Source organism: Streptomyces sp. GSL17-111, from assembly GCF_037911585.1.
Taxonomy (GTDB): domain Bacteria; phylum Actinomycetota; class Actinomycetes; order Streptomycetales; family Streptomycetaceae; genus Streptomyces.
This window is the reverse complement of sequence record NZ_JBAJNS010000001.1, coordinates 5,530,107-5,991,479: the sequence shown is the minus strand read 5'-3', so window position 1 is coordinate 5,991,479 and position 461,373 is coordinate 5,530,107. Positions and strand designations below refer to the sequence as shown.

General features: G+C 73.8%; 266 protein-coding genes, 5 pseudogenes and 1 riboswitch (2 of these 272 running past the window's edge). Of the genes and pseudogenes, 95 read left to right on the top strand and 176 right to left on the bottom strand.

All coding sequences use genetic code 11. The annotated features are described in order from the left end of the window. The 3 genes in view from V6D49_RS25910 to V6D49_RS25900 are tightly spaced (at most 39 nt apart) and all read right to left on the bottom strand, a layout consistent with a single transcriptional unit that may run on beyond the window. On the bottom strand, positions 1 to 1,169 hold the 5' portion of the coding sequence (locus tag V6D49_RS25910) for a lantibiotic dehydratase (protein ID WP_340563551.1). The gene continues 265 nt to the left of window position 1, outside the view; the window shows 1,169 of its 1,434 coding nt (coding positions 1-1,169); its start codon is at positions 1,167 to 1,169; its stop codon lies off the left edge, out of view. Positions 1,170 to 1,208: 39 nt separating this feature from the next. Beyond that, positions 1,209 to 1,571, bottom strand: coding sequence for a hypothetical protein (locus tag V6D49_RS25905; protein WP_340563549.1), 363 nt, complete (start codon positions 1,569 to 1,571; stop codon positions 1,209 to 1,211). Positions 1,572 to 1,610: 39 nt separating this feature from the next. Continuing rightward, entirely contained in the window at positions 1,611 to 1,862 is a 252-nt protein-coding gene (locus tag V6D49_RS25900; protein ID WP_340563546.1) for an MbtH family protein, read from the bottom strand. Here V6D49_RS25900 and V6D49_RS25895 point away from each other — a divergent pair. The 9 genes and pseudogenes from V6D49_RS25895 to V6D49_RS25865 form a co-directional block, all read left to right on the top strand. Next, positions 1,829 to 2,710: pseudogene (locus tag V6D49_RS25895) on the top strand (condensation domain-containing protein); the annotation flags it as partial. The gene V6D49_RS25900 and the pseudogene V6D49_RS25895 sit on opposite strands and share 34 nt — an antisense overlap. A 74-nt stretch (positions 2,711 to 2,784) precedes the next feature. Continuing rightward, positions 2,785 to 2,967 (top strand): hypothetical protein, encoded by a 183-nt coding sequence (locus tag V6D49_RS26285; protein ID WP_445330607.1) that lies wholly within the window; start codon positions 2,785 to 2,787, stop codon positions 2,965 to 2,967. Positions 2,968 to 2,996: 29 nt separating this feature from the next. Then, on the top strand, positions 2,997 to 10,262 hold the full coding sequence (locus V6D49_RS25890) for an amino acid adenylation domain-containing protein (protein WP_340563541.1): 7,266 nt from the start codon (positions 2,997 to 2,999) through the stop codon (positions 10,260 to 10,262). A gap of 110 nt (positions 10,263 to 10,372) precedes the next feature. After that, positions 10,373 to 11,623, top strand: a complete 1,251-nt coding sequence (locus V6D49_RS25885; RefSeq protein WP_340563539.1) for an MFS transporter — start codon at positions 10,373 to 10,375, stop codon at positions 11,621 to 11,623. Between the two features lie 10 nt (positions 11,624 to 11,633). Continuing rightward, complete coding sequence (locus tag V6D49_RS25880) at positions 11,634 to 11,879, top strand: hypothetical protein (RefSeq protein ID WP_340563536.1); 246 nt, start codon at positions 11,634 to 11,636, stop codon at positions 11,877 to 11,879. Positions 11,880 to 11,916: 37 nt separating this feature from the next. Then, positions 11,917 to 13,140, top strand: a pseudogene (locus V6D49_RS25875) (amino acid adenylation domain-containing protein). A gap of 44 nt (positions 13,141 to 13,184) precedes the next feature. Continuing rightward, a complete protein-coding gene (locus V6D49_RS26280) occupies positions 13,185 to 13,913 on the top strand; it encodes a phosphopantetheine-binding protein (RefSeq protein WP_445330606.1) in 729 nt (242 codons plus the stop codon). Between the two features lie 6 nt (positions 13,914 to 13,919). Beyond that, complete coding sequence (locus V6D49_RS25870; RefSeq protein WP_340563534.1) at positions 13,920 to 14,306, top strand: hypothetical protein; 387 nt, start codon at positions 13,920 to 13,922, stop codon at positions 14,304 to 14,306. A gap of 80 nt (positions 14,307 to 14,386) precedes the next feature. Beyond that, on the top strand, positions 14,387 to 15,391 hold the full coding sequence (locus V6D49_RS25865) for an NAD-dependent epimerase/dehydratase family protein (protein WP_340563531.1): 1,005 nt from the start codon (positions 14,387 to 14,389) through the stop codon (positions 15,389 to 15,391). Positions 15,392 to 15,427: 36 nt separating this feature from the next. Here V6D49_RS25865 and V6D49_RS25860 read toward each other — a convergent pair whose 3' ends face one another. Continuing rightward, complete coding sequence (locus tag V6D49_RS25860; RefSeq protein ID WP_445330605.1) at positions 15,428 to 15,685, bottom strand: hypothetical protein; 258 nt, start codon at positions 15,683 to 15,685, stop codon at positions 15,428 to 15,430. Positions 15,686 to 16,109: 424 nt separating this feature from the next. Between V6D49_RS25860 and V6D49_RS25855 the strand changes: the two genes are divergently transcribed. Continuing rightward, positions 16,110 to 16,424 carry a hypothetical protein gene (locus V6D49_RS25855; RefSeq protein ID WP_340563529.1) on the top strand — a complete coding sequence of 105 codons (315 nt, stop codon included), beginning with the start codon at positions 16,110 to 16,112 and terminating at the stop codon, positions 16,422 to 16,424. 361 nt (positions 16,425 to 16,785) lie between these two features. Here the strand turns inward: V6D49_RS25855 and V6D49_RS25850 are convergent, their stop codons facing one another. Further along, entirely contained in the window at positions 16,786 to 18,081 is a 1,296-nt protein-coding gene (locus tag V6D49_RS25850; protein ID WP_340564344.1) for an MFS transporter, read from the bottom strand. Positions 18,082 to 18,180: 99 nt separating this feature from the next. On the opposite strand from V6D49_RS25850, the gene V6D49_RS25845 reads away from it, so the two are divergent. Beyond that, positions 18,181 to 18,642, top strand: coding sequence for a winged helix-turn-helix transcriptional regulator (locus V6D49_RS25845; RefSeq protein WP_340563526.1), 462 nt, complete (start codon positions 18,181 to 18,183; stop codon positions 18,640 to 18,642). Here V6D49_RS25845 and V6D49_RS25840 read toward each other — a convergent pair. The 3 genes from V6D49_RS25840 to V6D49_RS25830 all read right to left on the bottom strand — a co-directional run bounded on the left by V6D49_RS25840 (position 18,602) and on the right by V6D49_RS25830 (position 22,451). Next, positions 18,602 to 20,275, bottom strand: a complete 1,674-nt coding sequence (locus tag V6D49_RS25840) for a DUF885 domain-containing protein (protein WP_340563523.1) — start codon at positions 20,273 to 20,275, stop codon at positions 18,602 to 18,604. The two genes, V6D49_RS25845 and V6D49_RS25840, sit on opposite strands and share 41 nt — an antisense overlap. Before the next feature lie 55 nt (positions 20,276 to 20,330). Further along, positions 20,331 to 20,834, bottom strand: a complete 504-nt coding sequence (locus V6D49_RS25835) for a hypothetical protein (protein ID WP_340563520.1) — start codon at positions 20,832 to 20,834, stop codon at positions 20,331 to 20,333. Between the two features lie 1,299 nt (positions 20,835 to 22,133). Then, positions 22,134 to 22,451, bottom strand: coding sequence for a hypothetical protein (locus V6D49_RS25830; protein WP_340563517.1), 318 nt, complete (start codon positions 22,449 to 22,451; stop codon positions 22,134 to 22,136). A gap of 281 nt (positions 22,452 to 22,732) precedes the next feature. On the opposite strand from V6D49_RS25830, the gene V6D49_RS25825 reads away from it, so the two are divergent. Then, the gene (locus tag V6D49_RS25825; protein ID WP_340563515.1) at positions 22,733 to 23,305 is read left to right on the top strand and encodes a hypothetical protein; all 573 of its coding nucleotides are present in this window, start codon (positions 22,733 to 22,735) and stop codon (positions 23,303 to 23,305) included. Continuing rightward, a complete protein-coding gene (locus V6D49_RS25820; RefSeq protein WP_340563512.1) occupies positions 23,305 to 23,478 on the top strand; it encodes a hypothetical protein in 174 nt (57 codons plus the stop codon). Before V6D49_RS25825 ends, V6D49_RS25820 begins: the two co-directional genes overlap by 1 nt. Positions 23,479 to 23,646: 168 nt before the next feature. On the opposite strand, the gene V6D49_RS25815 is transcribed toward V6D49_RS25820, so the two are convergent. Next, on the bottom strand, positions 23,647 to 25,065 hold the full coding sequence (locus tag V6D49_RS25815; protein WP_340563509.1) for a WD40 repeat domain-containing protein: 1,419 nt from the start codon (positions 25,063 to 25,065) through the stop codon (positions 23,647 to 23,649). 210 nt (positions 25,066 to 25,275) lie between these two features. On the opposite strand from V6D49_RS25815, the gene V6D49_RS25810 reads away from it, so the two are divergent. Beyond that, a complete protein-coding gene (locus tag V6D49_RS25810) occupies positions 25,276 to 25,413 on the top strand; it encodes a hypothetical protein (RefSeq protein ID WP_340563506.1) in 138 nt (45 codons plus the stop codon). A 272-nt stretch (positions 25,414 to 25,685) separates the two neighbouring features. On the opposite strand, the gene V6D49_RS25805 is transcribed toward V6D49_RS25810, so the two are convergent. The 8 genes and pseudogenes from V6D49_RS25805 to V6D49_RS25770 form a co-directional block, all read right to left on the bottom strand. Further along, on the bottom strand, positions 25,686 to 26,030 hold the full coding sequence (locus tag V6D49_RS25805) for a hypothetical protein (protein ID WP_340563503.1): 345 nt from the start codon (positions 26,028 to 26,030) through the stop codon (positions 25,686 to 25,688). Positions 26,031 to 26,065: 35 nt separating this feature from the next. Next, positions 26,066 to 26,659, bottom strand: a complete 594-nt coding sequence (locus V6D49_RS25800) for a hypothetical protein (RefSeq protein ID WP_340563500.1) — start codon at positions 26,657 to 26,659, stop codon at positions 26,066 to 26,068. Then, a complete protein-coding gene (locus tag V6D49_RS25795; RefSeq protein WP_340563497.1) occupies positions 26,656 to 26,994 on the bottom strand; it encodes a hypothetical protein in 339 nt (112 codons plus the stop codon). The genes V6D49_RS25800 and V6D49_RS25795 overlap by 4 nt, the downstream gene beginning before the upstream one ends. A gap of 238 nt (positions 26,995 to 27,232) precedes the next feature. Then, positions 27,233 to 27,977 (bottom strand): annotated as a pseudogene (locus tag V6D49_RS25790) (IS5 family transposase); the annotation flags it as partial. After that, positions 27,974 to 28,825: a putative RNA methyltransferase gene (locus tag V6D49_RS25785; protein ID WP_340563493.1), complete on the bottom strand. Its 852-nt coding sequence runs from the start codon at positions 28,823 to 28,825 to the stop codon at positions 27,974 to 27,976. The gene V6D49_RS25785 and the pseudogene V6D49_RS25790, both read right to left, overlap by 4 nt. A gap of 301 nt (positions 28,826 to 29,126) precedes the next feature. After that, complete coding sequence (locus V6D49_RS25780; protein WP_340563490.1) at positions 29,127 to 29,543, bottom strand: DUF4259 domain-containing protein; 417 nt, start codon at positions 29,541 to 29,543, stop codon at positions 29,127 to 29,129. A gap of 175 nt (positions 29,544 to 29,718) precedes the next feature. Next, positions 29,719 to 30,111, bottom strand: coding sequence for a helix-turn-helix transcriptional regulator (locus V6D49_RS25775; protein ID WP_340563487.1), 393 nt, complete (start codon positions 30,109 to 30,111; stop codon positions 29,719 to 29,721). A 405-nt stretch (positions 30,112 to 30,516) separates the two neighbouring features. Then, positions 30,517 to 31,419, bottom strand: a pseudogene (locus V6D49_RS25770) (transposase); the annotation flags it as partial. On the opposite strand from V6D49_RS25770, the gene V6D49_RS25765 reads away from it, so the two are divergent. The 6 genes from V6D49_RS25765 (at position 31,374) to V6D49_RS25740 (ending at position 39,709) form a co-directional block, all read left to right on the top strand. Further along, entirely contained in the window at positions 31,374 to 31,715 is a 342-nt protein-coding gene (locus tag V6D49_RS25765) for an SCO6880 family protein (RefSeq protein WP_340563484.1), read from the top strand. The pseudogene V6D49_RS25770 and the gene V6D49_RS25765 sit on opposite strands and share 46 nt — an antisense overlap. A gap of 520 nt (positions 31,716 to 32,235) precedes the next feature. Next, positions 32,236 to 33,303, top strand: coding sequence for a glucose-1-phosphate thymidylyltransferase (locus tag V6D49_RS25760; RefSeq protein ID WP_340563482.1), 1,068 nt, complete (start codon positions 32,236 to 32,238; stop codon positions 33,301 to 33,303). A gap of 229 nt (positions 33,304 to 33,532) precedes the next feature. Continuing rightward, entirely contained in the window at positions 33,533 to 34,516 is a 984-nt protein-coding gene (rfbB, locus tag V6D49_RS25755) for a dTDP-glucose 4,6-dehydratase (RefSeq protein WP_340564342.1), read from the top strand. Between the two features lie 29 nt (positions 34,517 to 34,545). Beyond that, the gene (locus V6D49_RS25750; RefSeq protein ID WP_340563479.1) at positions 34,546 to 35,367 is read left to right on the top strand and encodes a thioesterase II family protein; all 822 of its coding nucleotides are present in this window, start codon (positions 34,546 to 34,548) and stop codon (positions 35,365 to 35,367) included. Positions 35,368 to 35,491: 124 nt separating this feature from the next. Continuing rightward, positions 35,492 to 35,770, top strand: coding sequence for a PqqD family protein (locus V6D49_RS25745; RefSeq protein ID WP_340563476.1), 279 nt, complete (start codon positions 35,492 to 35,494; stop codon positions 35,768 to 35,770). A gap of 414 nt (positions 35,771 to 36,184) precedes the next feature. Next, on the top strand, positions 36,185 to 39,709 hold the full coding sequence (locus V6D49_RS25740; protein ID WP_340563474.1) for a helix-turn-helix transcriptional regulator: 3,525 nt from the start codon (positions 36,185 to 36,187) through the stop codon (positions 39,707 to 39,709). A gap of 188 nt (positions 39,710 to 39,897) precedes the next feature. On the opposite strand, the gene V6D49_RS25735 is transcribed toward V6D49_RS25740, so the two are convergent. Both V6D49_RS25735 and ccrA read right to left on the bottom strand, forming a co-directional pair. Further along, positions 39,898 to 64,578: a type I polyketide synthase gene (locus V6D49_RS25735; protein WP_340563471.1), complete on the bottom strand. Its 24,681-nt coding sequence runs from the start codon at positions 64,576 to 64,578 to the stop codon at positions 39,898 to 39,900. An 86-nt stretch (positions 64,579 to 64,664) separates the two neighbouring features. Continuing rightward, positions 64,665 to 65,921, bottom strand: a complete 1,257-nt coding sequence (ccrA, locus tag V6D49_RS25730) for a crotonyl-CoA carboxylase/reductase (protein WP_340563468.1) — start codon at positions 65,919 to 65,921, stop codon at positions 64,665 to 64,667. A gap of 304 nt (positions 65,922 to 66,225) precedes the next feature. Between ccrA and V6D49_RS25725 the strand changes: the two genes are divergently transcribed. Together V6D49_RS25725 and V6D49_RS25720 are read left to right on the top strand one after the other, a co-directional pair. Continuing rightward, positions 66,226 to 66,975 carry a thioesterase II family protein gene (locus V6D49_RS25725; RefSeq protein ID WP_340563466.1) on the top strand — a complete coding sequence of 250 codons (750 nt, stop codon included), beginning with the start codon at positions 66,226 to 66,228 and terminating at the stop codon, positions 66,973 to 66,975. A gap of 35 nt (positions 66,976 to 67,010) precedes the next feature. Then, positions 67,011 to 68,207, top strand: coding sequence for a cytochrome P450 (locus V6D49_RS25720; protein WP_340563463.1), 1,197 nt, complete (start codon positions 67,011 to 67,013; stop codon positions 68,205 to 68,207). 60 nt (positions 68,208 to 68,267) lie between these two features. Here the strand turns inward: V6D49_RS25720 and V6D49_RS25715 are convergent, their stop codons facing one another. From V6D49_RS25715 to V6D49_RS25620, 20 genes are all read right to left on the bottom strand, one after another. After that, entirely contained in the window at positions 68,268 to 69,377 is a 1,110-nt protein-coding gene (locus V6D49_RS25715) for a DegT/DnrJ/EryC1/StrS family aminotransferase (RefSeq protein WP_340563461.1), read from the bottom strand. Then, positions 69,374 to 70,765, bottom strand: coding sequence for an NDP-hexose 2,3-dehydratase family protein (locus V6D49_RS25710; RefSeq protein WP_340563458.1), 1,392 nt, complete (start codon positions 70,763 to 70,765; stop codon positions 69,374 to 69,376). The genes V6D49_RS25715 and V6D49_RS25710 overlap by 4 nt, the downstream gene beginning before the upstream one ends. Before the next feature lie 14 nt (positions 70,766 to 70,779). Further along, on the bottom strand, positions 70,780 to 71,490 hold the full coding sequence (locus V6D49_RS25705) for a class I SAM-dependent DNA methyltransferase (protein WP_340563456.1): 711 nt from the start codon (positions 71,488 to 71,490) through the stop codon (positions 70,780 to 70,782). A gap of 22 nt (positions 71,491 to 71,512) precedes the next feature. Beyond that, on the bottom strand, positions 71,513 to 72,769 hold the full coding sequence (locus V6D49_RS25700; RefSeq protein ID WP_340563452.1) for an activator-dependent family glycosyltransferase: 1,257 nt from the start codon (positions 72,767 to 72,769) through the stop codon (positions 71,513 to 71,515). A 304-nt stretch (positions 72,770 to 73,073) separates the two neighbouring features. Then, complete coding sequence (locus V6D49_RS25695) at positions 73,074 to 74,060, bottom strand: NAD-dependent epimerase/dehydratase family protein (protein WP_340563450.1); 987 nt, start codon at positions 74,058 to 74,060, stop codon at positions 73,074 to 73,076. Then, a complete protein-coding gene (locus V6D49_RS25690) occupies positions 74,057 to 74,659 on the bottom strand; it encodes a dTDP-4-dehydrorhamnose 3,5-epimerase family protein (protein WP_340564340.1) in 603 nt (200 codons plus the stop codon). Before V6D49_RS25690 ends, V6D49_RS25695 begins: the two co-directional genes overlap by 4 nt. A gap of 97 nt (positions 74,660 to 74,756) precedes the next feature. Next, positions 74,757 to 75,494 (bottom strand): ABC transporter permease, encoded by a 738-nt coding sequence (locus tag V6D49_RS25685; protein ID WP_340563449.1) that lies wholly within the window; start codon positions 75,492 to 75,494, stop codon positions 74,757 to 74,759. Then, a complete protein-coding gene (locus tag V6D49_RS25680; protein ID WP_340563446.1) occupies positions 75,491 to 76,426 on the bottom strand; it encodes an ABC transporter ATP-binding protein in 936 nt (311 codons plus the stop codon). Before V6D49_RS25680 ends, V6D49_RS25685 begins: the two co-directional genes overlap by 4 nt. An 82-nt stretch (positions 76,427 to 76,508) precedes the next feature. Continuing rightward, complete coding sequence (locus tag V6D49_RS25675; protein ID WP_340563444.1) at positions 76,509 to 95,474, bottom strand: type I polyketide synthase; 18,966 nt, start codon at positions 95,472 to 95,474, stop codon at positions 76,509 to 76,511. Between the two features lie 4 nt (positions 95,475 to 95,478). Then, positions 95,479 to 106,206: a type I polyketide synthase gene (locus tag V6D49_RS25670; RefSeq protein ID WP_340563441.1), complete on the bottom strand. Its 10,728-nt coding sequence runs from the start codon at positions 106,204 to 106,206 to the stop codon at positions 95,479 to 95,481. Positions 106,207 to 106,240: 34 nt separating this feature from the next. After that, positions 106,241 to 115,975, bottom strand: coding sequence for a type I polyketide synthase (locus V6D49_RS25665; protein WP_340563438.1), 9,735 nt, complete (start codon positions 115,973 to 115,975; stop codon positions 106,241 to 106,243). Positions 115,976 to 116,022: 47 nt separating this feature from the next. Next, complete coding sequence (locus tag V6D49_RS25660) at positions 116,023 to 136,266, bottom strand: type I polyketide synthase (RefSeq protein ID WP_445330667.1); 20,244 nt, start codon at positions 136,264 to 136,266, stop codon at positions 116,023 to 116,025. Positions 136,267 to 136,495: 229 nt separating this feature from the next. Beyond that, positions 136,496 to 166,273: a type I polyketide synthase gene (locus V6D49_RS25655; protein ID WP_340563433.1), complete on the bottom strand. Its 29,778-nt coding sequence runs from the start codon at positions 166,271 to 166,273 to the stop codon at positions 136,496 to 136,498. 36 nt (positions 166,274 to 166,309) lie between these two features. Continuing rightward, entirely contained in the window at positions 166,310 to 183,577 is a 17,268-nt protein-coding gene (locus V6D49_RS25650; RefSeq protein ID WP_340563430.1) for a type I polyketide synthase, read from the bottom strand. A 249-nt stretch (positions 183,578 to 183,826) separates the two neighbouring features. Continuing rightward, positions 183,827 to 185,716 carry a hypothetical protein gene (locus tag V6D49_RS25645; RefSeq protein WP_340563427.1) on the bottom strand — a complete coding sequence of 630 codons (1,890 nt, stop codon included), beginning with the start codon at positions 185,714 to 185,716 and terminating at the stop codon, positions 183,827 to 183,829. Continuing rightward, on the bottom strand, positions 185,701 to 186,492 hold the full coding sequence (locus tag V6D49_RS25640; protein WP_340563424.1) for an ABC transporter ATP-binding protein: 792 nt from the start codon (positions 186,490 to 186,492) through the stop codon (positions 185,701 to 185,703). Before V6D49_RS25640 ends, V6D49_RS25645 begins: the two co-directional genes overlap by 16 nt. A 314-nt stretch (positions 186,493 to 186,806) precedes the next feature. Further along, complete coding sequence (locus tag V6D49_RS25635; protein WP_340563422.1) at positions 186,807 to 197,516, bottom strand: SDR family NAD(P)-dependent oxidoreductase; 10,710 nt, start codon at positions 197,514 to 197,516, stop codon at positions 186,807 to 186,809. Between the two features lie 2 nt (positions 197,517 to 197,518). After that, positions 197,519 to 202,291, bottom strand: a complete 4,773-nt coding sequence (locus V6D49_RS25630) for a type I polyketide synthase (protein ID WP_340563421.1) — start codon at positions 202,289 to 202,291, stop codon at positions 197,519 to 197,521. A gap of 20 nt (positions 202,292 to 202,311) precedes the next feature. Beyond that, positions 202,312 to 218,715, bottom strand: a complete 16,404-nt coding sequence (locus V6D49_RS25625) for a type I polyketide synthase (RefSeq protein ID WP_340563418.1) — start codon at positions 218,713 to 218,715, stop codon at positions 202,312 to 202,314. 181 nt (positions 218,716 to 218,896) lie between these two features. Continuing rightward, positions 218,897 to 220,141 (bottom strand): cytochrome P450, encoded by a 1,245-nt coding sequence (locus V6D49_RS25620; protein ID WP_340563416.1) that lies wholly within the window; start codon positions 220,139 to 220,141, stop codon positions 218,897 to 218,899. Between the two features lie 498 nt (positions 220,142 to 220,639). On the opposite strand from V6D49_RS25620, the gene V6D49_RS25615 reads away from it, so the two are divergent. Continuing rightward, on the top strand, positions 220,640 to 221,014 hold the full coding sequence (locus V6D49_RS25615) for an ArsR/SmtB family transcription factor (protein WP_340563413.1): 375 nt from the start codon (positions 220,640 to 220,642) through the stop codon (positions 221,012 to 221,014). Positions 221,015 to 221,270: 256 nt separating this feature from the next. Then, entirely contained in the window at positions 221,271 to 222,734 is a 1,464-nt protein-coding gene (locus tag V6D49_RS25610) for an aminopeptidase P family protein (protein ID WP_340563411.1), read from the top strand. A gap of 80 nt (positions 222,735 to 222,814) precedes the next feature. Here V6D49_RS25610 and V6D49_RS25605 read toward each other — a convergent pair whose 3' ends face one another. From V6D49_RS25605 to V6D49_RS25570, 8 genes are all read right to left on the bottom strand, one after another. Then, positions 222,815 to 223,528, bottom strand: coding sequence for a GntR family transcriptional regulator (locus tag V6D49_RS25605; RefSeq protein ID WP_340563409.1), 714 nt, complete (start codon positions 223,526 to 223,528; stop codon positions 222,815 to 222,817). A 128-nt stretch (positions 223,529 to 223,656) separates the two neighbouring features. Continuing rightward, positions 223,657 to 225,078, bottom strand: coding sequence for an aldehyde dehydrogenase family protein (locus tag V6D49_RS25600; protein WP_340563407.1), 1,422 nt, complete (start codon positions 225,076 to 225,078; stop codon positions 223,657 to 223,659). Continuing rightward, entirely contained in the window at positions 225,075 to 226,076 is a 1,002-nt protein-coding gene (locus tag V6D49_RS25595; RefSeq protein ID WP_340563404.1) for a proline racemase family protein, read from the bottom strand. Before V6D49_RS25595 ends, V6D49_RS25600 begins: the two co-directional genes overlap by 4 nt. Positions 226,077 to 226,113: 37 nt before the next feature. After that, the gene (locus V6D49_RS25590; RefSeq protein ID WP_340563402.1) at positions 226,114 to 227,022 is read right to left on the bottom strand and encodes a dihydrodipicolinate synthase family protein; all 909 of its coding nucleotides are present in this window, start codon (positions 227,020 to 227,022) and stop codon (positions 226,114 to 226,116) included. Further along, positions 227,019 to 228,554: an FAD-dependent oxidoreductase gene (locus V6D49_RS25585; protein WP_340563400.1), complete on the bottom strand. Its 1,536-nt coding sequence runs from the start codon at positions 228,552 to 228,554 to the stop codon at positions 227,019 to 227,021. Before V6D49_RS25585 ends, V6D49_RS25590 begins: the two co-directional genes overlap by 4 nt. Next, the gene (locus V6D49_RS25580) at positions 228,535 to 228,849 is read right to left on the bottom strand and encodes a (2Fe-2S)-binding protein (protein ID WP_340563398.1); all 315 of its coding nucleotides are present in this window, start codon (positions 228,847 to 228,849) and stop codon (positions 228,535 to 228,537) included. Before V6D49_RS25580 ends, V6D49_RS25585 begins: the two co-directional genes overlap by 20 nt. Before the next feature lie 48 nt (positions 228,850 to 228,897). Continuing rightward, a complete protein-coding gene (locus V6D49_RS25575) occupies positions 228,898 to 230,058 on the bottom strand; it encodes an NAD(P)/FAD-dependent oxidoreductase (RefSeq protein ID WP_445330604.1) in 1,161 nt (386 codons plus the stop codon). A 128-nt stretch (positions 230,059 to 230,186) separates the two neighbouring features. Then, complete coding sequence (locus V6D49_RS25570; protein WP_445330603.1) at positions 230,187 to 232,754, bottom strand: collagenase; 2,568 nt, start codon at positions 232,752 to 232,754, stop codon at positions 230,187 to 230,189. A 307-nt stretch (positions 232,755 to 233,061) separates the two neighbouring features. Between V6D49_RS25570 and V6D49_RS25565 the strand changes: the two genes are divergently transcribed. The 11 genes from V6D49_RS25565 (at position 233,062) to V6D49_RS25515 (ending at position 249,938) form a co-directional block, all read left to right on the top strand. Next, complete coding sequence (locus V6D49_RS25565) at positions 233,062 to 233,418, top strand: hypothetical protein (protein ID WP_340563394.1); 357 nt, start codon at positions 233,062 to 233,064, stop codon at positions 233,416 to 233,418. Between the two features lie 4 nt (positions 233,419 to 233,422). Beyond that, positions 233,423 to 235,348: a BTAD domain-containing putative transcriptional regulator gene (locus tag V6D49_RS25560; RefSeq protein ID WP_340563393.1), complete on the top strand. Its 1,926-nt coding sequence runs from the start codon at positions 233,423 to 233,425 to the stop codon at positions 235,346 to 235,348. Between the two features lie 4 nt (positions 235,349 to 235,352). Next, positions 235,353 to 237,482 (top strand): TOMM precursor leader peptide-binding protein, encoded by a 2,130-nt coding sequence (locus V6D49_RS25555; RefSeq protein ID WP_340563390.1) that lies wholly within the window; start codon positions 235,353 to 235,355, stop codon positions 237,480 to 237,482. 4 nt (positions 237,483 to 237,486) lie between these two features. Beyond that, the gene (locus V6D49_RS25550; RefSeq protein ID WP_340563389.1) at positions 237,487 to 239,412 is read left to right on the top strand and encodes a TOMM precursor leader peptide-binding protein; all 1,926 of its coding nucleotides are present in this window, start codon (positions 237,487 to 237,489) and stop codon (positions 239,410 to 239,412) included. Positions 239,413 to 239,441: 29 nt separating this feature from the next. Beyond that, positions 239,442 to 241,058 (top strand): nitroreductase family protein, encoded by a 1,617-nt coding sequence (locus V6D49_RS25545; protein ID WP_340563386.1) that lies wholly within the window; start codon positions 239,442 to 239,444, stop codon positions 241,056 to 241,058. Positions 241,059 to 241,069: 11 nt separating this feature from the next. Beyond that, positions 241,070 to 243,859 (top strand): lantibiotic dehydratase, encoded by a 2,790-nt coding sequence (locus V6D49_RS25540; protein ID WP_340563383.1) that lies wholly within the window; start codon positions 241,070 to 241,072, stop codon positions 243,857 to 243,859. Beyond that, positions 243,856 to 244,935: a lantibiotic dehydratase C-terminal domain-containing protein gene (locus V6D49_RS25535; protein ID WP_340563381.1), complete on the top strand. Its 1,080-nt coding sequence runs from the start codon at positions 243,856 to 243,858 to the stop codon at positions 244,933 to 244,935. Before V6D49_RS25540 ends, V6D49_RS25535 begins: the two co-directional genes overlap by 4 nt. Beyond that, complete coding sequence (locus V6D49_RS25530) at positions 244,932 to 246,140, top strand: M50 family metallopeptidase (protein WP_340563377.1); 1,209 nt, start codon at positions 244,932 to 244,934, stop codon at positions 246,138 to 246,140. The genes V6D49_RS25535 and V6D49_RS25530 overlap by 4 nt, the downstream gene beginning before the upstream one ends. 99 nt (positions 246,141 to 246,239) lie before the next feature. Further along, the gene (locus tag V6D49_RS25525; protein WP_340564334.1) at positions 246,240 to 247,118 is read left to right on the top strand and encodes an ABC transporter ATP-binding protein; all 879 of its coding nucleotides are present in this window, start codon (positions 246,240 to 246,242) and stop codon (positions 247,116 to 247,118) included. A gap of 43 nt (positions 247,119 to 247,161) precedes the next feature. Continuing rightward, complete coding sequence (locus V6D49_RS25520) at positions 247,162 to 247,917, top strand: ABC transporter permease (protein WP_340563375.1); 756 nt, start codon at positions 247,162 to 247,164, stop codon at positions 247,915 to 247,917. After that, on the top strand, positions 247,914 to 249,938 hold the full coding sequence (locus V6D49_RS25515; RefSeq protein ID WP_340563373.1) for a TOMM precursor leader peptide-binding protein: 2,025 nt from the start codon (positions 247,914 to 247,916) through the stop codon (positions 249,936 to 249,938). The genes V6D49_RS25520 and V6D49_RS25515 overlap by 4 nt, the downstream gene beginning before the upstream one ends. Before the next feature lie 85 nt (positions 249,939 to 250,023). On the opposite strand, the gene V6D49_RS25510 is transcribed toward V6D49_RS25515, so the two are convergent. Beyond that, positions 250,024 to 250,197, bottom strand: a complete 174-nt coding sequence (locus V6D49_RS25510) for a thiazolylpeptide-type bacteriocin (protein WP_191209084.1) — start codon at positions 250,195 to 250,197, stop codon at positions 250,024 to 250,026. Positions 250,198 to 250,396: 199 nt separating this feature from the next. Here V6D49_RS25510 and V6D49_RS25505 point away from each other — a divergent pair, with 199 nt between their 5' ends. Together V6D49_RS25505 and V6D49_RS25500 are read left to right on the top strand one after the other, a co-directional pair. Further along, positions 250,397 to 251,692 carry an amidohydrolase gene (locus tag V6D49_RS25505; RefSeq protein WP_340563370.1) on the top strand — a complete coding sequence of 432 codons (1,296 nt, stop codon included), beginning with the start codon at positions 250,397 to 250,399 and terminating at the stop codon, positions 251,690 to 251,692. Continuing rightward, entirely contained in the window at positions 251,676 to 252,065 is a 390-nt protein-coding gene (locus V6D49_RS25500) for a hypothetical protein (protein WP_340563367.1), read from the top strand. Before V6D49_RS25505 ends, V6D49_RS25500 begins: the two co-directional genes overlap by 17 nt. Here the strand turns inward: V6D49_RS25500 and V6D49_RS25495 are convergent. Continuing rightward, complete coding sequence (locus V6D49_RS25495; RefSeq protein ID WP_340563365.1) at positions 251,995 to 252,990, bottom strand: LuxR C-terminal-related transcriptional regulator; 996 nt, start codon at positions 252,988 to 252,990, stop codon at positions 251,995 to 251,997. The two genes, V6D49_RS25500 and V6D49_RS25495, sit on opposite strands and share 71 nt — an antisense overlap. Before the next feature lie 386 nt (positions 252,991 to 253,376). After that, positions 253,377 to 253,757, bottom strand: coding sequence for a hypothetical protein (locus V6D49_RS25490; RefSeq protein WP_340563362.1), 381 nt, complete (start codon positions 253,755 to 253,757; stop codon positions 253,377 to 253,379). 162 nt (positions 253,758 to 253,919) lie between these two features. On the opposite strand from V6D49_RS25490, the gene V6D49_RS25485 reads away from it, so the two are divergent. Then, positions 253,920 to 254,876: a LysR family transcriptional regulator gene (locus tag V6D49_RS25485; protein WP_340563360.1), complete on the top strand. Its 957-nt coding sequence runs from the start codon at positions 253,920 to 253,922 to the stop codon at positions 254,874 to 254,876. Here V6D49_RS25485 and V6D49_RS25480 read toward each other — a convergent pair. The 4 genes from V6D49_RS25480 to V6D49_RS25465 all read right to left on the bottom strand — a co-directional run bounded on the left by V6D49_RS25480 (position 254,846) and on the right by V6D49_RS25465 (position 260,563). Continuing rightward, positions 254,846 to 255,421, bottom strand: coding sequence for a transcriptional regulator (locus tag V6D49_RS25480; protein ID WP_340563357.1), 576 nt, complete (start codon positions 255,419 to 255,421; stop codon positions 254,846 to 254,848). The genes V6D49_RS25485 and V6D49_RS25480 overlap by 31 nt on opposite strands. Beyond that, the gene (locus V6D49_RS25475; RefSeq protein WP_340563356.1) at positions 255,421 to 256,836 is read right to left on the bottom strand and encodes a helix-turn-helix transcriptional regulator; all 1,416 of its coding nucleotides are present in this window, start codon (positions 256,834 to 256,836) and stop codon (positions 255,421 to 255,423) included. Before V6D49_RS25475 ends, V6D49_RS25480 begins: the two co-directional genes overlap by 1 nt. 147 nt (positions 256,837 to 256,983) lie before the next feature. Then, complete coding sequence (locus tag V6D49_RS25470) at positions 256,984 to 258,048, bottom strand: chitinase (RefSeq protein WP_340564331.1); 1,065 nt, start codon at positions 258,046 to 258,048, stop codon at positions 256,984 to 256,986. 184 nt (positions 258,049 to 258,232) lie between these two features. Beyond that, on the bottom strand, positions 258,233 to 260,563 hold the full coding sequence (locus V6D49_RS25465; RefSeq protein WP_340563355.1) for a glycosyl hydrolase family 18 protein: 2,331 nt from the start codon (positions 260,561 to 260,563) through the stop codon (positions 258,233 to 258,235). 588 nt (positions 260,564 to 261,151) lie between these two features. Between V6D49_RS25465 and V6D49_RS25460 the strand changes: the two genes are divergently transcribed. The 4 genes from V6D49_RS25460 to V6D49_RS25445 all read left to right on the top strand — a co-directional run bounded on the left by V6D49_RS25460 (position 261,152) and on the right by V6D49_RS25445 (position 265,361). Continuing rightward, positions 261,152 to 261,688, top strand: a complete 537-nt coding sequence (locus tag V6D49_RS25460) for a hypothetical protein (RefSeq protein WP_340563353.1) — start codon at positions 261,152 to 261,154, stop codon at positions 261,686 to 261,688. Between the two features lie 170 nt (positions 261,689 to 261,858). Then, positions 261,859 to 263,106 carry a hypothetical protein gene (locus V6D49_RS25455; RefSeq protein WP_340563351.1) on the top strand — a complete coding sequence of 416 codons (1,248 nt, stop codon included), beginning with the start codon at positions 261,859 to 261,861 and terminating at the stop codon, positions 263,104 to 263,106. 92 nt (positions 263,107 to 263,198) lie between these two features. After that, positions 263,199 to 264,239 (top strand): vWA domain-containing protein, encoded by a 1,041-nt coding sequence (locus V6D49_RS25450; protein ID WP_340563350.1) that lies wholly within the window; start codon positions 263,199 to 263,201, stop codon positions 264,237 to 264,239. A gap of 216 nt (positions 264,240 to 264,455) precedes the next feature. Next, on the top strand, positions 264,456 to 265,361 hold the full coding sequence (locus V6D49_RS25445) for an endonuclease/exonuclease/phosphatase family protein (RefSeq protein ID WP_340563349.1): 906 nt from the start codon (positions 264,456 to 264,458) through the stop codon (positions 265,359 to 265,361). Positions 265,362 to 265,372: 11 nt separating this feature from the next. Here the strand turns inward: V6D49_RS25445 and V6D49_RS25440 are convergent, their stop codons facing one another. The 5 genes from V6D49_RS25440 to V6D49_RS25420 form a co-directional block, all read right to left on the bottom strand. Continuing rightward, positions 265,373 to 266,623 carry an MAB_1171c family putative transporter gene (locus V6D49_RS25440; protein ID WP_340563347.1) on the bottom strand — a complete coding sequence of 417 codons (1,251 nt, stop codon included), beginning with the start codon at positions 266,621 to 266,623 and terminating at the stop codon, positions 265,373 to 265,375. 12 nt (positions 266,624 to 266,635) lie between these two features. Then, positions 266,636 to 267,142 (bottom strand): ParH-like protein, encoded by a 507-nt coding sequence (locus V6D49_RS25435; RefSeq protein ID WP_340563346.1) that lies wholly within the window; start codon positions 267,140 to 267,142, stop codon positions 266,636 to 266,638. Positions 267,143 to 267,428: 286 nt separating this feature from the next. Further along, positions 267,429 to 268,697, bottom strand: a complete 1,269-nt coding sequence (locus tag V6D49_RS25430) for an MFS transporter (RefSeq protein WP_340563344.1) — start codon at positions 268,695 to 268,697, stop codon at positions 267,429 to 267,431. Positions 268,698 to 268,715: 18 nt separating this feature from the next. After that, a complete protein-coding gene (gene lanKC / locus V6D49_RS25425) occupies positions 268,716 to 271,337 on the bottom strand; it encodes a class III lanthionine synthetase LanKC (RefSeq protein WP_340563342.1) in 2,622 nt (873 codons plus the stop codon). A gap of 148 nt (positions 271,338 to 271,485) precedes the next feature. Beyond that, the gene (locus tag V6D49_RS25420; protein ID WP_340563340.1) at positions 271,486 to 271,641 is read right to left on the bottom strand and encodes a hypothetical protein; all 156 of its coding nucleotides are present in this window, start codon (positions 271,639 to 271,641) and stop codon (positions 271,486 to 271,488) included. A gap of 290 nt (positions 271,642 to 271,931) precedes the next feature. On the opposite strand from V6D49_RS25420, the gene V6D49_RS25415 reads away from it, so the two are divergent. The 8 genes from V6D49_RS25415 to V6D49_RS25380 all read left to right on the top strand — a co-directional run bounded on the left by V6D49_RS25415 (position 271,932) and on the right by V6D49_RS25380 (position 281,070). Then, a complete protein-coding gene (locus V6D49_RS25415) occupies positions 271,932 to 273,755 on the top strand; it encodes an AfsR/SARP family transcriptional regulator (RefSeq protein ID WP_340563339.1) in 1,824 nt (607 codons plus the stop codon). Positions 273,756 to 273,804: 49 nt separating this feature from the next. Further along, complete coding sequence (locus tag V6D49_RS25410) at positions 273,805 to 274,923, top strand: radical SAM protein (protein WP_340563337.1); 1,119 nt, start codon at positions 273,805 to 273,807, stop codon at positions 274,921 to 274,923. Beyond that, positions 274,920 to 275,660 carry an iron-containing redox enzyme family protein gene (locus V6D49_RS25405; RefSeq protein WP_340563336.1) on the top strand — a complete coding sequence of 247 codons (741 nt, stop codon included), beginning with the start codon at positions 274,920 to 274,922 and terminating at the stop codon, positions 275,658 to 275,660. Before V6D49_RS25410 ends, V6D49_RS25405 begins: the two co-directional genes overlap by 4 nt. Further along, positions 275,657 to 275,908, top strand: a complete 252-nt coding sequence (locus V6D49_RS25400) for an aroma-sacti cluster domain-containing protein (protein ID WP_340563335.1) — start codon at positions 275,657 to 275,659, stop codon at positions 275,906 to 275,908. Before V6D49_RS25405 ends, V6D49_RS25400 begins: the two co-directional genes overlap by 4 nt. A gap of 20 nt (positions 275,909 to 275,928) precedes the next feature. Then, positions 275,929 to 279,105: an adenylate/guanylate cyclase domain-containing protein gene (locus V6D49_RS25395; RefSeq protein ID WP_340563333.1), complete on the top strand. Its 3,177-nt coding sequence runs from the start codon at positions 275,929 to 275,931 to the stop codon at positions 279,103 to 279,105. Beyond that, a complete protein-coding gene (locus tag V6D49_RS25390; protein ID WP_340563331.1) occupies positions 279,102 to 279,944 on the top strand; it encodes a S8 family peptidase in 843 nt (280 codons plus the stop codon). Before V6D49_RS25395 ends, V6D49_RS25390 begins: the two co-directional genes overlap by 4 nt. Then, the gene (locus tag V6D49_RS25385) at positions 279,941 to 280,513 is read left to right on the top strand and encodes a GAF domain-containing protein (protein WP_340563330.1); all 573 of its coding nucleotides are present in this window, start codon (positions 279,941 to 279,943) and stop codon (positions 280,511 to 280,513) included. Before V6D49_RS25390 ends, V6D49_RS25385 begins: the two co-directional genes overlap by 4 nt. Before the next feature lie 128 nt (positions 280,514 to 280,641). After that, entirely contained in the window at positions 280,642 to 281,070 is a 429-nt protein-coding gene (locus tag V6D49_RS25380; protein WP_340563329.1) for a helix-turn-helix domain-containing protein, read from the top strand. A 43-nt stretch (positions 281,071 to 281,113) separates the two neighbouring features. On the opposite strand, the gene V6D49_RS25375 is transcribed toward V6D49_RS25380, so the two are convergent. The 3 genes from V6D49_RS25375 to V6D49_RS25365 are packed head-to-tail and all read right to left on the bottom strand — an operon-like array spanning position 281,114 to position 284,346. Next, a complete protein-coding gene (locus tag V6D49_RS25375) occupies positions 281,114 to 281,974 on the bottom strand; it encodes a sugar phosphate isomerase/epimerase family protein (RefSeq protein WP_445330666.1) in 861 nt (286 codons plus the stop codon). Next, positions 281,971 to 283,137: a dihydrodipicolinate synthase family protein gene (locus V6D49_RS25370; RefSeq protein ID WP_340563327.1), complete on the bottom strand. Its 1,167-nt coding sequence runs from the start codon at positions 283,135 to 283,137 to the stop codon at positions 281,971 to 281,973. The genes V6D49_RS25375 and V6D49_RS25370 overlap by 4 nt, the downstream gene beginning before the upstream one ends. Positions 283,138 to 283,194: 57 nt before the next feature. Next, positions 283,195 to 284,346: a Gfo/Idh/MocA family protein gene (locus V6D49_RS25365; RefSeq protein ID WP_340563326.1), complete on the bottom strand. Its 1,152-nt coding sequence runs from the start codon at positions 284,344 to 284,346 to the stop codon at positions 283,195 to 283,197. A 68-nt stretch (positions 284,347 to 284,414) separates the two neighbouring features. Between V6D49_RS25365 and V6D49_RS25360 the strand changes: the two genes are divergently transcribed. The 3 genes and pseudogenes from V6D49_RS25360 to V6D49_RS26275 all read left to right on the top strand — a co-directional run. Further along, on the top strand, positions 284,415 to 285,479 hold the full coding sequence (locus V6D49_RS25360) for a LacI family DNA-binding transcriptional regulator (protein ID WP_340563324.1): 1,065 nt from the start codon (positions 284,415 to 284,417) through the stop codon (positions 285,477 to 285,479). A gap of 472 nt (positions 285,480 to 285,951) precedes the next feature. After that, complete coding sequence (locus tag V6D49_RS25355) at positions 285,952 to 287,505, top strand: pectate lyase family protein (protein ID WP_445330665.1); 1,554 nt, start codon at positions 285,952 to 285,954, stop codon at positions 287,503 to 287,505. A gap of 212 nt (positions 287,506 to 287,717) precedes the next feature. Then, positions 287,718 to 288,154, top strand: a pseudogene (locus V6D49_RS26275) (Tn3 family transposase); the annotation flags it as partial. A gap of 7 nt (positions 288,155 to 288,161) precedes the next feature. Here V6D49_RS26275 and V6D49_RS25350 read toward each other — a convergent pair. From V6D49_RS25350 to V6D49_RS25300, 11 genes are all read right to left on the bottom strand, one after another. Beyond that, positions 288,162 to 289,664 carry a carboxylesterase/lipase family protein gene (locus V6D49_RS25350; RefSeq protein WP_340563320.1) on the bottom strand — a complete coding sequence of 501 codons (1,503 nt, stop codon included), beginning with the start codon at positions 289,662 to 289,664 and terminating at the stop codon, positions 288,162 to 288,164. A gap of 179 nt (positions 289,665 to 289,843) precedes the next feature. Beyond that, positions 289,844 to 290,191, bottom strand: a complete 348-nt coding sequence (locus V6D49_RS25345) for an IS30 family transposase (protein ID WP_340563319.1) — start codon at positions 290,189 to 290,191, stop codon at positions 289,844 to 289,846. A 722-nt stretch (positions 290,192 to 290,913) separates the two neighbouring features. After that, positions 290,914 to 291,846: a DUF6807 domain-containing protein gene (locus V6D49_RS25340; protein WP_340563317.1), complete on the bottom strand. Its 933-nt coding sequence runs from the start codon at positions 291,844 to 291,846 to the stop codon at positions 290,914 to 290,916. Beyond that, the gene (locus V6D49_RS25335; protein WP_340563315.1) at positions 291,843 to 293,186 is read right to left on the bottom strand and encodes a Gfo/Idh/MocA family protein; all 1,344 of its coding nucleotides are present in this window, start codon (positions 293,184 to 293,186) and stop codon (positions 291,843 to 291,845) included. The genes V6D49_RS25340 and V6D49_RS25335 overlap by 4 nt, the downstream gene beginning before the upstream one ends. 72 nt (positions 293,187 to 293,258) lie before the next feature. Beyond that, complete coding sequence (locus V6D49_RS25330) at positions 293,259 to 294,536, bottom strand: ABC transporter substrate-binding protein (protein ID WP_340563314.1); 1,278 nt, start codon at positions 294,534 to 294,536, stop codon at positions 293,259 to 293,261. Between the two features lie 87 nt (positions 294,537 to 294,623). Then, positions 294,624 to 295,514: a carbohydrate ABC transporter permease gene (locus V6D49_RS25325; RefSeq protein ID WP_340563312.1), complete on the bottom strand. Its 891-nt coding sequence runs from the start codon at positions 295,512 to 295,514 to the stop codon at positions 294,624 to 294,626. After that, on the bottom strand, positions 295,504 to 296,496 hold the full coding sequence (locus V6D49_RS25320) for a carbohydrate ABC transporter permease (protein ID WP_340563310.1): 993 nt from the start codon (positions 296,494 to 296,496) through the stop codon (positions 295,504 to 295,506). The genes V6D49_RS25325 and V6D49_RS25320 overlap by 11 nt, the downstream gene beginning before the upstream one ends. Then, positions 296,493 to 297,653 (bottom strand): Gfo/Idh/MocA family protein, encoded by a 1,161-nt coding sequence (locus V6D49_RS25315; RefSeq protein WP_340563308.1) that lies wholly within the window; start codon positions 297,651 to 297,653, stop codon positions 296,493 to 296,495. The genes V6D49_RS25320 and V6D49_RS25315 overlap by 4 nt, the downstream gene beginning before the upstream one ends. Continuing rightward, positions 297,650 to 298,744 carry a mandelate racemase/muconate lactonizing enzyme family protein gene (locus V6D49_RS25310; RefSeq protein ID WP_340563306.1) on the bottom strand — a complete coding sequence of 365 codons (1,095 nt, stop codon included), beginning with the start codon at positions 298,742 to 298,744 and terminating at the stop codon, positions 297,650 to 297,652. The genes V6D49_RS25315 and V6D49_RS25310 overlap by 4 nt, the downstream gene beginning before the upstream one ends. Continuing rightward, complete coding sequence (locus V6D49_RS25305; protein ID WP_340563304.1) at positions 298,741 to 299,646, bottom strand: 5-dehydro-4-deoxyglucarate dehydratase; 906 nt, start codon at positions 299,644 to 299,646, stop codon at positions 298,741 to 298,743. Before V6D49_RS25305 ends, V6D49_RS25310 begins: the two co-directional genes overlap by 4 nt. 11 nt (positions 299,647 to 299,657) lie before the next feature. Then, a complete protein-coding gene (locus V6D49_RS25300; protein ID WP_340563301.1) occupies positions 299,658 to 300,569 on the bottom strand; it encodes an NAD-dependent epimerase/dehydratase family protein in 912 nt (303 codons plus the stop codon). Between the two features lie 116 nt (positions 300,570 to 300,685). Between V6D49_RS25300 and V6D49_RS25295 the strand changes: the two genes are divergently transcribed. From V6D49_RS25295 to V6D49_RS25285, 3 genes are read left to right on the top strand one after another with little or no spacing between them, the layout of a single operon-like run. After that, positions 300,686 to 301,768: an aldose epimerase family protein gene (locus tag V6D49_RS25295; protein ID WP_340563299.1), complete on the top strand. Its 1,083-nt coding sequence runs from the start codon at positions 300,686 to 300,688 to the stop codon at positions 301,766 to 301,768. Then, on the top strand, positions 301,759 to 302,748 hold the full coding sequence (locus V6D49_RS25290; RefSeq protein ID WP_340563297.1) for a LacI family DNA-binding transcriptional regulator: 990 nt from the start codon (positions 301,759 to 301,761) through the stop codon (positions 302,746 to 302,748). The genes V6D49_RS25295 and V6D49_RS25290 overlap by 10 nt, the downstream gene beginning before the upstream one ends. A gap of 54 nt (positions 302,749 to 302,802) precedes the next feature. After that, positions 302,803 to 304,326, top strand: a complete 1,524-nt coding sequence (locus V6D49_RS25285; RefSeq protein WP_340563295.1) for an aldehyde dehydrogenase family protein — start codon at positions 302,803 to 302,805, stop codon at positions 304,324 to 304,326. Between the two features lie 87 nt (positions 304,327 to 304,413). On the opposite strand, the gene V6D49_RS25280 is transcribed toward V6D49_RS25285, so the two are convergent. Beyond that, the gene (locus V6D49_RS25280) at positions 304,414 to 304,950 is read right to left on the bottom strand and encodes a MarR family winged helix-turn-helix transcriptional regulator (protein WP_445330602.1); all 537 of its coding nucleotides are present in this window, start codon (positions 304,948 to 304,950) and stop codon (positions 304,414 to 304,416) included. Between the two features lie 90 nt (positions 304,951 to 305,040). On the opposite strand from V6D49_RS25280, the gene V6D49_RS25275 reads away from it, so the two are divergent. Continuing rightward, positions 305,041 to 307,170, top strand: coding sequence for an MMPL family transporter (locus tag V6D49_RS25275; protein ID WP_340563292.1), 2,130 nt, complete (start codon positions 305,041 to 305,043; stop codon positions 307,168 to 307,170). Positions 307,171 to 307,192: 22 nt separating this feature from the next. Here V6D49_RS25275 and V6D49_RS25270 read toward each other — a convergent pair whose 3' ends face one another. After that, the gene (locus V6D49_RS25270) at positions 307,193 to 307,864 is read right to left on the bottom strand and encodes an SAM-dependent methyltransferase (RefSeq protein ID WP_340563290.1); all 672 of its coding nucleotides are present in this window, start codon (positions 307,862 to 307,864) and stop codon (positions 307,193 to 307,195) included. A 267-nt stretch (positions 307,865 to 308,131) separates the two neighbouring features. On the opposite strand from V6D49_RS25270, the gene V6D49_RS25265 reads away from it, so the two are divergent. Then, on the top strand, positions 308,132 to 308,416 hold the full coding sequence (locus V6D49_RS25265; RefSeq protein WP_340563287.1) for a DUF1540 domain-containing protein: 285 nt from the start codon (positions 308,132 to 308,134) through the stop codon (positions 308,414 to 308,416). 396 nt (positions 308,417 to 308,812) lie between these two features. Then, positions 308,813 to 311,011 carry a SpoIIE family protein phosphatase gene (locus tag V6D49_RS25260; protein WP_445330601.1) on the top strand — a complete coding sequence of 733 codons (2,199 nt, stop codon included), beginning with the start codon at positions 308,813 to 308,815 and terminating at the stop codon, positions 311,009 to 311,011. A 60-nt stretch (positions 311,012 to 311,071) separates the two neighbouring features. On the opposite strand, the gene V6D49_RS25255 is transcribed toward V6D49_RS25260, so the two are convergent. The 5 genes from V6D49_RS25255 to V6D49_RS25235 form a co-directional block, all read right to left on the bottom strand. After that, entirely contained in the window at positions 311,072 to 312,754 is a 1,683-nt protein-coding gene (locus V6D49_RS25255) for an acyl-CoA dehydrogenase family protein (protein WP_340563286.1), read from the bottom strand. Further along, positions 312,738 to 313,349: a TetR/AcrR family transcriptional regulator gene (locus V6D49_RS25250; RefSeq protein WP_340563285.1), complete on the bottom strand. Its 612-nt coding sequence runs from the start codon at positions 313,347 to 313,349 to the stop codon at positions 312,738 to 312,740. Before V6D49_RS25250 ends, V6D49_RS25255 begins: the two co-directional genes overlap by 17 nt. Positions 313,350 to 313,407: 58 nt before the next feature. Further along, positions 313,408 to 314,322, bottom strand: coding sequence for a carbohydrate ABC transporter permease (locus tag V6D49_RS25245; protein ID WP_340563284.1), 915 nt, complete (start codon positions 314,320 to 314,322; stop codon positions 313,408 to 313,410). Beyond that, positions 314,319 to 315,197, bottom strand: a complete 879-nt coding sequence (locus tag V6D49_RS25240) for a carbohydrate ABC transporter permease (protein WP_340564324.1) — start codon at positions 315,195 to 315,197, stop codon at positions 314,319 to 314,321. Before V6D49_RS25240 ends, V6D49_RS25245 begins: the two co-directional genes overlap by 4 nt. 215 nt (positions 315,198 to 315,412) lie before the next feature. Beyond that, positions 315,413 to 316,675: an extracellular solute-binding protein gene (locus tag V6D49_RS25235; protein WP_340563281.1), complete on the bottom strand. Its 1,263-nt coding sequence runs from the start codon at positions 316,673 to 316,675 to the stop codon at positions 315,413 to 315,415. A 405-nt stretch (positions 316,676 to 317,080) separates the two neighbouring features. Between V6D49_RS25235 and V6D49_RS25230 the strand changes: the two genes are divergently transcribed. After that, entirely contained in the window at positions 317,081 to 317,884 is an 804-nt protein-coding gene (locus tag V6D49_RS25230) for a DeoR/GlpR family DNA-binding transcription regulator (RefSeq protein ID WP_340563279.1), read from the top strand. Positions 317,885 to 317,966: 82 nt separating this feature from the next. Here V6D49_RS25230 and V6D49_RS25225 read toward each other — a convergent pair whose 3' ends face one another. Continuing rightward, a complete protein-coding gene (locus V6D49_RS25225; protein WP_445330600.1) occupies positions 317,967 to 319,433 on the bottom strand; it encodes a Gfo/Idh/MocA family protein in 1,467 nt (488 codons plus the stop codon). Positions 319,434 to 319,677: 244 nt separating this feature from the next. Between V6D49_RS25225 and V6D49_RS25220 the strand changes: the two genes are divergently transcribed. Both V6D49_RS25220 and V6D49_RS25215 read left to right on the top strand, forming a co-directional pair. Then, the gene (locus V6D49_RS25220; RefSeq protein WP_340564321.1) at positions 319,678 to 320,886 is read left to right on the top strand and encodes an FUSC family protein; all 1,209 of its coding nucleotides are present in this window, start codon (positions 319,678 to 319,680) and stop codon (positions 320,884 to 320,886) included. Positions 320,887 to 321,015: 129 nt separating this feature from the next. Next, positions 321,016 to 321,999 (top strand): YihY/virulence factor BrkB family protein, encoded by a 984-nt coding sequence (locus tag V6D49_RS25215; RefSeq protein WP_340563277.1) that lies wholly within the window; start codon positions 321,016 to 321,018, stop codon positions 321,997 to 321,999. Between the two features lie 11 nt (positions 322,000 to 322,010). Here the strand turns inward: V6D49_RS25215 and V6D49_RS25210 are convergent, their stop codons facing one another. From V6D49_RS25210 to V6D49_RS25185, 6 genes are all read right to left on the bottom strand, one after another. Next, a complete protein-coding gene (locus V6D49_RS25210; protein WP_340563275.1) occupies positions 322,011 to 323,237 on the bottom strand; it encodes an FUSC family protein in 1,227 nt (408 codons plus the stop codon). Positions 323,238 to 323,304: 67 nt separating this feature from the next. Next, positions 323,305 to 323,625, bottom strand: coding sequence for a hypothetical protein (locus V6D49_RS25205; protein ID WP_340563273.1), 321 nt, complete (start codon positions 323,623 to 323,625; stop codon positions 323,305 to 323,307). Between the two features lie 104 nt (positions 323,626 to 323,729). Continuing rightward, positions 323,730 to 324,704: an LLM class F420-dependent oxidoreductase gene (locus V6D49_RS25200; protein ID WP_340563272.1), complete on the bottom strand. Its 975-nt coding sequence runs from the start codon at positions 324,702 to 324,704 to the stop codon at positions 323,730 to 323,732. Positions 324,705 to 324,784: 80 nt separating this feature from the next. Further along, positions 324,785 to 325,675 (bottom strand): hypothetical protein, encoded by an 891-nt coding sequence (locus tag V6D49_RS25195; protein WP_340563270.1) that lies wholly within the window; start codon positions 325,673 to 325,675, stop codon positions 324,785 to 324,787. Beyond that, positions 325,672 to 326,955: a glycosyltransferase family 4 protein gene (locus tag V6D49_RS25190; RefSeq protein ID WP_340563267.1), complete on the bottom strand. Its 1,284-nt coding sequence runs from the start codon at positions 326,953 to 326,955 to the stop codon at positions 325,672 to 325,674. The genes V6D49_RS25195 and V6D49_RS25190 overlap by 4 nt, the downstream gene beginning before the upstream one ends. A 402-nt stretch (positions 326,956 to 327,357) precedes the next feature. Continuing rightward, positions 327,358 to 328,806, bottom strand: a complete 1,449-nt coding sequence (locus V6D49_RS25185; RefSeq protein WP_340563264.1) for an FAD-dependent oxidoreductase — start codon at positions 328,804 to 328,806, stop codon at positions 327,358 to 327,360. A gap of 100 nt (positions 328,807 to 328,906) precedes the next feature. On the opposite strand from V6D49_RS25185, the gene V6D49_RS25180 reads away from it, so the two are divergent. After that, positions 328,907 to 329,281 carry an RNA-binding S4 domain-containing protein gene (locus V6D49_RS25180; RefSeq protein ID WP_340563262.1) on the top strand — a complete coding sequence of 125 codons (375 nt, stop codon included), beginning with the start codon at positions 328,907 to 328,909 and terminating at the stop codon, positions 329,279 to 329,281. 14 nt (positions 329,282 to 329,295) lie between these two features. On the opposite strand, the gene V6D49_RS25175 is transcribed toward V6D49_RS25180, so the two are convergent. Then, complete coding sequence (locus V6D49_RS25175; RefSeq protein WP_340563259.1) at positions 329,296 to 330,150, bottom strand: SigB/SigF/SigG family RNA polymerase sigma factor; 855 nt, start codon at positions 330,148 to 330,150, stop codon at positions 329,296 to 329,298. 747 nt (positions 330,151 to 330,897) lie between these two features. On the opposite strand from V6D49_RS25175, the gene V6D49_RS25170 reads away from it, so the two are divergent. The 5 genes from V6D49_RS25170 to V6D49_RS25150 are packed head-to-tail and all read left to right on the top strand — an operon-like array spanning position 330,898 to position 335,082. Then, the gene (locus tag V6D49_RS25170; protein ID WP_340563258.1) at positions 330,898 to 332,451 is read left to right on the top strand and encodes a sensor histidine kinase; all 1,554 of its coding nucleotides are present in this window, start codon (positions 330,898 to 330,900) and stop codon (positions 332,449 to 332,451) included. Beyond that, positions 332,438 to 332,857: a roadblock/LC7 domain-containing protein gene (locus V6D49_RS25165; RefSeq protein WP_340563255.1), complete on the top strand. Its 420-nt coding sequence runs from the start codon at positions 332,438 to 332,440 to the stop codon at positions 332,855 to 332,857. The genes V6D49_RS25170 and V6D49_RS25165 overlap by 14 nt, the downstream gene beginning before the upstream one ends. Beyond that, positions 332,854 to 333,210 (top strand): DUF742 domain-containing protein, encoded by a 357-nt coding sequence (locus V6D49_RS25160; protein WP_340563253.1) that lies wholly within the window; start codon positions 332,854 to 332,856, stop codon positions 333,208 to 333,210. Before V6D49_RS25165 ends, V6D49_RS25160 begins: the two co-directional genes overlap by 4 nt. Further along, complete coding sequence (locus V6D49_RS25155) at positions 333,191 to 333,799, top strand: GTP-binding protein (protein ID WP_340563250.1); 609 nt, start codon at positions 333,191 to 333,193, stop codon at positions 333,797 to 333,799. Before V6D49_RS25160 ends, V6D49_RS25155 begins: the two co-directional genes overlap by 20 nt. Continuing rightward, a complete protein-coding gene (locus tag V6D49_RS25150) occupies positions 333,796 to 335,082 on the top strand; it encodes a cytochrome P450 (protein WP_445330599.1) in 1,287 nt (428 codons plus the stop codon). The genes V6D49_RS25155 and V6D49_RS25150 overlap by 4 nt, the downstream gene beginning before the upstream one ends. Here V6D49_RS25150 and V6D49_RS25145 read toward each other — a convergent pair. Further along, positions 335,042 to 336,283, bottom strand: coding sequence for a cytochrome P450 (locus V6D49_RS25145; RefSeq protein ID WP_340563248.1), 1,242 nt, complete (start codon positions 336,281 to 336,283; stop codon positions 335,042 to 335,044). The genes V6D49_RS25150 and V6D49_RS25145 overlap by 41 nt on opposite strands. Before the next feature lie 159 nt (positions 336,284 to 336,442). On the opposite strand from V6D49_RS25145, the gene V6D49_RS25140 reads away from it, so the two are divergent. Further along, positions 336,443 to 336,805: a DUF427 domain-containing protein gene (locus V6D49_RS25140; protein ID WP_340563245.1), complete on the top strand. Its 363-nt coding sequence runs from the start codon at positions 336,443 to 336,445 to the stop codon at positions 336,803 to 336,805. 191 nt (positions 336,806 to 336,996) lie between these two features. Further along, the gene (locus V6D49_RS25135; RefSeq protein ID WP_340563242.1) at positions 336,997 to 337,164 is read left to right on the top strand and encodes a hypothetical protein; all 168 of its coding nucleotides are present in this window, start codon (positions 336,997 to 336,999) and stop codon (positions 337,162 to 337,164) included. A gap of 29 nt (positions 337,165 to 337,193) precedes the next feature. Here the strand turns inward: V6D49_RS25135 and V6D49_RS25130 are convergent, their stop codons facing one another. Further along, on the bottom strand, positions 337,194 to 337,922 hold the full coding sequence (locus tag V6D49_RS25130; RefSeq protein WP_340563241.1) for a phosphatase PAP2 family protein: 729 nt from the start codon (positions 337,920 to 337,922) through the stop codon (positions 337,194 to 337,196). A gap of 262 nt (positions 337,923 to 338,184) precedes the next feature. Between V6D49_RS25130 and V6D49_RS25125 the strand changes: the two genes are divergently transcribed. The 3 genes from V6D49_RS25125 to V6D49_RS25115 all read left to right on the top strand — a co-directional run bounded on the left by V6D49_RS25125 (position 338,185) and on the right by V6D49_RS25115 (position 340,312). Further along, positions 338,185 to 338,379, top strand: coding sequence for a hypothetical protein (locus V6D49_RS25125; RefSeq protein ID WP_191209037.1), 195 nt, complete (start codon positions 338,185 to 338,187; stop codon positions 338,377 to 338,379). Positions 338,380 to 338,528: 149 nt separating this feature from the next. Then, positions 338,529 to 338,723 carry a hypothetical protein gene (locus V6D49_RS25120; protein WP_340564318.1) on the top strand — a complete coding sequence of 65 codons (195 nt, stop codon included), beginning with the start codon at positions 338,529 to 338,531 and terminating at the stop codon, positions 338,721 to 338,723. Continuing rightward, positions 338,723 to 340,312 carry a hypothetical protein gene (locus tag V6D49_RS25115; RefSeq protein WP_340563238.1) on the top strand — a complete coding sequence of 530 codons (1,590 nt, stop codon included), beginning with the start codon at positions 338,723 to 338,725 and terminating at the stop codon, positions 340,310 to 340,312. The genes V6D49_RS25120 and V6D49_RS25115 overlap by 1 nt, the downstream gene beginning before the upstream one ends. 23 nt (positions 340,313 to 340,335) lie before the next feature. Here V6D49_RS25115 and V6D49_RS25110 read toward each other — a convergent pair whose 3' ends face one another. Continuing rightward, on the bottom strand, positions 340,336 to 341,838 hold the full coding sequence (locus tag V6D49_RS25110; RefSeq protein ID WP_340563235.1) for an SCO1417 family MocR-like transcription factor: 1,503 nt from the start codon (positions 341,836 to 341,838) through the stop codon (positions 340,336 to 340,338). 56 nt (positions 341,839 to 341,894) lie between these two features. Between V6D49_RS25110 and yczE the strand changes: the two genes are divergently transcribed. From yczE to V6D49_RS25090, 4 genes are all read left to right on the top strand, one after another. Then, positions 341,895 to 342,608, top strand: coding sequence for a membrane protein YczE (gene yczE, locus V6D49_RS25105; protein ID WP_340563232.1), 714 nt, complete (start codon positions 341,895 to 341,897; stop codon positions 342,606 to 342,608). 46 nt (positions 342,609 to 342,654) lie between these two features. Next, complete coding sequence (locus V6D49_RS25100) at positions 342,655 to 343,422, top strand: glycerophosphodiester phosphodiesterase (protein ID WP_340563230.1); 768 nt, start codon at positions 342,655 to 342,657, stop codon at positions 343,420 to 343,422. 52 nt (positions 343,423 to 343,474) lie between these two features. Then, a complete protein-coding gene (locus V6D49_RS25095; protein WP_340563228.1) occupies positions 343,475 to 344,833 on the top strand; it encodes an MFS transporter in 1,359 nt (452 codons plus the stop codon). Positions 344,834 to 345,089: 256 nt separating this feature from the next. Beyond that, a complete protein-coding gene (locus V6D49_RS25090; protein ID WP_191209032.1) occupies positions 345,090 to 345,464 on the top strand; it encodes an RNA polymerase-binding protein RbpA in 375 nt (124 codons plus the stop codon). Between the two features lie 180 nt (positions 345,465 to 345,644). Here V6D49_RS25090 and fxsA read toward each other — a convergent pair whose 3' ends face one another. The 5 genes from fxsA to V6D49_RS25065 all read right to left on the bottom strand — a co-directional run bounded on the left by fxsA (position 345,645) and on the right by V6D49_RS25065 (position 351,502). Continuing rightward, positions 345,645 to 346,268, bottom strand: a complete 624-nt coding sequence (gene fxsA / locus V6D49_RS25085) for an FxsA family membrane protein (RefSeq protein WP_340563226.1) — start codon at positions 346,266 to 346,268, stop codon at positions 345,645 to 345,647. Then, entirely contained in the window at positions 346,252 to 347,043 is a 792-nt protein-coding gene (locus V6D49_RS25080) for a polyprenol monophosphomannose synthase (RefSeq protein WP_340563223.1), read from the bottom strand. The genes fxsA and V6D49_RS25080 overlap by 17 nt, the downstream gene beginning before the upstream one ends. Continuing rightward, positions 347,040 to 348,791 (bottom strand): apolipoprotein N-acyltransferase, encoded by a 1,752-nt coding sequence (gene lnt, locus V6D49_RS25075; RefSeq protein WP_445330598.1) that lies wholly within the window; start codon positions 348,789 to 348,791, stop codon positions 347,040 to 347,042. Before lnt ends, V6D49_RS25080 begins: the two co-directional genes overlap by 4 nt. Positions 348,792 to 349,310: 519 nt before the next feature. Next, a complete protein-coding gene (locus V6D49_RS25070) occupies positions 349,311 to 350,951 on the bottom strand; it encodes an amidohydrolase (RefSeq protein ID WP_340563220.1) in 1,641 nt (546 codons plus the stop codon). Between the two features lie 110 nt (positions 350,952 to 351,061). Next, positions 351,062 to 351,502: an Lrp/AsnC family transcriptional regulator gene (locus tag V6D49_RS25065; protein ID WP_340563218.1), complete on the bottom strand. Its 441-nt coding sequence runs from the start codon at positions 351,500 to 351,502 to the stop codon at positions 351,062 to 351,064. A 247-nt stretch (positions 351,503 to 351,749) separates the two neighbouring features. On the opposite strand from V6D49_RS25065, the gene V6D49_RS25060 reads away from it, so the two are divergent. The 3 genes from V6D49_RS25060 to V6D49_RS25050 all read left to right on the top strand — a co-directional run bounded on the left by V6D49_RS25060 (position 351,750) and on the right by V6D49_RS25050 (position 354,337). After that, positions 351,750 to 352,112 (top strand): hypothetical protein, encoded by a 363-nt coding sequence (locus V6D49_RS25060; protein WP_340564312.1) that lies wholly within the window; start codon positions 351,750 to 351,752, stop codon positions 352,110 to 352,112. 106 nt (positions 352,113 to 352,218) lie between these two features. After that, positions 352,219 to 352,941 (top strand): DUF4142 domain-containing protein, encoded by a 723-nt coding sequence (locus V6D49_RS25055; RefSeq protein ID WP_340563216.1) that lies wholly within the window; start codon positions 352,219 to 352,221, stop codon positions 352,939 to 352,941. After that, a complete protein-coding gene (locus tag V6D49_RS25050) occupies positions 352,922 to 354,337 on the top strand; it encodes a DUF1996 domain-containing protein (RefSeq protein ID WP_340563213.1) in 1,416 nt (471 codons plus the stop codon). Before V6D49_RS25055 ends, V6D49_RS25050 begins: the two co-directional genes overlap by 20 nt. Before the next feature lie 136 nt (positions 354,338 to 354,473). Here V6D49_RS25050 and V6D49_RS25045 read toward each other — a convergent pair whose 3' ends face one another. Continuing rightward, positions 354,474 to 355,532: a PucR family transcriptional regulator gene (locus V6D49_RS25045; RefSeq protein ID WP_340563211.1), complete on the bottom strand. Its 1,059-nt coding sequence runs from the start codon at positions 355,530 to 355,532 to the stop codon at positions 354,474 to 354,476. A 487-nt stretch (positions 355,533 to 356,019) separates the two neighbouring features. Between V6D49_RS25045 and V6D49_RS25040 the strand changes: the two genes are divergently transcribed. The 3 genes from V6D49_RS25040 (at position 356,020) to V6D49_RS25030 (ending at position 359,549) form a co-directional block, all read left to right on the top strand. Further along, positions 356,020 to 356,889, top strand: coding sequence for a hypothetical protein (locus V6D49_RS25040; protein ID WP_340563208.1), 870 nt, complete (start codon positions 356,020 to 356,022; stop codon positions 356,887 to 356,889). Then, positions 356,877 to 358,379, top strand: coding sequence for an NADH-ubiquinone oxidoreductase-F iron-sulfur binding region domain-containing protein (locus tag V6D49_RS25035; protein ID WP_340563205.1), 1,503 nt, complete (start codon positions 356,877 to 356,879; stop codon positions 358,377 to 358,379). Before V6D49_RS25040 ends, V6D49_RS25035 begins: the two co-directional genes overlap by 13 nt. 162 nt (positions 358,380 to 358,541) lie before the next feature. After that, positions 358,542 to 359,549 carry an SCO0930 family lipoprotein gene (locus V6D49_RS25030; RefSeq protein WP_340563202.1) on the top strand — a complete coding sequence of 336 codons (1,008 nt, stop codon included), beginning with the start codon at positions 358,542 to 358,544 and terminating at the stop codon, positions 359,547 to 359,549. Positions 359,550 to 359,600: 51 nt separating this feature from the next. Here V6D49_RS25030 and V6D49_RS25025 read toward each other — a convergent pair whose 3' ends face one another. Then, complete coding sequence (locus V6D49_RS25025; protein ID WP_340563200.1) at positions 359,601 to 360,773, bottom strand: acyl-CoA dehydrogenase family protein; 1,173 nt, start codon at positions 360,771 to 360,773, stop codon at positions 359,601 to 359,603. 254 nt (positions 360,774 to 361,027) lie between these two features. Next, a complete protein-coding gene (locus tag V6D49_RS25020; protein WP_340563198.1) occupies positions 361,028 to 361,933 on the bottom strand; it encodes a DUF4429 domain-containing protein in 906 nt (301 codons plus the stop codon). A gap of 156 nt (positions 361,934 to 362,089) precedes the next feature. Here V6D49_RS25020 and V6D49_RS25015 point away from each other — a divergent pair, with 156 nt between their 5' ends. Further along, the gene (locus V6D49_RS25015; RefSeq protein WP_340563195.1) at positions 362,090 to 363,142 is read left to right on the top strand and encodes a glucose 1-dehydrogenase; all 1,053 of its coding nucleotides are present in this window, start codon (positions 362,090 to 362,092) and stop codon (positions 363,140 to 363,142) included. Positions 363,143 to 363,192: 50 nt separating this feature from the next. On the opposite strand, the gene V6D49_RS25010 is transcribed toward V6D49_RS25015, so the two are convergent. From V6D49_RS25010 to V6D49_RS25000, 3 genes are read right to left on the bottom strand one after another with little or no spacing between them, the layout of a single operon-like run. Further along, on the bottom strand, positions 363,193 to 366,246 hold the full coding sequence (locus tag V6D49_RS25010; RefSeq protein WP_340563192.1) for an FAD-binding and (Fe-S)-binding domain-containing protein: 3,054 nt from the start codon (positions 366,244 to 366,246) through the stop codon (positions 363,193 to 363,195). Between the two features lie 37 nt (positions 366,247 to 366,283). Next, complete coding sequence (locus V6D49_RS25005; RefSeq protein WP_340563187.1) at positions 366,284 to 368,071, bottom strand: glycoside hydrolase family 15 protein; 1,788 nt, start codon at positions 368,069 to 368,071, stop codon at positions 366,284 to 366,286. Then, entirely contained in the window at positions 368,064 to 369,866 is a 1,803-nt protein-coding gene (locus tag V6D49_RS25000) for a thiamine pyrophosphate-requiring protein (protein WP_340563185.1), read from the bottom strand. Before V6D49_RS25000 ends, V6D49_RS25005 begins: the two co-directional genes overlap by 8 nt. A 277-nt stretch (positions 369,867 to 370,143) precedes the next feature. Here V6D49_RS25000 and ctaD point away from each other — a divergent pair, with 277 nt between their 5' ends. Both ctaD and ctaF read left to right on the top strand, forming a co-directional pair. Next, positions 370,144 to 371,850 (top strand): aa3-type cytochrome oxidase subunit I, encoded by a 1,707-nt coding sequence (gene ctaD, locus V6D49_RS24995; RefSeq protein ID WP_340563182.1) that lies wholly within the window; start codon positions 370,144 to 370,146, stop codon positions 371,848 to 371,850. Next, positions 371,847 to 372,233, top strand: coding sequence for an aa3-type cytochrome oxidase subunit IV (gene ctaF, locus V6D49_RS24990; RefSeq protein ID WP_340563180.1), 387 nt, complete (start codon positions 371,847 to 371,849; stop codon positions 372,231 to 372,233). Before ctaD ends, ctaF begins: the two co-directional genes overlap by 4 nt. Before the next feature lie 23 nt (positions 372,234 to 372,256). Here ctaF and qcrB read toward each other — a convergent pair whose 3' ends face one another. From qcrB to V6D49_RS24975, 3 genes are all read right to left on the bottom strand, one after another. Next, a complete protein-coding gene (qcrB, locus tag V6D49_RS24985) occupies positions 372,257 to 373,915 on the bottom strand; it encodes a cytochrome bc1 complex cytochrome b subunit (RefSeq protein WP_340563177.1) in 1,659 nt (552 codons plus the stop codon). A 61-nt stretch (positions 373,916 to 373,976) separates the two neighbouring features. After that, positions 373,977 to 375,041, bottom strand: coding sequence for an SDR family oxidoreductase (locus V6D49_RS24980; protein WP_340563175.1), 1,065 nt, complete (start codon positions 375,039 to 375,041; stop codon positions 373,977 to 373,979). Positions 375,042 to 375,155: 114 nt separating this feature from the next. Then, positions 375,156 to 376,529, bottom strand: coding sequence for a peptidase C39 family protein (locus tag V6D49_RS24975; protein ID WP_340563172.1), 1,374 nt, complete (start codon positions 376,527 to 376,529; stop codon positions 375,156 to 375,158). A gap of 157 nt (positions 376,530 to 376,686) precedes the next feature. Here V6D49_RS24975 and V6D49_RS24970 point away from each other — a divergent pair, with 157 nt between their 5' ends. Together V6D49_RS24970 and V6D49_RS24965 are read left to right on the top strand one after the other, a co-directional pair. Continuing rightward, the gene (locus tag V6D49_RS24970) at positions 376,687 to 377,304 is read left to right on the top strand and encodes a uridine kinase family protein (protein ID WP_340563170.1); all 618 of its coding nucleotides are present in this window, start codon (positions 376,687 to 376,689) and stop codon (positions 377,302 to 377,304) included. Positions 377,305 to 377,834: 530 nt separating this feature from the next. Further along, entirely contained in the window at positions 377,835 to 379,754 is a 1,920-nt protein-coding gene (locus V6D49_RS24965; protein ID WP_340564310.1) for an AAA family ATPase, read from the top strand. Positions 379,755 to 379,763: 9 nt separating this feature from the next. Here V6D49_RS24965 and V6D49_RS24960 read toward each other — a convergent pair whose 3' ends face one another. From V6D49_RS24960 to ribD, 11 genes are all read right to left on the bottom strand, one after another. Beyond that, on the bottom strand, positions 379,764 to 380,228 hold the full coding sequence (locus V6D49_RS24960) for a PH domain-containing protein (RefSeq protein ID WP_340563167.1): 465 nt from the start codon (positions 380,226 to 380,228) through the stop codon (positions 379,764 to 379,766). A gap of 43 nt (positions 380,229 to 380,271) precedes the next feature. Further along, on the bottom strand, positions 380,272 to 381,120 hold the full coding sequence (hisG, locus tag V6D49_RS24955) for an ATP phosphoribosyltransferase (protein ID WP_340563166.1): 849 nt from the start codon (positions 381,118 to 381,120) through the stop codon (positions 380,272 to 380,274). A 51-nt stretch (positions 381,121 to 381,171) separates the two neighbouring features. Next, a complete protein-coding gene (locus V6D49_RS24950; RefSeq protein ID WP_340563164.1) occupies positions 381,172 to 381,444 on the bottom strand; it encodes a phosphoribosyl-ATP diphosphatase in 273 nt (90 codons plus the stop codon). Between the two features lie 85 nt (positions 381,445 to 381,529). Further along, positions 381,530 to 382,234, bottom strand: a complete 705-nt coding sequence (locus V6D49_RS24945; protein ID WP_340563163.1) for a hypothetical protein — start codon at positions 382,232 to 382,234, stop codon at positions 381,530 to 381,532. Next, positions 382,231 to 382,737, bottom strand: a complete 507-nt coding sequence (locus V6D49_RS24940) for a SigE family RNA polymerase sigma factor (protein WP_340563160.1) — start codon at positions 382,735 to 382,737, stop codon at positions 382,231 to 382,233. The genes V6D49_RS24945 and V6D49_RS24940 overlap by 4 nt, the downstream gene beginning before the upstream one ends. 66 nt (positions 382,738 to 382,803) lie before the next feature. After that, positions 382,804 to 383,409: a hypothetical protein gene (locus V6D49_RS24935; RefSeq protein WP_340563158.1), complete on the bottom strand. Its 606-nt coding sequence runs from the start codon at positions 383,407 to 383,409 to the stop codon at positions 382,804 to 382,806. Positions 383,410 to 383,563: 154 nt separating this feature from the next. Beyond that, positions 383,564 to 384,049: a 6,7-dimethyl-8-ribityllumazine synthase gene (ribH, locus tag V6D49_RS24930; protein ID WP_340563155.1), complete on the bottom strand. Its 486-nt coding sequence runs from the start codon at positions 384,047 to 384,049 to the stop codon at positions 383,564 to 383,566. Positions 384,050 to 384,143: 94 nt separating this feature from the next. Beyond that, positions 384,144 to 385,472, bottom strand: coding sequence for a bifunctional 3,4-dihydroxy-2-butanone-4-phosphate synthase/GTP cyclohydrolase II (locus V6D49_RS24925; RefSeq protein WP_340563153.1), 1,329 nt, complete (start codon positions 385,470 to 385,472; stop codon positions 384,144 to 384,146). Further along, positions 385,469 to 386,149 carry a nicotinamide mononucleotide transporter family protein gene (locus V6D49_RS24920; RefSeq protein WP_445330597.1) on the bottom strand — a complete coding sequence of 227 codons (681 nt, stop codon included), beginning with the start codon at positions 386,147 to 386,149 and terminating at the stop codon, positions 385,469 to 385,471. Before V6D49_RS24920 ends, V6D49_RS24925 begins: the two co-directional genes overlap by 4 nt. Beyond that, positions 386,146 to 386,766, bottom strand: coding sequence for a riboflavin synthase (locus V6D49_RS24915; protein ID WP_340563151.1), 621 nt, complete (start codon positions 386,764 to 386,766; stop codon positions 386,146 to 386,148). Before V6D49_RS24915 ends, V6D49_RS24920 begins: the two co-directional genes overlap by 4 nt. Then, positions 386,767 to 387,915, bottom strand: coding sequence for a bifunctional diaminohydroxyphosphoribosylaminopyrimidine deaminase/5-amino-6-(5-phosphoribosylamino)uracil reductase RibD (gene ribD / locus V6D49_RS24910; protein ID WP_340564304.1), 1,149 nt, complete (start codon positions 387,913 to 387,915; stop codon positions 386,767 to 386,769). A gap of 182 nt (positions 387,916 to 388,097) precedes the next feature. Then, positions 388,098 to 388,228, bottom strand: a riboswitch (FMN riboswitch). Positions 388,229 to 388,508: 280 nt separating this feature from the next. On the opposite strand from ribD, the gene V6D49_RS24905 reads away from it, so the two are divergent. Beyond that, positions 388,509 to 390,851, top strand: a complete 2,343-nt coding sequence (locus tag V6D49_RS24905) for a chitinase C-terminal domain-containing protein (RefSeq protein ID WP_340563149.1) — start codon at positions 388,509 to 388,511, stop codon at positions 390,849 to 390,851. Between the two features lie 106 nt (positions 390,852 to 390,957). Next, positions 390,958 to 392,223, top strand: coding sequence for an MFS transporter (locus V6D49_RS24900; RefSeq protein WP_340563147.1), 1,266 nt, complete (start codon positions 390,958 to 390,960; stop codon positions 392,221 to 392,223). Here V6D49_RS24900 and V6D49_RS24895 read toward each other — a convergent pair. The 13 genes from V6D49_RS24895 to fmt all read right to left on the bottom strand — a co-directional run bounded on the left by V6D49_RS24895 (position 392,108) and on the right by fmt (position 407,035). Beyond that, on the bottom strand, positions 392,108 to 392,554 hold the full coding sequence (locus V6D49_RS24895; RefSeq protein WP_340564302.1) for an ASCH domain-containing protein: 447 nt from the start codon (positions 392,552 to 392,554) through the stop codon (positions 392,108 to 392,110). The two genes, V6D49_RS24900 and V6D49_RS24895, sit on opposite strands and share 116 nt — an antisense overlap. Before the next feature lie 147 nt (positions 392,555 to 392,701). After that, the gene (locus V6D49_RS24890) at positions 392,702 to 394,102 is read right to left on the bottom strand and encodes a uracil-xanthine permease family protein (protein WP_340563144.1); all 1,401 of its coding nucleotides are present in this window, start codon (positions 394,100 to 394,102) and stop codon (positions 392,702 to 392,704) included. A gap of 115 nt (positions 394,103 to 394,217) precedes the next feature. Next, the gene (locus tag V6D49_RS24885; RefSeq protein ID WP_340563143.1) at positions 394,218 to 395,936 is read right to left on the bottom strand and encodes a flavin monoamine oxidase family protein; all 1,719 of its coding nucleotides are present in this window, start codon (positions 395,934 to 395,936) and stop codon (positions 394,218 to 394,220) included. After that, positions 395,933 to 396,757: a carbon-nitrogen hydrolase family protein gene (locus V6D49_RS24880; RefSeq protein ID WP_340563142.1), complete on the bottom strand. Its 825-nt coding sequence runs from the start codon at positions 396,755 to 396,757 to the stop codon at positions 395,933 to 395,935. The genes V6D49_RS24885 and V6D49_RS24880 overlap by 4 nt, the downstream gene beginning before the upstream one ends. Positions 396,758 to 397,022: 265 nt before the next feature. Further along, positions 397,023 to 397,478, bottom strand: a complete 456-nt coding sequence (locus V6D49_RS24875) for an Lrp/AsnC family transcriptional regulator (RefSeq protein ID WP_191209002.1) — start codon at positions 397,476 to 397,478, stop codon at positions 397,023 to 397,025. A gap of 10 nt (positions 397,479 to 397,488) precedes the next feature. Continuing rightward, entirely contained in the window at positions 397,489 to 398,916 is a 1,428-nt protein-coding gene (locus V6D49_RS24870) for an amino acid permease (protein WP_340564301.1), read from the bottom strand. 361 nt (positions 398,917 to 399,277) lie between these two features. Continuing rightward, positions 399,278 to 400,720, bottom strand: a complete 1,443-nt coding sequence (locus tag V6D49_RS24865) for a GuaB1 family IMP dehydrogenase-related protein (protein WP_340563139.1) — start codon at positions 400,718 to 400,720, stop codon at positions 399,278 to 399,280. Between the two features lie 140 nt (positions 400,721 to 400,860). Then, entirely contained in the window at positions 400,861 to 402,090 is a 1,230-nt protein-coding gene (locus V6D49_RS24860) for a cation:proton antiporter (protein ID WP_340563137.1), read from the bottom strand. 3 nt (positions 402,091 to 402,093) lie between these two features. Continuing rightward, the gene (locus V6D49_RS24855; protein WP_340563136.1) at positions 402,094 to 402,600 is read right to left on the bottom strand and encodes a cation:proton antiporter regulatory subunit; all 507 of its coding nucleotides are present in this window, start codon (positions 402,598 to 402,600) and stop codon (positions 402,094 to 402,096) included. 22 nt (positions 402,601 to 402,622) lie between these two features. After that, positions 402,623 to 403,648 carry a sugar-binding transcriptional regulator gene (locus V6D49_RS24850; protein ID WP_340563134.1) on the bottom strand — a complete coding sequence of 342 codons (1,026 nt, stop codon included), beginning with the start codon at positions 403,646 to 403,648 and terminating at the stop codon, positions 402,623 to 402,625. A gap of 135 nt (positions 403,649 to 403,783) precedes the next feature. Further along, entirely contained in the window at positions 403,784 to 404,458 is a 675-nt protein-coding gene (gene rpe, locus V6D49_RS24845; RefSeq protein ID WP_191208996.1) for a ribulose-phosphate 3-epimerase, read from the bottom strand. A gap of 81 nt (positions 404,459 to 404,539) precedes the next feature. Continuing rightward, positions 404,540 to 405,979 carry an RsmB/NOP family class I SAM-dependent RNA methyltransferase gene (locus V6D49_RS24840; RefSeq protein ID WP_340563132.1) on the bottom strand — a complete coding sequence of 480 codons (1,440 nt, stop codon included), beginning with the start codon at positions 405,977 to 405,979 and terminating at the stop codon, positions 404,540 to 404,542. A 123-nt stretch (positions 405,980 to 406,102) separates the two neighbouring features. After that, positions 406,103 to 407,035: a methionyl-tRNA formyltransferase gene (gene fmt, locus V6D49_RS24835; protein ID WP_340563130.1), complete on the bottom strand. Its 933-nt coding sequence runs from the start codon at positions 407,033 to 407,035 to the stop codon at positions 406,103 to 406,105. Between the two features lie 277 nt (positions 407,036 to 407,312). Here fmt and V6D49_RS24830 point away from each other — a divergent pair, with 277 nt between their 5' ends. After that, on the top strand, positions 407,313 to 407,855 hold the full coding sequence (locus tag V6D49_RS24830; RefSeq protein WP_340563127.1) for a hypothetical protein: 543 nt from the start codon (positions 407,313 to 407,315) through the stop codon (positions 407,853 to 407,855). A gap of 44 nt (positions 407,856 to 407,899) precedes the next feature. Here V6D49_RS24830 and V6D49_RS24825 read toward each other — a convergent pair whose 3' ends face one another. From V6D49_RS24825 to pyrR, 14 genes are all read right to left on the bottom strand, one after another. Then, positions 407,900 to 410,065 carry a primosomal protein N' gene (locus V6D49_RS24825; RefSeq protein WP_340563125.1) on the bottom strand — a complete coding sequence of 722 codons (2,166 nt, stop codon included), beginning with the start codon at positions 410,063 to 410,065 and terminating at the stop codon, positions 407,900 to 407,902. 157 nt (positions 410,066 to 410,222) lie between these two features. Then, on the bottom strand, positions 410,223 to 411,446 hold the full coding sequence (gene metK / locus V6D49_RS24820; protein ID WP_340563122.1) for a methionine adenosyltransferase: 1,224 nt from the start codon (positions 411,444 to 411,446) through the stop codon (positions 410,223 to 410,225). Positions 411,447 to 411,587: 141 nt separating this feature from the next. After that, positions 411,588 to 412,853 (bottom strand): bifunctional phosphopantothenoylcysteine decarboxylase/phosphopantothenate--cysteine ligase CoaBC, encoded by a 1,266-nt coding sequence (gene coaBC, locus V6D49_RS24815; RefSeq protein ID WP_340563120.1) that lies wholly within the window; start codon positions 412,851 to 412,853, stop codon positions 411,588 to 411,590. Positions 412,854 to 413,006: 153 nt separating this feature from the next. Then, entirely contained in the window at positions 413,007 to 413,276 is a 270-nt protein-coding gene (gene rpoZ / locus V6D49_RS24810; RefSeq protein ID WP_191208989.1) for a DNA-directed RNA polymerase subunit omega, read from the bottom strand. Between the two features lie 166 nt (positions 413,277 to 413,442). Continuing rightward, positions 413,443 to 414,030, bottom strand: coding sequence for a guanylate kinase (gmk, locus tag V6D49_RS24805; RefSeq protein WP_340563117.1), 588 nt, complete (start codon positions 414,028 to 414,030; stop codon positions 413,443 to 413,445). Between the two features lie 83 nt (positions 414,031 to 414,113). Next, a complete protein-coding gene (gene mihF, locus V6D49_RS24800; RefSeq protein WP_191208987.1) occupies positions 414,114 to 414,437 on the bottom strand; it encodes an integration host factor, actinobacterial type in 324 nt (107 codons plus the stop codon). A 264-nt stretch (positions 414,438 to 414,701) separates the two neighbouring features. Then, a complete protein-coding gene (gene pyrF / locus V6D49_RS24795; RefSeq protein WP_340564298.1) occupies positions 414,702 to 415,535 on the bottom strand; it encodes an orotidine-5'-phosphate decarboxylase in 834 nt (277 codons plus the stop codon). A 38-nt stretch (positions 415,536 to 415,573) separates the two neighbouring features. Beyond that, positions 415,574 to 416,704 (bottom strand): quinone-dependent dihydroorotate dehydrogenase, encoded by a 1,131-nt coding sequence (locus V6D49_RS24790; RefSeq protein WP_340563114.1) that lies wholly within the window; start codon positions 416,702 to 416,704, stop codon positions 415,574 to 415,576. Positions 416,705 to 416,825: 121 nt separating this feature from the next. Next, positions 416,826 to 420,140 (bottom strand): carbamoyl-phosphate synthase large subunit, encoded by a 3,315-nt coding sequence (gene carB, locus V6D49_RS24785; protein WP_340563110.1) that lies wholly within the window; start codon positions 420,138 to 420,140, stop codon positions 416,826 to 416,828. Further along, positions 420,133 to 421,275 (bottom strand): glutamine-hydrolyzing carbamoyl-phosphate synthase small subunit, encoded by a 1,143-nt coding sequence (gene carA / locus V6D49_RS24780; RefSeq protein WP_340564295.1) that lies wholly within the window; start codon positions 421,273 to 421,275, stop codon positions 420,133 to 420,135. The genes carB and carA overlap by 8 nt, the downstream gene beginning before the upstream one ends. Further along, entirely contained in the window at positions 421,275 to 421,889 is a 615-nt protein-coding gene (locus V6D49_RS24775) for a PH-like domain-containing protein (RefSeq protein WP_340564293.1), read from the bottom strand. The genes carA and V6D49_RS24775 overlap by 1 nt, the downstream gene beginning before the upstream one ends. Before the next feature lie 2 nt (positions 421,890 to 421,891). Further along, entirely contained in the window at positions 421,892 to 423,184 is a 1,293-nt protein-coding gene (locus V6D49_RS24770; protein ID WP_340563108.1) for a dihydroorotase, read from the bottom strand. After that, complete coding sequence (locus V6D49_RS24765; protein ID WP_340563106.1) at positions 423,181 to 424,170, bottom strand: aspartate carbamoyltransferase catalytic subunit; 990 nt, start codon at positions 424,168 to 424,170, stop codon at positions 423,181 to 423,183. Before V6D49_RS24765 ends, V6D49_RS24770 begins: the two co-directional genes overlap by 4 nt. Positions 424,171 to 424,278: 108 nt before the next feature. Then, positions 424,279 to 424,887, bottom strand: coding sequence for a bifunctional pyr operon transcriptional regulator/uracil phosphoribosyltransferase PyrR (gene pyrR, locus V6D49_RS24760; protein ID WP_340563104.1), 609 nt, complete (start codon positions 424,885 to 424,887; stop codon positions 424,279 to 424,281). Between the two features lie 280 nt (positions 424,888 to 425,167). Here pyrR and bldD point away from each other — a divergent pair, with 280 nt between their 5' ends. After that, positions 425,168 to 425,668, top strand: coding sequence for a transcriptional regulator BldD (gene bldD / locus V6D49_RS24755; protein WP_191208980.1), 501 nt, complete (start codon positions 425,168 to 425,170; stop codon positions 425,666 to 425,668). Positions 425,669 to 425,853: 185 nt separating this feature from the next. Here the strand turns inward: bldD and nusB are convergent, their stop codons facing one another. The 15 genes from nusB to rpsD all read right to left on the bottom strand — a co-directional run bounded on the left by nusB (position 425,854) and on the right by rpsD (position 439,938). After that, positions 425,854 to 426,279 (bottom strand): transcription antitermination factor NusB, encoded by a 426-nt coding sequence (gene nusB, locus V6D49_RS24750; RefSeq protein ID WP_340563102.1) that lies wholly within the window; start codon positions 426,277 to 426,279, stop codon positions 425,854 to 425,856. Positions 426,280 to 426,281: 2 nt separating this feature from the next. After that, positions 426,282 to 426,848 carry an elongation factor P gene (gene efp, locus V6D49_RS24745; RefSeq protein WP_191208978.1) on the bottom strand — a complete coding sequence of 189 codons (567 nt, stop codon included), beginning with the start codon at positions 426,846 to 426,848 and terminating at the stop codon, positions 426,282 to 426,284. 71 nt (positions 426,849 to 426,919) lie between these two features. Beyond that, positions 426,920 to 428,038: a M24 family metallopeptidase gene (locus V6D49_RS24740; RefSeq protein ID WP_340563098.1), complete on the bottom strand. Its 1,119-nt coding sequence runs from the start codon at positions 428,036 to 428,038 to the stop codon at positions 426,920 to 426,922. A 90-nt stretch (positions 428,039 to 428,128) separates the two neighbouring features. Beyond that, positions 428,129 to 429,067, bottom strand: a complete 939-nt coding sequence (locus tag V6D49_RS24735) for an AAA family ATPase (RefSeq protein ID WP_340563097.1) — start codon at positions 429,065 to 429,067, stop codon at positions 428,129 to 428,131. A 135-nt stretch (positions 429,068 to 429,202) separates the two neighbouring features. Next, a complete protein-coding gene (aroQ, locus tag V6D49_RS24730) occupies positions 429,203 to 429,649 on the bottom strand; it encodes a type II 3-dehydroquinate dehydratase (RefSeq protein ID WP_340563096.1) in 447 nt (148 codons plus the stop codon). Then, entirely contained in the window at positions 429,646 to 430,737 is a 1,092-nt protein-coding gene (aroB, locus tag V6D49_RS24725; protein WP_340563094.1) for a 3-dehydroquinate synthase, read from the bottom strand. Before aroB ends, aroQ begins: the two co-directional genes overlap by 4 nt. Next, positions 430,734 to 431,216 carry a shikimate kinase gene (locus V6D49_RS24720; protein ID WP_445330664.1) on the bottom strand — a complete coding sequence of 161 codons (483 nt, stop codon included), beginning with the start codon at positions 431,214 to 431,216 and terminating at the stop codon, positions 430,734 to 430,736. Before V6D49_RS24720 ends, aroB begins: the two co-directional genes overlap by 4 nt. A 29-nt stretch (positions 431,217 to 431,245) precedes the next feature. Continuing rightward, positions 431,246 to 432,430, bottom strand: a complete 1,185-nt coding sequence (aroC, locus tag V6D49_RS24715) for a chorismate synthase (RefSeq protein WP_340563091.1) — start codon at positions 432,428 to 432,430, stop codon at positions 431,246 to 431,248. 85 nt (positions 432,431 to 432,515) lie between these two features. Beyond that, the gene (locus V6D49_RS24710; protein WP_340563090.1) at positions 432,516 to 433,346 is read right to left on the bottom strand and encodes a shikimate dehydrogenase; all 831 of its coding nucleotides are present in this window, start codon (positions 433,344 to 433,346) and stop codon (positions 432,516 to 432,518) included. Then, positions 433,343 to 435,103 carry an endolytic transglycosylase MltG gene (gene mltG / locus V6D49_RS24705; RefSeq protein ID WP_340563089.1) on the bottom strand — a complete coding sequence of 587 codons (1,761 nt, stop codon included), beginning with the start codon at positions 435,101 to 435,103 and terminating at the stop codon, positions 433,343 to 433,345. The genes V6D49_RS24710 and mltG overlap by 4 nt, the downstream gene beginning before the upstream one ends. A 98-nt stretch (positions 435,104 to 435,201) precedes the next feature. Continuing rightward, positions 435,202 to 435,666, bottom strand: a complete 465-nt coding sequence (gene ruvX / locus V6D49_RS24700; protein WP_340564290.1) for a Holliday junction resolvase RuvX — start codon at positions 435,664 to 435,666, stop codon at positions 435,202 to 435,204. 1 nt (position 435,667) lies between these two features. Further along, on the bottom strand, positions 435,668 to 438,346 hold the full coding sequence (gene alaS / locus V6D49_RS24695) for an alanine--tRNA ligase (RefSeq protein ID WP_340563086.1): 2,679 nt from the start codon (positions 438,344 to 438,346) through the stop codon (positions 435,668 to 435,670). Continuing rightward, positions 438,346 to 438,693 (bottom strand): hypothetical protein, encoded by a 348-nt coding sequence (locus V6D49_RS24690; RefSeq protein WP_340563085.1) that lies wholly within the window; start codon positions 438,691 to 438,693, stop codon positions 438,346 to 438,348. Before V6D49_RS24690 ends, alaS begins: the two co-directional genes overlap by 1 nt. A gap of 7 nt (positions 438,694 to 438,700) precedes the next feature. Further along, complete coding sequence (locus V6D49_RS24685) at positions 438,701 to 439,138, bottom strand: DUF948 domain-containing protein (protein ID WP_340563083.1); 438 nt, start codon at positions 439,136 to 439,138, stop codon at positions 438,701 to 438,703. A gap of 188 nt (positions 439,139 to 439,326) precedes the next feature. Further along, positions 439,327 to 439,938 carry a 30S ribosomal protein S4 gene (gene rpsD, locus V6D49_RS24680; RefSeq protein WP_191208966.1) on the bottom strand — a complete coding sequence of 204 codons (612 nt, stop codon included), beginning with the start codon at positions 439,936 to 439,938 and terminating at the stop codon, positions 439,327 to 439,329. Between the two features lie 173 nt (positions 439,939 to 440,111). On the opposite strand from rpsD, the gene V6D49_RS24675 reads away from it, so the two are divergent. Further along, on the top strand, positions 440,112 to 440,846 hold the full coding sequence (locus tag V6D49_RS24675) for a DUF2470 domain-containing protein (protein ID WP_340563080.1): 735 nt from the start codon (positions 440,112 to 440,114) through the stop codon (positions 440,844 to 440,846). 34 nt (positions 440,847 to 440,880) lie between these two features. On the opposite strand, the gene V6D49_RS24670 is transcribed toward V6D49_RS24675, so the two are convergent. Genes V6D49_RS24670 through V6D49_RS24655 form a run of 4 tightly spaced genes read right to left on the bottom strand, consistent with a single transcriptional unit; the run spans position 440,881 to position 444,997 of the window. Then, positions 440,881 to 442,248 (bottom strand): replication-associated recombination protein A, encoded by a 1,368-nt coding sequence (locus V6D49_RS24670; protein ID WP_340563078.1) that lies wholly within the window; start codon positions 442,246 to 442,248, stop codon positions 440,881 to 440,883. Positions 442,249 to 442,302: 54 nt separating this feature from the next. Continuing rightward, positions 442,303 to 442,953, bottom strand: coding sequence for a vitamin K epoxide reductase family protein (locus V6D49_RS24665; RefSeq protein WP_340563075.1), 651 nt, complete (start codon positions 442,951 to 442,953; stop codon positions 442,303 to 442,305). A gap of 59 nt (positions 442,954 to 443,012) precedes the next feature. Further along, positions 443,013 to 444,272: a histidine--tRNA ligase gene (gene hisS, locus V6D49_RS24660; RefSeq protein ID WP_340563072.1), complete on the bottom strand. Its 1,260-nt coding sequence runs from the start codon at positions 444,270 to 444,272 to the stop codon at positions 443,013 to 443,015. Between the two features lie 11 nt (positions 444,273 to 444,283). Further along, positions 444,284 to 444,997, bottom strand: a complete 714-nt coding sequence (locus V6D49_RS24655) for an MBL fold metallo-hydrolase (protein WP_340563070.1) — start codon at positions 444,995 to 444,997, stop codon at positions 444,284 to 444,286. Between the two features lie 152 nt (positions 444,998 to 445,149). Here V6D49_RS24655 and V6D49_RS24650 point away from each other — a divergent pair, with 152 nt between their 5' ends. Together V6D49_RS24650 and V6D49_RS24645 are read left to right on the top strand one after the other, a co-directional pair. Next, positions 445,150 to 445,971: a peptidylprolyl isomerase gene (locus tag V6D49_RS24650; protein WP_340563067.1), complete on the top strand. Its 822-nt coding sequence runs from the start codon at positions 445,150 to 445,152 to the stop codon at positions 445,969 to 445,971. Positions 445,972 to 446,154: 183 nt separating this feature from the next. Then, positions 446,155 to 447,384, top strand: coding sequence for a DUF349 domain-containing protein (locus V6D49_RS24645; protein ID WP_340563065.1), 1,230 nt, complete (start codon positions 446,155 to 446,157; stop codon positions 447,382 to 447,384). Positions 447,385 to 447,438: 54 nt separating this feature from the next. On the opposite strand, the gene V6D49_RS24640 is transcribed toward V6D49_RS24645, so the two are convergent. The 14 genes from V6D49_RS24640 to V6D49_RS24575 all read right to left on the bottom strand — a co-directional run. Beyond that, complete coding sequence (locus V6D49_RS24640; protein WP_340563063.1) at positions 447,439 to 449,970, bottom strand: RelA/SpoT family protein; 2,532 nt, start codon at positions 449,968 to 449,970, stop codon at positions 447,439 to 447,441. A 103-nt stretch (positions 449,971 to 450,073) separates the two neighbouring features. Next, positions 450,074 to 450,640, bottom strand: a complete 567-nt coding sequence (locus V6D49_RS24635; RefSeq protein WP_340564288.1) for an adenine phosphoribosyltransferase — start codon at positions 450,638 to 450,640, stop codon at positions 450,074 to 450,076. A gap of 5 nt (positions 450,641 to 450,645) precedes the next feature. After that, on the bottom strand, positions 450,646 to 451,830 hold the full coding sequence (gene secF, locus V6D49_RS24630) for a protein translocase subunit SecF (protein WP_340563061.1): 1,185 nt from the start codon (positions 451,828 to 451,830) through the stop codon (positions 450,646 to 450,648). 1 nt (position 451,831) lies between these two features. Then, positions 451,832 to 453,640, bottom strand: a complete 1,809-nt coding sequence (gene secD / locus V6D49_RS24625; RefSeq protein WP_340563058.1) for a protein translocase subunit SecD — start codon at positions 453,638 to 453,640, stop codon at positions 451,832 to 451,834. Between the two features lie 113 nt (positions 453,641 to 453,753). After that, the gene (gene yajC / locus V6D49_RS24620) at positions 453,754 to 454,227 is read right to left on the bottom strand and encodes a preprotein translocase subunit YajC (protein WP_340563057.1); all 474 of its coding nucleotides are present in this window, start codon (positions 454,225 to 454,227) and stop codon (positions 453,754 to 453,756) included. 160 nt (positions 454,228 to 454,387) lie between these two features. Further along, positions 454,388 to 455,500 (bottom strand): Holliday junction branch migration DNA helicase RuvB, encoded by a 1,113-nt coding sequence (gene ruvB / locus V6D49_RS24615; protein ID WP_340563054.1) that lies wholly within the window; start codon positions 455,498 to 455,500, stop codon positions 454,388 to 454,390. A gap of 38 nt (positions 455,501 to 455,538) precedes the next feature. Beyond that, the gene (gene ruvA, locus V6D49_RS24610) at positions 455,539 to 456,168 is read right to left on the bottom strand and encodes a Holliday junction branch migration protein RuvA (RefSeq protein WP_340563051.1); all 630 of its coding nucleotides are present in this window, start codon (positions 456,166 to 456,168) and stop codon (positions 455,539 to 455,541) included. Beyond that, positions 456,165 to 456,695 (bottom strand): crossover junction endodeoxyribonuclease RuvC, encoded by a 531-nt coding sequence (gene ruvC / locus V6D49_RS24605; RefSeq protein ID WP_340564285.1) that lies wholly within the window; start codon positions 456,693 to 456,695, stop codon positions 456,165 to 456,167. The genes ruvA and ruvC overlap by 4 nt, the downstream gene beginning before the upstream one ends. Positions 456,696 to 456,844: 149 nt before the next feature. Next, a complete protein-coding gene (locus V6D49_RS24600) occupies positions 456,845 to 457,597 on the bottom strand; it encodes a YebC/PmpR family DNA-binding transcriptional regulator (RefSeq protein ID WP_191208953.1) in 753 nt (250 codons plus the stop codon). Between the two features lie 60 nt (positions 457,598 to 457,657). Continuing rightward, a complete protein-coding gene (pdxT, locus tag V6D49_RS24595) occupies positions 457,658 to 458,248 on the bottom strand; it encodes a pyridoxal 5'-phosphate synthase glutaminase subunit PdxT (protein WP_340563049.1) in 591 nt (196 codons plus the stop codon). 116 nt (positions 458,249 to 458,364) lie between these two features. Continuing rightward, positions 458,365 to 459,279 carry a pyridoxal 5'-phosphate synthase lyase subunit PdxS gene (gene pdxS / locus V6D49_RS24590; RefSeq protein ID WP_340563046.1) on the bottom strand — a complete coding sequence of 305 codons (915 nt, stop codon included), beginning with the start codon at positions 459,277 to 459,279 and terminating at the stop codon, positions 458,365 to 458,367. A 314-nt stretch (positions 459,280 to 459,593) separates the two neighbouring features. Then, complete coding sequence (locus tag V6D49_RS24585; RefSeq protein ID WP_340563044.1) at positions 459,594 to 460,160, bottom strand: hypothetical protein; 567 nt, start codon at positions 460,158 to 460,160, stop codon at positions 459,594 to 459,596. Between the two features lie 21 nt (positions 460,161 to 460,181). After that, positions 460,182 to 461,330: a glycosyltransferase family 4 protein gene (locus tag V6D49_RS24580; protein WP_340563041.1), complete on the bottom strand. Its 1,149-nt coding sequence runs from the start codon at positions 461,328 to 461,330 to the stop codon at positions 460,182 to 460,184. Further along, on the bottom strand, positions 461,327 to 461,373 hold the final stretch of the coding sequence (locus tag V6D49_RS24575) for a phosphatidylinositol mannoside acyltransferase (RefSeq protein ID WP_340563039.1). Its footprint extends 889 nt past the window's final position; only the last 47 of its 936 coding nucleotides appear in the window; its start codon lies beyond the right edge, outside the window; it ends in the stop codon at positions 461,327 to 461,329. Before V6D49_RS24575 ends, V6D49_RS24580 begins: the two co-directional genes overlap by 4 nt.

Sequence of the window (461,373 nt, the reverse complement as noted above, 5' to 3'; positions counted from 1 at the left end):
AACAGCGATGCGTGGACGGTGTTCATCGCCAAGTGCAGCTCGCCCACCACCAGCTCGAAGTCGCCGCGCTCGACCGCGGCGGCGTCGTCGGCCACCACGAACACCACCGGGCTGACGTAGCGTGCGATGTTCCAGCCGTCGCCGGGCTCGTCGAACGCCGCGCGCACCGCGTCCGCGATGTCCGCGGCCGACAGCCGGACCCGGCGCGCGCCGTCGGGTGCGTCGATGATCCGCTGCCAGCGCAGGCGCAGTTCGTCGGTGATCCGGTCGATGTCCTCGGTCGACCGCGGGTGCGGCACCGGCACGCAGCGCATCCACAGCGATGCGAGGTCCACAGTGGACTGATCGGCGGCCAGCTCGCGATAGGCGGTGCCGATCCGCTCCCTGGCGGCCCGCGCGAACCGGTTGGTCATCCAGCGGGCCGCGGTCAGGAACATGGCCAGTGGGGCCAGCTCGTCCAGGATCGCCGATCCGATGGTGGCGGAGGCGGTGCGGCGCGAGTCGGAGTACACCAGTGCCCGGTTCGCCGAGGTCCTGGCGCCCTTCGCCCGCTGCGCCGCGGACTCGGTCAGCTCGACGAAGTCCGCCTCCAGCGCGATCAGCGCGTCGACCAGGGCGGCGGCGTCGCCGACCGCGGCGCGGACCCTGGCCTTGCCCGCTTCCAGCACGGCCAGCGGGCCGAGTGCCCGGTCACGGACGCCCGCGTCGCCGACCCGCTCCAGGATGGCGCGCAGCTCGTGGTCCGGGTGCGCGCCGACCGGCACGTCGAGCTTCCAGACCAGCCAGCGCCGCTGCGCCATGCCCGCCAGCGTGTCGAACACGTCGGACAGCGCCAGGCCGGTCTCGGCGGCGATCACGGCGGGCTGCCGGGTGCCGTCGCGCAGCGGGAGAACCAGCGCCTGGGCGGGCTCCACCGGCTGCGCCGGGCGGCCGGGCGGCCGGACATCGCCGCCGTCGATCCCGACGAAGGACACCCGTCGGGGCGCCAGCCACCGACGCAGCCCCGGGTCAGCGCTGATGGTCTCGGCGAGGATATCGATAGCCCAACTGGAAAAGGACACCTCGGAGGTGGCGATCAGGGTGTCGCCCGGTTCGACGGTGACGCCGCGCCGGGACAGGTTCCAGGCACCCCAGCCGACCGGGCCGAAGAAGCCGATGTCGTTCTTCACGCAGAACCGCTGCCAGTGGTGCGCGACGAGTTCCTCGCGCTACCTCGGCATGCTGGTCCGGTTGTCCACGGTCGGCGTCCAGGCGAGGAACGACGCGATGCCGGACCGCAGGATCGCCCGGTTCTGCCAGCCGACCGCGGCCCGGAACGCGGGCAGCGCGGCGATCTCCTGTAGGGCCACCGCGGTGCGCACCGCGGCCTCGCCGAAGAACCGCTCGAACTCCGCCCACTCGGGGCCGGACATCGGGATGCCGGACGGCCGCGCGCCGAACTTGTCGGCGGCCAGGCCAACGCCCGCCGGGGCCATCCGCAGCACGCCCGCGGCCGGGAAACCCGCGCCCCGCAGGGAGAACTGTCGCCACAGGCGCCAGTCACCCCCGGGCAGTCGCACCGTGTCGGTCATGGCTGAACCCCCTTTTCAGGGTGGATGTCGGACGCGGGCTCAGCCCGTGGCGGCCATCCGCTCGCGCAGGCTGCGCGGGCGCATGTCGGTCCAGATCTCGTCGATGTGCGCGAGGCGGTCGGCCCGCGACCCCTCGGTGCCCTCGAGGTGCCAGCCGCCCGGCACGGCGATGGTCGCGGGCCAGATCGAGTACTGGTCCTCGTCGTCGCGGACGGTCCTCCGGTGTGGTCCGTGGTTTTGGTGTGCCGGGACGAACGATGCCCGCCGGAACCAGCCCGGCCGTAGGGACAAACGCGCACATCTGTCGTGCTCCTTCTTCCCTACTGACGCGGCGGCGCGGGCCCCAGTGTTGTGCCAACGAGTCCGCGCACCCCGGCAGACCACGGAGGTCGACAGTGGCCGTGACATCGTTCGCACAGCGGCGGCTGTGGTTCCTCGAACAGCTCAAGCCAGGCTCGGCGGACTACCTGCTGCCGCTGGCGCTGCGGCTCCGCGGCGCCCTCGATGTCACCGTGCTGTCCGCGTCGCTGGCCGCGATCGTGGACCGGCACGACGTGCTGCGCACCCGGTTCCGCGCGGTCGGCGGAGAGCCGGTCGCCGAGGTGACCGCGCCTGGTGGCGCCACGCTGGAGGTCGCCGAGGCGGCGGATGTGGCGGAGGCGTTCGAGCGCGAGCTGGCCCGGCCCATCGACCTCGCGGTGTCGCCGTTGCGGATGACGCTGGTCCGCCTGGCCGATGGCGATCACCTGTTGCTCGTCGTGGTGCACCACATCGCGGTCGACGGCTGGTCATGGGATGTGCTGTTGCGCGAGCTGACGGCTGGCTACCGGGGTGAGCCGGTGCCGCCGCCCGCCCGGCGGTACGCGGACTTCGCCCGGTTGCAGCAGGAGCGGCTGACCGAGCCGCGGATGGACCGACTGCTCGGCTACTGGCGGGACCGGCTGGCCGGGCTCACCCCGCTGGCGCTGCCCACTGACCGGCCGCGACCGGCGTTCTGGGACGGCTCCGGCGCCGTTGTCCGGTTCAACCTGCCCGCCGACGTGGTGGCCGCGGTGCACCAGGTGGCCGAGGCGAACCGGGCGGCCCGCTACATGGTGCTGCTCGGCGTCTACCAGTCGCTGCTGTCCCGCTGCACCGGGCACACCGAGGCCGAGGTACTCGGCGTCGCCAGGTCGGCCTGCACGACGACTTCTTCGTGCTCGGCGGCCACTCCATGCGCGCGGTGGCGGTGGAGACCCGGCCACGGGCCGCGTTCGACTGCCCGATCGACGTCCGCGACATCTTCCAGAACCCCACCGAGGAGCGGCTCGCGGCCGCGGTGGGGCGGCAGACCGTCGAGCAGATCTCGGCGATGAGCGACGACGAGATCGAACTGTCCCTGTCGCTGGACATCTGACCCGAATCGCGTACTGGAAGGACGAGACCATGACCACCTTCGCGCCCGAACCATCCGCCGCCCCGACCGGAATGTCCCCGGCGGCCCGCCGGTTACTCGAACAACGGCTCCGCGGCAAGGCCGACGCGGGCACCGCCCCGGCGGGTATCCCCCGGCTCGACCCGAAGGCGGACCGGTCCCCGCTGTCGGCCGCCCAGCAGCGGCTGTACTTCCTGGACCAGCTCGAACCCGGCAGCACCGAGTACCTGATGCCCGCCGCGTGGCGCATCGTGGGCGAGGTGGACACCGGCGCGCTGAGCGCCGCCGTCGCCGACCTGGTCGACCGGCACGCCCAACTGCGGACGGTCTTCCCGGCGGAGGCGGGCGTCGCGGTGCAGCGGGTGCTGCCGGTGGGCACCGGCCTCGCCGTGATCGACCTCACCGACGGCGACCTGACCGACAGCGAACTGGCTGAAGGCGATCTTGGCGAACTGGTGCGGGAACTGGCCACCCGGCCGTTCACCCTCGCTGACGAGCCGTCGTTCCGGGCCACCCTGGTCCGCGTCGCCGAGCGGGACCACGTGTTGGTGCTGGCCATGCACCACATCGTCTCGGACGGCTGGTCGCTGGCCATCCTGGTGCGCGACCTGCGCGAGTTGTACCGGGCCCGGCTCGCAGGCGACCAGCCCCGGCTGCCCGCCATGCCGATCGAGTACACCGACTACGCGGCCTGGCAGCGGCTGGAAGAGGACTCCGCGGCCGCGCATGCCGACCTGGCGTACTGGCGTGGCGCACTGGCGGGCCTCGCCCCGCTGGAACTGCCCACCGACTTTCCGCGCCCGGACACCCGGTCCTATCAGGCGCGGGCGCACCGGGTGGAACTGGCGGGCGAGCTGTCCGAGGTGCTGGACCGGGTGTGCCGACGGGCCGGGACCACGCCGTCCATGACCCTGATGGCCGCGTTCCAGGCCGCGCTGGCGCTGCACAGCGGCCAGGACGACATCGCCATCGGCACCATCTCCGCCAACCGGGACCGGACGGAGACCGAGAACCTGGTCGGCTTCTTCGTCAACACCCTGGTGCTGCGGTCCGAGCTGACCGACGACCCGACCTGCGCGGAATTCCTTGCCAGGACAAGGGAAGTCGTGCTCAGCGCGCTGTCCCACCAGGGTGTGCCGTTCGAGCGGGTGGTGGACGAACTGGCGCCGCGCCGGGACCTGAGCCGCAACCCGCTGTTCCAGGTGCTGTTCACCTTCGCCGAGGCAGACACCGAGGGTTTCGCACTCGGCGACGCGGCGGGCACCTCCTTCCCGATCGACCTGACCACCGCGAAGTTCGACCTCACCCTGGACGCGTCCGCCGACCGACTCGCCTTCGTCTACCGACCCGACCTTTTCACCGAGCGGTCGATCGCCGCGCTGGCCGCGCACACCGTCGCCGCACTGCGCGCTTTCGACCAGGCGCCGGACACCCGGCTCGGCGGTATCGAGCTGCTCACCGACGCGGAGCGGCACTGGCTGCTGAGCACCGACGGTCCCGGCGCCGTGGCCGACCACGCCGCCTCGCCCGCACTGGCCATACAACGGTTCGCCGAGCAGCTCCGGCGCGCACCGCAGGCGGTCGCGGTGACCGGCGGCGGCCGCACGCTGACCTACGCCGAGCTGGACGCCAGGGCGTCCGCGCTGGCGTCCCGACTGCGGGCGGCCGGGGCGGGACGCGAGTCGCTGGTCGGCATCTGCCTCGGCCGGTCGGTGGACCTCGCCGTCGCGGTGCTCGGCGTGTGGCGGGCAGGCGCGGCCTACCTGCCGATCGACCCCAACCACCCGGAGGCGCGCCGACGGTTCATGGTGACCGACGGCGGGGTAGCCCTGGCGGTGGCCGACACCGGCGGCGCCGACGCGCTGGCCGGCCTACCGGTCGAGGTGATCGCGCTGGACCCGGCGGACCCGCTGGGCCCGGTGCCGGACGAGCCACGGGCAAGCCCGGCTCCCGACGACCTGGCGTACGTGATCTACACCTCCGGGTCGACCGGGCGGCCCAAGGGCGTCGAGGTCACCCACGGCAACCTCGGCTGGCTGCTGGACGCCGCGGACCGGCACTTCGACTTCGGTCCCGACGACGTGTGGACGCTGGCGCACTCCTTCGCCTTCGACTTCTCCGTCTGGGAGCTGTGGGGTCCGCTGACCAGCGGCGGCCGGGTGGTGGTGCTGACCGCGGAGCAGACCCGCGACCCCGAGCGCGTGCACCAGGTGCTGCGCCAGGAGCGGGTCACCGTGCTCAACCAGACCCCGGCCGCGTTCAAGGGCCTGCGCGCCCAACTCGCCCAGCAGCGCGCCGACATCGGCGACCTCGCGCTCCGCTACGTGATCTTGGGGGGAGACGCCTTCGACGCCCGCGACTACGCCGACTGGTTCACCGGCAGGCGACCCGCGCTGATCAACATGTACGGCATCACCGAGACCACCGTGCACGTCACCTTCCGGGAGATCACCGCGGCGGACACCACGGCGCGGGCGTACTCGCCGATCGGTCGGCCGCTGGCGGGCCAGCGGGGCTACGTGCTGGACCGCGGGCGGCGGATGGTCCCGGTGGGCACCGTCGGCGAGCTGTACGTCTCCGGCGGCGGGGTCGCCCGCGGTTACCGCAACCGGCCGGATCTGTCCGCGCAGCGCTTCCCGGCCGACCCCTTCGGCAGGCCCGGCAGCCGGATGTACCGCACCGGCGACCTGGTCCGGGTGCTGCCGGACGGACAGCTCAGCTACCACGGCCGGGCCGACCACCAGGTGAAGATCCGCGGCCACCGGATCGAACCCGGCGAGATCGAGAGCGCGCTGCGCGGCTGCCCCGGGGTGGCCGACGCGGCCGTGGTGGCCAAGCCCGACGAGCACGGCACCGTCCGCCTGGTCGGCCACCTGGTGCCCGCGGACGGCACGGACCTCGACCCGGCCGCGCTGCGCGAAAGCCTGCGGGCCTTCCTGCCCCAGTACATGGTGCCCGCGCTGTTCGTGGCGCACGCCGCGCTGCCGATCACCGGCAACGGCAAGGTGGACCGCAAGGCTCTGCTCGCCGCCGACAGTCAGGGTGCGGCCCAGCGGGCCGAGCATGTCGAGCCGGCCACCCAGACCGAGCGGGTGCTGGCAGGTGTGTGGGCCGAGGTGCTCAGGGTCGACCGGGTCGGTGTCACCGACAACTTCTTCGACGTCGGCGGTGACTCGATCCTCGCGCTGCAGGTGATCGGGCTGGCCCGCGCGGCCGGGTTGCGGCTCAGTGTCGCCGACCTGTTCCGGGCCGCGACGCTGGGCGACCTCGCCACGGTGGCCACCGCGAGCGGGGACGCCGACGATCCGACCCCGGTCGAACCGTTCGCACTGCTCACCCCCGCGGATGCCAGGCTGCTGCCCGACGGTATCGAGGACGCCTACCCTGTGACCAGGCTCCAGGCGGGCATGCTGCACGAGCTGCTGGCCGACCCGGAGCGGGGCTCCTACCACAACGTCACCGCGCTCAGGATCACCGTGCCGGAGGGCTTCGACCTGGCCGCGTTCCAGGCCGCGGTGGGCGCCGTCGTCCGGGCGCACGACATCCTGCGCACCTCGATCGACATGGTCGGCTACTCCCAGCCGGTGCAGGTGGTGCACCGGGCCGCCGCGCTCCCGGTCGGGTACTCCGACCTGCGCGGGCGCTCCGCGGACGAGCAGCGGGCCGCCCTGCGGCGCCATGTGGCGGCGGAGTTCACCCGCCGGTTCGACCTCTCCGCGCCGCCGCTGGTGCGCATCCACCTGCACCAGCTCACCGACATCGACCTGCGCCTCACCATCACCGACTGCCACGTGGTGCTGGACGGCTGGAGTCTCACCTCGTTCGTCGCCGACCTGCTCGAACTGCACCGCGCCGCGAAGGTGCTCGGCCGCGCGCCGCGGCTACCCGTCGCACCGCGCTTCGCCGACTACGTGGCCCTCGAACTGGCCGCCATCACCTCGGCGGAGGGGCTGGCGTTCTGGCGGGAATCGCTGCGCGACTTCCGCCCGGTGCGGTTCGCCCGGCGTGACCCGCTGCCCGGTGAGCCGGTGCTGCACGAGGTGCGCCGCTCCTTCGGGGAGCTGACCGAGCGGATCGGCGAGCTGGCCAGGCTGGCCAGGGTACCCCGCCGGACCGTGCTGCTCGCCGCGTTCTACCACACCATGAGCCTGTTCGGCGAGGCCGCTGGAACGGCGGGCGGCCACTCCGTCGGTCTGGTCACCAACGGCAGGCCGGAACAGGCCGGGGCGGAACGGATGCGCGGGCTGTTCCTCAACACGGTGCCGTTCGGGGTACCGCGCACCGGGGCGAGCTGGCTCGAGCTGGTCCGAGACGTGTTCGCCGCGGAGCAGGACATGCTGCCGCACCGCAGGGTGCCGCTGGCCACCATCGCCGATCTGCGGCCGGGTGAGCCCAACCTGGTCGAGGCCGTCTTCAACTACGTCAACTTCCACCGACTCACCAAGGAGACCTGGGACGACTCGCTGGAGATCGCCAGGACCATGTTCCCGCTGGCCATCAACGCGGGCGTGGACGGCTTCGCCATCGATGTGGACCCCGGCCACATCGCACCGGACACCGCGACCCAGCTCGCCGACGTGCTGTGCGCGGTTCTCGAGTCGATGGTGGCCGATCCACACGGACACGTCACCGCACCCGCGCTGACCGGGCCTGCGCGCGAGCGCGACCTCACCGAATGGGCTCCGGGTCCGGTGCGGCCCAACACGGCCCTGATGTTCCACGAGTGGGTCGGCGAGCACGCCCGGCGCACCCCGGACGCGGTGGCCATCTCGCACCTGACCGCGGCGGGCGCGGTCACCGAACTGAGCTATGCGCGGCTGCACGAGTCGGCCAGGGAGTTGGGCGGCTATCTGCGCACGCTCGGCGTCGGTCCGGAGACGGTCGTCGGAGTCTGCGTGGACCGGGGACCGGACCACGCCAGGGCGGTGCTCGGCGTGCTCGAAGCCGGTGGCTCCTACCTCCCGATGGACCCCCAGGTGCCCGCGCAGCGGCTGGCGTTCATGGCGGCGGACAGCGGGATGGCGGTGCTGCTCACCCAGTCCGGCCTGGTCGGCACCGTGCCGTTCGACGGGCCGACGGTCCGACTCGACCAGCCGGTTCCGGTGCACGACCGGGAGCTGCCCGGGATCCCCGCCGGGGCGGACGGCACCGCGTACGTGATCTACACCTCCGGCTCGACCGGGACGCCCAAGGGTGTCGCGGTGCCGCACCGGGGGATGGTCAACATGCTGGAGGCGCAGCGGGACCTGATGCGGCCGACGCCCGGCGAGCGGGTGTTGCAGTTCGCGTCCGCCTGCTTCGACGCGTCCGTGTTCGAGCTGGTCTGGCCGCTGGCCAATGGCGCGACCATGATCACCGCCGACCAGGACGCGCTGCGCCCCGGCCCTGATCTGGCGCATACGCTGCGCACCACCCGGGTGACCTCGGCGATCCTGCCCGCCAGCGCGCTCGCGGTGCTGGCCGACGAGGAGTTCCCGGACCTGCGCCTCGTACAGACCGGGGGTGAGGCATGCCCGGCCGAGATCGCCGACAGATGGGCGCGTGGCCGTGCCTTCCACAACCTGTACGGGCTGACCGAGGCGTCGGTCTGGTCGACCTACTTCGAGTACCGGCCGGACGGTGGCCGCCCGCCGATCGGGGTGCCGATCCGCAACGCGTCGGTGCACGTGTTGGACCGGGACATGGGGCCGGTCCCGGTCGGTGTGCCGGGCGAGATCTACCTGGGCGGACTGCCCACCGGGCGCGGCTACCTGAACCGGCCCGGCCTGACCGCCGCGACCTACCTGCCCGACCCCCACGGCGAACCGGGCGCCCGGCTGTGCCGCACCGGTGACCTCGGCCGCAGGCGAACCGACGGCTCGGTGGAATGGCTGGGCAGGCGGGACTCGCAGGTGAAGCTGCGTGGGTTCCGGATCGAGCTGGGCGAGGTGGAGCACGCGCTGGGGCAGCTTCCCCAGGTGCGGCAGGCCGCGGTGCTGCTGCGCACCGACCTGCCCGGCGAACCCGCCCTGGTCGGCTACCTGGTGCCGCGGGGCGCGCCCCCGGTGATCGAGGAGGTGCGGCAGGCGCTGCGGTCTCGGCTGCCCGCGTACATGGTGCCCAGCCGATTCGTTGTGCTGGAAGCGATGCCTGTCAACCGCAGCGGCAAGGTCGACCGCGGTGCGCTGTCCCGGCCCGCCGCCGACCGCGACGACGCTTCCGGTGTCGACTACGCGCCGCCGAGCACGCCGACCGAGCGAATCCTCGCCACGGTGTGGAGCGAGGTGCTCGGCGTGGACGGCATCGGCGTGCACGACGACTACTACCGGATCGGCGGCAACTCGCTGTCCACCGTGCGGGTCACCGCGAAGGCCAACGCGCTCGGGGTCCCGCTGTCGGTGCGGGACCTGGTCGAGCGGCCCACCATCAGCGTACTGGCCGCCCACCTGGACTCGGCCGCGGCCGAGCAGGCCGACCACGCGTCGATCAGCTCCGAGGTGCGGCTGCGGAACGGCGGTGGGACGCCGCTGTACTGCGTGCACCCGGCCGGGGGCAGCGCCATGTGGTTCGTGCCGCTGGCGCGGGCGCTGCCGGAGGGCGTGCCGGTCCGTGCCTTCCAGGCCAGGGGCCTGCTCGGCGGGGTCGACCCGCACACGGTGCCGGAGATTGCGGCCAACTACGTCGCCGAGATCGTCGGACACGGCGAGCCCGGCCCGCACGCCCTGCTCGGCTGGTCGATGGGCGCGAACATCGCGCTGGAGATGGCCGGTCAGCTACTCGACGCGGACCACCCGGTGGCACCGCTGCTGCTGATCGAGCCATACATGCCCAACCCGGTCGCCCAGCGGCGCCTGGCCTCGGTGGAAACCGCCATGATCGAGGCGATGCGGTTGCGGGACCAGGTGCGGGCCCTGCCACCGTCACCGGAACGCCACGCCGCCTCGGCCCACCTGCGCCGGCTGCTGCTCGACGCCGGTATGTCCAGCAGTGAGGCCGGACTGGTCGAGGACGCGCCGATCGAGGTGTGGCACTCGCTGCTCGGCGCGCTGGCCCGCTACCAGCCGAGGCCGTACCGGGGGCACGTCCACCTGGTGGTTAGTGCGCAGGCGGCCGAGGGCGGACCGATGCCCGGCCTGGACGTCGACTACGACGCCTACCTGCGGCACTGGCACGGGCTCGCGCTCGGCGGGCTGACGGTGCACGTGACGCCGGGCGACCACTCCACCGTTCTCGCCGAGCCCCAGGTCCGCGTGTTCGCGACCCTGCTCGGCGCCATCGCGAAGGAGACCTCCCGATGACCACCATCCTGACCAGGGCGGCCGAGGCGGGCCACGACCACGACTGGCAGCCGTCGCTGCTGAACCGAAGCCTCACCGCGCTGCCGGTGCGGTACTGAGCGGAGACGACCATGACCACGACACTGTCCGAATCTCCGTCAGGCGGTAGGCTGTTCGCCTCGGCCCGGCTGCCATCGTTTCGGCTGCTCTGGCTCGGCCAGGTGCTGTCCCTGCTCGGCGACGGGTTCAGCTACATCGCGTTCGCCTGGATCACCCTCAGCCTCACCCAGTCCACCCTCGCCCTCGGCATCGTGCTCGCGTTGCAGGCGATCCCCAGGGCGCTGCTGACGATGGTCGGCGGGTCGCTGTCCGACCGGTTCTCCGCCCGCGCCCTGATGACCATGTCGAGCTGGGCACGGGCTGCGGTGATGACCGCGGTGGCGGTGGCGGGCTTCGCGGGACTGCTCAACATCGTGCTGCTGTGCGTGGCCGCCGCGCTGTTCGGTGCGGTGGACGCGTTCTTCCAGCCCGCCAGGATGTCCATCCTGCCGACCGTGGTGGACAAGGACATGCTGGTGCCCGCCAACGCGCTGCTGTCCGTCGGCTCCCGCGGGGCGGCGGTGCTCGGCCCCGCGATCGGCGGCGTGGTGGTGGCGTTCTCCGACGCGCACTTCGCGTTCCTGGTCGACGGTGTCTGCTTCGCGCTGTGCGGTCTGTGCGTGTCGCGGGTCCGCACCCTGCGCGAGCCCGCCGCGCCCACCGCCGAACAAGGGCCACTGGAGTCGATGCTCACCCGGATCAAGGCGGGGATTCGCTTCGCGGTGGCCGACCCGAGGATTCGCAGCATGGTGGCTGCCGACATGGCGGTGACCTTCTGCTACGCCGGGGCGTTCACCGTGGGGTTCGCCACCCTGGCGAAGACCCAACTGGACGGCGGGGCGACCACGCTGGGCATCCTCAGCGGGGCGCTGGCGGGCGGCGCGATGCTCGGCGGCTTGGCGGGCGGCGCGGTCTCGATCCGACCGCGGGTCGGCCTGATGGTGGCCGCGCTGACCAGTTGGCTGGCCATCGGCATGCTCGTGCTCGGCCTGCTGCCCGGCACGGTGACGGCGGTGGCGGCGGTGCTGGCGATGGGCTTCGGCATCGGCTTCGAGGGCGTGTTCACGCTTAGCTGGGTTCAGCGCAACGTCGACGAGTCGATGCTCAGCCGGGTGATCTCGTTCGACATGGTGCTCGGCTACGCGGTCGCGCCGATCTCGCTGGTGCTGTGCGGGGCGCTCGCCGACGTCCGCCCCGATCTGATGTTCATCGGCGCGGCGGTGATTCTCGGGGCCACGACCGTCGGCGTGCTCAGCTCCCGGCCGGTCCGGGAAATGCGGTAGGGGCGGGTCGATGGAGACCGGAGCGGACCACATCGCCGAGCACTGGTGGCGGCCGGAACGCGGCAGGGCCGCCACCGGCTACCCCACCGACCTGACCGCGCATTCGTTCATCGCCACGCAGGGCGACCGGACACCGGACGCACCCGCCTGTGTCACCACGGGTCTGCCGGGCGGCGGCGACAAGGTCATCACCTACCGGGAACTGCTCAGCGTGGCCTCGACGCTGGCCGCGCGGGTCAAGGATGCCTTGCAATGATCACCAATCGGACGACGGATGACCTGACCACGTCTCCCTGCTGGCCGACCGGGGACCCGGCGCGCTGGTCGGGATGCTCGGCATCATCCGGTCCGGCAACGCGTTCGTCCCGCTGGACCCGGCGCTGCCCGACGAACGCCTGGTGTTCATGCTGTCCGACTGCGGCACGACCGTGCTGGTCACCGAAGCCCGTCATCGGGAGCGGGCCGAACGCCTCGCCGAGCGGACCGCATCGGTCCACACGCTACTGTGCAGTGAGGACGATTCGGCCGTCGAGCCTCCCGGCGACGCCGCGGGCGATCCCGACCGGGGCTGCTACGTGATCTACACCTCCGGCTCGACCGGCACCCCGAAGGGGGTGGTGGTCAACCACCGCGATCTGGTGCCGCTGCTCGCCTGGAGCATCGGGTATTTTCCGCTCGGTCCCGGCACGACGGTCGCGCAGAACCTCAACCACGCGTTGGACTTCGGGGTATAGGAGCTGCTGTCCACGGTCTGCGCCGGGGGCACGCTGTACTTCCCCGCCGAACCGGCGGCCACCACGCCGGAAGGCTACGTGGCGCTGATCGTCCGGCACGGGCTCACCGCCGTGCTCACCACACCGTCGTTCTTCGCGGCTCTTGTCGCTGTCGGCGCGCCGATGCCCTCGCTGCGGATCGTCCACCTCGGCGGCGAGGAGGTGACCGACGCGCTGGTCACCGGCGCGCGGCGGCTGCTGTCGCGGGACTGTGCGATCTACAACGGGTACGGCCCGACGGAGGCCACCATCAGCTGCGCGATCCACCGGGTCGGGCCTGCCGATCACACCGGCGAGACCCGGGTGCCGATCGGCACCGCGTCGGCCGACAACCACCTGTTCGTGCTGAACGACGCGCTCGAACCGGTCGCCGACGGCGAGATCGGCGAGCTTGTCGTGGGCGGGGACGGGGTCACCCCCGGCTATCTGGGTCGCCCGGAACTCACCGCGGCGTCGTTCGTGACGCCGCGCTGCGTGGGCGGCGAGCGGGTCTACCGAACCAGGGACCTGGTGCGCCGCGGCCCGGGCGGCACGCTCGTCTTGCTCGGCCGAGCCGACCACCAGGTGAAGGTGCGCGGCTACCGCGTCGAACTCGGCGAGATCGAGGCGGCTCTGGCGGACCATCCATCGATCGCCGCCTTGGTCGTCGTGGTGCGGGAGCCGAGGCCGGGGGTCAAGGTCCTGGTCGGCTACCTGGTGGGCCATCGACGGGCGATCGACGGGCGGCGGATCGTCAGGGGCTGATCGACGCCGCCCTGGCGCGCGCCCGCTCGCGGCTACCGGAGTACATGGTGCCCGCCCGGCTGGCCGTGCTCGACCGGCTGCCGCTGACCCCGAACGGCAAGGTGGACCGGAGCGCCCTGCCGGACCTGGCCGGTGCGCACGGCGGGCCGAGCACCGAGTTGGAGCGCGAGCTGACCTCGATCGTCGGCCGCGTCCTCGGCATCGGTCAGGTGAGCGTCGGCGACAGGGTGTTCGGCCTCGGCGGCAACTCGCTGCACGCCGTCGAGGTGCTCGCCGAGCTGCGCGCCCGATTCGCCGCCGAGCGTTGCTGCACGATTTCCTCGCCCGACCCGACATCGCCTGCCTGGCCGCCGCGGTGGCCGCCGCTTCCGAGGGGGCCGCATGAACCCGCGACACCGGAACGTCCTGCACCACGGTACCGAACCGGACGTCGTGCTGACTGTCGACTTCGGACTCGGCCGGTCGGCGGCCGGGTTCGCGGACCTGCTGGCGAACCTGGACATGCGGTTGACCGTCCTGGAGGCCCGCCACCTCGGCGACGCACCCCCGGACCACCATCTGCGACGGTTGGCGGAGGACATCGTGAGCAGCGGCGCCACCGTGCGAGTGGTGCTGGGCTACTGCGCGGGCGACACCCTGGCGCTCGGCCTGGCCGAACTCCTGTCCACCGAGTTCGGCCGGCGTCCCGATGTGATGTTGTTCGACCCCGAACTGATCGGCCTCGACTCCCTCTACGCCCAGTTCTCCCGCTCGGTGGCCGTCGTTGGCGCTGACCTGTCTTGCCGACGAGATCGACACGGCGCTCCGGCGCGGCGGTCGTCGACGGTGCCCCCGGCGATGTCGAACGGGTCGCGGCCGAGCTGTCCCGGGACTACCGGCGACTGCCCGAGGACGCGTTCGGCCGGCTCCGCCTGCCCGCCGAGCCGGCAGGCGAACTCACTGACCGATTCGGCGACTTCATGCGCTACCTGGCGGTCGCCAACCTGCTCCAGCACCGCGCGTGGAGCTGCCTGCCGGTCCTGGTCCGCACGGTGGACCAGGACTATCCGCTCCCGGCGGGCAGCCGGGCGATCCGGCTGGACCACACGGCACGGGGTCCGCTGGGTGATCCGGTGGCCGCCAGGGTGGTGTCCGCCGCGCTTCGACCGATAGGCGCCGACCGCTGAATGCGAGGCACCCGTGCCCGCCCGAGGACGAGGCACCGGTGGGCTTGGCCGAGCGGGCTGAGGCATGCCAGGGTTACCCCATGCGGTTACTTGTCCTCGGTGGAACGGTGTTTCTCGGCCACGAAGTGGCGGCCGAAGCGGTGCGGCGCGGCCACGACGTGGTATGCGCAGCCAGGGGTACCTCCGGTTCGGTGCCGGACGGAGCGACCCTGGTGCGGGTGAACCGGGACACCGACAGCGGTCTGGCGCCGCTGGCCGTTGAGCGGTTCGACGCGGTGGTGGACATGGCGCCGATCTCCTACCCGTGGGTGCGCCGAGCCTTGCAGGCGCTGGCCGGGTCCGCTGGGCACTGGACGTTCGTGTCCACCATCAACGTCTACGCCGACACCGCGACGGTGGGTCAGCGGGCGGACGCCGCACTGGTCGACCCGGTGCCCGAGCAGTCGTCCAGGGAACTACGCGACGGCGACCTGGAGGGCTCCCAGCGCTACGGCGCGATCAAGGTCGCCGGAGAGAACGCGGTCCGGGAGACTATGGGCGAGCGGGCGTTCGTGGTCCGGCCGGGGCTGATCGTCGGACCGGGAGATCCCTACGACCCGTTCGGCTACTGGCCCGCCCGGTTCGCCCGCGGCGGCCGCGTGCTGGTGCCGGACGTGCCCAAGCAACCGGTGCAGTACATCGACGTTCGCGACCTGGCCGGGTGGATCGTCGACGCGGGCGAGCGGGGCCTGGCAGGCGACTACGACGGGGTCGGCCCCGCCCAGCTCCTGCCCGACCTGCTCGCCGAGATCGCGGCCGCGGTCGGTGCGCCGGTCGAGCTGGTGCCCGCCTCGTCGGAGCGGCTGACCGAGGCCGGGGTGAACCAGTGGTCCGGGCGGCGCTCACTGCCGTTGTGGCTGGGGCCCTCGCACCACGGCCTTGGCGGCCGGGACGCGCAGCCGTCGCTGGACGCCGGGCTGCGAATCCGACCGCTGGCCGACACCGTCGCCTCGGTTCTGGCGTGGGAGCGCGAACGCGGGCTGGACCGTCCCCGCAACGCCGGACTGACCCTTGCCGAGGAAGCCGAGCTGCTGCAAGGGATATGAGCGGGGCAACCGAACTCGTCCGTTGCCATACGTCCGTCAAATCAGTCCGGCCCGCAGGGCGCGGGCCAGCGGCTCCCCTGGAGCGTAGGCGTCCGGATGGGCTGACAGCTGCACGGCTTGGGCGGCCTGGGTGATGGTCATCTGCTCCCATCCGGCCATGGCGAGCAGCGCCTCGTAGAAGCGGTGCGCGGCGTAGGCGGGGTCGAGGATCTCCTCGGCGGTGCCCCACCCCATTGAGGGGCGCTGCTGGAACAGCCCCAGACTGTCCCGGTCGCCGTGTCCGAGGTTCCTCAAACGGCTTTCTGGTGCGGGAGGGGGAGCAGCCCGGGTACACCGCGCTGCTGTCCACCGGGACGGCCGGGACGTGGCGGCTGCGACACGCGCAGGTGCATCCGCCGGACGCGCTGCTGGACGTGCCGAGCCCGGACCGCCGTGACCCGGATGACTCCGGGGGGCCGTGGTGGGTGGTGCCATCGGCCGGTCCTGGGCAACTGATGACGCACCGCCGCCGCCGACGCCGGCAGCGGCCCCGCTCAGGACGCCGGTCCAGCGCTGGAATCCCCGCCGAGGACGGCCCGGCCGAAGAGGGGCAGGCCGACGAGAGCCGGTAGAGCCCACTTTGGGGGCCCGGCGTCCCGCGGGTCCCCCAAACACCCCCGCGGCGGTCGGCGCCGCAGCTAGCGTGAGCACAGCCACACCAGCGCAAGAGGAGGCAGCCATGCCGGAGAACGGGACGATGAGGACCTGGATCGACGGCCGCGAGGTGGACGTGCCGGCCACCAGGCCCGACGTCCGGGCCGCGCTGCCCGAGGGCAGGCGGGCGGACTTCGACCGCGAGATGAACGCCGCGACGGTGCTGACCATCCACCACGTCCTGCGCCGGTGGATGCTGGAGGCGGCACCGGACCCGGCCGCCGACGCGGCACTGGACCGGCTCGCCGCTGAAGAAGCCGAACGCCGGGGGGGCCGCGTGAGCTACCGCATCGCCTACGCCACCCCGGCCGACGAGGGCAGGACGCCAGCAGCCCGGTAGGCGGTCGCTAACGACCGTGAACATTGAAGCGTTCCACAGCGTGGGAGTGTCGCGGGACATTGCGGTGTCGAGTCGGCCGGGAAGGCGCAGCAATACCCTGTCCCGGGCGGTGACGATCTCCAGGACGGGGTACTCGGCGCCGGTCCGTATGGCGGGATGGTCCTCGACGAGCTTCCCGCTCGTCGGGCTGACGATCTGCTGACAGCGCACGATCACCGCATGAGCGTAGAAGCCGCCAAATAGCACGGTTGACCCGGGCGTCAGCGACGGCCCAACCCATGCTCGGGCTAGATCGTGGCGGGCGGACCTAGTCCGGGGCCGGGAAGCTGGCGTAGCGTCTGAGAGGCACCTTGGTCGCCCATCACCGTGGACGACCTCGCCGCAGCCCGCCAATATCCCCAACCACCATGGTTACACCGAACGTTTGACCCTGTTCCGGCGCGGCGTTGGCATGCGTCCGCACTGGCCGCGGTTCCGCCGTACCGGGCCGGAGGTGGGTGTCGACCGACGGGACGCGTCGGTCGACTGCCCATACGGCCAGCGCGCAGGTCGCGAAGGCGGCTCCGAGGACGCTGGTGCCGCCCCAGCCGTGTGCGGAGAAGACGGCGGTGGTCGCGGCGGCACCGAGGGCGGAGCCGAGCGAGTAGAAGACCATGTAGCTGCCGATGACACTGCTCGTGCGGTCCGCGTGTACGACGGCGAGTTGATGCTGGTTGCTGACGTGCACGGCCTGAACCGCGAAGTCGAGCAGGATCACTCCGACCACGAGCAGCCACAGGGACCACGGCAGCTGCGCGATCGTCGCCCACGAGAGGATGAGCAGGGTGAGGGCGAGACCGGTGACAGGCGCCGCCCTACCGGCGTCCGCCCACCGCCCCGCGCGGGCAGCGCCCAGTGCGCCGGCGAGTCCGGCGATGCCGAACAGCCCGATCTGGCTCTCGCTCAGCTGCCACGGGGACCCGGCGAGGGGGAGGGCGAGCCCGCTCCACAGCGTCCCGAACGACGCGAACAGGAAGAAGGCGATAAGTCCGCGGGTGAAGAGGGTGCGGTCCCTGAAGAGCCCGCCCAACGAAGCCACGGCCTGCCCGCACCCGGAGGTTCGGGGCGGTCGCTGCTCCTGCGGCAGCACGGCCAGGACGAGCGCCGCCAGACCGAGTGAGAGCAGCGCCAGTACGGCGTAGACGCTCCGCCAGCCGGCCACCTCGGCGAGCGTGCCGGTGACGACCCGGGCACCCAGGATGCCGACGACGACACCGGAGGTCACGACCCCGATGTTCCGGCCGCGCTCGGCCGGGGGCGACGCCGAGGCAGCGTAGGCCACGGTGGTCTGTACCACCACGGCGAACAAGCCGGCCACGGCGAGGCCCACGATCGCGATCCACGTCGTGGACGCGACCGCAGTCAGGAGGAGGCCCAGAGCCGTCAGCGCGAGATGCGCGGCGATGAGTCGTCGCCGGTCGGCCACGTCGCCGAGCGGAACCAGGAGCATCAGCCCCACGAGGTAGCCCAGCTGGCCCGTCGCGACGATCCAGCCGGTGAGTTCTGGCGAGAAGCCGAGATCGCGTCCCATCGGTTCCAGTACCGGCTGCGCGGCGTAGATGCTCGCCACCGCAACGCCGCACACCACTGCGAGCAGCAGCCGCCGCCACGCGTTCATTGCGAAGTCCATCGCACTCCAGCGTCGATGAGTAGCAAATTGCAACTGATTCGACGCTACGGCATGATGGTTTCAATACGCAACTCTTCGGGAGGTGTCATGCCGCGCATCGCCGCAACCGCCCGGGACGGCGAGTGGTCCGACCCGGACTGCCCCGTCGCTCGCACGCTCGACCTCGTCGGCGACAGGTGGAGCCTGCTCGTCATCCGCGACGCGATGGACGGAGCGCGTTCGTTCACCGAGTTCCAGCGCCGTACCGGCATTGCCCGCAACATCCTCACCGACCGCCTGCGCAAGCTCACCGCGCACGGGTTCATCGTCCAGCGCACCGCGCCGTCGGGGCGTCGCCGCGAGTACGTGCTGACGGACGCCGGCCGCGACCTCTTTCCCGTGATCGTCGCCCTGCGGCAGTGGGGGGAACGCCACGCTTTCGCCCCCGGCGAGACCCACTCCGTGCTGGTCGATCAACACGGAGAGCCGGTGCCGGACGTCTCCCCCACCCTTGGCGACGGCACCCTGCTCACTCCCGACACCACCCAGGTGCGCAAGGTCGGATCATGAACCCGGGTCCCGGCCGGGCTCGGCACGCGTCAGTACCGATCAGGCGAACGATCCACCGCACGCGCGCCAGTTCCGCACGCAACAGATCCAGGCCCATGGGACCCAGATCCAGGGCCTTCTTGTGGAACCGCTTCAGGTCGAAGGCGGGTCCGTCCCGGCGACGGGCCGCCTCCCGGGTCTCCAGCCACACCTTCTCCCCCAGTTTGTAGGCGATGGCCTGGCCGGGGCGCCCCAGGTACCGATCGATCTCGAACTCGACGAACCCCGGCTGGCTCATGCCACAGTGCTCCATGAGGAACTCGCGGGCCAACTGCGGCGTCCAGCGCTCCCCCTCGTGGAACCCCGTTCCCGCGGGGATAGGGAGGCGCAGGTGCAGCCCGAGGTCCAAAACGACCCGCGCCGCCCGCCACTGCTGGCCGGCCAGCATCCCCAGTCGGTAGGCCGGGTCCGCGAAGTACCCCAGCTCGTCCATCAGGCGCTCGGCGTAGAGACCCCACCCTTCGACATGGCCGGGGTGCAGCTCGCACGACAGCCGCTGGAAGCGGTTCAAGGTGGCAGTGTTGAGGGTCGTCGTACCGAGCTGGAGGTGGTGACCGGGGGCGCCTTCGTGGAACATCGTGCTGGGTACGGTCCACGTCGCGATCGGCGCGTCGGAGTCGGGCAGCGGCCACCACACCGTCCCGGGGCGGGGCTGGTCCTCGCTGGGAGCCAGGTAGAAGACGACGCCTTCACCGGACGCGACCCGGCACTCGATCCGGCGCAACGGCTCGGGAATCACGAAGTGTGCTCCGTCGAGGTCGGCGACGGAGCGGTCGGCGAGTTCCTGGATCCAGTCGCGGAACGCTTCCGCGCTCGCCATGAGATAGCGCGGGTCCTTGTCCAGCGCCGCGAGAACGGCCGACACCGGTTCGCCCGGCCTGAGCTTCGCCGTCGCCTCGGACATGTCCCGCCGGATGCGGGCCAGTTCGTCCCAGCCCCACTGGTAGGTGTCCCTCAGGTCCAACCGGGTGCCCAGGAACTCCCTGACCCCCAGGTGGTAGCGGTCTTCGCCCAGTGCGTCCGCAGCCGGCACGTCTGCCGTCAGATCCCCCGACAGGTAGGACGCGAAATCGCTCAACGCCGTGTTCGCGGCGGCCGCAGCCTCGTCCAGGACGCCCCGCAGTGCGCCTTCGCCGTGCCCGTGCGGCAGACCGGCCATAAACCGGCGCATGTTCCGGCACTCGCGCGCGTTGCGGACCACTTGGCGGTAGGGCGCGACCCGCCCACGGCGCCGCGCGGCTTCCAGGCTCTCACGCATCCCCGCCAAGGCTCCTGGAACGGCCCGCATTCGTGCCAGCAACGCGTCCCACACCGTGTCCTCGCCCTGATCGAGCAGCTCCACCGCTTGCCGCACCCGCTGGACAGGACCGTCGAGCGTGTCCAGCAGCGTGGCGTACGCGTCGGCCTCGGCCAGTGCGACCTCTGTGGCGAGGCGCTCCCGCAGCACCGCCGCCGCGACACGTTCGGCGTCGTCCGCGAGCGGTGTCGCTTCCAGGGTGCGACGGGCCAGTTCCGTCCGCTCCCGTGCCCCTGCGGGCTGAAGTCGGTGAGTCGCTCCTCGTGTCCGGTGACGCCCATCGCCGCGGCCAGGCACGGATCGGCCGCGGCCAACTCGTCGACGTATCGGTCCGCGAGAGTACTCAGAGCCGTCATGCCGACACCTCCGCCGGGGTGAGGGGCGGGACGGGGCGGGTGCGAACCGAAAGCGATGCGAACATGTCGACGATCAAGGCTCGGGTGTCCTCGGGGGTCTCCCCCGAGACGATTCCGGCGAGGGCCGTCTCCCCTGCCTGGTAGGTGATGTGGTCGGGAAGAGGCGATCCGGGCGTCAGCTCGTTCCAGACCACCACGTGCGGGCTGTCCCGGAAGGCCGCAGCCCCGTCCAGTCCCGGGAACGTCCGCTCCTTTAGGTGGTGACCGGGGTGCACAAACCAGCCGTACCAGCGCCGCTCGGCCGGTGGCTCGGGGAGGGCTTCGGCGACGGGCTCGCCGAGCAGCGCGCGCAGCTCGTAGGACGGCAGGTGTACGCCGGTGGCCAGCTCGACGGTGGCCACCACGTCCGCTCCACCGACCCGGTTGCCGACCTCGAGAAACACCAGCTCTCCCTTGTGCGCGATGGCCTCCAGGTGGAAGCTGCCGTCCTCGATCTGCACGGCGGACATGGCACGTGAGACCCGGGCGTGCATCTGCGGGGAGCAGTCGATCTGGCAAGTTACTCGCTCTGCTGCCGAAGCCGCCTAACGCAACCCTCGCGCTCCGTGCGCACATATGACGACCCACGCCGTCAACCAACTCGAGTCCAGGGCCCAACGAGCCGTGGACGACCCGGACTGGGAGATCAAAGCGTTCGCGGAAGTTGCCGGCCTGGGCCCTGCGGCGATGACCCGGGTGCTCTTCTAGACACTCCTCAGCCGCAACTTCGTCGACACAAGCCTGCCCGACCTTGCGGCCGCCCTCCCGGATGCCGCCGCAGAGGCGTCGTCGCCACCCGCTCCGCAAGCCACGAAGCAGCACGCCGATGACGCGCTTGCCGACCTGATCGACACCCTCAGTTCATGTCCGGACTCCTGGGATCCGGCCACCGCTTGGGAGACCCTTCACCGCCTGATCGTGTTCAGCCCTGACGAGCGCAGCGAGGTAGAGCACGATCGTCGGATCGTTGCCAGTGGAGCCCGTTCTTTGCTCCGGCTGTGCGAGCGCCTGGCCCCCAGTCTCGGAGAACGTCATGCGGTTCTAGCGGTGCTTGCCGCCACTGACCTCCAGCATGTACCCGTCGGTATCAGCGAACCGCCACGCACCTGCGGGCAGGCGATCCGTGAGGAAATCGAATCAGCTCTGCTACAAGCCATCTCCGGCTCCTGAGTCGAGTTCAGCGCGATTCGCTCAGCCGTTGCGCCCGGGCAGGCGTCTGGCGATCTCCTTCGGAACTGCCCCTAGACCCCGGCCACGATCCGCTGGTACGGCACGAGGAAGAGCCCCCATCCCCCCACCGCGCACACGCCCGCCACCGCTACCGCCCCGGCCCCGGCGAGCCGCAACCGGCCACGCAGCCTCAACCGCCGACCGCACACCGCCACAGCGGCAGGCAGCGGCGCCACCACCGGCACCGGCACCGGCACCGGCACCGGCACCGGCACCGGCCCAGCGCCTCCCACGGCGACACCGTCCGCCGCTCCCGACCACCCCACCGCGCCCGCGACTGCGGCCGCTCCACCACATCACCCAAAGTATCTATCCGAATACGCAAAATGACTGACCGCACGCACCGTACCGCCCACCAGACCGCCGCGAAGCGGCGGAACCAGGGCGCGGAGCGCCCGGAACCCCCGTGAGCCGCGAAGCGGCGAACAACGCTGAGGGCGCGTCAGCGCCCTCCCCCACCCACCACCAGCGCCCGACCCACCACCAGCCCAGGCGCGGAGCGCCCGACCCCGCCCGTGAGCCCCTGGGTTTCAGCCTCCAGACGGCCCGTCGTGCCAGCGGAACCAGGCCCGGTCCTCATGTATGTGCAAGAGGAACTCGTCAACCGGTCCTGATGACGACAGCAGAGTCAAGGCGCCTTCGATCCGGTCATAGGCGTCATCAAAGCGCTCGAACTCCTCCGCCTCGACGATGACGTGTACCTCGTCGAACCACGGCTTGACCTCTTCGAAGGCGCGTTCGGGGACGAATCGGCCTCGCAGCCAGGGGAAATCGGCTTCGTCCACGGTGATCGTGCCCATAAGAGCGTCCTCGCGCATCAGACGCCACACGGTCTCGTCCTGGCTCATCCCAGTCCCCTGGCCTCCGTCGTCTGGCTCACAGGGCCAACAACCTGCCCTATCCCCCCGTCCAGCAAGAGGCTATGGACACCGGCAAAGCGCGCCTTCGGCAGGGGTCATCTTCCCGAACTGAGCTGAAGCGGGGGAGCGACACGGGAGGTCACACGATCGGGCGAGGCTTCTTCGCAGGTCAGGGCATGCATCGCTATTCTCCCGAGCGCACAGTCCGCGCATACCCGAGAGCAGACCCTGCGCACACCCGCAGCAGGGGCAACGGAGAGGCGTCCTACATGACGACGGCCAGAGCCCGGCGCCACGCGATGACGAGCCGGGACCTGGACGTCCGCCAGTGGGTCGGCAGGTGGCGTGCCGTCACCTGCGATCAGGTCACGCGCGAGTTCGACCGTCGAGCGGGTAGCACGCGGCGCCGGGAGGTGTACGAGCGCAGGATGCGCGCGCTGCACGGCCTGGGGCTGCTGCGGCAGGCCGGGCCGCTGGGCGACCGTCCCCGCGTCCACTGGCTGACCCGGGCCGGGATGACGGCGGCCTCCCTTGAAGGCGCCCCCGCTTCCCCGAGCGTCGCGGAGCTCGTGCACGACCTGGAGGTGGTCGAGCTCGCCGACCACCTGACGAGAATCCAACCCGACCATCACCTGGTCACCGAGCAGGAGATCCGGCACTGCGAACCGAACCCGTCCTCCGGACCGGCGCGCGGCTGCGGTCCGACATCGAGATCGGCGCAGGCCGGGGAACCGGCGGCCGCGCCTTCCCCGACCTGGCGTCGGTCGTCACGACGGAGGACGGCGGTGAGCAGGTGTGGGTGCATGAGCTGGAACGCGCGCGCAAAGGGCGAGCACGGCTGATGACGATCATGCTGTCCTACGCCTACGCCGAGCACGTCCACGGCGTCGTCTACTGGGCCTGGCCCGACCTGGTCGACCTGCTCCAAGGAATCGCGGAGGAGGCCAACCAGACAGCGGAAGCAGCCGGGATGCGGCCGTGCGTCATCGTGCGGCCCTGGCAGCCCCGACTGTAGGGAGTGCGGCAGGTGTGCTCCTGGGTGTGCGCAGGGCCTGCTCGGCTGGTTCCTTAGAAGCCGTTTTGACCCGTGGCTATGCGCCCATGCGAGCTGCCCCACACCCCACACCAGTCAACGGCGGGCCGGGAACCGATGGCTATGCCGAAGATGCCGGGGACATCGTGTTCAACTGCCCCTGACCGGGATCGCGGTGAGATCCGCCGTCGCCCATAGGCCTACCGGCTTGTCGTCCCCGCCAGCGGCGAAGAAGCGGCCGTCGGGGGAGAAGCCGACGGCGCGGAAGGTGCAGGCGTGGCCGATGAGAGGCGGGCCGAATGGGCTGCGGGACACCGGGTTCCACAAGCGGACGGTGCGGTCCATGCTGACCGAGACCAGCAGCCGCCCGTCGGCCGAGAACGACAGGCCCCGGACCGCGTTGCGGTGACCGGTGAGCGGATCGCCGACGGGCTCACCGGCGCACGGGTTCCAGAGGCGGACCGTCCCGTCCCAGTCGCCGGAGGCGAGGAGGCGGCTGTCGGGTGAGAACGCCAGTGCCCGGATCTCGCCGCTGTGCCCGATCAGCGGTTCGCCTTCCGGCTCGCCGCCGTCCGCACGCCACAGCCGTACCGTGGCATCGGCGCCTCCGGAGGCGAGCAGGCGTCCGTCCGGCGAGAACTGCACGGCTTCGACGCCTCCCGTGTGCCCCGCGAGCGGGGCGCCGACCGGCTTTCGGGTCACCGGATCCCACAGTCGTACGGACCGTTCGCCGCCCCCGGTGGCCAGCAGGCTCCCGTCGGGGGAGAAGGCAAGAGTCCGGAGTGCCCTGCCGTTCTCTGCGAACGGCTCGCCCACGGGCGCACCGGTGCGCGGATCCCACAGCCGCACGGACCTGTCGCGACCCGCTGTCGCCAGCAGCCGGCCGTCTGGTGAGAACGCCACGCACCTGGCCCCCTCCCCGTGCCCGGTAAGAGGGGTACCCACGGGCTCGCCGGTAGCCGCGTGCCACAGCCGGACCAGCGGGTCGTCGTTCACGGTGGCGAGGATTTTCCCATCGGGTGAGAACGCCAAGGAGCGCGCGCCGCAGCTCTGTTCGCCAAAGATGAGGCGGGCCTCGGATACGTCGGTTGCGGCGGCGCGAGCTGCGGCAGGGGCTGGTATAGCGGCAGGGGCGGGCGAGGTGGCGGCAACGAGAGGCGCCGAGGCCGGCGGGTCGAAGTCCGGTTCCGGGGCGGCAGGGCGGCGGGCCGCAGGCGGCTGCGCCGTGCGCAGCAGCTCCAGGTCACGCCAGCGCGTGCGCCAGACCTCCAGGCGCGGGTCGTCGCGACCGAGTGAATGTGGGCGGCCCTCATGGTCGTGGGCGAGCAGTGTTCGCACCAGTGCCATCACGAAGTCCAAGCGCGGCAGCCGCTTGCCGTTCAGCGTCTCGCTGACCGCCGCGGCCGACAGGGGCCGGTGCCGGGGAGCGCGCCGGGCGATCTGCCGCAGCGGCAGGTTGCCGCGCTCAATGCGCAACGCTTTCAGGTCGGCAGCGAACACGGCCAGCCGCCGGCCGAAGTCGTCCTCCGGTGAAGCGGTGGTGCCATGCACGGCGTCGCGGTCGACCACCCATCACCTCCTGGCGCGTGCCCACCAGGATAGGGAACAGCCCTGGTATACCAGCGGCGTTCGGCGGAGTTCGGTTCGGTACGGGTTCGTTCGCGGCATGATGCCGACGGCGGCTGGCTGGGCTGTGCTGGAGGCATGACACTTCTTCCGCTACTGATCGGCCCTCTTCAGCGCGTGCTGCTAGTCGCTCTGCTCGCCCCAGCTCTGCTCATGGCGCTTTCCGCTACCATCCCCGCCCTGGCGGTTCTGCCGTTCCTGACCGACGGCACCGACCGCGCGGTCCGGCTCCTGCGGGCGCACAACGCGTACCTTCGGACGCTGCTGACCACGAGCCCGTCCACGCGGTGAAGCCTGCATCCGTACCCCCTACAGCTCGGTGGTCGACTGCACGTCGACCCCTCCGTGGCGATCGCCGCGGGGGCGACCTGCACGTCCGTGCCGCGTACTTCCATCCCGGGTAGCTGGCTCACTACGGGAGCGGGAAGGTGTGGCTACACCTCGATGTAGGCGACGACGACCACGGTTATTTCGGGTTGCGGCGCCTTCTCTGCAGGTCGGGGTGATCTGGCAGCGTGAGGGACGTTAGGCATGTAGCCGGTGTCGGCTGAGCAGGACAACTGTCATGGGTCGACTCGGCGGACTCCCGTGCAGGCCAAGACGACGCTGGCATCCTTGGCGAGGAAGAGCATGAAGGCCCAGGTTCTGTCGCGCGTGAAGATGCAGCCGATTCGCAACGGCGCGGTGCCGCACTGGGTGAGGATGTCGACGGTGGCTGACAGGGCGAGTGTCTCGGTGCCCCGTTTCCGTGCGCGCCGGTGGCGGACGGCGTAGATGCGGGCAAGTCGCTGACCGGGGACGGTGCCGTCCCAGATGACGAAGTCGCCTCCGACGAGAAGTGCTGCCTTCGCTGGTTCGCAGGCTGTGGTCTGTTCGTTGAGCATCTCGGCCAGGGCTGCCCGGTTCACCTGTCCCCTTCCTGCCCTGGATGCCGGAGCTGCACTCAGTCGTTGTAGTGGAGCTGCTGGCGGGTCCAGAGAGTGAGGTCGCTGCTGGTGGCAACGGCCAGGGTGAGGCCGGAGGGTGAGAATCCGGCGGTGCGAAGTTCTGAGTGCTCCGAGTGGAAGGCGTGCCACCATGCCTCTCCTGCTGGGCCTTTGTGGGTCCCGCCGTCTGCTGAGAGGATGACGCGGTCGTGGGGCCATTCCGGGCTGACGACGTCCAGGGTCCAGCCGTCGGGGGTGGTGCTGTGGAGGCCGCCGCCGAAGATACCGGCGATGCGGACCTGGGTGCCTTCGATCGGGCCGGGACCGGGGCAGGTGAGGTCTGGGTGGGCTTCGGGGGTGCTGGTGTCGGGGTTGGGGTTCCGGTCGCGGGCGATCTTCTCGCCGGTGACCGCGTTGAAGAGCCCGTGGCCGTCGCTGGAGACGACCATGACGAGGTCGTGCCCGCTGTCGGGGTGAACGGCGAAACCGATACCGAGCAGGCCGCCGATAGGGGTTCTGCGGTCAAGTACCCGCTGCCATGGCTCCGGAACCAGCATGACGGGGGCGGCAAGGTAGCGCTCGCGCCGCTTCTGCTGGTACTCCGTGATCAACTCGTCTCCTCGGTGCGGTTCACGTCGAGGGTCTCTCGCGCAGCGGCCCAGGTCGACTGAAATTCACGCTGGGTGATCTCGGTAGGGCCGTCAAACCCTTGCCACCCGTGCAGATTGCCCTCCGCAAGGACCCCATACTTCCTCTCGTAGGCGGTCATCGCCGCGAGGTCGGCGTGGTCCCGGGTCTCGATGACCTCCGTCAGGGAAGCCGCAGCCACGGGCCGGCGTTGAGGTCCTTGCAGGTCGACCTGCCGTAGCGCCCATCCGTTGTCGTCGGGTTCGATGTACGACCAGGTGTCGCTCTCGTCGTCGTAGGCGCGGATCCAAGAGGTCACGTTGACATGATCTCGCGGCGGGCGGATACAGGATCCGGCGGGGCGAGGAAGTAGATACCCTCCGGCCCGGCGGCTGCCGGGCTGCTCTAGGGAGCGGGCAGCGGGCGGTTCTCGTCACGGATCATGCGGCGAAGGCTGGTGCGGGCTGCGGCGAGGTCGTCTTCGAGCTCGGTGACTCGCTGCTGAAGCTCTGTGTTTCTCGCGGTCGCTTGTCGCTCCGCAGTGGACAGTCGCAAATTCTCCTCGGTGAGCTCGTTGATGCGGTCGACCAGGTCGTGGTTGCCGAGCTGTTCGACTTCTTGCGGTTGGCCTGTTGATCGGCACGCTCGGGAATCACCGTGCGGATGCCGCGGACAGCGAGGTCTGCGCGGACCTGTCGAGAGGAGTACGCCCTATCTGCGAGCAGCGCGTCCGGTGCGGTGCGCGGCCTGCCAGGGCCAGGACGCGGGACTCGGATGTCACCCCGCAGGAGAGGGAGGACCTGCGCGTCATGAACTTGGCCAGGGGTGACCACGACGGCCAGGGGCCGGCCGTTGCCGTCCACGGCGTGATGAATCTTGGTCGTCAGGCCGCCACGCGATCGACCTATGGCGTGGCCGGCCGGCTCTCCCCTGGTGACAGTTGTTTCGCTCTTGCTCCAGTAGGTGACAGCGCTGGTGTCCTTCTCGGGCCGAGCCGTGTTCGTCGCGTGCTGGTGAGCCCGGTTGATCGTCGAGTCGACCGAGACCATCCAGTCGATCCCGTTGACCGAGTCCGCCTGATCGGTCACCTGGGCCAGAACCGTGTCCCAGGTGCCGTCAGCCGCCCACCTGCGATGACGCTTCCACACCGTCTGCCAGGGACCGAATGCTTCGCGGGGCAGATCTCTCCAGGGGATGCCCGTGCGGTATCGGTAGATGATCCCTTCGATGATGCGACGGTGATCGGCGAACGGGCGCCCATTGCTCATCGGTCAGCAGGCGTATGCGCCCGCTCGTGGTCACCGAGGCTGGTAGGCGGTGGCCAGCACGGAGACGGTGACCTGATCGGGCAGGAGGCCGCCGTCGTTCAGGTCTGCACGACTCACGTGGCGTGCACTCGGCGTCATCGCAACCAGGTCTAGGACCTCCAGCCTGCTCAAGGACGCGGAGTACTCCACCTGTTCAGTGACGACGGCCTCGAAGAAGGGGTTGAGCGCCCGGTGCAGGCGCTGCTCCTTGGCCGGGTCGATTGTGACCATCGCAGGCACCTGGCCGCGCAGCTCGGCCAGGTGCCGCCCGGTGGGCCGGACTACGGTCAGCCGACCGGTCGCGCGCAGTACGCGGTGGGACTCGGCCGGGTTGCGTGGGGCGAACACGTCCAGCACGACATCGGCCGCCCCGTCGACCAGCGGGAAGGGCCGGAAGACATCCCAGGTGACCGCGGCGGCTCGGTCGTGGGCACGGGCTGCCGAGCGCAGCGCGCGCACTGATGTGTCCAGCCCCAGGCCACGGGCACCGGGCAGCTGGTCGAGTACGCCGGCCAGGTAGTAGCCGGTGCCGCACCCCACGTCCACCACCGTGCCCTGCGCGGACATGGCGTCAGCCGTCAGTCGAGCCCCGACTTCGCGGATGGGCGCGTAGGTGCCGGTGGACAGGAACCGGTCCCGGGCTTGGACCGTGGCTGCGTCGTCGCCGCTGGTGGCGCGGGTGCCCGTCAGCAGGCTGGCATAGCCGTGACGGGCGATGTCGAAGGTATGGCCCACCGGGCAACGCAGCGCACCGCCCTCGGGGTGCAGGCGGCGCGTTCGGCACGTCGGACAGCAAAGCAGGTCGAGGGACAGATCGAGGGCAGGGGGAAGCGACACGGGCACGAGGCACTCCTGGCAAGGGGTGAAAGGAAGGGATCGTGCCAGCGCGCTCAGAGCGTCATTGCCTCAGGAAGGAACGGGCAGCGGCGGGACGTGATTCACGCAGCAGGCACACCAAGGAGGGCGACGCCGTCCGGCATCGCCCTCAGCGTCTTCCGATCACAGGAAGCAGCAGTGCGGGGTGCTCATGAATGCCACGTCATAAGTCTACGAGCACGACGGAGCCCTCGGTGTCCCCGTGCCCAAGAATTGGGAGACAGGCCCTAGCACCGGCTCTGGCACGACTTCTGCGAAGCGGTCACGGTTAATGGTCAGCGGGCGTTTCGAGTGCGCGGAGGATCTGTCGCACTTCCCGGCGCCACCGATCGGCGTCGCCGCTGTCCATCCAGCCGGTCGCTATCTCGGATCCGTCCCGGAGGACCCGGTCCAGTGCGAGTCTCGCCGACGCGCGAAGCGAGGTTGGAAGTTCGGACAGCGGTTGCCTGGGGCCGTCATCGGGGTCGATCACGATGGAGCTGTGCGGAAGTGTGCTGGCGACGAGAGCGCCAGCGGCAACGGCTTCGGCCCCTTCTCCGCCATCAACGAGCTCCTTCGAGTCAGTGACTCGCTGAAACGCTCGCTCCAGCACGTCGATAGTTTGCTGGCGGGTGAGTTCCTCAAGTTCATCGACGAAGTCTGCGGCGAGGTCGCTGTCGAACGGGCCGGTTCCCCACGTTCCCATGCATGGCTCCTGATACGGCTGCCTTGGACGAGGGCATGATCCCAGGAGCCACTGATGTCGGTCACGGTGCGAGGAGGGCTCGTAATTGGGCCAGGGCGACGCTGGCAAGTTCGAACACCTGGTGCTTGAGGGGGCGAACTGGTTGTTCGGCCACAGGCATGGCTTCGTGATCAACTCATGACCCCATACGTGCCCGCTGGAGGAGGCGCTGAGCGGTGCGTTCGGTGACGCCGTAGGTGGTCATGACCTGCTCGGTGGTGAGCGTCTCGCCGGTGGCGAGGCGGGCGGCGACCTCTTCGGCTCGCCGGGCGGCAAGGGAAGGACGGCGGGGCTGGGTGTCGGTGGCGCCGGGCGGCCGGCCGAGACGGGCGGGGTTGGCGCTGGGCGGGTGGTCGCGGTGGTGCTCGATCTCGGCCCGGGTCCATCGGCGCTTGCCGCCGATCTTGCGTCCGGGTGGTGCCTGACCGCGAGCAGCGTAGGACCTCCAAGTGCCGGGCTGGATCCCGAGGGTGGCGGCGGCCTGCTCGGCGGTGAGGAGCTCGTCGGGCCGGGGCGTGGACTGCGCCATGGGTGGGTCTCCGGGGGTACGGTGGTGGTTCATCGTCACGCCTGCCTGGGCGTGGTGATGGGGCTACAGGGTCGGCGGATGCCGTCACCACTTCGGTGGTGTCCCGCTGGCCCTTTCTCGTACTCATATACGTCAATGAAAACACTACAGCTGAGCTTGGTTCTGTCCTGGCCCTCTGCGGCTGCGCGAGTTGTTCGTGGCGGTGCCTGCCTGGACCGCCGACAGCCAGCCCCGGCGGCGGTCCAGCCGCACGAGCACCGGTCAGTGACCACCTGAGCCCCCCTCAGCATCAGCTCCTCAACTTGTTCTTCCGGGGCACGGACCTGCCGGGTGCCAGCGGTGGTCAGCCAGCCCGGCGGGGCACCGCAAGCCCGCCAGGGCTGAGCACCTCACGATGCCAACGCGTCAAGCTGCGGCGGCCAGCTCGGTGGGGAATGCGGTGTTCTCCTCGAACAGCTTGCGGTGCTGGAGGCAGTGGTAGAGCTGGCCGATCATGCGGTTGAAGAGGTTGCGCTGGGCGGCGGCGTGCCAGTCGCCGATCTCACGGCGACGCCGATAGTGGGCGCCTGCTCCGGGCGAGTGGCGGAGGGCCGCGAAGGCCCAAAGGTAGCCGGCATGGCTGAGCCGGTCGTTCTTCACCCAGCGTCTGGTGATGGCGGACTTCTTGCCCGAGGCCCTGGTGATGGGCGATGAGCCGGCGTAAGCCTTCAGGCCGCGGGCATCGGTGAAGCAAGCACGGTCGTCCCCGATTTCAGCCAGGACCCGGGCGGCGAGCTGGATGCCGAGCCCGGGGAAGCTCAGCAGGATCTCGGCGTCCGGATGCTGAGGGAACGCATCTTCCACCGCCTTCGCGAGATCGTCGGCGGCGGTGCAGGCAGCTTCTAGCTGGACGAGGAGGGCGAGCATCTGCTTGCCGAGTGCCTCCTCGACGAGCGACGGCTGGTGGGCCCACTCAGCGCGGAAGACCTCGCGGACGCGGTCGGCCTCCGCCTCGATGCCGCGCTTACGGTCGGCTCGCCTGAGTGCGGCCTGGAGTTGTGTGCGGGCCAGCCGCGCGGCTCGCGAAGGGGGCGGGGCAACCTTGAGGAGCTCACGTGCCTCGGGGCGGCACAGACCGTTGTCCCGCTTCGCGAAGGCGTCCAAGGCAGCCGGGTAAAACTCGCGCAGCAGGGAACGGAGCTGGTTGGCGATCTGCTGCCGATGAAGGTGATGGGCACGCTCTTCATCGGCGGCATCGGGGCGGGCATCTTGGGGATGTTCCTGTGAGCCGGACGCCGACGCAGGCCGCCGCCGACGGGATGCCGCGACGACGGCGGCTGCCGATGGCGGTTCCGCTGCTGGCCCCGGCCCGGCACCCCAAGCGCGTCACCCTCGCCTACGAGCCGCATCCGGCCGAAGCCGCCGCCTTCCGCCAGGCCGTGCGGCGGCAGCAGCAGCGCGCGGAGACCGCCACCGACCTCGCCGACCGCGCCCGCGCCCGCGCCCGCGCCGAACAAGCCGCCCACGAGGAGGCGCAGGGCGCGGGGCTGGGCCTGTACTCCATGGCCGTCACCACCACCGTCACCGACCCCGAAGCCCTCCCCCGCGCCGTGGCCGACGTCTAACAGCGTGCAGGGACTTCGAAGATCAAGCTGCGGCGGGCCCACTGGTCGCAGGCCGCAGCCTTCGCCGCGACCCACCAGCCCGTCCGCCTCGCAGCCGTCGGCCGAGGCGGGGCGGAGCGCCGGTCGGCGCGGGCCCGGCGCGGCTCGCGCCGGGCGGCCGGTGAGCGGGTCGGCCGGGGTGCTGCGCGACGGCACGGGCACCGGGACGCCCGCTCCCGGACCACCGGACACCCGCTCACAGCCCCCTACGGATCCGATGCGGAGCCGACCGCCCCCTACGGATCCGATGCGGCGTCGAGACAAGGGCTGAGGTAGCGGCGGTAGGGGTTCGCCGCCACCGGGCGGACGGATACATTCGGAAGGGCTCGCCGTGCGCCGCCGACCCGGGTCCGGCCCTGCCGTGCTCCTCAGGAGGCGGCCGGAAGAGCCTGCCACCGGCCCGGACCGTGCACACCCCCCGTCGCGGTCTGGGCACTCGGGCCGCCGCCGTGCGGGCCCCACCAGGGCGAGGGGACTGAGGATGAAGGCACTCGTACTCGCAGGCGGGACGGGCAGTCGACTGCTGCCGATCACCCACACCGCGCCGAAACAACTGGTCCCCGTAGCCAACAAACCCGTCCTGTTCTACGGAATCGAGTCCCTGGTGGCCGCCGGGATCACCGACATCGGCATCATCGTCGGATACACCGCCGACGAGATCCGGGCCGCGGTAGGTGACGGCAGCGCCTTCGGCGCCCGCGTCACCTACATCCCTCAGGACCGCCCGCTGGGCCTGGCCCACGCCGTGCTGGTGGCGAGGGACTACCTCGGCGACGACGACTTCGTCATGTACCTGGGCGACAACTTCATCGTGGGCGGCATCAGTGAACTGGTGGGCAGTTTCCACGACAACAGCCCTGACGCCGACATCCTGCTGACGCAGGTGGACGACCCGACGGCCTTCGGGGTGGCCGAACTGGACGCCGAGGGGCGGGTCGTCCGTATCGAGGAGAAACCGAAGAATCCGATGAGCGACCTCGCGGTGGTCGGGGTCTACCTCTTCACTCCCGCCATCCACGAGGCCGTGCAGGCCATCGAGCCCTCCGCCCGTGGCGAGCTGGAGATCACCGACGCGCTCCAGTGGCTGATCGACCGGGACCGCACGGTGCGCTCGACGCTGGTCACCGGGTACTGGAAGGACACCGGCAACGTCACCGACATGCTGGAGGTCAACCGTTCGGTGCTGGAGAGACTCGAACCGCGTACGGAGGGGCAGGTCGACGCGGACAGCGAGATCATCGGCCGTGTCAGGATCGAGCGGGGCGCCCAGGTCCTCCGCTCGCGCATCGTGGGCCCGGTCGTGATCGGGGCGGGCACCACGGTGACCAACTCGTACATCGGCCCGTCGACCTCCATCGCCGAGGACTGCGTGGTCGACTCCAGCGAGATCGAGTTCTCGATCGTGCTGGCGGGGGCGAGCATCGAGGGTGTGGGGCGGATCGAGGCCTCCCTCATTGGGCGGCAGTCGCAGGTCACGCACGCCAACCGGACGCCCAGAGCCCACCGTTTCGTGGTGGGCGACCACAGCAAGGTCCAGATCACGCCGTGAGGCCGCTTCGCCCCGCTCCCCCGCGCCGTCGGACTCCCCCGGCGGGCCCCGCCGCCGCGGGCCGCTTCCGGCCCTGCTCGACCCCTGGGATCCAGCCGGAGCCGGGAGACTTCACCCGGGCACCCACCGGCACCGGCGGACGCCCCCTGCGGCATACCCGGCGGCACCCCCTGCCGAGGACGGCCGCTCGTCCCTCCCGTTCCGAGACCGCTGTGAAAGGCCCGTGACGATGCGCGTACTGGTGACAGGAGGTGCGGGCTTCATCGGCTCGCACTTCGTGCGGAGGCTGCTGTCCGACGGCTACCCGGATCTGTCGGCCACCCGCGTCGTCGTCCTCGACAAGCTGACCTACGCGGGGAACCTCGCCAACCTGGCTTCGGTGGCGGACGATCCGCGCCTGGAGTTCGTCAGGGGCGACATCTGCGACGGCCCGCTGGCGGAGCGGCTGACGCGCGGCACGGACCTGGTGGTGCACTTCGCCGCCGAGTCCCACGTGGACCGGTCCATCGATGACGCGTCCGCGTTCGTGACCACCAACGTGCTGGGCACGCATACGCTGCTGCGAGCGGCTGCCGCCGTCAGAGGGGTTCGGTTCGTGCACGTGTCGACCGACGAGGTCTACGGCTCCGTCGACGAGGGTTCCTGGACGGAGGACGAACCGCTGCGGCCCAACTCCCCCTACGCCGCCTCCAAGGCGTCATCGGACCTGCTCGCGCTGGCCTTTCACCGCACCCACGGCCTGGACGTGCGGGTGACCCGCTGCTCCAACAACTACGGCCCCCACCAGTACCCCGAGAAGGCCGTCCCGCTCTTCACCACACGTCTGATCGACGGCCTGACCCTGCCGCTCTACGGCGACGGTGGCAACCGGCGCGACTGGCTCCACGTCGACGACCACTGCCGGGGCATCGCCCTGGTCGCCGCGGGGGGCAGAGCGGGTGAGGTCTACAACATCGGCGGCGGCACCGAGCTGACCAACCGCGGGCTCGTCGACCGCCTCCTGGAGCTGACCGGCCGCGACGCCTCCTGCGTCCGCCACGTCAAGGACCGTGCCGGTCACGACCGGCGGTACTCGGTGGACACCGGCAAGATCTCGCGCGAGCTGGGGTACGCGCCGCACGTCTCCTTCGACCGAGGCCTCGCCGAGACGGTCCGCTGGTACCGCGAGCACCGGTCGTGGTGGGAGCCGCTGAACTCCGCCCTTCCCGCCTGAACCCACCACCGACCGAGGAGCCGACAGCCGTGAACGCCCCCGCCGACGCCACCTCCCGGCAGGCGGCGGCCTCCCGCTGGCTGCGCCGCTACCGGCGCGACGAGAGCGCCGCCGTACGCCTGTTCTGCCTGCCCCACGGGGGCGGCTCCGCCTCCGCCTACGTCACCCTGACCCGGGAACTCGCGCGCTGGGTGGAGGCGGTGGCGGTGCAGTACCCGGGGCGGCAGGACCGGCACGACGAGCCCTTCCTCACCAGCGTCGAGGCCACCGTCGACGCTTTGGTGCCGGTGCTGCGCGAGGCGGCCGACCGCCCGTACGCGCTCTTCGGGCACAGCCTGGGCGCCACCCTCGCCTACGAGGCGGCCCGCCGACTGAGCGACGCCGGACACCCGCCGGCGCATCTGTTCGTCTCGGGACGCCGCTCCCCCTCGCTGCCACGCCACGACCTGGCGTTCCTGCGGGACGACGGCGCGCTGATCGCCGAGGTGGCGAGGCTGCAGGGGTGCGACCCGCTGGTCTTCCAGGAGCAGGAGCTGCTGGAGGTGGTGCTCCCCGCACTGCGCAACGACGCCCGGATGGCTGACGGCTACCGGCCCCGCCCGGACCCGGCCCTGACGGTCCCGCTGACCGTACTCACCGGCGACGCGGACCCACACGTCCCGGTCGAGGACGCGCGCGCCTGGCAGGACGTCGTCCAAGGCGGCTCCGCCGAGCTGCACGTCCTGCCAGGCGGCCACTTCTACCTGGACGACCACGTCGGGGACGTCTGCCGCGTCGTCGAGGCCGCGATGGGCGGCGCCCGGGAGCGGGCGGCACAACCCCTGCCGTCACCTGAACCGGACGTCGCGTAGGGGTTCGCCTCCTGCCTGCCACCCCGGTTTCTGCCGTCGCCACCTGGTTTGCGGCACCGGCACCGGCCTACCGTGCAGTGTCCGGCACCGCGGCTTGCGCCCGGCACGTCCAGGGGAGGTCTGTGTGCGGGTCCAACCGTTACCCGGAGTCGGTGTCGACATCCGCGCGGACGGCTCCCTGGAGCTACGCTTCCCCGACACGGCAGGCCGCTCCCGCGCCTACCGCTACTCCCCCGCGTGCACGGCGATGTGGATCGCGCTGCGCCGGCTCGACGGCGATCGCGCCGCCGCGGCCGAAACCCTGGCCCGCCACTGGGGCACGAACCCCGTCGGCATCCGGGCCGAGCTGGATGTGTGGGTGGCGGAACTGTGCGAGGCCGGGCTCGCCCGCCTCGCACAGTGAGCGCGGCGTCGCTCCGCCCGGCCGGCCCTCCGGGCTCCGGCGCCCCTCCACCACACCTGTGGGGTGTCGCCCCAGCAGTCAGCTGACCGCTGCGCGTCCGGAACGGGGCAACTAACCCTGGCGACCGGCGGCCTGGCGTCCGGCAGGACCCTCCTTGCCCATGCGCTCGGCGCACACGCACGGGCCGTCGGCTGCCCTGCCTGACCGCGTCCGGTCCGGCCGCGAGCGCGACTGCCCCGGCCAGATCGCCGACCAACCGCCGCGCGGCCCCGCAGGTGCCCCCGGGAGACCGCCGACCGTGTCACCCGCCTCTTCGGACCCACCCCCTCACCCCCGCCACAGTCGGCGTCGACGAGGCCCGCACGTGCGCCTTCCCGCGCTCGGCTGCTCCGTACTGCCTCCCCCTGAGCGGCGATGCGGCGGCACGCCTGCACGGCGCCGCGGCCGCCGCACTCCGGTACCGGGCACCGACGCTGTCGCTGCGGCCTGTCACCCAGCGGCCACCGGGGCAGGGTTGCTAGCCGCCTCCACCTGCCCCAGCTCGGTTGCTGGGCCGAAGACTTCACCGACCTGTGGGCGGAAAGTGGTCAACGCATGGTCACCCGACTCCCACAATCGCCCTGCCCACCCGGCGCGCCCGCCCACCGCCCGAGAGACCTTGGAGAGCCCGCACCGGACGGCCTCCTCGGCGATCACCGCTGCCCGCACCCGATGAATCGCCCCCAAACCCGCCAGACGCCCGTGATCAGCATGCATGCGCGGGATCGAAGCTGTTGCACCCCTCAGGCACATATGCCACGTTGGCCGAAACTTGACTACGCCATTGCTTCGTACTTGAGAAATCTTGCCAGTTCCGAAGTCTCACGGAGCGGCATAGAGTCACCCCCGTCGATGACTCACGCAGAACAGGCGGGCACGTCCGGCGGCACGGTACGGGGCGGAGTACCAGCCAGTACCTGTTGGTCCGGCACCGCAGACGGGGAGGCAGGACCAGTGGTGCTGATCGCACGAGATGAGCAACTCGCGCAACTGAGCCAAAACCTGCAGTTTTGTGAGAAACACAGACAGGGGCATGTGGCCCTCGTGACGGGCCCGGTGGGCAGCGGCAAGACACAGCTACTGGACAGCTTCGGTACCTGGGCGGCCGCCACTGGTGCCCAGGTGCTGACGGCCGCCGGATCCCGTACGGAGCAGGGCCTGCCCTTCGGGGTGCTCGGGCAACTTCTCCACGGTGCACGACTGGCGGGGAGCGACACCACGCGGGTCGAGGAGCTGATGCGTGAGGCCGCCGGCACCATTCCCGCGGCCGAGGCCAGGTGGGCGGCGGCGGACGAGCTCCCCGCCGAAGGGCCCATGTGGCCACCGCTGTTGCGCGACGTGTTCGCGGCCCTGCTCAACCTGGTCGACCGCGGGCCGCTCGTCCTCGTGGTGGACGACCTCCACTACGCGGACGCGACATCGCTGCACTGCCTGCTGTACGTGACCCGTCGGCTACACCACGCCCCGATCATGGTGCTGTTCTCCGAGATGCTGACGCTCCGCCCGGCGAACCCGCTGTTCCACGCGGAGTTGCGCAGCCGGCCCCGACTGTCCCATCTCACGCTGCCCCCGCTGGACGCGGACTCCGTCGCACGGCAGTTGCACGAGCTCGGCGGCGGGGACGGGAGTACACCGAGCGGTGAGGTGGTGCAGGAGGCGCGGCTCCTGGTGCGCATGACCGGTGGCAATCCGCTGCTCGTCCAGGCGCTGGTGGGCGAGCCCGCCCGCAGCGGCAAGGACGGGCCGGCGCCGGTGTCCCGTGCCGAGGACGCGCTCGACCGGGCCGTGCTCCACAGTCTGTACCGTCACGAGCCGGAGGCCAGGACCGTCGCACGGGCGCTGGCGGTGCTCGACCAGCCGGTCTCGCAGGAACTGCTCGGCCAGCTCATCGGCCTGCTGCCCGCCTCAGTCGTGTCGGCGCTGCGGGTGCTGCACAGTTCGGGTCTGGTCGACAACGACCGGCTGCGGCACCCGCGCATCCTGCACGCGGTGCTGTCCGACACGCCCGCCGAGACACGCCAGAGGCTGCACGAGCGGGCGGCGAGGACACTGCACGAGTACGGCGCCGAGCCGGGTGTGGTCGCCGGGCACCTGGTCGCCTCCGGGGGCACCGGGGAGAAGTGGGCGGTGCCCGTCCTCCAGGAGGCCGCCGAACAGGCACTGTCCGCGGGCCGTCCCGACCTGACGGTGGCCTACCTGCGGCTGGGCTGCGGCGTCGGCACGGACGAGGAGCGGCGCGAGGCCCTCACGACGATGTTGGTCAGCGCGCGCTGGCAGGTCAATCCGCTGGCGGCCGCCGGTGATCTCGACCGGCTGGTGCGGTCCGCGCGGAACGGCGGGGACCCGGCGCCGCCGGCGGTCGCCGCGGTGCCGTACCTGCTGTGGCAGGGCCGGGCGGAGGAGGCCGCCGAAGCGGTCGCCGCCGGTCCCAGAGACAGAACCGCCGAGACCGCCGGAGCGAAAGCCGTGGTGGCCGTCGGCGCCGGGGGTGGCCAGGCGTCGACCCCCGGGGCCCCGGATCCGGGGGCGAAGGCCGACGGGGCGGCGGTCTCCACGGACGGGCGGTTGCTGGCGATGCGGCTGCTGGTCTCCCTCTCCCACCCCGACCACCTGATGCCGCTACGCGCGTCGCAGAGCCTGTGGGGCCGTGCCGCCACCGCGCCCCACTCGGTCAGCCCGTTGCTGCAGTCCGTCTCCGTGCTGTGCAGCGCCCTGCTCCCGACGGACGAGGTGGACAGTACGGCCGCCGCCGAGCAGTTCCTCCAGCAGCACCAACTCGACCGCGGCAACCGCGGCCTGCTCGTCGCCCCGCTGCTGGCCCTGCTGTACGCGGGGCGCGCCGACCGAGTCGTGGCGTGGAGCGGCACGCTGCTCGATCGGCCTGAGGTTTGCCACACCCCCGCGTGGCGAGGTGTCGTGCGGGCGATCCGCGCGGAGGCCGCGCTGCGTCTGGGCGATCTGGCCGAGGCGGAGAAGGGTGCCCGTGCCGCACTGGAGGACCTGCCCGCACCCGCGTGGGGCGTGGCCGTCGGCGGGCCGGTGAGCACGCTGGTCGCCTGTGCGACGGAGACCGGCAGACATGCCGAGGCGGACCGCCTGCTCACCGAGCCGGTGCCCCCGGGGATGTTCCGTACGCCGGTGGGTGCGCACTACCTGGGCGCCCGGGGCTCCTACCATCTGGCCGTAGGGCGGTACCAGGCCGCCTCGTCGGACTTCCAGCGCTGCGGCGCCATGATGCGCGCCTGGAAGCTGGAGGCCGCCGGGCTGGTGCCGTGGCGCTTGGAGCTGGCACGCGTACAGATCTCGCTCGGCCACCGCACACACGCCGCACAGCTGTTGCGGGAGCAGCTGCACGTGCCGCACGGACTCGACGAGCGGACCCGGGGGCGGGCGCTGCACCTGCTCTCCACCACCGCGGCGTCGGACCACCGGCGCAAGCTGCTCTCCAAGGCGGTCGAGCTCTTCCAGTCCTGCGGTGACCGGCGCGGGCTCTCCCAGGCGCTGGCCGACACCGACAAGGTGCTGCGGCAGTCCGGGGAGCCCGGACGCACCCGGTACTTCCCGTTCCCCGCCGAGGACAGGGCCCAGAGCGGCCCGGACGGCGCCCCCTGGGCGCGCCAGGCGCCGGAGTGGCAGGACCGGACGGGCAAGGCGGGGGACGCGGCGGAGGGCGCGGACCGGGACGACGTGCTGAGCGAGGCCGAACTCCGGGTGGCCGTACTGGCCGCGCGGGGGCAGACGAACCGGCAGATCTCCGACGCGCTGTTCATCACCGTGAGCACCGTGGAGCAGCACCTGACCCGGACATACCGGAAACTGAACGTACGGCAGCGCACCGCTCTGCCGAGCTGGCTGCTGGCGGCGGACGGCTATCAGCCGAGGCAGGACAAGGTGAGCTGACAGGCCGCCGGGACCCACCGCGGCACCGGCGCGCGGCAACCGCGCCGTACCGGTGGCAGCGGCCAGCGGCGGCAACACCGGCAGGGTGAGGAGCAGCGGGGACAGAAGCAGTATCGACGAGAGCGTGGCCCGGACCGGGGAACCGGTCCGGGCCACGCTCTCGTCGCCGTGTCGCGTCGTGCGCGGGATCAGTCGCCGGGGTTGTCGTCGAGCTGCTCACGGATGAGGCTGATCAGCTCGTCGTCGTCATCGGTTGCGGCGATCCGGTCGGCCACGAGCTCGTCTGCGGCGCCGGATCCCTCCGCCGGACGGAGCGGCCTGGTCCGCCGACCGGACGGGCCGGTCGCCGTCCACGTGTCGAGGAACGCCTGCAGGCGGACGGTGAGCCGGGCCTTCGACAGCTCGTCCGGCGGGCTGTCGGCCGCCATGGCTTCCAGCGCGTCGAGCGCGCCGATCAGCGGACCCACGTCCGTGACCGGCTCCGCACCCGGCAGCGTGCGGTGCAGGTGGTCGGCGAGCACGGCCGGCGTCGGATGGTCGAAGACGAGCGTGGCCGGGAGGTGCCGCCCGCATGCCCGGGCCAGCAGGTCCCGGAACTCGACCGCGGTCAGGGAGTCGAATCCCAGGTCGCTGAAGGGGCGCGAGTCGTCGATGTGCTCGTCCGGCGTGTAGCGGAGGACTACGGTGAGGCTGTGCCGGATCAGCCGGCCGAGTTCGGCGAGCCGCTCACCGGCGCCGAGGCCGGCGAGCCGGTCGGACAGACCGGGCCCGTCCTCGTCACCGGATGCCTCTGCCGTCAGCGCGCGGACCGCGTCCGGCAGTTCGCCGAGCAGAGGGCTCGGCCTGCCCGAGGTGAACACCGGGGCGAACCGCGCCCAGTCGACGTCGGCGACCGTCAGAGCGGCCTCCCGGCCGTCGATGGCCTGCGCCAGCGCGGCGGTGGCGAGCCCCGGGTCGAGAGGGCTCAGACCCCGACGGTGCAGGTACTCCTCCGCCTCCCCCGTCGCGGCCATGCCGGATTCCGCCCACGGCCCCCACGCCACCGAGGTGCCGGCGAGTCCGAGGTCCCGGCGGGCGCGGGTCAGCGCCTCCAGGTAGGCGTTGCCCGCCGCGTAGAGCGCCTGCCCGCCGCTGCCCCAGGTTGCGGCGATGGACGAGAAGACCACGAAGAGTTCGAGCTCCGCATAGGTGTCGGGATGTGTGCCGGCGTCCGATGTGAGCGCGTGCAGGTGCGCCGCCCCGCGTACCTTTCCGTCGGTCACCTCCGCGACAGCCTCGGGCCCGGTGCGTTCCACCAGTTCGGACTGGGGGACGCCCGCGGCGTGGACGACACCGGTCAGCGGCAGGTCCGCCGGGAGGGAGGCGAGGAGTCCGGCCACCGCTTCCCGGTCTGAGATGTCGCAGCGTGCGATGGTCACCCGGGTGCCCGTGGCCTCGAGTTCGGCGGTCAGTTCCGCAGCGCCGGGGGTCTGCTGGCCCCGGCGGCTGGTGAGCAGCAGGTGGGCGACGCCCCGTCCCGCCAGCCATCGTGCCACGGCGCCTCCGAGGGCGCCGGTGCCGCCGGTGATCAGCACGGTGCCGGGCCGGGACGGTGTCCAGGCCGGTGCGGTCCGGTCCGCCTGGCCGGCCCTGAGGAGGCGCCGGGCGAGGACGCTGCCGCCGCGCACCGCGACCTGGTCCTCGCCGGTGACGCCGGCGAGGACGGCGGTCAGCCTGGCCGGGTTCCACGCGCCCCGGTCGGCGGGCAGGTCGATCAGGCCGCCCCAGCGCTTGGGGGCTTCGAGCGCGACGACCTGTCCGAAGCCCCACAGCTGGGCGTGCTCGGGCCGAGTGACCCGGTCGTCGGCGTTCACGGCGACCGCGCCGCGGGTGACGCACCACAGAGGTGCTTCGAGAGCGGCGTCGCCGAGGGCCTGGACGAGGGCGAGTTCCACCGGCAGGCCGGCGTGCGGTCCTGCCACGTGGACGATTCCGGTGATGCCGCCGGTGACCGCGTCGGCGGACGCGCGAAGGCGGGCAACCAGGTCGTCTCTGCGGGGGCGGGCCGCGTCGACCGCCAAGCGGACGACCTCGGCACCTGCGGCGCGGAGGGCATCGCCGATGCCCACTTCGCCGTCGCCCGCGTCGCGGATGTCCGCGTCGTCGTCGGCGCCGTCCGTCTCGACGACGAGCAGCCAGGTTCCGTCGAGGGCGGCGTCCGGCACGACGGTGGGACGCCAGTCGACCCGGTAGCGCAGCCCGGCGAGCGCCGATTCCTCCCGGGAGCGCCTGCGCCACGACGACAGCGCCGGCAGCAGGGTCCCGAACTGGTCGGGTGTGTCGGTGAGTCCGATGGTGTCGGCCAGTCCGGCGAGGTCCTCACTCTCCACGGCCTCCCAGAACCGGGCCTCGACCTCGTCCGCGCCCGCCCCGGAACCGACCGTCACCGCATCGGCGGCCGACCGCTCGGGCCAGTACCGCTCACGCTGGAACGCATACGTCGGCAACTCGACACGCCGACCCGCCGGCAACACAGCGCACCAGTCCACCACCACACCCGACACCCACAGCCGACCCAACGCCCCCAGCAACGACGCACCCTCACCCCGGTCCTTGCGCAACGCCGCCGCGAACACACCACCCTCACCAGCCGACTGCCGCGCAAGAGCACACAGCACACCATCCGGACCCAACTCGAAGAACCGCGTACGCACCGGCAACGAGGCAACCGCCTCCGCGAAGCGCACCGGCTCGCGAATCTGCCCCACCCAGTACGCCGGCGTGGCCATGTCACCAGGCGCCGTGGCCACCAGGGGAATCGTCGGAGGATGGTAGGTCAGCGACTCCGCGACCGCCGCGAACTCCGCCAGCATCGGCTCCATGCGGTGTGAGTGGAAGGCGTGCGAGACCACCAGCCGCTTCACCCGCACGTTCTGGGCGCGCAGCCGCTCCTCCAACGCGTCGACCGCGCCCGCGTCACCGGAGACCGTCACCGACCCCGGCCCGTTCACCGCCGCCAGACACACACCCTCCGGCAGATCCAGGCCGTCCTCCGCCGCCTCCACCGCCAGCATCGCACCGCCCGCCGGCAGCGCCTCCATCAACCGACCACGCGCCGACACCAGCGCACACGCGTCATCCAACGACAACACACCCGCCACATGCGCAGCCGCCAACTCACCCACCGAATGACCCACCAGCACATCCGGCACCACACCCCACGACTCCACCAACCGAAACAGCCCCACCTCCAGAGCGAACAACGCAGGCTGGGTGTACACCGTCCGCGCCAGCAGCTCCGCGTCCTCCCCGAACACCACCTCCCGCAACGAACGATCAAGATCCACCCGCGCACACACCGCATCGAACGCCTCAGCGAACACCGGGAACGCCTCATACAACCCACGACCCATCCCGACCCGCTGCCCACCCTGACCGCTGAACAGCAAAGCCAGCCCGCCGTGCACGACCTGGTCGCGCACCACGTCCCGGGCGGGCTCGCCGGTGGCCAGCGCGTTGAGTCCGGCCAGCATCTCGTCCCGGTCGGCTCCGGACACGACCGCGCGGTGCTCCAGGCGGGCGCGCGAGAGCAGGGTGCTGGCCACCGTCGCGGGCGTCATATCCGGGTTTCCGGCGAGGCAGTCGTGCAGTCGCTCCGCCTGTGCGGAGAGTGCCCGTGCCGTCCGGCCCGACAGCAGCCACGGTGCCAGGGCGTCGTCCAGCGGGCCTGCTGTACCGTCCTCCGTCGCCGGCGCAGCTTCGAGGATCACGTGCGCGTTGGTCCCGCTGATACCGAACGACGACACACCGGCCCGGCGCGGACGATCCGCCTCCGGCCACTCCCGCGCCTCCGTCAGCAGCTCGACGGCTCCGGCGGACCAGTCCACGTGCGGCGACGGCTCCCCCACGTGCAGGGAGGGCGGCAACACGCCGTGGCGCATCGCCAGCACCATCTTGATCACACCCGCGACGCCCGCGGCGGCCTGCGTGTGGCCGATGTTCGACTTCACCGATCCCAGGTAGAGGGGCTCCTCACGGTCCTGCCCGTAGGTGGCCAGCAGCGCCTGCGCCTCGATCGGATCACCCAGCCGCGTGCCGGTCCCGTGCGCCTCCACGGCGTCCACATCGCCGGTCGTCAGCCGGGCCGCCTCCAACGCGGCACGGATCACCCGCTCCTGCGACGGGCCGTTCGGCGCCGTCAGACCGTTCGACGCACCGTCCTGGTTGACCGCGCTGCCACGCACCACCGCCAACACCCGGTGCCCAAGACGCTGGGCGTCCGACAGCCGCTCCACCAGCAGCACGCCCACGCCCTCCCCCCAACCCGTACCGTCGGCATCCGCCGAGAAGGCCTTGCAGCGGCCGTCAGCCGCGAGGCCGCCCTGGCGCTCGAACTCGGTGAACACCGTGGGTGTGGCCATCACGGTCACACCGCCGGCCAGCGCCATGTCGCACTCGCCGCTGCGCAGCGCCTGCGCCGCCAGGTGCAGGGCCACCAGCGACGACGAACACGCCGTGTCCACCGTCACCGCCGGTCCCTCGAGACCGAAGGCGTACGACACGCGGCCGGAGAGGACGGCTGCGGCGTTTCCGGTGGCCACGTGTCCCTGGACCTGCTCGTCCGTGCCGGCGACGATCCGGGGGTAGTCCTGACCGTTCGTACCGGCGAAGACGCCGACCGCGCCGCCCCGCACTCCGCGCGGATCCACCCCGGCGGACTCGAACGCCTCCCAGGTGGCCTCCAGCAGCAGCCGCTGCTGCGGGTCCATCGCCAGCGCCTCACGCGGCGAGATCCCGAAGAGACCCGCGTCGAAGTCGGTCGCCCCGTCGACGAAGCCGCCCTCCTGCACGAATGACGCACGGCCGCCGACGGGCTTCCAGCCGCGGTCGGCCGGGAACCCGGTCATCGCGTCGACTCCGCCGTTCAGCAGACTCCACAGGTCGTCGGGCGCCGCCACGCTGCCGGGGAACCGGCAGCTCATTCCGACGATCACCACCGGCTCGTCAGCCGTGCCGGTCCCGGTGACTGGTCCGGCGGCAGCCGGTTCCGCCGGCCGCTCCGCACCGAACATCTCCTGTTCGAGGTAGCGCGCCAGGACCTCCGGGGTCGGCCGGTCGAACACCAGCGACACGGGCAGCGACAGACCAGTGCGGGCAGCGATCAGGTTGCGCAGCTCGACGGCTGCCAGCGAGTCGAAGCCGAGGTCGCGGAAGGCCTGGCCCGTGCCCACGGCGTCCGCCGTGCGGTGCCCGAGCACCGCTGCGGCCCACTCGCGGACCGCGTCCAGCAGGAGGCCGCCGCGGCGGCCCGCCGGCGCTGCCGCCAGCTCGGCCCTGAACCCTCCGGCCGGGCCGTGGTCGCCGCTCGGGGTGACTGCGGTTGAGACCGCCTCCGGCAGTTCGGCCAGCAGTGCACTTGCCCGGCTCTTGGTGAACGCGGCCGCGAACAGCGGCCAGTCGATGTCGGCCACCGCCGGCTGGGGTTCGGCGCCTTCGCCCGCGATGACCTGTTCCAGAGCCGTCACGGCCAGTTCCGGGTCCATCGGCGTGAGGCCGCCTCGGCGCAGTCGCCCGGCCACGGCCCCGTCCTCGGCCGCCATACCGGTGTGGGCCCACGGTCCCCAGGCGATCGACGCACCGGGCAGACCCCGGTCGCGCCGCGCGCGCATCCACGCGTCGACGAAGGCGTTGGCCGCGGCGTAGTTGCCCTGCCCGGCGCTGCCGATCGTCCCGGCCAGCGACGAGAACGCCACGAAGAAGTCAGGTTCGTAGGGCTGGGTCAGTTCGTCGAGGGTCATCAGGCCGGACGCCTTCGCGGTCAGCACCGCCTCGAAGCGCTCGGGGGTGAGCGTGTCGAGTGTGCCGTCGTCCAGCGCGCCCGCGGCATGGACGACTCCGGTCAGGGGAAGGTCCGCCGGGAGCTGGGCCAGCGCGGCGTCCAGTGCCTCGCGGTCGCTCACGTCGCCGGTCGCCACGATCGCCCGCGTGCCTCGCTCGTCCAGTTCAGCGACGAGTTCGGCGACTCCGGGGGCCTCGGTGCCGCGTCGGCTGAGCAGGAGCAGGCACGGTACACCGCGGTCGGCCAGCCGGCGGGCGACCACCGCGCCCAGCGCGCCGGTGCCGCCGGTCACCAGAACCGAACCGGTCCGCGACGGCGACCACGGCGCGGTACCGCCGCCGGATTCCGTGCGCACCAGGCGGCGTCCGTACACCGCGGAGTCGCGCACGGCCACTTGGTCCTCGCCGGTGCTTCCGCCGAGGACGGCGGCCAGCCGGGCCGCGCCCCGTGCGTCCAGAACGGGTGGGAGATCGATCAGGCCGCCCCACCGGTCCGGGTGCTCCAACGCGGCGACGAGTCCGAGTCCCCAGGTCTGTGCCTGCACGGGGTGGGCCAGCATGTCCGCCCGGCCGACGGCGACCGCTTGAGAGGTCAGCGTCCAGCAGCGGGTGGTGATCCCGGCGTCGCCGAGTGCCTGGAACAGGGCCAGGTTGAGTATGAGCCCGGCGGGGACCGCCGAGCCGGGGGCCGGCTGCTCTGCCCAGGCGGCGAACGAGACCACTCCGTCCACCGGGCCCGCGTCGCCGAGCCGGGCGGCGAGCGCGGCCCGCTCCGTGCCGACGGGTACGGCGAGCCGGACCGGTTCAGCGCCGGCGGCGACGAGCGCCGCGGCGACGGCGTCGGCCGCGTCGGCCGCGTCGGCCTGTGCGGGTGGCGACGCCGCATCACCGGTGGGTGCCCGGCGCGTCCCGGGTGTCTCGGGTGCCTCGGGTACGACCAGCAGCCAGCGGCCGTTCAGGGACGGGGTCGCGGGCAGCTCCGTGAGGGGGCTCCACGTCGTGCGGTAGCGCCAGGATCCGAGCTCCGACTCAATGCGCTGCTGACGGCTCCACGAGGAGAGCATCGGCAGCGCGGGGGCGAGGAGGTCCGGGGAACCACCGTTGCCGAGGAGGTCGGCGAGTTGGTCCATGTCGGCACGCTCGACCGCGTCCCAGAAGCGGGTGTCCATGGCGGCGGCGGGCGCGGCGGCAGCGGAGACCGCGTGCGGCCAGTACCGCTCGCGCTCGAACGCGTAGGTCGGCAGCGTGACGCGGCGGCCCTCGGGCCAGACCAAGGCCCAGTCGACCGCGACGCCGGAGGCCCAGAGGCCCGCCAGCGCACGCAGCACGGTGGCCGGTTCCTCGCGGTCCTTGCGCAGCAGTGACATCGGGGTGTGTGCGAGTTCGGACGGAGTCAGGCTCTGCTGGGCGAGGGCGCTCAGCACGCCGTCGGGCCCGAGTTCGAGGAAGCGGGTGGGCTCTGCGTCCTGCGCTCTGCGCACGGCGTCGGCGAAGCGGACGGGCTCGCGGATCTGCCCCACCCAGTAGCCGGGCGTGGCCATGTCGCCCGGAGCCGTGGCGACCAGGGGGATCGTCGGGGCGTGGTAGGTCAACGACTCCGCGACCGCCGCGAACTCCGCCAGCATCGGCTCCATCAGATGCGAGTGGAACGCGTGCGAGACCACCAGCCGCTTCACCCGCACACCCTCGGAACGCAGCCGCTCCTCCAACGCCCCGACCGCGTCCGCCTCACCGGAGACCGTCACCGACGTCGGCCCGTTCACCGCCGCCAGACACACACCCTCGGGCAGATCCAGACCGTCCTCCGCCGCCTCCACCGCCAGCATCGCACCACCCTGCGGCAGCGCCTCCATCAACCGGCCACGCGCCGACACCAAACGACACGCGTCATCCAACGACAACACACCGGCCACATGCGCGGCCGCCACCTCACCCACCGAATGACCCACCAGCACATCCGGCACCACACCCCACGACTCCACCAACCGGAACAACGCCACTTCCAGGGCGAACAACGCGGGCTGCGTGTAGACCGTGCGGTCCAGCGCCTCACCGTCCCCGAACACCACCTCGTGCAGCGGCCGGTCGAGGTCGACCCGCGCACACACCGCGTCGAACGCGTCGGCGAACACCGGGAACGCCTCGTACAGCTCACGCCCCATCCCGACCCGCTGCGCACCCTGACCCGAGAACAGCAAAGCCAGCCCGCCGTGCACGACCTCGTCGCGCACCACCGACGGCACGGACCGGTCCTCGGCCAGGGCGTGCAGCCCTGCCAGGAGTTCCTCCCGGTCCTCACCGAGAACGACCGCCCGGTGCTCCAGCGCCGCACGCCCCGTCGCCAGCGTGTACGCCACGTCTAGCTCGGCGGCGTCGAGCTCCGCGTGGACGCGGGCCAGGCGCTCGGCCTGGGCGCGCAGCCCGTGTGCGGTGCGGGCGGAAACGACCCAGCCCACGTCGCCCGGCACGTCCGCGGGGCGGGAGGTCCGCGGCGCGGAGTCGACGTGTTCGAGGATGATGTGGGCGTTGGTGCCGCTGATACCGAACGACGACACACCTGCACGGCGCGGACGGTCCGCCTCCGGCCACTCCCGCGCCTCGGTCAGCAGCCGTACCGCACCCGCCGACCAGTCCACCTGCGACGAGGGCTCGTCCACGTGCAGCGTCGCCGGCAGGACGCCGTGGCGCATCGCCAGCACCATCTTGATCACGCCGGCGACACCGGAAGCCGCCTGGGTGTGGCCGATGTTCGACTTCACCGATCCCAGGTACAGGGGTTCGGTGCGGTCCTGCCCGTAGGTGGCGAGCAGCGCCTGCGCCTCGATCGGGTCGCCCAGCCGCGTGCCCGTACCGTGTCCCTCAACCACGTCCACGTCCGCCGGCGCCAGCCGGGCGCTCGCCAGTGCCTGGCGGATGACACGTTGCTGCGAGGGTCCGTTGGGGGCGGTGAGGCCGTTCGACGCACCGTCCTGGTTGACGGCGGAGCCCCGCACGACAGCCAGCACCTCGTGCCCGAGGCGGCGTGCGTCGGAGAGCTTCTCCAGCACGAGTACGCCGACGCCCTCGCCCCAGCCCGTGCCATCGGCCGCGTCCGCGAACGCCTTGCACCGACCGTCGGCCGCGAGGCCGCCCTGGCGCTCGAACTCCGCGAAGACACCCGGCGACGTCATCACCGTCACGCCGCCGGCCAACGCCATCTCGCACTCGCCGGTGCGCAGCGCCTGCGCCGCGAGATGCATCGCGACGAGCGACGACGAACAGGCCGTGTCCACCGTCACCGCCGGTCCCTCGAGGCCGAAGGCGTACGCCACCCGGCCGGAGATCACGCTGTTGGCGGTGCCGGCGAGCAGGTACCCCTCGGCTCCGTCCAGGCCGCCGGCGTCGCCGTAGCCGGAGGACGAGGCCCCCGCGAACACGCCGACCGGACGGCCGCGCAGTCCGCGCGGGTTCATCCCCGCCGACTCGAACGCCTCCCAGGTGGCCTCCAGCAGCAGCCGCTGCTGCGGGTCCATCGCCAGCGCCTCGCGCGGGGAGATCCCGAAGAGAGCGGCGTCGAACTCGGTCGCGCCGTCCACGAAGCCGCCGCGGGCCGATACGCCCTCCAGGGCCTCGGCCGGCCATCCGCGGTCGGCCGGGAAGCCGGCGATGCCGTCGGCCCGGCGCGTGACCAGGTCCCACATCTCGTCGGCGGAGCGGATCCCGCCGGGGTAACGGGCGCTCATGCCGACGATCGCGATCGGTTCGTCGGCGGCGGGCGCGGCGCCCGGACCGGTGGCCCGGACCCCGTGTGTCGCCGGTGCGGCATGGGTCTCCCGGGCAAACGGTTCGGCGTGCCGCAGCAGTTCGCCGACGAGATGGGTCGCCAGCGCGTCGGAGTCGGGGTGGTCGAAGACGAGGGTCGCGGGCAGCGCGAGCCCGGTCTCCGCGCCCAGCAGGTCACGCAGTTCGACGGCGGTGAGCGAGTCGAAGCCGAGGTCGCGGAAGGACCGCCCGGCCTCGACGGCGGCCGCCGACGGCAGGCCGATGCAGACGGCGGCACGCGACCGGACCAGGTCGAGCACCATCGCGTGGCGGCGCCCCTCGGGCGCGGCGAGCAGGCTGTCGCGGAACCCCGGGGCCTGGGAGTCGGCAGCCGGTACGGGCGCGAGGGCCGCGGCGGCCTCGGGCAGGCCCGTGAGGAGCGCGCTGTCGCGGCCGGAGACGAAGGCGGGGGCGAACCGCGCCCAGTCCACGTCGGCGACGGTCACGCAGCTCTCGCCCAGGTCCACGGCGCGGGCGAGGGCGACGACGGCGAGGTGCGGGTCGAGGGCGGCCAGCCCGTGCCGGTTCAGGTGCTCCTCCGCCCCGTCCGCCTCGGCCATACCGGGACCGGCCCACGGTCCCCATGCCACCGAGGTGCCGGTGCTCCCGTGTGCGCGCCGCTGCTCGACGAGGGCGTCCAGGTAGGCGTTGGCGGCGGCGTAGACGGCCTGCCCGCCGCTGCCCCAGGTGGCGGCGATGGACGAGAAGACGACGAACAGGTCCAGTTCTCGGCCCCGTTCGCGGGTGAGGGCGTCCAGATGCGCCGCGCCCACCACCTTCGCGTCCAGGACTCGGGCGATCTCCGCGTCGTCGGTGTCCGTGAGCGGTACGGCCTGTCCGGCTCCGGCCGTGTGCACGACGCCGGTCAGCGGGTACGCGGCCGGGAGCGTGTCCAGCACGGCCGCGAGGGCAGCACGGTCGGTGACGTCGCACGCGGCGACGGTCGTCTCGGTGCCGAGAGCGGCCAGTTCCGCGACGAGTGCTTCGATGCCGGGCGTGTCCGCGCCGCGGCGGCCGAGCAGCACCAGGTGCGGCACGCCGCGCCCGGCGAGCCAGCGCGCGACGTGTCCCCCGAGGGCTCCCGCCCCGCCGGTGACCAGGACGGTGCCGGTGGGTGTCCACGGCGCCGCGGCCGGGCCGTCCGCGGTCGCACGGGCCAGGCGCCGGCCGTACGCACCGGAGGAGCGCACCGCGACCTGGTCCTCGCCGGAGCCGCCCGCAAGGAGGGCCGCCATTCGGCGGGTCGCGCGGGTGTCGGGCTCGGCCGGGAGGTCGATCAGTCCGCCCCAGCGGCGGGGTTGTTCCAGGGCCGCCACGCGGCCGAGTCCCCAGGCCTGCGCCTGCTCGGGGCTGCGCAGCGGGTCGGAGCGGCCGACGGAGACCGCGCCGCTCGTGACCAGCCACACGGGAGCGTCGAAGTCCGCTGCGTCCAGCCGCTGGAGGAGGGCCACGGACGCGGTCACGACAGCGGTGGACGGGACGGTCACGACGATGCCGTTGACAGGTGTGGTCGCGGTGTGCGGGACGGCGTCGAGGCTCTCGGTGTCGCCGGACACGGTGAGGACGTCGGCGCCGGCGGCGCGGAGCGCGGCGGCGACGGCGGGTCGGGACTCGCCGACGAGCAGCCAGGTGCCGGACAAGGTGCCGGCCGTGTTCACGAGGCCGGAGAGCGGGGTCCAGATAGTGCGGTAGCGCCAGGACTCGGTCAGCGACTCCTCGCGGCGGGATCGCCGCCACGCGGAGAGGGTGGCGAGCAGGGAGTCCAGGTGCTCCGGTGTGTCGGTGAGTCCGATGGTGTCGGCCAGTCCGGCGAGGTCCTCACTCTCCACGGCCTCCCAGAACCGGGCCTCGACCTCGTCCGCGCCCGCCCCGGAACCGACCGTCACCGCATCGGCGGCCGACCGCTCGGGCCAGTACCGCTCACGCTGGAACGCATACGTCGGCAACTCGACACGCCGACCCGCCGGCAACACAGCGCACCAGTCCACCACCACACCCGACACCCACAGCCGACCCAACGCCCCCAGCAACGACGCACCCTCACCCCGGTCCTTGCGCAACGCCGCCGCGAACACACCACCCTCACCAGCCGACTGCCGCGCAAGAGCACACAGCACACCATCCGGACCCAACTCGAAGAACCGCGTACGCACCGGCAACGAGGCAACCGCCTCCGCGAAGCGCACCGGCTCGCGAATCTGCCCCACCCAGTAGCCGGGCGTGGCCATGTCACCAGGCGCCGTAGCCACCACGGGAATCGTCGGGGCGTGGTAGGTCAGCGACTCCGCGACGGCCGAGAACTCGGCCAGCATCGGCTCCATGCGGTGTGAGTGGAAGGCGTGGGAGACCGTCAGCCGCTTCACCCGCACGTTCTGGGCGCGCAGCCGTTCCTCCAGGGCGTCGACCGCGTCCGCGTCACCGGATACCGTCACCGACGTCGGCCCGTTCACCGCCGCGAGATCCACACCCTCCGGCAGGTCCAGACCGTCCTCGGCCGCCTCCACCGCCAGCATGGCACCGCCCTGCGGCAGCGCCTCCATCAACCGGCCACGCGCCGACACCAGCGCACACGCGTCATCCAACGACAACACACCCGCCACATGCGCAGCCGCCACCTCACCCACCGAATGACCCACCAGCACATCCGGCACCACACCCCACGACTCCACCAACCGGAACAACGCCACTTCCAGAGCGAACAACGCAGGCTGGGTGTACACCGTCCGCGCCAGCAGCTCCGCGTCCTCCCCGAACACCACCTCCCGCAACGAACGATCAAGATCCACCCGCGCACACACCGCATCGAACGCCTCAGCGAACACCGGGAACGCCTCGTACAACCCACGCCCCATCCCGACCCGCTGCCCACCCTGACCGCTGAACAGGAATGCGGTCCGGCCCTCGCGGGCCGTGCCGGTGACGAGCGCCGGGTCGGGGCGGCCCTCCGCGAGGGCGCTCAGGCCGTTCGCGAGGTCCGACGGCGCGGCGCCCACGATCAGCGCCCGGTGGTCCAGCGCCTCCCTGGTCGTGGCCAGTGACCACGCCACGTCCCGCGCGGCGCGGCCGTCCTCCACGGGCAGGTGGGTCAGGCGCTCCGCCTGGGCACGCAGGCCTTCTGCGGTGTGGGCCGAGACGACCCAGCCCAGGGTTCCGGATCCGAGATCCTCCGCCGGGTCGGTGTCGTCGGCCGGTGCGGCTTCGAGGACGACGTGGGCGTTGGTGCCGCTGATACCGAACGACGACACACCGGCCCTGCGGGGGCGGTCCGTCTCCGCCCATTCCCTTGCCTTCGCAAGGAGCTCGACGGTCCCGGTGGACCAGTCGACCTGGGTGGACGGCTCGTCCACGTGCAGGGTGGCCGGCAGGACGCCGTGCTGCATCGCCAGCACCATCTTGATCACACCCGCGACGCCTGCGGCGGCCTGGGTGTGACCGATGTTGGACTTCACCGACCCCAGGTAGAGGGGCTCCTCACGGTCCTGGCCGTAGGTGGCCAGCAGCGCCTGCGCCTCGATCGGGTCGCCCAGCCGGGTGCCCGTACCGTGCGCCTCCACAGCGTCCACGTCCGCGGGTGCCAGCCGTGCGTCAGCGAGCGCTCGCCGGATCACCCGTTCCTGCGACGGGCCGTTCGGCGCCGTCAGACCGTTCGACGCACCGTCCTGGTTGACCGCGCTGCCACGCACCACCGCCAACACCCGGTGCCCGAGACGCCGGGCGTCGGAGAGCCGCTCCACCAGCAGCACGCCGACGCCTTCCGACATGCCGGTGCCGTCGGCATCGTCCGCGAAGGCCTTGCACCGGCCGTCCGAGGCAAGGCCGCGCTGCCGGTCGAACTCGGTGATGACACCGGGAGTGGCCATCACGGTCGCGCCGCCGGCCAGCGCCATCTCGCACTCGCCGCTGCGCAGCGACTGAACCGCCAGGTGCAGGGCCACCAGCGACGACGAACACGCCGTGTCCACCGTCACCGCCGGTCCCTCCAGACCGAAGGTGTACGCGAGCCGGCCCGAGGCCACGCTCGTCGCGGTGCCGGTCATCACGTGCCCGGCGGCAGAGTCGGGCAGGTGCATTCCCAGGCCGTACTGGGCGTGGGCGGCGCCGACGAAGACGCCGGTGGCCGATCCGTGCGCGTCGGAGGGGAGGATACCGGCGGACTCGAAGGCCTCCCAGGAGGCTTCGAGGAGGAGGCGCTGCTGCGGGTCCATCGCCAGCGCCTCGCGTGGGGAGATGCCGAAGAGGCCGGCGTCGAACTCCGTCGCCCCGTCCAGGAATCCGCCGCGGGCCGCTTCGCCCTCGACGACCCGGGTGGGCCAGCCGCGGTCGTCCGGGAAGCCGGCGGTGGCGTCTGCGCCGGTGCTGACCAGCGACCACAGGTGCGCCGGTGAGGCGACGCCGCCGGGCAGTCGACAGGCCATGCCGACGATCGCGACCGGCTCGGTGTACGAGGCGGTGCTGGGCTCCGGTCGCAGGGCGGCTGTCTCCGGCGCGGTTTCGCCCAGCAGGCCGAGGAGGTGGTCGGTGAGCGCGGCCGGGGTGGGGTGGTCGAAGACCAGCGTGGCCGGGAGTCGGAGTCCGGTCGCGGCGTTCAGCCGGTTGCGGAGTTCCACGGCCGTCAGCGAGTCGAAGCCGAGGACACGGAAGGCCTGGCGTGCTCCGATGGCGTCCGTGCCGGAGTGGCCGAGGACGGTGGCGGCGTTGCCGCGGACGAGGCCGAGGACGGTCTCGCGCCGTTCGGCGGCGGGCAGTTGGTGCAGCCGTCCCGCGAGGGTGGTGAGATCGTCGGATTGGACGGCGGCCCGTCGGCCGAGTGGGCGGATCAGCCCGCGCAGCAGCGCCGGGACGACCGCGTCGCGTGTGCGGTCGAGGACGACGGGCACCAGGTGCGGGAGGTGGGTCGCGGACGCGGCGTCGAAGAGTGCCAGGCCGAGTCGGGTGTCGAGGGTCGGGACCTTCCTGCTTCCGGAGCCGGTGCCGGCCGGTGCCGTGGAGGAGTCGAGCACGTGGCCGGTCAGGGCGCTGGCCTGTTCCCACAGGCCCCAGCCCAGGGACTGGGCGGGCAGGCCCTGGGATCGGCGCCAGGAGGCGAGGCCGTCGAGGAAGCCGTTGGCCGCCGCGTAGTTGGACTGGCCGCCGGTGCCGAAGGTGGCCGCGGCGGAGGAGTACAGCGCGAAGAGTGCGAGGTCGGCGCCGGCGGTCAGCTCGTGCAGGTGGACGGCGGCGTCGACCTTCGGCCGGAGCACTGCGTCCAGTCGATCCGGCGTCATCGCCTCGAACACGCCGTCGTCGAGGGCCCCTGCCGCGTGCACGACGCCGGTGAGCGGGTGGGTGGCGGGCACGGCCGCGACCACCTGGGCCAGTGCCTCCCGGTCGGCGGCGTCGCAGGCCGCGATCTCCGCGTGGGCTCCGAGTGCGTGCAGGTCGGCGAGGAGTTCGGCCGCGCCGGCGCTCCGGTCGCCCTGACGGCTGAGCAGCAGGAGGTGCCGGGCGCCGTGCTCGGTGACGAGGTGCCGGGCGAGGAGTCCGCCGAGCGTGCCGGTGCCGCCGGTGACGAGGACGGTGCCTTCGGGGTCGAGGGGTGCCGGCACGGTCAGGACGTTCTTGCCGATGTGACGGGCCTGGCTGATGTGGCGGAACGCGGTGACGGCGTCCCGTACGTCCCACACGGTGGTGGGCAGCAGGGTCAGTGCCCCGCTGTCGAACAGGGCGATGATCTCGTGGAGGATCTCCCGCATGCGGTCGGCGCCCGCTTCGGCGGGATTGAACGCCCGGTAGTGGGTTCCCCGGTGGTCGGCCGCCACCTGCGCGGAGTCGCGTAGGTCGGTGCGGCTCATGTCGGCGAACCGGCCGCCGTCGGCGAGGAGTCGCAACGACGCGTCGACGAACTCGCCGGCCAGCGAGTTGAGGACGATGTCGACGCCGCGGCCACCGGTCGCGGACCGGAACCGGTCCTCGAAGGCAAGGTCGCGCGAGGAGGCGATGTGGTCGTCGTCGAGGCCGGCGGCGCGCAGCACGTCCCACTTGCCGGGGCCGGCGGTGCCGAACACCTCCAGGCCGAGGTGGTGGGCGAGCTGGACGGCGGCCATGCCGACGCCGCCCGCGGCGGAGTGCACGAGGACGGATTCGCCGGCGCGGGCGGCTGCCACGTCGGTCAGGCCGTAGTACGCCGTGGAGTAGGCGACCGGGACGGCCGCCGCCTGGGAGAAGGACCAGTCGGCGGGGACGGGCGCCAGCAGGCGGCGGTCGGTGACGGCCCGGTCGGCGATGCCGCCGCTGAAGAAGCCGAACACGCGGTCGCCGACGGCGAGGTCCGTGACGCCGGGGCCGGTCGCGGTCACCACGCCTGCCGCCTCGGCGCCCATCCGGGCCTGGTCGGGATACATGCCGAGGGCGATGAGGACGTCCCGGAAGTTCACTCCGGCGGCGCGCACGGCGACCCGGACCTGACCGGGTGCCAGGGGGGCGTCGGCCTCGGGTTCGGCGACGAGGGCCAGGTTCTCGAGGGTGCCGTCGTCGGTGACGTCGAGCCGCCAGGCGGTCGGTCCGGCGGGGAGCGCGAGCGCGGTGGCGGTCGCGGTGTCCGCGTGGGCGAGGCGAGGTGCCCGGGCCCGGCCGTCCCGGACGGCCAACTGCGGTTCGTCGTCGACGACGGCCCAGGAGGTCCAGGTGTCGTCGTCGCCGCCGGCCGGGTCACGGTCGAGCAGCACGATGCGGCCGGGGTGTTCGGTCTGGGCCGCTCGCAGCAGGCCCCAGACGGCCGCTCCCGCGAGGTCGGTCACGGCCTGTCCGGGTGCGGCGGGGACGGCGCCCCGGGTGACGACCACGAGGCGTGCCTGCGGGGGCTGTTCACCGGCGAGCCATGCCTGGACGGCACGCAGGACGTCCCGCGTGGTCCGCCGGACGGCGTCCGCGGTGCCGGCCTCGGGTGCGGGGTCCGGCAGGGCGAGCACCGTGACCGGTGCGGGCGGGGTCGTGCCGGCAGGCTCCGTGCCGGCGTCGCAGGGGCTGGTGGTGACCCAGTCGGTGGTGTCGGGTGGCGGGTTCCCGGGTTCCGGCAGGAGTGTCCAGTCGAGGGCGAAGAGGGTGGTGCGGACGGTGTGGTCCTGGGCCTGGGTCAGCGCCTGGGAGAGGACGTCGGGGGTGATCTCGCGCAGGACGAGGGAGTCGATGGTCACCACCGGCTGACCTGCCGGGTCGGTGGCCTGGACGATGATGCCGTCCGGCCCGGTGGTGAGCGTCACGCGCAGGAACGTGGCGCCGGTGGCGTGGAGGCGGACGCCCTTCCACGCGAACGGCAGCCGGGTGCCCTGGTCTCCTCCGGCCGGGGTGGCGAGGCCGGCCGCGTGCAGCGCGGCGTCGAGCAGCGCGGGGTGCACGCCGAATCCGCCGGTGTCGAGGTCCTCGTCGAGGGCGATGTCGGCGAAGACCGTGTCGCCCTGTCGCCACGCGGCCCGCAGTCCCCGGAACGCGGGGCCGTACGCGTATCCGGCGGCGGCCAGGCCGTCGTAGTAACCGGCCAGGTCCACGGGGCGCGCGCCGGTCGGGGGCCAGACCCCGTCACCGGTCGTGCCCGGGCCGGGAAGGGCAGGGGTCTCCGGGACGCCCAGCAGGCCGGTGGCATGACGGACCCAGTCCGCCTCCTCGGCGGGACGGGAGAAGATCTCCACCGTGCGGTCGCCGCCGTCCTCGGCGGTGCCCACAACCACCCGGATGGCGACGCCGTCCGGCGCGGGGGCGAGCGGTGTCTGCAGGACGAGTTCGCGCAGCACGCCGCAGCCGGCGTGGTCACCGGCCTGGAGTGCCATCTCCACGAGCGCGGTGCCGGGCACGAGGGCCGTGCCGAGCACGTTGTGGTCGGCCAGCCAGGCGTGGGCGGACGGCGCGAGCCGTCCGGTGAGCACCAGGCCGCCGTCGGGAAGGGCGACGGCGGCGCCCAGCAGGGGGTGGCCGAGCCGCGACTGGCCCACGGCCGACACGTCTGCGGTCAGGGCCTGCTTGGGCCAGTAGCGGTCGCGCTGGAAGGCGTACGTCGGCAGCTCGGCGCGGCCGTGCGCGGGCAACAGGTTCGACCAGGTGACGTCGACTCCTGCGGTCCACGCCAGGGCCAGCGCGGTCAGGAACCGCTCCGCTCCGCCTTCGTCGCGCCGCAGGGTGCCGAGGACGGTGCCGTCGGCGCCGGCGGTTTCCAGGGTCTCCTCGATACCGGGCGTGAGCACGGGGTGCGGGCTGCACTCCAGGAACACCGACCGGCCATCGCCCAGCAGCGCATCCGTCGCCTCACCGAACCGCACCAACGACCGCAGACTCTCATACCAATACCCGGCATCCATCACCGCCGTATCAATCCGCCCACCCGTCACCGACGAATACAACGGAACAGCACAGGACCTGGGCGACACCGGAGCAAGGTCAGCAAGGATCCGCTCCCGCAACTCCTCCACCTGCACCGAATGCGACGCATAATCCACCGGAACCCGACGCACCCGCACCCCACGCCCCTCACACACACCCACCAACTCATCCAACGCCCCCACCTCACCCGACACCACCGTCGAACCCGGCCCATTCACCGCCGCAACCGAAACCCGACCACCAAAACCACCCACCAACTCCCCCGCCACCTCAGCACCCACACCCAACGACACCATCCCACCCCGACCCGCCAACACCCGCAACGCACGCGAACGCAAACCCACCACCCGCGCACCATCCACCAACGACAAACCACCAGCCACCACCGCCGCCGCGATCTCACCCTGCGAATGACCCACCACAGCCGACGGCACCACACCAACCGACCGCCACAACCCAGCCAACGACACCATCAACGCCCACAACACCGGCTGAACCACATCCACCCGACCCCACAACACCTCCTCATCGCTCTCCAACACCTCCCACAGCGACCAACCATCCGTGAACGGCTCCAACGCCGCCGCACACTCCTCCAGCGACTCCCGAAACACCGCCGAGGACGCCGCCAACTCCCGACCCATCCCCAACCACTGCGACCCCTGCCCCGGAAACACCAACACCGGGCCGGTCTGGGCGGAGCCGGCGACGCCGGTCACCGTGCCGACGGCTTCGCGGCCCTCGGCAAGGGCTTCGAGTGCCTGACGCAACTCGACCGGGTCCGAGCCGATGAGGACGGCGCGGTGGCTGAGCGCGGCGCGTGACGTCGCCAGGGACGCGGCGATCCGGCCGGTCGCCGCTCCGCCGCCCGCGTCCAGGTCGCGGACGTGTTCCAGCAGCCGGGCCGCCTGTGCGCGCAGCGCCTGCTCCGTCCGCCCCGACACCACCCACGGCACCACACCGACACCCGCGTCGGCCTCCGCCGGGGCGATCTCCTCGGCCGCGGGCTGCGGGGCGGCCTCCAGAATCACGTGCGCGTTGGTGCCGCTCATGCCGAACGAGGACACGCCGGCGCGGCGCGGCCGGTCGGTCTCCGGCCAGCCCCGTACCTCCGTCAGCAGCTGGACGGCTCCCGCCTCCCAGTCCACCCGGGAGGACGGTTCGTCCGCGTGCAGAGTCGGCGGCAGCACGCCGTGCCGCAGCGCCATGACCATCTTGATCACGCCGGCGACGCCGGAGGCGGCCTGGGTGTGGCCGACGTTCGACTTCAACGATCCCAGGTAGAGGGGTTCGTCGCGGCCCTGGCCGTAGGTGGCCAGCAGGGCCTGCGCCTCGATCGGGTCGCCGAGCGTCGTGCCGGTGCCGTGCGCCTCGACGACGTCCACGTCGGCCGTCGTGAGCCGGGCGTCCGCCAGGGCCCGCCGGATGACCCGCTCCTGGGAGGGGCCGTTCGGCGCGGTCAGTCCGTTCGACGCGCCGTCCTGGTTGACGGCCGAGCCACGTACGACGGCCAGCACGTCGTGCCCGTTGCGCCGGGCGTCGGAGAGGCGTTCCAGCACCACCAGGCCGACGCCCTCGCTCCAGCCGGTGCCGTCGGCTGCGTCGCCGAAGGCCCGGCACCGGCCGTCGGACGAGAGGCCGCCCTGCCGCTCGAACTCGGCGAAGATGCTCGGTAGGGCCATCACGGTGATGCCGCCGGCCAGGGCCAGTTCGCACTCCCCCTGCCGCAGCGCCTGGACCGCGAGGTGCAGGGCCACCAGGGACGACGAGCAGGCCGTGTCCACCGTCACCGCGGGGCCCTCCAGGCCGAAGGTGTACGCCACCCGGCCGGAGATCACGCTGTTGGCACCGCCGGCGAGGACGTGTCCCTCCGTTCCCGACGCCAGGTCGGTGCCGATGCCATAGCCGGAGGAGGAGGCGCCGACGAGGACGCCGGTGGCGGTGCGGTGCAGGGAGGTCGGATCGATGCCGGCGTGTTCGAGGGCTTCCCACGCGGCTTCGAGGAGCAGGCGCTGCTGCGGGTCCATGGCGAGCGCCTCGCGCGGCGAGACGTTGAACAGGCCCGCGTCGAAATCGGTCGCCGCGTCGACGAAGCCGCCGCGCAGCGCGTACGCGGCGCCGGCGATGTGGGTCTCCCAGCCGCGGTCGTCGGGGAACGGGCCGGTTCCGTCGGCGCCGGAGACGACCGTGTCCCACAGGGCCTGCGGGCCGTCCACGCCGCCGGGCAGCCGACAGCTCATGCCCACGATCACGACCGGGTCGTCGTCGGCGCGGGCGGGAAGCAGCTGCGCCTGCGCGGGGGTGTCGGCCTCGCCGGACAGCTCAGCGAGCAGGTATGCGGCGAGGGCCACCGGGGTCGGGTGGTCGAAGACGAGGGTCGCGGGCAGCCGCAGCCCGGTCTCGGCGGTGAGGGTGTTGCGGAGTTCGACGGCGGTCAGCGAGTCGAAGCCGACGTCCCGGAAGGCCCGGCGGGGTTCGACGGCGCCCTCCCCGCTGTGCCCGAGCACCCGCGCGGTGTGAGTGCGGACTGCGTCCAGCAGCAGCCGCGGCCATTCCGTGCCGGGAGCGGCGGCCAGGGCGTCGAGGAGTTCCGAGGTGACCGGGCCGCCGTCGGCGCCGTGCTCGGCGTCCGCGGACGCCGCGACGGCTTCGGGGAGATCGGCGAGGAGCGGGGCGGGGCGTCCGGAGACGAATGCCGGGGCGAACCGTTTCCAGTCGACGTCCGCGATGTTCACGTACGACTCGTCGCGGTCCACCGCGCGGGCGAGCCCCTTGACGGCGAGTGCGGGGTCCAGGGCGCCCAGCCCGCGGCGGAGGTGGGCCGCCACGACCTCGTCGTCCTTGGCCATGCCGATCTCGGCCCACGGGCCCCAGGCGATGGCGGTGCCGGTCAGGCCGCGTGCGCGGCGGTCGGCGACGAGGGCGTCGAGGTAGGCGTTGCCGGCGGCGTAGGCGCCTTGGCCGCCGCTGCCCCAGGTCGCGGCGATGGAGGAGAAGACGACGAACAGGTCCAAGCCGTCGGTGAGTTCGTCGAGCAGGGCCGCTCCGGTGGCCTTGCCGGTGATCACCCGGTTCAGGGCGGTCTCGTCGGTCTCCAGGAGCGGGCCGCCGTCTCCGACGCCGGCGGTGTGCACGACGCCCGTGAGGGGGAAGGCGGCGGGGACCGCGGCCAGCAGGGCGGTCAGCGATGCGCGGTCGGCGATGTCGCAGGCGGCGACGGTGACCTGGGCGCCGAGCGCGGTCAGTTCGGCCGTGAGGGCATCGACGCCGGGGGCTTCCGGGCCGCGGCGGCTCGCCAGGAGGAGGTGCGGAACGCCGCGACCCGCGAGCCATCGGGCGACGTCGGCGCCGAGGCCGCCGGTCCCGCCGGTGACCAGGACGGTGCCGTCGGTCGTCCACCGCCGCGGGGAGGTCTCGGCCGTCCGTGGGGCGCGGACGATGCGGCGGCCGTGCGCCCGGCCCTGGCGCAGGGCCACCTGGTCCTCGCCGCGGTCGCCGGCCAGCAGTGCGGTGAGCGTCGCCCCGGTGGTCTCGTCCATGGCCGGCGGCAGGTCCACCAGGCCGCCCCAGACGTCCGGGCGTTCGAGTGCGGCGACTCGGCCGAGGCCCCACAGCAGTGCGTGTGCGGGGTGGTTCGGCCGGTCGCCGTCCGTGGTGGAGACCGCTCCGCGGGTGAGGCACCACAGGGGTGCGCCGGTCGCCGCGTCGGCGACGGCCTGGAACACCCGCAGCAGGACGGCGAGTTCGGCCACGGCTTCCGACGGGTTCCCGTCGGGGTTCCCGGCGACGTACACGACGCCGTTCGGGGCGGCTTCGGCGACCCGCTCGGCGATGGCGGACCGGTCGTCGTCGGGTGACAGCGTCACCTCGCGGACCTGGGCTCCGGCAGTGCGCAGCGCGTCCGCCACCTCCGGGGCGGGGGCGGTCGGGCCGGAGGTGAGGAGCAGCCAGGTGCCGGTGGGCGCGGGTGAGCCACGGTGGTCGGGAAGCCGCTTCCACGCGACGTGGTAGCGCCACGAGTCGAGGACGGCGTCCTCGTGCTGGGAGCGCCGCCAGGAGGAGAGCGCGGGCACGACCGCTTCCAGGGCGCCCGCGTCGTCCGGGATGCCGAGGGTCTCGGCCAGTGAGGTGAGGTCCTCGCGCTCGACGGCCTCCCAGAACCGTGCCTCGCCGGCGTCTGCGGGGACGGGGGCGGTGTCGTCCCGGGCGCCGGTGAGCGGCTCGGGCCAGTACCGTTCGCGCTGGAAGGGGTAGGTGGGAAGGTCGACGCGGCGTCCTTCGGGCAGCACGGCGGTCCAGTCCGGGCCCGCTCCACAGGTCCAGAGGCGGCCGAGTGCGGCGAGGCCGGTCTCCCGTTCGTCGCGGTCCTTGCGTAGCAGGGGTGCGCAGACGAGGTCGGGGGCGGTCTGCTGGGCGAGGGCGCACAGCACTCCGTCCGGACCGAGTTCGGCGACACGGGTGACGCCGTCGGCGCGCAGCCGCGTCACGCCGTCGGCGAAGCGGACAGGCTCTCGAACCTGGCGGACCCAGTAGTCGGGGGTGGCGAGGTCGCCGGGGGCCGTGGTGACGACGGGGATCTCGGGGGTGTGGTACGTCAGGGTCCGGGCGACGGCGGCGAACGCGTCGAGCATCGGGTCCATCAGGTGCGAGTGGAACGCGTGCGAGACGGTGAGCCGCTTCGTCCGGGTGTCGTGGGAGCGAAGCCGTTCCTCCAGTGCGGCGATCGCGGCGGCGTCGCCGGAGACGGTGACCGAGGCGGGCCCGTTGACGGCGGCGAGGTCCACGCCGTCGGGAAGTTCCAGCTCGTCCTCGGCGGTCTCGACGGCGAGCATGGCGCCGCCGGACGGCAGTGCGTCCATCAGACGGCCGCGTGCGGAGACGAGGCGGCAGGCGTCGTCGAGCGAGAGCACGCCGGCGCAGTGCGCGGCGGCGATCTCGCCGATGGAGTGTCCGAGGAGGACGTCGGGGAAGACACCCCAGGTCTCCAGCAGGCGGAACAGGGCGACTTCCAGCGCGAACAGGGCTGCCTGGGCCCAGACGGTCCGGCCGAGGGCTTCGGTGTCGCCGAACACGACGTCCCGCAGGGGCCGTTCGAGATCCATGCGGGCGCAGACGGCGTCGAAGGCGACCGCGAACGCGGGGTGAGTGTCGTACAGTTCGCGGCCCATGCCGGTGCGCTGGGCGCCCTGGCCGGTGAACAGGAACGCCGTCCTGCCCTCGCCGACGACGCCGGTGACGACGCCCGTGGCGGGCCGGCCGGCGGCGAGCGCGCCGAGTCCGGCGAGCAGGTCCTCGCGGCCGGTGCCGGACACGACGGCGCGGTGGGTGAGACCGGCCCGGGTGGTCGCCAGCGACCAGGCGACGTCGACCGGCTCGTCGGCGCGCCCGCCGAGCTGCCGGGCCAGCCGGTCGGCCTGGAGGCGCAGTGCGGCCGGGGTCTGTGCCGACACCGGCCAGACGACGGGGCCGCGGGGCTGTGCGGGGGTCGCCTCGCCGTGTGCGGCGGGGGCGGTGCCGGGCGGGACGGCGGGGTCCGGGGCCGGTGCCTCCTCGATGACGACGTGGACGTTGGTGCCGCTGATGCCGAACGCGGAGACGCCGATCCGGCGCGGCTCCTCGCGGCGGGGCCATGGCTTCGGCTCGCTGAGCAGGCGGACGACGCCGCCTGGCCGGGCGGCGTGCGGGGTCTCCTCCTCGACGTGGAGGGTGCGGGGCAGTTCGTCGTGGTGCATCGCGAGGATGCTCTTCATGACGCCGGCGACGCCCGCGGTGGCCTGGGTGTGGCCGATGTTCGACTTGAGGGAACCCAGCCAGAGCGGGTGGTCGGGGTCGCGGTCCTTGCCGTAGGCGTCCTGGAGGGCCTGTAGTTCGATCGCGTCGCCGAGCCGGGTGCCGGTGCCGTGGGCCTCGACCGCGTCGATGTCGGCAGGGGTGAGCCGGGCGGCGGCGAGCGCGGCGCGGATGACGCGCTGCTGGGAGGGGCCGTTGGGGGCGGTGAGGCCGTTGGAGGCGCCGTCCTGGTTCATCGCCGTCCCGCGGACGACGGCGAGCACGTCGTGTCCGAGCCTGCGGGCGTCGGAGAGCCGTTCCACGAGGAGGACCGCGACGCCTTCGCTCCATCCGGTGCCGTCGGCGCCGGCCGAGAAGGACTTGCAGCGCCCGTCGGAGGACATGCCGCCCTGCTTGCCGAACTCGCTGAAGGCGCTGGGGGTGGTGATCACGGCGACGCCGCCGACGAGCGCGCGGCCGCATTCCCCGCGGCGGAGCGCCTGCACCGCGAGGTGGAGGGCGGCCAGCGACGACGAGCAGGCGGTGTCGACGGTGACCGCCGGGCCTTCCAGGCCGTAGACGTAGGAGAGCCGGCCGGACAGCACGCTGTGGGCGCTGCCGGTCAGCTGGTAGCCGACGGTGGACTCCGGCATGCGGCCGACCGTGGCGTAGCCGGTGGGCGAGGCGCCGATGAAGACGCCGGTGTCGCTGCCGGCCAGCGAGTGGGGGTCGATGCCGGCCCGTTCGAGAACTTCCCAGGACGCCTCCAGCAGCAGCCGCTGCTGGGGGTCCATCGCGAGCGCCTCGCGGGGGTTGATGCCGAACAGCGCGGCGTCGAAGTCGGTGGCGTGGGAGACGAACCCGCCCCGGCGGGCGTAGCCCTCCGGGGCAAGTCCGGTCTCCGTCCAGCCCCGGTCGTCGGGGAAGTCGGCGATCGCGTCGGTGCCGTCGGCGACCAGACGCCACAGCTCCTCCGGCGCGTCGACGCCGCCGGGGAGCCGACAGCTCATCGCGACGACGGCCATGGGTTCGCGGGCGGCTTCCCGCATCTCCCGGTTCTGCCTGCGAAGGCGTTCGACCTCCTTCAGGGAGGCCCTGAGGGCTTCTACGGCCTTCTCGTCACGAGTATTCATCGAGTTCTCCACCGCTCAGGGATGGTCTCGGCCGGCACCGACGACGCGCGCCATCGTAGGAAGCGGTGATCGTCGCCCGGCAACCCCTACATGACCCCAGACAGCGTGGTCAGGCCGTGTGAGGTGGCGTTGACGAGGACGGCGAAGTTGCCGGTGCCCTGCCGGTTCTCGTAGAGGCGCTGGTGGCCATCGGCGATGTCGTCGAAGGTGCCGCACCAGGTGATGCAGGGGTCGAGGCGGCCCTCGGACATGAGGCGGATGACGGCCCGGTTCTCACGGGTGTTGGAGCCGTGCGAGCCCTGCAGCCGCTTGCTGCGCATCCAGAGGTAGCGCAGGTCCAGGTCGCCGTTGTAGCCGCTGGTGCCACCGCAGATGACGACCATGCCGCCGTTGTCGCACAGGAACATGGAGGTCGGCAGAGTCTCCTCGCCGGGGTGTTCCACGACGATCCGCGGGTTGCGGCGCTCGCCCAGGACCTCCCAGAACTTGGCGCCGAAACGGCGGACCTCGGAGGTCCAGGCCTTCGCGGCGGCCTTGTCGTCGAGGTCGGGGAGCCGTCCCCAGTGATGGAACTCGGTACGGTCGATGACGCCCTTGGCGCCGAGGTCGAGGGCGTACTTCGCCCGCTCCTCGCTGGAGACGACGGCGATCGGGATGCCGCCGCGCAGGTTGGTGACCTGGATGGCGGCCGAGCCGACGCCGCCCGAGCCGCCCCAGATCAGCACGGGATCGCCGGGGCGTACGTCGTTCGGCGCCCAGCCGGTGAGCTGGCGGTAGGCGGTGGCGCCGGTCACCAGGAAGCTGCCCGCGCTCTCCCAGGACAGGTTCCGGGGCTTGGGGTGGCACTGCTGTTCCTTGACGCGGGTGAACTGGGCGAAGGAGCCGTAGTTGGACTCGTAGCCCCAGGCCAGCAGGGACTTGGAGGCGAGGGGGTCGCAGCCCATCCGGACGTCCTCGGCGGTCTCGTCCCAGATCGCGCCGGAGGTGACGACCTCGTCGCCCACCTTGAACTGCGTGACACCCTCGCCGACGGCCCAGACGACGCCGGATGCGTCGGTGCCGCCGATGTGGAAGTCCTCGGTGGCGCCGTGCAGCTTCTGCCGCATGGCGATGACGTCGATGGGCTGTCCGAGGGAGGCCCACACGTTGTTGTAGTTGATGCCCGCGGCCATCACGTAGACGAGCACCTCGCCGCGCCCGGGGCGGGGCACCGGCAGGACCTCGGTCTGCATCGCCTTGGCGGGCTCCCCGAAGCGGTCCTGGCGGATCACGTTCGCGTACATCTGGTCCGGGACCACGCCGAGCGGTGGGGGGTCTCCCAGCTCGTACAGCGATTCTGACACGGTCGCCCCCTCACCCGGCGCCGGCACACGTGTTGGCCGGCCCGATTCGGAACTGCCTCATTGATGAACCCATGCGCTGGAGGACGCTACTCAAGGCCTGCGCGGCCTGGACACCCCCTACCGGCCCGCCGGGACCCCAGCCCTCGGGGCCTCGGGGCGCCCCGGGACCGTCCGCCCCCTGACTTGCGGCGCCCGTGCCCCTGCTCGGGGCGGCCACCCCTTGTCCGCGCGCCCGCGAGGTGGTGGCATCACGTCAGCCTCCGCGCCATTCAGTCTTTCCGGAACACGAGAAGTGGACGACCACATGACGGCTCACGCCACCACCTCGACCTGGGTACGCACGTACGCGCCCGCACCGGCCGCACCGGTCCGGCTGGTGTGTCTGCCGCACGCGGGCGGATCGGCGAGCTTCTGGCTCCCGGTCGCCAAGGCGCTGTCCCCGCAGGCGGACGTCGTCGCGATCCAGTACCCGGGACGCCAGGACCGCCGCCACGAGCCGTTCGTCGACAACCTTCCCGAACTCGCCCTGCGCGTGCACGAGGTGCTCGGCGAGTTGGACGACAGGCCGACGGCGCTGCTCGGGCACAGCATGGGTGCCACGGTCGGGTTCGAACTGGCGCTGCTCATGGAGGCGGCCGGCCGGCCGGCGGCGCACCTGTTCGTCTCGGGCCGCCGCGCGCCGTCGGCGACGCGTCACGAGACCGTGCACCAGCGCGACGACGACGGCCTGCTCGCCGAGGTGCGGGCGCTGGCCGGCACGGACAGCCGGCTGCTGCAGGACGAGGAGCTCATGCGGATGGCGCTGCCGGCTGTCCGCAACGACTACAAGGCCGCCGAGACGTACACGTGGACGGCGGGCGAGCAGCTGAGCTGCCCGGTCACCGCGCTGATCGGCGACGCCGACCCGAAGGCGCACCTCCCCGAGGTCGAGGCGTGGGCCAAGCACACCACCGGCCCGTTCGCCATGGAGGTCATGTCCGGCGGGCACTTCTTCCTGCTCGACCACAGCGCGCGGGTGCTGGACGTGATCCGCACCGCGCTCGCCAAGAGTTGAGCGGCACAGTCCACCGAGGCAGAGGGAGCGACGGCATGAGCGCGCGGTACGACCTGAACGACCCCGTCCTGGCCGCCGACCGGTTCGCCTACTACCGGCGGCTACGGGAGGCCGATCCCGTGCACCGCACGCCGCTGGGCTACTGGGTGCTCACCCGCTACGACGACGTGTCGGCGCTGCTGCGCTCCCCGCACTCGTCGAGCGCCTTCCCCAAGGAGCCGGGCTGGGCGATGACGCGCGGCGGGCCGACCTGCCCGGTGATGCGCAGCGTGGACAAGTGGCTGCTGCTGCAGGACGGGGCGGACCACCGGCGGCTGCGGAAGCTCATCGCGCGGGTGTTCACGCCGCGGTTCATCGACCGCCTGCGGCCGCGCATCACCGAGATCGTGGACGGTCTGCTGGACTCGATGGGCGACGGCGAGGTGGATCTGATCCGGGACCTGGCGCTGCCGATGCCGGTCGCGGTGGTCGGGGAACTGCTCGGCATTCCCGTCGAGGACCGGGCGCGCTGCCGGGACTGGACGGACAAGGTGGGGTACGTCCTCGACCCGGACGTCTCGCCGAGCCGGCGGATCGCCATGAACAAGGCGGAGCCGGAGTTCCGGAGGTACCTGCTAAAGCTGATGGAGTCGCGGCGCGGCGCCGACCCGGAGCACGATTTGCTGTCGGTGCTGATGCAGGCGGAGGACGGCGAACAGCTCACCGAGGACGAGATCGTCGCGAACATCCTGCTCATCTTCAACGCGGGCCACGAGACGACGGTGAACCTCATCGGCAACGGCATGCTGGCGCTGCTGAAGCAGCCGGAGGCACTGGAGGCCCTGCGGGCGGACCCGTCGCTGATGGGGACGGCCGTGGACGAACTGTCCCGTTTCGACCCGCCGGTGACGCTGGCCACCCGGATCGCGACCGCCGACATGGAGATCGGCGGGAAGACGATTCCGAAGGGGGCCCACGTCATGGGGCTGCTGGACGCGGCCGGGCGGGACCCGGAGCGGTACCCCGATCCGGACCGTCTGGACCTGGCCCGCACCGAGCCGAAGACGCTGGCGTTCAGCGCGGGCCCGCACTTCTGCCTGGGAGCGGTGCTCGGGCGGATCGAGGCCGCAACGGTCTTCTCCCACCTGCTGGAGCGGTACGGGAAGATCGAGCTGCTCCGCGAGGACCTGCCGGTCAACAAGCACTTCAACCTGCACGGCCTGCTGCAGCTGCCGCTCCGGCTCACGCACTGAGTCCCGCCCGGCACGGCCGGGCGGGCCGCTGCGAGCCAGCGGGCCGGTGCGGGCGGGGGGTCAGACGGTGCGCAGCACCTCGCGCAGCGCGGCGATGACCTTGTCCTGCCGTTCCTCGGTCAGCGAGGCGTACATCGGCAGGGAGAAGACCTCGCCGGCCAGCGCCTCGGTGACCGGCAGCGACCCCGCGGGCTGCCCGAGGTGGGCGAAGCCGGTCATCGTGTGCACCGGCCACGGGTAGCTGATGTTGAGCTCGACGCCGTGCGGGCGCAGGGCCTCGATGACGGCGTCGCGGCGCGGGTGCCGCACGACGTACAGGTAGTAGACGTGGTCGTTGCCCGCGACGACCTCCGGCAGGACGAGGTCGGTGTCAGCGAGGGCCTCGGCGTAGCGGGCGGCGACGCGGCGCCGGGCCTCGACGTAGCCGTCGAGCCGACGCAGCTTGCGGCGGAGGATCTCGGCGTGCACCTCGTCCAGGCGGGAGTTGTGGCCCGGGGTCTGCTCGACGTAGTAGCGGCGCTCCATGCCGTAGTAGCGGTACCTGCGCAGGGCGGCGTCGACGGCCGGGTCGTCGGTGACGACGGCGCCGGCGTCGCCGTAGGCGCCGAGCACCTTGGTCGGGTAGAAGGAGAACGCGGCGGCCTGGCCGGTGGTGCCGGCCAGGCGGCCGTTCTGCCGGGCCCCGTGCGACTGGGCGCAGTCCTCGAGGAGCACGAGGTCGTGGCGGGCGGCGAGCTTCTCCAACGGGGCGAGGTCGGCGCACTGGCCGTAGAGGTGGACGGGCAGCAGGCAGCGGGTGCGCGGGGTGACCGCGGCCTCGGCCTGCGCGGTGTCCATCAGGAAGTCGCTCTCGCGCACGTCCACGAAGACGGGGGTGGCGCCGACCTGGTCGATCGCGATGACAGTGGGCGCGGCGGTGTTGGAGACGGTGACGACCTCGTCGCCCGGGCCGACGCCCAGGGCACGCAGGGCGAGGACGAGGGCGTTCGTGCCGTTGTCGACTCCCACGCCGTGCGCCAGCCCGTGGTACGCGGCGAACTCGTTCTCGAAGCCGGTGGTGGAAGGGCCGAGGACGAGTCGTCCGGAGCGGAAGACCTGGTCGACCGCGTCGAGGATGTCGTCGCGTTCCGCCTCGTACTCGTCGAGGTAGTCCCATACGCGCAGGGTCATGGTTTCTCCCTTGGTTCCCGGCCGGCCAGGCCATGTAGACAGGCGAGGATGGAACGGGCCTGGATGTTGAGGTAGTGGCTGTGGCGCAGCAGCGCGGCCGTGTCGGGGAGCGCCGTCCAGCGGTAGTCGGGGCCGTCCGCGAGGCGGAGCCCGGGGTCGGCCTCGACGATCATGTAGCGGTTGCGGGCGTGCAGGAAGCGTCCGCCCTCCTCGGAGTGGACGGCGCTGAAGAGGACCTTCTCCTCCGGCGCGTTCAGCACGGTGTCCAGGAAGCGCGGGCGCGCCCCGGGCGGCAGGTGCGTGTAGGTCTGCGGAGTGCACTGCACCGTGGGGGCGAGTTCGAGGATGTCGAGATGCCCGGCCTCGACCCGGGCGTGCAGCAGGGCGTGCGGCACACCGTCGATCTCGCGCACCAGCAGCGCGACGAGGCCGGTGCCGTGGGGGGCGAGCAGCGGCTGGTCCCAGCGGCCGACCTCGCGGCCGGAGGCCTCCACGGAGACGCCGACGATGTCGAAGAAGAGCCCGTCCCGGTGGGTGACGCGGCCGTCGCGGAACTGCCAGCCGTCGACGGCGTTCAGCGGGATCTCGCGGACGTGGCGTTCGCGGCGCGTGCGCTCCTCGGTGATCCAGCCCAGGAGTTCCCGGTACGACGGACGGTGCTCGGCGGGCGTGGGGGCGAAGTCGGCACCAGCGTCGGGGAAGCAGGACATCACGGTACGGGTGTCCATGTTGACGAGGTCGTCGTGGTGCAGCAGTTCGTGGAGCTGGCCGAGGGTCAGCCAGCAGAAGCCGTCGAGGACCTCGACGGGGCCGGTGGCCTCGACGATCAGGTTCCGGTTGCGTTTGCGGTGGAACCAGGAGCCCTGCTCGGACTGGAGGACGTCGGCGATGACCCGGTCGGGCGGGGTGTCCCGGAAGTGTTCGAGGTAGGGGACGGCCTTGCCGCGGTGCACGCCGCCGTAGTTGCTCCGGGTCGCCTGGACGGTCGGCGAGAGCTGGATGCCGTTGATGTTGCCGGGTTCCGCCTTGGCCTGCACCAGGCAGTGCGGCACCCCGTCGAACTCCTTGACGAGGATGCCGAGGATGCCGGCCTCTGGCTGGCTGATGATGGGCTGCTGCCAGCGTTCCACGGCGGCCCCGGGCACCCACACGTCGAGTCCGCGCACGGAGAAGAACCGGCCGCTGGCGTGGCCGACGTTCCCGGTACACGGGTCGACCGACCAGTCGCGCAGCGCGTCCAGGGGGCGGAGTTCGGCGGTGGTGTGGAAGCGGTCCCGGCAGTCGGCGAACCATGCCTCGAAGGCCGCCGTGTCGGTCACGAAGCCGTCGACGGCCCGTGCGGACTCGGCGAACCGCGCGGCCGGCGCCTGCTCGGTCGGCTGTGTCATGGCGGGCGACCCGGTCAGGCGCGCACGGCGAGGAACAGCCCGCGGCCGTTCTGCACCTCGGGCACGTACTCGGTGGCGAGACCGGCCTCTACGAAGGCCTTCTCGTACTGCTCCCGGGTGTAGAGGCGGGCCAGGTACGTCTCGACGAAGTGGCGGACGCCCTCGTCCGGGTGGGCGACGGTGTAGTGGACCTCCATGCGGGACTTGTCGTCCTCGCGTGCGGCGTGCGAGACGCGGGCCATGGTGAGCCCGTCCACGGTGCACACGTCGCCGGACACATGGCCGGGGGTGAACGTTTCGTCGAACCACCAGGGGTCGACGACGACCACGCCCCCTTCGTCGAGGTGCGCTTCGAACCGACTTAGGGCGGCGACGAGTTCGGGCTCCGTCATGGCGTGGCCGATGGAGCCGAACATGCAGGTGACGACGGAGAACCGGGTCCCGAGGTCGAAGTCACGCATGTCGCCGAGGTGGACGGTGTCCCCCAGCTTGCGGCGGGCCATCTCCACCATGGGCTCGGACAGCTCCACGCCCGCGACCGTGTCGAACATGTCGGCGAAGGCGGTCAGGTGCGACCCGGTGGCACACGCCACGTCCAGCAGAGAGGTCGCGTCGGGGGCCTTCTCGCGGGCGAGGTCGGCGACGAACCGCGCCTCGTGGGCGTAGTCCTTGCCCCGGCCCTGGTGGATCAGGTCGTAGATCTGGGCGAACTCTGCTCCGTACACGGCTGTGGTCCCCTCGGGATGCTCAGACTGCGCTCTTGTGGCGGGCGGTGAGGTCCTCCAGGACCGGGACGACGTCGTTGGGCGAGGGCGCGGACATCAGGTCCTTGCGCAGCGCCTCGGCTCCGTTGCGGAACGACGGGTCCTCCAGGAGCCGTACGAGGGATTCGCGCACGCTCTCGGCCGTGACCTGGCCCGGCAGCACCGAGATCCCCGCCCCGGACCGCTCGACGAGACCGGCCCGGACGACGGTGTCCCACAGGCCGGGGAGGATCAGCTGGGGGACGCCGTAGAAAGCGGCCGTGGACTGCACACCCGCCCCGCCGATGTGGATGACGGCCGAACAGGTCGGCAGCAGGCCCTGCATGGGTACGAAGTCCATGACGGTGGCGTTGTCCGGTGCCATGTCCGCCGTCTCGCCCGGGGCCGGCAGCAGGGTGGCGATCAGCTCGATGTCCAGGCCGGCGAAGGCCTGAAGGGCTCCGACGCTGAACATGTCGAAGCCGAAGTAGCCGCGCACGGAGACGCCGGCGGTGACGGCCACGCGGGGCCTGGACGGCTCGGCGGCGAGCCATTCCGGCAGCTCCGCCTGCCCGTTGTACGGGATGTAGCGCACGCCGACGACCGGCAGGCCGTTGTCGATGCGGTGGGACGGCGGGCCGACGTCGATCGTCCACTGCCCGTTGGCCGCGGTCTCGTCGTACGTCGCGCCGTGGCGGGCGAGCGACTCGGTCAGCCAGTCTCGCAGCGGGTCGGTCCGCTGGTCCTCGGGGAGTTCCGCGAGAGTGGCGAGGAACGCGTTGCGGGTACGGGTCACCACGTCGGCGCCCCACACCATGCGGGCGTGCGCCGCTCCGGTAACCCGGGCGGCGACGGCGCCCGCCCAGGTGAACTGCTCCCAGACGATCAGGTCGGGCTGCCACCACCGGGCGTATCCGACCAGGGCGTCGGTGAACTCCTCGTTGTTGATGGTGCGGAAGTACCGGGAGGTCGTCTCGTCGAAGAAGCGCAGGAGCTCCTCGTGGCCCAGGTCCGCCGTGTCCGTGACGGCCTCGGCGACGCGGTTCGCCCAGCCCTCGTCCTGACTGGCCTCCATGACCTGCTTCCACCGGTGGTCAGCGCCGAGCGGCACCGCGGTGAGCCCGGTCCGTGTGACGGCCTCCGCCATCGCCGGCTGGGTGGCGACCCTGACCTCGTGACCCGCCGTGCGCAGCGCCCACGCGAGGGGCACCATGCTGAAAAAGTGAGTCTTCTCCGCATGTGCCGCGAAGAGAATGCGCATTGCCGTCCTCCAGACGGGACCCGTGACACGTCGGGCCGGTGTCGCTGCCGAGGTGGTGTCCTCGGCAGGAACATAGGGACTGCCCGTGCGCGTGGAACACCCCCTACCCCCCCTATCACCTGGCCGCTCCACCCCAGGCAGGGGCCGGGGAGGGGGCCGCTCGCCGGCCGAGGCAAGAAGTGACACGCACCTGCGGCGAGCCGCCGACCGTGCCCGTTTCTCATGCCTGCGCACCCGTGGTCTCACCCGGTCCAGGGCTCTGTTCGAGACCGACCGGGCATGCGCGCGGAGGGAGAGCAGCCGGTCACGGCGCCAGCGATGCGGCGGTGCGGTGCAGCGCGTCCGGCAGGGCGACCCGGGCGCGCCAACCGGTGACGGCGTGGAAGGGCTCCGGGTCGACGACGACGTGCTCCGCGTCGGCCGGGTCGGCGTGGTCCGGCGGGGGCACCGTCACGACGGGGACGGCCGGTCTGCCGGTCCGTGCGGCGACGGCGTCGGAGACGCCTGTGAAGAGGGAGAGCAGAGTGACGCCGGTGCCGGTGCCGATCTCCCAGTGGCGTCCGAGGAGCCGGTCGGCGTGATCGTGGGCGGCCAGCAAGGCGTCCACGACGTCGTCGATGTACACCAGGTCGCGGCGGACCGAGCCGTCGCCCCAGACGGTCAGCGGCTCGCCGGCCAGGGCGCGGCGGGTCATGGCGGCGACCACACCGCGGTCGGGGGCGGTGGCGGCGGGGCTGTGGCCGAAGACCGTGGGCAGGCCGAGTGCGACGCCCCGCAGGACGCCCTCGGCGGTGGCGCGTGCGAGGACGTTCTCGGCGAGGAGTTTCTGCCGTACGTACGGGCTCTTCACCTGGTCCGGGTCGACCGTGCCGCCCGGGCCGACGCCCCGGTGGGTGGTGGTGCTGGGGAAGACCACGACGGGGCGGTTCGCCCCCTTGCGGCCGGTGGCGGCGAGCGCGGCGGCGAGGTCGCGGACGAGCCCGACGTTCAGCCGCTCGGCGGCGGTGTCGTCCTCGGTGACCCGCCAGCCCGCCTCGGTAGCCGCGACCAGGTGGAAGACGGCGTCGGCGCCCTCGACGGCGCGAGCGATCTCTCCGGGGGCTGCGAGGTCGGCGGTGCGCACCTCGATCCCGGCGGCCGCGCCGTCGGGGACGGGTGTCTCGCGCCGGGCGACCAGCCTGAGCCGGACGGGCCGGGCGGCCAGGGCGCGGGTCAGCGGCGAGCCGATGAAGCCGGACGCGCCGAGCACCACGACCAGGGGGCGGTCTCCGCCGCCGGGCCGGCCGGTCACGCGTGCATCGCCTTCTCGATCCGCCGGCACTCCTCGTACACGGGCAGGGTCCCGGCCTCCGCCGCCTCGGCGAGAGTGGGGGCTACCGAGTCGCGGTCGGAGAGGATCATCCGGTCCCGGTCCGGCAGCGGCAGGCCGAGTGCGGGGTCGAGGGCCGTGAGGGCCAGCTCGTGCTCGGGGACGTAGCTGCTGGAGACCATGTACGACATGACCGTGTCGTCCTCGAGCGAGACGAAGGCGTGGCCGAGGCCGAGCGGGAAGTAGACGGCGCGGTGGTCGGTCTGGTCGAGCAGCACCGCGTCCCAGGAGCCGAAGGTGGGCGAGCCGACGCGGATGTCCACGACGATGTCGACGGCGCTGCCGCGCGCGCAGTAGACGTACTTCGCCGCCCCCGGCGGGGTGAGGGTGTAGTGGACACCGCGCACGACGTCACGGGCGGAGACGCTGTGGTTGGTCTGGGCGACGGGGAAAAGAGGATGGCCGACGGCGGCGGTGAACGCCGACTCCTGGTAGGGCGAGAGGAAGACGCCCCGACTGTCGGGGAAGGCCTTCGGGGTGAAGGCGTAGGCACCTTCCACCCGCAGGGGACGGACGGACATGGAGCCGGTGACGGCGGTGTCGGGCGCGACGGCGGACGGGACTTCGGGCACGGCGGACCTCACGGTGGGGCGAACGGGTGCGGGCGGGTGTGCGGGATCAGCGGAAGCGGCGGCCCTCGTCGGCGCGGTAGGCGCGGTGGGCGACGAGGGCGAGGACGACGGTCCAGACCCCCTGCGCGACCAGCGATGCGGTCCGCGGGCGGAAGTCGCTGACCGCCGCCCAGACCAGCTCCGCCGCGCCGCGGACAGGCGTGTACGGGGCGATCGTCGCGATGAAGCCGTCCGTAGCCTGCGGGTCGGCGAGCAGACCGCCGAGGACGACGAGGACCAGCGGGGTGACGCTGATCAGCATGGCCACCAGGTAGGGGTTGACGGCGTATCCGACGGCCAGCATGAAGAGCGCGAAGGGCACGACCGCGAGCATCAGGGCCAGCAGGCCGAGCACGAGCTGGGCCGGGGAGGCGGTGGCCTCGGTGCCGAGCGCGGCGACGAGGACCAGCGGGATCGCGCCGAGCACGGTCATCAGCAGGCTCAGCGTCACCATGGAGACCATGCGCGGCACCGGTCCGCCGGGTAGCGTGCGGACGTATCCGCCCCAGGGCTTCATCCGGGCGTCGGCGATCCCCATGCCGTACTGGGCGGAGCAGATGATGAGCACCGCGAAGAGACACATGGACGCGGTGCCCATGGTGGCGGCCGCCGGGTCGGAGCCCAGCGTGGGAATGACGAAGACGAACATGCCGCCGGCGGGCATGAAGAGCAGGCCGAGGAAGACCGCCGGGATGCGGACGGCCTCCAGGATCTCGAACTTGACGTAGGCGAGGGTGGTGTTCATCGTGCGATCGCCTCCGCGGCGGCAGAGGTGGGGTGGTCGGCGGCCGGGGCGTCGTGGCGGTCGCGGCCGAGCAGGGCCAGGAAGGCGTCCTCCAGGGAGCCGACGCTGACGGCGAGTTCGTCGAAGGGCGCCCCGGAGGCGACCAGGTCGCGTACCGTCTGGTCGGAGTCCTGGGAGATGAGGTGCACCCGGTCGCCGTCGCGTTCGACGGCGACGAGGCCGGGCAGGTCGGGCACCTCGGCCATGCGCACGGTGACCCGGCGCAGGCCGCTGACCCGGCGGAGTGCGGCGACGCTGTCGTCGGCGACGCAGCGCCCCTGGTCGATGATGACGACGCGTTCGGCAAGCTCCTCGATCTCGTCGAGGTAGTGGCTGGTCAGCACGACCGTACCGCCGCGTGCGTGAAAGGCGCGGACCCCGTCCCACAGGGTGCGGCGGGCCTCGACGTCCAGGCCGGTGGTCGGCTCGTCCAGGAACACCAGGTCGGGGTCTCCGACGAAGGCGAGGGCGATGGCCAGGCGGCGCTTCTGGCCCCCGGAGAGGCCGCCGATCTGGCGGTGGGCGAACTCGGTGATACCGAAACGCTCCTGCAGTTCCTTCGTGTCGGCGGGGCGGGGGAAGTGCGCCGCCACGAAGTCCATCACCTCGGTGGCCTTGAGGGTCTCGGGCAGGCCGGTGTCCTGGGGCGTCATGCCCATCCGGCGGCGGGCCTTCACGTCCCGGGGGTCCCGGCCGAACAGCTCGATCCGCCCCTTCGTGGGCTTGCGCAGCCCCGTGAAGAGGTTGATGAGGGTGCTCTTGCCGGCGCCGTTGGGGCCGAGCAGGCCGATCAGCTGTCCGGCCGGGATGTCGAGCGATATGCCGTCCACGGCCGTCTTGTCGCCGTAGCGCCGACTCACCCCCGTCGCACGGGCCAGCGGTTCGATCGTCATGCGGATTCCTCCATGGAACAGGTGCTTGCGGTTGCTCCCGCCGAGGTCGGCCGGAGCGGCGGTGGGGTCGTGTTCTCGGTGGTCATCGGGGCAGGTCCCCGATCCACCGGTGGACTGCGCGAGCTGTCGTCCCGCCGTGCTCGGCCATCATCGTGAAGTGGTCTCCCGGGACGTCGACGACGTCGCGGGCGGCCTTCCACGTGCTACGCCAGTCACGGCCGTCGGCGGGCTCGCGCAGCGGCTGCGAGGCGCGCAGCAGAAGGGTCGGGAAGCGGGTGTCGGGTTCCGGGTTGGTCCAGAACAGGCCGCCGTACCAGGCCATCGCGGTCAGACGGCTGTCGTCCATGGCGACGAACTGCTCGACCCGGTCGAAGACGCCCTCGGACAGCTCCCTGTTCCACTCCGCCATCAGCGGGTCGTCCGGAGCGTAGACGTCCGCGAGCACCAGCCCGGCGGGCGGGGAGCCCAGTTCGGTCAGGCGCACCGCCAGCCGGTGAGCGAGGAGAGCGCCTCCGGAGTGACCGAAGAGGACGACCGGAGTGCCCTGGGCGTGGGCGAGGACACCCTGCGCCTGCCAGTCCAGTGCCACCTCGGGGGTCGCCGGCAGCAGTTCGCCCCGGTCGTAGCCGAGCATGGGCACAGCGGCCACCCGGCGTGCGCCGCGCAGCGGCGCGGCCAGCCGGGCGAACTCATGCGGGCCGCCGCCGGCCGTCATACCGCTGACGCAGACCAGCAGTTCGGGTGCCGGGCCGTCGGCGAGGGCGGTGAGCGCCGCCGGTCCGCCGGCCTCGGTCACGTCGTCGGCGGTGGGCCGGAACTTCGCTGTCTCACCGACCAGTTCGAAGAACTCGTGGATCCGCCCGGTGCGCACCGCCTCCCGGTAGAGGGAGTCCAGCAGGCCGACCGGGTTGCGGTCGGTGGGCGAGATGCCGAGCACCGGCGCGGTCTCCGCTCCGGCGGCGCCGCCCGCGGAGCCCGCCCCGTCGGCGAGGTGGCGGGCGAGAGCCGCGGGCGTGGCGTGGTCGTAGACGACGGTGCCGGGCAGCGACAGACCGGTGGCCTGTTCCAGGGTGTCGCGGATCTCGAGCGCGGCGAGCGAGTCGACGCCGAGTTCGAGGAACGGGCGGTCGGGCGTGACGGACGACGTGTCGGCGTGGCCGAGCACGGTGGCGGCCGCCGTGCGGACGAGGTCGAGCGCTGTCCGCCGCCGGTCGGGCCCGGTGAGGCCGGACCCCGCGGCTGCTCCGGGCACCGGGGTGCTGGGAGCGGCGGCGAGCTGCCGTACCTCGGGGAGTTCGTCGAACAGCGGCCGGTGCCGGGCCAGGGTGTACGCGGGGTGGAAGCGCGCCCAGTCCACGTCGGCGACGACGGCGCAGGGATCCGGCGCGGCCACGGCCTCGCCCAGGGCGGTCCAGACCGTGCCGGAGTCCAGGGGCCGCAGGCCGTGGCGCGGGGCGACCGGGTCCTCCTCGCCGGTCTCCCACGGCCCGAACGAGACGGAGGTGGCGGGCAGGCCGAGCGCGTGGCGGCGCGCGGCGAGGGCGTCCGTGCGGGCGCTCGCGGCGGAGCGTGCCGCCGCGCCGGTACCGCCCCAGACGCCGGTCGCCGACGAGATGAGGACGAAAGCCTCCAGGCCGGGGACCAGTTCAGTGGTCAGGTCGTGGAGGACCTGGGCGCCGTCGGCGGCTACCGACGCGCGCAGGTCGCCGGGGCTCAGCCGCGTCCAAGGGGTGTCCCCTTCGGCGACGGCGGCGTGGACCACGGCGGTGAGCGGCCGGTCGGCGGGGATCGCCGTCAGGACCTCGGCGACGGCGGCCCGGTCGGTGACGTCCGCGGCGGCGAGGGTGACCTCGACGGGCAGCCGGTCGGCGAATTCGCGGGCACCCGGGGCGTCGGCGCCGCGCCGGCCGAGCAGCACCAGGTGTGCCGCTCCGTGCTCGGCGAGCGCCTCGGCCAGTGCCCGACCGCGCCGGCCGGTTCCGCCGGTGACGAGGACGGTGCCCGAGGGCTTCCAGGGCGCGGCGGCGGGAGGCGGGGCGGTGGTGACCCTGCGGGCCAGGAGGGTGGCCCGCAGGGCGATCTGGTCCTCGTCGGACGTGCCGGCGGCGAGCAGCGCGGCGAGCCGGGCCGCGGTCCTCGGGTCCGGGCCGGCGGGCAGGTCCACCAGGCCGCCCCAGCGGTGCGGGGCCTCCAGGCCGAGGGTACGGCCCAGTCCCCAGACGGCCGCTCGGGCGGGGTCGGCGGGCGGGTCGGCCGGACCGGTGGCGACGGCGCCCGTGGTGAGGCACCACAGGCCGGCGTCCGCCGCGATGTCGTCGAGTGCCTGCGCGACGGCGAGGACGGTGGCGGGTTCGTCGGCGAGACAGAGCACTCCGGCGACTTCGGGCGCCTCGTCGTGAGCCGTTCGCAGGGCGGCGGCGCACGCCTGCCGGTCGTCCCCGTGACCGGGGACCACCGTCACCCGCATGCCCTGCGCACGCAGGTCCACGACCAGGGCGGCCGTGTCCTCGTCCGGGCCGCCGACGGCGAGCCAGGTGCCCTGCGGCACAGCCCGGGGCGGCTCGGGCAGAGGGCGCCAGGTCACCTGGTAGCGGCCGGTCCGCTCGCCGTCCGGCGCTACGGCGGTGTGTGGTGCGGGCCAGTAGCGGCGCCGCTGGAAGGCGTACGTCGGCAGGTCCGGGCGGGGCCCGCCGGCGGGGCCGAGGAGCGCGTCCCAGCTGAAGGGGACACCGGCCGTGTGCAGCCGGGCGACGGCTGTGAGCAGGGCGACGGGTTCGGGTCTGCCGGAGCGCTGGAGCGCCACGGCGAGGGTGGCGGTGGTGTCGTCGAGCGCGCGGGCGCGCTCCAGGGTCCGCTCCAGTGGGACGGTGAGCGCGGCGCCCGGTCCGATCTCGGCGAAGCGGGTCACGCCCCGGCCGAGGAGGGCGCCGACGGCGTCGGAGAAGCGGACGGTGGCGCGTATCTGGCGGACCCAGTAGTCCGGGGTCGACATCGCGCCGTCGTCGTCGAGCCCGGTGACCGTGGACACCAGCGGGATGCGGGCGGGGCGGTACCGCAGGGTCTCGGCCACGGCGGCGAAGTCGTCGAGCACGGGGTCCATGTGCGGGGAGTGGAAGGCGTGCGAGACGTCCAGCTCGCGGATCCTGCGGCCGGTGCGCCGACCCTCCGCCGCCAGTTCCGCCAGAGCGTCGGCGTCACCGGAGAGGACGACCTCGTCACGGGAGTTGACGGCGGCGATCGCGACGCGGGACTCGTACCCGGCGAGCGCGGCGCGCGCCTCTGCCTCGGGCATCCGTACCGACATCATCGCGCCGCCCTCGGGCAGTGCGCCCATCAGCCGGGCCCGGGCGGCCACCAGGGTGCAGGCGTCGGCGAGGGAGAGGACGCCGGCGACGTGTGCCGCGGCGAGTTCCCCGACGGAGTGGCCGGCGAGCCGGTCGGGGGCGAGCTCCCAGGATTCCAGCAGCCGGAAGAGGGCGACCTCGTAGGCGAAAAGGGCGAGCTGCGTCCAGGCCGTGCGGTCGAGCGCGTCGGCGTCATGGAGGACGACGTCACGCAGCGGCCGGTCCAGATCCGGGTCGAGGTGGGCGCAGACCGCGTCGAAGGCGTCGGCGAACACCGGGTACGCCTCGTACAGTTCGCGGCCCATGCCGGCGCGCTGGGCACCCTGGCCGGAGAAGACGAAGGCGAGGTCGCCGTCGGAGGCGACGCCCCGGACGAACTCGGTCCCCGTACCGGCGCCGGGGGTCGCGGCGAGTCCGGCGAGACCGCGGCGCAGTCCGTCGGCGTCGGGCGCGAGGACGACGGCCCGGTGCTCCAGGCCGGCCCGGGCGGTGGCGAGGTGCCGGGCGACGGCCTTCGGGTCGAGCTCCGCACCGGTGCGGTCGAGGTACGAGCGGAGCCGGTCGGCCTGGGCACGGAGTGCGTCCTCGGACCGGCCGGAGACCGGCCAGAGGAGGAGCGGGGCGGCGGTGCCCGCATCACCGGCCGGCTGCGGTGCCGGGACGCGCGGGGCCTGCTCGACGAGGACGTGGGCGTTGGTGCCGCTGATCCCGAACGAGGAGACGCCCGCCCTGCGGGCGCGTCCCGTCTCCGGCCAGGGCCGGTCCTCGGTGAGGAGTTCGACCGCTCCGGCGGACCAGTCCACATGCGGCGTCGGCGCGTCCACGTGCAGCGTCCGCGGCAGCACACCCCGACGCAGCGCCTCCACCATCTTGATCACACCCGCGACACCCGAAGCCGCCTGCGTATGACCGATGTTCGACTTCACCGACCCCAGGTAAAGGGGCTCCACACGATCCTGCCCGTACGTCGCCAGCAACGCCTGCGCCTCGATCGGGTCACCCAACCGCGTCCCCGTCCCATGCGCCTCCACCGCATCCACATCCGACGCCCCCAGACCCGCAGCGGCCAACGCCGCCCGCACCACACGCTGCTGCGCCGGACCGTTCGGCGCCGTCAAACCATTAGACGCACCATCCTGGTTCACCGCCGAACCACGAAGCACCCCGAGCACCTCATGCCCGTTACTCCGCGCATCCGACAACCGCTCCAAAAGCAGCAGACCCACACCCTCCCCCCAGCCCGTACCATCCGCACCAGCCGCGAACGCCTTGCACCGACCGTCCGTGGCCAGTCCGCCCTGGCGATCGAACTCGGCGAACACCACGGGCGAGGGCATCACGGTGACACCGCCCGCGAGGGCCATCTCACACTCCCCGGTGCGTAGCGACTGCGCCGCCAGGTGCAGCGCGACCAGCGACGACGAGCACGCCGTGTCGACGGTGACCGCCGGCCCCTCCAGACCGAAGGTGTAGGAGACGCGACCGGACAGCACGCTGTTGGAGGTGCCGGTCAGGGCGTGGCTCTCGGAGCCCTCCGGAAGGACGCCGGTCATGGCGTACCCGGCGGCGGAGGCGCCGACGAAGACACCGGTGCGCGTACCGCGTACGGAGGTCGGGGCGATGCCCCCGCGCTCCAGCAGTTCCCATGCGGCTTCGAGGAGCACCCGCTGGTGCGGGTCCATGGCGACGGCCTCGCGGGGCGAGATGCCGAACAGGTCGGCGTCGAACTCCGTGGCGTCGTGCAGGAACCCGCCCTCGGCGGTGAACAGGCCCGCTCCCGAAAGGTCCCAGCCCCGGTCCACGGGGAACGGTGACATGGCGTCGGTGCCGGCCGCCACCAGTTCCCAGAAGCGCTCCGGGGAGTCGGCGCCGCCGGGGTAGCGGCAGCTCATCGAGACGATGACGACGGGGTCGTCCGTATCGGCGAGGGCGGCGGGCCGTGCCTGCGCGGCCTGGGCGGCGGGCTCGGCGGCCCCGAGCCGGGCGAGCAGTTCGGCGGCGGCCGCGCGGGCGGTCGGGTGGTCGAAGACCAGGGTGGCCGGCAGCCGCAGGCCGGTCTCCACGGCCAAACCGTCGCGGACACGCAGTGCGGTGAGCGAGTCGATGCCGAGGGCCGTGAAGACCTCGTCGGGGTCGACGGCCTCGGGGCCGCCGTGGCCGAGCACCCGGGCGGCGACGGTGCGCACCACGTCGAGCAGGATGCGGGTGCGGTCGGCGGGGACGGCGGCCCCGAGTCGCGTGCGCAGCTCGTGACCGGCCCCGTGGTCGGCGGAAGCGGGGGCCGGGCCGTCGGCGTCGGCAGGGGCCGCCTCGGGCAGGTCGGCCAGCAGCGGGCTCGGACGACGCAGGGTGAACGAGGGGGCGAAGCGGGCCCAGTCGATGTCCGCGACCACTCCGGTGGCGCGGCCCGCGTCCACGGCGGCGGACAGTGCGGCCAGGCACAGCCTCGGGTCCATGGCCACGATGCCCCGCTCACGCAGGTAGTCGTCGGCGTCCCGTTCCGCCGCCATACCGCTGCCGCCCCAGGCGCCCCACGCCACGGAAGTGACGGCCAGACCCCGGGCCCTGCGCTGCTCGGCGAGGGCGTCGAGGGCCGCGTTGGCCGCGGAGTACGCGGACTGGCCGCCGCTCCCCCACACCCCGGCGATCGAGGAGAACAGGACGAAGAGGTCGGCCCTCTCCCCCAGCAGGGCGTCCAGGTGGAGCGCGCCGAGCACCTTGGCATGGGCGGCCTCGGCGATCTCGGCCGGGGTGGTGAGGGCGAGCGGCACGGTGGCCGCGACGCCGGCGGTGTGGACGACTCCGGTGACCGGGTGCTCGGCGAGCAGCGCGGCCAGCGCGTCGCGGTCGGCGACGTCACAGGCGGCGACGGTCGCCGTCGCCCCGAGCTCGGCGAGTTCGGCGACAAGGTCGGCGGCGCCGGACGCCTCGGGCCCGGAGCGGCTGACCAGGAGCAGGTCGGTGGCCCCGCGTCCGGCGAGCCAGCGGGCGACCTCGCGGCCGAGCGCACCGGTTCCGCCGGTGACGAGGACGGGGCCGCCGGGTGCCCAGGGTCCGCCGGCCGGCTGCGGCTCCGGGGCGGCGTGCCGTACCCGGCGGGCGAAGACGCCCGACGGCCGGACGGCCAGCTGGTCCTCGGTCCCGGCGGCCCCGGCCAGGACCGCGCCGAGCCGGGCCGCGGAGCGGCTGTCGGTGGCGGAGAGGTCGATCAGCCCGCCCCAGTGCTCGGGGTGCTCCAAGGCGGCGCTGCGCCCGAGGCCCCACAGCATCGCCTGGGCGAGGCTCACCTCGCCGTCGGCACGGCCCACGGCGACTCCGCCCCGGGTGACGCACCACAGGGGCGCGGCGGATCCCGTGTCGCCGAGTGCCTGGAGCAGGGTGACGGTGTCGCCGGTCCCGGTGGGCAGGGCCGGTCCCCCGGGGTGGGGGTGCTCGTCGAGCGCCAGCAGTGAGACCACACCCGTGAGGCCTTCCGGTTCCGGCAGCGCAGCGGCGAGTTCGGCACGCACGATCCCGGCGGGGACGGTGATCTCGGTGAGGTCTGCGGCCCGCTCGAGCGCGGCACGCACGGTCGCACGTTCCGCTTCCGCGCCGGACGACGGGAGGACCAGCAGCCAGCGTCCCGTCGGCTCGATGGACGGGAGCCCGACCAGCGGGCTCCACGCCACGTCGTAGCGCCAGGAGGAGACGGCGGTCTCCTGGCGGCGGCCCTGCCGCCAAGCGGCGAGCGCGGGCAGGACGTGGGCGAGGTCCTGCGCGTCGACGCCGAGGGCGTCGGCCACGGCGTCGGCGTCTCCGCTTTCGACACCGCCCCAGAACGCCTGCTCCGCCGGATCGGTACCGGCCCGGACCTCCGATCCGGCAGCGGCGCGCTCGGCGGGAGCGGGCCAGTAGCGGTCACGGGAGAAGGCGTAGGTGGGGAGGTCGACGGGCGGGGTGTCGGGCAGGACGGTGGTCCAGTCGACCGACACCCCGGCGACGTGCGCTTCGGCGAGAGCGGTCAGCCAGCGCGTGGCGTCGCCCTTGCCCCGTTGAAGCGTGGCCAGCACCGCGCCGGGACGCCCCGACGCCTCCACCGTCTCCTCAATACCAGGAGTCAGAACCGGGTGCGGGCTGCACTCCAGGAACACCGACCGGCCATCGCCCAGCAGCGCATCCGTCGCCTCACCGAACCGCACCAACGACCGCAGACTCTCATACCAATACCCGGCATCCATCACCGCCGTATCAATCCGCCCACCCGTCACCGACGAATACAACGGCACCACCGACGACCGCGGCACCACCGGCCCCAGATCAGCCAGGATCCGCTCCCGCAACTCCTCCACCTGCACCGAATGCGACGCATAATCCACCGGAACCCGACGCACCCGCACCCCACGCCCCTCACACACACCCACCAACTCATCCAACGCCCCCACCTCACCCGACACCACCGTCGAACCCGGCCCATTCACCGCCGCAACCGAAACCCGACCACCAAAACCACCCACCAACTCCCCAGCCACCTCAGCACCCACACCCAACGACACCATCCCACCCCGACCCGCCAACACCCGCAACGCACGCGAACGCAAACCCACCACCCGCGCACCATCCACCAACGACAAACCACCAGCCACCACCGCCGCCGCAATCTCACCCTGCGAATGACCCACCACAGCCGACGGCACCACACCAACCGACCGCCACAACCCAGCCAACGACACCATCAACGCCCACAACACCGGCTGAACCACATCAACCCGACCCCACAACGTCTCGTCATCACTCTCCAACACCTCAAGCAGCGACCAACCATCCGTGAACGGTTCCAACGCCGCCGCACACTCCTCCAGCGACTCCCGGAACACCGCCGAGGACGCCGCCAACTCCCGACCCATCCCCAACCACTGCGACCCCTGCCCCGGAAACACCAACACCGGAGCACCCAGACCCGCCGAACCGCCCCGCACACGCGTGACCACACCCGGAACCTCACGGCCCTCCGCCAACGCCCCCAACCCACGCCGGAAATCCGCCACATCCGAACCCAGCACCACCGCACGATGCCCCAGCGCCGCCCGCGTCACCGCCAGCGAAAAACCGACCCGGCCAACCCCCGGACCACCCCCCTCATCCCACTCACCGACACACTCCAACAACCGCGCCGCCTGCCCACGCAACGCCTGCTCCGTCCGCCCCGACACCACCCACGGCACCACACCGACACCCACCGGATCGGATTCCTCAGCCGCGGGCTGCGGGGCGGCCTCGAGGATCACGTGCGCGTTGGTGCCGCTCACACCGAACGAGGAGACACCGGCCCGGCGCGGGCGGCCCGCGTCCGGCCACTCCCGCGCCTCGGTCAGCAGCTCGACGGCTCCGGCGGACCAGTCCACGTGCGGCGACGGCTCCCCCACGTGCAGGGAGGGCGGCAACACACCGTGGCGCATCGCCTCCACCATCTTGATCACACCACCGACACCCGCCGCCGCCTGCGTATGGCCGATGTTCGACTTCAACGACCCCAGATAGAGCGGCTCCTCACGATCCTGCCCGTAGGTGGCCAGCAGCGCCTGCGCCTCGATCGGATCACCCAGCCGCGTGCCGGTCCCGTGCGCCTCGACGACGTCCACATCACCGGTCGTCAGCCGGGCCGCCTCCAGCGCGGCACGGATCACCCGCTCCTGCGACGGGCCGTTCGGCGCCGTCAGACCGTTCGACGCACCGTCCTGGTTGACCGCGCTGCCACGCACCACCGCCAACACCCGGTGCCCAAGACGCTGGGCGTCCGACAGCCGCTCCACCAGCAGCACGCCCACGCCCTCCCCCCAACCCGTACCGTCGGCATCCGCCGAGAAGGCCTTGCAGCGGCCGTCGGTGGAGAGTGCGCCCTGCGTACTGAACTCGATGAAGGTACCGGGCAGCGGCATCACGGTGACACCGCTCGCCAGGGCCATGGAGCATTCGCCGTTGCGCAGGGCCTGCGCCGCCAGGTGCAGGGCCACCAGCGACGACGAACACGCCGTGTCCACACTGAGGGCGGGTCCGCGGAGGCCGAAGGTGTAGGAGATGCGGCCGGACAGCACGCTGGCGGTGTTGCCGGTGCCCAGGTGGCCGTCGGTGTCGGTGCCGGAGCCGAGCAGCAGGGCCGCGTAGTCCTGGCCGTTGGTGCCCGCGAAGACACCGGTGTCGCTGCCGCCGACGGAGGCCGGGTCGATGCCGGCCCGCTCGAACGCCTCCCAGGAGGCCTCCAGGAGGAGGCGCTGCTGCGGGTCCATGGCGAGCGCCTCGCGCGGCGAGATGTTGAACAGGCCCGCGTCGAAGGCGGCGACGTCGTCGAGGAAGCCGCCCGCGCGGCTGGAGGAGAGTCCGTCGGGGCCGAGGAGGGACTCGAGGTCCCATCCCCGGTCTGCGGGGAAGTCGCCCATCGCGTCGGTTCCCGAGGCCACCAGGTTCCACAGCGACTCGGGCGAGTCCACGCCTCCGGGGAAGCGGCAGGCCATGCCGATGACGGCGATCGGCTCGTCGACCGCCGCCCGGCCGTCACCCGCGGCGGAGACCGGCGTCACTCCGGAGAGCAGGGTCAGCAGGTGGGCGGCGAGGGCCGCGGGGGTCGGGAAGTCGAAGACCAGACCGGCCGGCAGGGACAGTCCGGTGCGAGCGGCCAGCAGGTTGCGCAGCTCCAGGGCGGTGAGGGAGTCGAATCCCAGGTCGTGGAAGGCGCGTTCGCGGTCCACGGCTGCGGGCGAGCCGTGGCCGAGGACGGCCGCGACGGTTTCCAGGACGAGGGCCTCGGTGGCGAGTGCCTGCTCGGCGGCGTCCGCGTCCGGCGTGGTGAACGCGACGGGGCCGGGGGCCGCCTCGGCGCCGCGTACGACCGGAACGGCTTCGGGGAGTTCGGCGAAGAGCCTGCTGGGGCGTACCGCGGTGAAGCCCGGGGCGAACCGTTCCCAGTCGACGTCGGCGACGACCAGTGTGCCGTCTCTCTCGGCCAGGGCGGTGGCCATGGCCTGCAGTGCCCGGTCCTCCTGCATGGGGGGCAGTCCGCTGCGCGCCAGCCGGGCGGCGGCGGCCGGGTCGGCGGCCATGCCCGCTCCCGCCCAGGCGCCCCAGGCCAGGGCGGTGCCCGGCAGGCCGCGGGAACGTCGGCGCTCCACCAAGGCGTCGAGGTGCGCGTTGGCGGCGGCGTAGGGCCCCTGTCCGGCGCCGCCGATGACGCCGGCGACGGAGGAGAAGACGACGAAGTCGGTGAGCTCACCGGTGAGCTCGTCCAGCAGGTCGGCGGAATGGGCCTTGGCGTCGAGGACCGCGGTGAGTCGTTCGGGCGTCATCGCGTCGAGCACACCGTCGTCGACGATGCCCGCGGCGTGCACGACAGCGGTCACCGGATGGCGTGCCAGCAGATCGGCGACGGCTTCCCGGTCGCCCAGGTCGCAGGAGACGACGACGGCGTGGCAGCCGTGCTCCGCGAGTTCCGCGACCAGTTCGGCCGCGCCCAGTGCGGCGGGGCCGCGCCGGCTCGCCACCACGAGGCGGGGGGCACCGCGCTCGGCCAGCAGACGGGCGACCTTGCCGCCCAGCGCTCCGGTGCCGCCGGTGACCAGGACGGTGCCGTCGGTACGCCACTCGGCCGGTCGCGTCCTTCCGGCCGCGGTGGGTGCACGTCGCAGTCGGCGGACGTGGATGCCGGTCGGTCGGATGGCCGCCTGGTCCTCGCCCGCGTCCCCGGCCAGCAGTTGGGCCAGCCGCTCGACCGCACGGCGGTCGAGGTGCTCGGGCACGTCGACGAGTCCGCCCCAGCGGTCGGGGTGTTCCAGGGCGGCGACCCGGCCGAGTCCCCACAGCTGGGCTGCGGCCGGGCGGCATTCGTCGCCGGGCACGGCCGCGACTGCTTGGGAGGTAAGGCACCACAGCGGCGCGGCGAGTCCGGCGTCGCCCTGGGCCTGGACGACGAGCAGCAGGTCGGCAGCGGTGTCCACGCACGCGACCAGGCCGGCGACGGGCCGGCCCCCGTCCGCCGCGGCGGACGCCAGGTCGGCTATCCGGTCGGCGCATCGGGCACGGTCCGCGCCGAGTTCCGTCAACTCCACGACGTCAGCGCCTGCGGCGCGCAGGCCTTCCGCGAGCCCTTCGGGTGCCGTGCCGCCCGTGAACAGGAGCCAGGTGCCGCTCAGCCGCGCCTGCCGGTCGGTGAGTTGGGTCCAGCCGACGCGGTAGCGCCAGGCGTCCGTGGTCGCCTGGTGCCGACCCTGCTCCCGCCAGGCGGCGAGTGCGGGCAGGACGGCGCCCAGGCCGTCGCGCTGCCCCTCGTCGAGTCGCAGCGCGCCGGCCACCGCATCGGTGTCGGCCGATTCGACGGCCGCCCAGAACTCCCGCTCAGCCGGGTTCTCCGCCGTGACGGGACGGGGGGCTACGGGGTTGGGCCAGTGCCTCCGGCGTGCGAACGGGTACGTGGGCAGCGCGATCCGGGCGCCGCCGAACGGGGCGAGGTAGGCGGACCAGTCCACCGTGACGCCACGGGTGTGCAGGCGTGCGAGGGCGGCGAGGAGGGTGCCGGCCTCGGGGCGGTCCGGGCGCAGTGCGGGTACGGCGACGAGGGTGTCGGCCTGCTCCGCGGCGACGGCGCAGAGCACACCGGCGGGACCCAGCTCCAGTGCCGTGCGCACACCGCTGAGGGAAGAGATCGCGTCGGCGAAGCGGACCGGCTCGCGGATCTGCCCCACCCAGTAGGCGGGCGTGGCCATGTCACCAGGCGCCGTGGCGACCAGGGGGATCGTCGGGGGGTGGTAGGTCAGCGACTCCGCGACGGCCGCGAACTCCGCCAGCATCGGCTCCATCAGGCGTGAGTGGAAGGCGTGGGAGACCGTCAGCCGCTTCACCCGCACGTTCTGGGCGCGCAGCCGTTCTTCCAGGGCGTCGACCGCGTCCGCGTCGCCGGAGACCGTCACCGACGTCGGCCCGTTCACCGCTGCCAGACACACACCCTCGGGCAGTTCCAGACCGTCCTCGGCCGCCTCCACCGCCAGCATGGCACCGCCCTGCGGCAGCGCCTCCATCAACCGGCCACGCGCCGACACCAGCGCACACGCGTCATCCAGCGACAACACACCCGCCACATGCGCAGCCGCCAGCTCGCCTATCGAATGACCCACCAGCACATCCGGCACCACACCCCACGACTCCACCAGCCGGAACAGAGCCACTTCCAGAGCGAACAACGCAGGCTGCGTGTACCCCGTCCGCGCCAGCAGCTCCGCGTCCTCCCCGAACACCACCTCGTGCAGCGGCCGATCAAGATCCACCCGCGCACACACCGCATCGAACGCCTCGGCGAACACCGGGAACGCCTCGTACAACCCACGACCCATCCCGACCCGCTGCGCACCCTGACCCGAGAACAGCAAAGCCAGCCCGCCGTGCACGACCTGGTCGCGCACCACGTCCTGCGGCTGCTCACCCGCTGCCAGTGCCGTCAGTGCGGCGGTGTGGTCCCCCAGGACCACCGCGCGGTGGTCCAGTTCGGCGCGTGTGGTGACCAGGGTGTGCGCCAAGTCGGCGGGGTCCGCGTCGACGCCGGCGAGGCGGCCGGCCTGCTGGGTGAGGGCGTCGGGCGTGGCGCCGGAGAGCGGAACGGGCAGCGGGAGGTCGAGGTGCCAGTGGTTCCGCGGGGTGTCCGCAGTTGCTTCGGGGGGCTCGGGAGCCTGCTCCAGCACGGTGTGCGCGTTGGTGCCGCTGATGCCGAACGACGACACGGCCGCGCGACGCGGCCGGTTCGTCCGCGGCCAGGGGCGGTTCTCGGTGAGCAGTTCCACCACGCCGGCCGACCAGTCCACTTCCGGGGTCGGCTCGTCCACGTGCAGCGTCTGCGGCAGCACGCCGTGCCGGAGGGCCATCACTGCCTTGATCACACCGACGACGCCGGCGGCAGCCTGGGTGTGGCCGATGTTCGACTTCACCGATCCCAGGTAGAGGGGCTCGTCGCGATCCTGGCCGTAGGTGGCCAGCAGGGCCTGCGCCTCGATCGGGTCGCCGAGCCGGGTGCCCGTCCCGTGCGCCTCGACGGCGTCGACGTCGGACGCATCGAGGCCGGCGGCGGCGAGCGCGGCACGGATCACGCGCTGCTGCGCAGGGCCGTTCGGCGCCGTCAGGCCGTTCGACGCACCGTCGGAGTTGACTGCGCTGCCGCGGACGACCGCGAGCACCTCGTGCCCGTTGCGGCGCGCGTCCGAGAGCCGCTCGACGAGCAGGACGCCCACGCCCTCGCCCCAGCCGGTGCCGTCTGCGCCGGCGGCGAAGGCCTTGCAGCGGCCGTCGGCGGCCTGGCCACGCTGCTTGCTGAACTCGGCGAACACGGACGGCAGGGAGATCACGTTGACGCCGCCGACCAGGGCCAGGTCCGACTCGTGGTGGCGCAGTGACTGGCAGGCCAGGTGCAGGGCGACCAGAGAGGAGGAGCACGCGGTGTCGACGGTGACGGCAGGGCCCTCGAAGCCGAACGCGTAGGCGACGCGGCCGGAGAGCACGCTGGGGGACCCGCCGGTGACGAGATAGCCGTCGCCGGCCTCGGGGTCCGCCGACAGTACGGTCAGGTAGTCCTGACCGCCGGAGCCGGCGTACACCGCGGTGCGCGACCCGGCCAGCGAACGGGGGTGGATGCCGGCGCGCTCCAGCACCTCCCAGGACGCTTCGAGGAGGAGGCGCTGCTGCGGATCCATCGCCAGCGCCTCGCGCGGCGAGATGCCGAAGAGGTCGGCGTCGAAGGCGGTCGCGTCGGGGAGGAACCCGCCCGTGCGCGGGTAGTCGCCAGCGGGTGCTTCGAGGTCCCAGCCGCGGTCGGCGGGGAAGGGACCCATCGCGTCGGTGCCGGAACGGACCAGTTCCCACAGGTCCTCCGGGGAGCGGACACCGCCCGGGAAGCGACAGGCCATGCCGACGAGGACGATGGGGTCGTCGTCCACGGCGGCGTCGCCGTGGGTGGGCGCGGCCGGGGCTGCCGTCTCGTCCGCGCCCGAGGCGGCGTCACCGGCGATCTCGGCGGCGAGGTACCGGGAGAGCGCCAGGGGGCTGGGGTGGTCGAAGACGAGGGTGGCCGACATACGCAGCCCGGTGGTGAAGGTCAGGCGGTTGCGCAGTTCGACGGCGCCGGCGGAGGTGAGTCCGAGTTCGCCGAAGGCCCGGCCCGGCTCGACCTCGGCGACGGAGTCGTAGCCGAGGACCAGGGCCACCTGGTCGCGGACCAGGTCGAGCAGGAAACGGTTGCGCTCCGCCTCGGAGGCCCCGGCGAGCCGTTGGGCCGGCGGCAGGTCCTCCTGTGCGGCGGGAGTGCCCTGGGCCTCGCTCTGCTCGGCCGCAGCGCGGAGCCGCCGGACGTCGGGGAGTTCGTCGAGGAGGTGGCTGGGGCGGGTGGCGGTGAAGAACCAGGAGAAGACCTCCCAGCTGATGTCGGCGACGGCGAGCGTCGTCTCGTCCCGCTCCAACGCTGAACGGAGTCCGGTGAGGGCGTGTGCGGGCTCCATGCGGAGGATGCCGTGGCGTTCGAGGACGTCGCCGAAGCCTCCCTCGGCCATGCCGGAGCCCGCCCATGATCCCCAGGCCACGGAGGTCGCGGGCAGGCCCTGGGCACGGCGGTGCTGGGCGAAGGCGTCCAGGAAGGCGTTGCCGGGGGCGTAGTTGCCCTCGCCCGCCGAGCCGAAGACGCCGGACAGCGACGAGAAGAGGACGAAGGCAGAGAGGTCCAGGTGCGCGGTGAGCCGGTGCAGGTTGAGGGCGCTCGCGACCTTGGCGCGCAGCGCGGTCTCGACGCGCTCGGGGGTGAGGGAGTCCACGATGCTGGAGTCGACGACTCCGGCTGCGTGGAAGACGGCGGTCAGCGGCTGTGCGTCGGGCAGTTCGGCGAGGACGGCCGCCAGCGCGTCGTGGTCGGCAGCGTCGACTGCGGCGATGGTGACCTCGGCGCCCGACTGCCGCAGTTCGGCGGCGAGTTCCGCAGCGCCGGGGGCGTCCGGGCCGCGCCGGCTGAGCAGGAGCAGGTGTCCGGCACCCGCGGCGGCGAGCCAGCGGGCCACGTGCGCGCCGACGCCACCGGTTCCGCCGGTGACGAGGACGGTGCCGGAGGCCTGCCAGGTGCGGCCGGGCGGTGCGGGCTCGGCGCGGCGCAGACGGGGCACGAAGACGCCGGTGGCGCGGACCGCCGCCTGGTCCTCGACCGTGCCGGCGAGGACGGCCGCGAGCCGGGACATCGCGCGCGGCTCCAGGTCGGCGGGCAGGTCGACGAGGCCGCCCCACTGGGTGTACTCGTGGGCGGCGACCCGGCCGAGACCCCAGGTCAGGGCCTGTGCCGGGTGGGTGACGGTGTCGCCGGGGCCGGCGGCGACGGCGCCGGAGGTGGCGCACCACAGACGCATCGGCTCGCCGGTGTCGTGCACGGCGTGCAGCAAGGTGACGCCGGCGGCGAAGCCAATCGGCGTGGCGGGGTGTTCGGGGGCGGGGTCCTCGGCGAGGGCGAGCAGGGACAGAACGCCGTCGGCGCCGCGCAGCCGCTCGGCGAGGGCGCCACGCTGGTCGTCGGGGGCCACGGTCAGCACTTCGGGACGGGCGCCGGCCTCTTCGAGGGCCGCGAGAACCCCGGTGACCAGCGTGTCCGCGGGGTGGTCGACGTGTACGGCCACCAGCCAGCGGCCGTCGAGCCGCGCTGCGGGGTACTGGGCGGGCGTCCACGTGGTCCGGTAGGACCAGCCTTCGATCCGGCTGCGTTCGCGGTCGCGCCGGTGCCAGGAGGAGAGCGCGGACAGGGCCTCGGCGAGCGGAGTCCGGCCGCTGACGTCGAGCATGCGTTGGAGGGCTGTGAGGTCCTCGTTCTCGACGGCGGACCAGAACCAGTCCTGTGCGGAGTCGGTGACGGGTCGTTCGGGTTCGGCGGTGTCCAGCCAGTAGCGGCGCCTCTGGAAGGCGTAGGTGGGGAGGTCGACGGGCGGGGTGTCGGGCAGGACGGTGGTCCAGTCGACCGGGACGCCGGCGACGTGCGCTTCGGCCAGAGCCGTCAACCAGCGCGTGGCGTCGCCCTTGCCCCGATGAAGCGTGGCCAGCACCGCGCCGGGACGCCCCGACGCCTCCACCGTCTCCTCAATACCAGGAGTCAGAACCGGGTGCGGGCTGCACTCCAGGAACACCGACCGGCCATCGCCCAGCAACGCATCCGTCGCCTCACCGAACCGCACCAACGACCGCAGACTCTCATACCAATACCCGGCATCCATCACCGCCGTATCAATCCGCCCACCCCTCACCGACGAATACAACGGCACCACCGACGACCGCGGCACCACCGGCCCCAGATCAGCCAGGATCCGCTCCCGCAACTCCTCCACCTGCACCGAATGCGACGCATAATCCACCGGAACCCGACGCACCCGCACCCCACGCCCCTCACACACACCCACCAACTCATCCAACGCCCCCACCTCACCCGACACCACCGTCGAACCCGGCCCATTCACCGCCGCAACCGAAACCCGACCACCAAAACCACCCACCAACTCCCCAGCCACCTCAGCACCCACACCCAACGACACCATCCCACCCCGACCCGCCAACACCCGCAACGCACGCGAACGCAAACCCACCACCCGCGCACCATCCACCAACGACAAACCACCAGCCACCACCGCCGCCGCAATCTCACCCTGCGAATGACCCACCACAGCCGACGGCACCACACCAACCGACCGCCACAACCCAGCCAACGACACCATCAACGCCCACAACACCGGCTGAACCACATCAACCCGACCCCACAACACCTCCTCATCACTCTCCAACACCTCCCACAGCGACCAACCATCCGTGAACGGCTCCAACGCCGCCGCACACTCCTCCAACCCCTCCCGAAACACCGCCGACGACGCCGCCAACTCCCGACCCATCCCCACCCACTGCGACCCCTGCCCCGGAAACACCAACACCGGAGCACCCAGACCCGCCGAACCGCCCCGCACACGCGTGACCACACCCGGAACCTCACGGCCCTCCGCCAACGCCCCCAACCCACGCCGGAAATCCGCCACATCCGAACCCAGCACCACCGCACGATGCCCCAGCGCCGCCCGCGTCACCGCCAGCGAAAAACCGACCCGGCCAACCCCCGGACCACCCCCCTCATCCCACTCACCGACACACTCCAACAACCGCGCCGCCTGCCCACGCAACGCCTGCTCCGTCCGCCCCGACACCACCCACGGCACCACACCGACACCCGCACCGACACCCACCGAAGCAGCGGGCGCCTCACCGGCATCGCTTCCGGCTTCGTTTCCGGCAGACCGGTACTCCTCCAGGATCACGTGCGCGTTGGTGCCGCTCACACCGAACGACGAGACACCGGCCCGCCGCGGCTCGTCGCCCTTCCGCCACTCCCGCGCCTCGGTCAGCAACTCGACGGCTCCGGCGGACCAGTCCACGTGCGGCGTGGGCTCGGACACGTGGAGAGTGGGCGGCAACACGCCGTGGCGCATCGCCTCCACCATCTTGATCACACCACCGACACCCGCCGCCGCCTGCGTGTGACCGATGTTCGACTTCAACGACCCCAGATAGAGGGGCTCCTCACGATCCTGCCCGTAGGTGGCCAGCAGGGCCTGCGCCTCGATCGGGTCGCCCAGCTTCGTGCCGGTGCCGTGCGCCTCGACGACGTCCACATCGCCGGTCGTCAGCCGGGCCGCCTCCAACGCGGCACGGATCACCCGCTGCTGCGACGGGCCGTTGGGAGCGGTGAGCCCGCTGGAGGCGCCGTCCTGGTTGACCGCGCTACCGCGCACGACCGCCAGCACCCGGTGCCCGTTGCGCAGCGCGTCGGAGAGCCGCTCCACCAGGAGCATGCCCACGCCCTCGCCCCAGCCCGTGCCCCCGGAGTCCGCGGAGAACGCCCGGCACCGGCCGTCGGCGGAGAGCGCGCCGGCCATGCCGAAGTCGATGAAGGTATTGGGGGTGATCATCACGGTGACGCCGCCCGCCAGGGCCAGGGAGCATTCCCCGCTGCGCAGTGACCGCACCGCCAGGTGGAGGGCCACCAGAGACGACGAGCACGCCGTGTCGATCGTCAGTGCGGGGCCTTCGAGACCGAGGGTGTAGGAGACGCGGCCGGAGACGACGCTGCCGCTGCTGCCGGTGCCCAGGTGGCCGGCGACCTCCTCGGGGACGGACAGGGCACGGGAGGCGTATTCGTTGTACATGACGCCGGTGAAGACGCCGGTGCGGCTGCCGCGCAGGGAGAGCGGGTCGATGCCGGCCCGTTCCACGGCCTCCCAGGAGGTCTCCAGGACCAGGCGCTGCTGCGGGTCCATGGCGAGCGCCTCGTGCGGCGAGATGTTGAAGAGGGAGGGGTCGAAGTCGGCGACCGCGTCGATGAACCCGCCTTCGCGAGTGAACTCGACGCCGGCGGCGGCACCGGCGTCGAAGGGCGCCATGTCCCAGCCGCGGTCGTCGGGGAAGGCGGAGACGGCGTCGCCTCCGTCGCGCACCAGACGCCACAGCGACTCGGGCGAGTCCACGCCCCCGGGGAAGCGGCAGGCCATGCCGATGACGGCGATCGGCTCACGGTCGGCCGATTCGGCGGCGCGGAGCCGCCGACGTACCGCGGCGAGGTCCGTGGTGGCCCGCTTCAGGTAGTCCCGCAGCTTGTCCTCAGTGGATACGGCACGTGCGCCGGTCGTCTTGTCCTGCACGGCCTCAGGCTCCCGATTCGTTGTCGATGAACGCGAAAAGTTCCTCGTCGCCCGCCGCGTCGAAGTCCGTGGTGGCGCCGTCGGTGGCCGCGTCGTCCCCGGCGTCGTACCGGGCGAGCAGCGCGTGCAGCCGGGAGACCACGCGGGCGCGTGTCTCGTCTCCCGGTCCCGTGCCGGAGAGGGCGGTGTCGAGCCGGTCCAGGTCGGCCAGCAGCGTGGCGGTGCCGGTCCCGGAGTCGTCGAAGGCCAGGTGCTCCAGCAGGTGGTCCGTGAGGCGCGCGGCGTTCGGGTGGTCGAAGATCAGCGTGGTCGGCAGTCGCAGTCCGGTGGCCGAGTTGAGCCGGTTGCGGATCTCGACTGCGGTGAGGGAGCTGAACCCCAGGTCGGTGAAGCCCTGTTCCGGGTCGACCGCCTCGGCCGAGGTGTGCCCGAGCACGGCTGCGGCGTGGCCGCGGACGAGGTCGAGCAGGGCCTGCCGCCGCTCGGCCGGGTCGAGGCCCGCCAGGCGGGAGGTGAACGACGCGGCGTCCTCTCCCGCCTCGACCGCGCGCCGCGCGGGCTGCGGGACGAGGGCGTGCAGCAGCGGCGGCACCGGAACGCTGCCCGCGCGGGCCCGGAGGGTCGCCAGATCGAGCCGGGCCGCCACCAGGTGGGGCCGGCCGGAGGCGAGGGCTGCGTCGAGCAGAGCGAGTCCTTCCACGTCGGACAGGGCCGTGCCGTCGCCGGTCGCACGGGCGCGTACGTCCTCCGAGAGGTGGCCGGTCATGCCGGTTGCGGTGGCCCACATGCCCCACCCGATGGAGAGCGCGGTGCGGCCGTGGGCGCGGAGGCGCGCGGCGAGTGCGTCCAGCACCGCGTTGGCGGCGGCGTAGTTGGCCTGGCCGGCGGCGCCGAAGGTGCCGGAGGCGGAGGAGAAGAACACGAACGTCTCCGCCCCGGCCAGTTCGGTGAGGTGGAGTGCCGCGTCCGCCTTGGGGCGCAGCACTGTCGCGAGGCGCTCGGGCGTCATCGAGGTGAGGACGCCGTCGTCGAGGACGCCCGCTGCGTGCACGACGGTTCCGATCCGGCGGCCGGCGAGCACCTGCGCGAGCCGGTCCCGGTCGCCGGTGTCACAGGCCGCGACCTCCGCCCGGGCCCCGAGCGCGGTGAGGTCGTCGACGAGGGCGGCGGCCCCGGGCGCCTGCGGGCCGGAACGGCTGAGCAGGAGCAGGTCGGTGACGCCGTGGGTGGCCGCGAGGTGCCGGGCCACGAGGGCGCCGAGACCGCCGGTTCCGCCGGTGACCAACACGGTCCCGGTCGGCAGGGCGGGCGATGCGGGCGGGTCGCCGTCCGTGGCCCTGACCGCGGCCCGCACGAGGCGCGGCATGTGCGGGGTGCCCTTGCGGAGGGCGGTCTCCGGCTCGCCCAGGACGAGGGCTTCGGTCAGGCCGCCGAGGGCGGCGTCGGTGTCGATCGTCGCGAAGCGGCCGGGGTTCTCGGAGTTCGCCGTGCGCAGCATTCCGCGGGCAGCCGCGCCGGGCAGGTCGGTGATGTCCTCGCCTTCGTGGACGGCGACGGCTCCCGAGGTGAGCAGCACGATGCGCGACCCGTCGAACCGCCGGTCCGCGAGGAGGGTCTGCGCGGCGGCGAGGACCTCGGCGACCCGCAGGTGCACGTCCTCGGGTGTCGCTCCGGTCCCTGCGGGACCGGAGAGCAGGACGATCTCGGGCACGGTCATGCCGGCGTCGACGGACTCGGTCAGCGCGGCCGTGTCGGCGTGCCATTCGACGGCGTACGTCTCCTCGGCCAGTTGGTCGGCGGCGCCGAGGCCGTCGACGCCGACGACGGCCCACGAGACGGGGGCCGGGCCTGCCGGGGCCGGGGTCCATTCGACGGCGAAGAGTGCGTCGCCCGGTCCCTGAGCGGAGGCCAGCTGCGCGGCGGAGACCGGACGGAACTCCAGCGTCTCCACCTGGACGACGGGCGCGCCCGAGGTGTCCACGGCTTCGAGTCGCAGCGCGTCCCGCCCGGCGGACCGGCTGATCCTGACCCGCAGTTCGGTGGCGCCCGTCGCGTGCACGGTGACGCCCTGCCAGGCGAACGGCACCCGCACCTCTCCGGTGTCGGGGAACAGGCTGCCGGCCCCGGCGGCGTGCAGGGCCGCGTCGAGCAGGGCGGGGTGCAGGCCGAAGCCCGCGCTGTGGGTGCGGGCTTCCGGGGGCAGCGTGACCTCGGCGAACACCTCGTCCGCGCGCCGCCAGACGGCGCGCAGGCCCTGGAAGGCCGGCCCGTACCCGTAGCCGCCTTCGGCGACGGCGGCGTAGAAGCCGGCCGGGTCGACCGGTTCGGCGCCCCGGGGCGGCCACGGGACCGACTCGGGGACGGGTCCGGCGGGGTCGGCGCGCAGGGTGCCGCCGGCGTGCCGGGTCCAGGCTCCTTCGTCGCCCTCGGCGCGGGAGTGGACGGTGACGGCACGGCCGCCGTCCGCGGCGGTGGTGTCGCCGACGGCGACCTGGACGACGACGGCTCCGTCCCCGGGCAGGGTGAGCGGTGCCTCCAGGGTGAGCTCGTCGAGGCTCGGGAGGCCGACCGCCTCCCCTGCGCGGAGGGCGAGTTCGAGGAGGGCGGTGCCGGGCAGCAGGACGGTGCCGAGCAGGACGTGGTCGGCGAGCCACGGGTGGGTACCGACGGAGATCCGCCCGGTGAGCAGGATGCCGTCGCTGCCGGCCACGGGCACCGAGGCGCCGAGCAGGGGGTGATCGGCGCGGCCGAGGCCGGCGGCGGAGACGTCGGCGGGCAGCGCGCGCTTCTCGGGCCAGAAGCGTTCCCGCTGGAAGGCGTAGGTGGGGAGGTCGACGGTACGGCCTGTGCGGTCCTCCAGGACGGTGGTCCAGTCGACCGGGACGCCGGCGACGTGCGCTTCGGCGAGAGCGGTCAGCCAGCGCGTGGCGTCGCCCTTGCCCCGTTGAAGCGTGGCCAGCACCGCGCCGGGACGCCCCGACGCCTCCACCGTCTCCTCGATACCAGGAGTCAGAACAGGGTGCGGGCTGCACTCCAGGAACACCGACCGGCCATCGCCCAGCAGCGCATCCGTCGCCTCACCGAACCGCACCAACGACCGCAGACTCTCATACCAATACCCGGCATCCATCACCGCCGTATCGATCCGCCCACCCGTCACCGACGAATACAACGGCACCACCGACGACCGCGGCACCACCGGCCCCAGATCAGCCAGGATCCGCTCCCGCAACTCCTCCACCTGCACCGAATGCGACGCATAATCCACCGGAACCCGACGCACCCGCACCCCACGCCCCTCACACACACCCACCAACTCATCCAACGCCCCCACCTCACCCGACACCACCGTCGAACCCGGCCCATTCACCGCCGCAACCGAAACCCGACCACCAAAACCACCCACCAACTCCCCCGCCACCTCAGCACCCACACCCAACGACACCATCCCACCCCGACCCGCCAACACCCGCAACGCACGCGAACGCAAACCCACCACCCGCGCACCATCCACCAACGACAAACCACCAGCCACCACCGCCGCCGCAATCTCACCCTGCGAATGACCCACCACAGCCGACGGCACCACACCAACCGACCGCCACAACCCAGCCAACGACACCATCAACGCCCACAACACCGGCTGAACCACATCAACCCGACCCCACAACACCTCCTCATCACTCTCCAACACCTCCCACAGCGACCAACCATCCGTGAACGGCTCCAACGCCGCCGCACACTCCACCAACGACTCCCGAAACACCGCCGAGGACGCCGCCAACTCCCGACCCATACCAACCCACTGCGACCCCTGCCCCGGAAACACCAACACCGGAGCACCACCGGAACGCGCCACACCCCGCACCACCTCCGGGTGGGCCACGTCCCGCGCCAACGCCCGCAGCGCCCCGGCACGGTCCTCCCCCAGCACCACCGCACGGTGCTCCAACACCGCGCGTCCGGTGAGGAGCCCCCAGGCGACGTCGGAGGGGTCCGCCTCGTCCGCCAGGGCGGCGAGCCGGGCGGCGGCCCCCTGGAGCGCGCCCGCGCTCTTACCGGCGAGCAGCCAGGGCACCTGGGCGGGCAGCGGCTCGGCGGGTGCGGCGGGCACCGCGTCGACGGGCCGGGGGCCCGCTTCCAGGATCACGTGTGCGTTGGTGCCGCTCACACCGAACGAGGAGACACCGGCCCGGCGCGGGCGGCCCGCGTCCGGCCACTCCCGCGCCTCGGTCAGCAGCTCGACGGCTCCGGCGGACCAGTCCACGTGCGGCGACGGCTCCCCCACGTGCAGGGAGGGCGGCAACACGCCGTGGCGCATCGCCTCCACCATCTTGATCACACCACCGACACCCGCCGCCGCCTGCGTATGGCCGATGTTCGACTTCAACGACCCCAGATAGAGCGGCTCCTCACGATCCTGCCCGTAGGTGGCCAGCAGCGCCTGCGCCTCGATCGGATCACCCAGCCGCGTGCCTGTCCCGTGCGCCTCCACGGCGTCCACATCGCCGGTCGTCAGCCGGGCCGCCTCCAGCGCGGCACGGATCACCCGTTCCTGCGACGGGCCGTTCGGCGCCGTCAGACCGTTCGACGCACCGTCCTGGTTGACCGCGCTGCCACGCACCACCGCCAACACCCGGTGCCCAAGACGCCGCGCGTCGGACAGCCGCTCCACCAGCAGCACGCCCACGCCCTCCCCCCAACCCGTACCGTCGGCGTCCGCCGAGAAGGTCTTGCAGCGGCCGTTGGAGGAGAGTGCGCCCTGGGTGCTGAAGTCGATGAAGACGGCGGGGGTGGAGAGCACGGTGACGCCGCCCGCGAGGGCCATGTCGCACTCTCCGGCACGCAGCGCCTGGCAGGCCAGGTGCAGGGTGACGAGGGAGGACGAGCAGGCCGTGTCGACCGTCATCGCCGGGCCCTCGAGCCCGAAGGTGTAGGAGACGCGGCCGGCCAGGACGCTGCCCGAGGTACCGGTGCCGAGGTAGCCCTCGACTCCCTCTGGCAGCACGGTCATGGTCGATCCGTAGTCGTGGTACATGAGTCCGGCGAAGACGCCGGTGCGGCTGCCGCGCTGCGAGGCCGGGTCGATGCCGGCCCGCTCGAACGCCTCCCAGGAGGCCTCCAGGATCAGCCGCTGCTGCGGGTCCATGGCAAGCGCCTCGCGCGGCGAGATGTGGAAGAGCGAGGGGTCGAAGCGGTCGGCGTCGTGGACGAAGCCGCCTTCCAGGACGGTCGACTTGCCCGAGGCGTCGGGGGTGGGGTCGTAGAGGTTCGCGATGTCCCAGCCGCGGTTGTCGGGGAACGGGCTGATGGCGTCGGAGCCCTCGGCGACCAGGCGCCACAGGTCCTCCGGGCTGTTCACACCCCCGGGGTAGCGGCAGCTCATCGCGACGATCGCGATGGGTTCGTCCCTCCCGGCGGCCGGTCGGGAGGTGCGGTCTGCCGGTGCGGGGGCCGGCCGGTCCCCACCCGTCAGCCGGGTCAGCAGCTGGGCCGTCAGGGCCTGCGGCGAGGGGTAGTCGAAGACGAGGGTCGCGGGCAGCCGCAGGCCGGTCACGGCGTCGAGGCGGTTGCGTAGTTCGACGGCGGTCAGGGAGTCGAAGCCCAGGTCCTTGAAGGTGCTGTGGTCCTCCACCGGATCGGTGGCGCCGAACCCCAGCACGCCGGCGGCCTCGGCCCGCACCAGCTCGGCGAGGAACGCGGTGCGCTCGGCCTCGCCCAGCGCGGCGAGGCGCTCGCCCAGCGGGGTGGTGGCGCCCGGTACGGTACCCGCCGCCGTCCCGGGCCGCGCGGAGCGGGTGACCAGAGCGCGCAGCAGCGGCGGTGCCTGGCCGGCCGGGTCGTTCTCCAGGGCCCTCCGGAATCCGGGGAGGTCGAGGTGGATCGCGACCAGGTGCGGGGTGTCGCCGGTGCGGACGGCGTCCAGGATGGCCAGCGCCTCGTCCGTGGCGAGGGGCCCGCCCGCGCGGTTGATCCGGGCCCGGTCCGTCTCGTCGAGACCGCCGGAGATGCCGGAGGTCTCCGCCCAGAGCCCCCAGCCGACGGAGACGGCGCCCGGCCTGCGGTGGGCAACGGCGTCGAGCACCGCGTTGGCCGCCGCGTACCCGGCCTGGCCGGCGGAGCCGAAGGTGGCCGAGGCGGAGGAGAAGAGCACGAAGAGCGGTACCTCCCCGACCAGGGCGTCCAGGTGCAGCGCGGACACCGCCTTGGCGTCCAGTACCGCGTCGATCCGCTCCGGGGTAAGCCCGGTGATGACGCCGTCGTCCACGATCCCGGCGGCGTGCACCACTCCGGTCAGCGGCCGGTCCTCGGGAACGGTGGCGAGTACCGCGGCCAGTGCGTCGCGGTCGGCGACGTCGCAGGCGACGGCCCTCGCGCGGGCGCCCAGTTCGGCGAGTTCGGCGATCAGTTCGTCGGCTCCGGGGGCTGCGGGACCGCTCCGGCTCACCAGCAGCAGGTCGCGGACGCCGTGCCCGGCGGCGAGGTGCCGGGCGACCCGGGCGCCCAGGACGCCGGTGCCTCCGGTGACGAGCACGGTGCCGTGGGCCACGGTCTCCTCGGCGTCGGAAGCCGGCGCGGCGGCGGCGGCGCGGGCGAGACGTGCCACGTGCCACCGGCCGTCCCGCAGCGCGAGCTGCGGCTCGTCGGCGCCGGACGGTCCGGTGGCGGGGACGGAGCCGTCCGCGGGGTCCAGGTCGAGCAGGACGAAACGGCCCGGGTGCTCGGTCTGCGCGCTGCGGACCAGCCCCCAGACGGCGGCGGCGGCCGGATCGACCGGGGCCTGGCCGACGGGCATGGCGCCCCGGGTGAGCAGGACGAGGGTGGAGTCGGTGAAACGACCGTCGGCGAGCCAGGCCGTCACGCACCGAAGCGCACGGTGCGCGGCGGCACGGACGTGGGAGGGCGCGTCGGTGGCGGTGTCGCCGCTGCCGGACGGCGGGCCGGCGTGGACCGCCACGAGGGCGGGGACCTCGGGCAGGTCCGCCAGGCCGGCGAGCTCGGCCGGTCCGGCGACGACCGTCCAGGGGCGTTCGTCCGCCCGGCCGTCCGTCGTGGGCAGCGCGGCCCACCGGACGCGGAAGAGCGTGTCGGACGGGAGGGCGGCGGCGTCGGCCACGGCCCCGGCGGGGCGCAGGACCAGGGACGCGACGGAGGCGACCGGCTGCCCTTCGGCGTCGGCGAGGTCAAGGGAGACCGCGTCGGGGCCCGCGGGCGAGAGGCGTACGCGCAGCGCGGTCGCGCCGGTCGCGTGCAGGGTCACGCCGGACCAGCTGAACGGCACCCGTACGGGTTGCGCGGGCTGCTCGAGGGAGTCCCGGGGGCCCTGCGCCAGGCCGTCGAGTGCCGCTGCGTGCAGTGCGGCGTCGAAGAGTGCCGGGTGCAGGCTGAAGCCCCCGGGTTCCGGGGCACCGCCCGCGCCACCGGGGGACGGCAGCACCACGTCGGCGTACACCGCTCCGTCGGCGCCGAGCCACGCGGCCCGCATGCCCTGGAAGACCGGCCCGTACTGGAGGCCCATGTCCTCGACGGCGGCGTAGAAACCGCCCAGGTCCACCGGTGTCGCGTCCTGGGGCGGCCAGCTGGCGAGCGGCGTGCCGGCGGCGGAGGGGGCGGCCGAGAGGATGCCGCTCGCGTGGCGTACCCAGTCGCCGACCGGATCCACGGCTCCCGCCAGTTCGTCGGGGCGAGAGTAGAGGGAGATCTCCCGGGAGCCGTCCGCGAGCGGTGCTCCCACCTCGGCCTGGATACGGACGCCGCCCCGCTCGGGCAGGACCAGCGGGGTGCCGAGGGTGAGTTCGTCGACGACGGGGCAGCCGACCTGTTCGCCCGCGTGCAGGGCCAGTTCGAGGAGCGCGGTGCCGGGGACCAGGACCGCGCCGGCCACCCGGTGGTCGGCGAGCCAGGGATGGGTGGCCCGGGAGAGCCGCCCGGTGAACACCAGGCCGTCGCCGCCGGCCACCGTGACCACCGCGCCGAGCAGCGGGTGCCGGGTGCCGCGCAGCCCCACGGCGCCGAGCGCGGCCACGCCACCCAGGGCCGGCCAGTAGCGCTGCCGCTGGAAGGCGTAGGTGGGCAGGTCGATGCGGCGGGGGGTCCACGGTGCGTAGACGGCGGCCCAGTCGGGGGTGACACCCGTGGTGTGCGCACCGGCGAGCGCGGTGAGCACGGACTCGGTGTCCTCGCGGTCGCGACGCAGGAGGGGCAGGGCGGGCGCTCCCTCGTGCAGGTGCGGCACGAGCGCGGACAGCACCCCGTCCGGACCCAGTTCCAGGAACACCCGCACATCGGCCAGCGGCGCGACGGCGTCGGCGAAGCGGACCGGCTCGCGGATCTGCCCCACCCAGTAGCCGGGCGTGGCCATGTCGCCCGGAGCCGTGGCCACGACGGGAATCGTCGGGGGGGGGTAGGTCAGCGACTCCGCGACCGCCGCGAACTCCGCCAGCATCGGCTCCATCAGGTGCGAGTGGAAGGCGTGGGAGACCGTCAGCCGCTTCACCCGCACGTTCTGGGCGCGCAGCCGTTCCTCCAGGGCGTCGACCGCGTCCGCGTCACCGGAGACCGTCACCGACGCCGGCCCGTTGACCGCCGCCAGATCCACGCCCTCCGGCAGTTCCAGGCCGTCCTCCGCCGCCTCCACGGCCAGCATCGCACCGCCCTGCGGCAGCGCCTCCATCAACCGGCCACGCGCCGACACCAGCGCACACGCGTCATCCAACGACAACACACCCGCCACATGCGCGGCCGCCAACTCGCCTATCGAATGACCCACCAGCACATCCGGCACCACACCCCACGACTCCACCAACCGGAACAACGCCACCTCGACCGCGAACAACGCAGGCTGAGCGTAGACCGTGCGGTCCAACGCCTCACCGTCCCCGAACACCACCTCCCGCAACGAACGATCAAGATCCACCCGCGCACACACCGCATCGAACGCCTCGGCGAACACCGGGAACGCCTCGTACAACCCACGCCCCATCCCGACCCGCTGCGCACCCTGACCCGAGAACAGGAACACCGTCCGGCCGGGCCGGACGGCCCCGGTGAGCACACCGGGGCCGGTCGTGCCCTCTTCGATGGAGCGCAGGCCGGCCCGGACGTCCTCCGGGGCCGAGGCAAGGACCGCGGCGCGGTGCTCGTGGGACTGACGGGTCGCGCCGAGGGAGTGGGCGAGGTCGACGAGGCTGGCGGCGTCGTCCTCCGACTCCTCCAGGAAGCCGCACAGCCGCGCCGCCTGCGCGCGCAGGGCCTGCGCGGAACGCCCGGAGACCACCAGCGGAACGACGCCCGGCCTGGGGCGGCGTGCGGCGGGGGGCTCGGTGGCGGCCGTGGCGCGGGGCGCCTCCTCCAGGATCACGTGCGCGTTGGTGCCGCTGATGCCGAAGGACGAGACGGCCGCCCGGCGCGGGCGTTCGCCCGGCTCCCAGGGGCGCGGTGCGGTGAGCAGCTCGATGCGGCCGGAGGACCAGTCGACGTGCGGGGTGGGCACGTCGACGTGGAGCGTACGGGGCAGGGTGCCGTGGCGCAGTGCCAGCACCATCTTGATGACGCTGGCGACGCCGGCGGCGGACTGGGTGTGCCCGATGTTGGACTTGAGCGATCCGAGCCAGAGGGGCTGTTCACGGTCGCGGCCGTACGTCGCCAGCAGGGCCTGCGCCTCGATCGGATCACCCAGCGCGGTGCCGGTGCCGTGCGCCTCGACCACGTCAACCTGGTCGGGGGTCAGGCGCGCGTTGGCGAGCGCGGCGCGGATGACGCGCTCCTGGGCGGGGCCGCTGGGCGCGGTGAGCCCGTTGGAGGCGCCGTCCTGGTTGACCGCGGAGCCGCGGACCACCGCGAGCACCGGGTGGCCGGCGGCCCGTGCGTCGGTGAGCTTCTCCACCAGGATCATCGCCACGCCCTCGGCCATGCCCATGCCGTCGGCGTCGGCGGAGAACGCCTTGCACCGGCCGTCGGAGGCGAGGCCGCTCTGCCGGCTGAACTCGTGGAAGCCGACCGGGTGGGGCATGACCGTGACGCCGCCGACGAGGGCGAGGGAGCAGTCGCCGTTGCGGATCGCCTGGGCGGCCAGGTGCAGGGCGCTCAGCGACGAGGAACACGCGGTGTCGACGCTGACCGCGGGCCCCTCCAGGCCCAGGGTGTAGGCGATGCGCCCGGAGAGCACGGACGTGGCGGCGCCGGTGAGCTGGTAGCCCTCGGTGCCGGCCAGGCCGGCCTGCATGCCGTTGCCGTAGCCCTGGCCGTTCGTGCCGACGAAGACGCCGGTGCGGCTGCCGCGCAGCGTGCCGGGGTGGATGCCCGCACGCTCCACGGTCTCCCAGGCCGCCTCCAGGATCAGCCGCTGCTGCGGGTCCATGGCCAGCGCCTCGCGCGGGTTGATGCCGAAGAACGCCGGGTCGAACATGCTCGCCTCGTGCAGGAAGCCCCCCTGGGAGGCCTCGGCCGCGGCGACGCCGTCGGCCGCCGCGAGCGGGGTGTCGTCCCAGCCCCGGTCGTCGGGGAAGGGGGTGACGCCGTCGCCGCCTGCGGCGAGCAGCCGCCACAGGTCCTCGGGCGAACGCACACCACCGGGGAGGGTGCAGGCCATGGCGACGACGGCCATGGGCTCCGGGTCGCGGACGCCGGCTCCCCGCAGCTGCCTCCGCGTGTCGTGCAGTTCAGCGATCACGCGGCCCAGGTAGTCGCGGAGCTTGCGCTCGGTGGAGCTCGTGGCGGCTTCTTCGGTCATCGTGTTCTCCTGAAGGCCCTCGGGGCGGCGTCGTTCACTTGAGTCCCAGGTCCCTCTCCACCAGGGCGAACAGTTCGTCGTTCGTGGCGTTGCCGAGCCGGTCGGCCAGTGCGGCCGATTCGCCGGCCCCCTCGCCGTCTCCCGCGGGGTCGGCGGACGGGTCGGCGGCGGCCGTGCCGCGGGTCCGGGACAGCAGCGACTCCAGTCGCATCACGATCCGGACCCGGTCGAGGTCGTCGTCCGCGCGGCGGGCGAGCGCCGTTTCCAGCCGGTCGAGTTCGTCCGCGGACGGCAGGAGGTCGGCGTCCTCCTGAGCGTCCGGCAGCAGCAGGCCGCCCAGGTGCTCCGCCAGTGCGACGGGCGTCGGCTGGTCGAAGACGAGCGTCGCGGGCAGCGTCAGTCCGGTCGCGGCGGCCAGCCGGTCGCGCAGGGCGACGGCGATGAGCGAGTCGATGCCCAGGTCGCGGAAAGTGCGGTCGGGCTCGACGTCGTCGGCTCCGGTGTGGCCGAGCGCGACGGCGGCGTGCGTCCGCACCAGCTCCACCAGGGCCGGTGCCCGTTCCACTGCGGAGAGCGCCGCCAGGCGGGTGCGCAGTCCTTCCCCGGCCTCGGCCGCGTCGTCCGCCGCGTCGCCGCCCGGTCGGGCGGCGGTCAGTGCGCGCACCTCGGGCAGGTCGGCGAGGAGCGTGCTGGGGCGCAGCGCGGTGAAGGAGGGCACGAAGTCCGCCCAGTCCACGTCGGCCGCGGCCACCGCCGGCTCGGGCGCGTCCAGGGCCTGGCGCAGTGCGACCATGGCGGCGCCGGGTCGCAGGAGGGGGATCCCGCGGCGCGACATGAGTTCGGCGGCGCCGCCCCCGACCATGCCGCCGCCGTCCCACGGTCCCCAGGCGACGGAGCGCACCGGGGCGCCCTCGTGGCCGCGGAGTTCGGCGAGCGTGTCGAGATAGGCGTTGGCCGCGGCGTACGCGCCGTGGCTTCCGACGCCCCAGACGGCGGAGACGGACGAGAAGTGGACGACGGCGTCGAGGCCCGCGGGGTCGAGCAGTTCGTCGAGGTGCCGGGCGCCGGCCGCCTTTCCGCCCATCAGTCGGGCCAGGTCCGCGACGCCGGTGGCGGCGAGGGGGGCGAGATCCCCCAGGCCGGCGGTGTGCATGACGGCCCGGACGGTGACACCGTCGTCGGCGAGGTCCGCGAGTGTGCGGGCGAGGTCCGCGCGGTCCTGGAGGTCGCAGGCGCGGATCGTGACGCGGGCGCCGAGTGCGGTGAGTTCGGCGGTGAGTTCGTCCGCTCCGGGGGCTTCGGGGCCCCGCCGGCTGAGGAGCACGAGGTGGTCGGCGCCTTCGGCGGCCAGCCAGCGGGCCACGTGGCCGCCGATGGCTCCGGTGCCGCCGGTGACCAGGGCGGTGCCCGTGGGGTGCCATCCGGTGCCGGGGCGGGCGGGGGTGGTGTCGGCGTGCCGCAGCCGCCGTCCGTATGCGGCGCGGGGGCGGAGGGCCATCTGGTCCTCGCCGTCCGTGCGGGTGAGGGCGGCCGCGAGCCGGGCCGCCAGCCGCGGGTCGCCGTCCGGTCCGTGGGCGGGCAGGTCGATCAGGCCGCCCCAGTGACCGGGGTGTTCCAGGGCCGCGACCCTGCCGAGCCCCCAGGCGGCGGCCTGGTCGGGGCTGACGGGCGCCTCGTCGTCGCCGGTGCCGACGGCTCCCGCGGTGAGCGTCCACAGCGGGCCGGGGTCGGCGTCGAGGGCGGCGTGCAGCAGGTGAAGGGTGGCGGCAAGTCCCGCGGTGAGCGCCGGGTGGCCCGCGCAGGGCGTCTCGTCGAGGGCGAGGAGGGAGACCACGCCCCGCAGCCGTTCGCCGGGGGCGACGTGGTCGCGGAGGATGTCCGCGAGTTCGGCCGCGTCGACGTCGGCGGGGTCGACGAGGAGGAGGTCGGTGTCGCCCTGCCGTGCGGTGAGGGCGGAGCGGCAGAACTCGGCGGTGCTGGCGGCGGAGTCGGGGGCGACCACCAGCCAGCGTCCGGAGCACGAGGACGCGGGCTGCTCCTCCAGGGCGTTCCAGGTGACGCGGTACCGCCACGCGGCGACGGTCTCCTGTTCGCGGGTGTCGCGGTGCCAGGCCGAGAGGGCGGGCAGCAGGGGGGCGAGGTCCGCCGCGTCCAGGCCGGCGGTGTCGGCCACGGCTTCCGCGTCGCCGTCGTCGACGGCCGACCAGAAGCGGGACTCGGCCGGTGAGGCGGTGGCCGCCCGCACGGCGGCGGGTTCGGCGGCGCGGGCGCCGGGCCAGTAGCGGGTGCGCTGGAAGGGGTAGGTGGGCAGGTCGGTGAGGCCGGCGCCGGGCCAGGGCTCCAGCGCGGCGCGCCAGTCCACCGGGGCGCCCAGGACGTGGGCCTCGGCCAGGCTCGTCAGCAGCCGTTCCCGGCCGCCCCGGCCGCGGTGCAGGGTGCCCAGGGCGGCGACGGTGCGGCCCGTCTCACCGGCGGTCTCCTGGATGGCGGCGGTGAGCACCGGGTGCGGGGAGACCTCGATGAGGAGGGTGTGCCCGTCGCGGAGGGCGGAGGTGGTGGCCCGGTCGAAGCGGGCGGTCTCCCTCAGGCCGGTGAACCAGTAGTCGGCGTCGGCGCCCGCGGTGTCGAAGCGGTCACCGATCAGGGAGGAGTAGAACGGGACCTCGGAGGTGCGCGGGGTGCTCGCCACCGCGGTGAGCCCCGCGAGGACGGTGGTGCGGACGTCCTCCATCTGCGTGGAGTGCGCCGCGTAGTCGAAGGGCAGCCACTGGCTGCGTACGCCGTCGGCGGTGAGCACGCTCTCCAGTTCCTCGAGGGCGGCCGGCTCGCCGGAGACGACGGCCGAGCGGGGGCCGTTGACCAGGGCGAGGGAGATCCGGCCGGTGTAGGGGGCCAGGCGCTCCTCGGCCTGGTCGGCGGGGAGCGCGACCGCCAGCATCCGGCCCCGGCCCGCGACCTGGGTGAGCGCCCTGGCGCGCAGGGCGACCAGGGCGGCACCGTCGGCCAGGGGCAGCGCGCCGGCGACGACGGCTGCGGCGATCTCGCCCTGACTGTGGCCGATGACCGCGGACGGGGTGACGCCGTGCGTCCGCCACACCTCGGCGAGCGACACCATGACCGCCCACAGCAGGGGCTGGACGACGTCCACGCGCTCCAGGCCGGGGGCGCCGGGGCGGCGGCGGAGGACGTCGGCGGGCACGAAGTCGACGTGCGGGGCGAGGGCGTGCGCGCACTCCTCGAAGCGGGCCGCGAACACCGGCGACTCGTCGAGCAGTTCGGCCGCCATGCCCTCCCACTGGGTGCCCTGTCCGGGGAAGACGAAGGCGACCTTCGGGGTGGTGTCACGGCCCGTGACGGCGGCCGGGTGGGGCCGGTCGTCGGCCGTCGCGGCGAGGGCGTCGAGGAGGTGGTGCGGCTCGGTGCCCACGACGACGGCGCGGTGCTCCATGGAGGTACGCGCGGTGGCCAGGGTGAACGCGGCGTCGGCGAGCCCGGCGCCGGCAGCCCCGTCACCGTCCCCGGGTACGCCGGCGAGGTGCGCGTGCAGTGCGGCGGCCTGGGCCCGCAGGGCCGCCGGGGTGCGGGCGGAGAACACGAGCGGAAGCGCGGGCCGCACGCCGCCGGCGCCCTCGCCGGTGCCGTGCGCGGTGAGGGTGGCCGTGTCCTCGGGGGCCGGGGCCTCCAGGACGACGTGGGCGTTGGTGCCGCTGACGCCGAAGGAGGAGACGCCCGCGCGGCGCGGCCTGCCGGTGTCCGGCCAGGGGCGGTCCTCGGTGAGGAGGGCGACGTCGCCCGCGGACCAGTCGACCTTGGTGGTCGGTCGGTCCACGTGCAGGGTGCGGGGCAGCACTCCGTGACGCATCGCCAGGGTCATCTTGATGATGCCGGCGATGCCAGCGGCGGCCTGGGTGTGGCCGATGTTGGACTTCACGCTGCCGGTCCACAGCGGCTCGGCGGCGCGGTCCTGGCCGTACGTGGCGAGCAGCGCCTCCGCCTCGATCGGGTCGCCGAGCGCGGTGCCCGTGCCGTGGGCCTCGACCACGTCGACCTGATCGGGGGTCAGGCGCGCGTTGGCGAGCGCGGCGCGGATCACCCGCTGCTGGGCGGGGCCGCTGGGCGCGGAGAGGCCGTTGGAGGCTCCGTCCTGGTTGACCGCGCTGCCGCGCAGCACGGCGAGGACGGGGTGTCCGCTGCGGCGGGCGTCGGAGAGGCGTTCCAGCAGCAGCATGCCGGCGCCTTCGCCCCAGCCGGTGCCGTCGGCGCCGTCCGCGAACGCCTTGCAGCGGCCCTCGGGAGCGAGGCCCCCGAGGGTACTGAACTCCGTGAACGGGCCCGGGGTCGCCATGACCGACACGCCGCCGGCCAAGGCCAGCGAGCACTCGCCGTCGCGCAGGGCGCGCAGGGCCATGTGGACGGCGACCAGCCCGGAGGAGCAGGCCGTGTCCACGGTCATGGCGGGTCCCTGCAGGCCGAGGGTGTAGGAGAGCCGGCCGGACAGGACGGCTCCGGTGACGCCCCCGGTCAGGTGGCCCTCGACGTTCTCGCCGGAGCCGAGCAGCAGGTAGCCGTAGTCCTGGCCGTTACTGCCGACGAAGACGCCGGTGTCGCTGCCGTGCAGGGAGCCCGGGGCGATCCCGGCCCGTTCGGCGGCCTCCCACGCCGTCTCCAGGAGCAGCCGCTGCTGGGGGTCCATGGCCAGCGCCTCGCGGGGCGAGATGCCGAACATGCCGGCGTCGAATCCCGCGACGTCGTCGAGGAAGGCGCCGAAGCCGGCAGCGGGGGCACCGCCCGCCGCGTCGACAAGAGCCCCGAGATCCCAGCCGCGGTCGGTGGGGAAAGGGGTGACGGCGTCCTCGCCCCGGGCGATCAGCTGCCAGAAGTCCTCCGGTCCGCGGACGCCGCCGGGGAAGCGGCAGCCGATGCCGACCACGGCGACGCGGTCGTCGTGGTCGGGCGCCGCCCGGACCGCGGGCACCGGCGGCGTCGGGGCGGTGGCCTCGCCCAGCCGGGCCGCGAGGTGCTCGCCGAGGGTGCCGGGCCGGGAGTGGTCGAAGACCAGGCCGGCGGGGAGGGCCAGGCCGGTGCGGGCGGCCAGCCGGTCGCGCAGTTCGACGGCGGTGAGCGAGTCGACGCCCAGGTCGCGGAAGGGGGTCCGGACACCGACCGGGTCGGCGGACGGGTGCCCGAGCACGGCTGCGGTCGTCTCGCGGACCAGGTCGACCAGGGGGGCGGACCGGTCGCGCGCCGGCAGCCCGGCCAAGGTCTGGGCCCATTCGGCGCGGAGCGCCTCGGGGTCGCCGGCGGCACCGGTGGTCCTGGCGGGTGTCTCGGCGGCCCCGGGGATCTCGCCGAAGAGGCGGGCGGGCCGGGTGACCTGGAAGGCGGGCGCGAAGCGCTGCCAGTCGATGTCGGCGACGACCAGGGCGGTCTCGTCGTGGTCGAGGGCGGCGGCCAGCGCGGCGGTCGCCAGTGCGGGCGGCATGGGCGTCAGCCCGCGCCGGGCGAGGTGCGCGCGGACGTCCTCGCTCGCGGCCATGCCGGACTCGTCCCATGGGCCCCAGGCGATGGACGTGGCGGGCAGCCCGGCGGCGCGGCGCCGCTCGGCCAGGGCGTCCAGGTGGGCGTTGGCGGCGGCGTACGCGCTCTGCCCGCCGCTGCCCCACACGCCGGCGACGGAGGAGAAGAGCACGAAACGTTCGACGCGGCCCGCGTCGGCGAGGAGTGCGTCGAGGACCTCGGCGCCGCGCACCTTGGCGTCGAGGACGCCGGCGAACGTGTCGAGGCCGGTGGACTCCAGCGACTCGGTTCCGGTCACGCCGGCGGCGTGCACGACGGTGCGGACGTCGTGCTCGGTGAGGAGGGCCGCCATCGCCGTGCGGTCGGTGACGTCGCAGGCGACCGCGGTGACCCGGGTGGCGGGCGCGAGTTCGGCGACGAGTTCGGCCACGCCCGGCGCCTTCGGGCCGCGGCGGCCCGCCAGGACCACGTGGCGGGCGCCCCGTTCGGCGAGGAACCGTGCCGTGCGGACGCCGAGCGCTCCGGTGCCGCCGGTGATCAGGACGGTGCCGTCCGGACGCCAGGGGCCGGCGCCGTCCGCGGCGGCGGCCGGGGCGGGGACGACCCGCCTGGCGAAGGCGCCCGACGGACGCAGGGCGGCCTGGTCCTCGCCCGCCGTCCCCGTGAGGAGGGTCACAAGGAGGGCGGCCGAGGTCTCGTCGAGGGCGTCGGGCAGGTCGATCAGTCCGCCCCAGCGGCCGGGGAGTTCGAGGGCCGCGACACGTCCGAAGCCCCACAGCGCGGCCTGAAGCGGGCTGGGAGCCCGCTCGGCGGGGCCGACGGCGACGGCTCCGCGGGTCAGGGCCCACAGCGGTGCGTCCGTCCCGGCGTCGCCGGCGGCCTGGGTGAGCACCACGGTCGCGGCCAGGCCCGCGGAGAGCGCGGGGTGGGCGGCGGCCGGCAGGTCGTCGAGGCCGAGCAGCGACACCACGCCGGTGTACGGGCCGTCGGCGGCGCACTCCTTCAGGAGTTCGGCGAGTGCGCCACGGTCGGCCGCGGTCCGCTGGTCGATGGAGACTTCGGTGACCTGCGCGCCCGCGTCGCGCAGCGCTGCCGGTACGGCGGCCGTCAGGGCGTCGTCGCTGCGCTCCGCGGGCAGCACGGCCAGCCAGCGGCCGACGGCCGGGGCCGGGGCGAGACCGGTGAGCGGCCGCCAGGTCACCCGGTAGCGCAGCGAGTCGGCGCGGAGGCGGTTGTTGTGGTCGCGCCGCCAGCGGGTGAGGGCGGGCAGCAGGGAGGCGACGGCGGCCGGGTCGGGCAGGCCCACCGTCTCGGCGAGCAGGCCGGCGTCGGCCTCCTCGACGGCGCTCCAGAACCGCTCGGCGGCCGGGTCCGCGGCGGCGGCTGCCGGGGCGGCGGAGACGGCGGTGCCGGGCTCCACCCAGTAGCGGTCCCGGTGGAAGGCGTAGGTGGGCAGAGGTACGCGGCGCCCGCCCCAGCAGTCGAAGACGGCGCGCCAGTCGACGGCCGCGCCCGCCGTGTGGGCGGCGGCGAGGGCGGTGAGCAGGGTCTCCGGTTCGGGGCGGCCGGGACGCAGTGTGGCGGCCGCCGTCGGGCCGCCCGGGGTCGTGCCCGCGGCGGGCAGGACGTCGCGGACCGCCGCGGCGAGGACGCCGCCGGGCCCCAGTTCCAGGAAGACGCCGGCGCCGTGGGCGCGGGTCCAGGACACCGCGTCGGCGAACCGTACGGTCTCGCGCACCTGGCGGACCCAGTAGCCCGGGTCGCACAGGGTGTCCGCGTCCACCGGGCCGCCGGTCAGGGTGGAGACCACCGGCAGCGCCGGCGGGTGGTACTCCAACGACTGTGCGACGGCGGCGAAGTCGTCGAGCATCGGCTCCATCAGGTGCGAGTGGAACGCGTGGGAGACCGGCAGCCGTTTCACGCGGACGCCCTCGGAGCGCAGTCGCTCCTCCAGTGCGGCGACCGCGTCCGCGTCGCCCGACACGGTCACCGAGCCGGGTCCGTTGACGGCGGCGAGGCCGACTCCTGCGGGCAGCTCCAGCGCGGCCTCGTCGGCCTGGACCGCCAACATCGCTCCGTCGGCGGGCAGCGCCTGCATGAGCCGGCCGCGGGCGGCGACGAGGGTGCACGCGTCGTCGAGGGAGAGGACTCCCGCGACGTGGGCGGCGGCCAGTTCGCCGACGGAGTGGCCGACGAGGTGGTCGGGGGACGTCCCCCAGGACTCGAGGAGACGGAACAGGGCCACTTCGAGCGCGAACAGCGCGGCCTGGGCGTGGACGGTGCGGTCGAGCGCACCGGCGCCCTCCGCTCCCCCGGCCCCGGTGGCTCCGGCGCCCTCGGCTCCGGCGGCCTCCGTTCCCCTGATTTCGGCCGTTCCGGGACCTCCGTCGCTTTGGTCGCTTCCTTCGCCGAAGACGAGGTCGCGCAGGCCGGTGCCCGCCCCGGTGTCCAGGCGGGCGCAGACCGCGTCGAAGGCGTCGGCGAACACCGGGAAGGCGGCGTGGAGTCCGCGGCCCATCCCGATGCGCTGGGAGCCCTGGCCGGTGAAGAGGAACACCGTGCGGGCGTCGCCGGCGGCCTCGCCACGGACGAGGCCCGCGGGGCTGCGGCCCTCGGCCAGGGCGGCCAGGCCGGCGGTGAGCTGGGCGCGGTCCCCGGCCAGCACGACGGCGCGGTGCTCCAACGGCGAGCGGGTGGTGGCGAGGGTGCGGCCGATGTCCAGCAGGCCCAGGTCAGGCCGCGCGTCGAGGTCGGCGCCGAGCTGCCGCGCCTGCCCGGAGAGCGCCTCGGCGGTGCGCCCGGAGACCAGGACGGGCACCACGGCCGGGGCGGTTCCGGCCGTCGCGGCGCCGGTCGTCGCGGCAGCGGTCGTCGCGGCAGCGGGGGCGGGGGCGGGAGCCTCGCCGAGGATGACGTGGGCGTTGGTTCCGCTCAGGCCGAACGACGAGATGCCCGCGCGCCGCGGCCGCCCCGCCGGCGGCCAGGACCGTTCCTCGTCCAGCAGCCGTACGGCACCGGCCGACCAGTCGATGTGCGGTGACGGTTCCCGCGCGTGCAGGGTGCGGGGCAGGACGCCGTGGCGCAGCGCCTCGATCATCTTGATCAGCCCCGCCATGCCCGCGGCGGCCTGCGCGTGGCCGATGTTCGACTTCACCGAGCCGAGCCAGAGCGGCTCGTCCTCCGTGCGGCCCTGGCCGTACGTGCCCAGCAGGGCATCCGCCTCGATCGGGTCGCCGAGTCGCGTGCCGGTGCCGTGCGCCTCGACGGCGTCCACCTCGGTGGGCAGCAGCCGGGCGTCGGCGAGCGCGGCGCGGATCACGGCTCGCTGGGCGCGGCCGTTGGGGGCCGTCAGCCCGTTGGTGGCGCCGTCGGAGTTGACGGCCGAACCGTACAGGACGGCGTGCACATGGTGGCCGTTGGCCCGCGCGTCGGAGAGCCGCTCCAGCAGGAGCACTCCCGCCCCTTCGGACCAGCCGGTGCCGTCGGCGCCCGCCCCGAAGGACTTGCAGCGGCCGTCGGCGGAGAGGCCGCCGTGGCGCCCGAACTCGCCGAACATGCCGAGGTCGGCGATGATCGTGACGCCGGCGGTGACGGCCAGGTCGCACTCGCCGCCGCGCAGGGCGCGGGCGGCCTGGTGGACGGCCACCAGGGACGACGAGCAGGCGGTGTCGACGGTGACGGACGGGCCTTCGAGACCGAAGGCGTAGGAGATCCGGCCGGACAGGACGCTGCCCGCCATGCCGGTCATGAGGTGGCCCTCGGAACCCTCGGGCGGCTGGGATCCGCCGCCGTAGCCCGAGGAGCCGGCGCCGACGAAGACTCCCGTGCGGGTGGCACGCAGGGAGAGCGGCGGGATGCCCGCACGCTCCAGCGCCTGCCACACGGTCTCCAGCAGCACCCGCTGCTGGGGGTCCATGGTGAGCGCCTCACGAGGGCTGATCCCGAACAGCGCGGCGTCGAAGCGGTCCGCGTCGTCGATGAAGCCGCCCTTGAGGTCGGGGAGCGCACCGGGGCCGCCGGGCACGCCCCAGCCGCGCGCGGCGGGCAGGTCGCCGATGGCGTCCCGGCCCTCGCGGACCAGATCCCAGAGCCCTTCGGGGTCGTCGGCACCGCCGGGGTAGCGGCAGGCCGTGCCGACGACGGCGAGCGGCTCGCGCTCCCGGCCCTCCGCCTCCGCGAGTCGCTGCCGCGTCTCGGCCAGGTCGGCCGTGACCCGCTTGAGGTACTGGAGGAGTTTCTGTTCGCCTGCCATGCCCGGTCCCTGTGCGGGTTCGGTGCGGCCGGCCGTCGGGCGGGAGTTCACGACAGTCCCAGCTCCTTGTCGATGAAGTCGAAGACGTCGGATGCGGAGGCGTCCTCGAACCGGTCCGCGACGGCGGTCTTGGCGCCTGCCGTGTCCGTCTCGCCCTCGGTCACCCGGGCCAGCAGGGCGCGCAGCCGGTCGGCGACGACGGGGCTGTCGGCCCCGGCCGTGGTGAGCCGACCGACGGCCGCTTCCAGGCGGTCCAGTCCAGCCAGCACGTCGGCCGTGTCCGCCTCCGCCGGGTCGGTGGACCCGGCCAGTGAGGTCCACAGGTGCGCGGCGAGTGCCGCCGGCGTGGGGTATTCGAAGACCAGGGCGGCGGGCAGCCGCAGTGCGGTCGCCTTGGTGAGCCGGTTGCGCAGTTCCACCGCGGTGAGCGAGTCGAAGCCGAGCTTGGTGAAGGCGTGGTCGGTGGCGACGGCGTCCGGTCCCTCGTAGCCGAGGACGGCGGCGGCCTGCGCTCGGACCAGGTCGAGGACGGTCCGCCGCTGCTCCGGCTCCGGGAGCCGGGCCAGGTCGGCGGCCAGGTCGCGGGGGGCCGCCGCGCCGGCCCGCATGCGTTCGGCGGGGGCGCGGACCAGCCCGCGCAGCAGGGCGGGCACCGGCTGCCCCTTCGCCTCCTCGCGGAGCCGTGCGAGGTCGAGGGCGACGGGCACCAGATGGGCGTGCGGCAGGGTGCGGGCGGTGTCGTACAGCGCCATGCCCGCTTCCGCGCCGATCACACCGGCGGTCGCCGCCCGGTCGCGTTGGCGGCGGCCGAGGCTGCCCGCCATGCCGTCCTCGGTGTCCCACAGACCCCAGGCCAGGGACTGGCCGGCGAGTCCGCGGACCCGGCGGCGGTGGGCGAGGGCGTCGAGGACGGCGTTGGCGGCGGAGTAGCTCGCCTGCCCGGCGGACCCGAACGTCGCGGCGGCCGAGGAGAACAGGACGAAGAACGCCAGATCCTGCTGGGAGGTCAGTTCGTCCAGGAACAGGGCCGCGTCCGCCTTGGGGGCGAGGACCCGGTCGGCCCGCTCGGGGGTGAGCGCCTCGAGCACCCCGTCGTCCAGAATCCCGGCGGCGTGGACGACTCCGGTGAGCGGCCGGTCCAGGCCGGCCAGCAGGGCGGTGAGCGCCCCGCGGTCGGCGATGTCGCAGGCCTCGATCCGCACGGCGGCCCCGGCGTCGGCGAGTTCGGCGGCGAGCCGGTCCGCGCCGGGGGCGGCCGGGCCGCTGCGGCTCACCAGCACCAGGTGCCGTACGCCCTGCTCGGCGACGAGGTGACGGGCGAGCAGGGCCGCCAGCGCTCCGGTGCCGCCGGTGATGAGGACCGTGCCCTCCGGGTCGGGGGCGGCGGGCAGGGTGAGGACGTTCTTGCCGACGTGCCGACCGCGTCCCATGAACCGGAACGCCTCGGCGGCGTCGCGCAGGTCCCAGGCGGTGAGCGGCAGGAGTTCCAGGACGCCCTGCTCGAACAGGCCGATGATCTCGGTGAAGATCTCCGCGATCCGGCCCCGGTCGGTGCTCATGAGGTCGAACACCTCGTAGTGGGTGCCGGGGTGGTCGGCGGTGACCCGCGCGCCGTCGCGGATGTCCGTCTTGCCCATCTCGACGAACCGGCCGCCGGGCGCGAGCAGTCGCAGCGAGGCGTCGATGAAGGGGCCCTCCAGCGAGTTCAGCACGACGTCCACGCCGCGCCCGTCGGTGGCTTCGCGCACCCGGTCCTCGAAGTCCGTGCTCCGTGAGGAGGAGAGCCGCTCTTCGGGCAGGCCGGTGACCCGCCACTTGCCCGGGGAGGCGGTGCCGTGGATCTGCAGGCCGAGGTGGCGGGCGAGCTGTACGGCGGCCATGCCGACGCCGCCCGCCGCCGCGTGGACGAGGACGGTCTCGCCCGCGGTGACGCCGGCGACGTCCACGAGGCCGTAGTAGGCCGTGAGGAACGGTGTGGGTACGGAGGCCGCCTCGGCGAAGTTCCACTCCGGCCGCATCCTGGCCAGCACCCGCCGGTCGGTGACCGCGGTCGGGCCGAAGGCCCCGGCGAAGAGGCCGAAGACACGGTCGCCGGGGGCGAGGTCGGTGACCTCGGCGCCCGTCTCCAGGACCACGCCGGCGCCCTCGGTTCCCATGCCGCGCTGGCCGGGGACCATGCCGAGGGCCATCGCCACGTCGCGGAAGTTGACGCCCGCGGCGCGCATCGCGACCCGGACCTGGGTGGGGCCGAGGTCGGCGAGGGCCTCGGGGGCGGGCACGAACGCCAGGTTCTCCAGGGTTCCTTCGCCGGTGGTGTCCAGCCGGGTGCCGGGCATCGGCTCTCCGGCGGGGGCCGGGGAGGCGCCGCGGGCCAGCCGGGGCGCGAGCAGTGCGCCCGCGCGGATGGCGAGCTGTGGCTCCGGGGAGCCGAGGGCGGCGGGCAGGGCGGCGGCCGAGTCGGGGTGGCCGTCGGCGTCGATGAGGGCGAAGTGGTCGGGGTGTTCGCTCCGCGCCGAGCGCAGCAGGCCGTGCACGGCGGCGCCCGCGAGGTCGGGGACACCTTCGCCCGCGCCGACGGCGACCGCGCGCGAGGTCAGCACGGTGAGCCGGGAGCCGGCGAAGCGGGCGTCGGCCAGCCAGGTATGTGTCGCGTGCAGCGCCTCGTGGACGGCGGCATGCAGGGCGGTCGCGGAGCCGGCCGCGTCCACGGCTTCCGCTTCGCCGGCCCGGGAGCCGCACCACAGGACGGCCTCCGGCAGCGGCTCGCCCGCGTCGAGCGCGGCGCCGAGCGCGTCCAGGTCGTCGTAGCGGGTCGCCGCGAGCGACGCGAGGGCGGTGGGCGGCGAGCCGACGAGGACCAGCGGGAGGACCGTTCCCTCGGTGACGGGAGCCCAGTCCACGCGGTGGAGCACGTCGAGGTCGGCGGCACGGGCGGCCCGGCGCAGCGCGTCGGGGCCGACCTGCCGCAGGGTGAGGGAGGCGACTTCGGCGACGGGTGTCCCGGCGGCGTCGGTGGCCTGGAGTGCGAGGGTGTCCCGGCCGACCGGGGAGAGCCGCACCCGCAGGGTGGCGGCTCCCGTCGCGTGCAGCCGGACGCCTTCCCAGGCGAACGGGAGCAGCCCGGTCCCCGCGAGCAGTCCGCCCACTCCGGCCGCGTGCAGGGCGGCGTCGAAGAGCGCGGGGTGCAGTCCGAAGCGTTCGGCGTCGGCGCGTGCCCCGTCGGGGAGCGCGACCTCCGCGTACAGGTCGTCGCCGGAGCGCCAAAGTGCCTTCAGCCCCTGGAAGACCGGGCCGTAGGTGTAGCCGGCGGTGGCGAGTGCCTCGTAGCAACCTTCGACGGGGACCGGTACGGCTCCGGCGGGCGGCCACGGGGACCGGGAGGCGGGCTCGGGGGTCCCTTCCGCGCTGCCCGGGCCGGCGAGGAAGCCGGTGGCGTGGGTGGTCCATTCCCGACCCGCATCGCCGGGGGCGTCCGCGGTCTCGGGGCGGGCGGAGACGGTGACGGGCCGACGGCCGTCCCCGGCGGCCTCCCCGACGAGCATCTGGAGCGTCACGGCCGCGCCCGCCGGTACGACCAGGGGGGCCTGGAGGGTGAGCTCGTCCAGGCCGTCGAGGCCCGCGTGCAGGGCGAGTTCCACGAACGCGGTGCCGGGCAGCAGCACCGTGTCCTCGATGGTGTGCTCGGCGATCCAGGGGTGGGTGGCCGCCGACAGCCGGCCCGTCCACAGCGTGCCGCCGCCGGCCAGCGGAGCCGCCGCGCCGAGCAGCGGGTGCCGTACGCCGGACAGGCCGGCGGCGGTGACGTCGGCGGCCGGGCGGACGTCCGGCCAGTAACGGCGTTGCTGGAAGGGGTAGGTGGGCAGGTCGAGGACGCGCCGGCCGGCGGGGCCGCCGAGCAGACCGGGCCAGTCGACGCCGACACCCGCGCAGTGGGCCTCGGCCAGCGCGAGCGCCCAGCGGCGGACGTCGTCCTCGCCGCGGCGCAGCGTGGTGAGGACCGCGCCCGGGGTGCCGGTGTCGTCGAGGATGTCGGTGACGGCGGGGGTGAGCACCGGGTGGGGGCTGATCTCCAGAAAGGCGGTGTGCCCGTCGGCCACGGCGGCACGGACGGCCTTGTCGAGCCGTACGGTGTGGCGGAGGTTGCGGTACCAGTAGTCGCGGTCCAGTTCCGCGGTGTCCAGCGCGGCCCCGGTGACCGTCGAGTAGATCGGTACGTCGCCGGCGGCGCGGGGGGTCTCGGGCAGCGCCTCGAAGACCGGGCGGAGCGGCTCGACCAGCACGGTGTGCGAGGCGTAGTCGACTTCGATGCGGCGGCTGCGCACCCCGCGCCGTTCGCACTCGGCGGTCAGTTCGGCGAGTGCGGCGCTCTCACCGCCGACCACGGTGACCCGCGGGCCGTTGAGCGCGGCGATCCACAGCGGTCCGGTGAGTGTGGCGAGCAGTTCCGCGGCGTCGGCTTCGGGCAGCGGGAGGGACACCATACCGCTGCGGCCCGACAGCTGGTCGGCGATGGCCCGGCTGCGGGCGGCGACGATGCGCGCGGCGTCCTCCAGTTCCATGGAGCCGGAGACGACGGCGGCGGCCAGTTCGCCCTGGGAGGCGCCGATCACGGCAGCGGGCTCGACGCCCGAGGCGCGCCACAGCTCGGCCAGCGACACCATGACCGCCCACAGCAGCGGCTGGACGACATAGGCACGGTCCGTGCCGACGTGCGCCGGGTCCTCGCCGCGGATCACCGCGATGGGCGAGAAGTCGAGATACGGGGCGAGGGCGCGCTCGCACTCCTCGAAGCGTGCCCGGAACACCGGCTCGGTGTCGATCAGCCGGGCGGCCATGCCGCTCCACTGGCCGCCCTGCCCCGGGAAGACGAAGACGGGCGCGCCGGTCTGACGGGCCGTGCCACGGCGCAGGTCCGGCGACTCGCCGTCGGCGGCGAGGGCGGCGAGCCCTTCGGCGCTGAGGACGACGGCACGCTCGGTCAGGGTGGCGCGGGCCGTGGCCAGCGTCCAGGCCACGTCGAGCGGATCGTCCGACGCCCGGGCGACCGGCCCGGAGGCGGCGAGCCGGCGGGCCTGGTCGCGCAGGCCGTCGGGGGTGTCGGCGGAGAGCAGCCACGGCACCGGACGGGCGGGGGGCGTCGCCCCGGCGGGCCCGGTCACGACGGCCCCGGCACGGACGACGGGCGCGGTCCCGGCGGGTTCGCGTACGGGCGGCTCTTCGGCGGGCGCCTGCTCCAGGATCACGTGGGCGTTGGTGCCGCTCATGCCGAACGACGAGACGCCCACGCGGCGCGGCCCGGACTTCTCGGGCCAGGCCCGCTCCTCGGAGAGCAGCCGGACGTTTCCGGCCGTCCAGTCGACCTCGGTGGTGGGCCGGTCGGCGAAGAGCGTGCGGGGCATGCGGCCGGCCCGCATCGCCATGGCTCCCTTGATGACGCCCGCGATCCCGGAAGCCGCCTGGGTGTGACCGATGTTGGACTTGACGGAGCCGAGCCAGAGCGGCACCTCGTCCGCCCGGTCCTGCCCGTAGGTGGCCAGCAGTGCCTGGGCTTCGATCGGGTCGCCGAGCTTCGTGCCGGTGCCGTGCGCCTCGACCATGTCGACGTCGGACGGGGTCAGCCCGGCGTCGGCGAGGGCGGCACGGATGACGCGCTGCTGGGCGGGGCCGTTGGGGGCGGTGAGGCCGTTGGAGGCGCCGTCCTGGTTGACGGCGGAGCCGCGGACGACCGCGAGGACGCGGCGGCCGTTGCGGCGGGCGTCCGAGAGGCGCTCGAGGAGCAGGACGCCGACGCCCTCGCCCCAGCCCGTGCCGTCCGCCTCGTCGGAGAACGCCTTGCAGCGGCCGTCGGCCGCCATCGCGTCCTGCTTGCCGAACTCGGCGAAGACCCCCGGCGTGGACATGGTGACCACACCGCCGGCCAGGGCCAGGGAGCATTCGCCGCGGCGCAGAGCCTGCCCCGCGAGGTGCAGGGCGACCAGACCGGACGAGCAGGCGGTATCGACGGTGACGGCCGGGCCCTCCAGGCCGAAGGTGTAGGAGATCCGGCCGGAGAGCACGCTGGCGGAGCCGCCGGTGGCCAGGTAGCCCTCGCCGTCCTCCGGGGTCTCGCCGGGCAGGGAGGTGTAGTCGTGGTTGTTGGCGCCCGCGAAGACCCCCGTGCGGGACCCGCGCAGGGAGAGCGGGTCGACACCGGCCCGCTCGAAGACCTCCCAGGCCGTCTCCAGCAGCAGCCGCTGCTGCGGGTCCATCATCACGGCCTCGCGCGGCGAGATGTTGAACAGGCCGGCGTCGAAGGAGGCGATGTCGGCGAGGAATCCGCCCTGGAGGGGACGGGGTCCGCCGTCGCCGTCGGCCGGCCGTTGGGGCCAGCCGCGCTCGGCGGGGCAGTCGCCGACCGCGTCGACACCTCCGGCGACGAGGCCCCACAGGTCCTCGGGGGACTGGACGCCACCGGGGAAGCGGCAGCTCATGCCGACGACGGCCAGCGGCTCGTCGTGGGAGCCGGCGGCGGCCGGGACGACCGCGGCCTCCAGGGCTCCCTCCTCCTCGTTCCCGGCCGGTGCCGGGAGGTCCGCGGCGAGCAGACCGACGAGATGAGTGGTGAGGTCCTGGGCGGTGGGGTGATCGAAGACCAGGGTCGAGGGCAGGTCGAGGCCGGTGGCCTCGCTCAGCCGTGCTCGCAGTTCCACCGCCATCAGCGAGTCGAAGCCGAGGTCGGAGAAGGCCCGCAGCGGTGCGACGCCGTCGCTGCCGCGGTGGCCCAGGGTGGCGGCCGCCTCGTCGCGAACCAGTGCCAGCAGGACTCGCTCCCGTTGCTGCGTGCCGAGTTCAGCGATGCGGCGGCGGAGCGGGACGCCCTGGGCGGAGGCCGTCGCCCCGGCGTCGGGCCTGGCGGCCTCGGGGAGCGCGGCGAACAACGGCGCCGGGCGGACGGCGGTGAAGCTGGTGGCGAACCGGTCCCAGTCGACGTCGGCGAAGGTGAGGCAGCCGAGGTCCTGGGAGACCGCCTGCTCCAGCGCGGTCACGGAGAGCGCGGGGTCGAGCGGGAGGAGGCCGCGGCGGCGCAGGTGCTCCTCCGCCTCGCCGTCGACGAGCATGCCGGCTTCGGCCCACGGTCCCCAGGCCACCGAGGTCGCCGCCAGGCCACGGGCCCGACGCGCCTCCGCCAGCGCGTCGAGATGCGCGTTGGCCGCCGCATACGCGGACTGACCCCCACTGCCCCACACACCCGCGATCGAGGAGAACAGAACGAACATCTCAGCATCGGGCACCAGTTCGTCCAGATACCCGGCACCCAACGTCTTCGCCCGCAACACCTCCGCGAACTCCTCCGGACCCACACCCACCAACGGAACCGTGTCCACCACACCCGCCGCATGGAACACACCCGTCACCGGATGCTCCGCCAGCAACGCCGCCAGCGCCCCACGATCAGCCACATCACAGGCCACCACCCTCGCCACCGCACCCAGCCCAGCCAACTCGGCGACCAACTCGCCAGCCCCGGCCGCCTCCATCCCCCGCCGACTCGTCAACACCAGATCCCTCACCCCACGCACAGCCAGACGACGCGCCACAGCCGCACCCAGCGCCCCCGTCCCACCCGTCACCAGCACCGCACCCGACGACGAGAACTCACCCGGAACACCGGACCCCGCCTCCACCCGCACCAAACGACGCCCGAACACACCCGACGCCCGCACCGCGACCTGATCCTCCGCACCCGACAGCACCCGCACCAAACGCGCACCCGCACGCTCGTCAAGCACCGCCGGCACATCCACCAGACCACCCCAACGCTGCGGAAACTCCAACGCCGCAACCCGACCCATCCCCCACACCTGAGCCTGCTCCGCGACCACCACACCATCAGCACGCCCCGTCGAGACCGCACCCGACGTCACACACCACAACGGCACATCGACCTCCGCGTCACCCAACGCCTGCACCAACGCCAGCGACCACGCGACCGACACCGGCAAACCCTCCGGCACACCCACCACACCCACCCGCGAATCCAACGCCGCCAAAGACAACACCCCAGCGACACCACCCCCCAAAGCGTCCTCCTCCGTCAACCGGCCAGCCAACTCCCACCGATCAAGCTCACCATCGTCGAGAACCACCACGAACGGATCCGCACCACCACCCGCCAAAGCCGATACACACGCCTCCACCCACTCCGCGGACACACCCTCCGTCGCCACCACCAGCCAACGCCCCGAAGCACTCACCCCCGCGTCGCCCACCACACTCCACGACACCCGATAACGCATGCCGTCAGCCCGCGAACGCTCCACCCGCGCACGCCGCCAACCCGCCAAAGCCGGCAACACCGCCTCCGCCTCACCAGCCCCCACCCGCAACACATCCGCCAACGCCCCACTGTCACCAGCCTCCACCACCGACCAAAACGCCTCATCCTCCGCACCCGCCACCACACCCTCCACAACCGCCGCCCCCAACCAGAACCGCTCACGCTGGAAGGCATACGTCGGCAACCCCACACCCGGCCCCGACACAACCCGACCCCACTCGACCGTGATGCCACGGGTGTGCAGGCGTGCGAGGGCGGCGAGGAGGGTGCCGGCCTCGGGGCGGTCCGGGCGCAGTGCGGGTACGGCGACGAGGGTGTCGGCCTGCTCCGCGGCGACGGCGCAGAGCACACCGGCGGGACCCAGCTCCAATGCCGTGCGCACACCGCTGAGGGAAGAGATCGCGTCGGCGAAGCGGACCGGCTCGCGGATCTGCCCCACCCAGTACGCCGGCGTGGCCATGTCGCCCGGAGCCGTGGCCACCACGGGGATCGTCGGGGGGTGGTAGGTCAGCGACTCCGCGACCGCCGCGAACTCCGCCAGCATCGGCTCCATGCGGTGTGAGTGGAAGGCGTGGGAGACCGTCAGCCGCTTCACCCGGACGTTCTGGGCGCGCAGCCGTTCTTCCAGGGCGTCGACCGCGTCCGCGTCGCCGGAGACCGTCACCGACGTAGGCCCGTTGACCGCCGCCAGAGCCACACCCTCCGGCAGGTCCAGGCCGTCCTCGGCCGCCTCCACCGCCAGCATCGCACCGCCCCGCGGCAGCGCCTCCATCAACCGGCCACGCGCCGACACCAAACGACACGCGTCATCCAGCGACAGCACACCCGCCACATGCGCGGCCGCCAGCTCGCCTATCGAATGACCCACCAGTACATCCGGAGCCACACCCCAGGACTCCACCAACCGGAACAGCGCCACCTCGACCGCGAACAGCGCGGGCTGCGTGTAGACCGTGCGGTCCAGCGCCTCACCGTCCCCGAACACCACCTCGTGCAGCGGCCGGTCGAGATCCACCCGCGCACACACCGCGTCGAACGCGTCGGCGAACACCGGGAACGCCTCGTACAACCCACGCCCCATCCCGACCCGCTGCGCACCCTGACCCGAGAACAGCAAAGCCAGCCCGCCGTGCACGACCTCGTCGCGCACCACCGACGGCACGGACCGGTCCTCGGCCAGCGCGTGCAGCCCTGCCAGGAGTTCCTCCCGGTCCTCACCGAGAACGACCGCCCGGTGCTCCAGCGCCGCACGCCCCGTCGCCAGCGTGTACGCCACCGCCGAGGAAGCCACATCCGGACGCTCCCTGAGGAACGTCTCCAGCCGACCCGCCTGAGCAACCAGCGCACCCCGCGACCGCGCCGACACCACCCACGGCCCCACAACACCCGCACCGGCACCGGCACCGGCACCGGCACCGGCACCCACAACAGGGGACACCTCGGCAGCCTCGGCCTGCTCCAGAATCACGTGCGCGTTCGTCCCACTCACACCGAACGACGACACACCCGCCCGACGCGGACGACCCACCTCCGGCCACTGGCGCGCCTCCGCCAACAACTCCACCGCTCCGGCAGACCAGTCCACATGCGGCGTCGGCGCGTCCACATGCAGCGTCCGCGGCAGCACACCCCGACGCAGCGCCTCCACCATCTTGATCACACCCGCGACACCCGAAGCCGCCTGCGTATGACCGATGTTCGACTTCACCGACCCCAGATAGAGCGGCTCGTCCCGGTCCTGCCCGTACGTCGCCAGCAACGCCTGCGCCTCGATCGGGTCACCCAGGGTCGTCCCCGTTCCATGCGCCTCCACCGCATCCACATCCGACGCCCCCAGACCCGCAGCGGCCAACGCCGCCCGCACCACACGCTGCTGCGCCGGACCGTTCGGCGCCGTCAAACCATTCGACGCACCATCCTGGTTCACCGCCGAACCACGAAGCACCCCGAGCACCTCATGCCCGTTACGCCGCGCATCCGACAACCGCTCCAAAAGCAGCAGACCCACACCCTCGCCCCAGCCCGTACCATCCGCACCAGCCGCGAACGCCTTGCACCGACCATCGGACGCAAGACCGTCCTGGCGATCGAACTCCGCGAAGATATCGGGACCGACGATCACGGTGACACCGCCCGCGAGGGCCATCTCACACTCCCCGGTGCGCAGCGACTGCGCCGCCAGGTGCAGCGCGACCAGCGACGACGAGCACGCCGTGTCGACGGTGACCGCCGGCCCCTCCAGACCGAACGAGTACGCGACCCGGCCGGACAGCACGCTGCCGGCCATACCGGTCATCAGGTGGCCGTCCGCGCCCTCGGTACGCCCGCCGGTGCCGTAGCCGGAGGTCGAGGCGCCGACGAAGACGCCGGTCGACGTCCCCTGGAGCGTGCGCGGGTTCATGCCCGCCCGCTCCAGCGCCTCCCACGCCGTCTCCAGCAGCAGGCGCTGCTGCGGATCCATCGCCATCGCCTCACGCGGCGAGATGCCGAACAGCCCCGCGTCGAACTCAGTGGCGTCGTGCACAAAGCCGCCCTCGGTGGCGAAGGCTCCCGTCTCCTGGAGGGCCGCGAGGTCCCAGTCCCGGTCGGCGGGGAAGGCGGAGATGCCGTCGGCCCCCGCGGCGACCAGGTCCCACAGGTCGTCGGGCGACCCGACTCCGCCGGGGTAGCGGCAGGCCATGGAGACGATCGCGATCGGCTCGTCCGGGTCGGCGGCGGCACGGGGGGCGGGGGACGCGGAGGCGTCGCCGGGTGTGGAGGAGGGCAGCAGGTCGGCGAGGTGGGCGGCGAGCGCCTGGGCGGTGGGGTGGTCGAAGACGAGTGTGGCGGACAGCGAGAGGCCAGTTTCGGCCATCAGTCGGTCACGAAGGTCGACGGCGGTGAGCGAGTCGAAGCCGAGCGAGGAGAAGGACAGTTCGACGGGGACGCTGTCCGCACTCGCATGACCCAGGACCGCGGCGGCACCGGTTCTGACGGCGTCCAGCAGGACGGCCCGGCGCTCGGCGGGCCCCTTTCCGGCGAGCGCTGCCATGAGGGGTGCCGCGTCGGAGTCCGCCCCGGACGCCGGGGCGGACGGAGCCGCTGCTTCGGGAACGTCGTCGAAGAGGGTGGTGGCGCGGCCCGACCCGAAGGCCGGGGCGAAGCGCCCCCAGTCGGCGTCGGCGGCGACGATGCAGCCCAGGTCGCGTGCGACCGCGTCCTCAAGGATGGTCACTCCGAGCTCGGGCGGCAGCGGCGTCAGGCCGCGGCGGCGCAGGTAGTCCTCCGCGTTCTCCTCGACGAGCATGCCGGCTTCGGCCCACGGTCCCCAGGCCACCGAGGTCGCCGCCAGGCCACGGGCCCGACGCGCCTCCGCCAGCGCGTCGAGATGCGCGTTGGCCGCCGCATACGCGGACTGACCCCCACTGCCCCACACACCCGCGATCGAGGAGAACAGAACGAACATCTCAGCATCGGGCACCAGTTCGTCCAGATACCCGGCACCCAACGTCTTCGCCCGCAACACCTCCGCGAACTCCTCCGGACCCACACCCACCAACGGAACCGTGTCCACCACACCCGCCGCATGGAACACACCCGTCACCGGATGCTCCGCCAGCAACGCCGCCAGCGCCCCACGATCAGCCACATCACAGGCCACCACCCTCGCCACCGCACCCAGCCCAGCCAACTCGGCGACCAACTCGCCAGCCCCGGCCGCCTCCATCCCCCGCCGACTCGTCAACACCAGATCCCTCACCCCACGCACAGCCAGACGACGCGCCACAGCCGCACCCAGCGCCCCCGTCCCACCCGTCACCAGCACCGCACCCGACGACGAGAACTCACCCGGAACACCGGACCCCGCCTCCACCCGCACCAAACGACGCCCGAACACACCCGACGCCCGCACCGCGACCTGATCCTCCGCACCCGACAGCACCCGCACCAAACGCGCACCCGCACGCTCGTCAAGCACCGCCGGCACATCCACCAGACCACCCCAACGCTGCGGAAACTCCAACGCCGCAACCCGACCCATCCCCCACACCTGAGCCTGCTCCGCGACCACCACACCATCAGCACGCCCCGTCGAGACCGCACCCGACGTCACACACCACAACGGCACATCGACCTCCGCGTCACCCAACGCCTGCACCAACGCCAGCGACCACGCGACCGACACCGGCAAACCCTCCGGCACACCCACCACACCCACCCGCGAATCCAACGCCGCCAAAGACAACACCCCAGCGACACCACCCCCCAAAGCGTCCTCCTCCGTCAACCGGCCAGCCAACTCCCACCGATCAAGCTCACCATCGTCGAGAACCACCACGAACGGATCCGCACCACCACCCGCCAAAGCCGATACACACGCCTCCACCCACTCCGCGGACACACCCTCCGTCGCCACCACCAGCCAACGCCCCGAAGCACTCACCCCCGCGTCGCCCACCACACTCCACGACACCCGATAACGCATGCCGTCAGCCCGCGAACGCTCCACCCGCGCACGCCGCCAACCCGCCAAAGCCGGCAACACCGCCTCCGCCTCACCAGCCCCCACCCGCAACACATCCGCCAACGCCCCACTGTCACCAGCCTCCACCACCGACCAAAACGCCTCATCCTCCGCACCCGCCACCACACCCTCCACAACCGCCGCCCCCAACCAGAACCGCTCACGCTGGAAGGCATACGTCGGCAACCCCACACCCGGCCCCGACACAACCCGACCCCAGTCCACGGCCGCACCCTGGACGTGCAGGACGGCCAGGGCCCGCAGGAAGGCGTTCGTCTCCTCGGCTCCCGCACGCAGGGCCGGGACGGCGGTCACGTCCTCGGCGATGTGCGGGACGAGCGGGCACAGGACCCCGGCGGGGCCGACTTCGAGGAGGACGCGGACACCGTCGAGGGAGGCGATGGCGTCGGCGAAGCGGACCGGCTCGCGGATCTGCCCCACCCAGTAGGCGGGCGTGGCCATGTCGCCCGGAGCCGTGGCCACGAGGGGGATCGTCGGGGGGTGGTAGGTCAGCGACTCCGCGACGGCCGCGAACTCCGCCAGCATCGGCTCCATCAGATGCGAGTGGAACGCGTGCGAGACCACCAGCCGCTTCACCCGCACACCCTCGGAACGCAGCCGCTCCTCCAGCGCCTCGACCGCGTCCGCGTCACCGGAGACCGTCACCGACGTCGGCCCGTTGACCGCCGCGAGATCCACGCCCTCGGGCAGGTCCAGGCCGTCCTCGGCCGCCTCCACGGCCAGCATCGCACCGCCCTGCGGCAGCGACTCCATCAACCGGCCACGCGCCGACACCAGCGCACACGCGTCATCCAGCGACAGCACACCCGCCACATGCGCAGCCGCCAGCTCGCCTATCGAATGACCCACCAGCACATCCGGCACCACACCCCACGACTCCACCAACCGGAACAGCGCCACCTCGACCGCGAACAGCGCCGGCTGGGTGTACACCGTCCGCGCCAGCAGCTCCGCGTCCTCCCCGAACACCACCTCGTGCAGCGGCCGATCAAGATCCACCCGCGCACACACCGCATCGAAAGCGTCGGCGAACACCGGGAACGCCTCGTACAGCTCACGCCCCATCCCGACCCGCTGCGCACCCTGCCCCGAGAACAGGAAACCGGTACGACCGGTGCGGACCGTGCCGGTGACGACGCGTTGCGAGGTTTCTCCTCCGGCCAGGGCGTGCAGTCCTGCCAGGAGTTCGTCCCGGTCCTCACCGAGAACGACCGCCCGGTGCTCCAGCGCCGCACGCCCCGTCGCCAGCGTGTACGCCACCGCCGAGGAAGCCACATCCGGACGCTCCCTGAGGAACGTCTCCAGCCGACCCGCCTGAGCAACCAGCGCACCCCGCGACCGCGCCGACACCACCCACGGCCCCACAACACCCGCACCGGCACCGGCACCGGCACCCACAACAGGGGACACCTCGGCAACCTCGGCCTGCTCCAGAATCACGTGCGCGTTCGTCCCACTCACACCGAACGACGACACACCCGCCCGACGCGGACGACCCACCTCCGGCCACTGGCGCGCCTCCGCCAACAACTCCACCGCTCCGGCGGACCAGTCCACATGCGGCGTCGGCGCGTCCACGTGCAGCGTCCGCGGCAGCACACCCCGACGCAGCGCCTCCACCATCTTGATCACACCCGCGACACCCGAAGCCGCCTGCGTATGACCAATGTTCGACTTCACCGACCCCAGATAGAGCGGCTCCACACGATCCTGCCCGTACGTCGCCAGCAACGCCTGCGCCTCGATCGGGTCACCCAACCGCGTCCCCGTCCCATGCGCCTCCACCGCATCCACATCCGACGCCCCCAGACCCGCAGCGGCCAACGCCGCCCGCACCACACGCTGCTGCGCCGGACCGTTCGGCGCCGTCAAACCATTAGACGCACCATCCTGGTTCACCGCCGAACCACGAAGCACGCCGAGCACCTCATGCCCGTTACGCCGCGCATCCGACAACCGCTCCAAAAGCAGCAGACCCACACCCTCCCCCCAGCCCGTACCATCCGCACCAGCCGCGAACGCCTTGCACCGACCATCGGACGCAAGACCGTCCTGGCGATCGAACTCCGCGAAGACCCCGGGGGTGCTCATCACCGCGACGCCGCCCACGATCGCCATGGAGCACTCGCCGGTGCGCAGCGACTGCGCCGCCAGGTGCAGCGCGACCAGCGACGACGAGCACGCCGTGTCGACGGTGACCGCCGGCCCCTCCAGACCGAACGAGTACGCGACCCGGCCGGACAGCACGCTCCCGGACATACCGGTCAGGAAGTGCCCCTCGGATCCGGAGTCGGTGGCGCCCACCCCGTATCCGGAGGGTGAAGCGCCGACGAAGACACCGGTCGACGTCCCCTGGAACGTGCGCGGGTTCATGCCCGCCCGCTCCAGCGCCTCCCACGCCGTCTCCAGCAGCAGGCGCTGCTGCGGATCCATCGCCATCGCCTCACGCGGCGAGATGCCGAACAGCCCCGCGTCGAACTCAGTGGCGTCGTGCACAAAGCCGCCCTCGAGGGCGAAGCCGACACTCGCGCCGGGAGCCGCCCGCCAGCCGCGGTCGGTGGGGAAGGCGCCGACCCCGTCGCGGCCTTCGGCGACCAGGTCCCACAGCGACTCGGGGGAGTCCACGCCGCCGGGGTAGCGGCAGGCCATGGAGACGATGGCGAGCGGTTCGTCGGACGCCACGGCCACCGTGACGGCGGCCGCGCGCTCGTCGTCATCGATCAGCGACAACAGGTGGCGTGCGACCGCCGAGGGAGTGGGGTGGTCGAAGACAAGCGTCGCGGGCAGCTGCACGCCGGCGGCGTCGGCCACGCGCTTGCGGACCTGGAGCGCGGTGAGGGAGTCCACGCCCAGGTCCTTGAACGGGCGCTCGGCGTCGACCGGTTCGGGGTAGCCGAGGGCGGCCGCGGTCTCCCGGCGGACCAGGTCGGTGAGGGTACGGGTCCATTCCGACTCGGGCACCCCGGACAGCAGGGTCCGCACGGCGGAGGAGGCGGAGGTCCCCGCACGGGTCTCGCCGCCGTCCGAGGCCGCTGCCAGGGCGTCGACGGCCTCGGGCAGGACGCCCAGCAACGGGCTGGGCCGACTGCTGGTGAAGGCGGGCGTGAAGCGTGCCCAGTCCACGTCCGCGACGGTCACGCACGCGTCGTCGGAGTCGATCGCGCGCTCCAGCGCGGCGACGCACAGGGTTGACGCCATCGGGCGCAGCCCGCGGCGTCGCAGGTATGCGTCGGCGCCGTCCCGCGCGGCCATACCGGCCCCGGCCCAGGAGCCCCAGGAGACGGCGGTCCCGGCCCGTCCGGCGGCCCGGCGGGCGGTGGCGAGGGCGTCGAGGTGGGCGTTGGCCGCGGCGTAGGCGCCCTGCCCGCCGCTGCCCCAGACGCCCGCGATGGAGGAGAACAGCACGAAGAGTTCGGCGTCGGGGAGAAGCGCGTCGAGGTGTTCGGCACCACAGGCCTTGGCCCGGAGTCCCTCAGCCAGCTCGCTCACCGATGTGGCATCCATCAGCAGGACCGGATCGACACCGGCGGCGTGGACGACTCCGGTGACCGGGTGCTCGGCGAGCAGCGCGGCCAGCGCGTCACGGTCGGCGACGTCACAGGCGGCGACGGTGGCCGTCGCCCCGAGCTCGGCGAGTTCGGCGACCAGGTCGGCGGCCCCTGGGGCTTCCTCGCCCCGTCTGCTGGACAGCACCAGCTTCCGGGTGCCCCTGCGCGCGAGCATCCGGGCGGCCTCAGCACCCAGCGCACCGGTGCCGCCCGTGATCAGGACCGCTTCGGGTGCGGCGGCGGGCGGAGCGGTGCCCTCGGCGGGAGTGGAGGGTGCGTGGAGCAGGCGGCGGAGGTAGACGCCTTCGGCCCGCACGGCGACCTGGTCCTCGTCACCGGTGAGCACGGCCGCGAGGCGGGCCAGAGCACGGGGCTCGGGGTCGGTGGGGAGGTCGATCAGCCCGCCCCAGCGGTCGGGGTGTTCGAGCGCGGCGACCCGGCCGAGGCCCCAGACGCGGGCGGCGGCGGGGTCGGTGATCCGGTCGGAGCGGTGCGCGGCGACGGCACCGGTGGTGGCGCACCACAGCGGTGCGGTGATCTCGGCATCGGCCAGGGCCTGGACGACGGTGAGGGTGGCGCCGAGCCCGATGGAGACCGCCGGGTCCTCGGGGTGCGGCCGGCCGTCGTCGGCCAGCAGGGACAGGACGCCGGTGACCGGCGCCCCGGCGGATTCGCGGAGGAGCTGGCTGAGCCCCCACCGGTCGAGCGCGGCGTCGGGCACGGTCAGCTCGGTCGTCTCGGCGCCGGCCGCGCGGAGCGCCCCGGCGCAGCGGGCGGTGTGGTCGGCGTCCACCGCCTCCGTGCGCAGCAGCAGCCAGTGTCCGTCAAGCGCGGTGGCCGGGGTGCGGTCGGCGGGATGCCAGGCGACGCGGTAGCGCCAGGCGTCGACGGTGGAGCGTTCGGCGCGGCTGCGGCGCCACACGGAGAGGGCGGGGAGCACGGTCTCCAGACCGTCGCCGGATTCCAGGTGCAGGGTGCCGGCGACCTGGTCGTAGTCGAGCCGGTCGACGGCGTCCCAGAACTCCGTCTCGTCCGGATCGCCCGCCGCCGCCGCGTCGAGGGCACGGGCGGCCTCGGGGGGTTCCGTCATCCAGTAGTGGGTGTGCTGGAAGGCGTAGGTGGGGAGGTCGACGGGCGGGGTGTCGGGCAGGACGGTGGTCCAGTCGACCGGGACGCCGGCGACGTGCGCTTCGGCCAGAGCCGTCAACCAGCGCGTGGCGTCGCCCTTGCCCCGATGAAGCGTGGCCAGCACCGCGCCGGGACGCCCCGACGCCTCCACCGTCTCCTCAATACCAGGAGTCAGAACAGGATGCGGGCTGCACTCCAGGAACACCGACCGGCCATCGCCCAGCAACGCATCCGTCGCCTCACCGAACCGCACCAACGACCGCAGACTCTCATACCAATACCCGGCATCCATCACCGCCGTATCAATCCGCCCACCCCTCACCGACGAATACAACGGCACCACCGACGACCGCGGCACCACCGGCCCCAGATCAGCCAGGATCCGCTCCCGCAACTCCTCCACCTGCACCGAATGCGACGCATAATCCACCGGAACCCGACGCACCCGCACCCCACGCCCCTCACACACACCCACCAACTCATCCAACGCCCCCACCTCACCCGACACCACCGTCGAACCCGGCCCATTCACCGCCGCAACCGAAACCCGACCACCAAAACCACCCACCAACTCCCCAGCCACCTCAGCACCCACACCCAACGACACCATCCCACCCCGACCCGCCAACACCCGCAACGCACGCGAACGCAAACCCACCACCCGCGCACCATCCACCAACGACAAACCACCAGCCACCACCGCCGCCGCAATCTCACCCTGCGAATGACCCACCACAGCCGACGGCACCACACCAACCGACCGCCACAACCCAGCCAACGACACCATCAACGCCCACAACACCGGCTGAACCACATCAACCCGACCCCACAACACCTCCTCATCACTCTCCAACACCTCCCACAGCGACCAACCATCCGTGAACGGCTCCAACGCCGCCGCACACTCCTCCAACCCCTCCCGAAACACCGCCGACGACGCCGCCAACTCACGACCCATCCCCACCCACTGCGACCCCTGCCCCGGAAACACCAACACCGGAGCACCACCGGAACGCGCCACACCCCGCACCACCTCCGGGTGAGCCACATCCCGCGCCAGCGCCCCCAACGCCCCGGCACGATCCTCCCCCAGCACCACCGCACGGTGCTCCAACACCGCGCGGGAGAGCAGGGAGCGGCCGACGCCCGCCGGGTCGGCATCGGCCATGCCGGTCAGGCGGCCTGCCTGTGCCGCGAGGGCCTCGGCCGTGTGCCCGGACAGCACCCACGGGACGACGGGGAGCACCGGCCGGTCGGCGTCCGGGCAGTCGGCGGCGGGGGTGTCCGCCGCGGCGGTGCCCGTCTCGTCCGCCTCGTCGCCCGTCTCGCCCGTTTCGTTGTCGGGTGCTCCGGCCGTCGCGTCCGGGCCCTCCAGGATGATGTGGGCGTTGGTGCCGCTGATGCTGAAGGAGGAGACGCCCGCCCGGCGGGGCCGCTCCGGGTCGCTGGGCCAGGCCATCGGGTCGGTGAGCAGTCGCACCTGGCCCTGGGACCAGTCGACGTGCGGGGTGGGTGCACTGACGTGGAGGGTGGGCGGCAGTTCCTCGCGGCCGAGGGCGAGCACCATCTTGATGAGACCGGCGACGCCGGAGGCGGCCTGTGCGTGCCCGATGTTCGACTTGACGGAACCCAGCCGCAGCGGGTGGCGGCGCGCGCCCTGGCCGTATGTGGCGAGCAGGGCCTGCGCCTCGATCGGGTCGCCGAGCGTCGTCCCGGTGCCGTGCGCCTCGACGGCGTCGATGTCGGCGGGGTCGAGCCGGGCGTTCTCGAGGGCAGCCAGGATGACCCGCTCCTGAGAGGGGCCGTTGGGGGCGCTGAGCCCGTTCGAAGCGCCGTCCTGGTTGACGGCGGAGCCCCGGATGACGGCGAGGATACGGTCGCCGCGCCGCTTGGCGTCGGAGAGCCGTCTGAGGACGATGGCACCCGAGCCCTCGGCCCACCCGGTGCCGTCGGCGTCCGCGGAGAACGGCTTGCAGCGGCCGTCGGCGGCGAGGCCGCGCTGGCGGCTGAACTCGGTGAAGATGCCGGGGCTGGTCATGACGGTGACGCCGCCGGCGAGGGCGGCGTCGCACTCGCCGGACCGCAGTGCCTGGACGGCGAGGTGGGTCGCCACGAGGGACGACGAACAGGCGGTGTCCACGGTGACGGCGGGGCCTTCGAGGCCAAGGGCGTAGGCGACCCGGCCGGAGACGACGCTGGGGGCGCTGCCGGTCAGCAGGTGCCCTTCGACTCCCTGGGGCAGGGCGCGCAGCCCGGCGCCGTAGGCGGAGGAGGAGGAGCCGACGAAGACGCCGGTGCGGCTGCCGCGCAGGGACAGCGGGTCGACGCCGGCCCGCTCCAGGGCCTCCCAGGAGGTCTCCAGGAACAGCCGCTGCTGCGGGTCCATGGCGAGCGCCTCACGCGGGCTGATGCTGAACAGAGCGGCGTCGAAGTCGCCCGCCTCGTGGACGAATCCGCCCTCACGCACGTAGGTGGTGCCGGCGTTGTCCGGGGCGTCGTCGTAGAGGGCGGTGGTGTCCCAGCCGCGGTTCACGGGGAAGGAGGACATACCGTCCCGGCCCGAGGAGACCATCTCCCAGAGGTCCTCGGGGGATCGCACCTCGCCGGGGTAGCGGCACGCCATGCCGACGACCGCCACGGGCTCGCTGCCCCGCGCCTCGGCGATCCGCAGGCGCCGCCGGGTCTGCCGCAGGTCCGCGGTGAGCCGCCTGAGATAGTCGAGGTACTTCTGGTCGTCGGCCACTCGATGCCACCTTCTCCGGACCCGCCGCAGCCGTTTTCGCGGCGAAATTTCACTGAACTGCCAGGACCGCACGACAGACAGAATTTCGTCTTCGATTTCCCCGGAACCGAATACCTAATATCGGCAGGGAAATTCCTTGCGGAAACTCTCGCTGAGCCTACGAACGGCGCCGAGTCGTGGACAACCCCTAGGCAGACCCCTTAGGGGCTGGAGCCTGCCGACGGCTCCGCGGGGGTGTTCAAGCAGGCGGAAAAGGTGTTCACTCCTCCCCATTCTCCAGGGCTGCAAGGATGAGGGCGTCAACGTCCATCTTGTCGATGTCGCTGTCCGACGGGGCCTCTTCGGGGTCGTCCGCAGGGATATCCGCAGCCGTCGCCGACGAGGGGCCGGAGGCCGGCTCCGCGTCGGAAGCGGCCGCTGCCGCGATCTCCTCCGCGAGGTGGGCCGCGAGGGCGGCAGGGGTCGGATAGTCGAAGACCATCGAGTTGGGGAGCGCCAGTCCCGTGACCTCGGCGAGCCTGCGCCGGATCTCGACGGCCGTCAGCGAGTCGACGCCGAGCTCGGCGAAGCCGCTCCGTGCGGCGACACCGTCCGCCTCCCGGTGACCGAGGACGTCGGCGACCTGACGGCGCACCAGGTCGAGGAGAGCGCGTTCGCGCCGGGCGGGGGAGAAACCGGCCAGGCCGACGGCGTACGCGGTGAGTCCTTCCTCCCTCGCCTCTTCCTCCCCCGTCCCGCCGTCGGTGAGCGGCGCGAACAGCGGGGCGGGACGGCCGGCCGTGAAAGCAGGCAGGAAGCGGCTCCAGTCGACGTCGGCGACGGTCACGCAGGTGTCCTGCGTGCCGAGCGCGTCGGTCATGGCCCGCAGAGCCGCGTCGGATGGCATCGCCGTCAGGCCGCGCCGGGCGAGATAGGCGGCGGCGTCCCCGTCGGCCCCACCGACGCCGGTCGCGGCCATACCCTCCCCGGCCCAGGGGCCCCAGGCGAGGGAAAGGGCCGGACGCCCCTGGGCACGGCGGCGTTCGGCGAGCGCGTCGAGACTGGCGTTGCCGGCCGCGTACGCCGCCTGCTCCCCGCTCCCCCACACTCCGGCGATGGACGAGAACAGCACGAACTGCTCGGCGTCGGGGAGGAGTTCGTCGAGGTTGCGGGCTCCGTCCACCTTGGCCCGGATGACCTCGCGGTAACCGGTCGCGTCGAGGTCCTTGAGAGCGCGGGCGGTGTCGGTGCCGGCGGTGTGGACGACGGCCCGGACCGGGTGCGCGGCCAGCAGCGCGGCGAGCTCGTCGCGGTCGGCGACGTCGCACGCCACCACGACGGCCGTGCAGCCGAGCGCGGCGAGTTCCGCCACCAAGGCTGCCGCGCCCGGCGCGCTGGGCCCGGACCTGCTGGTGAGGACCAGCTTCGCGGCACCCTGCCGGGCGAGCAGGCGCGCGACGTGCCCGCCGAGGGCACCGGTGCCGCCGGTGACGAGCGTGGCGCCCGCCGCCGGGGCCCAGGACCCGCCGGGTGCCAGCGGCGCGCGGCCCAGGCGGCGCGCCAGGATGCGGCTGCCGCGGAGGGCCACCTGGTCCTCCGTACCGCCGAGGACCGCCGGGATCAGGGCCAGGGTGTCGGCAGCGGGCTGCTCGGGCAGGTCGATGAGACCGCCCCAGCGGCGGGGGTACTCGAGGGCCGCGACCCGGCCGAGTCCCCATACCTGGGCGGCGCGGGGGTCGGCCACGGTGCCGCCGGCACCGACCGCCGACGTCGTCGCGCACCACAGGGGCGAGCCCAGTCCGGCGCGTACGACGGACAGGACGGTCTCCGGGTCGGCGGAGAGCAGCAGCACCCCGTCGGCCGTGTTCGTGGCGGACAGTTCGTCCGGCGTGCAGACGGTCGTCCCGGCACCGCTGTCGCGTAGCGCGGCGGCCACGGCCGAGGCCGTGCCGGTCTCCTCGCGGGCGGCGGCGACGAGCCAGTGCCCGCCGGCCGGGCCCGCCGCCGGGACGTCCGTCCACTCGACGCGGTACCGCCATCCTGACGCGGCCTCGCGCAGGACGCGGGCGCGGCGCCATCGGGCGAGCGCGGGCAGCGCCTCGGCGAGCGCGGTGGCCGCGCCGGGGTCCATCCCGGCGAGGGCGCCGAGGTCGCCGGAGTCGACGGCCTCCCAGAACTCGTTGTCGGCCGGGCCGGTGTCCGCCGTGCGGGCCTCGGGCCAGTAGCGGCTGCGGTCGAACGCGTAGGTGGGCAGTGCGGCCCGCGGGCCGGTGCCGAGGACGGCCTGCCAGTCCACGTGGGTGCCGCGGGTGTGCGCGGCGGCCACAGCGGCCAGCAGGGTCACCGGTTCGGCGCGGCCGGGCCGCAGCACGGGTACGGCGACGACGTCCTGGCCGGCGGTGGCGTCGGCCAGTGCGCTGAGCACACCGTCCGGGCCGAGTTCGACGCAGACGCTGACGTCCCGGCGCCACAGTTCGGCGACGGCGTCGGCGAACCTGACCGGCTCGCGTACCTGGCGGACCCAGTACTCGGGGGTCGCCGGGTCGCCCGGCGCCGTGCAGACCAGCGGGACGGCCGGTGCGTGGTAGGTCAGTTGCTCGGCGACCGCGCTGAACTCGTCGAGCATCGGCCGCATGCGGTACGAGTGGAAGGCGTGCGAGACGACGAGCCGCCGTACCTTGCGGCCCTCCGCCCGCCAGCGCTCCTCGCAGTCGGCGATCGCCTCCTCGTCGCCGGACACGGTCAGCGCCCTCGGGCCGTTGACCGCCGCGAGGTCCACGCCGTCGGGCAGCGTGAGTTCGTCCTCCGCGGCTTCGACGGCGAGCATCGCGCCGCCGGCGGGCAGCGCCTGCATCAGCCGGGACCGGGCCGCCACGAGCGTGCAGGCGTCGTCGAGCGACAGCACGCCGGCGACGTGGGCGGCGGCCAGCTCACCGATCGAGTGGCCGACGAGCAGGTCCGGCCGTACGCCCCAGGACTCGACCAGCCGGAACAGCGCCACTTCCAGGGCGAACAGCGCCGGCTGGGTGTACTCGGTCCGGGCCAGGATGTCGTCGTCGGTGCCGAACACCACCTCCCGCAGCGGTCGGCCAAGGTCCAGACGCTTGCCGACGGCGTCGAAGGCCGCCGCGAACACCGGGTACGCGTCGTACAGTTCGCGGCCCATCCCGACGCGCTGCGCGCCCTGGCCGGCGAAGAGGAAGGCGGTGCGCGACTCGTCCGCACGGCCGACCGGGGCGCCCGGTTCCCCTTCGGCGAAGGCACGCAGGGCGGCGAGGAGTTCCGTCCGGTCGGTGCCGAGCAGCGCCGCGCGGTGGACGAGTCCCGCGCGGGAGCCGACGAGGGCGCGGGCGATGTCCACGGCCGGGACGTCCGGGTGCGCGACGGCGAACTCGAGCAGCCGCGCAGCCTGGCCGCGCAGGGCGGCGGCCGACCCGGCGGAGAGCAGCCAGGGCAGGGCGGCGGGCGCCGTGTCCGGCTCCGGCACCGCGGTCAGGTCCGCCGGCCGCTCGGGCGGGGCCTCCTCGACGATGACGTGGGCGTTGGTGCCGCTGATCCCGAACGAGGAGACACCCACGCGGCGCGGGCGGCCGGTACGCGGCCAGGGCCGGGCCTCGGTGAGCAGTTCCACCGCGCCCGCGGACCAGTCGACCTCCGGGGTCGGCGCGTCCACGTGCAGTGTCCTCGGCAGCGTGCCGCGGCGTATCGACTCGATCGCCTTGATGACGCCGGCGACACCGGCGGCGGCCTGCGTGTGGCCGAGATTCGACTTGACCGAGCCCAGGTGCAGCGGCTCCTCGCGCCCTTGGCCGTAGACGTCCAGGACGGCCTGCGCCTCGATCGGGTCACCGAGCCGGGTGCCGGTGCCGTGCGCCTCCACCGCGTCGATCTCGGCCGGCTCCAGTCCGGCCGCCGCCAGCGCGGCGCGCATGACCCGCTGCTGGGAGGGACCGTTGGGGGCGGTGAGGCCGTTGGAGGCGCCGTCCTGGTTGACGGCCGAGCCGGGGATCACCGCGAGGACCGGGTGGCCGTTGCGGCGGGCGTCGGAGAGGCGTTCCAGGAGGAGCAGGCCCACGCCCTCACCCCAGCCGGTGCCGTCCGCTGCGGCGGCGAAGGCCTTGCAGCGGCCGTCGGCGGCCAGGCCGTTCTGCCGGCTGAAGCCGATCAGCACGTCCGGGGTCGCGACGACGGTGACACCGCCGGCGAGCGCCATGGTGCACTCACCGCCTCGCAGCGACTGCGCGGCCAGGTGCAGCGCGACCAGCGACGCCGAGCAGGCGGTGTCGACGGTGACAGCCGGTCCCTCCAGGCCGAAGGTGTACGAGAGTCGGCCGGAGGCGACGCTGCCCGCGCTGCCGGTGACCAGGTGGCCCTCGGCGTCCTCCGGCATCCGCAGCCCCACTCCGTAGCCGGATCCCATCGCACCGGCGAACACGCCGGTCCGGCTGCCGCGCAGGGTCGCGGGGTCGATGCCGGCGCGTTCGAAGGTCTCCCAGGCGGTCTCCAGCAGGAGCCGCTGCTGCGGGTCCATGGCCAGCGCCTCGCGCGGCGAGATGGCGAAGAGCGCCGCGTCGAAGTCGCCCGCGGTCTCGACGAACGCTCCGCCGCAGGCCGCGATGGCGTCGCCGCGGCCCGGTGAACCGAGGTTCCAGCCGCGGTCGTCGGGGAACGGGCCGACCGCGTCCCGTTCCTCGGCCAGCAGCCGCCACAGGTCCTCGGGCGAGCCGACCCCGCCCGGGTACCGGCAGCCCATCGCGACGACGGCGATCGGCTCGCCGGCCGGCGGCAGTGCCGCCGGGGCCGGGGCGCTGCCGGGCACGGTGGTCCGCGGGGCGGGTGCCGTGGCGACGGGCCGCTCGTGCGGGTCGCCCGCCGGGACGGCGGCGCCCGGCGTGGTGGTCCGCCTGGTGCTCACCGTGTCCGCGAGCCGCTCGTGCAGGTGCTCCGCCAGGGCCCTGGGCGACGGGTGGTCGAAGACGACCGTCGCGGGCAGCTTGAGACCGGTGAGGGCCGAGAGCCGGTTGCGCAGCTCCACCGAGGTGAGTGAGTCGAAACCCAGCTCCCGGAAGGCCCGGTCGGCGGCGGCGCGCTCTCCGGGCACGTGGCCCAGTACGGCGGAGACCTCGTCACGGACCAGGTCGAGCAGCAGCCCGGCCGGGTCGGCGGACGCCGCCAGCCGCGCCGCGAGTCCGCTTCCGCGGTCCTCGCCCGACACGCCGGCCTTGCGGAGCCGGGCCGGGACGCGCACCAGCGCGCGCAGCAGCGGCGGCACTTCGTGCGCCGCGCGGACCGGGGCGGGGGCGAAGCGGGTCGGCACGAGGTGGGCGCGCCCGGCTGCCAGCGAGGCGTCGAAGAGGGCGAGGCCCTCCTGGGCACCGAGGGCGTCACCGAGCCGGGTGAGCCGGGCGACCGCCGTACCGTCGAGGTGCTCGGACATCGCGCCGGGCTGCTCCCACAGGCCCCAGCCCAGCGAGACGGCGGGCAGGCCACGGTGCCTGCGGTGGGCGGCGAGACCGTCCAGCACGGCGTTGGCCGCCGCGTAGTTGGCCTGTCCGGCGGCGCCGATGGTAGCGGCGAGCGAGGAGTACAGCACGAACAGGGCCAGGTCGTGTCCTGCGGTCAGCTCGTGCAGGTGCAGGGCCGCTTCGGCCTTCGGCGCGAACACCGTGGCGAGCCGTTCGGGGGTCTGCGCCTGTAGGACGCCGTCATCGAGGACGCCGGCGGTGTGGACGACGCCCGTCAGCGGGTGCGCGGCCGGGATCCGGGCGAGCAGCGCGGCCAGCGCCTCGCGATCCGCCGCGTCGCAGGCGACGACGTGGACGTCGGCACCCTGTCCGGCCAGTTCGGCGACCAGTTCCCGCGCGCCGGGGGCGTCGGGGCCGCGGCGGCCGGTCAGCAGCAGGTGCCGGACGCCGTGCCGTTCCACCAGATGCCGGGCCAGCATCGCGCCCAACGCTCCGGTGCCGCCGGTGACGAGGACGGTGCCGTCGGGGTCGAGCCGTACGGGGCCGTCCGCCCCGTCGGCGTCGGATGCGGTGACCGGGTCGGGCCTGAAGCGCCTCAGCCGGGGCACCAGCACCCGGCCCCCGCGTACGGCCGCCTGCGGTTCGTCCGCCCCGGCCAGCAGGCCGAGGACGGCGGCGACCTCGTCGTCGGCGGTGTCCGGGCCGTCGGTGTCGAGCAGCACGAAGCGCCCGGGGTGCTCGGTCTGCGCCGTGCGTACCAGACCCCACGCGGCGGCGGCGAGCGGATCGGCGATGTCGTCGCCGGGTACGGCGGCGACCGCGCCCCGGGTACGGACCACCAGCCGCGCGTCGGCCGTGCGTTCGTCGGCGAGCCAGGCCCGGACGCCCGCGAGGACCTCCGCCGGGCCGGCGGGCGCCTCCCACAGGGCCATCGGCGGCACCTCGGAGAGGGAGTCCGGGCCGTCCACGGTCACGAACGTCTCCGCCGCGCCGGCAGAGGTCGCGGCCGTCCCGTCCAGCTCGGTCCACACCACTTCGAACAGGGAGTCGGCAGCCGGATCCGGGGCCGTGCCGCCGGTCGCCTCACGCAGCGTCAGGGACGCGACCGACAGCACGGGCAGGCCCGCGTCGTCGAAGGCGTCCAGTGTCACGGCTTCCGGTCCCGCGGGCGTGACGCGTACCCGCAGGGTCCGCGCGCCGACCGCGTGCAGCGCGACGCCCGACCACGAGAACGGCAGGCGCGGTGCCGGCGGGGCGGCCTCCCCGGGGCCCGCGAGCGCCAGCGCGTGCAGCGCGGCGTCCAGCAGCGCGGGGTGCGCGGCGTAGGCGTCCCCGCGCTGCGCCTCCGGCAGCGCGACCTCGGCGTGCAGCACGTCCCCGGACCTCCAGGCGGCCCGCAGGCCCCGGAAGGCCGGCCCGTACTCCAGGCCCGCCGCGTCCAGCAGCGTGTAGTGCCCCGCCAGGTCCACGGGTTCGGCGCCGGCGGGAGGCCATACCGCCTCCGGCGCCGGCTCCGTCGGCAGGTCCGCCGCGAGCACACCGGCGGCGTGGCGGACCCAGGGTCCGTCGAAGCCGGTCTCGGGTCGGGCGTAGACCGCCACCTCGCGTCCGCCGCCGGCCGCGCCGCCCTCGGCGCCGACCACGACCTGGAACCGTACGGCCGTCCGCTCCGGTAGGACCAGCGGCGCGTGCAGGGTCAGTTCCTCGACGAGCCGGCCGCCGGTCATGCGGGCCGCCTGCAGCGCAAGTTCGAGCAGCGCGGTACCCGGGACGAGGACCGTGCCGCGGAAGCGGTGGTCCGCGAGCCAGGGGTGCGCCGAGGTGGACAGCCGACCGGTGAGCACCAGCCCGTCGTCGGTCACCGACGCCACCGCGGCGCCCAGCAGCGGGTGGTCGACGCCGGCCAGGCCGGCGCCCTCCACGTCCGCGGGACCGGATTCGGACAGCGCCCAGTACCTGCGGTGTTCGAAGGCGTACGTGGGCAGATCGGCGCCCTCGACCGCGTCCAGCGGCCATTCCACGCGCGCGCCGGACACGTGCAGGCCGGCCAGGGTGTGCAGCAGTGCCTCGGTCTCGGGGACGCCGGGCCGCAGCGTCGGCACGGCGACCGTGTCGTCGACCAACTGGAGGGCGATGGCCGCAAGGCCCCCCTTCGGGCCGATCTCGACGAACCTCCGCACCCCGCTCAGCCGGCGGACGGCGTCGGCGAAGCGGACGGTCCGCCGCATCTGCTCGACCCAGTATTCCGGTGAGTCGAGCCGTCCGGGGCCGGTGGCCGACATGGGGACGGAGGGCTCGTGGTGGGTGAGGCCGGCCGCGACGGCGGCGAGTTCGGCGAGGGCCGGGTCCACGTGGTGGGAGTGGGCTGCGAGAGAGACGGAGATCTCCTTCACCCGACGTCCGTCGGCCCGCCAGCGGGCCCCGAGCTCGTCGAGCACCTCGGCGTCGCCGGAGACGACCAGCGCCTCGGGCCCGTTGACGGCGGCGAGGGACGCGCCGTCGGGCAGCGGCAGGATGTCCTCCTCGCGCCCCTCCAGGGCGAGCATCTTCCCGTCCTCGCGCAGGCCGAGCAGCAACCGGGCGCGTGCCTCCACCAGGGTGCAGGCGTCGTCGAGGGAGAGGATGCCGGCGATGTGCGCGGCGGCCAGCTCCCCGGTGGAGTGGCCGAGCACGACGTCCGGGGTGACGCCCCACGACTCCAGCAGCCGGGCGAGGGACACCTGGAGGGCGAACGTCCCGGCGTGAGCGTAGCCGGCCCGCTCCATCAGGTCCCCGTCGCCGAACAGGATCTCGGACAGGGGCGTCCCGAGGTCGATCCGGGCCGCCACCGTGTCGAACGTCTGGGCGAACGCCGTTTGGGTCGCGTGGAGTTCGCGTCCCATACCGGCGTACTGGGAGCCCTGGCCGGTGAAGACGAAGGCCGTGCGTCCTTGCGCCGCCGTGCCGAGGACGACGTCCGGCGCCGCGGTTCCGGACGCGAGCGCGTCGAGACCGGCGAGCAGTCCGTCGAGGTCGTCATGGCGGCCGACGACGACCGCCCGGTGGTCCAGCGCGGCCCGCCCCGTGACCAGGGTCCGGGCGATCTGCGCCGGGTCCGGGCCCGGACGTCCGGCCGCGAAGGCCCGCAGGCGGGCGGCCTGGGCGCGCAGGCCGTCGGCGGTGCCGGCGGAGACCGGCCAGGCGACGTGGCGGGCCCGCGTGCCGGTGTCCGGCTGCCGGGCGGCCGGCAGCGCGCGGGGGGCGGGCGGCTCTTCGAGGATGACGTGCGCGTTGGTCCCGCCGATCCCGAACGAGGAGACCGCGGACCGGCGCGGCCGGTCCCCGCGCTGCCACGGCCGCGCCTCGGTGAGCAGTTCGACGGCGCCGGCGGACCAGTCCACCTGGCCGGTCGGCTCGGAGACGTTGACAGTGCGCGGCAGGACGCCGTTGCGCATCGCCTCCACCATCTTGATGACGCCGCCGACGCCCGCGGCACACTGGGTGTGGCCGATGTTCGACTTCAGCGAGCCGAGCCAGAGCGGCTGGTCGTCCTCGCGCTCCTGCCCGTACGTCGCCAGCAGCGCCTGTGCCTCGATCGGGTCGCCGAGCCGGGTGCCGGTGCCGTGAGCCTCGACCGCGTCGACGCCTGCGGGGCCGAGACCCGCCGCGTCCAGCGCGGCCCGGATGACCCGCTGCTGAGCGGGGCCGCTGGGCGCGGTGAGACCGTTGGAGGCGCCGTCCTGGTTGACGGCCGAGCCCCGGACCACCGCGAGGATGCGGCGCCCGTTGCGGCGCGCGTCGGAGAGGCGCTCGACGATGATCATGCCGACGCCCTCGGACCAGCCGGTGCCGTCGGCGTCGGCCGAGAAGGACTTGCAGCGGCCGTCGGGCGCGAGCCCCTTCTGCTTGCTGAGCTCCGTGAACACGTCCGGGGCGCCGAGCACGGTCGCGCCACCCGCCAGGGCGAGGTCGCATTCGCCGTTGCGCAGCGACTGCACCGCCAGGTGCAGGGCGACCAGCGAGGCCGAGCAGGCGGTGTCCACCGTGACGGCGGGGCCCTCGAGCCCGAAGGTGTAGGCGATCCGGCCGCAGACGACGCTGCCGGACATGCCGGTGAGTAGGTGCCCGTCGATCTCCTCGGGGAGGTTCGCACCGCTGGCGTAGCCGACGTTGGTGGCCCCGACGAAGACACCCGCCGGGGTGCCGCGCAGTCCGGCGGGGTTCATGCCGGCCCGCTCGAACGCCTCCCAGGAGGTCTCCAGGAGCAGCCGCTGCTGCGGGTCCATGGCGAGCGCCTCGCGCGGCGAGATGCCGAACAGGTCGGCGTCGAAGTCGCCCGCGCCGTCGAGGAAGCCGCCGAGACGGACATCGGAACTGCCGCGGCGGTTCGGGTCGGGGTCGTAGAGCGCGTCGAGGTCCCATCCCCGGTCCTCGGGGAAGGGCATCGAGACGCTGTCGCCGGCCATGACGAGCCGCCACAGGTCCTCGGGGGACGCGATGCCACCGGGGTAGCGGCAGGCCATGCCGATGATGGCGATCGGCTCGTCGCTGCGGGCGGCCGTCGGTCGCGGCTTCACGGCCTTGTCCCGGGCGCCGCCCAGTTCGGCCAGCAGGTGCTCGGAGAGCGCGGCCGGGTTGGCGTAGTCGAAGACGAGGGTGGCGGGCAGTCGGAGGCCGGTGACCGTGTTGAGGCGGTTGCGCAGTTCGACGGAGGTGAGCGAGTCGAAGCCCAGCTCGCGGAAGGCGCGGTCCGCCGTCACCTCGTCGCCGGATGCGAAACCGAGCACGGCGGCGCTCTCGGCACGGACCAGTTCCAGGAGCCGGCGTGCCGGGTCGGCGGCGGTGGCGAGGGTGGCCGCGAGGCCTTCCCGGCCTCGTCCGCCGCCAGACCGGCCGGCCACGGCGCGGGTGACGCCCGCGAGGCCGCGCAGGATCGCGGGGACCTCGGCGGCCGCACGCAGCCGGGCCCGGTCCACGACCGCGGCCACCAGGTGCGGGCGGGCGGCGGCGAGGGCCGCGTCGAAGAGGGCGCACCCCTGTGCGTCGGTCAGCGGCGCGCCGAGTCGGCTCGCGCGGGCGAGGGCGGTCGCGTCGAGGTGGCCGCTGATACCGCTCGAACGGGCCCACAGACCCCAGGCCACAGAGACGGCCGGTAGGCCGAGCGCGGCCCGGTGCTGCGCCACGGCGTCGAGTACGGCGTTGGCCGCCGCGTAGTTGGCCTGGCCCGGGGTGCCGAGGGTGGCGGCCACCGAGGAGTAGAGGACGAAGAACGACAGGTCCAGGTCCCGGGTCGCCTCGTCGAGCACCACCGCCGCGTCCGCCTTGGGTGCGAGGACGGCGCGCAGGCGCTCGGGCGTCAGGTTGTCGGCCATCGCGTCGTCGGCCACACCCGCCGCGTGCACGACACCGGTGAGCGGATGCTCGGCCGGCACGTCGGCCACCAGGGCCGTGAGCGCGTCCCGGTCCGTGATGTCGCAGGCCGCGAACCGCACCGAGGCACCCAGGTCCGCCATTTCGGCGGCGAGTTCGGCGGCGCCGGGGGCCTCGGCGCCGCGCCTGCCGGCCAGCAACAGGTGGCGGGCGCCGTGGCGCTCCACCAGGTGCCGGGCGAGCAGCGAGCCGAGCACGCCGGTGCCGCCGGTGACGAGGACGGTGCCCTCGGGGTCGAGGACAGCGGCCCTCGGCTCGTCGGCGGGTTCGCCCGCGGGGCGGAACCGGGTGAGCCGGGGTACCAGCAGTCGGCCGGCCCGCAGCGCCGCCTGCGGCTCGCCCGAGTCGAGAAGCCGCGCGACGGCGGACGCGAGACCGTCCTCGGTGTCCGCGTCCAGCAGCACCAGCCGGTCGGGGTGTTCGGACTGAACCGAGCGGACCAGCCCCCACGCCGCCGCCCGCTGCGGGTCGGTGATCTCGGCGCCGGCGGCGACGGCACCACGGGTCAGGACCACGAGCGGATTGCCGTCCTGCGGCGCGCCGGCCAGCCGGGTCTGGAGACCCGCCAGCACCTGCACCGCGTCGGCCGGGGCGCGCCACACCAGCACTCCGGCGGCGTCCGCCACGTCCGGATCCGCCGGGTCGTCCACCACCAGGCACACGGGTCCCGCGTCCCCGGCCTCCGCGTCCACCGCACCCAGCGGCGTCCACGCCACCTCGTACAGCGGATCGGCGGTCGGCGCGGCCCCACTGGCGAGGGTGCGGAGGATCAGTGCGTCGGCCGTCAGCACCGGCATGCCCGACTCGTCAAAGGCGGCGACCGACACCGTGTCCTCGCTCACCGGGGTGAGGCGGACCCGCAGCACGGCGGCGCCCGTGGCGTACAGCGAGACGCCGCTGAACGCGAACGGCACCCGGGCCGCCCCGTCGGCGCCGAGCGCACCGGCGGCAAGCGCCTGGAGCGCGGCGTCGAGGAGTGCCGGATGGAGGCCGTAGCCGTCCGCGGCTCCCTTCCCGTCCAGCGCGACCTCGGCGTACAGCGTGTCGCCGGACCGCCAGGCGGCCCGCAGGCCCCGGAAGGCGGGGCCGTAGGACAGGCCGGCGTCGGCCAGGGCGGAGTAGTGGGCGTCGAGGACGAGTTCCTCGGCGCCGGCGGGCGGCGAGGCGTCGTCGTCCGGGAGCGGGACCTCCTGCGCGGTGAGCAGACCGCTCGCGTGGCAGGTCCATGGGCCGTCCTCGTCGGCCTCGGGCCGTGCGTGGACGTCGAGCGCACCGTCGGTCGCAACCCGCACCTGCACCTGCACACCGCCGCGGCCGGGCAGGACGAGCGGCGTGTGCAGGGTGAGTTCGTCCAGCCGGACGAAGCCGGCGGACGCGCCCGCGTGCAGGGCCAGTTCGACGAAGGCGGTGCCGGGCAGCACGATGCCCCCGTGCACGACGTGGTCGGCCAGCCAAGGCTGGGCGGCGGTGGAGAGGCGGCCGGAGAGCAGCAGCCCGCCGTCGACGGCCGGAGACATCTCGGCCCTCAGCAGGGGGTGCCCACCGGCGCGCATCCCGGCCGCGCCGAGGTCTCCGGCCCCGTGCCCGGGACGCACCCAGTAGTCCTCGCCCTGGAAGGCGTAGGTGGGCAGGTCGATGCGGCGGGGGGTCCACGGTGCGTAGACGGCGGCCCAGTCGGGGGTGACACCCGTGGTGTGCGCACCGGCGAGGGCGGTGAGCACGGACTCGGTGTCCTCGCGGTCGCGACGCAGGAGGGGCAGGGCGGGCGCTGCGTCGTGCAGGTGCGGCACGAGCGCGGACAGCACCCCGTCCGGACCCAGTTCCAGGAACACCCGCACATCGGCCAGCGGCGCGACGGCGTCGGCGAAGCGGACGGGCTCGCGGATCTGGCCCACCCAGTAGGCGGGCGTGGCCATATCGCCCGGAGCCGTGGCCACCACGGGGATCGTCGGGGCGTGGTAGGTCAGCGACTCCGCGACGGCCGCGAACTCGGCCAGCATCGGCTCCATCAGGTGCGAGTGGAAGGCGTGCGAGACCGCCAGCCGCTTCACCCGCACGTTCTGGGCGCGCAGCCGCTCCTCCAGCACCCCGATCGCGTCCGCGTCACCGGAAACCGTCACCGACATAGGCCCGTTCACCGCCGCCAGACACACACCCTCCGGCAGGTCCAGATCGTCCTCGGCCGCCTCCACCGCCAGCATCGCACCGCCCGCCGGCAGCGCCTCCATCAACCGGCCACGCGCCGACACCAGCGCACACGCGTCATCCAACGACAACACACCCGCCACATGCGCAGCCGCCACCTCACCCACCGAATGACCCACCAGCACATCCGGCACCACACCCCACGACTCCACCAACCGGAACAGAGCCACTTCCAGAGCGAACAGCGCGGGCTGCGTGTACTCGGTCCGGCCCAGGATGTCGTCGTCGGTGCCGAACACCACCTCCCGCAACGGCCGATCGAGATCCACCCGCGCACACACCGCATCGAACGCCTCGGCGAACACCGGGAACGCCTCGTACAACCCACGCCCCATCCCGACCCGCTGCGCACCCTGACCCGAGAACAGGAACACCGTCCGACCCTCACGGGCCGTGCCGGTGACGAGCGCCGGGTCGGGGCGTCCCTCGACCAGGGCGGACAGTGCCTGCGCCGCCTGCTCCGGACCGCGGGCCAGCACGACGGCGCGGTGGGTAAGCGCGGCCCGGCCGGTGGCCAGGGTGTGGCCGATGTCCTCCGGTCGGGCGGCCGTCGCGCCGAGCAGCCGACCGGCCTGTGCGGCCAGCGCGTCGGCGCTGTGCCCGGACAACGGCCACGGCACGACGGCCGGTTCCCGCTGCGGCCGCGGGGGCACGGGGGCCACTGCCGACTCCGGTGCCCCCTGCGGGGCGGGCGGCTCCGCCAGGACGACGTGGGCGTTGGTACCGCTGATGCCGAACGACGAGACGCCCGCCCGGCGGGGCCGGTCCGACCGGGTCCACGGCCGGGCGCGGTCGAGGAGTTCCACCGCTCCGGCCGACCAGTCGACGCTCGACGCGGGCCGGTCGGCGTGCAGAGAGGCGGGGAGCATCTCGTGGCGCATCGCCTGAACCATCTTGATGACACCGGCGACGCCCGAAGCGGCCTGGGTGTGACCGATGTTGGACTTGACCGACCCCAGGTAGAGGGGCAGGCCGGTGCCGCGGCCCTGACCGTAGGTGGCCAGCAGCGCCTCAGCCTCGATCGGGTCGCCGAGCCGGGTGCCTGTGCCGTGCGCCTCAACGGCGTCCACGTCCGCCGGTTCCAGGCCCGCGGAGGCCAGCGCGGCGCGGACGACCCGCTGCTGCGACGGGCCGTTCGGGGCGGTGAGGCCGTTGGAGGCGCCGTCGGAGTTGGTCGCGGATCCGGCGACCACGGCGAGCACCGGGTGGCCGTGGCGACGGGCATCGGACAGCCGCTCCACCAGCAGCAGACCGATGCCCTCGCCCCAGCCGGTCCCGTCGGCCGCGTCGGAGAAGGGCTTGCAGCGGCCGTCGGCGGCCAGCCCCTGCTGGCGGCTGAACTCGACGAAGGCACCGGGCGTGGCCATGACGGTCACGCCGCCGGCCAGCGCGAGGTCGCACTCGCCGTTGCGTAGCGCCTGCGCCGCCAGATGCAGGGCGACCAGGGATGACGAGCAGGCGGTGTCGACGGTCACCGCAGGTCCCTCGAGACCGAAGGCGTAGGCGACACGGCCGGACAGGATGCTGGCGGATCCGCCGGTGGCGACGTGGCCCTCCAGTCCGCCGCCGGAGTCGGCGAGGGTGAGCCGGGCGTAGTCCTGGCCGTTGGTGCCGGCGAAGACGCCGGTGCGGCTGCCGCGCAGCGCGTGCGGGTCGATGCCGGCGCGCTCCAGGGTCTCCCAGGACGTCTCCAGTAGGAGCCGCTGCTGCGGGTCCATGGCCAGTGCCTCGCGGGGCGAGATGCCGAACAGGGCGGCGTCGAAACGGCCCACGTCGTCGAGGAACGCCCCCTCGTCGACGTACGAGGTGCCGGGGCTGTCGCCGGCGGCGAGTGCTTCCAGGTCCCAGCCGCGATCCGTGGGGAAGGGCCGGACCGCGTCGCGTCCCTCAGTGACCAGGTGCCACAGGGTCTCGGGGTCGGTGACACCGCCGGGGAAACGGCAGGCCATCGCCACGATGACCACCGGGTCGTCCGTGACGGCCGCGCCGCCGGCCCCGGCCGGGGTCCGGGCCGGGTCGGCGGCCTCGCCGAGCAGTTCGGCGAGGCGGGCGGCGAGCGCGGCGGCCGTGGGGTGGTCGAAGGCGATGCCCGCGGGCAGTCGCAGCCCGGTGGTCGCGCTGAGGCGGTCGCGGAGTTCGACGGAGGTCAGCGAGTCGAAGCCCAGATCGGCGAAGGCCCGCTGCGCGGCGATGTCCTCGGCCGAGCGGTAAGCGAGCGCGGCGGCGGCCTCGGTGCGGACCAGGTCGGTCAGCTGCCGGATCCGCTCGGCGGGGGGCATGGACCGCAGCCCGGCGGCGAACTCGGTCGCGACGCCACCGGAGGCCTCCATGTCGGCGGCGTCGACGAACTCCTCCAGCAGCGGGCTGGGGCGCCCGCTGGTGAAGGCGGCGCCGAAGCGGCTCCAGTCGACATCCGCGACGGTGACGCAGGTGTCGCCCGTGTCGAGGGCGTCCCCGAGCGCGGCGAGCGCGCGGGCGGGGTCGAGGGCGTTCAGACCGCGGCGGCGCAGGGCCTCCTCGGCCTCGGCGTCCACGAGCATGCCGGACTCGGCCCAGGGCCCCCAGGCCACCGAGGTGGCAGGCAGCCCCAGCCCGCGGCGGTGCTCGGCCAGGGCGTCCAGGTAGGCGTTGGCCGCCGCGTACGCGGGCTGACCGCCGCTCCCCCACACGCCGGCGATCGACGAGAACAGCACGAACGCGTCCAGGTCGGTGCCGGCGAGCAGTTCGTGCAGGTGGGACGCGCCGTCCACCTTGGCGCGCAGGACCTCGGCGAACTCCTCGCCGGTGACCGCCGCCAGCGGCTGCGTGCCGTTCACGCCCGCGGTGTGGATCACGGCCGTGACGGGGCGCGCGGCCAGCACTGCGGCCAGGGCGTCACGGTCGGCGACGTCGCACGCGACGGCCTCGGCCCGTACGCCACGTTCCGCGAGCGCGGCGATCAGGTCGGCCGCGCCCGGCGCGTCGGGCCCGCGACGGCTCGTCAGGACGAGATCACGCGCGCCGCGCTCCGCCAGCCAGTGGGCCACGCGGGCGCCGAGACCGCCGGTGCCGCCGGTCACCAGCACGGTCCCCGAGGGCCGCCAGGGCTCGGTGGAGCCGTCCGCGGAGCCGGAAGCGGCACCGGAGGCGGGCGCCGAGGCGGCTGCGGGGCCGGTCAGCGGGGCCCGGCGCAGCCGTCGGGCCAGTACACCGGATTCCCGTACCGCCACCTGGTCCTCGCCGTCGGCGTGGGTGAGGACGGCGAGGAGCCGGGCCGCGGCACGGCGGTCGAGCGTGGCGGGCAGGTCGATCAACCCGGCCCATTTGCTGGGTAGTTCGAGTGCGGCGACGCGGCCCATGCCCCACAGCAGGGCGCCCGAGGGCTCGGTGAGCCGGTCGGCCCGGCCCACGGCGACGCTGCCGCGCGTCAGCACCCACAGCGGTGCGGGAGGGTCGACGCGGAGGAGCGGCAGCAGATCGTCCGGTCCGGACGGCAGACAGACCACTCCCGCGACATCGGCGAAGGAGTCGAGTGCGGCGTCGAACGGGGCTCCGACGACGCTGCCGGAGAAGGCCTCGGCGAGATCGTCGGGGACCGAGCCGTCGGCGGTGAGCACGAGCCAGGTACCGGTGGTCAGGGCGGGCCGCTCGGGCAGCGGCTGCCAGACGGCTCGGTAGCGCCACGAGTCGAGCACGGCGCGCTCGCGCCGACCGCCGCGCCAGGCGGACAGCGCGGGGAGGACGGCGTCGAGCGTGTCGGTGTCGAGGCCGAGGGTCCGGGCGACCTCGGCTGCGTCCTGCCGCTCGATGGCCTCCCAGAACCTGCTCTCCACGGCGTCGGCCCCGGCCGCGGTCCGCGGGGCGGGGTCGATCCAGTAGCGGCGCCGCTGGAACGCGTAGGTGGGCAGACCGTCGGACCGTACGGGACCCGCCGGTAGGAGGGCGGACAGGTCCACGGCCACGCCGTGGACGTGCAGCGTCGCCACGGCGCGCAGCAGCGACTCGGGCTCGGGGTTCTCGGCGCGCTGTGCGGGCACGGCCGTGACGGGACGCCCGTCGAGGCAGCGCCGGGCGGCGCCGGTGAGGGTGCCGTCCGGGCCCAGCTCCAGGAAGACCCCGGCGCCGGATTCGTGAGCCTGACGTACGGCGTCGGCGAAGCGGACGGGCTCGCGGATCTGACCCACCCAGTAGGCGGGCGTGGCCATGTCGCCCGGAGCCGTGGCCACGAGGGGGATCGTCGGGGGGTGGTAGGTCAGCGACTCCGCGACGGCCGCGAACTCCGCCAGCATCGGCTCCATCAGATGCGAGTGGAAGGCGTGCGAGACCGCCAGCCGCTTCACCCGCACGTTCTGGGCGCGCAGCCGCTCCTCCAGGGCGTCGACCGCGTCCGCGTCACCGGAGACCGTCACCGACGCCGGCCCGTTCACCGCCGCCAGACACACACCCTCGGGCAGGTCCAGACCGTCCTCGGCCGCCTCCACGGCCAGCATCGCACCGCCCTGCGGCAGCGCCTCCATCAACCGGCCACGCGCCGACACCAGCGCACACGCGTCATCCAGCGACAGCACACCCGCCACATGCGCGGCCGCCAACTCGCCTATCGAATGACCCACCAGCACATCCGGCACCACACCCCACGACTCCACCAACCGGAACAGCGCCACTTCCAGAGCGAACAGCGCGGGCTGCGTGTACTCGGTCCGGCCCAGGATGTCGTCGTCGGTGCCGAACACCACCTCCCGCAACGGCCGGTCGAGATCCACCCGCGCACACACCGCATCGAACGCCTCGGCGAACACCGGGAACGCCTCATACAGCCCACGCCCCATCCCGACCCGCTGCGCACCCTGACCCGAGAACAGGAAGGCGGTCCGGCCTGAGACGTTCGTGCCGCGGACGACGGCAGCGCTCGTGCGGTCCTCCGCGAGGTCGGTGAGGCCCGCTAGCAGGTCGTCCCGGCCGGAACCGAGCACGACGGCACGGTGGTCGAGGGCCGCCCGGCCGGCGGCGAGGGTGCGGGCGTGGCCGACGAGATCGGCCCCGGGGTGCTCGTCGAGGGCCTGATGCAGCCGGGCCGCCTGAGCGCGCAGTGCGTCGGCCGTCCGGCCGGAGACCGGCCAGGCGAGGACCGGCGGTACGGCGACGGGCGCGGCGTCCGGCACCGTCTCCGGGGCCGGGGCCTGCTCGATGACGACATGGGCGTTGGTGCCGCTGATGCCGAACGACGACACACCGGCCCGGCGCGGTCGGTCCGCCTCCGGCCACGGGCTGTGCTCGGTGAGCAGGGCGACGGCGCCAGCGGACCAGTCCACGTGCGGCGTCGGCTCGTCCACGTGCAGGGTGCGGGGCAGTTCGGCGTGGCGGAGCGCCATGACCATCTTGACGACGCCGGCCAGGCCGGCGGCGGCCTGGGTGTGGCCGATGTTCGACTTCAACGAACCGAGCCGCAGCGGCTGGTCGCGCTGCCCGCCGTACTCGGCGATCAGGGCCTGCGCCTCGATCGGGTCGCCGAGCCGCGTACCCGTACCGTGCGCCTCCACCGCGTCCACGTCGGTCGGCTCTAGGCCCGCCGAGGCGAGCGCGGCCCGGATCACCCGCTGCTGGGCGGGGCCGTTGGGCGCGGTGAGTCCGTTGGAGGCGCCGTCCTGGTTGACGGCCGAGCCACGCACCAGGGCGAGGACCTCGTGACCGTTGCGGACGGCGTCGGAGAGCCGTTCCACCAGGACGACCGCGACACCCTCGGACCAGCCCGTGCCGTCGGCGGTGGACGCGAAGGACTTGCAGCGCCCGTCCTTCGCGAGACCGTCCTGCTTGGCGAACTCGCTGAATCCGGCCGTCGTGGGCATCACGGCGACGCCGCCCACGACGGCGAGGTCGCACTCGCCGGTGCGCAGCGCCCGCGCGGCGAGGTGCAGCGCGACCAGCGACGACGAGCAGGCGGTGTCCACGGTGAGCGCTGGGCCCTCGAGCCCGTACGTGTAGGCGAGGCGCCCGGACAGCACGCTGTTGGAGGTACCGGTGAGCAGGTGCCCACCGACCTCGTCGGGCGGCGTGGTGCCGGTGCCGTATCCGCTGTTCGAAGCGCCGACGAAGACGCCCGCGCGGCTGCCGCGCAGCGAGGTCGGGTCGATGCCGCCCCGTTCGAACGTCTCCCACGAGGTCTCCAGGAGCAGCCGCTGCTGCGGGTCCATGGCGAGCGCCTCGCGCGGGGAGATGCCGAAGAGTTCGGCGTCGAACTCGGCGGCGTCGTGGAGGAAGCCGCCCTCGGCCGTGTGGTCGAGGGCGTCGAGCTCCCAGCCGCGGTCGGTCGGGAATCCGGAGATGCCGTCGCCGCCCCGGGCGACCAGCTGCCACAGGTCCTCGGGCGAGCGCACGCCGCCGGGCAGGCGGGTGCCCATGGCGACGATGGCGAGGGGCTCGTCGGCGGTGACGGTTCCCGAGCCGTGGACGGGTGCCGGGTCGGTGCCGCCGAGCAGTTCGTCGCGGATCCGGGCGGCGAGCAGCAGCGCGGTGGGGTGGTCGAAGACCAGCGCGGCGGGCAGCGACAGGCCGGTGGTCGCCGCGAGACGGTCGCGCAGTTCGACGGCGGTCAGCGAGTCGACACCGAGTTCGCGGAAGGTCGCCGCCGCGTCGACGGCGGTGCGGTCCCGGTGCCCCAGGACCTCTGCGGCGGTCGTGGTCACCAGGTCGAGCACGACCCGCTCCCGCTCGGCTGCGGGCAGCGCGGTGAGCCGGTCGCGCAGGACCGCGCCGGCCGCCGGCTCGGGGGCGGTGGCGGCGTCCCCCACCTCGGGGAGCTCGGTCAGGAGCGGGCTCGGCCGGGTGGCGGTGAAGGTGGCGGCGAAGCGCTCCCAGTCCACGTCGGCGATGGTCACGCACGCGTCGCCGGAGGCGACGGCGCGGTCCAGGGCGGTGACGGCCGACTCGGGGTCGAGCGGACGCAGGCCACGCCGGCGCAGGTGGGCCGTCGCCTCGTCGCTCGCCGCCATTCCGGCCTCGGCCCATGGGCCCCAGGCGACGGAGGTGGCGGGCAACCCCGCGGCGCGGCGGTGTTCGGCCAGCGCGTCGAGGTGGGCGTTGGCCGCGGCGTAGGCGGCCTGCCCGCCGCTGCCCCACACACCGGCGATGGACCCGTAGGTGACGAACGCGGTGAGCGAGTCGATTCCCCGGGTGAGGTCGTCGAGGACGCGGGCGGCGTCGGCCTTGGCGCGCAGCACGGCGCCGAGGCGCTCCTCGGTCAGCTCGGTGAGGACGTTGTCGTCGCCGATGCCGGCCGCGTGCACCACGGCGGTGAGCGGGTGGGCCGAGGGCACGCCGGCGAGCACGGCGGCGACCGCGTCACGGTCGGCGGCGTCGCAGGCCACCACCGTGGCGGTGGCACCGAACCGGGCCAGCTCGGCCACGAGTTCGGCGGCGCCGGGGGCGTCGGGCCCGCGGCGGCCGGTGAGGACGAGGTGCGGGGTGCCGCGCTCGGCGAGCGTACGGGCGAGGCGGGAGCCGAGGGCTCCGGTGCCGCCGGTGATGAGGACGGTGCCGTCCGGGCGCCAGGGCGCGGCGGCGGGCTCGGGCGCGGCGTGGCGCAGACGGCGGGCGAAGATGCCGCTGTCACGGATCGCGAGCTGGTCCTCGACGCCGATGCCGGCCAGGACCGCGGCCAGCCGGGCGCCCGCCCTGCGGTCCAGCGTCCCGGGAAGGTCGAGGAGTCCGCCCCAGCGGTCGGGGTGCTCCAGTGCGGCAACCCGGCCGAGCCCCCAGACCTGCGCGGCGTCGGGGTCGGTGAGCGGGTCGAGGCGCCCGGTGGAGACGGCTCCCCTGGTGGCGACCCAGCAGCGCACCTCGGCGTCGGCCCGGTCGAGGGCCTGGAGAAGGGTGAGCAGGCCGCCCACGTCGGGGCGCAGGGCCAGAACCCCGGCCAGGTCGTCGGCGAGGAGCAGTTCGGGGCGGACGTCGGCGGGTGCGCACTCGGCGACGTCGGCGCCGGCGGCGCGCAGCGCCTCGGCCACCTCGGGGTGGGGGGCGCCGACGAGCAGCCAGGTGCCGGTGAGCGTGGCCTCGGGCCCGCTGTCCAGCGGCGTCCAGGCGGTGCGGTACCGCCAGGACTCCACCAGGGAGCGCTTGCGGCTCTCGCGGCGCCAGGTGGTGAGGGCGGGCAGCACGGTGTCCAGGCCCGTGTCGGTGTCGTCCAGGTCGAGCGCGGCGGCCACCGCGCCCCGGTCGGCCGCGTCGACGGCCTCCCAGAACCGTTCCTCGGCCTCGCCGGTCGCCTCGCCCGTGGCACGGGCGGGCGTGGCGTCGAGCCAGTAGCGCTCACGCTGGAAGGCGTACGGGGGCAGCTCGACCAGCCGTCCGCCCGCGGTGAGGCGGGTGGGTTCCAGGGGCGCGCCGTGGCTGTGCAGACGGGCGACGGCGCGCAGTGGACCGGCGGCCTCGCCGGGGCCGGAGCGCAGGGCGGGAACGGCGACCGCGTCCGCGGCGATGTGCGGGACGAGCGCGGACAGGGTGCCGTCCGGGCCGATTTCGAGGAAGCGGGTGTGCTCGGTGAGGGAGGCGATGGCGTCGGCGAAGCGGACCGGCTCGCGGATCTGACCCACCCAGTAGGCGGGCGTGGCCACGTCACCGGGCGCCGTGGCCACGACGGGAATGGTCGGGGGGTGGTAGGTCAGCGACTCCGCGACGGCCGCGAACTCCGCCAGCATCGGCTCCATGCGGTGTGAGTGGAAGGCGTGGGAGACCGTCAGCCGCTTCACCCGCACGTTCTGGGCGCGCAGCCGTTCTTCCAGGGCGTCGATCGCGTCCGCGTCGCCGGAGACCGTCACCGACGTCGGCCCGTTGACCGCCGCCAGACCCACGCCCTCCGGCAGGTCCAGACCGTCCTCGGCCGCCTCCACCGCCAGCATCGCACCGCCCTGCGGCAGCGCCTCCATCAACCGGCCACGCGCCGACACCAGCGCACACGCGTCATCCAGCGACAACACACCCGCCACATGCGCAGCCGCCACCTCACCCACCGAATGACCCACCAGCACATCCGGCACCACACCCCACGACTCCACCAACCGGAACATTGCCACTTCCAGAGCGAACAGCGCGGGCTGCGTGTACTCGGTCCGGCCCAGGATGTCGTCGTCGGTGCCGAACACCACCTCCCGCAACGGCCGGTCGAGATCCACCCGCGCACACACCGAATCGAACGCCTCGGCGAACACCGGGAACGCCTCATACAACCCACGCCCCATCCCGACCCGCTGCCCACCCTGACCCGAGAACAGGAACACCGTCCCGCCGCCTCGGACGGTGGCCGTCGGTGTCTCACCGGCTGCGAGCGCGGTCAGCTCGGCGAGGAGCTCCGTGCGGTCGGCGGCGATCAGCGTGGCACGGTGGTCCAGGGCGGGCCGGGACACGGCCAGGGAGTGGGCCAGGTCGACGGGGCGCAGGGTCTCGTCGCGCTCCAGCAGGTCGAGCAGCCGGGCCGCCTGGCCCGTGAGTGCGGGGGCGGATCGCGCCGAGATGCGGACCGGCACCGGGTGCGCGGGAGCGGACGCGGCCGACGGTGCGGAGGACGCGGGCGGCTCGGGCGCCTGCTCCATGATGACGTGCGCGTTGGTGCCGCTCACGCCGAAGGAGGAGACGCCCGCGCGGCGCGGCCGGTCGGCCGACGGCCAGGGGTGTGCCTCGGTGAGCAGGGACATGGTGCCGGCCGACCAGTCCACGTGCGGCGTCGGCTCGTCGGCGTGCAGGGTGCGGGGCAGGACGCCGTGGCGCAGCGCCTCGATGGTCTTGATGATGCCACCGACACCGGCGGCGGCCTGGGCGTGCCCGATGTTCGACTTCAGTGACCCGAGGTAGAGCGGCCGGCTCGGGTCGCGGTCCTGGCCGTAGGTGGCCAGCAGCGCCTCCGCCTCGATCGGGTCGCCGAGCCGAGTGCCCGTGCCGTGCGCCTCGACCAGGTCGACGTCGGAGGGCGCCAGGCCCGCTGAGGCCAGAGCGGTGCGGATGACGCGCTGCTGGGAGGGGCCGTTGGGGGCGGTCAGGCCGTTGGACGCGCCGTCCTGGTTGACGGCCGAGCCGCGCACCACGGCCAGGACCCGGTGCCCGTTGCGGACGGCGTCGGAGAGCCGCTCCACGAGCAGCATGCCGACGCCCTCGGACCAGCCGGTGCCGTCGGCGTCCGCCGAGAACGGCTTGCACCGGCCGTCGGCCGACAGGCCGCGCTGGCGGGAGAACTCGGTGAAGATCGCTGGGGTCGCCATCATGCTGACGCCGCCGGCCAGGGCCATGGTGCACTCGCCGCTGCGCAGCGACTGCACGGCCAGGTGCAGCGCGACCAACGACGACGAGCACGCCGTGTCGACGGTGACGGCCGGGCCCTCCAGCCCGTACGTGTAGGCGAGGCGTCCGGAGGCGACGCTGGTGGAGCTGCCGGTGAGGAAGTGGCCCTCGACGCCCTCGGGGAGGCGTACGCCCACGCCGTAGCCGGACGAGGCGGCTCCGACGAAGACGCCCGCCTGGCTGCCACGGAGCACGTGCGGGTCGATGCCCGCGTGTTCGAAGGTTTCCCAGGACGTTTCGAGGAGCAGTCGCTGCTGCGGGTCCATCGCCAGCGCCTCGCGCGGCGAGATGTCGAAGAGGCCCGCGTCGAACTCGGCGGCGTCGGAGAGGAATCCGCCGGCGCGGGCGTAGGTGGTGCCGACGCGGTCGGGGTCCGGGTCGTACAGCGTGTCCAGGCCCCAGCCGCGGTCCGTGGGGAACGGTCCGGTGGCGTCGCCGCCCTCGGAGACCAGTCGCCACAGGTCCGCCGGGCCGTTCACCCGGCCGGGGAAGCGGCAGGCCATGCCGACGACGGCGATGGGCTCGTCGGCGGCTGCGGCCGCCGCGACGGCCACGTGGGCCGTCGTGCCGTCGGCGAGCAGCTCGCGCAGGTGGGCGGCGAGGGCCGCCGGGGTCGGATGGTCGAAGACGAGGCCGGCGGGCAGCCGCAGCCCGGTGGCCGCGTTGACGCGGTTGCGGAGTTCGACGGAGGTCAGCGAGTCGAAGCCGAGTTCCCTGAACACCCGGTCCGGGGCGACCGATTCCACGCCGGCGTGCCCGAGGACGGCGGCGGCCTCCGCGCGTACGAGCCCGGTGAGCAGGCGGTGTTGTTCGGCGGCGGGGAGCGCCGCCAGGCGTTCGGCGAGCCCCGAACCGCCGGTGACGGTACCGGCGACGCGGCGGACGGGGGCACGGACCAGGCCGCGGAGCAGCGCGGGCACGGGCCGCAGCGTCCGGGCGGTGGTCAGGTCGAAGCGCAGGGGCAGCAGGTACGGCAGGCCGGTGGCGTGGGCGGCGTCAAAGAGGGCGAGCCCTTCGTCGGTGGCGAGCGCACCGCCGACGCGCGTCGCACGAGCGACACCGGTGGCGTCGAGGCCGCCGCTGATCGCGCTCTCCTCGGCCCACAGACCCCAGCCGAGGGCGGTCGCGGCGAGTCCGCGGGTACGGCGGTGCTGGGCCAGCGCCTCCAGGAATGCGTTGGCGGCGGCGTAGTTGGCCTGGCCGGGGGAGCCGAAGGCCGAGGAGGCGGAGGCGTAGAGGGTGAAGAGGGCCAGGTCGTGTCCGGCGGTCAGCTCGTGCAGATTGAGCGCGGCGCGGGCCTTGGGGCCGAAGACACCGGTGATCCGCTGCGGCGTCAGCGCCTCGATGACGCCGTCGTCGGCGACACCGGCCGCGTGCACGACTCCGATGAGCGGGTGCTGGGCGGGGACGTCCGCCAGGAGCGCGGCGAGCGCGTCCCGGTCGGTGACGTCGCAGGCCGCGATCCGTACCCGTGCGCCGAGCGCGTCCAGTTGTCCGGCCAGTTCCCGGGCGCCGGGCGCGTCGGGGCCGCTGCGGCTGACGAGCAGCAGGTGCCGTACGCCGCGCTGCTCGACCAGGTGGCGGGCGAGCCGCTGCCCGAGGACTCCGGTGCCGCCGGTGACCAGGACCGTGCCGTCGGGGTCGAGGGCACGCGGCAGTGTCAGGACGTTCTTGCCGACGTGGCGGCCGGCGCCGACGTGTCGGAAGACCTCCGCCGCCTGGCGGACGTCCCAGGTGCGCGCGGGCAGCAGGGTGAGGTCGCCCGTGCGGAACAGGTCGAGGACCTCCCGCAGCATCGCCTGGAGCCGGTCGGGGCCCGCCTCGCCGAGGTCGAAGGCACGGTAGGTGCGGTCGCCGAACGAGGCCGGGTCCCGCAGGTCCGCCTTGCCCATCTCGACGAACCGGCCGCCGGGGGCCAGCAGTCGCACCGAGGCGTCGATGAACTCGGCCGCGAGCGAGTTGAGGACGACGTCCACGCCGCGCCCCGCGGTGCGCGCGGCGAACGCCGCTTCGAAGCCGAGGTCCCGCGAGGAGGCGAGGTGTGCGGCGTCGAGGCCGGTCGCCGCCCACTTGGCGGGCGAGGCCGTTCCGTACACCTCGGCGCCCATGTGGTGGGCGATCTGCACGGCGGCCATGCCCACGCCGCCGGCGGCGGCGTGGACCAGCACGGACTCGCCGGGTGCCAGTTCGGCCAGGTCCACCAGCGCGTAGTACGCCGTCAGGAACGCCATCGGCACGGTGGCGGCGTCCGTGAAGGTCCACTCCTGCGGTACCGGCGCCACCATCCGCCGGTCGACCACGGCGAGCGGCGCGAAGCCACCCGCGAAGAGGCCGAAGACGCGGTCGCCGGGAGCGAGGTCCGTGACGCCGGAGCCGACCTCGACGACGGTGCCCGCACCCTCCGACCCCATCAGGGCCGAGGGGTCGGGGTACTGCCCGAGGGCGATCAGGACGTCGCGGAAGTTGACGCCGGTCGCGCGGACCGCGATCCGCACCTCGCCGGGCGCCAGCTCGGCGGCCGTCTCGGGGGCGGGGGTGAGCGCCAGGTCGCGCAGCGAGCCGGAGGAGCGGTCGGCGGTGAGCCGCCAGGTTTCCGTGCCGGGGAGGGCGAGGGCACCGGACGCGGACGCGCGGGCCAGCCGGGGCGCGAACAGGGTCCCGTCGCGGAGGGCGAGCCAGGGTTCGTCGCCGTGCGCGAGCACGGCGAGCAGGTCGTCGTCGAGGGCGGTGCCGCTGTCGACGTCGAGGAGGACGAACCGGTCGGGGTGCTCGGCCTGGGCGGAGCGTACGAGTCCGCCGACGGCCGCGGCGGACAGACCGGTGACGTCGTCACCGGTCGTGGCGGCTGCTGCCGAACGGGTGACCAGCACCAGACGCGACGCGGCGAACCGGTCGTCGGCCAGCCACGCCTGGAGTCCGGCCAGGACCTCCGTGACGACGGAGTCGGCGTCGGTCCCGGTGGCGGAATCGGCCACGGGCCATGCGACGACGTCGGGGGCCGCGCCGGAGAACCCGGCCAGGAAGGTCTCGAGTCCCCGGGTGGCAGTGGCGGACGAGCCCCGCCGTTCGGGCGTGGGTACGGCCGTCCAGTCGAGCGTGAACAGGGCGTCGTCGTGGCGCGGGCCGACGGCGGACGCGGCCCGCAGGGTGAGCGAATCGACGGTGGCGACGGGGCCGCCCCCCGGGTCGCTGATCCGCAGCGTCCAGGTGTCCGACCCGGCGGGTGCCAGGTGGACGCGGAGCCGGGTGGCACCGGTCGCGTGCAGGGCGGCGCCCTCCCACGCGAAAGGCAGACCGGCCCGCTCCGGGTCGAGACCGGTCAGGTGCAGGGCCGCGTCGAGCAGTGCGGGGTGCAGTCCGCAGCGGCCCGCCTCGCGATGGGCGGCGTCGGGCAGTTCCACCTCGGCGTACAGGTCGTCGCCGTCCCGCCAGGCGGCCTTCAGCCCCTGGAAGACAGGGCCGTACGCAAACCCGGCCGCGGTGGCGCGCCCGTAGAAGCCGTTGAGGTCCACCGGCTCGGCCTCCGGCGGCCATACCTGTGCCTCGGGGGCCGGGGCGTCGACGGAGGCGGCGAGCACGCCGGAGGCGTTGGCGGTCCACTCCTCCTCGCCGTCGGGACGTGAGTGGATCTCCAGACGGCGCGTGCCGTCCTCGTCCTCCGCCCCCGCGCTGACCTGGATCTGGACACCGCCGCGTGCGGGCAACACCAGCGGTACGGCGAGGGTGAGGTCCTCCACGGTCCCACAGCCGACGTACTCCCCCGCCTGCCAGGCGAGTTCGACGAACGCGGTGCCCGGGACGAGCACATGTCCGTGGATCGTGTGGTCGGTGAGCCAGCCGTGCGTGGCAGCGCTGAGCCGGCCGGTGAGCAGCACCCCTCCCCCGACGGCCAGCGACACGGCGGCGCCCAGCAGCGGGTGACCGGCCGCGCCGAGCCCGGCGGACGTCAGGTCCCCGGATCCGATCCGGGCGCTCGGCCAGTACGTCTGCCGCTCGAACGGGTAGGTGGGCAGCTCCACGCGCCCGGCGCCCGCCGCGGCGAGCGGCGCCGCCCAGTCGACCCGGGCGCCGTGTACATGGGCGCGCGCGATGCCGTGCAGCAGCGACGCGGCCTCGTCGCGACCGGGGCGCAGAGTGGTGACGGTGGTCGCGTCGTCGGCGATGTGCGGGACGAGCGCGGACAGGGTGCCGTCCGGGCCGAGTTCGAGGAAGCGGACGGCACCGGCGTCGTCGGCCCGGCGCACGGCGTCGGCGAAGCGGACGGGCTCGCGGATCTGGCCCACCCAGTAGGCGGGCGTGGCCACGTCGCCCGGAGCCGTGGCCACCACGGGGATCGTCGGGGGGTGGTAGGTCAACGACTCCGCGACCGCCGCGAACTCCGCCAGCATCGGCTCCATACGGTGTGAGTGGAAGGCGTGGGAGACCGTCAGCCGCTTCACCCGCACGTTCTGGGCGCGCAGCCGCTCCTCCAGGGCGTCGACCGCGTCCGCGTCACCGGAGACCGTCACCGACCCCGGCCCGTTCACCGCCGCCAGACACACACCCTCCGGCAGGTCCAGACCGTCCTCCGCCGCCTCCACGGCCAGCATCGCACCGCCCCGCGGCAGCGCCTCCATCAACCGACCACGCGCCGACACCAGCGCACACGCGTCATCCAACGACAACACACCCGCCACATGTGCAGCCGCCACCTCACCCACCGAATGACCCACCAGCACATCCGGCACCACACCCCAGGACTCCACCAACCGGAACAACGCCACCTCGACCGCGAACAACGCAGGCTGAGCGTAGACCGTGCGGTCCAACGCCTCACCGTCCCCGAACACCACCTCCCGCAACGGCCGATCAAGATCCACCCGCGCACACACCGCATCGAACGCCTCGGCGAACACCGGGAACGCCTCATACAACCCACGCCCCATCCCGACCCGCTGCGCACCCTGACCCGAGAACAGGAAGGCGGTCCGGCCAGGGGCCGTCATACCGGACTCGGTCTCCGGCGGAACCGTCCCCTCGGCGAGTCCGGCGAGGGCACGCAGCGCGTCGTCACGGCCCGCCGCGAGCACCACGGCCCGCGCGGTGAGCGAGGCGCGGGTGGTGGCCAGCGAGTGACCGACGTCGGCCAGGCGTGTTTCGGGCCGCTCGGCGAGCAGGGCGTGGAGACCGGCGGCCTGGTCGCGCAGGGCGCGCGGGGTGCGGGCGGAGAGCGGGAGCGGGATCAGGGGCGGTTCCGCGGCCACGGGCGCCGGCGTCGCCGGGGCGTCCCCGACCTCGGGCCCGGGCTCGGGTGCCTGTTCCAGGACCGTGTGCGCGTTGGTGCCGCTCACACCGAACGAGGAGACGGCAGCACGCCGGGTCCGGCCGGCGCCGGACCAGGGGCGGTTCTCGGTGAGCAACCGGACGTCACCGGCGGACCATTGCACCTGCCGGGTGGGCTCGTCGGCGTGCAGGGTGCGGGGCAGGACGCCGTGCCGCAGCGCCATGACCGCCTTGATGACACCGGCGACACCGGCGGCGGCCTGGGTGTGGCCGATGTTCGACTTCACCGACCCCAGCCACAGGGGCTGGTCGGCCTCCCGCCCCCGACCGTACGTCGCCAGCAACGCCTGCGCCTCGATCGGGTCACCCAGCCGCGTCCCCGTCCCGTGCGCCTCCACCAGGTCGACATCGGAGGGCGCCAGGCCCGCCGAGGCCAGCGCGTCACGGATGACCCGCTGCTGGGAGGGGCCGTTCGGGGCGGTCAGGCCGTTGGACGCGCCGTCCTGGTTGACGGCCGAGCCACGCACCACGGCGAGCACGTCGTGCCCGTTGCGGACGGCGTCGGAGAGCCGCTCCACCAGCAGCACGCCCACGCCCTCGCCCCAGCCGGTGCCGTCCGCGCCGTCGCCGAACGCCTTGCACCGGCCGTCGGCCGCGAGGCCCCGCTGGCGGCTGAACTCGACGAAGGCGGCGGGCGTGGCCATCACGGTGACGCCGCCGGCGAGCGCCATGGTGCACTCGCCCCTACGCAGCGACTGGATGGCGAGGTGCAGCGCCACCAGGGACGCCGAGCACGCGGTGTCGATGGTGAGGGCGGGGCCTTCGAGCCCGAAGACGTAACTGAGACGGCCGGACAGCACGCTGGCGACGGCTCCTGTGGCCAGGTAGCCCTCTGCGGCCGCCGGGTCGGCGGCGAGCGCGGTCGCGTAGTCCTGCCCGTTGGTGGCGGCGAAGACGCCGACCCGGCGGCCGCGCAGCGACTTCGGATCGATGCCCGCGCGTTCGAAGACCTCCCACGAGGTCTCCAGGAGGAGCCGCTGCTGCGGGTCCATGGCGACTGCCTCGCGCGGCGATATCTCGAAGAGCCCGGCGTCGAACTCGGCCGCCTCGTGCAGGAATCCGCCCTCGTGGGCGTAGCTGCCGCCGCCACGCTCGGGGTCAGGGTCGAGCAGCGCGTCGAGGTCCCAGCCCCGGTCGGACGGGAACGGTCCGACCGCGTCACGGCCCTCGGTGACCAACTCCCACAGCTGTTCCGGGGTGCGCACCCCGCCGGGGTAGCGGCAGGCCATGGCCACGACGGCGATGGGCTCGGAGTCACGATCCTCCTGCTCGCGCAGTCGCTGGTGCGCCTGCCGGAGCTCACCCGTGACGAACTTCAGGTGATCGAGCAGCTTCTCTTCATTCGCCATCAGCGTGACTCCCAGCAGGCGGGACCGTACGTGTCATCAGGACTTGCCGAATTCTTTGTGGATCAGGTCGAAGAGATCGGACGCGCTCGCCGACTCCAGGTCGATCTCCTCGCCCCCGCCGTCGGGCCCGGAACCGGCGGCGGGGGCTCCGCCCGCGGTGCGGAGCCGGTCGGTCAGATCGCGCAGCCGCGCGAGCAGGAAGGCCGTCTCCTCCGCGTCGGGCGGAGTGTCGACGAGCGCGGCCTCGAACGTCTCCAGACGGGCGACCGCGCTCCCCGTGCCCGCCGATCCGCCGGCCGGGCCGGGGCCGCCGGCCAGGTGCTCACGCAGGTACGCGGCGAGCGCGGCGGGGGTCGGGTGGTCGAACGCCACGGTCGCGGGCAGCGTCAGACCGGTGGCGGCGTCGAGCAGGTTGCGCAGCTCGACCGCCATCACCGAGTCGGTGCCCAGGTCCCGGAACTGCCGGTCCGGGTCGATGGCGGCCGAGGTGCGGTGGCCGAGTGCGGCGGCGGTCCGGGAGACGACCAGATCGAGCAGGATGCGTTCCTGTTCGGCCAGCGGCGCCCGGGCAAGCCGCGCCACAAGCTCCGCGCCCTGTGCCGGCCCGTCGTGGACGGGCGGCGTGGGCCGGGGCGCCGCGGGCAGCAGGTCGAGCAGCCGCCCGCCGCGCCCGGCGTCCAGAACGGGACCGAAGCGGCTCCAGTCGATGCCTGCCACGCAGACCGTCGTCCGGTCCTCGGCGAGGACGTCGTCGAGCGCGAGGAGGGCGTCGTCCGGGGCCAGGGGGGTCACTCCGGTGCGCTGCTGCTGTTCGCCGGCGGTCGTCGCCGCGCCGAGTCCCGCGCCGGCCCACGGGCCCCACGCGAGGGCCGTGGTGGTACGGCCGGCGGCGCGGCGCGCCTCGGCGAAGGCGTCGAGCGCCGCGTGGCCCGCGGCGTAGGCGGCCTGCCCAAGGTTGCCGACGACCCCGGCGAAGGACGTGAAGAGGACGAAGTGGTCCAGTCGATGATCGGCGGTCAGCTCATCGAGGTGGCGTACGGCCGACAGCCGTGTGTGGAGCAGGCCCGCGACGGTGTCGGGGCTCAGTGAGCCGATCACACCGTCGGCCACTGTCCCGGCCGCGTGGACGATACCGGTGAGCGGCAGCTCCTCCGGTATGTCGGCGAGCAGTTCGGCCAGTGCGGCACGGTCGGTGACATCACAGGCGGCGAAAGTGACGCGGCTGCCGAGCACGGTGAGTTGGGCGGCCAGTTCACCGGCTCCGGGCGCGTCCTGGCCCCGGCGTCCGACGAGCAGCAGGTGCGGGGCGCCGTGCCGGGCGAGCCGACGGGCGGTGTGTGCGCCGAGCGCACCGGTCCCGCCGGTGACAAGCACCGTGCCCGTGGGCCGCCAGCCGTCGGCCGTGCGGTCCGCGCCGCCGGAGGAGCTTTCGACGAGGCGTCTGCCGAGCACACCGGTACGGCGGATCGCGACCTGGTCCTCGGCCCCGCCCGCGCCGAGCAGCGCGGCCAGCCGTGCGCCGGTCCGGTCGTCCCACTCGGCCGGGAAGTCGACGAGGCCGCCCCAGGTGCGGGGCATCTCCAGGGCCGCGACCCGCCCAAAGCCCCATACGGCCGCCTGGTCCGGGTCGGGCGCGGGGTCGTCCGTGGAGACCCGTACCGCACCCTGGGTGGCGCACCACAGCGGACCGGGAACTCCGGCGTCGTCGAGAGCCTGCACGAGGGTGACCACAGCGGGCAGACCGCCCGCGCCGGGTGGCAGGGCCAGAACTCCGGCAGGTGCCGCCTCTCCGGTCGCGGCGCGCAGCCGCTCGGTGAGGGCGGCACGGTCGGTGGAGCCGGTGACGACGACGGTGCGGGCACCGGCGAGGCTCAGCGCGCGGCCCACCTGGTCGGCACGGTCGTCACCCGGCGGCGTGACCAGGAGCCAGGTGCCGTCCGGTCGACCGGCGCCTTCGGTGACCGGCACCCAGGTCACCTCGTACCGTCCTTCGGCGGAGACGGCCGGGCGTGCGGCCTGTGCGGCTTGAGGCCAGTAGCGGGTGTGCTGGAAGGGATAGGGCGGCAGGACGACAGGCGGTGTGTCGGGGAACGCCGCCGCCAGATCCACCGGCGTGCCGTCGACCCAGAGCCGAGCCAGAGCGTTGAACAGGCACTCGGTCTCCGGGCGGCCCCGACGGAGCACGGGTACGGCACCGGGGACGAGCGCGCTGAGCGCGCTGTCGGGTCCGAGTTCGAGGAAGCGGGCGTGCCCGGCGCCGTCGAGGGAGGCGATCGCGTCGGCGAAGCGGACGGGCTCGCGGATCTGGCCCACCCAGTAGGCGGGCGTGGCCATGTCGCCCGGAGCCGTGGCGACCAGGGGAATTGTCGGGGGGTGGTAGGTCAGCGACTCCGCGACCGCCGCGAACTCCGCCAGCATCGGCTCCATCAGATGCGAGTGGAACGCGTGCGAGACCACCAGCCGCTTCACCCGCACGTTCTGGGCGCGCAGCCGCTCCTCCAGGGCGTCGACCGCGTCCGCGTCACCGGAGACCGTCACCGACCCCGGCCCGTTCACCGCCGCCAGACACACACCCTCCGGCAGGTCCAGACCGTCCTCCGCCGCCTCCACCGCCAGCATCGCACCACCCTGCGGCAGCGCCTCCATCAACCGGCCACGCGCCGACACCAAAAGACACGCGTCATCCAACGACAACACACCCGCCACATGCGCCGCCGCCACCTCACCTATCGAATGACCCACCAGCACATCCGGCACTACACCCCACGACTCCACCAACCGGAACAGAGCCACCTCCAGGGCGAACAACGCGGGCTGGGTGTACCCCGTCCGCGCCAGCAGCTCCGCGTCCTCCCCGAACACCACCTCCCGCAACGAACGATCGAGATCCACCCGCGCACACACCGCGTCGAACGCGTCGGCGAACACCGGGAACGCCTCGTACAGCTCACGCCCCATCCCGACCCGCTGCGCACCCTGACCCGAGAACAGGAACACCGTCCGACCCTCGCGGGCCGTACCGCGGATGATCCCCGCGGCCGGTTCCTCCGCTGTCAGGGCAGACAGGCCCGCGGAGTAGTCGGGAAGGTCCCCGGCGAGGACGACGGCACGGTGCGTCCGGCCGAGGCTCGTCGTGGCGAGCGTCCGCCCCACCGCAACGGCGGGAAGGTCCGAAGTCTCGCACAGCGTCCTGAGCGTCTCCGCCCGGGCACGCAACGCCGCGTCGCAGTGGGCCGAGAACGCCCAGGGCAGTACGGAGTACTGGGCGACCGGCGCCGGCTGGGCGGCGGGCTCAGCCTGCTCCAGGACGACGTGGGCGTTGGTGCCGCTGATCCCGAAGGACGAGACGCCCGCCCGACGCGGTCGACCGGCCCGTGGCGCCCACGGAGTCGCCTCGGTGACCAGCCGCAGGCTGCCCCCGGTCCAGTCCACGGCCGGTGACGGCTCGTCGGCGTGCAGCGTACGGGGCAGGACGCCGTGATTCATCGCCAGCAGCATCTTGATGACGCCGGCGATGCCCGCCGCCGCCTGGGTGTGTCCGATGTTGGACTTGACCGAGCCGAGGTGGAGGGGTTCTGTGCGATCCCTGCCGTACGTGGCGAGCAGCGCCTCCGCCTCGATCGGATCACCGAGCCGGGTGCCCGTGCCGTGTGCCTCGACCGCGTCGACCTCCGACGGCCACAGCCGGGCCGACGCGAGAGCGGCCCGGATGACCCGCTGCTGCGCGGGACCGTTGGGGGCGGTGAGCCCGTTGGAGGCGCCGTCCTGGTTGACCGCGCTGCCCCGCAGGATGCCGAGCACCCGGCGGCCGGCGGCTCGCGCGTCCGAGAGCCGCTCAAGCAGCACCAGTCCGACTCCCTCGCCCCAGCCGGTCCCGTCGGCGGAGGCGGCGAACGCCTTGCAGCGCCCATCGGCGGCCAGGCCGCGCTGGTGGGCGAACTCCAGGAAGGCGAAGGGCCCGGACATGACGGTGACACCGCCCGCGAGCGCCATCGAGCACTCCCCCGACCGCAGCGACTGCGCCGCCAGGTGCAGGGCGACCAGCGACGACGAGCACGCCGTGTCGACCGTGATGGCCGGCCCTTCGAGGCCGTACGTGTAGGAGATCCGGCCGGAGAGCACACTGGCCGCGCTGCCGGTGGCCACGTGGCCCTCCACACCCGACCCGACGGCAGGGAAGAGACCGGCGTAGTCCTGACCGTTGGTGCCGGCGAACACACCGATGCGCTGGCTCCTGAGCGCGGCGGGGTCCAGACCCGCCCGTTCGAAGGTCTCCCAGGAGAGCTCCAGCATCAGCCGCTGCTGCGGGTCCATGGCCAGTGCCTCGCGCGGGGAGACGCCGAACAGGTCCGCGTCGAATCCGGCCGCGTCGGACAGGAAGGCGCCGCGGCGGGCGAAGTCGGGGGCGCCGCTCAGGTCCCACCCACGGTCAGCGGGGATGTCGCCCACCATGTCGAGACCTTCGGTGAGTAGCTCCCAGAACTCCTCCGGGGTGGCCGCGCCGGGGAACCGGCAGCCCATCGCGACGACGGCGACGGGGTCGTCGGCCGCGGGAGGAGAGGACACGGGAACGGGGGCCGCGTGCGCGGCGGCGCCGGTGAGTTCGGCACGCAACTGGGCGGCGAGGGCGGCCGGTGTCGGGTGGTCGAAGATCAGCCCCGCAGGAAGAGGGAGCCCGGTGGCGGCCCGCAGGGCGTTGCGCAACTCGACGGCGGTGAGCGAATCGAAGCCCAGGTCGCGGAAGGCCTTGTCGGGCGCGATCGTGGCAGCCGTGCCGTGGCCGAGCACGAAGGCGGCAAGGTTGCGCACCAGGTCCTCGGTGATCCGCCGTCGCTCGCCCTCGCCCGCGGCGGCGAGGCGTGCGGCGAGACCGGTGGCGCCGTTCGGGTCCTCGGCCCCGTCCGGTACATCGGCGGTGACGAGTTCGCGGAGCAGCCGACTCGGTCGCGCCGCGGTGAACCCGGAGGCGAACCGCGCCCAGTCGACATCGGCGACGACGACGGCCGCACCGCCACCGAGGACGTCGTCGCCGTGGGTGCCGTCGAGCGTCCGGCCCAGCACGGTGACGGCGAGGTCCGGGGGGAGCGGGCTGAGGCCGGAGCGGCGCAGCCGCTGGGTCAGCGCCTCGTCCTCGGCCATGCCGGTCTCCGCCCACGGCCCCCAGCCGATCGAGACGGCCGGCAGCCCCAGGGCTCGGCGGCGTTCGGCGAGCGCGTCCACGTGGGCGTTGGCGGCGGCGTAGTTGGCCTGGCCCGCGGTGCCGACGGCGCCGGTGAAGGACGAGAAGAGGACGAACGCGTCGAGCGGCAGGTCACGGGAGAGGACGTCGAGGTTCTCGGCGGCCAGGCTCTTGGACCGGAGCACGTGCTCGAAGCGGTCCGGGGTCAGGCTGTCGAGCACCCCGTCGTCCAGCACACCGGCGGAGTGGACGACGGCGGTGAGCGGGTGCTCCTCCGGTATGCCGGCCAGGAGCGCGGCGAGCGCGTCCCGGTCTGCGACGTCGCACGCCACAGCCGTCGCGGTGGTGCCCGCCGCAGCCAGTTCGGCGACCAGTTCGGCGGCGCCGGGCGCCTCGGGTCCGCGTCTGCCGACGAGGAGCAGGCGGGTGTGTCCGCGTGCGGCGAGCAGCCGGGCGACCCGGGCTCCGAGCGCGCCGGTGCCGCCGGTGACCAGCACGGTGCCGCTGGTACGGAGCGCGGGGGCATCGGCGGGGGGCGGCGTCGCCGCCTCGACGAGTCGGCGCGCGTGGACGCCGTCGGCGCGGACCGCGACCTGGTCCTCCGCGTCGCCCGCCTTCCCGCCGGCGAGTACCGCGCACAGCCGGTTTCCGGCGCGGACGTCCAGGGTGCCGGGCAGATCGAGCAGGCCGCCCCAGACATGGGGAAGTTCCAGGGCGGCGACCCGGCCGAAGCCCCAAATCTGGGCCTGGGCGGGGTCGGGCGGGCCGTCGGCACGGCCGGTCGAGACCGCTCCGCGGGTGAGCGCCCACACGGGGACGTCGGCGTCGGCACAGGCCTGGGTGAGCAGAAGCGTGGCGGCCAACCCGCGGGTGAGAGCGGCGCCCTCGTGCAGCGGCTCCGTGTCCGTCCCCAGCAGAGAGACGACGCCGGCCAGTTCTCCGTACGAGCGGAGCCGCTCGGCGAGGGCGACACGGTCGTCGCCCGGCTGCGGCAGTTCGAGGACGGTGGCTCCGCCGCGCCTCAGCGCGTCGGCGATCCGCACGCCCGTACCATCGTGGGTGCCGTGGGCGGTGTCGGTGCCGTCAGCCGTGTCGGTGCCGTGGGTGCCGTCCGCTCCGACGACGAGCCAGACCCCGTCGAGTACGGCGGGTGCCGCGGCGACGGGCCGCCAGACGGTGCGGTGGTACCAGGAGCCGACGGTCTGGTCGGTGCGCCGGCGGTCGTGCCACGACGAGAGGTGCGGCATCAGTCCGGCCAGGCCGAGCCGCGTCGCGTCGTCGGGCAGCCCCAGCGTGTCGGCGAGCCGATCGACGTCCCGCCCGGCGACAGCCGTCCAGAAGCCCGCTTCGGCCTGGTCGTGGCCGACCGCGGGTGCGATGTCGGCCACGGCGTCGGGCCAGTAGCGCTCGTGCTGGAAGGCGTACGTCGGCAGCTCGACGGGACGCCCGTCGAGAGGCGCGAAGTAGGCCTCCCAGGCGACATCGGTGCCGTGCACGTACAGCGTGGACACGGCCCGCAGCAGCGTGGCGTGCTCGTCGTGCCCGGGGCGCAGGGTGGGGACGGTGGTCGCGTCGTCGGCGATGTGCGGGACGAGCGCGGACAGGGTGGCGTCCGGGCCGAGTTCGAGGAAGCGGGTGTGCCCGGTCCCGTCGAGGGAGGTGATCGCGTCGGCGAAGCGGACGGGTTCGCGGATCTGGCCCACCCAGTAGGCGGGCGTGGCCATGTCGCCCGGAGCCGTGGCGACCAGGGGAATTGTCGGGGGGTGGTAGGTCAGCGACTCCGCGACCGCCGCGAACTCCGCCAGCATCGGCTCCATCAGGTGCGAGTGGAAGGCGTGCGAGACCGCCAGCCGCTTCACCCGCACGTTCTGGGCGCGCAGCCGCTCCTCCAGGGCGTCGACCGCGTCCGCGTCACCGGAGACCGTCACCGACCCCGGCCCGTTCACCGCCGCCAGACACACACCCTCCGGCAGGTCCAGACCGTCCTCGGCCGCCTCCACGGCCAGCATCGCACCGCCCCGCGGCAGCGCCTCCATCAACCGGCCACGCGCCGACACCAAACGACACGCGTCATCCAACGACAACACACCCGCCACATGCGCAGCCGCCAACTCGCCTATCGAATGACCCACCAGCACATCCGGCACCACACCCCACGACTCCACCAACCGGAACAACGCCACCTCGACCGCGAACAGCGCAGGCTGAGCGTAGACCGTGCGGTCCAACGCCTCACCGTCCCCGAACACCACCTCCCGCAACGGCCGATCGAGATCCACCCGCGCACACACCGCATCGAACGCCTCGGCGAACACCGGGAACGCCTCGTACAACCCACGCCCCATCCCGACCCGCTGCGCACCCTGACCCGAGAACAGGAACACCGTCCGACCCGACGTCGCGACGCCGCTCGGTGCGTTTCCACGCCCGACCGCGAACGCGTCGAGTTCGCGCAGGAGTTCCTCGCTCCGCGTCCCCAGGAGGACCGCCCGGTGCTCCAGCACCGCGCGCCGGGTCGCGAGCGAGAGCCCGACATCGGCGGGCCGCTCGGCTGCGGCCGTGTCGCGCAGCCGGGCCGCCTGGGCGCGCAGGCCCTCCGGCGAGGCACCGCTGAGCACCCACGGCACAAGCGTGTCCGGCGCCGGGAGCGGCGCCGGGTCGCCGACGGGCGCGGTGGTGGGCTCCTCCGGGGCCTGCTCGATCGTGGTGTGCGCGTTGGTGCCACTGATCCCGAACGACGAGACCGCCGCGCGGCGGGGCCGCCCGGTCGCCGGCCAGGGCCGTTCCTCATCGAGGAGTTCCACGGCGCCCGCCGCCCAGTCCACGTGCGGCGAGGGCAGGCCGACGTGCAGGGTGCGGGGCAACACGCCGTGCCGCAGCGCCATGACCGTCTTGATGATGCCGCCGACGCCCGCCGCCGCCTGGGTGTGGCCGATGTTGGACTTCAGTGACCCGAGGTAGAGGGGCTGTGCGGGGTTGCGGTCCCGCCCGTAGGTGGCCAGCAGCGCTTCGGCCTCGACCGGGTCGCCGAGCTTGGTGCCGGTGCCGTGCGCCTCCACCATGTCCACGTCGGCGGGGTTCAGGCCCGCGTCGGCGAGCGCCGCCCTGATGACACGCTCCTGTGAGGGGCCGTGGGGCGCGGTGAGCCCGTTGGAGGCGCCGTCCTGGTTGACGGCCGAGCCGCTCACGACTGCGAGCACCCGGTGGCCGTTGCGCCTGGCGTCGGACAGCCGTTCCACCAGCAGCACGCCGGCGCCCTCGGACCAGCCGGTGCCGTCCGCGTCGGCGGAGAAGGACTTGCAGCGGCCGTCCGGCGCGAGCCCGCGCTGCCTGCTGAAGTCCACGAAGACGCTGGGCGTGGACATCACGGTGACGCCTCCGACGAGCGCCATCGAGCACTCGCCCGCCCGCAGCGACCGGGCGGCCAGGTGCAGGGCGACCAACGACGACGAGCACGCCGTGTCGACGGTGACGGCCGGGCCCTCCAGCCCGTACGTGTAGGCGAGGCGCCCGGACACCACGCTGCCCGCGCCGCCGGTGGCCCGGTACCCCTCCGTCTCGGGGAGCATCTCGGCGGCGGCCGCATAGTCGTGGTACATGACGCCGAGGAAGACGCCGGTGGCGCTGCCGCGCAGACCGGCCGGGTCGATGCCTGCCCGCTCGAAGGTCTCCCAGGACAGTTCGAGCATGAGGCGCTGCTGCGGGTCCATGGCCAGCGCCTCGCGCGGGGAGACGCCGAAGAGGCCGGCGTCGAAGGCGGCGGCGTCGTGCAGGAAGCCGCCGTACCGCGCGTAGGTGGTGCCGGGGCGGGACGGGTCGGGGTCGTGGAGGCGGTCGAGGTCCCAGCCGCGGTCGGTGGGGAACCGGGTGATGCCGTCGCGCCCTTCCCGGACCATGCGCCAGAGTTCCTCGGGGCTGTCGACGCCGCCCGGGTAGCGGCAGCTCATGGCGACGACGGCGATCGGCTCGTCCGCCGCGTCGGCCCGCCGGGTGGGGGAGCGCCGGTCGGCGCCGGCCGTGGCCGCAGTTCCGCCCAGTTCTGCGCGAAGGTGGGCCGTGAGCGCGGCGGGACTGGGGTGGGAGAATACGAGGGTGGCGGCCAGCCGCAGCCCGGTGGCGGCGGCCAGCCGGTTGCGCAGCTCGACACCCGTCAGGGAGTCGAAGCCCAGGTCCTTGAAAGTCCGTTCATCGTCCACGTGTGTACCGGCGGAATGCCCCAGCACGGCCGCGACCGTCGTCCGTACCAGTTCCTCGACGGCGCGCGTCCGCTGCGGTTCCGGCAGCGCCGCGAGTCCGCGGTCGTCGCCTGCGGGGCCGGCCGTGGCGGTGAAGGCCGGGCGGAGCGCGGGGCGGGCCAGGTGGAGCAGCAGCGGCGGCACGGAGGAACCGCCGGGGGTGGGCTCGGCGGCCATGGCCAGCACGTGTGCGGGCCCGGCGGCCGCCGCCGCGTCGAGCAGCCGCACGCCCTGGTCGGGGTCGAGCGCGCCGCCCAGTGCGGCGAACCGTGCGCGGTCCGCCACTCCGAGGCCTTCAGCCATGCCTCCGGCGCCGCCCCACAGCCCCCAGCCGATGGCGACGGCGGGCAGGCCGTCGCCGCGCCGCCGGGCGGCGAGGCCGTCGAGGAAGGCGTTGGCGGCGGCGTAGGAGGCCTGGCCCGCGGTGCCGAAGGAGCCGGCCACGGACGAGAACAGTACGAAGGAGGTCAGGTCGAGACGGCGGGTCGCTTCGTCGAGGAGCGCCGCCGCCTCGACCTTGGGGCGCAGCACGGCGGCGACACGTTCGGGGGTGAGCGAGGTGAGCAGACCGTCGTCGAGGACGCCCGCGGTGTGGACGACGGAGGTGATGGGGTGGTCGGCGAACACCCGGTCGACGTCGCGCCGATCGGCGGCGTCACCGGCGACGACCGCCACGTTGACACCCCGGGCGGTCAGTTCGGCGGCCAGTTCCGTGGTGCCGGGCGCGTCGGGGCCGCTGCGGCTGAGCAGGACCAGGCCCGTGACGCCGTGTGCGACGGCGAGGTGGCGGGCGACGCGGGCGCCGAGCGCACCGGTGCCGCCGGTGATCAGGACGGTGTCGTGCGGGCCCCACGACGCGGCGGTGGTGTCGGGCCGCAGTCGTGCCGCGCGCGGAGCCAGGGCGATGCCGGAGCGGAGTGCGGTCTGGGGCGTGCCGGGCAGGGCCGCGGCGAGCGCGGAGGCCGACTCGGCCGTACCGTCGAGATCCACCAGGCCGAAGCGGCCCGGGTGTTCGGTCTGGGCGGACCGCACCAGGCCCCAGACGGCGGCGGCGGCCGGGTCGACCGTCTCGCCGTCGGCCGTGGCGAGGGCGTTCCGGGTGACGACGAGCAGCCGGCTGTCGGTGAGGCGCTCGTCGTGCACCCAGTCATGGAGCAGGCCGAGGACGGCCGTGACCGTGTCATGGGTGCGCCGCGCAAGGGCGGTGCCCGCCGCGAGCGGCTCCGGGCCGGCGCCCACGCAGGCGAGCACGGTACCGGTGACGGGCTCGGGCCTCTCCGCCAGGGCGTCCGGGCCGGGCAGTCCGGTGACGGCGGTGACCGCGTCGAACAGATCGGTGGCGCCCGCGGGCACGGCCGCGAGCGGTGTGTCGCGCTCCCCGCCACCGGCGGGAAGCCAGTCGACGCCGTAGAGCACACCGGTGGAGGCATCGCCCAGCCGGTCGGCGGCCACGGGCCGGAAGGCGAGCGACCGCGCCGTCAGCACGGGTGCGCCAGCCGGGTCGGCGAGCCGCACCGCGTACTCGTCGGGTCCGCGCCGGGTCAGCGTGACGCGCAGCGCGGTGGCGCCGACCGCGTGCCGGGTCACACCGGACCAGACGAACGGCAGCAGGGCGGTGCCGTCCTCGCGGAGCAGGCCTGCGGTGCCGAGGGCGTGCAGCGCGGAGTCGTACAGCGCGGCCTGCGGGCCCTCGGGCAGCTCGACCTCCGCGTGCACGGTGTCGCCGTCACGCCACGCGGCGCGCAGCCCCCGGAAGGCGGGGCCGTAGGAGAGTCCGGACGCGGCGAGTAGGTCGTACTCCGGTGCGGTGGCCGCGCCCGTGGGCGGCCAGGTGTCGTCACGGGGTGCGTCGTCCGCCAGGAGCGGCGGTCCGGTGGGCTCCAGCGTGCCGACGGCGTGGGTCGTCCAGGGCGCCCCGGTGTCGCCGTCGGGGCGGCTGTGGATCTCGACGCCCTGCCCGGACACCGTCATCTGGACCTGGGTGCCGCCACTTCGGGGCAGTACCAGAGGCTCGCTCACGATCAGCTCAGCGAGCCCGGGCAGCCCCGCGCGGTCCGCCGCGTGCAGGGCGAGGTCGACGAGCGCGGTGCCGGGCAGCACGATCCGGCCGTGGACGGCGTGGTCGGCCAGCCAGGGATGGGTGGCCAGGCCGATGACGCCGGTCCAGACCTGCCCGCCGCCGCCCGCGAGCGGGACGACGGCACCCAGCAAGGGGTGGTCGGCGGCGGACAGGCCAGCGACGGCCAGTGCCGTGGTGGAGGGCGCCTGGGAGGTCCAGTAGCGGGTGCGCTGGAAGCCGTAGGACGGCAGCTCGACGGGGCGGGGGCGGCTGGGACCGGCGACGGCTGCCCAGTCCGGCGCCGCGCCCCGGGTCCACAGCACGGCGGAGGCGGCAAACGCGGATCCGGCTTCACTCTGGTCACGACGGAGCAGGGGCACGGCGGTCGCCTCGTCCGCGATGTGCGGGACGAGCGCGGACAGGGTGCCGTCCGGGCCGAGTTCGAGGAAGCGGATGTGCCCGGTGCCGTCGAGGGAGGCGATCGCGTCGGCGAAGCGGACCGGCTCGCGGATCTGCCCCACCCAGTAGGCGGGCGTGGCCATGTCACCAGGCGCCGTGGCGACCAGGGGAATTGTCGGGGGGTGGTAGGTCAGCGACTCCGCGACCGCCGCGAACTCCGCCAGCATCGGCTCCATCAGATGCGAGTGGAACGCGTGCGAGACCACCAGCCGCTTCACCCGCACGTTCTGGGCGCGCAGCCGCTCCTCCAACGCGTCGACCGCGCCCGCGTCACCGGAGACCGTCACCGACCCCGGCCCGTTCACCGCCGCCAGACACACACCCTCCGGCAGTTCCAGACCGTCCTCGGCCGCCTCCACCGCCAGCATCGCACCACCCTGCGGCAGCGCCTCCATCAACCGGCCACGCGCCGACACCAAACGACACGCGTCATCCAACGACAACACACCCGCCACATGCGCAGCCGCCACCTCACCTATCGAATGACCCACCAGCACATCCGGCACCACACCCCAGGACTCCACCAACCGGAACAGAGCCACTTCCAGAGCGAACAGCGCCGGCTGGGTGTACACCGTCCGCGCCAGCAGCTCCGCGTCCTCCCCGAACACCACCTCCCGCAACGAACGATCGAGATCCACCCGCGCACACACCGCATCGAAGGCGTCGGCGAACACCGGGAACGCCTCGTACAGCTCACGCCCCATCCCGACCCGCTGCGCACCCTGACCCGAGAACAGGAACACCGTCCGGCCCTCGCGGGCGGTTCCACGGAGCACGCCCGCCGTCTCGTGGCCCTCGGCCAGCGCGTCGAGGCGGGCGGCCAGTTCCTCATGGTCGGCGGCGAACACGGCCGCGCGACGGTCCAGGGAGAAGCGGGTCGTCGCCGACGACCGGGCGATCGCGGCCACCGGAGCCGACGGTTCGGCGGCCAGGAAGTCCCGCAGCCGTGCGGCCTGGGCGCGCAGCGCGTCGTCGCCGCGGCCCGACAGCAGCACGGGGAGTCCCCGGTCGCCTGGGACCGGATCGTCCTCGTCCCTGGCGACCGCCTCGGGTGCCGCCTCGATGACGGCGTGCGCGTTGGTGCCGCTGATCCCGAACGAGGACACGGCGGCCCGGTGCGGCCGGTCCGCAGCCGGCAGGGCGACCTCCTCGGTGAGCAGCCGTACCGCGCCGGACGCCCAGTCGACGTGTGGCGAGGGCTCGTCGGCGTGCAGGGTGCGGGGCAGCACGCCGTGCCGCAGGGCCATAACGGCCTTGATGACACCCGCGACACCGGCAGCGGCCTGGGTGTGGCCGATGTTCGACTTCACCGACCCCAGCCACAGGGGCTGGTCGGCCTCCCGCCCCCGACCGTACGTCGCCAGCAACGCCTGCGCCTCGATCGGGTCACCCAACCGCGTACCCGTCCCGTGCGCCTCCACCAGGTCGACGTCCGAGGGCGCCAGACCCGCCGAGGCCAGCGCGTCACGGATGACCCGCTGCTGCGCCAGACCGTTGGGGGCGGTCAGGCCGTTGGACGCGCCGTCGGAGTTGACGGCGGAGCCGCGCACGACGGCCAGGACGGGCTGTCCGTCGGCGACGGCGTCGGACAGCCTCCGCAGGACCAGCACGCCCGCGCCCTCGGACCAGCCGGTGCCGTCCGCGTCCGCGCCGAACGCCTTGCAGCGGCCGTCGGGTGAGAGGCCGCCCTGGCGAGCGAACTCGGCGAGAACGCCCGGGGTGGACATCAGGGTGACGCCGCCCGCGAGCGCCGTGGCGCACTCGCCCGCGCGCAGCGCCTGGACGGCCAGGTGCAGGGCGACGAGCGACGACGAGCACGCCGTGTCCACGGTCACCGCCGGGCCGTCGAACCCGAAGGTGTAGGCGATGCGGCCGGAGGCGACGCTCGCGGTCGAACCGGTCAGCAGATAGCCCTCGGAGCCGTCGGTGGGCTCGTGCATCCGGGGGCCGTAGTCCTGCGCGGTGGCGCCGATGTAGACGCCGGTACGGCTGCCGCGGAGCGCGGCCGGGTCGGTGCCGAGGCGTTCCAGGGCCTCCCAGGAGGTTTCGAGGAGCAGCCGCTGCTGCGGGTCCATGGCCTGGGCTTCGCGGGGCGAGATGCCGAAGAGTGCGGCGTCGAAGCCCGCGATGTCGTCCAGGAATCCGCCGGAGGCGGGGAGTTCGGTGTCCAGTGCGTCGAGGGAGGGCTGCCAGCCCCGGTCGGCGGGGAGATCGCCGAGCACCTCGCGGCCCTCGCGGAGGACGTCCCACAGCGCGGCGGGCGAGTCGATACCGCCGGGGAAGCGACAGGCCATGGCGACGACGGCGACGGGTTCGCCGCGGTCGGCGTCCCGTGCCGGGGCGGCGACGCGGGACGTGCCGCCGGTGTCCTCGCCGCGCAGTGTGTCGCACAGGTGGCGGGCGACGGCGGCGGGGGTGGGCCGGTCGAAGAGATAGGTGGGCGGCAGGGCGAGGCCGGTGGCGGCGGCGAGTCGGTCCCGGAGTTCGACCAGGGTCAGGGAGGCGAGCCCGAGGGCCTTGAAGGTCAGTTCCGGGTCCACGTCCGCGGCCGTGCCGAAGCCGCCGACGACGGCGGCGTGGGACCGGACCAGTTCGAGGACCGTGGTGCGGGCGGACTGCGGCGAGGCGGCGCGCAGCCGCGCGCGCAGCGGGTCGTCCCGGTCCGCGGCGGTCTCCGGGGCTGCGGTCTCCGGGGCTGCGGAGTCCGGGGTGGGGCCACCGGGATGGCCGTTCCCCTGTGTGCCGACGGTGCCGGGCCGCCAGTGGCGTTCGCGCTGAAAGGCGTACGTGGGCAGGTCCACGATCTCGCCGGGCGGGGCGGGCAGGCGGACGTCGCGTCCGTGGGCGAGGAGTTCGGCGGCCGAGGCGAGCAGCCGGGCCGGCTCCCCCTCGCCGCGACGCAGCGATCCGACGACCGCGGTGCCGGGTACGTCGAGTCCGGCGAGGGTGTCGCGGACGGCGGGGACCAGGACCGGGTGCGGGGTGACCTCGACGAGGAAGCGGAAGTCCTCCTCGGCCAGCCGCCGGACGGCGGCGGAGAACTCGACGGTGGAGCGCAGGTTGCGGTACCAGTAGGCGGCTCCCAGACCGGCCGTGTCGGTCCACTCCCCGGTGACGGTGGAGAGGAACGGCACGTCGGATGTGCGGGGCCGGATGCCGGCCAGGGCCGTCATCAGCTCGTCCCGGACGCCTTCGACCTGCGCGGAATGCGAGGCGTAGTCCACCGGTATCCGCTTGGCGGAGATACCGTCGGACGCGCATCGTGCCGCGAAGTCGTCGAGGGCCACGGGCGGCCCGGACACCACGATCGCGGCGGGCCCGTTGTCGGCGGCGAGCGAGAGCGCGGGGTCCTCGTCCAGCCACGGGCGGACCCGGGCGGCTCCGGCCTGCACGGACAGCATTCCGCCCTGCCCGGCCAGGGAGATCAGGGCACGGCTGCGCAGCGCGACGACCGCGGCGGCGTCCTCCAGCGACAGTGCGCCCGCGACGCAGGCGGCGGCGATCTCGCCCTGGGAGTGTCCGGCGACGGCGTCGGGCTCGACGCCCATCGACCGCCAGCTCTCGGCGAGGGCCACCATGACGGCGAAGAGCGCGGGCTGCACCACGTCGACCCGCTCCAGCGCGGGGGCGCCCTCGGCGCCGCGCAGGACGTCGATCAGCGAGAAGTCCGTGTGCGGGGCGAGTGCCTCCTCGCAGGCGTGGACGGTGCGGGTGAACACCTCGTCGACGCCGAGGAGTCCGGCAGCCATGGCCGGCCACTGCGATCCCTGGCCGGAGAAGAGCATGGCCAGCCGTCCGGTGCGGGCGGTGGCCTCGCTGACGCCGGGCGCCGGCAGGCCGGAGGCGACCGCGCCGAGCTGGTCGAGCAGCTGCTCGCGGTCGTCGGCGAGGAGGACGGCCCTGCGGGCGAAGCGGGTCCGGGTGGTGGCCAGCGAGTGGGCCACGTCCGCCACGGCTGGGCGGGCCTCCCGTACGGCGTCCCGCAGTTTGGCGGCCTGGGCGCGCAGCGCCTGCTCGGTGTGGCCGGAGACGACGACCGGGGTGGGCAGCCCGCTGCGGGAGGCGTCGGGACGGGCGGCCGACGCGGCGGGGGCCGGACCGTCCGCCGCCGCGGCCGGTGCCGGGCCAAGGACCAGATGGCAGTTGGTGCCACCCATGCCGAAGGAGCTGACTCCGGCGAACCCCTCTCCGCCCAGGGCGCCGGTCTCGGTCTGGACGCGCAGATTCAGCCGCTCCAGGGGGATGCCCGCCGGGGCGGACCGGAAGTTGAGGCTCGGCGGGACAGTGCCCCGTTCGACCACGAGCACGGCCTTCAGCAGGCCCGCGATGCCGGCGGCGCCCTCCAGGTGCCCGATGTTGGTCTTCACCGAGCCGACGGCGAGCGGTGTGCTGCGCGCGGTGCCGAGCGCGGCGCCGAGCGCGGCGGCTTCGACGGGGTCGCCGACCGGCGTTCCGGTGCCGTGCAGTTCGACGTAGCCGATCGCGTCCGGGGCGATGCCCGCCCGGGCGTGCGCGGTGCGCAGAACGGCCTCCTGGGCTGCCGCGCTGGGGGCGGTGAGGCTGGGCCCGCCGCCGTCGTTGTTGACGGCGCTGCCGTGGACGACGGCGTGGACGCGGTCGCCGTCGGCGAGGGCGCGAGCCAGGGGCTTGAGGACGACGACAGCGCCGCCCTCGCCGCGGACGAAGCCGTTGGCACGCTCGTCGAAGGTGAAGCAGCGGCCGTCCGGGGAGAGTCCGCCGAAGCGCAGCGCGGCGACGGTGCTGTCGGGGGCCAGGACGAGGCTGACGCCGCCGGCGAGGGCGACGTCGGACTCGCCGCGCACCAGGCTCTCGCAGGCGAGGTGGACGGAGACCAGGGAGGAGGACTGACCGGCGTCGACGGTGAGGCTGGGGCCGTGCAGGCCGAGCGTGTAGGACACACGGTTGGCGATGACGCCGCGCTGCAGGCCGGGCATGGAGTACCGGTCGGTGCCGGTGTCGCCCTCGCGGTGCAGGAGGGTCGCGTAGTCGTCCCAGATCGCGCCGAGGAAGACTCCGGTGCGGCTGCCGTTCAGGCGGGCCGGGACGTACCGGGCGTCCTCCAGCGCCTCCCAGGCGAGTTCGAGGGTGAGGCGCTGTTGCGGGTCGGTCGCGGCGGCCTCGCGGGGGGAGATGCCGAAGAAGGCGGCGTCGAAGTCGGCGACGTGGTCGATGAATCCGCCGCGCGGGACGCCGGGCACGGCCACACGGTCGGCGGGTGTCGCGGTGACCGCTTCGTCGCCTGCGGCGAGCAGGTCCCACAGCGGAGCGGGTCCGGGGGCGCCGGGCAGCCTGCACGCGTACCCGATGATCGCCACGGCCTCGGAACCACCGGTGTACGTATCCGACATGAACGCCCCGTATCACTCGACGTCGCGAGTCTCACCGGAACCGAGTCTTCCGGCCGACGGCCGGGGCGGGCGCGGACGCGCCAGCCGTGTGGTCCGGCTGCTTCCTCGACTGAAGCACTCCGGACGCTAGCCAGGGCCCGGAGGGCGGCCAACCCCTAGCGGCCGTGCCGCCGCCCCTATAACAGCCTGTTCAGGGGGGCGGCGGCACGGTGCGTGCTCAGAGGTGCACGGGTGGCCGGACGGCGCGGCTCACGCGGCCACCGCCTCGGCGCGGCCGTTGTCCGTACGGCTCTTCCCGGTGCGGTTCTTCTCGGCGCGGTAGAGCCAGTAGGCGGCCCAGAAACCCGAGCCGCCGATCAGGATCATGGCGACGATCACCGGCCACTGCCAGGGGTCGGAGACGTGCAGGGCGAGGAACCACACCTTGTCCGGGGAGCCGCTGATCTTGATGCCCATCGCCACCAGGCCCTGCGGGAGCGTGCCGACGACGCCGACGGCCATCGCCGTCCACATCAGCGTCTGGCGCCCGGGGGACATCGTCTCGAACGGGGACTTCGCGGTCCCCTCCTCTGGAGTGGCCATGGACGAGGGGGCGCCCGAGCGCATCAGGTGCAGCAGGTCCGGGCCATCGTCCCGCAGCTTGCGCGCGGCCACCGAGCCGAGCAGCACGTGGCTGAGGACACCGGTGAGCAGGGCGGCCGCCAGGCTCGCCCACAGCAGCGCGGGCTGCTCCAGCGCATGCCCCGCCCAGGCGACGCCCAGGGCGGGGCACACCGCCAGGGCGACCAGGAAGAACATCATGAACGACTGGCCCGTGACATCGCCGTGGTCCATCGGCGAGTTCTTGCTCTTGTGCGGGTCCGGGCCGGGCACCAGGACCGCGACGGATGCCCAGATCAGCAGGCCGGAACCGCCGCCGAGGGCGGCGATGTTGGCGGCGAGCGCCCAGGGCAGCAGCTCGGGGTCGCCGTGGAGGAGCGATCCGGCGAGCGTGAGCACGAGGGTGAGCGGGCCGAACACCATCAGCCAGGCGAGCTGGCGTGCGCGGACGTCGGCCTTCTCCTTGCCGGGCACCGTCAGCGTCAGCCAGAGCGCGGTGCCGTCCTGGCCGTAGAGGTTGGCGCAGGTCGCTGCCGCCATCAGTGCGCCGGCCGCGCCGACGAACGGGAAGGCGGCGGTGAAGTCGAAGATCAGCGGGAACAGCGCGGTGATGACCGCGAAGGCCGGGCCGAGCACCATGTTCTGGATGCGCATCGGGTCGCGCCACCAGGTGCGCAGTTCCTTGCGGCAGATCGTCCCCACGTCGCCACCGAGCAGCCGCGGACGCCGAACGGCCTGCTCGGCGGAGGAGCCCCGGACGACGGGGCGGGCCAGCCGCTGCGGTCCGAGGAGCGCGCTCCACGCGACGAACAGCACCACCACGAGCACGGCCAGGGCGACCAGCGGCCCGACCGCCCAGAGCCAGTCGCCGCGACCCGCAGCCTCGACGGCGAGCAGTCCCCAGCTGGAGGGCAGCGCCCGCACCACGGTGGAGAAGATGGACGGGAAGCCGTGCTCCAGGAGCAGGTAGATCCCGATCATCAGCACCCAGGAGAAGGAGCACAGCGAGACGATCGCGGCGGTGACGGTCGCGGTGATGGCGCCGCCGATGCGGGACCGGGCCAGGGCCCGGAACAGCAGGGTGACGACGCGGGACAGGATCACCACGAGCAGCAGGAGCAGCACGACGGCGGGCACCGACACCACGACGGCCTGCCAGCTCAGCCGGGCCGCGAAGGCGATCATCGCGCCGAACGCCAGCACGGTGATCGCCGTGGTGACGGCGACCAGCGCGGCGGCGAGCAGGCCCGTGGTCAGGGTGCGTCGCGGTATCGGCTGGCGGTGGAAGTGCTCGCCGTTGAGGGCGGGTTCGCCGGCGAAGATGGGGCCGACGATCCAGCCGAGCGCCCACAGCGCGAAGGTGACCGCGAGGACGTCCATCAGCATGCGGGGCTGGTTGAAGTCGAGGAACGCCAGAATGACGGTGGTGACGGCGAGGCAGCTCCCGGCGGCCCAGCCGAGGCCGCTCAGCGCCATCTTGGTGTCGGACGTGCTGTGCCGCAGCACGGCCAGCTTCATGCGGATCAGGACGCCAACCACGACAGTCCCTCCCCGCCGCCGACGGTCAGGCCGACCAGGTCGACGAAGGTCTCCTCCAGCGAGCGGCTGCCCCGCACGTCGTCCAGCGGTCCCTCGGCGACGACGCGGCCCCGGGCCATCACGCCGACGGTGTCGCAGAGCTGTTCGACGAGCGCCATGACGTGGCTGGAGATCAGCACCGAACCGCCGCCCTCGACGAACCGCCGCAGGATCTGCTTGATGGTGGCGGCGGAGACCGGGTCGACCGCCTCGAACGGCTCGTCGAGCACCAGCACCCTGGGGGCGTGCAACAGGGCCGTGGCCAGGCCGACCTTCTTGCGCATTCCGGTGGAGTAGTCGACCACCAGGGTGCGTTCGGCGGAACCGTCGAGCTCCATGACGGCGAGCAGCTCGTCGGCGCGCCGGTCCACCTCGGTGTCGTCGAGGCCGTGCAACTGGCCGAGGTAGGTCAGCAGTTCCCGTCCGGTGAGGCGCTCGGGCATGGCCAGGCCGTCGGGCAGGACGCCCATCAGGCGGCGTGCCTTCAGCGGCTCCGTCCAGATGTCGACGCCGTGGACCCTGGCCGTGCCCGCATCGGGCCGCAGGAGGCCGACGGCCATCGAGAGGGCGGTGGTCTTGCCGGCTCCGTTCGGGCCCACGAGTCCGTAGAAGGAACCGGGCCGCACGGTGAGCTCCACGTGGTCCGCGGCCGTGTGGTCGCCGAACACCTTGTGCAGGCCCTCGAGGCGGAACGCGGGTTCCCCTGGTGCGGGGCCCCCGGAGGTCGTGTCCGTCATGGTCGTGTGCTGAGTTACGTCGTCCACCGCATTCCTTCTCCGTGAGACACAGGGCGGCCCAGCGGGGGTGCGGGCCTCGAGTCCTGCCGGCCATCTTGCCAACGATCCTGGCGCGCTTGCGATTTCGCTCGTGCGACAGGCCGGTATACGGCGGTCTTCGTCCGCGTACCGAGTGGGGGGTGCTGAGGGGACTCAGCTCGGACAGCTCCTCCGATGCTCCCCGCACGGGGTCCGCGCCGACACCCCCTATTCCCGCGGACGCGTCCCTCTAGGGGTACCGTCTCTTTCACACGTGCGATCTCTTCGCAATTCGGTCACGAACCCTCCAGCTCGCTGTCGATCAGGGCGAAGATGTCCTCCCCGGTGGCGGCCTCAAGGTCCGCGTCACGGCCCCCGTCCTCGCCCCCGTCCGGGCCCGCCTGGTCGTCCGACCACCGCGCGAGGAGTGCGCTGAGCCGGACCCGCAGCCGGGACCGGTCGCCCGGAGAGAGCTCGTCGGGGGACGCCTCCAGCTCGTCCAGGCCGGCCAACAGCGCGTCCGCCGCACCCGGCGCACGCGGCACCAGTTCGGCGCCGAGCCGCTCGGCGAGCGCCTCCGGGGTGGGGTGGTCGAAGACCAGGGTGGCGGGCAGCCGGACTCCCGTGACCGCGCCGAGCCGGTTGCGCAGTTCCACCGCGGTCAGCGAGTCGAAGCCGAGTTCCTTGAAGGGTCGGTCCCCCTCGACGGCGTCCGTCGCGGCGAAGCCGAGCACGGCGGCCGCCTCCGCCCGCACCCGCTCCAGCACCACGCGGGCGCGTTCGTCCGCCGGCAGGGCCCGCAGCCGGTCGGCGAAGCCGGCCTCCACGGTCGGGGAGGCGGCGGTGCGCCGCGGCCCCCGGACGAGACCGCGCAGCAGGTGCGGGACCTCCGGACGGCCGGTGAACGCGGCGACGTCCACGGCGCCCGGCAGCACGGCGGGGTGGGCCCCGGACAGGGCCGCGTCGAGCAGGGCCGTCCCCGTCCGGGCGGTGGTCGGCGGGAGGCCGGAACGCGCGGCGCGCTCCCGGTCCGCGTCGGTGAGGGTGCCGGTCATGCCGCCGCCGACGTCCCACGGCCCCCAGGCGAGGGAGAGCGCGGGCAGGCCGCGGGCGTGCCGGTGGCGGGCGAGCGCGTCCAGATAGGCGTTGGCCGCCGCGTAGTTGCCCTGACCGGGCGTGCCGAGCGACGCGGAGACCGATGAGTAGAGGACGAACTCACGCACTTCGGGTAGCAGTTCGTGCAGGTGGCGGGCGGCGGTGACCTTGGCCGCGAGCACGGGGGCCACGCGGTCGGGGGTCAGGGCGGTGGCCACACCGTCGTCCAGGACGCCCGCGACGTGGAACACGGAGGTGATCCGCCGGCCGCGCACGGCATCGGCCAGGGCCACGGGGTCGGTGACGTCGCAGGCCACGACCTCGGCGTCGGCACCGGCCGCCCGCAGTTCCGCCACGAGTTCGCCGGCGCCGGGAGCCGATGGGCCGCCGCGGCTCAGCAGGAGCAGGTCACGGCTGCCCCGTTCGACGAGGTGGCGGGCGGTGAGGGCACCCAACGCCCCCGTCCCGCCAGTGACCAGCACCGTGCCCGACGGATCCCACTCACGCGGCAAGGACAACACCACCTTGCCCACATGCCGCGCCTGACTCACGAACCGAAACGCATCCGCAGCCCGCCGCACATCGAACACCCGCACCGGCGGCAACACGAACACACCCTCAGCGAACAACCGCAGAACCTCACGCAGAATCTCCCCGATCCGCTCCGGCCCCGCCTCACCCAGATCAAACGCCCGATACACACACCCCGGCAACGACCCCCCATCCCGCACATCCGCCTTACCCATCTCCACAAACCGCCCACCCGGCACCAACAACCGAGCCGACGCATCCACGAACTCACCAGCCAACGCATTCAACACCACATCCACACCACGCCCACCAGACCGCTCCCTGAACACCCCCTCGAACGACACATCACGCGACGACGCCAACCGATCCACACCCAGACCCGTCACCCCCCACTTCCCCGGCGACGCCGTCCCGAACACCTCCGCCCCCACATGACGCGCCACCTGCACCGCCGCCATCCCCACACCACCGGCAACCGAATGCACCAACACCCGCTCACCCGCACCCAACCCCGCCAAATCCACCAACGCGTAATACGCCGTCACAAACGCAATCGGCACCGCCGCCGCCTCAACAAACGACCACCCCCGCGGCACCACCGCCACCAAACGCTCATCCGTCACCGCCAACGGACCCATCGCCCCACCGAAGAACCCCAACACCCGATCCCCCACCACACACCGAGACACCCCCGGCCCCACCTCCACCACCACACCAGCGGCCTCACCCCCCACCGCCACCTCACCCGGATACATCCCCAGCACATTCAGCACATCACGAAAATTCACCCCCGCCGCACGCACCGCAACCCGCACCTCACCCCAACCCAACGACGCCACCGCATCAGGCGCCCCCACCAAACCCACGTTCTCCACCGCACCCCGCACCGACACCCCCACCCGCCACGCCCCCTCGGGAGCCTGCAGGGTGCGGTCGGTGACGGGTGCCAGGCGTGCCGCGTACAACCGGCCACCACGCACGGCGAGTTCCGGTTCGTCCGTGCCGGGCACGGTAGCGAGCGCCGTCCACGGGTCCGCGTCGATGTCCACCAGCTGCACGCGTCCGGGATTCTCGGACTGGACGCTGCGGAGCAGACCCCGCACGGCGGCGCCCGACACGTCGGGCAGGTCGTCGCCCGGATCGGCCTGCACGGCGCCCCGGGTGAGCAGTACGAGGGTGGCGTCGGTGTCCTTGCGGGCCAGGAACTCCTGGACGGTGGCGAGCATCGCGGACACCCGCGCCTCGGTGCCGTCGAGGCCATCTGCCCCGTCGGCGGGCGCTGAGGTGACGAGCAGCAGGCCGGCCGTCGCCGAGGTGACGTCAGCGACCTGTGCGCAGTCGGTGCCCAGCGCCGCGAGCGCGTCGGCCGCGCCGTACGGGTCGTGCCCCACGACGGCCCAGGACGCCGCGACGTGCGCCGGTTCGGGGAGCGGGACCCAGTCCACCCGGTGCACCGGCCGCGTCGCGGGCACGGCGTCCGCCGGCGCGTCGGCGGCGAGTGGCCGCAGCACGACCCGCCCGACGGAGAGGACGGTCCGGCCCTCCGGATCGAGGGCCAGCAGCTCCACCCCGTCGTCGCCGCGCGACGAGAGCCGCACGCGCAGCGTGGTGGCGCCGGAGGCCGCCAGGGTGACCTGCGACCAGGAGAACGGTAGTCCGGGCGGCCCGGCGGGCGCGTCCGCGCCGGCCGCACGGACGGCGAGCGCGTGCAGCGCGGCGTCGAGCAGCGCCGGGTGCAGCCCGAACCGCCCGGCGTCGGCGTGCGCCGACTCCGGCAGAGCGACCTCGGCCCAGAGGTCCTCGCCCGCTCGCAGGACGCCGCGCAGCCCCTGGAAGACGGGGCCGTACTCCAGCCCGGCTCCGGCCAGCGCAGAGTACAACTCGTCGAGGGAGACGACCTGGCCGCCGTCCGGCGGCCAGGAGGCCGCCGGGGTCTCCGCGGGGAGCGCGGGTCGCAGCGTGCCGGAGGCGTGCCGTGTCCAGGGCTGCCCGTACCAGCCGGTGCCGTCGGAGAGGCGGGAGTGGACGGTGAACGGACGTGCGCCGTCCTCGTCGGGAGCCCCGACCCGCACCTGGAGCTGGACGGACTCCTCCTCCGTCAGGGCCAGGGGGGTGTGGAGAACAAGCTCGTCCAGGTGGTCGCAGCCCGCCTGGTCGCCTGCGCGCACCGCCAGGTCCACGAACGCCGTACCGGGGACCACGATCCTGCCGTGCACCCGGTGCTCGGCGAGCCACGGGTGGGTACGGACGGAGAGCCGCCCGGCGAACATCAGGCCGCCGTCGTCGGCGAGTTCCACACCTGCGGAGAGGACGGGGTGCCCGGTCTCCCCCAGTCCGGCGGACACCACGTCACCGGGGTGCGCGGACGCCGACGGCCAGTAGCGTTCGCGGGTGAAGGCGTAGGTGGGCAGCTCGATCCGCCGGCCACCGGCGGGTGCAAGCAGGGTGACCCAGTCCACGGGCACCCCGCGCACGTGCAGCGCGGCGAGGGCGCGCAGCAGAGCCGCGTCCTCGTCCTGGCCCGCACGCAGGGCCGGGACGGCGGTCGCGTCCTCGGCGATGTGCGGGACGAGCGCGGACAGGGTGCCGTCCGGGCCGAGTTCGAGGAGGATGCGGACATCGTCGAGGGAGGCGATCGCGTCGGCGAAGCGGACCGGTTCGCGGATCTGGCCCACCCAGTAGGCGGGCGTGGCCATGTCACCGGGCGCCGTGGTGACCAGGGGGATCGTCGGGGCGTGGTAGGTCAGCGACTCCGCGACCGCCGAGAACTCCGCCAGCATCGGCTCCATCAGGCGTGAGTGGAACGCGTGGGAGACCACCAGCCGCTTCACCCGGACACCCTCGGAACGCAGCCGCTCCTCCAGCGCCCCGACCGCGTCCGCGTCACCGGAGACCGTCACCGACGTCGGCCCGTTGACCGCCGCCAGATCCACGCCCTCGGGCAGGTCCAGCCCGTCCTCCGCAGCCTCCACCGCCAGCATCGCACCACCCTGCGGCAGCGCCTCCATCAACCGGCCACGCGCCGACACCAGAGCACACGCGTCATCCAACGACAACACACCCGCCACATGCGCAGCCGCCAACTCGCCTATCGAATGACCCACCAGCACATCCGGCACCACACCCCACGACTCCACCAACCGGAACAACGCCACCTCGACCGCGAACAGCGCCGGCTGGGTGTACCCCGTCCGCGCCAGCAGCTCCGCGTCCTCCCCGAACACCACCTCCCGCAAAGAACGATCAAGATCCACGCGCGCACACACCGCATCGAACGCCTCGGCGAACACCGGGAACGCCTCGTACAACCCACGACCCATCCCGACCCGCTGCGCACCCTGACCCGAGAACAGCAGGGCGAGCCCCGGCGCCTCAGGGGCGGCCCGCCCGGTGACGGCGGTGCCGAGGTCCTCGAGCGCGGCGGCCGCGCTCTCGCCATCCGCTACGAGAACGACCGCGCGGTGCTCCAGCATGCTCCTGGTGGTCGCCAGGGAGTACGTGATGTCGGCCGTCGCCCGCCCCGCCAGGGCCTCGCGCAGCCGCTCCGCCTGCGCGGGCAGGGCCTCCGCCGTGCGGGCGGAGAGCAGCAGCGGCAGCAGCGGGGCGGTACTCTCGGACGGCGTGCCGTCACTCGGGCCCGCGGGCTCCGCGAGCCCGTCGGCGGGTGCCGCCTCGAGCACCACGTGGGCGTTGGTGCCGCTCACCCCGAACGAGGACACGGCGGCCCGGCGCGGCCGGCCGGTCTCGGGCCAGGCGCGCGCCTCGGTCAACAGCTCGACCGCACCCGCCGACCAGTCCGCCTCAGGGGTCGGCGCGTCGACGTGCAGTGTCGCGGGCAGCGTGCCATGCCGCATCGCCTGCACCATCTTGATCACTCCGGCGACACCGGAAGCCGCCTGCGTGTGACCGATGTTGGACTTCAGCGAACCCAGCAGGACCGGTTCCACACGGTCCTGCCCGTACGTGGCGATCAGGGCCTGCGCCTCGATCGGGTCGCCGAGCCGGGTGCCCGTGCCGTGGGCCTCGACCGCGTCCACGTCCGCCGGCCCGAGGTCGGCGTCGGCGAGCGCCCGGCGGATCACGCGTCGTTGCGCCGGTCCGCTGGGTGCGCTCAGGCCGTTGGACGCGCCGTCCTGGTTGACGGCCGAGCCCCGGACCACGGCCAGCACCCGGTGCCCGTTGCGAACGGCGTCGGAGAGCCGCTCCACCAGCAGCACACCCACGCCCTCGCCCCAGCCCGTGCCGTCGGCCGCGGCCGCGAAGGCCTTGCAGCGGCCGTCGGCGGCGAGCCCGAGCTGCCGACTGAACTCCACGAAGGCGGTCGGGGTGGACATGACGGTGACTCCGCCGGCGAGGGCCATCGAGCACTCCCCCGCACGCAGCGCCCGCACCGCGAGGTGCAGCGCGACCAGCGACGACGAGCACGCGGTGTCGACGGTGAGGGTGGGCCCCTCGAAACCGAAGGTGTAGGCCACCCGGCCGGAGAGCACAGCCGCGGCGTTGCCCGCGCCCTGGTGACCCTCGCTGACGCCGGGGTCGCCGGCGAGCAGCACCGGATAGTCCTGACCGTTGGTGCCGGCGAACACCCCGGTGTCGCTACCGCGCAGCGCCTCCGGGTCGATGCCCGCATGCTCGAACACCTCCCACGCGGTCTGGAGCATGAGACGCTGCTGCGGGTCCATCGCCAGTGCCTCGCGCGGCGAGAGGCCGAAGAAGCGGGCGTCGAACTCGGTGACGTCGCGCAGGAATCCGCCCTCGCGGACGTACGAGGCGCCCGCGCCGGCCTGCGGGTCGTACAGTCGCTCGGTGTCCCAGCCCCGGTCGTCGGGGAACCCGGAGATGCCGTCACGGCCTTCGGCGACCAGGCGCCACAGGGCGTCCGGCGATTCGATGTCGCCGGGGAAGCGGCAGGCCATGCCGACGATCGCGACGGGTTCGGCGTCGACGGCGGAGCGCGTGGTCACGGTGGAGTCGTCGTCGCCGCCGGTGCCCCGCACGAGGTCGTCGAGGTGGTCGGCCAGCGCGTCCGGTGTGGGGTGGTCGAAGACGGCCGTGGTGGGCAGGGCGAGGCCGGTGGCCCCGGCCAGCCGGTCGCGGAGCTCGACGGCGGTCAGGGAGTCGAAGCCCAGGTCGGTGAAGGCCCGGCGGGGGCCGACCGCGTCGGTGCCGACGTGGCCGAGGACGGCGGCGACGTGCCCGCGGACGAGCTCGGCCAGCTCGCGCCGCCGCTCCTTGGCAGTGAGCGCGGCGAGCCGGTTCACCGTGGCGGAGGCTGCACCGGCGTCACCTTTCGCCGCCGGTCCGGGGGCTGTGGCCTGCGGCGGGGTGGCGGTGAGGCGGTCGAAGAGCCGCTGCGGCCGTACGGAGGTGATCGCGGGAACGAAGCGTGCCCAGTCCACGTCGGCCACGGCCACGTTGACGTCCCCGCCGTCCACGGCGGCTGCGAGCGCGTCGAGCGCCTGCACAGGGTCCATGGCCCGCAGACCGCGCCGCCGCAGGTAGTCGGCGGTGTCGTCGGCGCCCGCCATGCCGCCGCCGGCCCAGGGTCCCCACGCCACGGAGGTGGCGGGCAGTCCGCGGGCGGCGCGCCGCAGGGCGATCGCGTCGAGGGCGGCGTTGGCCGCCGCGTACGCTCCCTGGCCGCCGCTGCCCCAGACGCCGGCGACCGACGAGAACATGACGAAGGCGTCGAGTTCCGCTTCCCGCAGAGCGTCGTCGAGATGGAGGGCTCCGGTGACCTTGGCGGCCAGCACCCGGGCGATGTCCTCGTCCGAAAGGTCGGCGAGGGCGCCGAAGTCGCCGCTTCCGGCGGCGTGCACGACGGCGGTCGGCGGGTGCTCGGCGAGCAGGGCGTCGAGCGCGGTTCGATCGCCGACGTCACAGGCTGCGACGGTGACCCCGGTGCCGGCCGCGGTGAGTTCGGCGGCCAGTTCGGCCATGCCCGGCGCGTCGGCGCCGCGCCGGCCGGCCAGCACCAGGTGGGGTGCGCCACGGCCGGCGAGCCAGCGGGCGACGTGTGCGCCGAGCGCCCCGGTACCGCCGGTGACGAGGACGGTGCCCCTCGGTCGCCAGGGCGTGGCGGGGCGCGGCGGATGCGGTGCGAGCCGGCGGGCGAGGAGACCGCTCGCGCGGACGGCCAGTTGGTCCTCGTCCCCGTGTGCGCCGGCGAGCACGGCGGCCATGCGGCGTGCGGCGTCAGCGTCGGGATGCTCCGGTAGGTCGAGCGCACCGCCCCAGCGGTGCGGTCGCTCCAGCGCGGCCACCCGGCCCATCGCCCACAGCTGCGCCGCCGCCGGGTCGGCGGATTCGCCGTCGCCGGCCGCCACGGCGCCCCGGGTGACGACCCAGACCGGCGCGCCGTCCTCACGCACCGCGCCGGGCAGTGCGGAGAGCCCTCGCGACAGCCCCGGGTGCGCGGGGTGCGGGCGCGGGTCGTGCGGGAGGAGCAGCCCGTCGGCGGACGGGTCCGGCACGGCGGCGACGGTGACGTGGGCACCGTGCGCGCGCAGGGTCTCGGCGCACCAGTCGACCAGCCCCCCGGACGCGGCGACGGTTTGGTCGTCGGGGTCGGCGAGGATCTGCCACGTGCCGTGCAGTGCGGGTGTCCCGGCGTCCGGCAGCGGCTCCCAGGTCGCGGCGTACCGCAGGCTCCTCCGCTCCTCGGTCTCCGAGGCGGGCGGCACGGACCAGTAGTGCTCGCGCCGGAAGGCGTACGTCGGCAGGTCGACGACCCGGCCGCCCCATCCGGCGGTGATGGACGTCCAGTCGAGCGCGGCCCCGGCGGCGTGCGCGGCCGCGACGCCGCGCCACCACGCGCCCACGGGCTCGCGGCCGGCGCGCTGCAGGGCGACGCAGGCGGCGTCGTCATCCGCGTCCAGGCAGGCGCGGACGGCGGCGGTGAGCACCCCGTCGGGTCCCACCTCCACGAAGCGGGTGACTCCCTTGTCCCGCAGCGTCCGCACGGCGTCGGCGAAGCGGACGGGCTCCCGGACCTGGCTCACCCAGTAGTCCGGGCCCACCATGTCGCCCGGTGCCGTGGGGACCAGGGGGACGGCCGGAGCGTGGTAGGTCAGTGACCTGGCGACCTCCGCGAACTCGTCGAGCATCGGCTCCATCAGATGCGAGTGGAACGCGTGCGAGACCAGGAGCCGCTTGACCCGCACCCCCTCCGCGCGCAGCCGCTCCTCCAGCGCGCCGATCGCGTCGGCATCACCGGAGACGGTCACGGAAACGGGCCCGTTGACGGCCGCGAGATCCACGCCCTCGGGCAGTTCGAGGCCGTCCTCGGCAGCCTCCACGGCGAGCATCGCGCCGCCGTGCGGCAGCGCGTCCATCAGTCGCGCCCGCGCGGCGACGAGCGTTCCGGCGTCCTCCAGCGACAGCACTCCGCCGCAGTGCGCGGCGGCCACCTCGCCGACCGAGTGGCCGACCAGGTGGCGGGGTGTCAGGCCCCAGGACTCGGCGAGCCGGAACAGCGCCACCTCCAGGGCGAACAGCGCGCGCTGGGTGGTTCCGGTCCGTTCCAGCGCCGGGGCGTCGCCGCACGCACCGGTGTCCAGCCCGGCCGCCCGGCTCGCCGCCGCGAAGGCGTCGGCGAAGACCGGGAAGGTCTCCAGCCCCTGCCCCATTCCGGCCCACTGGGAGCCCTGCCCCGAGAAGAGGAAGGCCGTCCGGCCCGCTCGCGCGGTGTCCGTGACGGCCTGGGGCGCGGTGCCGGAAACGGCCAGCGCCCGCAGCCCGTCCAGCAGTTCGGCGCGGTCGGCGCCGAGGACGACGGCACGGTGGTCGAGCGCGGACCGGGTGGTGGCGAGCGAAACGGCGAGGTCGGCCGCGGCGAGGTCGGGCCGAGCGCCGACGTGGGCGTGCAGCCGGTCCGCCTGGGCACGCAGCGAGCCCGCGTCGCGCCCGGAGAGCACCCAGGGCACCACGGACGGCACGGCGTCGTGCTCCGTCCCCGGGTCCGTTCCCGGGTCCGTCGCGTCGTCCTCGTCGGTCGGTGGGCCCTCCAGGATCACGTGCGCGTTGGTGCCGCTCACCCCGAACGAGGACACGCCCGCCCGCGGCGGACGTCCGGTGTCGGGCCACGGTCGGTTCTCGGTGAGCAGTTCCACGGCGCCGGCCGACCAGTCCACGTGCGGGCTGGGCGCGTCCACGTGCAGGGTGCGGGGCAGCACGCGGTGCCGCACGGCCTGCACCATCTTGATGACTCCTGCGACACCGGAAGCCGCCTGAGTGTGACCGATGTTGGACTTCAGCGAGCCGAGCCACAGGGGCTCCCCGCCGGCGCGGTCCCTGCCGTACGTGGCCAGCAGCGCCTTGGCCTCGATCGGGTCGCCGAGGGTGGTGCCGGTGCCGTGGCCCTCCACGGCGTCCACCTCGGCGGCCGAGAGCCGGGCGGCGGCCAGCGCGTCCAGCACGACGCGCCGCTGCGCCGGGCCGTTGGGGGCCGTGAGGCCGTTGGACGCACCGTCCGAGTTGATCGCCGAGCCGCGCAGCACGGCCAGCACCCGGTGCCCGTTGCGGCGCGCGTCGGACAGTTTCTCCAGCAGCACCATGCCGACGCCCTCGCTCCAGCCGGTGCCGTCCGCCGCCGCCGCGAACGCCTTGCAGCGGCCGTCGCGGGCCAGCCCGCGCTGCCGGCTGAACTCGACGAACGCCGCAGGGGTCGCGATCACGGTCACGCCGCCCGCGAGTGCCAGGGTGCACTCGTCCCGGCGCAGCGCCTGCATCGCCAGGTGGAGCGCCACCAGGGAGGACGAGCACGCGGTGTCCACGGTCACCGCGGGCCCTTCCAGGCCGAGGCTGTACGCGATCCGGCCGGACAGGACGCTGGTCGCCGTGCCGGTCAGGGCGTAGCCCGCCGCCTCCTCGGCGACGGGCACACCGGTGCCGTAGCCGGAGGACGCGGCCCCGACGTACACGCCGACGGGCGTGCCCCGGACTCCCCTGGGGGCGATCCCGGCCCGCTCGATCGCCTCCCAGGAGGCCTCCAGGACGAGACGCTGCTGCGGGTCCATGGCCTGGGCCTCGCGGGGGGAGATGCCGAAGAAGTCCGCGTCGAAGCGGCCCGCGTCGTGCACGAAGCCGCCCTGGCGGGAGTAGGAGGTTCCCTCCCCCCGCGATTCCGGATCGTAGAGGGCACCGAGGTCCCAGCCCCGGTCGGCGGGGAAGTCGCTGATCCCGTCGCCGCCCGCGGACACCAGGTCCCACAGCGCGTCGGGCGAGTCGATGCCGCCGGGGAGCCGACAGGCCATCCCGACGACAGCGACCGGCTCGTGCCCGACGACGGCCAGTTCGCGGTTGCGGGTCTTCAGCCGGTCGTTCTCCTTGACCAGCGTGCGCAGGGCTTCGACGTAACGTGCGTCGGCGGGCGCGGTCATGGTCAGTTCTCCCCGTCGTCTGCGGCGGCGACGAGACTCAGCAGGGCCTCGCCGTCCAGTTCGTCCACCCGGTGCGCGGCCCCTGTGCCCGCGTCGTCCGGTTCTTCCCCGGCGAGACGCAGCAGGGGGTCGAGCAGCCCCGCCTCCCGCAGGCGGGACAGCGGCAGCCGGGCCAGCGCCGCGCGGACGCGCTGCTCGCCCTCGGCGGGCGCGTCCTCCCCTTCCACGCCGGCCGTGTCCGTGCCGGAGTCCGCCGCCATGCCGCACTCCTCCAGGAGGTGTGCGCCGAGTTCGGCGGGCGTCGGATAGTCGAAGACCACGGTGGCGGTCAGCGGCAGGCCGGTGGCGGCGTTGAGGCGGTTGCGCATCTCCACCGCGGTGAGCGAGTCGAAGCCGAGGTCCCGGAAGGCACGGCCCGGTTCCACCTCGCCGCTGTGCGCGTGGCCGAGCACGAGCGCGGCCTGCGCCCGTACGAGATCCACGGCGGTGTCGAGCCTGTCGTACGGCTCCAGGGCCAGCAGCCGCTCCCGCAGGTCGCCGGTCTCCTCGGGACCGTCGGCGCCGGTGGCGGTGTCGTCACCCGCCAGATGGTCCAGCAGGGGGCTGGTCCGGCCGGAGGAGAAGACGCGGGCGAAGACCGGCCAGTCGACACCGGCCACGGTGACGGTGGGGGCGGTGTCCGACACCGCGTCGGCGAGTGCGTGCAGCGCCACCTCAGGGTCCATGGCGAGGACGCCCCTGCGCGCGAGTTCGTCCTCCGCGCCCCGGGCCATGCCCTCGCCGCGCCAGGCTCCCCAGGCGACGGAGGTCGCGACCGCCCCGCGAGCGGCCCGGCGCAGGGCCAGCGCGTCGAGGCGGGCGTTGGCGGCGGCGTACGCGGCCTGTCCGGCGCCGCCCCAGGTGGCGGCCACCGACCCGAAGAGCACGAAGGCGTCGAGGTCGTCGCCGCAGAGCGCGTCCAGGTGCTCCGCGCCGTCGGCCTTACCCGCCCGTGCCATGGTCAGGTCGTCCTCGGTCAGGTCCGGCAGTACGCCGAGTCCGCCGACGCCGGCCGCGTGCACGACCGCGTGCGGCGGGTGGTCGGCCAGAAGTGCGGCGACCGCGTCGCGGTCGGCGAGGTCGCAGGCGACGACGTCGGCCCGGGCCCCCAGCTCCGCGAGCTCCGCGACGAGTTCACCGGCTCCGGGCGCGGCGGGCCCGCGCCGACCGGCCAGCACCAGCCGCTCCGCGCCGTTGCGCGCCGCCCAACGGGCGACGTGCGCCCCGAGGGCACCGGTCCCGCCGGTGATGAGCACCGTGCCGCGGGGCCGCCAGGGCGCGGCGGTGACGGGGGGTGCGGGGGCCAGCCGCCGGACGAGCGGGGTGTCCCGGAGGGCGATCTGGTCCTCCCCCGTGACCCCCGTGAGCACGGCGGCCAGCGCAGCGCCGGGAACTCCCGCCCGGGGCAGGTCGATGAGACCGCCCCACAGCGACGGGTACTCCAGAGCGGCCACCCGGCCCAGCGCCCACAGGGCGTGGCCGCCCGCGACGGGGGGCTCCTCGCCCGGGAGGGCCACGGCACCGCGGGTGACACACCACAGCCGCGTACCGGTGCCGGCCAGTGCCCGGACGAGGGCGAGGCCGTCGGCGACGGCGGTCTCCTCGTCCAGTCCGAGCAGCGACAGCACACCCGCCCAGGGCTGTCCGGCCTCGGTGACCTCCCGCAGGCCGGCCGCCGGGTCGGCCGGGTCGAGCACCTTCAGGTGCGGAGTGCCGCCGCACCGCCGAATCGCCTCGGCGCACTCCGCCGCGGTCGCCTCGTGCTCCGAGTGGGCGAGCACCAGCCAGCCACCGAGCAGGACCGGGTCGGCGGGCACGGAGATCGGGCACCACTCCTCGCGGTACCGCAGGCCACGGGCGCGCGACCGGCCGTGCCAGCCCGCAAGCGCCGGCAGCACCTCGCCGAGGCGCGCACGGGCCTCCTCGCCGGCCACACCGAGCAGCCCGGCCAGGGCCTGCGTGTCACCACTGCGGACGGTGGACCAGAAGTCGTCGTCGGCGACCGGCTCGGCGGCCCCGCCCCGCGTGCCGGACGCGGGCAGCGGCCAGTACCTCTGGTGCTGGAAGGCGTACGTCGGCAGGTCCACGGCCCGCCCGCCGAGGCGACCGAAGACAGCACGCCACTCGACGTGCGCCCCGTGGACGTGGACCCCGGCGACGGCAGTGAGCAGCGCCCGTACGCCGTCGCTGCCCGCACGCTGTGCGGGCACGACCGTCGCGTCGGGGGCGATGTGCGGGACGAGCGCGGACAGGGTGCCGTCCGGGCCGAGTTCGAGGAAGCGGACGGCACCGGCGTCGTCGGCCCGGCGCACGGCGTCGGCGAAGCGGACGGGCTCGCGGATCTGACCCACCCAGTAGCCGGGCGTGGCCATGTCACCGGGCGCCGTGGCGACCAGGGGGATCGTCGGGGGGTGGTAGGTCAGCGACTTCGCGACGGCCGCGAACTCGGCCAGCATCGGCTCCATGCGGTGTGAGTGGAAGGCGTGGGAGACCGTCAGCCGCTTCACCCGGACGTTCTGGGCGCGCAGCCGCTCCTCCAACGCGTCGACCGCGTCCGCGTCACCGGAGACCGTCACCGACGCCGGCCCGTTCACCGCCGCCAGACACACACCCTCCGGCAGGTCCAGGCCGTCCTCGGCCGCCTCCACGGCCAGCATCGCACCACCCTGCGGCAGCGCCTCCATCAACCGGCCACGCGCCGACACCAGCGCACACGCGTCATCCAACGACAACACACCCGCCACATGCGCCGCCGCCACCTCACCCACCGAATGACCCACCAGCACATCCGGCACCACACCCCACGACTCCACCAACCGGAACAGAGCCACTTCCAGAGCGAACAGCGCCGGCTGGGTGTACACCGTCCGCGCCAGCAGCTCCGCGTCCTCCCCGAACACCACCTCCCGCAACGAACGATCAAGATCCACCCGCGCACACACCGCATCGAACGCCTCGGCGAACACCGGGAACGCCTCGTACAACCCACGCCCCATCCCGACCCGCTGCGCACCCTGACCCGAGAACAGGAACACGGAGTCCCCGCCGCGCACCACACCCGCGACGACCTGAGCCACCTCCTCCCCCGAGGCCAGCGCACGTAGCCCGGCCACCAACTCCTCGCGGTCACCGCCCACGACGACCGCACGGTGCTCCAGCGCCGCACGCCCCGTCGCCAGCGAGTACGCCACGTCCACCGGGTCGTGCTCGGCTGCCGGCTCCAGCAGGCGGGCGGCCTGCGCGCGCAGGGCGGCGGCCGAGCGTCCGGACAGGAAGAAGGGCCGTGGCCCGGGCAGGAGGGGCTGCGGCTCCACCGGCTCCTCGGCGGGCGCCGCCTCCAGGATGACGTGCGCGTTGGTACCGCTCACCCCGAACGAGGACACACCGGCCCGGCGCGGCCGGCCCGTCCGGGGCCATTCCCGTGCCTCGGTCAGCAGCTCTACCGCACCCGCCGACCAGTCCACCTGCGGGGTCGGCGCGTCCACGTGCAGCGTCGCCGGGAGCACTCCCCTGCGCATCGCCTGCACCGTCTTGATGACACCCGCGACACCGGCAGCCGCCTGCGAGTGGCCGATGTTGGACTTCACCGACCCCAGGTACAGGGGTTCGTCCCGATCCTGTCCGTACGTCGCGAGCAGCGCCTGCGCCTCGATCGGGTCGCCCAGGGTGGTGCCCGTGCCGTGCGCCTCCACCGCGTCCACGTCCGCCGGCCCCAGCCCGGCCGCCGCCAACGCGGCCCGGATCACGCGCTGCTGGGCGGGCCCGTTGGGCGCGGTGAGCCCGCTCGAGGCGCCGTCCTGGTTGACGGCCGAGCCGCGCACCACGGCGAGCACCCGGTGCCGGTTGCGGCGGGCGTCGGAGAGCCGCTCCAGGAGCAGAACCCCCACGCCCTCGCCCCAGCCGGTTCCGTCGGCCGCGGCGGCGAAGGACTTACAGCGACCGTCGGCGGCGCTGCCCTCCTCGAAGCCGAAGCCGGAGAACATCGTGGGCGCGGACATGACGGTCACGCCGCCGGCCAGGGCGAGTTCGCACTCGCCGACGCGCAGCGCCTGCGCCGCCAGGTGCAGGGCGACCAGCGACGACGAGCAGGCGGTGTCCACCGAGACCGCGGGGCCCTGGAGTCCGAAGGTGTAGGAGACGCGGCCGGACAGGACGCTGCCGGCGTTTGCGGTGCCCAGGTAGCCGTCGAGCGCCGCGGGGTCGATCACCGACGGGTAGTCGTGGTACATGGCACCGGCGAAGACGCCGGTCCGTCCGCCACGCAGGGTGCGGACGTCGATACCGGCCCGTTCGACCGCCTCCCAGGAGGCCTCCAGGAGCAGCCGCTGCTGCGGGTCCATGGCCTGGGCCTCGCGCGGGCTGATGCCGAACAGGGCGGCGTCGAAGTCGCCCGCGTCGTACACGAAGCCGCCGTGCGCCGTGGCGGGTTCGCCGGGCGTGCGCCAGCCCCGGTCCGTGGGCAGGGGACCGAGTGCGTCCGTGCCGGAGGCGACGAGCTCCCACAGGTCCTCCGGGGAGCGCACGCCGCCGGGGTACCGGCAGGCCATGCCGATGACGGCGACTGGCTCGGCCGCCCGCTCTTCCAGGTCGCGCACCCTGCGGTTCGCGTCGCGCAGTTCCGCGGTGGCGCGCTTCAGGTAGGCCAGCAGCTTCTCCTGCTGGCCCGGATTGCCGGCCGTGCCCGCGCCCGGGCCGGTGGCCGTATCCGTGTCGGTGCTCGCGTCCGTGTCGGTCATGATCTGCTGTCCGCGTCCTCTCACGACGTCTCGAACTCGTTGTCCAGCAGCGCGAAGACTTCTTCCGCCGAGGCGGCGTCCAGGTTCTCCGGCTTCTCGTCCCTGTCGTCCCGCCCGCCGCTCCACCGGCCGGCCAGCGCCCGCAGCCGGGCCGCCACTCGGGCCCGGTCCTCCTCGTCGGCCTCGACCCGTTCGAGCCCGGCCTCCAGGCGGGCGAGTTCGGCCAGCAGGCCGTCCACCGCGCGCCCCGGTTCGGGGGCCAGCAGGCTGCGGAGGTGACGGGCGACATCGGCGGCCGTCGGGTGGTCGAAGACCAGCGTGGCGGGCAGCCGCAGCCCGGTGGCGGCGGAGAGCCGGTTGCGCAGCTCGACGCCGGTGAGGGAGTCCAGGCCCATCTCCAGGAAGCCCCGGTCGGCGTCCACGACGCCCGGCGAGGTGAAACCGAGGGCTGCGGCCAGCTGGCCGCGCACCAGGTCGAGCAGAATGCGCCGCTGTTCGGCCTCGGGAGCCTCGGAGAGCCGGTTCCGCAGCGCGTCCGGGTCGCCGCCCACGGCGGCGGCCCGCTGCTCCTCGCGGGGCGCGAGGACGCGCAGCAGCGGGTGCATCGGGCTCCGGCCGCGCAGCGCCGCCGGTTGGAGCGCCGCCGGCACCACCAGGGCCCGTCCGGCCGCGCAGCCGGCCGAGAAGGCGGCCATGCCGTCCTCCGTCGCCAGCGCGCCCAGGCCGGATTGCGCGACCCGGCGGACATCGGCCTCGGTGAGCGTGCCGGTCAGCCCCGTGCGTTCGGCCCACGGCCCCCAGGCCAGCGAGACGGCGGGCAGCCCGCGCCGGCGGCGGTGCGCGGCGAAGGCGTCGAGGAAGACGTTGGCCGCCGCGTAGTTGGCCTGTCCCGCGCCGCCCAGCACACCGGCGGCGGAGGAGAAGAGCGCGAACGCCGCAAGGTCGCTGTCCCGGGTGAGTTCGTCGAGATTGACGGCGCCCCGCACCTTGGGGGCGAGGACGTGGGCGACACTCTCGGCCGTCATGCCGGTGAGCACGCCGTCGTCCAGGACGGCCGCGGTGTGCACCACGGCGGTCAGCGGGTGCGCGGCGGGGATCGCCGCGAGGGTGCGGGCAAGCGCGTCGCGGTCGGCGATGTCGCAGGCGACCACGGTGGCCTCGGCCCCCAGGTCCGCCAGCTCGCCGACGAGCCCGGCCGCCCCGGGCGCGTCCGGTCCGCTCCGGCTGAGCAGCAGGAGGTGGCGTACGCCGTGGCGCAGGGCCAGGTGCCGGGCGAGAGCACGGCCGAGGGTGCCGGTGGCCCCGGTGACGAGCACCGTGCCGTCGGAGGTGTCCAGGCCGGTGGGGTCCGTCGCCTCGGGGACGGGCATCCGGACCAGGCGGGGTGCGAGGATCCGGCCGCGGCGTACGGCGACCTCGGTCTCGCCCGCTTCCATGGCGGCGGTGACGGCGGCGTGCAGCATGCCGCCGTCGGCGTCCGGTTCGGTGTCCTGCCGGGTGCCCGGTTCGGTGTCGTCGACCGGGTCCAGGTCGACGAGGACGAACCTGCCCGGGTGCTCGGCCTGCGCGGAGCGGATCAGGCCCCGTACGGCCGCGTCGACCACGTCGGTGATGTCGTCGTCACCGGTGGCGACGGCGCCCCGGGTGACGACGGCCAGGGGCTGCGCGGCGTCCTCCTCGTCGGCCAGCCGGTCGCGGACCACGGTCAGGGCGCGGGTGACGGCCGCTTCGACGGCGGCGGCCGGATCGGGCCCGGGATCGCCGTCAGTGAAGCGGGCGACGGCGTACGCGTCGTCGCCGGTCGCGGTGGCCGCGGGCGGCAGCTCGGTCGCCCACTCCACGTGGAAGAGGGTGGTGGCGAGGCCGCGCCGGGCGGCGGACAGTTCGGTGCCGACCGGGCGGGCCACCAGGGCTCCGACACCGCCGACCGGTGCGCCGGTGTCGTCGTGGAGCGCGAGGCCCACGCCGTCGTCGGACTCGGTGAGCCGGACCCTGAGGACCCGGGAGCCCGTGGCGGGCAGGGACACCTCGCGCCACATGAAGGGGAGTTCGGCGGCACGGCCGGTCCCGCCCGTGTCCCCGTCGCGCAGGCCGCGCAGCAGCCCGATGCCGTGCAGGGCGGCGTCGAGGAGCGCCGGGTGCAGCGCGAACCCGTCGTCCGTCACGCCTTCGGGGAGCCGAACCTCGGCGAAGAGTTCGCCGTCGCGGTGCCAGGCTCCGGCCAGTCCCCGGAAGGCAGGGCCGTAGCTGTAGCCGACGTCGGCGATCGCCTGGTAGAAGCCGTCGAGCGCGAGCGGCTCGGCGCCCGGCGGCGGCCACGAGGCGAGTTCACCGGCGGGCCGTCCGGCCCGCGCGGCGGGTGCCAGGGTGCCGGTGGCGTGCCGGACCCAGGGAGCGTCCGGGAGGTCGGCGTCGCGGGCATGGACGGACACCTCCCGGCGGCCTCCCTCGCCCGGGGCGCCGACCGTCAACTGCACCGCGACTGAGTCGTGCTCGCCGAGCACCAGCGGGGCGCCCAGGGCGAGTTCCTCCAGGACGGGGGCGTCGGCCCGCACTCCGGCGTGCAGGGCCATCTCCACGAACGCGGTGCCCGGCAGCAGCACGGTGCCGAGGACGGCATGGTCGGCCAGCCAGGGGTGGGTGCGCAGCGAGAGCCGTCCGGTGAAGACGGTGCTCGCGCCGTCGGCGAGGGTCAGTGCGGCGGTCAGCAGCGGGTGTCCCGTGCTGCCGAGGCCCGCGGCGCCGAGGTCGCCGGCGCCGGCCGGAGCGGACTCCAGCCAGTAGCGCTCGCGTTGGAAGGGGTACGGCGGCAGTGGCACGGTCGTCACGGGCAGTTCGGCGAGCGGCGCGGTGAGGTCCGCGGCGCCGCCGTGCACGTGGAGTTCGGCGACGGAGAGGAGGAAGCGCTCCATGCCGCCCTCGTCGCGCCGGAGGGTGCCGAGGACGGTGACCTCGCCCGGGTCGAGGCCGGGGATGTCGTCGAGGATCTCACCGAGCACGGGGGCGAGCACGGGGTGCGGGCCGATCTCCACGAGGAACCGGGCGCCCTGCTCGACGAGTCCGCGCACTCCCCTGTCGAGGTCGACGGGGGTGACGAGGTTGCGCTGCCAGTAGCCGGCGTCGAGCGCTGTGCCGTCCACGCGCTCGCCGGTGACGGTGGAGTGGAACGGCACGGTGCCGGTGCGCGGTTCGAGGTCGGCGACGAGGCGAGCCAGTTCCTCGGCCATCGGCTCGACCTGGGCGCAGTGGGAGCTGAAGTCGACGCGGACCTTGCGGACCCGGACACCGTCCTTCTCGCAGGAGGCGAGAAAGTCGTCGAGCGCCTGGCGTTCGCCGGCGACGACGGACGACGCGGGGCCGTTGATCCCGGCCAGGGAGAGCCGCGTGCCCCACGGTTCGAGCAGCTCGCGGGTCCTGTCGGGGGTCAGCGCCACGGAGGCCATGCCGCCGAGTCCGGCCACCGGCATGAGGACGATGCCGCGCAGGGCGACGATCCGGGCGGCGTCGGCGCGGGTCAGCGCGCCGGAGGCGTACGCGGCGGCGATCTCTCCCTGGGAGTGGCCGAGGACCATGTCGGGTTCGACGCCGTGCGCACGCCAGAGCGCGACGAGCGCCGCGGTCACGGCGAACAGGACGGCCGGTGTCACGTCGACCCGGTCCAGTGGCGGGGCGCCGTCGGTGCCGCGCAGCACGTCGATCGGCGACCAGTCGACGTGGCGGGCGAGCTCCTCGGCGCACGCGTACAGCTCGGCGGCGAAGACCTCGGAGCTGTCCATCAGTTCGAGCGCCATGTCCGCCCACTGGCCGCCCTGTCCGGGGAAGACGAAGGCGACCTTGCCGGGCCGTGCGACGCCCCGGACCAGGTGGGCGGCGGCCTCGCCGCGGGCCAGGGCGGCGAGCGCGGCACGCCGGTCGGTGTCGGAGGCCGCGACGACGGCGGCGCGGTGTTCTAGGAGCGCGCGGCTGGCGGTCAGCGAGTGGGCGACGTCGGCGGGATGGGCGGCGGGGAGGGTGTCGAGGTGCTCCAGGAGACGTCCGGCCTGGGCGCGCAGCGCCTGGGCGCCGCGGGCGGACACGAGCCAGGGGGCGACCACGCCGTCGAGTTCGGGGGCGGACCCCGCCACGCGTGTGTCCTCACCTGCCGCGCGGACGTCCGCGGCGGACGGTGCCCCGGCGGGATCGGTGACGCGCTGCGGGTTCTGCGGGTCCTGCCCGTCCAGCCCGTCCCGGCCGGCCGCGTCCTCGGGGACGTACTGCTCGAGGATCAGGTGGGCGTTGGTGCCGCTGCCGCCGAAGGAGGACACGGCTGCTCGCCGGGGGCGCCCGTCGGTGTCGGGCCAGGCAGTGGTCTCCTTCAGCAGCTCGACCGCTCCCGTCGACCACTCGACGTGCGGGGTCGGCTCGTCGATGTGGAGGGTCTTGGGCAGGACCCCCTCGCGCAGCGCCATGACCGTCTTGATGACGCCTCCGACGCCGGCGGCCGACTGGGTGTGCCCGATGTTGGACTTCACCGACCCCAGCCACAGCGGCCGGTCCCCGGGACGGTCGCGGCCGTACGTCGCCAGGACCGACTGGGCCTCGATCGGGTCCCCGAGTGTGGTGCCGGTGCCGTGCGCCTCGACGGTGTCGATGTCGGCGACGTCCAGGCCGGCGTTGGCCAGTGCCTGACGGATGACCTTCTGCTGGGCCCGGCCGCTGGGGGCGGTCAGCCCGTTGGACGCGCCGTCCTGGTTGACCGCGGTGCCGCGGATCAGCGCGAGGACCGGATGCCCCTTGCGCAGCGCTTCAGAGAGGCGCTCCACCAGGATCATGCCGACGCCCTCGCCCCAGCCGGTGCCGTCGGCAGCGGCGGCGAACGGCTTGCACCGTCCGTCGGGGGCCAGGCCGCGCTGGCGGCTGAACTCCGTGAAGGAGGCGGGAGTGGCCAGGACGGCGGCACCGCCGGCGACCGCGAGGTCGCACTCGTTCTGCCGCAGTGCCTGGCAGGCGAGGTGGATGGCGACGGCGGAGGACGAACAGGCCGTGTCGACGGTGGCGGCGGGGCCTTCGAGACCGAAGGTGTAGGAGATGCGGCCGGAGGCGGCGGCAGTGCCGGTGCCCGCGAGGAAGAAGCCCTCGGCCTCGCTGCCCGCCTGCTGGGCGCCGATGCCGTAGCCGACGAACGAGGTGCCGACGAACACACCGGTCGCGCTGCCCCGCAGGGACGACGGGTCGATCGCGGCCCGCTCCATGGCCTCCCAGGTCGCCTCCAGCAGGAGGCGTTGCTGCGGGTCGGTGGCGACGGCCTCGCGGGGGCTGATGCCGAAAAGACCCGCGTCGAAGTGGGAGGCGTCGCGGAGGAAACCGCCCTCCTTGACGTAGGAGGTACCGGGGTGGTTCGGGTCGGGGTGATAGAGGTTCTCCAGGTCCCAGCCCCGGTCCTCGGGGAAGGGGCCGACGGCGTCGGTGCCGTCCAGCACCAGCCGCCACAGGTCCTCCGGGGAGTCGACGCCGCCGGCGTAGCGGCAGCTCATCCCGATCACGGCGAGCGGCTCGTCCTCGGCGGTGCCCGTGGCGCGTGCCGCCGTGGACTCGGCCGCCGCCTGCTCGCCGAGCACCTCGGCGAGCAGATGGTCTGCGAGGTCGGCGGGGGTCGGGTGGTCGAAGACCAGGGTGGGCGGCAGTTTGCGGCCGGTGGCGATCTGCAGGCGGTTGCGCATGTCGACGGCCATCAGCGAGTCGAAACCCAGGTCGCGGAAGGCACGGCCGGCCTCGATCCTGGCGGAGTCGGCGTAGCCGAGCGCGGCGGTGGCGTGCCCGCTGACGAGATCCAGCAGGTGCTGGGTTCGCTGCGGCCCGTTCAGGGCGAGGAGCTCGTCGCGCAGTGCGTCGACCTCGCCGGGCTCGTCGGCCCGGACTCCGGGGGCGGCGAGCGCCGCCTCCGCCTCCGGGATGTCCATGATGAGCGGCCGGGCACGGGCAGCCGTGTAACCGGGTGTGAAGCGTGCCCAGTCGATGTCGGCGACGGTCACGCAGGTCTCGTCGGCGTCCAGGGCCTGGTCGAGCGCGGCGAGGGCGAGGCGCGGCTCCATCGCGTGCAGCCCGCGCCGGCCGAGCTCCGCTGCGGCGTGCCCGTCGTCGGCCATGCCCCCCTCGGCCCAGCCGCCCCAGGCGACGGCGGTGGCGGACAGGCCCCGGGCCCGCCGGGCCCGGGCCAGCGCGTCGAGCACGGCGTTGCCCGCCGCGTAGGCGGCCTGGCCCGCGCCGCCCCAGACACCCGCGCCGGACGAGAAGAGCACGAACGTGTCAATGTCGCCCACCAGTTCGTCCAGGTGCCGGGCGCCTTCGGTCTTGGCGGCGGCGACCGCGGCGAACTCGGCCTCGTCGCAGTCGGCGAACGCCGTCGCCTGCGGTACGCCCGCGGCGTGGACCACCGAGTCGACGGGGTGCTCGGCGAGCAGCGCGGCGACCTGGTCCCGGTCGGTGACGTCGCAGGCGGCGACGACCGTCTCGACGCCCCGGGAGGTCAGTTCGGCGGCCAGGTCGAGGGCGCCGGGGGCATCCGGGCCGCGGCGGCCGGTGAGGACGAGCTTGCGGGCGCCCCGGGCGGCCATGTGGTGCGCGAGGTGCCGTCCGATGCCGCCGGTGCCGCCCGTGATCAGCACGGTGGAGCCGGGCTGCCAGGAGCGCAGGGGCGTGGCGCGCGGTGCCCGGACCATGCGGCGGACGAAGACGCCGGCGGGGCGGATCGCCACCTGGTCCTCGGCGCCGGGGCCGTCGGACCGCCCGGAGTCCGCGGACTGCGGTGCGAGCAGCCGCAGCAGGCGGCCCAGCACCCGGTCGTCGGGCTGCTCGGGCAGGTCGACGAGTCCGCCCCAGCAGTCGGGCCGTTCGAGTCCGGCCACCAGGCCGAGCCCCCAGGTGGCGGCCTGGGCGGGGTCCCGTACGGGGTCGACACGGCCGACGGAGACGGCGCCGCTGGTGACGAGGTGCACCGGGACCGGAGCCGGGCGGGTGGCGACGGTGCGCAGCAGGGCGAGGTTCTGCGCGGCTCCGGTGCTGATGCCCGGGTGGGCGGGGTGCGGGCGGGCGTCGAGGGCGAGCAGCGAGATCACCCCGGACAGTTCCTGGTCCTCAGGCGGTCCGGCGGGCGCGGTCACGCGGGCCACGGCGCCGGCCTGCTCCACGAGCGCGGCGAGCCGGCCCGCCAGTTCCTCCTGTCTCTCTGCGGCGACGATCGCCCAGGTGCCGGTGAGCGCGGGCCGGGTGGGGCCGGTGAGGGGCAGCGGCTTCCATTCCACGCGGTAGCGCCAGCCGTCCACCGTGGAGCGGTCGTGGGAACGCCGCCGCCATGCCGTGAGCGCCGGCAGCACGGGGGTGAGGGCGTCGGTGCCCAGGGACTCGGCGAGCGCCTCGGTGTCACCGTTCTCGACGGCGGCCCAGAAGCTGCCCTCCTCCGCAGTGCCGCTCCCGGCGGGGGCGGTCGTCTCCTCGGGCGCGGGCTCCCACCAGTAGCGGTCTCGCTGGAAGGGGTAGGTGGGCAGGTCCACGGCGGTGCCGCGGGAGGGCCAGATGGGCTCCACGCCCCTCGTGAACGCCTCGGCGAGGGAGACGGAGAACCGTGCGAGCCCGCCCTCCTCACGGCGCAGCGAGGTCAGCAGCACGGGATCGGGCGCACCGGCGTCCTCGGCGGTCTCCTGGACGGACGAGCCGAGCGCCGGGTGCGGGCTGCACTCGACGAAGACGCCGAACTCGTCGGCGAGCAGAGCACGCGTGGCCGGTGCGAACTGCACGGTTTGGCGCATGTTGCGGTACCAGTACTCCGCGTCGAGCCCGGTGGTGTCGAGCAGGCCGCCGGTGACCGTGGAGTAGAAGGGGATGCGGGAGGCCCGTGGCCGGACGGGCGCCAGCACCTCCAGGGCTTCGTCACGCAGCGGTTCGACGACGGCCGAGTGCGCGGCGCCCCTGATGCGGAGCTTGCGGAAGCGGACGTCCTCGGCCTCCAGGGTGGCGAGGAACGCGTCGAGCGGTGCCTCGTCGCCGGCGACGGAGACGGAGGACACGCCGTTGACGGCGGCGATGCTGAGCACTCCGGCCCACGGTTCCAGCCGTTTCAGGGTCTCCTCGGGGGGCAGCGAGACGGACGCGATCGCGCCCTGGCCGACGACGCGGGAGAGCAGCCGGCTGCGGTGGGCGACGATCAGCGCCGCGTCCTCCAGGGTGAGCGCCCCGGCGAGGTGGGCGGCCGCGATCTCGCCCTGCGAGTGGCCGACCACGGCCTCCGGTTCGATGCCGTGTTCGCGCCAGAGCCCGGCGAGCGCCAGCATCGTCGCGAACAGCACGGGCTGGATGACCTCGATCCTGCTGAGGTCCGCGGCGCCGGGACGGCCGCGCAGCGTGTCCTCCACCGACCAGTCGAAGTGCTCCTCCAGCGCCTCGGCGCACGTCCGCAGGGTGCTGCGGAAGCCGGCGGACTCGTCGAGCAGCCGGTCGGCCATGCCGGGCCACTGGGAGCCCTGTCCGGGCAGGACGAACGCCACCCGGCCGGTGCGCCCGGCCACCCCCGTCACCAGGCCCGGCGCGGACGCGCCGTCGGCGAGAGCGGTCAGCCGTTCGCGGTGGCCGCCGGGGCCGAGGAGGACCGCGCGGTGCTCGAAGCGGGAGCGGGTGGCGGCCAGCGAGTGGGCCACGTCGCGGTCGGGAAGCGCGGGGTGGGCGTCGAGGTGACCGGCGAGCCGCCGGGCCTGGGCGCGCAACGCTTCGGACGTGCGCGCGGAAAGCAGCCAGGGCAGTTCGACGGGCGGCTGCGGGCCGGTCGCGGCGCCGGTGCCGGACACTCCGGAGGCGGCTGCCTCGGCGGTGGGCGCACCGTTCCCCGGCTGGCCTTCCGTGGCCGGAGCCGGCTCCGGCTGGGCCTGCTCCAGGATGGTGTGGGCGTTGGTCCCGCTCATGCCGAACGACGAGACGGCCGCGCGGCGCGGACGCCCCACGTCAGGCCACCTCAGACTGTCCGTCAGGAGACGGACACCGCTGCCGTCCCAGTCGACGTGCCCAGTGGGTTCGGTGATGTGCAGGGACCGCGGCAGCACGCCGTGGCGCAGGGCCATCACCATCTTGATGACCCCGGCCACGCCGGCGGCCGACTGCGTGTGCCCGATGTTGGACTTCACCGACCCCAGCCGGAGCGGCTGTTCGCCGTCCCGTCCGCGCCCGTAGGTGGCCATCAGGGCCTGGGCCTCGATCGGGTCGCCGAGCTCGGTTCCGGTACCGTGCGCCTCAACCGCGTCCACGTCCGCGGTGTCCAGGCCGGCGTCGGCGAGCGCCGCCAGGATGACGCGCTGCTGGGCGGGTCCGTTGGGGGCGGTGAGGCCGTTGGAGGCGCCGTCCTGGTTGACCGCGCTGCCGCGCACCAGGGCGAGCACCCGGTGCCCGTGGCGCCGCGCGTCGGAGAGCCGTTCGATCAGGAGCATCCCGACGCCCTCGCCCCAGCCCGTACCCTCGGCGTCCGAGGAGAAGGCCCGGCAGCGGCCGCCGGGGGCGAGCGCGCCGCCCTGCGCGGCGTCGGCGAACATGCCGGGCGTCGTCATGACGGTGGCACCGCCGGCCAGCGCCATCGTGCACTCGCCGCGGCGCAGCGCACCGATCGCCAGGTGCAGCGCCACCAACGACGACGAGCACGCCGTGTCCACGGTCACCGCCGGCCCCTCGAGTCCGAAGGTGTAGGCGAGCCGGCCGGAGATGACGCTCGTCGCGGTGCCGGTGAGGATGTGCGGGCGGGAGCCCTCGGGCACGTCGAACCGGCCTATGCCGTAACCGGAGGTGGCCGTACCGATGTACACGCCGGTGGAACTGGCGCGCAGCCGCGCCGGGTCGACCCCGGCCCGCTCGAAGGCCTCCCACGAGGTCTCCAGGAGCAGCCGCTGCTGCGGGTCCATGGCCAGCGCCTCACGCGGGGAGATGCCGAAGAAGGCCGGGTCGAACCCGGCGGCCCCGTAGAGGAAGCCGCCCTCGAAGGTCCTCCGGTCGCCAGGCTCCTCGGCGGCGTCGCCGTAGAGGGTGGACAGGTCCCAGGACCGGTCGGTGGGAAAGTCTCCGATGGCGTCGGTCTCGTCAGCGACGATCCGCCAGAGTTCCTCGGGAGTGTCGGCGCCGCCGGGGAAACGACAGGCCATGCCGACGATCGCGATGGGGTCGTCGTCGGCCGCCTCGACGGTCCTGACGGGAGCGGCAGGCTCGGACGCGGCCGAGTCGCCGGCGATCTCCGTCACGAGGTGGGCGGCGAGCGCCTCGGGGGTCGGGTGGTCGAACACCAGGGTGGCGGGCAGCCTGTGATCGGCCGCCTGGCCGATCCGGTTGCGCAGTTCCACCGAGGTCAGCGAGTCGAAGCCGAGGTCTTTGAACGGCCGCGACGGGTCCACGGCCTCCGCTGACGCGAAGCCGAGCACCGCCGCGACCTGGCCGCGGACCAGTTCGAGCGCGGTACGGGCCCGGTCCTCCGCGGGCAGCCGGCGCAGTCGCTCGGCGAAACCGCCCGGAAGGGCGGAGCGGTCGGCGACGCGCCGGGCCGGACGGGCCAAGCCGGCCAGGAGCGGGGGCAGCGGCGCCGGGGAGGCGGAGAGCAGGGCGGTGTCGAGCAGGGCCGGGACCATCGCCGGGCCGGGCAGGCCCAGGGCGGTGTCCAGCAAGGCGAGGCCGCGGTCCGGGCCGAGCGGCGGGAACGCGGAGCGTCCGATGCGGGCGGCTTCGGATTCGGTGAGGGCGTCGGCCATGCCTCCGATGCCGGCCCAGGCGCCCCAGGCGAGGGAGAGCGCGGGCAGTCCGCGGGCGTGCCGGTGGCGGGCGAGCGCGTCCAGATAGGCGTTGGCCGCCGCGTAGTTGGCCTGTCCGGGACTGCCGAGGGTGCCGGATATCGAGGAGTACGTGACGAACGCGGCCAGGTCGGTCCCGGCGGTCGCCTCGTGCAGGACGGCGGCCGCCGTCTTGGGTGCGAGAACGGCCGCGAGCCGGTCCTCGGTGAGGGACTCGACCAGGCCGTCGTCGAGGACGCCGGCCGCGTGCACGACGGCGGTCAGCGGGTGCCGCTCCGGGACGCGGGCCAGCAGGTCGGCGACGGCTGCGGGGTCGGAGACGTCGCAGGCCGCGACGGTGACGTCGGCGCCCAGATCCCGCAGTTCGGCGGTCAGCTCCGCCACACCGTCGGCCTCCGCGCCACGCCGGCCGGTCAGCAGCAAGTGGCGCGCGCCGTGTTCGCGCACGAGGTGGCGGGCGGTGAGGGCGCCCAACGCCCCCGTCCCGCCCGTGACCAGCACCGTGCCCGACGGATCCCACTCACGCGGCAAGGACAACACCACCTTGCCCACATGCCGCGCCTGACTCACGAACCGAAACGCATCCGCAGCCCGCCGCACATCGAACACCCGCACCGGCGGCAACACGAACACACCCTCAGCGAACAACCGCAGAACCTCACGCAGAATCTCCCCGATCCGCTCCGGCCCCGCCTCACCCAGATCAAACGCCCGATACACACACCCCGGCAACGACCCCCCATCCCGCACATCCGCCTTACCCATCTCCACAAACCGCCCACCCGGCACCAACAACCGAGCCGACGCATCCACGAACTCACCAGCCAACGCATTCAACACCACATCCACACCACGCCCACCAGACCGCTCCCTGAACACCCCCTCGAACGACACATCACGCGACGACGCCAACCGATCCACACCCAGACCCGTCACCCCCCACTTCCCCGGCGACGCCGTCCCGAACACCTCCGCCCCCACATGACGCGCCACCTGCACCGCCGCCATCCCCACACCACCGGCAACCGAATGCACCAACACCCGCTCACCCGCACCCAACCCCGCCAAATCCACCAACGCGTAATACGCCGTCACAAACGCAATCGGCACCGCCGCCGCCTCAACAAACGACCACCCCCGCGGCACCACCGCCACCAAACGCTCATCCGTCACCGCCAACGGACCCATCGCCCCACCGAAGAACCCCAACACCCGATCCCCCACCACACACCGAGACACCCCCGGCCCCACCTCCACCACCACACCAGCGGCCTCACCCCCCACCGCCACCTCACCCGGATACATCCCCAGCACATTCAGCACATCACGAAAATTCACCCCCGCCGCACGCACCGCAACCCGCACCTCACCCCAACCCAACGACGCCACCGCATCAGGCGCCCCCACCAAACCCACGTTCTCCACCGCACCCCGCACCGACACCCCCACCCGCCACGCCCCCTCGGCGGGCGGAACAAGGCCGGGACGTGCCTTCGCCAGACGCGCGGCGAACACGGTCCTCCCGCGGACGGCGGTCTGCGGGTCGCCGGCGGCGACGGCGCGGGCGATCGCCTGCGCGTCGGCCCCGTCAGACGCGTCGGACGGGGCCGACGTGTCGAATGTGCCGGACGGGTCGAGGTCGACCAGGACGATCCGGTCGGGGTGCTCGGACTGCGCCGATCGCACGAGGCCCCACACGGCGGCGCCCGCCACGTCGGGCAGGTCGTCGCCCGGATCGGCCTGCACGGCGCCCCGGGTGGCCACGATCAGGGTGGTACCGGCGTACCGTTCGTCGGCGAGCCAGGATCGCAGCCGGCCGAGCACCTCACCGGTCCGCGCCAGGACGGCGTCAGCGCCGGTGAGGTCAGACCTGTCCGCGCAGGCGGACAGCACCAGATGGGTGGGCATCCGGCCACTGCCCGCGAGGTCGTCGAGCGTGCCCGTCCGGCCGGCGAGCGGGTCCCCGCCACCGAACTGGGCTAGCTCACCGGGCTCGGGCCCGGCCACGGGAACCGGCTTCCAGTCGAGCTGGTACAGGTCGTCGGCCCCGGTCGGCTCGTCGCCGACCGCGGGCGCGGGCCGGGTGACCACCCGGTCGACGGTGACCACCGGGCTGCCGGCGGGGTCGACCGCGCGGACGGTGATGCCGTCCCCGCCGTCGGCGGGCGAGACCCGGGCGCGCAGATGCCTCGCCCCGGACGCCCAGAGCGTCACTCCGGTCCAGGAGAAGGGCAGGCCGGCCTCGCCGTCGCCACCACGTGCGGCGGCCGACTGGAGCGCGGCGTCGAGAAGGGCCGGGTGCAGCCCGAAACCGGTGGCGGCGCTCTCGGGCACGGCGAGTTCGGCGAAGACGTCCTGTCCACGCGTCCACGCGGCGCTGACGCCGCGGAACAGCTCCCCGTACTCGAGTCCGGCGGTCGCGAGCCGTGCGTAGAGCGCGTGCGGGTCGGCGGGAGCGGCACCCTCGGGGGGCCACACACCGACGAGTTCGGGGTCCTCGGCGACGACCCGGGGGCGGGGCGCGAGGACACCGACGGCATGCCGCGTCCAGGGTCGGTCCGGCCAGCCGTCACCGGCACCGCCGTCTTCGCGGCGCGAGTGGACGGTGAGGCTCCGTCTGCCCTCGTCGTCGACCGCGCCCACGGCCAGCTGCAGCTGCACGGCGCCGTCCCCGGGCACGGTCAGCGGCGCCTCCAGAACGAGCTCGTCCAGCTGCTCGGTGCCCGCCTGCTCACCGGCACGCACCGCGAGGTCCACGAACGCCGTGCCGGGCAGCACGATCCTGCCGTGCACCCGGTGCTCCGCGAGCCAGGGCTGGGTGACCGAGGAGAGCCTCGCGGTGAAGAGGTACCCGTCGTCCTCCGCGAGCGCGATGCCCGCGCCCAGCAGCGGGTGACGGGTGACGCCGAGACCGGCGGAGGTGACGTCACCCGCCCAGGAGACCCCGGACGGCCAGTAACGGTCGGTGGCGAAGGCGTAGGTGGGCAGGGCGACGCGCCGGCCGCGACCGCGCGCGAACACGGCGGACCGGTCGAGGTCCGCGCCGCGCGCGTGGACGGCCGCGAGGGCGTGCAACAGGGCCGCGTCCTCGTCCTGGCCCGCACGCAGGGCGGGCACGACCGTCGCGTCCTCGGCGATGTGCGGGACGAGCGCGGACAGGGTGCCGTCCGGGCCGAATTCGAGGAAGCGGACGGCACCGGCGTCCTGGGCCCGGCGCACGGCGTCGGCGAAGCGGACGGGCTCGCGGATCTGACCCACCCAGTAGGCGGGCGTGGCCACGTCACCGGGCGCCGTGGCCACGACGGGAATCGTCGGGGGGTGGTAGGTCAGCGACTCCGCGACGGCCGCGAACTCCGCCAGCATCGGCTCCATCAGATGCGAGTGGAAAGCGTGCGAGACCGCCAGCCGCTTCACCCGCACGTTCTGGGCGCGCAGCCGCTCCTCCAGGGCGTCGACCGCGTCCGCGTCACCGGAGACCGTCACCGACCCCGGCCCGTTCACCGCCGCCAGACACACACCCTCCGGCAGTTCCAGACCGTCCTCCGCCGCCTCCACGGCCAGCATCGCACCGCCCTGCGGCAGCGCCTCCATCAACCGGCCACGCGCCGACACCAGCGCACACGCGTCATCCAGCGACAACACACCCGCCACATGTGCAGCCGCCAACTCGCCTATCGAATGACCCACCAGCACATCCGGCACCACACCCCACGACTCCACCAACCGGAACAACGCCACCTCGACCGCGAACAACGCAGGCTGAGCGTAGACCGTGCGGTCCAACGCCTCACCGTCCCCGAACACCACCTCCCGCAACGAACGATCAAGATCCACCCGCGCACACACCGCATCGAACGCCTCGGCGAACACCGGGAACGCCTCGTACAACCCACGCCCCATCCCGACCCGCTGCGCACCCTGACCCGAGAACAGGAACACGGAGTCCCCGCCGCGCACCACACCCGCGACGACCTGAGCCGCCTCCTCCCCCGAGGCCAGCGCACGCAGCCCGGCCACCAACTCCTCGCGGTCACCGCCCACGATGACCGCCCGGTGCTCCAGCGCCGCACGCCCCGTCGCCAGCGAGTACGCCACGTCCACCGGGTCGGCCTCAACGGCCACCGGAAGCAGCCTGTCCGCCTGTCGGCGCAGTGCGTCGGGCGAGCGGCCCGACAGAGTCCAGGCCACGGGCGTCGTCACCGGCTCGTCGGCGGCGCCCGCCCCGGTCGTCCTCCCGCCGTCGACAGCGGGAGTCCCGGGCGCTTCCTCGATGATGGTGTGGACGTTGGTGCCGCTCACGCCGAACGAGGAGACGCCCGCCCGGCGCGGCCGCTCACCGCGGGGCCATGCCCGCGCATCGGTCAGCAACTCCACGGCACCGGCCGACCAGTCCACCTGCGAGGACGGCTCGTCCACGTGCAGGGTGCGGGGCAGCTGCTCGTGGCGGAGGGCCTGCACCATCTTGATGACGCCGGCGATGCCGGCCGCGGCCTGCGCGTGCCCGATGTTGGACTTGACCGAGCCGAGCAGCATCGGACGGCCCTCGGGCCGGCCCTGGCCGTAGGCGGCGAGCAGTGCCTGTGCTTCGATCGGGTCGCCGAGCCTCGTGCCGGTGCCGTGCGCCTCGACGACGTCCACGTCGGACGGGGAGAGGCGGGCGCCGAGGAGCGCCTGGAGGATGACACGCTGCTGGGAGGGGCCGTTGGGCGCGGTGAGCCCGTTGGAGGCGCCGTCCTGGTTGACGGCCGAACCGCGGACCAGGGCGAGGACTTCGTGGCCGTTGCGCTCGGCGTCGGAGAGCCGTTCGAGCAGGACGACGCCTACGCCCTCGGACCAGCCGGTGCCGTCGGCGGCGGACGCGAAGGACTTGCAGCGGCCGTCGGCCGCGAGCCCGCGCTGCCGACTGAACTCGGTGAAGACACCGGGCGTGGCCATGACGGTGACGCCGCCGGCGAGCGCAAGGGTGCTCTCGCCGCCGCGGAGCGACTGGCAGGCCAGGTGCAGGGCGACCAGCGACGACGAGCAGGCGGTGTCCACCGTCACCGCGGGTCCTTCCAGGCCCATGGTGTAGGCGACCCGCCCGGAGATCACCGCGGTCGCGCCACCGGTCAACTGGTATCCGGCGGTGCCCGGTTCGCCCGCGAGGAGTCGCAGATAACTCTGGTCGTTGCTGCCCGCGAACACGCCGGTGTGGGTGCCGCGGACGGACTGGGGATCGATGCCGGCGTCCTCGAAGGCCTCCCAGGCCGCGCGCAGCAACAGGCGCTGCTGCGGGTCCATGGCCAGGGCCTCCCGCGGGGAGACACCGAAGAAGTCGGCGTCGAACTCGGTCGCGTCGTGGACGAATCCGCCGTCGCGCGCGTAGCTGTGGCCCTCGTCGTCCGGGTCACCGTCGAAGAGCCGGGCGAGGTCCCAGCCGCGGTCGGTGGGGAAGCCGGAGATCGCGTCCCTTCCTTCGGCCACCAGCCTCCACAGTTCGTCGGGCGTTCGGACGTCGCCCGGGTAGCGGCAGCTCATGCCGACGATCGCGATCGGCTCGTGGTCAGCGGCCTCCCGGTCGCGCAACTTCTCCTTGGTCCGGCGCAGGTCGAGCGTGACCAGCTTGAGGTAGTCCCGGAGGGTCTCTTCTTCTGCCATGTTCCCGGTACCTTCCAGGCTGCCGCTCGGCCACGGTCCACCCGGGGCCGTCATGCTGCGGGCGCTGCGTTCAGGGCGTCCGCGTCCGCGACGCTATGGACGGCCCGTGAAGGCGGGCAACCCCTACCTGGTGGGGCGGCGCCCCTTATCTCGCCTCATCTCGCCCGCGCACCGCAGGTCTTCAGCGCAGGGCGACGGGGAACTGGAGCATCCCGCGGATGATGAAGGAGCCGCGTCGGCGCACCGGGCCGTCCTGACGGATCCCCGGAACCCGCTCGGCGAGCGCGGCGAGCGCGGTCTCCGCCTCCATGCGGGCGAGCGCGGCGCCGAGGCAGAAGTGGATGCCCGAGGAGAAGGCCAGGTTCTCCGGCCCGGGGTCCCGCGTGATGTCGAACCGCCCGGGGTCGGGATAGGCCTCGGGGTCCCGGTTGGTTCCGCCCGCGCAGATCGTCACCTCCTCGCCGGTGGCGACCAGCTCGCCCTCCAGTTCGATGTCGGTGTGCGCGATCCGGCGGTACTGCTGCACCGGCGCGTCGTACCGCAGGGTCTCCCGTACGACGGCGGGCGCCAGCGACGGATCAGCGACCAGCATCTTCCACTGCTCGGGGTGTTCGAGCAGGGCCAGCAGTCCGTTGCCGATGAGGTTGACGGTGGTCTCGGTGCCGGCGAGCGGCAGGAACATACACAACGGGACCATCTCGTCCATGGTCAGCCGGCCGTCCTCGACGGCCGGCAGCAGGTCGCTGATCAAGTCCTCGCGCGGGTCGGCCCTCCGTTCGGCGATGATGTCGTGGAACATCACCGTCATCTCCTCGATGGCGGCGGCCGCACCCCGCGCCGCCGGGACGGTGGCCACACCGTCGAGCAGATACGCCATGCGGCGGCTGAGCCGGAAGAACAGCTGCCGGTGGCGGGGAGGGATACCGACCAGATCGCCGATCACACGCAGCGGGAGCTGCTGGGCGAAGGCCCTCATGAAGTTGACCCGGTCACGACCGGCCAGCATCTCGTCGACCAGCTCGCCGGTGAACCGCTCGACGTGCGGCTGCCAGTGGGCGAGCCTGCGCGGGTTGAGCGAGGGCGTGGCGAGCCGGCGCAGCCGGGTGTGGTCGGGCGGGTCGAGCCCGAGCATGGAGTTGTCGAACGGCATGAACTCCGGGGGCTTGGCCCCCTCCGCCGTGCGGACGCCGAACCGCCGGTCCCGCAGGATCTGGTTGGCGACGCGGTGGCTGGCGGTCGTCCAGGCGCCGACCGCGCTGCGGTGCAGCGTCCCGCGCGCCCGGATCTCCTCGTAGAGCGGGTAGGGACTGTCGGGCACCAGCAGGATGGCGGCGTACGGGTCGCCCTCCGCGGCCGTCTTGCGCAGGAAATCCTGCACAACGGTCGCCTGGTACCGAGCTCTGCGCTCCGCCTCGAGTTCCGACATGCCGCCACCCCACCGCGCGTGGGGCAGCCCGTCCGCCCCGGCCTTCACGCTAAGACGGAACGCACCCCTAGCCTCAACCCCTACCTCTGCACGGGATGTGCTGACGGGCCGGAGAGGCAGGCCGGGGGTTCCCAGCGACCGTCCCCACAGAGCCTGAAGCTTCCCCTTGATCTTGGATGCCCGGAGACTGGAACGGGAGCCGCCACCGGGGTGGTCGACCGGATCCGCTACCACCTCCCCGGCCGACCTCGCCGCGAGATGGGCAAAGCTCCCCCGGCGGTCGCGACTGCGATCGATTCCCAGAGCGTCAAGGCCGCCGAAAGGGTGGCGAGGCGCTACGGAGGGGGCCGCCGAGGTGGCCGCCGGACCTGGCAGACCCGGTCCGGAGTTCGGGCGTGGACGTCGCCGCGTGGCCAGGCTGCCAGAAGGGCTGGGGTGGCCCGGCCCTCGTGCGGTGACGCACCCCAGGCCTGGTTAGACATGTGTCAACATAGACGTATGTCGAACACCAAGGCGCTGCCGCTGCTGGAGCCCGCGAACGGCCGGGCCGTGGTGCCCTGCTGTCCGCCGCTGACCGAGCGTCCGATGAACGCCGAGGAGGCCGAGACGGCCTCCCGGATGTTCCGTGCGCTCGGCGACCCGGTGCGCCTGCAGCTGTTCTCCGCGGTGGCCTCCTACGAGGGCGGGGAGGCCTGCGTGTGCGACATCTCCGACGTGGGCGTCTCCCGGCCCACGGTCTCCCACCACCTGAAGAAGCTCAAGGAGGCCGGACTGCTCACCTCCGAGCGGCGCGGCACCTGGGTCTACTACCGGGTCGAGCCGTCGGTGCTCGCCGCCATGGGCAGTCTGCTCACCGCGCCGGACGGGGCCTGAGGGACTGGAATCCGGACCATCCGGTCCGCGCCTTCCCGAGAACGCGGCCAGCCCTCCCATCCGACGGCGCACCGACTTCCGGGGTGTGGTCGTCCACGAGCGCCGCGGTCCGGCCTGCACGTGAGGCCGGGCCAGCTTGGACGGCCCAGCGACAGAGGGGCGGTAGGGAGGTTCCGCTTCGGGGGACGGCATCTTCAGGTGAGTGCCATAACAATGTAACATTGCATTATCCCTCCCCCGATTCTCCGGAGCTGGCATGACTCCACCCTCGGCCCGCATCACTACCGGCAGCCACGACCTTCCGGTCTCCCCCGCCCTGGCGTCGTTCATGAGCGGTGGGTGGGCTCCTTCCACCCTGGACCACCCCGTGCGCGCCCCCCGCGGCGGCGCCACTCTCAGCCGCCGGGCCCGCCTGTCCGCGCACTTCCCCGGCGAGCGGCTCGTCCTGCCGGCCGGACGGCTGACCACCCGGTCCAACGACTGCGACCACCACTTCCGCCCGCACACCGCCTACGCCTGGCTGACCGGCCTCACCGGAGAGGACCAGCCGGACAACGTGCTCCTCATGGAACCCTCCGGGCCCCAGGGGCACCATGCGGTGCTCTACCTGCGGCCGCGCTCTCCGCGCACGGGTGAGGAGTTCTACCGCGACCGCCGGTACGGCGAGTTCTGGGTCGGCCCCCGTCCGGACCTGGAGGAGGCGGAAGCGCTGACCGGTATCGAGTGCCGCCACCTCGACGAGCTGCCCGGGGCGCTGTCGGGTCCTCAGCCGCCCACCCGGGTGCTGACCGGTGTCGACGGTGCCGTCGACGCTCTCGTCGAGCCCCGGACGTCCGGCGATGCGGAGCGGCCGCGGGAGAGGGAACTGGCCGCCTGTCTGTCCGAGCTGCGCCTGGTCAAGGAGGCGTGGGAGGTCGAACAGCTGCAGCTCGCGGTGGATCACACCACCGCGGGCTTCGAGGACGTGGTGCGTGCCCTGCCCCGAGCGCTGCGCCATCCCCGGGGTGAGCGATGGGTCGAGGGCGTCTTCAACCTGCGGGCCCGCACCGAGGGCAACGGCACGGGCTACGAGACGATCGCGGCCGCGGGAGCCCATGCCTGCGTGCTGCACTGGGTGCGCAACGACGGACCGCTGGACGCCTCCCAGCTTCTGCTCCTGGACGCGGGTGTCGAGACCGACACCCTGTACACCGCCGACATCACCCGCACCCTGCCGCTGTCGGGACGGTTCTCACCGGTGCAGCGGCAGGTCTACGAACTGGTCCTGGCGGCACAGGAGGCCGGTATCGCCGCGCTGCGTCCGGGCGTTCCGTTCCGCGACTTCCATCGGGCCGCGATGCGGGTGATCGCCGAAGGCCTGCGCGATTGGGGCGTGCTCAAGGCGCCCCTGGACGAACTGGCCGGGGACAGCGGCCTCCACCGTCGCTACACCCTGTGCGGCAGCGGCCACATGCTCGGCATGGACGTGCACGACTGCGCCACAGCACGTGCGGGCGCCTACGTCGAAGGCGTGCTGGAGGAGGGGCAGGTCCTCACAGTGGAGCCGGGGCTGTACCTGCAGCCCGACGACGAGACCTTGCCCGTCGAGCTGCGGGGCATGGGCGTGCGCATCGAGGACGATCTGGTGATCACCGGGGACGGAGCTCGGCTGATGTCGTCCGCCCTCCCCCGGACCGCGGACGGCGTGGAGGAGTGGATGGGGACGCTGTTGGAAGGATGAGGCGGCTGCCGCCGGCAGGGGGTGTGCGCGGCCGGAGCCGCCCCTGCCGTGCGTCCGCGCGCGCCGTGGACCGGCGCGGGTCAGCGGGCTTTCAGCCGTCGGGACGGCGGCTTGCGTTCGGGCTCGTCCTGCTTCCGCGCGGCCCACAGGGAGCGCACATGGGACAGGTGACGGCGCATGTGCTCCTCGGCCGCCGCCACGTTCCCGGCCAGCATGAGGTCCAGCAACTCGGCGTGCTCCTCGGCGGAGGCGACCAGCATCCCGGCTTCGGCGAGTTCGGTCAGGCCGTAGAGCCGGGAGCGTTTGCGCAGGTCACTCACCGCCTCGACGAGGCGGGCGTTGCCGGCGAGCGAGAGCAGCCCGAGGTGGAAGCGACGATCGGCCTCCAGGTAGCCGATGAGGTCACCGGCACGCGCGGCGGCCACGATCTCCTCGGCCACGGGGCGAAGGGCCTCCAGCCGCTCGGGGGGAACCGACCTCGTCACCCGGCCCACGGTCGGGATCTCGATCAGCGCGCGGATCTCGGTGAACTCGTCCAGATCCCGCTCGGACAGTTCGGTGACGCGGAAGCCCTTGTTGCGCACCGGCTCTACCAGTCCTTCGCGCGCCAGGTCCAGCATGGCCTCGCGCACGGGTGTCGCGGAGACGCCGTACTCGGCGGCCAACGCGGGGGCGGAGTAGATGGCCCCGGGCTGCAGTTCGCCCGCGATCAGTGCGGCCCGGAGGGCATTGGCCACCTGATCACGCAGGTGCTCCCGCACCGAGACGAGTTTCCGGGACTGCGGCTCGCTCATGGGTTCCCTCCGTGGACCGGCCGCCCACTATACAATGTCACGTTGCGAGCGACTGCGCTCTGTCCCCCTCGGCCTGGACGACCGAACCCCGGCGCACCGGCGGCCGAGGGGGCCGTCGCGCGGCGGGCTCAGGCCGGCACGGCGGGCAGGAACGAGACCGTGCGGCTTGAGGTGTAGAAGTCCAATGCGGCGCGCCCCTGTTCCCTCATACCGATGCCGGATTCCTTCTCCCCACCGAAGGGAAGGTGGAAGTCGACTCCCGTGGTGGGGGCGTTGACGCGCAGCATGCCGGTGGTCAGGCGGTCCAGCGCCGCGAGGGCGACGTCCAGGTCGCCGGTGTGCAGGGAGGTGACCAGGCCGTACGGCGTGCTGTTCGCGGCGCGGACGGCCTCGTCCAGGTCCGCCGCGCCCGACAAGACGGCGAGGGGGCCGAAGGTTTCGCGGCGGTGCAGTTCGTGGTGGGCGGGGACCTGCTCCAGCAGCACGGGGTCGGTGTACCAGCCCGTGTCCGGGCCGGACCGGCGAGCGCCCGCGCCGGCCAGCGCACGGGCTCCGGAGCGCAGGGCGCCGTCACGGGCCCCGACGACGCGGTCGAGAGCCGTTCGCGAGATGACGGGCCCGCAGACCGTGTCCGCCGTGTGGGGAGCGCGGGCGGGCAGCTCCCGCAGCGCCTCGGCCAGTGCCGCACGCAGGTGCGGCAACGCGTTCCCCACGGCGATCACCCGTCGGGTCGCGGTGCACTTCTGCCCCGCGTATCCGGCGATGGCGACGGCGATGTCCGCCGCGGCACGTTCCGGGTCGGCGTCGGGCAGGACCACGGCGGCGTTGTGGCCGCCCATCTCCGCCTGGACGGGGACGCCACGGGCGGCGGCGGCACGGGCGACCCCGGCCCCGACGGCGGTCGACCCGGTGAAGGAGACGACGTCGGCCAGATCGATCAGGCGGGTGCCGACGTCGGCACCGCCGGGAACGACCCGCAGCAGGTCGGTGGGCAGGGCCCGCCCGAGGACCTCGGCCAGCCGCAGCGCGCACGCCGTCGCCTCGGGCGCGGGCTTGAGGAGCACGGCGTTGCCCGCGGCCAGGGCCGGGGCGGCCTTCCAGGAGGGAATGGCCAGCGGGAAGTTCCACGGGGTGATCAGCCCGGCGACACCGTGCGGCCGTCGCCGGGTGAGCAGCAGCCCGGGCCCGGAGGCCGGCTCGTGGACCGCCCCGGTGGCGTCGTAGGGGAACTGGGCGTAGTAGCGCCAGATCGCCGCCGTGCGCGCCAGTTCGCCGCGCGCCTCGGTGAGCGGTTTGCCGACCTCCCTGACCAGGAGTCCGGCCAGCTCCTCGGACGCGGCCTCCACGGCGTCCGCGGCCCGGCGCAGGGCCGCGGACCGCTCGCCCGCGCCGGCGGCGAGCCATTCCGCTTGGGCCCGGGAGGCCCGGTGGACCGCGCCGGTGACGGTGTCGGGGCCGCAGCCGTGCAGTTCGATGACGATGTCGCCGGGATCGGCGGGGTTGCGTGAGACGAGCGGGCCGTCCACCTTCTGTGCGCGGTCGCGGTTCACAGCAGGAAGCCTTCCGGGAACGGGTCGGTGGGGTCGAGGAGGAACTGGGCGGTGCCGGTGATCCAGGCGCTCCCCGTGAACGTCGGCACCACGGCGGGCCGGCCGGCGACCTCGGTCTCGGCCACCAGCCGGCCGGTGAAGGCGGTGCCCAGGAACGACTCGTTGCGGAACTCGCGGTGCAGGGGAAGTTCGCCCCGGGCGTGCAGTTGCGCCATCCGGGCCGAGGTGCCGGTGCCGCAGGGCGACCGGTCGAACCATCCGGGGTGGATGGCCATCGCGTTGCGCGAGCGTGCGGCGTCCGATCCGGGGGCGAGGAACTGGACGTGGTGGCAGCCGGTGATGCCGGGGTCCTCGGGGTGCGTGGGCTCACCCGCCGCGTTGATCGCTGCCATGACCTCAAGGCCGGCGTGCAGGATCTCCTGCTTGTGTGAGCGTTCGAAGGGCAGCCCGAGTTCGGCGAGGGGGAGGATGGCGTAGAAGTTGCCGCCGTAGGCCAGGTCGTAGGTGACGCTTCCGAAGCCGGGGACGTCGACGGTCGCTCCGAGTGCGGCCGCGAAGGACGGGACGTTGCGAAGCGTCACCGCGTGGGCGTGGCCGTCGGCCACGTGGACCTCGGCGGTGACGAGCCCGGCCGGGGTGTCCAGGCGGACGGTCGTCACCGGTTCGGTCACCGCCACCATGCCCGTCTCCACCAGGACCGTGGCGACACCGATCGTGCCGTGACCGCACATGGGCAGGCAGCCGGACACCTCGATGTAGAGGACTCCCCAGTCGGCGTCGGGGCGGGTGGGCGGCTGCAGGATCGCGCCGCTCATGGCGGCGTGTCCGCGCGGTTCGTTCATCAGCAGGGTGCGGATGTGGTCCAGGTGTCGCGTGAAGTACGTGCGCCGTTCGGCCATGGTGGCGCCGGGGACGGGCGCGACGCCTCCGGTGACGACGCGGGTGGGCATGCCCTCGGTGTGGGAGTCGACGGCGTGGAAGACATGGCGGCTGCGCATGGCTCTTCTCCTGCGGGCTGGTTCCGGAGGGGCGGGGTCACGCCAGGCCGTCGGCGACGGCCTTCTCCGTCGCCGAGCGGACGGCCGCGCTCGCTTCGGGGTCCAGGGGGGAGCGCGGCGGACGGCAGGGGCCTCCGGGGCGTCCGGCGAGGTCCATGGACGCCTTGATGGCCTGGACGAACACGTGCCGGGTGTCCCAGCGCAGAAGCGGGTGCAGGGCGCGGTAGAGGGGCAGGGCGGTGTCCAGGTCCCGGGTGACGGCGGCCCGGTACAGCGCGACGCAGGAGTGCGGCAGGGCGTTGGGATAGCCCGCGATCCAGCCGACGGCGCCGGCGAGGGCGAGTTCGAGGAGGACGTCGTCGGCACCGACGAGCAGGTCGAGACCGGGGGCGGACTCGGCGATCTCGTAGGCCCGTCGCACGTCCCCGCTGAACTCCTTGACCGCCACGATGTGCTGCCGGGCGTGCAGTTCGGCCAGGAGCCGGGGGGTGAGGTCGACGCGGGTGTCGTGGGGGTTGTTGTAGGCGACGACGGGAAGTCCGACGCCCGCGACCTCGGCGTAGTGGGCACGGACCTCCGCGTCGTCGGCGCGGTAGGCGTTGGGCGGCAGCAGCAGGGCGGAGCCGGCGCCGGCCCGGGCGGCCTGCTCGGCCCAGCGCGCGGCCTCCGTGCTGCCGTAGGCGGAGACGCCGGCCATGACCCGGCTGCCGTCTCCGGCGGCCTCCACCGCGGTGCGCACGACGCGGGCGCGCTCGTCGTCGGTGAGGGTCTGGTACTCCCCCAGCGAGCCGTTCGGGACGACGCCGTCGCACCCGGCGTCGAGCAGGGAGCGGACGTGCTCGGCGTAGGCGTCGTGGTCGATCGACAGGTCGTCCTTCAGGGGGAGGGTGGTGGCCACCATGACGCCGCGCCAGGGGCGGTCGGGGGTGTGCCGGGGTGCGCTCATGTGCGGTTCTCCTCGTGTGTCGGTCGGGGGAAGGCGGGGGGCCGGGCCGGTTCGGACAGTCGGGCGAGTTGGGCGAGGGGGACGGGACGGGCGAGGGGGCGCCGGTCCGCGCTCACCGGGGCGCTGCCCGCGCCCGCCGCGAGGCAGGAGACGGCGGGCCCGCACATCCGTCCCTGGCACCAGCCCATGCCGGCCCGGGTCAGGAGCTTGACCGTGCGGGTGTCGGACGCGCCGTAGGTGTCGGCCGCCGCGCGTACCGTCGCGGCGTCGACCTCCTCGCAGCGGCAGATCTCGGTGTCGTCGCGCAGCCAGCCGGTCCAGGCCGGGCCGGGCCGGTGGACCTGGGCCATCAGGTCCGCGAAGACCCTCAGCCGGGCGACGCGGGCGCGCAGCCCTGCGGTCGTATGACCGGCGGCGGGCGCGCCGTGGGCGGCGGCCGCGATCTCCCGGGCCGCCAGTTCGCCCTCGCGGAGCGCGAGGTGGGCGCCGCCGACGCCGGTGGTCTCGCCCGCCGCCCATACGCCCTCCACGCTGGTGCGCAGGGCGGCGTCGACCGTGAGGACGGGGGTGCCGTCGGGGGCGGTGCGGGTCTCGCAGCCCAGCTCCAGGGCGAGTTCGAGCTGGGGCACCAGGCCGTGGCCGACGGCCAGCGCGTCGCAGGGCAGACGCTGCTCGGTGCCGGGCACGGGCCGCCAGTCCTCGTCCAGCCTCGCCACGGTCACCGCGGTGACGCGGTCGGTCCCGTGCGCCGCGACCACGGCCGTCCGGGTGCGCAGGCGCACCCGGCGGCGGGCGAGGGCCGCCGCGTGCCGGGTGCCTTCGGCGAGTTTGCCGGGGTTGCGCAGCAGCGGGCCCGGCCGGTGGGCGTAGGGCAGGTAGCCGCCCGCCTCCAGGACGCAGGGCACGCGGGCGCCGGCGGCCGCCAGCGAGGCGGCGACGGCCAGCAGCAGGGGGCCGCTGCCCGCCACGACGACGCGTCGGCCCGGGAGGACCAGGCCGGACTTGACCATGGCCTGGGCGCCTCCTGCACCGACGACTCCGGGCAGTGTCCACCCGGGGAAGGGGAGTTGGCGCTCGTACGTTCCGGTGGCCAGGAGGAGCCGGTGCGCCCGCACGCTGTCCTGTGGGGCTTCGCCGGTGGTCGGCTCCTCGTGGTGGCGCGGGGCCTGCGGTGACACGGTGGGGAGGGTGCGCAGGGTCCAGCGCCCCGGGTGGTCGTGGGCCTCCTGGACGGCCCACACCTGCCGCCCCGTCAGGTGGCGGAGGCGGCCACTGTCCCGGTGTGCGCGCAGCCGGTCCAGGAGGCCGACGAAGGTGGGCCAGCCGTGGTGGAGGGCCTGGGGGCGTCGTGCTCCGAGTCCGGGGGCGGGATGCCGGTAGTACTGGCCGCCCGGCCGGGGGCCGTCGTCGACGAGCGCCACGGTCAGCCCCGCGTCGGCGGCGGTGGCGGCCGCCGCCAGCCCGGCGGGCCCGGCACCGACGACCGCCACGTCGTAGGGCGCGGCCGGGGGCTCAGCGGGCGAGGTCGGCACGGCCGTGTCCTTCCTGAGGGGTGACGGTGTCGCCGTCGCGGGCCGGCACCAGGCATGCGCGCTGGTTGGGCCGGTCGTTGACGGTGATCAGGCAGTCGAAGCAGATCCCGATGCCGCAGAAGGCGCCGCGCGGGCGCCGCCCGTCGCGCGTGGTGCGCCAGGAGAGGATGCCGGCGGCCCACAGCGCGGCGGCGATGCTCTGGCCGGGCAGGGCGGGCAGCGTGCTGCCCGCGTAGTCGATGCTGATGGCGGGCTGGGGCTCGGCCCGCACCAGCCCGGCGGGGTCACGTGGCATGGGGGCTCCTCGGGAGGGTCGGGCGGTGGTCGCCGGGGTGGGATGTGCTCATGCGGGACGGCACGGGGCGGGGAAGCGGTCGGGGCGGAAGGGGGCGAGGTCCAGGGAGGGCTCCTCCCCGCGGAGGGCCTGGGCGAGCAGCAGTCCGGTGCCCGGCGCCAGGCCGATTCCGGCGCCCTCGTGCCCGCAGGCGTGGTGGAGGCCGGGGACGCGGGGGTCGGGGCCGATCGCCGGGAGGTGGTCGGGCAGGTAGGGCCGGAAACCGTGGTAGGCGCGCAGGACGCTGACCCGGGCCAGGACGGGGAAGAGGGCGGTGGCGTCGAGGGCCATGCGCCGGAGGGCCTCGGCGGACAGGGACCTGTCGAATCCGGCGCGTTCCCGGCTGGAGCCGATCAGTACGGGACCGGCCGGTGTGCCTTCGATCACCGGGGAGGTGTGGAGGGCCGCGGAGTCACTCGCGACGTCGGCGAGGTAGGCGGCGGCGTAGACCTTGTGCCGGACCACGCGGGGCAGGGGCTCGGTCACCAGGACGAAGCCCCTGCGTGGCATGACGGGCAGTGTCGTGCCGGCCAGCGCGGCGATCCGCGCCGACCAGGTGCCGGCGGCGTTGACCACGGCCGGCGCCCTCAGTTCGCGCCGGGGCGTGCGCACGCCGTCGATCCGCCCCCGGGGCGTGACCATGACCTCGGTGACGGGTTCCCCCAGGTGGAGGACGGCGCCCGACGCCCGCGCGGCGTACAGGAGGCGGGAGGCGGCGAGGGCGGGCTGGACCTGGGCGTCCTGGGGGTAGTGGACGGCTCCGGCCAGGCCGGGGGCCAGGTGTGGCTCGAGGTCGGGGAGCCGCTGGGCGGGCACCTCGCGGGTCGTCACGCCGGCGGCCGCCTGGCGCGCGGCCGAGCTGCGCAGTGCCGCCCACTGCGCCTCGTCGGCGGCCACCACGACGCCGCCCTTGGCCTCGTACTCGATCCCCTCCGGCAGGTGGGCGGCGAGGTCGCGCCACAGGCCGGTTGAGAGGAGGGCGAGGTCGAGTTCGGGTCCGGGTGACTTGTCGGATACCAGGAGGTTGCCCTCGCCCGCCCCCGTCGTTCCGGCGACCGGCGCAGCGCGGTCGACGACGGCCACGCTCAGTCCGGCGCGGGTGGCGTAGTAGGCGCACGCGGCGCCGATGATGCCCGCGCCGATGACGATCACGTCGACGGTCTGCTTCATGGGCACCACAGTAATATGTCACATGCTTCTATGGTAGAGGGGGCGCTTCGGCTCGTCGGCGGCCAGGCGAGGAGGCGGGGCGGACGGGGACGCGCCCGCCCACCCCGCGTACTCGTGCGGAAGGGCGGTCAGTACGCGGCCGTCACGGCCACGCCGGCGAAGTCCTCGGCGGCGGCCAGGCTGACGTAGTGCCAGCCGGGGGCCGGATCGGTCACGGTGATCGTCTCGGTGTTGCCGGGCCCGGTGGACCGGCTGGTGTAGGCGGTGGTGGTGGCCCAGGAGGTGTCGCTGTAGTAGAGGTCGGCATCGCCGGTGCCGCCGGAGGCGGTGATCACGAGCTGCTGGGTGTCGGCGGGGAGGTAGAGGTAGAGGTACGCGTGGTTCCCCTCGGTAGCGGCCAGGTCACCGCGCCGGCAGTCGCGGTCGAGTCGCCGGGTGTCGGCGGCGGTGCATTCGGGGACCGCGCCTCCTTCACCGACGACGACGCTGCGGGTGGCCGTGTCGGTGGCGCCCCGGTCGTCGGTCACGGTCAGCGTCACCGGGTACGTGCCCGCCGCGGGGTAGGTCTTGGTGGGGTTCGCCGCCGTGGAGGCGGTGCCGTCGCCGAAGTCCCAGGCGTGGGAGGCGATGGTGCCGTCGGGGTCCGTGGAGCCGTCGGTGAAGTCCGCCGTCAGGGCGCTGACGGCGACGGTGAAGGCGGCGGTGGGCGCCCGGTTGTCGGGCGGGTTGGTGGGCCCGCCGCACTCGCCGCTCGCGCATCGCGAGAGCCAGCGCCGCCAGTCGGCGTCGTGACGTGTGCCGATGGTGTCGGTGAGGTGGGAGCGGGCCGCGTCCCAGTCACCGGAGCGGTAGTGGCCGAGGACGGTGTCCACCTCGGCGCGGTGGGACTGGAGCATGTACCGCACGGCGAGATAGCCCCACCGGTAGACGCGCGCGGCGTCATGAGCGTAGGTGGTGTCGAAGAGGGTGCTCAGCGCGTACGTGCCCTTGCCCGCTTCGGTGAGGGCGGCGTCGTAGCGCAGGTCGCGGTAGGAGTAGGAGACGTACTCGGCGAAGCCCTCGATCCACCAGACCGTCGGCGTGGCGACGTTGTCGGCGAAGCCGCCGTGCAGGTTGAAGCGACCGTCGAGGTAGTGCGTGTACTCGTGGTTGAGGTTCCAGACCGCGAAGGACGGGCGCACCCACTCGGCCTCGTAGGCGATGAAGCGCGCCTGGTTCCCGGCGGCCGACGGGTCGCCCTCCAGGTACATGCCGCCGTTGTCGGTGTCGATGCCCCAGGTCGCCCCGGCGTAGGTCCGGTAGTCGGTGCTGCTGTCGTAGACGACCACCTCAAGGCTGGTGTTGCGGTCGCCGGGGACCGGGCCGTCGTCCCCGGCGACGGCATGGAAGTGGGCGTCCTGGCCCGCCAGGTCGCGGCAGGTGTCCGCCAGCTGTTCGGAGGTCATCTGCTGGGCCCGGACGCGGAGGGTGTCGCCGCAGGTGTGGTCGACCACGAGCACCTCCTCGCGCAGGCGCTGCCGGAGGTCGCAGGTGCCGTAGGCGCCGCAGTGGGTCCGGTCGTAGCTGTCGGCCATCTCCGCGACGCCGACCCACAGCGGTGCGGTGACCCCCGTGAGGGAGCTGAGCTCCAGGAGCCGGACGGCCTGGGGCCGGACCGTGCTCCGCGTCGCGTCGTGCCGCAGGAACCGGGCGAGCTCACGGCCGGCGTTGGAGGTGAGGTAGCCGCGTTCGGTGCCCAGCAGGTCGCGGTGGGTGGAGGCGAAGTCGTACAGGACGTCGAGGACTTCGGGGTCGGAGGACACCTCGGCGACGAAGGCGGGGAGCTGGTGGCCGCGGAAGAGGACGGTGTGGACGTTGTTGACGGCGGTGAGCATCCAGAACGAGGCGTCGTAGGTGCTGTCGTAGTCCTTCAGCAGGCGTTCGACGACGTGGAGGTAGCGTGCGTTCTCCTCGGCGCTGTCGATCAGGGTCACGGCCTCGGCGAGGACCTCGCCGTTGGCGTCCGTGACGTCGCGGGAGCGCGGGGCGGCGAAGAACGCGTCGAGGCCCGCGCGGACGGCGGTGCGCAGCGCCGGGCCGTAGGGGCCGGTGTCGGCCTCGTGGTACCAGTGCACGTAGTAGCCGGCGCGCAGGTAGAGCACGAGCTGCGCCACCCCGGTGCTGCTGTCGCCGGGGTAGGAGGCGGAGGCAGCGCGCAGCGCGGTGGCCACGCTGACCATCTGGCCCTCGCGGAAGGCATGGTGGGCGTCGCTCCCGGTGAGCCCGAACAGGGAGTTGACGCAGGCGGTGGTGGATGCCTTGACCTGCCGGACGAGGGCGTCTCCGGTACGGCCGGTGAAGTCGCTCACGCGGCAGTCGGCGACCGGGGCCCCGGGCTCCGCCTGCAGGGAGGGGCGGGGCCGTGGCGCCGGCGCCGAGGGGTCGTCGTAGTCCCGGCGCAGCGCGTCGGCCGTCGACGGGAGCGGAGGCCGGTCCGCCGCCTTCAGCGGCTCGCCGCGCACGTGCTCCGGATCGGCTTCGCCCGCCTCCGCGGACGCGCGGGGTGGTAGGTCACCGGCGGTCTGCTGCGGGGCCGCCCGGTCGGTCGGTCGGGGGGCGGCGTACGCGGGTGCGGACAGCATCCCGACACCGAGGCACAGTGCCAGGACGAGCGCGCTCAGCCGGGCCTGACGGGGTGGCCCAAGGTCGTTTCTCACTCGCTGCCTCCGAGGGAGGAAGGGGCCGCGTGGGGGCACGGCCGGGTGGGGGAACCCATGAGGGGCCGGGCGGCGGGGAGCCCGCCCGCGTTGTCATGGGCACAACTGCAATGTGTGACCGGTAATATTGCACATGTCACGTCGCATGAGAATCCCTCGTACGCGGTGCGCGTCTGACGGTCCGTCGGTGGCAAGAAGTTGCGGGCGCCTTGCAGCAAGTTGACACCTGACGGTCTCCTCCGGGACGTCGAGGGCGGGCATCCTCTACCGCGCCGAGGGTGATTCAGCAGCGCAAGGGGGAACTGTCATGGCTGCATCGAGCACATCCGGAAGAGTGACGGCCGACGCGGGAGCCGCCCGGCGCGGCCCGGGTCGGCGGGGCGTGGTGACCGTCGCCCTGCTGGCCGCCGTCCTCACCGGCTCGGCCTCGGCCGCGGCCGTGGCGTCCCCCAGCGCCCCGCAGTCCGCGGCCGACGCGGCGGCGCCCGGCCCCTTGGCACGCGGCGCCGCCGCCCTCTCCCCGGACGGACCGGGACCCGGAGCGGCCCACCTCCCGCCCGCGGTGGAGACCGCCTGTGCCGCCCTCGCCGCGCTCCCCGAACCCGCCGCGGCCGCCGCCGCGGCGGTGGCGCCGATGTGCCCCCAGGTCAACGGCTGGCAGTGAACCCGTGCGGTTCCTGCTGCTCGGGCCGCTGAGCCTCACCGAGGGTCCGGACACGGTCGTGCTCCCGCCCTCCAAACCGACGGACCTGCTGGCCGCGCTGCTGCTGAACGCCGGCTCGGTCGTCTCCGTCGACTACCTGCTGCGCACGGTGTGGGGCGAGCACCAGCCGGCCAGTGCCAAGGCCGCCGTGCAGACGTGCGTGTTGCGACTGCGCCGGCTGTTCGCCCGGCACGGGGTGAGCGGTACGCCCATCGAGGCGGTACCCGGCGGTTACCGGATCTCCGCCGGCCCCGAGACGCTGGACCTCGTCGACTTCCGGGAGCGGGTCCGGGCGTCCGCCGGCGCGGGGTCCCCCGACCGGGAACTGCGCATGCTCGGCGACGCGCTCGCCCTGTGGGACGGCTCGCTGCTGGCCAACGTCCGCTCCGAAGTGGTGCACCGCGACGAGGTACCCCGGCTGACCGAGGAGCGGCTGCGTACCGTCGAACGCGCCTGTGACCTGCTGCTGTCGCTGGAGCGGTGCGGGGAGGCGCTGGTCGAGCTGTGGGGCATGACGCGTGCCCACCCGGGTCACGAGCGGTTCCGCGAGCAGCTCATCGAGGCGCTGTACCGCACCGGCCGACAGGCCGAGGCCCTGGCCGAGTACCGGCGCATCAAGGAGCACCTGCTGGACGAGCTCGGCGTCGACCCCTCACCGGCCCTGCGCCGCCTGGAGCTTGCCATCCTCCGCGGGGACGACCTCGGGACGGGCCAGGGCGGCCGGGCCGAACTCACCTCGGCCGCGACGGGACAGCGAGGCGGGCCGCCGGAACTGCCGGGTGGCGCCCCGCCCGACTCGGGTACCGGCGGCCCGCCACAACTGACCCAGGATGGGGAGGGATTAGCCCGGCCAGGGCCTTCCCCTGCGCGGAACCCGGCCTCCGCGTCGGGGTTTACGCGCGTCGACCACGCCCCCGCCGCCCCCCTCGCCACCCACGTCCTGCGGGACGTGCCGCACTTCACCGGCCGGAAGACCGAGACCGAGGCGATGGCGGCCCGGCTGCGGAACGCCGACGGCGAGCCGGTCACCGAACTCATCTGCGGTCCGCCGGGGGTCGGCAAGACCGCACTCGCCCGGCACGTCGCCCGGCTCGTCCGCGACAGCCACCCCGGCGGGGCGCTGCTGCTGCGGATGGCCCGGCCGGACGGCACGTCGGTCACCACCGAGGAGGCCACGGAGGCGGCCCGGCACGCCCTGGCGGAGACCGGCGACGCGCCGGGGCGCACCCTGCTGCTCCTGGACGACGTCGTGGACGCCGAGCAGGTCCGCCCGCTGCTGACCTGCGGCACCCACGGCGCCGCCCTCGTCACCAGCCGACGTCCGCTGGCGGGTCTCGTGGCCACGCACGGCGGCCGGGTGCACCGGCTGGGCGTGTTCAGCCCGGAGGAGTCCGGCCGGCTGCTGAGCGCCGCGCTCGGCGCCGAACGCGTGCAGGCCGAACCCGAGGCCGCCCGGGCGCTCGCGGACGTCTGCGGCCACTACCCGTTGGCCCTGCGCATCGCGGCGGCCCGGCTGTCCACCCGCCCCGCCCTGCGGCTGGCGGACTGCGCGCGCTGGCTCGCCGAGGACCCCTGGGCCCGGCTCTCCCTCACCGACGATCCGGACCTCTCCGTCGAGCGGGTCTTCGGCACCGCCCTGGCCCGCCTGGACCCCCGGCTGGCCGAGGCGTTCCGCCGGCTGGCCGCCCTGCCCGACGACGCCCTGCACCCCGAGGACGCCGGCCGGGTGCTGGGCGGGCTGCCACCCCCGGAGGCCGAACGGACCCTGGAGTGGCTGGCCGACGCCGGCCTGCTGGAGGAAGGCCCGCCGGGCCCCTACCGGATGCATGCCCTGCTCCGTGCCTACGCGCGCTGGGCCGACGACCGAACCCGTTCCCGACAGAAGGTGTGACCCCATGGCAGCAGGAGCATACGAGGCCCTGGCCGAGACCCGGCCGCGCATCCGCAGGGACGTGCTGTTCACCCGGACGCCCGGCGGCGTCCTCTTCCACAACGCCGACGGCGGGTTCCACCTCACCGGACGCACCGCCTACCGCTTCGCCTCCCTCCTCGTGCCGCACCTGAGCGGCCGCCACCGCCTCGCGGAGATCTGCGAGGGATTCCAGCCGCCGCAGCGGAAGATGGCGGGAGAGCTGGTCAAGACCCTGTACGCGCGGGACTTCGCGCGGGACGCCCCGCGGGAGGAACCCGAGCCGACGGCGGACCCGGTGGCCGCCGCCGTCGCGTCCCGGTTCGCTCCCCAGATCGCCTACGTCGACCACTACGCGGACGGCGCCCGGGCCCGCTTCGCGGCCTTCCGGGCTACCCGGGTCGCCGTCCTCGGCCGGGACGAGGTGGCCCGCTGGTGCGCCGTCGGGCTGCTGCGCAACGGCTGCGCCGCCCTCGGCGTCGAGGGCGACTTCCCCGAGGTCGCCGCGGAGGCCGCCGAACTGGAGGCCGCCGGATGCCCGGTGGACCTCACCCCGCTCGCGCCCGCCGGGCGGACCGGGACCCCGGCGGAAGACGACCCGGGCTGGGCCGACCTGGCCGGCTACGACGTCGTCGTGGTCACCGGCGCCCGGGCCGCCGCGCGCACCCACCGGCTGCTGGCCGAGGGCGTCCCCGAGGGCCGCGTCCTACTGCCGTCCTGGACGTTCGGGGAGCACGCCGTCACCGGTCCGCTGCACCGGCCCGGCGGCTTCGGCTGCTGGTCCTGCGCGCTGCTGCGGCTCGGCGCCACCCGGGACGCGGCCACCGCCGCCGAGCTGTGGAGCGAGGTCGCCGGCGCGGCACGCCCGCTGGACCCGGCGCAGGACGGGCCGCTGCACGGCCCGGTCGCCGCCATGACCGGCAACCTCCTCGGCTACGAGGTGTTCCGGCTGACGACCGGCGCGCTGCCCGCCGAGACGGCCGCCCAGGTCCTCGTGCAGGACCTGCACTCCCTTGACGTCGTCGCCGAGCCGGTGCACCCGCACCCCCGCTGCCGGCTGTGCCAGGCGCCGCCGCCGAGCGACGCGGCGCAGCAGGTGCTCGCCGAGGGGCTGGCCGCGCCGCACACCGCCACGGCCGGGGACGCCCGTGAGGCCGAGCAGGTCGTCGAGGACCTCAACACCGTCACGGGTGCGCTCGTGCGGCCCTGGACGGGTACGTTCCGGCGGTTCCTGGACGAGGAGCTGACGCAGACCCCGCTCAAGGTCAGCCGCCTGGAGGGGGTCTTCGGCGCCCAGGGTCCCCGGGTGATCGCCGCCTTCGACGTGCACCACCTGGCCGGGGCCCGCGTCCGGGCCCTGCACGCGGCCGCCGTCACCTTCGTCGAGCACGTGGTACCGGCGCCGGAGGGGGCCACCGGCGTCTCCTTGCTCACCAAGGAGCCCGCCGCCGTGCCGGCCGCCGCCCTGCGGCCGTTCGGCGCGGCCAACCGGGAGCGCCGGTACCCGGCCACCCGGGCGGGCGCGGGGGCGGGGGCCTCGCCCCGGGAGGCGGCCGGCAGCGCGCTGCTCTCCGCCCTGGCCCATGACGCCCTGCTCGCCGCCGTGCGCGGCACGGCACCGGTGGCACCGCTGCCCGAGGACGACGCGGACCCCGAACGCGTCTTCCTGCACCGGTCGGCCGGGCACCTGGGAATCGGGGTGGAACTCCTCGCGCTCGGCGCGGACCACCCCGGCGCCGTGCCCGTCGTCCTCGCCCGCGAGACCACGGCGGACGGATGCGGCCGCTGGGCCGTCGCCGCCGCCCTGACCCGCCGGACGGCCGCCACCGCCGCGCTGCGCGACCTGCTCGGGCAGGCGCAGCTCGCCGCCCAGGACCCCGGCGCACGGGTGGACCTCGGCGACCCGGTCCTGGCCGACCTCGCCCCGGGCACCCTGCTCCCGGGCACGGACGCGCTCCCCGGGTCGGACGGGACGACCTGGCCGGCCGTGCTGGACGCGGTGCGCGCCGCCGGACGGGACGTGCTGCTCGTCCCCACGACGCCCGCCGCCCTCCTCGCCGGCGGCATCCACACCGCCCGCGTCGTGCTCACCGGTGGTGCGGATGACCAGCGTTGAGGATATGAGCCGCAGCGCCGAGCCGGGTGCCGTGCACGCCGACGCGGCGGACCGGCTCGCCCGGGCGCTGGCCGAGCTGGGCACGCCGGTGCCCGTGGACGTCGCGCCGCTCGGCACCGGGGACGCCTTCGCCGCCGGCGCCCACCTGGAGCACGGCACCGACCCGGCGGCGGTGGGCATCCGGCTGTACGGGCGGCACGCGCTGATCGGGCCGCTGCCCGGCCGGCGCGGCTGCGGGCACTGCCTGGCGCGGCGCTGGCAGGCCGTGCGGTCCGTGGCGCTGCGCGAGGCCCTGGAACTGGGCGGGCCCACCCGGGCGGCCGGGGACTCCCCGCACCTGACGTCGTTCGCGATCACCGCTCTGGCCGGTCTCGTCGCCGCCCGGCTGGGCGGCGACGGCCCGCCGGACACCGTCCACGGCCTCGTGCAGCTGTGCGACCTGCGGACCCTGAGCGTCCGCCACTATCCGCTGGTCGCCGACCCCGAGTGCCCCCGGTGCGGCCGTCTTGAGCCGGACACCGCCGAGGCCGCCACCCTGGAGCTGCACCCGGCGCCCAAGCACCGTCCCGACTCCTTCCGGGTGCGGGACATCGGCTCCTACGACCTGCCGGTCGAGCCCTACGCCAACCCCGTGTGCGGCGCGCTCGGCCCCTCGGTGGTCTACGACGTCTCCTCCACCTCGACCTCGGCGACCATCGGCTGCTTCTCACTCCGCTCGGGCGACTACCTGCGCGAGACGTTCTGGGGCGGCCACGCCGACTCGTTCGCCGAGAGCGCCCGCATCGGCGTCCTGGAGGGGCTGGAGCGCTACGCCGGGATGCGGCCGCGGGCCCGTGCCGCCGCGGTGCGGGAGTCCCTCCACCGCCTGCGGGAGCGCGGCGAGGCGCTGGTGGACCCCCGTGAGTGCGGGCTGTACTCGGCCGACTTCCACCGCGCCAACCCGCACGTGCGGCCGTTCGCGCCGGACCGCCCGATCCCCTGGGTGTGGGGGTACTCGCTGCGCGACCGGCGGCCCGTCCTGGTGCCCGAGGTGCTGACGTACTACCACACGCCGGGGCTGGAGAACCGCTTCGTCCAGGAGAGCTCCAACGGCTGCGCCTCCGGCGGCGCCCTGGAGGAGGCCGTCTACTTCGGGCTGATGGAGGTGATCGAACGCGACGCCTTCCTGCTCGCCTGGTACGGGCGGGCCGCGCTGCCGGAGATCGACGTGCGCGGCAGCGCCCGCCGCGCCACCCGGCACATGGTCGACCGGCTGGAGATGTACGGCTACGAGGCCCGCTTCTTCGACACCCGGATCACCTTCCCCGTCCCCGTCGTCACCGGGGTCGCGGAGCGGTTCGACGGCGGCCCCGGCCGGATGTGCTTCGGCGCCGGCGCCGGGCTCGACCCGGAGGCCGCCCTGGCCGGCGCGCTGTGCGAGATCGCCACGGACGCCGTCAACCTGCCCGGCCGCACCGAGCGGGACGAGGCCCGGCTGCGCGCCATGGCCGCCGACTTCCACGAGGTGCGGGCCCTGCACGACCATCCGTTGGCCTACGGCGTCCCGGAGATGGGCGTGCACGCCGAGTTCCTGCTCGGCGCCCCCGGCGCCCCGCGCCCGCCGCGCCGGTCGCCGGCCGACCTCTACGGCGGCGGTGCGACGCCCGCCCCCTCCGATGACCTGCGCACCGACCTGCTGACCTGCGTGGACGCGGTGACGGCACACGGGTTCGACGTCGTCGTGGTCGACCAGACCATGCCGCAGCAGCGCGAGCTGGGGCTCATCACGGTCAGCGTCCTCGTGCCCGGGCTGCTGCCCGTCGACTTCGGCTGGACGCGGCAGCGCGCCCTGGGCATGCCCCGGCTGCGCACCGCTCTGCGGGAGGCGGGACTGCGCGAGCACGACCTGACCGACGGGGACCTGAACCCCGCCCCCCACCCCTTTCCCTGACCCCGCGACGCCACCAGAAGGAGCAGCCCATGGGTTACGCCCATGACTACGCCGCCGCGATCATGCAGCGTGGGCGGGTGCCCATGGACCCGGCGGACTTCGTCCCCGACTGGGCCGACGGGCCGCGCAAGACCAAGCTGTACCCGTTCGCCGAGACCGTGCCGCTGCCCGGTTCGCGCGTCCCGCCCGAGGCCACCGTCGAGCGGGGGCTCGACCCGGCCGCCGCGCCGTCCGGACGCTTCGACCTGGCGGCCCTGTCGGGCCTGCTGCTCGACTCCTACGGGCTGACGGGCCGCCGGCTCGGGGTGCAGGCCAACACCGACCTGAACGCCCTGCCGTTCTACCCGCTCGCCAACTGGTCGCGGGGCACCGCGTCCGGGGGCGGGCTCTACCCCGTCAGCATCTACTGGGTCTCCGGCGCGAGCGGCCCCGGGACGCCCGGCGTGCACTACTACGCGACCCGGCACCACGCCATGCAGCGGCTGCTCACCGGCGACGTCAGCGGGCGGGTCCGGGCGGCCCTGGGCCCCGGGCACCCGGCGCGGGACACCGACCAGTTCCTCGTGCTGGGCGTCAAGTACTGGCAGAACGCCTTCAAGTACAACAGCTTCTCCTTCCACGCCGTGAGCATGGACGTCGGCGCCTGCCTGCAGACCTGGCGGATGTGGGGGGCGGCGCGCGGCCTGCCGGTGGAGCCCGAGCTCTGGTTCGACGAGGAGGACCTGGCCGACCTGCTGGGTGTGGATCCGGCCGAAGAGGGGGTGTTCGCCGTCGTTCCGCTGCCCTGGGACGACCCGGCACCGGCCGCGGGGACGGGCGGCGGCAGCGGCCGCGTCCGGCACCGCGACCTCGAACGCTCGCGCACCGTGCTCACCTTCGACGCGCTGCGCGCCATGCAGGACGCCACCTGCGCCCGCGCCGCGGACCGGCCCGCGCCCGGGGCCCTCGTCCCGGCCGCCGCCCCGCCCGTGGCGGGCGAGCGGCCCCGGCTGCCGCTGCCCCCGCCGGCCCCGCTCGACACCGACGTGCGCACCGCGCTGCGGACGCGACGCAGTAGTTTCGGCCGTTTCGACGCCGCGCGCCCGGTGGCCGCCGACCACCTGGCCGCCTGTCTGCGGGCGGCCACCCGGGGCTGCGACGTCGGCGGCCGGACCACCGCCGGGGAGCCACCGCTGGTGACGCTCTACGCCTTCGTCAACCACGTCGAGGGCATCGAACCGGGCGGCTACGTCTACGAACCCGGCGGCACCGGGACGAGCGACGACGGCGGGGGCGGCTGCGGCGCGCTGCGACTGGTGCGGCCCGGAGCGCCCGGCGCCTTCCTGCAGGAGAACTACTTCCTCGCCAACTACAACCTGGAGCAGGCCGGCGCCGTGCTGGTGCCGACGGTGCGCACACACGCGGTCCTGGACGCCGTCGGGGATCGCGGCTACCGCCTGGTCAACGCCACCATCGGCGCTCTCGCCCAGAGCACCTACACCGCGTGTGCGGCCCTCGGCCTGGGCTGCGGGGTGGCGCTGGGCTTCGACAACATCTCCTACATCGAGGAGCTGGACCTGGCCGCCACCGGTGAGGCCCCCCTGTTGATCATGATGGTCGGCCACGAGCGTCCCGAGCCCGCCGACTTCCGCTTCGAGATCGTGTGAGGAGCGCCGCCATGAGCGCCACAGCCGTACCGCGGGTGAGAGCCGCGACGACCGGGCCGGCCACGGGGCACGAGGCCACCGCGACCGGCGAGCCGGGTGACTGGCAGCTGGGTCCGGCGTTCCTGCTCCGGGTGGCCGGCCTGCCGGTGGAGACCGTCGGCCGCCTGCGCTGCCCGGCCGGACGCCGCTGGGCCGACGAGGTGCTGGCGGAGTCGGACCGGCTGCGGGCCGCCGGGGAGGCCGTCGGTGACCTGCTGCACGACCTGGTCGGGCGCAACGAGGACGAGACCTCGCGGCGCCGGCTGCTCGCCGTGCGTCGTGCGGTGTTCAACAACCGCCTCCCCCGTGAGCCGGAGGCCGACCTGGCCCACGTCCGGTCGCTGGACGGGGACGTCGGTCAGGCGCTGGCCCACTGGCTCACCGGCCGGACGCGGCTCGCCGCGCTGCTGGACGAGGGCGGGCCGGTGCTGGCGGAGGAACTGGCCGCGTCCCGCGACGCGCTGCGCGACCTCGCCGGGGACGAGCGGCTCCGCGCCGGGGTGCTGCTCGCGTCCCCCTCGCTGGACGCGCAGCTCGACGGCTACCTGCGCGCCGGGGGCGGGCACCCCGACAAGCGGCAGCGCAAGATCGAACGCTCGCTGCTGGCCTACCTGTACCGCACCGCCTGCAAGACGAGCCCGTTCAGCACCTTCACCGCCCTGGCGCTGGGTGACTTCACCGGCGCCGGGGCCGGGCGGGAGGTGCGGGTCGACGGACCGTGGACGAGTCACCCCCGGCTCAACGTCGTGGCTCTCGGGCGGCTCACCGACGCGGTGCTCGCCGACCCCGCCCGCTGCGCCGACCTGCCCGTCTCCCCGGCCTCAGGCTGGGGACGGGAGGACGACCGGGTGCGCTACGTCCGGCGCTGGACCACCGCCGGGGACGAGGACAGCGCCGTGACCTTCGACGCGGTCAAGGACCGGCTGTTCTTCCTGCGCCGCAGCGGCACCCTGGACCGGTTGCTCGCCCTCTTCGAGCGGCGTCCCGTGCTGCGGCACGGCGAACTCGCCCGCTGGCTGGCCGCCGAGAGCGGCGAGAGCGAGGAGGAGTGCGCCCGTTACCTGGAGGCGCTGCTGCGCCTGGGCATGGTGCAGGTGCCCTCCCTGCACACCACGGTGTACGACACCGACCCGCTGCTGGCCTTCCGGCAGGCCCTGGGGACGCTGGACCGGCCCTGGGCCCGGGAGCTGGCGGAGGTGCTGGCGGCGCCCGCCGGGGCGGCCCGGGCCTACCCCGACGCCCCGCTCGCCGAGCGCCGCGGACTGCTGGGCGATCTGCGCCGGCAGCTGGGCGAGGTCCAGGGCGCGCTCGGCTCGCAGGACGCGAAGGTACCCCAGACGGTGCTCTACGAGGACGTCGTCGCCGACGCCCCGGTGGCCATGGACCGGGAGGCCTTCACGGAGCTGGCCGCCGAGCCGCTGCGCGCGGTCGAACGCGTGCTGCCCGCCTTCGACCTCACGCTGCCCCAGCGCGTGACGTTCAAGGGCTTCTTCGTCGCCCGGCACGGCCGCGGCGGGCGCTGCGAGGACCTGCTCAAGCTCGTGCACGACTTCCACGAGGACTTCTTCGACCAGTACCTCACCTTCACCTCCCGCCGCCGGGCCTACGACGAACAGGGCCGCTACACACCCGAGGAGAACTGGCTGGGGCTGCCGCAGCTCCGGGCGCTGGACTCCGCCCGGCAGACCTTCACCGCCCACATGAGGGAGCTGTGGGAGCACCGGGGGACGGCGGCCGAGCTGGGCGTCCCGGCCGGCGCGCTGGACGAGGTGGCCGCCGAACTGGCACCGCTGAGCGCGGACTTCGTGCCCCTGAGCCACCACCTGCAACTGGCCGACCGCGCCGAGGACCCGCTGGTCGTGCTCAACCGCTCCTACGGCGGACTGTCCTTCCCCTTCAGCCGTTTCACCCACTGCTTCGACGGGCTCTCCGAACGGCTGCGCGCGCACAACGCCGCGCTCGAGCCCGAGGGAGCGGTGTTCGCCGAGGTCACCGGTGGTCCGGTCACCAGCAACCTCAATCTGCACGGCCGGCTCACCGACCACGAGATCGTCTGCCCCGGGGAGCGCGGCACGCTGCCCCCCGAACGCCGCCTCCAGCTGGAGGACCTGTACCTGGTGCACGACGAGGAGGCCGACCGCCTCGTGCTGCGCTCCACGCGGCTGGAGCGCGAGGTCGTCCCCGTCTATCTCGGCTACCTGGTGCCGCTCGCGCTGCCGGAGGTCCCCCGCACCCTGCTGCTGCTCTCTCCGACGTCCATGGCGCCGGTGGACGTCTGGGCGGGGGTTCCGGAGGGCGAACCGGTGGACGGCGTGACCCACCGGCCCCGCGTCCGGCACGGCGCCCTCGTCCTCAGCCGCCGCCGCTGGAGCGCCCCGGCCGCCGCGCTGCCGCTGCGCACACCGGGGACGTCGGACGCCGAGTGGTTCCTCGGCTGGCACCGGTTCCGGCGTCGGCACGGCCTGCCGGACCGGGTGTTCGCCACCGTCAGCGGGGGTGGTGCGCGCGGCGCCACCGGCGCCAAGCCGAGCTACGTCGACTTCGACAGCGTGCTGTCCCTCACCGCGTTCGAGGCCCTGCTCGGCGCTGCGGACGCCCGCGTCGTCCTGCGCGAGGCGCTGCCGGACGAGGACGCCCTGCACACCGTCACCCCGGAGGGCCGCCACGTGGCGGAACTCGCCGTGGAGACCGTGCGGGGCGCACGGGGCGACGGGCCCCCGGTGTCGCGCGGTGAAGGAACCGAGAGAAAGGACGTGCCGTGACGGACCACGCGCCCACCCCGGCGGAGCCGGCCGGGCCCGGAGCCTGGCAGGCCACCCACATCTTCTACGCCGCCAACCCCCGGCCCCTGCTGCTGCAGTGCGTGCGCCCGCTGGTGAACTCGCTGGCGGACGACGGCCTGCTGGCGGGCTGGTTCTTCATCAACTACTGGCTGGAGGGGCCGCACGTGCGGCTGCGGGTGCGGCCCTCGGCACCGGAGCACGAGGCGCGGGTGCGCCACCGCACCGAGGAGGCGATCGACGCGTTCCTCGCCGAGCGGCCCGCTCTGTACGAGGTGGACACCGGCTTCCTGAACGAGTTCTACAACACCCTCTTCGACGTCGAGTTCTCCGGCGCGGACCGCACGCCCTACCTGGACGGCGAGGGCCGGATGAACCTGCGGCCCAACAACTCGCGGCACGCCATGGACTACGCGCCGGAGTACGGCAAGTACGGCGGCCCGGTCGGCATCGAGCTGGCCGAGTGGCACTTCCGGCACTCCAGCGACCTCGTCGTCGAGGCGTTCGACACCAAGAACCTGCACCTGCGCACCGTGCTCCTGGGCACCTCCGCGCAGCTCATGATGGTGATGGCCGGCTGCTTCCTGCCCGACCGGGAGGAACTGGCCGAGTTCCTGCACAGCTACTACGAGTTCTGGCACAAGCTGTATCCGGGCACCAACTTCATCGGCAGCGACGAGTACGACACCAACTACGCGGCCATGGCCCCCGACCTGGCGCGGCGGTTCGCGCTGATCCGGGAGGCGACCTCGGCGCAGGACCCGGCCGCCCGGCTGCCCGCCTTCCTCGCCCGGTGGGCCGTCCACTGCCGCGAGCTGCGCGCCCGCGCCGTGGCCGCGGCCGAGGCGGGCGAGCTGGTCTTCCGCTCGTGGGACGGCGAACGCGACGAGCGGATCACCGACCCCGGCGAGGCCCTGCGCGTCCTGCTCTCGCCCTACATGCACATGACCAACAACCGGCTGCACGTGACCATGCGGGACGAGGCCTACCTCGCCCACGTCCTCGCCCGCTCCCTGCACGAACCGCTCGCCCCCTCGACCACCCGGACCGCGCCGTGAGTGCCGACGGGCCGCCGGGACGGGCGGCGCCCCCGCGACCCGAGGACGGCTACCGTCCCGCGCTGCGGCCCGGGGTGCTGGTCAGCGGGGAGGTCCTGCACGGGCCGCGCCGGGTGCACCTGGTGAAGGACACCACCTCGGGGCAGTCCTTCCAGGTCGGTGTGAAGGAACACTTCCTCATCGCCCGCATGGACGGCACCCGCACCCCGGACGAGATCGGCGCGGCGTACGCGCGGACGTACGGCAAGCGACTGGGCGAGGGCCACTGGCGCCAGATCCTCGGACTCCTGGGCGGGCGCGGCCTGCTGGCGAGCGGCCCCGCCCCGTCCGGGCCGTCCGGTACGGCGGGGGCCGGGGGCGGGGACGCGTCCGGGGACGCGGAAGCGCCCGGGGGCCGTACGGCCGGCGGGCCCGGGACGAAGCCCGGGCGCAACGGCGTGCTCGCCGGCAGCGTCCGGCTCGTCGCGGACGCCCACGCCACGGCGGGCCGGCTGCACGACGCCCTCGGCTTCCTGCTGGCCCGGCGGTGGGCTCTTCCGCTGCTGTTCCTGGTCACCGTGATGGCCCTCGTGCTGGCCTGGCACGTCGGTGAACTCGCCACCGGAGCAGTTGAGTTGTTCCGCCACCCGGTGCTGCTCACGGCCGGGGCCACCCTGCTGTGGCTCAGCACGGCGCTGCACGAGCTGGCCCACGGCCTCGTCGCCCGGCACTACGGCGGCCGGGTCGGTGAGATCGGCCTCCGCTGGCGGTTCCCCGTGGTGATCATGTACTGCACGGTCGAGGACTACCTCTACCTGCCCGGGCGTACGGCCCGGATCGCCACCGCGCTCGCCGGGGCCGTCACCAACCTGCTCTTCCTGCTCCCGTTCTTCGCTGTGTGGGCCCTCGCCCGCCCGGCGGGCGCGACCGGCCAGGCGCTCGGCGGCTTCCTCTTCCTCGGCACGCTCCAGGCGCTGGCCATGCTCGTTCCGCTGCCACCGCTGGACGGCTACAAGGTCGTCGGCCAACTCCTCGGCACCGCCGAACTGGCCGCCTCCAGCCGCCGCTACGTCGCCCTCGCCCTGCGCCGCGACCCCGAGGCCGCCCGGTACCCGCCTCGGGCCCGGCGCGCCTACCGTGCCTACGCGGCCGGGTCCGTCGTCGTCGTGCTGCTCCTGCTGACCGGTGCCGTTCTCCTCGTCCGCCACGTCCTCACCACCGCGTAACGCGTCACCCCCCGTAAGGAGTCCACCGTGACCAGGAACCACCGGCCGAGCCAGGCCACCGACGCCCCGGCGGAGGGCGCGCCCGAACCCGCCGTCGCCCTGGAGGGCGTCCACAAGCGGTACGGGGACGTGCGCGCCGTGGACGGGGTGAGCCTGCGCGTCGGTCGCGGGGAGTTCTTCGGACTGCTCGGGCCCAACGGCGCGGGCAAGACCACCGTGGTGGAGATCATGGAGGGGCTGCGGCGCGCCGACGAGGGGACGGTCAGCGTGCTCGGCCACCGCCCCTGGCCCCGGGACGTGCGGCTGCTTCCCCGAGTGGGCGTGCAGACACAGGCGTCGGCCTTCTTCGTGCGGCTGACCGCTCGCGAGCACCTGCGCACCGTGGCCGCCCTGTACCGCACCGACCGGGACCGGGCGGAGAGCACCCTGGCCACCGTCGGCCTCACCGAGCACGGCGACGTCCGGGTGGACGACCTCTCCGGCGGGCAGCGGCAGCGGCTGGCCATCGCCGCCGCCCTCGTGCACGATCCGGAGCTCATCTTCCTGGACGAGCCGACCGCCTCCCTCGACCCGCAGGCCCGGCGGGACCTGTGGGAGGTGCTGCGCAGGCTCAAGGGCGCGGGCCGCACCATCGTCTACACCACCCACCACCTGGACGAGGCCGAGGAACTCTGCGACCGGGTGGCCATCATGGTCGGCGGCCGTATCACGGCCCTGGACACCCCGCACCGGCTGATCACCGCCGGTGCCACCACGACGCGGCTCCTCGTGCCCGCCGAACGGCTGCCGTTGCCCACCGCCCGATCGCTGCCCGGCGTGCTGAACGCGACGACGGACGGCGACGTGGTGGTGCTGGAGACGGAGGACTCCGGGCCACTGCTCGCCGCCGTCGCCGAGGTCGCCGGGCTCGAGGGGGTACGCACGCGCACCCCGAGCCTGGAGGACGTCTACCTGCAGCTCACCGGCACCGCCGGCTGACCGCCGCCCCGCCACTCCCCCGCAACGTCTTCGGAGCACCTGCATGAGCGCATACGCGGCCCTGAGCGCGGCCGGCTACCGGGCCTACACCCGGGACAAGACCACCCTCTTCTTCACCTTCGCCTTCCCGCTGCTGTTCCTGGTGGTGTTCGGGCTGATCTTCTCCGGTCAGGAGGTCGACGAGACCGGGCGCCCCTACATCTCCTACATCGCGCCCGGAGTGCTCTCCTGGGGCGTCGCCAACGCCGCCGTGTTCGGTGTGGCGTTCGTCCTCATGCAGTGGCGGCGGGACGACCTGCTGCGGCTGATCCGCATGACGCCCACCCGGCTCTCCGCCGTCATCGGCTCCCGCTACGGCCTGGCGCTGGTCATCGGGCTCGTCCAGGCCGCGGTGTTCGTCCTCACCGCCCTCCTGCCGCCGTTCGGCCTGGAACTCTCGGGCGACTGGCCGCTCGCCCTGCCGGTGCTGCTCCTCGGCATCACCGCGTTCCTGGCCATCGGCGTCGTCATCGGCTCCTTCACCCGGACGCCGGAGGCCGTCGCCGCCGTGGCCAACTGCGTGATGGTGCCCATGGCCTTCCTCTCCGGCTCCTTCTACCCGCTGGACGCCATGCCCTCCTGGCTGCAGACCCTTTCCTGGGCGCTGCCGCTGCGCTACTTCAACGACGGCGTCTCGGCCGCCGTGACCGGCGACGGCGGCGCCACCGAGATCCTGGCGGCGTGCGGGGGGCTGGCCGCCTTCGCCCTCGTCTTCGGCCTGCTCGGGCTGCGGACCTTCCGCTGGAGCGACCGCACATGACCGCGACCACCGCCAACGCGCCCACCGCGTCATCGGACGCCGCCGGCGCCCCCCTGGAGGCCGCCCGGGCCGCACTGGAGCGGCAACTCCTGGCCCGCCACCGGGAGGTGGCCCCCGGCGAGGCGCTCCCGGCGCCCCGGGTCGTCCCGCTCGGAGCCGCCGACACGCTCGGCGCCGGCCACCCGGACCCGCACGCCGGGGCACGGCCCGCCGCCACCGTGCACCTGACCGCCCGAGCCGTCCTGCTGGGGCCCTGGGGTACGGACACCACCGCCGCCCCGCAGGCCCCGCCCGCCTGCGGCCGGTGCCTGGCCATGCGCTGGCAGCGGCTGCGCAGCCGCTCCGAACGGGAGGCCCTGGAGCTCGGCGAGCAGCCCAGCGGCGCGCACGCCTGGCCGGTACTGACGCCCTGGGTGGTGGACGCCGTGTGGTCGGCCTACCGCGCGGCGGCCAGCGCCCCGGCCCCGCTTCCGGCAGCCGGCCCCACGGCCCCGCCGGACGCACCGGACGCCCGGCTGCCTCAGGTCGTCCGGGTGGACCTGGCCACCCTGGCCACGGCCCGCTTCCCGCTGCTGCCCGAGCCGCTGTGCCCGCACTGCGTCCGGCCACGCCCCGACACGCCGGAGGACGCCCGCATGCGGCTGCGGCCCGCCGTCAAGGCGGACCCCGCCGGGTCCCGTGGGCGACCGGCCGACGCCTATCCGCTGCCGACCCTGGCCCTGGCCAACCCCGTGTGCGGAGCGCTCGGCTCCGGCACATGGCTCAACCCGGCCTCCACGACGACGGCTCCGGTGGCCGGCTCGCACTTCGTGCGCGGCTACGCGGGGCTGAACGACGTCACCTGGAGCGGCCAGGCCGATGCCTACGCCGCCAGCCGCACACTGGCCTACCTGGAGGGGCTCGAACGCTACGCGGGCACCCACCGGCGCCGGGGGACGTCCCCGGTCGAGCGCTCGTTCCACGACCTGCGGGCGGCCGGGCTGCGGGCACTGGACCCCCGGGAGTGCGGCACCTACGCCCCCGAGACCTACGCCACCGATCCCATGGTCAGCCCCTTCGACCCCGACCGCCCGATCCCCTGGGTGTGGGGCCACTCGCTGCGCGATGACGAACCGGTGCTGGTGCCCGCCCGGCTGGTGCACTACAGCGCGGGCGTGGCGGCCGACAACTTCGTCTTCGAGTGCTCCAACGGCTGTGCCACCGGCGGTGGTCTGGAGGAGGCCGTGCTCTTCGGGCTGCTCGAACTGATCGAGCGCGACGCGTTCCTCCTGGCGTGGTACGCGCGGCCCGCGCTCACCGGGATCGACCTGGACTCCTGCCGGGGCACCGGCATCCGCTCCCTGCGGGACCGGGCCGCGCTGCACGGGTACGACGTCCGTGCCTACGACACGCGGATGGGGGCCGGTGTGCCCGTGGTGACGGCCCTCGCGGTGCGCCGCGACGGTGGCCCCGGCACCCTCTCCTTCGCCGCCGCCGCAGCGTTCGATCCCGAGCGCGCCGTCGGCGCCGCGCTGTGCGAGGTGCTCACCTACATCCCGCACCTGCCCGGCCAGGTGGCCGGGCGGCGGAACGAACTGGAGGCCATGGCGGAGGACTTCACCCGGGTACGGCAGCTGAAGGACCACGCCCAGCTGTACGGCCTGCCCCGGATGGCCGACCACGCGACGTCCTTCCTGGAGCCGGAGGGGACCCTGCCGCTGGCCGAGTCCTTCCCCGGCTGGCAGGGTGCCCGGCGGCCGGGCGGGGCCGACCTGCTGGAGGAGCTGACCCTCGTGCGGGACGATCTGGTGGCCGCCGGATACGACGTCATCGCGGTGGACCAGACCACGCCCGAGCAGCACCGGATGGGCCTGCGCACCGTCAGCACCCACGTGCCCGGCCTGCTGCCGCTGGACTTCGGCTGGAGCAGGCAACGGGCCCTGCGCATGCCCCGGATGCTCACCGGGCTGCGGCAGGCGGGCCGCGCCGAGAGGGACCTGGCCCCGCGGGAACTGGCGTGCGCGCCGCACCCCTTCCCCTGAACCGGCCGCGCGGACCACGCGTGACGGCCCTTCCCCCTCCGGCGGAGGGGGAAGGGCCGTCACGCCGCCCGTGGGCGGGGGGACCTCAGGCCGAGCAGGAGGTCGTGCTCGTCGTGGAGGAGCAGGTGGAGGTCGAGGAGCAGGAGGTGGAGCCGGCCAGGACGACCTCGGCGGCGTCGGAGTAGTCGGAGATCTCGAAGGTCTCGGACTCCAGCTCCAGGATCTCGTCGGCCAGGGTGGTGAGCTGCGTCTTGTCCATGGTGGGTCTCCCAACTGCCGCGCGGGTCACCGGCTGTGCCGGCTGGACGTCCCCGCACCGCCCTCCCATTGGACGGTGCGGCGCTCGCACATCGGCCCCGCTGCCGCTGACACTCCGCTGACACCCGGCGTCAGCGGAACGTGCGGCCCCGGCGTGCCGGGAGCCGGACCCTCGTACCCTCCGTGGAAGGAGCTGCCCGATGACCTCAGCGCCGAGTCGTGCGTCGGCCGCCACCGTGCCCCAGGACGTCCTGCGCGACACCGTCGCCTTCTACCTCGACCTGCACGCCCACCCCGAGCTGTCCGGCGACGAGCGGCGCACGGCCGAGGCGTTCGCCCGCCGGCTGGCCCGGGAGGGCTGCACCGTCACCCGGGGTGTCGGGGGCCACGGCGTGGTCGGCGTCCTGGCCAACGGCCCCGGCCCCGCCGTGCTGCTGCGGGCCGAACTGGACGCGCTGCCGGTGCCGGAGGAGACCGGACTGCCCTACGCCAGCACCGTGCCCGGCGTCATGCACGCCTGCGGCCACGACCTGCACCTCGCGGCACTCGCCGGGGCCGTCACCGTCCTCGCCCGGGACCGGTCCGGCTGGTCCGGCACGCTCCTGGTCGTCGGGCAGCCGTCCGAGGAGACCCTGAGCGGGGCCCGCGCGATGCTCACCGACGGGCTGTACGAGCGGTTCGGCACCCCGGACGTCGCGCTGGCCCAGCACACCGCCCCGCTTCCGGCGGGCACCGTCGCCCATGTCACGGCGGGTGGCCCCGTCCTCGCCGGCGGGGTGACGCTCGACGTCGTCGTGCACGGCCGCGGCGGGCACGCCGGAGCCCCGCACCTGACGGTCGACCCGGTGCTCACGGCGGCCGCCGTCGTGCTGCGGCTCCAGGGCGTCGTGGCTCGCGAGACCGCCCCCGCCGAGCAGGTCGTCCTCACCGTCGGCGCACTGCACGCCGGGGAGCGGGCCAACGTGGTCCCCGACTCGGCGCGGCTCGCGATCGGGGTGCGCGGCTTCACCGAGGCCGCCCTGGACCGCGTGACGGAGGCCGTCCGGCGCATCGTGCGCGCCGAGTGCACGGCGTCCGGATGCCCCGCCGAGCCCACCGTGTCCGTCGGCTCGCGCTCCCCGGCGCTCCTCCCGCACCCGGGCACCACCGACACGCTGCGGCGTGTGCACACCGACGTCCTCGGTGCCGCCCGCGTGCTGGAGTGGCATCCGGCGACGGCCACCGAGGACTTCCCCTGGTACGGACCCGCCGGAGACGCGCTGCACGGCGCCCGGCAGGTGCGGACGGGCTACTGGATGCTGGGCGCGACCGGCGTCCGGGAGTGGCGTGCGGCCGCCGACCGCCCGGGTGGGCCGCCGGGCAACCACTCACCGCACTTCGCTCCGGACGTGCGCACGGCGCTGCCCACCGGGGTGCGGGCGCTGGCGAGCGCCGCCCTGCACGAGTTGGGCGTCGGCCCGCCGCGAGCGGAGGGACGCGATGAGGGGCGGGGCTGAGGGGTGCCGGGAGCGCGGAGCGGCCGCCGAGCGGGGCGGCCGCGTCGAGATCGTGGTCGTCCGCCGCTCGGTCGCGGCCCCGGTGGGTCAGACGACGGTGGTCCGGCTGCTCGGGCTGCTGCCCTCGCACTGGCGATGCGTCCCGCAGGTGGAGACCGACCGCATCCGGCTTCGTGTCGCCCTGCCGGGCACCGGTGGCCGGGCCGCCGTGCGGCGGGTCGTCGCCGACGTCCTGGCCGACCGCGCGCTACGGGGGTGGGCGGAGGAGCCGGGCGGGTGGGCGGAGGAGCTCGGCGGATCGGTCAGACCCAGCCCCGCTCACGGGCGATCAGGGCGGCCTGCACCCGGCTGGCGGCGCCCAGGGTCCGCATGAGGTCGGCGACGTGCCGCCGGTAGGTGCGCACCGACACGCCCAGCTCCCGGGCCCCCGCTTCGTCCTTGCCCACCGAGACCATCGACAGCAGCACCCGCCGCTCGGTCTCGGTCAGCTCCGGCGGCGTCCGGACGCCCTCCCCGCTGGCCCGGAGATCGTCGGCCTGCTCCCAGATCTTCTCGAACAGCGCGATGATGTTGCACACGAGCCCGCCCTCGCGCGTCACCAGCGCGCCCCGCGAGGTGTCCGCCGGGTCGATGGGCACGAGCGCCGTGCGTCGGTCGTAGACGAGGATGCGCTCGGTGACGTCGTCGGCCACCCGGACCCGGGCGCCGTGCGCCACCAGCTCGCGCAGGTAGGCGGCGGTGGGCCCGTGCTCCAGGGCGTCGCTGCGCACGACGTTGCGGATGGACACCCCGCGCCGCAGGCAGCGCAGGTCCAGCGGCCGGGACTGGGTGATGTTCTCCGGCGTCAGCCGCGTGTAGGGCTCGACGGAGAGGATCTCCTCGCGCGCGAAGAACGCCAGCTCGTCGATCTGGTTGCGGATCTGCCCGAGGTCCACGAGCTGCTCCACGCCCTGCGGCGACGCCTCGTCGTCCTCGACGACCTCCGCGCGCAGCAGATCGACGACGTACCGGGAGGTCGTCACCCGCATGATCTCCTCGTGCAGCTCCTGGAGCCGACGGTCCATCAGCCGGGCCATCGCGATGTCGGGGCTGGTGGGGGTGAGGCCCCGGTCGGAGACGTCCGGGCGCAGCAGTCCCAGGTGCTGGAGCCGCTCCAGCCCGCGCTCGACGGCCTCCCGGGGGGCTCCGACCCTCTGGTGGACCTCGTCCGCACGGATACCGGGATTGCGGAGGAGGAACCGGTACAACGTCTCTTCTTCCGAGGTGACTCCGAACACGGCGAGCGCGTTGGCGGCCAAGCTAGCGACTCCTCGACGCGTAGAGCGGTTCGGCCTGGTGGGCCAGGGGTGCTTCGAACGTAGCGTCGTCCGCCCGGACGGCACGGCCGGGGGTCCCTGGTGCGTGCGGTCGCACGGCGGAGGCGGGAACGCGGCGGACCGCGCTGACGACCGACAACGCCGCCGGGGGCACCCCCACAAGACGTTCGAAACGCCCGTGGCAGCAGGGTACGCGCTGGAGGAGGCCGCGTGGAGGGCGGGCAGGGAAGCGTCCGGCGCAGGCCGGCCTTTGGCGGAACCGGCCGCCGCGCGGGACGAAGCGGCCGGTCGCGTCGCGGCGAGGAGGCGAGAACGCCGTGCGGGGTCCCGCTCCCCGGTTCGGGAGCGGGACCCCGCACGGTTCTCGGTCAGGACGGGTCGAGCCGGATGGAGTTGTACGGGGTCAGGTCGATGTCGCGGTAGGTGTACTCGCCGATCTTGCTGGTGCAGTCGGTTCCGTTGCTGTTGACGCACAGCCGGGCCGTGGCGCCTCCGTACTGATTGTTGAACACCCGGTGGAAGTCGTACTCGTTGTACAGGGGGTGCACACCGTAGGTGTAGTACGTGTGCTCCGGGTCGCTGTTGTTCCAGCTGTCGTCCGGGTAGATGCAGACGTACCCGGTCGTGCATCCCGCGTAGTCCTGGGCGGAGACGGGTGCGGCCTGAGCGGTGGACGAGGTGACGAGGCCGACCCCGAGCAGCGAGGTGACCGCCGCGAGAGAGACGCCGATTCTGTGCGGACGACGCATGATTCCTCCTGAGACGGATAGGCGCGAACGTGCTTTCCACCAGGAGGTTCGCACGGGACGCCGAGGGGCGTCAGGCGCTCGACGATGAGGAAATACAGCGCACTTGATAAACTCTTCTCCATCATCGCAGGCACACCGACAGAAAGGCTCGCCGGTTCACGCATGACGGATTTACCGGAACCGAGCATTCACCAACTACGGTTGTTTCGGACGCTGAGCGAAGAGCTTCATTTCGGCCGGGCCGCGGCGCGGTTGTTCATGACGCAGTCCGCCTTGAGCCAGCAGATCCGCCACCTCGAGAAACGTCTCGGGGTGGCTCTTTTCGAGCGTTCCAGTCGGGCGGTGAACCTCACCGCGGCGGGGCGGGCGCTCCTGCCCGACGTCGAGGCGGCCCTCACGGCGATGGCGCGGGTGCGCCGGACCGCGGACGCGCGGGGGCGTCACCTCCGCGGCCGGCTGAGGGTCGGCACCATCGGCGCGGAGGCGGCGATGCCGCACACGCGTCCCGTTCTGCGGGCACTGCACCGCCGCCATCCCCACCTGGAGACACAGATCCTCGGTCTGAACTTCACCGACCAACTGGAGGCTCTGCACCGGCAGGAGGCCGATGTCGCCTTTCTGCGTCCGCCGGTGCCGGACGGCATCGAGGTCCATCACCTGGCGACCGAACCGCGGGTGGCCTGCCTACCCGGCGACGACCCCCTGGCCGCCCTCCCCCGCCTCCCCCTGAAGGCGCTCAGGGCCTACCCGGTGGTGGACGTACCGCCACGGGTCTCGCGGGTGTGGTGGGACTTCTGGGCCGTGGATCCGCGTCCGGACGGCAGTGGCGTGCGGTACGGCCCGGTGGCCGCGGACATGGAGGCCCTGCTGCACACGGTGGCGCAGGGAGAGGCCATGGCGTTCCTGCCCGCCGCGGCCCGTGAGTTCTTCCAGCGTCCGGGAGTGGCGTACGTGGACGTCGAGGGGCTTCCTCCGTGCACCTCGGCCCTCGCGTGGGCGGCCCGACACCGCGACGATCCCCTCGTCGCGGCGGTGCGGCAGGCGGCACGGTCGCTGCCGCACACGGGCGCGCGGCGGTGCGGGGGGCCTCAGGCGTTCCAGCCGACGGAGGAGACGTAGGCATAGGCGTCGTACTCGCTGCCGAGCTCGTGAATGACCTCGTCCCAGACGGCGTCGAGGGTGGCCGTGTCCTCGATCAGCCAGGCGTCGACGGCGGCGTTCCACAGCCGGGGCCGGACGGTGATCCGGCGCGGCTGGACGTCCCGGCGGTGCCGCAGGGCGACCTCCCTCTGATCGACCGGGTCGATCTCGACGCGGGTGCCGCCCCGGGAGGCCAGGCGGCGTTTGAGGTCGGGGGCGACGTTGTGGCGGCGCAGGTCCCAGTAGGCGGCGTCGAGACGCAGCCGGTTGGCGGCGTTGGGGAGGCGCTCCTCGGCGAGCCAGGCGAACAGGGTACGGGCGGTGACGGCGATGCCGGCCCGCTCCATCGCCGCGTAGCCGGGCGCCGAGGCGGTCAGGTAGCGCAGGCGGGCCGCGACACCCCGCTCGCTGTCGGGGGGCGAACTGACGCCGGTGACCATGCGCTCGATTCCGGCGGCCAGGGCGTCGGAGCCCGGCACGCCGCGGGCCCGGTAGTGCCCGAAGTCCCTCCAGCGCCCGGCCATCAGGCCGTCCGGGTGACGGTGTAGCGGACCGGGCGGCCCTCGCGGTCGGTCTTGACCTTCATCTGGCTCAGGCCCCGGCCTTCGGACCACACCTGCCGCCAGTCGCCGGCGACGTGGAGTTCGTCCGTGCCGAGGGCGGAGACGACGGTGAGGCCGGCCTGGTGGGCCTTGAAGGCGCGGGACCAGAGGTTGGCGAAGGCCTGGGAGCGGATGAGGTGCACCCAGTCCGGGCGGGCGATCTCGCGGTTGTGGGAGGACTCCCCCAGCGTGGAGACGAACTTGGAGTACATGGCCTTCACGTAGGTGTTCGTCACGTCGTCACCGGCCGCGATCGCCTCCTCGCGGACGGCGGCGAGGAGCTGGCGCAGGGAGTCGAGGAACGTCTCCGTCGCGGAGCTGGTCCACGACTCGTGGATCAGCGGTTCCTCGACGAGACGGTGCTTGGGCCCGGCCAGGCGCAGCAGGAGCCGGAGCGTGGCGTCGGTGACCCACAGGGGGCCGGGCTCCTCGCGGTCGCCGAGCGGGCTGGGCAGGTCCCGGTGGTGCCAGGGCGGTGGGGTGATCAGATGGACGCCGGAGCGTCTGCGGTCGTGGACCGGGTCCGTGGAGTGCTCCAGCTTCCCGATCGGAAGCCAGACCTTCATCGCCGACAGGTAGGCGGCGTTGACGTCGAGTGCGGTGACGGGGAGTTCGCCGTCGGGATGGCGCCGGTAGGCGGGGTGCCGCCAGGAGGGGCGTCCCTCCCAGACGAGGTCCGGGTCGTTCCTGGCGGGTTTACGGAGAATGTCCGGCAGGGCCGGGTAGGCGGTGTGGTCGTACCGCGCCTGGGCCCGGGTGCGGGCGAAGACGGCCATCACGTCCGGGATGGCGCGTTTGACCAGCGCGGCGGTGGCCGCGTCGGCGTCCCCGCCGGCCCGCTGCAACTCCTGTTCGACGGTGGTGGTGAGGTGCTCACTCAGCTCGGCGCGGAGCTCGTCGGCCGAGCCGGTCCGCCGCCGGGCGCGGTGGCGGGCGTGCCCGGCGCGGGCGGCCCGGGCCGGCGGGCTCTCGGCAGGCAGAGGCGATCCGTCGGCGCCCCTGCCTGCGGACGTCCGGCTGTCGGCGGAGGGCTGCCCCGGGGCAGCCGGGGCAGCCGTGGGTGAAGCGGCGGGCGTCGCCGGCCGGGCCGGGTGGAGCCGGGAGAGGCCGTCGAGCAGGCGGAGGTACTTCCCCCGGGACTGCGGGGAGGGGGTCGAGCCGTCCTCCCAGTTGGCGACCGTCTGCCGGCCGACGCCCACGGCGGAGGCGACTTGGTCCAGCGACAGCCCCGCTGCCAGGCGCAGCCGTCTGCGTTCGCCCGGGTCGGCGAAGCGCGCGGCGAGTTCGGCCTCCGCCAGCAAGGCGGCGACCCCGTCAAGCCCCTCGGTTCCAGCCATGGACCCACACTAGCGCCTGGTGGGCCCACAGGTGGACATCATAGCGACGTCAACTCGCCTGGTTCTGGCAGATGTGCCGGCCCCTCGGGCGGGCGGGGCCGGCCGTCGGAACCGACGACCGGCCCACGGCGACCTCTCAGCGGCCTCTCACCGGCCCTGGAGGCGGCGGACGTTGTCGCCGAAGGTCCAGTTCCGGGAGCCGTCCCAGTTGACGGACCAGGTCATCAGGCCCTTGAGGGCGCCGCCGTAGTGATTCCAGGCCTGCGAGACCAGGTGCGGGGACATGTGGCCGCCGCCGGCGCCGGGTTGTGCGGGCAGGCCGGGCACCTGCTTGGCGTACGGGACGGTGATCGTGGTGCCCTGGATCGTCAGCCCGTCGTTGAGGCAGTCGGTCTGGGCCGTGAAGCCCCGGACGGTCCCGGCCGCGTAGGAGTCACCGGAGCAGCCGTACATGCTGCCGTTGTAGTACTGCATGTTCAGCCACCACAGGCGGCCGTTGTCCGCGTATTTCTTGATGATGGGCAGGTACGCGCCCCAGATCGAGCCGTACACGACGCTGCCTCCGGTGACGTAGGCCGTCTCGGGGGCCATCGTCAGGCCGAAGCCGGACGGCATGCGCGCGAGCACGCCGTCGATGATGTGGACGAGGTTGGCCTGGGAGGGCGAGAGCCGGTTGATGTCGCCGGTGCCGACCAGGCCCGTTTCGATGTCGATGTCGATGCCGTCGAAGTTGTACGTCGTCAGAATCGGCACGATGGTCTCGATGAACCGGTCGGCCACCGCGCGCGAGCTGAGGTCGATGCCGGCCGTCGCGCCGCCGATGGACATGAGGAGGGTGAGGCAGTCGGCCTTGGCCTCGCACATCTCGGCCGGGGTGGGCACCTTGACCGTGCGGTCCATGCCGTCCTCCCACAGCACGGTTCCGTCGGAGAGGATGACCGGGAACGCCGCGTTGACGACGTTGTAGCCGTGCTGCCGGATGCGGGGGTCGGTGATCGGTGTCCAGCCGAAGGGCGGGTGCACGCCGTTCGCGGCGCCGTCCCAGTTCTCCCAGTAGCCCTGGAGTACCTTCCCGGCGGGCTTGGACCGCAACGCGCAGGTCTCGACCGCCCGGGACTCGGCGCCGGGGGCGTCCGGTGACGCGGCGGTGAGCAGCGGTACCACGCAGGCGGCGGCGAGCGTGGCGCCGAGCAGTCGGGTACGACGACTCAGATCCGTGAGCATTCCGTGCCTCCTTGAGCGAGTGGGGGGTGGAGCCGGGGCGCCGGGCCGCCGGAAGTGGAGGGGCGGCCCGGGGCCGGCCGGTGGCGGGCGGGGCGGAGGTGCGGACCTGCGACCGGCGGGTCCGCACCCCGCTCCGGCGCGGCCTCGGGGGCCCGCGCCGGCCTCCGCCCGGCTACGGCAGTCCGCTGTGCAGGGCGTTCATCAGGCTGCTGTCCGGGGTGTCACCGGACATCTCCCAGATCATGGCGCCCAGCAGGCCCTCGGACCTGACGTACTCCGCCTTCTTGCCGATGGACCAGGGGTCGTCGAAGGACCACCACTGTCCGTTCGGGCCGGTGTAGCCGTAGGTGGACACCGACTCGGTGTCGTGGTGGACCGTCATGTTCGGCACCATGGTGAGCAGGTTGTCGTAGCCTCGGGTGCCGGCCTCCTCCTGGAACTGGCCGGGCGCGGCGCCGTTCGCCGTCTGGTACTCGCCGTTCGCCCCGCCCGCCGTCACCTGCTGCCAGCCCCGACCGTAGAACGGGAAGCCGATGGTCAGCTTGCGTGGGCTGACGCCCGCGTCGAGGTAGTGCCGCACGGACCCGTCGATGCTGAAGTCGGGGTCGTACGGGGAATCGGGGTCGGGGTAGAGGTTGCCCTGGTGGCCGGTGCGGTCCGGCTCCCAGGAGTTGTCGCTGCCCGCGCCGTGGAAGTCGTATCCCTGGACGTTGGCGAAGTCCAGGTGGTCGAAGATCTTGGTCAGGTCCCAGCCCGCGTCGATCTTCACGGGATCGGCGGGGGTGAAGGCGGTCAGCAGCTTGTGGTCGCCGCCGAGAGCGTCGAGCTGCCGGCGGAACTCGGCGATCAGTGCCGTGTTGTTGTCCTTGTCCTGCGGGCTCCAGTGGTTCCCGGGGTGTCCGTCGGGGGAACCGGGCCACTCCCAGTCGAGGTCGATGCCGTCGAAGATCCCGGCGGCGACGCCCTCGCCCCCGGCGCCGTTGTACTCGGGCAGGTCGCCCTTGATGTACATGTCGATGCAGGACTTCACGAACTTCTTCCGCGACGCCTCCGTGGCGGCGGCGTCGGAGAAGTACTTGGAGTAGGTCCAGCCGCCCAGCGAGATGAGGATCTTCAGGTGCGGGTGCTTGGCCTTGAGCTTCTTGAGCTGGTTGAAGTTGCCGCGCAGCTTGCCCCAGCCGTCGTCGGCGACGCCGTCCACGGACTGGTGGGCCGGGAAGGCGCGGCCGTAGTCGGCCTCGGCGTCGCCCGCGCCGTCCCCCTGGTCGGGGTCCTGCGGGTCGGGCGTGGTGCCCTTGGTGACGCCGTTCAGGCAGGTGAGGTTCTCAGGGTCGATGTTGGCGAAGGCGTAGTTGATCACGTCCAGCTTGGCCGCCGCCCCGGAGGTGTCGAGGTTCTTCACGAAGTACTGGCGGCCGTAGATGCCCCACTGCACGAAGTAGCCGACCTTCGCGTAGCCGCCCGCACCGACGGCCTCGTCCGTGGTGACGGTCACCGTGTTGCTGGCCGGCGAGGCGTTGTCGGCGGCGTCGCGTGCCGTGACGGTGAAGTCGTAGGCGGTCGCGGGGGCCAGCCCGGTCAGCGTGGTGGTGAGGGTGTCGGCGGGCAGGCTCTCGGCCAGGGCACCGTCCCGGTACACGTCGTAGGCCGCCACGCGCTGGTCGTCCGTGGCCGCGTCCCAGCGCAGTTCCACGGTGCTGGAGGTGACGTCGCCCGCCCGCAGCCGGCTCGGTGCCGTCGGCGGTACCGGGTCGGTGGCCGGGTCGACGGTGGTCGCGGTCACCGGGGCGCTGGGCGGGCCGGTGTTGCCCCGGTTGTCCTTGGCCCGCACGGTGAACGCGTACGCGGTGGCGGGCCGCAGGTCTCGCACGGTCGCCTCGGTCGTGGCGCTGGCGGCCACCACTTCCTCACCGTGCAGCACCTCGTAGGAGGCGACGGGGAAGTCGCCCCGCGCGGCCGGTGTCCACGCCAGGCTGACCGTGCGGGCGGTGGCGTCCGTCGCGCGCACGTCCGTGGGCGCCTCGGGGGGCACGGCCGGGGTGCCGTCGCACTTCTCCCCGTTCAGCAGGCACCCGGTGGGCTCGGTGATCGGGCCGCTCGCCTGGAACCGGTAGCTGTAGGGCTCGGTGTTGCGGCCGGCGGGAAGATGGGCGATGTAGTAGGCGGGCGTGACGGTGACATGGCGACCGTCGACCTCGGCGGTTCCGTGCGTGTGGCCGGTCAGGGTCACGCCTTCGGGGAGGTCGAACTCCAGTGACCAGTTCTGCACGGCCGCCTGCGAGCCGTTGGTCACGATGAACGTGCCCGTCCAGGACGAGCCGCTGCCGCTGCTGACGAAGGCGGCGGTCAACCCTTGCTCGGCGTGCGCCGTGCCCGTCAGGCCGGGCAGGCCGGTCAGCCCGGCCAGGGCCAGCAGCAGGACGGCGAGCACGGCGACGCGCCGACGGCGCGGTGGCGCGGGGGGCCTGGAGTCGGGAACGTGGGGGGTATGGCGTCGGGACACGGCACTCCTCGGCAGGGGAAGTGGGGCGTCCGCCCGTGGGGGGTGGGCTCCGGAGGTCGGTCGGGGTCCGCGTGACCGCCGCGGCGGTGGCGTGAACGTGTCCTGGGCTCCGGTGCGTTCGGACGCGTGCTGCGCTGTGCGGTACAGACCTTTAGGCAAGCGGATATCACGTACATGTCAACCAAGGGACTCACGGCTTGGACTAGACCAATGCGGGGTCGCATCCGCACGCGCCACGCTCGGAGCATCCGTCGAAGACTGGACCACTCACCGGAGATTTTGCCTTCCCTTGACCCGGTGCTCGCCGGGTCCGGCAGTGGCCACCACGGCATGCTGATACGGCCCGCCCCGTCCGGCCTTCGCGCGGACATCACCCTTTCGGGGGCCAATTCGGCGGTTCCCGGTGTCCGCCGCGACCGATCCGTGTGCTGTTGAGTCGCACGGGCCCGGACGGGCATCGCGCGCCGCCGGGACGGGAGTCCGGCCGGGCACCGCACCCGAGGGGACGGACCTGACGCCCCGTCTCGTCAGCTGCCCACGGTGCGCACAGGCAAGGTGACCGAGCCCCACCATCCGAGGAGGACCCCCATGTCGTCACCCTACGGCCCCGAACACGCCCCCGCCGGCGACGTGGGAGCGGCACTGCTGATGATCGACTCGCGGCTCCGGAGCGTGCACGCGGGCAGGACCGAGGCCGACCCCGAAATGGAGGCGCTGGTCGACCAGTTCACGGCCTCCCTGGGCCCCGGGGGCGCCGACGACCTGCTCGACGGCGCCTGCACGCTCATCTACATGTTCATGACCTGGCTACGCAAGGCGCACGAGGACCACGGCAAGGACGTGATCGAGTACGTGGTCCCCAACCTGGTGGCCACGATGCGGATGATGCCCAGAAGCGTCCGCCCGGAGGCCGTCCCCACCATGGCCGGTCTCGTCATCGCGGCGGGCACGGGCCTTAGCCCCAATCTGTGGCGGAAGCAGTACGGGGACTGGACCGAGGCGGAGCTGACGCCCCTGGAAGCGACCGCCTTCCTGCTCGCCGAGCACATCAATCGCATCACCGAGGACGCCGACTTCGCCACGCGCATGATCACCGAAGCGCTGACGAGCACGGACGAGGCCTGACCGGGCACACGTCCTCGCCGGGCCCAGGGCTTCGGCGTCCGTCCGGCCTCCGACACACACCCCGCTGACCCATCGGCGGCAACCGTCCGCGTGCCGCGTGCCCTCGCCGTCCGGTCAGCCGTTGACCAAGGCGAACGTGACGGCGCGGGTGTGCGGGTGTGAGGTGGGCGATGGCGGCGGGCTACGGGCTGCTGGTGGCGGGCGCGGGATCGCACGGCGGGGCGACGGCCCTGGCGGGCGTGCCGCCGGCGGCGCTGCTGGGCAGGTCCTCGGGACGCGTCGTGCAGTTCGACGCACCGCTGTGTCCCTCGACGGTGGGGGCGGCGCTGCGGAGGGCGGCCACCTGCCCCGGACTCCTGCTGGTGGGTGTTGCGGGGCTGCTGCGCCTGGACGGACCCGGCGGCGAGCCGTACGTCGCGCTCGGCGGCGCGGCGGGAGCCGCCGGGGACCGGGGGCTCCCGTGGGCGTGGCTGGCCGCCGCCTCCGCGTCGCGCCCCTGCGGCTCCACCACCGTCGTCGTGGACCTGGCCGCCGCCGAGGACGGCGTCGAGGCGGCGCTGGAACGGGACGGCGGACGGCTCGACGTGCCGGGCGCGGCTGTGCTGGGGGTGGTGTGCGGGCCGCGCCGGACGGCCTCGGTGGGTGGGTACAGCGTGGCGCTGGCCGCGATCCTGCGCCGTGACGGCGGCCCGGTGGCCACCGGGGCGCACGACGCGGCGGTGGCCCGCGCCGGACTGGCGGACCGGCGGGGTGTGCGGGTGGTGCGGTCACCGCCCGTCGCCGCGAGGGCGGGGCGCTCGGCACCGCGTCCCGGGGCCGGCGCCCGGGTGCCGCCGCTGCCGTCGTCGGGAAATCCGGGGGGCGCCGTCGTCGGCGCACTCGCGGGTCCGTCGTCCGCCGCGCGGCCAGCGGTGCGACGGACGCCCGCGCAGGCCTCGTCCGCGACGCCACCGCACGCGGAGGCGCATCGCGCCCTGTACACCGAACTGGCGGCGGGCCGGTACAGCGCGGCGGTGGCCATGGCGTCCGCGAAGGAGCGGGCGGCCCTGCGGACGGGCGGCGCGCACAGCGCGGAGGCCCTGCACTGGCTGGAGGTACGGGCGGACCTGGCACGGCTGGCCGGACGGTGGGCGGATGCCGCCCGGGGGTGGCTGACGTCGGCGGAACGGCGGCTGCAGGCCGGGGCCGGGCCGGCGGACCCCGCCGTGCGGGACGCGGTGGACCGGGCCCACCACTGCTGGCACCGGTGCGGCGAGGACGGCCAGGACGGCGAGAGGGGCGAGAACGGCGAAAACGACGAGAACGACGCCTACGTCGAGTTGGGCCAGGCGCTCGCCGAGGCCCGGCGCCGGGTGCCGGGACCGCGCGGAGCGGCGGCCGACATCCGCCGCCGCCTGGCCGACGCCGTCAACCGGTAGACGTCGCGGAGCGGCCGCTTGGCGTGAAGAGGCCGATTGTCAGTGGCGGGTGAGACGGTCGCACCATCGATCGCGAAGTCGGGGAGGCCGTCGTGTCCGGGAAGCAAAACTACATCAACCACGTCGCTCTGGTGCTGGACGCCAGTTCGTCCATGTCCCACCTCAGCCGCACAGTCGTCGACGTCGCCGATCAGCAGATCGCCTACCTCGCCCGCAGGTCGCGGGAGTTGGACCAGGAGACCCGGGTCACGGTCTACGTCTTCGCCGACGACGTGCACTGCGTCATCTACGACAAGGACGTCCTGCGGATGCCGTCGCTGGAGCGGCTGTACCAAGTCGGCGGCATGACGGCCCTGCTGGCGGCCGCGCTGAAGTCGCAGCGGGAGCTGGCGCAGACGGCACAACTGTACGGCGACCACAGCTTCCTGACGTTCGTGCTGACCGACGGACAGGAGAACGCGAGTCACCGCTGCGCCGACGCCCCCGGAGGGAGCCCGCGGGAGATGGTCGAGGCCGTGTCCCGGATGATCGCGACGCAGGAGGACAACTGGACACTGGCCGTCCTCGTGCCGGACCAGAGGGGCAGGCACGAGGCCATGCAGTGCGGCTTCCCCCACGACAACATCGCCATCTGGGACGCGACGAGCACGCAGGGCCTGGAGGAGGCCGGGCAGGTCATCCGGCAGGCCACGGACAAGTTCATGGAGGGACGCGCCCAGGGGATCCGGGGCTCGCGTGCGGTGTTCTCCGTGGGGGCGGAAGCGGTGAACAAGGACACCATCGAGGCGGCCGGCCTCACGCCGGTGGATCCGTCGGAGTACGCGTTGGTACCCGTGGCCCGTCCTGCGGCGATCCGCGAGTGGGTGGTCGAGTGCGGGCACACCTACCGTACCGGCGGCGCGTTCTACCAGCTCAGCAAGTCCGAGAAGATCCAGGCGCGGAAGCGGATCGCCGTGCTGGAGAAGGGGACGGACCGGGTCTACACCGGGCCCGAGGCGCGCGCCCTGCTCGGACTGCCGGACGTGGAGGTCCGGGTCAAGCCGGACCACAACGAGGACTTCACGATCTTCGTGCAGAGCACGAGCGTGAACCGGAAGCTCGTTCCGAACACGCGACTCCTGCTGATGGGCTGATGCCCGTGGTTCCGGCGGAGTGCGGCCGGGTCGCCGCCCCGCCGGAACCACACGGCCACCCGCGTTCGTCCTGGACAGGACGAGGTCGAGCGGACGGGGTTCCACGTGGGGCGGGCGGAAAGCGGTGTCGGGTCGAGGGTGAGGGCGGCGGTCACACATGTGCGCCGCCGGACGGGTCCCGGGGGTGCGGGCCGCTCGGCGTGGACGAGGGGCCGGGTGACCGCCGCCCTCGCGGTGCTCACGGCCGCCCTGCTGGTGTTCCACGGGCTGGTGCCCAACTCCCCCGGCGGGCTGGGGAGCCTGCTGGAGTCGTTCCTGGCGTGGCTCGGCGCGGTGGTCACGGTCCTGTTCGGCGTGGCGCTGCTGCGGCGTTCTGCCGTCGCCGTGGTGGCGCTGCTGCTGTCGACGGCGGCCTGGACGTGGTCGTTCGGCGGGCTGCTCCTCCCGGGAGGCGAGCAGCGTGCGGGCGACCTGCTCGTGGTGCAGCACAACGTCAGCGACGAGAACTCCGACCCCGTGGGCACGGCCCGCGCCCTGGTCGAGGCGGAGCCCGACCTCATCGGGCTGCAGGAACTGCTGCCGCAGGCGCTGCCCGCCTACGAGGAGGAGTTGGCCGCCGCCTACCCGTACCACGCGGTGCGGGGCACGGTCGGGCTGTGGTCGAGGCACCCGCTGGCCGAGGCCCGGGCGGTGGACATCAAGCCGCCCGGGATCACCGAGCCGTGGAGTCGCGGGCTGCGGGCCGTGGCCGAAGCGCCCGGTGGGGAGGTCGCGGTGTACGTGGCGCACCTGCCGTCGGTCCGGCTCGGGGCGAGCGGCTTCCGCTCCTCCCGGCGCGACGAGAGCGCGGAGTTGCTGGGCAGGGCGGTGGGGGCCGAACCGGTGGGACCTGTGGTCCTGCTGGGCGACCTCAACGGCACGGTCGACGACCGCGCGCTGGCGCCGCTGACCTCGCGGCTGAACGTGCCCGAGCGCGGCTTCGCGCCCAGCTTCCCGACGGCGTTCCCGGTGGCCCGGATCGACCAGGTCATGGCCCGCTCGGCGACGGTCGTCCACGTGCGCACTCTGCCCGCGACCGGGAGCGACCACCTGCCGGTGGCCGCGAGGATCAGCCGCGCCTGACGTGCCGTCGGTCACCTGCCCTCGGCGACGTACCGGCCGGCACGGGCACGGGCGTAGGCCACGGCCGGGGAGCAGGCCAGTTCCCTGGCCACCCGGGCGAGCCACGCGGCCTCCGCGTCGAGGGAGTCGCGCACGACGTCCGTCCGCTGCGCGGGCGGAGCGCCGATGACCTCCTCGGTCGGCGTGTCGGTGCCGCGTCCGCACCGTCGGGCCCCGGCGCATTCGAGGGCGACGGCGATGGCGGCGGCCTCGACGGCGGCCGCCCGGCGTGGTGCGGGCACGGGGTGGCGGTCGAGCGCCTCGGCGGTCCAGCGGGCCGTCCGGGGGTGGAGGTACGGGCGCAGCGCCAGGTAGCCGTCCCTGATCTCGATGACCCGGCGGTAGCGGGCGAACATCACGCCCCGTCCGGGACCCGCGAGGACGGCGCTCTCCGGCAGCACGGTCCGCAGCGCCGACCACAGCGGACGGAGCATCAGGTGATCCTGGTAGGCACGCAGCCACCGGGCCGGGCGCGCGGTCAGCGGCCGCCAGCTGGCGGCTGTGGCGCCGAGGCCGCCGAGCAGCAGGCAGGTGCTGCTGAGCCAGACGGCCACCGGGTCCTGACCGGCGCTCTGCTGTCCTCGGGCGAGCATGCCGGCGACCGAGGTGAAGCCCCATCCGGCCCACAGCAGCCCGACCAGGCCACCGGCGAGGATCAGGCGCAGTCCGGTACGCAGCGCTCCCGGCCCCAGGCCGCGTGCGTGGCGGTGGACGACGAGCACGAAGACGCACAGGCACCACAGGCTGTACAGCGTGAAGACGGTGTCGAACGCGGCCACCGCGATCCGTCCGGAGCCCTGGGCGCTCACCTGCTCCCCCGTGGACCGCGCCCGGCCGAGGAGGAAGGTGAGCGTGCACAGGACCAGCGCGGCCGCTGTCAGGCGGAGGTGCCAGCGGTGGGTGCGGTGCCGGGTCCAGGAGGGGGTCGGGCCGGGGAGTTTCAGCTCGAACACGGTGCGGACCAGGAAGAAGAGTGCCACCATCTCCAGTTCGCGGCCCGCGAGATAGCCGAGGACGCCGGGCCGGGACCAGGGCTCGGGGAGCTGGGCGAGTGCCATCCGCGTGGGCGGTGCGAGCAGCGCCGTGGCCGCGCCCATGGCGAGGGCGAAGAGGCACAGGGCCCGTGCGGCGGCGGGCGAGGGGGACGTCCGGTACCGCCGGAACTCGTACGCGCCCACCGCGAGGGCGAGGGCCGTGGGCAGGTAGGCCAGGGCGTTGGTCACCCGGTCGGCCGCTCAGCCGCCGTGCTGCGGTCCGGCGACGGCGCCCACCAGCGGCGCCGCGGCGCACCCCCCGGACGCGGGGGGCGGTAGTGCGGCGTCGTTGCGCAGCGCACGGTGGCGCACGAGGGAGGCCAGCAGTTCGGCCTCGCGTTCGAACGGTTCGGGGTAGGCGGTGCGCCCCAGGACGCGGCGTACGAGGTGCGGGGACAGGTGGCTGATCAGGGTGCGGGGCAGCGGCGTGTCGTGGACGGAGGCCCGGTCGTGTCCGAGGAGCAGGTGGGCGGCCTCGTGGAGCAGGATGTGCTCGCGGTGCAGGGCGGTGGTGTGCCGGGTGTACATGATGTAGTCGGCGCGGTCCGTGGTGACGAGCAGTCCGCACGGGCCCGTGTGCGGCAGTTCGACGGGCAGGATGGTCAGGGGCCGGCCGCGCCGTTCGGCCAGGTACCCGAGGAACCGTGCGGCGTCGAACGGGGCGGGAAGGGTGAGTGCGTCCGCGATCCGGCCGGCTCGTCGCCACATCCGTCTGTCCTGCCGAGCGACGAGCACGGCATGCTCCTCTCGGTGCGGGACCGGGCGCCGTGTCGGGGGGTGCGGTCCGGAGGCCAGGGGGAGGTCGGTGTCACGGCACGGCCGCCGGGCGAAAGGTGTCGTGTCGGACGAGGCGAGGGTATCGGCCGGTCCGGCGGCTGGCGAGGGCGTCGACGGCGCGGTGGGGCGGACCCGTCGGGTTTCGGCCACGCAGGTGACCTTTCCGGGCGCCATGAGCGGTGACGTGCCGCCCCGCTGTCTCGGGAGCGCGGTCGGCTCAGCCCGCGGGAGTGGCCGCCGCGGTCTCCGGTGCCTCGGGAGGCCGGGCGGAGCGCATCCGCCGCGCGGCCCGGACGGCCGGGGGAATGGCGACGGCGACGGCCCCCAGCCGGAGGAGGTTCAGGGCCCACAAGGCCGCGTGGACGCCGATCCACTGCCCCAGCAGACCGCCGGCCAGAGCGCCCAGGACGTTGGCCCCCGCGACGAAGACCTGTACGGCCGCCATGGCGCGCCCGAGTTCGGCCTCGGGCACGTCGGCGGTGAGCACCGAGCCCAGGCCGACGTTGGCGATCGCTCCGAAGAAGACGGGCAGCGAGATGCCGAGTGCGGCGATGGAGGCCGCCAGGGGAAGGGGGCCGACGGCCATGGGGAGCAGGAGGGCGCAGCAGGCGGCCAGGGCGAAGCTGAGGGCGGTCACCCGGCGGGCGTCGCTGTCGGGGCGCAGCACGCGGCCGGCGACGAAGGATCCGGCCATCCCCGTGACCCCCGACAGGGCGAACACCAGGCCGTAGGCGGAGTCGGGCAGCCCCACGTCGCGCAGCAGGAAGATGCCGGTGAGCGCGGTGACACCGGAGAGGCAGACGGCGGAGGAGAGCAGGAAGGTGAGGAGCGAGCGGTGGTAGGTGTGGCCGAAGAAGAACCGCAGCCCGGCCGTCGACCCCCGGGAGCGGTCGCCGGGCTTCCTCCGGCCGGCCGAGGAGCGGTCGGGGGTGCGCATGGCCAGGAGCGCGGCGGCGCTGAGGAGGTAGCTGGCGGCGTCGACGGCCAGCGCCGTCGCCCCGCCGAAGAGGGCCACGGCCGGTCCGGCCAGCGAGCGGCCGACGAGCGACGCGCCGAACTGCCCGGCCTGCAGGCGGGCCCGCGCCGGTCCGACGCCGTCCTTGCTGACCAGCTCGCGCAGGTGCACGAAGTAGAGGGCCCCGGCCATGCTGCCCAAAGTGGCCCGCACGGCGCTGAGGCAGGCGAGCCAGACGAGGGTGACGGAGCCGGCGGCCAGCCCCAGGGCGACGGTGCCCACGGCGAGGGCGGAGGCGGCGTCGAGCGCCACGAGCGTTCTGCGGGGGCGGGTGACGCGGTCGGCGAGGGCGCCCAGGGGCAGCCCGAGCAGGAGCACGGGCAGCATGCCCGCCGCGCTGAGAAGCCCGGCCTCGGCGGCCGTGGCGTCCAGCTGGACGACGGCGATGAGGGGGAAGGCGATGGCGGTGAAGAACGAGCCGAAGGCGGAGGTGGTCTGCCCCCACCAGTACAGGGTGAGATCGTGTCGCACGGTCGTCCTCCGGGGTGCTCAGGCCGGCGTGAGCGCGGAGGTGGCGGCCAGGGCGTCGACGGTGAGGAGGGCGTCGGGCCGCGGGGCGAGCAGTTGGGAAAGGAACAGCAGCACGCCGGCGGAACCGCTGTACAGGTCGGCGCTGTAGCGCAGTGACTGGTCGCCCAGGATCCGGACGCCGGTTTCATGCGGTATGGCGTACTTGAACAGTCCGCGGGCCGCCCGCACGGCGGCGGCGCGGGACACCGGATCGCCGGTGACGCGGGCGTGGTCGGCCAGGACGAGGCCGTAGCCGGACAGGCCCTGGTAGAGACCGGGCATGACCGTGGTCAGCAGGTGCAGGGGCGCGAGCAGCCTGGGCAGCGCGTCGGTGAGGCGCTCGTCGTCCACCAGGCCCAGGTAGCGGTCGAGGGTGTGAGCGAGGCCGGCGGAGCCGGAGAACAGGTAGGCCACGACGCGGCTGTCGGCCGCCGAGATGGGGAAGGTCAGGTCGGGGGCGCCCGGGTCGGTGGCCCGGTCGAGCTCGGCGTGCAGCAGCCGGACGCCTCGGGTGAGGTGCGCGGTGTCGCCGGTGACGGCGGCGAGTTGCTGGAGCAGCAGGGCGACGCCGCAGCGGCCGTGCAGCAGCCCGGTGGCGTCGTCGGGTCCGAGCCGTTCGGCCAGCCCCCCGTCGTCGGGCGGCAGGGCGTGGACGAGCGCGAGGGCCCGGTCGACGTGGTGGGGGTCGCGGGTGTGGCCGTACAGCGCCAGGTGGGCCAGCGCGAGGCCGGCCGAACCGCCGTACAGGGTGGCGCAGTCGGCGGTGAGCGGGTGCCGGTCGGCGGCGGCCAGCAGGTCGGTCGCCTCGGTGAGCATCCCGTGGTCGGCCAGGACCCGGGCGATGCCGGCCGTGCCGACGTAGAGCCCGGGGGCGAGTGCGTCGGCGGCGCCGAGCGCGTCCTCGCGCAGCCGGTGCAGGACGCCCTCGGGCAGGGTCCTGCCCGCGTGGCTCAGCGCGTGGACGACGCCCGCCGTGCCGTAGGCGACGCACAGGGTGTTGGTCTGGTACCCCTCCATGATGGTGGGGAAGACCCGTCCCGGGTGTCCGGGGTCGGCCATGGCGAGCAGCGCGTCACCGATGCCGTCGCGCAGGGCGGTCAGGTGGGTGAGGGGGTCGGCGGCGACCTCCTCGGGGCCGGGCAGGGGCGATCGGCCCTCCGGACGGTGGTAGCGGGTGACGCGGTCCCACAGTGTTCGGGGGACGGGCGCCCGCTGCGTCAGTTCCGCGTGCTGGTGGGTCAGGGCGTCGGGATTGCGCCGGGCGACCTGCTGCAGGGGGCCGAGGAGCAGGTGGGTCAGCGCGCAGAGGCCGTAGGTGTCGTACACGGCCGGGTCGTCGCCGCGCAGGGCGGGGGGCGGGCTGTAGCCGGGGGTTCCCAGCGGGGTGAAGGCCGCGCCGAGGGGCCGTGCCGCCTCGAAGTCGACCAGCCGGACGTGGTCGTCACGGTCGATCAGGACGTTGCCCGGGCTGACGTCCACGAAGAGGTATCCGGCGGCGTGCAGGTCCGTCAATGCCTGTTCGATCGCCGCGATGATCCGTTCGCAGCGTTCGTAGTAGGCGAGGATGTCCGCGCGGGTGGCGGTGACGTGCAGGAGGGGGCTCGTGGCGGACATCCAGTGGGACAGGGGACGGCCCTCGATGAGCTCCGTGACCAGGAAGTCGTGTTCCCAGACCCGGAACCGCCGGATGGGCCGGGGGGCCAGTCCGGGGGCGGCGCGGTGGAGACGGCACAGGGTCTCCCACTCGGCGTCCAGCGCCTCGGGCGCCGTGGTCCCGTCGGTGGCCACGCCGCAGTGGGCGCGGGCCTCCTTGAGGAACACCGGCTGCCCGGTGGCCACTTCCCGACCCCGGTAGGTGCCGCCCGCGTTGCTGAACCGGATGGCCTCCTCGAAGGCGAACCCGCCGAAGGTGGGCGGCTCGCCCGTGCGAGCGCTCTCCTCGGGCCGTCGCGTTCGGGCCGGGCGGCGCGGGGCGGCCGGACGGAAGGGGTCGGTCAGGCCGTCCGGGAGCGTGAATCCGAGGGTGCGGCGGTCCTCGACGAGGGCGCCGTGTCCGTCACGGACCAGGTACCGCGTGGTGCCGTCGGGCCGGACGCGGCGGCGGGGGACGAAGGCCCCGTAGCGGTAGTGGACCGTCCGTGAGGTGCCGAACCGGCGGTCGGTGAGGATGTACGGCCCCTCCTCGCCCTCCAGTTCCGCGCTCAGGTGCTCCATGAGCCGCCGGGCCGAGGGCGCGTCGGGCGGGTAGGCGGCGACGAACTTGCCGTTCTGGACGCGGGAGGCCTGCTTGGCGTGCGTCCAGTGGTGGAAGGCGCGGCCCGACAGGTGCTTGAAGTGCACCGCGTGGGCGAAGCACACGCGGGCCACGGCGTCGAGGACGGGGACGAGCCGGTCGGGGCGGGCGGAGACGTGGACCTTCCACCCGTCCTCGGCGCCGTGGCCCCCGGCGCGCCGCCACACCGTCCAGGGGCCTGACGCGGTGCCCTCCCACCCGTCGGGCACCGCTCGGGGCCGCAGGGGCACGCCCGGCTCGGTGCTGCTCTCCAGGGGCGCGTAGAACTCCTGGTCCGCGACGACGTACGCGAAGGGGTTCTTCTTCATGACGTTCCGCCACCTCGTTCGTCGTCGTGGTTCGTCGCCGTGCGGCCGGCCCTCGGGGGCCCTGGACAGGGGGACGGTGGTGTGCCGCGGCCTCGGGCGCCGGTGCGGCACACCACCCCGTACCCGGGTCAGCGGGCGCGACCCAGTGTCAGCAGTCCCCGAGGCTGACGGTGCTGATCAGCGCGTCGTCGGGCGCGTCGGCCGACAGGTCCTGGAGCTCCCTGACGGAGTGGGCCTCGACCTCGGCCTCCTCGCTCTCGACGCCCGGGGTCTCTTCGGGGGTGGGCTCGTTGATCTCCGACATGGCCGGTCTCCTCATCCGCTCGGGGATGGCGGTCACCTGCGGGTTTCCGCCTGTGGCTCGACGTTAGGTCGAGCCTGTTCGGCGACGGCTTGGCATCGGTATGGCCTCGGTATCCCGGCCAGGTCCGCGCGGGGAACGGCCGGAGAAGGTGCCGGGCTCCGGTCGTGCGCGGTGCCTGGCGCTCGACCGGTCGGTGACCTACGCTCCTCCAGGCATCAGCTGAAATGAATGACTGGCACCGTCTCGTTGTTGCCGGCAGGGACCCCGGTCCCGCCCAAGGGGGAACGCTCATGGAAGCTCCGCCCGCCCGACCCCCGGTGACCTTGCGGTTCACCGTCCTCGGACCGCTGACCGCCCACTGCGGCGGCACGTCCTTATCCCTCGGCCCGCTCAAGCAGCGCCTGGTTCTGGCCATGCTGCTGTGCCGCCCCAACCGCGCCGTCCCCGTCAGCACGCTCACCGAGGCGGTGTGGGAGGACGCCCCACCCCGCACCGCCCGGAAGAACCTGCAGGTCTACGTGTCCACCCTGCGGGGGATCCTGGCCGACGCGGGCGCGGGGGACCGGCTGACCCACCAGGCCGGCGGATACCACCTGCGGCTCGCTCCGGACGAGGTGGACGTGCTGCGCTTCCACGAGCTGGCCCGGGCCGGGAGGAGCGCGGCGGGCCAGGGGGCCCCGGCCGCCGCCGCACGGCTGCTGCGCCGGGCCCTGGACCTGTGGCAGGGCCCGCCCCTGGCGGAACTGGGCGGTTCACCGGCCGTCGCCGCCGAGGCCGAACGCCTGGAGTCGCGCCGGGTGCAGGTGCACGAGGACTGGGCCGAGGCGGAGCTGGGCCTGGGGAACGCCGGGGACGTCGCCGACGTCACGGCCGAACTGGCCGAAACCCACCCCCTGCGCGAGCGGTTGATCGCCGCCCAGATGAACGCGTTGTACGCCACCGGCCGCCAGACGGAGGCGCTCGCCGTCTACGACGGGCTGCGGCAGCGGCTCGCCGCCGAGCTCGGCCTGGAGCCGAGCCCGCCGCTGTCCGCGCTGTACCGGTCCATGCTGTCCGGCCGCTGCGCCCCGGCCGGCGCGCGGCCGCAGCGCACCGCCCGGTGCCTGCTCCCCGCGGACCTGCCGGACTTCACCGGTCGCGGGCGGCTGGTCGAGGAGCTGACGGACGTCCTGGCCGGCGGCTGGTGCCGGCTGGCCGCGCTGACCGGACCGGTCGGCGTCGGCAAGACGGCGCTCGCCGTGCACGGGGCCCACCGGCTTCACCGGCGCTTCCCCGACGGCAGGCTCCTGGTGCGGATGCGCGGGGACGACGGCGCCGGGCGGCCGGCCAAGGACGTGCTCGCCGAGGCGCTGCGGTTGGCCGGGCTCCCCGAACCCCGCCCCGGGCACCCCGAGGAGGCCGCCGCCCGCTGGCGCGAGTGGCTCGCCCAGCACCGCGTCCTGCTGGTGCTCGACGACGCGGCAGACGAGGGCGCGGTGCGGCCCCTGGTGCCGGACGGCGGTGAGAGCGCCGTCCTGGTGACCGCGCGCTCCCGGCTGGCCGGACTGGCCGGCGCGTACCGCCTCGACGTGCCGCCCTTCACCCGGGGCGAGGCGCTGGAACTCCTCGGCCGCCTCATCGGCCCGGCCCGGGTGTGCGGGGACCCGGCGGCCGCCGACACCATCCTGGCCACGGCCGGACTGCAGCCGCTGGCGGTCCGCGCCGCCGGGCTGAAGCTCGCGGTGCTGCGGCACCTGCCGCTGCGCGAGTTCGCCGCCCGGCTGAGCGCCCCGGGAGCCCTGCTGGACGAACTGGCCGCCGGCGACGTGGACGTGCGGCGCCGGGTGGCCGAGAGCTGGCGCGACCTGTCGGAGGCCAACGGTGCGCTGCTGCGCCGCCTCGGCGCGCTGTCCGGTCCCGTCTTCACGCTGCACCAGGCCAGTGCCGCGCTGCGGTGCGAGGCGGAGCCGCTGCGCAGACGGCTGGAGGCGCTCATCGACGCGGGGGTCCTCAGCGTTCCCGACGCCGAGGTCACCGCGCACGCGGTGCGCTACGAGCTGCCGTGCCTGACCCGTCTGTACGCCGTGACGAGCAGCGCCCATACCGGTTCCGAACCGTCGGCCGCCGCCGGCTGAACCCGCCCCGCCCACAGTGGGCGGGGCACCGCGCCGAAGGGAGGCCGCCGTGGAACTCGCCGAGCTCATGGGGCTGCGGCCCGAGCCCGCCGCCGGGCTGCTGCTGATGCTCACCCGGCGCTGCCCGCTGAGCTGCGCGCACTGCTCCACCGACTCCACGATGGCCGCAGGCGGGCCGGACCCGGACCACCTGCTGCGGTTCGTGGGCTCCTTCACACCGCAGGACCGGCCCGAGGTGCTGATGATGACCGGCGGCGAACCGCTGATGATGCCGGAGCTCAGCGCCGAGCTGGCCGTCCGGGCCCGTCGGGCCGGGACCCGCAGCGCCCTGCTGACCGGCGCCTTCTTCGCCCGTGGCGCCGCCCGGAGAACGCCTCGGAACCGCGCGGTGATCCCCGCCCGCATCCGCCGCGCGATCGACGCCGTCGACCACCTGTCGGTGAGCGTGGACGCCTTCCACGAGCGGGAGGTGGCCCGGGCCGACGTCTTCCGGATGGTGCGCGAGGTGCTGGACACCGGGACGTCCGTCAGCCTCCACCTCGTCGGCACCGATCCGCAGGACCCCTACCTCGCCGAGGTGACGGCCGCCGTGCGGCGGGCGTTCGACGACCGTGTGCCGATGCTCGTGAACACCGTCCGCGCGGTGGGGCGGGCCGCCGGGCGTCCGGGGTCCCGTCCCCCGGTCGCGGCCCCGGTCGACCCGCTGCGCTCCACGCCGTGCTCGATGGCCGCCTGGCCGGTCGTGACGGCCGACGGCACGGTGGTGGCCTGCTGCAACCAGGACGTCGTCGACCGCCGTCCCGTCCCGGCGCACCTGCTGCTCGGCCACGTCGCCGAGGACGACTGGGCCGCCGTACGGGCGCGGACGCTGGCCTCGCCCGTGCTGCGCTCGGTACGCAGCGGCGGACCGCTGCGGCTGCTGGCCCGCCACGGCGGTCCGGCGGCCCGGGCGGCCGGGGACGCGGGCACCTGCGCGGGCTGCCGCGCGCTCCCCGACCATCCGGAGGCACTCGCGGGCGCCGCACGGGTCGCGTCCGGGCCCGCCGGGGCGCTGCTGGACCGTCAGGCCGCCCGGCGGCGGCGGGAGGCCGGGCCGGTGGCGTACGTGCGCCGCCACGGGTGCGCGGCCTACGCGGACCTGGTGGCGCTCCCCGGGTCCGCGCCGTGACCACGCCCCGGCATCGCCCGACCGCCGGAGGGGCGCTGCGCGCGCGGCTGCGGCTCACCGAACCGGCGGTGCGCGCGGCCACCGCCGCGTTGTGGGACGCGCCCGGGCTCGCCCTGCGCTACCCGGAGTACCTGCGGCTGATGCACGGGGTCGTGCGCGCCTCCGTACCGCTCATGGAACGGGCCGCCGCCCGCTGTGCCCGGCTCGCGGGGCCGGCCGGGCCCGACCCCGTCGCAAAGCCGCTGGCCCGCTACCTCGCCGGCCACATCGAGGAGGAGCGCGGACACGACGACTGGCTGGCCGCCGATCTCGCGGCACTCGGCCACGATCCCCGAGAAGCCCTCGGACGACCGCCGCCGCCCGCCGTGGCGGCACTGGTCGGCGCCCAGTACTACTGGATCGAGCACCACCACCCCGTCGCGCTGCTCGGGTACATCGCGGTCCTGGAGGGCAACGCCCCGGCCCCCTGGCTCGCCGACCGGGTGGTCCGGGACACGGGCGTGCCCGCCGCCGCCCTGCGGACCGTCCGGGCGCACGCCGCGCTGGACACCGGCCACAGCGACGCCCTCCACGCCCTCCTCGACGCGCTGGACCTAACCCCCGGTCAGGTGGACACCGTGACGGTGAGCGCGCTGTTCACGGTCGACGCCCTGCTCAGGCTGTTCGGCACACTCACCCGCACGCCCCGCTCCGGTGCGCCCCACGGCCCCCCGGCAACCGCAGGAGGTACGCCTTGACGGAGCCATCCCGCCCCGCGCCCGGCCCCGACCCCGGCCCCGGCCCCGGCCCCGAGGCGCCCGACGTGCTCGGCGAGCTCCGGGCCCACGGCTTCGACGTCTCCGCACTCACCGAGGACCAGCGGACGCTCATCCACGGCCTCAGTGTCGACGAACTCGCCCTGCTGCTGGACATCAAGGCCCGGCTGGAGGACGCCGGGGACGAGGTCCACGCGCACAGCGAGATCGCCGGTGGAGCCCTCTTCTGACGGGACGGGGAACAGCAGTCATGCACTGTGCCTCATGCGGCCACGCCACACCGGCCGACGCACGTTTCTGTCCGCAGTGCGGCTCCTCCTGCGCCCCGGCGGCGCCGCCCGAGGAACGCCGGGTCGTCACCGTGGTCTTCTGCGACCTGGTCGGCTCGACCGCACTGTCCGGTGCCCTGGATCCGGAGACCCTCCGCTCCGTCACGCTGGACTACTTCGAGGCGATGCGCGGCTGTGTCGAGGACTTCGGCGGCACGGTGGAGAAGTTCATCGGGGACGCCGTCATGGCCGTCTTCGGCGTCCCGGTCCTTCACGAGGACGACGCGCGCCGCGCGCTGGGGGCGGCCCTGGCCATGCTGGCGGCCGTCGAGGAGCTCAACACCGGGCTCCGCGCGTCGCTCGGCGTCCGGTTGCAGGTGCGGATCGGGGTGAACACCGGCCCGGTGGTGACCAGCTCCGACGTCTCCACCCGGCAGAAACTGGTCTCGGGCGAGACGGTGAACGTCGCGGCACGGCTGGAGCAGAACGCCGGCCGGGGCGAGATCCTCGTCGGGGAGCCGACCCTACTGGCGGCCGGGTCCGCCGCCCGCGTCGAACCGGTGGGGCCGCTGCGGGTCAAGGGCAAGGAGGACCCGGTCACCGCCCACCGGCTGCTGGCGGTCGAGGAGGACGACCCGGAGCGACTGCGCCGCTTCGACGTGCCCTACGTGGGGCGGGCCCGGGAACGCGCCGAGCTGGGCCTGGCCCTGGACGGGGTCGCCGCCGACGAGTCAGCCCAGCTCGTCACCCTCTACGGGGAGGCCGGGCTGGGCAAGACCCGGCTGCTGCGCGAGTGGCACGCGCGGCTCGGCACCCCCGTCGCGTTCGGCGCGGGCCGCTGCCGTCCCTACGGCGACCACGGCAGTCTCGCGCCGCTGGCGGAGGCCGTCCGGCAGCTGCTCGACGGGCCGATGTCGCCGGCCTGTACGGCCGAACGGGCCGAGGTGCGGGGGGCCACCGCGGTGCTGGAGGCCGGTCTGCTGCGCGACGGCACGCCCAGCCCGTCGGTGGAGGACACCTGCTCGGCGCTGGTGGCGCTGCTGGCCGCCCTCGCCCGGGCACGGCCCGTGGTCCTCGTCGTCGACGACTGCCACTGGGCCGGTGAGCTGCTCCTGGACGTGCTGGACCGGCTGGTGGAGGAACTCGACCTGTCCGCCGTGCTGTTCCTGTGTGCCGCGCGGCTGGATCTGCTGGACCGCCGCCCGGGCTGGGGCAGCGGACGGCCGCGCTCGCGGTCCCTGATGCTGTCCGGGCTGCCGCCCGAGGAGTCGGAGGCCCTGGCCGCCGTGCTCACCGAGGTCAGCGCCCACCGGTCGGTCGTACCGGCCCGAGCCGTGGAGGCCGCCGGGGGCAACCCGTTCTATCTGGAGCAGCTGATCGCCAGCGCCGACGGACCGGTGCCGGGGCCGGACGGGGACGCGTCGCTGCCCCCTTCCCTACAGGCGCTCCTCGCGGCCCGCGTCGACGCCCTGGACCGGCCAGAACGCGCGGTGCTGGACCTCGCGTCGGTGCTGGGCCGGGACTTCACCGCCGACGAACTGGGCGCGCTGGCCGCCGCCGACGGAACGGAGCCCGGAGGGGAAGCGGAGGAGGTGCGGCCGGGGGACACGGCGGCGGCCGACGGCGGTTCCGTGCGCCGTTCCCTGGCCCGGCTCAGCCGGCGCAGGCTCGTGCACCCCCTGCGCCGGCCCGCCTCCGATGAGCGCCCCTACCGGTTCAGCAGCGGGCTGGTGCAGGAGGTCACGTACCGCTCCCTGGCCAAACGGGCCAGGGCCCGGCACCACGAGCAGGCCGCCGCGCTCCTGACGGCCCGGCGGGCGGGTGACGCACGGGTGGCCGACCACCTGCGCCACGCCTACCGCTACCGGGTCGAACTGGGCCTGCGGGACGAGCACACCGAGACGCTGCGCCACCGGGCCGCGGAGCTGCTCACCCGCTCCGGTGCCCTGGCGCTCGCCCGCGCCGACCTCGCCCGGGCCGGCGCTCTGCTGCAAGGGGCCCTGGACCTGTTGACCGAGGGCGAGGACGGCTGGACGCGCGCGGCTCTGCCGCTCGCCGAGGTGCGACTGGCCACCGGCCGCTCCGAGGAGGGGCTGGACCTGCTGCGCGCGGTGCCGGACCGCCCCTGCGCGCCGGTCGAGGCCGCGCACGCCCGGCTCGCCCTGGCCGTGGCCACCGCCGCTCCGGGCGAGGTCGTGGCGGCCGCCGAGGAGACGCTGCCGGTCTTCGAGTCCGCCGGGGACCACCTGGGCCAGACCCGGGCCCGTGTCCGGATCGCCCAGGAGCTGCAGCTCCAGGGCCGGCACGGGCAGGCGGAGCGGCAGCTCACCCGCGCGCTGCGGCACGCGGAGCTCACCCGCGCCGAACCCGAACGGGCCGTCGTCCTGGGCGCCATCGGCGTCTCCCTGTGGCGCGGCCCCGAACCGGTGGACACCGCCGTGGCGCGGTGCCGGGAGCTGCTGGCCGCCCACGGCGGCCCCCGACCGACCGTCCGGCTGACCCTCGGGTGTCCCCTGGCCGTGCTGCTCGCCCTGGGCGAGGACTGGACGGGCGCCCGCTCCTGCCTGGCCGACGTCCGGCGGCTCGCCGAGGGGCTGCACTACGCGGAGAGCACCGTGGTCGTCCCCCTCTTCGCGGCCGCGGTCGAGTCCCTGGCGGGACGCCCGCTGGAGGCCGCCGCGCTCTTCGCGCGGGCGGCCGCCGCCGCGCGGCGGCTCGGGGCCGACGCGCTGCTGGGCGCGGTGCGCCGCGAGTCCGCCCGCCTGCTGCTGGACGGCGGTGACGCCCCGGGGGCCGCCGGGCACCTGCCGGCGGAACGCGCCGGTGGCACGCCCGGGCCGCTCCCCCGCGCCGACGCGGCCGACCTGGACGGGCTGCGGGCCCGGCTGGCCGCCGCGGCGGGCCGGGCACGGGAGGCCGCACGGCTGGCGGAACGGGCCCGCGCGGCGGCGGAGGAGACCGACTCACCCGTCGTCCGGGCGACGGCCGCGCTGGACCGGGCTTTGGTCTTCCAGGAGCTGGGCGAGTGGGCGCAGGCCGCGCGGGCCGCGGACCGGGCACGGACCCTGTTCCGGGCCAAGGGTCACCTGCCGGGCGTGCGCCGGGCCGAGGAGCTCCGCGCCCGCGCAGCGGCCCACGGAGCCGAGGTCGCCCGATGAACGACGCGTCCAGGAGGCCGGCGGCCCGGCTCAGCTGGAACCTGCGCGGCAAGGGGCCGGGCGACGTGGCCGTCGTCGCCGACGGCGAGCCCGTCACCCCGGCATGGGCCTTCGAGGGAGGCGCCGGGCGGGGGGTGCGGGTGTGCGTGGTGGACTCCGGGGTCGAGCACGACCATCCGCTGATCGGCCGGGTGGACGGCTCCTGGGGCGTCGTCACGACGGAGGCCGGGCCCGAGATCCGCGAGAGCGCCGACGGGGACGCCTGCGGCCACGGCACCGCGTGTGCCGGGATCATCCGCCGCGTCGCGCCCGCGTGCGAGCTGTACAGCGTGCGGGTCCTGGGCGAACGGTTCACCGGGACCGGGGACATGCTGATGGCCGGTCTGCGCTGGGCGGTGGGGCAGGGGTTCGACGTGATCAACCTCAGCCTGTCCACCACCCGGGCCCGCTTCGCCGCCGAACTGCACGCCCTGGCCGACGAGGCGTACTTCCGGCGCACCGTGATCGTGGCCTCCGCGCACAACATGCCGGTGGAGAGCTACCCCTGGCGGTTCGCCTCGGTGATCTCCGTCGGCAGCCACCAGGAGGACGATCCCGACCTGTACCTCTACAACCCCGCGCCGCCGGTCGAGTTCTTCGCCCCGGGCCAGAACGTGACGGCCGCCTGGCTGGGCGGCACGACGATCCGCACGACCGGGAACAGCTTCGCCACCCCGTTCGTCGCCGGACTGTGCGCCCGGGTCCTGTCCAAGCACCCCCGGATGACCACGTTCCAGCTCAAGAACGCCCTCTACCTGTCCGCCGCCAACGTGCACATCGGCACCGGAGGTGCTCCGTGACCGAACCCCACTCCGACGCGGCGTCCGATCCGCTGTCCCGGGAGTTGCTGCAGTCGGTGGTCGAGGTGGCGCGGGCCATCTTCGGCGCCCAGGCGAGTTCCGTGTTCCTGTACGACGAGGCGGCCCACGAGCTGGTCTTCCAGGCCGTGTCAGGTCAGGGCGAGGACCACCTCGTGGGGCGGCGCTTCCCCGCCGGTCAGGGCATCGCCGGGTGGGTGGTCTCCTCGGGGGAGCCCATGGTGGTCGACGACCTCGCCCACAACACCGTCTTCGACCGCGAGTTCGCGGAGTCGACGGAGTTCGTGCCGGACGCCATCATGGCCGCTCCGCTGCTCCACGGAGAGCGTGTCCTCGGGGTCCTGGAGGTCCTGGAGCCGGTGCCGCAGTCCCGCTCCAGTCTCGGGGAGCTCGATCTGCTGGCCCTCTTCGCCGACCAGGCCGCCACCGCCCTGCGGGTGGTGCTGGACCGGCGGGTCGACGCGCCGCGCGCCGCGCGGGAACGTGCCGAGGCGCTCGATCTGGTCGGCAGCCTCCAGCGGCTCCTGGAGGGCGGGACGCCGACGCCGTGACCGTCCGGCGCCGCCCGCGTCCCGTCCGGGCGCGCCGGGGCCCGTCGCCTACCATGAAAGCGGACGCGGCGCCGTCTGGCGCCGGTTGACGCGTGCCGGGCGGGGGACGCGACGAGGGAGGGCGGGCGGTGACACAGCCGGAGTCCGGAGCTGCGAGTCTGGCCGGGAAGATCGACGCGCTCTTCCGGGTCGTCCGCCGGCCCAACCGCGAGCAGTACAGCCACGAGGAGGTCGCGCGAGCCTGCCGCGAGGCCACCGGGGAGAGTTTCTCCGCCACCTACCTGTGGCAACTGCGGACCGGGCGGCGCGACAACCCGACGAAGCGGCACCTGGAGGCGCTGGCACAGTTCTTCCAGGTGCCGGTCTCCTACTTCTTCGACGACGCGCAGGGCGCCGAGATCGCCCAGGAGCTGGAGCTTCTCGGCGCACTGCGCGACGCCGGGGTGCGCAGCGTGGCGCTGCGCGCCGTGGACCTCTCCCCGGAGGGCGTGGACACCATCAGCGACATGATCGACGTGATCGCCCGCCGCGAGCGGGGGTCCGGCGCACCGCGCTGACGCCACCGGGCAGGCCGCGAACGGAACGGGGCGCGGCCGCCGTTCACCCGGAGCGCTCCGTCGCCCCGCCCAGGTGCCGACGGTAGCGGTCGACGACGGTGGCGAGCGTCTCCTCCCCCGGCGCCTCCCAGACCGCCTCGTTGAAGATCTCCACCTCGGTGAACCCCGTGTAGCCCGCCGCCTCGACGGCCCGCGCGAGCCGGCGCACGTCGACGCAGCCGTCCCCCACGTGCGCGCGGCCCAGGAGCACCCCGGCCGGGAGAGGCACCGTCCAGTCGCTGATCTGGAAGGCCAGGAGGCGCTCCGTGGCCCCCGCCCTGGCGATCTCCGTCTCCACCCGCGGATCCCACCAGACGTGGTAGGTGTCCACGACGACCCCGACGCTCTCCCCGCACCGCTCGGCGATGTCGAGCGCCTGCGCCAGCGTGGACACGGCGGCACGGTCCGCGCAGAACATCGGGTGCAGCGGCTCGATGGCCAGTCGCACCCCGTGCTGCCGGGCCCAGGGTTCGAGGTCCGCGATCTCGTCGGTGATCCGCCGCCGTGCTCCCGGCAGGTCGCGGCTGCCCTCCGGCAGGCCTCCGCACACCAGGACCAGGACGCCGGTGCCCAGGGTCGCGGCCTCCTCCACCGCGCGCCGGTTGTCCTCCCGCGCGGCGGCCCGCCCCGCCGCGTCGGGGGCCGTCAGGAAGCCTCCCCGGCAGAGACTGGTGACGGTCAGCCCGGCGTCCCGCACGAGCCGGGCCGCGCGCGTGGCGCCCGTCTCCGCGACGCGGTCCCGCCAGAGGCCGATCCCCGGGACACCGGCGCGGACGCATCCGGCGACCGCCTCGGGCAGCGTCCAGCGCTTGGTCGTCGCCGTGTTGAGCGACAGCCGCTCCAGGCCCGGGCCCGGCCGCGTCAGCACGGGTACCCCCGCTCCGCGAGGAACGCGCGCATCCGTTCGGTCGCCAGCTCCGGGTCGGGCAGCGCCCCGGCTTCGGCGGCGAGCCGGAACAGTTCGGCCAGGTGCGCGACCGAACGGTGCTCCTCCGCCCCGCCGAGCAGGGTGAAGTGGCTCTGGTGCCCGGCCAGGTACGCCAGGAAGACGACGCCGGTCTTGTAGTGGTACGTCGGGGCGGCGAACAGGTGACGGGCCAGCGGAACCGTGGGCTCCAGCACGGACCGGTAGGCGTCCGTCCGTCCCTCGTCCAGCGCGTGCAGCGCCACGGCCGCGTGCCGGGCGAGCGGGTCGAAGACACCCAGCAGCGCGTGGCTGAACCCGTCGTCGTCGCCCAGGATCAGTTCCGGGTAGTGGAAGTCGTCGCCGGTGTAGAGGCGGACGCCGTCCGGCAGCCGCCCGCGCAGAGCGACCTCGCGCCCGGCGTCCAGCAGGGACACCTTGATCCCGTCGATCGCGGGGGCGTGGTCGTGGATGAGGCGGACGACGTGGTCGGTGGCCTCGTCCAGGTCCGGTGATCCCCAGTAGCCCGCCAGTGCCGGGTCGAAGGGGGTCCCGAGCCAGTGCAGGATGACCGGATCGCGGGTCTGGGCCAGAATGCCGCCGTAGACCTCGGCGTACTCCTCGGGCCCGTTCGCGGCACCGGCGAGGGCCCGACTGGCCATCAGGACGACCTGGGCCCCGGCCTCCTCGACGACCGCCACCTGCTCCTCGTAGGCAGCGCGGATCGCGCCCAGGCCGTGTCGGCCCTGCGGCAGGTGGTCCGTGCCCGCGCCGCAGGCGAGTCGGCCGCCGACCGCCGCCGCCTCCGCCCCGGAGCGGGCGATCAGCTCCCGTGCCCCCGCCCAGTCCAGGCCGGCGCCGCGCTGGGCGGTGTCCATCGCGTCCGCCACCCCGAGGCCCAGCGACCACAGGTGGTGGCGGAAGGCCAGCGTCGCCTCCCAGTCGACGTGCGCGGGCGCGCCCGGCCGGTGCTCGTGCCCCGGGTCGGCGACGACGTGGGCGGCCGCGAAGGCCGTCCGGCTGCGGGGTGCGGGCGTCGGCGTCGCCGCCGACCAGGCGGGCGGGTCGGGGACGCGGTAGCGGGCCGGGCCCGAGGGAAGGGGCAGGGTCAGGTCACCGGGCATGGGGCACCTTTCGTGCGGCGGGGGCGCGGGGATCGGGAACGGCGGGGGCCGACGGCTTCACAGGGTGAGCGCGGGCACGGGCAGCCGTCGGCCTTCCCGCGCGGACTCGAGCCCCAACGTGGCCAGTTGGACGCCCCGGGCACCGGCGAGCAGGGTGTGCGGGAAGGGCTCGTCGGCGACGACGTGGGCCAGGAAGCGGGCCCACTGCTCCTTGAACCCGTTGTCGAAAGCGGCGTTGTCCGGCACCGTCTGCCACTGGTCCCGGAAGCCCTCCGTGACCGGCAGGTCGGGGTTCCAGGTCGGCTTCGGAGTGGCGCTGCGGTGCTGGACACGGCAGCCGCGCAGCCCGGCCACCGCGCTTCCGTGCGTCCCGTCGACCTGGAACTCCACGAGTTCGTCGCGGTCGACGCGCACGGCCCAGGAGGAGTTGATCTGCGCGACGACGCCGCCCTCCAGCTCGAAGACGCCGTAGGCGGCGTCGTCCGCCGTGGCGGGGTAGGTGCGGCCCTGCTCGTCGACCCGCTCGGGGATGTGGGTGGCCGCGTGGGCGTAGACGGAGGTGATCGGCGCGATGATGTGCTCCAGCACGTACTGCCAGTGCGGGAACATGTCCAGGATCATGCCGCCGCCGTCCTCGGCCCGGTAGTTCCACGAGGGCCGTTGCGCGTTCTGCCAGTCGCCCTCGAAGACCCAGTAGCCGAACTCTCCGCGCACCGACAGGACGCGGCCGAAGAAGCCGCCGTCCACCAGCCGCTTGAGCTTGAGCAGGCCCGGCAGGAACAGCTTGTCCTGGACGACTCCGGCCTTGATCCCCGCCTCCTGCGCGAGCCGGGCCAGCTCCAGTGCCCCGTCGAGCGAGTCGCTGGTCGGCTTCTCGGTGTAGACGTGCCGCCCCGCTGCGATCGCCGCCTTGATCGCGGCCTGGCGGGCCTGGGTGATCTGGGCGTCGAAGTAGATCTCGGTGCCGGGGTCCGACAGTGCGGTGTCGAGGTCGGTGCTCCAGCGCTCGATGCCGTGGCGTTCCGCGATCGCGCGCAGCTTGCCGGCGTCGCGGCCGACGAGGAACGGTTCCGGCCACACCACGGTGCCGTCCGGCAGGGTCAGACCACCCTCGTCGCGCAGGGCGAGCAGGGAGCGCACCAGATGCTGGCGGTAGCCCATGCGCCCGGTGACGCCGTTCATGAGGATACCGACGGTTCTGCGGGTCATGGCGGTCTCCCTTGCTCAGAAGCGGTTCAGGCAAACGGTAAGCGCTTACCAAGCGATAGGTTACGGAGATGGCAGACAAGCGGTCAACCACGCGTGCGGCACGGGCGAGCAGCGGGGGCCCCACCCTGCAGCGCGTCGCGGAGCACGCCGGTGTCTCCATCGCGACGGCCTCCCGCGTGCTGCACGGAGGTAACCGCAAGGTCGGGGAGGACCTGCGGCGCCGGGTGGAGGCCTCGGCCCGCGCCCTGCGGTACGTCTCCAACGCACCCGCCCAGGCGCTGGCCCGGGCCCGGACCTCCGTGGTCGGCCTGGTCGTCCACGACGTGGCCGACCCGTACTTCTCCGCGCTGGCGGCCGGGGCCATGCGGGCGGCGCGCAAGGACGGACTGATGGTGATGATCGCCGCCACCTTCCGCGATCCGGAGCTGGAGCTGACCTACGTCCGCACCCTGCGCGCCCAGCGGGCGCGTGCCGTGATCCTCGCCGGAAGCGGCACGGCGGATCCCGAGCTCGCCCGTCAACTCGACACGGAGGCGGCCGCGTTCACGGAGGCGGGCGGCCGGATCGTCTGCGTGAGCAGGCGGTCCGTACCGGCCGCGGCGCAGGTCGGTCTCGACCACCGCTCCGGCGCGGCCCGGGCCGTGCGGCACCTGTGGGACCTGGGCCATCGCGACCTGGCCGTCGTCGCGGGCCCCGGGGAGCTGCTGACCGTGCACGACCGGCTGGCCGGCATCCGCGCCGAACTGGCCGCCCTCGGCGGTGCGCTGCCCGACACCCGGGTGGTGCACACCGACTTCACCCGTGGCGGCGCGCGCGAGGCCGCCCGGGAGATGCTCCTGAGGCGGCCGACGGTCTCGGCGGCTCTGGTGCTCAGCGACGTCATGGCCGCCGGGGTCCTCGCCGCCGCGCGGGACCTCGGGCGGGCGGTGCCGACCGACCTCTCGGTCGTCGGCTTCGACGACGTCCCCTTCGCCGCCGACCTGTGCCCGTCGCTCACGACGGTCCGGCTGCCGCTGGAGGCGGCCGGTGGGCACGCGGTCCGGCTCGTCCTCGACCAGGAGCCGGCCCCTCTCCCGCCGCCCGAACTGGTGGTGCGCGACAGCTGCGGCCCGCCGCCCGAAAGCCCCGCCTGAGCCCCGCCTCGGGCTGACCGGCCGGCCCCGGGCACACAGCCTTCACCGGGCCGGCGTGGCACTCGAACCTGCGCGTCGGCGCAGGCGGAACCCTGAGCGAGCACCGCCCGGCCCGTTCGAGACGCCGGACGTGCCCGCCATCGACGGTTGCAGAATTTGCGGTGCTGAACGGAGATTTTCTCGGCACGGTGCCTTGCCAGCCCGTCGGAGCGGTTCTATCTTCGCAGCACTGGAAAGCGCTTTCTTTCCGGCGTCCCACTCCCCTTACCCGCCACCCGCGACCAAGGACCCGTCCTCTGCGGGCGAGTCACGGCGGGCGCCCACCTTCAGCATTCCAAGGTGGGCACAGCGATCCAGGCATGACATGATCACGCCAATAGCGCGCTGAGGGGCACGGTACGGCGACAGGTCGGGACAGCCGTCCCGACGGGCAACGACCAGAAGGGAGAACAGCGTGAAACGTTCCCTAGTCATGCGGTGCAGTACCGCAGCGCTCGCCATAGCAACGGCGGCGACCGGAGTGGCGCTGTCCACGACGCAGGTGGCCGCCTCTCAGGAGACCACCACAAGCGGAACCGCCACCGGGTTCGCCTCGCAGAACGGCGGCACCACCGGTGGCGAGGGCGGGCGGACCGTACGCGCCACCACGGGCACCGAGATCCACCGCGCTCTGTGCGAGCGGGAGAGCAGCAGCACCCCGATCGTCATCGAGGTCGACGGCACCATCGACCACGGGAACACCGAGAAGGTCTCGGGCCCGAGCTGCGACACCGCGGACGATGTGATCGAACTCAAGGGGATCAGCAACGTGTCGCTGATCGGTGTCGGCGACGGCGCCGTCTTCGACCAGCTGGGCATCCACATCCGGGAGTCGAGCAACATCATCATCCGCAACGTGACCGTGCGGAACGTGAAGAAGTCCGGCTCCCCCACGTCCAACGGCGGCGACGCCATCGGGATGGAGGCGGACGTCCGGAACGTGTGGGTGGACCACACGACGCTGGAGGCCTCCGGCGGTGAGGACGCGGGCTACGACGCGCTGTTCGACATGAAGAACAACACGCGGTACGTCACCCTCTCCTACAGCATCCTGCGGAACTCCGGCCGCGGCGGGCTGATCGGCTCCAGCGAGAGCGACGTCTCCAACGGCTACGTGACGTTCCACCACAACCGCTACGAGACGATCGACTCCAGGACCCCGCTGCTGCGCGGCGGCGTCTCACACATCTACAACAACCACTACACGGGCCTGGTCAAGTCCGGCATCAACTCCCGTGCGGGCGGCCGGGCGAAGGTCGAGAACAGCTACTTCGAGGACTCCAAGGACGTTCTCGGCACCTTCTACACCAACGAGCGGGGGTACTGGCAGGTCTCGGGCAACATCTACGACAACGTGACCTGGTCCGACGAGGGCGACAAGAACTACCCGGCCGGACCGGACCCGCGGTCCAACACCAGCATCAGCATCCCCTACTCCTACACGCTGGACGCGGCCGACTGCGTGCCGCAGATCGTTCAGCGGACGGCCGGGGCCGGCAAGGGTCTGCTGGAGTCGGACGGCGACTGCAACCCGACCGACCCGCCGGACCCCACCGACCCGCCCGACCCGACGGACCCGCCTGACCCGACGGACCCGCCGGACCCGGACCCCACCGACCCGAGCGGACCGAACCTCAGCCTGGACGCCGGTTCGGACGGTTCGAGCAAGGCGAGCGGTACGAGCTACGGCAACGTCCGTGACGGCGACATGTCGACCTACTGGTCGCCGAGGGGCTCCACCGGGACCATCTCCATCAAGTGGGGCAGCCCGACCACCGTCTCCGTGATCAACGTCCGCGAGGCGGCGGGGACCGAGGGAACCATCGGCTCCTGGCGGGTACTCGACCACGACAGCGGCGAGGTCCTGGCCACCGGGAACGGAGCGGGCGTCATCGACATCCCCTCCACCACACTGCGCAAGATCAGTTTCGAGATCACCAGCGCGGACGGTACGCCGCGCGTCGCGGAGTACGAGACGTACGCGTAGGCACGGGGAGCACTTCCCGTCCCGCACGCTTCCGCGCCGGGTCGGCGGCCACGCAGGCCGCCGACCCGGCGCGGCCGTGCGCCGTCGCGGGGGCTCCGCGTCAGGGCCCGGCTCGTGCACGTCGCAGCACTACCTGCCGCCGACACCATCGCCGCGTAGGCCGAGGTGCCCATCGCGAAGTTCTCGGGCGAGGGCCTGCTCGCCTGGTGGGCGGGCTGCGGTTCGTCGTCCCCGTCCGCACGATCAGCGCGGCGCCCTCGCCGAAGTACTTCGGGTCCAAGCGGGACATCACCTGGCTCAACGCCGTCGACGCCCCGACTACAAGTTCAGCCCGCGCTTCCGCGACCTGGACGACCAGCGGTTCTGGCGGGCCACGATGCCGACGTCGAGACCGGCGCCTACGGCATGGCGGAGGACCTGGCCCGCAAACGGGTCAACCTGAACTGGTCACCTACCAGATCCGTGCCGTCGTCCTGCTGCGCGTGGTCGACCCGGTCGACGACACCTACCGCCATCAGACGAACCGGCGGCTCACCGTGCAGGAGTCGCGCTACAAGCCCGTCAGCGCGTGTGCCACTGCAGGCGTGGCACCATCCACCAAGCCCACCGCGACGGCATGGAGGACCAACTTGGAGATGCCGGGGTGATTCGCCAATTCACGGACACAGAACGGGAAAGTCGACCTCGGCCCAAAGGGCTCGGACAGCGGTGGCCGTGCCGTCGGCGGGGGCGTCCTCGGTGCTCCATATCCTGCGCTCGGCGGGGGCGTCATTGACCGACGGCCAGCCAGGATTCCCCATGGCAGCGAAATCAACCCACGCGCGCACCATGCGGCGGGCCAGTCCGTGGTCCGCGGGCGTGGGTGCGCCGCCGATGAGGAAAGCCAGGCAGTCGGTGTCGAGGGTGCCGAAGGCGAAGGGGATGTCCGCACAGTGCCAGGCCCGCACCACCCCGCTCGGGCCGGTGCGCCGACGATCAAAACGCGACAGGAACGCCCGGCCGCCCGCTCGGACGTGATGCTCGACGAGTCGGTTGCTGTACTCGCCGAACAGAAGATCCCCGAAAACGGCGAGGTAGACGTCGAGCCCCGGGGCGTGGGGCATCGCAGCGCGATAGCCTGCCACCAGGCCGTCAGGGAGATGGAAGTCTTCGGCGAAGAGAACCAGTTGCTCATCGGTGGTGACCTTCGCACTGCTGCCGACAGCGTCGAGCAGCCAGTATTCCTCCGTGGTGTGGCAGACCAGCAGGTCCACGTCCCGGGTCGCACCGGATGCCATCCCCGTGAGGGGGTCGGCAGGCAGTACAGCACCGTCAAGGACGGGGGCGTAGAGGGCGGGGTCGTAGTGGCGGGACCCAGAGGCAGGGTCACACCGGTAGGCGTCGACCACCTTGTCGGAGGCGATGACCAGGGCCTGCGGAGTCGCGGATGTGAGGCCCCCGGGTGTAGCGGGGCAGCCGGCTGCCGCAGCGATCTCACGTGTGGTCGCCGCAGCGACTTCGCGCGTGTAACAAGAGCTGGCGGCGCTGTGAGCGATGGCACGGTGGAACAGACCGTCGGCGCGATCCATCACCATCAGGCAGGCAACCGACGCGGCTCCTGAGGACTGGCCGGCGACCGTGACATTGCCAGGATCGCCACCGAAGGCGGCGATGTTCTCACGAACCCAGCGCAGGGCCGCGACCTGGTCGAGCAGACCCCGGTTGTCCGGGTAGGCGGTTGCTTCGGCGGCGGGGACGTGGCCGAAACCTTCGAAGCCGAGCCGGTAGTTGAGGGTGACCACGACCAGACCGGCGCCGGCCAGTGCGGTTCCGTCGAAGTCGGGTTGGGCTGAGGATCCGAAGGTGTAGGCACCGCCGTGAATCCAGACCAGGACGGGCAGACGGCCGCCCTCAGAGGCCGGGGTCCATATGTTGACGGTGAGGATGTCCTCATCGTCGGGCGACCATACGGGCGCGCCAGGCAGCTCAGCTGACTGCGGAGCGACCGGGCCGAAGACCGTGCAGTCCCGCACCCCACTCCACGCCGGTGCCGGGAAGGGTTCCCGGAACCGATTGGCGCCGAACGGTGGGGCGGCATAGGGGACACCAAGGACGGCGACGACTTCGGCTGAAGCCCGAAACCCTTGTACCGAACCGTTCTTCGTCCTGAAGGTGTTCATTGAAAGAGTGCCTCTCAGTACACGCCAAATAGCCGGGGAGGGCGAGGCTTCAGCTTTGCACCGGGCGGCACCCGAGGACCAACACCAAGATCGTCATGATTGACGCACCAGTGATGTCAACGCCCGCTGCCACCTGTTGCGGTGTCGGCACACGAGGGCGAGCTCAAGCGGTCAGCACATCAGTGCTGTTCGCAAGGTCGGCGTAGACCTCTGCCAGTGCGGTGGACGTGGGTCTTGCGCGGACGGCGGTTGAGTTCGTGAGCGATGGTGGCCAGCTCGGTCTGGCTGAACGTACGGAGGTCGGCGCCCGTGGGGCGGTACTGCCCAAGCAGCCGGTCGGTGTTCTCGTCGGTGCCGTGCTGCCACCGGCTCCGCGGCTTGCAGAGGTAGGTCGGCATCCTGGTCTCGGTGGCGATGGCCTGGTGCTCGGCGATCTCCCGGCCGCGATCCCGGGTGAGCGTCCACCGCAGTCGATGCCGTCCGGCAGCGCGACTGGTTGCGACGGCGGAGGGCCGGGCGCCCGTCATGAGGTCGCCCTCCCCGTGGCCGGAACCTTGCGGTCCTCGACCTCGGCGGGGCGGGCGGTGACGGAGACCGCGCCGCGGATGATGCCGCCCGGTCGGCCGCCGGGCGGTCTTCGGACGGCACATGGGTCAGGCTGACCGCAGGCGCTGAGTGAGACCGCGGTCGACTGCCCGGCAGCGACGAGGGTCGTGGAACGAGAGAAGGATCGCTTCACCTACGTTCCCCGAGGCCGGGGCGGCTTCGACCTGCTCCACAGCCACACGATGCCGCACCACCTGGAGGGCTGCCGCGCGGGCCTGAACCGGGTGAGGAGCCTGGTGTGCCCTGGTGGCACCGTCGCGCTGGTCGACAACGTGTGTGATGCGCGGCCGACGCCGCCACGCCGGGCCTGCACCTGGCCCGCGCTGTGGCGCCTTTCCGCAGAGATGCGACGCGTGGGGCTTCGCGACGCGTGGTTCCAACTGCGGATCCGGCACAGCCGCCCCTGGCTGGCGCACCTTCTCAGCGACCGCTACCTCTCCCGCGAGCAGTTCCGCGGGCTCTACGGAAGCGTCTTCCCCGGGCACGGTTTGAGGACCTCGGCTTCGCAGTGGCAATGGTCTGGACAGCGCCGCCGCACACGGATGCCGCCCCGGACGGCGACGGGCCGGGGCTGCGGCGCGGGGTCCGGCCGCGCGGCGGCGGGCGGGGGCGCGGCCGGGTCGGCCGGCCGCGCCCCCGCCGCCTACCAGGGGATGCCGGAGAGGTGGTCGGTGATCTGCTCGCGGTCCCAGGCGCCGTCGGCGACGATCACGCGCCAGCGCCGGGCCAGCGTCGCGCCCGGCGGCAGCAGCAGCTCCTCGAAGAAGGCCCAGGAAGGCGCCATGGCGGCGAAGGGCTCGCTGCGCACGAACCAGTGCGCCGGGTGCCGGCCCAGCTCACCGGAGTGGTCGTTCTCGGGAGCGTGCGCGATGACGAGCGTCGCGTGCCCGTCCATCTCGTCGAACTCCCCGCCGTAGGCCAGCCAGGGTGCCTGGGTGCCCATCAGCTCCTGACCCTCGCCGTGCGGGCCGAGCACGCGCCCGTCCCGGAAGGCGCGCGGGCCGCGCCAGAAGAGACCGGTGTACCCGGCCATCTCGCGGCCCTCGGTGGTCGGGCTGCCGAACCGCAGCGGCTCGTCACGGAGGTTGGTGACGGCGGAGGACCAGGTCAGCACCCAGAACCCGGCTTGGGGGCGGATGTCGTGCACCCTGATCCGCCGGCGCTCGGTGGCCCAGGCCGTACCGTCGTGGTGACGCCAGGCCAGCCGCTCGGCGAGGACCGCCTCCGAGTTTCCGGCGGACAGTTCCTCGAAGCCCTCGTGGGTCATCGAGCCCAGCCGTTCGGGGTGCGGCTGGTAGCCCTTGCCGCGTACGTAGCAGCGGCCGCCCCAGAGGTTCTGCCCGGACAGGTGCGAGGCGGTCAGCTGGAGCCCCTTGTGCCAGCGGTGGTCGTGCGGCCGGTATCCCGTGACCACGCCGCCCGCCAGCGTGGTGAGGGGGTGGAGGTAGGGCTTCGGCGCCTCCCAGGCCGCCTCCGGGCGGTAGACCAGGCTCAGGAGTCTCAGCTCGCCCAGGCGGAGGTCGACGCGCTCCCCCACGTGATGGACCAGGCGCAGCGGTCGGTCGGTGTCGTTCACGCCCCGCCGCCTTCCCCCGGGCGCGCGGGTGCCGTCGCGTCGGCCGGACCGTCCTCGGCGAGAGCGGTCCCGCCGTCCAGCAGCCGCACCGGCTGCCCGGTGCGGGCGGAGCGGTTGGCGGCCACTCCGATCAGCACACTGCGGATACCGGCCCGGTACCCGGCCTGCCGGGCCAGCGGGTCCTGTCCGGGGCCCCGGAACACGTCGTCCAGGAGGAGCCGGTCGCCGCCGCCGTGCGCTCCGGCGCCGCCCTCGATCGGTACCTCCTCGGCCTGTTCCCAGTGCCGGTGCAGCGTCAGCCGTTCCCACGCGCCGGGGGTGTGCTCCTTTCCGGCCGCCGACGCGTCGATGGCGGCGTGCGGCGGGGTCCACACCCGCTCGCACACCTCCAGCTCCAGGCGGCCCCTGGTTCCGTTGAACGAGACCCGGTAGCCCTCGTGCGGGGCGTGCGCGTTGAGGGAGTACGTCAGCAGGGCGCCGCTGTCGTACCGGGCCAGCACCGCCATGTTGTCCTGGATGGAGACGCCCTCGGCGAAGACGTCCCGGTCCCGCAGGTAGCCGTCCTCGCGCTCCGCGTCCAGATAGAGCCGGGCCAGCCGCGGATCGCTGGTGAGGTCGAGCAGGAACGGGTCCGTGCCGAGCTGAGGGGCCCCGTGACCGCGCTCCGGGCGGTCGCCGGGGGCGTTCGCCGCTCCGTAGAAGCGGAGCGCCGACTGGGCGAACACCAGCTCGGCGTGGGCCCCCAGCCACCAGTTCACCAGGTCGAAGTGGTGGCTGGACTTGTGCACCAGCAGCCCGCCGGACCGGGACGCGTCTCGGTGCCAGCGCCGGAAGTAGTCCGCACCGTGGATGGTGTCCAGGGTCCATTCGAAGTGCACCGAGGTGACCGTGCCGATCTCCCCGGCCGCCAGCGTCCGGCGCACCGCCGTGTTGCGCGGGGAGTAGCGGTAGTTGAACGTCGTCACCAGGGTGCCGGAGCTGCGCTCGGCCGAGGCGGCTATCGCCGCGCAGCTCGCGGCGTCCACGGTCAGCGGCTTCTCCACGATCACGTCGCGCCCGGCGTCCAGGGCGGCGCACACGTACCTGGCGTGGGCCGAGTCGACGCAGGTCACCACGACCGTGTCGGCCCGTTCCAGCAGTTCGCCGAAGCGGTCCGGCCCGAAGGCCGGCACCTCGGCACCGCCGGCTCGGACGATCTGCTCGTTGTAGTACTCCATCCTGGTCCGGTTGGTGTCGCAGAACGCGACGATCGCTCCGGTGTCGCTCCAGTCGCCGAGCAGGGCGTCCACGTACATCTGGGCCCGGTGGCCCAGTCCGACGAAGGCATAGCGGCGTGTCACGTACGGTCCTCACACAGGGTTCGACGCGGGTGGTTCAGCGGGGACGGTTCGGGTGCGGCCGGCGGGGCGGCCTCAGCTGAGGGTGCTCCCCGCCTCGTCGATGAAGGCCTCGGCGGCCTCCTGCGGCGTCATGCGGCCGAAGATGACCTCCTCGCCGTAGCGCTGGAGCATCGCGGGGACCTCACCGGCACCGTTGGGGTAGACCTTCGGGGCCGTCAGTTCCTCGGAGTTCTCCTCGATGAACGCCAGCGACTCCTGGTCGGCCTCGGGCAGTTCGTCGCGGATCTCGGCGAGCACCGTGCTGTTCATCGGCAGACCGCGGTCGCTGCCCAGGATGGCGGCGGCCTCCGGGTCGTTGACCAGGAAGTCCACCAGTTCCGCGGCGGCCTCCTTGGCGTCACTGCGCTCGCTGACCGTCCAGTGCATCGTCGGCTGGAGGAACATGCCGTTGGTGTCGGCGCCCGGCTCCCGGGGCATCTGGAGCATGGCGACCTCCTCACCCGAGCTGCTGGTGAGGACGCCGAGCTGGTTGCTCCACCACATGCCCATGGCACCGGTGTTGGTGGCGATGAGCGACTGCTCGACCCCGGTCGAACCGATCTCGGTGCTGAGGTCGGCCGAGGGCGCCCCGTTCTCCAGCAGGTCCAGGTGCGTCTGGTACCAGTCGGCCACCGTCTCGGCGGACACACCGAGCGCGGCGTCCTCGTAGAACTCCTCCCCGCGCTGTGCGGCGAACATCCGCAGGTAGGCGTCGTTGAAGTTGATCTGGGTGCCGTACACGTCGCTGCCGGTCTTCTCGCTGATCTCCGCGGCCAGCGCGTGGTAGTCGTCCCAGGTCCAGGTGGAGTCGTCCGGCAACTCGACGCCGGCGTCGGCCAGGATCGCGGTGTTGACCATCACGGAGAAGGTGTTGGCACCGGTCGGCACGGCCCGCAGCACGCCGTCGACCTCACCGGAGTTCAGCAGTTCGGCGTTGAGGTCGCCGGTGTCCACCAGCTCCCCCATGTCGGCGAGCTGCCCGGCCCGGCCCAGCTCGCCCAGTCTGCGGATCTCCACGGCGAAGACGTCGGGGGCGTCACCGGAGGCCATGGTGGTGGTCAGCTGGTCGTAGTAGGAGGCCCACTCGAAGGTCTGCACCTTGACCTTGATGTCCTCGTGCTCGGCCTCGAAGGCGTCGACGGCCTTCTGGGTGAGCTCGTGCCGCTCGTCCGAGCCCCACCAGCGGAACTCGATGGTCACCGGCCCGTCGCCCGAGCCGGAGCCGCCGTCACCCCCGGAGCAGGCGGCGGTCAGGGTGAGGGCGCCGGCCATGAGCAGAACCGGCCAGGTCTTCTGTCTGCGGAAGGACACGGAAATCTCCTTTGAGCTCTTTCCCGCCCGTGACGGCGGTGTTTTTCGGTGGTGCGGCGGTGCGCCATGTCGCGGCCGCCCGAGGTGTTACTTGAGGCCCGAGGTGGCGATGCCTCGGACCAGGTATTTCTGGCCCGCGAGGAAGAAGCCGAAGATGGGCCCGAGCGAGAGGACCGACATCGCGAACATCGGTCCCCAGGAGGACTCCCCGGTGGAGTCCAGGAAGTGCCGCAGCGCGATCGGCACGGTGTGCATGTCGGGATCGGTGAGGAAGATCAACTGGCTCAGGAAGTCGTTCCAGGTCCAGATGAACGTGAAGATCGCGGTGGTGGCGAGTGCCGGCATCGACAGCGGAATGATGATCCGGCTGAAGACCCGCCAGTGCCCGGCACCGTCGATCAGGGCGGCTTCGTCCAGGTCCCGGGGCAGGGTGCGGATGAACTGCACCATGAGGAAGATGAAGAAGGCGTCCGTCGCGAGGAACTTGGGCGCGATCAGCGGGAGGAAGGTGTTCAGCCAGCCGATCTCCGAGAAGAGGATGTACTGCGGCACGATCACCACGTGCAGGGGCAGCATGATGGAGCCCAGCATCAGTGCGAACCAGAACCGCTTGAGCGGGAACTCCAGGCGGGCGAAGGCGTAGGCGGCCAGCGAGCAGGCGAACAGGTTCCCCACCACGGCGCCGGCGGTGATGATCGCGGAGTTGAGGAAGTAGTGGCCGAAGGAATGCCGCATGGCGTTCCATCCGTTGCTGAAGTTCTCCAGCGTGAAGGACGTGGGGATCAGGCCCTGTTCACGGAAGATGACCTCCTCCGGCTTCAGGGCGCTGGAGATCATCCACAGCAGCGGATACAGCATCGCCAGCCCGAACAGGATGAGTGCCGCATGGGTGAACAGCTTCTTCCCGCGCACGGCGAGCAGCGTCCTGGCCAGGAGCGTGTCGTTCAGGTCCGAGGTTCGGTTCTTCTCACTTGTCACCGTAGAACACCCAATACTTCGACACGATGAAGTTGATACCGGTCAGAGCGGCGATGATGACGACGAGGAACCACGCCATCGCCGAGGCGTATCCCATCTCGAAGGAGGTGAATCCCTTGATGTACACGTACATCGTGTAGAAGAGCGTCGAGTCCGCCGGACTTCCGTTTCCCCCGCTCACGACATAGGCCTGGGTGAAGGACTGGAAGGCGTTGATGAGCTGCAGGACCAGGTTGAAGAAGATGATCGGGGTCAGCAGCGGAAGCGTGATGGAGAAGAACTTCCGAAGCTTCCCCGCCCCGTCGATGCTCGCCGCCTCGTAGTAGCTGGGCGGGATCTGGCGCAGTCCGGCGAGGAAGATGACCATCGGCGAACCGAACGTCCAGACGTTCAGCACGATGAGGGTGCCCAGCGCGGTGGAGGGGTCGGCCACCCAGCTGCGGCCGTCCGCCCCGAAGACAGACAGGAACTCGTTGAAGAGGCCGTCCGCGCCGAAGACCTTCCGCCACAGGATGGCGATGGCGACGCTGCTGCCGAGCAGGGAGGGCAGGTAGTAGACGGAGCGGTAGATCGACAGTCCGCGCACGCCCCGGTCCAGGAGCAGGGCCAGGGCCAGGGCGAAGGCGAGCTGGAGCGGCACCGAGACGAAGACGTAGACCGCCGTGTTGGTCAGGGCCTTGGTGAAACGCGGATCGTCGAACATCCGGGTGTAGTTGTCCACCCCCACCCAGTTCGCGCCGCCGAGTGGGCTGTAGTCGGTGAACGACAGGTACAGCGAGCCGAGCAGCGGCCCGGCGGTGATCAGCACCAGACCCACGAACCAGGGCGCCAGGAACAGGTAGGCCGTCAGCGCTTCCTTGCGCCGCCTCCTGCGGCGGGCGCGGTCGGCCCGCACGACGTCCGCACCGGGGCCCGGAGCCACGGGTGCGGGCCGCGCCCCGGGTGGGGCGGTCTGATGAGGATGCACGTCGGCGTGCGTCATGGATTCCTCCCGGCGACCGTGGAGAACCGCGGCAGCTCCGAGAAGAGCGCTCCGCGTTCCGCGGCGGTGGTGATGAGTTCGGTGATTCCGGGCAGCACCCGACGCCGCGCTCCGCCCTGAGCGGGCAGGTCCCGCGCGGCGACCAGCGGCACGGGCGGCGCGGCGGCACGGACGGCCTCCAGCACCTGCATGAAGGAGCGGACCGAGGTCAGGGGGACCAGCGCCCGCGGCGGGTCCTCCGGGCCGTGGGCGTGCAGCTGCTCGACGAGGTGGCGCAGCAGCACCGTCCGGTGCTCGACGCTCTCGACGGGTGGCCGGCCGGCGGCTTCCAGCCGCACCCGGTCCTCGGTGTACCAGTAGCTGATCCGCCCCCGCTCACCGGTCACCGTGATGACGGGTGGGGTCTGCTCCGGTGCCGCGAGCGTCACCGCGACCAGCAGCGGGGCGCCGTCCGCGAGCCCGCCCCGGGTGACCGCGCGCAGGCAGGAGGTGTCGTCCGCCTCGATGTCGAAGGCCCGGTAGAGCTCGGTCTCCAGCGAGACGATCTCCCCGCCGTCCACCGCGAGGGCCGTGGCCACCGCGTGGGCGAGGGGATTGGTCAGCGCGCCGTCGACCACGTCGGTGCCGTCGGGGAGGCGCCGCAGCCCGGCCCACGGGGCGCGCAGGTAGTAGGCGGTGTCCCGGCTCCAGGCGGCCGTCGCGGAGATCCCCCGGACCCGGCCCACGGCTCCGGAGGCGATCAGCTCGCGCACCCGGCCCGGCGCATCGGAGCCGAGGCTCTGGAAGCCGACCTGCACCGCCCGGCGCAGCCGCCCGCTCTCCGCGAGCAGCTGGAGGTAGGCGGTGAAGGACGCCGCCGGCGGCTTCTCCAGGTGGACGTGTGCGCCCGCCCGCATCGTGGCCAGCGCCAGGGGCGCGTGGGTGTGCGGAGGGGTGGCGACGACGGCGAGGGAGGCGTCGTGCCGTCGCACCAGCTCGGCGAGGTCGGTCGACTGGCCGGGGCGGCCCAGGCCGGCCAGCTGGTCCGGGGAGGCCGGCCGCAGGTCACACACGCCGGCGAGCTCGGCGATGCCTTCGGCGGCCAGGTCGCGCAGCACCGGCAGGTAGTTGCGTCCGAAGCCGTGGATGCCGGCCAGCACCACGCGCACCGCGTTCACGGGGCCACCTCCGTCAGCCCGTCGAGGGCGAAGTCCAGCCCCAGTCCCGGGCGGCCGGTGGTGCGCAGGCGCGCTCCGGTGATCTCCACGGGGCCGTCGTCCCGCAGCAGCCCGAGCGCGGCGAACGAGGCGTCCTCCACGTCCTCGACCATGGTCGGCAGGGGCAGCGCGCAGGCCAGCTGACCGGAGACGTCCGGCAGCAGGTGCGGGACGACGGGGACGGAGTAGAGCGCCGCCAGTTCGGCGATCCTGCGGAACGGGGTGATCCCGCCGACCCGCGCCACGTTCGGCTGCACGACGTCGCAGGCGCCGGCGTCCAGCCACTGCTTGAAGCCGTGCACCGTGCGGATGTTCTCCCCCACCGCGACCGGCAGACCGCACTCCCGGCGCAGCCGCACATGCCCGGTCAGGTCGTCCGCGAGCAGCGGCTCCTCGATCCAGTACGGGTCGTGGGGAGCCAGGGCGGTCAGCGCGCGGCGGGCCCTGAGCAGATCCCAGCGCTGGTTGGCGTCGATCATCAGCAGGACGTCCGGCCCGATGGCCTCCCGGACGGCCGCGACCCGCTCGGCGTCCACCGCGCACGAGGCGTGGCCCACCTTGATCTTCACCGCCGACGCGCCGCGCGCGACGCAGCGCCCCACCTGGGCGACCAGCTCGTCCCGCGTGTAGTGCAGGTTGATGCCGCTGCCGTAGACGGGCACCGACTCCCGGCGACGGCCCAGCTCGTCGGCCAGGCCGTGCCCGGCGGCGGCGGCGCGCAGGTCCCACAGCGCGGTGTCCACCGCGGCCATGGCCAGCGTGGTGACGCCGCCGGAGCCCGCCTCGTGCAGCCGGTTCCACAGCAGGTCCCAGACCGTCTCCGGGTGGGCGGGCAGCCCCAGCACCGCCTCCTTGCAGTCCCTCATCAGGAGCGCGTGCACGGCGCTCGCCCCGGCCCGTGGCGTCCAGCTGAACCCCGTGCCGGTGCGGCCGTCGTCCAGTTCGAGCCGGGCCACGACCAGGTGGTTCGCGGGGACGTCCGGTCCCCACGGGCGCGGTAGCGGCACCCGGACGTGCCGGGCGGTCAGCGCGGTGATCCTCGGAAGCGTCATGCGGCGTCCCTCACCACGCCGAGGCCGGCGTCGACGATGCGGGACAGCTCCGCCAGATGCTCCGGGGACGGCTCGGTCAGCGGCGCCCGCACGGGACCGGCCGCCACGCCGCGCAGCCGCAGACCGGCCTTGACCAGCGAGACGGCATAGCCCGGCACCCGCGAGCGCAGCTCCGCGAGGGGGGCGTAGAACCTCGTCAGGAGCTCCGTGGCCACCGGCGTCCCCGCGGGGAGCGCACGCGCGAACGCGGTGGCGACCTCCGGGACGAAGCTGAACGCGGCGGAGGAGTACAGGTCCACACCGATCGCCCGGTAGGCGGGCTGGGTCAGTTCGGCGGTGGGCAACCCGTTGAAGAAGGTGAACTCCCTCTCGCCGAGGGCCGCGCGGACCGCGAGGACGATGCGCTGCATCCGGTCCATGTCCCCGAGGCCGTCCTTGAAGCCGACCACGCCCGGGATACCGGCCAGTTCGACCACCGTGGACGACTCCAGGACCAGTGGAGCCCGCTGATAGAGCACCACCGGCAGGCCGACCTCGGCGACGGCCGCCACGTAGGCGGACAGGCCGTCGACGGCGCCCCGGGCCACGGGGGGCAGGAGCAGGAGACCGTCCGCGCCCGCCTCGGCGGCGGCCCGGGCGTGGTGGAGCGCGGTGCCCAGCGGTCCGCCGGCCCCGGCGAACACGGGCACCTCGCCGGAGGCCGCCTCCACGGCGGTGCGCACCACGAGAGCCTGCTCGCGCTCGGAGAGCGAGGTCAGCTCACCGGTGCCGCAGGCGGCGAAGACGCCTCCCGGCCCGTGGGCCAGACCCGTGGTGATGTGTTCGCGCAGTACGGACGGGTCCACCTCGCCGCGCGGGTCGAAGGGGGTGGCCGGGAAGAAGAGCACTCCCGAGAGCTTCATGGGCTTTCCCATCAGGGCAGGTCCGGCACGGACGGTTCGACGAGTTCGGTGCGCCAGCTGCGCAGCGGGCGCCAGCCGAGCAGCCGCTCGGCCTTGGCGGTGGAGAAGGCGGGTGCGGTACCGGTCAGGGCTCCGGCGGTCCCGGCGAGCTCCGGGTGGACCGCCGGCAGGATCTCGGCCAGCGGACGACGGGCGAGCGCGTCGGCGGCCCCGGCGAAGAAGACCTCGCCGTTGGGCAGTTCGGGCAGTGCGTCGAGCAGCACCCGGACGAACTCGCCGCCGTCGCGCGCGTCGAGGTAGTTGAAGAGCGCGGTGCCGGCGAGCGCGGGGTCGTCCAGCCTCTCGAGCACCGTGTGCCCGCTCTGGGTGGGCGCTCCGGCCCACTCCTCGGGGGCGATGACGAAACAGGGCCGCAGCGCCGCGAAGGCCGTGCGGTCACCGGCCGCCACGGCGAAGGAGCGGGTGATCTGCTCGGCGGCGGCCTTGGAGAGGCTGTAGGCGTTCCACGGCCGCACCGGGTGCGTCTCGTCGATGGGCAGCCGGCTGGGCCGCCAGCTGCCGTCCGGAGCGCCGTAGCCGATCACGGTGGGGCTGCTCGCCACGACGACGCGGCGCACCCCGCCGTGCAGGGCGGCCTGGCAGACGTTGAACGCCGCCTGCGTGTTGACCCGGTAGGTGAGGGTGTCGGTCCTGCTGAACGGGGTCGCGATGGCGGCCAGGTGCACGACGGCCTCGGGCCGGTGCCGGGAGACGACCTCGAATGCCTCCCCGGCGTCGGTCATGTCGGCCGGCAGCGAGGCGGCGCACAGCCCGCTGTCGTCGGGGCCGATGTCCACCCCGACGACCTCGTGGCCCGCTTCGGCCAGCGTGGCCACGACGCCTCGGCCGAAGCGCCCGGCGCTGCCGGTTACGAGAACCTTCATCAGACCCAATCTCCCCTTCACAGCAAGCGGTTGCAGAACCGTGGCCCAGAAAATCAAGCGGGTCAAGACCTTGCGCAGGTATTGATTGCAACCGGTTTCCGCCTAGGGTGGGGGACGTGACTGAAGACGGAGTGGGAGAAGAGTTCGGGACGGACCCCCGGGGCGTCCCCGTGCACCGGTACACGCTGCGCGCCGGGGGCATCTCGGCCGGCGTGCTCACCTACGGGGGCGTCGTCCAGTGCCTTCAGGTCCCGGACGTGTCCGGGACACCGGGCAACGTGGTGATCGGGCTGGACTCGATGAAGGACTACCTGACCCGCAGCCGCTTCTTCGGCTCGGTGATCGGCCGCTACGGCAACCGCATCGCCGACGCCGCCTTCACCCTGGACGGCCTGGAGTACCGGCTACCGCGCAACCACGGCCGCAACAGCCTGCACGGCGGGCCGGAGGGTTTCCACGCCCGCGTCTGGCGGGTCGTCGAGGCGACGCCGGACCACCTCACGCTGAGCCACCGCAGCCCGGACGGCGACGCGGGCTATCCGGGCACCCTGGACGTGACACTGCGCTACGGGGTGTCCGCGAGTGAAACGCACACGGATCTCCGCCTCGACTACCACGCGGTCACCGACGCGCCCACGCACGTCAACCTCACCAACCACAGCTACTTCAACCTCGCCGGCCACGGCGGCGTCGAGGACCACCGGCTGGTCGTGGACGCGGAGTACTTCCTGCCGGTGGACGAGGAGTTCATACCGACCGGCGAGTTCGCCCCCGTCGCCGGCACACCCTTCGACCTCAGCAACCCGGGGCCACTGGGTGAGCGGCTCGCGCAGGACCACCCCCAGCTGAGGATCGCCGGGGGCTTCGACCACTGCTACGTCCTGCGCACCCCGGCGGGCTCCCTGCGCCCGGTGGCCCGGCTCGGGGAGCCCGGCTCGGGACGCACCATGGAGGTGCTCACGACCGAGCCGGGCCTCCAGTGCTATTCCGGCCACCGGCTCGGCGACGCCGAGTTCGGCCCGGGAAGCGGCCTGTGCCTGGAGACCCAGCACTTCCCGGACTCCCCCAACCGCCCCTCCTTCCCCACCACGGTGCTGCGTCCGGGCCAGGAGTACCGCTCCACTACGGTGTACCGGTTCGGCACGGACCTCGGGCAGCAGAGGGCCGCCGACACGAAGGGGGTTGGGCTGTGGCGGTGACCATCCGCGACGTCGCGTCGCTGGCCGGGGTGCACGTGTCGACGGTCTCCCGGGCGATGTCGGCGCCGCACCTGGTGAACGCCGCGACCCGGGAACGGGTGATGGCCGCCGCGCGGCAGCTCGGCTACCGACCCAACCGCGCGGCCTCGGCGCTGACCACCGGGCGCACCCACAACCTCGGCCTCATCGTCGCCGACATCGCCAACCCGTTCTTCCCGCCGCTGATCAAGGCCGCACAGGCCTACGCGCGGGAACGGGAGTACCACGTGTTCGTGGCCGACACCGACGAGGACCCGCAGGCCGAGGAGGAACTGATCGGCACGCTGGCCAAACAGGTGGACGGGGTCGTGCTGGTGGCCCCGCGACTGGCCAACCAGCAGATCGAACGACTCAGCCTCGACCTGCCGTTCGTCGTGGTGAACCGGCAGGTCAAGGGCGTGTCCGCGGTGTTGATGGACGTCGGCCACGGCACCGAGCTGGCCGTCTCCCACCTGGCCGGCCTGGGGCACCGGCGGCTGATGGTGCTGGCCGGCCCGCGCGGCTCGTGGAGCAGCAAGCAGATGGAGCAGGCCGCGCGGAGCGCGGCCGCGGAGCACGGCCTGGAGCTGACCGTCAGCGGCCCCAACGCCCCCACCGAGCAGGGCGGAGCGGCGGCCGCCGCACGCGTGCGGCGGACCGGGGCCACGGGCGTGATCGCCTACAACGACCTGGTGGCGATCGGCGTCATCGAGGGGCTCGGGCACCTGGACGTCCAGGTGCCCGAGGACGTGAGCGTGGTCGGCGTCGACGACACGGTGGCGGGCCGGCTGAACCGGCCGAAACTGACGACGATCGTCATGCCGACCCCGGCCGCCGGGCGGACGGCGGTCGACCTTCTGCTGCAGACGATCACCGACGGCGGTGGCGGCGTCAGCGCGCAGGCGAGTCTGGCGACCGGTCTCACCGTGCGGGAGTCCACCGGGCCGGTCCGGCGCGGGTGAGCGGGGCGCGGCGCCGCCCGGATCAGACGAACGACGAGGAGAGGCAGGGTCCGCATGAGGACGGCACACGACACCCACGAGCCGAGCCGGGTGGTCAGCAGGGACGCGCGGTCGGGCCGTCCGCGTGACTGGGAGACGAGCGCCTCGACGCCGGGCGAGGTGGACGCGGCGGTGCGGGCGGCGGCCGACGCGGCGCCACCGCTGCGGGACCGCGAGGTGCGCATCGCGCTGCTGCGGGCCGCGGCGCGGGAGATCGCGGCCGACGGCGAGCGGATCATCGCGGCCGCCGACGCCGAGACCGGCCTCGGCGTACCGCGTCTGGAGGGCGAACTCGCCCGGGTCGTCGCCCAGTTCCGGCTGTTCGCCGACGAGGTCGCCGACGGTGGCCATCTCGGTGTGACGATCGACCACGCCGACACCGGCGTGGTGCCGGCCCGGCCCGACCTGCGGCGCTACCAGGTTCCTCTCGGCGTCGTCGCCGTCTTCGCCGCCTCCAACTTCCCGCTGGCGTTCTCCGTGCCCGGCGGGGACACCGCCAGCGCCTGGGCGGCGGGGTGCCCGGTGGTGGTCAAGGCTCATCCCGGACACCCGCACACCTCGGAGCTGTGCGCCGCCGCGCTGCGGCGGGCGGCCGGGAGGGCCGGGCTGGAGCCCGGGGTGCTGGGGGTGGTCCACGGCTTCGACGCGGGCCTGCTGCTCGTGCGGCACGAGCGGGTGGCGGGCGTCGGATTCACCGGCTCGGTGGCCGGCGGACGCGCGCTGTTCGACGAGGTGGCGGCGCGTGCGGTGCCGATTCCCTTCCACGGCGAACTGGGCAGCGTGAACCCCGTGGTGGTCACCGAGGAAGCGGCGGCCATCCGGGCAGCGGAGATCGCCGAGGGGCTGGCCGGGTCGGTGGCCCTGGGCCTGGGGCAGTTCTGCGTCAAGCCCGGAGTCGTCCTGGTACCGCGCGGCGAGGACGGCGACGAGCTGGTGCGGCTGCTGGCGGGGCGGCTGGCCGAGGTGCCCGGCGGGGCGCTGCTGACCGAGCGGATCCGGGAGTCGTTCGTGACCGGCGTCGGGGAGCGGACGGCCACACCGGGCGTGACGCGGCTCGTGGAGCCGTCCGTGGACGGCACCGCGGTCTCCGCCGGGCTGCTGACGGTCGACGCCGACGGGTTCACGCCGCTGCTGGGCGAGGAGTGCTTCGGCCCGCTGGCCGTGGTGGTGCGCTACGGCTCCCGGGCCGAGGCCGAAGGGGTCCTGGCCGGCCTGGCGGGCAGTCTGACGGGCACCGTGCAGCTGGGCCCGGGGGAACTGGCCGCCGGTTCGCCCTGGGTGGAGGTGCTGGCCCGCTCCTCGGGACGGGTGGTGGTCAACGCCTGGCCGACGGGCGTCGCCGTCACCTGGGCGCAGCACCACGGTGGGCCCTACCCGGCGGCCACCTCACCGGCCACGTCGGTCGGCGCGGCGGCGGTGACGCGCTGGCTGCGGCCGGTGGTCTTCCAGAACGCCCCGGCCTCCGTCCTCCCGCCGGAGCTGCGCGAGGACAACCCGCTGGGGCTCCCCCGCCGCGTCGACGGCGCCTGGCGGTACTGAGCGGAGGCGCCCGGGCACCGACCGCGGCCCGGGCGCCGCACCGCGCCGGCCGCCCGCGCCGGGCGGCGGATCGGCGCGGGGGTGGGGTCAGGTGCGGGGGCGGGGTGGGGGGTCGGTGTCGGGCCGGGCCTCGGCGTCGAGTTCGTCGTCCAGCGCGGTGAGGAAGCGCAGGACGACCTCGATCTCCTCGGCGGTGAAGCGGCGGCGGACGGCTTCGGTGCGCCGGGCCAGCGGGCGGAACGCCTCACGGGCGACGGTGCGCCCGGCGGGGGCGTAGTGCAGGTGCACGACCCGTCCGTCGGCCGTGTCGCGGGTGCGGGTGATGTGACCGCCGCGTTCGAGGCGGTCCAGGCAGGCGGTGACAGCACCCGAGGTGAGGTTCAGGTGGGCGCGGAGCCGGCCCGGCGTCATCGGGCCGCCATGCCCGTCTCCGTCCAGGATCGCGATGAGGGCCAGCAGGTCGGTGTGGTGCAGGCCATGGCTCCGGGCGAAGTCCTGCCCGGTGCGCGTGACGCTCGCGGTGATGCCCCGCAGCCGGACGGCCAGGGCGAGCAGGTCGGGTCCGGGACGGTCGGGTCCGGGTGTCGTCGCCCCGGCGGGGGGCCGCTCGTCGGGTGTGCTCACACCCCCACCCTAAGAGTTCTCTCGATGATTGAGATATCTTGGTCGCCGTCCGAGGCGGCCTGTGCCGCGTACCCGACCGAAAGGTGTGCCATGCGACTCACGTCGCGCGCGCCGCGCTGGCTGCTGCCCGTCGCCTTGTTGCTCGTCTGGCTCGTCGTGGGAGGGGCCGCGGGGCCCTACGCGGGGAAGCTGGGCGAGGTCGCCACCAACGACCAGACGGCGTTCCTGCCCCAGGGCGCCGAGTCCACCCGCGTCCTGGAGGCCCAGGAGGACTTCCGGCAGGACGACACCGTCCCGGCGATCGTGATCTGGACGACGGACGGCGAGGCCGTCTCCCCCGCCCAGCGCGAGCAGGCCGAGGCCGCGTCGAGCAGGCTGGCCGAGACGGAGGGCGTCACCGGCCGCCCCTCCCCCGTGGTGCCCTCGCGGGACGGTGAGGCGCTGCAGACCGTCGTCCAACTGAGCGGCGATCTGGGCGAGGAGACGGGCACGGCCGTCGACGCGCTGCGGGAGGCGGCGGAGGGCGTCTCCGGGACGACCGCCTACGTGGCCGGTCCGGCGGCCACGCAGGCCGACCTCGGCGAGGCGTTCGCGGGGATCGACGAGCTCCTGCTGTTCGTCGCCCTCGGCGTGGTCCTGCTGATCCTGCTGCTGGTCTACCGCAGTGTGCTGCTGCCGCTGGTCGTCATGGCGGGGGCCGTCATGGCGCTGTCGGTGGCGAGTGCCGTCGTGTACCAGCTCGCGGAGCGGGACGTCGTCCGGGTGGACGGGCAGGTGCAGGGCATCCTGTCCATCCTCGTCATCGGAGCGGCGACGGACTACGCCCTGCTGCTGTCGGCCCGCTTCAGGGAGGAGCTCGCCGACGGGCACGACCGGCTGGCGGCGATGACGGCGGCCGTGCGGCGTTCGTCCGGAGCCATCGTGGCCAGCGCCGCGACCGTCGCGCTCGGCCTGCTCGCCCTGCTGCTCAGCGACCTCACCAACAACCGCGCGCTGGGCCCGGTGGGCGCGATCGGCATCGCCTGCGCCGTGCTCACCACCCTCACCTTCCTGCCCGCGGCCCTGGCGCTGCTGGGGCGGGCGGCCTACTGGCCCGCACGCCCCCGGCAGGCCGGTACGGGGCAGCAGGGCGTGTGGGAGCGGGTCGCCTCGCTGGTCGACCGCAGGCCGCGCCGCGTGGTGGCGGCGACCCTCGTGGCGCTGTGCGCCGCCGCCGCGTTCTCCGGGACGCTGCGCACCGACGGCGCGCCGCTGAGCGAGACGTTCGTGGGTGACGCCCCGTCGGTGGAGGCCCAGGAACGGTTGAGCGAGCACTACCCCGGTGGCTCCGGCAACCCGGCGGTGATCATCGCCGACGCGGACGCCGCCGAGCAGGTGACCTCGGCGGCCCGGGAGACCGAGGGCGTCGCCGAGGTGAACGTGCTCACCGAGGGGCCGCGCCCGGGCGCCGGTGCCCCGCTGGTCGTCGACGGACGGGTCCTCGTCAACGCCACCCTGGAGGCGCCCAGCGACAGCGACGCCGCGCAGCGGACGGTGCAGCGGCTGCGGGAGGCGGTCGACGTCGCGGGGTCGGACGCCCTCGTCGGCGGGTACACCGCGCAGACCTACGACACCCGCACCACGGCCGAACGGGACCGTGAGGTGATCACCCCGGTGGTGCTGGTGATCATCCTGCTCATCCTGACCGTCCTGCTGCGGTCCCTGTTCATGCCCGTGCTCCTGGTGGCCACCGTGGCGCTGAACTTCTTCGCCACGCTCGGCGTCTCGGCGCTCGTCTTCGAGCACCTGCTCGGGTTCACGAGCACCGACCCGTCGGTGCCGCTGTACGGCTTCGTGTTCCTCGTGGCGCTGGGCGTCGACTACAACATCTTCCTGATGACCCGCGTGCGGGAGGAGACGCTCCGGTCCGACACCCGCAGGGGCGTGCTCACCGGGCTCACGGCCACCGGTGGCGTCATCACCTCCGCCGGTGTCGTGCTCGCGGCCACGTTCGCCGCGCTCGCGGTCATCCCGCTCTCCTTCCTGGTCCAGATCGCCTTCATCGTCGCCTTCGGCGTGCTGCTGGACACCCTCGTCGTCCGCTCCCTCCTCGTCCCCGCCCTCGTGCGGTGGATCGGACCGGCGGTGTGGTGGCCCAGCCGCCTGCGCGCCGACGGTCCGGCGCGGGAACCGGGCGAGCCGGCCGAGAAGGCACGGTCGGCGGCAGCGGACGGCGGCTGAGCCCACACCCGGGGGGACGGCGTCAGGCGGTCCTGGTGAACCGCCAGACGTTGTCCCCCCGCGTCCCCGGCGCCCCCTCCGGCGAGGGGGAGTCACGCTCGACCTCTTCAAGCGTTTCCACCCGCCACGTGGCGGGAAGCGCCAGCTCGCCCAGGACGTCCTGGAGGGTCGGGAAGTCGGCCGCGAACGGGTGGTCGTGCTCGCCCTGCCAGGAGGGCCAACTCGCGTGCATGACGACGAGCAGCGTCCCGCCGGGCGCGACGACGGAGGCCGCCCAGCGCAGGACGCGACCCCGGTCCAGCTCGACGGGTGACTGGAGGAACTGGGCGCTGACGAGGTCCCAGCTCCCCTCGGGGTACGTCTTCCCCAGCTCGTGGCGCTCCCAGGTGACCCCGTCCGCCACCCCCTCGGCCTCGGCGTGGGCCGCCGCGCGGTCCAGGGCGGTCTTCGAGACGTCCACCCCCGTGACCCGCCAGCCGTGCGACGCCAGCCAGACGGCGTCGGCGCCCTCCCCGCACCCGAGGTCCAGGGCACGGCCCGGCTCCAGGCCGGCCACCTCGCGGACGAGCAGGGGGTTCGGGTTGCCGCTCCAGACGCGGTCACTGTCGCGGTAGCGCTCCTCCCAGAACGTCCGCGCGTCCTCGGGCGTACCCGGTGCGGTGGATTCGGCGGAGGTGGTCGGTTCTTCGGACATCGGCACTCCTCGGCACGGTCTCGGTGGTTCCGGGCGCCAGGTTCACTCGGCGTCGCGCGGGAATCAAAAGAGCTTGCCGGAACGGCAAACCGGCCGCGCGGCGGTGGCCGCACTGCTCCACCTGGGCGTAGCACCGGCGGCGTGCGCGGGCGCCCCGGCGCCGTGGGTGAGACGGTCGTGAGAAGCCCGCACCGGCGCGACGGGCCGTCGGCGCGCGCGGACTCCGCCCGCCGGCCCGTTCGCCGAGAACTTCCGAGGAGACCTTTCATGGAGATGCCAGTAGTACGGGAATGCACGGTCGAGGAGTGCGTCTACAACAGGGACCAGGCCTGCCACGCGCAGGCCATCACGGTGGGTGACATGCGCCACCCCCACTGCGACACCTACCTCAACGCACCGGCGAAGGGCGGCGACCCCAGCGCCACCGGCCGGGTCGGCGCGTGCAAGGTGGCCAACTGCCGGCACAACGAGCAGTTCGAGTGCCGCGCTCCGGGCATCACCGTGGGACACGTCGAGTCCGCGGTGGACTGCATGACGTACGCGCCGGCCTGAGCGGCGAGCCGCGCGGTCGGCGCCCGCACGTGGGCCCGGCCCGAAACACCACGAGCCCTGCCGGGTGCGCCCGGCAGGGCTCGTCGGGTGCCACGGCGGACGGCCGAGGACCGCCCCGGCCTCGGTGGGAGGCCGCACAAGGACGTCGGCGGGGTCACGCCGGGCGGCCGGGCGGGCACGCACCGGGACCTCGGCGCGCACCGGAGTCCGACGGCACGCCACGCTCGGCCCGCAGAGCGTATGGTCGCGGTATGGGCGACAGGCGCAGCGCCGGGTACCGCGCCGCCGGGCCGCACAGGGCCGCAGGGCGGTGGACCCGAGCCGTCGTGCCGGGTCCCGGCGGGGGTCCGTGGCACGGCGGGAGGCCCGCGTCCGGGGGCCGGCCAGGGGGTCACGGTGCCCGGCCGTGGTGAGGGCCTGAGCGGTCCCGGACTCCTGGGCGACGCGCTGGCCGACACCGTACGGCGGACCGGGGCCTCCTCGGGCGGCCTCTACCTCCTGGACGACGCCACGGAGACGCTGTGCCTGGCGGTGATGTGCGGGATCCCCGTGGACGTGGCCTCGCCTTGGCGGCGCATCCCCCTCACCTCCCCGGCCCCGGTGACCGACGCCGTACACGACGGGCGTCTGGTGTGGATGGGCTCCCAGGACGCGATGGCCCGCGCCTACCCACGCGCGGCGGCGACACTGCCGTACCGCCTGACGCTGGCCGCCGCGCCGCTGCCCGGCCGGTCCCGCTGCTGGGGTGCCCTGCTCCTGCTGTGGCCGGCCTCCCACCCGGAGACCGCGAGCGAGCGGGAGCGCGCCAACATCACCTCGGCGGCCCGGCGCCTCACCCTCGCGCTGGAGGAGGCGCCCACTCCGCCGCTCATCCCCGAGCACCCCTTCCGCATCCCGGTCACCGGCTCCCGCCCCCGTCGCGAGCGTCCCAACCAGGCTGCGGCCGACTACGCCGAGCGGCTGCCGGAAGGGGCCGTGGCCCTCGACCTCGAAGGGCGGATCACCTTCCTCTCCACCACGGCCGCCGAGCTGCTCGGCCTCGACACCGACCAGCTGCTCGGCACCCGGCCCTGGCAGTCCCTGCCCTGGCTGGAGGACCCGGTCGTCGAGGACCACTACCGCAGCTGCGTCGTCAGCCGCGAGCCCGTGGCCTTCAGCGCGCTGCGCCCCCCGGACCGCCTGCTGCACTTCCAGCTCTTCCCCGACGTCAGCGGCATCAGCGTGCGCATCACCCCCGAGCCGGGGCCGGGCGACGGCCATCCCGGTGCCGACGCGTCCGACGCGGGCCGGCGGGGGCGGTGGGACCCGTCGAACGCGCCGGACCGCGCGGACGCGCCGGACCGCACCGGCGCGGCGGCGAGCCGGACCGCACAGGCGGGACGGCTCTACCAACTGGTGCACCTGGCGGCCGGGCTGACCGAGACCGTCGCCGTGCGCGACGTGGTGGAACTCCTCGCCGACCAGGTGCTGCCCGCCTTCGGGGCCGACGGCCTGGTCCTGTCCACCGCCGACGCGGGCCGGCTGCGGATCACCGGCCACCACGGGTACCCGCAGGAGATCATCGACCGCCTCGACGGCCTGGCCCTGGACACCGCCCTCACCCCGGCGGGGCAGGTCCTGGCCACGGGCGCGCCGCTCTTCTTCGCCGACCGCGCGGAGATGGCCCGCAGCTACCCGAAGGCCCCGAACATCAGTGACAAGGCGGCGTGGGCCTTCCTGCCGCTGGTCGTCTCGGGACGCCCGGTGGGCTGCTGCGTCCTGTCCTACGCGCGCCCGCACGTCTTCGCCGCCGACGAACGCGCCGTCCTCACCTCGCTGGCCGGGCTCGTCGCCCAGGCCCTGGACCGGGCGCGCCTCTACGACGCCGCGCACGACCTCGCCCACGGCCTGCAGCAGGCCCTCCTCCCCCGCAGTCTGCCGAAGCTGCCCGGGCTGGAGATCGCCGCGCGCTACCTGCCGGCCAGTCACGGCATGGACATCGGCGGCGACTTCTACGACGTCATCCGACTCGACGCCACGACCGCCGCCGCCGTCATCGGCGACGTGCAGGGGCACCACGTGGCGGCCGCCGCCCTGATGGGCCAGGTGCGCACCGCCATCCACGCCACCGCCGGCGCGCCGCCCGCCCAGGTGCTCCACCGAACGAACCGGGTACTCGCCGACCTGGAGAGCGATCTGCTGGTCTCGTGCCTCTACGCGCACCTCGATCTGAGCCGCCACCAGGTCACCATCGCCAGCGCGGGCCACCCGCCCCCGCTCCTGCACCACCCGGGGCGTCCGGCCGAGGTCGTCGCGCTCGACCCCGCCCCGCTGCTCGGCATCGACCTCGGCAGCCCCTATCCCGTCACCCGGCTGACCCTGCGGCCGGGCACCACCCTGGCCCTCTACACCGACGGGCTCGTCGAGGCCCCCGGAACGGACATCGACCGGACCACGGCCGCCCTCGTCCAGCACCTGGCCGCCCACGGTGACCAGCGCCTCGACCTCCTCGTCGACGGGCTGATCCGTCGCGTGTGGCCCACCGGCCGGTACACCGACGACATCGCCATGCTGCTGCTGCGGAGCGCGACCCCGCCGCCTGACGGCCGCCGCTAACACGACGGAGGGGCTCTACCTTTTCCGGGCCTCCGGCGGCCGTTTCCGCTACCTCGGCCCCTACGAGGAGGTGACCGGGTGAGCACGTGAACCGGGTCGTTCGCCGGTGGTGGGAACGTGCGGCCGGGCCCGGTCGAGGACGGCGGCGGTGTCCACGCCGGTGGGCAGGGTGCCGAAGGCGACGCCCCAGTCGGCCCCGAGCCGGGAGGCGCAGAAGGCGTCGGCGACGGCCGGGGCCCCGTGGCGCTGGAGGAGCGATCCCTGCAGGACGAGCGCCATCGTCTCGACCGTGCGCCGGGCCCGGTAGGGGGCGTCGTCGGGACGGGCGAGGTCCTTGCGCAGCCGGGCCACCGCCGCGTCCAGGCGGCGGTCGGCTCCGGCCGCGAGGTCGACCTCCGCGAAGTACGCCTCCACGGTCTCGGGCTGACGGGCCATCGCGCGCAGGGCGTCGAGCGCCGCGACGTTGCCGGAGCCCTCCCAGATGCCCGCGAGGGGCGCCTCGCGGTAGAGGCGGGGCATGCCGGAGTCCTCGACGTAACCGTTGCCGCCCAGGCACTCCAGCGCTTCGGCGGCGTGGGGGGCGGCCCGCTTGCAGACCCAGTACTTGCTGACGGCCAGGGCGATCCGGCGGAACGGCTCCTCGGCGGGGTCGCCGCAGGCCGCCCGGTCCACGGCCCCGGCCAGCCGCATCGCCACGGCCGTCGCCGCCTCCGACTCCACGGCGAGGTCGGCCAGCACGTTGCGCATGAGCGGCTGGTCGAGGAGCCGGGCGCCGAAGGCGCTGCGGTGCGTGGCGTGGTGGACGGCCTCCACCACGCCACGCCGCATGCCGGAGGCGGAGGCGAGGGTGCAGTCCAGCCGCGTCATGTTGACCATCCGGATGATCGTCGCCACGCCGCGCCCCTCCTCCCCCACCAACTGGCCGAGGGCGCCCTCGTACTCGATCTCGGAGGAGGCGTTGGAGCGGTTGCCGAGCTTGTTCTTGAGCCGCTGCAGTCGCAGGGCGTTGCGTTCGCCGTCCGGCAGGACGCGGGGCACGAGGAAGCAGGAGAGCCCGCCGGGGGCCTGCGCGAGGGTGAGGAAGACGTCCGACATCGGGGCGGAGGTGAACCACTTGTGCCCCGTCAGCGCGTACCAGCCCTCCCCCGTGGGTTCGGCGCGGGTGGTGTTGGCGCGCACGTCCGATCCGCCCTGCTTCTCGGTCATGGACATCCCCGCGATGAGCCCGCTCTTGGCGGTCGGGACGCGCAGTCCGACGTCGTAGGAGGAGGACGTCAGCAGGGGCTCGTAGAGCGCGGCGAGCTCCGGCTGCGCGCGGAGGGCGGGCACGGCGGCGTAGGTCATGGAGACCGGGCACAGGTGGCCCGGGTCGGTCTGACCCCAGACGACCATCTTGGCGGCGCGGGCGACGTGCGCGCCGAGGCGTTCCTGCCGCCAGGGCGCGGCGTGCACACCGTGGGCGGTGGCGACCGTCATCAGGTCGTGCCAGTGCGGGTGGTACTCCACCTCGTCCACGCGGTGGCCGTAGCGGTCGTGGGTGTGCAGGACGGGCGGGTGCTCCTCCACGAGCCGGGCCCACTCCTGGGTGGCGCGTTCCCCGGCGAGGGTGCCGAGCTCGTGCAGTTCCTCCTCGGCCCAGCCGGCGCCTTCGCGGTGCAGCGCCTCCAGCAGCGCGGGGTCCTCGGCGACGTCGTGGCCGGTGAGGGGCGGGACCTGGTTGACGACGTCATGGGTGGCCGGCATCGGGGACTCCCAGGGCTCGGGTGACGAACGCGGTCAGTGCGGGCAGCGTGGCGGGGCCGGCGTCTCCTTGGGAGAGCGGCCCGACGAGGGCCTCCGCGCCCGCGCCGACGAGTGCGGAGGCGGTGAGGCGGGCGTCCTGCGGGGGCAGTACGCCGAGGGCCACCCCGGCGGCGATCCGCTCGGCGAACACGTCGCGGAAGGCGGTGCGGAAGAGGAGCCGCTCCCGGTCGACGGCCGGGGCCACCGGTTCGGCGAGGAGGGCGTAGGCCAGCCGCGGGGCCTTCAGGGCGCGGGAGGCGAAGGTCTCCACGACGGCCACCACGGCGGCGACGGGGTCGGGGTGCGCGGCGGCGGCCTCCGTCACCGCCGCGACCTCCCGCCGCACGACGGTGCGGAAGAGTTCGGCGACGAGGTCGGCCTTGGAGGGGAAGTGCCGGTACATGGTGCCGGTGGCCACGCCGGCGCGGGCGGCGACGGCGGACATCGAGCAGCCGCCGTACCCCTGCTCACGCAGGAGTCCGACGGCGGCTGCGAGGACGTCGGCCCGCTGGGCGTCCAGGCGGGCCTGGACGGCGGGCGTACGGCGGTACGGCACGTCAAGAAGTGAAGCACCGGTTCACTTCTTCGACAAGAGTCCGTGCGGCGCCGGCCGCCTACTTGACGGACCCGGCCGTCAGGCCCGACACCACGTGCCGTTCGATGAGGGCGAAGAGGACGACCACGGGCACGATGGCGACGACCGACGCGGCGAACAGGTAGTTCCACTGCACCGAGTAGTTGCCGATGAAGCCGTTGATCCCGACCGTCAGCGGCTGGCTCTCCGGGGTGGTCGCGAGGGTCAGGCCCATCACGAACTCGTTCCAGGCCGTGATGAAGGTGAAGATCAGGGCCGTGACCACACCGGGCACGGCCAGCGGCAGGGTGACGCGGACCAGGGCGCCGAAGCGGCCCGTTCCGTCGATCATCGCCGCCTCCTCCAGCTGGACGGGGATCGAGCCGATGTAGGCGGTCAGGATCCACACGGCGAAGGCGAGGTTGAACGCCGCGTTGCACAGGATCAGCGTCCACACCGAGTTGAGCATGTCCAGCTGGTGGAACTGCCGGTAGAGGCCGACGAGCAGCGAGGTGGGCTGGAACATCTGCGTGACCAGCACCAGCAGGAGGAACGCCTTCCGGCCGCGGAAGCGGGTCCGGGCCGTGTAGTAGGCGGCGGGCAGGGCGACCAGCAGGACGAGCAGCGTCGAACCGCCGGCGACCAGCAGACTGACCTTCAGGTTCTGGCCCAGCTCCGACTCCCGCCAGACGTCGACGAAGTTGGACCAGGCGAGGTCCCCCGGGAGGTAGCTCGCGTCGCGCAGCTCGTCGGCGGGGCGCAGGGCGGTGATGACCATCTCCGCGTACGGCAGGAGGAACACCACCGCGAGCGACCAGGCCACCGCGGCGATGAGCAGGGTGCGCGGGGCGAACCGGCGGGGGCGGCGCGGCGGCGCGGCCGTTGTGACCGCCGTGGAGCCGCCGCGGGTGCGCCCCGCGCCGGGCGGAGCGGTGGTCGTCGTGCGGGGGCTCATCGCGCCTCCTCCTTGCTGTCCGCGTTCCAGCGGCTGACCTTGAGGAACGCCACGACCATGAGCACCACGAGCGCGAAGTTCACCACCGACATGGCCGCCGACAGGCCGATGTCGGAACTCTTGAGCTGGTACATGAACACGGTGCTGGTAGCGGTGTCGCTGGCCGGGCCGCCCCGCGTCATGGCCCAGATGATGGGGAACGAGTTGAAGACGTTGATGAGGTTGATCACCACACCGACGAGGAAGGCGGGCCGCAGCAGCGGGAGGGTGACCAGGCGGTAGGTCTGCCAGGGGGACGTGCCGTCGACCCGGGCCGCCTCGTAGACCTCGCCGGGGATCGTCTGGAGTCCGGCGAGCAGGGTGTAGGTGGTGAACGGCAGGGAGACGAACACCGCCACGCACATCATCCAGGGCCAGGCCGTGGCGGGCGAGCCCAGCCAGTCCCGGGGGGCGTCGATGAGGCCGAGGTCGGTCATGAGGGTGTTGAGGACACCCGCCGTGCGGTCGAGCATCCAGGAGAAGCCGATGGCCGTCATCAGCACGGACGCCGCCCACGGGGCGATGAGCGCCCAGCGGGTGAGGCGGCGTCCGGGGAAGCGCTGGTTGAACAGCTGGGCCAGGGCCAGCGAGAGGGTCATGGTGACGCCGACGACGGCGACGGTCCACACGACGGTCGCCGTCAGCACGCCGGCGAGGTCGGGTTCGTCGAAGAGCCTGCGGTACTGCTCCAGCCCGGCCGAACCGCGGACGAAGCCGCTGATGCTGATGTTCAGGAAGGAGGTGCGGACCATCTCGTAGACGGGCCAGAGCACGACGAGCACGATGAGCGCGACGGCCGGGCCGATCCAGGGCAGGGGGCCGAGCCGCGCCACCATGCCCGACGGGCGGCGCGGGGCGCGGCTGCGGACTTCGCGCGGTGGACGCGGGGTGGTGTGGGTGGACACGGGATGCCTTCCGGGTGCTGGCGGTCCTGGCCGCCGAGGTGAACCGGGTGGGGCGCGGTGGGTGTGGGGCCGGCCGCGCCCGCCCCGGTGTGCCGCCCCGGACACCGCTGCGGGAGGGGGGTGTCCGGGGCGGGCGGGCCGGTGCGTCAGCGCTGGTCGGAGACGATGTCCTCGGCCTTGCGCTGGAGGTCCCCGAGGACCTCGGCGGGGTCGCCGGCGACGGCCGTCCCACCGCTCTGCTTGATCTCGGCGGAGACCGCGTCCCAGGTGACGTCACCGAGGGGGTAGAAGGACGCGTCGGGCAGGAGCTCGAAGAAGAGCTCCAGGTCCGGGTGGTCGCCGCCGGTCCGCATCCGCTCCAGGGTGTCGTCCGTGACGGGCATCAGGTTGTACCTCTCCATGAAGGAGAGCGTGTGCTCCTCGGCGTACGCGAAGTCGAGGAACTCCCTGATCTCCTCCTGGTGGCCGTTGTCCTTGAAGGCCATCATCCAGTCCGCGACGCCGAGAGTGGACTCCAGCGCGCCGTCCTTGCCGGGGATGGGGGCGACGCCGTAGTCGACCCCGCCGTCCTTGGACATCTGGATGAGCGACGGGTGCCCGTTGAGCATGGCGGCCTTGCCCGCCGCGAAGTCGGCGAACGCCGTCTTGCGCTCCGTGCTCTCGGGGTTCGCGTACGTGAGCCCGGGGTCGACGAGGTTGGACTTCAGCCATCGGAAGGTCTCGACGTTGGCCTCGCTGTCCAGGGTGTAGGCGCCGTCGGCGTCGGTGTAGCCACCGCCGTTGCCCAGCTCCCAGATCAGGGTCTCCCCCTGGGCCTCCTCCGGCCCGAGCGGCAGCGCGTAGGGCGTGACGCCGGGGACCTCGGCCTTGATCCGCTCGGCCGCCGCCCTGACGTCGTCCCAGGTCGCGGGCGGTTCGCTGATCCCCGCCGCGGAGAAGATCTCCTTGTTGTAGAAGAGCACGCGGGAGGAGGAGACGAAGGGGATGCCGTACTGCGTGCCGTCGACCTCGCCCGCCCGCGCGAAGCTGTCGACCAGGTTCTCGCGGGTCTCCGGCGAGAGCACGTCCTCGGCCGGGTGGAGCAGGTCGTCGGCGACCTTGTCCGCGAAGCCGCCGGTCTGGAGGACGTCCGGGACGTTTCCGCTCTGGATCATCGTCTTGACCTGCGAGTCGATGTCGTTCCAGTTGATGACCCGGACGTCGACCCGGATGCCGGGGTGGTCGGCCTCGAACGCCTCGGCGACCTCCTCCCAGTACACCGTGGTGCTGTTGGACGCCTTGTTGCCGTAGTCGGCAGCGACGAGCTTGAGGGTGACGGAGCCGTCGTCCGCGCCGCCACCGCCGCACGCCGTGAGGGCGAGGGCGCCGGCCAGGCAGGCCGCCGGGAATCTGAGCGTTCGCTTCTTCACTGCCGATACCGCCTTCGCGCTGCGGACCCGCTGCCGCGTCGGGTCCGGTCACCCCGGCGGAGCCCTCAGCCGGGGTGGCTGACTGGAAAAGCTACTTCACTGCGTGATGATGCGTGTAAGCCTTTCTCTGCGAGCAGCTTCACGCATTCACCGTGCTTGGAAGGGAGTATCCACGAACCGGCGGCCGGGGTCCAGGCTCTGTTACGGGTCCGTTGTCGACGCACCGTCAGGGTCGGCCCGCGCGTGGCCGTCCGTGGCCGCGCGTGGACGGAAACTGCTGACGGCGGCCGGATCTGGCATCGTGACGGGCGCGTGATCGCTCGGTGGCCGTGCCATGCCGCCGGCCTCGCGGCGCGGCCACCGGCCGTATGCACGAAAGACACGACGCCAGTGGAGGTCCAACGCATGTCCAAGCATGAGCGGTGGAGCACGTTGCTCGAACTGCTCGCCGCGAAGGGGCGCGTCGAGGTCGAGGAGGCCGCGACCGCCCTGGAGGTCTCCGCCGCGACCATCCGCCGGGACCTCGACGAGCTGGCGGAACAGCAGATGCTGCAGCGCACCCGCGGGGGCGCCGTCGCACACGGCGTGTCCTACGAGTTGCCACTGCGGTACAAGTCCTCCCGCCGGGCCCCGGAGAAGCAGCGCATCGCCGCGGCCGTCTCGGAGCTGATCAGCGAGGGCGAGGTCGTCGGCCTCAACGGGGGCACGACGACGACGGAGGTCGCGCGGACCCTCGGGCTGCGCACCGGCGGCGGCGCCCGCGAGGGCGCGCCCGGAAGTGCCACGGCGCCGCTGCTCACCATCGTGACAAACGCGCTGAACATCGCCGGGGAGCTGGCCGTACGGCCGCAGATAAAGATCGTCACCACCGGGGGCGTGGTCCGGCCGCAGACCTTCGAACTGGTCGGCCCGCTGACCGTGGGCGTCCTCAACGAGGTGGTGCTCGACGCGGTCGTGCTCGGCGTGGACGGCGTGGACCCGGGCCTGGGGATCATGACCCACCAGGAGGAGGAGGCGAGCATCAGCCGGCTGTTCGCGGAGCGCTCCCAGCGCGTCATCGTCGCCGCCGACTCCTCCAAGATGGGCAAGCGCGCCTTCGCCAGGATCTGCGGACTGGAGCGCATCGACGTGCTGGTGACCGACTCGGCGATCCCCGACCCCATGGTGGCCGGCCTCACCGAGGCGGGCGTGGAGGTGGTGGCGGTCTGAGGCGGCGGCACGGCCGGTGCCCGCCGCCCGCACACGCCGGGACGGGCGTGCGGGCGGCGGGCACCGGGACGGGCGTGCGGGTTCAGCCGACCTTCGGCATACCGGTGGGTCGGGAGTCCAGCCCGGGGCGGTGGTTGACCCAGGCGCCACGGGTGAAGTCGGGGAAGTCCACCGGACGGCCCTCGCGCCGCAGGGACTCGACGCTCAGGGCGACCGGTGCGCACCAGGCGGCCGAGTCGTAGACGTCGATGTCCGGGACGAGCCCGGCGCGCATCTGCTGGACGGTGCGCCACTGGAGGATGTAGTCCATGCCGCCGTGGCCGCCGTTCTCCTCGGCGTCGTCGCCGACCTCCCGCCAGAGCCAGTGGTCGAACTCCTTGCGGTAGCGGTCGAAGTCGCGCCACGCGTGGCCGTTGTGGTCGGGTTCCAGGTAGACCCGGCCGCCGGTGGCCGAGGTGCCGGCGTAGTCCTCGAAGATGCCCCGGCTGCCGGCGATGCTGTTGATGCGGCTGTAGGGACGCGGTGAGCTGACGTCGTGTTCGGCCCGCACGACCCGGCCCTGAGCGGTCTCGATCAGGCACGTGACGCGGTCGCCGTTGACGTAGGTCTCCTGCCACGAGGGGTGCGAGGCCGGCACGAAGCGCTCCCGGTAGTCGGCCAGCCCCCTCGGCTCCGTGGCGGTGGCGGCCAGGCTCACCATGCGGTCACCGCGGTTCACGTCCATGGCGGCGGCGATGGGGGCGAGGCCGTGCATGGGGTAGAGGGAGCCGGTGCTGCGAGTGTGCCACTTCCGCCGCCAGGCGTCGGTGTAGTACGTGTCGGAGAAGAGCAGGGCGCGCAGGTCGTGCAGGTAGCCCCCGTGTCCGTTGGTGATGTCACCGAACAGGCCCTCGTGGGCCATCTTCAGCATCGCCAGCTCGTTGCGGCCGTAGCTGCAGTTCTCGGCCAGGAAGAGGTGCCTGCGGGTCCGTTCGGAGGTGTCGACGAGGTCCCACAGCTCGCGCACCTCGGTGGCCACCGGGAGCTCGACGATCGCGTGGCTGCCCGCCCGCAGTGCGGCCCGGCCCTGCTCGTGGTGGAACTCCCAGGGCGTGGCGATGTAGACGAGGTCGAGCTCCTCGTCGCGCAGCATGCGCGCGTAGGAGTTCTCCGAACCCCCGTACTCCCGGGGCCGGTCCCTGCCGTCGGCCACGAGGGCGTCGGCGACCCGCGTCGCCCGGTCCGCCCGGACGTCGCACACGGCGGCCACCGTGCAGCCGGGTACTGCGGCCCAGCCCGGCGCCATGCCACGGCCCCGGTTCCCGAGCCCGACGATGCCGAGCCGCACCGTGCGGCGCGCCTCGAAGGGCACGTTGATCATCGACCTCTGGCCGCGTCCACGGCGGGGCACGGACGGGGCGGCCGCGGTGGCCGGGTGCGAAGACGCGGCACCGGCCGCGCCGGCACCGGCCGCGAGTGCCCCCGTGGCGAGGGCACCTCCCAGCACCAGACGACGCGAGAACTCCGACATTTCGGGCATGAAGCGGCACTCCTCGGAACTGGGAGTCATCACTGGCGGAACGACTGTGGCCGCACTGACACCTACATGTCAATAGTTGAGCTTTTCTCGCCTGCTTCACGCATGATCAAGCAAAATGAGTGACGCATCCCCCGCGCGAGACCGGCCGTGAGCCTGGGAACGGGTCGCCCCGATGGCGGGGACCGGTTCATACGGGTGCTGGTCGACGGGGGTGGGTCTGGCGGGCCGAGGAGCGGGAAGAGGGTCCTACGTGTCCTACGTCGTCCCCGAACCCATGATCAAACTGGCCCAGCGCCGCAACGAGCCGGTGGTCGTGCAGACGGTGCGTTCCGCCACCGCCGCGACGCTGGCCTACATCGCGGCGCTGTGGCTGCTCGGCTCCCGACCGCCGCCCCTGCTGGCGCCCCTGACGGCGCTACTGGTCGTACAGGTCACCCTCTACGCGACCCTCACCAGCGGCATCCGCCGGGTGAACGCCGTGGTGGCGGGGGTGCTGATCGCCGTCGGCTTCAGCGCGCTCGTGGGGCTGACCTGGTGGAGCCTGGGGCTGCTGATCATCTCCGCGCTGGTGCTGGGGCACGTCGTGCGGGCGGGTGAGTTCGTGCCCGAGGTGGCGATCTCCGCCATGCTCGTCCTGGGGGTGTCGCACGCGACGGACCTGGCGCTGAGCCGGGTGCTGGAGACGCTGATCGGCGCCGTGGTCGGGCTGCTGTTCAACATGGTGTTCCTGCCTCCCGTGTGGGTCGAGACGGCGGGCGAGGCCATCGAGGAGCTGGCCGGGCGGATGCGGCGGCTCCTGGAGGACATCGGCGAGGAGATCGGCGGCCACCAGCCGGTGGAGCGGGCGGCGCGCAGGCTGCACGAGGCACGGCGGCTGGACCACGACATCGTCCAGGTGGACGCCTCGCTGGTACGCGCCGAGGAGAGCGTCCGGTTCAATCCGCGGGTCAAGGAGGGGCTGCTGTCCCGGATCGTGCTGCGCACCGGGCTGGACACGCTGGAGATCTGCGCGGTGGTGCTCCGGGTCACGGCCCGCAGCCTCACCGACCTCGCCAAGCAGCGCACCGAGGAGGAGCTCTTCCCGCCCGACGTGGCCACGGCCCTGCGCGAACTGTTCATGTACATGGCGGGGGCGGTGGAGAGCTACGCGGTGCTCATCACGACCCAGATCACCACCAGCGCCGAGGAGGCGGAGGCCTTCCTGGAGACGGAGCTGGCCGCCGCGCGCGCCAGCCGCGAGCACGTCGCGCACCTGCTGCTGGCCACCGTGCGCGAACACCCCCGGCAGTGGCAGCTGCACGGCGCCCTCCTCGCGGAGATCGACCGGGTCCTGGACGAGTTGGACACGGAGAAGCGGGCGATGCGGCTCGCGGAGGAGCTCGACCGGTACTCCCAGGAGCGGCGGGACCAGCACCCGCGGCTGGACCGCCTCGTCCGCGCGGTGCGGCGGCGGACGGCGCGACTGCGCGCGGGCCGTTCCTGAGGCTCCCCACCGGGGCCGCGCGACGTCCGGCCGTGGGCCGAAGAGGTTCATCCCGTTTCCCCTCGGGTGGGGCGGCTACTGCGCCACTGAGCGGGACGTTCCGCGGACCGACGTCGAGAGGAGAAGGCCATGCCGCGACAACCGGGTGACGACGAAGAGAGGCCCGGCCCCACGCCGGGCGGGTCGCACGAGCCCGCCGACGGGCCCACCGGCCTGTCGAAGCGGTCCTGGAAGGGCGTGCTGAAGCGGACGGTCACGGAGTTCCGGGAGGACAACCTCACCGACTGGGCGGCCGCCCTGACCTACTACGGGGTCCTGTCCGTCTTCCCCGCACTCCTGGCCCTGGTGTCGGTCCTGGGGCTGATCGGCAGTTCGGCCATCCAGCCCCTCATCGACAACGTCGGCGAGCTGGCGCCCGGCGCGGTGCGGGACCTGCTCACGGACATGCTGGAGCAGTTGCAGAACCGACCCGGCGCGGCCGGGTTCGCCCTGGTCGCTGGTCTTCTCGTGGCCCTGTGGTCGGCCTCCGGGTACATCGCGGCCTTCATGCGGGCCGGCAACGCCATCTACGACGTCCGCGAAGGCCGCCCGCTCTGGAAGACGATCCCCACCCGGCTCGGCATCACGGTGGTGACCGTGGTGCTCCTGGCGGTGATCTCGGTGGGCGTGGTGTTCACCGGCGGGCTCGCCGAGCGGGCCGGAGAGGTCCTCGGCCTGGGCGACACCGTGGTCACCGTGTGGAACATCGCCAAGTGGCCGGTGCTCGTGCTGCTCGTGGCCCTCGTCTTCTCGCTCCTCTACTGGGCCGCGCCCAACGTGCGGCGGAGGTTCCGCTGGGTGACGCCGGGCGGGCTCCTGGCCGTCCTGGTGTGGCTGGTCGCCTCCGCGCTGTTCGCCCTGTACGCGGCCAACTTCGCCAGCTACGGCAAGACCTACGGAAGCCTGGCCACGGTCATCGTCTTCCTGGTGTGGCTGTGGATCTCCAACATCGCGATCCTGCTCGGCCTGGAGCTCAACGCCGAACTCGAGCGGGGACGGGCGATCGAGAGCGGCCACCCGCCGGAGGAGGAGCCCTACGTCGAGCCGCGCGACACCCGCACGTTCGACGAGTGACGGGCGCGGGCTCAGGCGTCGGCACGGCGGCCGGGACCGGACTCCCGGCCGCCCGCGGTCTCGCGCGGCACCGAGCCGGAGTTCTCCGGCGGGTCGAGCAGCAGGGCCTCCAGGATGCGGCGGACGTCCAGGACGAGGGCGCCGAAGAGCACCATCGTCTCGGCGCCCCGCGCGGCTTCCCGCTCGGCCAGGTCGCGCAGCGCGTCGTGCACGCGCCGGGCCTCCTCCACGGCCTCGCGCAGCTCGGCCCGGTCGGCCTCGGGGGTGTCCCCGGTGACCAGGCGGCCGTGGGCGGCGCAGGCGTCGGCGACCCGGTGCAGGAAGGTCGCGTAGAGGGTGGTGGCCTCGGAGTCGGGGCGGCGACTGATCCGTTCCTCGTCCGCCGCCTCGGTGAGGGTACGGGTGAGGTCGCCGAGGTGGTCGCTGACGCGCTCCAGCACCCACACGGTGTGCTGTTGCGGCCCCTCCAGCCGCCCCTGCCGGGCCCGGGCCCGGCGGCGGGGGTTGAGCCACCGGCTCTCCCGGTCCCAGGCGAGGGTGGAGCGGACGTCGGTGATGAGGCCGGGGACGCGGCGGGCCCGTTCGTCCCAGTGCCGGGCCTCGCGGTGTGTCCACGCGTCCTCGGCCAGGCCGTCCGCGACGAACTCCAGCACCTCCCGCACTTCCCGCACGACGCCCTCCACCGCGCTCTGGGCGCTGCGCAGGTACATCGGCGGGAGCACGAAGAGGTTGACGGCCACGGCGATGGCCGCGCCGAGCAGCGCCTCCAGGACGCGGGCGCCCGCCGCGTAGGCGCTGGGCTCGCCGTAGCTGAGGGTGAACAGGGCCGCGGTGGCCCCGTAGACGCCCTGCGTGCCGAGCCGGGGCCAGTTGCCGAGGACCAGCAGGACGGGCAGCACGATCGCCATGGCCAGCAGTTCGCTCGGGACGGCCTCCCCGACGAGCGTCGCCAGCACCGTGCCCAGGGTGATGGCGAAGAGCTGCTGCCACCCGTGGGTGAAGGACCGGTAGACGGTCGACTGGCTGAGGACGACGGCGACCCAGGGCGCGATGACCGGCATCGGCAGGCCGAGGCCGTCGGCGACGCCCCAGGCGAGCAGGGCGGCCAGCGCGGCCTTCAGGGACTGGACCAGCAGGTCGCGCTCGCGGCCCGGCCCCCGGGTGGCCCGCCGGGCCGCCCTGCCGACCGCCAGGGCCTCTCCCCGGACGGACGCGATCATCAGACGTGCTCGTGTCATCCGGACCGGGTTGCCCGTCCGGCCGATCGCACACGCACGCCTGCCGGGCCGGGGCCGGTCCCGGGCGTCAGGGCCCGCCCTCCTCCTGCTGGCGGCGGACGGCGTCGGGCTCCCCCGCCGCGTCCCGGGGGACGTCGGTGCCGGTGGGCGGGTCCACCTCGACCGGCGGGTGCCAGGGGCCGCGCTCCATGTGCTCGCCCGGCTGGAGCCCCTCGACCGGCCCCTCGGCGATCTCGGGCTGCTGCACGTCGCTCCCGGCGACGTTCGGGGTGTCGGCCTTGCCGATGCGTGCGGGGGCGTCGTCCTCCTCGCCGCTCCCCTCCCCTGCGGCGCCCTCCGCCGCCTCGGGCGTCTCGCGGCGGTCGCGGTCGTCGTCTGCGGTGGGCATGGGCTCTACCTCCCGGTACTGGGCGGCTGGGTCGTCCGCTCGCGGTACCCGCCCACCGGCCGGGCACACCTGGGGCCCGGCTCGCGTGCCGGCGAGTGGCGCCGTCACTCGGGCCAGGTGTGGCGCAGGGCGGGCAGCAGGGTCCGCTCGGCCCAGTCGAGGAAGGCGGGCTGGGTCTCCCCGCCGACCTGGACGACCGCCACCTCCGTGAACCCCGCCTCCACGTAGGGGGCGACGGCGGCGATGAAGCGGTCCGGATCGTCGCCGCACGGAATGGACCCGGCGACGTCGTCGGGGCGGACGAATTGGGTGGCGGCCGCGAACGCGGTCGGTCCGGGGAGTTCGGCGTTGACCTTCCACCCGCCCGCGAACCACCGGAACTGGTCGTGGGCCCGTGCCACGGCGGCGTCCCGGTCGGGGTCGTAGGAGATCGGCAGCTGGCCGACCCGGGGCTTGCCCGCACCGCCGTGACGGGCGAACGACTCCAGCAGTTCGCTCTTGGGCTCGGTGGCGATGACCAGGTCGGCCAGGCGCCCCGCGAGACCGCAGGACTGCTGCCCGGAGACCGCGATGCCGATGGGCGGTGCCTGCTCGGGCAGGTCCCACAGCTTCGCCGACTCGACGTCGTAGTGCGTGCCACGGTGGTTGACGTACCCGCCGGCGAAGAGGGCCCTGATGATCTCCACGGCCTCCTCGAGCATCTCGTGCCGTACGTCGGCGGGCGGCCAGCCGCCGCCGACGACGTGTTCGTTGAGGTTCTCCCCCGCTCCGAGGCCCAGGCGGAAGCGGCCGCCGGACAGCAGCTGCAGGGTCGCCGCCTTCTGCGCGACCACGGCCGGGTGGTAGCGCAGGATCGGGCAGGTCACGTAGGTCATCAGCGGGATGCGGGTGGTCGCCTGCGCGGCGGCGCCCAGCACCGTCCACGCGTGCGGGGCGTGCCCCTGGGAGGCGAGCCAGGGGAAGTAGTGGTCGGAGGTGACGGAGAAGTCGAAACCCGCCCGCTCGGCGAGGACGAGGTGGTCCACGAGGTCGGTCGGGCCTGCCTGCTCGGTCATCATCGTGTAGCCGAATCGCACCATCCGGCCCGCTGTTCCCGCCGGGGGCGGGGAGGAAACGCCGCCCAGGGCCGAAGGAGTGACACGGGGCGTGCGGCACGGGGTCAGGGCCGGACGTGCACCTCCACGGACAGGTCACCGGCGCCGGTGTACGTGAACGCGGCGGTGCGGTTCCGGCCGACCCGCACCGCCGGGTAGCGGTAGACGGCGCGCTTGTCGGGGACGTCGTCCAGGATGCGGGCGAGGCGTACCGCGTCGGCGTCGGCGTGACGCCCCGCGCCGTTCGGGCGCAGCCACAGCTCCCACTCGGTGCGGTCCCGGTCCGCCGGCTGCCGGCCGGCGAGTTCCGCGAGGTCCAGCCGGGCGGTGACGTAGGCGTCCTGCCGGGTGACCGGCACGATCAGCGCGGGGGTGTCCAGACCCCGTGCGCGGGCCTCCAGGCAGGCGTGGGCGGTGGGTTCGGCGCCCAGGAGCAGCGCCTCCACCGTCCCGGTGTCCTCGGTGAGGTGGATGCGGCCGGCCTCGGCGTGGGGCCAGCGCAGCCAGGTCCGCACGGAGAGGTTGCCGTACTTGGTGGTGTAGGGCAGGCACACCGCCCCCTCGGTGCGCCGGGCGCGGCCCGCGTCGTCGGCGAGGGTCCGCAGGTCGTTCACCCCGGGCCGCAGCCGGGTCCGCTGGGACTCGCCCCGCGTGACGTGGGCGTCCCAGCGGCCCTCCGCCAGGCGCAGGGCCAGCGGGAGGGTCGCGGTGAGGGAGCCGCCGCCGGGGGATTCGGTGAGGGGCAGGTGCACGCTGTCGGCGGGCGTGTCGCCGCCGCGCCGCTGCAGCAGCAGCGTCTCCCACCGGCCGCCGGCGGTCGGCACGGCGACGGTGAACGTGATGTCGCCCGCCTGGTCGGAGACGCAGTCGGCGTGCGGGGCGGGCGGGGGGCCGGGGTCGGCGGAGCGCTCCGGATCGCGGCCGGTGTCGTCGTCGGTGGTCAGGGAGAGGGTCATGCGGCGGATCCTTTGCTGCGGGTGGCGGCGCGGGCTCTGCGCAGGCCGTCCCGGGCGGTGAACGCGGTGCTGAGGAGGGCTCCGCGGGCGCGGTGCGCCGTGGTGCGCGCGGTGCCCAGCCGGGCCCCGCGTCCGCGGCGGGTGGCGAGTTCGGTGAAGAGATCGGTGTAGCGCTCGGCCACGAGCGCGGGGTCGTAGCGGCGGGCGTTGTCCCGGGCCGCGGCGCCCATACGGCGGCGCAGGTCGTCGTCACCGATGAGTTGGAGCAGCCCGTCGGCGATGGCGCCCACGTCGTTCATGGTGACGAGACGGCCGTCTACGCCGTCCTTGATGATCTCGGCCGGGCCGTGCGGGCAGCGGGTGGCGACGACGGGCAGGCCGCAGCGCATCGCCTCGACGATGGTCATACCGAAGGCCTCCAGGCTGGAGGTGGACGCGGCGATGGAGCCCTTGCACCACTCGGACTCGATGGGGTGCGCGGCGCCCATCAGGAAGGCGTGGTTGTAGAGGCCGAGACTGTCGATGCAGTCGCGCAGCCGGTCGCGCTGCGGTCCCGCGCCGTAGACGCGCAGCCGCCAGTCGGGGCGCTCGGCGACGACCCGGGCGAAGGCCCGCAGCAGCAGGTCGTAGCGCTTGGCGGGGGCCAGCCGGCCCGCCGCGACGACCCACTTGGCGCCGGGGTCGGCAGGGGCGACGGCGGGTTCCGGCACGCCGTTGGGCACCGCCTCCACCCGGACGCCGGGCAGCCGCATCCGTCTGCGGTAGTCGGCGGCGTCGGTCTCGGTGACGGTGGTGAGGGCGTCCAGCCGGGGGTAGGCGTCGCGCAGCGTCAGCCGGAGCCGGCGGGAGTGACACGCCAGTGTGAGGTGTTCCTGGCCGACGAGCACGGGCCCGCGCGGCGCCCGCAGGGCGAGGAGGGTGTTGAGCCCGGGGCGGGTGCCGACGATGACGTCGGCGTCGCAGGTGCGCAGGTACTCCTCGATGCGGGCGTCGGTGAGGGCGCTGTAGCGGGTGTAGTGGCCGTCGGCCCTCGGGTAGTGCCGGGAGGGCCGCTGGTGGTCGGGGTGGTCGCCGTCGTGGTCGGGGCCGGCGGGACGCAGGTCGACGAGGTGGCGCAGCCGCACGCCCGGGCCGGGGTCGAAGACGGGCCGGTCGCGGTGCCGGAAGACCGAGACGACCTCCACGTCGTGCTGTTCGGAAAGGGCCTGAGCGGAGTTCAGCGTCGTGCGGATCGTCCCGCCGATGCCGTAGGCGTGGTGGATGAGAAGGGCGATGCGCATGGGTCGGTGTCCTCACGTCCTCGGGGCGCGGGGACGTGCGGCGCGTCCCCGCGCCGGACGTCCGGGCCGCCGCTCGGCGGGAGCTCCGGGTACGGGCGGGCACGGACGGCGTGCCGCGCCATGTCCGATAAGCACCGTAAGTCCCTTTTCAGACTGTAATGCTCAGCACGTCATCCGTCCGGTTGCCCGTCAGGGCGTGTCCGGGGACGGTCCGTCCCGGAGGCGGGACGGCGGGGCGCGGCTGCGCGGGTCATGAGGATCCTTCCCCTCGGCGCTCGGCGGTCCGCTCCGGACGTCCCGGAGGCGGCGGCCCGGGCCGGGTACCCGGGACCGGCGAGGTATGCCCACCGTCCGTGCCCGAGCCCCGCTCGTACCCCGGCGGGCACGGCGCACGGCGGTGGGTCAGCCGCCCACCGCGCGGCGGACGGCCGTCGTGGCCTTCCGCGCGGCGACGAGGACCGGATCCCACACCGGGGAGAAGGGCGGCGCGTACCCGAGGTCGAGCGCCGTCATCTGTTCCACCGTGAGCTTGGCCGTCAGCGCCACCGCCGCGACGTCCACCCGCTTCCCCGCCCCCTCCCGGCCGACGATCTGAACGCCCAGCAGCCGGCCCGTGCGGTGCTCGGCGAGCATCTTGACGTGCATCGGGGCGGCACCGGGGAAGTACCCGGCACGGCTGGTGGACTCCACGGTGACCGTCACGTAGCGCAGTCCGAGGTCCCTCGCCTGTTGCTCCAGCAGCCCGGTCCGGGCGATCTCCAGGTCGCACACCTTGCTCACGGCGGTCCCGACGACACCGGGGAACGTCGCGTAGTCGCCGCCGACGTTGGCCCCGATGACCTGGCCGTGCTTGTTGGCGTGGGTGCCCAGCGCGATGTGCCGGGTGCGCCCGCCGACGAGGTCGGGCACCTCCACGCAGTCCCCGCCGGCCCAGATGTCGCGATGGCCGCGGACCCGCTGGGTGGTGTCGGTGAGCAGCCCGCCGAAGTCGCCGACCGGAAGACCGGCCGCACGGGCGAGCGCCGTCTCCGGGCGCACTCCGAGGCCGAGGACGACGACATCGGCCGGATACGCCGTGCCGTCACCGGTGACGACCTCGGTGACGTGGCCGTCCGCCGAGGCGTGCAGCGCGGTGACGTCGGCGCCCGTGACGGTGGAGATGCCCATGTCGTCCATCGCCTGGCGGACCAACCGACCCATGTCGGGGTCCAGGGTGTTCATGGGTTGCTCGGCCTGGTCCAGCACGGTGACCGCGTACCCCCGGCGGACGAGGGCCTCGGACATCTCCACCCCGATGTAGCCGGCCCCGATGACGACGGCCTCCCGCCGCCGGCCGGGGACGTCCCCGGATCGGCGCCCCCCGGCCTCCTCCTCGGCCTCCAGGGCCTCCAGGGCCTCCAGGAGGGCGCGTCCCTCGTCGAGGGTCTGCACGCCGTGCACCCCGGCGGCGTCGATGCCGGGCAGGGAGGGGCGCACGGGGCGGGCTCCGGTGGCCAGCACGAGGTGGTCGTAGCTCAGCCAGGCATCCCCGGAGGGAACGGCGTCGGCACCGGAGGGGCGCAGCCGCACACGCCGCCGCTCGACGTCCAGCGCGGTGGCCTCGGTCCGCATGCGCACCTCAAGGCCACGCCGGCGGTGCTCCTCGGGCGTGCGCACCACGAGCTCCTCGGCGCCGCCGACGTCACCCGCGACCCAGTAGGGAATGCCGCAGGAGGAGTAGGACGTGAAGTCGCCGCGCTCCAGGACGACGATCTCCAGTTCCTCCGGGGTGCGGAGCCTGCGGGCGTGGGAGGCGGCCGCCATGCCCGTCGCGTTCCCGCCGATGACCACCATGCGCTGCGCGTCCGCCATGCCGTCCGTTCCCTCCGTAGCGTCGCCGACCTGCGCGGTAACCTGCCCGCCGGGGCCACGGGCATGCCCACCCCACCCCGGACGGCCGTAGAGTCGGGGTATGGCGGCAGACGAGGGACCCGTGCGGGTCGACAGCTGGATCTGGTCCGTGCGGCTGGTGAAGACCCGGTCGCTGGCGGCGACCGCCTGCCGGGCGGGGCACGTCAAGGTCAACGGGGAGCGGGCGAAACCGGCGCAATCGGTGAAGCCCGGCGACGAGGTGCGGGTGTGGCACGCGGGCCGGGAGCGCGTCGTCGAGGTGGTGCGGGTGGTGCGCAAGCGGGTCGGGGCACCGGTCGCGGTGCAGGCCTACGTCGACAACACGCCCGCGCCGCCGCCCGTGGAGCAGTTCGTGGCCGCGCCCCGGCGGGACCGGGGTGCCGGGCGGCCGACCAAGCGGGACCGCCGCGAACTCGACCGGCTGCGGGGCCAGTGATCCCGGGCCTCCCGTCAGCCGCGCCGGGCACCGGTGGCGCCCCGGGCCGCGTCGCCCGTGGCGGACGGCGTCGTCTCGGCCTCGACCTCGCGGCGGATGCGCTGGCAGGTGGAGCTGATCAGGCGGGAGACGTGCATCTGCGAGATGCCGACCTCGGCGGCGATCCGGCTCTGTGACATGTCGCAGAAGAAGCGCAGGTAGAGGATGCGGCGTTCCCGCTCCGGGAGCTTGCGCAGCCTCGGCTTGACCGACTCGCGGTAGATGACGCGGTCGTACCCGGGCTCGCAGTCGCCCAGCGTGTCGGCGCGGGTGAAGGCGTCCTCGGCGTGCGGGTAGGGCGAGTCCAGGGAGAGCGTGCGGTAGCTCTCCAGGGCCTCCATGCCCAGTTGCACGTCCTCCTCGCTGAGCCCGGTGTGCTCGGCGATCTGGGCGATGGTGGGGCTGCGCCGGTCGAGGGTGAGACTCAGCTCCCGTCGGCTGGCGCGGACCTTGTTGCGCAGTTCCTGCACCCGCCGGGGGACGTGGAGGTCCCACAGGTTGTCCCGGAAGTGCCGGCGCAGTTCGCCGACGATGGTCGGCACGGCGTAGCTCTCGAAGGCGCAGCCCCGCCCGGGGTCGTAGCGGTCGACGGCCTTGACCAGGCCGAGCGCGGCGACCTGCTGGAGGTCCTCCAGGCTCTCGCTCCGGTTGCGATAGCGATGGGCCAGCCGGTAGGCCATGGGCACCCAGGCCCGCACGATCTCCTGCTGCAGCCGCTCGCGCTCCCGGCCGGGCGGCAGTGAGGCGAGCCGTTCCAGGTCACCCGCCGTGTCCGGCGCGTCGTCATGAGGGTGGCGGGCGCGCTTCGTTCGGGGAACTACGGTGCTCATCTGCTTCGCTCTCCCAGTGACACGCTTGGCGACGGTGATGGGCGGGTGACCGCGGGAGCAGGCACGCGCAGAGTTCTTCTCGGCGGAGTACGGGCAGATCACGGACGACCGAAGGTGGTCACCCTGCGTGGCGACGAGCGGGCCTCGGGCCGAAGCGCAATCCGTCGCTCCTTGACGCTCTGTGACCGGACCGTGCCGCCGGCCGTCTCCTCTTCAACTCTGCGTCGGGGTCCTGGCGACCGCAAACGCAGGCCGCGCGTCGCGGCCGAGTCCCGCCCGGCATCACCCGGACGGCGGCGCGGTCCACGGAAGCGGGCCCGGAACGGCCGCACCGTTGACCTGATCGGAAGACGGCGGGAATTCGACGCATCCGATCAGGTGTGGAACCGGTCGGGGGCGGTAAGAAGAACAGTGCCCGCCCGGTGTGCATCCCCCGTCGCACCGGGCGGGTTCTCGCGTCCGGGGCCGCCCGGTGCGACGCCGGGGCCGGTGGCGGGCGCGCGGACGGGCGTCGATACCACAGCGGCCGCTCCCGGTGGGCGGCGAACCGTCCCAGGTCACTCGTGGGTGCGAGCCGTCCCCCGAGCCCGCTCCCCCCGCCGCGCGGCGTGGCTAGCATGACTGCTCAGTGTGGCGCGTGGGTCACGTTCGGTCGCGGTGGCGACCGTCCGCACGCACCGTGCGCGGACGGCGCGGTCCCCGCGACACCGCTGCGCGTTCAGTCGTTCCAGCAACCGAGGACCGAGCATGTCAGTGCCAGTGACCACCCGTCAGCAGCTCGAACCGGCGCGGCCCGGGCTCCTCGCCGGGGCCGGGGCGCTGGCGGTGACCGCCGTGCTGGGCACGGCCGTGACGCTCGCGGCGCCCGGCTCCGCCCGGCCGTGGACGGCGGGGACCGCGGTCGTCGCCGGTGCGGCCGTCGCGGTGCTGGCGTGCGTGGCGGCCGTGACGGCCCGCCGCTCGGGCCGAACGGCGGCCGCGGCGGCGGCGGAGGTCGAGCGGCTGCGCGGACGGCTGGCCCAGGCGGGCGCCCGAGCGGCGCGGGCCGCGGACGACGCGGCGGAGCTCGCCGACGTCATTCTCCCGGCGGTGGTGCGGCAGGTACGTGACGGCGCGTCGGCAGGCACCGCGCTGGACCGGGTGCCGGGCCCCGGCAGCCCGCAGCTGGACCGGTTGCTGCGCCGGTGCGCCGAGGAGATCGCCGTCGGCGAGCGCCGCAGCGCGGCGGCCATGGCCGCCGCCGTGAAGGCCGTCGACCGGGTGCAGGCCCAGGCCAACACGATCCTCGCCCAGCTGAGGGACATGCAGGATCGTTACGACGAGGAGGTCCTGGGCGACCTCATGACGGTCGACCACCACACCGCGCAGCTCAGCCTGCTCGCGGACCGGCTGGCCGTCCTCATGGGCGGCACCGCGAGCCGTCAGTGGAACAAGCCGATCGTCATGGAACGCATCCTGCGCGGCGCGGTGGGGCGCATCGCCGCCTACCCGCGCGTGCGGCTGCACTGCACGAGCACGGCCGCGATCGTCGGGTACGCGGCGGAGGGCGTGATGCACGCCCTGGCCGAACTGATGGACAACGCGGCGAACTTCTCACCCCCCACCGACGAGGTGCACGTCTACGTGGAGGAGCGCACGGCGGGGCTCGTCGTCACCATCGAGGACAGCGGTCTGACGATGGCCGACGCCGCCTTGCGCCGTGCCGAGGAGTGCGTGTCGGGCTGCTGCACGGACCTCGCGACGCTTCAGGGCACCCGTCTCGGTCTCGCCGTGGTCGGCCGCCTCACGATGAAGCACCGGCTCACGGTCAGCTTTCGGCCGTCCTCACGCGGCGGCACCGGTGTCGTCGTGCTGGTCCCCCAGGAACTCATCGCCCAGCCGCCCCTTCCCGAGCCCGCCGCCACCGTCCCGGCTCCGGCGGCGACGCCAGCGGGCGAGTGGGACACGTTCCCCGCACCGAGGCGGCCCCGCCCCCCGAGCGCCCCGAGCGTGGCGTCCGCACCGGCCGACGGGGGCGGCGGCGACGGGGCCGACGGCGGCGGGTTGCCCAAGCGGCAGCGGGGCCGGACCCTCGCGGCCTCGCCCGGCGCCCCGGCGCCGCAGTCGGGCTCCCCGCCCCCCGCCATCCCGCCCGCCGCACCCGCACCGCACCGTCGTCCGCACGCCGACGCGGGAAGCCGCTTCAGTGCCTTCCGCGACGCCGGACGGCCCCCCTCGTCCCCCCCGACCGGATTGGAGGCACGGGCCGCGTCGCCGCACCACGGAAGCGACCGGCCCGGGAACCACGATGCAGACGACTGACCGCAGCCTGGACTGGCTGCTGGAGAACCTCCTCACCCGCACGCCCGGCGCCCGGCACGCCCTCGTGCTCAGCCGGGACGGCCTGAAGCTGTGCTGGAGCGAGCAGCTGACCGTCGACAAGGCCGACCAGCTCGCCGCGATCGCCTCGGGCATCCAGAGCCTGGCACACGGCGCGTCGATCGAGTTCGGCGACGGCACCGGCGGGGTCCGGCAGTCGATGACGGAGTTCCACGGCGGGCTGCTGTTCATCGTGGAGGCCGGTGCGGGCGCCCACCTGGCGGTGCTGGCCGCCGACGACGCCGATCCGGGCGTCGTCGGGCACCAGATGAGCGAGCTGGTGGAACAGCTGGGCGCGCACCTCAGCGCGGCGCCCCGGCAGGCCGACGAGGAGATCCGGACGGTATGACCGGACGGCCCGTCGACCTCGGTGAGCCCGACCGGCTGTACACCCTCACCGGTGGGCGCCACCGGCCGGACGACGCGTGCTTCGACCTCGTCACCCTCGTGGTCAGCGAGTGCGAGCCGACACCCGGTATGCAGTCCGAGCACGTCCGCATCCTGGAGCTGTGCCGGCGGCCGACGGCGGTCGTCGAGGTCTCCGCCGACCTGGGCCTGCCGGTGACGGTCACCCGCATCCTGCTCGGCGACCTCCTCGCGACGCGTCGGGTCACCGCCCGTCACCCCCGGCCGGTGCCCCGCGCCACGTTGCCCGACTCCGCGCTGCTGAAACAGGTGCTCGATGGACTTCACCACCTCTGACCGGGCCACGCGGGCGCCCCTGGGCCCGACGGCCGACACGGGACTGAAGATCGTGGTGGTAGGCGGCTTCGGCGTGGGGAAGACCACGCTCGTGCGTTCGGTGAGCGAGATCCGGCCGCTGAACACCGAGGAGGTGCTGACCCGGGCCGGGATCGGCGTCGACGACCCCACCGGGGCGGCGGGCAAGAACACGACCACCGTGGCGTTCGACTTCGGCCGCATCACCCTCAACGCGCGCATGGTGCTGTACGTCTTCGGCGCACCCGGTCAGGAACGCTTCTGGTTCCTCTGGGAGCGGCTGTTCAGCGGCACGCTGGGGGCCGTCGTCCTCGTCGACACCCGGCGCCTGGCCGACTCCTGGTACGCCATCGACCGCCTCGAACACCACGGGACGCCGTTCGTGGTGGCCGTGAACCGCTTCACGGAGGCGGTGCCGCACGGCCTGACGGACGTGCGCGAGGCGCTGTCCCTCTCCGACGACGTGCCGATGCTCGACTGCGACGCCCGGGAGCGGGCGTCGGCCACGTCCGTGCTCATCGGGCTCGTCAACCACCTGTACGACCTGTCCACGGCCCGGGAGACGACGTGACCGACCCCATGACCGCCGAGCCCCTCGCGGCTCCCCCGCAGTGCCCGGCACGGGCGGAGGCGACGCGCCTGAGCGGCCTGGAGTACCAGCAGTCGCCCGCCGAGCTGTACCGGGAGCTGCGGCAGCGGCACGGCCCGGTGGCCCCGATCCTGCTGGACGGCGACGTGCCGGCCTGGCTCGTCCTCGGATACCGGGAGGTGCGCCACGTCACCAGCCACGACGAGCTGTTCGCGCGCGACTCCCGGCGCTGGAACGCCTGGCCGGCGATCCCGGCCGACTGGCCGCTGCTGCCGTTCGTCGGCCACCAGCCCTCGGTGCTGTTCACCGAGGGCGCGGAGCACCAGCGCCGCTCCGGCGTCCTCAGTGACGCGCTGGGCGGGGTCGACCAGTTCGAGCTGCGGACCACCTGCCGGCGGATCGCCGACACACTGATCGACGTGTTCGCCGGACGCGGCGCGGCCGACCTCCAGGCGTCCTTCGCGCACCCGCTGCCGATGCTGGCCGCCGTCCAGATGTGCGGGATGCCACCGGGCGGCGCGGACACCGCCGGCCTGGCCGAGGACCTGTGCATCTCGCTGGACGCCGCCGAGGACGACGACCCGGTCGCCGCCTACGGGCGGGTGCGGGAGCGCATCCAGGCCCTGGTGCGGACCAAGCGGGCCGCACCGGGCGCCGACGTCACCTCGCGGATGCTCGGGCACCCGGCGGGCCTGGCCGAGGAGGAGATCGTCCAGGACCTCGTCTCGGTCATCGCGGCCGCGCAGCAGCCGACGGCGAACTGGATCGGCAACGCGCTGCGGCTGATGCTCACCGACGACCGCTTCGCGCTCGACCTGACCGGAGGCCGGCTGAGCATCGACCAGGCGCTGACCGAGGTGCTGTGGCTGGACACCCCGACGCAGAACTTCATCGGGCGCTGGGCGGTGCGGGACACCCAGCTCGGCGGTCGGCTCGTTCGCGAGGGCGACTGCCTGGTGCTCGGTTTCGCCGCGGCCAACACCGACCCGCGGATCTGGCCGCAGGGCCATGTGGGAGCGGCAGGCAACTCCGCCCACCTCTCCTTCAGCCACGGCGAGCACCGCTGCCCGTACCCGGCCCCCCAGTTGGCCGAGGTGATCGCCCGCAGCGCGATCGAGGCGCTGCTGGAGCGGCTGCCGGACGTCGTCCTGGCGGTGGAGCCCGGCGAGCTGCGCTGGCGGCCGTCGGTGTGGATGCGCGGACTGACCGCTCTGCCCGTGCGGTTCACCCCCGCGCCGTCTGCGCGGGCCGCCGCACCGGGGTGAAGCGGACGGGCAGCCGCGCGGGACCGCGCGTGAAGACCCCCCGCTCCTGCGGCGGGTGGCCCGGGGCGAGGCGCAGGTCGGGGAGCGCGTCGAGGAGGAGGTTGACGCCGGTCTCCACCTCCGCCCTGGCCAGCAGGGCGCCGACGCAGAAGTGGCGGCCGAGGGCGAAGGCGAGGTGGTCGGCGGCGGCCGAGAAGGCGCGGGTGGTGGTGAGGTCGTCGCGGAAGATGTCGAAGGTGTCCGGGTGCGCGTAGCGGTCGGGGTCCCGGTTCGCCGCGCCGATCAGGCAGGTGACGGTGGAGCCGCCGGGTATGGTGCCGCCGGCGATGTCGACGTCGGCCGCCGTCTGCCGCATGATCATGTGCACCGGCGGGGTGTAGCGCAGGGTCTCGGCGAACGCCCGGTCCACCAGCGTGCGGTCGGCCCGGACGGCGGCGAGCTGCTCGGGGTGGGTGAGCAGGTTCGCGAACAGGGAGGCGACGGCCTTGTCGGTGGTCTCGCCCCCGGCGGCCAGCAGCAGGCTGCAGAACGCCTTGATGTCCTCGTCGCTCATGCGGGTGCCGTCGACCTCGGCGGTGCAGAGGGCGGAGAGCAGGTCGTCACCGGGGTTCTCCCGGCGGGCGGCGATGACCGGGAACAGGTACTCGGCGAACTCGACGCGGGTCCGCTCCCCCGCCGCCGCGACCTCCGGGTCGCCGGAGAGGTTGCCCAGGAACGCGATCACGGAGGTGTACCAGCCGTGGAACCGGGCGTGGTCCGCCCGGTCGAGGCCGAGCATGTCGGCGATGACGCCCACGGGGAAGCGGGTCGCGAACTGGCCCACCAGGTCGGCCTCCCCGTCCTCCCGGAAGCCGTCCAGGAGCTCGCGGGCGTTGCGCTCGATGACGGGGAGGAACTTCTCCCGCAGGTCGACGCCTCGGAACGCCGGGGCCACCAGGGCGCGGCGCACGGCGTGTTCCCGGCCGCTGAGCTGGAGGATCGTCCGTCCGTGCACGGGCTCGACCTGCCAGGCGTAGTTGTCCGTGGTGAAGCCGGGGTCCTTGAAGGCCCGTTCCACGTCGGCGTAGCGGGAGAGGAGGTAACCGCCGGTCGCCTCGTGCCGGATGAGCGGGGCGTGCTCCCGCATGAGCCGGTAGGCGGAGTAGGGGTCGGCCGCGAAGGCGGGCGACAGGATGTCGGGGATCTGCGGTGCGCTGTCCATCGTGCTCCCCACGTCGAACGGGCCCTTCCCTCAAGGCTATTGACGAGTGCCCGCCGCGAACAGGGCACCTGCGGGCGGCCCCGCGCACGGTCGGTGTGGTCCCATGGCGGGGTGTGCGCACAGCGGGGCGCACACGGTCCGGCACACCAGGGAGGCGTCATGAGCACAGCAGGGCACCACGGGGGCACCTCGGGCGGGGGGCATCGCATCCGGTTGGAGCGCGGCGAGCGGCACGTGCGCGTCGAGCTCGGCGGCCAGGTCGTCGCGGAGAGCCGGCGCCCCGTGCTGCTGCACGAGACGGGGCTGCCGGTGCGGTACTACCTGCCGCCGCAGGACGTGCGGACCGAGCTGCTGGAGACGTCCGACACCCGCACCGTGTGCCCGTTCAAGGGGACGGCGTCCTACTGGTCGCTGCCCGGCGGGGAGCGCGACGTCGCGTGGGCCTACCCGGAGCCGCTGCCCGAGGTGGCGGACATCGCGGGCCTGCTGTGCTTCTACGCCGCCGAGGTGGTCGGGGACTGAGCACGGTTTCCGGACAAACGGCGCGCCGCCGGGAAGCGTCCCTGGCCGAAGCGGCCGCGCACGTCTACCGTGGACCGGTCAGTACGTCCTCCCACGACCGAGGAGGGCACGGTGAACTGTACGAATTGCGGGGCTGTGGTGATTCAGGGACCGGACGGGGGATGGGCGTGCAACAACTGCGGAGCCAGCGGATGAACAGCCCGCTGCCCGCGCCGTCCATGCACTGCGCGCACTGCGGCAGTGTCGTGTTCGAGGGGCCGAGCGGCGGCTACGTGTGCGGGCAGTGCTACCACACGGTCGAGCCGCCGCCCCATCCCGAGCGCGGCGCCGCCGGCTGGAAGGGCTCGCGGGGCCGGTAGCGCTCGCGGGCTCGTCCGCCGGTGACGGTTCAGCCGGCCGACCCCTCGGAGGAGAAGCCGGGGGCGGTCGTCGTCGACCCGGGTTCCGGGGAGCCGACGGTGCCCCGCGTCGGCGGTCGGCGACGGTCCAGGGGCAGGAAGGGCACGGCCGTGACCGCTGCCACCGCGCCGCCGAAGAGCCAGCCCGCGACGACGTCGGCCGGCCAGTGCACGCCCAGGTAGACGCGGGTGAAGCCGACGCCGAGCACGGAGACGGCGGCGATCGCCCAGAGCCCCACCTGCGGCCCCCGGCGTCCGGCCCGGCCCTCCCGCAGGCCCAGGACGAGCAGGACGGCGCAGACGATCGTCGCCGTCATGACGTGCCCGGAGGGGAAGGCGTGGAAGTGGGCGCTGTCCACGGGGTCGGGGAAGACGGGCCGCTCCCGGCCGACGAGGGCCTTCAGCGCGTTCTGCGCCCCGAGCCCGGTCAGGGTGGCGGTCGCGACCCAGGCGGCGGCCCTGACCATGCGGCGCGCCAGCAGCACCGCGGCGGAAGCGGCGGCCAGCAGCCGCATCGTAACCGGATCCCACACCCAGTCGGTGAGGACGCGGTTGGCGTGCGTCCAGCCCGGTTCACCGACGGCCGTCCGGTGCAGGGCGGCGACGACCGCCCGCTCGGCGTCCCACAGGGGCCGCCAGCCGGTCAGGACGAGCAGGAGCAGCACCACGCCGGCGAGGGTGAGTGCCGCGGCGTACCGCAGGAGACGTCGGGGGCGCACGGGCGGCTCCTCCCGGTGGTCGCGTCGGGGACGGACTGACCGCCGAGCGTAACCGCGTGTGGTAGGGGTTTCACCCTTCGCCGTGGCGACGCGCGTGCCGTGGGGTCGAAAGACCCGGTCCGTCGCACCCGAGGGCACGGGTCAGCCGTCCGGCTCATCCCGATTGCGGCGGCCAGCGGCGCCGGGAAGCCTGAGGGGGCCTCGGCACGGCCGCCTCCGTCGACGTGCTCGACCTTCCCACCCGCCGCACCTGGAGCTCCGCATGGCCCTGTCCGTCTCAAGCGTCGTCCTGCTCGGCATCGCGATCTTCCTGCTCACCCGCAAGGGCGGGCTGAAGGTGTCCCACGCGCTGGTCTGCGCGCTCTTCGGCTTCTATCTGGCCGGGACGACGATGGCGCCCGGGATCGAGGCGGGCGGGAACATGATCGCCTCCCTCGTCTCGGGGCTGACGCTCTAGCCGTGTCGATCGCGAGCACCGGGGGCGTGTTCCACCCTTATGCGATCCTACGATCCGTTAAATCACCTGATTGCCTGTACCGCCCGCTCCGTCCTTCTGTGATGCTGGTGTGACGCATGGTGACCGCACCCCTCACACCAGGAGCGTTCATGGTCCTGTCGATCTCCGGCGTCGTCCTCTTCGGGGTGATCGGCTTCCTGCTCTTCCGCAAGGGCGAGCTGAAGCCGTCGCACGCCGCCGTCTGCGCCCTCTTCGGTTTCTACCTGTCCGGAACGGCCATCGGGCCCGGCATCCAGGCGGGCAGCGACAAACTGGCCAGCCTGCTGGGCGGGATCACCCTCTAGTGGCCTGGCGCACCCTCGCGCAGGGACGGCTCGCGGTCCGCACGCTCGGGGACGGCGCGGCCGACGTGGTCTACCCGCTCATCGTGCTGGGCCGCGGCGCCGCCCGGCTCACCGCTGCCGGCCGGCGCCGGTGGCAGGACACCGCGCGGGAGCAGCGCGGCCCGGCCCTGTTCCTGGCGGGTGCCTGCGCCGCCCTGCTGTGGGTCATGCCGTACGGCCCCTGGCTGGCGGCGGCGGGTGCCGTGGGCGCGTGCGCCTGGTTCGGGCGTCCGCCCAAGGAGGCCGAGGCGCCCGACCCCGGGCCGGACGCGGAGGAGCAGGCCGCCCGCCTCCAGACGCTGTACGAGGCGCTGGTGCCCTGCCTGGCCGTCGCCGACGATCCGCACCCGGAGCCCCTGTACGCGCCCGACGGTTCCTGGGAGCGCGCCTTCACCTCGTACGCGTTCGACGCGGACGGCCGGCCGACCCGGCTGGTGCTGCGCTATCCGCCCTGCTTCCCGGACGGCGAGGCGGAGCCGCGACAGCGCGTGGAGCGGCTGCTGTGCGCCAAGATCGGCCGTTCCCGGGAGCTGCGCTTCGACTGGGAGGAGGAGGGCAACGAGCTGCGGGTCACCGCGCTCGCTCCGCTGCCCTCGGACCTGTGCGTGCAGCGCTTCGTCGTCACGCCCGGCGAGATGGTGCTGGGGTTCACCGACGCGGAGGCCGTGCAACGGACGCTGCCGGTGCTGGACGGGGCGGAGTCCCTGGACGTCCCCCCGGTCGTGTGGCGGACCGGGCCCCGGTCGACCGAGCCCCATCTGCTGGCCCTCGGACAGCCCGGGGCCGGTACGACGACGCTGCTGCGCTCCGTGGCGCTGCAGGCCCTCCAGCACGGCGACGTCCTCGTCGTCGACGGTTCGGGCAGCGGTGAGTACGCCTGTCTGACGGGACGGCGCGGGGTGCTCTCGGTGGAGACGACCCTCGTGGGGGCCCTCGCCTCCCTGCAGTGGGCGGCTCACGAGACCGAGCGCAGGCTGCTGGCCGCGGTGCACGCCCGGGAAGGCGGCCGGCCGGTGCCCGACACGGTGCGCCGACCGCTGTGGGTGCTGGTGGACCGCCCGGCGGTGCTCAGCCACCTGGCACGCGGGGAGGGACGTGGCGACCCGCAGGAGCTGCTGCAGGTGGTGCTGCGGCACGGCCGTTCGGCGCGGGTGTCGGTGGCGCTGGCGGAGCAGTTCGAGGGGGCCGAGGCGCTGGCCCAGGTGGTGCGCGCCTACACCCGCGCCCGGGTGGTGCTGGGCCCGGCCACGCCGGAGCAGGTGCGGGCCGTGCTGGGCGAGCCGCCGCGGACGACGCCGGTGCGGGACGTCCCGCCGGGCCGGGGGTACGCCAGGCTGGGTTCCGGCCCGGTGCTGCGGCTCCAGGTCCCGGCGGCCCCGGACCCGTACGACGAGCTCGCCGCCGAGGCGCACCGGGAGGCCGTGCGGGAGCTGCTGCCCCCGCCCGTGGTCGGGCTGGAGGAGATCGACGGGGCCGCGCGGGAACAGCGCCACGAGGACGCCGTTCCGCAGCAGGGCGAGCAGCGTTCCGGTGAGCGGGTGGACGGCTGACGCGGCCCCGACGCGGCGGCCCGTCAGGCGACGAAGCTGCGGGGGATCTCCGGTGCGGTGTGGGGCGGCCCGGCGACCAGGCGGGTGGCGGCGGCCAGCCGCTGGGCGGCCTCGTTCGCCAGCGCTCCGGAGACGGTGAACGGCAGCCGCACGTACCCCTCGAACGCGCCGTCCACCCCGAACCGGGGCCCGGAGGGCACGCGCACGCCGAGCCGCTCCCCCGCCTCGGCGATCCGGGAGCCGGAGAGCCCGCCGGTGCGCACCCACAGGGTCAGGCCGCCGCGCGGCACGGTGAACTCCCACTCCGGCAGGTGCTCCTCGAGCGCGGCCACCAGGGCGTCACGGTTGACGCGGGCCTGGGCACGGCGCACGGCGACGGCCCGGTCCCAGCCGCCGTCGGCCAGCAGTCGGGCGACGGCGAGCTGCTCCAGGACCGGGCTGCCGAGGTCGGCCCAGGCCCGGGCGGAGATGAGGCTGCGGACGACCTCGGGGGCGGCCCGCACCCAGCCGATCCGCAGGCCCGCCCACACCGCCTTGCTGGCCGAGCCGACGGTGATCACGGTGGCGCCGCCCGGGTCGAAGGCCGCCACGGGGCGCGGCTGGTCGGCCGCCGTGGCCTCGTCCAGCGGCAGGTCCGCCATGGTCTCGTCGACGACCAGGGTGGTGCCGGCGGCGCGGGCGGCCGACACCAGGTCCCGGCGGCGTCCCTCGTCGGCCAGGGCTCCGGTCGGGTTGTGGAAGTCCGCGACGACGTAGGCTAGGCGCGGGGCGGCGGCCCGGAGGGTCTGGCGCCAGGCGGGCAGCTCCCAGCCGGCGAGCCGGTCGGCCATGGCCACGGGCACCAGCCGGGCGCCCGCGTCGCGCATGAGCTGGAGGACGTTGGCGTAGGAGGGGTGCTCGACGGCGACGCGCTCGCCGCGCGGCACGAGCAGCTTGCAGATGGCGGCCACGGCGCCCATCGCCCCGGTGGTGACCATGATCTGCTCGGGCATGGTCGGCAGCCCCCGTGCGGTGCAGCGGTCGGCGATCGCCTGGCGCAGGGCGGGCAGTCCGGCCGGGTAGTCGCCGTGTGTCCGCGCGTAGGGCGGCAGGTCCTCCAGTGCGGCCCGCAGAGCCTGGCTCAGGTGCGGCTCGGGGGCCGGGAGGGCGGCGCAGGCCAGGTCGATGACACCGCCGGCGGCTTCGGGGGGAAGCGGGTCCAGGCTCCGGGTGGGCAGCGGGTCACCGGCCGGGACGGCCGTCCAGCTCCCGGCGCCCCGGCGCGAGGCGAGGAACCCGTCGACGCGCAGCGCCTCGAAGGCCGCCGCGACCGTCGTCCGGCTGACGCCGAGGGCGGACGCCAGCTCCCGCTCCGCCGGCAGCCGGGCCCCGACGGGCACCCGGCCCTCCAGCACGAGGAGCCGGACGCCGTCGGCCAGGGCGCGGTAGGCGGGGGAACCGCTGCGGCCGGTGCGGTCCGCCGCACGTTGGGAGCCGAGGAGCCGGACGAGTTGCGGGGCGCCGACGGCTGAGGTCCACTCGGGCATGATGCGGTCCACCTCTTGCACATTGGACGTCGAATTGGCCTTGCCTTCCGGTCAGCATGTCATGCATTCGCCGATCAGTGCAGGGAGGGCCATCAGTGGCGGCAACGGGGACGCGGGGCGGGGAACGACGGCTGGGACGCCGCGTGGTGCAGTTGTACGCGGGGCTCCTGCTCTACGGCGCCAGCGCGGGCCTCATGGTGCGCGCGGAGCTGGGCCTCAGCCCGTGGGAGGTCTTCCACCAGGGCCTGTCCGAGCGGGTGGGGCTCTCCATCGGGATCGTCTCCGTGCTCACGGGTGCGCTGGTCCTGCTGCTGTGGCTGCCCCTGCGGGAGAGGCCCGGACTCGGGACGGTCTCCAACGTCATTCTGGTCGGCCTCTCGCTGGACGGCACACTGCTGCTGATGCCGCAGTGGGAAGCCCTCGCGGTGCGGTGGCCGCTGCTGCTGTCCGGCATCGTGCTCAACGGGGTGGCGACGGGCCTGTACATCGCGGCCCGGTTCGGTGCCGGGCCCCGGGACGGGCTGATGACGGGGCTGCACCGACGCACCGGCGTCTCCGTACGGGTGGCGCGCACGGGCATCGAGGTGGTCGTCCTGGTCAGCGGCTACCTCCTCGGCGGGGGCGTGGGGGCGGGCACGGCGCTGTACGCGCTGGCCATCGGCCCCCTGGCGCAGCGGTTCCTGCGGGTCTTCTCGCTGGACGGGCCGCCGCCGGGACCGCCCGCCTCCCCGGACGTTCCGACGGCCCCGGCGACGCCGGACGTCCGGTAGGGGTGCCGAAGCGGACGGGTCGGCGGCGGCACGCGATACTGCGGCGGTGACGACTGCGGCCCATCCCTACTTCGACCATCCCCGCCCCTTCGCGTTCGCCCACCGGGGCGGCGTGGCCGAGGGCCTGGAGAACACCGAACGGGCGTTCCGCCGTGCCGTGGACCTCGGCTACCGGTACCTGGAGACGGACGTGCACGTCACGGCCGACGGGCGGCTGGTGGCCTTCCACGACCCGACGCTGGACCGGGTGACCGACGCCCGGGGCGCGATCGCCGACCTCCCGTGGTCGGAGGTGGCGCGGGCGCGCGTGGGCGGACGGGAGCCCGTCCCGCTCTTCGCGGACCTGCTGCGGGCGTTCCCCGGCACCCGGTGGAACGTCGACGTCAAGGCGGAGGGGGCGCTGCTGCCCCTGCTACGCGTCCTGGAGGAGCAGGACGCCTGGGGGCGGGTGTGCCTGGGCTCCTTCGACGAGCGCCGGGTGGCCCGGGCACAGGCGCTGGCGGGCAGCCGGCTCGCCACGTCGCTGGGCACGCGCGGCGTCGTGGCCCTGCGGCTGCGTTCGTGGGGGCTGCCCGCGCGCCCGCGCGCGGGCGCGCGGGCGGCGCAGGTGCCGGTGCGGCAGGCGGGGATACCGGTCGTCGACCGGGCCTTCGTCCGGTGTGCGCACCGGCTCGGGCTCCAGGTGCACGTCTGGACGGTCAACGAGGCGGACGCCATGCGGGCGCTGCTCGATCTGGGGGTGGATGGCATCATGACCGACCACGTGGCGCTGTTGCGCGAGGTGCTGGAGGAACGCGGCGCCTGGTCGGCGTGAGCACCACCGGTGCGTGCGGACGCTCCGCGCGGCGGGAACGAGGGGGACACAGGTGGACGCCAAGGTCGTGACCGAGCCGGCGGGCTCGGACGACGCGGGGAGCAGGCGCAGGGAGCAGCGCGGCTGGTACTGGTACGACTGGGCCAACTCGGTCTTCCAGACCAGCGTGCTGACCGTGTTCCTCGGCCCGTACCTCACCGAGATCGCCGAGGCCGCGGCGGACGCGGAGGGCTACATCCACCCGCTCGGCATCCCGGTGCGCGACGGCTCCTACTTCGCCTACGTGATCTCCGCGTCGGTGCTGCTGTCCGTTCTGGTGATGCCCGTGGTCGGCGCCCTGGCCGACCGCACGGGGCGCAAGAAGCCGCTGCTGGGCGTCTTCGCCTACACGGGGGCGGCGGCCACGACGGGCATGTTCTTCCTGGACGGCGACCGCTACCTGCTCGGCGGCCTGCTGCTGATCCTGGCGAACGTGGCCTACGCCGCGTCGATCGTCGTCTACAACGCCTACCTGCCGCAGATCGCCGAACCGCACGAGCGGGACGCGGTGTCGTCGCGGGGGTGGGCCTTCGGCTACGGGGCCGGCTCGCTGGTCCTGGTGGCGAACCTCGCGCTCTTCCTGGGCCACGAGTCCCTGGGGGTCGAGGAGGGCACGGCCGTGCGGATCTGCCTGGCCTCGGCCGGGCTGTGGTGGGCGGTGTTCACCCTGGTGCCGCTGCGGCGGCTGCGGGAGCGCCCGGGGACGGTGCGCGGGGAGCGGCTGTCGCTCGGCGGCGGGTTCCGGCAGCTCGGGCAGACGCTGCGGGAGCTGCGCCGCTACCCGCTGACGCTGATGTTCCTGCTGGCCTACCTGCTGTACAACGACGGCGTGCAGACGGTGATCACGCAGGCGTCCGTGTTCGGTTCGGAGGAGCTGGGGATGGAGCAGGAGTCCCTGATCGGGGCGATCCTGCTGGTGCAGGTCCTGGCGATCTTCGGCGCTCTCGGCCTGGGCCGTCTGGCGGAGCGCTACGGGGCGAAACGGACGATCCTGGGTTCTCTGGTGGCGTGGACGGGGACGGTCGCCGCCGGCTACTTCCTGCCCTCGGGGGAACCGCTGTGGTTCTTCGTGCTGGCCGCCGCGATCGGCATGGTGCTGGGCGGGACGCAGGCCCTGTCGCGGTCGCTGTTCGCCCAGCTCGTACCGCGCGGCAAGGAGGCGGAGTACTTCTCCCTGTACGAGGTGAGCGACCGGGGCACGAGCTGGCTGGGGCCGCTGGTCTTCGGGCTGACGTACCAGCTCACCGGCAGCTACCGGGACGCGATCATCTCGCTCGTCGTCTTCTTCGTGCTCGGGTTCGTACTGCTGCTGCGGGTGCCGGTGCGCCGGGCGGCGGCGGCCGTGGGCAACACCGACCCCGGCCGGATTTAGCCCGTCCCCGGCGGGGGCGGTAGTGTACGCCTTCGGCCCGCCCGGAGGGAGCGTTACTGCGCGTCCGGCGGACAAGGACACCGGGTGACATCCATCCCCAGATGTGACAAAGCGGGCACCGGCGGGTACAACAAGGGGCGGCACGACGGGCGACGCATGTCCCGATACGGGAATCTTCACCGCCGACCGGACGTTGACCGGATGACGACGACAGCGACACCTGTCCTGTGGGCGACAAGCCCGGGAGGCACGATTCATGAGTGAGCGAGCTCTTCGCGGCACGCGACTCGTGGTGACCAGCTACGAGACGGACCGCGGCATCGACCTGGCCCCGCGCCAGGCCGTGGAGTACGCATGCCAGAACGGACATCGGTTCGAGATGCCGTTCTCGGTCGAGGCGGAGATCCCGCCGGAGTGGGAGTGCAAGGTATGCGGCTCTCAGGCCCTGCTGGTCGACGGCGAGGGCCCGGAAGAGAAGAAGACCAAGCCGGCGAGGACGCACTGGGACATGCTCATGGAGCGGCGTACCCGTGAGGAACTGGAGGAGGTGCTGGCCGAGCGGCTGGCGGTCCTGCGTTCCGGTGCGATGAACATCGCGGTGCATCCGCGCGACAGCCGCAAGTCCGCGTAAGCGGGCCCGCGGCGGGCGGAACGGCCGACGGCCGGACACCTCTCGACGGCGCGGGGGCCTGGAGCGTCATCCACGGATGGCGGCCCAGGCTCCCGCGCCGTTGTCGTGTGCCCACGTCCGGGTGCGCGTTGCACGCCGGTGCGGAGGTCCCCGTCCGGTGCGGGAGCCGCGCGAGCGCCGTCAGCGGCGCGGCCCGTCGTCGTCCGGCTCGTCGGGCGTGATGACCTCGCCCTGGACGACCTTGCCGTCCGGGCGGTGCATGCGGGCCTGCTCCCCCGCACGCTGGGCCTGGTGCAGCGCGTCGCCCAGGGTGCCGGGACGCGAGCGCCCGGCCTGCCGGTCCAGCCAGCGGTCGGTGCGGCGGCGCAGCAGTTCGGCGGTCGGCGGGAAGACGCAGAGCAACCCCGCCACGTCCGACAGCAGGCCGGGGAGCATCAGCAGCAGGCCGCCGAGCATCGCCAGCGCGTTGCCGCCCCCGGAGCGTGACTGCGCCGACCGCGCGGCGCCGGGCTGCTGGAGGGTCTCGGCCAGGGAGCTCCACGCCCGTCGGCCCGCCCGCTTGATGACGACGGAGCCGAGCACGAAGCCGGCCACCAGCAGCAGGAAGACGGTGAGGCCGCCCGCCGCGTCCCCGACCAGGAGCAGCAGCCACAGCTCCAGTACGGCCCACAGGGCCACGGTCAGCGGCAGGAAGGTGCGCAGCCGGGAGCGGCGCCGGTCCGGGCCCGAGGGCCGGGAGCCGCCGGGCCGCCGCCCGGGGGGCTCGTAACGGCTGGGGTCACGACTGTCACGACGGCTGGTCATGGTCTCCAGTGTGCCTGCGTCCGGCCAACTGGGTCAGCCGGGACCGCACACCCCACGCCGTGACCCGCCACAGCGCCTCCACCACGATGTCGCGGCTCATCTTGCTGTCGCCCAGCTCCCGCTCCACGAAGGTGATCGGGACCTCGACGACGTGGTACCCCGCCCGCACGGCCCGGTGGGCCAGGTCCACCTGGAAGCAGTACCCCTGGGAGGCGACGCCGTCGATGCCCAGCCCGCGCAGGGTGTCCGCGCGGAACGCCCGGAAGCCGCCGGTGACGTCGCGGACGGGGATGCCGAGGACCATGCGCGAGTACGTGCTGCCGCCCCGCGAGAGGAACCTGCGGCTGGCCGGCCAGTTGACCACCCGCCCACCGGGCACCCAGCGGGAGCCGAGGACCAGGTCGGCGTGGCGCAGCGCGGTGAGCAGCCGGGGCAGTTCCTCCGGCTGGTGGGAGCCGTCGGCGTCCATCTCGACGAGGACGTCGAAGCCGTGTTCCATGCCCCACTCGAAGCCCGCCAGGTAGGCGGCACCGAGGCCCTCCTTGCCCCGCCGGTGCAGGACGCGCACCCGCTCGTCCTCGGCGGCGAGCTCGTCGGCGAGCTTGCCGGTGCCGTCGGGGCTGTTGTCGTCGGCGACGAGCACGTGGGCGTCGGGCACGGCGGTCCGGGTACGGCTCACGACGGACCTGAGGTTCTCGACCTCGTTGTAGGTCGGGATGATCACGAGGACGGTGCCGAGGGGTGCGAAGCGGCGCACCTCTTCCTGATCGGTCACGGCCTGTTCCCCTTCTCGTCCGTACGGCTCCGGCGGCCGTGGAGGATGGCGGCGGCCCAGGAGAGGAGGCCCACCATAGCGAGACTCCACTCCGGCGCCGAGCCGACGCGGTCGGCGGGAGTGAGGCCGTCGCGCAGGGGCAGCCGCGCGGTGAGCACGTCCTGCGTGAACTCCTCGGTGCGCTGCTCGACCGTCCCGTCGGGGGCGACGACGGCGCTGATGCCGCTCGGAGCGGCGGTCACGATGGCCCGGCCGTGCTCGATGGCCCGCAGCCTGGACATGGCGAGCTGCTGCTCGGGCTGGCCGGTGTTGCCGTAGGTCGCGTTGTTCGTCTGGATCACCAGGGCGCGGGCCCCGGCCCGGACGGTGTCGCGCACGATCTCGTCGTAGGCCACCTCGAAGCAGATGACGTCGCCCAGGCGCGCGGGGCCCACCTGGAGGACCCCGGGCTCGTCCCCCGGCCAGAAGTCGCGCGGCACCCGTTCCAGGCGGCTGATGACCTTGCTGAGCTGCTCCCGGAAGGGCACGTACTCGCCGAACGGCACGGGGTGCTGCTTGGTGTAGGAGTCGCCGGGGCCGCTGACGGGGTCCCACACGATGCCCTGGTTCTCGACGTAGCCCTCCCGGGTCGGGTGGTCCACGAGGGCGCCCACGAGGATGGGGACACCGATGGCCTTCGCCGCCCGGTCGATGGCGGCGTACGCCTCCGGGTAGCGGTACGGGTCGAGATCCGAGGCGTTCTCCGGCCAGATGACGAGGTCGGGGCGCTCCACGCGGCCGGCGGCGACGTCCTCGGCCAGCTCCACGGTGGGCTCGACGTGGTTCTCCAGGATCATCATCGGGCGGCCGAGGAAGTCCATGCCCGGCTGCTGTACGTCGCCCTGGACGACGGCGATGTCCACGTGGTCGTCGGCGTCGGTCGGCACCGGCACGGCGTATCCGGCGAGGGTGACGGCCGTGGCGAGCCCCGCCGCCGCGGCGGCGGGCCGCAGCGCGCGGTGCGGCGGCCCGGTGGGCCGCGGAGTGTCCCGGGCGCCGGTGGCTTCCGGCCGTGCGGTGCGCCGCCACCGCAACAGGGCGACGGCGGCGGCGGCCGACAGGGTGCCGGCCAGCGCGACGGCGAAGGTGACGAGCGGGGCACCGCCCAGCGCCGCCAAAGGCGTGAAGGGCGACCCGGTGTTGGCGAAGGCGAGCCGGCCCCAGGGGAAGCCGCCCAGCGGCACGCGGTCGCGCGCCCACTCCTCGGCGACCCACAGACAGGCTCCCCACAGGGGCCACAGCGGCAGCCGGGACGTCGCGGCGAGGCCGCCGCCGAGCAGGGCGAGGAAGAGCGCCTGCAGGAGGGACAGACCGAACACGGTGTCCCAGCCGATGACGCGCAGCCACTGCAGCAGGCCGACGAAGAAGCCCAGGCCGAAGAGGAGCCCCGTCCAGGCGCCCTGCCGCACGGTGCGTCCGCGCGTCAGGAGGCTCAGCGCGGCGACGGCGGCCAGGGAGAGGGGCCAGGCGTCGACCGGGGGGAAGGCGGCGGCCAGCGCCAGTCCGCTGAGCACGGCCAGGCCCGGCCCGCGCAGCCGCCCGAGGGGTCCGTGCCGGGCCGGGCCCGGTGCGGCCACGGCGGCGCCGCCGCCCGTCCCGGAGCCGTGGGACGGCGCCGGGTCCTCCACGCGCGCGCCACCGGAGCCGGGCACGTCGGCGTGGGGCCCGGTGCGGGCCGCTTCGGCGGAGGTGTCGGAGCCCGGTGCCACGCTGGCGCCTTCCTGCAGATGGGCGGTCTGATGTGACCGTACATCGGCACACGGGGCCGTGGGCGCGCCGGGTGGAGGAGAACGGGCGGGCCGCCGTCCGCGCGTCAGCGGATCGGGCCCGGCGCCCTTCGGGCCGACCCCGGGCCCGCTGGCTGCGGATCGACCGAGAGCCGTTGTCTACTGAGCGTCCGGGCCCCACCCGGGTCACACCTGCCGGTCGGACAAAAACCTTCCGCTCCCGTACCGCGGGCGCTGGACCTGGCTCCCAGTGGTGGTGTGCCGGTGCGACGCACCACCCGTGGCCCAACGGCTCCAGGCGGTTGCGTGGGCGGACCCCCGACCGGACGTCCTGTGGTGGACTCGGCCGAACCTACCCGTCCGTGACAGCCGCCTGTCAACAGGCGTTTGACCTGCGTTTCTCGCGGTGCTGTCGTCGAACCAGCAGGTCAGTGGCGGAAATTCGGCGGTTCCGCGGCGCGCGTACGCCGCAACTTTCGGCCGTACGACCACGCCCGGGTATCACTCGTTCGGCCGCTCGTGGACCGTGCGTCCCCCCACCACCGTCCGCAGGCACAGGGGCAGTTGACCGCCGGGGGTCAGGTCCGGCAGTCCCGGCGTGCCGGAGCGCGGATCGGTGGACCAGTTCGCCACCCGGGTGTCGGGCGCCTGGACGAGCAGCTCACCGGCCCGCCAGACCGCGTAGTCGGCCGGGGCCCCGGGCACGAGGACCCCGGCGTCGTCCCGGCCGAGGGCCCGCCAGCCGCCGCGCGTGTGCGCGGTGAAGGCCGCGCGGGCGGAGACGCGGTGGCCGGGAGTGCGGTGGAAGGTGGCGGCCCGCACGGCGGCCCAGGGGCCGAGCGGCGTGACGGGGCTGTCCGAGCCGAAGGCGAGCGGCACCCCGGCGCGCAGCAGGTCCGCGAAGGGGTTGAGGGTGCGGGCCCGCTCGGCGCCCAGCCGCTCGGCGTACATGCCCTCCTCCCCGCCCCAGGCGGCGTCGAAGCCCGGCTGGACGGAGGCGATGAGGGCCAGCTCGGCGAAGGCGTCGATGTGGCCGGGGGTGAGCATCTCGGCGTGCTCGACCCGGTGGCGCAGCGCGCGCACCCGTTCGGTGCCCAGTCGGGCCGCCGCGGTGCGGACGCCGTCGGTGACGGCGGTCAGGGCGGCGTCACCGATGGCGTGGAAGCCGGCCTGGAGCCCGGCCTCGGTGCAGGCGGTCACGTGGGCCGCGACGGCCGCCGCGTCCAGGTGGGCCGTGCCGGTGTGCGGCGCGTCGGCGTAGGGGGTGTGCAGGTGCGCGGTGTGTGAGCCGAGCGATCCGTCGGCGAACAGGTCCCCGGCGGCGCCCACGGCCCCGAGCTCCCGCACCCGTCGCGCGTCCTTCGCGTTCGTGACGGCTTCGGCCCAGTAGCCGAAGACCCGGGGGCCCGGTTCGTCGGCGGCCAGGGCGAGCAGCGCGGTCAGGTCCTCGGCGCTGGAGATGTCCGGGCCGGCGCACTCGTGCAGCGAGCCGACGCCCAGCTCGGCGGCGCGACGCAGCGTGGCCCGCTGCGCCTCGGCGCGCTGGGCGGGCGTGACGGAGGCGTACGCGGCGGCACGGACGGCGTGGTGGGCGGCGGCGGTCAGCGGCCCGTCGGCGGCGAAGCCGGCCAGCTCGCGCACTCCGGGCACGGCCTCCAGCAGCGCCGTGGTGGCCAGCGCGGAGTGGACGTCGATGCGGGTGAGGTACAGGGGGCGCCCACCGGCGGCCGCGTCCAGTTCCGCGCGGGACGGCGGCCGCCGCTCGGGCCAGCCGGTGGCGTCCCAGCCGTGGCCGAGCAGGACGCGGTCGCCCGGCCGGGCCCGCGCGTGGGCACGGACGCGGGCGAGGGCGTCACCGAGGTCGGCGGCGGCGCTGAGGTCGAGCCCGGTGAGGGCGAGGCCGGTCGACGTCGTGTGCACGTGGGCGTCGGTGAAGGCGGGGGTGACCAGGGCGCCTTCCAGGTCGAGGACGTCGTCGACACCGTCGGCGAAGGAGTCGGCAGCGCCTTCGGAGCCGACCCAGGCCACCCGGTCCCCCTCGGTGACCATCGCGGTGGCGAACGGATCGGCCGGGCTGTACACCTCCCCGCCGCGCAGGAGGACGGTACGGGGCTCGTCGCCGGACGTGGTGCGCTCGCTCATGGCCCCCAGTCTCGCGTCAGGTTCCGACCGGACCTCACCCGGGGTGGGTGGGTGGGAGAACGCAGCGTGGGACGGCACGGGGGCGGGGGCGCCGGGCGGCGGCGCGCGGGTCACAGGCGCGGCGGGCGGGCCTCGTACGGCGTGGAGAGCACGACGGTGGTGCGGGTGGAGACGCCCGCGAGGCTGCGAATGCGGGCCAGCAGGTGTTCGAGCTCGATGGGCGTGGCCACCCGGACCTTGAGGATGTAGTTCTCGTCGCCGGCGACGCTGTGGCACGCCTCGATCTCGGGGACGTCGGCGAGCCGGTCGGCTATGTCGTCGGGCGCGCTGGGATCGAACGGCGCGACCGAGATGAAGGCCGTCATGGGCAGCCCGACGGACTCCGCGTCCACGACGGCCGCGTACCCCTTGATGACACCGCGCTGCTCCAGCCGGCGGACACGCTGGTGCACCGCCGAGGTGGACAGGCCCGTGGCCTTGCCCAAGTCGGTGTAGCTCATCCGCCCGTCCTCGACGAGCAACTGCACGATCTGCCGGTCCAGCTCCTCCACACCACGCAACCTACTGCGCCGGGCGCGCTCCGGCACAGCGGGGCGGGCGAAGAGCGCACTGCGGGGCCGTCATGTGACGAAGGCCACAGGAGTGCTCCCGCGCTCCCGGGAGTGGCGGAGATTACGCGCCCGTCCGGACGGGAAATGCTTGCTGTGGCCGAGACCAGCTTGTCGAAGGCGTCCGGCCGGCCCATTTCGAGGGGGATGTATGCGCAAGGTGCAGTCGCTCCGTCCTGACGTCCCGGCCATGCGGGACGCGGGGAGCGCCGAGGACACCCCGGAGTCCGACGAACGGTACGACTCCGTGGAGATCTACCGCGTGCTGTGCCCGCAGTGCGCGCAGCCCATCGCGTTGCTGGCCGACGAGGAGCGGCTCCCCGAGCACGCGCTGTGCGCGTCGCCGTGGAACCCGTTCGGGCTGACGGTGTGCGACGGTTCCGGCCTGTCGGCCGCCGCCGCCCGCGACGCGGCCGACGGTGAGCCGCAGGAGGAGGACGCGGCGGCGCTGCTGACGCTTCCGGCCGGACTGGACTGGCGGACGCAGCCGTTCTCCCACGCGGGAGGCCCCGTCGCGCGGCCCGCGCGGACGGCCGCCACCGCCCGCCGGTGAGTGCGGGGGTTTTCTTTGTCGGGGTGTGACTAACCTTCGGCCTCCCCTCCTCGCAGCGCATTAGCGTCCCCGGCACCAAGGGTCGCCAGCGCGCCGAGGAGGGCTCATGCGCCACGTCAACGGAACGCCGGTCACGTCCGCGAGGACGCTCGGCACGGCGTTGGTGGTGGCGGCGCTCGCCGCCACCCTCGTGGCGCTGCTGGTCCCGGTCCGGATGTTCGACGGGGCCGCCACGGCCACCGCCGCGCGGGGCTGGGAGGACGACGGCCGGGGAACGGTGAGCACCGAGTACGGACCGCTCACCGCGCTCGACCGCGACTTCGTGCGCACCATCCGGCTCGCCGGGCTGTGGGAGCTGCCCGCAGGGCGGCAGGCACAGGAGCGCGGCGGACGCGCGTCGGTCCGGCTGGCCGGTGACCACCTCGTCGAGGGGCACACGGAGCTGGACGAGCGGGCGATCGGGACCGCCCGGGCGCTCGGGATCGAGCTGGCCAACCAGCCGAACGCACAGCAGCGGGACCGGCTCGCCCGACTGGACGCCGCCCGCGGTGACGCGTTCGACCGGCTCTTCGCGAACCTGCTGCGCGAGGCGCACGGCACGGTCTTCGCACGGGTCGCGGAGGTTCGCGCCACCACGCGCAACTCCATGGTGCGCTCCCTCGCCACCCGGGCCAACGCCGTCGTGCTCGACCACATCACGGTGCTGGAGAACACCGGTCTGGTGGACTTCGAAGCGCTGGCCGTGGAGCCGACGGCCGCCGCCCGTCCGGCCCTTGGTCCTGCCCGGAGCGACGAAGTGGAGTCACGCCATGAGAGAACAAGGGCATAAACGCAGCCGCAGGACCCTCCGGACGGTCGCCGTCGTCTCCGCCCTGCTGCTGGGCGGCGGCGGAACGGCCGTCGTGGCGGGCCACGCCGTCGCGGGGTTCGGCCCCGGGGACGGCGGGGAGCGCGGGGACCGGCGGGAGGGCGAGCGCGGGGACGCCCGGCAGGTGGCCCGCACGATCGACTGCCCGGACGTGGGCATGGCGCTGCGCGAGGTGCCCGAGAGCGCCAAGCGTCCGGTGGGCCGCGAGCTGGCCGCGCTGGACGCGCAGCTCGCCCACGCGTACGAGCGGCTGAACTCGCCCCGCTGGAAGACCCGTTCGGTACTGGCCGGGCTGGAGCGCGAGCGCGAGCAAACGATCGGGCGCATCGCCTCGGGCATCGAGCGCGCGGGGGGAGTGGCCAGGGACCTGGAGCGGATGAGCCGCTGCGGTGTCCAGCGCGACGAGGCGGCCGAGCCGGTGTCCGACGGGGCGCGCATGGAGCCGTGGGAGGGCGCCGACAAGCCGGGTGGACCCGTCCCGGCGGACTTCGTCGACATCCGCACCGTGCGGCCGTCCGGCCCGCCGCCCCGGCCCGGGGACGAGGCCTCCACCGGGACGTTCACCACCGAGTGCGGCACCAACGAGGAGGAGCACCTCAACTCGGACAACGTGATCGCCAACCCCGGGGTGGCGAACGGCGCGCACCACGTGCACGACTACGTCGGCAACCTCGCGACCGACGCGTTCAGCGACGACGAGGAGCTGGCAGGGGCCGACACGACGTGCGAGAACGGCGACCGCTCCAGCCACTACTGGCCCGTGCTGCGACAACTGGACGGCCGGCGGGACGACCGCGGGACCCGGGACGGCGGTGCCGGCGGCCACCTGGACGGCAACCTCGGCACGATCCTCCGGCCGGCCGAGGTCGATCTCACCTTCCGGGGCAGTTCGGTCTCCGAAGTCACCGCGATGCCGCGGTTCCTGCGCATCATCACCGGGGACGCGAAGGCCTTCACCAACGGCACCCAGAACGCCAACGCCTCCTGGAGCTGCACCGGGTACGAGGACCGGCAGCTGACGGACAAGTACCCGATCTGCCCCGACGGCAGCCGGGTCGTGCGGACCTTCGCGTTCCAGAGCTGCTGGGACGGTGAGAACACCGACAGCGCGAACCACCGCACGCACGTCGCGTTCGCCGAGGACGACGGCGGCTGCCCGGACGGGTTCCGGGCGATCCCGCAGCTCGTCCAGCGCATCCTCTACGACGTGCCGCCCGGTGCGGCGTTCGCGGTGGACAGCTTCCCCGAGCAGCTGCACAAACCCGTCACCGACCACAGCGACTTCATCAACGTCATGGACGAGGACCTGATGCGGAAGGTGGTGGCGTGCGTCAACGGCGGCCGTGACTGCGGCTGACGCACCGCGCCGCCCGGGCCCGCCCGTCCGCTCCGCACGAGCGGGCGGGCGGGCCGCTTCCGTGCTCCCGGGCCGGGCGCACGGAAGCGGCGGCGGGAGACGTCCTCCCGCCGCCGTGCTCAGCGCCCTCGGAGTGCTACAGACCGTTCACGCGTGCCTCCCGGGCGATGCCGAGGGGACGCATGCCCGCCGCCACCGCCCGGGCCCGGCGCCCGGCCCTGGCCTGGCTGCGGCGCAGCTGGGCGAGGAGCCGCCGGCTGCGCAGCGTCATCTCGAGCTCGAAGCGGGTGCGCGGGTCGCGCAGGGCGGGGCCGAAGAGCTTCTCGATCTGCCGCAGCCGGTAGCGGACCGTCTGCGGGTGGACCTGGAGGGTGCGCGCGGCCTCGGGCGCGCCCCCGCCCTCCAGCCACGCCAGCAGCGTGACCTCCAGCCGCTCGCTCTGTCGGGGCGTCAGGTCGTCCAGTGGGCTCAGCCAGCGGACGCTGAGGGCCCGGGTGAGCGACTCGTCCTGAAGCAGCAGGAGCAGGGTCAGGTGGTCGTCGACGAAGACGGGCTCGGGCGTGTGGCCGCCGCGATGCGTGCGCAGCGGCAGCAGCCGGCGGGCCCAGCGCAGCGACGACGCCGTCTCGGCCAGCGGCACGGCGTGCCCGACGGCCGCCGGCCGGCCGCGCAGGACGGTCTCCAGCGTGTGGCGCGTGTCCTGGCCCTCGTCGGCGACCAGCAGACAGCTCTCGCCGTCCGCCAGGCTGAGGAGGGTGTCGCCGAGGGTCGACGCGAGTTGCGTGGCCTCACCGGGCGAGGTGAGGACGACGGCCCGCACCGCGTCGGGCAGCGTCCACCGGGCCGAGCGGGCCAACTCCACCAGGGAGTGTTCCGGCGCGCACGGGTCGCCGGTCAGGGCGGCGAACAGCTGGCGCCTGGCGCGGTCGATGGGCACGGCCGCCGGGAGACGTCCGGGGCGCGGCGCCGGTTCCTCCGCGCCCTCCCCCCGGTACCCGAGCGCGGTCAGCAGGGCGTTTTCCACAACCCATTTCGCGTCGTCCCGGTCGATTACCGATGGAAGGGTGGCAAACTCCGGAATGCTGCGCTGCAGCACATCGACGACCTGGTCGGCGATGGCGGGCAGTTCCTTTCGCAGAACGCGGGTCCATTCGCCGCGCGGGCGGGCCCAGATGCGATTGATCAGTTCACACATCTCTACCTCGTTCCTGCCGGGGTGGAGGCCGCCCGCTGCCGTGCCGGGCGGCCCGTGGATGTCCGAAGCCGTGCCAGTTCCCCGAGTTGGCACGGGATTTAACCATCCGTCGGCACCCTCACGGGAGGGGCGGCCGCCTCCTGGCCGCGCCCCGGCCGCCGTGCACGGATCCGGCCAGGACCGCCTTGGAGGGGCATCATCCGCAGCCCCGCGCAGTGGTGCGACGCCGTGACCGGAATTTGTCACAGCGCGATAAATCCGCCGAGTGGTGAACGGCGTTCAGCGATGCTCTTGGCGCCCGTCCCCGCGGCAATTGACCCTGCAAAGCGGCGACAGCGGAACCGGCCATCCCGGGTTAACTCCGGTAACACCATCTCGCGATTGCTGTCGAATTCGCGTCACGAACGGTGGCAGGCGTGACCGGAACGCGCACACGGCCGGTGGCCGCCCGGCGGGCTGCTCGCAACCGGATCGTACGGAGGTTCCGTTGACGCCCGACCCCCCGACCACGACCCCGCTCCCGGGTGGTTCCTCCCCCGGCCCGGCCGGAACGCGGCCCCGGGCCCGTCCGCGCGCCCGCGCCCACCGGCCGCGGACCGGCCCACCGCGTGGTGTGTTCCGGGGCGGGACCCGCCGGGGGCTGCCCGGCCGGATCCACCGCCGACGGTACGCGGGTGTCGGGCCGGGGCTCGCCCGCTCCCGGCTCACGCCCGGCCTGGGTCTCACGGGTGTGCTGTCCCTGGCGGTCGCGGTGAGCGCCGGGGCGTTCCACCGCACCACCGCGTTCCTGGACTTCGGAGCCGGTGTGCTCTCCCTGGTGGCGCTGACCGCCACCGTGCTGTGGGGCCTGGCGGCGACCGACCGGCTCGTCCTGTCCTCCGCACACCGGCTGCTGGCCCAGGGTGTGCACCGGGGCACGGCCGTGGCGGGGCTGGGCTTCCTCGCCCTGCACATCGGGGTGAAGCTGGCCGAGGGGCGGATCAGCCCCCTCGCCGCCGGCGTGCCGTTCGCCGACGGCACCCGGCCCGTGCTCCTCGGACTGGGCACGCTCGCCGGCTATCTCTTCCTCGCCGTCGCGATCACGGGTGCGGTGCGCGGCGTGTTCGCCTCCGGGAGCGGGTCGCGCCGGTGGCGGGCGCTGCACATGTGCGCCTATCCCGCCTGGGGCGCCGCCCTGGTGCACGGGCTCAAGGCCGGACGGGCGGCGGACGGGTGGGTGACGGCCGCGTACGTCCTGTGCCTGCTCGGGGTGGCCGCCGCCCTGGCGCTGCGGCTGTGGCCGCCCGGCGGCCGGGGCCCGGGGGCGGCGGGCCGGCCCGGGGGCGTGGCGGGCAGGTGGGCGCCGTGGCGGAAGTGACGCCCTCGGTCCTGTCCATCGGTCCGCCGCGGCTGCTCGCCGGGCTCGACCGGGTGGCCCGCCTGGAACGGGTGGCGCACCTGACGGTGCACGGCTCGCTCCCCCGGCTGCGGGCGGACGAACTGGTCGAGCTGGCCGGGAACATCGACCTGCGCGGCAAGGGCGGGGCCGGATTCCCGTTCGCGCGCAAGGTGCGGGCCGTCGCCGACTCCGCCCGGCGGCGCGACGGGCGCTGCGTGGTCGTCGTCAACGGCAGCGAGGGGGAGCCGAGTTGCCTCAAGGACACGGCGCTGCTCCTGCACACACCGCACCTGGTGCTCGACGGTGCCGCTCTGGCCGCGCAGGCGCTGGGCGCCGAGGAGGTGTGGGTCGGTGTGACGCGCGTCGACGTCGAGCGGTCGCTGCGTGCGGCCGTCGCCGAACGCGGTCCGCACCCGCCGCGGCTGCACGTGGCCCGGCTGCCCGAGCGCTTCGTCACCGGCGAGGGCACGGCGCTGGTGAACGGCATCGCGCACGGGCATGCCCGGCCCGCCGGACGCCGGGTGCGGTCGAGCGAGCGCGGACTGGGCGGGCTGCCGACGCTGCTGTCCAACACCGAGACGTACGCGCAGCTCGCCGTCGCGGCGCGGCTGGGGGCCCTGGAGTACCGGTCGGTGGGGCTGCCCCGCGAGCCGGGGACCGTCCTGCTGACCGTCGGGGGCGGCCGGGTGGTGGAGACGCCGAGCGGCGTCCCGCTGCCGTACGTGCTGAGGGTCTGCGGCACCGACATCGGCCAGGGTGTGCTCGTGGGCGGCTACCACGGCGGCTGGCTGACCCCGAAGGCGGCGCGGACGGCGCTCGTCTCCCGGGAGTCCCTCGCGGACGCGGGGGCGGGGCTGGGGGCGGGCGCGGTCCTGCCGCTGCCCGCGTCGACGTGCCCGGCCGGGGAGACGGCCCGGGTGGCGCGCTGGATGGCGCGGGAGTCGGCCGGGCAGTGCGGGCCGTGCGTCGTCGGCCTTCCCGGTCTCGCCGACGACCTGGACCGGGTGGTGCGCGGCGGCGGCGAGGCGGCGCTGGCGGGCGTCACCGCGCGGATGGACGCGGTGACCGGGCGGGGGGCGTGCGGTCACCCCGACGGCACCGTGCGGTTCGTCACCTCCGCGCTGACGGTCTTCGCCGGGCACTTCCGCGCGCACGCGCTGGACGGGCCCTGCGGCCTGCCGGTGAGCGGGGTGCTGCCGCTCGGCGAGGAGGAGGCTGCCCCCACCGGCTCCCCCGGCGGCTCCGGCGGTCCGGGGGGCGGGGACCGGGCGAGCGCCGAGCGGCTCGTCGTGGACTGGACGCTGTGCCAGGGGCACGGCCTGTGCGCGGACATCGTCCCGGGGGTACTGCGGCTGGGGCCCGACGGCTATCCGGAGCGGGCGGTCTCGCACGTTCCCGGCCGCCTCCGGCAGGACGCGCTGCGGGCCGTGCGCCGCTGCCCGGCGCTGGCGCTGCGCATCCAGGAGTGAACGGCTCCGCGTGGCAGGGGAGTTGTTACCCCGCGCACAACTTCCGCCCCCGCTGAGCGGGACGCCCGCCACCGACCGTACGCCACGACGACGGAGCCCGCGACGGGCTCGGTCCGGCCCCGTGGGGCCGCAGCGAAGGTCAGCCGAGGTGAAGGAGCGGTCATGAGGAATCGGCGGCAGCGGGTCGCGGCGGGTACGGCGGTAGCGGTGGTCATGGCGATGACGGCGGCCTGCGGCGGGGAGGCCGGGCCGACGGAGGACCGGGTGCGGCCCGCCGGGGACAGCTCCTCCCTCTCCCCCGGCTACGGCACCGGCGGCGGCTACGGGGACGACGGGTCGGAACCGGCCGGTGCCGAGGACCGCTCCGGCCCGGCGAGGACCCTCGCCCTGCGCGAGGACGCCGAGCTGGGCGAGGTCGTCACCGACGCCGCCGGCTGGACGCTGTACCGCTTCGAGGAGGACTCGGCGAAGCCCCCGGCCGCCACCTGCGAGGGCGACTGCGCCACCGCCTGGCCCCCGGTCCCCGCCGACGACGCCGAGGCGGCGGCCGGCATGGACGCGGAGCTGCTCGGCTCCGTGGAACGCGCGGACGGAGCCGAGCAGCTGACGCTGGGCGGCTGGCCGGTCTACCGCTACGCGAAGGACGCCCGGCCGGGCGACGTCAGCGGCCACGGCGTCGGCGGCACGTGGAACGCGCTGGCCGCCGACGGCGGCAAGGCGGGCGCGGGGCAGGGCCCGGCGGGCGGGGGTGAGGCCGCGCCGCCCGCCGGCGGGGATCAGGACGCGGACGGGCCGGCGCCCGGCGGCGACGCCGAACTGAGCGCGGCCGAGGATCCGGAGCTGGGGCGGATCGTGCGGGACGCCGAGAGCCGCACCCTGTACCGCTTCGACAAGGACACGGCCTGGCCGATGAAGTCGAACTGCACCGGGGCCTGCCTGGAGACCTGGAAGCCGGCCGCGCCGGTGGACGAGAAGGCGCTGGAGGGCGTCGACCCGGAGCTGGTGACGACGTTGGAGCGGCCGGACGGGAGCGAGCAGCTGTCCATCGACTGCTGGCCCGTGTACTGGTACACGGGCGACGAGGAGCCGGGCGACACCGCCGGGCACGGAGTGGGCGGCACCTGGCACGCCGTCACGCCGGACGGCGAGCGGGCCGGGGCGGCGTCCTGACCGGTGCTCGCCGTGGGGCGGGGCTCGCGTCGGGCCCCGCCCCACCGGGCGTCAGCGGCTCTCCGGTCCGAGGAGCTGGCGGGCGATGACGACCCGCTGGATCTGGTTGGTGCCCTCGACGATCTGCAGCATCTTCGCCTCCCGCAGGAAGCGCTCGACGGGGAAGTCCGTCGTGTAGCCGTAACCGCCCAGGACCTGCACGGCATCCGTCGTCACCTGCATGGCCGTGTCGGTGCAGGACAGCTTCGCCATGGCGGCCTGCCGGGTGAAGGGCAGGCCCTCGTCGCGCCGGCGGGCGGCGGCCAGGTACAGCGCCCGGCCGGCCTCGATCCGGGTGGCCATGTCGGCGATGAGGAAGCGCAGCCCCTGGAAGTCGGCGAGGGGTCGGCCGAACTGCCGCCGCTCGGCGGCGTAGGCGACGGCCTGGTCCAGCGCGGCCTGGGCCAGGCCGACGGCACAGGCCGCGATGCCGAGCCGGCCGGCGTCCAGGGCCGCGAGGGCGACGGCGAAGCCCTGCCCCTCCTCCCCGATGCGACGGGCGTCGGGCACCCGCACGTCGTCGAGGTTGATCTGCGCGGTGGGCGAGCCCTTCATCCCCATCTTCCGCTCGGGCGCGCCCGCGCTGAGGCCGGGGGCGTCACCCGGCACGAGGAACGCGGTGATGCCGCGCGGGCCCTCGCCGCCGGTGCGGGCGAGCACCGTGTAGAAGTCCGCGATGCCGCCGTGGGTGATCCAGGCCTTGGTCCCGGTGAGGACCCAGTCGTCGCCGTCGCGCACGGCGCGGGTGCGCAGGGAGGCGGCGTCGGAACCGGACGAGGGCTCGGAGAGGCAGTACGCCCCCAGCAGCCCTCCCCCGAGCATCGCGGGCAGGTGCTCGGCCCGCTGCTCCTTGCCGCCGAAGGAGGCCAGCGCGTGGCAGGCGAGGCTGTGCACGCTGACGCCGAGGCCGACGGTCAGGCGGGCCGCCGCCAGCTCCTCCAGGACCTGGAGGTAGACCTCGTAGGGCTGGTCCCCGCCGCCGTACTCGGCCGGGTAGGGCAGCCCGAGCAGACCGGAGCGGGACAGCAGCGCGAACGTCTCCCGGGGGAAGCGGCCGGCTTCCTCCTCCTCCGCCGCGACCGGCTCGATCTCGCGCTGCACCAGGTCACGCACCAGGCTCAGCAGATCCTGGGCTTCCTCGGTGGGCAGCCGACGCTCCACCGGCTGGGGGCCGTATTCGGACATCGCGGCGCTCTCCTCCCTGTCGGGCGCTGCGGCGACGGGCGCCGGGTGTGTGGCGGCGCCGCCAGAGGGATGTTGTGGCCCGGCCGATAGTGCCCCCTCGGGTCTCGAAGGCGGCTGACCAGCGGCTGTGGCGCAATGGAGTATGCCCGATCGGCGGCTTCCCGTCACGGTCGGAGCCTCACTCGTGAGGCGATCGTTGCTGGTGGGGACGGGCGCCACCGGCTGCCGGGGCGACGGGCGGGGTGCGGCGCGGGTCAGAAACGGCGGAGCACGGCCTGCTTGGCGGCGGTGAACTCCTCGGTCGTCAGGACGCCGGACGTGTGCAGCTCTCCCAGCTCGCGCAGACGGCGCAGCAGCGCGTCGTGGTCCTCGCCCCCGGGCGCCGGTCCCCCCGCCGTCGGTGGCTTCGGGTCCGCGTCCGGCGGCGGCGCGGACGGGAGCGGCGCGGACGGGAGCGGCGGGGCGGCGGGGTGCAGGCGCGCGGTGACGGCGGCGGCGACCAGGGCCGTCAGCGGGTCCTTGCGGGAACCGTGCAGGACGACCGCGTGGGGGTCGTACTTCGGCGGTGCCTCGGTGCCGGACCGGGAGGCGAGAAAGCGCAGGTGGCCGTTCTCCCACCCGACCGACGGCTGCCACTCCACCCCGCGCAGGTCCTCCAGGTGGATCGTGCGCGGCCCGCCGGCCTTCTTCCCCTCCTCCGTCTTCCAGTTCCACACCAGGCGTATGAGGTCGCCGTCGAAGGAGACGGTGGCGTCGCCGCCGGTGGCCGTCAGCGGCACCGGCGGCCCGGGCAGCAGGAAGCGGTCGCACGGCGTGTCCGGCACCTCCTCCAGCGTCAGCGCGGTCCGCACCTCGTCGACCAGGTACTCGGCGACGGAGGTCTGCTCCGGCTCGACGGTGAGCTGGTAGGGGTCGGCGGCGTCCGGCAGCTTGCCGCGCGTGACCTGGAGCAGCGGGTCCGCGCCGCCGCGCAGTCGCAGCCGCAGCCGTCCCGACCTGCGGCCGGGCTCGTGGGCGACGCCCGCCAGCGCGTGCAGGGGCACCGTCAGCTCGCCGATGGTCCGCCGCAGGATGTGCACGCCCTTGGAGTGGCCCGGCACGATCCGCAGCGTCGCCCCGTCGAAGCTCCAGGTCCCGTCCTTCTGGGTGATCTCCGCCATGGGGAGGATTCTCGCAGGTGACGCGTGATCACCCGGCCGGTCTGGTGGTCGGGTGTCGGGTTAGGTCCGGTCGTCCACGGGAACCCGTGGGCCGCCGTTCGGTGCGGGTCGCGCCGGTCCGTGCGGTCCTGTGAGGTCCGAGCGCGAGGAGAGCCGATGCACGCCCTGACCGTAGCCCCGCAGCAGAAGGACTCCCTGCGCCTGGAGACGCTGCCCGACCCGGCCCCGGCCGACCAGGAGCTGCTGGTGGAGGGGCTGATGCTCGGGGTGTGCGGCACCGACCGGGAGATCGTCGCCGGGGACTACGGCTGGGCCCCGCCCGGCCGGGAGCGGCTGGTCCTCGGGCACGAGTCGCTGGGTCGGGTGCGGGAGGCGCCGCCGGGCAGCGGGTTCGCCGAGGGCGACCTGGTGGCCGGGATCGTGCGGCGTCCCGATCCGGTGCCGTGCGGGGCGTGCGCGCACGGCGAGTTCGACATGTGCCGCAACGGGCGGTACACCGAACGCGGGATCAAGGAGATCGACGGTTACGCGGCCACGCTGTGGACGGTCGAGGCCGACTACGCCGTGCGGGTCGACCCGTCGCTGGAGCGCGTGGGGGCCCTGCTGGAGCCCACGACCGTCGTGGCCAAGGCGTGGGAGCAGGTGATGCGGATCGGGGGCCGGGCCTGGTTCGCGCCGCGTTCGGTGCTCGTCACCGGCGCCGGTCCCATCGGGCTCCTGGCCGCGCTGATCGGCCGGCAGCGGGGCCTGGAGGTGCACGTCCTGGACCGGATCGAGGGCGGGGTCAAACCGGAACTCGTCCGCGATCTGGGCGGGACCTACCACACCGGGGACGTCGAGGACGTGCTGCGCGCGGTCCGGCCGGACGTCGTCATCGAGGCGACGGGCGCCCCCTCGGTGGCCTTGGGCGCGATGTGCGGCCTGGAGGCGTACGGCGTCCTGTGCCTGACGGGTGTCTCCGCGACGGGACGCACCCTGCGGCTGGACGCCGGCGCTCTCAACCGCGAGCTGGTGCTGGAGAACTCGGCGGTGGTCGGCTCGGTGAACGCGGGCCGGGGTCACTACGCGGCGGCGGCCGAGGCGCTCGCCGCCGCCGACGTGGCGTGGCTGGACCGGGTGATCACCCGCCGGGTGCCGCTGGCGGACTTCGCGCGGGCGTTCGCGCCGGACCCGGAGGGCGTCAAGACGGTGCTGGAGCTGGGCGGTTAGCCGGCCGGCGGGCAGCCGGACGGGCGGGCGAGCGGGCGGGCGGCACGGGGTCAGCGGCGGCGCAGCCGACGGGCGGCCGCGAGCGTCGTGAGGGCGCCCGCGCCGGTCCCGGCCGCCGTCGCGGCGAGCGTGGCGCGGGTGGCGGCGCGCGAGGGTGGCGCGGGGCGCTCGGCCCGGGGCCCGCCCTCCCGGCGCAGCCCGGCGGCCAGCACCTCGGCGAGGTGCAGCGGGCTGCGGCCGGTGTCGGACTGCTCGATCTGGGTCCGGCAGCTGAAGCCGTCGGCCAGGACGAGTGCCCCGGCGTCCGCCGAGCGCAGCGCCGGAAACAGGGCGTCCTCCGCGCACGCCTGCGACGTCTCGTAGTGACCGCGCTCGAAGCCGAAGTTCCCCGCGAGGCCGCAGCACCCGGCGTCCAGGACGTCGGCGTCCAGCCCCGCCCGGCGCATCAGGGCCTCGTCGGCGTCGAAGCCGAGGACGGCGTACTGGTGGCAGTGGCGCTGCACGACGGCGTCGCCGAGCACGGCGGGCGGCCGCCAGTCGGGGGCCCGCTCGGTCAGGAGCTCGGCGAAGGTCATCGTCCGCTCACTCAACCGCCGTACGTCCCGGTCACCGGGCATGAGGTCCGGCGCGTCGGAGCGGAAGACGGCGGTGCAGCTGGGTTCGAGGCCGACGACGGGCGTGCCCCGGCGGATGTCCTCGCGCAGCGTGTCCAGCGTGCGGCGCAGCACCCGCCGGGCGACGCCGAGCTGGCCGGTGGAGATCCACGTCAGCCCGCAGCACACCGGCCGGGTCGGCACCCTGACGTGGAAGCCGGCCGCCTCCAGCACCTCGACGGCGGCCCGGCCGACGGCGGGCTGGAAGGCGTTGGTGAAGGTGTCGGGCCACAGGACGACCTCGCCACGCGCGCCGCCGCCACGGGTGCCGCCGCGCGCCCGCCACCAGTCGGTGAAGCGCTGCTCGGCGAAGAGCGGCAGCCGCCGCTCGGGGGCGACGCCCGCGACCGTCTTGGCGAGGTGCGCGACACCGGGGGTGTGGGTGAGGGTGTTGACCAGCCGGGGCGCCCGGCCCGCCGCCCGGGCCAGCAGGGGCAGCCAGCCCAGGGAGTAGTGTGCGGCGGGCCGCAACCGCCGGGCGTAGTGGTGGTGGAGGAACTCCGCCTTGTAGGTCGCCATGTCGACGTCGACCGGGCAGTCGCTCTTGCACCCCTTGCAGGCCAGGCACAGGTCGAGGGCGTCGCGCACCTCCGTGGAGCGCCAGCCGTCGTCCACCGGGCTCCGGCCGTCGATCATCTCGAACAGCAGCCGGGCGCGGCCCCGGGTGGAGTGCTCCTCCTCCCGGGTGGCCCGGTAGCTGGGGCACATCACGCCGCCCTCCGGCGAGCGGCACTTGCCGATGCCGACGCAGCGCCGGGCGGCCCGGGCGAAGGAACCGGAGTCCTCCGGGTAGGAGAAGGCGGTGCGCGGCTCCCAGGGGCGGAAGGCGCCGCCGAGCCGCAGGTCCTCGTCGAGGCGGCGGGGGACGACGACCTTGCCGGGGTTCATGCGGTCGCGGGGGTCGAAGACGGCCTTGAGCCGTTCGAACGCCTCGACCAGCTCCGGGCCGAACATGCGCTCGAGCAGTTCACCCCGGGCCTGCCCGTCCCCGTGCTCGCCCGAGAGCGACCCGTCGTAGGAGCACACGAGGTCGGCGGCCCGTTCCATGAACGCCCGCATCCGGGCGACGCCCGCGTCGCTCGTGAGGTCGAAGGGCATCCGGCAGTGCACGCAGCCGTCCCCGAAGTGGCCGTAGACCGACGGGCGGGGGTAGCCGAACTCCTCGAAGAGCGCGAGCAGGTCGCGCAGGTAGGCGCCGAGGCGCTCGGGGGCCACGGCGGAGTCCTCCCAGCCGGGGTGGCTCTCCGGCATCCCGGGGGCGTGCGCGGTGGCCCCGAGGCCCGCCTCGCGCACCTCCCACAGCAGGGCGGCCTGGCCCGGGTCGTCCAGCCGGACGCCGGCGGCGGTGCCCGGGGAGTCGGCGACCAGGGCACGGGCCTTGGCGTCGGCCTCCTCCCGGGAGTCGGCGGCGAACTCGGCCATGAGGAAGGCCCGGCCGTCCGGCAGCTCCGCCAGGCCCTCGGGATTGAGGCCCTGGGCGCGCTGGAAGGTGATGAGCCGGTGGTCCAGCCCCTCCAGGGCGTGCGGCCCGTGGCGCAGGACGGCGGGCACGTGGTCGGCGGCCGTGGCGACGTCCGGGTAGCCCAGCACCACCAGGGCCGAGGCGGCGGGCACGGGGACGAGGTCCAGCTCGGCGCGCAGGACGGTGACGAGGGTGGACTCGGAGCCGACGAGCAGCCCGGCGACGTCGAAGCCGTGCTCGGGCAGCAGGGAGTCGAGGTTGTACCCGGAGACGCGGCGCGGGATGTCGGGGTAGCGGGCGCGGATCTCCTCCGCGTAGCGGTCGCGCAGGGCGGCCAGGGCCCGGTACAGCTCGCCGGTGGCCCCGGGCTCGGCACACCGCCGGGCCAGCTCCTCCGCGTCGGTCGGGCCGACCCACAGGCGGGTGCCGTCGTAGGTGAGCACCTCCAGGCGGCGGACGTTGTCCACGACCTTCCCGTACGCCTGGGCCGTCGCGCCGCAGGCGTTGTTGCCGATCATGCCGCCGAGCGTGCAGTTGGGGTGGGTGGCGGGACGCGGGCCGTACTGGAGCCCGTGCGGGGCGAGCCGCCGGTTGAGGTCGTCCAGGACGATGCCGGGCTCGACGACGCAGCTGCGGGCGTCGGCGTCGACGGACACCAGGCGGTGGCAGTACTTGCTCCAGTCGATGACCACGCCCTCGTTGCAGCACTGACCGGCCAGGCTCGTCCCGCCGCCGCGCGAAAGGAGGGGGGCGTCGTGGGCGCGGCACACGGCGACGGCCGCCTCGGCGTCCTCGACGGTGCGCGGCAGGACGACGCCGAGCGGTGTCCGCCGGTAGTTGGACGCGTCGGTGGCGTACGTGGCGCGGGTGCCGGAGTCGAAGCGGACCTCTCCGCCGACCGCCCGGCGCAGGTCGCGCTCCAGCGCCCGGACGTCGAGGTCGGGGCGGTCGCGGCGGATCACCGGCTCGGGGAGGTCGGTGGGGGCCACCGTGGGACTCCTTCCGTAGGTCGCGAGCGGTCGGCGGTCAGGGCGCGTCGGCGAGCCGGACGGCGTTCTCCAGCAGCAGCGCGTGGACGAACGCCTGGGGCAGGTTCCCGCGCAGCTGGCGCTGGGCGACGTCGTACTCCTCGGCGTACAGGCCCGGGGAGCCACAGGCGCTGCGGGTGCGCTCGAACCACCGTCCGGCGGCGGCGGTGCGCCCCTCCGCGAGGCAGGCGGCGGTCATGAAGTGGCCGCACAGCAGGAACGCGCCCTCGTCCCGGCCGAGCGGGTGGTCGCCGTGCTGGAAGCGGTAGACGTACCCCTCGCTGGACAGCTCCCGTTCCACGGCCTCCCGGGTCGCGGTCAGGGCCGGGCCCTCGGCGAGCCGGCGGTCGATCGACAGCGGCCGGAGCAGGGCGGCGTCCAGGCGTGCGTCCCGCGGGGAACGCTGCCAGCGGCCCGTGGGGTGCTTGCAGGTGCGCTCGGTCTCCCGCAGGACGGCGTCGGCGAGGTCCTCCCAGCGCCGGGCCGACGCTCCGGGCAGGGCCTCGGCCGCCGCCCGCAGCCCGGCGACCGCGGACAGCCGGGAGTGCGTCCACCAGGCCGGCTCGATCTCCCACAGCCCGGCGTCGGGACGCCGCCAGGTCTCCTCGACGGCACGGGCGGCGATGTCCGCGGCGCGGCGGGCGTCGTCGTCGAGCCGGTCGAGGCGAGCGGCGGCGGCGAACAGCGACAGCGCCTCACCGAACACGTCGAGCTGGAACTGCTCGCCCGCCCGGTTGCCGATCCGGTCGCTCCCGCCGGGGTACCCGGGCAGCGGCAGGGTGCTCTCCCCGGGGAGCGGGCCGCCGTCGACCCGGTAGGCCGGGCGCAGGCGGGGGCCGTCCTCGTGCAGGCGGCGCGCCACGAACCGCACGGCGTCGTCGACGAGCCGGTGCGGACCGTGCCGGGCGACGGCCGTGCCCGCGTAGGCCTGGTCGCGCAGCCACGCGTAGCGGTAGTCGTAGTCCCGGCCCATGGCGACCCGCTCGGGCAGCGAGGTGGTGGCGGCGGCGACCATTCCGCCGCGGTGGCTGGTCATGCCGGTCAGGACGGCGTACGCCTGGCGGACGTCGGCGGCGGCGGGCAGCTCCCGGCAGTCCGGGACGGCCTCCGCCCACGCGCGTTCCGTCCGCTCCCACAGCCGCCCGGGGTCGAGCGGATCGTCCCGGCAGCGGGTGGAGAGCTCCAGGACGAGGTCGTGCCCACCGCCCGCCGGGACGGCGACGGGCGCGGTGAGCGCGCCGTCGCGCCCGACGGTCGCGTGGGCGAGGCCGTGCAGCCGGACGTGCAGGGGCCCGCTGCGGGCGTGCCAGACGCCGTCCCGGAGCCGCAGGTCCGTCATCGGCCGCGTCCCGAAGCCGGCGCGTACGGCGAGTCGGACCTGCACCCGTGCCGCGCCCCGCACGGCGCGGACCCGGCGCAGGAGGACCGCCCGGTCCGCCTCGCCGGGCAGGGCGAGGGCCTCCCGGCACTCGGTCTGGGAGTCGGTCAGGGTCCACCGGCTGACCCGGATGAGGCTGCCGTCCTCGTAGGAGCCGCCCCACACGTGCCACGGGTCGTCGGGCCGGACGGTGAAGTCGCCGCTGCCCCCGATCAGGGCGGAGAAGGCCGCGGCGTCGTGCCAGTGCGGTACGCACATCCACACCACGGCGCCGTGCGGGTCGATGAGGGCACCCCGTTCGCCGTCGGCGAGCAGCGCGTAGCTCCGCAGCGTCCAGGGCACGTGGGTGCCCCGCAGGGCGGTGCCCTCGGCGTCCCTCGGCTGGTCGGCGAAGGGTGGGTCAGCCATGGTCGCGACCGGGGAGCCGGCCGGCGAACTCGGTGAGCTTCTGGCGCACCCCCCGGGCCGCGATCCCGGTGCGGTCGGGATCGTGGACCATGGCCTTCGCGGCCTTCTTTCCCTGGTCGAGCATGATGTGGGGCGGGATCGGGGCGATCTCGGCGTCGACCTTGAACTCCAGGACGACGGGCACGTCGCTGGCCAGCGCCTCGTCCCAGGCGGCGCCGACCTTCCTCGGCGACTCGCAGCGGATGCCCTTCAGCCCGAGGAGCTCGGCGTACGCGGCGTAGGGCACGTCGGGGATGTCCTGCGAGCCGGGGTACTTCGGGTCACCGCCCATGGCCCGCTGCTCCCAGGTGACCTGGTTGAGGTCCTGGTTGTTGAGGACGCAGAAGACCAGCGGCCGGCTGCCCGACAGGCGGTCCAGGTACCGCTTGACGGTGATCATCTCGTTCATGCCGTTCATCTGGAACGCGCCGTCCCCGATGAAGGCCACCACCGGGCGGTCGGGGTAGGCGAAGCGGGCGGCGATGGCGTAGGGCACGGCCGGGCCCATGGTGGCGAGCGTGCCGGACAGGGACGCCCGCATCCCCTCGCGCAGCAGGAGGTGGCGGGCCCACCAGTTCGTGCCGGAGCCGGAGTCGGCCGTCACGATGGCGTGGTCGGGCAGCCGGGGCGAGAGTTCGCTCGCCACCGCCTGCGGGTTGATGGTGCCGTCGAAGTGCTGGTCCGCGCGGCGTTCGCAGACGCGGTGCCAGTCCTTGACGTCCTTCTCGATCTGCTTGCGCCAGCTCCGGTCCTCCTTGCGGCGGAGCATCGGGATGAGGGCGCGCAGCGTCTCCTTGGAGTCGCCGACGAGGTGGGCGTCCATCGGGTAGCGCATCCCGATCATGCACCCGTCGATGTCGATCTCCACGCCCCGGGCCTGTCCCTCGTCGGGGAGCCACTCGGAGTACGGGAAGCTCGTGCCGATCATGAACAGCGTGTCGCAGTGCTGGATCATCTCGTCGCTGGCCCTGCTGCCCAGCAGGCCGATGGGGCCGGTGACGTAGGGCAGGGAGTCGGGCAGCACCTCGCGGCCGAGGAGGGCCTTGGCGACGCCGGCGCCGAGCAGCTCGGCGACCTCCTTGACCTCGGCCTCGGCCTCGGCGGCGCCCTGCCCGATGAGGATGGCGACGCGCTCGCCCTCGTTGAGGACGCCGGCGGCCTTGCGCAGCTCCCGCTCGTCGGGCAGCATGCGCGGCCGGCTCCATCCGACACTGGAGAAGACGGAGCCGTGCGCCTTGGGCGGGGACGGCTGGGCCTCCTCCTCCTGCACGTCGTCCGGAATGATGATGGTGGCGACGCCCCGGCGGGTGAGTGCCGTCTTGTAGGCGCGGTCGATGACGTGCCGGGCCTGCCCGGGGTGCGTCACCATCTGGCAGAACTCGGAGACGTCGGCGAAGAGGTTCTCCAGCGCGATCTCCTGCTGGTAGTGCGAGCCCAGGCACAAGCGCTTCTGCTGCCCGACGACGGCGACGACGGGCTGGTGGTCGAGCTTGGCGTCATAGAGGCCGTTGAGCAGGTGGACGCCTCCGGGACCCGAGGTGGCGACGCAGACACCGACCTCCCCGGTGAACTTGGCGTGGCCGCAGGCCATGAAGGCGGCCATCTCCTCGTGGCGGGCCTGGATGAACTCCGGGTCGCCGTGCGCCCGGTCGAAGGCTCCCAGGAGGCCGTTGATGCCGTCGCCGGGGTAGCCGTACACGCGGTGCGTCCCCCACGCCTTCAGGCGTTCGAGCACGTAGTCGGCGACCTGAGTCACGTCGTCCTCCGCAATCCTCGTCTCCACTGGGCGTGGGGCGGGTTACCCGGCGGCGGACGGGTAAACGGCCCGTCCGCCGGGTGCGGGGCCGCACCGGGGCTGGGCCCTGCGGGCGGCTGGGCACGGATACGCGTTTCCGCCGGGGTGACGACCGCTTCGGTGTGTCGGGGCGGGTGGGGCCGCACGCGTGGACCAGGGTTTAACCACCGGCGGCGGGGTCAGTCGGTCACCGACCGGCCCGGCCGGTGACCGGTGCGACCCCGCGAGGAGTGTGGTGATGGCCCATCAGGAACACGCGGCCCCGGTGGGCGTGGGCCCCGAGGGCCGTCCGGCGGAGCCCGGGGAGGAGCCGCGGCGGCTCGGACGGCAGGTCACGGAGTGGCTGCGGACCACGGACCACAAGGTCATCGGCAACCTCTACCTGGTGACCTCGTTCGGCTTCTTCCTCTTCGCCGGCCTGCTGGCCCTCCTCATGCGCACCGAACTGGCCGCTCCGGGGCTGCAGCTGACGACACCGGACCAGTACAACCAGTTCGTCACCATCCACGGCACGATCATGATGCTGCTCTTCGCGACGCCGCTGTTCGCCGGCTTCGCGAACGCCATCATGCCGCTCCAGATCGGGGCGCCGGACGTCGCCTTCCCCCGGCTGAACGCGTTCACCTACTGGGTGTACCTCTTCGGCGGTCTCATGGTGGTGGCGGGCTTCCTGACGCCCGGCGGGGCGGCCTCGTTCGGCTGGTTCGCCTACGCGCCGCTGAACAGCCAGGCGTACTCGCCGGGCGTCGGGGCGGACCTGTGGACGATGGGGCTCGTCGTGGCCGGCACGAGCACGATCCTGGGCTCGGTCAACTTCATCACGACGGTCATCTGTCTGCGGGCGCCGGGGATGACGATGTTCCGGATGCCGCTGTTCACCTGGAACGTGCTGTTCACCTCGATCCTCGCCCTGCTGGCCTTCCCCGTCCTGACAGCGGCCCTGCTGGCGCTGGCCTCGGACCGCACCTTCGGCTCCCACATCTTCGACCCCGCGAACGGCGGCGCGATCCTGTGGCAGCACCTGTTCTGGTTCTTCGGCCATCCCGAGGTCTACATCGTGGCGCTGCCCTTCTTCGGCATCGTCACCGAGATCATCCCGGTCTTCAGCCGCAAACCCGTCTTCGGCTACCTGGGTCTGATCGGTGCGACGATCGCGATCACCATGCTGTCGGCGGTGGTGTGGGCGCACCACATGTTCGCGACCGGCGCGGTGCTGCTGCCGTTCTTCTCGCTGACGTCCTTCCTCATCGCGGTGCCCACCGGGGTGAAGTTCTTCAACTGGATCGGCACGATGTGGCGCGGTTCGCTGAGCTTCGAGACACCGATGCTGTGGGCGCTGGGGTTCCTGGTGACGTTCCTGCTCGGCGGGCTCACCGGCGTCCTGGTGGCGTCCCCGCCGCTGGACTTCCACCTGACGGACAGCTACTTCGTCGTCGCCCACCTGCACTACGTGCTCTTCGGCACCGTCGTCTTCGCGATGTTCGGCGGCTTCTACTTCTGGTGGCCGAAGTTCACCGGGCGGATGCTCCACGAGGGTCTGGGCAGGGTCCACTTCTGGTCGACGCTGGTCGCCTTCCAGATCACTTTCCTCGTGCAGCACTGGCTGGGCGAGAGCGGCATGCCGCGCCGGGTCGTGGACTACCTGGAGGCGGACGGGTTCACCGTGCTGAACGTCGTCTCCACCGCCGGGGCCTTCCTGCTGGGCGTCTCCACAATGGTGTTCCTCTACAACGTGTGGTGGACCACCCAGCACGCCCCCCGGGTCACCGGGAACGACCCCTGGGGCTACGGCAGGTCACTGGAGTGGGCGACCTCGTGCCCGCCGCCCCGCCACAACTTCGTGACGCTGCCCCGCGTGCGGTCCAACGACCCGGCGTTCAGCGTCAACCATCCGGAGATCGTCGCCTACGAACAGCGGTGGAAAGAGGAGCTGAGGCGGTCATGAGAGCGGAGGCCCTGTACTTCGCGGGCGTCGCGGGCTTCTTCGCGGTCGTCGCGCCGGTGTACCTGCGGTACGGGGACGACCCGGCGGGCGGCGCCGTCCTGGTGGTGTGCTGTCTGATGGCGGGGCTCGTCGCCTTCTTCCTGTGGACGCAGTACCGGCGCCGTGGGCGGCGGCCCGAGGACCGTCGCGAGGGGGAGATCATGGAGCGGGCCGGGCCGCTGGACTTCTTCCCGCCGCACAGCGGCGCCCCGGTGGTGACGGCGGCCGGCATGGCCCTGCTCGGCCTCGGCGTCGTCTTCGGGTTGTGGCTCCTCCTGATCGGCTTCGCGGTGCTCACCGGCGGGGTCTTCGCCTTCGTCCTCCAGTACGCCGACCCGGACTGACGCGCCGGCCGCTTCCGGGCCGCTCAGCCGCCGTCCCGACCCGTGCGGCCGGGGGGCGCGGTGCGCACGGCGATCTCGCGCCGCTCCTCGGGGGTCGTCGGCATCTCGACCCGCCTGCCGTAGTACCAGCGGTTCAGCGCCCCGCGCAGCCGCTCCCGGCGTGGCGGGCGTCCCCCGGCCCCCTCGGCGGCGGGCGGGCCCCCGTCCACCGGGCGGGGTACGTCCCGGACCAGCAGCGGGTAGCGCTTCTCGGCCGGCAGCGGCCGGTGCCGGTCCCCGAACCCGCCGGCGACGGACTGGCCGACGTGCCCGCTCTCGTCGCCCTCCAGCAGCCGGTCCCGGTCCCGCTCCTGGAGCGCCAGGCACACGCGCCGGGTGAGGAGGAACGCCAGCAGGGGGGCGGCGAACACGGCCGCTCGGAAGAACCACACCAGCCCGTTCACCGACAGGTGGAAGAGGTAGGCGATCAGGTCCTGGCCACCCGCCAGCAGCAGCACCCCGTAGAAGGTGACCCCGGCGACACCGAGCCCGGTACGGGTGGGCCGGTCGCGCGGCCGGTCGCACAGGTGGTGCTCACCCCGGTCGCCGGTGACCCAGCGTTCGAAGAACGGGTAGAGGTAGAGGACCGCGAAGAGCGCGGCGGGCAGCAGCACGGCCGGGACCAGCACGTTCAGCATCAGCGTGTGGCCCCACAGACTGATCTCCCAGCCGGGCATGAGCCGCAGGGAGCCCTCCAGGAAGCCGATGTACCAGTCGGGCTGAGAGAAGGTGGAGACCTGCTCGGTGCGGTAGGGGCCGTACGCCCAGATCGGGTTGATCTGCGCGACGGCACCGAGGACCGCCAGGACGCCGAAGACGCAGAAGAACAGCCCGCCGGACTTGGCGACGAACAGCGGGACCATCGCGTCGCCCACGACGTTGCGGTTGGTGTGCCCCTTGGCCGCCCACTGGGTGTGCTTCAGATAGAAGACGAGCACGAGGTGCACGGTGATCAGCGCCAGCAGCAGGCCGGGCACGAGCAGGATGTGCGTCACGTACAGGCGCGGAATGATGATGTCGCCCGGGTACTCGCCGCCGAAGACGAGGAAGCTGAGGTAGGTGCCCACGACCGGGATGGAGAGCATGATGCCCTGTGCGATCCGCAGGCCCGTCCCGGAGAGCAGGTCGTCGGGCAGGGAGTAGCCGCAGAAGCCCTCGCCGAGGGCCAGCAGGAACAGCGTGACGCCCACGACCCAGTTGAACTCCCGGGGGCGGCGGAAGGCGCCGGTGAAGAAGACCCGCAGCAGGTGCAGGGCGATCGCCGCCGTGAACAGCAGCGCCGCCCAGTGGTGGATCTGCCGGATCAGCAGGCCGCCGCGCACGTCGAAGCTGATGTCCAGCGTCGAGGCGTACGCCGCCGACATCCGCACGCCGCGCAGCGGCTCGTAGGAACCGCCGTAGACGACCTCGCCCATGCTGGGGTCGAAGAAGAGGGTGAGGAAGACGCCGGTGAGCAGGAGCACGACGAAGCTGTAGAGCGCCAGCTCCCCGAGCAGGAACGACCAGTGGCCCGGGAAGGCCTTGCGCAGGATCTCCTTGCCGCCCCGGGCGACGGGCAGCCGCGCGTCGAGCGAGTCGAAGGTACGGAGCGCCGCCTGTCTGGTCGCGTCCTGGACGCGAGCCTTCCTGCGGGACGGCAACACGGGCGCTCGCACTCCTCATCGGCGCGGACAGTGGCTTCCCCGGTTTCCCGCCCCGCGCCGGTCAAACGCCGTGTCGCCCCGCTGCCGCGACGATGTCCCCCCGCCGCACGTGACGGCAGGTCAGCCGGTGGACCAGGGAGGCCGTGACGGCCGTCGCGGCCAGCGCCGCCACCGCCGTACGGCCGTGGTGCCGGGAGAGACCGGCCTGCGGGCTGCGCCGGTGCGCGGAGCCGGTGAACCGTCCCCGGGTGCCGAAGTCGCGCCCCCCGGGCCCGTCGGCGGGCTCCCACAGGTTGGCCGGGGCGTCCGGGTCCGCTGGTTCGTCGGTCTGCTGGGAGTCGTAGCCGGTGCGCGCGAGGTAGCGGTCGAGCAGGCCCGGAGCGAGCCGGTTGGCGAGGAGGGTGCCGACGGTGGAGCCGCCGACCCAGTACGCACGGCGCCGGGGGTGCGCCGCGGCGTGCACGACCGTCCGCGCGACCGTCTCCGGCTCGTAGAGGGGAGGCACTGGCTGTGGCCGGCGCGGCAGCCGCGACAGCACCCAGTCGAACTGCGGCGTGTTGACCGCCGGCAGCTGCACCATGGTGACGCGGACGGAGCTGCGCTCGTGGAGCAGTTCGCACCTGAGCGACTCGGTGAAGCCCTGCACGGCGTGCTTGGCCGCGCAGTAGGCCGCCTGGAGCGGGATGCCGCGGAAGGCCAGCGCCGAGCCGACCTGCACGATCGCGCCCCTGCCCCGGGGCCGCATGTGGCTGAGGGCCACCAGGGTGCCGTGGACGTACCCCAGGTACGTCACTTCCATCACCCGTTTGAACTCCTCCGGGCGGACCTCCACCACCGGTGCGAAGACGCCGCTGAAGGCGCAGTTCACCCAGACGTCGATGGGGCCCAGCTCGGCCTCCACGCGCCGGGCCGCTTCGGCCAGCGCCGCGTGGTCGGCGACGTCCACCGGGAGGGGCAGCGCCGTCCCGCCGGCCGCCTCGACCTCCCGGGCGGCCCCCTGGAGCCCGCGCGTGCCCCGGGCCAGCAGCGCGACCTTCGCTCCGCGCTCACCGAAGGCCCGCGCCGACGCCCGGCCGACCCCGGCGCTCGCGCCCGTCACCACCACGACCCGCTGTTCGCCACGCACACCCGGCCTCCCTTCCCGACGCGTCCCGGCCGGTGGCCCAGGTACCCGCTGCGCCGACGGTCACACGCCCGGGGCCGAGGGACGCCGGACGAGGGAGGGCGGACGGGTGAGCGTTCAGGCCACGCCGAGGGAGCGCAGGACGTGGCGCTGGCGGGGTGTGAGGCGGGTGGGGAAGTAGAGGTAGCACACGCCTCCGGTGCCGCCCTTGACCTTGCCGTCGGCGTCGCGGCGCTTCGTGCGCAGCCAGATGTTCTCGAAGGCGCGCCGCGGGTAGACGCGGCGGACCTCGGCGTTGCTGTCGGCGTTGGGGTCGTTCGCGATGACGTCGCCGTCCCGGGTGAAGCCGATCACGGTCATCAGGTGACCGGCGGTGCCGTACCCGGCGCCGGGCAGCTCCTCCTCCCGGAAGGACTGCGAGGTGATCAGCGGGATGCCGGCCCGGACGAGCCGTTCGGCGTCGTGGAGGGAGTCCAGCCGGGTGACGACGGCCTGGAGGTCGTCGTAGGTGGCGGCGTAGGCCGCGTTGAAGGGCCAGTTCCCGCAGCCTTCGTACTGGTAGTCGTAGCTGCCTCGGGCCGCGTGGCACACCTGGGGGTCGTCGTAGGCGGGGTCGACCCAGCCGTAGTCGGCGGGGTCCGGCACCCGGCCCCAGGACTCGATGATCATCTGGGAGGACGTCGGGCTGCACCAGGCCTCCCCGCCGTTGTCGTACTCGGGGTAGCGGCCGATGTGGATGTTCTGCGAGTAGCGGGGCGCGTCCAGCTCGACGCCGGCCGCCTCGCCGGGCTCGGTGGCGGGCACCTCGAACCGGTCGGGCACGTCGGAGGTCATGGCGCCCAGCCGCCACAGCGTCGGCGTCTCCCGGCTGCCCGGGGCGCGCAGCAGGGTGGCGCGGAGCTGGAAGGCGGTGAGCTTCAGGCCGTCCTCGGTGACGGCGAGGGTGTCGGTCCACACCGTGCTGCGTCCGTCGCCCTGGCCGCTCACCGACGTGCGGCGGGGCACGTCGTCGCCGTCACCGGAGGTCCAGACGCCGAGCGTGTACCAGGGCGAGGAGGTGCCGTCGGAGTAGGTCCCGCGGGCCTCGACCCGCAGCCAGGTACCCGCGGGGGTCTGGGCGTTCCAGGAGGCGATGAGCTCACCGGCGGGGTGGTGCAGGCGCTGGACCGGGGAGAGCCACGTGCCGTACTCCCACCGCTCGCGCGCGGTACCGCCGTGCGGGTCGCGGTAGGTCAGCGTGCCGGCGGGGGCGGCGACGCGGAGACCGGGGCGCCGTCCCGCGTGCACCCGGAGGCCGTCGGACGAGCCCTGCCGCCAGTCGCGGACACCGCTCCACGCCCGGTGGGCGACGGTGGACGCGGTCCGTCCGCCCCCGCCGGCCGGGGGCCGCGCGGGTGCGGCGGCGGCCGGCACCGTGCTCGCCGCCGCGGTGGCGGCGACGGCCACGGAGGCCGCCAGGAGGGCTCGACGGGTCGGGACGGGTCGGCTCATGCGGGTGGTCCCCCAAGTCGCTCGGAGTCGGTCGCCACGGTGGCGGCTGCGTCAACTATCGCCGGGACCGGGGCGCCGGGCCAGAGGCCGCGCCCGGTGGGCGCCGGCCGTCATGGGCCTGGACCACTGACGGTCGAGCGGGCCGTAGGCTGGCCGGGTGACGCCCCCCTCCCCCGCCCCGGACGCCCTCGCGGCGCGGCTGCGGACGCTCCCGGCCTCCTGTGGAGCGGTGCGCCTGGTGGCCGTCGACGGGCACGCGGGCTCGGGCAAGAGCACGCTGGCCCGGATCCTGGCGGCGGCGCTGGGCGACGCGCCGGTCCTGCACCTGGACGACCTGGCCTCGCACGCCTCGTTCTTCGGCTGGACGGCGCGGCTCGCCGACGAGGTCCTCACCCCCCTCGCGCGCGGCGCCACGGCCCGGCCGGCGGCCTACGACTGGGAGCGGCGCGCCTTTGGCCGGCCGCTCGTCCTGCCGCCCGCGCCCGTGGTGCTGCTGGAGGGGGTGGGCGCCGGCCGGCGGGCGGTGCGGCCCGCGCTGGCGGCGGTGCTGTGGCTCGACGTGGACCGCGAGGTCGCCTGGGAGCGGGGGCGGCGCCGCGACGGGCCCGCGCTGGCGGCGTTCTGGGACGCCTGGACGGCGGCGGAGCAGGCGCACTTCGCCGCCGACCCGACCCGTCCGTACGCGGATCTGCTCGTGCGGCAGGTGCCGCGCGGGTACGCGGTGCTGCCGGGGCCGCAGGCACGTCGGCTCCACGACGAGCGTCACCCGGAGTAGTCGCGCGGGTCCGGTGTGCGGCCGGTCCGGCCGGGGCCCGGCGAGCCCGGGGGCGACCGTGGGACGGGCTCGGCCACCGGCGGCGTGCGCGGCGCGACCAGGCCGGGCGCGGGCGGGGAACCCTGGGATTTATGCACCGGGCATATGCCTTGACCTGCGGTGCGGTAACGGATTACGTTCGCGGTACACGGTCCGTTCGGATCGTCCGCAAGCGCGGAGCCCTCGGTTGTTCCCCCGTGACCGGGGGCTTCGTCCTGCCGGGCCCACGGCGCGTCCGGGCCGGTCGCCGACCGCCCGCCGTGACCACCCTGAGTCAGCACCTGCGGTACGGCTGCCGGTCGCGCGCACACCGTCCGTACCGCGGCCTTCGACGCAGCGTGCGGCACGGGTACGATGCGAGACGTTGCGAGGCGCCGGGCGATCCCCGACCATGATTCTTCAGCGAGCTTCAACCGCCGTCCGTGATAAGGCAGTTGGCCGGGCAGGGTGAGGCCCGGCGGCACCCGACGGGATCGGCCCTGGGGGACGGGATGGACTTCGGCACGCGGGACTCAGGAGAGCCGCGCGCACCGGCCGACCTGGCCTGGCTGCGCGGCGTGGACTCCTACACCGTGGGCAACTACCCGCAGGCCGAGGAGGAGTTCCGCGCGGCCGTGCGCCTCGACGTGGGCATGGCCGACGCCTGGCTGGGGCTGCACGCCCTCCGTGTCGACACCACCACGGCCCTGCTGCGGATGTTCGAGTACCGCGACCGCTTCGGGGAGCAGCGCTCCCGGCACGGGCGCAAACTCAACTCCTGGTACTGGCTGGGCTGGTGGGTCCAGCCGGTACTGGAGAGCGGCCGTGACCTGCTGCTCGCGCACGCCTCGCACTGGCTGGACGGCCGGCACCTGGCCGAGCTCGACCGCGCGCTGGCCGGATGCCCGCCGCCGGACTCCGATCCGCACGTGCGCTTCCTGCACGCCTGCCGCGCCTACCTCGCCAAGGACTGGGAGGGCCTGGTGGTCCACACCGAGCCGCTGGTCGACGATCCCCTGCTGGGGATCGAATCCGGCCTGTTCGCGGGCATGGCCCGGGTGCGGCTGGAGATGTACGGGCAGGCCGAACCGCTCCTGGCCGCCGCCCTGATGCGGTGCCGCAGCGAGCAGCCGCAGCGCAAGGAACTGCGGTACTGGCTGGCACGGGCCCGGGAGGGCACCGGCCGCAGCGCGGCGGCCCTGCCGCTGTACCGCGCCGTGCACCGGGTCGACCCGGCCTTCATGGACACCGCCGCCCGGCTCACCGCCATCGCCGAGTCGGACGGCACGGCCGACGCGCTCACCTCCTCCTGGGCCGCTCCGCTGCGGACGGCGAGCGGCGGCGGCGCGCCGGACGCCGGCGGCGCCCGCGAGGCGGGGCCCGAGACGGGCGGCCCGGACGGCGGCGAGGCCCAGGGCGCCGTGCCGGAGGAGCTGTGGGACACGGCGCCGGGCGCCCCGGTGGGCGTCGGCACGGTGCGGGACGGCGGCGCGCGGCGGACGGGCCGGGGGGCGGGCGAGCGCTGGCCCCGGGGGCCGGCCGACCCGGACCTGCTGGCCCAGGCGCTGGAGGAACTGGCGGGCATGGTCGGGCTGGAGCCCGTCAAACGCCAGGTCCGGGCGCTGTCGGCGCAGCTGCACATGGCCCGGTTGCGGTCCCGTCAGGGGCTGCCGGTGCAGCCCCCGAAGCGGCACTTCGTCTTCTCCGGCCCGTCGGGAACGGGCAAGACGACCGTGGCCCGGATACTCGGGCGGGTGTTCTACGCCCTGGGGCTGCTGGGCGGGGACCACCTGGTGGAGGCCCAACGGTCGGACCTGGTCGGGGAGTTCCTCGGCCAGACGGCCGTGAAGGCGAACGAGCTGATCGACAGTGCGCTCGGCGGGGTCCTCTTCGTCGACGAGGCCTACAGCCTGTCCAACTCCGGGTACGCCAAGGGCGACGCCTACGGTGACGAGGCCCTGCAGGTGCTCCTCAAGCGCGCGGAGGACAACCGGGACCGGCTGGTCGTCATCCTCGCCGGCTACCCCGAGGGGATGGACCGGCTGCTCGCCGTCAATCCCGGGCTCGGCTCCCGCTTCACCACCCGCATCGACTTCCCGAGCTACCGCCCGGCGGAGCTGACGGCGATCGGCGAGGTGCTGGCGGCGTCGAACGGCGACCGGTGGGACGAGGAGGCCCTGGAGGAGCTGCGCAGCATCAGCGGCCACGTGGTGGACCAGGGCTGGATCGACGAGCTCGGCAACGGCCGGTTCCTGCGCACCCTGTACGAGAAGAGCTGCGCCTACCGGGATCTGCGGCTGACGTCCTGGCCGGGCACCCCGTCGCGCGAGGACCTGGCGACGCTGCGGCTGCCCGACCTCATGCAGGCCTACGGCGAGGTGCTCTCGGGCCGGGGGCCCGTCGGTCCGCGATCCGAGCCGCCGCCCGACTGACGGGCCGGTTCACCCGGCGTCCGGCTCACCCGCCCGTCCGGTGCCGTACCGCTCGGCGAGCGACCGCAGCGCGGCCGCGTCCCGCACCGCCTGGGCGCGTGCGACGCCGGGCTGGATGCCCATGGCCGGCAGGCTCGTGCCGTCGGCGAGGTCGAGGTAGACCCACGGGTCGCCGGAGCGCAGGTTGACGGCGATGATCTCCGCCCACTCCAGCCGCCTGCTGCGGGTGAGGTTGACGACGGTGACCCCGTCGGCGTCCGCCGTGACGTGCGGGCGTGCCAGCAGCCACATCACCGCGAGGGCGAGCAGCCCGGTGGCGATGAAGCTGGCGCGCTCCCCCGCCGCCAGCCGGTCCAGGATGAGCGCGATGACCGTCAGGGTGACGAGCATCGCGACGCCGACCGCGAGCAGGACGGCGCGGCTGCGGCGGGGTCGGAAGGTCACCGGCAGGCCGGGTCCGTCGGCGGGGGGCACGGGCGGGTTCTCCCTCGAAGGTGGTGCGAGCCGTGGGCGGTGCCTACACGCGGCAGGCGTGGATGTTCGTGGTGAGGATGGCGCGGGCGCCGAGGTCGTACAGGTCGTCCATGATCCGCTGGGCCTCCCGCGCGGGGACCATGGAGCGCACGGCCACCCAGCCCTTGTCGTGCAGCGGGGAGACGGTGGGCGACTCCAGCCCCGGGGTCAGCTCGACGGCCTTCTCCACGTGCTCGGCGCGGATGTCGTAGTCCATCATCACGTACTTGCGGGCCACCAGGACGCCCTGCATGCGGCGCAGGAACTGCTGCACCTTGGGGTCGTCGGTCGCGGTCCCCCGGCCCCGGACGACGACGGCCTCGGAGAGCAGGATGGGGTCGCTGATGATCTCCAGACCCGCGTTGCGCAGCGTGGTGCCCGTCTCCACGACGTCGGCGATGACCTGCGCGACCCCGAGCTTGATGGCCGTCTCCACCGCACCGTCGAGCCGGACCACGGAGGCGTCGACCCCGTGTTCGGCCAGGTGCTGGGTGACCAGGCCGGGGAAGGACGTGGCGACCGTCATGCCGCCGAACTCGGTGACGTCCTTCGCCGTGCCCGGCAGGGTGGCGTAGCGGAACGTGGAGCCGGCGAAGCCGAGTTGGAGGATCTCCTCGGCCTCCGCGCCCGAGTCCAGCAGGAGGTCCCGCCCGGTGATGCCGATGTCGAGCTTCCCGGAGCCGACATAGACGGCGATGTCGCGGGGACGGAGGAAGAAGAACTCCACGTCGTTGGCCGAGTCGACGAGGACGAGTTCGCGGCGGTCCTTGCGCTGGCGGTATCCCGCCTCATGGAGCATCGCCGACGCAGGCTCGGACAGTGAACCCTTGTTGGGGACGGCGATGCGCAGCATGGTGCGGGATTCCTTCACTCGTGAGGGGGAAACGGAGGGGACCGGTGCGGTTCAGAGGTGAGCGTATACGTCGTCGAGCGTGATGCCGCGCGCGACCATCATCACCTGGAGGTGGTAGAGGAGCTGCGAGATCTCCTCGGCGGTGCGCTCGGCGCCCTCGTGCTCGGCGGCCATCCACACCTCGGCCGCCTCTTCGACGACCTTCTTGCCGATGGCGTGGACCCCGGAGGAGACCAGCTCGGCGGTGCGGGAGGTGGAGGGGTCGCCGGTGGCGGCCTTGTGCTGCAGCTCGGCGAAGAGCTCGTCGAATGTCTTGTTCGCCATGGTGGTGCTCACCCTACGGGGTGCGCCGGTACGCGGTCGCACCGTGTCCGGGTTCTGGATGTCCGCGCCGGTGCTCGGGCGGACGTCAGGCCCCGGCCTCCAGGGTGTCGAAGGGTAGGCCCTTGGCGTCGTAGGCGATGACGGTGTAGGAGGTGAAGCGGGGCAGGGAGCGGGTGTCGACGACGTACACGCCCCAGCCCGGCTCCCCGGGGAGGGTGTACAGGTCGGCCTCGACGGTGCGGCCGCCCGCCGTCAGCTCGATCCGGTCCGGCGGCTCCGGCAGCCGCCAGGCGCCGTGCGCCCGCTGGATGCCGTCGGCCGCCGAGGAGGCGTGGCCCCCGCTGATGCTGCGCGGGCGGATACTCGTGCCCATCCGATCCGAGCGGGACGACTCCAGGGACGCGGCGAAGGATTCGGGGCTCGTCAGCACGTAGTTCTGCCGGCCCTCCGGGAGGAGTGCCAGGCGCAGATCCCCGGCGACGGGGACCGGCTCGTAGGGGGTCACGGTGTGCAGCCGGGGGACGGGGGCGGGCGGGGACGGAGCGGAGGCGGCCGGGGCCGGCCGGGCCGGGGACGGGGAGACGGGCCAGGCGGACAGCAGCGCGGGCACCGCCAGGACGGCGAGCACCGCGGCGCCGGCCGCGGCCCGGCGGCGGGCCCGCCGGGCGCGGCCCGCACGGACGACGGCCTCCACCGGGGCCGGCCCGGTCGGCGCCTCGTGCGCCTCGCGGCGCAGTGCGGCGGCCAGCTCGCGTGCCGTGGACTCCTCGTGCGTCGGATGGTTCGTCATACGCGTTCGCTCGCTGTCAGTCGGGGCAGTTCGGCACGCAGCCTGCGCAGCGCCCGGGCCGTCTGGCTACGGACGGTGCCCACGCCGGTGCCCAGGAGCGCGGCGACCTCCGCCTCACTGCGGTCCTCCAGGTAGCGCAGGACGACAGTGGCACGCTGCCGGGCGGGCAGGGCGCGCAGGGCGTCCAGCAGGACGCTGCGCTCGACCACCTGGTCCGCGCGGTCGGACGCGGGCCGCTCGGGCAGCCAGTGGGTGAGCCACTCGCCGATCCGGCGGCGGCGGAGCCGGTCGGCGTTGGTGTTGATCAGGATGCGCCACACGTAGGCGTCCTGGTCGCGGGCGCCGCACACCTTCTCCCAGCGGGTGTAGGCCCGTGCCAGCGCGGCCTGGACCAGGTCCTCGGCGTCCTGGTGGTGCCCGGTGAGCAGGTAGGCGGTCCGCAGCAGACGTGGCCAGCGGCTGTGGACGAACCTGCGGAAATCGTCCTCCGCGGTCTTCTTCACTCGTGTCCCATGGGTCGTCGCGGGCCGGCCGGGCGCCCCCCAGCGCCCGGTCGGCGGGAGGAACCGTCAGCCCTGCGGCCAGGGCCGGTGCTCCACGACGTCGAAGACCTCTCCGTCGGCGTCGACGCCCTCGACGGTGAAGGCCGTCTCGGACAGCCCCCAGCCCTCGGCGTCGAAGTAGTACGTGCCCCAGCCGGGCTGGTCCGGCAGCCGCACGATCTGGGCGAGGTAGGAGAACGTGTCGCCCTCGAAGGTCACCCGGATCTCGCGGGGGGTCTCGGCCAGCCGCCAGGCGCCGGTGATCAGGCGGACCTCGCCGTACTCGGACTGCACGCCGAGGCTCATGCTGTCGGGCCGGATGTCGTCACCGACGTGACCCTTGGCGGTCTCGATGTCCGCCGCGTACCGCTCGGGCTGGGTGACGACGTGGTTCTGCCGGCCCTGCGGGAGCAGGCCCATGTGCCAGCTGTCGGAGATCTCCACCGGCTCGTAGGGCTGGACGACCTTGACCTCCAGGCCGCCGAGGACGGAGACGTCGCCGCTCGCGGCGGCCGGGGCGGGGCGCGCCTCCCCGGTGGCGGGGGCGGCCGCGGTGGCCGCCCCCGTCGCGGTGCCGGCGAGCAGGAGGGCGGAGACGGCCGCGAGGGCGGCGCGGTGTCGGGTGCGGGTCACGTGAGGACTCCTCGAAGGGGTGGGCGGCCGGCCGCTGTTCGTCACCGGCTACGGCCGCACGGTGTGCCGTGGTCACCCCTTCAGACGGCACCGGGTGCGCGGATCTATGTCACCGCCCGCACGTTCGGCGCACTTTTCTTCCTCACGGACCGCCTCAGCGCCAGGGCTCGGAGACCGTGCGCAGCGTCGCGGCGGTCGCGACGGCGGCGGTGACGGCCTCGTGGCCCTTGTCCTCCCGGGAGCCGGGCAGCCCCGCGCGGTCCAGGGCCTGCTCCTCGGTGTCGCAGGTCAGCACGCCGAAGCCGATGGGGACGCCGGTCTCCACGGAGACCTGGGTGAGGCCCAGCGTCACGCCCTGGCAGACGTAGTCGAAGTGCGGGGTGCCACCGCGGACGACCACGCCGAGCGCCACGACGGCGTCGTAGCCGCGGGAGGCCAGCACCTTGGCGACGACGGGGAGTTCGAAGCTGCCCGGCACCCGCAGCAGCGTCGGCTCGTCGATGCCCAGCTCGCGCAGGGCGCGCAGGGCGCCCTCGACGAGACCGCCCATGACCTGCTCGTGCCACTGCGCGGCCACGACGGCCACACGCAGGTCCTCGCAGTTCTTGACGGTCAGCTGGGGTGCGCCCTTGCCGCTCACGTGGTGCTCCTCGGTTGTTCGGTTCGCGCGGAACCGGTGGTCTTCATCAGGGATGGGATCGACGGTGTCGGTGGTGCCGGGGGTGGGCCCCGGGCTACTGGGTGCCGCAGGCGGAGATGGCCGCCTCGTCGAGCCACGGCAGGTCGTGGCCCATGCGGTCGCGCTTGGTGCGCAGGTAGCGGATGTTGTGCTCGCCGGCCTGGACGGGCATGGGTTCGCGCCCGGTGACGGCGACCCCGTGCCGGGTGAGGGCCTCGCTCTTGGCCGGGTTGTTGGTGAGCAGCCGCACCGAGCGGACACCGAGGTCGGCCAGCATCCGGGCCCCGGCGGCGTAGTCCCGGGCGTCGGCGGGCAGCCCCAGTTCGAGGTTGGCGTCGAGGGTGTCGCGGCCGCGTTCCTGGAGTTCGTAGGCCCGCAGCTTGGAGAGCAGACCGATGCCCCGGCCCTCGTGGCCGCGCAGGTAGACGACCACCCCCCGGCCCTCCTCCTGCACCCGGCGCAGGGACGCGTCCAGCTGCGGTCCGCAGTCGCACCGCTGGGAGCCGAAGATGTCGCCGGTCAGGCACTCGGAGTGCATGCGCACCAGGACGTCCTCGCCGTCGCCCAGCTCTCCGGCGACGAGGGCGATGTGCTCGACGCCGTCGAGCGTGGAGCGGTAGCCGTGCGCGCGGAACGCGCCGTGCGCGGTGGGCAGCCGGGTCACGGCCTCCCGCGTGACGGCCGGCAGCGTCCCGGCGGGCGGGGCGGCGTCGGCGAGGGACCGGCGGTAGGCGATCAGCGCCTCGATGGAGATGATCGACAGGGAGTGCTTGCGGGCGAACGGCACCAGCTCGGGCAGCCGCAGCATCGTGCCGTCCTCACCGGCGATCTCGACGATGGCGGCGGCGGGGCGCAGTCCGGCGAGCCGGGCGAGGTCGACCCCGGCCTCGGTGTGACCGGGGCGGGTGAGGACGCCGCCGGAGCGGGCGCGCAGAGGGAAGACGTGGCCGGGACGGACGAAGTCGTCCGCGTCGGCGGCCGGGTCGGCGAGCAGCCGGATCGTGGTGGCCCGGTCGGCGGCGCTGATCCCGGTGGTGACGCCGTGCCGGGGGGCGGCGTCGACGGAGACGGTGAAGGCCGTGCTCATGGACTCGGTGTTGCGCGTGACCATCTGCGGCAGGTCGAGGCGGTCCAGCTCCGGTTCCTCCATGGGCACGCAGATCAGGCCGCGGCACTCGTTCATCATGAAGGCGACGAGCTCGGGGGTGACCTTCTCGGCGGCGACGACGAGGTCGCCCTCGTTCTCCCGGTCCTCGTCGTCGACCACGACGACCGGACGGCCCGCCGCGAGGTCGGCGACGGCCCTCTCGACCGGGTCGAGCGTGAGGTCGTCGACGAGGGCCCCGGGGCCCGCCGCGTCGTACCAGCTCCGCGTTGCGGTCATACGGCCACTCCTTCCGTTGCCCGCGCCGCCCGGGCGGCCGACGCGGTCTGGTCGCGGGAACGCAGCCACCAGGCGCGCAGTCCCCACAGGACCAGGACGAGATAGACGAGGTAGACGAAGCCGGAGAAGGCGAGGCCGCTGGCGAAGGCGAGCGGCACGCCGACGATGTCGACCAGCAGCCAGGCGAACCAGAACTCGACCAGTCCGCGTGCCTGGGCGACCATGGCGGCGAGGGTGCCGACGAAGATGTAGGCGTCCGGCCAGGGGTTCCAGGACAGTTCGGGCACGGCCGAGAACAGCGCGCCGACGGCGGCGGTGCCCAGCGCCGTTCCGGCGAGGAGCAGCAGGCGCTCGCGGCCCGTGGCGAAGCGGACGGCGATGTGACCGTCCGCCGCCTCCCGTCGGCCGTCCCGCCACTGCTGCCACCCCCACAGGCCCACCACGACGACCAGCATCTGCTTGCCGACGCCCCCGGCCAGGGAGGCCGAGAGGTAGGCCGCGACGAGCACGACGCCGGAGAGCACCTGCACGGGCCAGCTCCACACGGAGCGCCGCCAGCCGAGGGCGAGGGCGGTCAGCCCGAGGACGTTGCCGGTCATGTCGGACCAGATGACGTCCTGGCCGAGGACGGTGAAGGCCGTGTCGTCGAGGGCGCCGAGCACACCGGTGAGGCTCACCGCGGCTCCCCCGCCCCGGCCGGGCCCCCGCCGGCGGCCAGCAGCCGCTCGACGTACTTGGCCAGGACGTCGACCTCCAGGTTCACCGGCTCGCCGGGCTGCTTGAGCCCGAGCGTGGTGAGGTCGAGCGTGGTGGGGATGAGGCTGATGGTGAACCAGTCGGCCCCGGCCTCGACGACGGTGAGGCTGACGCCGTCCACCGTGATCGAGCCCTTGTCCACGACGTAGCGCGCGAGCGGTGCCGGCAGGGTGACGCGCACGAGTTCCCAGTGCTCGCCGGGGGTGCGGGCGGCGATGGTGCCGGTGCCGTCGACGTGGCCCTGGACGAGGTGGCCGCCGAGTCGGCCGCCCAGGGCCATCGGCCGCTCCAGGTTGACCCGGGAGCCGACGTCCAGTGCTCCGAGGCCGGAGCGCCGCAGGGTCTCGGCCATGACGTCGGCGGTGAACTCGCCGTCGACGACGGTGACCACGGTCAGGCACACGCCGTTGACGGCGATCGAGTCCCCGTGGGCGGCGTCCTTGGTGACGAGCGGTCCGCGCAGGGTGAGCCGGGAGGAGTCGCCCAGGTGCTCGATGGCGGTGACCTCGCCCAGTTCTTCGACGATTCCGGTGAACACTCAGCGCTCCTCGGTGCGGCGTGCGGTGGCGGTGGCGGGTGGGGCCTCGGTGGTGGTGACGGGTGCGGCGGGGGCGGCGGACTGCTCCGTCCGGGTGACGGCGGCGGTCACGCGCAGGTCGGGACCGAGCCGGGCGGTGTCGGTCACCGTCAGCCTCAGCGCCCGCGCGATCGTCGTGATTCCCGCGTCGGACAGCGCCTGCGGGCCCGCGCCGAGCAGCGCGGGAGCGAGGTAGCCGGTCACCCGGTCGAGGAGGCCGGCGGCGACGAAGGCGCCGGCCAGGGTGGCGCCGCCCTCCAGCAGGACGGAGCGGACGTCACGGGCGTGCAGGGCCGCCAGGAGGGCGGCCGGGTCCAGCCCCCGGCCGTCCCGGGCGCGCGGCAGCCGCAGGATCTCGGTGTGCGGATCCAGCGCGGTCGCGTCGGCGTCCGGGGCGACGGCGACGAGTGTGGGGGCGGCGGCGTCGAGCACGCGGGCGCCGGGGCGCACGGCGCGTGCCTCGGTGTCCACGACGACGCGCAGCGGCTGGACGGCGCCGGGGACGCCGCGCACCGCGAGGTGGGGGTCGTCGGTGGCGGCCGTGCCGGAGCCGACGAGCACGGCGTCGGACTCGGCGCGCAGCCGGTGCACGTCGGCCCGCGCCTCGGCGGAGGTGATCCAGCGGCTGGTGCCGTCGGCGGCGGCGATGCGGCCGTCGAGCGTGGCGGCGTACTTCCAGTGCACGAGGGGGCGGCCGAGGCGCACAGAGGTGAGCCAGGCGGTGTTGACGTCCGCGGCGGCGTCGGCCAGCAGCCCGCCGCTGACCTCGACACCGGCGGCGGTCAGTGTGGCGCCGCCGCCGCTTGCCACGGGGTTCGGGTCGGCGACCGCGTAGACGACGCGGGCGACGCCGGCGCGCAGGAGCGCCTGGGCGCACGGGCCCGTGCGGCCGGTGTGGTCGCACGGTTCCAGGGTGACCACGGCGGTGCCACCGCGCGCGTCGTCGCCCGCCTCGGCCAGGGCGTGGACCTCGGCGTGCGGGCCGCCGGCCCGCTTGTGCCAGCCCTCCCCGACGGTGCGCCCGGCGGCGTCCAGGACGACGCAGCCGACGACGGGGTTCGGGCTGGTGGCACCGAGCCCACGGCGGGAGAGGTCGATCGCGCGGTGCATCGCGTCGCGCTCGCGGCGCGCGGCTGCTGCGGTGGCCACCGGGTCTCTCCTGCCTCTGCGGGCGCGGACTCCGGGGCGTGGGAGAAACGGACGGACGACCGGTGCGGCGGATGCCCGACACCCGCACGCCACCCCCTTCACGGGGGCGGGTACGACGCGGCGACCCGCTGCACCTCTGCCCGCCGCGCACTGCCTCCCATCCGGACTTTCACCGTCGGTCCAGGAATTTCACCTGGTCAACCGGCCGCTGGCGGCGGACGGGTCGCGGACTGTAACCGCCGGTTCGGAATTGCACCGACCCCGGAGTGCGCTGACGTCACGTGTACGCGTCCAGTCTGCCACGCATCGCCTCGCGGCAGACTCGTCGCCCGCTGTGGAGTGACTCACAGCGGCGCGCGGACGGGCCTCACTCGCCCCAACGGGCCCGGCGCGGCGCAGATTTCACTGATTGGTACAGACCTATTGACGCACTGGTCTAGTCCTCTTACGTTTGCGGCACCTCCGAGGAGCGGTCCGGGGTGTGCGCACGCCCCGGGCCAGGCACCACCCACCCCCCGCCTCCCATCCGCCTGCCCTCACCAGGAGGACACACCGTGTTGCCCAGAACCCGCGCGAGAGCGACACTCGCGGCCGCCGCCACGGCGGTCGCCGGGCTGTTGTTCGGGACACTCTCCGCGACCCCCGCTCAGGCCGAGGACCAGGATTCCTGCCGACCGGACGGCCTCTACACCACGCCGGGTGTGGACGTCCCCTACTGCACCGTCTACGACAGCGCCGGACGCGAGAAGATGGGCGCCGACCACCAGCGGCGCGTCATCGGCTACTTCACCAGCTGGCGCACCGGCGAGAACGGCCGCGACGCCTACCTCGCCGACGACATCCCGTGGGACAAGGTCACCCACCTCAACTACGCCTTCGCGCACGTCGACGGGAACAACGAGCTGTCGGTGGGCCCCGACGGCCCGGAGAACCCCGCGACGGGCATGACCTGGCCGGACGTCGACGGCGCCGAGATGGACCCCGACTTCCCCTACCAGGGACACTTCAACCAGCTCAACAAGTTCAAGAAGCAGCACCCGCAGGTCAAGACGCTGGTGTCGGTGGGCGGCTGGGCCGAGACCGGCGGCTACTTCGGCCCCGACGGCGAACGCGTCGACTCCGGCGGCTTCTACTCGATGGCCACCAACGCCGACGGCTCCGTCAACCAGGCGGGCATCGACACCTTCGCCGAGTCCGCGGTCTCCTTCATCCGCGAGTACGGCTTCAACGGCGTGGACATCGACTACGAGTACGCCACGTCGATGAAGGACGCCGGCAACCCGCTGGACTGGTCGATCGCCAACCCGCGCCGCGCCGGGCTCAACGCCGGGTACGCGGCCCTGATGAAGACGCTGCGCGAGGAACTCGACCGGGCCGGCGCGGCGGACGGCAAGCACTACCTCCTCACCGTGGCCGCGCCCTCCTCCGGCTACCTGCTGCGCGGCATGGAGACGTACCAGACGGCGAAGTACCTGGACTACGTCAACATCATGTCCTACGACCTGCACGGCGCCTGGAACGAGTACGTGGGCCCGAACGCCGCCCTGTACGACGACGGCAAGGACGCGGAGCTGGCGGCGGCCGGTGTCTACACCACCGGTCAGTACGGCGGCATCGGGTACCTCAACACCGACTGGGCGTACCACTACTTCCGCGGGTCCATGCCCGCGGGGCGCATCAACATCGGTCTGCCCTACTACACACGGGGCTGGAAGAACGTCACCGGCGGCACCGACGGGCTGTGGGGCAAGGCGCCCAGCTCGGACTGCCCGGCCGGCTCCGGGCTCACCAAGTGCGGTGACGGCGCCTCGGGCATCGACAACCTGTGGCACGACCTGGACACCGAGGGCGTCGAGTCGCCCGCCGGCTCCAACCCGATGTGGCACGCCAAGAACCTCGAAGAGGGCATCGTCGGCGACTACGTCACCCAGTACGGCTTCCCCGCCGACTTCAGCCTGACGGGCTCCTACGCGCGCAAGTACAGCGACACGATGGAGTCCCCCTGGCTGTGGAACGAGCAGAAGCGGGTCTTCCTCGCCACCGAGGACGAGGAGTCCGTGCGGGCCAAGGCGCAGTACGTCGTGGACCAGGGCATCGGCGGCACCATGATGTGGGAGCTGGCCGGCGACTACGACTGGAACGACGCCAAGGGCCAGTACGAGACCGGCGACACGCTCACCACGATCATGTACGACGCCTTCAAGTCGGCCACCCCGTACGGCGCCGAGCGCGCCACCACGGACATGCCGACGGAGACGATCGACGTGGACGTCGCCTTCACGGACTTCCCGCTCGGTGACTCCAACTACCCGATCAGCCCCAAGATGCGGATCACGAACAACTCCGACGTCACCCTGCCGGGCGGCACGGAGTTCCAGTTCGACTACGCGACCTCCGCGCCCGGCAACGCCAAGGACCAGTCCGGCTTCGGCACGTCCATCGTGAGCAGCGACCACACCCGGAACGGCAACGTGGGCGGCCTCGACGGCGAGTACCACCGTGTCTCGCTCAAGCTGCCGGGCTGGCAGTCCGTGGCGCCGGGGGCGACCGTGACGGTCGACTTCGTCTACTACCTGCCCGTGTCGACGCCGTCCAACTGGACGGTCACCGTCGACGGCACCGACTACGCCATCCCCGGCGACCTGGCCCGCGGCACCACGCCCGGAAACCCGGGCGGCGGCACGGGCGGTGGCGACGGCGGCGGTGACGGTGGCGGCGACAACGGCGGCGGTGGCGGGGAGTGCACCGCTCCGGCGTGGGCGTCCGGCGACGTCTACGGCGGCGGCGACACCGTCTCGCACGACGGCCACACCTGGCGGGCCAAGTGGTGGACGCAGGGCGACGAGCCCGGCACCACCGGCCAGTGGGGCGTCTGGGAGGACCTGGGCACCTGCTGACACCCCTTCCTGACAGCGGTCCGGTGCCGCGTGACGTAGGGTCGCGCGCCACCGGACCGCGCCATGGGTTCGACGTGCGGCCGCTCCGTCCGGAAGGCTGTCGCCCATGGCTGGAGTGAACGGAGCGGACCCGGTGAACGAGCCCGGGAATGTCGGCCCGCGAGGCGACGGCGTCAAGGATGACCGGCTGCGCCGGGCGCGCTGGGCCGTGGCCGCCGTCTTCGCCGTGCACGGCGCGGTGACCGGCAGCTTCGCCACGCGCGTGCCGTGGATCCAGGACCACGCGGGCCTCACCGCCGGCCAGCTCGGCCTCGCCCTCGCCTTCCCCGCGATCGGGGCGTCGGTCGCGATGCCCCTGGCCGGGCGGATCAGCCACCGTTTCGGGGCCCGGAACGCGCTGCGCGGCCTACTGGCCCTGTGGACGGCCTCCCTCGTCCTCCCGGCCCTCTCCCCCGGCCTCCTCACGCTGTGCGCCGCGCTCTTCTGCTACGGCGCGACGGCCGGCATGTCGGACGTGGCCATGAACGCGCTCGGCGTGGAGGTCGAGCGGCGCCTTGGCCGGTCGGTCATGTCCGGCCTGCACGGCATGTGGAGCGCGGGCGCCCTGCTCGGCTCGGCGGCGGGCACCCTGGCGGCCACCGCCGGCACGGACGCCCGGGTGCACCTCGGCCTGGCGGCCGTCGTGCTCACGGTGCTCGGCACGCTGGCCTGCCAGGGCGTGCTGGACGTCCGCAGCGCCCCGGACGAGCACCCGCCGCCGCGCTTCACCCTGCCGCCGCGCTCCGCGCTCGTCATCGGCGCCGTCGGCTTCTGCGCCGTCTTCGCCGAGGCGGCCAGCCTGGACTGGTCCGCCGTCTACCTGCGGGACGTGCTCGGCACCTCCGCGGGCGTCGCCGCCGCGTCCACGACGGCGTTCGCCTGCACGATGGCCGTGGCGCGGTTCGCCGGGGACGCGGTGGTGGAGCGCTTCGGCCCGGTGCGCACCGTGCGCGTGGGCGGCGTACTGGCCACGCTCGGCGGCGCCCTGGTCGTCACCGCCCCCGGACCGGTGGCGGCCATGGGCGGCTTCGCGCTGCTCGGGCTCGGCATCGCCGTCGTCGTGCCGCTGGCCTTCGCCGCCGCGGCCCGCAGCGGCACCGCCCCGAGCCAGTCCATCGCCGGAGTGGCGACGATCACCTACACCTCGGGCCTGATCGCGCCCTCCGCGATCGGCTCCGTCGCGGAGGTCAGCTCCCTGACCGTCTCGTTCGGCCTGGTCACGCTGCTGGCGTTCGGCCTGGTCCTCGGCGCGGGCGTCCTCCGCTCAGCCTCCACCACCCCGAAGACCGCCCCCGTCCCCGCCCCGGCGGACACCACTCCCGCGCGCGACTGACGAGCCGGAACCGCAGGCACACCAGCGGCGTGTCCTCATCCACCGGAGTGCCGATGCCTTCCCAGAAGCGCCGGTGTCCGGTCCGCCACTCCTCCAGCGATCGGTCACCCTCTCCTTCGGCGGCGGCGTGTTCCCACGTGACACCGCCGAAGGAAACCAGCTCGACGCCGGTGATCTCGACCGTGGCGACGCGGTCTCCCTCGTTCCCGGCAAGCGCCAGGCGCTCCCCCTCGAACTCCAGGCCCTCCGTCTCCTCGACGTACTCAGCCAACAGCCCGGTGGTGGCTGTCTTTCTCCCGGCCAGGACAAGAGCGTTGAGCCGCTCCCGCATCTCACCGGTCGTGCCGAGCTCCAGCGCCCGCATGCCGTTCATCCGTGGCCACACGGTTCCACCTCCCGTTGCGGCACCCTGCCACGGCACCGATCGTCCCGCACGGATCCTGGACGTCCACCGCCATGCCGCTCACCGACCCGCGCGTCAGGCGCGGGTGACGGGACCCGCGCCCGGAGTGTCGGCGGCGCCGGGGGCCGTCGCGTCGAAGAGGGCTTCGCCCTCGCGCATATGGGGCGGGGCGAGTCGACGCAGGGCGTGGTAGCCGATGAGGACGATCAGCGTGCCGAGGGCGATGCCGCTGAGGGAGAAGGCATCGGTGAACTCCAGCGTGACGTTCCCGATGCCCACGATGACGCCGGCCGCGACCGGGACGAGGTTGACGGGGTTGCCGAGGTCGACACCGTTCTCGATCCATATCTTCGCCCCGAGCAGGCCGATCATTCCGTAGAGGATGACCGTGATGCCCCCGAGGACCCCGCCGGGGATGGCCGCGACGACGGCGCCGAACTTGGGGCAGAAGCCGAAGAGGATCGCGAAGCCCGCCGCCGCCCAGTAGGCGGCCGTGGAGTAGACGCGCGAGGCGGCCATGACGCCGATGTTCTCGGCGTACGTCGTGGTGGCCGGGCCGCCCACCGAGGTGGACAGCACGGTGGCCGCGCCATCGGCGGCGATGGCGGTGCCCATGCGGTCGTCCAGCGGGTCGCCGGTCATCTCCCCCACGGCCTTGACGTGCCCGGCGTTCTCCGCGATGAGCGCGACGACGACGGGCAGCGCCACGAGCACGGCCGAGAGCTCGAAGCCCGGCGCGTGCAGCGTCGGCAGGCCGATCCAGTCGGCCTGGCCCACGGCGGAGAGGTCCAGTCGCCAGTGCGCGGTGATCTCGCCGGAGCCGGTCGGTGAGGTGATGCGGCCGAGAACGCGGTCCAGCCCCCAGGACAGGACGTACCCGAAGACGAGTCCGAGGAAGATGGCGACGCGGCTCCAGAAGCCCCGCAGGGCGACCAGGGCGAACCCGGTGAACAGCAGGGTGGCCAGGGCCGTCCACTGGTCCTGCGGCCAGTACGTCCCGGCCGCGACGGGGGCGAGGTTGAAACCGATCAGCATCACCACGGCACCGGTCACGACCGGGGGCAGGACGGCGTGCACGACCCGCGCGCCCAGGGCCCGGACGACGAGCCCGGCGGCGAGCAGCACCACGCCGACGACCAGCAGCGCGCCGGTCAGCGTGGCGGGAGTGCCGCCCTCGGCGGCGATGATCGCCGCCACGCCGACGAACGACAGGCTGCTGCCCAGGTAGCTCGGGACCGCGCCCCGGGTGACCAGCAGGAAGAAGATCGTCGCCACACCCGAGACCATGACGGCGAGGTTCGGGTCCAGGCCCATGAGGACGGGGGCGACGAACGTCGCCCCGAACATGGCCACGACGTGCTGGGCGCCGAGCCCCAGGGTTCGCCACCACGACAGCCGCTCGTCCGGCCGTACGACGGCGCCCGGTGCCGGGCTGCGCCCGTCTCCGTGCAGTTTCCAACCCACTCCGAGGCGCATCGCGCGTGCTCCACCCACCGACCGAACAAAACGAGCCAAGGGTAGTACCCGCCGGTGGGCGGAGCCGCGACGGGGTCCGCCCACCGGCCGGTGCTCCGGGGCGCGGGGCGACCGCTCAGTCCTCCGGCAGCTCCACCGGGGCGATCGCGTCGTAGACGTCGCCCGGCCCGGGGTTGGTCGGGTCGGTGGCACCGCCGAGCTGGTGCATGACGCCCCAGACCGCGTTGAGGGCGGTCTGCACCGCGCCCTCGGCCCAGCCGGCCGTCCAGGAGATGTCGTCCCCGGCGAGGAAGAGGCCCCGCTTGTCGGCGGGCAGGCGGTCCTGCATGAAGTGGGTGAACAGCCGCCGCTGGTAGCGGTAGTGGCCCGGCAGGTTGGCCTTGAACGCGCCCATGAAGTAGGGCTCGTTCTCCCAGGAGACGGTGATCGGGCTGCCGGTGATGTGCTTGCGGATGTCGACCTTCGGGTAGATCTCGCGCAGCGACTTGAGCATCACCTCCATGCGCTCGTTCGCGTCGAGCGGGAGCCACTTCAGGCTGTCGTCGCACCAGGTGTAGGACAGGCAGATGACGGCGGGCCGGTCCGGTCCGTTGTCCAGCAGGTAGGTGCCCCGGGTCATGCGGTCGGTGAGCGTCATGCTCATCACGTCCCGGCCCGTCTGCTCGTCGGTGTCCAGCCAGAACGGCCGGTCGACGGGGACGAACAGCTTGGACGACTCCATGTAGTGCGTGCGCTCGACGGCCGTCCAGTGGTCGATGGGCAGCAGGGCGTCGTCACAGTCGATCTTCGACAGCATCATCCACGACTGGGCGGTGAACACGGCCGCCTTGTAGGTGCGGATGTCGCCGTGCGCGTCGGTGACGGTGATGCGGTTGCCGGCGGTGCGGTACAGCCGCGTGACGGCGGGCCGGGGCTCACCGCCGTGCAGCGAGGCGAGCGAGGTGCCCTTCGGCCAGTGCACCAGCTTGTCCGGCTCGCGCTCCCACAGTCGCAGGGGCAGCTGCTGGCTGCCGCCGACGATGCCCCGGTGGTCGTCGTCGGCCCCGGTGTAGACGACGCGGAGGATCTCCAGGATGGAGTTCGGGAAGTCGGTGTCCCAGCCGCCGGTACCGAAGCCGACCTGGCCGAAGATCTCCCGGTGCCGGAAGGAGCCGAACGCCTCCGAGTCGCACAGGAAGCCGTAGAACGTCTGGTTGTCCAGCTTCTCCACGAGCCGCGCCCAGATCTCCCGGATGCGCGGCACGTCGCGCTCCCGGATGGCGCGCTGCATGTCGGAGAAGTCGGCGCCCTCCTCCAGACAGGCGTTCCAGGCGTTCATGACCTGGTGGTAGACCTCGGGCAGATCGTCCACGGTGCGGGCGTAGTGGCTCTCCCCCTTGAGGTCCACGACGGTCGAGGGGGTGTCGGGGGCGAGCGGGTTGGGGAACGGCTTGGTCTGAAGCCCGACGAGGTCGACGTAGTGCTGGAACGCCGTCGAGGACGGCGGGAAGCGCATGGCGCCCATCTCGGCGTTGAGCGGCGTGCCGGTGCCGTCGTCGGAGCCCGCGAAGTCGCTGGTGCGCAGCCGCCCGCCGATCTGGTCGGCCTCGTAGACGACGGGCTTGAGGCCCATCTTCATCAGCTCGTAGGCGGTGACGATGCCGGACAGACCGCCGCCGACGACGGCGACCTCGGTGCCGTGCTCGGTGGCCGGGACCTGTCCCAGCCCGGCCGGTCCGGCCAGGTAGTCGTCGTAGGCGAAGGGGAAGTCCGGGCCGAACATGGTGATGGGCGGCGTGGACTGGGCCTCGGCGTGCTGCTCGTCGTGGACGGCGGCGGGCACGGTGGAGGTCATCGGCGCGGTTCTCCTTGCGGGGACAGGGACGTGTACAGCTCGGGGCGGCGATCGGCGAGGTAGGTGTTCTCGGCGCGGGAGGCCGCCAGGAAGGCGGTGTCGACGTCCGCCACGATCAGGTCCTCGCCACTCCCGGCACGGGCGCGGACGGTTCCGTCGGGGGCGGCGAGGCAGCTCATCCCGGCGAAGGTGAAGTCGCCCTCGACGCCGTGGCGGTTGGCGTAGGCGATGTAGATCTGGTTCTCCCAGGCCCGCACGGGCACCACGGACCGCGGCACGATCTCGTAGGGGCGCATCAGGGCGGTGGGGACGAGCAGCAGCTCGCTCCCGGCCAGGGCGTGCGCCCGCACGGGCTCCGGGAACTCGACGTCGTAGCAGGTCAGCAGTCCGATGCGGACGCCGTCGATCTCGGCCTGGACGACGGCGTCCGCAACCGGTCCGGGCCGGAAGCACGCCTTCTCGTAGGCGCCGAACAGGTGCGTCTTGCGGTAGCCGGCCAGCGGGGTGCCGTCGGGGGCGACCAGACGCACCGCGTTGTAGACGGCGTCGCCGTCGCGCTCGGGGTAGCCGTAGTGGACGGCCAGCCCGTGCTCGGCGGCGATCTTCCCGACCGCCTCGGCGGAGGGACCGTCGGCGGGTTCGGCCGCGGCGGCGACGGCGTCCCCGAGGGCGTAGCCGGTCAGGGACAGCTCGGGGGTGACCAGCAGACGGGCCCCGGCCGCCGCCGCGCGCCCGGCCGCCCGGGCGAACGCGGCCAGGCTCTCACCGGGGGCGGGGATGCCGCCGGGGCCTTGGTACAGCGCGATGCGCAGGGACGCCATGGGACCTCACGGACGTGCGACGGGACCTTGCAGGGGATCGCTTCGACGGTACGTGCGCGCGGACGGAGCGAACAAGGCGGCTTCCTTGCGCATCCACGGCGATTTCGTTGCGCGTTCACGGTTGTCCACGGCGATCCGTTGCGTACACCGTTGATCCGAAGGCGAGGCGTGCGTGGTCCCGTGGCGGCGGACCCGCTTCCACGTACGCCCCCGGCATCCGGCGGGGCGGCCGGGGACCGGGTCCGGCCCCCGACCCCCGGCCGCCTCAGGTAGGGGAGCCGGCCGAGTAGCGGCGCAGGAGCGGGGAGAGCACCAGCACGGACTTGGTGCGCTCCACGAAGTGCTCTCCCGCGATGCGCTCCAGCACGCGCTCGAAGTGGCGCATGTCGGAGGCGAAGACCTGGACGACGGCGTCCGCGTCGCCGGTGACCGTGGACGCGGACGCCACCTCCGGGTAGCGCGACAGGCCCCGCCGGATGTCCTCGGGTGAGGTGTTGTGCCGGCAGTACATCTCGATGAACCCCTCCGTCTCCCAGCCGAGCGCGGCCGGGTCCACCCGCACGGTGAAGCCGGTGATGGCGCCGTCCGCGCGGAGCCGGTCCACCCGCCGCTTCACGGCCGGGGCGGAGAGCCCGACCTCCGCGCCGATGTCGGCGTAGGAGCGGCGGGCGTCCTCGGCGAGGGCGTGGACGATGCGTTCGTCGAGTTCGTTCAGTCGCACGGGGGTCGGGTCACTTCTCACTCGGCACGGGAGGCGTGGCGGGCTCGTTCGCCAGGGTGGAGCGGCGCTGCCCGTAGAGGAAGTAGAACACGAGGCCGGCGGCCATCCAGAGACCGAAGACCAGCCAGGTGATGGCGGGCAGGTTCAGCATGTTGTACAGACAGAAGCAGAGGCCCAGCAGCGGGACGAGCGGCGAGAACGGGACCCGGAAGCCGCGCGGCATGTCGGGGCGGGTGCGGCGCAGCACGATGACGGCGACGTTGACCAGACCGAAGGCGAACAGCGTGCCGATGCTCGTCGCGTTGGCCAGCTCCCCGAGCGGGATCGCGGCGGCCAGGACACCGCAGAAGGCGGAGACCAGGAAGGTGTTGGCGCGCGGCGTGCCGGTGCGGGGGTGCACCTTGGAGAAGACCCGGGGCACCAGGCCGTCCCGGGACATGGCGAAGAGGATGCGGGTCTGACCGTAGAGGACGGCGAGGACGACGCTGGCGATGGCGACGACGGCCCCCGCGGCGAGGATCGTGGCCCAGAACTCCTGGCCGGTGACGTCGCTGAGGACGCCGGCGAGCGCGGCCTCGGAGCCCTCGAAGCTCTCCCACGGGACGGCGCCCACGGCGACGGCGGCGACCATCACGTACAGGGCGGTGACGATGAGCAGGGACAGCATGATCGCGCGGGGCAGGTCGCGCTGCGGGTTCTTCGCCTCCTCACCGGCGGTGGAGGCGGCGTCGAAGCCGATGTAGGAGAAGAACAGGGAGGCGCCGGCGGCGCTGACACCGGCCATGCCGAGCGGCATGAAGGGCTCGTAGTTGCCGGCACGGATGCCGGTGAAGGCGACGGCGCAGAAGAGCAGGAGCGCGCCGATCTTCACGACCACCATGATCGAGTTGACCCGGGCGCTCTCCCGGGCGCCGCCCATGAGGAACGCCATGGCCAGGACCACGACGAGGAGGGCGGGGAGGTTGAAGTAGCCGCCGTCGCCGGGCGGGTTCGACAGCGCGGCCGGAATGGTGACGCCGATCGTGCCGTCGAGCAGTTCGTTGAGGTACTGGCCCCAGCCGACGGCGACGGCCGCCACGGAGACCCCGTACTCCAGGATCAGGCACAGTCCGCAGACCCAGGCCACCAGCTCGCCCATGGTGGCGTAGGAGTAGGAGTACGAGGAGCCGGAGGCGGGGATCGTGCCCGCCAGTTCGGCGTACGAGAGCGCGGAGAACAGGGCCGTCAGGCCCGCGATGACGAAGGAGATCGTCACGGCGGGCCCGGCCTCGGGGACGGCCTCGCCGAGCACGACGAAGATGCCCGTGCCGAGCGTGGCACCGATGCTGATCATGGTGAGCTGCCACATGGTCAGCGTGCGGCGCAGCTCTCCGCCACTCCCGTGGCCGGTCTCGGCGACCAGTCGTTCCACGGGCTTGCGCCGCATGAACCGGGACATCCCGGTCGGCGGTGCGGAGGACGCTGCGTTTCGGTCCAGCACGGGTGGGCTCCTTGCCATGTGATGCGGGTTCGCGGCGGGAGACCGGCACGGCTCAGGCCCGCACCCGGTGGGAGCGCGTCACACAGCGACCGAGACCGTCGAGCAGGCGGTCTCCGCCACTCCTCGTACAGCGCCCGACTCTAGGACCGGGACATGTCGGCACGTAATGCGTGATCCTTGCGCACCCGTGCCGATTCGTTGCGCGGAAACACCCTACCTCGTACGTTCGTTTACTTCCCCTGTGCGGATTATTGTGGTAAAGGAACGCCTCGGGGCCGTGAGCGGCCTCCGCTCACGGCCCCGAGGTACGGGCCCGGGATCAACTCCAGCTGGCGTGCAGGGGCTTGCCCTCGGCGTACCCCGCGGCACTCTGGACGCCGACGACCGCCCGCTCGGCGAACTCCGCCAGGGAGTCCGCGCCCGCGTAGGTGCAGGACGACCGCACGCCCGCGATGATCGAGTCGATCAGGTCCTCCACGCCCGGCCGCGCGGGGTCGAGGAACATGCGCGAGTGCGAGATGCCCTCCTCGAAGAGGCCCTTGCGCGCCCGGTCGTACGCGGACTCCTCCGCCGTGCGGTTGCGGACCGCCCGCGCGGAGGCCATGCCGAAGGACTCCTTGTACAGCCGACCGTCGGCGGCCTGCTGGAGGTCGCCCGGGGACTCGTACGTCCCGGCGAACCAGGAGCCGATCATGACGTTCGAGGCCCCGGCCGCCAGGGCCATGGCCACGTCACGCGGGTGCCGGACGCCACCGTCGGCCCACACGTGCTTGCCCAGCCTGCGCGCCTCCGCGGCGCACTCCAGCACGGCCGAGAACTGCGGACGTCCCACGCCCGTCATCATGCGGGTCGTGCACATCGCGCCCGGACCGACGCCGACCTTGACGATGTCCGCTCCGGCCTCGACGAGGTCGCGGACGCCCTCCGCCGCGACGACGTTGCCCGCCACCACCGGGACCCGGGGGCCGAGCGCGCGGACCGCGCGCAGCGCCTCCAGCATCCCCTCCTGGTGACCGTGGGCGGTGTCCACCACGAGCGTGTCCACGCCCGCGTCGAGCAGGGCCTGGGCGCGCCCCGCCACGTCCCCGTTGATGCCTACGGCCGCGGCGACGCGCAGCCGCCCCTGCTCGTCGGTGGCGGGCGTGTAGAGGGTGGCGCGCAGGGCGCCCTTGCGGCTGAGGACGCCGACCAGCCGGCCGTCCGCGTCCACGGCGGGGGCGAGTCGGCGGTGCGCCGCGTCCAGGCGGTTGAACGCGTCGCGCGGGTCGAGGCCGGCGTCCAGGAGCAGCAGGTCACGGGTCATGACCTGGCTGAGCTGGGTGAACCGGTCCACCCCGGCGAGGTCCGCCTCGGTGACGACGCCGACGGGGCGCCCCTCGGCGTCGACGACGACGCCCGCGCCGTGCGCCCGCTTGGGCAGCAGCGAGAGCGCGTCGGCCACCGTCGCGTTGGGCGCGAGCACGATGGGGGTGTCGAGGACGAGGTGACGCTGCTTGACCCAGGAGATCACCTCGGTCACGACGTCCAGGGGGATGTCCTGCGGGATGACGACGAGGCCGCCGCGCCGGGCGACCGTCTCGGCCATCCGGCGCCCCGCGATGGCCGTCATGTTGGCGACGACGAGGGGGACGGTCGTCCCACTGCCGTCGGGGCTGGAGAGGTCCACACCCTGCCGGGAGCCGACCGCCGAGCGGCTCGGGACCATGAAGACGTCGTCATACGTCAGGTCGTACGGGGGCCGCTGGTCGTTGAGGAATCGCACGTGCTGTACACCCAGTCGATCGGAGGAGGGCCTCGGGCCGCGTCGGCCGAGGAAAACGCACGTACTTCATTCTCCCACGGCGCCTTCCGGGCGGACCCCCGGATGATCCGCCACACCGCGCGGCCCGCGCCTGGCGGAAGCTACGAACGCCCGGCCCCCACCTCGGTGCCGCCGCCCCGGGCCGGCGGCGGAGGGGAACCGGTGGCGGGGCCGCCGCGTCGCAGCCCCCGCAGTCTGCGGACCACCGGCTCCGTCCAGCGGGCGGTGAGCGGCCCGGCGATGACGAGGATCAGGACGTAGGCCGTCGCCACCGGGCGCAGCCCCGGCTGCGCCCCCGCCGCGAGCCCGGCGATGACGATGGAGAACTCCCCCCGGGCCACCAGCGCGCCCCCGGCTCTGAGCCGACCCTTCGTGCCGATCCCCGCCCGCCGGGCCGCGTACCACCCGGTGAGGATCTTCGTCGCGACGGACACCGCCGCCAGCGCCAGCGCGGGCAGCAGGACGGGCGGGATGTTCGCCGGGACGGTGGAGAGGCCGAAGAAGACGAAGAAGACGGCCGCGAAGAGGTCGCGCAGCGGCGTCAGGAGCGACCGCGCGCTGTGCGCCACTTCACCGGAGATCGCGATGCCCACCAGGAACGCGCCGACCGCCGCCGAGACCTGGAGCCGCTGGGCGACCCCGGCGACGAGCAGCGTCAGCCCGAGGACGACCAGGAGCAGCATCTCCGGGTTCTCCGAGGACACGGCGCGGCTGATGAGGCGGCCGTGCCGCAGCGCGAGGAAGAGGACGAGACCGGCGGTGCCGAGGGCGATCGTCAGGGACAGGCTCGCCCCGGCCAGGCTCAGGCCGGCCAGGAGGGCCGTCAGCAGCGGCAGGTACACCGCCATCGCCAGGTCCTCCATCACCAGCACGCCGAGGACCACCGGCGTCTCGCGGTTGCCCAGCCGGCCGAGGTCGGCGAGGACCTTGGCGATGACGCCCGAGGAGGAGATCCAGGTGATCCCCGCCAGGGCGATGATGCCCACCGGTCCCCAGCCCAGCGCCCACCCGGCGACCGCGCCCGGGGTGGCGTTCAGGACGAGGTCGACGATCCCGGTCGGGTACTGGGTGCGCAGGCTGGTGACGAGCTCCGAGGCCGTGTACTCCAGCCCCAGCATGAGCAGCAGGAGGATGACGCCGATCTCGGCGCCGACCTCGATGAACTCCTCACTGGTGCTGAGCGGGAGCAGACCGCCCTGGCCGAAGGCGAGCCCGACGAGCAGGTAGAGCGGGATCGGGGACATGCCGATCCGCCCGGCGAAGCGCGCCAGCAGCCCCAGAGCGAGGATGACGGCACCCAGCTCGATGAGCAGGACGGTGGTGTGGTGCACGCGTCAGGCCTCGTCCTCGTCGGCGCCCAGGGTTCCGGCGATCAGCTCGGCGACGGCGTCCACGCCCTGCCGCGTCCCGACGACGAGCAGCACGTCCCCGGCCTCCAGGCGGAAGTCCGGGCGCGGGGACGGCACGGCCCCGGTGCGCCGCAGCACGGCGACGACGGACGCGCCGGTTCGGCGGCGGGCCTGGGTGTCGGCCAGGAGGCGGCCCCGGTAGGGGGACCGGGGGTCGACGGTGATGCGCTCGCTGACCAGGTCCAGCTCGATGTCGCCGTGCTGGACCGTGGTGGACGCCGCCTCGTCGGGCGAGATCAGCTCCGCCAGCGCGCCGGCCTCGTCCGGTTCCAGCGGGATGGTGGCCTGGCAGGCGTCCGGGTCGTCGGGACGGTAGAAGCCGACGAAGCGGCGGCCGTCCTGGTGCGCGACGACGGAGATGTGCCGTCCGTCGCGCGTGCTGAGGTCGTACTGGACACCGACGCCCGGCAGCGGGGTGCGTCGCGTGGTCATGGCTTACTCCGTTCCCGGTCGGTCACGCCTCGTCGGGGTCCGCGCGCTCCAGCGCCGGACGCGGCACGGGACGCCGGTCCTCCAGCAGCGCGTCGGCGGCCGCCGTGTCCGTCACCAGGCTGGTGACCAGGCCCGAACGCAGGACAGCACCGATGGCGGCGGCCTTGCGGCGGCCGCCCGCGATGGCCACCACCTCCGGCACCCGGCGCAGCCGGGCCGCCTCGACGGTGATGCACCGCTCGCCCAGGTCCCGGCCGATGCGGCGGCCGTCCGCGTCGAACAGGTGGGCCGACATCTCGGCGGCGACCCCGAGGGAGGCGTAGTGCGCGCGCTCCCTCTCGGACAGCATGTCGTGGACGGTGGAGATTCCCGGCTCCCAGGAACCGATGGACACGGCGGCCACCGTCACCTTGTCGAAGTACTCGAAGGCGGCGGCGATGCCCGTCTGGTGGCGCAGGGCGTCCGCCGTGGCCGAGTCCGGCAGAAGCATCGGGGCGTAGATGGGGTGCGCCTCTCCCCCGGCGACCTCGGCGGCCCGCCGCACGGCCTCCACCGAGCCCCGGTCGGCGGTGCCCGCGTCGTACACGCCGGTGAGCTGGACGACGGTGCACGGCGGGAGTCGGCGCAGCGCGGTGGCCATGTGGATGGTCGAGCGCCCCCAGGCCAGTCCGAGCACGTCCCCCTCGGTGACCAGCTCACCGAGGAGGTCGGCGGCGACCTCGCCCAGGTTCTCCGGGTCCGCCACGTTCTCCACCGTCTCGGCGGTGTCGGCGGGCGACTCGGCGACGACGGCGTGCCGCAGGCCGAAGCGGGCACGCAGCGCGTCGGAGCGTTCGGCGTCCAGCTCGGCGGGGACGCGGATCTCGATGCGGACCAGGTCGTGCTCCAGCGCCGTCTCCAGGACGCGGGCCACCTTGAAGCGGCTGACGCCGAACTCGTCAGCGATCTGGATCTTGGACTTGCCCTCCAGGTAGAAGCGGCGCGCCATCGCCGCAGCCTGCATCAGCTCGGCGGGCCCCATTCTCGCTGCTGCCCGACCCGTCGACACCGCAACTCACCTCACTGTCAGCCATCATCACCTTCACGCCGCGGGTTCATCCTCGCAGATCGAACGGCGTCCTCGATCCGTTGCGTGCACGGCGCACCGACCGGGGAAGGCGCAGCGCCGGTACGCGGGGACGACTCAGTGGGCGCAGGCGCGCGCCGTCGCCTCCTCCGCCTGGCGGCGCAGCGCGCGGACGGCCGCGGCCGGGTCGTCGGTGCCGTAGACGGCGGACCCGGCGACGAAGACGTCGGCCCCCGCCTCGGCGCACTGCTCGATCGTGGACGCGGACACGCCGCCGTCGACCTGCAGCCACATCTGCAGGCCGTGCTTCTCGATGAGCCGCCGGGTGCGCCGGATCTTGGGCAGCATGATGTCGAGGAACGCCTGACCGCCGAAGCCGGGCTCCACCGTCATGACCAGGAGCATGTCCAGCTCCGGCAGCAGGTCCTCGTACGGCTCGATCGGCGTGGCGGGCTTCAGCGCCATGGACGCGCGGGCGCCCTTGGCCCGGATCTCGCGGGCGAGGCGGACGGGGGCGGCGGCCGCCTCGGCGTGGAAGGTGACGGAACCGGCACCCGCCTCGACGTACTGCGGCGCCCAGCGGTCCGGGTCCTCGATCATGAGGTGGCAGTCCAGGGGCGTTCCGGTGGCCTTGCCGAGGGCCTCGACGACGGGGACACCGAGCGTGAGGTTCGGGACGAAGTGGGCGTCCATGACGTCCACATGGAGCCAGTCGGCCCCTTCGACCGCCTTGGCCTCGTCGGCCAGGCGGGCGAAGTCGGCGGACAGGATGCTGGGGTTGATCTGAGCCATGGTCCCAGTATGGCGCTCGGTGCCGACGGGCCCTCGGGCGCCTCTCCCCGGCCCGACCCGGCCGCCCGGACCCGCCCGGGCTCAGCCCGCCTTGCGCAGCAGGGCGAGGTACATCGCGTCGGTGCCGTGGCGGTGCGGCCACAGCTGGACGTCGGGCCCCTCCCCCAGCTCGGTGACGCCGGGGAGCAGCGGGCGGGCGTCGATCCACTGCGCGCCCCCACCACGGGGGCCGCGCAGGACGTCCTCCACCACCGCGCGGGTCTCCGCCGGGTGGGGGGAGCACGTCGCGTAGCCGACCACGCCGCCGGGGCGGGCGGCGTCCAGGGCCTCCGTCAGCAGGGCCCGCTGGAGCGGCGCGAAGCCGTCCAGGTCCTCGGGGCGGCGCCGCCAGCGGGCCTCGGGACGGCGGCGCAGCGCGCCCAGCCCGGTGCAGGGCACGTCGACGAGGACCCGGTCGAAGGTACCGGGGCGCCAGGCCGGACGCGTGCCGTCGGCGGTGACCACCTGGTAGGGGCCCGGGTTGCCCGCCAGGGCGCGGGCGACCAGCCGGGCCCGGTGCTGCTGCTTCTCGGCGGCCACCAGGGTTGCGCCCCGCCCGGCCGCCAGCGCGGCGAGGAGGGCCGCCTTGCCGCCCGGTCCGGCGCAGCCGTCCAGCCAGCGGGCGTCGTCGCCCTCCAGCGGGGCGTTCGCCAGCGCGAGGGCCACCAGCTGGCTGCCCTCGTCCTGCACTCCGGCGCGTCCCTCGCGGACGGCCGCCACGGCCCCGGGCTCCCCGCCCTCGGTGAACCGGGCGGCGTAGGGCGACCAGTGGCCGGGCCGGGCCTGCTGCCCGTCCGGGCCCAGCAGCTCCTCGACCGTGGACCGGCCGGGGCGGGCGACCAGGGTGACCTCGGGGCGTTCGTTGTCGGCGGCCAGCAGGGCCTCGATCTCCTCCCGCCCGGCCCGGGGCCCGAGGGCGTCCCACAGCGCCGAGACGATCCAGCGCGGGTGGGCGTGGACGAGGGAGAGGTGCTCGACCGGGTCGTCCTCGAAGGGCGGGGCGACGCGCTCCAGCCAGCCGTCCAGGTCGTGGGCGGCGATCCGGCGCAGGACGGCGTTGACGAACTTCGCCCGGCCGTCGCTCAGCACCGAGCGGGCCAGGTCGACGCTGGCACTGACGGCGGCGTGCGGCGGGGTGCGGGTGCCGAGCAGCTGGTGCGCGCCCAGGGACAGCACGTCGAGCACCGGCGGGTCGACGTCCCGCAGCGGGCGGTCCACACAGGCGGCGATGACCGCGTCGTAGGTGCCCTGGCGGCGCAGGGTGCCGTAGACCAGCTCGGTGGCGAAGGCGGCGTCGCGCGCGTCGAGCTCCCCGGCGTCCCGGGCCCTGCGGAGCAGCGGGGGCAGGACCAGGTTGGCGTACGCGTCCCGTTCGTCCACCGCGCGCAGCGCCTCGAAGGCGAGGACGCGCACCGGGTCCTTGCGCGGGCGGCGCCGGGGCGCGTGCGGACGCGGGGGGCGGCGACGGGTCGGGTCACTCACGTGGAAGGTGCTCCGGAGGGTTCGGGAACGGCTCGATCGGCGAAAGGTCCCAGCTTACGCGGGGCGGTGGGCCGCCCGTGCCGGTGCGGGGGCCGGTGCCGGGGGGGGGAGGGCGTGGGGACGTCAGCCGCCGAGGTGCTCGCCCGCAGTGGTGCGGGCGCCACGGGCCCAGTCGGCGGCCTGCATGGGCTTCTTGCCCTGCGGCTGGACCCACCGCAGCTCGACGGCGTGCGAGCCGGTGCCGACGTGGACGGTGTGCTTGCCCGCCCGCAGCTCACCCGGTGCCAGGTCGGTGACCTGGGGGTCGGGCACGGCCTGCACGAGCTTGAGCCGCTCGCCGCGGAAGACCGTCCAGGCGCCGGGCGCCGGGGAGCAGCCGCGCACGACGCGGTCCACGCGCAGCGCCGGGGCGCTCCAGTCGACCCGGGCGTCGGCCACGGTCAGCTTCGGGGCGTGGCTGACGCCCTCGGCGGGCTGCGGCACGGCGTGCAGCGTGCCGTCCTCGATGCCGTCCATCGTCGCGGCGAGCAGGCCCGCACCGGCGAGCGCGAGCCGGGTCAGCAGGTCGCCGCTGGTGTCGGTCGGGCGGACCTCCTCGGTGACGACGCCGTAGACCGGCCCGGAGTCGAGCCCCTCCTCGATCTGGAAGGTGGAGGCGCCCGTGAGCCCGTCCCCCGCGAGCACGGCGTGCTGGACGGGCGCCGCGCCGCGCCAGGCGGGCAGCAGCGAGAAGTGCAGGTTGACCCAGCCGTGCGCCGGAATCTCCAGCGCAGGCTTCGGCAGCAGCGCGCCGTAGGCGACGACGGGGCAGCAGTCCGGGGCGATCGCCCGCAGCCGCTCCTGGAACGCGGGATCGCGCGGGCTCGCCGGGCGCAGGATCTCGATGCCCTCCTCCTCGGCCCGCTCGGCGACCGGGCTCGCCACCAGCCGGCGGCCGCGTCCGGCCGGTGCGTCGGGCCGGGTGACGACGGCGGCGACCTCGTGCCGCTCGGAGGCGATCAGGGCGTCCAGCGCGGGCACGGCGACCTCGGGGGTGCCGGCGAAGACGAGCTTCATCGGTGGGGACTACCTCTCCGGGCTGCCTCTCCGGGCCGCGCCAGGACGGAAACGGGACGCGGGACGCGTCGTCGGACGGCGCATCAGTCTACGGCCGGTCACGGACCGTGGCCCGGTGGGGCGTGCCCGGCCGGTGCGCGCCCCACCGGGCCCCCGCTCGCGCCCCGGCCGTGACCCCAGCCCGGATCCGGCGTTGGGCAAGGCGATGTGACCGTAGGGGGCGCTGGACGGCCGGTCGTTCAGCGGCCCCTTCCACGCCGGTTCGAGAGGCTTGTCCATGGCCGACCACGCCACCCACGACGCCCAGGCACGCGCCAGCCTGCACCTCCTGGTACGGGACATCGAGCGGGTCCGCCGGCAGGTGGACGCACTGCGCACCCTCACCGCCCAGCTGGGGAACGTCTACCGCCCCCGCCGCGCCGGCCCGTCGGCCGGTTTCGTCGTCTACGGCCGGGCCCCCGCGCCGACCGTGCGGCTGGCGCAGGAGCTGCGCGAGAGCGTGGAGAGCCTGGTGACGGCCGCCGTCGAGTTCGACCGCTCGCTCGGGTTCTCCTGGGACGCGGTGGGCTCCGCGCTCGGCGTCACCAAGCAGGCGGTGCACCGGCGCTACGGGGGTTCGCGGCGCGCCGGCGACGGGGCCCCGGGGCCGGCCGACCGGTCGGCCGCGGCCGTGGCGGCGGCCCAGGACGTCATCGGACAGGGCGGTCCGGGCGGGCAGAGCGGGCCGGGCGCGGCCCCGGTGACGCCGACCGTGCCGGCGGCCCGCAGCGTGCCGGGCACGCCGCGTCCGGGCGTCTTCCCCGGTCCGCGCGGCGGCTGAGCGCGGCGCCCGCGCGGACCGCGTCGGACGCTGGCGCGCGGGGCTCAGCCGAGGTCCGTGGGGTCGATCAGGATGCGGACGGGCGGGCCTTCACGCCGACTGAGCCGGGCCGCCTGCGCCGTCCGCAGCGCGGCGGCCAGCGCCGCACCGCTGCCGGGCGGGACGCGCACGAGCGCGCGCTCCCACGCCTCCCCCGGCGGCGGGTCACCGGTGCGGCGGGGCTGTCCCGGCTCCCGGCGCGGCAGCGGCACCGGCCCCAGGATCTCGGCGTCGGGCGGCAGGCGCGCGGCGGAGAGGAACGCGGCGACGGCCTCCGGCAGCCCGCTGACGGCGGCCATGCGCGACACCGGCGGGTAGCCGAGCTCGGCCCGTTCGGCCAGCTCGCGTGCGGCGTGGCCCTCCGGGTTCCAGCGGACGAGGGCCTGCACCGGACGCAGGGTCGGCTCGGCCACGGCGACGACGGTGCCGCCCTCGGTGTGCGGGCGGACCAGGGCGGACGCCGCCAGCCAGCGGCGCAGGGCCTCCTCCTCGGCCCGTAGGTCGGCGCGGCCGAGGAGCGCCCACGCGTCCAGCAGCAGAGCCGCCGCGTAACCCGGCCCGTCGGCGACGGGCTCGGCCCCGGGCGTGCTCACCACCAGGGCCGGCCGGTCGGGGACCGCGGGGACGACGTGGTCGCCCCCGCAGACGCGGACCGGCACCCCCTGGAAGGCCCGGCCCAGCTCCTCCGCCGTACGGTCCGTGCCCACGACGCTGGCCCGCAGCCGCGCGCCGCCGCAGGTCGGGCAGCGCCAGTGCGGCAGTGCCTCGCCCGCGGCCGCGCCGCACCAGCCGCAGGTGAGCTCCCGTGCGCCCCCGGGCGAGGTCAGCGGGCCGCGGCAGACGGTGCAGCGCGCCGGTTCGCGGCAGCGCTCGCAGGCCAGCCGGGGCACGTAGCCCCGGCGCGGTACCTGCACCAGGACGGGCCCGAGGCGCAGGGCGTCCCGTGCGGCCTGCCAGGCGAGGCTGGGCAGCCGGGCGGTGCGGGCCGCGACGTCGCGGACCTCGTCGAGGTCCCCCACGGTGCGCACGAGGGGGGCGGTCGCCCGCACGGTGGCCCGGTCGGCCGTCAGCGGGCGGGCCCAGCCGGCGTCGACGAGGCGCTCGCCCTCCACCGTCCGGGTGTGGCCGCCGACCAGGAGCGCCGCCCGTTCGTGCACGGCGCGCAGCATGAGCACCTCCCGCGCGTGCGGCCGGGGCGCGTGCTCGTCCCGCAGGGCCTGGTCGCCGTCGTCCCACACGGCCACCAGGCCCAGGTCGCGCACGGGGGCGAACATGGCCGCCCGGGTGCCCACGACGACGCGGGCGCGGCCCCGGCTGACGGCGAGCCAGCGGCGGTAGCGGGCCTCGGGCCCGGCGTCGGCGGTGAGGAGGACGTGCAGCGGGTCGCTGCCGGGGTGCAGCGCAGCGAGGGCGGCGTCGACGCGGGCGGCGGCCCGGCCGTCGGGGACGACGGCGAGGGCGCCCCGGCCGGAGGCGGCGGCCGTCAGCAGGGCGCGGGCCAGCTCGTCGGGCCAGCGCGGGCCGGGCAGCGCCGTCCACACCGCCCTCGGAGCGCCGCCCTCGCGCAGCGCCGTCAGGAAGGCGGGCCCTTCGGGGTACCGGGCCCAGCCGCCCGGTTCGGGCGCGGCCGGTGGCGGCACGGGTGCGGCCGGGGGCGGCGGGGCGGTCCGTTCGGCCCGGGCCATCCGGGGCGGGACGGCGAGCTGGACGACGTCCGCGAGCGCGCCGGCGTAGCGGTCGGCGACGGCCCGGCACAGGGCGAGCAGGGCGGGCGTGAGGACCGGCTCCGGGGAGAGCACCTGGGCGAGGGGCGCGAGCGTCCCGGGGTAGTCGCTCTCGGCCACCCGCTCGACGATGAACCCGTTGATGAGCCCGCCGCCCTCCCGCCGGCCGTCCCGCTCACCGGCGCCGAAGCGGACCCGGACCCGGACCCCGGGCCGCGCCTCGGCGTCCATGGCGGCGGGCACGGCGTAGTCGAAGTAGCGGTCGAGGTGGACGAGGCCCTTGTCGACGAGGACGCGGGCGACGGGGAGGCTCTCCGCGAGGGCGGCACCGCGCCAGGTGCGGGGGCGGGCCCGTGGTGCGGTGCGCCGCACGGTCTCGCGGATGAGGGCGAGCTGCTCGGCGGGCGGGGCCTGCCCGTCGCCGTCGGTGCCGTTGCCGCTGCTCACGCCCTCAGTCTTAGCAGACGGCGCCGACACGTCCCCCGCCGAGAACGCCGCCCGCGCGGTCGCGGGCTCCTCGACGGCACGGGGCGCACGGGGCGGGACGCACGGTGGGGCCCGCCGCACGGGCGGCGGGCCCCACCGTCAGACCGTCCTCAGCGGCTCACAGGCCGGCGGCCGCGCGCAGGGCCGGCACGCGGTCGGTGCGCTCCCAGGTGAAGTCCGGCAGCTCACGTCCGAAGTGCCCGTAGGCGGCCGTCTGCGCGTAGATGGGGCGCAGCAGGTCCAGGTCGCGGATGATGGCGGCCGGGCGCAGGTCGAAGACCTCGGTGATGGCCTCCTCGATCTTGGCGACGTCCACCGTGGCGGTGCCGAAGGTCTCCACGAACAGGCCGACCGGCTCCGCCTTGCCGATCGCGTAGGCGACCTGCACCTCGCAGCGGGAGGCCAGTCCGGCGGCGACGACGTTCTTCGCCACCCAGCGCATGGCGTAGGCCGCCGAGCGGTCCACCTTGGACGGGTCCTTGCCGGAGAAGGCGCCGCCGCCGTGCCGGGCCATGCCGCCGTAGGTGTCGATGATGATCTTGCGGCCGGTCAGGCCGGCGTCACCCATCGGGCCGCCGATCTCGAAGCGGCCGGTCGGGTTGACCAGGAGCCGGTAGCCCTCGGTGTCGAGCTTGATGCCGTCCTCGACGAGCTGCTTGAGCACGTGGTCGACGACGAACTCACGGATGTCGGGGGCGAGCAGCGAGTCGAGGTCGATGTCGGAGGCGTGCTGGCTGGAGACGACGATCGTGTCCAGGCGGACGGCCTTGTCCCCGTCGTACTCGATGGTGACCTGGGTCTTGCCGTCGGGACGCAGGTAGGGGATGGTCCCGTTCTTGCGGACCTCGGTCAGCCGCCGGGAGAGCCGGTGCGCCAGGGTGATCGGCAGCGGCATCAGCTCGGGGGTCTCGTCGCAGGCGTAGCCGAACATCAGGCCCTGGTCGCCGGCGCCCTGCTGGTCCAGCTCGTCCCCGGTCCTGTCCCCGGAGGCACCCTCGACGCGGTTCTCGTAGGCGCTGTCGACCCCCTGCGCGATGTCCGGCGACTGGGCGCCGATGGACACCGAGACGCCGCAGGAGGCGCCGTCGAAGCCCTTCTTGGACGAGTCGTAGCCGATGTCGAGGATCTTGCCGCGGACGAGGGAGGCGATGGGGGCGTACGCCTTGGTGGTGACCTCTCCGGCGACGTGCACCAGGCCGGTGGTGATGAGCGTCTCCACGGCCACTCGCGAGGAGGGGTCCTCCCGCAGGAGGGCGTCGAGGATGGTGTCGCTGATCTGGTCAGCGATCTTGTCAGGGTGGCCCTCGGTCACGGACTCCGAGGTGAACAGGCGGCGGGACACATCGCTCCCTGGGGTTGCAGCGGCTGCTGGCTGATCTTGGGTGGCCCGGTCGGGGAGCTGCGCCCCGCGCGGGTCCGCGGACAGTTTATCCGCAGGCCCGGGTGCACAGGTCAAGGTGTCTCACCCACTGAGTTGCCCTCATCACTCGCCGGCGGGCGGCGCGACCGGCTCCAGCCGCGCGGCGACGAGGTCCCAGACGGTGTCGGCGAGGGCCTCCTTCGGGCCGTGCGGCACCGGTGTGCTGCCGCCGTCCGCCGCCAGGATCACGGCCTCGTTGTCCGGGGAGCCGAACGTCCTGTCCTCGCCGACCTCGTTGACGACGAGCAGGTCACAGCCCTTGCGGGCGAGTTTGGCCCGCCCGGCCGCCAGGACGTCGTCGGTCTCGGCGGCGAAGCCGACCACGACCTGCCCGGGGCGGGCGCGCTCCGCCGCGACCTCGGCGAGGACGTCGGGATTGCGGACCAGGGCGACGGGCTCGGGATCCTGGCCGTCGCGCTTCTTGATCTTGCCGCTCGCGTAGTGGGCGGGCCGGAAGTCGGCCACGGCGGCGGCCATGACGACGGCGTCCGCGTCGGCGACGGCCTTCAGCACGGCCTCCCGCAGCTGCCGGGCCGTGCCCACCGGGACGACGGTGACGCCCCCGGGGGCGGGCAGCGCGGTGTTGGCGGCCACGAGCGTGACCCGCGCCCCCCGCGCGGCGGCGGTCGCGGCGAGCGCGTACCCCTGCCGCCCGGAGGAGCGGTTGCCGAGGTACCGGACGGGGTCCAGCGGCTCGCGCGTCCCGCCGGCGCTGACGACCACGTGGCGGCCCGTCAGGTCCGGGGCGCCGACGCCACGGGCCAGGACCCGCCGGCAGAGGGCGTAGATCTCCTCCGGCTCGGGCAGTCGTCCCTTCCCGGTGTCGGCTCCGGTGAGCCGGCCGGTGGCGGGCTCGATCACCACGGCTCCCCGGCGGCGCAGCGTCGCCACGTTCTCCCGGGTCGCCGGGTGCTCCCACATCTCGGTGTGCATGGCGGGCGCGAAGACCACGGGACAGCGGGCGGTGAGGAGCGTGTTGGTGAGCAGGTCGTTCGCGAGCCCGTGGGCGGCCTTGGCGAGGGTGTCCGCCGTCGCGGGGGCGACGACGACGAGGTCGGCCGCGCGGCCGATCGCCACGTGCGGCACCTCGTGGACGTCCGCCCAGACCTCGGTCGCCACCGGGCGGCCGGAGAGGGCGGCCCAGGTCGCCTCGCCGACGAAGTGGAGGGCGGAGGCCGTCGGCACGACCTGGACGTCGTGGCCGGACTCGGTGAACCGCCGTAGCAGCTCGCAGGCCTTGTAGGCGGCGATGCCGCCGCTCACGCCGAGGACCACCGTGGGCCGGTCCGTCGGGTCAGCCGTGTTCTCCGTGCCGGCCGTGTCAGCCATGCTCGTGTCCGCCTCTGCTCGGGAAGGGGCCGTGGCACGGCGTGCCGTGCGCACGTCCTATGACACACCACCGGCCCGGCAGGGTGTCTGCCGGGCCGGTGAACGCGGTGCTCGCGGGCCTCCTGGCTACCGGTGCCGCCGGTGCCGCCAGCCTCAGCTGGGGGAGTCCACGGCCTCGGAGGTCAGCAGGCCGGCGTTGATCTCGCGGAGTGCGATCGACAGCGGCTTCTCGTGGACGTGGGTGTCCACCAGGGGGCCGACGTACTCCAGGAGGCCCTCACCGAGCTGCGAGTAGTACGCGTTGATCTGACGGGCGCGCTTGGCGGCGTAGATCACCAGGCTGTACTTCGAGTCAGTGGCCTCGAGCAGCTCGTCAATCGGCGGATTGATGATGCCCTCGGGCGTGGCGATGGAAGAGGACACGCTCTGCCTTCCGGAGTGGATGAGACGTTCGGACGGCCGACTGCGGAGCACGGGGGGCCGATCCTCGGGGCTCGGCCTCCGGCTGTGCCGTGTGACCTGACCCTCGGCTCGGTGTTCCGACCCGGCCCTTCGGCCGGGCCGCCCGGGCGCACCGCCCACCGGACCATCAGAGCAAGGCTAGCAGTTCCGCGGCGACGTCCTCGACGGAGGTGTTGACCAGCGTGACGTCGAACTCCTCCTCGGCCGCCAGTTCCGTCCTGGCCGCCGAGAGCCGGCGTTCGATCACCTCGGGCGCCTCGGTGCCCCGCCCGGTCAGCCGTCGGACCAGCTCGTCCCAGCTCGGCGGGGCGAGGAAGACCAGCTGCGCCTCGGGCATCGAGGAGCGCACCAGCCGGGCACCCTGGAGGTCGATCTCCAGCAGCACCGGCTCACCGGCCTCCAGCTTGTCCAGCACGGCGCGTCGGGGGGTGCCGTAGCGGTTGCCCGCGAACTCGGCCCACTCGAGCAGTTCACCGTTGGCGATCAGCTTGTCGAACTCCTCGTCGTCGACGAAGAAGTAGTGCACGCCGTGCTGCTCGCCGGGTCTGGGCCTGCGGGTGGTCGCCGACACGGACAGCCACACCTCGGGGTGCACGGTCCGCAGATGCGCGACGACCGTACTCTTGCCGACGCCGGAAGGGCCGGAGAGCACGGTCAGCCGTGGGTGTCTTTCCGGGGGAGCCGGGGTTTCCCCCCGGGAGACGGGAGTAGTCATGCAGTGATTATCCCGGTTTCCGGGAGTGCCCGGGCCACGGGGGCGGTCCGGCCGCCCGGTCCGTGGCCCGGCACCCCCTCGGATCAGGAGGCGTTGCCGCCGAACTCGCGCTCCAGCGCGGCGATCTGGTTGGAGCCGAGCCCACGGACGCGACGGCTTTCGGAGATGCCGAGCCGCTCCATGATCTGCCGGGCGCGGACCTTGCCGACGCCGGGCAGCGACTCCAGGAGTGCACTGACCTTCATCTTGCCGATGACGTCGTTCTTCTGGCCCTGCTCGATGACGTCATGGAGGGATGCGCCGGAGTGCTTGAGCCGGTTCTTGACCTCGGCGCGCTCCCGGCGAGCCGCGGCGGCCTTCTCAAGCGCGGCTGCGCGCTGTTCAGGGGTAAGGGGCGGAAGAGCCACGCCTTCGTCACCTCGGATGTCGAACTGGTCGGATACGGATCGCTGTGGAACCTAGTTGCCCCGCATCTGCGGAGCAATGAGCAACGCGCCTGTTCACGCCGCTCTGCTCGGAGACTAGCGGCCTGCGGCGTCACAGTCAGCGAGAACAGCGGAAAAGTCCTGGTCAGACTCAAGCTGAACAGGACTTTTCCGGACATTACCGAGGAGTAGTCGAGCTGCGCCACCTCGGGACACCCCCCGAGCGGCGCCGGGTGGCGGCCGGGTTCACCGCAGGACGGCGACCAGCGCCTCCGTCTCGGCACGGACCGCCGCCCGCAGCGCCGCCCCGTCCGGGCCGTGCCGCAGCACGCCGCGGCTGACGGTGGGCAGGACGTTCGGCAGGGCGTCCCCGAAGACGCGCGGCAGGTCCGCCGCGCCCGCCCCCTGGGCGCCGAGGCCCGGGGCCAGCAGCGGGCCGTTGATCGCCAGGTCGGCGTCGCTGCGGCCGAGGGTGGCGCCCACGACGGCCCCGCAGGAGCCCAGCGGCTCGGCCCCCGCGTTCTCGGCCGCGAGGTGGTCCAGGACCACCTGGGCGAGCGTGCGCCCGTCCGCGACCGTCGCGCGCTGCACCTCGGGCCCCTCGGGGTTGGAGGTCAGGGCCAGGACGAAGACCCCGGCCCCGTTGGCGCGGGCCGTCTCCAGGGCCGGCCGCAGGGAGCCGAACCCGAGGTAGGGGCTCAGGGTGACGGCGTCCGAGAACAGCGGGCTCGTGCGGTCCAGGTACGCGGCGGCGTAGGCGCCCATCGTCGAGCCGATGTCGCCGCGCTTGGCGTCCATGAGCACCAGCGCCCCGGCGGCGCGCGCGTCGGCGACGGCGCGCTCCAGCACCGCCACGCCCCGCGAGCCGAACCGCTCGAAGAACGCCGACTGCGGCTTGAAGACGGCCACCTCCTCGGCGAGGGCCTCCACGACCGTGCGCGTGAAGCGTTCCAGCCCGGCGACGTCGTCGCCCAGCCCCCAGGCGTCCAGCAGGGCGGCGTGCGGATCGATGCCCACGCACAGCGGCCCGCGCTCGTCCATGGCCCGGCGCAGCCGCGCGCCGAAGGGCTCGGGGGACAGGGCCGGGGCGGGGCTCCCGGTCGGTTCGGCGGTGGCGCTCACGCGGTCTCCCGGCTTCCGGACGTGCGGGTGTCGGCGCCGACGGCGTCGGCGAGCGTCGCGTACGGGCTGGCGGCCAGGTGAGCGGCCAGCCCCCGGTGGATGCGGCGCGGCCACAGCGGCCCCTCGTAGACGAAGGCGCTGTAGCCCTGGATCAGGGTGGCACCCGCGAGGATGCGCTCCCAGGCGTCGTCGGCGTTCTCGATGCCGCCGACGCCGACGAGGGTCAGCCGGTCCCCCACGCGGGCGTAGAGGCGGCGCAGCACCTCCAGCGAGCGTTCCCGCAGCGGTGCGCCGGAGAGGCCGCCCGCCTCGCCGGTGAGCCGCTCCGGGGAGGTGAGGCCGAGCCCCTCGCGGGCGACGGTGGTGTTGGTGGCGATGATCCCGTCCAGGCCGAGCTCGACGGCCAGGTCGGCGACGGCGTCGACGTCCGCGTCGGCCAGGTCGGGGGCGATCTTGACCAGCAGCGGCACCCGGCGGCCGTCCGTCACGCGGTCGGCGGCCGCGCGGACCGCCGTCAGCAGCGGGCGCAGCTGCTCGGTGGCCTGGAGGTTGCGCAGCCCCGGCGTGTTCGGCGAGGAGACGTTGACGACGAGGTAGCCGGCGTGGGGGGCCAGCCGCTCCGTGGAGGTCACGTAGTCCGCGACGGCCTCCTCCTCGGGCACGACCTTCGTCTTGCCGATGTTGACGCCGACGAGCGCGCGGAAGGGCGGACGCGTCGCGGCGCGGGCGGCCAGCCGCTCCGCCACGGCGGCCGAGCCCTCGTTGTTGAATCCCATGCGGTTGATCAGCGCGCGGTCCGGCACCAGCCGGAAGAGCCGCCGGGGCGGGTTGCCGGGCTGCGGCTCCGCCGTGACCGTGCCGATCTCCACGTGGTCGAAGCCGAGCATCGTCAGCCCGTCGATGCCGACGGCGTTCTTGTCGAAGCCCGCCGCGAGCCCGAAGGGTCCGTGCATGCGGCGGCCGAGCGCGACGAGGCGCAGGTCGCGGTGGCGGGGCGCGAGGTAGGCGGCGGCGAACGTGCGCAGGACGGGGACGCGGGCGAGCGCCCGGATCCAGCCGAAGGCCAGGTGGTGGGCCTTCTCCGGGTCCAGGCGGCGGAGGAGGAGGTCGAACAGGAGGCGGTACATGCCGGTGGGTGCCTTCGCGTGGCGGGTGGCGGGTGGCGGGGATCAGGCTTCGGGTGACGGGGGCGCCGGGACGGTCGCGGGTGCGGGGGACGTCGCCCCGCACCCGCGACCGCCGCGCGGCTCAGCGGGTGCCGCGTGCCGCGTGCAGGTGCTCGGCGTGCTCCTGGAGGGAGCGGACGCCGACCTCGCCCCGGCCGAGGGCCTCGATGCCCTGGACGGCGGCGGCGAGGGCCTGGACCGTGGTCAGGCAGGGCACCGCACGGGCGACGGCGGCGGTGCGGATGTCGTAGCCGTCGAGCCGGCCACCGGTCCCGTAGGGGGTGTTGACGATGAGGTCCACCTCGCCGTCGTGGATGAGCTGCACGATCGTCTTCTCACCGTTCGGGCCCTCGCCCTCGCTCTGCTTGCGCACCACGGTGGCGCTGATGCCGTTGCGGCGCAGGACCTCGGCGGTGCCGGAGGTGGCGAGCAGCTCGAAGCCGTGGGCGACGAGCTCACGGGCGGGGAAGATCATCGAACGCTTGTCGCGGTTGGCGACCGAGACGAACGCGCGCCCCTTGGTGGGCAGCGCACCGTAGGCGCCCGCCTGGCTCTTGGCGTAGGCGGACCCGAAGACGGTGTCGATGCCCATGACCTCGCCGGTGGAGCGCATCTCCGGGCCGAGGACGGTGTCCACGCCCCGGCCGTGCACGTCCCGGAAGCGGGTCCAGGGCATGACGGCCTCCTTGACGGAGATCGGCGCGTCCAGCGGGAGCGTGCCGCCGTCGCCCTCGGCGGGCAGCAGGCCCTCGGCGCGCAGCTCGGCGACGGTCGCGCCCAGTGAGATGCGGGCGGCGGCCTTGGCGAGCGGCACGGCGGTCGCCTTGGAGGTGAAGGGCACCGTGCGCGAGGCGCGCGGGTTGGCCTCCAGGACGTAGAGGATGTCCCCGGCCATCGCGAACTGGATGTTGATCAGCCCCCGGACGCCCACCCCGTGCGCGATGGCCTCGGTGGAGGCCCGCAGCCGCTTGATGTCGTGGCCGCCCAGCGTGATCGGGGGGAGGGCGCAGGCGGAGTCGCCGGAGTGGATGCCGGCTTCCTCGATGTGCTCCATGACGCCGCCGAGGTAGAGCTCCTGGCCGTCGTAGAGGGCGTCGACGTCGATCTCGATGGCGTCGTCGAGGAAGCGGTCGATCAGCACCGGGTGCTCGGAGATGAGGCCCGCGTGCCGCTCCAGGTAGGCGCCCAGGGAGGGCTCGTCGTAGACGATCTCCATGCCGCGCCCGCCCAGCACGTAGGACGGCCGGACCATCACGGGGTAGCCGATCCCGGCGGCGATGGCCTTGGCCTCGTCGAAGGAGTAGGCGGTGCCGTACTTCGGTGCGGGCAGTCCGGCCTCGGTCAGGACCCGGCCGAAGGCGCCCCGGTCCTCGGCGGCGTGGATCGCCTCGGGCGGGGTGCCCACCACGGTGACGCCGTTGTCCTTGAGCGCCTGGGCCAGGCCGAGCGGCGTCTGACCGCCGAGCTGCACGATGACGCCGGCCACCGGCCCGGCCTGCGTCTCGGCGTGCACGATCTCCAGGACGTCCTCCAGGGTGAGCGGCTCGAAGTACAGCCGGTCGGAGGTGTCGTAGTCGGTGGAGACCGTCTCCGGGTTGCAGTTGACCATCACCGTCTCGTAGCCGGCCGCGCCGAGGGCGAAGGAGGCGTGGACGCAGGAGTAGTCGAACTCGATCCCCTGGCCGATGCGGTTCGGGCCGGAGCCGAGGATGATGACGGCCGGCTTCTCGCGCGGTGCGACCTCGGTCTCCTCGTCGTAGGAGGAGTAGAAGTACGGGGTGCGGGCGGCGAACTCGGCGGCGCAGGTGTCGACGGTCTTGTAGACGGGCCGGACGCCGAGCGCGTGCCGGACCTCGCGCACGACGTCCTCCCGCAGGCCGCGGATCGCCGCGATCTGGGCGTCGGAGAAGCCGTAGCGCTTGGCCTCGGCGAGTACCTCGGGGGTCAGCAGCCGGGCCTGCGCCACCTCGTCGGCGATCTCCTTGATCAGGAACAGCTGGTCGGTGAACCAGGGGTCGATCCTCGTCGCGTCGAAGACCTCCTGCGGGCTCGCTCCGGCCCGGATGGCCCGCATCACGGTGTTGATGCGCCCGTCGGTCGGCCGGCCGGACTCGGCGAGCAGCGCGTCCTTGTCGCCCACCGGGGAGACGAAGTCGAACTGGCTGCCCCTCTTCTCCAGCGAGCGCAGCGCCTTCTGCAGCGCCTCGGGGAAGTTGCGGCCGATCGCCATCGCCTCACCGACGGACTTCATGGTCGTCGTCAGCGTGGAGTCGGCGAGCGGGAACTTCTCGAACGCGAACCGGGGCGCCTTCACCACGACGTAGTCGAGTGTCGGCTCGAAGGATGCCGGGGTCTGCTCGGTGATGTCGTTGGGGATCTCGTCCAGCGTGTACCCGACGGCCAGCTTGGCGGCGATCTTCGCGATCGGGAAGCCGGTGGCTTTGGAGGCGAGCGCGGAGGAGCGGGAGACGCGCGGGTTCATCTCGATGACGATGACCCGGCCGTCCTCGGGGTTGACGGCGAACTGGATGTTGCACCCGCCGGTGTCCACGCCCACCTCGCGGATGACGGCGATGCCGATGTTCCGCAGGACCTGGTACTCGCGGTCGGTGAGCGTCATCGCCGGGGCGACGGTGATGGAGTCGCCGGTGTGCACGCCCATCGGGTCGAAGTTCTCGATGGAGCAGACGACCACGACGTTGTCGTGCTTGTCGCGCATCAGCTCCAGCTCGTACTCCTTCCAGCCGAGGATGGACTCCTCCAGGAGGACCTCGGTGGTCGGCGAGAGGGCGAGGCCCTGCCCGGCGATGCGCCGCAGCTCGTCCTCGTCGTGCGCGAAGCCGGAGCCCGCGCCGCCCATGGTGAAGGACGGGCGGACGACGACCGGGTAGCCGCCGAGCCCCTCGACCCCGGCGAGCACCTCGTCCATGGAGTGGCAGATCACCGAGCGGGCGGACTCGCCGTGGCCGATCTTCGTCCGGACGGCCTCCACGACGTCCTTGAACAGGTCGCGGTCCTCGCCCTTGTTGATGGCCTCGACGTTGGCGCCGATCAGCTCGACGCCGTACTTGTCCAGGGTGCCGGCCTCGTGCAGGGAGATCGCGGTGTTCAGCGCGGTCTGCCCGCCGAGGGTGGGCAGCAGGGCGTCGGGCCGCTCCTTGGCGATGATCTTCTCGACGTACTCGGGGGTGATCGGCTCGACGTAGGTGGCGTCGGCGATCTCCGGGTCGGTCATGATCGTGGCCGGGTTGGAGTTGACCAGGACGACCCGCAGGCCCTCGGCCTTCAGGACGCGGCACGCCTGGGTGCCGGAGTAGTCGAACTCGGCGGCCTGACCGATGACGATCGGGCCCGAGCCGATGACCAGGACGGACTGGATATCGGTGCGCTTAGGCACGCTGGCCCTCCATCAGGGAGACGAAGCGGTCGAACAGGTAGGCGGCGTCGTGCGGACCGGCCGCCGCTTCGGGGTGGTACTGGACGCTGAAGGCCGGACGGTCGAGCAGCCGCAGCCCCTCGACGACGTCGTCGTTGAGACAGACGTGGCTGACCTCGGCCCGGCCGTAGGGGGTGTCGGACGGTCCGTCGAGCGGCGCGTCGACGGCGAAGCCGTGGTTGTGGGCGGTGATCTCCACCTTGCCGGTCGCACGGTCCTGCACCGGCTGGTTGATCCCCCGGTGCCCGTACTTCAGCTTGAAGGTGCCGAAGCCGAGCGCCCGGCCGAGGAGCTGGTTGCCGAAGCAGATGCCGAACAGCGGCGTGCCGCGCTCCAGAACGGCCCGGACCAGCGAGACGGGGTGCTCGGCCGTGGCCGGGTCACCGGGGCCGTTGGAGAAGAACACCCCGTCGGGCGCGACGGCGTAGAGGTCCTCCACCGAGGACGTCGCCGGCAGGACGTGGACCTCTATCCCCCGCTCGGCCATCCGCTGCGGGGTCATCCCCTTGATGCCGAGGTCGACGGCGGCGACCGTGAAGCGCTTCTCGCCGATCGCCGGGACGACGTAGGGGGCGTCGGTGGCGACCTCGCCGCACAGGTCGGCGCCCTTCATCTGCGGGGCCTGCCGCACCTTCGCCAGCAGCGCGGCGTCGGTGTCCACGGCGTCGCCGGAGAAGATCCCCACGCGCATGGCGCCGCGCTCGCGCAGGTGGCGGGTGAGGGCGCGGGTGTCGACGCCGCTGATGCCGACGACGTCCTGCGCGGCCAGCTCCTCGTCGAGCGTGCGCACCGAGCGCCAGTTGGACGGGACGCGGGCGGGGTCGCGGACGACGTACCCGGCGACCCAGACGCGCCGGGACTCCGGGTCGTCGTCGTTCACGCCGGTGTTCCCCACGTGCGGGGCCGTCATGACGACGACCTGCCGGTGGTAGGACGGGTCGGTGAGGGTCTCCTGGTAGCCGGTCATGCCGGTGGAGAACACGGCCTCGCCGAACGTCTCGCCCACCGCGCCGTAGGCACGGCCACGGAAGACGCGGCCGTCCTCCAGGACGAGCACGGCGGGCGCCGGTGCGGGCTTGCGGGTGGAGGTCGTCATCATGCGCCTTCCCGGTCGTGCTGAGCGGCGACGGCACTGTCGCCGGTTTCGGTGGTGACGGCCGCGACAGTCTCGACCGCCTCGACCCACGCCGCGTGCTCGGCGGGGTGATCGGCCCGGAAGCCGGAGTCCAGGGTGCGCTCGCCGAGCTGCCAGGTGATCACCAGCAGGCCACCCTCGGTGAGGACCTTGCCGGCGATCCCCTTGTCCAGCCGGGCGCCGCGCAGGGCGTCGGCGGGGACGAAGAAGTCCCGCGCGCCGGGGCGCAGCACGGTGAGCCCCGCGTCGTCCAGCGTCAGCTCGACGCGGCTGCGGGTGCCCAGGCCGTGGGCGACGATGCGGTCGAGCCACTGCCCGGCGGTGGTGGAGCCGTGGTAGCGGCCGTCCAGGGTGAGCCGCGCGGCACCGTCCCGCTCGGGGACGGCGGCGGGCTCGGGCAGGTCGTGCTGGAGCGTGGCGCGCCACTTCCAGCCCTCACGCATCAGCCAGTACACGAGCGCGATGACCAGAAGGAGGCCGACGGTCCAGCCGATGCGGGCGGCCCAGTCGGTCACCTCCTGCGAGCGGCGCTCCGCCTCGGGCGCGGCGTCGGCGAGGAGGGTCAGTACGTTCACGTTCACGCCAGCTTTCCGTCGGTCACCGTGGCCCGGCCCCGCAGGAAGGTGTGGGTGACGCGGCCCGGCAGCTCGCTGCCCCGGTAGGGGGTGTTGCGGCTGCGGGAGGCGAAACCCGCGGGGTCCACCCGACCACGGTATGCCGGATCGACCAGCGTGAGGTTGGCGGGCTCACCCGCCGAGACGGGACGGCCCTGACCGGTGAGCCGGCCGATGCGGGCGGGGCGGAACGACATCCGCTCGGCGACCTGCGCCCAGTCCAGCAGCCCGGTGTCGACCATGGTGTGCTGCACGACGGACAGCGCGGTCTCCAGACCGACCATGCCCATGGCGGCGGCGCCCCACTCGCAGTCCTTGTCCTCGTGCGGGTGCGGGGCGTGGTCGGTGGCGACGCAGTCGATGGTGCCGTCCGCGAGGGCCGCGCGCAGGGCGAGGACGTCGTCCTGGGTGCGCAGCGGGGGGTTCACCTTGTAGACGGGGTCGTAGGAGCGCACCAGCTCGTCGGTCAGCAGCAGGTGGTGCGGGGTGACCTCGGCGGTCACGTTCCAGCCCTTGGACTTGGCCCAGCGCACGATCTCCACCGAGCCGGCCGTCGACAGGTGGCAGATGTGCACGCGGGAGCCGACGTGCGCGGCGAGCAGCACGTCGCGGGAGACGATGGACTCCTCCGCGACGGCCGGCCAGCCGCCGAGCCCCAGCTCGGCGGAGACCACGCCCTCGTTCATCTGGGCGCCCTCGGTCAGCCGGGGCTCCTGGGCGTGCTGGGCGATGACGCCGTCGAACGCCTTGACGTACTCCAGGGCGCGCCGCATGATCACCGCGTCGTCGACGCACTTGCCGTCGTCGGAGAAGACGGTGACACCGGCGGCCGACTCGTGCATGGCGCCCAGCTCGGCGAGCTGCTTCCCGGCGAGGCCCACGGTGACGGCGCCGACCGGCTGCACGTCGCAGTAGCCGGACTCGCGGCCCAGCCGCCACACCTGCTCCACGACGCCCGCGGTGTCCGCGACGGGGAAGGTGTTGGCCATGGCGTGCACGGCGGTGAAGCCGCCACGGGCGGCGGCCCGCGTACCGGTGAGGACGGTCTCGGAGTCCTCCCGGCCGGGCTCGCGCAGGTGGGTGTGCAGGTCGACCAGGCCGGGCAGGAGGACCTGGCCCTCCGCCTCGACGACGCGCGCGCCGTCGGCGGACAGTCCGGTGCCGACCTCGGCGATCGTCTCGCCGTCGACGAGGACGTCCCGCGCGGGGCCGCCGAGGACGCGGGCGCCGCGGATCAGGATCTTCTCGGTGTTCACGTGTTCTCCTCAGCGCTGTTCTCGGCGGCGTGCTCGGTGGGTGCGCCGCCCAGCGCGGCTCCCCCGAGCAGCAGGTACAGGACGGCCATGCGGGTGCTGACGCCGTTGGTCACCTGCTCCACGGCGGTGCACCGGTCGGAGTCGGCGACGTCGGCGGTGATCTCCATGCCCCGGTTCATCGGCCCGGGGTGCATCACCAGGGCGTGCCCGGGCATCCGCGCCATGCGGCCGCCGTCCAGGCCGTAACGGCGGGCGTACTCACGCTCGGTGGGGAAGTAGGCGGCGTTCATCCGCTCGCGCTGGACGCGCAGCGTCATCACGGCGTCGGACGTGGGGAGGACGGCGTCCAGGTCGTAGGAGACCTCGCACGGCCAGGCGTGGACGCCGACCGGGACCAGGGTGGGCGGGGCGACGAGGGTGACCTCGGCTCCGAGCGTGCTCAGCAGGTGCACGTTGGAGCGGGCGACGCGGCTGTGCAGGATGTCGCCGACGATCGTCACGCGGCGCCCGCCGAGGTCGCCGCCCCGGCCCGTTCCCAGGCGCCGACGCAGGGTGAAGGCGTCCAGCAGGGCCTGGGTGGGGTGCTCGTGCGTGCCGTCGCCCGCGTTGACGACGGAGCCGCCGATCCAGCCGGAGGTGGCCAGGCGGTGGGGCGCTCCGGAGTCGTGGTGCCGGATGACGACGGCGTCCGCGCCCATCGCCTCCAGGGTCAGGGCGGTGTCCTTGAGCGACTCCCCCTTGGAGACCGAGGAGCCCTTGGCCGAGAAGTTGATCACATCGGCGGAGAGCCGCTTGGCCGCGGCCTCGAAGGAGATGCGGGTCCGGGTGGAGTCCTCGAAGAAGAGGTTGACGACGGTGCGGCCCCGCAGCGTCGGCAGCTTCTTGATCGGTCGGTCGGCGAGTCGGGCCAGTTCCTCGGCGGTGTCGAGGACGAGGACGGCGTCGTCGCGGGTGAGATCGGCGGCCGAGATGAGATGGCGCTCCATCTGTTGCCTTCCGTGGGTGAGGGCGGGCGTGCCGGGGTGCGGGGGCGTGCGGGCGGGCCCGCCGGCGGCGGCCCGGCGGGGGCGGCGGTGCTCGGGCGCGGGTGGGTGCTAGCGCTCGTCGTCGGCCGCTGCGGCCTCGCGCAGACCGAGCAGCACGCCGTCGCGGCCGTCCTCCTCGGCGAGCTGGACGCGGACGGTCTCGCGCAGGGACGTGGGCAGGTTCTTGCCCACGTAGTCGGCGCGGATGGGCAGCTCGCGGTGGCCCCGGTCGACGAGGACGGCGAGTTGCACGGCACGGGGCCGGCCGAGGTCGCCCAAGGCGTCGAGGGCGGCGCGGATGGTGCGCCCGGAGAAGAGCACGTCGTCGACGAGCACGACGAGGGCGCCCTCGATGCCGTCGCCGGGGATCTCGGTGCGGGCGAGGGCGCGGGCGGGGCGCAGCCGCAGGTCGTCGCGGTACATCGTGATGTCCAGCGAGCCGACCGGGGTGGGCCGCCCGGTGATCTCCGCGAGCTTGGCGGCGAGCCGCTGCGCCAGGTGGACGCCACGGGTCGGGATGCCGAGGAGCACGACGTCGTCCGCGCCCTTGGCGCGCTCGACGATCTCGTGGGCGATGCGGGTGAGGACCCGCGCGATGTCCGGTCCCTCGAGGACGGGACGGCCGGGAGCGCCGTCGGCGCGGGTGGCGCTGCTGCCGGTGTTGTCCGTGTTACCCATGGGTAAAGGACCTCCTTCCCCGCCTCACGGGACGGGCCTTAAAGGACGCCTGGATCGTGCCGCTCCACGGTAGCAGGCCGGGTATCGGGTGACGCCGGCAGCCCCCGGACGGCCCCCTGGGCTCGGCGGGGTTGCGGATCGGCGTTCGCGCTGGTCAGCGGGGGCCGTTGGGACGGGTGAGGCGTCTGGGGCCCAGGTGGTCGACATCCTCGGCTTGACGCCGTACATTACGCTGCGTAACCTCACAGTGAGTTACCAACGCCTCTTTCCGGGGAGCCACATGTCCAGCGAATACGCCAAACAGCTCGGTGCCAAGCTCCGGGCCATCCGCACCCAGCAGGGCCTCTCCCTCCATGGCGTCGAAGAGAAGTCCCAGGGCCGCTGGAAGGCGGTCGTGGTGGGCTCGTACGAGCGCGGCGACCGCGCGGTGACCGTGCAGCGCCTCGCCGAGCTGGCGGACTTCTACGGCGTCCCGGTGCAGGAGCTGCTGCCGGGCAGCACGCCCGGCGGCGCGGCCGAGCCGCCGCCGAAGCTCGTCCTCGACCTGGAGCGCCTCGCGCACGTCCCGGCCGACAAGGCCGGTCCGCTGCAGCGGTACGCCGCGACGATCCAGAGCCAGCGCGGGGACTACAACGGCAAGGTGCTCTCGATCCGTCAGGACGACCTGCGCACCCTCGCCGTCATCTACGACCAGTCGCCCTCGGTGCTGACCGAGCAGCTCATCAGCTGGGGCGTGCTGGACGCGGACGCCCGCCGTGCGGTCGCGCACGAGGACGCGTGACGGCCGGGTAGCCGAAGAAACGTCACCTCCGCCCCGCTCCCCCGCCCAGCCGGGGGGGGTGGGGCGGAGGTGTTCTGACGGCCCCGCGTCCGCAGCGAGGGAGAGGGACCGCAGCGACGGAAGAGGCCCCCGCCACCCCGATGTCCTCGGGTGTCGCGGGGGCCTTTCGGCGGAAGCGGGGCTCTTCAGTCGCGCAGCGTGGGGCCGAGATCCTTCAGCCGACCGAGAAGGCCGTTGATGAAGGACGGCGACTCGTCCGTGGAGAACTCCTTGGCGAGCTGCACGCACTCGTCGAGCACCACCGCGTCCGGCGTCCCGTCCTCCCACAGCAGCTCGTAGGCGCCCAGCCGCAGCAGGTTCCGGTCCACGGCCGGCATGCGGTCCAGCGTCCAGCTCACGGAGTGCGAGGAGATCAGCTCGTCGATGCGGTCCGCGTGGCGCGCGTACCCCTCGACGAGCTGCATCGTGTACTCGCTCACCGGTGGCTGCCGGGTGTCGCTGCGGGCGTGCCGGACCCAGTCGGCCAGGACCGAGGCGACGTCCGCGCCCCGCTGGTCGGACTCGAAGAGGATCTGGAAGGCGCGCTTGCGTGCTTTCGTGCGAGCGGCCACGGTTAGCTGTTCACCCGGCCGAGGTACTCGCCGGAACGGGTGTCGACCTTGATCTTCTCACCGGTCGTGATGAACAGCGGCACGCCGATCTCGTAACCGGTCTCCAGCCGCGCGGGCTTGCTGCCGCCGGTGGAGCGGTCGCCCTGCACACCGGGCTCGGTGTGCTCGATGACGAGCTCGACGGAGGCGGGCAGCTCGACGAAGAGCACCTCGCCCTCGTACATGGCGACCGTGGGCTCGAAGCCCTCGATGAGGAAGTTCGCGGCCTCGCCGACGGTCTTGCGGTCGACGTGCAGCTGGTCGTAGGTGTCCATGTCCATGAAGACGAAGTACTCGCCGTCCATGTACGAGAACTGCATCGTGCGGCGGTCGACGGTGGCGGTCTCGACCTTCGTGCCGGCGTTGAACGTCTTGTCGACGATCTTGCCGGACAGCACGTTCTTCAGCTTGGTGCGCACGAAGGCAGGGCCCTTGCCGGGCTTGACGTGCTGGAACTCGACAACGGACCAGAGCTGGCCCGCGTCGAGCTTGAGCACCATGCCGTTCTTCAGGTCGTTCGTGGTGGCCACGGTGGCGGAATCTCCTACAGACGCTGCTTGGAACCAAGGCCCGCCCCGGCCCCGTGGGCCCGGCCGGGACGCTACAGAGCCAGCAGCTCCTTGGTCGTGATGGTGAGTAGCTCCGGCCCGCCGTCCGACTGCGAGCGGACGACGAGTGTGTCATCGATCCGGACACCGCCCCTGCCGGGGAGGTGAACCCCCGGTTCGACGGTGACCGGCACACAAGCGTCCAGTTTACCCACGCCCTCGGGCGACAGAACCGGGTCCTCTCCGATTTCGAGTCCGATCCCTCCCCCCACGGCCGGACCGAGGGCTTCCGCATAGCCCGCCGCGTCCAGGAGTTGACGGGCCGCCCGGTCCACCTCCCGGAACTGGACCCCGGGCGCCAGTGCCTCGCGGGCGGCCCGCTGGGCAGCGAAGACCAGGTCGTACAGCCGGATCTGCCAGTCGGCCGGTGCCGTGCCGATGACGAAGGTGCGGCCGATGCGGCAGCGGTAGCCACGGTAGGACGCACCCAGCCGCACGGTGAGGAAGTCGCCCTCCTCCACCCGGCGGTCGGTGGGGACGTGGTCGGCCAGCCCGGAGTGACGCCCGGTGGCCACGCAGGTGGGGAAGGCCGGCCCGTCGGCGCCGTGGTCGATGAGCCGGCGCTCCAGCTCCAGCGCGAGGTGACGCTCGGTCCGCCCGACGAGGATCGACTCCAGGAGCTCCCCCAGGGCCTGGTCGGTGATCTCGGCGGCGATGCGCAGCGCCGCGATCTCCTCCTCGTCCTTGACCAGCCGCTGCTGCTCGACGGCCGGACCGAGGTCGCTCAGCCGCAGCCGGGGCGCCGCGGCGGCCAGGGCGCGGTGCCGGGCGACGGTGAGGTGGTGCTCCTCCACGGCGAGCGTCCCGGCCCGGCCCCGGGCGGCGATCTCGCCCGCGGTGACCACCGGGTCCCCCGCCGGCGGGGGCACCGACCGGACGCGCAGGGCGTCGGAGCCGTCCCCGAGGCCGGGCGGCGGCACCGTGTCGGAGCGGGTCAGCAGGGTGTCGTGGCCGTCCGGGTCCAGCAGCAGCACCGCGCCGGGCGGCGCGCACCCGGTGAGGTAGCGGAGATTGGCCGGCGTGGAGACCAGCAGGGCCGTGCCGTCGCCCGCGCCGGACACCGTGGGCCGCTCCCGCAACCGGGAGCGTCGGGCCATGTGCACCTCGGACATGCCCCTGAGCGTACGGGTCCCCGGCGCCCCCGGCCGCTCACACGGGGCCGGACGGGGTGATCCGGCCCCGCCCGCACGGCCGGGCCCGCGCTACCAGGCGGGCGGGCTGGCGAGGCTGCGCGCCACGGCCTCGTCGAGCAGGCGGGCGGTAGTCTCCACGTCGTGCCGGGTGTTGTCGATGATGGGGAGGCCGCTGCTGTACCAGCCGGCCATCCGCCCGTGGATGCGGGCCACCTCCTCGTCGGCGAGGCGCCGGTTGCCGCTGCGCTCGGCGTTGCGTTCGAGGACGACGTCGAGCCCCGGCAGCAGGACCACGGGGATGAGCCCGGGCCCGACGTGACGCTTCCAGCCGCCGAGGCCGACGACGGGCCAGTCGGGGAAGACGGCGTCGTCGAGGATGCAGGAGACGCCGTTGGCGAGGAAGTTGCGCGCGGCGAAGCCGCAGGTGCGGCGGGCCAGTCGGTACTGCGTCTCCGAGCCGTCGCTCCAGCCCTGCTGGGGGTCGGCGAAACCGGAGCGCACCCACTCGCGGACGTCGTCGAGGCTGATGTGCGCGGTCGGCACGCGGCGGCGCTCGGCCCAGTGCCGGGCGACGGTCGTCTTGCCCGCACCGGCCGGGCCGATCAGCAGCACCGCCACGGGCACCTGGGTGGCGTCCGGCGGCCAGCCGCCGGGGGCCGCCCCCGGCGCGGGCTCGGGTGGCGGTGTCGGGATCTGTACGGGGGCGCCGACGGGCAGCCGGATCTGGCCGGTGCCTTCGGACGGCGGAGGAGGTGCGGGGTGCGAGCCCCCGCCGGGCCGCCGGGGCGGCGGAGCCGGCGCGGGGCTCGGCGGAGCCGGCGCGGGGCCGGGCGGCGCCGGGTGCGGCGGGGCCGGGCGGTGCGGCGGGACGCCGGGGGGCGCGCCGTGCGGCGGCGGGCCGGCCCAGCCGGGCCCCCGGACGGGGGCGGGCGGATGCGCCGGACGCGGCAGAGGCCCGGGGGGAACGGGACGGTGGCCGCCCTGGGCGGACCCCGCGTACTGCTGCATCCGGTACCACTCCGTCGTCCACAGGCGCGATCTCCGCGCGCCCACCGGTCAGTTCACCGCACGGTACCGCCTTCGGGGCCGTGCCGTCGGCCAGGGTGTGAACGGCCGGGCCGGGCCGGAAAGTGCCCGCCCCGGTCAGTCCGTCTGTTCGGCCAGGGCCCGCAGGGCGAGCCGGTAGGACCCGATGCCGAACCCCGCGACCGTTCCGCTGGCGACGGCCGCGATGACGGAGGTGTGGCGGAACCTCTCCCGCGCGTAGGGGTTGGAGATGTGCACCTCGATGAGGGGTGCCGTGCGCTGCGCGGCGGCGTCCCGCATCGCGTACGAGTAGTGCGTGAACGCCCCGGGGTTGATGACGACGGGGATCGCGTCGTCGGCCGCCTCGTGCAGCCAGCGGACCATCTCGCCCTCGTCGTTGGTCTCGCGGACCTCCACGGTGAAGCCGAGCTCGGCGCCGAGCCGGGTGCACTCCCTCACGAGCCCCGCGTAGCTGGTGGAGCCGTAGACGTCCGGCTCGCGCGAGCCCAGCCGGCCGAGGTTCGGCCCGTTGAGGACCAGCACCCGGCGCGGTGCCCCGCTCACCGCGCGATCTCCGCGTGGGCGGCGAGCAGCATGGCAGGGTCGGGGCCCTCCAGGACGGCCGGGCGGCCCAGCCCGTCCAGGACGATGAAGCGCAGCCGGTCCCCCCGGGTCTTCTTGTCGACCTTCATGGTCTCCAGCAGCTTGGGCCACTGGTCGCCCCGGTAGGTGACGGGCAGACCGACGGCCTCCAGCACGCTGCGGTGCCGGTCGGCGGTGGCGTCGTCCAGCCGCCCGGCGATGCGGCCCAGTTCGGCGGCGAAGACCATGCCGACGGCGACGGCCGCACCGTGCCGCCAGTTGTAGCGCTCGTTCTTCTCGATGGCGTGGGCGAGCGTGTGACCGTAGTTGAGGATCTCCCGCAGCCCCGACTCCTTCAGGTCGGCCGAGACGACGTCCGCCTTCACCCGGATCGACCGCTCGATCAGCTCGGTGGCGTGCGGGCCGTCGGGACGCCGGGCGCCCTGCGGGTCCCGCTCGATGAGGTCCAGGATGACCGGGTCGGCGATGAAGCCCGCCTTGATGACCTCCGCCAGCCCGCTCACGTACTCGTTGACCGGCAGCGACTCCAGGGCCGCCAGGTCGCACAGCACTCCGGCGGGCGGGTGGAAGGCGCCGACCAGGTTCTTGCCCTCGGCGGTGTTGATGCCGGTCTTGCCGCCCACGGCCGCGTCGACCATGCCGAGCACGGTCGTGGGCACGGCGATCCAGCGCACGCCGCGCAGCCAGGTGGCGGCGACGAACCCGGCGAGGTCCGTCGTCGCGCCCCCGCCGACGCCGACGACGACGTCGGTGCGGGTGAAGCCCGTCTGGCCGAGCGCCTTCCAGCAGTACGCGGCGACCTCGGCCGTCTTGGACTCCTCCGCGTTGGGGAGCTGGATCGCGATGGCCTCGTAGCCCTGCTCGGCCAGGTCCTGCCGGAGCACCTCGCCCGTCTCGGCGAGCGCCTCGGGGTGCAGCACCGCGACACGCTTGGCCTGCGGCCCGATGAGCCCGGGCAGTTCGGCCAGCAGCCGGCGTCCGACGAGCACGTCGTAGGGGTCGTGTCCGGTGCCCGCGACGGTGATCCGGGTGGGGGTCTCGGTGGTCATGCCTTCCTCAGCTCCAGGGCGTCCAGGACGTCGTCCGCGACCTGCTCGGGCGTGCGGCCCCCGGTGGGGACCACCGCGCGGGCGACCTCGGTGTACAGCGGGCGGCGCTCCTCCATCAGCGTGCGCCACTGCTGGCGCGGGTTGATGGCGAGCAGCGGACGCGGGGCGTCCAGGCCGACGCGCCGGACCGCTTCGCCGACCTCCATCTCCAGGAAGGCGACGGGCCGCCCGGTGAGCAGAGCGCGGGTCTCGTCGGCCATGACGGCGCCGCCGCCGAGCGCGAGCACCCCCGCGTGGGTCTCGACGGCCGAGCGGACGGCCTCCCGTTCCAGGGCGCGGAAGTGCGGTTCGCCGTCGTCGAGGAAGATGTCGGCGACCGGCTTGCCCGCCTGTTCGACGATGTCCGCGTCGGTGTCGCGGAAGCCGACGCCCAGCCGGTCGGCCAGCAGGCGGCCGACCGTGGTCTTGCCCACGCCCATCGGCCCGACCAGGATGACGGCCGGGCCGCTCACCGGATCGCCAGGTGGTCGAGGAAGCCGCGGACGTTGCGCCGCGTCTCCGTGACGCTGTCCCCGCCGAACTTCTCCGCGACAGCGTCGGCCAGGACGAGGGCGACCATCGCCTCGGCCACGATGCCGGCGGCGGGCACGGCGCACACGTCGGAGCGCTGGTGGTGCGCCTGCGCCGGTTCCCCGGTGGACACGTCGACGGTGGCCAGCGCGCGGGGCACGGTGGCGATCGGCTTCATCGCGGCCCGCACCCGCAGCAGTTCGCCGGTCGTCAGGCCGCCCTCGGTGCCGCCGGAACGGCCGGAGGCGCGGCGGATGCCCTCGGGCGTGGTGAGGATCTCGTCGTGCGCCTGGGAACCCGGCGTGCGGGCCAGGTCGAAGCCGTCGCCGACCTCGACGCCCTTGATGGCCTGGATGCCCATGAGCGCGCCCGCCAGCCGGGCGTCCAGCCGCCGGTCCCAGTGGACGTGGCTGCCCAGCCCGACGGGCACCCCGTGTGCGACGACCTCCACGACGCCGCCGAGGGTGTCGCCGTCCTTGTGGGCCTGGTCGATCTCGGCGACCATCGCCGTGCTCGCCGCCTCGTCCAGGCAGCGCACCGGATCGGCGTCCAGCCGCTCCACGTCGGCGGGGACGGGGACGCTGCCCCGGGGGGCGCGGGCGGCGCCCAGCTCCACGACGTGCGAGACGATCTCGACGCCCGCCGTCTCCTTCAGGTAGGAGCGGGCGACGGTACCGAGCGCCACGCGGGCCGCGGTCTCCCGCGCCGAGGCGCGCTCCAGCACCGGACGGGCCTCGTCGAAGCCGTACTTCTGCATGCCGGCCAGATCGGCGTGGCCGGGCCGGGGCCGGGTGAGCGGCGCGTTGCGGGCCAGCGCGGCCAGCTCCTCCGGGTCGACGGGATCGGCGGCCATCACCTTCTCCCACTTGGGCCACTCGGTGTTGCCGACCATCACGGCGACCGGCGAGCCCAGGGTGAGACCGTGGCGGACACCGCCGATGAACGTGACCTCGTCCCGTTCGAACTTCATCCGCGCGCCGCGGCCGTATCCGAGCCGCCGTCGCGCGAGTGCGTCCGCCACCATCTCCGTGGTGATCGGGACTCCGGAGGGCAGTCCCTCCAGTGTCGCGACGAGTGCGGGTCCGTGCGACTCCCCCGCGGTCAGCCAGCGCAACCTGCTCAACGGTGCTCCTCACTCCGCCAGTGCTTACCCCGATCCTCCCACGGACGGCGGTCACGGTCAGCGGCCGGTCCAGTACCCGGACGGCTCAGGAGCCCCGCAGGGCCGCCTCGCCCGCCTTGCGCATGGCGGCCAGCGGCGCGGGCGCGCGTCCGGTCATCTGCTCGACCTGGAGGACCGCCTGGTGGACGAGGAGGTCCAGCCCCCCGACGACCCCGCCCCCGGCGCCGGACCAGGCGGCGGCCAGCCGCGTCGGCCACGGCTCGTACAGCACGTCGAACAGCGTGCCGGGGGCGTCGGGCACGGCGCCCGCCAGCGCGTCCGTCGCCCCGGCCGGCGTCGTCGCGACCACCAGCGGCGCCGCCAGGCCCTCCGCCGCCCGCTCCCAGGGAGCCGTGCGGACGGCCACGCCCAGCCGCTCGCCCCACACCCGCATCTCGGCGGCCCGCTCCGGGCTTCGGACGTACGCCGTCACCGTGCCGGAGCAGACCCGGGCCAGGGCGGCGAGCGCGGAGGAGGCCGTGGCCCCCGCGCCCAGCACGGCGGCCTCGGGCACCTGGGCGACGTCGCGTTCGCGCAGGGCGGCGATCATCCCGGGGATGTCGGTGTTGTCGCCGCGCCGACGGCCGGAGCCGGTGAACACCACCGTGTTGACGGCCTCCACGGCCGCCGCCGTCGCGCTCACCTCGTCCAGCAGCGGGATGACCGCCCGCTTGAGCGGCATGGTCAGCGACAGGCCGGCCCAGCCGGGTCCGAGCCCGTCCAGGAAGGCGGCCAGCCCGGCCTCGTCCACCTCGAACCGGTCGTAGCTCCAGTCGTCGAGCCCGAGTTCGGCGTAGGCGGCGCGGTGCAGCACCGGGGAGAGCGAGTGCGCGATGGGCGAGCCGAGGACGGCGGCGCGTGCGGGTCCCGTGCTCACTCGTCCTCCTCCGCCCGCTTCTTGGCCTGCTCCGCGTTGAAGTCCTTCACGTGTTCCTGGTGTTCCTCATAGGTCTCGGTGAAGCGGGTGTCGCCGGGCTTGACCGTCACGAAGTACAGCCACTCCCCGTCCTCCGGGTTGAGCGCCGCCTCGATGGCCTGGTGGCCGGGGTTGTCGATCGGGCCCGGCGGGAGGCCCGCGTGCTTGTAGGTGTTGTAGGGGTGGTCGAGGCCGGTGTCCCCGACCGAGACGTCCAGCGTCGAGCGGTCGAGCGCGTAGTTGATGGTGGAGTCGAAGTCCAGCTTGCCGTTCGTGGCGGTGTTGCCGGGCTTCAGGCGGTTGTAGACCACCCGGGAGACCTTCGCGAAGTCGTCCTTCTCCTGCGCCTCGGCCTGGATGAGGGAGGCGATGATGAGCACCTCGTAGGGGGTCTTGTCGACCTGCGCGGCCTGCCCCTCCAGGTCGACCTTCTCGAACTCGGACTTCGCGCGCTCCACCATCTCCTTCAGCACGGCCTCCGGGTCGGAGCCCTCGCTCACGGAGTACTTGGAGGGGAAGAGGAGCCCTTCGACGTTGCCCTCGGCCCAGGCGGGCAGGCCCAGGTCGGCCGACTCGGCGATCTCCTCGGTGGTGCCCTCCGGTGAGCCGGTCTGCTCGTCGACGAGTGCGTAGATCTGGGTCGCGCGGAGCCCCTCGGGGACGATCAGGCCCGTCTGGCTGGCCGGGTCGAGCATCAGCTCGAGCGCCTCGGCCGCCGACATCTGCTTGCGCAGGCTGTAGATGCCCGGCTGGATCGACTTGGACGCCTCGTTGGCGTCGGCGGCCTCGACGAAGGCCCCCGAGCTCTTCACGACGTCCGCCGCCGCGAGGATCTTGGCCATGTCGCCCGCGAGCGCGCCCGGGGGGATCTCGACCTGGACGGTGCCGGAACCGGAACCGGAGTAGTCGGGCGCGGCGGCGAAACGGCTCTGGTAGAAGCTGTAGCCGGCGTAGGTGGCCCCGGCCGCCCCGCCCACCAGGACCAGCACGACGACCAGGCAGGCCATCCGGTTCTTGCGCCGGGCGCCGTTACGCCGGCCCTTGGCCGTCCGGCGTCCGGCGCGGGTGGAGGGCTCCTCGCCCGGTTCGTCATCCCGTTCGTCGCCCGGGTGGCCGCCGCCCCGGCGGGGGACTGCGGGCGCCGTCTCCTCGGGGCCGTCCTCCCCGGCGGCCCCGGAGGACGGCACGTCGAGGCGGTCCGCTCCGCCGTCGTCCGGGCCGCGCTCCCCTGCCTGTTCGTGCTCCGCGCCGGGGTGTGCGGGTGGGGGGCCGTGGTGCTCGTCGTACTGCTGATACGGCTGGTACTGCTGTTGTTCCTGGTACTGCTGTTGCTGGTACGGGTCGTGCCGGCCGACGTCCCCGTACTGCGGCGGGGCGTCGTAGCCGTGCGGGGGCGGGGTCCCGTAACCCTGACCCGGCGGGGTCCCGTAACCCTGCTGCGGCTGCGGCGGGGGGTAGGCGTCCGGCGCCGGGTAGTAGGCCGGGTACGCCGAGGGCGCGCCGTACGGGTCGGCGGGCAGCTGGTCGTACGGACCGCCGGTGGCGGCGTGCGGGTCGTGCCAGCCGCCGTAGGGGTCGGGCTGCTGAGGGTACTGCGGCTGAGCGCCGTAGGCGTCCCAGCCGCCCGGGTGAGCACCGCCGTCCCCTTCCCGGTCCCCGTACGGGGGCTCCTCGGGGTGCCACGGTTGGGAGCCTGGGCCCCGGCCATACTCAGTCATCGATCCCCTATGCCGCGCTTCGGCAACGTGCCCGTGATCGTACGACGGTCGAACGTCCCGGAGGCCGCCGCATCGCGCGGAACGTTACCGTACGGCGATCAGACAACCACTTCGACGCACTCCCCCGGCGCCCGTCCTGACACCCGTTCGGTCTCCAGGGCACTCTGCAGGATCACCACGGCCGCCGCCTGGTCGATCCGGGACCGACCCTTCTTCGCGTTCACGCCCGACGCCCGCATGGCCTGGGCGGCAGTGACGGTGCTCATCCGCTCGTCGACCAGCCGCACGGGCACCGGTGCGACGACCCGGGCCGTCTCCCGGGCGAAGGCGCGCACCTTGGCCGCCGCCGGACCCTCCTGGCCGTCGAGCGAGCGCGGCAGGCCGATGAGGACCTCCAGCGGCTCGTACTCCGCGACGAGCCGGGCGAGCCGACGCTGCGCGGCGGGCCGGTCCTTGCCGGGCACCGTCTCGACCGGGGTGGCGAGGAGCCCGTCGGGGTCGCACGAGGCGACCCCGATCCGGGCGTCCCCGACGTCGACGGCGAGCCGACGGCCACGGCGCATGTCAGACACCGGCCAGGCTCTCGCCGACCTGCCGCTCCACGGCGGCCAGCGCCTCGTCCACGGCGGCCGCGTTCTGGCCGCCGCCCTGGGCGATGTCGGGCTTGCCGCCACCGCCGCCCCCGAGGGTCTTGGCGGCGGTCCGCACCAGGTCACCGGCCTTGAGCCCGCGCTCCCGGGCGGCCTCGTTGGTGGCGATGACGGTGAGCGGCCGCCCGGCCACGACGCTGAACAGCGCCACGACGGCGGGCCGGTCCCCCGGGATGCGGCCCCGCACGTCCAGCACGAGCTTGCGCAGGTCGTCGGCGGTCGTCCCGTCGGGCACCCGGCCGGAGGCCAACGCGACCCCGCGCACGTCCTGGGCGCCCTGGGCGAGCCCGGCGGCGGCCTGGAGCACCTTCTCGGCGCGGAACCGCTCGATCTCCTTCTCGGCGTCCCGCAGCCGCGTGAGCATGCCGGAGATCCGCTCCGGCAGCTCCTCGGGGCGGCCCTTGACGAGCTCGGTCAGCTGCGAGACGACGGTGTGCTCCCGGGCCAGGAACTGGTAGGCGTCCACCCCGACCAGCGCCTCCACGCGACGCACGCCGGAGCCGATGGACGACTCCCCGAGCAGCTTGACGAGGCCGAGCTGGGCGGTGTTGTGCACGTGCGTACCGCCGCACAGCTCCTTGGAGAAGTCCCCGATCGTCACGACCCGGACGCGCTCGCCGTACTTCTCGCCGAACTCGGCGATGGCGCCCTGCTTGCGGGCGTCGTCCATCGACATGACCTCGGCCGTGACGTCCAGCTCCCGCGCCAGCACCTCGTTGATCCTCTGCTCGACGTCCGTGAGCACCGTGCCCGGCACGGCGGTCGGCGAGCCGAAGTCGAAGCGGAAGCGGCCCGGGGCGTTCTCCGAGCCGGCCTGGGCGGCCGTGGGCCCGAGCGCGTCCCGCAGGGCCTGGTGGGTCAGGTGGGTGGCGCTGTGGGCCCGGGCGATGGCCCGGCGGCGCACGACGTCGATGACGCAGTGCCCGGCCGACCCCAGCGTCACCTCGCCGACCTGGACGACGCCCTTGTGGACGCTCACGCCCGGAACCGGCTGCTGGACGTCGCGCACCTCGATGACGGCGCCGTTGTCGATCCGGATGCGGCCGGTGTCGGCCAGCTGCCCGCCGCCCTCGGCGTAGAAGGGCGTGCGGTCCAGGACGACCTCGACCTCGTCGCCCTCGTGCGCGGCCGGCGCGGGGACACCACCGACGAGCAGGCCGACGATCGTGGCCTCACCCTCGGTGTGCAGGTACCCGGTGAACTCGGTGACCCCGGCGGCGTCGGCGACCTGGCGGTAGGCGGAGAGGTCGGCGTGGCCGGTCTTCTTGGCCCGCGCGTCGGCCTTGGCCCGGTCGCGCTGCTCCTGCATCAGCCGGCGGAAGCCCCCCTCGTCCACGGAGAGGCCCTGTTCGGCGGCCATCTCCAGGGTGAGGTCGATCGGGAAGCCCCAGGTGTCGTGAAGCAGGAACGCCTGGTCGCCGGAGAGCACCGAGCCGCCCTTGGCCTTGGTCTCGGTGACGGCGGTGTCCAGGATGTTGGTGCCGGACTTGAGCGTCTTGAGGAAGGCGGCCTCCTCGGCGAGGGCCACGGTCTCGATGCGCCGGCGGTCGGTGACGATCTCCGGGTACTGCAGGCCCATCGTCTCGATGACGACGTCGACCAGCGCGCCGACGACCGGCTCCTGGGAGCCGAGGATGCGCAGGTTGCGGATGGCGCGGCGCATGATGCGGCGCAGGACGTAGCCGCGGCCCTCGTTCCCCGGGGTGACGCCGTCGGCGATCATCATGACCGAGGTGCGCAGGTGGTCGGCGACGACGCGCAGCGAGACGTCGCTGTCCTGGGCGGCGCCGTAGCGCACGCCCGTCAGCTCGGTGGCCTTGTCGATGACGACGCGCAGGGTGTCCGTCTCGTACATGTTCGGCACGTCCTGGAGGATCATCGCCAGGCGTTCCAGGCCGAGGCCGGTGTCGATGTTCTTGGCGGGGAGGTCACCGAGGATCGGGTAGTCCTCCTTGCCCGTGCCCTCGCCGCGCTCGTACTGCATGAAGACCAGGTTCCAGATCTCCACGTAGCGCTCGTCGTTGACGACCGGTCCGCCCTCGACGCCGAACTCCGGGCCCCGGTCGTAGTTGACCTCCGAGCACGGGCCGCAGGGTCCGGGTACGCCCATCGACCAGAAGTTGTCGGCCTTGCCCAGGCGCTGGATGCGCTCGGAGGGGACGCCGACGACGTCGCGCCAGATGCGTTCGGCCTCGTCGTCGTCCTCGTAGACCGTGATCCACAGCTTCTCCGGGTCCAGCCCGTAGCCGCCGTCGGCGACGGAGGAGGTCAGCAGCTCCCAGGCGAGCTTGCTGGCCCCTTCCTTGAAGTAGTCGCCGAAGGAGAAGTTGCCGCACATCTGGAAGAACGTGCCGTGCCGGGTGGTCTTGCCGACCTCCTCGATGTCCGGGGTCCGCACGCACTTCTGCACGCTGACGGCCCGGTCGAAGGGCGGCTTGACCTCACCGAGGAAGTAGGGCTTGAACGGCACCATGCCGGCGTTGACCAGGAGGAGCGTCGGGTCGTCCGCGATCAGCGACGCCGACGGCACGACGGTGTGCCCACGCTCCTCGAAGAAGCTCAGCCAGCGGCGGCGGATTTCAGCCGACTCCATCAGTGGTCCTCTTTTCCGGTCGTTCGGTGAGGCAGGCCGTGCTCGGCCTGCGGACGGCCCCCGGGCAGCACCCGGGGGCTCGGGGCGGCGGACAGGTACGTCGGCGCCGGTGCGTCGGGGTCGTTCGCGAGCCCCAGCGCCTCGTTCAGCTCGCGCTCGCGCTGCGTCATCCCGGCCCGGACGTCGATCGCCAGCTCCCGGAGTCGGTGCCCGGTGTCGACCGCCTTGTCGGCGGCGCGGGCCGCCAGCGACTCCGGAGCCAGGCTGCGCAGCTTGCGGTTGACCTTCGTGGTGGCCCAGACACCGGCGGCCGCGCCGGCGCCGAACCAGAACGTACGGCGGAACATGGGTGACTCAGTCCTTTCCACCCCGGCGCGGGCGGGGGCCGCGCCGGGCTCCGGGCACGCGTCGGCCGACGACCGTCCGGGGCGCCTTCCCGGGCGTCCCGCCGGTGCGGCCGAGCGCTCGGCGGACGCCGTAGCCGAAGGCGGCGACCTTCACCAGCGGGCCGCCGAAGGTCGTCGAGACGGTCGAGGACAGCGCGGAGGCGTTGGCCGTGACCTCCTGGACGTCGGTGGCGATGGCGTCCACCCGGTCGAGCTGCGACTGCGCGGAGCGGACGGTCGCCGAGGCCTCGCCCAGCAGGGGCACGGCCTGCTCCGTCACGCCCGTCACGAGCTTGGTGGCCGCCTTCAGCGTCTGTGCGAGCCTCACCAGCACCACGGCGAGGAACGACACCAGGATCGCCCAGAAGACCGCCACGAGGAGGCCGGCCACCTCACCACCGGACACAGCTGCACCGCTTCCCTCGGGTTCACGTCCAAGGCACCGACCTTATCGCGCCGGACCCGGCCTCCCGTACCGCATTGCGGGGCGCCGCCCGGGCCGACGGGGCACGCCCGGCGGGGACGGCACAGCCCCGCCCGCCGCGACGTCCGCGGCGGGCGGGGCTGTGACCGGTCACCCGGGGCCGGGGGCCGTCAGCGGGCGTAGTACTCGACGACGAGCTGCTCGTCGCAGATGACCGGGATCTCCTTGCGGTTCGGGTCGCGGTCCAGGCGGAACGCCAGGGCCTGGAGGTTGACCTCCAGGTAGCGCGGGGTCTCGCCGTCCGTCGCGTAACCGCCCTCGCGGGCCACCTGGAACGGGTACTTCTCGCGGCTGCGCTCGCGGACCATGACCACGTCGTCCGGGCGGACCCGGAACGACGGCTTGTCGACCTTGCGGCCGTTGACCGCGATGTGGCCGTGCACGACCATCTGGCGGGCCTGGTAGATGGTGCGGGCGAGACCCGCCCGCAGGACGAGCGCGTCCAGGCGGCGCTCCAGCTCGACGATGAGCGCCTCGCCCGTCTTGCCGTCGACCTTCCGAGCGCGGTCGTAGGCACGGACCATCTGGCGTTCGCTGATGTCGTACTGGGCCCGCAGCCGCTGCTTCTCCAGCAGACGGACCTTGTAGTCACTGTTCTGCTTGCGGCCGCGGCCGTGCTCCCCCGGCGGGTAGGGGCGCTGCTCGAAGTACTTGACGGCCTTCGGGGTCAGCGCGATACCGAGCGCACGCGACTTCTTGACCTTGGGACGCGACTGGTTCACGTTGAACGAACCTCCGTGTAAGTTAGGTGAGGCTTACCTTAGCGGAGGAGAACGCTGTGTTTCGACCTGGGATCCCCCTGCCCGGCACCGATGACGACGCCGCGGCGGGTCAGCCGCGTCCCGCGGAAGAAAGCGCCGGCCGACCCTGTGCGGCCGAGCGCGTACGTACCCTCGTGGACTCCAGCGTATCCGCCGTCCTGGCCATTCCGGGCGCCGAGCCCGGCGGGCTGGGCTCGACCCTGCCGCTGGCCCGCGCCGTCTCCCCCGACGGGGACGTTTTCGTCCTGGTCAGCGCCGAGTCCTCGGCCGCCCGGGCCGCCGCCCACGCGCAGGACGACGACGTCGTCGCCGTGATGGACATCACGGACGTCGCCCCCGTCTCCGTGCCGCGGCGCGTGCGCGGACACGCGCAGATCGGCGGCTGGCTGACGGCGGTGCGCGGCGACGACCTGGCCCTCGCCGAAGGGCTGCTGGCCGACCGGCTGCCGCCCGAGCCGCCCGGCGGCGCGCCGCAGCGCATGACGCTGCGCCTGGAGTTCGGCGAGGCCGTCGTGGAGGACCTGTGGGGCGAGGGGCACGTCGAACCCGAGGAGTTCGCCGCCGCCCGCCCCGACCCCCTGGCCCGCCACGAGGCCGACCTCCTCCAGCACCTCGCCGCCGCCCACAGCGACCGCGTGGGCGGGCTGTGCGCCCTGCTCGGCGAGCGCGACCCCGGCTGCGCCGCCGCGTCCCTGCACGCGGTGCCGCTCGCGCTGGACCGCTTCGGGCTGCGGGTGCGCTACCACGCCCCGGCCGGCGCGGCGGGCGAGCCGTTCGACGTCCACTTCCCGTTCCCCCGGCCCGTGGCCGACGTCGCCGGGCTGCGGCGCGCGATGCACGGCCTCTTCGACGCGGCCGAGAGCGCGTAGGCGACCGGGCCCGCCCGCGCCCGCCGGTCGCCGCTCAGCCCTCCCCGGACCCCTCCTCGCCCCGCAGCCGGGCGCGGACGCGGGCGGCGACGTCCGCGTAGCGGGCCTCGGCGCCGTACCGCGTGGGCTCGTAGTAGCGCGCGCCGTGCACGGCGTCCGGCGCGTACTGCTGCGCGGCGACGCCGCCGGGCAGGTCGTGCGGGTACTGGTAGCCGGCGCCGTGGCCGAGCCTCTTCGCACCGCCGTAGTGGCCGTCCCGCAGGTACGTCGGCACGGGCCCGGCCTTCCCGGCCCGGACGTCGGCCAGCGCGGCGTCGATCGCCTTGTAGGCGGCGTTGGACTTGGGCGCGAGGGCCAGGGCGATCGTCGCCTGGGCGAGGGTGATGCGCGCCTCGGGGAATCCGATCATCGCCACCGCCTGGGCGGCGGCGACGGCCGTCTGGAGGGCACTCGGGTCGGCCAGGCCGATGTCCTCGCTGGCGGAGATCATCAGCCGCCGCGCGATGAACCGGGGGTCCTCGCCCGCCTCGACCATGCGGGCCAGGTAGTGCAGCGCGGCGTCCACGTCCGAACCACGGATCGACTTGATGAGGGCGCTGGCCACGTCGTAGTGCTGGTCCCCGTCGCGGTCGTACGTCACGGCGGCCCGGTCGACCGTCTCCTCCAGCGTGGCCAGGGTGATCTCCGACTCGGCCTTGGCCAGCGCCGCGCCCGCCGCCGCCTCCAGGGCGGTCAGCGCGCGCCGGGCGTCCCCCTGGGCGATGCGCAGCAGGTGCGCCTCGGCCTCCTCGGGCAGGGTGAGCGCGGCGGCGAGCCCGCGCTCGTCGGCCAGCGCCCGGCGGATCAGCCCCCGCAGGTCGTCGTCGGTGAGCGGCTCCAGCGTCAGCAGCAGCGAGCGGGACAGCAGCGGCGAGATCACCGAGAAGTACGGGTTCTCCGTGGTGGCGGCGACGAGCGTCACCCAGCGGTTCTCCACGGCGGGCAGCAGGGAGTCCTGCTGGGCCTTGGAGAAGCGGTGGATCTCGTCCAGGAACAGCACGGTGTCCTTGCCGTACGCGCCCGAGGAGCGGCGGGCGCCGTCGATGACGGCCCGGACCTCCTTGACCCCCGCCGTGATGGCGGACAGCTCGACGAATCGCTTGTCGGTGGCCTTGCTGACGACGTACGCGAGCGTCGTCTTCCCCGTCCCCGGAGGCCCCCAGAGCAGGACCGACGAGGCTCCGGCCGGGCCGCCGTCGCCCTCCCCCACCAGCCGGCGCAGCGGGGAGCCGCGCCGCAGCAGGTGCCGCTGGCCCACCACCTCGTCCAGCGTGCGCGGACGCATCCGCACCGCGAGCGGGCTCGCGGCGGGGTCCTTGGACTGGCGTTCCTCGGCGGCGGCGGTGAACAGGTCGGGCTCCACCCTGGAAACCCTAAGTCACCCCACTGACAGCGCCGCCCCGGGCGGCGAGCGGGCTCAGCCGAGCCAGAAGTCCCACCACTTGGTGAGGATCAGCATGCCGATGATCCCGGTGTGCGCGGCCGGGAAGACCCAGGGGAACTCCAGCAGGACGTTCCGCAGACCCTCCGGGGCGGGGACGAGCCGGTGGCGCACGGTGTGCACGAGCGTGGCCCAGAACATCGTGAGCGTGGCGACCCAGGCCAGGCAGCACCACAGGCACAGGGAGTTGATGTTGTACAGGGACTGGTACATCAGCCAGGTGCAGAACGCCACGCCGAAGAACGTGCCGCCGAGCAGGCTCCGCCAGAACCACGGCCGGAAGTGCCCCCCGGCGAGCGCCGCCGCGCCGATCGTGACGACCGCGCCGAACATCACCAGGCCGAGCATCGGGTTCGGGAAACCGAACGCCTCGGCCTGGTCGCTCTCCATGATGTTGCCGCAGGAGACGATCGGGTTGAGGCTGCAGCCGGGGGTGAACGTCTCCCCGACGGCCTTGGCCTCCAGGATCTTCTGCTTGTCCAGCGTGATGACCCAGGCGGCCAGGAGGCCCGCCAGGCCCGTCACGACGAGCAGCCAGGCGTAGACCCGGCCCGCCGCGATCGTGGCCGGGCCGGGCCGGTCGTCCTCGGTGCCGTCCTGGGCGCGGGGTGCCGTCTGGGTCATCATGGCGCTCGTCGTCCCATCGTCTGAGGTCTGCTGCTCATTGTGGCCCAACGAGCCAGGTGTCAGCTCAGTTTCGCCCGGATTTCGGCCACGGCGGAAGAGAGCGCCACCGGGGTCTGCTCACCGCTGTCGAGATCCTTGAGCTGGACGACGCCCTCGGCCAGGTCCCGCTCCCCGAGGACCAGGGCGTACCGCGCCCCGGAGCGGCCCGCCGACTTCATCGCGTTCTTCAGCCCCTTGCCACCGTAGGCGAAGTCGGCCGCGACGCCCGCCCGGCGCAGCTCGGTGAGCACCCCGAACAGGACGCCGCGTGCCTCCTCGCCCACCGGCACGGCGTAGACGTCCGTCAGCGAGGGCGTGGGCAGCGTCACGCCCTCGGCGCGCAGGGCCAGGACCGTGCGGTCCACGCCGAGCGCCCAGCCCACCGAGGGCAGCGCCGGGCCGCCGATCATCTCGGAGAGGCCGTCGTAGCGGCCTCCCCCACCGACGGCCGACTGGGCACCGAGGCCGTCGTGCACGAACTCGAAGGTGGTGCGGGTGTAGTAGTCCAGGCCGCGCACCAGCCTCGGGTCGTCCTCGAACGCGACGCCCGCCGCCGTCAGCAGCGTGCGCACCCGCTCGTGATAGGCCGCGCAGTCCTCGCACAGGTGGTCCCGCATGAGCGGCGCGCCGGTCAGCTGCCGCTGGACGGCCTCCCGCTTGTCGTCGAGCACCCGCAGCGGGTTGATCTCGATGCGCTCGCGGGTCGCCTCGTCCAGGTCGAGGCCGCGCAGGAAGTCCTGGAGGGCGGCCCGGTAGGCGGGACGGCACGCGGCGTCCCCGAGAGAGTTCAGCAGCAGGCGGAAGTTCCGCAGGCCCAGCGACCGGTAGGCGTCGACGGCCAGGATGATCAGCTCGGCGTCCAGCGCCGGGTCCTCGGCGCCCAGGGCCTCCGCGCCGACCTGCGAGAAGTGCCGGTAGCGGCCCGCCTGCGGCCGTTCGTAGCGGTAGTAGGAGCCCGAGTACCACAGCTTCACCGGCAGGGCGCCCCGGTGCAGGTTGGCCTGGAGGGCGGCGCGCAGGACGGAGGCCGTGCCCTCGGGCCGCAGGGCCAGCTCGTCGCCGCCCTTGGTGGTGAGCGTGTACATCTCCTTGGTGACGATGTCGGTGGACGCTCCGACACCGCGCGCGAACAGTTCCACCTGCTCGAAGCCCGGCGTCTCGACGTAGCCGTACCCGGCGCGCCGCAGCGGGGCGGAGAGGGCCTCGCGGACGGCGAGGAAGTCGGCCGAGTCCGGCGGGATCAGGTCGTACGTGCCCTTGGGGGCGGAAAAGGTGCTCACGGAAGTCTGGTTCACATTCCTCGTCGTGGAGCCGTGATGTCGTCGGCTCCGTGGCCGGCGGCGACCTCCCGGAGGAAGGGGTTCGTCGCGCGCTCGCGGCCGATGGTGGTCTGGGGGCCGTGCCCGGACAGGACCACCGTCGAGTCGTCCAGCGGCAGGCAGACACGTGCCAGCGACCGCAGGATCTCGGCGGAGTCACCACCGGGCAGGTCGGTGCGTCCGATGGAGCCGGCGAACAGCAGGTCGCCCGAGAAGAGGACCGGCGGGATGTCCGCCTGCTCGGGCATGCCGAAGGTCACCGACCCCCGGGTATGGCCGGGCGCGTGCGCGACGGTCAGCTCCAGGCCCGCAAGGCTCAGCCGGGCGCCGTCGGTCAGCTCGTGCACGTCGTCCGGCTCCCCCACGGTCAGCTCGCCCATGAGCTGCTGCCCGATGGCGCGGCCCAGCGCCTTCTCCGGGTCGCTCATCATGTAGCGGTCGTCCGGGTGGATCCAGGCGGGGACGTCGTGCGCCCCGCAGACCGGCACCACGGAGGCCACGTGGTCGATGTGCCCGTGGGTGAGGACGACGGCGACCGGCTTGAGCCGGTGCTTGGCGACGGCCTCCTCGACGCCCGCGGTGGCCTGGTGGCCAGGGTCGATGATCACGCACTCCTCACCGGCGGCGGGGGCGACCAGATAACAATTGGTCCCCCAGGCCCCGGCGGGGAACCCGGCAATGAGCACGATCGTCCTTCAGTCGTCCGGCGGTCGGGAAGTGTCCGCCCCGAGCCTACCGGCGCCGCCGGTGCCGCCGCGAACCCGTATACGGTACGGGCGGCGGCAGGTCAGGGCACCCACAGGCCGCATCACCCCCGCACGGCCCGAAGGAGAAGACCGTGGTCACCAAGGAGCAGCGCCGCAGACAGCTCGCACGGCGGAAGCAGCAGCGCCGGGAGCAGCGGCAGGCCGTCGCCCGCCGCAGGCGGCGGCTGCGGAACGGGGTCGTCGCCGGCGTCCTGGTGCTCGCGCTCGGCGGCAGCGCGGTGGCCGTCGCCGCCGGCGTCTTCGAGGGGGAACCTGAGAAGCAGCCCGAGGACGTGGCGCAGACGCCGCCGCCGGACCCGTGCGAGGAGCCCGCCGAGGGCGAGCCGAACGGCAAGCAGTGGGAGAAGGAGCCTGAGATGTCGGTCGACACCGACGCCTCCTACACCATGCGGCTGGCGACCACCTGCGGCGACATCGAGATCGCGCTGGACGCCGAGCGGGCCCCGCGCACGGTGAACTCCTTCGACTTCCTCGCCGGGGAAGGCTACTTCGACCACACGCGCTGCCACCGCCTGGTCGACCAGGGCATCTTCGTCCTCCAGTGCGGGGACCCGGCGGGCACCGGCCAGGGCGGCCCCGGCTACACCATCCCGGACGAGAACCTCGAGGACCCGAAGGTCGAGGGCGGGGTCTACCCGGCGGGCACGGTCGCCATGGCCAACACCTACAACGCCCAGACGGACGAGGGCCGGGACAGCGGCGGGAGTCAGTTCTTCCTCGTCTACCAGGACAGCGAGCTCCCACCGAACTACACACCGTTCGGGGAGATCACCGACGGCATGGACGTCCTGGAGAAGATCGCGGACGCCGGTTCGACCGTGGACCCGCAGATCCAGGCCACCGTTCCGAACGCCACCGTGGTGATCGACGAGGCCACGGTCCGGGAAAGCTGAGGGCCCGGCCAGATCACCCGTGCGGGACCGGGACAGCCCGGCCGCCGGTCGCCTATGTTGGCGTTGTGCAGGGCACCTGCTCCGGCCAGGTGACCAGCACGGTGAACATCGGATGCCGGACGACAACCGTGGACGATGCCGGGGGCGCACGGTGCCCCGCCGGTGTCATGTGGAGGAGGCGCTGTGAGCAGCGACCCGTGGGGCCGCGTCGATGAGACGGGGACCGTTTACGTGCGGACGGCCGAGGGCGAGCAGGTCGTCGGATCGTGGCAGGCCGGCTCCCCCGAGGAGGCCCTCGCGTACTTCGAGCGCAAGTACGAGGGCCTGGTCGTCGAGATCGGCCTCCTGGAGCGCCGGGTGAAGACCACCGACCTGTCCTCGAAGGACGCCCTGACCGCGATCGCGCACCTGCGCGAGCAGGTGGACGCCCACCACGCGGTCGGTGACCTCGACGCCCTCCGCACCCGGCTGGACGCCCTGACCACCCGGGTGGAGGCCCGCAAGGAGGAGCGCAGGGCCCAGAAGGCCCGACAGGCCGAGGAGGCCCGGGAGGCCAAGGAGAAGCTCGTCGCCGAGGCCGAGGAACTGGCCGGGAGCGAGCAGTGGCGGGCCGCGGGCGAGCGGCTGCGCGCCCTGGTCGACATCTGGAAGGGCCTCCCCCGGCTGGACCGGAAGTCCGACGACGAGCTGTGGCACCGCTTCTCCCACGCCCGGTCGGCGTTCTCCAAGCGGCGCAAGGCGCACTTCGCGGCGCTGGACGCGCAGCGGGAGCAGGCCAGGCAGCGCAAGGAGAAGCTGGTCACCGAGGCGCAGGCGCTGTCCGGCTCGACGGACTGGGGGGCCACGGCCGCCCGGTACCGGGAGCTGATGCAGGACTGGAAGGCGGCGGGCCGCGCGCAGCGGGAGCACGAGGAGGACCTGTGGCAGCGCTTCCGCGCGGCCCAGGACGTCTTCTTCCAGGCCCGTGGCGAGGTGTTCGCGGAGCGCGACTCCGAGCAGCGGGAGAACCTGACGAAGAAGGAGGAGCTGGCCACCGAGGCGGAGAAGCTGCTGCCGGTGACGGACCTGAAGGCCGCGCGGTCGGCGTTCCGTTCCCTCAACGAGCGCTGGGACGCGATCGGGCACGTGCCGCGGGACGCACGGGCGCGCGTCGAGGGCCGGATGCGGGCGGTGGAGCAGGCGATCCAGGAGGCCGAGGAGGCCGAGTGGCGCCGCACGAACCCGGAGGCGCGGGCGCGGGCGGCGGGGCTCACGGGCCAGCTCCAGGACGCCGTGGACGCGCTGCGCGCCGACGTGGAGGCGGCGCGGGCGGCCGGCAACACCGCGAAGGCGGAGAAGCTGGAGAAGGAGCTCGCGGGCCGCCAGGCCCTGCTGGACCAGGCCCTCAAGGGCCTCCAGGAGTTCGGCGGCTGACCGCCCGGCGCGGTACGGCGAAGGCCCCGGCGGGTGCCGGGGCCTTCGCCGTACCTACGGCCGGCGGGCGGAGGTGACGCGGTAGACGTCGTAGACGCCCTCCACGCCGCGTACCGCCTTCAGCACGTGGCCGAGGTGCTTGGGGTCGCCCATCTCGAAGGTGAAGCGGGAGGTGGCCACCCGGTCGCGGGAGGTCTGCACGGCGGCGGACAGGATGTTGACGTGCTGGTCGGAGAGGACCCGCGTGACGTCGGACAGCAGCCGCGAGCGGTCCAGGGCCTCCACCTGGATGGCGACGAGGAAGACCGAGGACTGCGTCGGTGCCCACTCCACCTCCAGCATCCGCTCCGGCTCCCGCGCCAGGGCGTCGACGTTGACGCAGTCGGCGCGGTGGACGGAGACGCCGCTGCCCCGCGTCACGAAACCGATGATCGGATCGCCGGGGACGGGCGTGCAGCAGCGGGCGAGCTTGACCCAGACGTCCTCGGTCCCCTTGACGATGACGCCGGGGTCGGCCGTGGCCCGGCGCTTGGTGCGGCGGCGCAGCGGGGGTGCCGTCTCGGCGATGTCCTCGTTGGCGGCCTCCTCACCGCCGAGCGCCTGCACGAGCTTCTGGACGACGTTCTGCGCGGTGACGTGGCCCTCGCCGATGGCCGCGTAGAGCGAGGAGATGTCGGGGTAACGCATCTCGTGGGCCAGGGTGACGAGCGAGTCGCCGGTGAGGATGCGCTGGATCGGCAGGTTCTGCTTGCGCATCTGCCGGACGATGGCGTCCTTGCCGTGCTCGATCGCCTCGTCGCGGCGCTCCTTGGAGAACCAGCCACGGATCTTGTTCCGGGCCCGGGGCGACTTGACGAAGTTGAGCCAGTCCCGCGAGGGCCCGGCTCCGGGGGCCTTGGAGGTGAAGATCTCCACGGTGTCGCCGTGGTCGAGCGTGGACTCCAGCGGGACGAGACGGCCGCCCACGCGGGCGCCGATCGTCCGGTGGCCGACCTCGGTGTGCACGGCGTAGGCGAAGTCCACCGGCGTCGCACCGGCGGGCAGCGCTATGACGTCGCCCTTGGGCGTGAAGACGAAGACCTCGTTGCGGGAGAGGTCGAAGCGCAGGGACTCCAGGAACTCGCCCGGGTCCTCCGTCTCCTTCTGCCAGTCCAGCAGCTGCCGCAGCCAGGCCATGTCGTTGACGGTGTCCTTGCCGCCCCTGCCGCGCCCGGGCACGTCCGTGCGGACCTTGGAGGCACCGGCCACGGCCTCCTGCTTGTACTTCCAGTGCGCGGCGATGCCGTACTCGGCCCGCCGGTGCATGTCGTAGGTGCGGATCTGGAGTTCCACCGGCTTACCGCCGGGCCCGATGACCGTCGTGTGCAGCGACTGGTACATGTTGAACTTGGGCATCGCGATGTAGTCCTTGAACCGCCCGGGGACCGGGTTCCACCGCGCGTGCACGGTGCCCAGGGCCGCGTAGCAGTCGCGGACGGTGTCGACGAGGACGCGGATGCCGACCAGGTCGTAGATCTCGGCGAAGTCCCGGCCCCGCACGATCATCTTCTGGTAGACGCTGTAGTAGTGCTTCGGGCGGCCGGTGACGGTCGCCTTGATACGCGCGCCGCGCAGGTCGCCCTGCACCTCGTCGATGACGGTGGCGAGGTACTCGTCGCGCTTGGGGGCGCGCTCGGCCACGAGCCGCACGATCTCGTCGTACATCTTGGGGTAGAGGATCGCGAACGCGAGGTCCTCCAGCTCCCACTTGATGGTGTTCATGCCCAGCCGGTGGGCCAGCGGGGCGTAGATCTCCAGCGTCTCGCGGGCCTTCTGCTCCTGCTTCTCGCGGCGCAGGAAGCGCATGGTGCGCATGTTGTGCAGCCGGTCGGCGAGCTTGATGACCAGGACGCGCGGGTCCTTGGCCATGGCGACGACCATCTTGCGGACGGTCTCGGCCTGCGCGGCCTCGCCGAACTTCACCTTGTCCAGCTTGGTGACGCCGTCGACGAGGAGGGCGACCTGGTCACCGAAGTCGCGGCGCAGGGTGTCCAGGCCGTACTCGGTGTCCTCGACCGTGTCGTGCAGCAGCCCGGCCATGAGCGTCGCCGGGTCCATGCCGAGCTCGGCGAGGATGGTCGTCACCGCGAGGGGGTGGGTGATGTACGGGTCGCCGCTCTTGCGCTTCTGGCCCCGGTGCCACCGCTCGGCGACCTGGTAGGCGCGCTCGATCTGCCGCAGCGTGGCGGTGTCGGCCTTCGGGTCGTTGCCGCGCACGATGCGCAGCAGGGGCTCCAGGACGGGGTTGTACGGGGTGGAGCGCTGCACGCCGAGGCGGGCCAGCCGGGCCCTCACCCGGTTGGAGGAGCCGTAGCGGCCCGAGACGCCGGAGATGGCCCGCGTCGGCGTGGCGCCCGTCCGGGCGGCGGACCCGGACTTCGGACGGTCGCCCTGGCCCGGCTCCGGCCGCGGCGCGGACGGGGCGTCCGCGCCGCCCGAGGGCCGGGCCTCCGCTTCGGGGCGCTGCGCGGCGGCGGTGTCCGGCCGCGCCGGGGCACCCGTGTCCCGCCGCTGGGCGGCGGTGAGTCGCTGGGCCTCGTCTGGCAAGAGCTCTCCTCGGACGGTCCGGCCAGGGAACGGTCGGACTGCCATGGTATCGAGCCACGCCGGGGACGGGCCGCGCCGGTGACCGGGGCCGCCGCCGCGCCCGCTACACCGTGACCAGGGCGTCGAGCGGAGCGCCGTCGAGCGCGGCCTCCACGCGGGTGCGGCCCGCGAGGAAACCCAGCTCCATCAGGACGCTGACGCCCGCCACCGCGGCACCGGAGCGCCGCAGCAGGTGGACGCTCGCCTCGGCCGTCCCGCCGGTGGCCAGGACGTCGTCGACGACGAGCACCCGGTCGTCGGGGCGCAGGTCCTCCGCGTGGATCTCGATCTCGGCGCTGCCGTACTCCAGGTCGTAGGCCTGGCCGAGCGTCGCCCCCGGCAGCTTGCCCGCCTTGCGGACGGGCACGAAGCCCACACCCGCGCGGACGGCCGCCGGCGCGCCGAGGATGAACCCGCGCGCCTCCAGCCCGACGACCTTCGTGGCGCCCAGCTCCGCGCAGCGGGCGGCGAGCGCGTCGGTGAGGGCGGCGAAGGCCACCGGGTCGGCGAGCAGCGGGGTGATGTCCTTGAACATCACCCCGGGCTCGGGGTGGTCCGGTACGTCGCGGATGCGGCTGAGGAGCAGCTCGGACAGTCCGTCGGCCCGCTGCGGCACCGTCGTCCCGCTCATGTCCGTCACCGCCGCTTCCTGGTTCCGCTGCTGCCGCGGCCGTCCCGGGGGGCCCGCGGCCGGGGAGCGCCGACGGCGGCGGCCTCCTGCGCCTCGGTGGGCCCGGCGTCGTCGGCGGCGTGCTGCTCCGAGCTTCCGGCGTTGCCGTTGTTCTGGGAGGACCCGGCGTGCGCGTCGTCGCTCCCGGCGTCCGCCGCCTCGTCGGTGTCCTCGCCGCCGGCCGTGCCGTCACGGCGCTTGGACAGCACCCGGCGGTCGTGGCGGACCACCTCGGGCTGGCGCTTCTTGAGGTCGACGACGACCGGGGTCGCGAGCATGATCGACGAGTAGGTACCGGCGGTGAGGCCCACGAAGAGCGACAGGGCGATGTCCTTGAGCATGCCGCCGCCGAGCAGCCCGGCGCCGATGATCAGCAGGGCGCCGACGGGCAGCAGCGCCACGACGGAGGTGTTCACCGAGCGGATGAGCGTCGCGTTGAGCCCGCGGTTGGCCAGCTCCGGGAACGTCCAGCGGTTCTGCTTGTTCAGCGTGCTGGTGTTCTCGTTGACCTTGTCGAAGACGACCACGGTGTCGTAGAGCGAGTATCCGAGAATCGTCAGGACGCCGACCACCGTGCCCGGCGTGACCTCGAATCCCACCAGCGCGTACACGCCGACGGTGATCACGAGGTCGTGCAGGAGGGCGGTGAGGGCGGCGACCGCCATGCGCCACTCGAAGGTGATGGCCAGGTACACGCTGACGAGGACCAGGAAGATCACCATGCCGGTGAGCGCCTTGCTGGTCATCTGGTCGCCCCAGCTGGGACCGACCAGCTGCGCGTCCAGGTCGCCGGCCTCCAGGCCGAGCCCCTCGGCCAGCTCCCCGCGAGCGGCGTTGGACGCGTCGTTGTCCAGCCCGGTGACGGTGATGCGCAGGGCGTCGTTGCCGAGCCGCTGCACCCGTGCGTCGTTCCCGGTGGCCTCCTCGGCCATCGTCCGGGCCTCCTCGATGGAGGCCTGGGTGGGCGGGGTGGTGAAGACGGCTCCGCCCTGGAACTCCACGCCCATGTACAGGCCCTTGCCGCCCAGGCCCGCCAGCGAGATGGCGATCAGGAGGAGGGAGATCGCGTACCAGAGCTTGCGGCGGCCCACGAAGTCGTAGGCGGCCTCGCCGCGGTACAGCTTGGCGCCGAGCGCACCGATGCGGGACATCTCAGGCCTCCTTCGGCTCGACCGTGCTCGACGCCCGGCGGCGTCCGCGGATGGGCGGCTGGGCTCCCAGCCGCTTGGGGTCCAGCCCGGACCAGGGGTGGCCGCTGCCGAAGAAGGGCCGGGCGGCCAGCAGGCTCGTCAGCGGCTTGGTCAGCAGGAAGACCACGACGACGTCGAGCAGCGTGGTCAGGCCGAGCACGAAGGCGAAGCCCTGCACGGAGCCGACGGCCGCGAAGAACAGCACGACGGCGGCCAGGAAGGAGACGACGTCGGAGATGAGGATCGTGTGCCGGGCGCGGGGCCAGGCCCGTTCGATCGCCGGTCGCACGGACCGGCCCTCGCGCACCTCGTCGCGGATGCGTTCGAAGTAGACGATGAACGAGTCCGCCGTGATGCCGATGGCGACGATGGCACCGCAGACGGCCGGCAGGCTCAGCGCGAAGCCGATCGCCGGCCCGAGCAGCGACATCACCACGTACGTCAGCCCGCCCATGAGGAGCAGGCTGCCGATGGCGACCATGGCCAGCGCCCGGTAGTAGAAGATCAGGTAGATCGCGACCAGGGCGAGGCCGATGGCTCCCGCGATCAGACCGGCCTTGAGCTGCTCCCCGCCGAGCGACGGCGAGATCGTCAGGACGTTCGCCTCCTCGAAGGTGATCGGCAGCGCGCCGAACTTCAGGACGTTGGCCAGGTCGGAGGCGGACTCCTGGTTGAAACTGCCGGTGATCTCGGCCTGGCCGCCGCCGATGCGCGAGGAGACCGACGGCGCGGAGACGACCTCGCCGTCGAGGGTGATCGCGAACTGGTTCTGCGGCTGGGGCAGAGCGGAGATGCGCTCGGTGACGTCGGCGAACTTCTTGCCGCCGCCGTCGGTGAAGTCCATGGTGACGAGCCAGATGCCGCGCTGCTGGTCGAAGAGGGCGTCCGCGCCCTCGACCTGCGTGCCGGGCACCTCGACGGGGCCGAGCGCGTACTTGGAGGCACCCTCCCGGTCACAGGCGACGACCGGCTCGTCGGACTCGGCGGCCGCCACGGCCTGGCCGGCCTCGGCGCGGGCCTCCGGGGTCGAGCAGTCGAGCTCCTGAAGGCGCTGGGCCAGCTGGGCCGCGTCGGCGTCCTCGGCTGGCGGCTCCGGGCTCTCCTCCGGCTGCTCCTCCTCGGCGGGGGCGCTCGCGTCGGGCGAGGGGGACTCGTCGGTGACCGGGCCGTTCCGGCCGCCCTGCGGCTCCGGCTCGCCCGACGCCTCGTCGTTCCCGGGCTCCGTGGCCTGCTCCTGCGGCGACTCCTCGCCGTCCGGCTGCTGCTCGTCCTCCGTCCCGGCCTCTTCCTCGGCTTCCTCGGCTTCCTCCGCATCGGCGCCGGGAGAGGGGGAGGTGCTCGGCTCCGGTGCGGGGGCGCCGGCGGGGACGGCGTTGAGCACGGCGCGGAAGCCCAGCTCGGCGGTGGTGCCGACCTGTTCACGCGCCTGCTTCTCGTCGGTGCCCCGCGGGATGTTGACGATGATGTTGCGGTCGCCCTGGGTCTTGACCTCGGCCTCCGAGACGCCGAGACCGTTGACACGGCGGTCGATGATCGACACCGCCGTGTTCATGTTGGCCTCGTTGACCGCGCTCTTCTTCCCCGGCTGGTCCACGGCCGTGAGCGTGATGCTCGTGCCGCCCGCGAGGTCGATGCCCAGCCGGGGCGTGGTCGCCCCGGAGAGGAACATCCCGCCCGTGAGCAGCGCCGTGAGTACCAGGATGAGCGTCAGCGCGCGCCATGGTTTCCCCTGCGCCCGTGGGGACCTCCGGCGCTTCTGCGGTGTTGCCACCTTGTCGATTCTCCCTGTCCAGCCGCCCGCGCGCGGGGTCACCGCGCGGCACGCGAAGTGGTGTGCGGAACGTGCGACGCCGCCGGACCGGCCAGGTCCGGCGGCGGGTGTGGCTACTTCTGGCCGTCGTCGCCGTCGCGCTTGGTCTCGTCCTTGGGCTCCCCGGCCTCGTCAGCGGCGTGGTCGGGGCCGCTCTCCTTGCCGAGGCCGATCTTTTCATCGGTGGTGGTCTCGGCGGAAGCCTCGTGAGCGGTCAGGGAGGAGGCGTCGTCCGGCACCACGGGTGCGTCCTCGTCCGCCTCGGGGGTGCCGTTCACGATGCGGTCGTACTCCTCGTCCTCAAGGACGGCCCCGACGGCGTTCTTCGCGTACAGAGTGTGCACACCGGGAGCGACCTCAAGGAGCACCGTGTCGTCGCCGACCTCCTTGACGCGGCCGTACATGCCGCCGATCGTGCGGACGCCCGTGCCCGGCTGCATCTGGTCACGCATCTGCATGGCCTGCTGCTGCTTCTTCTTGGCCGAGCGCGTCATCACGAACATGAAGCCGATCAGGATGACCAGGGGGAGGAGAAATGCGATATCCACGGCGGAAGAGTGTCCTTTGCAAGGCCGCGAACGACCTGGGGGGGTATGGATGGGTGCGCCGGCCGAAGGGGCGGCATCGGCGGAGTCTAGGCGAGGCCCCACCGGTGGAACAACGTCCAGCATGGCACCCGGGTTCCGGTCCTGACGAAATCCGAAGGTCTCATCCTTCGAACAATCCGCGCTGCCCGGACGGCGTCGCGGACGGCGGCACGGACCGCGGAGGCGTCAGTCCCAGGTGCTCCCAGGCCGCCGGGGTGGCCACGCGGCCCCGGGGTGTGCGGGCCAACAGACCCTCGCGGACCAGGAACGGCTCGGCCACCTCTTCGACGGTCTCCCGCTCCTCCCCCACCGCCACGGCCAGGGTGGAGACGCCGACCGGGCCGCCGCCGAACAGCTTGAGCAGGGCCTGGAGGACCGAGCGGTCCAGCCGGTCCAGCCCGCGATCGTCGACCTCGTACACCGCGAGGGCCTGCCGGGCGATCTCCCGGGTGACGAAGCCGTCGGCCTTGACCTGCGCGTAGTCGCGCACCCGGCGCAGCAGGCGGTTCGCGATGCGGGGGGTGCCCCGGGAACGCGAGGCGATCTCGGCCGCGCCCGGGGCGTCCGTCTCCACCTCCAGCAGCCGGGCGGAGCGGTGGACCACGCGCTCCAACTCGGCCGGCTCGTAGAACTCCATGTGCGCGGTGAAGCCGAAGCGGTCCCGCAACGGGGGCGGGAGCAGCCCGGCCCGCGTCGTGGCCCCGACCAGGGTGAACGGCGGGAGTTCGAGCGGGATGGCGGTGGCGCCCGGCCCCTTGCCGACGACGACGTCGACCCGGAAGTCCTCCATCGCCATGTAGAGCATCTCCTCGGCGGGCCGGGACATCCGGTGGATCTCGTCGAGGAAGAGGACCTCGCCCTCCTGGAGGGAGGAGAGGATCGCGGCGAGGTCGCCCGCGTGCTGGATGGCGGGCCCGGAGGTGATGCGGATGGGGGCGCCCATCTCAGCCGCGATGATCATGGAAAGGGTCGTCTTGCCCAGGCCGGGGGCGCCGGAGAGCAGGACGTGGTCGGCCGTGGCACCACGCTGCCGGGCGGCCGTGAGCACCAGGTCGAGCTGCTCGCGCACGGTGGGCTGGCCGACGAACTCGGCGAGCGACCTGGGCCGCAGCGCCGCTTCGACGGCGCTGTCCTCGGAGTCGGCGCCCGCCCCCACCAGGCGGTCGGACGCGTGCGGATGGGCGTCACCGGCCGGGTCGGCGGGCGGCTCTGCGCGGTGGTCGTCCCAGGTCATGCTCGTAGCTCTCTCCTGTGGCCTCGGCGCCGGGCGCGTCAGCGGGTGCGGTTGAGGGTCTGGAGTGCGGCCCGCAGCAGCCGTGCGACCTGCGGCTGCGCGCCGTCGGCCGCCTGTTCCTCGGCGAGCGGGGCGACGGCGGCCACGGCCTCGTCCGCCTCCCGCGCGGCGTAGCCGAGGCCGAGCAGCGCACTGTGCAGCTGGTCGCTCCACGGGCTCGGAGCGCCGGCCGCCGGGCCCGCCGGCGGCCCGGCCGGGCCGCCCACCGGTGCGCCGAGCCGGTCCTTCAGCTCCAGCAGCAGTTTCTGCGCGCCCTTCTTCCCGATGCCGGGCACGGCGGTCAGGGCCTTCTCGTCCCCGGCGGCCACGGCGCGCCGCAGGGTGTCGGGCCGGTGGACCGCGAGCATGGCCTGCGCGAGGCGGGGACCGACGCCGCTGGCGGTCTGGAGCAGCTCGAAGACCTGCCGTTCGTCGTCCTCCGCGAAGCCGTAGAGCGTGAGGCTGTCCTCCCGCACGACCAGCGACGTCGCCAGCCGGGCCGGTTCGCCGACGCGCAGCCCGGCGAGGGTCGCGGGGGTGCACTGGAGTGCCATGCCGACACCGCCGACCTCGACGACGGCGCTGTCGGGGGCCAGCGCGGCCACGGAACCCTGGACGAACGCGATCATCGGACGGGGCCTTTCGCGGAGTGCAGGCGCCGGGCCTGCTGGAGGCGGGTGAGCGCGGGGGCGCGCCAGATGTGGCAGATGGCGAGGGCGAGGGCGTCCGCCGCGTCGGCCGGACGGGGCGGCGCGTCCAGCCGCAGCAGCCGCGTCACCATCGCGGCGACCTGCGCCTTGTCGGCGCGTCCGCTGCCGGTGACGGCCGCCTTCACCTCGCTGGGTGTGTGCAGGGCGACGGGCAGCCCGCGCCGCGCGGCGCACAGCAGGGCGACGGCACTGGCCTGCGCGGTGCCCATGACCGTGCGCACGTTGTGCTGGCTGAAGACCCGCTCCACCGCGACGGCCTCGGGCCGGTGCTCGTCCAGCCACTCCTCGATGCCGCGCTCGATGCCGACGAGCCGCTGCGGCACCTCGGCGTCGGCCGGTGTGCGCACGACGCCGACGGCGACCATCCGCAGCGGACGGCCCGCCGTCCCGTCCACGACGCCCACGCCGCAGCGGGTGAGCCCCGGGTCCACCCCGAGCACGCGCAACGCGCCCACTCCCCTTCCGGTCCTGCCCGTCGATCTTCGGACACCTGCCCGGCAGCGTAGCGGCCGGTACCGACAGCGCGACGGGCCGCACCGGAGTGTCGCTCCCTCCGGTGCGGCCCGTCGCGCCGCCGCTGCTCCCGCCGGGCGGATCAGGCGTCGACCTTGGCCATGACCTCGTCCGGGACGTCGAAGTTGGCGAAGACGTTCTGGACGTCGTCGCTGTCCTCCAGGGCGTCGATGAGCTTGAAGATCTTCTTCGCGCCCTCCTCGTCCAGCTCCACCTGCATGGTGGGGACGAAGTTGGCGTCGGCCGAGTCGTAGTCGATGCCGGCCTCTTGGAGGGCGGTGCGGACGGCGACGAGGTCGGTCGCCTCGCTGAGCACCTCGAAGGACTCGCCGAGGTCGTTGACCTCCTCGACGCCGGCGTCGAGCACCGCGCCGAGCACGTCGTCCTCGGTCAGCTCGGCCTTGGGGACGATCACGACGCCCTTGCGGTGGAAGAGGTAGGCGACGGAGCCCGGGTCGGCCATCGAGCCGCCGTTGCGGGTCATCGCGACGCGGACGTCGGAGGCGGCGCGGTTGCGGTTGTCCGTCAGGCACTCGATCAGCACGGCGACGCCGTTGGGTCCGTAGCCCTCGTACATGATCGTCTCGTAGTCGGCGCCACCGGCCTCAAGACCCGCGCCGCGCTTGACCGCGCTGTCGATGTTCTTGTTGGGGACCGACTGCTTCTTCGCCTTCTGGATGGCGTCGTAGAGCGTGGGGTTGCCGTCCGGGTCGGCGCCGCCCATCCGGGCCGCGACCTCGATGTTCTTGATCAGCTTGGCGAAGAGCTTGCCGCGCTTGGCATCGATCACGGCCTTCTTGTGCTTGGTGGTTGCCCACTTACTGTGGCCGGACACAGCCTTGCTCCTTCACAGTCACCAACGGATGTACAACGCGCCGATCCTACCGCCGTCGCGTCAACGCTCGGCGCGCACCATCGCGGTGAACAGCTCGTGCACCCGGTGGTCGCCGGTCAGTTCGGGGTGGAACGAGGTGGCCAGCAGGTTGCCCTGGCGGACGGCGACGGGGTGCCCGTCGATCGCGGCCAGCGTCTCCACCCGCGCACCGGTGGACTCCACCCACGGCGCCCGGATGAACACGCCCTGCACCGGACCGCCCTCGATACCCGTCACCTCCAGCGCGGCCTCGAAGGACTCGTTCTGCCGGCCGAACGCGTTCCGGCGGACGATCATGTCGATGCCGCCGACGGTCTCCTGGCCGGAGCGCGGATCGAGGATCTTGTCCGCCAGCATGATCATGCCCGCGCAGGAGCCGTAGGCGGGCATCCCCGCCCGGACCCGCTCGCGCAGGGGCTCCAGCAGGCCGAAGATCCCGGCCAGCTTGGAGATGGTGGTGGACTCGCCGCCGGGTATGACCAGGCCGTCGACGGCGGCGAGCTCCTCGGGGCGCCGAACGGCGCACGCCGTCGCGCCCGCGCCCTCCAGCGCGGCGAGGTGCTCACGGACGTCGCCCTGGAGGGCCAGGACACCGATGAGGGTGTTGCTCACGGGGTACCTCTCACAACGTGTGGCGGGCGGCCCGGGCCGCGTGGGCCCGGGCCGCCCGGTCACGGGACGGCTGTCACGACGCGGCCGTCACGACGCCGTCGTCACGACGCGGTCATTCACCAGCCGCGGCCGGCGTAGCGCTCCGACTCGGGAAGGGTGTCGCAGTTGATGCCGACCATGGCCTCGCCCAGGTTGCGGGAGGCGTCGGCGATGATCTTCGGGTCGTCGTAGAAGGTGGTGGCCTTCACGATCGCGGCGGCGCGCTTGGCCGGGTCGCCGGACTTGAAGATGCCGGAGCCGACGAAGACGCCCTCGGCGCCGAGCTGGCGCATCAGCGCGGCGTCGGCGGGGGTGGCGACACCACCGGCGGAGAAGAGCACGACGGGCAGCTTGCCCAGCTCCGCCACCTCGGCGACGAGCTCGTAGGGCGCGCGCAGCTCCTTGGCGGCGGCGTACAGCTCGTGGTTGTCCAGGCCCTTCAGCCGGGCGATCTCACCCTTGATCTGGCGCATGTGCCGCACGGCCTCGACGACGTTGCCGGTGCCGGCCTCGCCCTTGGAGCGGACCATGGCCGCGCCCTCGGCGATCCGACGCAGGGCCTCACCGAGGTTGGTGGCGCCGCAGACGAAGGGCGTGGTGAAGGCGAACTTGTCGCTGTGGTTGACCTCGTCGGCCGGGGTGAGGACCTCGGACTCGTCGATGTAGTCGACGCCGAGGGCCTGCAGGACCTGGGCCTCCACGAAGTGGCCGATGCGCGACTTCGCCATGACCGGGATGGAGACGGCGTCGATGATGCCCTCGATCATGTCCGGGTCGGACATGCGGGCCACGCCGCCGTCCTTGCGGATGTCGGCGGGGACACGCTCCAGGGCCATGACCGCGACAGCACCGGCGTCCTCGGCGATCTTCGCCTGCTCGGGCGTGACCACGTCCATGATCACGCCGCCCTTCAGCTGCTCGGCCATGCCGCGCTTGACGCGCGCGGTGCCGGTCTCGGGGCCGGTGGATGTGCTGGGAGACGTGCTGGACACGGTTGACCTCACTCGACGGTACGACGACAGGAACTGCACGGGCTCGGCCGACGACGGCCGTCACGGCCGCGCCGGTCGGGCCGCTGGAACGGACCCGCGCCGGCGGCACGGACGGTGCGGACGGCGCTGAAGCGCTGCGGCGCTGTGTGACGGACGACGGCCGGCGGCCGCCGGAACCATCGTAGGCCCGTTCGGTTCGCCGCCCGCCCGGCCGTCAGGTCCACTTCGTGGCCGAGCGTGCTCCACGATTGATAAAAGCCCGCCGGGGGCCCGTCGGGAAAGGGCCAATCCGGGGGCAGTGGCCCGCTTCGGCCTCAGTGGCCCGGGCCGTTGCCGTTCGCGCGGTCCACCAGGGCCTCCGGCGGGCCGTCGTCCATCTCGAACGCCAGCGGGAACGGGGCGTGCCCGGCGAGCCGCAGCCAGCGCACCGTGCGGTGGCGGCGCAGGGCGCGCGCCGCGCGGACGGCGTCGTTGTGGAAGCGCCGTGCCATCGGCACCCGGCGCACGGCGGCGGCCAGCTCGTCGGCGGACTCCTCTCCGCCGGGCGCGGCGCGGACGGCCTCCACCTGTTCCGCGTCGGCGAAGACGGCGCGCAGCGCCTGGGTCAGCTCGCTCTCGGCCATCTCCCGCTGCTCCTCGGCCGCGAGCCGGGCGTCATGGGCGCTCTGGTAGAGGAGCATCGAGGCGGCCGGGTCGAAGACGCCGGCGGTGGCGATCTCCTGGGCGACCGAGGCCCGGCGCAGCAGTTGGGCGTCGAGGGCGGCCCGGGCGGCGTCGATGCGGGCGTGCAGCCGGTCCAGCCGGCCGGCCGTCCAGCTCAGGTACAGGCCGACGAGCACCAGCGCGACGGTGGTCCAGATGATCCAGGCGAGAGCAGTCACGACCGCTCACCCTACTGGGGGTCAGCCGCGCAGCCGGAAGGTGCGGGACCGGTCGTCGGCCGCGACGGCGCCGGCGCCCTCGGTCACGGTCTCGTAGACGGCCAGGATGTCCGACCCGACCGTGGACCAGTCGAAGCGGCGCACGTGCCGGCCCGCCCGCTCGGTCAGGTGCTTGCGCCGCAGGGGGTCGGCCAGGAGCCGCACGGCCGCCGCCGCCAGGGCGTCCGCGTCCTCGTTCGCGAAGACCTCACCGGCCCGGCCGCCGTCCAGCACCTGCACGAACGCGTCCAGGTCGCTGGCGAGCACCGGGGCCCCGGCGGACATCGCCTCGACCAGGATGATGCCGAAGCTCTCCCCACCGGTGTTGGGGGCGACGTAGACGTCGACGCTGCGCAGCAGGCGCGCCTTGTCCTCGTCGCTGACCATGCCGAGGAACTCCACCCGCTCACGCATCGCCACCGGCAGCGAGGCGACGGCCTCCTTCTCGTCGCCGCGCCCGGCGACGAGCAGCCGGGCCTGCGGGCGCGCCGCCAGGACGGCGGGCAGGGCGCGCATCAGCACCGGCAGCCCCTTGCGCGGCTCGTCGATGCGGCCGATGAAGCCGATCGTGTCGCCCTGCCACTCCGGCTTGGGCTCCGCGTCGGCGAAGAACCCGACGTCGACGCCGTTGGGGATGACGACGGCGTCCCCGCCGAGGTGCTCCACGAGGGTGCGCCGCGCGTACTCGCTGACGGCGATGCGGGCGCTGATCTTCTCCAGCGCCGGCTGGAGTATCGGGTAGGCGGCGATCATCGCCCGCGAGCGCGGGTTGGAGGTGTGGAACGTGCCGACGATCGGGCCCCGGGCCGCCCAGCACGCCAGCAGGGCGAGCGAGGGGGCGGCGGGCTCGTGGATGTGCAGGACCTCGAAGTCGCCGTCGGCGAGCCAGCGGCGCACCCGGGCGGCGGACAGCAGCCCGAAGTTGAGCCGGGCCACCGAGCCGTTGTAGGGCACCGGGACGGCGCGCCCGGCGGAGACGACGTAGGGCGGCAGCGGGGTCTCGTCGTCGGCGGGCGCGAGCACCGACACCTCGTGTCCGAGACGGATCAGGTGCTCGGCCAGGTCGCGGATGTGGAACTGCACGCCGCCGGGGACGTCCCAGGAGTACGGGCAGACGATGCCGATCCTCACCGGCGCTCCGTTCCCGGGCGTGCGCCCGTACCGTCGGGCAGGT

Coding starts and splice junctions, on each gene's coding strand:
- V6D49_RS25275 (WP_340563292.1), top strand. CDS start 305,041: ATGCGACTCACGTCGCGCGCGCCGCGCTGGCTGCTGCCCGTCGCCTTG.
- V6D49_RS25460 (WP_340563353.1), top strand. CDS start 261,152: ATGTCGTCACCCTACGGCCCCGAACACGCCCCCGCCGGCGACGTGGGA.
- V6D49_RS24975 (WP_340563172.1), bottom strand. CDS start 376,529: ATGAGCCGACCCGTCCCGACCCGTCGAGCCCTCCTGGCGGCCTCCGTG.
- V6D49_RS25485 (WP_340563360.1), top strand. CDS start 253,920: ATGACGGATTTACCGGAACCGAGCATTCACCAACTACGGTTGTTTCGG.
- V6D49_RS24950 (WP_340563164.1), bottom strand. CDS start 381,444: ATGGCGAACAAGACATTCGACGAGCTCTTCGCCGAGCTGCAGCACAAG.
- V6D49_RS25625 (WP_340563418.1), bottom strand. CDS start 218,715: ATGGCAGAAGAAGAGACCCTCCGGGACTACCTCAAGCTGGTCACGCTC.
- V6D49_RS25210 (WP_340563275.1), bottom strand. CDS start 323,237: ATGACACGAGCACGTCTGATGATCGCGTCCGTCCGGGGAGAGGCCCTG.
- V6D49_RS25190 (WP_340563267.1), bottom strand. CDS start 326,955: ATGCGCATCGCCCTTCTCATCCACCACGCCTACGGCATCGGCGGGACG.
- V6D49_RS25165 (WP_340563255.1), top strand. CDS start 332,438: ATGCAGACGACTGACCGCAGCCTGGACTGGCTGCTGGAGAACCTCCTC.
- V6D49_RS25575 (WP_445330604.1), bottom strand. CDS start 230,058: ATGAAGCAGACCGTCGACGTGATCGTCATCGGCGCGGGCATCATCGGC.
- V6D49_RS25850 (WP_340564344.1), bottom strand. CDS start 18,081: ATGAACGCGTGGCGGCGGCTGCTGCTCGCAGTGGTGTGCGGCGTTGCG.
- ruvX (WP_340564290.1), bottom strand. CDS start 435,666: ATGCGCCGTGGCCGTCGGCTCGCCGTCGACGTCGGGGACGCCCGGATC.
- alaS (WP_340563086.1), bottom strand. CDS start 438,346: ATGGAGTCGGCTGAAATCCGCCGCCGCTGGCTGAGCTTCTTCGAGGAG.
- V6D49_RS25540 (WP_340563383.1), top strand. CDS start 241,070: ATGAGCGCCACAGCCGTACCGCGGGTGAGAGCCGCGACGACCGGGCCG.
- V6D49_RS24870 (WP_340564301.1), bottom strand. CDS start 398,916: ATGTCCCGGTTCATGCGGCGCAAGCCCGTGGAACGACTGGTCGCCGAG.
- V6D49_RS25505 (WP_340563370.1), top strand. CDS start 250,397: ATGACCTCAGCGCCGAGTCGTGCGTCGGCCGCCACCGTGCCCCAGGAC.
- V6D49_RS25045 (WP_340563211.1), bottom strand. CDS start 355,532: ATGTGTGAACTGATCAATCGCATCTGGGCCCGCCCGCGCGGCGAATGG.
- V6D49_RS25160 (WP_340563253.1), top strand. CDS start 332,854: ATGACCGGACGGCCCGTCGACCTCGGTGAGCCCGACCGGCTGTACACC.
- V6D49_RS25305 (WP_340563304.1), bottom strand. CDS start 299,646: ATGAAGCTCTCGGGAGTGCTCTTCTTCCCGGCCACCCCCTTCGACCCG.
- V6D49_RS25255 (WP_340563286.1), bottom strand. CDS start 312,754: ATGCCGGCCACCCATGACGTCGTCAACCAGGTCCCGCCCCTCACCGGC.
- V6D49_RS25490 (WP_340563362.1), bottom strand. CDS start 253,757: ATGCGTCGTCCGCACAGAATCGGCGTCTCTCTCGCGGCGGTCACCTCG.
- V6D49_RS25635 (WP_340563422.1), bottom strand. CDS start 197,516: ATGACCGCGCCCGCCGACGCACGTTACGTCGAAGCCCTGCGCACGCTG.
- V6D49_RS25415 (WP_340563339.1), top strand. CDS start 271,932: ATGGAAGCTCCGCCCGCCCGACCCCCGGTGACCTTGCGGTTCACCGTC.
- V6D49_RS25365 (WP_340563326.1), bottom strand. CDS start 284,346: ATGACCCGCAGAACCGTCGGTATCCTCATGAACGGCGTCACCGGGCGC.
- V6D49_RS25545 (WP_340563386.1), top strand. CDS start 239,442: ATGGGTTACGCCCATGACTACGCCGCCGCGATCATGCAGCGTGGGCGG.
- V6D49_RS24890 (WP_340563144.1), bottom strand. CDS start 394,102: ATGCGCCTCGGAGTGGGTTGGAAACTGCACGGAGACGGGCGCAGCCCG.
- coaBC (WP_340563120.1), bottom strand. CDS start 412,853: ATGGCTGACACGGCCGGCACGGAGAACACGGCTGACCCGACGGACCGG.
- V6D49_RS25810 (WP_340563506.1), top strand. CDS start 25,276: ATGGCGCTTTCCGCTACCATCCCCGCCCTGGCGGTTCTGCCGTTCCTG.
- fmt (WP_340563130.1), bottom strand. CDS start 407,035: ATGAAGCTCGTCTTCGCCGGCACCCCCGAGGTCGCCGTGCCCGCGCTG.
- V6D49_RS25005 (WP_340563187.1), bottom strand. CDS start 368,071: ATGGCTGACCCACCCTTCGCCGACCAGCCGAGGGACGCCGAGGGCACC.
- V6D49_RS25630 (WP_340563421.1), bottom strand. CDS start 202,291: ATGACCGACACGGACGCGAGCACCGACACGGATACGGCCACCGGCCCG.
- V6D49_RS25615 (WP_340563413.1), top strand. CDS start 220,640: ATGTCGAACACCAAGGCGCTGCCGCTGCTGGAGCCCGCGAACGGCCGG.
- V6D49_RS24735 (WP_340563097.1), bottom strand. CDS start 429,067: ATGCAGCAGTACGCGGGGTCCGCCCAGGGCGGCCACCGTCCCGTTCCC.
- ctaF (WP_340563180.1), top strand. CDS start 371,847: ATGAGAGCGGAGGCCCTGTACTTCGCGGGCGTCGCGGGCTTCTTCGCG.
- V6D49_RS26280 (WP_445330606.1), top strand. CDS start 13,185: ATGGTGCCCGCCCGGCTGGCCGTGCTCGACCGGCTGCCGCTGACCCCG.
- V6D49_RS25110 (WP_340563235.1), bottom strand. CDS start 341,838: ATGCCCGAGTGGACCTCAGCCGTCGGCGCCCCGCAACTCGTCCGGCTC.
- ruvA (WP_340563051.1), bottom strand. CDS start 456,168: ATGATCGCGTTCGTCCAGGGTTCCGTGGCCGCGCTGGCCCCCGACAGC.
- V6D49_RS25595 (WP_340563404.1), bottom strand. CDS start 226,076: ATGCGCAGCCGCCATGTCTTCCACGCCGTCGACTCCCACACCGAGGGC.
- V6D49_RS25215 (WP_340563277.1), top strand. CDS start 321,016: ATGCCGCGACAACCGGGTGACGACGAAGAGAGGCCCGGCCCCACGCCG.
- V6D49_RS25200 (WP_340563272.1), bottom strand. CDS start 324,704: ATGGTGCGATTCGGCTACACGATGATGACCGAGCAGGCAGGCCCGACC.
- V6D49_RS25225 (WP_445330600.1), bottom strand. CDS start 319,433: ATGACTCCCAGTTCCGAGGAGTGCCGCTTCATGCCCGAAATGTCGGAG.
- V6D49_RS25605 (WP_340563409.1), bottom strand. CDS start 223,528: ATGAGCGAGCCGCAGTCCCGGAAACTCGTCTCGGTGCGGGAGCACCTG.
- V6D49_RS25145 (WP_340563248.1), bottom strand. CDS start 336,283: ATGGACAGCGCACCGCAGATCCCCGACATCCTGTCGCCCGCCTTCGCG.
- V6D49_RS25025 (WP_340563200.1), bottom strand. CDS start 360,773: ATGTCCGAATACGGCCCCCAGCCGGTGGAGCGTCGGCTGCCCACCGAG.
- ctaD (WP_340563182.1), top strand. CDS start 370,144: ATGGCCCATCAGGAACACGCGGCCCCGGTGGGCGTGGGCCCCGAGGGC.
- V6D49_RS24665 (WP_340563075.1), bottom strand. CDS start 442,953: ATGATGACCCAGACGGCACCCCGCGCCCAGGACGGCACCGAGGACGAC.
- V6D49_RS25180 (WP_340563262.1), top strand. CDS start 328,907: ATGGCGGCAGACGAGGGACCCGTGCGGGTCGACAGCTGGATCTGGTCC.
- V6D49_RS25620 (WP_340563416.1), bottom strand. CDS start 220,141: ATGTCGGAACTCGAGGCGGAGCGCAGAGCTCGGTACCAGGCGACCGTT.
- V6D49_RS25300 (WP_340563301.1), bottom strand. CDS start 300,569: ATGAAGGTTCTCGTAACCGGCAGCGCCGGGCGCTTCGGCCGAGGCGTC.
- V6D49_RS24635 (WP_340564288.1), bottom strand. CDS start 450,640: ATGAGCGGGACGACGGTGCCGCAGCGGGCCGACGGACTGTCCGAGCTG.
- V6D49_RS25435 (WP_340563346.1), bottom strand. CDS start 267,142: ATGTGGCGACGAGCCGGCCGGATCGCGGACGCACTCACCCTTCCCGCC.
- V6D49_RS25590 (WP_340563402.1), bottom strand. CDS start 227,022: ATGAGCGCACCCCGGCACACCCCCGACCGCCCCTGGCGCGGCGTCATG.
- V6D49_RS25285 (WP_340563295.1), top strand. CDS start 302,803: ATGAGGACGGCACACGACACCCACGAGCCGAGCCGGGTGGTCAGCAGG.
- V6D49_RS24855 (WP_340563136.1), bottom strand. CDS start 402,600: ATGACCACGCGACGCACCCCGCTGCCGGGCGTCGGTGTCCAGTACGAC.
- V6D49_RS25455 (WP_340563351.1), top strand. CDS start 261,859: ATGGCGGCGGGCTACGGGCTGCTGGTGGCGGGCGCGGGATCGCACGGC.
- V6D49_RS25185 (WP_340563264.1), bottom strand. CDS start 328,806: ATGGCGGACGCGCAGCGCATGGTGGTCATCGGCGGGAACGCGACGGGC.
- lanKC (WP_340563342.1), bottom strand. CDS start 271,337: ATGAAGAAGAACCCCTTCGCGTACGTCGTCGCGGACCAGGAGTTCTAC.
- V6D49_RS25030 (WP_340563202.1), top strand. CDS start 358,542: ATGAGGAATCGGCGGCAGCGGGTCGCGGCGGGTACGGCGGTAGCGGTG.
- V6D49_RS25555 (WP_340563390.1), top strand. CDS start 235,353: ATGGCAGCAGGAGCATACGAGGCCCTGGCCGAGACCCGGCCGCGCATC.
- yczE (WP_340563232.1), top strand. CDS start 341,895: ATGTCATGCATTCGCCGATCAGTGCAGGGAGGGCCATCAGTGGCGGCA.
- V6D49_RS24740 (WP_340563098.1), bottom strand. CDS start 428,038: ATGTCCGAGGTGCACATGGCCCGACGCTCCCGGTTGCGGGAGCGGCCC.
- V6D49_RS25510 (WP_191209084.1), bottom strand. CDS start 250,197: ATGGACAAGACGCAGCTCACCACCCTGGCCGACGAGATCCTGGAGCTG.
- V6D49_RS25055 (WP_340563216.1), top strand. CDS start 352,219: ATGCGCCACGTCAACGGAACGCCGGTCACGTCCGCGAGGACGCTCGGC.
- V6D49_RS25820 (WP_340563512.1), top strand. CDS start 23,305: ATGACGATCATGCTGTCCTACGCCTACGCCGAGCACGTCCACGGCGTC.
- V6D49_RS25020 (WP_340563198.1), bottom strand. CDS start 361,933: ATGGCGGAGATCACCCAGAAGGACGGGACCTGGAGCTTCGACGGGGCG.
- secF (WP_340563061.1), bottom strand. CDS start 451,830: ATGTCCCGCATCGGTGCGCTCGGCGCCAAGCTGTACCGCGGCGAGGCC.
- V6D49_RS25825 (WP_340563515.1), top strand. CDS start 22,733: ATGACGACGGCCAGAGCCCGGCGCCACGCGATGACGAGCCGGGACCTG.
- V6D49_RS24885 (WP_340563143.1), bottom strand. CDS start 395,936: ATGACCTCCACCGTGCCCGCCGCCGTCCACGACGAGCAGCACGCCGAG.
- V6D49_RS25710 (WP_340563458.1), bottom strand. CDS start 70,765: ATGACACAGCCGACCGAGCAGGCGCCGGCCGCGCGGTTCGCCGAGTCC.
- V6D49_RS25240 (WP_340564324.1), bottom strand. CDS start 315,197: ATGGTGGCGCGGCTCGGCCCCCTGCCCTGGATCGGCCCGGCCGTCGCG.
- V6D49_RS25655 (WP_340563433.1), bottom strand. CDS start 166,273: ATGGCGAATGAAGAGAAGCTGCTCGATCACCTGAAGTTCGTCACGGGT.
- V6D49_RS25700 (WP_340563452.1), bottom strand. CDS start 72,769: ATGCGCATTCTCTTCGCGGCACATGCGGAGAAGACTCACTTTTTCAGC.
- V6D49_RS25475 (WP_340563356.1), bottom strand. CDS start 256,836: ATGGCTGGAACCGAGGGGCTTGACGGGGTCGCCGCCTTGCTGGCGGAG.
- V6D49_RS25480 (WP_340563357.1), bottom strand. CDS start 255,421: ATGGCCGGGCGCTGGAGGGACTTCGGGCACTACCGGGCCCGCGGCGTG.
- V6D49_RS25205 (WP_340563273.1), bottom strand. CDS start 323,625: ATGCCCACCGCAGACGACGACCGCGACCGCCGCGAGACGCCCGAGGCG.
- V6D49_RS24880 (WP_340563142.1), bottom strand. CDS start 396,757: ATGGCGTCCCTGCGCATCGCGCTGTACCAAGGCCCCGGCGGCATCCCC.
- V6D49_RS25420 (WP_340563340.1), bottom strand. CDS start 271,641: ATGTCGGAGATCAACGAGCCCACCCCCGAAGAGACCCCGGGCGTCGAG.
- V6D49_RS25170 (WP_340563258.1), top strand. CDS start 330,898: ATGTCAGTGCCAGTGACCACCCGTCAGCAGCTCGAACCGGCGCGGCCC.
- V6D49_RS25015 (WP_340563195.1), top strand. CDS start 362,090: ATGCACGCCCTGACCGTAGCCCCGCAGCAGAAGGACTCCCTGCGCCTG.
- V6D49_RS25520 (WP_340563375.1), top strand. CDS start 247,162: ATGAGCGCATACGCGGCCCTGAGCGCGGCCGGCTACCGGGCCTACACC.
- V6D49_RS25070 (WP_340563220.1), bottom strand. CDS start 350,951: ATGAGCGAGCGCACCACGTCCGGCGACGAGCCCCGTACCGTCCTCCTG.
- V6D49_RS25830 (WP_340563517.1), bottom strand. CDS start 22,451: ATGAGCCAGGACGAGACCGTGTGGCGTCTGATGCGCGAGGACGCTCTT.
- fxsA (WP_340563226.1), bottom strand. CDS start 346,268: ATGACCAGCCGTCGTGACAGTCGTGACCCCAGCCGTTACGAGCCCCCC.
- V6D49_RS25865 (WP_340563531.1), top strand. CDS start 14,387: ATGCGGTTACTTGTCCTCGGTGGAACGGTGTTTCTCGGCCACGAAGTG.
- rpe (WP_191208996.1), bottom strand. CDS start 404,458: ATGGCTCAGATCAACCCCAGCATCCTGTCCGCCGACTTCGCCCGCCTG.
- V6D49_RS25715 (WP_340563461.1), bottom strand. CDS start 69,377: ATGACCCTGCGCGTATGGGACTACCTCGACGAGTACGAGGCGGAACGC.
- V6D49_RS25195 (WP_340563270.1), bottom strand. CDS start 325,675: ATGACCCTCTCCCTGACCACCGACGACGACACCGGCCGCGATCCGGAG.
- V6D49_RS26285 (WP_445330607.1), top strand. CDS start 2,785: ATGCGCGCGGTGGCGGTGGAGACCCGGCCACGGGCCGCGTTCGACTGC.
- V6D49_RS25515 (WP_340563373.1), top strand. CDS start 247,914: ATGACCGCGACCACCGCCAACGCGCCCACCGCGTCATCGGACGCCGCC.
- ribD (WP_340564304.1), bottom strand. CDS start 387,915: ATGCACCGCGCGATCGACCTCTCCCGCCGTGGGCTCGGTGCCACCAGC.
- V6D49_RS25120 (WP_340564318.1), top strand. CDS start 338,529: ATGGTCCTGTCGATCTCCGGCGTCGTCCTCTTCGGGGTGATCGGCTTC.
- V6D49_RS25690 (WP_340564340.1), bottom strand. CDS start 74,659: ATGTCCGTCCGTCCCCTGCGGGTGGAAGGTGCCTACGCCTTCACCCCG.
- V6D49_RS25395 (WP_340563333.1), top strand. CDS start 275,929: ATGCACTGTGCCTCATGCGGCCACGCCACACCGGCCGACGCACGTTTC.
- V6D49_RS25775 (WP_340563487.1), bottom strand. CDS start 30,111: ATGGCGCAGTCCACGCCCCGGCCCGACGAGCTCCTCACCGCCGAGCAG.
- V6D49_RS25245 (WP_340563284.1), bottom strand. CDS start 314,322: ATGAGCCCCCGCACGACGACCACCGCTCCGCCCGGCGCGGGGCGCACC.
- V6D49_RS25320 (WP_340563310.1), bottom strand. CDS start 296,496: ATGACGCACGCCGACGTGCATCCTCATCAGACCGCCCCACCCGGGGCG.
- V6D49_RS25740 (WP_340563474.1), top strand. CDS start 36,185: ATGCGGCGGCACGCCTGCACGGCGCCGCGGCCGCCGCACTCCGGTACC.
- V6D49_RS25220 (WP_340564321.1), top strand. CDS start 319,678: ATGATCAAACTGGCCCAGCGCCGCAACGAGCCGGTGGTCGTGCAGACG.
- mltG (WP_340563089.1), bottom strand. CDS start 435,103: ATGACTGAGTATGGCCGGGGCCCAGGCTCCCAACCGTGGCACCCCGAG.
- V6D49_RS25760 (WP_340563482.1), top strand. CDS start 32,236: ATGAAGGCACTCGTACTCGCAGGCGGGACGGGCAGTCGACTGCTGCCG.
- V6D49_RS25735 (WP_340563471.1), bottom strand. CDS start 64,578: ATGAATACTCGTGACGAGAAGGCCGTAGAAGCCCTCAGGGCCTCCCTG.
- V6D49_RS25905 (WP_340563549.1), bottom strand. CDS start 1,571: ATGACCGACACGGTGCGACTGCCCGGGGGTGACTGGCGCCTGTGGCGA.
- V6D49_RS25550 (WP_340563389.1), top strand. CDS start 237,487: ATGAGCCGCAGCGCCGAGCCGGGTGCCGTGCACGCCGACGCGGCGGAC.
- V6D49_RS25265 (WP_340563287.1), top strand. CDS start 308,132: ATGGAGATGCCAGTAGTACGGGAATGCACGGTCGAGGAGTGCGTCTAC.
- V6D49_RS25090 (WP_191209032.1), top strand. CDS start 345,090: ATGAGTGAGCGAGCTCTTCGCGGCACGCGACTCGTGGTGACCAGCTAC.
- bldD (WP_191208980.1), top strand. CDS start 425,168: ATGTCCAGCGAATACGCCAAACAGCTCGGTGCCAAGCTCCGGGCCATC.
- V6D49_RS25175 (WP_340563259.1), bottom strand. CDS start 330,150: ATGAGCACCGTAGTTCCCCGAACGAAGCGCGCCCGCCACCCTCATGAC.
- V6D49_RS24690 (WP_340563085.1), bottom strand. CDS start 438,693: ATGTTCCGCCGTACGTTCTGGTTCGGCGCCGGCGCGGCCGCCGGTGTC.
- V6D49_RS25640 (WP_340563424.1), bottom strand. CDS start 186,492: ATGACGGACACGACCTCCGGGGGCCCCGCACCAGGGGAACCCGCGTTC.
- hisG (WP_340563166.1), bottom strand. CDS start 381,120: ATGCTGCGCATCGCCGTCCCCAACAAGGGTTCACTGTCCGAGCCTGCG.
- gmk (WP_340563117.1), bottom strand. CDS start 414,030: ATGACTACTCCCGTCTCCCGGGGGGAAACCCCGGCTCCCCCGGAAAGA.
- V6D49_RS25135 (WP_340563242.1), top strand. CDS start 336,997: ATGAACAGCCCGCTGCCCGCGCCGTCCATGCACTGCGCGCACTGCGGC.
- V6D49_RS25685 (WP_340563449.1), bottom strand. CDS start 75,494: ATGAACACCACCCTCGCCTACGTCAAGTTCGAGATCCTGGAGGCCGTC.
- V6D49_RS25360 (WP_340563324.1), top strand. CDS start 284,415: ATGGCAGACAAGCGGTCAACCACGCGTGCGGCACGGGCGAGCAGCGGG.
- V6D49_RS24790 (WP_340563114.1), bottom strand. CDS start 416,704: ATGTACCGCCTCCTGTTCGACCTCCTCCTCCGCCGCCTGGACCCGGAG.
- V6D49_RS25610 (WP_340563411.1), top strand. CDS start 221,271: ATGACTCCACCCTCGGCCCGCATCACTACCGGCAGCCACGACCTTCCG.
- V6D49_RS25670 (WP_340563441.1), bottom strand. CDS start 106,206: ATGACCGAAGAAGCCGCCACGAGCTCCACCGAGCGCAAGCTCCGCGAC.
- V6D49_RS25725 (WP_340563466.1), top strand. CDS start 66,226: ATGACGGCTCACGCCACCACCTCGACCTGGGTACGCACGTACGCGCCC.
- V6D49_RS25890 (WP_340563541.1), top strand. CDS start 2,997: ATGACCACCTTCGCGCCCGAACCATCCGCCGCCCCGACCGGAATGTCC.
- V6D49_RS25370 (WP_340563327.1), bottom strand. CDS start 283,137: ATGCCCGGTGACCTGACCCTGCCCCTTCCCTCGGGCCCGGCCCGCTAC.
- V6D49_RS25355 (WP_445330665.1), top strand. CDS start 285,952: ATGCGGTGCAGTACCGCAGCGCTCGCCATAGCAACGGCGGCGACCGGA.
- V6D49_RS25855 (WP_340563529.1), top strand. CDS start 16,110: ATGCCGGAGAACGGGACGATGAGGACCTGGATCGACGGCCGCGAGGTG.
- V6D49_RS24965 (WP_340564310.1), top strand. CDS start 377,835: ATGGACTTCGGCACGCGGGACTCAGGAGAGCCGCGCGCACCGGCCGAC.
- V6D49_RS24925 (WP_340563153.1), bottom strand. CDS start 385,472: ATGACCGCAACGCGGAGCTGGTACGACGCGGCGGGCCCCGGGGCCCTC.
- V6D49_RS24765 (WP_340563106.1), bottom strand. CDS start 424,170: ATGGAGCGCCATCTCATCTCGGCCGCCGATCTCACCCGCGACGACGCC.
- carA (WP_340564295.1), bottom strand. CDS start 421,275: ATGACGACCTCCACCCGCAAGCCCGCACCGGCGCCCGCCGTGCTCGTC.
- V6D49_RS25230 (WP_340563279.1), top strand. CDS start 317,081: ATGTCCAAGCATGAGCGGTGGAGCACGTTGCTCGAACTGCTCGCCGCG.
- V6D49_RS24895 (WP_340564302.1), bottom strand. CDS start 392,554: ATGCGGGAGCGGCTCAACGCTCTTGTCCTGGCCGGGAGAAAGACAGCC.
- V6D49_RS25310 (WP_340563306.1), bottom strand. CDS start 298,744: ATGACGCTTCCGAGGATCACCGCGCTGACCGCCCGGCACGTCCGGGTG.
- V6D49_RS24720 (WP_445330664.1), bottom strand. CDS start 431,216: ATGGGCGTGGGCAAGACCACGGTCGGCCGCCTGCTGGCCGACCGGCTG.
- V6D49_RS25345 (WP_340563319.1), bottom strand. CDS start 290,191: ATGACGGGCGCCCGGCCCTCCGCCGTCGCAACCAGTCGCGCTGCCGGA.
- pyrR (WP_340563104.1), bottom strand. CDS start 424,887: ATGGGTAACACGGACAACACCGGCAGCAGCGCCACCCGCGCCGACGGC.
- V6D49_RS25350 (WP_340563320.1), bottom strand. CDS start 289,664: ATGAACACCTTCAGGACGAAGAACGGTTCGGTACAAGGGTTTCGGGCT.
- rfbB (WP_340564342.1), top strand. CDS start 33,533: ATGCGCGTACTGGTGACAGGAGGTGCGGGCTTCATCGGCTCGCACTTC.
- V6D49_RS25565 (WP_340563394.1), top strand. CDS start 233,062: ATGGCTGCATCGAGCACATCCGGAAGAGTGACGGCCGACGCGGGAGCC.
- V6D49_RS24945 (WP_340563163.1), bottom strand. CDS start 382,234: ATGACGAACCATCCGACGCACGAGGAGTCCACGGCACGCGAGCTGGCC.
- aroB (WP_340563094.1), bottom strand. CDS start 430,737: ATGACCACCGAGACCCCCACCCGGATCACCGTCGCGGGCACCGGACAC.
- V6D49_RS25580 (WP_340563398.1), bottom strand. CDS start 228,849: ATGCCACGTGACCCCGCCGGGCTGGTGCGGGCCGAGCCCCAGCCCGCC.
- V6D49_RS25060 (WP_340564312.1), top strand. CDS start 351,750: ATGCGGGACGCGGGGAGCGCCGAGGACACCCCGGAGTCCGACGAACGG.
- V6D49_RS24830 (WP_340563127.1), top strand. CDS start 407,313: ATGGCCGACCACGCCACCCACGACGCCCAGGCACGCGCCAGCCTGCAC.
- V6D49_RS25500 (WP_340563367.1), top strand. CDS start 251,676: ATGAGGGGCGGGGCTGAGGGGTGCCGGGAGCGCGGAGCGGCCGCCGAG.
- V6D49_RS25390 (WP_340563331.1), top strand. CDS start 279,102: ATGAACGACGCGTCCAGGAGGCCGGCGGCCCGGCTCAGCTGGAACCTG.
- V6D49_RS25720 (WP_340563463.1), top strand. CDS start 67,011: ATGAGCGCGCGGTACGACCTGAACGACCCCGTCCTGGCCGCCGACCGG.
- V6D49_RS25155 (WP_340563250.1), top strand. CDS start 333,191: ATGGACTTCACCACCTCTGACCGGGCCACGCGGGCGCCCCTGGGCCCG.
- V6D49_RS25665 (WP_340563438.1), bottom strand. CDS start 115,975: ATGGCAGGCGAACAGAAACTCCTCCAGTACCTCAAGCGGGTCACGGCC.
- V6D49_RS25885 (WP_340563539.1), top strand. CDS start 10,373: ATGACCACGACACTGTCCGAATCTCCGTCAGGCGGTAGGCTGTTCGCC.
- V6D49_RS25140 (WP_340563245.1), top strand. CDS start 336,443: ATGAGCACAGCAGGGCACCACGGGGGCACCTCGGGCGGGGGGCATCGC.
- V6D49_RS25780 (WP_340563490.1), bottom strand. CDS start 29,543: ATGGGAACGTGGGGAACCGGCCCGTTCGACAGCGACCTCGCCGCAGAC.
- V6D49_RS25125 (WP_191209037.1), top strand. CDS start 338,185: ATGGCCCTGTCCGTCTCAAGCGTCGTCCTGCTCGGCATCGCGATCTTC.
- V6D49_RS25050 (WP_340563213.1), top strand. CDS start 352,922: ATGAGAGAACAAGGGCATAAACGCAGCCGCAGGACCCTCCGGACGGTC.
- V6D49_RS24900 (WP_340563147.1), top strand. CDS start 390,958: ATGGCTGGAGTGAACGGAGCGGACCCGGTGAACGAGCCCGGGAATGTC.
- V6D49_RS25680 (WP_340563446.1), bottom strand. CDS start 76,426: ATGACGATCGAACCGCTGGCCCGTGCGACGGGGGTGAGTCGGCGCTAC.
- V6D49_RS25270 (WP_340563290.1), bottom strand. CDS start 307,864: ATGTCCGAAGAACCGACCACCTCCGCCGAATCCACCGCACCGGGTACG.
- ruvB (WP_340563054.1), bottom strand. CDS start 455,500: ATGACCTGGGACGACCACCGCGCAGAGCCGCCCGCCGACCCGGCCGGT.
- V6D49_RS25650 (WP_340563430.1), bottom strand. CDS start 183,577: ATGTCGGATACGTACACCGGTGGTTCCGAGGCCGTGGCGATCATCGGG.
- V6D49_RS25845 (WP_340563526.1), top strand. CDS start 18,181: ATGCCGCGCATCGCCGCAACCGCCCGGGACGGCGAGTGGTCCGACCCG.
- V6D49_RS25880 (WP_340563536.1), top strand. CDS start 11,634: ATGGAGACCGGAGCGGACCACATCGCCGAGCACTGGTGGCGGCCGGAA.